Genomic DNA, 461,373 nt, shown 5'->3' with positions numbered 1-461,373 from the left:
CCGACCGCTGTCCGCCAGGCGGGGTACCGCGCGCGGCCGACCGCTATCCGCCCAGGCGGGTCGCCATCTGCGCCGCCTTGTCCGCGTCCAGCGGATAGGGAGACCCGTACAGCATCTCGCCGGTGACCACGGCGGGCCCGGTGACCGGAGGTGAACCGTGCTCGGCCGCGAGGCTGCTCGCCGCGGCGTTGGGCGCACCCGGGTGGGGCCGGCCGGGCGCGATCTCGGAGTGCCAGAGGGTCAGTTCGTCACTGATCCTGGTCGACCGTATGTGCTCGGATCCCAGGAGGCGGCTGACCTCCTGCACGAGCTCCATCCCGAACAGGGAGGTCGGCACGTTCTTCACGTGCCCGTCTTTCATCAGCAGCAGTCGGTGTGTTCCGTTGCTGCTTTCCTTGCGGCGGCTGAAGAGTCCCATCCGGCGACCCTAGCGCCATGAGCGTGCCACACAAGGGGAGTTGAGCCGGTCGTCGCGCACGTGCATGCGCACAGGGTGATCCGTTCCGTGACCGAATCGGTCATCATTCGTGCTGCCCGCCACCGGCGCACCCGTACAGGGTGGGGCAAGGGGTTCTTCATGCGCAGACTGTTCGGTCTTCTGCTTCTCCTTCCGTTGCTCGCCGGCTGCTTCGCGCCCGGTCCGTCGGACGTCGAGTGGTACGAGGAAGTCGAGGACGCCTTTCGTGTGCCGTTGCCCGTGCCGACGGATGGATCGGGCGGCTGGGCGCTGGTGAACCGGCGCCTGGGGGTCATCGGGCAGGGCAGAGTGGTGGCGAGGGTCGACCCGAGCGGGGAGGTCCTCTGGCGTACGAGGCTGCCGGCCCGGTTCGCCCTCACCGGACGGCCGGGGCAGGTGCACGCCGTCGTCAGCCCGTCGGAGATGCCGTTGACGCTCATCGGCGCGCCCGTGCCCGGCCGATTGCCGTTCGTCGCGACGCTCGATCCCCTGACCGGTCGCTTCACGGAACTCGCCTACCCTCCGGCCCGTACCCCTGGGGAACTGCGTTATGTCACTGTTGCGTTGGCATCGCAAACGCAAACGCGTACGGCGGTGGCGGCCACGTGCCTGCCCGAATCCTCCTGCACACTGACAGCCTGGGACGCGGCCACCGGCCAGATCCGGTGGAAGCGCCGAACCCGCGGCCCGGCCGTCTTCGCCGGCCCATGTGACCAGGGCGGGATGCAGGGGGGAAGGCCGGACCACCTCTGGCGGAGATGTGATCCGCTGGTATCCGTCGCCGACGGCCGTCTCGTGACCCTCCTGAACGGTGAGGACCGGCTCCGGTCAAGTCCCCTCGACCTTCCCGGAGGTGACATCGCACAGGTGCTGCCCACCCGCTACCGCATCGTCGTGGTGACAGCCCCGCACGGACCCGGCTGCCGCGCGCAGGCGGCGGCGTACGGCTTCGAGGCCGATACGGGTGCCCCGGCCTGGCAACGCGCCTTCACCTGGGACCAGCCCCGGGCGGCCGTCCGCGAAGGGTGCCGCAGGGATCCGTCGATCCCGCTTCTCACCGACTCCTGCCTGATCCTGCCGGACGCGGCGGGCGCCCTGGTCGGGGACGATTACCACGGAACGTTCTTCCTGCGACTGAAGCCCGGTGAGTACCCCGTCATCGACGGTTCCGAGGTGCTCGCCTACCGCGTGGACGGCAGTCACCGCGACCCGCTGCGCACCGCCTCCACTCTCCCCCGAAGCCGTCCCGTGGAACTAGGGCCCACCGCAGAGGCTTTGGGGCAGAACCTCTGGTACGTCCCGGAGAAGGGCCGAAGGGGTGAGGTCATCGCGGCCGACGTCGACGGGAAGATCACTTGGCGTCGCACCACCGGCGGCTTCCCGTTCTTCCTCGGCAACCGCCTTGTGTACGCGCTCGGTTCCGAGCTGGTCGCGCTCCGCACAGCCGACTGAGCCGCCCGCCCGGGTCGACGCCGTGCGCGACTGCCTACGGGAGCACGACGCGGTAGTGGGTCGTCAGCCGCCGTTCCTCGTCGAGGACGTGGAACGCGAGACCGGGCGGCTGGTCCCGGTCCGCGGCCTGGTCGCCCTCCCAGGGCATGCGCAGGGTCCAGGTGACGGCCGGTCCGACGATCAGGGGGCGTCCGGCGAAGGTCGAGGCGGCCGCGGTGTGGGCGTGGCCCGTGAGGACGGCGGCCACCTGCGGATGGGCATCCAGCAGAGCCGCCAGCCTTGCGGGCTCCTGGAGCATGTAGGCGTCGGGCAGGGGGTGATGGAGCGCGACCGGCGGCTGGTGGAAGGCGATCAGGGCCGGGGTGTCCTGCGGCAGTGCGGTGAGGGTGGTGTCGATCCAGGTGACCGTATCGGTGTCGAGGAGCCCGTCGTCCTCCCCCGGGATGGTGGAGTCGCACATCAGGACCGCGGTGCCGGTGACGTGGTGGAGCCGGTTGACGGGGCCGTCCCCGGGCGCCTCACCGAGCAGGGCCTTCCGGTACGCCGGCCGGGCGTCGTGGTTCCCGGGGCAGGTGAGCACGGGGAAGGGGGCGGCCAGGATCCGGGCGGCTTCCTCGTACTCGGCCTCCTCGCCGTGATCGGCGATGTCCCCGGTGACCAGGAGCGCGTCGACCGGGCGGGGCAGGGCTCGCAGGTAGTCCATGACGCGGACGGCGCGTTCGGTCGCCCTCTCGCTGCCGTCCAGGTGCAGGTCGCTGATCTGTGCAAGCAGCGTCATTCCGCAGTCTCCTTCAATGACGGTTCAACCGACGGTCCGTACAGGGGCAGGCACCTTCACCCACCCCGCACTAACGGAAATTCTCGTCTTTTCCGTTAGAGACCCTAGAGTGTGCGCAGGGACGTGATCAAGTGGTCGACTCCCGGAACCGAGAAGGAAGGGGAATGTCCCGTGGAGCGCTGGCTGCCCCTGGAACTGGCGAGCACGGTTCGCCACGACGGCGACGGCGGCGTCGCCGATGACCTCGCCACGGTCCGGGGAGCGACGCACTGGATCCAGGCGCAGGCGGATCTGCTGGCCGCCCACGTCCCGGCCGCCGATCTCGTGGCGGACGAGGACCTCAGGCTCCGCGTCATCGAGCTCCGTCAGGCGGTCCGGGCCCTGTTCGCCCAGGCGGTCAGCCCCGCCCCGCCCAGCCCGGCGGACGCCCATCGACTGATGCCCGCCGACCGGGCCATGACCCACCTCAACACGGTCGCCGCGCGCGAACCGGTGGCGCCTCAACTGGACTGGCCGGCCGGTGGAGTTCCCGGTACCCGACTGCTGTCCGCGGAGACAGACCCGTACGTACGGCTCCTCGCGACCCTGGCCCGATCGGCCATCGACTTCCTCAGCGGCCCGCAGCGCGAGCAGCTGCGCTCCTGCACCGCGCCCCGCTGCGTGCGCTACTTCGTGAAGAGCCACGGACGCCAGGAGTGGTGCAAGCCGTCCTGCGGCAACCGCGCCCGGGCGGCTCGCCACTACAGGCGCCGGAGCGCGACGGCCGGGGGTGGCTGAGAGGCGCCCGTCCCGGGCGGTCCGCAGGTCAGGCCCGCGGGTCAGGTCATGACCGTGGGAGCTTCCACAGGTAGACGGCACCGTCGGAGCTCGCCGACGCGACGAGCGTGCCGTCAGGGCTGAACGCCAAGTGCTGCACGTTCCAGTTGTTGCCGGTCAACTCGTACCTCAGCTTGTTCTCCGCCATGTCCCAGACCTTGACGACATCGCCGTTGAACACGGCGAGGACGGAGCCGCGAGGGCCGTACTGCACGCTCTGGACCGGCACCACTATCGTCTCGTTGACGGTGTCCGCGAGGCTGCCGTCGGAGGCGTTCCGCACCTCGACCGACCGGTTCTTCGCGGCGACGGCGATGGCTTCGCCGTCGGCGCTGTAGGAGACGCCGTAGACCTCCTCGGCGCTGCCGAGCTCCTTGCGCACCTTGTGTCGGGCCGTGTCCCAGAGCTGCACGACTCCCTCGGAGCCGGGGCTCCGGTCGCCGTCCCAGCCCACCGTGGCCAGCGTCTTCCCGTCGCGGCTGAACGCCACCTGCATCGCCTGCATGTCGTCGTCGAGAACGGCGACCCGCTTGCCCAGATCCCGGCCGGACTGCGCGTTCCAGAGGTGCGCGCCGCCCTCGCTCGCCGTGGCCAGGAGCCGGCCATCGGGACTGAACGCCACGCTGTCCAGGATGTCCGAATCGTCGTCGGTCGTCGTGATGGAGGCGACCTGCCGCCGCTGGGCCACGTCCCACAGCGCCACGACGCTGCTGCCCGTCCCGGCGGCGAGCAGACGCCCGTCGGGGCTGAAGGCGACCGCGGTCACCGACACCGTGGTGCTGCCCGGCGCCGGGCGCAGGGCCAGGGTCGCCCGGACCTTGCGGCGGGCCACGTCCCACAGCCGCACCGTGCCGTCCGCGCTGCCCGTCGCGAGGGTCTTGCCGTCGGGGCTGAACGCCAGACCTTCCGGCCCTTTGCCGTGGAGGTAGCCGCCGAGCGTGGCCGTCGGTGCCATCGCGGTGGGCTTGTCGTCGTGGGACGAACTGTCCGGCAGCAGTACGGCAATCAGGACGCCGACCACAGCCAGCACCCCGACTCCGCCCACCAGCGCGGGCACGGACATCGGCGGCGCGGCCGTGAGGGGATCGGGCTGCGCGGGCTCGGGTACGGTCACCGCGCCCGGCGCCGGTTCCTGCCCCCGCGGCGCCGCCGGTGCGGTGGCGGCGCCGTGGAAGGCGGCCGCGGGGTCGAGGACGGTGCGCGGCGACGGCACGGCAGGAGCCGGGGGTCCGGCCTCGGCCGTACGGCACAGCTGGATGACCTCGGTCAGACCGGGTCGGTTCCGCGGGTCCTTCTCCAGACAGCGGGCGGCTACGGTCCGCACCGGTTCGGGGCAGCCGTCGAGGTCCGGGGCCTGTTCGAGGATGCGGTACAGCACGCTGTGCCCCGCGCCGCCGAACGCCGGCCGCGCCGTGGCGGCGAACGCGGCGATGGCGCCGAGGGCGAAGACGTCGACGGCCTCGGTGAGGCTCTCGGCCCTGATGTACTCGGGCGCCATGTAACCGGGCGTTCCGGCCAGCATGCCCGTACTCGTCACCGACGTGACGTCAGTGGCCCGGGCGATGCCGAAGTCGATGACCTTGGGGCCGTCGGCGCTGAGGAGGATGTTGGAGGGCTTCAGATCGCGGTGGATCACCCCGGCCGCGTGGATGGACTGCAACGCCTCGGCGACCTGCGCCGTCAGCGCGAGCACCGCCGCGACCGCCAGCGGCCCCCGCTCGGCCACCGCGTCGTGCAGCGCCGGCCCCGGGACGTACGCCGTGGCCAGCCACGGTTCGTCGGCGCCCAGATCCGCGTCGACGACCGGCACGGTGTACAGGCCCTGCACCCGCCGGGCCGCGGACACCTCCTGCTCGAACCGCTTGCGGAACGACGCGTCGGCCGCGTACTCGCGGTGCACGACCTTGACCGCCACCGCGCTGCCGGCCGGGGTGCGTGCCAGGTAGACCCGGCCCATGCCGCCCGCACCGAGCAGGCCCTCCAGCCGGTACGGGCCGGCGGTGACCGGATCGCCGGATCCCAGCGGACGGACCGGCGGCGGATCGGCGGGCCACCCCGGGGCGCCTGCCGGGTGCGGAACAGCGCGCGGACCATGGTCCGGATGGGACATGCTGACGGTCACCCCTTGGGTCTCTCGTGCGAGGCCACGGCCCAACGCGCCCTCGCCGTACGGAACGCGGCGCCCCGCGCAGGCCGTGGGCCGCGCCGGTTCGAGCGTCAGGGTAATGGAGCCCCGGCCGAGGCGTCTGTCCCGTTCCCGTCACAAGCAGGGGTCCACCGACGCCCGCGGTCCGGCCACCCTTCCCCCGTACCCCCGTGCGCTCCGCTACGTGCGGCCGACCGCCCGACGGCTGTCGACGGCCGACCCGGAAGCGGCGTGGCCCCGTGTGATCAGGCGCTTCAGCCGGCAGCGCCGAGCCGCTCCCGCTCGGAGTGGTAGAGCCGCCTGTGCGTGTCCTCCGGGGCGGGATCGGCGGACAGTTCGGCGAGGCCCGCACGGGAACCGGCGGAAACAGGGACGTGCAGCTCGGCGAGGGCCGCGGCCACCTCCGCGAACAGCGCGTCATCGTCGAACGCGATGTCGTACAAGCAGGCTTCGGCGAAGGTGCGCCCGCCCAGTTCCCAGTAGGTCAGCTCCGAGTCGACCTTGACGACCGGAGGCGGCTGCCGGTCCACCCGCTGTTCCGGGTGCAGCCAGTACCCGTAGAAGCCGCTGTCCTCGTCCTGGGCCACGGCCATCAGATACGTGGCCATCTGCGTGGAGGCCGCACAGTTGGCCATGATGTCCGGATCGGCACGCTCCTCCGCGCTGAGATAGCTGAAGTCGGTCAGCGGGTGCGGGGCGCCGGGCTCCAGGATCGTGATGCCGAACTGCTCGAAGGGGTGCCCGCGTCCTTCCCACTGCGCTGTCGCCAGGAGCCGTACGTCCTCCGGCACGGGACGGCCGTCCAGCCGCAGCCGGGAGAACTCCTTCAACCGCTCTTCACACACAGATGAATCCTCTCGCCGCCCTGGATGGCGCCTCGGAGGGTACAGGTGGGGAGATGCGCGGGCGCACCGGCGTGGAGGCGGAGCTGTACGCAGAGGTCACCAGGAGCACATCCGGGCGACGGGCAACGACACCCCCGTCCCACCCCCACCCCCCGCTTCACGCTCCTGGGGAAGGGCCGGGCATACCCGGAGTGGGGAGTGATGTGGGTGCGGTCAGTGCAGTGGGACCAGCCCCCGAGCACCCACGTCACTCCCCACACGACGTCGCGGGCGGGAGTCGGGGGCGGCCCCTGTTGCTGACGGGCAGCCCATGCGAGAAGCCCCGTCCCTGCCGTGGCAGGAACGGGGCCTCGAGTGGAGCGCTGGGCAGGCCTTGCACCTGCATTTCCCCGCGGGAAGCGGGGCGTCTTTCCTTGGACCACCAACGCACGGGCAACAGCACCGCCGAAGCGGCCCGCGCCTTCAAGATCAACTATATCCCACGCTCCCGGTCGGGGGCAGGGGCCCCGGCCAGGAGGAGCCGGACGCACGACCGGCCGACCGGCAGGCAGCGGAGGCAATCCGCGGTAGGCCCGGCCAGTCCCGCTGTGTACTGACTGAGCGGGCGCTGCTGGACGGACGGAGGAGGCCGCCAACTGGCCCTCGTGCGAGGCGATATGGGCATGGGCGGCCCGGGTGCGAGCTGCGGTCGGCCGGAGCCCGGTGCGGGCCGGCCGGTCCCAGGAGCCCGGCCGTGAGCTCCATGTGAAGCCGACGGCCGGCTTCGTGGATGCGCGATCAACGGGCGGCCGGGTTCCCGACGACGGCCGTACTCGGGGCCGGCTCCGCTCACCGCACGGGCGCTCCTGCGACCGCTGTGGCCGCTGAACCGCCGCTGCTACGGTGTGGGCCGAATATTCCGACACGGGGCGGCGTGTGACTGCCGCGCAGGGGCGGGGAGTGACGATGAGCAGTCGCTACAGGATCGAGCAGGTCGCCGATCTGCCGCCCGCCGCGGCGGCGGCCTTGGCGATGGTCGTCTTCGCCCTGATCATCGGTGTGGCATGGGCGCTGCTGCGCCTGCCCGACTCGTCCAGACTGCGCAGCCCCGCCGCCCGCGAACGCGCCCAGCGCCGCAAGGAGAGCCAACGGCGGCAGAACAAGCTGCGCGCCCGGCGCGAGGCGCTCCAGCGGAAGTCCGCCCGGCGCTGACGCGACGGCGGCGCGTGTCGATGCCCGTGGGCCGACGGTGCCGCCGGATTGTGCGCCGGGCGGGGGTCGGATTCCCTTCGCTCAGCCGTGGTACGTGATGTAGCCGTTGCCGTCCCGGTCGTTGGACTTCTTGGTGTAGGAGTGGACGTCGGCGCGGGAACCGGTGGGCTTGTACAGGTAGATGGTGTCCTTGTCGTTGTTCCAGATGAAGTTGCAGTTCTGGCGGTAGACGACGTTCTTGGCGTCGGAGTCGGTGCCGCGTGCACCGCGCAGGCTGACGTAGTCGCCGGGCTGCAGGTAGTGGCTCGCCTTGAAGGTGAACCTGTTGCCGGTGGCGTCCCTGACGACGTAGCCCTTCAGGTTGACCGTCGAGGTGCGCGAGTAGTTCTTGATCGTCAGGTACTCGTTCTTGGTGTTGCCACCCGAGCACTTGTTGGAGTCCTTGCCCGGGGCGTCGTACTGCACGCCCTTGATCTTCAGAGCCGACGAATACTCGGCAGCCTGTGCAGGAGCCGCGGCTGTGAGGCCGAGCGCGATGACCGAAGCGGCAGCCGCGGCCGTGGCTATGGCGTGACGGGCGTTCATGAGGATTCCCCCCTCATTGGTGCGGATAGAGCGTGCTGGAGCATATCGAAACTTGTGACCATCACGTGAAGGGAATCTGTAGGAAATGTGTCCAGCGTGCTGGGCGTGCTGACGGACCCCGTGCTCGGTAGCCGTGCCAACAGCACCTCCGTCCCCACCGGCCCGCTGGTGGGGAACCCGGGGCAGTTCTCGAAGTGAGTTCGGATCACGGATCAGGTACGTCATCCGGGTCGTCGTACAAGCTCGCGCCGTACCGCTTCAGTGCCGCGCGGAGCCGCAAAGGGCTCACGTCGGCTCGCCGCCTCTCTCAACGACCCGAAGTGCGTTTGACGGCGTAGGCGCACAGGCGGGTGCCGTAGAGGTCCAGGGCGTCGTCGGGGTCCGTCGTGTAGTGGTCGGCGACCTCCGCCCATTGGTCCCAGCCATGGAGGCGGGCGTGGCGGCGGTCGTCGTCGGTGCGCTGGGGTTCGCGGAGCTCCGTGGCGGTGGCGCGTTGTCGGAGCCATGCCTGCCATGCGGGGTTTCCGGTGGGCTGGGCGGTGTGCGGGTGGGGCTCGGCCGGCAGCTTTTCGTGCGCAGCGACAGTGGTCCGGTCGCGGAGTTGCGCGGTGATGTACGCGGCGGGCTGCGCGGGGCGCCAGGTGATCCACCAGGAGGTCAGCTCGGCGGCGATGTCGGGGGCGTCGAGCCCCTGGTCGATCAACGGACGGAGCCCGTAAGCGAGTCGGCGTAGCCCTTCGCCCTGTGTCCAGGGGATATGCGGCCGGACCTGGGCGGCGATCCTGATGTCGGCCGCGACCTGCAGGGGGCTTCGCAGCGTTGACTTTCCGGGGCGGGAGGCGGCTTGTGGCCTCGCGCGCCTGCGCGGGGTGTCTTTGAACGTCTCGTCTGCTTCAGCTATGGGTTTGCGGGGGCGGGCGGTGAGAGATTGGGGCTCACGTTTCGCCACTGACGTGTGCCCGGGCGGCCCCGGCACCCCGACCACCCGGGCCTCGAACCCGTGACCCTGGATGCGGTTGCCGCGGGCCCGGTCGTAGGCGGACGAGATGGTGGCCGCGTAGATCGTCGCCGTACCCGCGTACGGGCGCCCGGGAAGCCGCAGATTGCGTCGCGACCCGTGCCGCACCCAGGCCAACGCCCCCAACTCCCGCAGATATCCGACGTGACGCTTGACCGTCGCCCTCGACAGAGCGCAACGGGCGGCCGTTCCATCGAGGTCGTACAGGACGGTCCCCGCGATGTAGCCCATCCGCCCGGCCAGGTCCCGCGCGATACGTAACGTCGCCTCGCCCGCCTTCGGATGGAGCCCGGCCTCCTCGACGAGCCACACCACCGCACGTAGCCATGCCCGGGGCTGCGCGTGCCGGGCGGCGGTCGTGGACACCTCCTGGAACGGCCCGGGGACGGGCTGCCAATCAGGATCCGGGCATGGCGGGGAGACGCGGCGCGGGGCCGCGCCGAGAACACGGCGCATCACTGTCCAGGGAATGGAGGGAGGGGCGGGGCAGGCCGGGGCGCCGGCCTGTGCCCGCGCCGTACCGGGCGCACGGGTGAGACTGGGCGCTACTCCTTGGTTGGTCCCGGGGGGCTTTCCCAGTGCTGCGGAAGCACGGGCGGGGCGCAGGCCTGCGGCGAGGGCCGGACGACCTGGCCGCCTTCCGTCTGTACGACGGTGTTGGCGCGTCCATGCTGCAGCGCCGCGACGACCGCTTCGACGGCTCCTGCGTGCAGGATGCCGAGGTAGACGTACGGTCTGCCGGTGGAGGTCATCGCAGGTCGGATGCTGCGGTAGCTCCGTTCCGGAATACCCAGCTCTGCGAGAGCTGTCCTCAACCCCTCGCTTGCGGTGAGGGCTGTTTCATAGCCTTCCCGCCACCGCGGAAGACCGATGCCGGTCACTGGATGACTCGGGCTGCGTGAGGGTGCCGTCGGATCTCAACGGAGGCGTCGGTGGCGCGCGAGTAGTCGCCCGCGGCCCTGGCTGCCCGCCGCAGCTCGGCCAGTTTGGAGCAGACGACACAGTCGGCGTTCGGTTCCGGTGGTGCAGGCGGGACGGGAGGCGTGAAGGGATGGGCGGTTGGTGGCTCCGAGCTCTTCATGGCGGCCAGGATGGTCGCCCCTATAGGACGTATCTCTGCGAAGTGCACGGACAGTTGGACACGCTGGCGCTACGGTCCAAGAAGGCCCAAACGTCGCAGGGGGAAGTCTTGAATGCCGCACTACGATCAGCTATGTCGGATGCCCAGTTGTCGCCTCGCAGGCTTGCCGCTCGCATTGGGGTGGCGCCGAAGACTGTAGAGCGATGGCTGGCCGACGCCGAGTTAGTACCCCACGCAAGGAACCGTACTGACGCCTGTCAGGCGCTGAAGGTGGATGAACAGATGATCTGGCCGAGGGTTGTGCAGGACCGGGTGAAGACGGGCCACGACCGGGAGGTCGTCCAGGCCTATCCCTACCGGTCTGCGTGCCCGTCGACCGTGTGGGGCGGGCTGGTCGATGAAGCGACGGAGCAGATCTACCTGGCCGGTTACACGAACTACTTCCTCTGGCTGGAACAGCCGGCCTTCGTCGAGACGCTTCGCAGGAAGGTTGAGGCGGGTTGCCGTGTCCGGTTCCTGCTGGGGGACCCGGATGGTGAAGTGACTCGCCAGCGCGAGACGGTCGAGGATGTCGCCCTGAGCGTCTCCACACGCGTCCGGATCACCCTCGAACACCTGGCACGCCTGAGCGCTTCAAGCTCCGTGGAGGCTCGCTTCAGCAGCCACGAGGACGCCGTCAACCACGTGTCTTTGTCCGTGTTCCGATTCGATCAGCAGGCGCTGGTCACTCCGCACCTTGCGCGGCTTGTCGGACACGATTCGCCGTTGCTCCATCTTCGACGGCAGGGGGACGGCGGGATGTTCGACCGGTTCGCCGAACATGCCGAGGAGCTGTGGAGCCGGGGCACACCGGTATCCGTCTGAGGCGGACCGGCGTTCGATCTACCTCATCTCGTGGTTCCCAGCCGTGGCCGATGCGATGGTGATCCTTACGTTTGCCTCGGTGCTGCAGACGAGAGGCTGAGGAACTCAGGAGATACACATGCCTGTCACGATTCGCCCTGCCGGCCAGGGGGACATCCTTGCTGTGGCCGATCTGATTGAGGAGATCGAGCGGTTCTACGGCTCCGTCGAGATTCAGCCGATGGACGAGCGCCGCACCCAGATTGAACAAGCGCTCTTCGGCTCACCACCGCTGGCCGCCGCCCTCCTGGTGGTGGAGGCGAACGGCGACATCGCCGGTATGGCCGCCTACTCGTTTCTCTGGCCGGCGAGAGGCACCACGCATTCACTGTTCCTCAAGGAGCTCTACGTTCGGGAGACGCTGCGACAGCAGGGCGTCGGAGCACAGCTGATGGCGGAGCTCCGCAAGGTTGCTGCTGCTCGTCCTGGGTGTAGCCGAGTTGAGTGGATGACCGATCGCAGCAACCCGGCTGCTCGGAACTTCTACAGGTCGCTGGGGTTCGCAGAATTCGAAGGGAAGATCATCTATCGGATCGATGCCTCGAAGGCCTGAATGAGACCTGCTGTCCAGCGTCAGCGGTACTCCGGCGTGACCGGGCACGCTCCGTACGCACTTGACCACTGCCCAACAGTACTGCTGGTCTGTGGCAGTTGAGACGCCAACCCTGGGGGTCCGTATGTCCCGATCCGATCTGCGAGCGTTGTTCAGGTCAAACGACCGCGAGTTGAAGGCCGTCGACTTCTTTGCGGACCGTCGAGACGAGTGGGCCACGGTGGCGGCCGCGATTGCCGGCCATACACGGCGGGTGCGACAGCCCGGGTTCGATGTGGAGGACCTGGAGGCGCCCCGACGCAACGCTCTCGTCTTCTACGGCGTCGGCGGCATCGGCAAGTCCACGCTCTCGCGCGGTCTTGCCGAGCACTTGGCGGACCCGGCGGCGCGTGCGGGCGACTGGCCTCCCCTGAACCCGATGGTCTGCCCGGTGTTACCTGTGCGGGTTGACCTGTCCAACGAATCCGGCGCCGACTTCGAGTCGCTGATTCTGGCCATGAGGCTGGCGGTCTCGGAGCTGGGGCAGCCGATGCCCGCATTTGACCTGGCCTTCCAGCGGTACTGGGAACGCAACCATCCGGGTGAGCCGGTCGACGAATACCTGAGGCGTCGCACATGGTTCAGCCGGTTTCCCGGAGTGGGGTCGCTGCCGGAGCAGATGCAGTCGGCGCTCGCCGACGTCGCACAAGTGGTGGCCATGCCGGGCACAGCAGGCTCCGTCGTAGGGCAAAGCGTCGGAGCACTCGTCCGAGCGCTGCGGGAGCACCGGCAGAACGTGCGCGCCCTCGCGGAGTGCCGTCGCCTGGCTGACCTCCTCGAAGCAGAGCCGGACCTTGACGCACTGAGCTACTACGCTCACCTACTCGCCTGGGACCTCAGCCGCCTGCCGGAGAAGAAGCGCGCCACGCTCGTTGTGCTGCTGGACACGTTCGAAGACGTTGGTGACCGTGTGCACCGCGACCTCGAGCGGCTGATCCAACGTGTGGTGTGGCTCATGCCGAACGCGTTGTTCATCATCACCGGGCGTAACCGAATCCAGTGGGACGACCCCAAACTCGAAGGTCAACTGGACTGGGTCGGCCAGGACTGCTGGCCCTCGCTGGTGGGCGGCGCAACGGACGAACCACGCCAGCACACGGTCGGATACCTCTCCGCAGCGGACTGCGAAACCTACTTGTGCCAGCGGCTGACGATCGCCGGGCGGCCGCTGATGGATGACCGCACCCGGCACTTGATCACGGCCAACTCCCACGGTCTGCCTCTCTACCTGGACCTTGCCGTCATGCGTTTCCTCGACCTCTACCGTCGTAACGACCGCGCCCCAGCCCCCGGAGAGTTCAACCTCGACTTTCCCGCTCTGGTCGCACGCACGTTCCGCGATCTCAACCCGGATGTGCGCCGAGTACTGCGTGCCGTGAGCCTGCTCGACTCCTTCTCCACCGAGCTGGCCACCGCAGCAGCGGGCCTTGACCACGACGCTCCCGCACTGGACCTGGTCGAGCGCCCCTTCATTGACGTCGACCCCGGCGCGCCATGGCGCTACCAGTTGCACGGGCTCATCAGGGATGCCGTACGGGAGGCGGACGACACGAGCGAGGACCGGTGGAGCGAAGCGGACTGGAAGCGTGCTGCCGGACGCGCTTTTCTCGCACTAGGACGTGAGACGGACGGCGCCGACCGCGTGAGACTCGTCGCGGCACTGCGGCAGGGCCTGCGCCTGGCCCGTGACTACGAGCTGGACCTGGGCTGGCTGGCCGATGCCGCGTTCAGTTACGTGGACGACTTCGTCTGGGAGCCCATCGAGCTTCCCGCAGGGGAAGTGAGCGGCACGGCTGAAGGCTCACCGGCCGAAGCCCTGGCCGTGACGCTATCGACGATCGCCCAACGTCAACGCGAGCACCGTAGTCACACTGCGAGCCGGTTGCGCCTCGTTCTTGAAGGGGGTCAGCTCCCCGACCACCTTCTGGAACTTCCTCGCTATTTCCTTGCCGAGTGTGATCGTGACCTGGGGAACTTCGACGCCTCTTTGGACGGCATGCGGCAGGTGGCTGACTCAGGTGGGCGCCTGGCACCGACGGCAGCCCGGGGACTCGTCCACCTGGCTCGCCGTGTCGGCCGTTTCGAACGGGTGCGGACGGCCGTCGAGAGTCTCGGTCCTGAGGGCCGGGCCGACCGGGCCCGCGGCGATCTCTGGTGGACGCAGGGGAACATCGGGCCTGCCTGCTCGGCTTACGCCGCAGGCCGGGACGAAGCACTGGACCTCGATCAGCCGGGTGAGGCCGCACTGTCCCAGGCCTGCCTGGCCTTCGCCGCTGCCTTCCAGGACCGTCCCCGCGCGGCCGAACAGATCGCCCGGGCCGAGCAGATGCTCGGGGGAGTCGCGATTCGCTGGGCGGACCTCCAGACGTCCATCGCTTCCCTCGTACGAGATGCCGGAGTCGCTGCGGACCTGCCGCAGCGGGCCGAGGACGCCGTAGTCCGAGCTTGTGAGGCGGGTCTTACCTCGTCGCTCGCCTATATCCGCCTTGCGGTCTGCCTCCACTTCCTCGTCCTTGGGGAGCCGGTCGCGCTGGCCGGGGCAAGGACCCGGTTGCGAGAATGCGTGCACGGTGAAGAGTTTGCCTACCTGGCAGAGCTCTCGTACCTGATGGCAGGCGAGGAGCCGCCTGCCGACCTTCCCCGCGCTCAGTGGCTGGACGGGCAGGCAGCCGTCCAGGCACGCTGGGTGGCTATCGTCGAGGACCGGCGCCGGGAGGCTGCCGCGATCAGAGGAGAATGAGCAGGTGGCGAAGTACACCACGCTGGACCAGATCGACCTGCCGGTTGTGGCGGAGCGCTACGGGCTGAAGGAACCCCGGCTTGCTCCGCTTGCCGGGGGAGCGGCGAACTCCAGCTTCCGCATCACCAGCGCCGCCGACGAGTTCGTCCTCACCATTCTCGACAATCACGACACGGCCAGCGCTGAGCGCCTCGCTTCTCATACGCAGGCACTGTTCCACCTGGGCGTACCGACCGTCGCGGTCGTGCCGGCCACTGACGGATCGACCATCACCCACTTCGGCGATCGTCCGGTGATCTTGAAGGCGTGGGCCGACGGCACGGTGGAACAGCCACTGCCCGTGGCGCTGCTTCCCGAAGCCGGCCGGATCCTCGCCGCACTTCACGCACTTCCGCCTCAGTCAGCCGGCCTGGCCGACATCCCTGTCGGTACCCGGCGCCTCTCGGCCGACCACGAGGCCCTGATCCCGAGTTTTGCGGACCGGCGCTTCGCCGACTGGCTCGTTGATCAGCTCTCCCGCGTCCACCAGGTCGAAGCGGCGAGCCACCGGCCACGGACGATCACGCACGGAGACCTTTTCGACGACAACGTCATCGTGGGGGCCGATGGAAGCCTCACGGTTCTCGACTGGGAGACGGTGTCGCTGGATGACCCGCTGCTGGACCTCGGGATGGCAGCAGTGGGCCTTGCGCAGGAGGACGGTGTACTCGCGGCGCCACGCTTGAAGGCTCTGGTCGAGGGCTACGAGCAGGCTTGCCCTCTTGCCGAGGAAGACAGACGTGCCCTTCCTGCTGAGATCATTCACGCGGCGCTGATCATCGCGTTCCACCGCTACTACCGTCACAACGTTCGCTTCCCTGACGCGGCTAAGAGCGACTACCACTTGGAGATGATCAGCTTCGTGGAGTCTGTGGCGGGAGCGGTTGAAGTGCTCGGTTGACGGGCAACCAAGCCGGCGCAACGGCTCAGTTTGCCTTCGCGTACTGATCCGACAAAGTCGCTCCATGCAGCCTTGAAGTCGAGCCTGCAAGACGGGCCGGGAGCCGGTGTGGTGTCACGACGCATCTGCTTCACCGCCTCGCCCCACCTCCTGCAGCGCGTTTGACCGCGTAGCCGCACAGGCGGGTGCCGTAGAGGTCCAGGGCGTCGTCGGGGTCCGTGGCGTAGTGGTCGGCGATCTCCGCCCATCGGTCCCAGCCGTACAGGCGGGCGTGGCGGCGATCGTCGTCGGTACGTTGCGGCTCGTGGAACTCCGTTGCCGTGGCGCGTTGCCGTAGCCATGCCTGCCATGCGGGGTTTCCGGTGGGCTCGGCGGTGTGCGGGTGGGCAGCTTCGGCGGACTCGTCTTCGGGCGGCTCGACAGCCGTCCGGTCGCGGAGTTGCGCGGCGATGTACGCGGCAGGCCGCGCGGGACGCCAGCTGATCCACCAGGAGGTCAGTTCGGCGGTGATGTCGTGGGCGTCGAGGCCCTGGTCGATCAACGGCCGTAGTGCGTAGGCGAGTCGACGCAATCCCTCGCTTTGGGTCCAAGGGACGTGCGGCCGGACCTGAGCGGCGACCCGCATGTCGGCGGCGACCCGTAGCGGGCTCCTCGGTGTCGATTCCCCGGGGCGGGAGGTGGGCCGCGGCCTCGCGCGCCTGCGCGGGGTGTCTTTGAACCTCTCGTCTGCCTCAGCTACGGGTTTGCGGGGGCGGGCGGCGAGAGATTGGGGCTCACCCACCTGACCGCCGGGACCGTCTGCCGCTGGGGTGCGCATGGGCGGCACCGGCACCGCGACCACCCGGGCCCCGAACCCCTGACCCTCGACCCGGTTACCGTGCGCCCGGTCGTAGGCGTACGGGATGGTGGCCGCGTAGATCGTTGCCGTACCCGCGTACGGACGCCCGGGAAGCCGCAGATTGCGTCGCGACCCGTGCCGTACCCAGACCAGAGCCCCCAACTCCCGCAGATATCCGACGTGACGCTTGACCGTCGCCCGGGACAGACGGCATCGGGTGGCTGTTCCGTCGAGGTCGTACAGCACGGTTCCCGCGGTGTAGTCCATCCGGCCGGCCAGGTCCCGGGCGATACGTAGCGTCGCCTCGCCCGTCCTCGGATGAAGCCCGGCCTCCTCGACCAGCCACACCACAGCACGCAACCACGCCCGTGGCTGTGCATGCCGGGCGGCGGTCGCGGACAGCTCCTGGAGCGGGCCGGGGACGGGTTGCCGATCGGGGTCCGGGCATGGCTGAGGGACGCGGCACGGGGCCGCGCCGGAGACACGACGCATCACTGTCCAGGGAGGGGAGGGAGGGCGGGGCGCGGCGGAAGTTCCGGGCGCCCGAGGGGCGTACGGCAGAAGACCGGTGTGTGGGCGGCTCGTCGTCGACCCCGGGCGGGGACGTGTCACGCGAGGCTTGCGGCGCCCCGCAGCGAACTATGGCTCGACCGGTCCCGGGCGTGCCTCCTCATGCGCGCGTCCGTGCTCCGAAGTGGAGAGCGGGAAGGCGGCGTTGGGGCGCTGCTCGGATCGCCGAGGCGGCCGGGCCGTTGGAGCGGCACCGTGCTCTGCCGAGAGGCTCGGGCTACCGAGTTCTCGCAGCAACGCCGCAGTGATTGCCTCGACGGCTTCTGCGTTCAAGATTCCGAGGTAGACGTACGGTCTGCCGGTGGAGGTGATCGCTGGGCGGATGCGGCGGTAGCTGCGCTCCGGGAGGCCCAGCTTCGCGAGGGCTGCCCGCAATCCTTCACTTGCCGCCAGGGCGGCCGCGCGGCTCTCGCGCCACTGGGGGAGGCCGATGTCGGTCACTGGGCTCCCTCAACTACGTGAGGGTGCCTGCGGATCTCTACCGAGGCATCGGTAGCGCGCGAGTAGTCTCCCGCGCTTCTGGCTGTCTGCCGCTGTTCGGCCAAGTCCGCGGCACACCCTGCAGTTGTCGGGCGGTTCTGGTGGAGCCGGCGGGATGGGAAGGTCGATGGGTCGGGCGGTTCCGGGCTTCGGGTTCTTCATGGTCGCGAGGATGGCCACCCCTTTGGGACGTATCTCCGCGAACTCCACCGACAGTTGGACGCTCTGTCGCTATGTTCCAAGAACGCCCAAACGTCGCAGGGGGAAGTCTTGAACGTCGCTCTACGATCGGCTATGTCGGATGCCCAGTTGTCACCTCGCAGGCTCGCGTCTCGCATTGGGGTCGCGCCGAAGACGGTGGAGCGATGGCTGGCTGACGCCGAGCTGGTACCGCATGCAAGAAACCGTATTGACGCCTGTCAGGCACTGAAGGTGGATGAACACATGATCTGGCCGAAGGCTGTACAGGAACGAGTGAAGTCGGGACATGACCGAGAGCTCGTTCAGGCCTACCCCTACCGGTCCGCATGTCCGTCGACCGTTTGGGGCGACCTGATCGAGGGGGCTGACGAGCAGATCTACCTGGCCGGATACACGAACTACTTTCTCTGGCTTGAGCAGCCCGCCTTCGTCGAGACCCTTCGCAAGAAGGTCGATGCGGGTTGCCGAGTCCGCTTCCTGCTGGGGGATCCGGACGGCGAGGTGACCCGGCAGCGGGAGACGGTCGAGGATGTCGCACTGAGCGTTTCCACGCGCGTCCGGATCACCCTTGAGCACTTGGGGCGCCTCGGTGTAGCCAGTCGCGTGGAGTCTCGTTTCAGCAGCCACGAGGACGCTGTCAACCACGTGTCTCTGTCCGTGTTCCGATTCGACCAGGAAGCGTTGGTCACCCCGCACCTTGCACGGCTCGTCGGCCACGACTCGCCGTTGCTTCACCTTCGACGGCATGGTGACGGCGGCATGTTCGACCGGTTCGCCGAACATGCCGAGGAGCTGTGGAGCCGGGGTGTGCCGGTGTCGCTGTAATGCCGGCTGGTGCGCTGCAGTCCGCAGACCGGGCTCAGTAGCGTGATCGACGCGGTCAGCGCGCGGACCGCGTGCGCTGCCGGATGCCGTGTCGGATTGGTGGGGCGTCATCCTCGGAGCCGATTCGAAGCTGGGCCGGTGCGACCTCGCCATTCGCTCGTCACACCGGGTGGACATGTCGACGGCGCGCGGATCGTCAAGCGTGAGGCTTGCCTTACGCTCCACGCCGGAACAGGGGCTGAGCCTGCGGTGGCCGTGCCGAAGGAGGTCGGCGATCCATTTGATCACCGACCTCCTCCACTGGCTGCGCGTCCATGGCCGCGATGTGGACGAGGCACTGGACCTAGCCCAGATGCACTTCGAGAGAGCAGTCGGGGAAGTCCGATGACCGCAAGGTCACCTCAGGGCTGTGGCCGCTGGTTGTCGGCGCTCATCGGCTTGCCGGTCAGTCGTCTTCGGTCTCGTACGACCGGGATGACCAGTCGCAGCGGACATCGTCGATCTCGACGCTGCCAACCGTGCCGTCGGGTGCATGGTTCACGCGGATAGACGCACTGCGGTCGGCGGGCACGGAGATGCTGTACTCGATCATCTTCTTCGCGGTCACGCGTGAGAATCCCTTCTGTAGCCCTCGATATGAACTATAAGGAATGCCGCATAAGTAACTGTCTGAAATAGCCGAAAGCGTTACTTGATGCCCAAATGGGGTGTTACCTGACAATCCGTCATTGATTGTCGGCTTGAGCCCCGCTTCCCCCTGAGCCTTGTCATCCACGGCCGCCCGGCCTTGACGATTGGGCCCGCAGGATGGCTCTCGCGGTGCCGCATGGCCCAGGATCGTACACGTGTTCAGCGGCGGGGGTTGCGATCTCGACAGGCCGCACGCTGAATCTGGTTGTTCGAAAGTTTGGTTTGTGGCTAAATATCCTTTTTGCCGTATGCTTGATGCAAGAACTCTTCATTTCGTGTCGCCGATAAACTTTTACCCTGTAGCATCTGCGGAACGGCGGGTGAGAGGGGTGCGGTGTGACGCTGGAATTCGACGCATGGCTGGTGGGGCTTCTGCGGCAAAGAGGCATGTCGCAGAAGGAGTTGGCCGAGCTGGTGAAGGTGACGCCGGCAGCGGTGAACGCGTGGGCGAACGGCCGGTCCGTGCCGCGGTACGAGAAGATCGCCGCTGTCGCCGCCGCTCTGGAGGTCGGGGTGGACGACGCGGTGAACCGCAGAACGCCGAGATCGACGCCGTCGGACCTGGAGTGGGTCTTTCAGCGGGCGCCTGAGGACGGTAGTCGGATCGGGGGCAACGCCGCCGCGTATGCCTTCGCTGCGAACCTGGAAGTTCTTGCGCGTGAGGCGACCCAGAACAGCCTCGACGAGCGATTTGATCAGAGTCTGCCCGTCACCTCACGGTTCGTCCTTCACGAAGTGACGGGTCGTCACCTGCGGGACTTTCTTTCGGCATTGCGTTGGGACTCGATCGAGGGACACCTGCGTGAGGCCGCGGATCGGCGGCAGAAGGCAGGCCGAGTTCTGATTGACGGGCTCAACGAGTTGGAGCGGACCGAGCGCCTTGTCCTGCTTCGCATCGACGATTACAACGCCGCAGGACTAACCGGTCCCGAGTACAGGGACGGGCGCTTCGCGCGCGTGGTGCGGCGAACGCTCGACAGTGGCAAGGCAGGGGCGCAGGGAGGGTCGTACGGGCTAGGTAAGGCGGCACTGTGGGCGGCGAGCAGGTTCGGGCTGGTCCTCGTCAACAGCACCTTGTCGGAGAAGCAGGACGGCCGGGACGAGCGACGCATGGCCGGACGGCTCGAACTCCCCTGGCATGCCCTGAACGGTGAGGAATTTGCGGGGCCGGCCTGGTTCGGCGCAAAGGACAAGGATCGGCTGAACTCTGCGCGGTCGTGGTGGGCCGACAGCGCCACCGCGGAAAGCCTCTACCTGGAGCGGGCCGACGATTCGCCCGGGACATCGTTCCTTGTAGTGGGCGCTTACGACGGTTCGGGTGACACTGAGGACTTGGAGGAGATGTACGAGCAGCTCACAGCCGGGGTCGCGCATAACTTCTGGGCGTCCATGGTCGCAGGCGGGCAGAGCGGCCCGCTGTTGCGTGCCTCCGTCGCGGCGTGGCGCGACGGTCAAGTAGTTCGGCATGAGCGCAACATCGACCCTCATGTCCATGAACCGGCCAAGTCGCGGGCCGTGAAGGCATTCCTTGACGGTCGGACGACGTCTGAGCTGACATCTCGCGAAGACGTTCTGCAGGCCCCGGTGTCACTCAGGTTGCCTGCGCCGAAGGAGCCTCGAGAGGGGGGAGAGCATTCGGGTAGCCACGAAGCCGTTCTGTTGGTGACGCCAACGTTGGAGGACGACCCGAAGCCTGACCGCGTTTCCTTCATGAGAGCCAGCCGCATGGTGGTCAAGGAAAAGAAGGTCACCGACCTTCCCCTGGGGCATCGTCGCTTCCAAGCGATTCTGCTCGCAGGTGTGGCCACGGGGAATGCCTCTCCTGAGGCAGAAGCCGCGGAGCGGTTCCTGCGCACTGCGGAGCCTCCCGATCACAATGACTGGACCAGCACCGAGGACCTCACTGCCACGTACGTCCGCGGTGCCCGGCAGGCAATTATCGACTTCAAGAAGGCGGCAGATCAGGCGGTCAGAGATCTGCTGAAGGGCCAGGAAGAGGAGAGTGACGTCGATGACGGACCGCAGATCCTGAGAGATTTGTTGACCCTCGATGCGCCGAAGAAATCACGTGCGCAGGGATTTCCGACAGTGCACAGTGTCGAGGGATCCGTCTCGGCCAGCGGATCGTGGCACGTCAAAGTAACGGTCAAGCTTCCGGATCGGGGCGATCCGTGGGTACTCGCGCCCATCGCTCGCTTTGTGGTCCAGTCCGGCGGAAACATCCCTGTCGAATGGGCTGGAACGCTGATCCCTGAAAGGAATTGCGAGTTGACCAGAAATGGGAATCTGCGCTTTCGGGGCGGCGTGACAAGAGGTGTGTTCAGAGGTGTCACCGACGTGTCCAGCCATCCCGTGGCTGCCCATATGTCATGTATTGAAGTAGAAGTTCCCAGGGCCAAGGAGGTATCAGAGTGAGGACGGCATTTCCGTATCCGATCCTGGGCGGAGACGTGGCGCTGATGGTCAACGAGGTCTGGGTGGACAACATCAAGCTCAACCTCAAACTGGTATCCGACACCGAACGCACCGTCGCACTTCACTCGATCAAGCGGGAGTGGGATGAAATCAAGGTCAAGGTGTCCGTTACCGCCGATGCTGATGAGTTGGCATCGGATATCTGGGAGTCTCCGACCTGCATAGCCATGGTTCGAAATCGACGAACCAATGTCCGTCTTTCCTTTCCCCTTGCTCGCGAAGGGGAGGGGCGTTGGGGCGGTGAAGTGGAGTTGCGCCGGGGGGAGCATATCGACCGGTGTGAAATCGATGCGCTGATTGTCGCCCGAGTCGAGGGTGTGGAGGGACGTCTGATCGGCCGGGCCGAGAGTCGATGGAGCGCAGACTTTCAGGCGAAGCAACCGGTCCGGCAGCGAAGCATAAAGATGGTTTGGAAAGATTTCCCTGACCACCCTGCCCTGAGGGAATTCCGTGACGATCCTTGGATTCTTGATGCAGAGCAAAATGAGCCCATCCTCTACCTCAACTCCTCCGTCGAAGGGTTTCGGGCAGTACTGGAAAATGCGTCGAGCGCCGAGCGGAAACTCGTTCGTGAGGTGATGGCCACGCAAATTGCTGCTGAGGCGTGGACGGCAATGTTCAACGCTGCGTTGTATGCCAGTGCAGTGAACGACGGTGAGCCGGAGTGGCCGGGCGGATGGCATGAAGAAATTCTGCGGCGCATGCTTCCCGACTTTTTTCCGGATATTTCACCGGATGAGGCACTGGTAGAATTGGTTGGGCGTCGGGCCAGCGGCGAAAGCGCGTCGGACCTGCACGCTCGGTTGATGCACTCGGCGACGCTTCACTCCAGGAAGCAGAAGACCGTGGCGAGTGCTGCACGGACCCTGGCGCGCATGGCGGATGCACAGGGCGATTCATGAGCACGCGAATTGAGAGGGATGCGCCGGAGAGGATCGGTCGACTCTCGGACGCCGTATCGGCACGAGCGATCACCCCGCGCGTCCTTCAGGGGTACGAGCCCCTTTCGTTCTCCTTGCTGAAGGAACAGGTCGAGGACCCCGTCGATTCCGGTGCGCGCTGGGAGGCCGGCCCCGTGCGAGAGCTGCTGACCGAGGCCATGCGCAGGTTCTCGGGGGAGGCGCCCACGCGCAGCGATGCCTGGTTGGCCCCACGGCTCCACTACACGCTTCGTCTCACGAGGGCAGAGGCGTCCGAAACGAGTCTCTGGAACTTCCTCGGGCTGTGCCTGGCGCCGGACTTTGTCCAATGGCGATGGGGCACTGGGGGTGAACGACGGCAGGTGAGGCAGGCCGCTCGGTTCTCCGGGCGGTGGGATGTGCAGTGCTTCTCCCGCTTGTGGTGGGCAGCGGAGCTGTTCCGAGACGGCAGGAACTATGGTCCTGCTGAGGTCGCCTGCGGGAATCAGGACGTCCTGAATACCGTGCTCCGACAGGAAATGATCAAGCATCGACCCGCGGCTCAGGCGCTTCTGAGACTTCTGATCCGCGAGGTCGTTCGTACCGGCAGGGACATCAACGCTGCCGCCTCGGTTGCAAATGCGGCAGGAGCCACCCTTGTGTACGAGGCACTGGCGCCGGACGAGTTGCAGGACGCCGATGCTCTGCACGAGTGGGTGCAGGCGGCTGGGAACGGTCCGACGGTTCGGTACGACAGATTGCCCCAGGGGCCGAATGACGGCAGCGTCCCGCAGGGATCGTCAGAGATTCTGATGGCACGGTTCGAGAGTCTCTTCGAGGATGCTCCGGTCAGGGGCAGGGCCCGACCGGCCGCCGAGGATGGTGGCACTGACAGCAGGCGTCGCTCAGACGCCTAAGACTCGTCCCGCAAATGATGGTCGAGGCCGGTAGGGCAAGGTGCAGTGGCAAGATGACGGCTTCGACGCTCCTGAGAGGCCATCCTCGTGCCCACGCCCGCCGACTACCTCGCACTGGCGCATGCCGAGAGAGACATCGTTGTGCTGCAGCGTCTCGCGCAATGTCCGTACCCCTTCGTCTGGCAGGCCCTGGCCGCCAATCCCCACACCCCGCCCGTAGCCCTGCAGGAGCTGAGCACGGCCCGAGACAGTGTCTGGAACGACAACAGACTCCTTCGCCTGCTTGCTGAACATCCAGGCGCGAACCCCCTCGTTCTTCGAGCTGTCCTCGATGCCGTTGCCGCGAAGCTCGAAGAGGGCGAACGGCCCTACGCCGCTGTGCTTGCTCTCGCAGGCCGGCTGGAGCTTCAGGCGGACGAGGTCAGGAAGCTCGGCAACCTCCGTGGCGCCTCTGCCCGTCTGCGTCACCTGCTTGGCAGGCGGTTGAGCATTCGCATCTGAGCTATCTCTCTGGTCACGGGTGAGATGATCTTGTTGTGGCTGGTGTGATCACGGCGTCGGAGCCGTCTTGGATAGCCCCGTTCACAGGGCTGAGCCCACAGCAGTTCGGGAAGCTCGTGACGGTTCTGCGGCGTCAGGGCGCGGATGCGGTCCGCAGGGGCCGGCCGTGGAGTCTGCCGCTGCAGGACCGGGCTCTGCTGGTCGCGGCTTACTGGCGGACGAACCTGACGATGCGGCAGCTCGCTCCGCTGTTCGGGGTGTCGAAGTCGGCGGCGGACCGAATCATCGATGACCTCGGGCCGATGCTCGCGCTCCAGCCCCGCAGGCGGTTCGCGAAGGACACGGTGCTGATCGTGGACGGCACCCTGGTGCCCACCCGCGACCACACCGTGGCCGAGCAGTCGAAGAACTACCGCTACTCCACCAACCATCAGGTCGTCATCGACGCTGACACCCGCCTCGTCGTGGTCGTCGGCAAACCCTTGCCCGGCAACCGCAACGACTGCAAGGCATGGGAGGAGTCCGGCGCGAAGGCCGCCGTCGGCAAGACGATGACCATCGCCGACGGCGGCTATCCGGGCACCGGACTCGTGATGCCCCACCGCCGCCGCAAAGGCGAGGAACTGCCCGGCTGGAAGCAGACCCACAACAAGTCCCACAAACAGGTCCGCGCCCGCGTCGAGCACGTCTTCGCCCGCATGAAGACCTGGAAGATCCTCCGCGACTGCCGCCTCAAAGGCGACGGCGTCCACCACGCCATGCTCGGAATTGCGCGGATGCACAACCTCGCCCTCGCCGGATAGACCACCCGCCGCACAGCATCCCACCCTGCCCGAAGCCACTCAGAGATCAATTACGGGACAACCCTTAGCCGTTGGTGGATGGCCTGGGCCAGTGCACGGCCCAGGCCGACCGGTACGGCGTTGCCGATCTGCCGAGCGATCTGAACCTTGCTGCCGAACCATTTGAAGTCGTCTGGAAAACCCTGGATCAATGCGGCTTCGTAATGCGTGATCGGCCGATCTTCGACGGGGTGAAGGTAACGGCCCTTCTCCGGCTTGTAGAACTCAGTGCGAATCGTGACTGATGGGCGGTCCTGGTGCATGCGCCCCATGACATCGCCGGAACCACTGTTGTGCTTGTCCCAGCTCGGTGTGGAGAGATACTCCTTCTCACCGAGCACTGTGGCCCATTTGCCACGGAGGTCGTGCCGATTCCCGCCGGCGCCAATCGCGCGGTACCGCGCAAGGGAAAGTGCGGTCGGGGTCCGGCCGATGTGAAGTTCATTCGTGCGATACGGGCCCGGGAGCACAACGCCCAGCGGCTTGGCGGTGCGCTCGGGCAGGTTCACATTGGGTGCGGAGGCCGGAGTGAGATCGAAGACCGAGCTGCCCACCGGGATCCAGGGAGCACGTTGGTTCAACGACCCCGAGTCTCCGTCGAGGGTGGGCTGCGAGGAAGCGGCCTTGCGCGTGTGGGTGGCTTCCGGGTGCTCCAGCGGATCACCGAGGTCCTTGCGGGTCGCGATGACAATGGCTCGCCGCCTGGCTTGAGGAACACCGTAGTCCGCCGCGTTGAGCACCTTGTGACGCAAGGTGTATTGCGACAGGGGCCCGCCGTGCTCGGTGGCCTGGCTGAGGGCGGCGAATTCCGGAGAGGAGAGAAAGCGGTCGACGTTCTCAAGCACGAAGATCTTTGGCTTGATGGTGGTGACCACTCGCATGTACTGCATCCACAGCAGGTTGCGTGGATCGTCGGCCTTGGGCTTTTCGGGATTGTTTCGATGCAGTCCGGAGAACCCCTGGCACGGCGGGCCGCCCATCACTACGTCGACCTGACCCTCGTAGGGTCGGGCGTCCCAATCTGTGATGTCGATATTGGCAACGTGAGCCGACCCGAAATTGGCTGCGTATGTCGCGGCCGCGGCCTCGTCGAACTCGACGGCCGCCACCGACACGAAGGGCGAAGAGCCGGGGCCGGCCGGTTCGTACGCGCGGAAGCCCGCTGAGAACCCACCGGCGCCCGAGAACAGGTCGACCACTTTGATCGCGGACCCGATCGCGGACGAGCCCGTGGAAGTATCAGTCGAGGTGGTGGCCATGTTGTGTGAGTCTACTGGGCTCGCCGCCCTGGTATGAGCGCACTCCTTCGAGGAAGATGGCTGATCCGACACTTCAGGAACGGCGGGAAGAGCCCCGGAGCGCTGTCATGATTTGTCGGCCCAGAGCGGTGGCCAGCGGCGGGGGGATGGTCTGGCTGATCTGTCGGTAGCGGGAGGTCTTCAGGCCCTCGATCTCCCAGTCGGGGGTGAACCCCTGGAGGAGTGCCACTTGGTCAACGGTGAGCCTTACCAGCCCGTGGCGGGGTTCGGTGTCGAAGTTCAGACGGAAGTCGGGTCCGGGCACCGCGTTGCCGATGCTGCCTCCGAAAACTCCCCAGCGGGCCCATACGGCCTTGGTTCGTCCGGCACCGAGGTCCGCTCCTCCTCGTCCGGTTGCCCCACCCATGATGAGTGGTGCCGGCTCAGTTGCTCGGGCCGCCCAGTCGGAGGCCTCGGGCCAGCCTCCGGCGGCCATCGTCTCCAGAAGTGTCTGCCCGAGGCTCGGACAAGGAAGCGGACTCGGTGCCGGCCATTCGAAGCGCGCGAGGTCGTCGGAACACATGGCGATCATGAAACCGTGGGATCGCCGCTGTGGTACGCCGAAGTCTGTCGCGGTGAGCACCGCGGTCGCCAGTTCGTAGCCGAGATCCTGTACGGCTTCGTGCACGGTTTGACGTTCGGCTTCGAATTTGGGGGCATGGAGGAACGTGGGGATGTTCTCCAGGAGCAAGACGCGGGGTCGGACATAGGAAGCCATGTCAAGAGTGGCCCGGAGGGTGTCGCGTGCGTCCTCCGTGGCGCGTTGTTTCCCCGCGATGGTGTACGGAGACCGGGGAAGACCGCAGCTCAGGACATCGGCGTGATCCATGGCGGCATGTTCCACCGGCTCGATCTGATTGAGATCGCCATGGACCGTGTACCACCCCGGACGGTTTCGGGAAAGGGTTGCGCAGCTGTCCTTGTCGATGTCCACGGCCGCGACGATGTCGAACCCGGCTCGCTCGAGTCCGAGGGCTTGCCCTCCTACTCCTGCGCACAGCTCGATCGCGGTGTAGCTCGGATCCGGCATCTGGCCCCTCTTCCCCCGCCGATTGGTACGCCCCCATCGTAGGAGAGAGGTCGTTGACGTTGTCACCGTCGAGTCGTGCGCGTGTTTCTGCGAGCCGCGCACGGCTCACGTCGTCAGACGCTCACAATTCCACGTCTGAGGAATTGATCGTTGTGAATCGTACGATCCTGCCGTCGCTGCCCAGAGCCGAGGCCGGGGCCACGAAGGTGAAGGCCATCACGATCTTCGCTGGGTCGATTTGCCCCGAGGCCTCGACGCTCGGACGTTGGTCCGGTTCCACCACGGGATACAGGGCGATCACGCCTCGCCGCGCGGCGACGTGCTGTTCGGTCGTGGCGTTTCCGCCCTGCGGGAGTGCGCCCGCGACACGCAGGGCGGCGGCGCGATGCTTCGGCTCGCTGATAGCACCGAAGACGAACTCACGGCGTCGTTTCCGGCTGAACCACGAGAGGGATCGATCCGAGGCGCCGATGGTGAGCCGTTTGTTTCCCGAGGAGTGCTGGGGGGCCAGCACGAGCCAGTCATCCACCTTGGCCGGAGTGGATCGGGTGATCTCCTCCAGGTATGTGAGGTGGGGGGCGAAGCGGGCAGGTGTGTCCCACCTGAGGGCCTGCAAGAGCTGCAGGAGATCATCGGGTGAAATGGAGCTGGTGAGAGCGTCGAAGGAGTGATGCGTGCCGGCGCCGTCGAAGCTGTAGGAGAATCTGCGCGGCTCGTCGGCCAGAGACTCGAGAACCGGTGTCCAGAGTTCGGTATTGCGCCGAAGGGCCGGACCTTCGGTGGGATAGGCGGTCGGCTCTTCCCATTTCCCTGCCGAACGGATCTCCACAACACGGGTGTTGTACATTTTGTTCGGGCTTGTCGGCTTCAACCAAGGGAGATGCTGGGAAACGAGTGGTGGCACCTCTTCGGGTGTGACTTGAGGTTTTCCGTTGACCGGTTCGGCATAGCGTTCCAACTCGCGTCGGAATGTCTCTTCGTCGCGACAGATCGCCTCGAAAGCTTCGTAGAGATCGATTACGTTGCTCTTGCTCGTGGTCTCTTCGCGTCCCAGATAGAGTCTCACCAGGTCCTGGTACCCCTTGCGGAACCCGAACCATCGTCCCATCTGCATCAGTGTTGAGGCATTGTTCGTGCGGCGCCGGTAGTAGGTTACTGTCAAGCCCTCGACGGTGAATCCACGGGCAAGTTTCTGACCGCCGATCAGGATCTTCCAGATTGGGCGTTTGTCGAAGTCCGCATCGCCCCCCGCCGTGAGGTCGCTGTCTCCGTTGACAACGATGATGGGCTGGTCGTCACCTCCGATGCGGATGGCGGCGGCGCCGACGTAGGGGGAGAGGTCCTCGTACGTGGGTGGGACGGCGAAGCCTTCGGAACGGACGAGGGAGACGGGGGCCAGGTCGTCGTCGAACAGCGCGCGCAGCCGCTTGTGCCCTTCGGGGCCTGTGTAGCCGGAATTCCACCACAACTTGCTGATTCGCCCGTGAAGTTCACGGTGATCCGCAGTGCGGACGGATTCATGCACAAGCATGGTGTGATGCTGAAAGAACCGGTCGCCCAGACCGTTCCTCTCACGATAGAGCTTGGTCGCCGCAGTCAGTACGAACATGTCGAGAGCCTTCTGGAGGGCCGACTCGTCGTCGTTCGAGGTGAGACGGATGTTGCGGACGTGCGCCTTCTCGTTGGAGTTGGCGATGGTTCGGTCAGCAGGGGATACAGGGGATTCCAGGTCATGGAAGTCCTGTACTCCCATGTACCCGGCCGGGCGCGGCAGCGAAACGATGAAATCCTTCGGGAAGATGTCCTCGCTGTCGCTGGGATCGATGAAGACATTCGCGAATGGTGTCGCTGTGTAGCCGACGTACTGGGCGCGAGGCAGCAACTGAAGAAGTTCCGAGATCTTGTCGTTGATCGCAGTGCGCTCAGCGTCCGGCTTGTTCTGGTTGGCCGTGTTTACGGACGCTTCGTCGGACTCGTCGTCGATGATCAGAACGGGAATCTCGCCGAGCGGGGTCTTGATCTTGTTTAGATCCTTAACCAGCTTGGCCAGTACGGACTTGTTCTTCTTCACGACCATCAAACGGGCCGACGAGCGATGCAGGTTGCGGGGATTGTGGAGAGGCAGCGAGGGTTCCTGCTTCTCGAATTCGAGTGCGACGATTCCCTGGAGCAGGCTCTTGTAGTCGTTGTTCCTCGTCGTCATGCGGACGATGTCGAAACCGCCCAGTGCGGACGGCATACCTTCATGCGAAAGGAACTTGCCCTGGATCCAGGCTGGATCGTCCGAGTAGTCAGACTCGTACTCGGCAGCTCCTCTGAGGATGTTCTCGCGGCCGACGAGCTCCATGTCGAGGCGGCGCTGTGTCTGTGCGCGCAGTAGATTCAGGGTGCCGCCCAGGACGATCACCAGACGATAGCCGGAGTCCACCGCCTTGGCGATGACACCGGTGAAGTTGGCCGTTTTCCCCGACTGCACATGACCCACAACCAGACCCTTGGACTGGTAGGTCGTCTCGGACGTCGGATCGGCGAGACGCTCGACAACACGGTCGGAGGCCTCGTCGAGGCCGGCGATTGCCGTCTCGGGCCAACCCTTCTCCGCGAGCAGGCGGCGATACGCCGGCCAATACCAACTACGACCCTGCTGGGACTGGGGGGTGTACCACGGAGTGAACACCTCACTGATCACGACGGCGCCTGATTCCTTGGGTACGGGAATCAATGAGTTGAGAACTCTCTGCGTCTCCTCCGACAACTGCAGCAGCGAAAGTACCTCGCTCCGTCGGTCGTCGGTGCGTCGGTCGGTCGAGGACCAAGGTGGGGTGTCGGCGTAGTCCCACTTGGTGAGCTGTTTGCGCCACAGCTCCACCAACTGGTCGCTGGAGTGCGCGGCGTTGAGGGTGGACTGGAAGTCCTGCTCAGTGGCAAGGGAGGCGGCTTCCGGTCCTTCGTCCTCGGCTTGGTAGGCCAGGGCACGAAGGACATCTTTCGGGCGTCTGTCCATTCCTGCCAGAGCTGAGCCGTGCAGTGTGAGCCGGAGGGCTTCGTTGGAGTTCATCGATGGTTCCTCGAGCTTACGAGAGCCGAAAATCTGTCAGTTCGGACGGGGGTTCGGGGGTGGCCGCAAGACCGGTCACGTCGAGGTTGTAGGTGATATCTCGAAGATGGTGACGAAATTCGGCACGCACAGAATCGGTGTCCAAGCGTGGCAGTTCACTGTCCACGACCAGAACGAGTGGTGACTGACGCCACCGCCAACGTTCGTCGTCCGGTTCGTCCGGCCTCCAACCGGAATCGCGGAGCTTCCGGTCGAGGAGGTCCACGGACGCCGGCGCATGCTCGATGACTTGGTCACGTATTGCACGTACACAGTGTGTGAGGGTGTGCCCCCCGGCGCCGGCCCTTGTGATCTGCAATGACACCAGCCAGAGAGGCCTGTCCCCGGTGGGGGTCAACTGACCGAGGCCGTGAATCGTGTGCTGACGTTGCTCGGAAGCTGTCGTCTTCACCTCGAAGTCGAAATCGGGCAGGCCGAAGTCGTGCTCCTCGCCGTCCGGCCCCTTCCATGATGCCAGCGCTGTTGACCAGTCGTGCGCGCGAGCGACGGCAGACAGCGCGGACAATTCACCAAGCAGGCCGATACGTTTCTCCACCCTCGACTTCCGAGGCTGATCCAGCAGCGCGCTCCACGCGCGTACGGTTTCGCCGAACGCCTGGTCCAGGGTGCGACCGTGTGTGACGACTCGGTCCGCCACGGCATTGAGGAGATCGTGGAAGTCGCGGACGAGGGCGGCCTGGGTGGTTCGGATTCTCGCCATCCGCATGCCCCGCTCCGCGATCTGGTCGATGAGAATCATCGGCAGTGGGGACTTCGGCGGTCTGTGTCGGCTCTTCAGTTCCACGTGCAAGGCGATCTCGTGGCCGTCGCCGACCACGTAGGAAACCTCAGGGTGGGCGGTCGGGGCGGACAACCGGTACGTCGTCGCCTGGTTTGCGCCCAGGAAGTGTTCGACAGAGGTCCAGGGAACAAACGGCCCGTCAGTCATCGTCGACCATCCTGTCCAGTTCGGCCCTGGCGGCTGAGACCAGGACCGACTGCCACAGCTGCAGATTGTCCTTCTCCCGACTACCGCTGTACTCCTTCTCGAAGGCCTGGTGCAGAAGTATGTACATGAGCGACTTGAGTACCGGTGCGTCATTGAGGCCGCCACGACGACCCCCGAGAATGGCCGCACGGTAGTGCTGGTTGAGGACCATGCTGCGGTCCTTCCTGTCGAGCTCGAAGAAGACTTCGTTGTCGAGCTTCTGCCAACGTACCGAGATCGGATCCTCGAGTGGGATCGCGGGCAGCTCTTCCTCGATGGTCTCGCGCACGGCCGGATGGAAGCCCTTGCCCGGTGGGATCGCCGGCCTGCGGCTTGTGCCGGAGCGTTTGCGGGCCTCGCGATAGACCGTGTCGGCGTCGTTCAGGTAGTCGAGAAAGGTGTGTCCGGTCGGATCGACTGCCGATTCCACGGCGGAGGTGAACTCGGGCGAGGCGTCGACTCCGGCCTTCTTCACAGTGAGGCGGAAGACGTCGCCGAGGTGGTCCGGGAGGTCCACGGCCACCCGGGCCAACGAAAGATGCTGCTCGGGCTGACGAAGGTTGTTCCAGCCGCCGGCCTGGACGAGGCGGTTGTGGCGGTAGAAGTAGAAGCCTTGCCGATCCATCACCGATCCCACGGCCTTGTACTCGTCCACGTTGGACTTGGGAGGCCAGACGTGCGCCTCGAGCGTGACGTCGGCGTCGGAGGGCAGCGATGCCGTGAAGCGGCGCGGGTAGGCCGGGCTGCCGGAAACCGGGTAGCCGAACGGGTCGAGGGGTTCGACGCCGAAGTTCATGTAGACGGTGCCCGTCCGCACGTCCTCGACGGCGATGGTGATGTTGAAGTCATCACGTTTCAGGAAGCGATGAAGGTGGAGGCCCAGGTGGAGCCCCAGCTTGTTGATCGTGCGGTGGAGATACCGGTCCGTCTGCCCGGCGCCGCCGTGTTTGGGGAAGTCCTTGACCCCGTCCCACCGCACGATCGTGCCTTCCCAAAGAATCGGGCGTCCGTTGTCGTAGCGATCAATCAGCGTCTGCGCGTAGTTCGGATCGACGATGTCGCACTCGAAGCCCGAGACAGCGCGTTCCATCACCCACCGTCGCCCTGCCGTACGGGTGCGCTTCGTCGTGCTGACGACGGTGACAGCGGAGGCATGGCTCAACGATGCGGACTTGAGACCGGTGCCGAACATGCCCAGTGCGTTCGGGGCGTAGTCGCGTCGCCCTCCGACGGTCATCGCGATGTCCAATTGCTCCTCGCCCATGCCCCTGCCGTCGTCGACGACGAGGAGGCTGACAAGTTGATCACCATCTCGGAGGAAGTGAATGACGACGTCCTTGGCGCCGGCATCGATCGAGTTGTCGACCAGATCCGCGACGGCCACCTCGAAGGCGTAGCCCTGACTGCTCAGTGCCTCCATGTACCGCGCGTCTGGAGGAAGATGTTTGCTCCCGGCGGTGGGGACATCGAACTGCCAGTCGTGGATCATTTCCTCGCCTTGTGGTGACAGATGTTAATGGGATCAATGCTGACCGTAATGCAGGGGTCAGACATTGAGGCTTCAACGACCGGTGTTGTGACGATTCGGGTTCCCCGGGTCCACCCGCGAGTGCTTCTCGTCTCCGGTGGTCGAGACCGCTCTGCGCGCCTTCGCTACCTGTCGTGCTACGTCCTCCGGGTGCTCGTGTTCCCAGAATCGAAGGACGGTCCAGCCTGCTGACTCCAATAGTTCGGTTGTCTCGTGGTCGCGCGCCATGTTCTTCGCGAGCTTCGTTCGCCACCATTCGGCGTTGGCACGAGGCTGCGTGGCGTGTGTGGGGCAGCCGTGCCAGAAGCAGCCATCCATGAAGACGGCGATCTTGGCACGGCTGAAGGCGATGTCGATGGTGCGTCGAGGTATGTGAGGGACGGGGTAGTTCACGCGATACCTCAGTCCCTCGGCGTGGAGCAGCCTCCGCACTGTGACCTCCGGTTTCGTGTCACGCGACTTCTGGAGCCGCATACGAGCGGAGACAGCTGGGGAGGAGGGCGAGACATTGGGCACTCGTGCATTGTGCCGGCGACAGAGTTCCGGAGTGTCGTCTCCGAAGTGCTGTCCGTGGCACCGGTGGCGCCAGGCGGTGCGTGGGCTTCCGACGTCAGTGACGGATGCGGCCGGATCAGGTCGCGCCCCTACGTCCCGAACCAAGCCCGGCACTCCGGCTGATTCGGCCGGACGATGAGCAGGATCGCCAGGGCGAGCCAGATCAGGACCAGGATCAGGACGGTCATGAAGGCCCACAGGAAGACCGTGAAGGCCAGGGTCATCCAGCCGTAGGCGATGGCCGAATTGCGCACGTTGGGGTGGCGGGTCGGGAACTTGAGCGCGGTCAGGATGCCCCAGGCGGCGACCGCCAGGATGAGGATTCCCACGAAGACGACCATGCCGGCGTGGTCCTCGCCCGTGGCTCGGCGCGCGTACGTCGAGGCGTCGTCCTCGCCCCAGAGAGATGTGGCGATGGAGACGCTGTTGGTCACCAGGGCCAGCCCGAGGATTGCCTGGAGGCCGCCGATGACCGTCATGAGGACGCGCAGGCTGCTGACCGGGGCGGGCATCCGGCCTCCGGCAGGAGGCGGGCCGCCGCCGAAGCCGCCGGTGCCGGGTGGGTGCGGCGGGCGCGGCGGGCCGTTGGGGGCCGGGTTGCTGCGGGCCCAGGGTCGTTTCGGCTGAGGGTTGTCGTCGGGTGTGCCCGGGTCATCCGTGCTCATGTGTGGCCTTCCCCCGATGCGGGCCGTGCTTCAGGAGGCCATGGTGGGTGGGCGGTGGGCGTGTGGCCAGATGCATGTCGGTCATGTATGCGGCCCGGGATGTGCGGGGGGTCGGGCCCCGGTGACCGGTGGGTGGGACCGGTCCGGTCGCGGTGTGCCGCGCGCACGCTACACAAGGGCTGAGGAACGGCGGGTGGGCGTCGCCCGCCGAGTCGGCCGAAGGGAGTGGGCCCCATGAGCGGCCTCGAAGATCGACTCGCCCTGCTGGAGCGCAGGCTGCGACAGCTGGAGGACGGGGGGACTGCAGCCGCCGAGGGCGCGGCGGGGGATCGCGTGGCCGTGGTCGAACGGCTGCACCGGTTGCAGGCCGCCATCGACGCCCGCGACTGGGACACCGTCCGGGCCACCTTCACTGCCGACGGGACGGGCTATCGCCGGACGGGGATCGACGAGATCGTGGCCGTGATGCGGGGGCATCTCGGCGGCTGCGGCGCGACCCAGCACCTGCTCGGCAACACGCGAGTGACCATCGACGGGGACCGCGCACGGAGCCTCAGCTACGCCCGGGTTCATCACATGGGGGCAGGCGACATGCGGGGCAAGTTCTTCGAGTGCATGGGTGAGTACGACGACAGGTGGGTGCGCACCGGGGCCGGCTGGCGGCTGAGCCACCGGGAGTTCGACATGAGGATCCAGCTGGGTGACTTCCGTGTGCTCCGGCCCGCCGCTGATCCCGGTCACTGAAGGGCGACCGGGTGCGGCCCAGCCGCCAAGTCCCGTACGTACCCCAGCCCCCGCTCCCCGCTCAACACCAACTCCTCTCCCGTCGGGACGAACCCCGTCCGCGTCAGGACCGACCGTGACGCGGTGTTCGTGAGGGTGGCTCCTGCGCGCAGCTTCGTCAGGGCGTACGTCGTCGTGCAGAGCGTGAAGAGGCGGCGGACCGCCGTCGTCGCCAGGCCGCGGCCCGTGGCCTTCTCGGCCAGGCGGAAGCCCAGTTCGGCCTCGCCCTCCGCCACGTCCACCAGGTTGAAGCGGCCCAGCACCTCACCGTCCCGCGTCACGAGGACGTGGAAGTGGCAAGCGCCCGTGGCCTGTTCGGCGAGGCGTTCCGCGAGGTGGGCGGCGAAGTGCGTGAAGTAGTCGTCGCCGCGGTCCGGCACCGAGGCCGCGAAGAAGGCGCGGTTCTCCCGCTCGAACGCGAGCAGGGCCGGGGCGTGGTCGGGGCGCAGGCGTTGGAGTTCGGGCATGGCGGCAGGGTATGCGGGCGGATGCGTCGAGGGCGCTCGGATCAGTGGGGTGGTGGCGGCTGTTCGGATGCCCGGTCCCGGCCGTCCGCCCATGGGTTCTCGGCATGGTCGGCCCGGGTGTCGTTCGGGTGGTGTGCCTCGGGCGGGGGCGATGGCGGGTCGCCCGCTACGATCACCGCTCGCGACCGGATGGGGAGGGCCATGACCGACGTGCGAAGTGCGGCGGAGAGCAGCTTCGTTGAGTTGAGCTACGAGTTGGGGCGGCCGGACTGGTCCGACGCGTTCCGTGCACGAGGGAAGACGCGGGGGATCAGGGGGCGGCTGCGAGGGTTGCTGGTGCCGGTGCTCTTCGCTGCTTCGGTCTGGCTGATCTCGCACAGCGCCTCGGCGGCGGCATGCGCCTTCGTCGGCTGCCTGCTCGGGCTCGTCGCCAGGACGCGCGTCCTGGTCGCGAAGCACGCCAAGGTGGCCGCCACGACGGGCCCCTGGACCGTGACCGTGAGCGACTCCGACGAGGCCGTGTGGTTCACGGGCGCGCACATGGAGACCCGCCGGGGCTGGCAGAGCCTCGGCGGGTACGTGGAGACCGCCGCCGGATTCGTCCTGCTGTCGCCCGCGCCCCACCTGCTCGTGGTCCACTATCTGCCGAAGCGCTCCCTGGGCAGGGACGACACCGACCGGCTGCGCGGCATCCTCGACCGCCGCCTGCCCCGGCGCGCCGCCCGCCCTCCTCAGCACTAGGCACGGTTTCCTGGCCGGCCTGGATTCAGGGGCGTGGAATCGGACATCGCCGTGCTCTTCCACGGGAGGTACGGGTACGCGGCCCCGGTAACCCGTGTAATCCGTAGCCCGTACCCGTCCACTCGGCGCCGGTAGGCGCCCTACGTGCCCCCGTGGCAGTCCCGGTAAGACCGCCCCGACCCGCACCAGCACGCCGCGCTCCTCGCCGGCGGCCACGGGACCGCGCGGCCGCGGGCCGCCAGGGTCGTCGCGTACTGGGGGAGCAGGTCCGGGTCGGACGGGGAGGCGGCCTCGGAGGCGGCGAACGCCTCGTACGACGGGACCGTGCCCGTCACGATGCCGAGGTTCGGGGTCCCCGCCGCATGGAGGTCGCGCAGGGCCGCCTCCAGGACGGCCAGGTGGTCGGGGTGCGAGGCGTACTCGCTGCCGAGGCCGGGGTACGCGGTGAGGAGTTCGCGCAGTTCGGGCTCCGGCCAGTGGAGCACCGCCACCGGGAACGGGCGGGACAGGGCCGTGCGGTAGGTGCCCAGTTCGGCGCGGAGGCGGGTGATCTCGGCCCGGAGCTCGCCCGGGTCCGAGGAGCCCAGCGCCCACAGCCGCTTCGGGTCGTGGAGCTCGTCCAGCGGGACGGCCGCCGTGTGGAGGGCGTCGGCCAGCTCGTCCCAGGCGTCGTGCGTGACGCCCATCAGGCGGCGTACCCGGTGGCGGCCGGTCAGCAGCGACTGGGTGGCGTACGGGACCTCCTCGCCCGGGGCGATGAGCAGGGCGAGGGCCGTGGAGAAATAGTCGTGGGCCGCTTCGAGCTCGTCGTGGGCCTCCAGGGTCTCGGCCGCGATCTCCCAGGGTGCCGCCTCCTGCGGGGCGGCCGCGCGGATTCCGTCGATGATCGCGCGGGCCTCGGCCTCGTGGCCGTACTCCCACAGGTTGGCGGCGTTGAGCGCCTTCACCAGGTGGGGGTGTTCGGTGTCGGGGTCGCTGAGCAGGGAGTCGTAGAGCGTGGTGGCACGGGCGCGGTCGCCGGCGAGTTCCAGATGGGCCGCTGCCTGGAGGAGCAGCGGTTCGTGGTCCTCCGGGTACTGCGCCGCGGTGCGCAGCAGGCGCTCGGCTTCGGTGGTGTGTTCGGCAGGCGTGTCGGGGCGCATGGACCACACGGTACTGCCGTACGGGCGTGGCACGGAGGGATGTTCCCGGTCGGGAGAGCGGCGTCGGTGGGTGAGCCTTGTTACGGCTCTGGAGAGTTGCGGGCCTTGGGCCTATCGTGCGGGCCGTGCGGCAGCGGACAGGTGAGCGGATACCGGTGGTGGTGCAGCGCGATGCGCGCGGGAGGCGGCTGGCCGCGCGCGGGCTGTGGACGGGCGCGGAGCTGGTGGTGACGCTCGGCGTCGTCCTGCTGCTGCTCGTCGCCCATCAGCTGTGGTGGACCAACCGGCAGGCCCGCGCCGAGGCCGCCGACACCGTGCATGCCCTTCAGCGGGACTGGGGGGAGCCGGAGGAGCCGGAGGAGACGGTGGAGCCGCCGGTGGAGGAGGGGCAGGAGGCGGCGGCCGACGACAGTCCTGCGGTGGCGGAGAGCGGTGAGGACGCCCGGCGCGCCCCGTCCGCGCCCCGGCGGTCCCAGGCGTACGCCGTCCTCCGCATCCCGCGCATCGGGCTGACCGCGCCCGTCGCCCAGGGCATCAGCAAGCAGGGTGTCCTGGACAAGGGGTACGCCGGTCACTACCCGCGCACCGCGCAGCCCGGCGGCCGGGGGAACTTCGCGCTCGCCGGGCACCGCAACACGCACGGCGAGCCCTTCCGCCACATCAACCGGCTGCGGTCCGGCGACCGGATCACCGTCGAGACCCGGGACGCCGTGTACACGTACACCGTCGACAAGACCCTCGCCCGGACCCAGCCGGGCGACAGCGGGGTCATCGCCGCCGTGCCGCGCAGCAACATGAAGCCGTACGTGGGCTACCGGAGCGCCGGGTCCTATCTGACGCTGACGACGTGCACGCCCGAATTCACCTCCCGGTACCGGCTGGTGGTGTGGGGGAAGCTGACCGGCGTGCGGGAGCGCTGACCACCGCCGGTGAGGTCGTAAGGTTCTCTGACGTGCTCAGACGACGTCCGCAGTTGTTGTGGTTGCTGGTCCCCTACGTGCTCTACCTGGGGGCGCTGCCGTTCGTGAACCGGGTCGATCCCGTCGTTCTCGGGCTGCCGTTCCTCTTCTTCTGGCTGCTCGGGGCGACCCTGCTCACCCCCGTCGCCGTATGGCTGGCCCGGCGGGGTGACCGCCGGTGAACGCCGCCGTCGCGACCTCCGTCTTCGGGGTCTTCATGGTCGCCACCGTCGCCCTCGGACTGTTCGCCGTGCGCGGCAGACGCGGGCCGGAGGGCGGCGGGCTCGCCGAGTGGTCGGTGGGCGGGCGCAGCCTCGGGACCGTCTTCATCTGGGTGCTCATGGCGGGTGAGGGCTACACCAGCTTCAGCTACCTCGGTGCCGCCGGCTGGGGCTACAACTACGGGGCGCCCGTCCTGTACGTGGTCGCGTACATGTCCTGCGGTTACGCCGTCGGCTACGTCGTCGGGCCGCTGCTCTGGGCGTACGCGCGCAAGCACGGGCTCGTCGGGATCACCGACATGGTGGCGCACCGCTTCGGCCGGCCGTGGCTCGGGGCGCTCGTCGCCGTACTCGCCACCGTCTTCCTGCTCCCGTACATCCAGCTCCAGATCACCGGCATGGGCGTCGTCGTCTCGACGATCTCCTACGGCGCCATCAGCCTGAACTGGGCCTACTTCATCGCCTTCGCCGTCACCACCGGCTTCGTCGTGGTGAGCGGGCTGCGCGGCAGCGCGTGGGTGTCCGTGCTGAAGGACGTGCTGGTCATCGTCACGCTCGGCTTCCTCGCGGTGTACGTGCCCCTGCACTACTTCGACGGCTACGGGCCCTTCCTGGACCGGCTCGTCACCGAGAAGAGCGAGTGGCTGACCTTCCCCGGGCACGGGGACAGCGGCCTCGGACAGGCCTGGTTCATCACCACCTCCTTCCTCAACTCCCTCACCGTCGTGATCTTCCCGACGACCGTCGCCGGCTACCTCGGTGCCAAGAACGCTGACGTGCTCCGGCGCAACGCGATGTGGCTGCCCGCCTACAACGTGCTGTTGTTCGTGCCCATGCTGCTCGGCATGGCAGCCCTCTTCGTCGTGCCGGGGCTCGTCGGCGCCGAGTCGAACCTGGCGCTCTTCAAACTGGTCGTGGACTCGCTGCCCGCCTGGTCGGTCGGGATCATCGGCGTTGCCGCCGCCCTCTCCTCGATCGTGCCCATGGCCGTCTTCATGCTGGTCATCGGCACGATGTGGGGGCGCAGCGTGCTCTCGCTCGTACCGCGCTGGGAACGGCGGCAGAAGGGCGCGGCCCAGGTGGTCGTCGTGGTCGCGGGGGGCCTGGCGCTGCTCCTGACGTACACCGCGCCGAACACCCTCGTACGGCTGTCGCTGATCTCGTACGAGGGCATGGCGCAGCTGCTCCCCATGGTGCTGCTGGGACTGTTGTGGCGGCGGCTGACGCTGCTCGGGGCGATGAGCGGGCTGGTCGTCGGGGTGGGTGTGGTCTGCGGGTTCGTGTTCACGGAGAATGACCCGGTGTGGGGGGTGAACGCCGGCATCATCGCGCTCGGCGCCAACCTGGCCGTCGCGCTCGCGGTGACGTACGCCGGTCCGCGCGAGCACGACGAACGGCCGGACGACGAGGTGCTCGCGCGGGACGAGATCGAGGTCGAGGAGGAGCGGATGGTCGCGGCGCCTTGAGAGCGCCCGGGTACGGACGTCAGCGGCGCTCCCGCAGCAGCAGCACGCTGACCGTCGCCACCAGGGCCAGCCCCACCGACAGCAGCATCGCGCCGTCCGCGCCCGAGCCCGTCGTCGCGACGGCGATCGTCACGGAGACGCCCGCCGACGAGCCGATGTAGCGGGCGGTGTTGTTCGCGCCCGAGCCCATCGCCGCCCGCTCCTGCGGGACCGATTCGATGGCCAGCCGGGGCAGCGCCGCGTTCAGCAGCCCGCTGCCCGCACCGGACACGATCAGGGCCGGGAACAGCCGGAGCCACACCGTCGTGTCCGGATGTCCTCCCGCGTCCAGCGCGCCCAGCAGGGAGAGCACGCCCACCGCGTGCAGGACGAAGCCCGCGGCCATCTGGTGGCGGGCCGCCACCCGGCCCGTCAGCCGGCGCGACTGCAGGGCCACGACGAACGCCGTGCCCGACCAGAGCAGGAACAGCCACGCCGCGTCGATCGTCGACAGCCCGAGCGCCCGCTGGAGCAGCGTCGGCAGGAAGCTGAACAGGCCGATCACCGCGAGGCCGGTGAACAGCCCGCCGGCCGACGAGGCCAGGAACGTGCGGCTGCGCAGCAGTGCCGGGTCGATCAGCGGGGCCGCCGCCCGGCGCTCCACCGCGAGGAAGGCCAGGGCCAGCGCGAGGGAGGCGAGCAGCAGCAGCCCGACGGGGGCGCGCAGCCAGCCGTCCCGGCCGAGGGTCAGCGCGGTCAGCAGCGCCGTCATCGCCGCCCCCAGCACCACCGCGCCCGCCAGGTCCGGGCGTCCGCCGCGCGGGGCCCGGGACTCGTCGAGCGCGCGGAGGGCGAAGGCCGCCGTGAGGAGGGCGGCGAGGCCCAGTACGACGTACGTCAGCCGCCAGTCGATCGAACCGAGCGATCCCGCCAGCAGCGGGCCGAGCGCGATTCCCACGCTCACGAACGCGCCCCAGACCCCCGTCGCCCTGATCCTGGCGGCACCGGCCGGGAACGCCCCGACGAGCAGTCCCAGACTCGTGGCCAGGATCGCGGCGCTCGCCGCCCCCTGGGCGACCCGGGCCAGCGTGAACGTCAGCGTGCTCGTCGCCAGGGCGCCGAGTCCGGTGGTGAGGCCGAGCGCGAGCGTGCCGATCAGGAACAGCCTGCGCCGACCGTAGTCGTCGGCGAGGCTGCCCGCGACCAGCAGGACGACGGCGAGACCGAGCGGGGTGCCGTTGAGCAGCCAGGCCTGGCCGGAGGGCGGGGTGGCCAGGGCAGCCGAGATGCCGGGGAGGGTCGTCATCGGCGCGGTGTAGTTCATCAGCGCCACGGCGGTGGCGAGGGAGGTGATCGCGAGGGTCGGGCCGGGTCGCGGACGAGCGGCAGGCGGTGGGGTGGTCGCCGGTGGTGCGGGGCGGGGGCGTACGGGCTGGGCCATGGCATCGCTCCGGGGTTCGCCGGGGTTCGCACGGGCGTCGCGCGACCGGGCCGCGGGGGACCGCGGCACTCTGTGGGTTCGGTGAATGAACTCACTGGGAGAACGCTGACGCTAGCACGGTAGGTTCGTTCACCGAACCTGGAAGGAGTAAAGTGAACGCATGGCACTCGGCAAGGACTACGCGAACCAGCAGTGCTCCATGGCCCGCGCCCTCGAAGTGGTCGGCGAGCGCTGGACGCTCCTGGTGGTGCGCGACGCCTTCTACGGCGTACGCCGGTACAACGACTTCCTCGTCCACCTCGGCATCCCGCGTGCCGTCCTCGCCACCCGGCTCCAGTCCCTCATCGATGCCGGGGTCATGGAGAAGCACCGCTACCAGGAGTCGCCGCCGCGCGAGGAGTACGTCCTGACCGACAGCGGCAAGGCGCTCTGGCCCGTTCTCGCCACCCTCGGCATATGGGCGCGCGAGCACCTCCCCGGCACACTCCCGATGCGTGTCTTCGTTCACGCCGACTGCGGTACGGAACTGAGCGTGTACGGCGCATGCCCGGTCTGCTCCGTACCCGTACCGCCCGAGGACATCGAGATGAGGCCCGGCGACGGGCTCGACACGGACACCGGCAATCCGGTCAGCCGCGCACTGCTCACGCCCCGTCGGCTTCTGATGCCCCTGGAAGTCGATCGTGTATAACGGTTAAAGCCTGAAGTGCCGTGCGGACCCGCACCGCAGGGGAGCGAGAAGGGGGCGGGAACATGGAGAGTCCACGCCCCGTGAACCGCATGGGCGGCGCCCTCGCCCGGGTCCTGCGGCCCGCCGGAATCCTGCTTTTCCTGCTCACCGAGGTCCTGCTCGCCGAGGGCGGCAGCCTCTCCGCCGCCGTGGCGCTCGCCGCCACCGCGGCCGCCGGCACCGCACTCGTCGCCTGCTCGGTCATCAGCGCACGCTGCGCCGCCCCGGTGCCCCGCACCCGGGTCCGCACCGCCATGCGCGACCGGGAGAAACGCACCGCGTTCCTCCCGCAACGGGACCCCGACGCCAAGGGGCGCCGCCGCCCCCGAGCCCCCGGCCACGTCCTCCTGACGGCCGCGTAGGGTTCTCGCTCCTCCTTCTTTTCCGCCCCCAGGTACGTACGCGCCCCGTGCGTGCACGTACGGGGCGCCCCGCGCGGTTCGTCATGCCGAAGCCGATCCCTTCCCGATCCACTTCCCGGCACGACGAGACCCCCGGAGGGCTCATCCATGTCCGCCTTCATGTCCGCATTCGCCAGCCTGGTCGGCGCCCTCGCCGACGCGCTCCACCCGCTCTTCCAGAACGCGTCCACCGCCGCCGCGATCGTCCTGTTCACCGCACTCGTACGACTCGCCGTGCACCCCCTCTCCCGGGCCGCGGCGCGTGGGCAGAAGGCGCAGCGGCGGCTCCAGCCGCAGATCGCCGAGCTGCGCAAGAAGCACAAGAAGAACCCCGAGCGGATGCAGAAGGCGCTCATGGAGCTGCACAAGGAGGAGAAGGTCTCGCCGCTCTCCGGCTGCCTGCCGAGCCTCCTGCAGATGCCGGCCTTCTTCCTGCTCTACCACCTCTTCTCCAGTACGAAGATCGGCGACGAGGCCAACGAACTCCTCGGCCACCAGCTCTTCGGCGCCCCGCTCGGCGAGCGCTGGCACGACGCGCTCGCGGACGGCGGGATGTTCGGGGCGCAGGGCCTCGTGTACATGGGGCTGTTCGTGATCGTCGCCGCCGTCGCCACGTTCAACTACGGGCGGACCAAGCGCCAGATGGCCGCCAACCCCGTCGCCCCGGCCACGGGCCCCGACGGGCAGCCGGTCCCGGGCATGGGCGCGATGACGAAGGTGATGCCGCTGATGTCCTTCTTCACGCTCTTCACCGTGGCCTTCGTGCCGCTGGCCGCCGCGCTGTACGTGGTCACCAGCACCACCTGGACCGCGATCGAGCGGGCCTGTCTGTACCGCGACATGCCGGCCGCCGGTGCCGCCATGGCCACTGCGGCGTAATCGAGGACGCGAGTGCGCCGGTCCAGTGTGTGAACAGGGTCTTGCGGAGTGATCGGATGTCTTGGAGGATCGGACAAGCCTGCGATGGCCGCAACCCATCCGACGGGCCCGATCTCGACCGAGGGAGACAGACCGTTGAAGTTGCTTCGTGTGGGTACGGCGGGTGCGGAACGTCCGGCGCTGCTGGATGAGGACGGCACCCTGCGTGACCTGTCGGGGATCGTCACCGACATCGACGACGCGCTGCTCGCGGACGAGGACGCGCTCGCCCGGGTACGGGCCGCCGCGGCCTCGCCCGGGGAACTGCCCGCGCTCGACGCCGAGGGGCTGCGGGTGGGGCCGCCGCTCGGGCGCATCGGCAAGATCGTGTGCATCGGGCTGAACTACCACGACCACGCCACGGAGACCGGCGCCCAGATACCGGGCGAGCCGATCCTCTTCTTCAAGGCGCCGGACACGGTCGTCGGGCCCGAGGACACCGTGCTCGTGCCGCGCGGCAGCGAGAAGACCGACTGGGAGGTCGAGCTCGCCGTCGTCATCGGGCGCACCGCCCGGTACCTGGACTCCGCGGAGGAGGGGCTCGCGCACGTCGCCGGATACGCGGTGGCGCACGACGTCTCCGAGCGCGCGTTCCAGATCGAGCGCGGCGGCACGTGGGACAAGGGCAAGAACTGCGAGACGTTCAACCCGCTGGGCCCCTGGCTGGTGACGGCGGACGAGGTGGCCGACCCGCAGGCGCTGCCGCTGAAGCTCTGGGTCAACGGTGAGCTGAAGCAGGACGGCACGACGGCCGACCAGATCTTCCCGGTCGGCGAGGTCGTGCGCTACCTCAGCCACTTCATGACGCTCTACCCGGGCGACGTGATCAACACCGGCACGCCGGCGGGCGTCGCGATGGGGCAGCCCGATCCGAAGCCGTATCTCCGGGCGGGGGATGTCGTGGAGCTCGAGATCGCGGGGCTGGGGCGGCAGCGGCAGGTGTTCAAGGGGGCGTAGGGGGCCCTGGCCTCTACGGGGCGGGTTGCGTCCGGGGGGTCGCTCTTGTCCTCAAGCGCCGGACGGGCTGAATTGATGTCCTCAAGCGCCGGACGGGCTGAAATCGTGTCCTCAAGCGCCGGACGGGCTTGATTGTGCCGGGCTCGGCTTCATGCGCGGGCTCAGCTTGATGGGTGCGTAAAGATCGGAGGGGTGGGGCTGCCCGGTGGCAGCCCCACCCCTCCGGGCGTTCCGGGACCGGTCAGTCGCTGATCTTCGTCGCGAACTGCTCCAGTGCCTCGACCACCAGCGCGTGGTCCTCCGCCTGGGGCAGGCCCGACACCGTGACCGAGCCGATGACGCCCGCGCCCTCGACCGCGATCGGGAACGAGCCGCCGTGTGCGGCGTACGTGTCCGGGTCCAGGCGCGAGGCCTCGTCGAAGGTCGTCCCCTTGGCCCGGAACCGTGTCCCGACCAGGTACGAGCTCTCGCCGTACCGTTCGACGACCTTGCGCTTGCGGTCGATCCACGCGTCGTTGTCCGCGCTCGAACCGGGCAGCGCGGCATGGAACAGCTGCTGGGCCCCGCGCCGGATGTCGATCGCGACCGGGGCGTGCCGTTCCCGGGCCAGGGCGACGAGCAGACCGCCCAGCGCGTACGCGTCGTCGTAGCCGAAATGCGGCAGCGTCAGCCGGCGCTCCTGGGCGATCAGCTCGGAGATGGTCGGAGCGGTGGGGTTCATGCGGACTGCTCCTCGGTGGCGTGAGCGGTGGCGGACACGGAGGCGGAGGCCGGGGGCAGGGCGACCGTGACCCCGTCGCGGGCCGAGCGGCGGGCGGCCTCCAGGACATCCAGCGCGGCGGCGGCCTGGAGGGCGGTCACCGGATTCTCGCCCTTGCCGCGCAGCGCGTCGGCGACCGCCGCGTAGTACGCGGGGTAGTCGCCCGGCAGCGTACGCACCGGGGTGCCGCCGCCCGTGAGCGGGGACTCGCCCGAACCGAGCCGTCCCCACAGCGCCTCGTCCTCCACACCCCACGGCACCTGGGCCGACGGACGCGTGCCCTCGCGCAGGGCCGCCTCCTGGGGGTCGAGGCCGTACTTGACGTACCCGGCGGTCGACCCGAGCACCCGGAAACGCGGGCCGAGCTGGGCCGTCGTCGCGCTGACGTACAGGTGCGAGCGGACCCCGCTGGTGTGGGTGATCGCCAGGAACGTGTCGTCGTCGGCGGCCGCTCCCGGGCGGCGCACGTCCGACTCCGCGTACACCTGGGCCGCCGGGCCGAACAGGACCAGCGCCTGGTCGACGACATGGCTGCCCAGGTCGTACAGCAGCCCGCCGATCTCCTGCGGATCGCCCGACTCGCGCCAGCCGCCCTTCGGCTGCGGGCGCCATCGCTCGAAGCGCGACTCGAAGCGCTGCACCTCGCCCAGCTCACCGTTCGTGACGAGCGAGCGCAGGGTGAGGAAGTCGTTGTCCCAGCGGCGGTTCTGGAAGACCGACAGCAGCAGACCGCGCTCCTCGGCCAGGGCCGCCAGCTCCCGGGCCTCGGCGGCCGTACCGGCGACCGGCTTGTCCACGACCACCGGCAGACCGGCCTTCAGCGCGGCCGTCGCGAGCGGGACGTGGGTCTTGTTCGGCGACGCGATCACGATCAGGTCGAGCTCGTCCGCCCGCGCCCACAGCTCGTCCGGCGAGGCGGCGAACCGCACCTCGGGGAACTCGGCGCGGGCCTGCTTCCGGCGCTCCTCGTTCGACGTGACGACCGTGTCCAGGACGAGGCCCTCGGTGGCGGCGATCAGCGGGGCGTGGAAGACGGAACCCGCCAGGCCGTAGCCGACGAGTCCGACGCGCAGGGGGGTCCCGGACGATCCGGAGGTCTCGTGAGTCACGTGGGCAGTCATGCCTTCCACTTTGGCAACGCTGTTGCCAAAGTGCAAGCGCGGGAGACAATGGGTCCGTGAACAGGAGTAACAGCGGCGCGAACCTGCCGACACTGCGCAGCCACAACGCGGCGCTCGTGCTCGACCTGCTGCGGGCGGCGGGCGAGCGCGGCATCAGCCGGCTCGAACTCGCCGGGCGGACCGGGCTCACCCCGCAGGCCGTCAGCAAGATCACCGCCCGGCTGCGCGCCGAGGACCTGGCCGTCGAGGCCGGGCACCGCGCCTCGACGGGCGGCAAGCCGCGCACGGTGCTGCGGCTCGTCCCGGACGCCGCCCATGCGGTGGGGCTGCACCTGGACCGCGACGAGCTGACCGTGGTGCTCGTGGACCTCGCGGGCACGGTGACCGCGAGCCGTACGGCCCCGCTGGACCTCGGCGCCCCGGCGGACGAGGTGCTCGGGGCGGCGGCCGGGGCGGTCGCCGCCGTGCGGGGCGACGGGACGCAGGCGGTGCTCGGGGTGGGCGTCGCCGTGCCGGGGCCGCTCGACCACCGGGGCGGGGTCCTGCACCGCGTCACCGGGTTCCCGCAATGGGACGGCTACCCGCTCCGGGACGAGCTCGCCGCGCGGACCGGGCTGCCCGTCGTCATCGACAAGGACACCAACGCCGCCGCCCTCGGGCTCGCCCTCCAGACGCCGGACCCCGCCGACTTCGCCTACCTCCACCTGGGCACCGGCCTCGGCTCCGGACTGGTGCTCGGCGGGGCGCTGCACCGCGGGGCCCGTACCGGAGCGGGGGAGTTCGGCCACCAGACCGTCCAGCTGGACGGCGCCCCGTGCAGCTGCGGCGGGCGCGGCTGCATCGAGGCGCTCTGCCTGGCCGCCGTCGGCCGGGGTGACGTCGCCGAGGCCGCTCGGGTGCTCGGGACCGGCGCCGCCAACCTGGTCGGGCTGCTCGACATCGACCGGGTGGTGCTGGGCGGACGCCTCGTCGCGGCCGACCCCGACGCGTACGTACGAGGGGTACGCGCGGTGCTCGACGAGCGGGCCCGGCAGGGCGGGGCCGACGGGGCGCCCGTACCGGTCGTCGCCGCGGGCGGCGGGGAGCGGCCCGTCGCGGAAGGGGCGGCCCAGCTGATCCTCGCCCCGCTGTTCGGGCGGGTCGGCGGTGCGGACGGGGACCCGGGCGGAGTCGCGGGAGCCGGCCGGCCGACGGATCCCGCCGCGCCCTCCGGCGGGCGTGGCTGACGGTGGTGGGCGGGGCGCGGCGTCGGGTTGACGCGCGCCGAACGGCCCCGCGCGCTGCGGAGCGGTACCCGGACCGGCCTGACGTGCGATGACGCGGTAACCGGCGCGGGCCCGCGCGCTCCGACACGTCACCCGCAGGGGCCAGTGCGCTCCGATATGGCACCCTCGGCGGGCCCTTGCGCGCCGACTCGGCAACAGCGGCTCCGGCGCACGGGAAATCGCTGCCAGGAAATGCAAGAGGACCGGGTGCCTGTACGTGACTCGGGCGCCGTCCACCACCCCCGCCGTATCCGTTTGGTACTGCCCTGCCGAGCGCACATTGAAGGAAGAGGACCTTCCTCTTCCGGCCGGAGCCTCTCTTCGGATCAGGCCGGATCAGAGAGCGGGGCCCGGTGCGGCGGCTGCGATTCCATGCGCCGGCACGCCCGGTGGACGCGGTATCCCGGACGACGAGCAGGACGGCGTCGTCACGGACCGACCGTCGCCCCGCGGCACCACCCGCACCCTCACCCACCCGCACACACCCGGCCCCGGGGCGACCCCTGGGCCGGCACCCGCCACACCCCTGTCCCGGCAGCGATTCCGGGGCCCACAGGAAAGAGGAAAGCCCGTGCCCGTCGACACCTCGTACGCCATCACGATCACCATGAGTGACGACACCACCAACCGGCTGGTCGATGAGGGGTTCTACCTCTACGGCTTCAAGGCCGTCAACTCCTCCACCGGCGGCGGCAAGCCGCTGGTCTGGTTCGTCACCAACGATTACGCCACGACGACGGACATCACCTGGCACGAGGAGTACCAGGCCTACACGTCACGCAGAGAGATCGTCCCCCAGGGAGCGATCACCGGCATCAACAGCTACGACATCGCCCTCGGGCAGACCCTGACCGTCGACAACGTGTCCGGCACCGGCTCGGTGGGAGGCAGTCCCGACTCCTCGCGCTACATCACGGTCGACAACGACACCGTCCGGCCCTTCACCTCCGGCCTCGCGCAGCTGAACCACGTGGCCGCGGGACAGGCGGCGAAGGCCACACCGCTGGCCGCGTTCCCGCTGCACGGCAGGAACCTGGACTTCTTCACCCCGGTGGAGAAGGTCCTCCTGATGTTCGCCACGGCCGTCATCGAGACATCGACCGTCGTCGAGCAGGCCTTCGGACCCGGCCTCCTGATCGACCTGACGGGAGCGGCCCAGCGGGAGGTCACCTACGACGTCGACCACGGCTGGGGCCCGAGCAAGCCCAACTGGACGACGCCCGTCGATTCCCTGAGCCTGCTCACGCCCCTGCTGATCCAGCAGGACAGGTCGCTGCCCACCCCCGCGTGATCCGGTACGTCACCAGCGGTGCCCCGGGCCGCACTCCTCTCCATGGGGGGCGCGGTCCGGCGGCGGCGCGGGCAGCGGTCCACCCGCGACAGCGGGGAGGCCGCCGTCAGTCCGTGTCGAACGATCGAAAAGGAACGTCCCATGCCGATGATCATTCTCAGGGCGAACGGCGCCGGCCAGACGGGGCCCATGACCCAGGCCACGACGCAGACCTACCTGACCAACGTGCTCACCCGGGTCGGAATGCTCAACAGGCTCCCGAACATGACGCAGGCCCTCAACCAGGCGTTCAACGGTGGCGGATTGCCGACCGGTGCCTACGTCTTCAACGGATTCCCCGTCCTGCACGCCAGCGCCGGAAACTTCCAGACGAGCGTCACCCTCTTCTACTACGTGAACAACAACGTCCTGATGCTGTTCGCCATGGGCGAGCACGCCAACCACGCGGGGAACTACCGGATCAGCATCTACGGGCAGGCGGGAACGCCCTTCGCCCTGAACGCGGTCGTCTGATCGCCCGGTCGTGGTGCGACACATCGCCGGTGGTCCCTTGCTTCCGGGCTGCGGTACCGGGCGGCCTCCCGTGATCCGTACGGTGCCGGAGGCAGCACCGGATGCCCGCGCAAGGAGCTGGGCTGGGCCGATCGAGCGTTCCGGGCGGCCCTGCGGCATGTCCGCGGCGGCCGGGCCGGGCGGGCCTGGCAGGGTCGCGGCCGAGACCGGTGAACTCCGGGCCCGGGGTGAGCCGGCCGTGTTCCGCGACGAGTGAAGGCTGCCCCTCATGCCCCCCACACCGCCCCCTTCCGATCCTTCCCCCGAACCCTCCCTCCCGGCACGCCCGCCGTCCCCGCCCCCCGGGGGCAGCCGGCCCCGGCACGGTCTCGTGCTCGGGCTGGCCGCCGCGAGCGTCATGCCCGCCGTCGTGCTCGGCGGCCCCGCGTCCGCGTCCGCCACCCTTCAACGCAACACGGCCACCACCCCGACCTCCGGCCTCGCCCCCGCCTCCGTACCGGGCGCCACCTCCGCCGACCAGCAGCCGGCCTGCGGTGGCCCGAAGGCCGCCGACTTCCCGATCGACACCCGGATCCACGGCGGCCCGGACACCTACGCCTCCGGCGGCGGCTACGGCACCTGGTTCCTGGACCTGACCAACACCACCGCGGAGTCCTGTCGCGCGATCCACCCGGTCCTGGTCCTCACGGACGAGGACCGCGCCCTGACCTCGGACCAGATCCAGCTGGAGTTCTCCGAGCGCGCCCACCCCGGCGTCGAACACCGCGTCAGCTGGGAGACGACCGACCGCGACGAGCACATCGGCGTCTTCGGCGGCGGGGGCGACGACTCCTTCCCCGGCTTCACCGTGCCGGCCGGCCGGACCGTCACCGTCCAGGTCAGGCTGGCGTTCACCTCCGACACCAGCCCCGGCCGGATCACCGCGAACGCCGCGATCGTCCAGCGACAGCGCACCGACAGCGGTTCCACGGGAGAGGCCCTCGACGGGGAGTGGGTCGGCGAGTCCGAGGACTACCCGTTCACCGTGGTCGAGGACGACGGCAGCGGGGACCTGACGGACGACGGCACGACCGACGTACCCGGCGAGGCGGAGGAGGACGACGGCCTCACCGGGCGGCCCGACACCAGCCCCGTCCCGCGCCCCGTCGCTCCCGGCCGCGATCCGGCCGGGGTGCCGGAACTCGCCAGGACCGGGATCCAGGTCCCGATTCCCTTGCCGGGCCTGACCGTCGCGGGTTTCCTGATCGGCGGCGGCGCCGTGGTGCTGGGCGCCCGCCGGATGCGCCGCACCTCCCGCTGACCTTCGCCGTCTCGCTGGTGCCCGCCGCCCCCGGAGGCCTGCGGTGGCATCCGGCCGCGTCCCGGCACCGTGACCACCGGTGTTCATGTCCGTCCGCCACGACGGGACCGGTGGGCTTCCCGTACGACCGGGCACCGGCGCATCGACCCGCTCCGGCATCCCGGAGCACGGCCGCATCGCCCCCGATCCGTCCGCGGCGGCAACGTTCCCGCCCTCACCATGATCAGGCTGTATCTCCGGTCGAACGAACCGCCTAAAATCGGAGCCGTCGGCGCTGCACAACGCGGTGCCGCCGGCGTCCCCGCACCTGGCGTACGGCAACTGGAGTCCCACATGGCAGAGCGCAAGCCGATCTCGTCCTGGCTCACCGACATGGACGGAGTCCTCATCCACGAGGGGACTCCGATCCCCGGCGCGGATGCCTTCATCAAGCGGCTGCGGGACTCGGGGCTGCCCTTCCTGGTCCTCACCAACAACTCCATCTACACCGCCCGGGACCTGCACGCCCGGCTCAGCCGCATGGGCCTCGACGTCCCCGTCGAGAACATCTGGACCTCCGCACTCGCCACCGCCCAGTTCCTGGACGACCAGCGGCCCGGCGGCACGGCCTACGTCATCGGCGAGGCCGGGCTCACGACCGCGCTGCACGACATCGGCTACGTCCTCACCGACCACGAGCCCGACTACGTGGTCCTCGGCGAGACGCGTACGTACTCCTTCGAGGCGCTCACGAAGGCGATCCGGCTGATCAACAACGGGGCGCGCTTCATCTGCACCAACCCGGACGAGACCGGCCCGTCCGCCGAGGGCCCGCTGCCCGCCACGGGCTCCGTCGCCGCACTCATCACCAAGGCGACCGGCAAGGCCCCCTACTTCGCGGGCAAGCCCAACCCGCTGATGATGCGCACCGGGCTCAACGCGATCGGCGCCCACTCCGAGTCCAGCGCCATGATCGGCGACCGGATGGACACCGATGTGCTCGCCGGTCTGGAGGCGGGCATGCAGACCTTCCTGGTGCTGACCGGACTCACTACGGTGGCGGACATCGACAAGTACCCGTTCCGGCCGTCCACGGTCGTCGACTCCATCGCCGATCTGGTCGGCCTGATCGACGCCGGCTGACCCGGCGGGGTGCGGGGGAGCGGGCCGGTGGGCCCGCCGCCCCGCACTCCACCGGCCCAGCCGTCCGGCCCTGCGGATGCGGAAAGCTCCGGCACGCGTGAACCTTCCATCAGGAGGTTCACGATGCGTTCCATACCGCTCACGTTCTGTGCCGCCGCGGTGGCCGCGGCGACCCTGATGCCCGCGTCCGTCGCACTGGCCAATTCCGACTCGGACCACGAGGACTCGCGGTCCCGGGCCACCCTCACGCTCTCCCCTTCCTCCGTCTCCCCGGGCGGCGAGGTCGACCTGGAGGTCGACGGCTGCAAGGGCAAGGAGGCCAAGGGCAGCTCCGACGCCTTCGTCTCCGAGGCGCGCTTCTCGCCCGGCGGCGACCGGACGCTGTTCGCCGAGGCCCGGGTCCGCTCGGACGCCGAGCCCGGCGACTACGACGTCCAGGTCGTCTGCAAGGGCGACAAGCACCTCAAGGCGTCCGCCGTGCTGACCGTCGTCCACCGCAACCGGCCCATGCCCGTCGCCCCCGTCCGTGCGGGCGGCGGAGGCACCGCCGTGCTCGCCGCCGACCAGGCCGCCGCCCAGCAGGACGGACCCGGCACCGTGCACGCCGTGGTCGGCCTCGCCCTGGCCGCCGTCGCCGCCGTCGCCGTGGCCTTCCGCAGCGTGCGCCGCCGCCGCCCGGCCACCGACTGACGTGTCCGCCTCGGACCACTCGGCGGGACACGGCAGGCTGCTCACCGGAGTGGCCTGGGCCGTGCTCCTGCTGGGTCTGTGGCTCTGGGGCCGCGGCATCACCGGCGGCTCCGGCGCCAGCTCCGCACCGACCACCGGCGACGTCGCCGCGGTCGGGCGCCCCCTCGGTGTACCGCTGCCCCCGGCCCACGACCCGATCGAGGGCGTCGCGCCGAAGAGCGTCGAGATCCCGTCGCTCGGGATCCGGGCCCCCGTCGTCTCCCGGGGCCTGGACGAGGACGGGGCGATCGAACCGCCGTCCTTCGAAACGCCCCGGACGGTCGGCTGGTACGGGGCCGGCACCGAGCCCGGCGCCAAGGGACCGGCCCTCTTCGTCGGCCATGTCGACACCGCGACCAAGCCGGCCGTCTTCTACGGGCTCAGCGCGGCCCGCCCCGGCGCCGAGGTCGAGGTGACCCGGGCCGACGGCAGCGTCGCCGAGTTCACCATCGACGACGTCCAGGTCTTCACCCGGGAACGCTTCAACGCGCAGAAGGCCTACGGTCCCCGCGAGGACGGCCGGGCCGAGCTCCGGCTGATCACCTGCGGCGGCACGTACGACCGTGCGTCGGAGTCGTACACGGCGAACGTCGTCGTCTCGGCCTACCTCACGGGCGAGAAATCCCGGGAGAAGGTGCGGGCCGAGGCGGAGAAGGAGGCCGTCGGCAAGGCGGGCGCGCCGGCCGGCGGCTGACCGGCCGGTATCCGGCCCGGCCGGCTGCCCGGTTCTCCGGGCGCCGGCCGGGCCGGTCCTCGACCGCGGGGCGCGGGCCGCGGGAGTGGCCCGGCGCGGACACGGGAGGTCGGTGGCGTCCGGTCCGCCGCACGCCCCACTGTAGGGGCACGAACTCCCCGAACCCAGCCGCTTTCTGACGTTACGTCGATAACCGGTCACCCTCCGCACGCGGGCAGTCGGGGCAGAGCGTGGTGAACCCGCCGTAACGGCCTGGTGCACGATAGCGAGCGGGCTCCCGACGCCCTGCGACTCCGCCTCCGGCGTTGTCGTCAGTCAACGACGCTCCGCGTCGCTTCCCTCCTCCGCCTTGGATTCGAAGCCGCATGACGCCGCTCGCTGATCCGCTCTCTGTCGTGCACCAGGCCGTAACAGCTCTTCGACGAAGTCGTGAGGGCCCGGGCCGGTCCCGGGCGCTGTGCCAGGATGGACGGCGATGCGACAGCACCGCCGTCGCACCTGAGGGGGAGTGGATGTACGGCAGTCACAACGGCCGGTTCGGCATGCGAGGGGTGGGCGTGGCCGCGGCAGGCGCCGTGCTGCTGCTCGCGGGATGCGGTTCTTCCGGTGACGGCGGCCGTGAGGACGGATCCGGGGGCAGGGAGCCGGCGGCCATCGGTCAGCAGCCCAAGGACGCCGACCCGTACTGGGTCAACCCCGACGGGAACGCCGCCCGGCAGGTCGCCCGCTACACCGAGGACGGCAAGGAGAAGGACGCCGCCCTGATCCGCCGGATCGCGCGGCAGCCGGTCGGAGAGTGGATCGGCACGGACGATCCGGAGGCCGAGGCGAAGGGCTTCACGGAGGCGGCCGAGAAGGCCGACCGGGAGGCGCTGCTGGTCCTCTACAACATCCCGCACCGCGACTGCGGCCAGTTCTCCAAGGGCGGCGCCGCCGACGGAGACGCGTACCGCGCCTGGCTGGACAGTGTGGCCCGGGGCATCGGCGACCGGGGCGCGACCGTGATCCTGGAGCCGGACGCGGTGCTGCACCTGGTCGACGGGTGCACCCCGCAGGAGTTCCACGAGGAGCGCTACGACCTCCTCAAGGGTGCGGTGGAGCGGCTCAAGCAGCTGCCGGGCACCAAGGTCTACCTGGATGCGGGCAACGCCGGCTGGCACACCCCGGACGCGCTGTTCCAGCCGCTCCAGCAGGCGGGTCTGGGCGCGGCCGACGGCTTCGCGGTCAACGTCTCCAACTTCCAGACCACCGCGGTCAGCAAGGACTTCGGCAAGCGGCTGTCGGCGAAGGTCGGCAACAAGCCGTTCGTGATCGACACCAGCCGCAACGGCAACGGCCCGTACACCGGCGGCGCCCCCGAGGAGAACTGGTGCAACCCGCCGGGCCGGGCCCTCGGTGAGACGCCGACGACGTCCACGGGCGACGAGCTGGTCGACGCGTACCTCTGGATCAAGCGGCCGGGCGAGTCCGACGGCGACTGCCGGGGCGGCCCGAAGGCGGGCGCGTGGTGGCCCGAGTACGCGCTGGGGCTGGCCCGCGGCACCGACTAGGAGGGTCCGGTCCGGTGCCGCGGGAGACGACGCCTACGGCACCTCCACCCACGTCCCCTCGGACGGCGTGCCCTTGTCGTCGGTGACGAACAGCATGTACCAGCCCGACGGCACCAGCGCCCGGTTCCCCGGCACCGTCACCGAGATCTCGCCGTCCTTCCGCTTCAGGTCCAGAGCCACCGAGCGCTGGTCGGTGTCGGTGACGTGGGTGACCGCGCTCGGCCGCATCAGCTTCGCCGACCTGATGGACGAGGCCTGGTTGGTGGTGAACACCGCCGTCTTCCCGCGCTCGATCTTCTTCGGTCCGGCGGTCAGCTCGGGCCGAGAGTCGCGGTACAGGTAGGGCGGGGTGTAGATCTCGATGCGCTGCTCGAAGACGCCGGGCCGGGTGTTGGCCTTGTCGGAGTAGAGCGAGTCGGACCCGAAGATCATGACCCGGCCGTCGGGCAGCAGCACGGACCCCGAGTGGTAGTTGCGGCCGACCGCCGGGTCGGCGACCCGCTGGTACGTGTCCGACTTCGCGTCGTACAGCCGCGCCTGCAGCACGTCGGAACCGCCGCGCCCGCGGTAGTCGTTGGAGCCGCCGGTGACCAGCAGGGAGTCGTCGGGCAGCAGGGACGCGCTCGGGTAGCGCGTGCCCTCGTCCAGCGAGGCGCCGTCCTTGAACCTCGGATCTGCGTCCTTGAGGTCGACCAGCCGGGACTTCTCGCTGGACTTGTCGGACTCGCCGACGCCGCCCCCGCCGATCACCATGAACTTCTCGTCCTGGGCCGGAGGCAGCCGTACGGTCGCCGAGGTCTCCATCTTGTCCGGGTCGCTCAGGCCGGGGATCTTGGTGAACCTGTTCGTCGCCAGGTCCCAGACGCCGGGGTCGCGGCCGACGGTGGCCGGCCCGTACCCCGCGTTCGAGCCGGAGTAGAAGAGCTTGCCGTTGTTCATCAGGAAGATCGCCGGATAGGTGGGGAACTTCCGGACGATGCCGGTGTACTCCCACTCCTTGGTCTCGGGATCGTAGATCTCGTCCTTGCCGGGGACGATCTGCCCGATCTCGTCCAGGCCGGACAGGGCGAGGACCTTGCCGTCCTCCAGCGTGGTGAGCGTCGGGTACCAGCGGGCCTCGTTCATCGGGTCGACGGTGATGTACTTCTCCGCCACCGGGTCGAACTCGAAGGCCTCCCGGATGCCCTGGAAGTCCTTCTTGTCCATGGCGAGCTTCTGGGCGATCCCGTAGACGTTGCGGGTGTCGGAGCCGGACAGACCCGCTATTCGGTAGTTGTCCTCGGTGCCCGTCTCGTACTTCGTACCGGACTTCTGCGCCTCGACGTAGATCCGGCCGAGGCCGGGGTCGTTGCGCAGGAAGGCGCCGGTGTTCTTGTCGAAGACCTTGGTCGCCTTCTCCACCAGCACGGGGTCCTTCGTGACGAAGGTCTTGCCGTTCTCCTTGCCGGTGAACCGGGTGCCCGCGGGCAGCGTGATCGGCTTGTCCGGGTCCTCGTTGTGGACGATCATCAGGCCGCCGGCCTTGGTGACGTCACCCTTGAGCTTCTCGTACTGCTTGGTGCCGCCGGCTATGAGCAGCTTGCCGTCGGGCAGTTGGGTGTGACCGGCGCAGAACATGTCCTTGGGCGTGGGGATGTTCTTGAAGGCGTTGGTCTCCGGGTCCCACAGCACCGACCGGAAGCTCTTCGCGTCGAAGTTCTTCTGGTTGTTGCCCGAGCCCGCGACGAGCAGCACCTTGCCGGTGTGCAGCAGCGCCGCGTGGATCGTGTTGATCCGGAACTCGGAGGGGATGTCCAGGAAGTCCCAGTGGCCGTTGGCCGCCTTGTAGCTCGCCTGGTTGATCTTGTAATCGTGGTAGCGCTCGGTGCTGACGCGGTACAGCCACGGCCCGTTCGCTCCCGCGAGCGCGAGAACCACCGCCGTAGTGATCGCCATGCGGCGGGTACGGCGGCTCGGACGGTACTTCATTGTTTACGTCCCCCAAGGGCGATCTGCATGGTCTGTTCGTCGCCGGCCCAGTGAGGCTTCTCCTGCCGGCCGTGGGCGGGTGGTCCGCTCGGCGGCGGCGGCCCCGCGCGGCGCTTCTTCTTCTCGGCCCGCATCGTGTACCGCCAGCCGAAGATCGGCGCCGCGGTGATCAGCAGCGCCAGCGCGGCCCAGGTGAGCATCGCCGGGTGGCTGTGGCCGAGGGCGAAGGAGGCCACGATGGAGCCGGCGAAGACCAGGATGAAGAAGAGGTGGATGCGGAAGGTCCCGAAGAGGGTGTCCGGACTCGACGAGTCGCCCTTGGGCGTCACGACGAAGGAGCTCTTGCGGCGCAGCACGGCGTCCATCAGGGACCGTGCGTAGATCGGCGCGGAGAGCGCGGACATCATCATGCCGGCGAGACCGCCGGAACCCTCGGGCTCGTGCGGTGAGACGTTGTGCCGGCGGTTCCAGATGTACAGGCCGATCTGGAGGGCCGATGCGTTGCCGTACAGCATCATCCAGACGGTCGGGTCGATCTGCACACCGGAGGCGCCCATGCCCAGGAACAGCGCGCAACTGAGGGCCGCGAGGATCCAGTTCATCGCGGACATCGGGTAGAAGATGATCATCATCGTGTAGTTGAAGAGCTTGCCCGCGGGCAGCGAGAAGAAGCCCTTCCAGTACTGCTTGAGGATCGTCTCGTACGTGCCCCGCGACCAGCGCAGCTGCTGGGTGAAGAAGTCCGTCCACGCGGTCGGTCCCTCGCCCACGGCCAGCACGTCCGGGGTGTACACCGAGCGCCACTTGCGGCCGGTGTGCGGGTTGCGGGCGCGGTGCATCTCGAAGCCGGTCGCCATGTCCTCGGTGATCGAGTCGTACAGACCGCCGATCTGCTTGAGGGCACTGATGCGCACCGCGTTGCTGGTGCCGACGAACATCGGGGCGCCGTAGCGGTTGCCGGCGCGCTGGATCAGCGCGTGGAAGAGAAACTGCTGCGACTCGGCGGCCTTGGTGACGAAGCTGTCGTAGTTGCCGTAGACCTGCGGGCCGATGACGAAGCCGACGTCCGGGTCGCGGAAGTAGCCGAGCATCCGCTCCAGATAGTTCGGCATCGGGACATGGTCGGTGTCGACCGATGCGAAGAAGTCGTACGCGTCACCGTGGGCGTCGAGCCAGGCGTTGTAGTTGCCGTGCTTGGTCTTCGCCCGGTGCGGGCCCTTGGCCTGGTTCCAGTGCGCCACGCCCTTGCGGGAGAAGTGGTGCACGCCGAGCCGCAGGCAGACCTCCTTCACCGCGGGGTCGTCGCCCTCGTCGAGGAGCCAGACGTGCATCAGCCCGCGGTGGCGGATGCGGACGGCGGCCTCCAGGGTCTTCGTCACCATCTCCAGGGGCTCCTTGCCCGGGACGAAGGAGGTGAGGAAGGCGACCCGGGTGCCGGTCTCCGGCACGACCGGGACCGGATCGCGCGCCACCAGCGTGGCGTGCGCGTTGGAGAGGACGTTCAGGGTGCGGAAGAGCTCGATCAGGCCGATCGAGACCAGCATCACGATGTCGAGGATCAGCAGCGTGTCGTTCTTGAGGTTCGGATCGCGCTGTGTCCAGTGCTCGGGCTGTATCAGCCAGGCGAAGAGGCCGAGCGAGACGAGCGGGGCGGCCCCCAGCAGGAGGGCCGCACGTATCCGGTGGGGCTCCTGGGAGAGGAGCGAGCGGTATTTCACGGTGTACGGCCGCGTGGGGTCGGGCTGGGTCAGAGGCCCGGCGAGCCGGCTGTAGTGCTCGTAGTCGTACCGTGGCAGCGCTTTCTTCTGTCGCCGCCGCTGGCCCCCGGTCCGTAGCTGCGGGGGTATCCGAAGCTGTGTCGTCCGGGACGGGTCGTGGTCCTGCCGGGCGCCTGGCGGCGTCGACGTCATGGGTCATCCCCCTGCACGCAGGCGGGGCTGCGTGGTCGCTCGGTCGTTTCGTCTCGTCCTCCGCGTGTCCCCCTGGAACGCGGCCGACGGCTCAGTGGCGGGTCACCGTTCGTGAGACAAGGAACGGCATCCTTCCGGTTGCATGATGCCTCTTCGGCGTTTGCTTGTGCACGATGCCTCCCCCTTGCATCGAACACAACCGGAATCCTGCTCTCCGATTCCCCCAACTATGCGTCTCATCGGCGCGGTTGGCACCGACGACTCCCAGACAGACTGGCCGACCCCAGCCGTGACCGCAAGGGCGAAAGGGGTTATTACCCGCTCATACGCGCGATTTGTGGGGCTCTTGTGAAGAGGTGGTGTGAGGGCGTATGGGGGTGTGAGCGAGAGGCCCTCGCGCCGTCGGGGTGCCGGGTGATGGCCGTCTGTCGGGCATGCGTGAGCTGTGCGTGAGCAAAGTGTGCGACGAGTGGCGCGTGCGCGGAGGGTGGCGAGGAGGCGCTCGCGCGAGGGGTGGTGGGGGGCGCGGGAACGAACAAGGCCCCCTCACGCGTGGTGAGGGGGCCTTGACTCTGCGTGCGCCGCCAGGGACTCGAACCCCGGACCCGCTGATTAAGAGTCAGCTGCTCTAACCAACTGAGCTAGCGGCGCCTGCTGACCTGGAGAACTCTACCCGATCTCCGGCCGTGCTCCTGACCATTTCCCCTCCGTCACGGCCTGTCGGATGGTCGTTTTTTCTCTTCTATCCGTCAAAATGCGATATGTCAGGAGAGTTGAGACACTGACGCCCGTACAGATGCGCCCAAAGATCTTGACGAGTGCGGAGGGAATCGCATGACTGTGCCGGCCTTCGAGGAGTACGTACCCGCTATCGACTGCACCTGTGCGGGATGCGCCGTCCAGCGGCGCACCGCTGCCGCCGGACTGCCGACGCGGTACGGAGGGCACCCGGCCGCGCACGGCGCGCGGCGCGCGATGGTGCTGGTCACCGCCGCCGGTGTGGTGCTGGGCTCCGGTCTCGCGGAAGCCGCCGGCGCGGCGGCCGACCCGGCCCCGGTGACGGACCCGGGCCCGGCGGCCGACGCGGCCGACGGACCCGCCGAGCCGGGACCGGACAGCCCACAGGGCGGACCGGGACCGCTGCAGGGCGCGGGGGCCTCCGGACCACCGGCGTCCCAGGCCTCGACGTCCACGCTGCGCGCGACCACCCGGGCCGACATCATCAACCGCGCGAAGAAGTGGGTCACCGCGCAGGTTCCGTACAGCATGACGAAGTACTGGTCGGACGGGTACCGCCAGGACTGCTCCGGCTATGTGTCGATGGCCTGGAACCTGCCCGGCAACGAATGGACCGGCAGCCTCGCCACGTACGGGACGCGCATCGCCCGGGAGGAACTGCAGCCCGGCGACATCCTGCTCTTCCACAACCCGGCCGACCCCGGGAAGGGCTCGCACGTCACGATCTTCGGCGGCTGGACCGACTACACGCACACCCACTACACGGCGTACGAGCAGACCAAACCGCACACCCGCAAGCAGACGACGCCCATGGCGTACTGGACCAACTCGGGCAGCTACGTCGCCTACCGCTACAAGGGGCTGACGAGCGGGAGCGGTGGCAGCGGCTCGTCGAAGACACAGTTCCCGGGTGCCTCGAAGTTCGGCGCCGGCGCGAAGAACGACTACGTCACCCGGCTCGGCAAGATGCTCGTCGACCGGGGCGGCAAGCGCTTCTACAAGGTCGGCCCCGGTCCTGCCTGGGGCAGCGCCGACCGGCTGGCCACCCAGGCGTTCCAGAAGGCCCAGGGCTGGAAGGGCAAGGAGGCCGACGGCATCCCCGGCCCCCACACCTGGCGCCTGCTGGTGAACGGAATCGGCCATGACATCCCCGCCGCGGGCGGCTCGGCCGGGCCCGGCGGCTCCACCGCGGTCCCGGCCTTCCCGGGACGGGGCTATTTCCGGCCGGGTCAGTCCAACAGCCATGTCGACAAGCTCGGCAAACAGTTGGTGAAGAAGGGATACGGCAAGTACTACCTGTCGGGCCCCGGCTCTCGGTGGACCGAGGCGGACCGACGCAATGTCGAGGCCTTCCAGAAGGCCCAGGGCTGGCGGGGCACGGAGGCCGACGGCTATCCGGGTCCGGAGACCTGGCGGCGACTCTTCGCGTGACACGACGCACATGACGGAGGCGGGAATGCGATCCACGGTGTCGGACAGCTCCGGGAACCCGGAGAACCGGGAGGACCCGGAGTACGGGGAGGAGAGGTACGGGGCGGTCCCGGTACGGGAGTGGGTGGGCCCGGAAGGGGCGGGCCGGGTCACGGACGCCTGGGCGGCGGCGGGGGAGCGCGCCGGGTCGGGCGGCTGGGCGGTGGAGGACGAGCCGCCGCGGGCCGGCGGTTCGGACGCGGGGCGGCCGGGCGTGCCGGATACGTCGGAGACGCGGCCTGGCGGGCTGGATGTGTCGGGAACGTGGCCGGGCGTGCCGGATACGTCGGAGACGCGGCCTGGCGGGCTGGATGTGTCGGGAACGTGGCCGGGCGTGCCGGATACGTCGGAGACGCGGCCTGGCGGGCCGGATGTGTCGGGAGCGGGGCCCGGCGTGCTGGATGCGGGGCCGGGCGTGCCCGTGCCCGGTGTGCCTGTGCCCGGTTCGGCCGAGGTGTCCGGGGGGCCGTTGCCGGCGTCCGGGCCGGACTCCGTCGTCGACCTCGTGCTCGACCTGGTGCCGGGCGAGGGCGATCGTGTACCCGGGGGCACCGGATTCGGGGCGACCTCGGCGTCCGTATCGGTGCCGGCGTCGAAGGGGGCGCCGATGGCGGGTCCGGTCACGGAGGCGACGGGGAGCGCTCCGGAGCCGGAGGCCGCGCACGCCGGCCCGGTGTTCCGGAAGGCCGCCGAAGCCGCTGCCGCCGGGCCGCCGCTGCTGCGCGATGCCGGGGCGCATGTCTCGGAACTGCTGCCCGCGCCCGCACCGGAGGGCCGCGAGGTGATGGAGGGCCGCGAGGTTCCGGCGGCTCATCAGGTTCATGAGGTCCATGAGGTCCACGAGGGTGCGGAGGTCCCCGAGCCCGCCGCGGCCGACGAGCCCTGCGCACTCCCCGAGCCCGCCGCGGCCCTCGTCGAGGTCTCCGCAGCCCCCGAGGCCTCCGCAGCGCCCGAGGCCCCGGCGTCCGTGCCGGCTTCGGGTTCGGCTTCGGGTTCGGGTTCGGGAGCGAGGCCGGGCCCCGCCCCCGCCTCGCTCTCCCTCATGTTCACCGGCGAGGACACCGGCGAGTTCCGTGCCGATGCCCGGGTGGACACCGGCCGGCACCAGGCGGTCATCGCCAACGAGCGCACCGCCTCCATCCCCGTGCACCTGCTCTTCCGTGAGGAGCGCGAAGCCGGGGCGGACGCCGCCGCGCTGCCGGCCACCGTCGTGGGCAGGGCCCCCGAAGGGGAGCAGCCGGCCGGCGTCCGGCGGGCGCCGGTGCCGAGGGCCTCGCAGGTGCGGCCCTCGACCCGGCCCGCGCCGGACGCCGACCCCCGGCTCCATGAACGGCCGGGGCCTTCGCTGCCCGGCTGGGTCGCGGTGCTGACCGGATTCGGCGGGATCGCCGTGACCGGCGGAGTCCTGTGGTGGACCGGCGCGCTGCCGGCCCGGGTGCTGTCGCGGGTCGGGGTCGACCCGCGTCCGTACGACGGACTCGGTATCGGTACGTGGGCGGGGCTCGCGCTGCTGGTGACCGTGGTGCTCTTCGCGTTCGGCGGTCTGAGCCGGGGGCGGGTCGGATACGCGTGGGTGCTCACGCTCTTCGGCCGGTACCGGGGCAGCGTGCGGCGGACCGGGCTGATGTGGGTCAGTCCGCTGCTGTTGCGCCGCCGGGTCGACGTGCGGCTGCGGCACTGGCGCAGCGAGCCGCTGCCGGCGATGGACGCCAACGGCACCGCGTTGCGGGTCGTCGTTCTCGTCGTGTGGCGGGTCAAGGACACCGTGCGGGCGACACTGGGGATCGAGGGCTACGAGGAGTACCTGCGCGAGCAGGTCGAGGCGGCTATGGCGCGGGTCCTGTCCCAGCTGCCCGCCGACGCCTTCCACGAGGACGCGCACACCCTGCGCAACGCCGAGGCGGTCGGCGACGCGCTGACCCGGATGCTGAAGGCGGACTGCGAACCGGTCGGCGTCGAGGTGTACTCCGCGCAGCCGACCGGGATCGAGTACGCCCCCGAGGTGGCGGCGGCCATGCAGCGGCGACGGATCGCGGCCATCGACGCCAAGCACCGTGACAGCGTGCTGACTTCGGTGGTGGACGCCGTGGACGACACCGTCAACCGGCTGACCGCCCGGGGCCTCGTGGAGCTCGACGACTACGAACGCAAGTCCCTGGTCAAGGACTTGACGGTGGCCTTCTACACCGGCCGCAGTGGTGGGGACAGCGCCTGAACCCTTCTGCCCGGCGCCTCGGAGGCAACCGGAATCCAGCTCTCATTGGTCTGGACATGTTCATGCTGCGTCAATAATCTAGGCCTTGGTCTAGACCGCACAACACGCGCGTAGCAGTGCTCATGGAACCTCCCCCACGTCTCCGAGGAGCGGCAGCAATGCGTAAGAAGACAGGTGCGGCCCTGGTCGGCCTTGCGGTAGCGGGCGTCTCGATGTTCGCGACCAGCAGTGCCAACAGCCACGGCTACACGGACAATCCCATCAGCCGTCAGAAGCTGTGTGCCAACGGCACGGTGACGGGCTGCGGCAACATCCAGTGGGAGCCGCAGAGCGTCGAGGGCCCCAAGGGCTTCCCGGCGGCCGGCCCCGCCGACGGCAAGATCTGCTCCGGCGGCAACGGCCAGTTCGCCCAGCTCGACGACCCGCGCGGCGGCAACTGGCCCGCCACCAAGGTCACCGCGGGCCAGGGCTTCAGCTTCCGCTGGCAGTTCACCGCCCGGCACGCCACATCGGACTTCCGCTACTACATCACCAAGAACGGCTGGGACCCCACCAAGCCGCTCACCAGGGCGGCCCTGGAGTCGCAGCCCTTCATGACGGTGCCGTACGGCAACCAGCAGCCGCCGTCGACGCTCACCCATCAGGGCACCATCCCCACCCAGAAGACCGGGAAGCACATCATCCTCAGCGTGTGGAACGTCGCCGACACGACGAACGCCTTCTACGCGTGCTCGGATGTTCAGTTCTGACGCCTGGTCGGTTACCGTGCGGCGCCATGGGGAGCGCAGGCACCGTCGCGGAGCTCGTTCAGCGCCAATGGGGCGACCACCGGCCCGGGTTGAGACATGAGGGCACCGTCCTCACTCATCATCAGGTCGCCTCGGGTGCTGCCGCACGGGCCGCGCTCCTGGCGGAACTGCTGCCGGCGGGCGGCGAACCGCACCTCGGGGTGCTGCTCGACAACACCCCCGAATTCCCCCTGTGGTTGAGTGCGGCGGCCCTGGCCGGGGCCGCCGTCGCGGGCATCAACCCCACCCGCCGCGGCGCCGAACTGGCCCGCGACATCCTGCACACCGAATGCCGGGTGCTGATCACCGAGCGCGCGCATCTGCCGCTGCTCGACGGCCTCGCGCTGCCGGGTGTACGCGTCCTGGTCACCGACACCGACGCGTACACCGCGCTCCTCACCCCCTACGCCGGGGCGCAGCCGGGCGACACCGTCCTGAAGCGGCCGGCCCCCGCGACCCGGATGCTCCTGTACTTCACCTCGGGGTCCACCGGTGCGCCCAAGGCCGCGATCTGCACCCAGGGACGGCTGGCGGCGGCCGGCCGGTCGCTCGTCGACCACTTCGGGATCCGGGGCGAGGACGTCCACTACATCTGCATGCCGATGTTCCACGGCAACGCGGTGATCGCCGACTGGGCCCCCGCCCTGTCCGCCGGAGCCGGTGTCGCCCTGCGCCGCCGCTTCTCCGCGTCCGGCTTCCTCGACGACGTACGCGCGCACGGCGCCACGTACTTCACGTATGTCGGCCGTGCTGTGCAGTACCTGCTGGCCACCCCCGAGCGCCCCGACGACCGCGAGCATCCGCTGAGGCTCGGCTTCGGCACCGAGGCGGGCGCCGTGGACGCGGCCCGTTTCCGGGAGAGGTTCGGGGTGCGGCTGGTGGAGGGGTACGGATCCTCGGAGGGCGGGGCGGCGATCCAGCGGACGCCGGACACCCCGCCGGGTGCGATCGGCCGGGCGTCGGACCGCGACGATCTCGCGGTCGTCGACCCCGAGACCGGCCGGGAGCGGGTCGCCGCCGTCTTCGGCCCCGGCGGCACGCTGACCAACGGGGCCGCAGCGATAGGGGAGTTGGTCAACCGGGGTCGGACCCCCTTCGAGGGGTACTGGCGCAACGAGGCGGCGGACGCCGCCCGGGTGCGCGACGGCTGGTACTGGACCGGAGACCTCTTCTTCCGCGATGCCGACGGCTTCCTGTACTTCGCGGGCCGCACGGAGGACCGGCTGCGGGTCGACAGCGAGAACCTGGCCGCCGCGATGATCGAGAACATCCTGGCCCGCTGGACCGACGCGGCGGCCGTCGCGGTCTACGCGGTGCCCGACCCGGTCGCGGGGGACCAGGTCATGGCGGCGCTGGCGCTGCGTGACGGGGCACGGTTCGATCCGGAGGCGTTCGCGGCCTTCCTCCGGGACCAGCCCGACCTGGGGACGAAGATGGCCCCCCGGTTCGTGCGCGTGGTCGGGGCGATGCCGGTGACCGCGACGAACAAGGTGCACCGGGTCGGGCTGCGCCGGGAGGGATTCTGGTCCGGGGGACCGCTGTGGTGGAACGGGGGCGGTGGTGCGTACGAACCGTTCGGAGCGGAACAACTCGGCCCGCTGATACGGGAGTACGAGGAACACGGGCGCCATGAACTGCTGTCCTCACACGGTGGAGGGTTCTGAGGCGGAGGGGTCCGAGACGCCGGGCTGCGAGGCCGGCTGTCGCAGGTGCGTCACCGCCAGCACCGCCCCGGCCAGCAGGAGCAGTCCGCCGGCCACCGAGGCGTACTGCATGCTGTGGACGAAGGCGTCCCGCCCGACCGCGATCAGTGAGCCGTCGCCGGTGGACAGGGCCCCCGGCAGGGTCTTGCGGGCCACTTCCGGGGCGGAGTCCGGCATGTCCGCGGTGTAGACCGCGGTCGCCACCGCACCCAGCAGTGCCATGCCCATCGCGCCGCCGAACTCCTGCCCCGTCTCCAGCAGCGAAGCCGCCGAGCCCGCCTTCTCCGGCGGGCTGGTGGACAGGGCCAGGTCCGAGACGAGCGCCATCACGGTGACGATCCCGCAGCTCATCACGGCCGAGCCGATGAGCAGGATCGCCAGGGAGTCCGTACCCGACAGGGCGAGGACACCGAATCCGGCGGCGGCGATGACGAAGCCGGCGCAGATCACCCGGGCACGCTCGGTCCGCTGGGCGATCGCGGTGGCTGCCGGCGCCGCCGCGCCGACCGCCAGGGACGGGGCCAGGCTCCACAACGCGGCTTCCATCGTGCTCATCCCGAGCACCGACTGCAGGTACTGCGTGGTGAAGAACGACGAGCCCATCATGGCGAACGCGGCCAGCGCGTTCAGCCCGATCCCGGCGGCGAAGTTCCGGTCACGGAACAGCTCCCGGCTGATCAGGGCGTCGGCGCGGGTGCGCTGACGCCGGACGAAGAACCGGCCGACGACGAGCCCGGCGGCGATGACCAGACCGTTGCGCAGGTCCATGCCCTCGGCGGCGGTCTCCTTGACCCCGTACACGACCGGCAGCACGGAGCCCATGGACAGCGGCACGCTCAGGAAGTCGAAGCGCCCGGGGTTCGGGTCCTTGAACTCCGGCACCAGGACCGGCACCAGGACCAGCAGCAGCACCATCGCGGGCACGTTGACGAGGAAGACCGAGCCCCACCAGAAGTGCTCCAGCATGACGCCGCTGAGCACCGAACCCAGCGCGATGCCGCCCGCCATGGCACCGGACCAGATGCCGATGGCCCGGCCGCGCTGTTTGTCGTTGCGGAACATGTTCCGTACCAGGCCCATGGTCGACGGCATCAGGGTGGCCCCGCCGATCCCGAGCAGCGCGCGGGCCGCGATGAGCATCTCCGGGCTGGTGGCGTAGGCGGCACCGACCGATGCGGTGCTGAAGGCGACCGCGCCGAACAGCAGGAGCTTGCGCCGGCCGATCCGGTCACCGAGCGAGCCCATCGTGATGAGGAGACCGGCGAGCGCGAAGGCGTACACGTCGAAGATCCAGAGCTGCTGAGTGGCGCTGGGTGCGAGGTCCCGGTCGATGGAGGGGATCGCGAAGAAGAGGACGGACACGTCCATCGCGACGAGGAGGAGAGGGAGGAGCAGGACCACGAAGGCGGTCCACTCCCGACGGCCGGCGAGATCGCCGGGACGGGCTTCGGTGTTCGTAGCGTTCGTCATGCCAGGGAATATACGAGCGTTTAAAACAAGTGTCTAGTACGTGTGTGTAAAACGTTTGTACATGGCTGCGGGCAGCACAAAACACACGAGGCGGTCTCCGTTGAACGGAGACCGCCTCGTGTGCTGTCTGTGCGCCGCCAGGGACTCGAACCCCGGACCCGCTGATTAAGAGTCAGCTGCTCTAACCAACTGAGCTAGCGGCGCTTGCTGACTCAAAAATAATACCTGGTCTTCAGGGGTGCTGACGACACGCATGGGTATCCCTGGTGACCTGCGCGTTTGTGATCCCGGTCGCATGGCGACGCCAGCGCGGACGTCATGAGGTGCCACATGAGCCTCGCGATGGTGCCATTTGTGTGCCATCATGGCACCACTGCGAATGAGCCTCGGTCTGCGGAGCGAAGGGCTCTCGCTCCAGGTTCGGTGGGCCATCAAGGGGGGACACGTCATGCAGGCGACGCGGCAGCAGTCGGCCGCACCTGGCGCCCTCACCGCCTTCGCCCGTTTCGTGGTCTGCGGTGGCGGAGTGGGGATCGCTGCCGGCTTCGGCGTAGCGGCCCTGGCCTCTTGGATGCCATGGGCTCTGGCCAACGCCCTGGTCACCGTAGTGTCCACGCTCCTGGCCACCGAGCTGCACGCCCGTTTCACCTTCGGTGCGGGTGGCCGTGCGACCTGGCGTCAGCACGGGCAGTCGGCCGGGTCGGCCGCGGCGGCGTACGGAGTGACCTGTGTGGCGATGTTCGTGCTCCAGCGGTTGGTGGAGGCGCCGGGGGCCGTGCTGGAGCAAGCCGTCTACCTGTCCGCCTCCGCGCTCGCCGGTGTCGCACGGTTCGCGGTGCTGCGCCTCGTCGTCTTCGCGCGGAACCGTGCGGAGGCTGCGACCACCGGACGTCCCGTGCACGCGGCAGAGGGCCGCGCCCTGACCCCGGCCGGCGCCCCGGCGTTCTGCCGGGCCGCTTGACGCCGCGCGAGGCCCGGCCCGTCCGGCGATTGAAAAGGGAGACAGTGCCCAGGAGGGGCCGAGCCATCTGAGGCCCGTCCGGGGTGTGAGGACGCGGTGCTGAGGAGGGGCCGGGTCGGCTGAGGTCCGTCCGGGGTGTGAGGACGACGCAGGACGAGTGGGCCCTACAGCGCCAGCGACAGCAGCACCGGCGCCGCCCGCCGGTTCAGCGCGTCCGCCGCCGCGCGCAAGCGGTGCGCGTCCTCGACCGGCAGGGACAGGGCCAGGCACCCCGCCGACGCTCCGGCCGTCAGCGGCACCGCGGCGCACACCGTGCCGACCGCGTACTCCTGGAGGTCGAGCACGGGAACCGTCGCCGGCTGGCTGTCCAGCTTGGAGAAGAGGACCCGCTCGCTCGTGATCGTCCGCGAGGTCAGCCGGGCGATCTTGTGCCGCGAGAGGTGGTCGCGCCGCCCGTTCTGGTCGAGCTGGGTCAGCAGGCACTTGCCGATCGCCGAGGCGTGGGCCGCCGAGCGGAAGTCCACCCACTCGTTGACCGCGGGCGTCCGCGAGCCGTCGGCGTACTGGGTGACCCGGATCTCGCCGTCCACGTACCGGCTGATGTAGACCGCCGCGCCCACCGAGTCCCGCAGCTGGACCAGCGTCTGCTGGAGCTTGGCCTCCAGGGCCTGCCGACGGGCCGCGCCCGAGCCGAGGAGCAGCAGCGAGGAGCCGGTCACGTACGCACCGTCGGTGATCTGCTCGACGTACCCCTCGCGGCGCAGCGTCAGCAGCAGGGAGGCGAGATGCCCGACGGGCAGTCCCGTCTCCCGGGCGATCTGGGTGTCCGTCACACCGTTGCCGTGCTTGGAGACCGTTTCGAGAACACGCAGGGCGTACTGCACCGAATGGAACGGTGCGGTCGGTTCGGGCTTCAACGCCACGGTTTCCCCCTACCAGGTTGTGACCGCAAGCTCTGCCACCACGATAGCCGCCAAGAGGCCGGAAATGGGGGGCTGTTGACTACTGGCTGGTGCGCCCCGCCTCTGTCAGCTGGGGCGCACCCGTCTGGCATATGCCAGAGTCAAAGACGATCGACGGATGCCGAGGTCACAGCACCGCGTTGAGGAATTCGCGAGTACGTTCGTGTTCGGGATCGGAGAAGATTTTTTCCGGCGAACCCGACTCCACGACCCGTCCCGCGTCGAACATCAGTACCTTCTCCGACACGTCGCGGGCGAAATTCATCTCGTGGGTCACACACAGCATGGTGATGTCGGTGTTCCTGGCGATGTCGCCCAGCAGTTCCAGCACCCCCGCCACCAACTCCGGGTCCAGCGCCGACGTCACCTCGTCCAGGAGCAGGATCTCCGGCTCCATCGCCAGCGCCCGGGCGATCGCGACCCGCTGCTGCTGCCCACCGGAGAGCTGCGACGGATGCGCGTCGACCTTCGCGGACAGCCCGACGAGGTCGAGCAGCTCCCGGGCCCGGGTCTCCGCCTTGTTGCGGTCCATACCGAGGACGTTGACCGGAGCCTCGGTGATGTTCTGCAGCACCTTCATGTTCGGGAAGAGGTTGAACTGCTGGAAGACCATCCCGATCTTCTTCCGCGCCTCGCGCAGATGCTTCTCGGAGGCGGGCTTCAGCGAGCCGTCGGCCGCCTGCATGTGGGTCAGCGGATCGCCGTTGATCCGGATCACGCCGTCGCTGACCTTCTCCAGCGTCATCAGCAGCCGCAGGATCGTGGTCTTGCCCGAGCCGCTGGGCCCGATCAGGGTGACGTGCTCGCCGCGCTCGACCGTGAAGTCCAGTTGGTCGAGGACGACATGGTCGCCGTACCGCTTGACGACCTTGTCGAAGCGGACCAGCGGATGCCCGGAGTCCCGGGGGGCGGGAACCGCGACGACGTCCTCGGGGGCCGCGGCCGAGGTCTTCTGCAGGGGGAGGGGTTCAGTGGCCAAGGCGCTTCTCCAGCTTCCTCATCAGGAGTGACGTGGGGTAGCTCGCGACCAGGAACACCAGTCCGGCAAGTGTGAACACCTCGGTGTAGGCGAAGTGGTCACCCCCGTACTTGCGGGCTTCGAAGACCATCTCCTGCACCGTGATCACGGCGAGGAACGGGGTCTCCTTGAACATCGAGATCGCGTAGTTCCCGAGTGCGGGCAGTACGTTGCGCACCGCCTGCGGCAGGATCACGGCCTGCCAGGTCCGCCGGGGCGTCATCGACAGGGCCCGGCAGGCCTCCCACTGGCCCTTCGGTACACCGTCGATCCCGGCGCGGTAGACCTCCGAGGTGTACGTGGCGTAGTGGATGCCCAGCACCACGATGCCGATGGTCAGCGGCTCCACCGAAGTGAACAGCGCGGCCGCGCCGACCAGCTGGACCAGCAGCGGGGTGGAGCGGATGAACTCCATCACCACCTTCACCGGCACGGTCACGAACCGGCTCGGGGCCCGTCCGGCCACCGCGATCGCCAGCCCGAGCACCGCGGCGACGAGCGTTCCCAGCACCGTGGCCAGCAGGGTGACCTTGAACCCCTGAAGAATCAGCGGCAGCGCGTCGCCGGCCGCGTTCCAGTCGAATCCCTCGTTCACCGGGCACCTCCCGCGGCCGGGGCCGTCACCGCGCTGCGGGACTTCAGCAGGCTGCCCCCGCCGGTCGCCAGCCCGAGCCGCCGCTTGGCGGAGCGCTCCAGCAGGTTCATCAGCAGGGTCAGCGCGTAGGCCAGCACGAAGTAGCAGGCCAGCAGGGTCAGATACGCGGTGAGGGTCTCACCCGTGCGGGTGCGCAGCTTCTCGATCACGGTCATGAGGTCGGCCGCCGAGATCAGCCACAACAGCGGTGTGCACTTCAGCAACTGGATGAAGAGATTGGTGAAGGACGGGATCATCTGCACCCACGCCTGCGGCAGGATCACCTTGCGCATCCGGTGCAGCGGCGTCATGTTCAGCGCGACCGCCGCCTCGTACTGGGCCCGCGGTACGGAGTTGATGGCGCCGCGCACCACCTCGGCGCCATAGGCACCGTAGTTGAGGCCGAAGGCGACGACGCCGCAGAGCAGCGGCGTCAGCTCGTACCCCGTCAGCGGCGGCATCGCGTAGTAGAGCCAGAACAGCTGGACGTACAGCGAGGTGCCGCGGAAGAACTCCACGATCACGCGCGAGACGCCCCGCGCCACCAGTTGCCGGCTGATGGACATCAGGCCGAGGACGAACGACAGGAACAGCGCCAGCAGGGCGCCCAGGACGGTGGCCTCCAGGGTCACCCACAGGCCCGAGCGCAGCTGCGGAAGGTCATCGGCGAAGGCCGAGAAGAAATCACTCATGCGGTGGGTTCCGTCCCTGTCAGCCCTTGCACAGATCGGCCGTCTTCAACGTGGCCGGCGGGAGTTCGGTGGCCCCGAAGCCGTAGTCGCGCAGCAGCTCCACATAGCGCGACTTGTCCGAGACGATCTTCTTCAGCTCGCGGTTGAACGCGTCCCGCAGCTCCTCGTTGCCCTTGCGGAAGACGGCGCCGCCCGGGCTGTACTGCTTCACCCCGTCGAGCTCCGGCAGGAAGGCCTCGGTGACCTCGGTCTCCGGGTTGGTCTTCGCCAGCCAGCGCAGCGAGATGCCGGTCAGCAGGAAGGCGTCGACCCGGCCGCCCTTGACGGCGTCCGCGCCGTCCTGCGGTTTCTGCAGCGACTTGATCTTGTCCTTGGCTATCCCGGCACCCTCGGCGTACGAGCCCTCGACGGCGCCCGCCATCACTCCGACGGTGATCCCGGCGGCCTTCGCCGAGGCGAGGTCGGTGACCTTCTTCGGGTTGCCCTTCTTCACCATCAGCGCGGTCGGCGAGATGAACTCCGGCTCCGAGAAAAGGGCGTTGGCGCAGCGTTCGGGCGTGATCGCCATACCGGCGCTGACCACGTCGTACTTGCCGGCCTGGAGGCCCGGGATCAGCCCGTCCCACTCGGAGAGCGTGGGGCGCAGCTCGTCCACACCCAGCGCCTTGAAGATCTCCCGGTGCAGTGCGGGCGCCTCGCCCTTCAGCGCCTTGCCCTCCATGTAGCCGTACGGGGCCTCGTCCGCGTACGCGACCCGGACGAATCCCTGCTTGCGGAGCTTGTCGAGCGCCCCTTCGCCGTCGGCCGAGTCGGCGCCGGTCTTGCTGCACGCGGTGAGCAGGCCGGGGACGACGAGCAGACCGCCCACGGCTGCCGATCGGTTGAGAAAGCCCCGGCGGGACAGGTTCGGGAAGTCAGCCATGGTTCGCAATCTCCTGGAGGGGTCGAACAGTCCGGACAGGGTTGGCGCCTGCCCGATCCCGTACGTCTATGCAGGAAGAGGCCGCATGTAACCGAACGGTGGCCGGAGGGTGACCTTCCCGTGTCCGAACAAGGGCGGAGTGCGACGGATCGTGCGCGGGGTGTATTTCGTTGCGCGGTCCGGTGGATGACGGGGTGTTATCCGTAGATGTCCGGTATGGGTGGCGAAGTGGGGTGTGGACGGCCCGGGTTGGGATCAGCCTTCCGTGTCCGGGCTCGGGATGTGGCCGAGCCGTTTGTCCACCACGTTCGGCAACGGCTCCCCGGCCTCCCAGCGTTCGTACATCGCGACGAACTGCTCGCCCAGCCGGTCCCGCCACCCCGCCACGTCACCGCTCATGTGCGGCGACACGATCAGGCCGGGCACGTCCCACAACGGGCTGTCCGGGCCGAGCGGCTCCCGCTCGAACACGTCGAGCGCCGCCCCCGCGATCCACCGCCTGCGCAGCGCGCCGACGAGGTCCTCCTCGACCACCATCGGGCCGCGCCCCACGTTGATGAACCGGGCCGAGGGCTGCATCAGCCCGAAGAACCTGCTGTCGAACATCCCGTACGTCTGCGGGGTCAGCGGTGCCGCGCAGATCACCCAGTCCGCCCGGGCGGTCAGCCGGTCCAGATCCTCGGCGCCATGGATCGTGCGCCGGGCCGTGCGTCCCACCAGGGCCACTTCGACGCCGAGCGCCATCAGCAGCCGGGTGATCTCCCGCCCGACCGGGCCGGCGCCGACGACCACCGCACGCGAGCCCGCGACCCGGGCCGACTCGCGGTGGCGCCACCGGCGGCGCCGCTGGAGGTCCAGGGTGCCGGGGAGGTCCTTGGCGAACGCCAGCACGAGGCCCGCGACGTACTCGGACATCGGCTGCTCGAAGACGCCCCGCGCGTTGGTCACCACCGTGTCGCTCGCCGCCAGCTCCGGGCAGAGCAGCCGGTCCACTCCCGCGCTCGCGGTGTGCACCCAGGCCGGGCGCGGCCCGCCGCCCGGCCAGGCGGCGCGGACGGCGTCCGAGGTGAAGTCCCAGACCAGCAGGACGTCGGCGTGGGGGAGCGCCCCGGCCAGGCCCGCGGCGTCCGTGTACCGGACCTGCACCCGCCCGGTCAGCGCGCCGAGACGCGGCGACGGGTCGGCGTCCAGGACGAGCAGGACGGGGTCCGGCATGGGGGCGGTTCCTCCGCGTCGGCTGGGGCTGCGGACGCACCACGCTCGCAGTCGCACCTCACCCCGTCAACAGGTCGGAGCGGTGACCGGGGCGGATGGGGGAATACTGGTAGAGGAGCCGTGAAACAGGCGGTGCAGGCAGTAGGCGCAGTACACGCGGTATCAGGAAGGGTGGACATGACGACCGTCGGATTCCTCTACCCGGGCCACTTCGCGGAGGACGACTACCCGCGCATGGAGATCCTGCTCGACAGCACCATCAGACTCGTCGTCCGCCACACCGAGAGCCCCGACGACGCCTATCGCGAGGACGCGCTGCGCGAGCTCGGCACCCCCGGCCGGCTCGCCGCCGGGGTCGAGGAGCTCCAGCGCTCCGGGGTCCAGGCCGTCGTCTGGGCGTGCGACGGCGGCAGCTTCCTGTACGGGCCGCAGGGCGCCCACGACCAGGTCATGGCCGTGGCACGGGCGGCGGGCGTGCCGGCCTCCAGCACGTCCATCGGCTTCGTCCACGCCGTACGGAAACTGGGCGCCAACCGGGTCGCGGTCGCCGCGACCTATCCCGAGGCCGTCGCCGCGCAGTTCACCGCCTTCCTCCGGTCCACGGGCATGGAGGTGGTCGCCACCCATGCGGCGGGCGTGACCGGCGCCGCCGAGGCCGCGGGCTGGGGGCTCGACCGGCTGAAGGAGCTGGCCGCCGCGGCCGACCGCCCCGAGGCCGACGCCGTCCTGCTGCCGGACACGGCCCTCCACACGGTCAGCCACCTCCCCGCCCTGGAGGAGTTCCTCGGCAAGCCCGTCCTCACCGCGAACCAGGTGGCAGCCCGCGAGGCCCTGCGACTGGCCGACCGCCCTGCCTGGTCGCCCCGGCTCGGCACCCTCTTCGAAGCCCGCGAATCGCCGCCCGCCCCGGTGGAATGGGGGAGCGGTAGGTCCTACGCCCACGGCAAGCGGCCCTGAACCGGGCTTCCCGGGCGGTGAGCGGAACGAGCGGCCGGGAATAAGCGGAGCCAACCTCCTGTTGCACAGCTCCGGACCAGACGCACCACCGGAGAGGCCAGGACGTGGACGAGATTCGAGGCGACGAGATCCGTGGCAAGGCGGAGGGGACGGCACCCGTGCCCCTCTCGGTGCTTGACCTCGTCACCGTGGGCCAGGGCCGCACCGCGACCCAGGCCCTGCGCACCGGTGTCGAGATCGCCCAGCTCGCCGAACGCCGCGGCTTCCACCGCTACTGGGTCGCCGAGCACCACTCCATGCCCGGCGTCGCCTCGTCCTCGCCGGCCGTGATCCTGGCCCACACGGCCGCCCACACCGAACGCATCCGGCTCGGCTCCGGCGGCGTCATGCTGCCCAACCACGCCCCGCTCGTCATCGCCGAGCAGTTCGGCACCCTGGAGGCCATGGCCCCCGGCCGCGTCGACCTCGGTCTCGGCCGCGCACCCGGCACCGACGGCGCCACCGCTGCCGCCCTGCGCCGCACCGAGCGGCTCAACGAGGGCGCGGACGACTTCCCGCAGCAGCTCATGGAGCTCACGCGGTTCCTGGACGACGACTTCCCCGACGGCCACCCCTACGCCCGCATCCACGCGGTCCCCGGCCCCGTCCAGGCCACCTCCGAGGGCGGCGTCCAGTCCCCGGGCCGCCCGCCGCTGTGGCTGCTCGGCTCCTCCGGATTCAGCGCCCGGCTGGCCGGCATGCTCGGCCTGCCCTTCGCCTTCGCCCACCACTTCTCGGCCCAGAACACCATCCCGGCCCTGGAGCTGTACCGCGAGTCCTTCAAGCCGTCCGCCGTGCTGGACGCCCCGTACGCCCTGATCGGTGTGGCCGCCCTGGCCGCCGACGACGAGCGGGAGGCCCGCCGCCAGGTGCTGACGGGCGCGCTGTCGATGCTCCGCCTGCGTTCCGGCCGCCCCGGCCTGGTGCCGACGCCCGAGGAGGCGGAGGCGTACGCCTTCACCCCGATGGAGCGGGAGTTCGTCGACAGCTGGCTCGTCAACATCGTCCACGGCACCGCGGACGAGGTCCGCACCGGCCTCGACGACCTGGCCAAGCGCACCGGCGCCGACGAACTGATGATCACCGCCAACGCCCACGGCGGCGAGGCCCGGCTGCGCAGCTACGGCCTCATCGCGGACGCGTACGGCCTGCCGACGCTCTGAGGGACTCCGGGCCCGCTCAGGTCTTCAGGGCCCGGGCCCCGAGCAGTTCCGCGATGCGTTCCGGGGCTACCGCGCGGGAGTAGAGCCAGCCCTGCCCGGTGTCGCAGCCGATCCGGCGCAGCCGCTCCGCCTGGCCGGCCGTCTCCACGCACTCCGCGGTGACGGTCAGGCCCAGGCGGTGGGCCAGCTGGACCATGGCCTCGACGATCGTCTCGTCGGCGGGACTGGGATGCGTGCCGTCCTCGTACCGGAAACCGCGCACGAAGGCGCCGTCCAGCTTCAGGACGGAGACCGGCAGGCGGCTCAGATAGGCGAGGTTGGAGTAGCCGGTCCCGAAGTCGTCGATGGCGATCCGGACGCCCATGTCGCTGAGCGCCTGGAGGGCCTGGAGCGGGCGGCCCGCCGACCCCATCACCGCGGACTCGGTCAGCTCAAGTTGCAGCAGCGCCGGGTCCAGGCCGGTCTCCGCGAGGATCTCCGCGACATCGGTGACCAGGTCGGAGTCCCAGACCTGGCGTACGGCCACGTTGACGCTGATGAACAGCGGCGGCTCGTCCGGGTGGTCCAGCTGCCACCGTCTGGCCTGCCGGCACGCCGCCCGCAGCACCCAGCGGCCGAGCTGCACGATCGAGCCGTCCTCCTCGGCGATCGCGACGAACCGATTCGGCGAGAGCATGCCGAACTGCGGGTGGTTCCAGCGCACCAGCGCCTCCACCCCCCGTACGACGCCGTCTGCCATGCAGACCAACGGCTGGTACTCGATGGTGAACTCGCCGCGCTCGACCGCCGGGCGGAGGTTGGACGACAGGGCCTGCCGGGTCATCCGGTGCGCGTTGCGTTCGGGGTCGAAGAGGGTCCAGCGGGCCTTGCCGTCCGCCTTCGCCCAGTACAGCGTCGTGTCCGCCGCCTGCATCAGACCCGTGGCCGAGGTGCCCGCGACGGGCCGCTCCACCACGCCGATCGACGCCGACACCGAGAGCCGCTGACCGGCCAGGTCGAAGGGCTGCTGCAGCGCGGCGAGCACCGTGCGGGCGAGATCGGTCAGCTGCTGCGTACCGGTGGACTCCTCGACCAGGATCGCGAACTCGTCCCCGCCCAGGCGCGCCACCAGATGAGCGCCCGTGGGATGCGGGCCCTCCTGCTCGGCGCAGTCCGTGAGCCGGGCGGCGACGGCGGCCAGCAGCCGGTCGCCGACCCGGTGGCCCAGGGTGTCGTTGACGGCCTTGAAGCCGTCCAGATCGAGGTAGACGAGTCCGATCCGGCCCCGTCCGGGCATGCTGTCGTCCTGGTACGGAGCCGTCTCCAGGACCGCCGAGAGCCGCTCGAAGAACAGCGTCCGGTTGGGCAGCCGGGTCACCGGGTCGTGCATCTGGAGATGGCGCAGCCGCTTCTGGAGCTCGCGCCGGTCGCTGACGTCGGCGACGGAGAGCAGCATCTGGCGGGGCGCGGCTCCGGCGTCCCGCTCGGGAGCCGCGGGCATCGGCACGACGGTGATCTCGGCCCACAGCGAGCGCCCGTCGGGGTGCTTGAGCCTGCGGGTGCAGCGGAAGCGGGAGCGCCGGCCGTGCAGCACCTCGCGGTACGCGTGCCAGGTGCGGCCGTCCGCGGCGAGATCGACCAGGTCGGATGCGGACTGGGCGGTCAGCGCCGCCGCGCCGACACCGGTCAGCGCCGCCAGGGCCTCGTTGGCGGTGACGATCAGGCCCTCGTGGTCGACGACGGCCATCGGAAGGGTGGCGGCCCTGAACGCGGCCCGGTAGTCGTGCAGATCGGACGGCGATCCGGCGGACGGCCACATGTCGTCACGTTCCGTGAGGGCCTGCGGTGGGGAAGGGGCTGCTGTGCCTGCCGCGGGCCTGGGCCCTTCGGAGGTTCCGCTCACCGTTCGCTCCCGCCGTGCAGTTCTGTCCCGGACGCCTCTGGTCGCACTGGCCCGCCGCGTGGAGCGCCGTCGTCAGGGGCGGGAACCGCGCAGGATAACGAGGTGAAGCATAGAGGCTGGCGCCTCGGCCGTTCCAGCGCCCCGACGGACAACGACCTCGCGTCCGCCGTGCTTGAGCCATTCGCGGGGTGACCCGGTTTGCCCTCGACTGATCTTTTGTGCGCGGTTCTGGTCTGTCCCGATGCTTCGGTGATCGATTGTGACTGTCCGTGAAACCAGTGCCGCGGTCCGGTCGCTGACCCGAGTGGTGCAGCCCAACAGGACGTACCTCACGAAACGCCACAAGGTGGTCAGGAGGGTCCTGGAGCCCGCACCCCGCACCGGAGGTAGATGTGCCGCGTCAGCAAGGGCCCGGAGGGGTGGAGAGACCCAGCCCCCGCGCGGTGGCCGCCGGACTGATCTCCCTCCTCGCACTCGCCGCCACCTCTCTGGTCGCGGGCCCCGCCGTGGCCGCCTCCGGAGAGGCGGCCCCCTGCGCGCTGCCCCGGACCGACGTCCACCACTCGCTCGGCGTGGACAGCTGGAACGGTGCCTATCCGCGCCCCGACCACACCCTCGACGCGGTCATGGTCTTCCTCTCCTTCCCCGACGCCCGGCCCGTCACCACTCCCGCCGAACTCGCCGCCGACCACTTCCCCGCCACCACCCGGTTCTTCCAGCGCGCCTCGTACGGAAAGTTCACCCTGCGCCCGCACCCCCAGCGCCAGTGGATCCGGATGCCCGAGCCATCGGTCTGGTACGGGATACAGCGCGACTGGGACAACGACCGGCGCAGTGCCTATCTGCGCGACGCGATCGACGCGGCCGACCCCACCGTCGACTTCTCGAAGTACGACATCGTCTACCTGGTCGCCGACCCCGACGCCCCGGGTGTCGACTCCGACGCCACCAAGGTCGTCAACTTCGACCGCCCGCTGCACGCCGACGGCAAGGACATCAGGCGCGTCGTCACCGTCTTCGAACAGCACCCGCCCGACCACAACGTCCTCGCCCACGAGACCGGACACGTCTTCGACCTGGCCGACCTCTACCACCGGCCCTCGGACGGCAAGGGTGACTGGGACACGTACGTCGGCGACTGGGACGTCATGGGCAGCCAGTTCGGTCTCGCGCCGGACCTCTTCGGCTGGCACAAGTGGAAGCTGGGGTGGCTCGACGACCGGCAGGTGACCTGCATCCAGAGCGACCGGGTCGTCACCCTGGAGCCGATGGCCGCCGTACCCGTGCCCGGCGCGTCCATCGGGACCCGGCTGGCCGTGATCAGGACCGGCGAGGGCAGTGCCGTGGCCATCGAGGCCCGCAGTGCCACCGGCAACGACAGCGCCACCTGCACCGAGGGCGTCCTGCTCTACCGGATCCGCAACGGGACGGCCTCGGGCGGCGGCCCGGTCGATGTCCTCGACACCCACCCCGACACCGACGCCTGCTGGGACCGCTCCGTCTACCCGCCGCTCGCGGACGCCCCGCTGAGGGTCGGCGAGACCTACTCCGTGCCCGGCGGGCACACCACGGTCGAGGTCGCCGACCGGACGCCTTCGGGCGCGTGGACGGTCCGGATCACCACGGGGACGTGAGCGCGGTGGGTGACAACGAAGAAGCCCCCTCGCTCTCGCGAGGGGGCTTCTTCCGTCTGTGCGCCGCCAGGGACTCGAACCCCGGACCCGCTGATTAAGAGTCAGCTGCTCTAACCAACTGAGCTAGCGGCGCCTGCTGACGTCGTAGACCTTAGCACCCTGATCCGTGGGAGGAAAAATCGAAATCCGAGGCGCCGGAGACGGCACCGACCGGGCCACCCGGACACAGGCCCAGAGCAGGACGTCCGGCCCCGGGAGCCACGGGTTGCGGGTGTCGGGGGCGACCACCCAACGGGGCCCGGAAGCGGACGGGCCGCAGGTCAGCGGCGGGACCGTCACCGCGTCGCCGGCGCCGTGGCAGAGCAGCGGGGGCACTCTCGGGCCGCCGTCCTGAGGCTCCGGCGGGTCCTCGACCGACCGCGTTCCCGGACCGGATCCCCACTCCTCCCAGTCCAGCAGCGAGGGCAGGCGCTGGGCGGTGCCGGGGGAGGCGAACAGCAGCATCCGGCCGCGGTGCGTGGCGACCGGGCCGGAGCCCGGGCCGTCGGCCCACAGGTGCTCCAGCATGCGCCGCCCGAACAGCGTGGGCACGTTCACCACGTCGAAGGCGGAACCGCACGGCAGGACGCCGGGCGCGGAGGGGTGCGACTCCCACTGGGCCAGGGTGCTGCGCGGATACGCCGCCGCCCCGGCCAGCCAGGCGGCGCCGGCCGCGGTCACCTGGGCCGCCTGGTTCCCGGCCTGCTCGCGCAGGACAGCGAAGATGTCGGCGCCCTCACTGGTGTGGTGGTGGGGGCCGTTGCCGTGATGCAGGGTCGTTTCGTCTGGCAGCCATGCGGTCATGTGCACAGGTCTACCCGGAGTGATCACCCGGATTCCGAGAGTTGTCGGAAATCGGGACAGGTCGGGGTGGTGAGGAGTATCTTGCGCACCTGGCATATGCCAACGGTTGTACCCGGAGTGATCGAGGGGCCCGCCGGGCGGACCGCGACGCGGCGTCAGGGCCGGGCCGGTCCGGGCGGCGGGGCCGCATCGTCCGTGGGTCGGGACCCGGCCTGTCCTGGGGGTCGGGGCCCGGCCCCGTCCGGGCGTCAGGGCCTCGGCTCGTTCAGCAGGCTGCGGCCGAACTCGACCATCTTCACCGCGTAGTCCTCGGTCCACTCCGCCCGCTGCGCGATGTCCGCGGTCGTCAGCCGGTCGAACCGCCGGGGATCCGCCAGCTGCGCCGCCGCGATCGCCTGGAACTCGACCGCCCGGTCCGTCGCGGCGCGGAAGGCCAGTGTCAGCTCGGTGGCGCGGCTCAGCAGTTCCTTCGGATCCTCCAACGACTCCAGGTCGAAGAAGTGCTCAGGATCGGCGACCGCCGCCGACGGCTCGAAGAGCAGGGGTGCGGGGCGCAGCCGCTGCTGCTCGTTCGGCTCGGGTTGTGCCATGTGGTTCCTCCTCGGTGGGCCCGGCGGCCACCCTCCATTGTCCAGCCCGCCGCAAGGGCGCTTTCAGGGGTGCGCGCGGGTCCGGCCGCGATCCGTCGTGCCCCCCGCACGCCCCCGCCGTCAACGTCCCCAGCGCACCCGGTGTTCCGCGAGGTGGGCCAGCACGGCGTGGTTGGCCTCCCAGCCGTCCGGAAACTTCACGGTCACGCCCAGCTGGACCGGCTCCGTCGACGGGTGCTCGTCCAGCAGGTCCGAGACGCCCTCACGGCACACCACGATGCAGGCGTGGCGGTGGCGCGAGGCCAGCACGCACAACCGGCCCGTCTCCAGATGGAACGCGGTGGCGTCCGGGCGGCCCGACAGCGGGTGCAGCACCACCGTGACGTCGAACTCCCGGCCCTGGAGCCGGTTCGCCGTGTCCACCGCCACCCCGGTCACCCCCAGCTCGGCGAGCGCCGCCCGCACCGCTGCCGCCTGGTCGCGATGGGCCGTGCCGACCGCGACCCGGTCCGCCGTCACCGGGGCCGGGTCCGGGGAGCGCTCGCTGGTCGCCGCGCCGCCCCGGTCCAGCAGCCGGCGCACCACCAGCGCCACCGCCCGTACCGCCTCCGGGTCGGTGCGCGGGGTGTGGCGGGCCGGGAGCTCCAGCAGACCCCAGCCCGACTCCGCCGCCTCGTCCAGCACCCGGTCCGCCGCCGATCCGTCGGACGCGACGCCGAACGACAGCAGCCGGTCGCCGTGGTCCGTACCGCTGCGGAACGGTGTGTACGGGTAGAACGCGTCCGACACCAGCGGCGCCGCCGAGGCCGGCAGCCGCCAGGAGACCGGCAGCCGGTGCTGCGGCAGCTCCGGGTTGTGTGCGAGCAGCGTGGTGACCGCGCTGGCCGACGGGTCGTAACTCAGTCCGGCCCACTGGTCCGCGCCGACGATCGAGAACGGGTCCAGCTGGCCCGGATCACCGACGAAGAGCGCCCGCTCGAAGAGCCCGGCCACGGCCAGCAGCGCGTCCGAGCGCATCTGGTACGCCTCGTCGACGATCGCGTGGCCCCACGGCTCGACGTTCTTCACATGGGCCCACTTCGCCGCCGTCGAGATGACGACGTCGAGGCCGGCCAGATCCCCCGCCTTCGCCGACTTCCGCACGTTCTCCAGGCCGTCCAGCACCTTGTCGTACGGATCGGAGTCGTTGCTGTGCAGCCGGCCGACCGGCAGACCGGGGTCCTTCTCGGCGAGCCGCACCACCAGGTCGTCGACCTGGGCGTTCGTCTGCGCGACCACCATCAGCGGGCGCCCGGCCGCGGCGAGCTCCAGCGCGGCACGCACCACCAGGGTCGACTTCCCCGCACCCGGCGGGGAGTCCACCACGATGCCGCGGGCCGAGCCGTTCAGCGTGTCGTCCAGGATCCGGGCGGTGGCCAGGCCCGCCGCCGCGCCCGGGTCGAATACGGCCGTCACAACAGGTCCTCCGTGGTCACAGGATCGGGGCGCTCGGCAGCCGCCACGCCGCCCGGCGGACCGCCGTGGGTCCACGGGGTCTCCTCCGCGTCCGGCAACTGCGGGCCGCCGCGCTGGTCGTGCTCGAAGAGCGTCCAGGCGATGACGTCACCGGGCTCCGGCACCGAACCCGGGGCGGGCTCCTTGCCGCGGCCCATCCGGTCGGTGATCCGCAGCACCAGCGCGGGAAATGGGCCGTCCTCCGTCGGTCCGTAGCCCGCGAACTCGGCCGTCTGCGGCTTGCCGTCCAGCGAGCGGTAGACCTTCACGCGCTCGCCCAGATGCGGCTGTTCGGCCGTGCGGACCGTGACCAGCGGGCGCGGGGAGGGGCGCTTGGACTCGCTGTACGCCATCTCCACCGCGGTCACCTCACCGAGGAACGCCTCGCCCGCCAGCCGCCGCCCGGCCAGCACCAGCGGATCGTCCAGCGCCTCCTGGGCCTCCAGCTGCGCCTGCGCCGTCTCCCGCGCCGCCAGCTTGCGGGCCGCCGTCACCGCGTCGTCCCGGCGCGGCTGCGGCGGCTCACCGGCCCGCACCCGGTCGCGGTGACCGGTGAACGACCAGCGGTCGCGGGTCCAGCGGTCCTCCACCCTCGATCCCTCGGGCAGCTCCCGCAGCAGGTCCAGGCCCTGCCACACCGCGTCCCAGGTCGGCCGCAGCACACCGGCCAGCAGTCTGCGGATCTCCCGCTCGGCCGCGGTCAGTTCGGCGAGCCGGGCATCGGCCGCCAGACCGTCCTCGGCGGCGGCCAGCGAGGTGCGGGCCCGGTCGTACTTCTCGATCGCGGGGGCCAGCAGCCGGTTGTCGAAGTCCGGGTCGGTGGCCGGCCCGGCCGGCGGGCACAGCAGCTGGCCCCCGGCGTCCCTGGCCAGTTCGGCGCGGAGCGCGGCCTCGGCACCGGACTCACCCGCCGGCGGGTCGATCCAGGAGAGCAGGGCGCCGAGGTGCTGGTCCTCCAGGGAGGACTGGCCGGTCGCCCAGTGCCGGTTGAGGAGATCGGTGCCCGCCAGCAGCAGCGACGAGCCCGGCACACGGGCCCGCTCGCCGTAGTGCGTCAGCCAGCGGCCCAGCAGCGGGACCCGGGCCGGCGCCGGATACGGGGTGTCCGGGTCGTCCTCGGCGGTGCGCCGGAACCGCATCGAGCGGCCCAGCAGCCGGATGAACTCGATACCGGCCCGGCTCGGCACGATCAGCTGCGCCGCGTCCGTGCACAGCTCCGTCTCGACTTTGACCCTCTTGCCCGTGCCGGGGTCGGTCTCGCTGCGCTCGGCGGGCTCGATCACGTCGGCGTACGACTCGATGTACGGCAGGACCGTCTCGGCCAGCTCGGCGAGGAACGCGAACCGCAGGTCCCGGTCGCGCGGCTGGGCCACGGCCAGCAGCCGGGGCGCGTCCCGGTCCGTGCCGACGAGCGCGCCGAGCGGGGCGCCGGCCTCGCCCGCGGTGGTCAGCGGTACGAGCACGAGCGGCCGGTCGCCGAGACGGCGGTGGCGGACGGTGGCCATCGGCTGGGCGCGGCCGCTCTCCACGGCCTCCAGGCGGGCCAGGGTGCCGATCAGCGACATGCGGTGCTGCCCTCCAGAGCCTCGGCGCGCAGCGCGGCCGCGCGGAGCAGCGCGGCGACCGTCGGGTCCGCCGGATCGCCCTCCTTGCCCGCGGCCGCGGCGAGCACCCCGGCGACCGTGGTCAGTCCGCCGAGCTCACCCCGCACACTCCGCCCGAGCGCCTCGACCGCGCCGGCGGCGCGGGCCTTGGCCCGGCAGTGGAAGGCCAGCTCACAGGCGGCCAGGCACTCCGGTGCGTACGCCGCCGTGACGGACTCGACCGCGGTGTCCAGCTCCTCGGGGGAGCGCTCCGGATCGAAGGTGGTGCCCTCGGGCAGGGCCGCGGCGATGTCCTCGATGCGGGTGAGCCGGGTCAGCTGCCTGCGCGTGACCGCGCGCTGCTTGCGTACGTCGACGACGGACGCGGTCGGCAGGTTGGAGAAGTCCTTGGGGCAGACCAGCAGCACCCGGTGGCCGACCTCCGCGCCCTCGGTCGCCGCGGCGACCCGCTCCAGCGCCAGTACGTACACGGCGGACTGACGGGCGGCCGCGCCCACCTTCGCCGCGTCGGCGGAGCCGTCGATCATGGGGAAGGACTTGATCTCGACGACCGTCCAGGTGCCGTCGGGGTGGACCACCACCGCGTCCGGCTCCAGGTAGGCGGGCGAACCCGCCACTTCCAGGGCCAGCATCGGATGGTCGAGCAGGGCCCAGCCGCCCGAACCGGTCGCCTCGCGCAGCGCGAGCGCGGTGCGGGCGGCACGTCCCTCGGGACCGGCGGCCGAAAGATCGGGTACGGAGACGTCCCCGGGCGGTTCGCCGGGCTCGCCGAACCCCTGGTGCAGCAGGCGCATCAGCTCCGTGCCCCCGTCGGCCTTGACCCGGGCCTCGAAGGCGTTGCCCCGCATGAAGGCGAACTGGGACTGGCCGAAGGCGGCCGGTGAACCGAGCGCGGTGGCGAGCGCGCCCTTGTCGACCCCTGCCCCGTCGAGCAGGGCGCGCCGCTTGCAGCCGGGGTTGGCGGCCAGGGCGGCCAGCGCGCGGGCGTCCAGCGGCCGGGGCGCGACGGCCGGGCCCCTCAGCTCAGCGAGCCGCCTTCGCAGCGTCACCGCCTGCGGCTGTTCCCGCGGAGGCGGGGACGTCGGCCGGGGCAGGTGGGCCGGCCGGTGCTGCTGCATCGGTGGGATCTGCGGAGGAGGTCCGCTGGCCGGGGATTCGCTCACCCGCGGAAGTCTTGCATCCGGCACTGACATCCGGGGACTTCATGGCCGGGGACACCGGTGCGAAACGGGCCTGGACCGCGTCCTTGACCCGGTCGGCGAGGCGCAGCACGGGCCTGGCCAGCAGCGCTCCGACACCCATCACGGCGGCTCCCGCGACAGCGTCCAGGAAGTAGTGGTTGGCGGTGCCCATCACCACGATGACGGTGATCAGCGGGTAGGCGATACCGGCGGCCCGCAGGAGCGGGTGCCTGCCGTGGCGCCACAGGAGGATGCCGCACCAGAGCGCCCAGCCGACATGCAGGCTCGGCATCGCCGCGTACTGGTTGGTCATGCCGCCCATGCCCCGCGGCGCGCTCGCCTCGGTGCCCCACCAGCCGTACGAGCTGTACTGGGCCATCGTGTCGACGAAACCGTGCCCGGCGGCCAGCAGCCGCGGCGGGCAGGTCGGCATCAGCGTGAAGCCGATGAGGCCGAGCATCGTGGAGGTCATCAGCCAGGTCCTGGCCCGGCGGTAGGCGGCCGAGTGGCGGCGGAACATCCAGATCAGGACGGCCGGGGTCACCAGGTAGTGCAGGGAGGCGTAGGCGAAGTCCGCGGGTATGCCTATCGAGGGGTGCGCGGTGAACAGCCGGTTGAGCGGGTGCTCGGCGTTCAGGAAGAGCGCCTTCTCCAGATTCAGGATGCTCAGCCCGTGGTCGACGGCGGTGGACACATCGCCCCGGACCAGGAGTCGGCCGCCCGAGTACGCCCCGTACACCAGGGCCAGCAGCGGGAGCTCGGTCCACCAGCGGGGCCGGTGGCGCGGCACGGGCGCGGTGGTGGCATGCGGCATCCGGAATTTCTCCATCACGTGTTCATGCGGCCGACGGCGGGCGTTCAACCGTACGGTGCGAGGCGGCCGCGGTTCGCCCGGGGTGCCCTTTCGGCGCCCCTCAGCTGCTCGGATTCATCTGTGGTCTGTGGGACGCCTGTGCGGCCCCCCAGGTTGCCTCACGCGAAGGTACGCGATGATGGAAATCCGGACGATCCGTTTCCCCGCTCCGCCCGTCGCACCCGCCCCATCCGTTCCCACTCGGACGGATTCGTCCCCGTCGATGTCCAAGATCTCAGATCCCGCATCTCGGATCTCAGTTTTTCAGGGAGAGCCGCACATGGCACCGCGCATCCTGCTGGCCCGGCACGGCCGGACGGAATGGTCCGTCAAGGGCAATCACACCGGCAGGACGGACATTCCGCTGCTCGACTCCGGGCGCGAGGGGGCCAAGCTGCTCGGCGAGCGGCTGCACCGCGGGCCGTGGGCGGACCTGCCCGGCCTGGAGGTCCGCACCAGCCCGCTCGTGCGGGCGTCCGAGACGTGCGCGATCGCCGGGTTCGGTGAGCGGGCGGAGCCGTGGGACGCGCTGATGGAGTGGGACTACGGGGCGTACGAGGGGATGACGCCGGCCGAGATCAAGGCGATCCGCCCGGACTGGTTCATCTGGCGCGACGGGGTGCCGGAGGGCGAGACCCTGGCCCAGGTGTCGGCCCGGGCCGACGAGGTCGTCGAGTGGGCACGGTCGGCCGACCGCGACGTCCTGGTCTTCGGCCACGGCCACATCCTGCGGGTGCTGGGGTCGCGATGGCTGGGCGAGGACGCGTCGTTCGCGGCGCGCATCCGGCTGGACCCGACGTCGCTGTCGGTCCTGGGCTGGGCGTACGGGGCGCCGGCGCTGGAGCGGTGGAACGACACGGGGCACCTGGAGCGGTAGCGCGCGGGGCGCGCTTGGGGTCGTGTGGTTCGGAGCCGGCACCCACGTGGGCCGGCACCCCAGCCGTCCGGCGTTCGAGGACGGAACCCTGTGCCCGGTCCCGGGTCTGTGCCCTCAAACGCCGGGCAGGCTGGATTCGCGCCCCGGTCCCGGGCTGACGGTTCCGTCCTCAATCGCCGGACGGGCTTGAAGGGGCGGGCTGATCTGAAGGTTTCCGGCCTCCGGGGCGCGGGGTTCCGTCCTCAAACGCCGGACGGGCTTGAAGGGGCGCCAGGCCGTCCGTGAACGTCGGACGGGCTCGAAGGGGCGACAGGCCGTCCTCGAACGCCGGACGGGCTTGAAGGGGCGACAGGCCGTCCGCGAACGCCGGACGGGCTTCAGTGGCCCGTCGGGCCCGTCCGCCTACGCACCCGTCGCGGACATCGCATGGCGGTCCAGGAAGTCCTTGACGTCCACCGAGCCACGGCCCCGGGGGCGCAGGACCGTCACCGCGTCCGCCAGCATCGACCGGATCCGGGAGGACTGGACCTGATCGAGCAGGTCCAGCACCCGGTGCCCCGTCGCCGCCGCCTCCTCCATGAGGCCCGCCCGCGCCAGGTCCGTGGTCAGCTCGGCGCGGTACAGCGCCAGGTTCCGGGTGAAGTGCGGGTCCTGCAGCCGCGTCGCCCGCCGTGCGTGGCGTGCGGCCCTCGACCAGTCGCCCAGCGCCGACCAGCACTGCGCCTCCAGCATCTCCAGCTCCGCCTCCCGGAAGAAGGTCATCCACTCGGGGTCCGCCGCGGACGGCCCCTTCCCGAACGCGGTGTGCGCCCGGCCCAGCGCCCGTTCGCAGCCGGTACGGTCCCCGAGCCCGGCCCGGCCCCCCGCCTCCCGCAGCGCGAGCAGCGCCAGCAGTCGCGGCGAGCCGAGCGGCTGCGCGGCGCGGTGCCCCGCCTCCGCCGCGCGTACGGACTCGCGCGGCCGGCCCGTGTCGCGGGCCAGGAACGACGCGTTGCAGAACGCGTGCGCCTCCAGCGCCGGATCCCCGGCCAGCCGCGCGGTGGCCAGCGCCTCCGCGTAGTGCGAGCGGGCGTCGTCGAACCGGCCCGAGTCATGGGCCAGCCAGCCCACCGAGATGGCCAGCTCACCGGCGCCCGCGTGCAGCCGGTCGGAGGTGGAGCGGCGGGTCGCGGCGCCGGAGTCGAGCAGTGCGTACGCCGCCCGCAGGGGCTGCGAGGCCCGCCGGTAGAGGCCGTCACCACCGTGCCGGTCGTCGAGCAGGCGGATCTGCCGCACCGCCTTCTCGACGGCACCCACCTCCGCTTCGCCGACCCGGCGCTGCACGGGCACGGCGGCGGCCACGCCGCCGAGACCCAGGCCCAGGGAGGCGGCCGCCACCGCGGTGGTGCCGCTCGTCATGAATGCGCGACGCAGCACGTCGCTCTCCTCATCGGTGTCGCTGCCGAACACGAGCAGCGGGGAAGTCGGGGGGCGCGGGGTGTCCGAGGCGGACCGGGCCCCCCGGCCGCGTACCGATTCGCGCGGTGAGAAGCCCAGGTCCGCCAGGTTCGCCCCGGGGAACATGTGCAGGAAGACCCGCTCGTACGCGTAGTTGGGACAGCGGATCTCGCCGGACTCCACGCGTCCGATGTACCGGGCGTCGCACGCGACCTGCTCACCGATCTCGCGAGCGGACCTGCGTACCGCGGCAGCGAACTCCCCGGCGGAGCGCTGTCCGCGCAGCCGCCGGAAGGCGATGTTGGGAACTGCCCGTGTCGACACCATGGCGGGGCCCTCTCTGGTGCAAGCCGGGCGCCTGTCTCCGGTGTCCCGGCGGAGCAAGAACGTACCTGCTGTGACGGGACGCACACGCTGCGTTTCCCAGCAAACCGGACATCTCGCCCGCGATCCGCCATGAACTGCCACCCTTTGGCGCGGTGCTGCACCGTAGCCCTTGACGCGGTCGGCGCGTTGGTCCGTGAGGAGACGGAGTCCGGCTCCGCCCGGCGATGAGAGGAGAGGTCCCTTGTTGCACCTCGGTACGGCGACCGGCTCGCGAGCGACCGCGACGAACGCGACGACGGTGGCCACCACGGCGACGACCGGCACCACGGCACCTGCCGAGGAGCCCGGCGTCCCCGGCAACCCCCCGGCCCCCGAACCCTGCGACCTCGTGACGGTCCCCGCCCGCCAGGGCCTGGAGGCCGTCGACATCCTGCGGCGCGGCGCCGACCAGGAGGCCGTCGGGCCGGTGCTCCACGACGGGGCGTGCGCCACACTCGGCTTCCTGGTGCCCCCCGGCACCGCGCAGGCCTGGGACGTACCGGGCAGCGCCTGTACGCAGACCGACGGCCGCGGGCTGCGCATCCCCGCCGAGCCGCCGTCCCCCGGCAGCGGCTGGCTGCTGCCGCCCGCCGACGACACCCCGGTCACCGACCCGGCCGTGCTGCGGGCCGCGCTCGACCAGGCCGCCCGGCTGATCGAAGCGGCCGACAACTGCCGCTGAGCTCATAATGGCCGGACGGCGGGTGCCTTGAGCAGCCGTCACGGCCGGTCCCCGACCGGCCCCGGACATGATGAGCAGGGACGAGGGGCAGTGGCACGTCGAGGAGCGGCCGGCGGCGCGGGCGACCGCAAGCAGCGCGCGGACCGCAGGACCGACCGCAAGGCGGCGCGCGGCTCCGAGCGCCCCGAGGGCAACGTCACCGAACCCGTGGACGGCGGCCTCGCCGAGCTCGTCCCCGACCGGGAACGCCGGCGTGCCTGGACCCTGACGATCGACGGCGCCCCGCAGTCCCATGTGGACCTGGACGACCCGACGTACCTCTCCTTCGAGTACCAGCGCCGCATCGGCCACATCATCGACCTGGCCGCCCCGCCCGGGCAGCCGCTGCACGTCGTGCACCTCGGCGGCGGGGCCTTCACCCTCGCCCGCTACGTCGCCGCGACCCGCCCCCGCTCCACCCAGCAGATCGTCGAGGTGGACGCCGCCCTCGTCCAGCTGGTGCGCCGGGAGCTGCCGCTGGACCCGCAGGCCAGGATCCGGGTCCGCGCCACCGACGCCCGCGCCGGGCTCGGGAAGATCCAGGACGGCTGGGCCGACCTCGTCATCGCCGACGTCTTCAGCGGAGCCCGTACGCCCGCCCACCTCACGAGCACCGAGTTCCTCGCCGAGGTGCGCCGCGTCCTGAAGCCCGGCGGGACGTATGCGGCCAACCTCGCCGACGGGCCTCCGCTGGCCCATCTCCGCGGCCAGATCGCCACCGCCGCGACCGTCTTCCCCGAGCTGGCGCTCGCCGCCGACCCGACCGTCTTCCGCGGCCGGCGCTTCGGCAACGCGGTGCTGCTCGCCTCGGACGTGGCGCCGAAGGCCGCGGAGCTGACCCGCAGGGTGGCGACCGACCCGCATCCGGGCCGGGTCGAACACGGGCGGGCGCTCGCCGACTTCACCGGCGGCGCGGCCGCCGTGCACGACGCGGACGCCCGGCCCTCGCCCGCGCCGCCGCCGTCCGCCTTCGACTGAACCGGAGCGCGGGGCCTCACGGCGGAGCCCCCGCGCCCTCGCGGTGTCACGAGGGGAGCGTCACGACTTCACGATCTCGACCTGCGGCGGATGGTCGTTCCAGGTACAGAAGACCGACACCGTCGTGTTGTCGTCCCGGGTGAAGTTCACCCGGATCCAGGTCGTGTTCGTCCACACCTGCACCGACCAGCCCTGCTCCGGAGTCGCCGACACCAGTTTCGCCGAGTCCGTACCGAGCTCGAAGACGATCCGTCCGCCGTCCGTCCGGTAACTCTTCGCGGTGCCCGACGCCGTGGCCGTCTGCCGCGGCGTGCCGGCGGGGGTGCGTGACGGCGTCCGGGATGTCGTCACGGACGGCTTCGGCGTGGCCGTGGCCCGGCGGGTGGCGGACGGGCTCTTCGACGGGGACGGCGCCGGGCGGTGCGTGGAGGACGACAGGTTCTCGGTGCTGTCCCGGTCGCCCCGGGCACCCGCCTCGATCGGCACCGCGCGCGGCGGGTCGTACGCCGTGCCCGCCATCACGGTGTGCACACCCCACCACGACAGCGTGACCGCGGCGCCGGTGGCGAGCGACCACGCGAGCGCGTGTACGAGACCTCGTTGCATCCGGCACATCCTGCACCACGGGCCCGGCCCTGTCCCCACTACCGTCACCGAGCGGACCGCACCGGGCCCGATGGCGTACGGTGCCGCCCATGCCAAGTGTGCTCGTGGTCGAGGACGACCAGTTCGTACGTTCCGCCCTCATCCGGCACCTGACCGAGGCCTCCCACACGGTACGGAGCGTCGGTACGGCGCTGGAAGCGCTGCGCGAGGTCGCCCACTTCCGGTTCGACGTGGTCATCCTCGATCTCGGACTGCCCGATCTCGACGGCGCCGAGGCGCTGAAGATGCTGCGCGGCATCACCGACGTGCCGGTCATCATCGCGACCGCGCGCGACGACGAGAGCGAGATCGTCCGGCTGCTCAACGACGGTGCCGACGACTACCTGACCAAGCCGTTCTCCGTGGAGCACCTCTCGGCCCGGATGGCCGCCGTGCTGCGCCGCTCACGGGCGGCGGGCGGCGAGGCCCCGCCGCCGCGCGTCATCCAGGTCGGCGGACTCTCCATCGACCCGCTGCGACGCCAGGCCCAGCTCGACGGCACGGAACTCGACCTCACCCGGCGCGAGTTCGACCTGCTGACCTTCCTGGCCGGCCGGCCGGGCGTCGTCGTCCCGCGCAAGGAACTCCTCGCGGAGGTCTGGCAGCAGTCCTACGGGGACGACCAGACCATCGACGTCCACCTGTCCTGGCTGCGCCGGAAACTGGGCGAGACCGCCGCCCGGCCCCGCTATCTGCACACCCTGCGCGGCGTCGGCGTGAAGCTCCAGCCGCCCGCCGCACCCCCGGAGCAGCCCGCATGAGATGGGCCCTGGTCAAGGTCTGCCTGGCCGTCACCGCGATGGTCGTGGTCGCGTTCGCCGTACCGCTCGGCCTCGTCGTCAAGGAGATGGCGCGCGACCGCGCGTTCACCGACGCCGAACGGCAGGCCGCGACGATCGGACCCTCCCTCTCCATCACCACCGACCGCGCCCAGCTCCAGAGGGCCGTGCTCACCACCGAACCCGGGGCCGCGGGCAGGATGGCCGTCCACATCCCGGCGTCCGACGAGACCGGCGGCGTGGCGGTGGAGATCGGCAGCCGGCGCGCGACCCGCAAGGACCTGGAGACGGTACGGGAGTCGGGGCGCGCCTCCATCACCGAGGTGAGGGGCGGCTCCGCGCTGCTCCAGCCGACCGCGCTCGGCTCCGGAGGCATCGCCGTCGTCGAGGTGTTCGTACCCGAGGACGAGGTCTCCAACGGGGTCGCCACCGCCTGGCTGATGCTGGCCGGCGTCGGCATCGCGCTCATCGTCGGCTCGGTCGCGGTGGCCGACCGGCTGGGCGTGCGCATGGTGGAACCTGCCCGCCGCCTGGCGGGCGCCGCCCAGGACCTGGGGGAGGGGCGGCTCGGCACCCGGGTGCCGGAGGAGGGGCCGACCGAACTGCGGTCCGCCGCAGCCGCGTTCAACTCCATGGCCGACCAGGTCGTCCAGCTCCTGGCCAACGAGCGCGAACTGGCCGCCGACCTCTCGCACCGGCTGCGCACCCCGCTCACCGTGCTCCGGCTCAACGCCGCCTCGCTCGGCGAGGGCCCGGCGGCCGAGCAGACCAGGGCGGCCGTCCAGCAGCTGGAGCGCGAGGTCGACACGATCATCAGGACCGCCCGGGAACAGCGCCCCCAGACCCAGGGGCAGAACGGCGGGCCCGGGGCCGGCTGCGACGCCTCCGAGGTGATCCGTGAACGGATGGACTTCTGGTCCGCGCTCGCGGAGGACGAGGGCCGCGAGGTGCGCCTCGCGGGAGTCGACCGTACGGTACGCATCCCGGTCGCCAGGCCCGAACTGGCCGCCGCGCTCGACGCGTTGCTCGGCAACGTCTTCCGGCACACCGCGGAGGGCACCGCCTTCGCCGTCGACGTCCACCACAGCGGCGACGCGGTGATCGTGCTCGTCTCGGACGCCGGCGGAGGCATAGCCGACCCGAAGGCCGCACTGGCACGCGGCGGCAGCGGCCGCGGCGGGGCACGGGGGGCGGTGGGCTCGACCGGACTGGGCCTTGACATCGTCCGCCGGGTCGCCGAGTCCACCGGCGGCGACGTGCGGATCGGGCGCTCGGTGCTCGGCGGCACGGAGGTGCGCATCTGGATCGGGCTCGACGGGCAGCGGCCGCAGCGGCGCGGGCGCGGCCACCGGGTGGGACGGCCGCGACGAGGTGTGACCGGACGCACCGGAAGGCCCCGGTTCCGCTCCGGCGCGGGCCCGAACCTTTAGTGCGGCCGATGCGCTCCTTAAGCCAACCCTAAGAACATCAACTCCAGTCCGGTTCATGCCCTTTGTCGGATTCGGTGCGGCTAGCGTGCTCCCGCATCCCCACATCCGTACGACGAGGCAGGAACGCGATGGGCACCAGCACGCACCGGCGCAAGGCGAGCACCAGGACCAAGGCGATCGGCGCGGTCGTCGCCGCGGCCGTGATCGGCGGCACGGTCTTCGCCCTCACCGGCACGGCCCAGGCGGCGGCGGTCGGCGCCGCGTACACGAGGACCAGTGGCTGGACCGGTGGATACACCGGGCAGTACGTCGTCACCAACGACACCGGCACCGCCAAGTCCGGCTGGACGCTCGAATTCGACCTGCCGGCGGGCACGAGGATCAGCTCCCTGTGGAACGGCGAGCACACGGTCAGCGGCAGCCACGTCACCGTGAAACCGGCGAGCTGGAACAAGGAGCTCGCGCCCGGCGCTTCCGTCACCGTCGGCTTCGTCACCAGCTCCGACGGCACGGCCGCCGACCCCACCGGCTGCCTCATCGACGACACCGCGTGCTCCGTCGACACCGGCGCGACACCGGAACCGAGCGGCCGCCCCACCGAGACGGCGACCCCCACCCCGACCGCCACCCCCACACAGCAGCCCAGCGAGACCGCCACGCCGACCCCCACGCCGAAGCCCACCGAGACCGACAGCGGCGGCGGCACGGCGAACGGTGCGGGCTTCGCGCCGTACGTCGACACCTCGCTCTACCCGGCGTTCGACCTGGTCGACACCGCCACCAGGACCGGCGTGAAGCAGTTCACCCTCGCCTTCATCACCTCCGGCGGCAGCTGCGCCCCGCTCTGGGGCGGGGTCACCGGACTCGGTGACGACCACGTCGCCTCCCAGATCGGCGCCCTGCGCTCGGCGGGCGGGGACGTCCGGGTCTCCTTCGGCGGCGCCTCCGGATCCGAGCTGGCACTGAACTGCGCCTCGGCCACCGACCTGGCGGCGGCGTACGGCAAGGTCGTCGACACCTACAAGCTGACCAAGGTCGACTTCGACATCGAGGGCGGGGCGCTGCCCGACACGGCGGCCAACTCCCGCCGCTCCCAGGCCATCGCCCTGCTCCAGAAGTCCCATCCCGGCCTGGACGTCTCCTTCACCCTGCCGGTGATGCCCGAGGGCCTGACCCAGCCCGGCGTGGACCTGATCGCCGACGCGAAGAAGAACGGCGTGGACGTCGGGGCGGTCAACGTCATGGCGATGGACTACGGCGCCTCGTACAGCGGCGACATGGGCGCGTACGCCATCCAGGCGGCGACGGCCACCCAGGCCCAGATCAAGGGGGTGCTGGGGCTCTCCGACGCGGACGCGTGGAAGACCGTGGCCGTCACGCCGATGATCGGCGTGAACGACGTGGCCACGGAGATCTTCAAGGTGGAGGACGCCACCCAGCTGGTGACCTTCGCCAAGGAGAAGGGCCTCGCCTGGCTGGCCATGTGGTCGGGAACCCGGGACAAGGCGTGCGCGGGCGGACCGAAGCCGTCCGCGGACGCCTCGTGCAGTTCCATCGCGCAGGAGCCGCTCGCCTTCACGAAGGCGTTCGGCGCGTACAAGTAGTAACCCAGCAGCCGATTTCCCCCGCCCGTGCATCCCGGCCGGCCCCCACACTCCCCCCACCCGGCCGGGGTGCGCGCCCCTTTGTCCGCAGGGGCGGTCCGGCGTTACGCCCGGGCCCGGTTCACCGCCGACAGCACCGCCGCCACCGACGCGGCCACGCCCGACGCGTCCTGGCCCGCGCCCCAGCGGACCTGCTCGCCGACCCGGCATTCCGCGTACGCCGTGACCGGCCCTCCGGCGGCCCCGTGCTCCGCGAAGTCGAGGACCGCGACCTTCACCCCGGCACCCTCCAGCGCGTCCGTGAACGCGGACACCGCACCGCTGCCCCTGCCCTCGTAATCGCCCTCGCGCCCGTCCACCCGCAGTGTGCAGACGAAGCGGTACTCACCGGCCGGGCCGTCGTCCGTCGACCAGGAGGCCAGGGCGGCCGAACCGTCCCTGCCGGGGGCCAGATACGTCGCGTCGAACAGGTCCCACAGGTCCTTCGGCGTGGCCTCCAGACCGCTGTCGTCCGTCGCGTCCTGCACCGTGCGGGAGAAGTCCGCCCGCATCCGGGCCGGCAGGTCCACCTCGTGGTTGCTCCGCAGCAGGTGGGCGATGCCGCCCTTGCCGGACTGGCTGTTGACCCGGATGACCGCCTCGTACGTACGCCCCACGTCCGCCGGGTCGATCGGCAGGTAGGGCACCGACCACAGCTCCGAACCGCCGGCGGCGTGATGCGCGAACCCCTTGCTGATCGCGTCCTGGTGGGTGCCCGAGAACGCGGTGTACACCAGGTCGCCGCCGTACGGATGGCGTGGCGGCACCGGCAGCCGGTTGCAGTGCTCGACCGTGCGGCGGATCTCGTCGATGTCCGAGAAGTCGATCATCGGGTCGACACCCTGGGCGTGCAGGTTGAGCGCCAGGTTGACCAGGTCGACGTTGCCGGTGCGCTCCCCGTTGCCGAACAGGCAGCCCTCCACCCGCTGCGCCCCCGCCAGCACGGCGAGCTCCGCGCAGGCCACGCCCGTACCGCGGTCGTTGTGCGGGTGGACGGAGAGGATGACGGAGTCGCGCCGGTCCAGATGGCGGTGCATGTACTCGATCTGGTCCGCGTACACGTTCGGCGTCGCGATCTCCACCGTGGCCGGCAGGTTGTGGATGACCGGCCGGTCAGGAGAGGCGTCCCAGAGCCCGGTGAGGCTGTTGCAGATCTCCAGCACGTAGTCGGGCTCGGTCAGGATGAAGACCTCGGGCGAGAACTCGAACCGGATGTCCGTCCCGGGCCTGGCCCGCGCCAGCCGGTCCATCTGCCGCGCGGCGTCCAGCACCACGCCGTGCACCTCGGCCCGGCTGCGGCCGAGGACGACGTCGCGCCAGACCGGCGCCGTCGGGATGTAGAGGTGGACGACCACCCGGTCCATCCCCGCGACGGACTCGAAGGTCCGCTCGATCAGCTCGGCCTTGGCCGGGGTGAAGACGACCACGGTCACGTCGTCGGGCACGGCCCCGCTCTCCGCCAGATGCCGCACGAAGCCGAAGTCGGTGCGGCTGGCGGAGGGGTAGCCGATCTCGATCTCCTTGTAGCCCATCGAGACGAGCAGATCGAACATCCGGCGCTTGCGCGGGGTGTCCATCGGTTCGGCCAGGGCCTGGTTCCCGTCGCGCAGGTCGACGGGGACCCAGAGGGGCGCGCGGTCGATACGGGCCTGCGGCCAGCTCCGGCCGGTCAGCGGAATGTCGACGCGGTCGAACGCCGGCCGGTAGCGGTGCGAGGGCATCGAGCTGGAGCGTTGCGGGTTCCAGCGGGGCGAGGCCTCGGGTACGGGCCCGCGGGGCGTGCAGATCGTGGGGAAGCCGTGCATCGGTGACATGACGTCGGACGGGGACTCGGACGTGAGCTCGGACATGAACGCGGTCTCGTTTCGCATCGCCGGATGCGACCGGCACAGCACGGCACCCCGCGGCGGGGTGCCGATCGCTTCAGGCCCCGCCGCGGCAGCCGAGAAGGAGGAGACCGCCGTACGTCATGATCAGTACACTAGCCACAAAACAAGTCCTCAGACAACCTGACAGGTGAATCCCGTGTCCTCGCTCGGCCCGCTCCACCCCAGCCCCCTGGTCGAACAGGCCACACGTCATCTGCGCGCGCAGATCACCGAGGGGCACTGGCCGGTCGGCACGAAGATCCCCGGCGAGACCACACTCGCCAAGACGCTGGGCGTGGGCCGCTCCACCGTGCGCGAGGCGGTGCGCACGCTCGCCACGCTCGGGCTGCTCCGGTCCCGCCAGGGCGCCGGCGTCTTCGTCATCGCCGACCACGAGGCGGAGGAGTGGCCGGTCAGGCTCCGGCGGGCCGCGGTCACCGACGTCTACGAGGTCCGCATGCTCATCGAGGTCCAGGCCGCCCGCCTCGCCGCCCGGCGCCGCACCGACGAGGACCTGATCGCCCTGGACGCGGCGCTCGCGGCCAGGCGGGAGGCGGGCGCAGGGCCGGACGACGCCGCGTTCGTGGACGCGGACATCGCCCTGCACCGGACGGTCGTGGCGGCCGCCCACAACCCCGTACTCACCGATCTCTTCGCCGAGTTCGCCCCCGTACTGCGGCAGGCCCTGATCGACCTCGTGGACCTGCTCGGGCTGCGCCGCGGCGACCCGCACCACGGTGACGCGCAGCACCGGGCGCTCGTCACCGCCGTGGTGGCCGGTGACGCGGAGTCCGCGGGCCGGGCCGCCCAGGCGGAGCTCCAGCACACCCTGGACCGCCTGCGCGCCGCCTGACCGGCCCGGCCTCCGGACGAGGGGTCCTACGCGGCCCCGGGCCCCGAGGCCCGCCACTCCTGCGCGTACTCGTCGAAGATCGCCCGCAGCTGGTGGCCGATCTTCAGGTAGTCGAGGTCGTCCAGATTGGCCAGGGAGACGCGGACCAACCACTCCGGTCCGTCGAAACCGCCGCCGTTCAGCAGCACCACGGACGTCTGCTCGGCCAGCCGGAACAACGGGTCGACCGGCTCGTAGTTCTGCTCCAGGTAGTCGGCGAACTCCTTGCCCAGGGTGCGTTCCGCCTCGGCCAGCAGGTCCAGCTCGCGATCTTCGCGACGAGCTTGTTGAGGCCCGCGCGGGCACCCACCAGGGTCAGCACGTCGCCGCGCTCCACCTGTGTCTCGGCCGAGGCGGGCAGGTGCTGGTCGTTGCGCAGCACATCCGTGATGTACACGCCGTCCCGGCGGAACTCGTGGTGGTCCCGCTCCAGCTCGGCGATGGTCGACCCGGCGGTGGCCTTCTCGGTGACCGCGACCTGGCGGGTGGCCAGCGGGGTGTCGAGACCGGGCACGGCCGGGGTCTCCGGGCCGATCACCCGGCCGGCCGCGATGAATCCCGCGCCGCCGGCCCACCAGTTGGACCAGGTCGCTCAGGGTCAGCTCCAGATCGGGGGAGGGGTCCAGCAGCACACTGCCGCGCTTGACGCCCTCCACCGTGACGACGCCCCCCCCAGGGAGGCCTCCAGCTCGCCCACGCTGCGGCCGTCCGCCGTGGTCACCAGGAAGGTGCGGCCGACCGTCCTGGGCAGCGCCTCGCGCTCGTCGGACTCCAGGCCGTGGACGCCGCCGCGCATCTTCTCCCAGAGTTCGCGCGAGGCGTCCGCCAGGTTGATGCGCAGCAGCATCGGCATGATCTGGCTGGTGTAGAGCACGATGGTGACCAGGCCGAAGAGGTAGCAGACGGTGTACGCGGTGGCGACGTGCCCCTGGTACTGGGTGATCTGGGCGGCGGTCAGGTCATCGAGCCTGCCGATGGCCTCGGTGGCCGTACCGACCACGGCGGACTCGGTCGCCGCGCCCGCCAGGATGCCCGAGGCGGTGCCCACATCGAGGTCGAACGCCTTGGCCAGGCCGAAGGCGATGCCGAGCACACAGACCAGTTCGATCAGGCACAGGGCGAAGAAGCGAAGGCTCTTGCGGTTGAGGTTGGCGAAGAACTGAGGCCCGGCCAGATAGCCGAGCGAGAAGATGAACAGCGCGAAGAAGACCGTCTTGACGTCGTCGTTCACGCTCACGTGCCGGGTGCCGATCAGCAGCGAGACGATCAGGGTGCCGCAGATCCCGCCGAGCGTGATCGGGCCGACGCGGATCTTGCCCACGAGATAGCCGAGGGACAGACAGAGGAAGAGAGCAAGTTCGGGATGGTCGCGGACTACTCCCATCCGGCGTCACCCGCCTTGGGCGACAGAAGTGATCATTAGGCGCATAAGGGTGAAATTAACAGAGTGCGCGAGGGTCGGCATGTCAGGTTCGCCGGTGCCGTATGGGGGTGCAACGGCCCCTCGGGGGGCGTTGTTCGGTCATCGGCCGGGCCGCTTTCCCGGCCACCGTCCGGCGCTCGGCTTCGGGGAAAGAACGCGGGGGTGGGTCTGGGTGGCCCCTGGGTGCGACATCCCGTTCACCTTCCGGCGGGCGCCGTCGCGAGAATCGGGGGTGGCGGGGGGTGTTTCCGGGGTGTGCCGGAAAACCGGCGCAATCGGCCCCGCCTGCCGGCGCAGGCTTCAAGATCGACTGCCAACAGGGCTGTCACCTGCGGGAATTCGGGAATCGCTTCGTCCGCTTCCCTTGGTTGCGTGCTTTGGCAAGCCTTCGGCCGGACACGGTCTCGTGACTTGCAGGACACGCTCGCGCAACGGAAGCGCCTTCAACTCTTGACACCCACCCCTCCCAGGCAGCAACCTTCCGACATCGACGCATGGGAGCGCTCCCACATCGCAAGAGGTTTTTTCGCGCGAACGGCACTGCCCGTGTCCTCCCCCCTGAACCATCTGGCACCCGCACTCACCAGCGCGTATGCCAAGCAGTGAGCCAGTCCCACCCTGGAACAAGGAGTAGTGGAATGCGTATCACCCGCACCGCCGCCGGTCGGAGCCGCAGAGTCGCGGTTCTGGCCACCACGGGCCTGACAGCCACGGCGCTGTTGCTGACCGGCTGCAGCAGCGACTCCGACTCGTCGGACGACACGTCCTCCGACGCGAACGGGAAGATCACGCTGACCGTCGCGGACTTCGGGCAGTTCGGCTACAAGGAAGCCGGTCTCTTCGAGAAGTACCACGAGCTGCACCCGAACATCACGGTGAAGGAAGAGACCACCGCCAAGGAGGAGGACTACTACCCCAAGCTGCTCCAGCAGCTGAACTCGGGCAGTGGTCTGGCCGACGTCCACGGCCTCGAGGTCGGACGCATCAAGGAGCTCGTCGACACGCAGGCGGACAAGTTCGCCGACCTGAGCAAGGTCATCGACGTCAACGAGTGGGTGTCCTGGAAGGAGAAGCAGGCCACCTCCAAGGACGGCAAGGTGATCGGCGCGGGTACCGACATCGGCCCGATGTCGCTCTGCTACAACACCGAGCTCTTCAAGAAGGCCGGCCTGCCGACCGACCGCAAGGAAGTCGCCGCGAAGATCGCCGGGGGCTGGGAGGACTACCTCAAGCTGGGTGAGGAGTTCAAGAAGAAGGCGCCCAAGGACACCTACTTCATGGACTCCGCCAGCGCGATGTACAACGCTGTCGTCAGCTCGAACCCGGAGCAGTACTACGACGCGAGCGGCAAGGCGATCTACAAGGAGAGCGCCAGCGTCAAGCAGGGGTGGAACCTGTCGGCCGAGGCCGCGGACAAGGGGCTGACCCAGGGCCTCGCACAGTTCAGTGACCCGTGGAAGGCCGCTCTGCGCAAGAGCACGATGGCCACCGTCGTCTGCCCGGCCTGGATGGCCGCCCAGATCTCGGTGAACGCCGGTGACGCCAACAAGGGCAAGTGGGACATCACCACCGCCCCGGGTTCGTCTGCCGCCAACTGGGGCGGATCGTTCCTCGGTGTGCCCACGTCGGGCAAGAACGTCGAGGAGGCCGGCAAGCTCGTGAAGTGGCTGACCGCCCCCGAGCAGCAGGCCGCCGTCTTCAAGGCCGTCGGCCTCTTCCCGTCCAACAAGGGCGCGTACGAGCTGGCCGACGTGAAGACCGGCAAGCTCCCGTACTTCAGCGACGCGCCGATCGGCGAGATCTACGCCGATGAGGCCAAGTCCATCCCCGAGGCCGTCATCGGCCCGAAGGACGCGGACATCAAGCAGGCCATCTCCACCCAGATCAACAACATGGAGCAGCGCGGAACCGACCCCGACAAGGCGTGGGACGCGGCAACGGAGCAGATCGACAAGGTGATCGGCTGACGTTCGCAGCGGCGGGCGGCCCCCGGGCCGCCCGCACCTGCGTGTCCCCACCCCAGGGGCCCGGGGCCGAGGAACGGCAAGCCTGACGGAGGGCTTGCACGGGGCGACCGGGACTTCCCGGCCGCCCCGTGGAAGCCCACCGCACGCGCCTGTCGCCGGCGGCCCCGGCCCGTCCCGCCCGGCCCCGTACCCGGGTAACCAAGCAATCCAGGGAAGGACTCCCGCCCGTGGCCACCTCGACTCCCACCCGGGACGCATACGCCCCGCCACCCCCGAAGAAGGCGGTGAGCGACCGTCGGCAGACGTGGCGCAGCCGCCTCTGGCGGTTCGACGACAAGGCGTCGCCGTACGCCTACATAGCCCCGTTCTTCCTCGTCTTCGGCGCCTTCGGGCTCTATCCGCTGATCTACACCGGCTGGATCGCCCTGCACCGGGTCGAGATGACCGGCCTGGACCAGATGGAATGGGTCGGCTGGGACAACTTCGACAAGATCCTGAACGACTCGGAGTTCTGGACGGCCGTCACCAACACCTTCCTGATCGGTGTCATGTCGACGGTCCCGCAGCTGCTCGTGGCCCTGGGCCTGGCGCACCTGCTGAACTACAAGCTCCGGGCCAGCACCTTCTGGCGCACGGTGATCCTCACCCCGTACGCCACCTCGGTGGCCTCCGCGGCGCTCGTCTTCGCCCTGGTCTTCCGGGCCGACGGCGGTCTGCTGAACTGGGCGCTGGAGTTCGTCGGCTTCGGTGACACCAACTGGGCCAACGGCCACTGGACGTCCAAGATCGCCATCTCCATCATCGTGATCTGGCGCTGGACCGGCTACAACACCCTGATCTACCTCGCCGCGATGCAGGCCGTGCCGAGCGATCTCTACGAGGCCGCCTCGCTCGACGGCGCCTCGCGCTGGCAGCAGTTCCTCAAGGTGACCATCCCCTCGCTGCGGCCCACGATCCTGTTCACGATCGTCATCTCGACCATCGGTTCGATGCAGCTGTTCGGCGAGCCGCTGCTGCTGGAGGGCGGCGCCCTCGGCGCGACCGGCGGCAGCGAGAACCAGTACGAGACCCTCAGCATCTACCTCTTCAACTACGGCTGGAAACTGGGGCATCTCGGCCCGGCCGCCGCAGTGGCCTGGGCGATGCTCGCCCTCCTGCTGCTCATCGCCGCGGTCAACTGGCTCATCGGCCGCTTCGTACGCAAATCCGCGGTCTGACCGGGAGCGATATCCATGACCATCACCAGCCCCACCAAAGTTTCGGGGTCCGTCCGCCCGGTGCGCACCGCGCACCGCGCGCAGAAGCGCCCCAGCCGCTTCAAGCCCGGTGCCGGACAGCAGTTGAAGGGCGGTCCCTTCGCCTACATCGCGCTGACCGTCGTCGGCATCGGCTCGCTGCTGCCGCTGTACTGGACCCTCGTGGCCGCGTCCCACACACAGGACGAAGTTCTGGCCACCACCCCGCCCTTCCTGCCCGGCGGACGGCTGTTCCACAACCTCGAAGCCGCCTGGGACCAGGCCCACCTGGGCAAGGCGATCGTCAACAGCTTCATCGTCTCCGGCTGCATCACGCTGGCGACGCTCTTCTTCTGCACCCTGGCCGGCTACGCCTTCGCCAAGATGCGCTTCCGCGGCCGCGGGGCGCTGATGACCGCGGTCATCGCGACCCTGACGATCCCGCCGCAGCTCAGCGTCGTCCCGCTGTTCATGATGATGGCCGACCTCGGCTGGAGCGGAAGCCTGGAGTCGGTGATCTTCCCGACCCTGGTCAGCGCGTTCGGTGTGTTCTTCATGCGGCAGTACCTGATCGAGGCGCTGCCGTACGAGCTGATCGAGGCAGCCAAGATCGACGGTGCGAGCAACTTCCGTATCGTGCGGAGCGTCGTGCTGCCGGTGGCCCGCCCCGCGATGATGGTGCTGGGCATGCTCACCTTCGTCCAGGCGTGGAACGACTTCTTCTGGCCCTACCTCGCGCTGACCCAGCAGAACCCCACGCTTCAGGTGGCCCTCGGCTCACTGAAGGCCTCCTACACCCCCGACGAGAGCATCGTGATGGCCGGCGCGCTGATCAGCACGCTGCCGCTGCTCGTGGTGTTCGTGATCTTCGGCAAGCAGATCGTCGGCGGGATCATGTCCGGCGCCGTCAAGGGCTGACGTTCCCGCGGTCACTTCGTCTTCCCGGAACTCCCGTACGGCCCGTGCCTGACCGCGGGCTGTACGGGCTCCGGAGTTCCACCCCTGTTTCCCGCCCCTGTCCGTCCACACTTGGGAGCGCTCCCGCATGACTGCCGTACGACCCGACATCGCCCCGAAGCAGGCGCCCGAGGCAACGCGATTCCCCACGGGCTTCGTCTGGGGAGCGGCCACCGCCGCCTACCAGGTCGAGGGCGCCGCAGCCGAGGACGGCCGCACCCCTTCCATCTGGGACACCTTCAGCCACACCCCCGGCAAGGTCCACAACGGTGACACCGGTGACATCGCGGCCGATCACTACCACCGCTTCCGCGACGACGTGGCGCTGATGAAGCAGCTGGGTCTGAAGGCGTACCGCTTCTCCATCTCCTGGTCCCGGGTGCAGCCCACCGGCCGCGGCCCCGCCGTCGAGCGCGGTCTGGACTTCTACCGCAAGCTCGTCGACGAGCTGCTCGAAGCGGGCATCGCCCCCGTCGCGACCCTCTACCACTGGGACCTGCCCCAGGAGCTGGAGGACGCCGGCGGCTGGCCCCAGCGGGTCACCACCGACCGGTTCGCCGACTACACCGCCATCATGGCGGGCGCGCTCGGTGACCGCGTCACGACCTGGACCACCTTCAACGAGCCGTGGTGCTCGGCCTTCCTCGGATACGGCTCCGGTGTGCACGCTCCCGGCCGCACCGAGCCCGCCTCCGCCCTGAGGGCGGCCCACCACCTCAACCTCGCCCATGGCCGGGCGATCGAGGTTCTGCGCGATCAACTCCCCGCTGGCGCGCAGACCTCGGTCACCCTCAACCTCCACCAGGTCCGCCCGCTGACCGCGAGCGCGGCCGACGCGGACGCCGCCCGCCGGATCGACGCGGTCGGCAACCGGATCTTCACCGGTCCGATGCTGCGCGGCGAGTACCCCGAGGACCTGCTCGCCGACACCGCGCACCTGGTGGACTGGTCGAAGCTGGTCCAGGACGGTGACCTGGCCGCCATCTCCCGTCCGGTCGACGTCCTGGGTATCAACTACTACACGCCGACGCTGGTCTCCACGCCGGAGAAGGGCGAAAGCGGCAGTGGCAACGATGTCCACGGCGCCAGCGAGTTCTCCCCGTGGCCCGGCTCCGAGCACGTCGCCTTCCACCTCCCCGAGGGCAAGGCGCGCACCGCGATGAACTGGTCGATCGACCCCAACGGGCTCTACAACCTGCTCATGGACGTCAGCCGTGACCACCCCGGACTGCCGCTGATGGTCACGGAGAACGGCGCCGCCTTCGACGACTACGTCTCGCCCGAGGGCCGGGTGGAGGACCCCGAGCGGATCGCCTACCTGCACGGTCACCTCGACGCCGTGCAGCGTGCGGTGGCCGACGGCGCGGACGTCCGCGGCTACTTCCTGTGGTCGCTGATGGACAACTTCGAGTGGGCGTACGGCTATTCGAAGCGCTTCGGCACCGTGTACGTCGACTACGCCTCCCAGCGCCGCATCCCCAAGGCGAGTGCCCACTGGTACTCCGATGTGATCCGGCGTCACGCCCTGCCGGAGGCGGGCCTTTCCTGATCCTTTCCTGATCCTCGCGCCACCTCTGGGACCCGGCTCCATGCCGGGTCCCAGTCGTGTGCGCGGCCGTTTTCTCCGTCGGCCCCCGGGACCTGCGCGGCCCCGTTGACCACGCGCGTAGAGTGGGAGCGCTCCCACGATCTTGTCCGTGGAACGGCGGGCCGGTCCCGTTGAGTGTCAAGGGAGCCAACACCAGGACTTGGTTTGGTTATCCGACTGTGAGAAATTGACCGCGAACGGGAGGCAGCCATGACGGCAGCGCGAGTACGGAGCGGGGGCCGGCCCACGCTCGAAGAGGTCGCGGCACGGGCGGGGGTGGGGCGCGGCACCGCCTCGCGGGTCATCAACGGTTCACCCCGGGTCAGCGCGCACACGCGCGAGGCGGTGGAGGCGGCCGTCGCCGAGCTCGGGTACGTACCCAACCGGGCGGCCCGCGCCCTGGCCGGAAACCGGACGGACGCCATCGCGCTCGTCGTTCCCGAGTCGGAGAGCCGCTTCTTCGGGGAGCCCTACTTCTCCGACATCGTCCGCGGCGTGGGCGCGGCCCTCGCCGACACCGAGATGCAGCTGCTGCTCACCCTCGTCGGCAGCGACCGGGAACGCCGAAGACTCGCCCAGTACCTCACCGCGCACCGGGTGGACGGCGTCCTGCTGGTCTCCGTGCACGCCGACGACCCGCTGCCCGATCTGCTGGAACAACTCGGCATGCCCGCGGTCATGAACGGCCGCAGGTCCGCCACGGAGCCGCTGCCCTCGGTCGACTCGGACAACTTCGAGGGCGCCCGCGGTGCCGTCGAGCACCTCGTCTCCCGGGGCCGCCGCTCCATCGCGACCATCACCGGCCGCCTGGACGTCTACGCCTCCCAGCGGCGCCTCGACGGCTACCGCAAGGCCCTCGCCGACGCGGGCCACGAACCCGACGAACGGCTGATCGCCCCGGCCGACTTCTCCGAGGAGGGTGGTGTCCGGGCCATGCGCGAACTGCTCGAACGCCGCCCGGACGTGGACGCGGTCTTCGCCGCGTCCGACCTGATGGCCGCGGGCGCCCGCCAGGTGCTGCGCGAGGCAGGCCGGCGCATCCCGGACGACGTGGCCCTCATCGGCTTCGACGACTCGGCCGTGGCCCGTCACATGGACCCGGCGCTGACGAGCGTGCGCCAGCCGATCGAGGAGATGGGCCGGGCGATGACCCGGGTGCTGCTGGAGCAGATCGCGGGCGAGAACACCGAGCGTCCGCAGATCGTGCTGCCGACCGAACTGGTGGTCCGGGACTCGTCGTGAGGACGCCATGGGTACGCTGCCCAGCCTCCGCCTGCCGGCCTGCCGCGGCTGCGCGGCGTGGTCGATGAGCTTCGCGAGGCGCGCCACGGCCGGGTAGTCGGCGTCCGATGCCCGCCGCCGCGCCGGCGGAGCGAGGAAGGGCCGGGAGCGGGCCGTTCCGGCTCCCCTCGCCCGTTCCGGGTTACGCCGCGCTGCCCGGCGACAGCCGCTGTGTGACCAGGTCGAACAGGTCCGTCAGCGGCTCGCCGACGTCCCGGCCGAACTCGGTCAGCCCGTAGGTGACCTGGGGCGGCGTCGTCGGCTCGACCTCTCTCCAGACCAGGCCGTCCTCGACCAGTGCCCGCAGCGTCTGGGCGAGCATCTTCTCGCTGATGCCCTGGATGCTCCGGCGCAGCTCGTAGAACCGAAGGCTGTTGCCGCGCAAGGAGATCAGCACCCAGACGCCCCACCTGCTGGTCACGTGGTCGATCACGTTCCGCGCGGGGCAGTCGGTGTGAAACACGTCATACGGCGTCCCCGCCTCGGCCTGCCTGTCCTGCACGCTTCCCGTCATGGCATGAGCTTACCCAAAGGTATGTCCTTACCAAAAGTTAGTCCGTGCTCCTAGCGTGCAGGCAACAAAGGGCAACCGACGAAGGAGCAGACCATGATCGTGGTGACCGGGGCTACGGGAAACATCGGCCGGCCGTTGACGCAGGCGCTGGCCGGGGCGGGCCGAGAGGTGACGGCCGTGTCACGGCACACGGCGGCGGTGCCGGACGGCGTCCGTCACGTGGTGGCCGACCTGGCCGAGCCGGCCGGCCTCAAGCCCGCGCTGGACGGGGCGGAGGCGTTGTTCCTGTTGCTCTCCGGCGACCTGCACGCCGCTGGAGCCAGTCCCGCCGACATCATCGGCGAAGCAGCGGCCGCCGGAGTCCGGCGGGTCGTCCTGCTCTCCACGCTCGGCGTGGTGACCAGGCCCTTCGGCTCCACGCGGATCGCAATGCGCGAACTGGAGGACACCCTGCGGGAGTCCGGCCTGGAGTGGTCCATCCTGCGGCCGGGCGGCTTCGCCTCCAACGCCCTGTGGTGGGCCGAGTCCGTCCGCACGCACCAGGTGGTCGCCGCCCCCTTCGGCGACATCGGGGTGCCGGTCATCGACCCGGTGGACATCGCCGAGGTCGCGGCGGCCTGCCTGCTGGACGACCGGCACATCGGCGGCGCCTACGAGCTGACCGGCCCGGAGGTGATCACCCCGCGTCAGCAGACGGCGGACATCGCCGCCGCGCTGGGCTCGCCGGTGGCGTTCCACGAGCTCACCCGTGCCGAGGCCAAGGCCGCCATGTCCCTGAGCATGCCGGGGGAGCTCGCCGACGACACCCTGGACATCATCGGCTCCCCGAGCCCGGCCGAGCTGCGCATCAGCCCGGACGTCGAGCAGATCCTCGGTCGCCGCGCGCACACCTTCGCCGACTGGGCGGCCCGCAACGTGGCGGCGTTCCGCTGAGACCGGCCGGCGCCGCAGGAACCGACGCTGCGGCTCGGCCGGTGTGCGGCGGCGGTTCCCGACCGGGGCGCAGGGACCGTGGCAGCCGACAACCTCGGCCGGGCCCACGGCCCGTCCGGGTGGGAGGGGTCGTGGGCCGGGGACGGACGCTCCGCACCCCGGCATCCGGCCCCTCCCGCGCCGGCCCCTCCCGCGCCGGCCCCTCCCGCGCCGGCCCCTCCCGGGGCGTCGTCAGCCCGAGTCGGTGACCGTCCGCCCGTCCCGCAGGCCGATCACCCGGTCGCAGGTCTCGGCCACCTGTTCCTCGTGCGTGGCGATCAGGACCGTGGTCCCGTGCTCGCGCCCGAGCCGCACGATCAGGTCCATGACCGCGGCTCCGGTGGCCGAGTCCAGGGCTCCGGTGGGCTCGTCGGCGAGCAGGAGCCGGGGCGTGGCGATCAGGGCACGGGCCAGCGCGACGCGCTGCTGCTGACCGCCGGAGAGCTGCGCGGGGTGGGCCTTCTCGCGGTCGGCCAGCCCCACGGCCTCCAGCAGCTCACGGGCGCGCGCGGGGGCGTCGAAGCCGGCCCGGCGGGGCAGCACGGGCGCCAGGACGTTGTCGATGACGGTCAGGGCGGGCAGCAGGTGGAAGCGCTGGAAGACGAAGCCGACCGTACGGCGGTAGGCGGCGAGCCCGCGGGGGCGCAGGGCCGTCACCTCGGTCTCCCCGACCCGTACCGAGCCCGAGTCGGCGCGTTCGATCGCACCCAGCAGATGCAGCAGGGTCGACTTGCCGGACCCCGAACGGCCGGTGAGGGCGACGATCTGCCCCGCGGGGACCGTCAGGTCGATCGCGGCGGCCGCGGTGATCGCCGCCGCGCCCTTGCCGAAGACCTTGCTGAGCCCGACGACCTCGACGGCCGCGCCGGCGGTCACCGCTCGTCCGGTCAGCCGCTCTGTTCCCGTGTCCGACATGGCTTCCTATTCCTCCTGGAGGAGCACGCTGGTGGGGCTCCGGGTGAGCATCACCGCGGGGACGAGCGAGGCCGCGGCGGCGAGGGCGACCCCGGCCGCGGCGGCGAGCAGCGCGGTGGTGACGAGGGCCGCGGTGACGGTGCCGGTGAGCCAGGCGATGAGGCCGGTCCCGGTGGCGGCCCCGGCGGTGGCGCCGAGGGCCCCGAGAACGGCGCCCTCGGTCAGGACGAGCCGGGTGAGTTCGCCGTCCGACCAGCCGGTGGCCTGCAGTACGGCGAACTCGGCGGCCCGTTCGCGGACGCCGAGGTAGATGACGTCGGCGGCGGCGAACGCGCCGAGCAGGGCGGTACCGGCGGCGGCGGCGATGTCGACGCCGCGGGCCTCGAGCGCGATGGCGTCGCCCATCACCGTGCCGACGACATCGTCCTCGAACGACCAGAGGATGGCGGCGACCGCGGTGACCGCCGCGACCCCGACGGCGAGAGCCGCCGCGCCCAGCAGCGTCCGGCCCGGCACCCGGGCCAGGTTGGCGCGGGCCAGACCGGCGACGGTGCGGTGCCGGCGCGGACGCCGGGCCGCGCGGACCGCCGGGCGCAGGCTCGTGGCCGGGTGCCCCGCCGAAGCGCGCAGCGCGGGCACGGCCGCGGCGAGGACGGACAGGACGAGCGCGATGGGCACGGCCGCGGCAGCCCGCAGGGGCGAGACGCCGAGGCCGGCCGGCCCGGCGAGCAGCAGGGACAGGAGCGCGCCGAGGACCCCCGCGACGGTACCGAGCAGAGCGGTCTCACCGATGACGAGCGAGGTGACCCGGGAGCGGGACCAGCCCAGGCAGGCCAGCACCGCGAGTTCGCGCCGGCGGTCACGGACGGCGGCGGACGCGGAGTTGACGAGGAAGAGGGCGCAGACCCCGAGGACGAGCCCGAACAGCAGCAGGCTCTTGCGGTCGGACGCCTCGACGATGCGCGCGGCGACGCCCTTGCGCGACCAGCCCTCGGACAGGGCCAGTGCCGGGCGCCCGTAGTCGCCCGCCGGCAGGTGGACGGTACGGGGAGCGGGGGAGGATCCCATGGTGAGGTCGACACCGAGCCCGGTCTCCTTGCCGATCCGCTCGGCGACGAGACGTACGCGCTCGCGGGACTGCGCGTCGGTCCCGGTGACGCCGTCGACGCGGACCCGGATCGCGGAGATGGGCGCCGCGGCCTGTTCCGAGGCGGGATCCAGGACGCGGGGGAGTGCGGCGAGCGTGGTGAGGAGCTGGGGCGGGGTGGCGAGGTAGCCGCCGGGGTTGGAGTTCGGCATCAGCGCCCGGCCGCCCAGCAGCGTGCGCGCGGTGGCGTCGGCCCCGGTCGCCTCGACCGGCTGGTACGTCTCCATCGGGACCTCGGACAGGGCCGAGAACTCGGTCAGCCGCTTCGGGTCGTACGTCCCCACAGCCAGCCCGTCCCCCATCCAGGCGCCGGACCGGAAGTCGGGCGCCTGGTACTCGGGTACGCGGGTGAGCGGCCGCTGTTTGCTGTCCCGCGCCAGCCACGGGGTGGGCCACCCGGTGTGGTTGCTGTTGGCCCACAGCTCGTCGAGGTCGGCCGGGACCGTCCGCGGAGTCAGGCTGCCGTCCGCGGCGGCCCGGTAGGAGGGCGCTCCGGACTGGATGATCCGGTACAGGTCGGCGCCCCTGCGGTCCGTCCCGTAGACCTTGTCGACGGAGTAGGAGCGGTCGGCGACGCGGGCTCCGCGCTGCTCTTCGATCGCCGTGTCGAGGGCCCGGCGGGCCAGGCCGGCGAGAGGGACCGGCCCGTCGGGCGAGCGGGAGACGGCGACCGAGAGCTGCTCGTCGACCTGCGGCTCGGTGGACATCAGCAGGGGTACCGACCGGCTCCGCCCGGAGTCCGCGGCCCGGTCGGCCACGGTCTCCGTCTGCCGCAGGTAGCGGCCGGACACGAGCGCCTTGTCCAGCCCGACCAGCTTCGCCTCCTGCCCCGGGTCGATCGCCGCGAGCAGCATGGAGACCGGCCAGGAGATGTCCACGGTCAGCCGGGGCGACGTCTCCCACTCCGTCCGGAAGGACCCGTCGCCGGCCAGGTGGACGGCCTCCAGGTGGCCGCGGCTGCTCGCGGACTGCGACAGGGAGACATCAGTGGCGCAGACCGGCACGGAACGGCCGTCCGGCATCACCTCCAGGGGCGGCAGGGACTGTCCCGGGTTGTCGCAGACGGCCAGCGCCTTCCTGGTGTCGAACCCGTTGGGGTAGGAGGGGGGCGGGGAATGCCAGGAGGGGTCCGACCGCTCCCTCGCCAGGTCGATGTGGGATTCGGGCCACACGACCTTGTTCCTCGTCACGTAGACGTAGTTGGGCAGGTCGTCGTCGAGCGTGCTGAGTCCGCGGTCGGTGTGCCAGGTCGGCTTCACGGTGATCAGCTGCTGGGTACGGGCGCGGTCCACCTGCTCCGTGACGTCGACGGCGGCCCTGCTGTTGGCGAGGACGTACCCGACCATGGCGACCGGCGCGGCGACCTCCACACCCGTCATCCGCGCGATCCGGTCCTGCTGGCCCCGGGTGATCCCGCCGAACTGCCCGGACAGGAAGTTGGGCCGCACCAGCCCCTGACCGCTCTCCTGCTCGCTGTGCGATCCCGCGGGCCGGACCAGGATGTCGTAGGCGCCGCGGAAGTTGTCGTTCACGGTTCCGGTGGTGCGCAGCTGCGAGGTCTCGGCGGTGGACGTCAGAAGCGTGAAGCCGGTCGTCGCGGCCAGCACTCCTGCGACGAGCGCCAGACTCCGCCCGGCTCTGTGCCGGACATGACTGAAGGCGGTGCCCAGCACCTGGTCCCCCTCGCGGAATGCCGGTGTGCGGACACGGGCGTCCGTGTCCGCACACCGGCGGCTCGATCGTTGATCAGTTGCAGGCTTCGCCGGTGTACTCCCAGCCGTTGCAGAACGAGCTGTCCCAGCACTGGTTGCGCTGGATCCTGCCGTTGTAGCAGCGGTACTTGTACCACCACACGGCCTCGCCCGTGACCTCGGGCGCCACCCGGTCCGCCAGCTTGTCGGCCATCTTCCGGAATGTGCGCATCGCGCTCTCCCTCTCCCGCCGACCGCTCGCTGCGATCGGATGGTGCGGCACGCTAACTCCCCTGCGTACACCGGACATCCAGGCCCGTCGGTATGTCGTGTGTATGCCCGCCTCCTAGTCTGCGCACCCCGTCCGAAACCGCCGGACGGGCGATGCGGCCGCCTCTCGGACAGGGCGGCAAGGGGGAGTCGTGCCGTACGTCGTCGTCGCCTGCCAGGTGCTGACCGCCCTCACCTTTCTGGCGGCGGCAGTCGGCAAGCTCCGCTCCCGCGCCGCTTACGCCGGCTTCGTCGCGGAGCTCGACGCCTGGCCCCTGGTGCCCGCCGGACTGCGGCCCGCCGCCGCGCGGGCGGTCTGCGTCGCCGAGGCGTCCGCGCCGGTCCTGCTGGCCGTGCCGGTCACCCGTACCGCCGGGGCCGGGCTCTCGGCGCTTCTGCTCGCCGCGTTCCTGACCGCCATGATCCTGCTGCGGATACGGGGCACTGCCGCACGGTGCACCTGCTTCGGGCGGACACCCGCGACGCTCGGCGCCCGCCATCTCGTACGCACGACGCTCCTGCTCGGCGGGGCCTCGGCCGCATGGCTCGGGCAGGGCGTCGACGAGCCGGCCACCGTGGGCGGAGTGCTGATCGCTGCCGGGTTCGGGGCGCTCGGAGCCCTGGTCGCCGTGACCCTCGACGACATCGCCGACACGGTCCGGCAGGTTCCGGCCCACGGCGTCACACACACCTCAAGGAGCTGACGTGTCCCTCATGGGCGCGGCGATCGCCCTCGTCGGAGCGATCGCCCTGTTGAACCTGACCCTGACCTACGGCCTGATCCGCAGACTCCGTACGGGTGCCGGGCCCGGCACGGCGGGCGGCCCGGGCCCGGATCACGACGCCGGAGTCGCCCCTGCCGTCCGTGACTTCGAGGCCGTTACCTCACAGGGCCGGACGATCCGCCCCGGCGATCTGCCGGACGGCGCACTCGTCGCCTTCTTCAGTACGGGCTGCCCACCGTGCGCCGCGCTGCTGCCCCGGTTCGTCGCCGCGGTGCCCGGGCTCGGGCTGCCGGTCTCCGCCGTACTGGCGGTCGTCGCACCGGGGCCGGAGGAGCAGGACTACGTGGACGCCCTGGCGGAGGTGGCCACGGTGGTGTCAGGGGAGCACGCGGCCACGGTGGCCGAGGCGTTCGGAGTGGTCGGCTATCCCGTGGTGTGCAGGCTCGCCGCCGACGGAGCGGTGACGCCGGTCGCACACGAGCGGCTGGGATCCTTCGCGCCGGTGACCCCGTGAGGCAGCCCGCACGCCCCTTCGGCACGGTGCTCAGCCTGGCGCTTCGCTTCGCCTGGCCCCAGCTGGCCGGAGTCGTGCTCATCAGTCTGACGCTCGCGCAACTCCCCGTACTCGTAGCCTGGTTGATGAGCTCGCTCATCGACATGATCGCCCAGGAGGGCGGTACGCCCGCACAGGTCACCGGCCCGGCCCTCGCGATGGCCGTCGCCGGCCTGGCGCTCGCGGTACTCCCGCACGTCGAGACGCTGCTGCGCGGAGAACTGTCCCGCCGGGTCGCGCTGGCCGCGCAGGACCGGCTCTACGCGGCGGTCAACGGATGGAGCGGGCTGGGCCGCTTCGAGGACCCGGCCATGCTGGACCGGCTGCGGCTGGCACAGCAGTGCGGGCAGCAGGCACCCCCACAGGTGGTCATGGGCGTCATGGGACTGCTGCAGGCGGTGGTGACCGTACTCGGCTTCCTCGGCTCGCTCGCCCTGGTCAGCTGGTGGCTGGTGGCGGCCGTGTCGCTCGCGGCCGGGCCCGCGCTGGTCGTCGAGTTGCGGATGGCACGTATCTGGGCGGACACCGAGCTCCGGGTGACTCCGCTGGAGCGCCGCGAGTGGTTCTACTCGAACCTGCTGGGCAGTGTGCAGGCGGCCAAGGAGATCAGGCTGTTCGGCACCGGTGACCATCTGCGGGCGCGGATGCGGCGCGATCGCCGGGCCATCAACAGGGCGCACCGGACCACCGAGATGCGCAACGCCCTGCTCCAGGGGCTCCCGGCCGCACTCTCCGGTGCCATCGCCGCCCTGGGCCTGCTGTGGGCGGTACGCGAGGCGGCACGCGGGGCGATGTCGGTGGGGGAGGTTTCGCTGACCGTCGCCGCGATGGCGTCCGTACAGGGAAGCTTCGGCACCGGTGCCGCCCAACTGGCGGTGGTCCGGCGGAGTCTGCTGCTGTTCGCGCACTTCACGGCGGTCGTCCAGGCCCCGCCGGACCTGCCCGTGCTCCGCCCGGCTGCCGCTGCCATGCCCGCCCGGCTGGGCGTGGGAATCGAGCTGCGGGACGTGTGGTTCCGGTACTCGGACCAGCACGACTGGGCCCTGCGGGGCGTCAGCCTCACCGTCCCCGCCGGTTCGACGCTCGCCCTGGTCGGCGACAACGGCGCCGGAAAGTCGACCCTGGTCAAACTGCTCTGCCGGTTCTACGACCCCACCCGCGGCACGGTGCTGTGGGACGGCCAGGACATCCGTACGTTCCCTCCGGCCGAACTCCGTCGCAGAATGAGCGCGGTCTTCCAGGACTTCATGCGCTACGACGTGTCGGCGGCCGAGAACATCGGGCTCGGCGACGGCGACGACGCCTCACGCCACCCCGACCGCATCCGGGCGGCGGCACGCAGGGCCGGCGTCGACCGACTCCTGGAAGGACTGCCGCGCGGCTACGGCACCCTGCTCAGCCGCGCGTTCACGGAACCGTCCACCGACGAGGGCGGGGACGGCGAGGCCGACGACGGGGTGGAGCTGTCCGGAGGCCAGTGGCAACGGGTGGCGCTCGCCCGCTCCCTGCTGCGCGAGGACCCCGATGTGCTGATCCTCGACGAACCGGCCTCCGGTCTGGACCCCCAGGCCGAGGACGAGGTACGGCAGGCCCTGCGGTGCCACCGCCGGGGCCGGACGAGCATCCTGGTGTCGCACCGCCTGGGCACCGCCCGGGAAGCCGACAGGATCGTGGTGCTGAGGGACGGCTGTGTCGTCGAGCAGGGCAGCCACGAAGAACTGATGGCGAGGACGGGCCGCTACGCCGATCTGTTCGGGCGCCAGGCCGCGGGCTACCGGGAGAGCGAGCGGCCCCCGGCTCCTCCCGCACAGGAGACGGAGCGCGTATGACGCCCTGGGCCCTCGTGGCGACGGCACTCACGGTGACGGCGGCGGTCGCGGTGACCGGGTTCGCGGCCGTATGCGTCCAGGTCCGCCGCAGCCGGCTGCGGGTCACGGTCGCCGGCGAGAGCATGGCGCCCACGCTGATGCCCGGACAGGTGGTGATCGCCCACCGGGTGAAGGGCCCCGGAGGACTGAGCACCGGCGATGTGGTCGTCCTGGTCAAGCCCGAGCGCCCCGGCAACTGGCGGTGGCCGGAGGCGGGGGAGGGGGCCCGGCTGCTCAAGAGGCTGGCGGCACTCCCGGGAGACCCGGTGCCCGGGCCGGTGGCCTCCGTCCTCGGCGTGAGCGGTGCCGTACCGGAGGGCTTCGCCGTGGTCCTCGGCGACAACACGGCGGCGAGCGTCGACTCCCGCGACTTCGGCTACGTCCCGCTCGACCGGGTGATCGCCCGGGTACCGGAGAGCCACCCGGGGCGGCAGCAGTGAGTTGAGAGCGAAGCGGACGCGAAGGGGGCGTACCAGGGGTCGTATACGCGTCCACATCGCTTTCAACTGAGGGTTGCGCGGAGAGGAGCGGAGGGTCAGAAGGCCTTGAGGGTGTGGTGGAGGCGGTCCAGCTCGGCACCCGGCCTGGCGCCGAGCCGGTCCTGGAACGCCCGGACGGCGGCCCGGTAACTGTCGCTGACCCCGCCGGGCTCACCCAGGCTGTGGTGGGCCCGCATCCGCAGCGCCCAGCCCCTGTCACGCAGGGGGTCGGCGGCCAGCAGGGCGTGCAGCTCGCGCAGGGCGGAGCGGGGCTCGCCCGCCTCTACGCAGGACTCGGCGAGGTCTTCGACCACGCGCCTGCGCTCCTCGTCCAGATGGTCCAGCGGCCCGGCCTGCCAGCCGTTGCGCGGCACCCCGTCGGCGGCGACGTCCGTGGTCCACAACGCCAGCGCCTGCCCCAGCAGAGGGGCCGCGCGCTCCGGGTCACCGCCCTGCAGGGCGGACCGGCCCTCCGAAGCCAGCCGCGTGAACCGGTGATGGTCGCAGTCGTCCTCGGGCATGACGAGCTCGTATCCGCCGGGCCGGGACACGAGCGTGCCCGCGTCTGCCATGTGCCTCCGCAGAGCGCTGATGTGCGTACGGATGTTGGCGACGGCCGAACGCGGCGGCTCGCCGTCCCACAGGGCGTCGACGATCCGGTCCAGCGAAACGGTCCGGTTGGCTTCGAGCAGCAGGGCGACCAGCAGGGCGCGCGGCTTGGTTCCGAGGATCTCCTGACCTTCGATCCTTACCTTGCCGAGGACCCGGAACGGGCTCGGCCGGCTCTCGCGTACGTACACACCCACCCCCAGCGCGACGCCACCCGTCCCCGGTGGCGCGACCTCCACAGCATCCCCCGGGGCAGAGGTTGTTTCAATAAGTTTCATGCAATTGCAGAAAACTCTTGCTGCCTTCGGTTTCGCACGGCTCAAGGCCGCGCCGGAGGGCAGCGCTCGGCTGGTCGACTTCGCCCGGGCGAACACGGTGGTCCACGCGTGCCCGGCCGGCTCCGACTGACGGCCCGGGGAATGGGCCAGCCCCGGCCGGCGCGGCGGAGCAGATACTTCGCGAGGCCGGTGTGACGGGGCTCCGCGGTCCCGGCGGGGTCGGGCCGGGACCAGCCGGGTGAGCGCGCACGGCCGAAGGCCGTCCCCGGGATCTTGCTCCTGACGCCATTGCCGGCCGAACGGCCTGACCCCGCGGCGGGGGACAAACGTGATCAGCCCCCGACCTGTTTCCAGATCGGGGGCTGATCATTCAGGGTGAGTAACGGGACTCGAACCCGCGACATCCTGGACCACAACCAGGTGCTCTACCATCTGAGCTATACCCACCATGTCCGGGCGTTTCCGACCGGCCGAGAAAAAGTGTACAGGGTCCGAGAGGGTGCTCGCGCCCCCGTTTCCCCGCCGCCGGTCCCGGCCCCCGAAAGGGCCGGGACCAGCGACTTTCGGAAGGACCTAGGCCGAGGGCTGCGACAGGCGCGCGGCGATCGACTTCGCGCGCTCCGAGTCGGGGCCCGGCTGCGGGACGAAGACCGCCTCGCGGTAGTACCGCATCTCCGTGATCGAGTCGCGGATGTCGGCGAGCGCCCGATGGTTGCCGTTCTTGGGCGGACTGTTGAAGTACGCCCTCGGGTACCAGCGGCGGGCCAGCTCCTTGACCGAGGAGACATCGACGATCCGGTAGTGGAGGTAGCCCTCCAGCGACGGCATGTCCCGCGACAGGAAGCCGCGGTCCGTACCGACCGTGTTTCCGCAGAGCGGGGCCTTTCCGGGCTCCTTCACGTGCTCCCGGATGTAGGCCAGGACCCGTTCCTCGGCGTCGGCCAGGGTGGTGCCCGCGGCCAGCTCGTCGAGGAGGCCCGAGGCGGTGTGCATCTGCCGCACCACCTCGGGCATCGTCTCCAGCGCCGCGTCCGGCGGGCGGATCACGATGTCCACCCCTTCGCCGAGCACGTTCAACTCCGAGTCGGTGACCAGTGCGGCCACCTCGATGAGTGCGTCTTCCGTCAACGAGAGCCCGGTCATCTCGCAGTCGATCCACACCATGCGGTCGTTCATGTGCCCCACCCTACGGGGCGCTCCGCTGTCCCGGCAGGGCCGGGCGGCCCGCAGCGTACGCCTCGGAGCCCGGTTTCCCGTGCTCCCCGCGGCCCGCTTCCGTAACGGCCGCCGACGGGCCAGACGGGGACGGACCCACCTGGGCCGGCAGCGGGGCGCGACGGCTCACGGGGCTGCCCTGGGAGGGCACCACCGGTTCGGCCGCCGTGACGACCTGCTCCGGACCGCCGCCCTGCGGACGACGGGCCCGGTATGCGGCCCGGTACGCGGCCGGGGAGGACCCCAGCTGGCGCCGGAAGTGTCCGCGCAGCGCGACCGGCGAGCGGAAGCCGCAACGGCCCGCGACCTCGTCGACCGAGTAGTCGGACGTCTCCAGCAGCCGCTGCGCCTGCAGCACCCGCTGGGTGATCAGCCACTGGAGCGGTGCGCTGCCCGTGAGCGAGCGGAACCTCCGGTCGAAGGTCCGTCTGCTCATATAGGCGCGCGCGGCCAGCGTCTCCACGTCGAACTGCTCGTGCAGATGCTCCAGCGCCCAGGCCACGACCTCCGCGAGCGGGTCGGAGCCGATTTCCTCAGGTAAAGACCTGTCGAGGTAGCGCTCCTGACCGCCACTGCGCCGCGGCGGCACGACGAGCCGGCGGGCCAATGCCCCGGCGGCCTCCGTGCCGTGGTCCGAGCGGACTATGTGGAGACAGAGGTCGATCCCCGCCGCGGTCCCGGCGGACGTGAGTACGTCGCCGTCGTCGACGAAGAGCTCGCGCGGATCGACGTGCACCGACGGATAGCGCTTGGCCAGCGTCGGCGCGTACATCCAGTGCGTGGTGGCCGGGCGGCCGTCCAGCAGCCCGGCGGCGGCGAGCACGAAGGCGCCCGTGCACAGCCCCACGATGCGTGCGCCCTCTTCGTGGGCGCGGCGCAGTGCGTCGAGCGCCTCCACGGGCGGCGGTGAGGTGATCGAGCGCCAGGCGGGCACCACGACGGTGCCTGCCCTGCTGATCGCCTCCAGCCCGTAGGGCGCGGTCAGTTCGAGTCCCCCCGTGGTGCGCAGCGGTCCCTCTTCGCCGCTGCACACGAGCAACCGATAACGCGGAACTCCCGCGTCCTGGCGGTCGATCCCGAACACCGAGAGCGGAATGGAGCTCTCGAAGATGGGGCCACCGCTGAACAGCAGCACGGCGACGACCTCACGGCGTCGACGCCCGCTCAGCTTCCGTACAGCCTCCGTTGCGGTGGCGGAGTCCTGGCTCATGACGCTAAGCCCCCCTCGGTGTTCGCGTCTTCCTGGTCCTTACGGGCCTGTCGCACCTGCACATGTCCCCTCGGTCGTGCACGAGTCCCCAGCCTTCGACACCCAAGATCGAATCTACTGCGTCCCGTGGTGCCGTCGTGACAAGTTCACCAACCGGCTTTATGTCGACAAGGCAACCTGGCGGGAAGCATTCGATCACGAAGCGTTTCACTCGTGAGTCGTGCAGGGAAGTGCGCCTGGCGTTCATGGCCCGTCCCCATGGGGTGGAAGCGTACCGCTTGGTCTCTTCCTGCCTGCTGGCAAGGGGGTTGATCGGCCATTTCGACAAGGATTCGACTGAGTCCTGAAGTTGGCTGAAAATATACGGTCGCGTGTGCGGAAATCAGTCGTTCTACCGGCGCACGACCCGCGGAGTGCGGTCACTCCTGTGCGCCCCCTCGGTCGGACGGAGGGCCGGAGCGGAGCCCTCGCGCGCGGCCGTCCGGGCGGACCGGCGGAGCAGGACCCGGCAGGCCACGGTGATCGCGGCGAGGCCGAGTGCGACGGCCGCGGCGCCGCCGGCGGAGTCACCGAGGGCCAGGAGGACGGCGGGTACCAGCAGGCAGCCGAACACCGCCCAGCGGACGACATCGGTCGCCGACTGCGCGGCGGGTTCCGGATGCGTGGGCGGGACGGGTGCGGGCACGTGATGCTCCCCGGGGGTTCGGTCGGCGTTCCGGTCGGTACGGAACGGCCGGCGGACCCCCGGGGCAGGCCCGCGGGGGCATGGACACGTGGCTAACGGGCCCCGCCCCGCGCGGTCACCGACCCGTCACCGATTGCGGCCGTCCGGGGGCCCGCGACGTCGGTGTACCGCGCAACCGGCATTGCCATACCGGGCAGGTCTCGGGCATGCTCCGGGGAACGTCGCACGCGCTTTGCGCGGGTCTGGGCAGTGGAGGAGTGGCGCCGTACCCTTGGGGGTAAGGGGTTGGGAAGATGATTCCCGGACACCGCAACACCGCCCGCTGACGCAGCTTCTCCACGTCGCTCTCCTCACGAGGACTCTCTTCGCCGAGACACCGATGGCCGGTCACGAAATCCCCGAACCCGCGGACCGCAAGCAGGTAGCCGACCCACGGTCGGACCAGCAGGCGGCCGAAGACGCACGCCACTCCTGCGATCCCGCCTTCCGGCACGGTGTCGTCGTCGGTTTCGACGGCTCGACCTCCAGTGAGCGGGCCCTCGCCTATGCCATCGGTATGGCCCGGAGAACGGGCTCCGGCCTGATCATCGTGCATGTCGCCAACCGGCTGCCGACCACGGTCTGGGCGGGCTGCGAGCCGCCCGTCTTCGTGGACGTCCCCGATCACCGCACCGAGGTCCTCGGCCTGGAGCTCGCCTGCGCGGACTACCTCTCCGAGGTGCCGTGGGTGCTCGTCGAGCGCGGCGGGGACATCTGCCACGAGCTGGAGGAGGTCGGCCGGGAGTACTCGGCCGACGCGATCGTCGTCGGTTCCACCCACGGGATCGTCGGCCGGATCTTCGGCTCGGTGGCGGGCCGGCTGGCGCGCCGCGCGCAGCGCCCGGTCGTCGTCATCCCGTAAGGCCGTTCCGTGAGGCCGTCCACGAGGTCCGTGGCCGTAAGGCCCGTCGACGAGGCTGTCCCGTGAGGCCGTCCATGAGGTCCGTAAGGCCGTAAGGCCCGTCCACGAGGCTGTCCCGTGAGGCCGTCCCGACAGGCCCCGGGACCGGTTCTCGCTGCCTCTTGTCGTCCTGCCTTCCGCTCCTGTTCCGCGTTTCCGTCCGCTCCCGCGTCGGCCGGGAGCGGACGGTCTGTTTTGGGACCGCTTTCCGTCCGTCGTGATCCGACCTCGGTCAACGGCCGGTCTCTTTCCGTCCGGAGATGGCCGACGTGGCGTCAACTCGACTACGGAAACAGCGGAAAAAACGAAGCTACCGGTCCGTACATGCGGATTGCGTGTGTGTGAAGGGTGGATAAGCGTCACGGGAAACAGCACGATCGCATGCATGTGGGGTCAGTGGCGACCCTCTGCCCCGCTCGGATCCGGAGAGGGTCCGCCGTGGCCCGCGGGGTCGCTTCGGCAAACACCGGCGCCTGTTGCCCCGGCCGTCTCGCGCCGGAGTTCCCACTGTTGGCATTCGGGATCGCCCGCCCGCACGCGAGAGCGGCCCGGCACCCACAGGGCGTGGGTGCCGGGCCGCTCTCGGCGCGTATGCGGGGCGTGACCACGCCACCGTGACTACTCCACGGTGACGGACTTCGCCAGGTTGCGCGGCTTGTCGATGTCCCGGCCCATGGCCAGCGCCGTGTGGTAGGCCAGGAGTTGCAGCGGGATGCCCATCAGGATCGGGTCCAGCTCGTTCTCGTTCTTCGGGACGATGATCGTGTGGTCGGCCTTCTCCTGCTCACGGTGGGCCACGGCGAGGATGCGGCCGCTGCGGGCCTTGATCTCCTCCAGGGCCGCACGGTTCTTCTCCAGCAGGTCGTCGTCCGGGACGATCGCGACCGTGGGGAGCGCCGGCTCGATGAGCGCGAGCGGGCCGTGCTTCAGCTCCGAGGCCGGGTAGGCCTCGGCGTGGATGTACGAGATCTCCTTGAGCTTCAGGGAGGCCTCCAGCGCGACGGGGTAGCCCCGGACGCGGCCGATGAACATCATCGACTGCGCGCCCGCGTACTCCTCGGCCAGCTTCTTGATCTCGTCCTCCGACTCGAGGATCTGACCGATCTGCTCGGGCAGCTTCCGCAGCCCCTCGATGATCCGCTTCCCGTCGGCGACCGACAGGTCGCGGATGCGGCCCAGGTGCAGGGCGAGCAGCGCGAAGGCGACCACGGTGTTGGTGAAGCACTTGGTGGAGACGACACAGACCTCGGGGCCCGCGTGGACGTACATGCCGCCGTCGGCCTCGCGGGCGATCGCCGAGCCGACGACGTTCACGACGCCGAGGACCCGGGCGCCCTTGCGCTTGAGCTCCTGGACCGCGGCCAGCACGTCGTACGTCTCACCGGACTGGGAGACCGCGACGTACAGGGTGTCGGGGTCCACGACCGGGTTGCGATAGCGGAACTCGGACGCGGGCTCGGCGTCCGCGGGGATCCGGGCCAGCTCCTCGATGAGGCCGGCGCCGATCATGCCCGCGTGGTACGAGGTGCCGCAGCCCAGGATCTTGATCCGGCGGACCCCGCGGGCCTCGCGGGCGTCCAGGTTCAGGCCGCCCAGGTGCACGGTGGAGAAGCGGTCGTCGATGCGGCCGCGCAGCACGCGGTCCACGGCGTCGGCCTGCTCGGAGATCTCCTTGTGCATGTACGTGTCGTGGCCGCCCATGTCGTACGACTCGGCCTCCCACTCCACCGTGGTGGGCGTGGCCGTCGTGGTCGAGCCCTCGGTCGTGTACGTACGGAAGTCGTCTGCCTTGAGGGTGGCCATCTCGCCGTCGTCCAGGGTGACGATCTGGCGGGTGTGCGCGACCAGGGCCGCGACGTCGGAGGCGACGAACATCTCCTTCTCGCCGATGCCGAGCACGACCGGGGAGCCGTTGCGGGCGACGACGATGCGGTCGTTGAAGTCGGCGTGCATGACGGCGATGCCGTACGTGCCCTCGACGGACTTCAGCGCCTCGCGGACCTTCTCCTCCAGGGTGACGGCCTGCGAGCGGGCGATCAGGTGGACCAGCACCTCGGTGTCGGTCTCGGAGAGGAAGACGGTGCCGTCGGCGACGAGCTTGGCGCGGAGCTCGGAGGCGTTGTCGATGATGCCGTTGTGGACGACGGCGACCTTGTTGTCGGCGTCCATGTGGGGGTGGGCGTTCTCGTCGCTCGGGGCGCCGTGCGTGGCCCAGCGGGTGTGGGCGATGCCGGTGGTGCCGGTGAAGCGCTTGGGCACCCGCGACTCCAGCTCGCGGACCCGGCCCTTGGCCTTGACCATCTTCAGCGCGGCGGGCTTGCCGGCCGCGGGCTTCCCGGTGATGACGATGCCCGCGGAGTCGTAACCCCGGTACTCCAGACGCTGCAGGCCCTCCAGCAACAGCGGGGCCACATCACGCTTTCCGATATAACCGACGATTCCGCACATAGAGCCTCTGCCCTCCATCGACGTACAGGTACAAGCAAGTAAGTGGGTGCCCGGCCGCGGGGCGGTCCGGCCCGGTCGGGCCAGGCCCGGTCCGCCGGTCTCAGCCGTAGACGATGCGGCGCAGCTGGCGGAGCGAGAGCTCCGGCGGCGCCACCGCCCGGTGCGGCAGCTCGGCCGAGATCCGTTCGAAGATCTCCGTGTTGACCAGGCCGCCGGCCTGCAGCTCACGGTGGCGGCGGCGGACGAAGACGTCGGTCGTCTCGTCGAAGTAGGCCAGTACGTCGAGGATCACCCGGGCTGCCTCACCGCGTGGGAGCGCGGTGCTGCGTACCAGGTGGTCAATGAGGTCGTCATGCGACGAGCGGCGTTCGAGCACCCGTCGATATTGCTTCCGAAGGGGCTCCAGCGCAACAATCCTGCCCGATACCGGGCAGGTATGCGGTCGAGTGGCGCTCGTTTTTCCGTTCTGGGCGATTCCGGAGCGCCCGAGGGTGAGGTGTGCGCCCCGGAATCGGCCGTACGCGGAGTGGCTGTGGGGGCCGACGGGATGAATTCGGCCACGCGCCCCGGACGGTCGGCCACGTTCATGTGCGGGCGACAAGGGGGAGTGGTCTACACCTTGACCATCCGTGAGGCAAGCGGTACGCATGGTGACGGTGCGAATGGTCAGGAGATCCAGGTGTGATCCAGCAGAAAGGGACCCGGCTGTGAGACTGCACACGACGCAGCGCAGTGCTCTTCCCCGTGCTCTACCCCGTCTTCTCGGCTCGCTGCTTCTCATCACGGCGGCCGGAATCTCCACCGCCTGCGCGACTCCCACAGCATCCGCGGCGGGCGGCGGTTCCGCCGCATCGGCGCCCCGTCCGCTGGGCCAGGTCGTGCCCGCCCCCGCCGTGGTGCGGCCGGGCGGATCCCCGTACGCGATCACTCCCGCCACGAGGATCCGCGTCGACGGCTCGTCCGGCGAGGCCCGCAAGATCGGCGAGTACCTGGCGGGCGTGCTGCGTCCCTCCACCGGGTACGCCCTGCCGGTCACCGAACGGGCGGGCTCCGACGGCATCCGGCTCCGGCTCGGCTCCCGCGACAGCGAACTGGGCGCGGAGGGCTACACCCTGACGGCGGGGCACGGCTCCGTCACCATCACCGCCAGGAAGCCCGCAGGGCTCTTCCACGGCGTCCAGACGCTGCGTCAGCTCCTGCCGGCCCAGGTCGAGAGAGACAGCCGCCAGAAGGGGCCGTGGAAGGTCGCGGGCGGCAGCATCACCGACACGCCCCGCTACGCCTACCGGGGGGCGATGCTCGACGTCTCGCGGCACTTCTTCTCCGTCGACGAGGTCAAGCGCTACATCGACCAGATCGCGCTGTACAAGATGAACACCTTCCACCTGCACCTCTCCGACGACCAGGGCTGGCGCATCGCCATCGACTCCTGGCCGAACCTGGCCACGTACGGCGGCTCCACGGAGGTCGGCGGCGGGCCCGGCGGCTACTACACCAAGAGCCAGTACAAGGAGATCGTGCGGTACGCGGCCTCCCGCTACCTGGAGGTGGTGCCGGAGATCGACATGCCCGGCCACACCAACGCCGCTCTCGCCTCGTACGCGGAGCTGAACTGCGACGGCATCGCGCCGCCGCTGTACACCGGGATCAAGGTCGGGTTCAGCTCGCTGTGCGCGGCCAAGGACGTCACGTACCGGTTCATCGACGACGTCATCGGCGAAGTGGCCGCGCTGACCCCCGGCAGGTACATCCACATCGGCGGTGACGAGGCGCACTCCACCAGCCACGAGGACTACGCCAAGATCATGGAGCGGGCGCAGGCGGCCGTCGGCAAGCACGGCAAGACCGTGATGGGCTGGCACCAGCTCACCGGGGCCACGCCGGTGAAGGGCGCGGTCGCCCAGTACTGGGGCTACGACAAAACGAGCGCCGCGGACCGGCAGCAGGTGGCGGACGCGGCGAAGAACGGCACCAGGCTGGTGCTGTCGCCCGCGGACCGGGTGTACCTCGACATGAAGTACAACGAGCAGACCGAACTGGGCCTGAAGTGGGCCGGTCTGGTCGAGGTGCAGCGCAGTTACGACTGGGACCCGGCGACCTACCTCGCCGACACCCCGGCGGACGCGGTGCTCGGGGTCGAGGCGCCGATCTGGGCCGAGACGCTGACCGACAGCGACGACATCGACGTGATGGCGTTCCCGCGGCTGCCCGGGGCGGCGGAGCTGGGCTGGTCACCGGCCGAGACGCACGACTGGGACACGTACAAGGAGCGCCTCGCGGCGCTCGGGCCGCGGTTCACCGCGCTGGGGATCGACTACTACCGGTCGCCCCAGGTGCCGTGGCCGGCGGAGCCGGCTGCGGCTGGGTGAGTCCTGCCGTCCCGCGTCGTGCTCAAGCGCCGGACGGGCTCAGTCGCTCGAAGCGGACGCTTCCGCCGCCTCGCGCAGCTGCTCCTCGCTCAGGCCGCGGCGCCAGTAGCCGACGAACGTCACCCGCTTGCGGTCGATGCCGCGCTCGCGCACCAGGTGGCGTCGCAGTGTCCGTACCGAGGACGCCTCGCCCGCGATCCAGACGTACGGGTTCCCCTCGGGCAGTTCGGCCGCGCGCACGGCCTCCACGGCGTCCGGCGCGTCCTCGTCCCGCACCAGCCAGCTGATCCGGGCGTCGGCCGCGGTGTCGATCGTCCGGCGGTCGTCGGTGTGCGTGACTTCCAGCCAGACCCGCGCCCGCAGATGGGCCGGCAGCCACTCCAGGGCGGCCGTCGCGGCGGGCAGTGCCGTCTCGTCGGCCCAGATCAGCACCCAGTCGGTGTCCTCGGGCGGACGGAAACGGACGGCCGTGTTGTCCTCGACGGCCGGTCCGAGCGCCTTCAGTACGTCACCGGGGGAGGCCGCGGCGGCCCAGCGGCAGGCCGGACCGCCGTCCTCGTGGAGCGCGAAATCGATGTCGATCTCGGTGGCCGGACCGCCGTCGGCACGGCGCTGCGCGCGGACGGTGTACGAGCGCAGCACCGCCCGCTCCTCGGCCGGAAGTGCCCGCCAGGGGCCGAACCAGTTGCCCTCGTTATCGACCGGAACGACTGGTTCCGGCTGTCCGGGGTGCGGCAGGAACAGCGACAGGCTCTGATCGCGGCCCCCGGAGGCGAAACCGTCGAGCCCGGGCCCGCCGAACGTGACCCGGAGCATGGACGGGCTGAGCCGCTCCGTGTGCAGGACGGTCAGACCGAAGAGCCGGAAGGGATCGACGGGCGGCGGGGCGGGCGCGGCGGCGGTCGTCATGGTCAGGCGGTCTTCTTTGCGCCCTCGATGGCCTTCGCGAGGTCCTCGAGGATCGGCGCGCACTTGTCGTAGCTGTAGATCGGCTCGGTGGTGCGCGGGATGACCTGGCCGGCCTTGACCGCGGGCAGCTGCGCCCAGGTCGGCTTGGAGGTGAGGGCGTCGGGCTGCAGGGCCGAGGACCGGTTGTCCATCATGATGATGTCGGCCCCGTACTTGTCGACGTTCTCCCAGCTCAGGCTCTCGAAGAAGCCCGCCGCGTCCACCTTCGGCTCGACGAACCTCACACCCAGCTCCTGGAAGTACAGGGTGTCGGCGGACATCTTGGCGAGCGAGACGTAGAAGAGGTCCTGGCTGGCCGAGCCGATCATGACCTTGAGGTTCGGCTTGGACTTCGCGGCGGCGCGCAGCCGGGCCGCGGCCTTCTCGAAGCGGGCCTTGGCGTCGGTGACCGCCTTGGCCTTGACGTCGGCGCCGAGCGAGGCGGCGAGGTCCTCGTGGCGCTGGATCGCCTTGGGGATCGTGGTCTGGGCGGCCCACAGGGCGACGCTGGGGGCGAGCTTGAGGATCTTGTCCTTGGACGCGTCCGGCACGTACCAGAGGGCGTCCTTCTCCCACATCGCGGTGACCAGCAGGTCCGGGCCGAGCGCGGCGTACTTCTCGACGTTGAACTCGCCCCAGACGTTGCCGAGGATCTCGACCTTGCTGATGTCCAGGTCGCCGGCCTGTACGTCGGCCTTGCCGTTCGCGGCCTTCGTCGGGCCGAAGACGGCCTTGACCTCGACGCCGTAGTCGTGGAGCGCGGCGGCGACACCGGTGAAGGCGACGATGTTCTTCGGGACGGACTTGGCCTCAGCGGTCTGCCCGCGGTCGTCCTTGAAGCTCCACGGCCCGGCGTCGGCGCTCTTGGAGCCGGTGGAACCGGAGTCCTTGGAGTCGCTGTCACCACAGGCCGCCAGCACGGCGCCCAGGCCAACGGCGCCGCCCATGGCCAGCAGGCCGCGGCGGGTGGGACGGGACACTCGGGCAGTGCGCATGACGGAGTCCGCTTTCGTACGAGCCGGAGACCGGCCGGTGACAAGTTCGAACGAAGGTTAGCCTAACCTCACGAACTGTCGAGCCTCAGGATGCCCCCGGGCCCGCACACCCGGGCTCACCGGACGATGACGCCGCTCTTCCAGGAACCGCTGGGCGATCGTCTCCGGGCATGCGTGCCCGCCTGCGGCCACCGGCTCGGCGGCCATCATGATGCCGGGCCCGGCGCCGTGGCGCCGGGCCCAACCAGCAGGCGGAGGTCAGGCGTTGTCGCCGTTGAGCATGGCGGCGGTCAGGACGCTGCCGGCGACGCCCCAGCCGCCGTCGGGGACCTCGTCGACCAGTACGACGGTGGTGGGGCGGGCCCGCTCACCGTAGATCTCGGCGTACAGGTCGGTCGTGCGCTCGACGATCTTCTTCTTGTCCTCGGCGGTGAGGGTGCCCGCGGGGACCTTGAAATGGGCGAAGGGCATGGGTGTCTTGTCTCCTTGAGTGGGTTTCTCCGCGACGCGGAGGCAGAGGTCCGTGGAGGTGTGGCCCACGGGGGCCGATTCCCGGCTGAGGCCGGCGTGGTCAGAGGCCGGGCGGCGGCGTCAGAGGGTGGTTGGTGCGGGCACGGCGGAGGAACGCCGCGTGGAACCACCGGATGCGCCGGTGAGCAGCATGGCCTTCGGCCGCGTCCTCACACCATGCCCCCGTTGGCCCGCAGGATCTGGCCGTTCACCCAGTGCCCTGCCGGGCTGGTGAGGAAGGCGACCACCCCGGCGATGTCCTCCGGGGTGCCCAGACGCTCCAGGGGCGGGCTCTTGGCGAGCCGGTCGATCTGCTCGGGCGTCTTGCCCTCCAGGAACAGGTCCGTCGCCGTGGGGCCGGGGGCGACGGTGTTCACCGTGATGTCCCGCCCGCGCAGCTCGCGGGCGAGGATCAGCGTGATCGACTCGACAGCCGCCTTGCTCGCCGCGTACGCACCGTAGGCAGGGAACTGCGTACCGACCACGGAGGTCGAGAACGCCACGAACGAGCCGCCCGCGCGCAGCCGCCGGGCGGCCTGCTGGGCGACGACGAAGGTGCCGCGGATGTTGGTGCGGTGCACCGCGTCGAGCACCGCGAGGTCGAGGTCGGCAATGGGCGACAGCGCGAGCCGGCCGGCGCAGTTCACGACGACGTCCACGCCGCCGAACTCCTGCTCCGCCCGGTCGAACAGGGCGGCGACCGCGTGCTCGTCCGCCACGTCCGCCCGCGCGGTGACCGCCCGCCCGCCGGCGGCGGTGATCGCCGACACCGCCTCCTCGGCAGCGACGGTGTCGCGGGCGTAGTTCACCACGACGGCGGCGCCGTCCCGGGCGAGTTGAAGGGAGACCGCCCGGCCGATGCCGCGTGATCCGCCGGTCACGACGGCGGTCCGCAGGGCCGCCGGAGGGGGAGTGGTCGGGGGTTGGTTCGTCGTCATGCCCTCCACGATGCGCGGCGCCGGCCGGCGGAACCAGGGGATGTCATCCCCTGTGTCCGCCATCCCGGCCGGACGCACAATGGCAGGTATGGGTTCTGTGAAATACGCCGAGCTGGGAGCGTTCCTGCGTTCGCGGCGTGCACGCATCCGCCCGGCCGACGTGGGACTTCCCCACGGGCCGCGCCGCCGGGTGCCCGGGCTGCGCCGCGACGAGGTCGCCCAGCTCGCCGGCGCGTCGGTGGACTACTACAACGAACTCGAGCGCGGCGCCGGATCACAGCCGTCCGAACAGATGATCGCCGCGCTGGCGAGAGCCCTGCGCCTGACCGCCGACGAGCGCGACTACCTCTACCACCTGGCCGACCGCCCGGTGCCCGCGCACGGCGGCCCGGCCTCGCACGTCCACCCCGGCATGCTCGACCTGCTCACCCGTCTGACGTCCACACCCGCACAGGTCATCACCGACCTGCATGTCACCCTCGTACAGAACCCCCTGGCGGTGGCCCTGCTCGGGGACCAGTCCGGCTTCCGGGGCGCCCGGGCCAGCTTCGTCCACCGGTGGTTCACCGAATCCGACGCCCGGCAGCTGTATCCCGAAGCCGACCATGCGCACCAGTCCCGGGCCTTCGTCGCCGACCTGCGGGCGGCCGCCGCCGGACGCGAGGGCAAGGACACCGAAGCCGCCTCGATGATCAGCTCGCTGCTCGGCACCTCCGCGGAGTTCGCCGCCCTGTGGGCCGACCACGACGTGGCGTTCCGGCGCAACGACCGCAAACGCCTCAACCACCCCGCGCTCGGCCTGATCGAGGTCAACTGCCTCAACCTGTTCAGCGAGGACGGCCGGCAGCGGCTGCTCTGGTTCACCCCCGCAGTCGGCACGGACAGCGCCGAGCTCCTGGACCTGCTCGCCGTCCTCGGTACCCAGGAAGTCGCCGGACCGGCACGCTGACAGCCGCTCCGCCGCGCAGCGGTTCGACGTACCCGCCGCGCACGGGCTGCGAGCCTTACGGCTTGGTCCGGCTGCTCTCCGACCCGGCGGGCGTGTGCCCGTGGTCGGGATCGTCCAGGAAGTGGTCCTGGCCGCTCCGGCCCCGTACGTAGGGATGCACCGGGAGGGTCATGCGCCGAACATCTCCCGGCAGCTGTCGAGCCCCTCGACCGTGATCCCGCTCGTGCGGTGCTTCTCCCACCGGTCCCGCTCCAGACGCAGCCGCTGGAGCGTGACCCGTTCGCCCCGCAGTGCGGCGACCGTCAGTCCGTCCGGGAGGTAGCCGAGCCGCCGCGAGACGCCCAGTGAGCGTGGGTTGTCCGTCATCGCCGACGAGACGGCCGCACCGGCGCCGAGCCCGGCGAAGGCGAGTTGCAGGGCGGCGGCCCGCATCTCGGTGCCGATGCCCCGGCCCTGGTGGGCGAGCCCCAGCCAGGAGCCGGTGCTGACCTCCCCGGTCACCGCGAAGTTCCTCGCCATCAGGTCCTGCCGGCCGGTCACCCGGCCCTCGTGCAGGACGGCGAGGCTCAACGACCAGTCCGTCGCCTGCCAGTGGGCGACCGTGCCCAGCACATGCTGGAACACCGCCCGGCCGCGTTCGGCGGGCGGGCCGTCGGTCCAGGGAACGGTGAAGGGCATGGCGTCCGGCGCGTGCACCCCGTCTGCGGCCACCGAGGCCAGCTCGTCGAGCAACTCCAGGTCCGGAACACGCAGTTCCAGGCGTGGGGTGCGGATGCGGAGCCCGTACAGGGGCCAGTGGCGCGTTGGCTTCATGGCAGGACTCTGGTGGGAGCCGGTGGCCACTGTCGAACGAATTGCGGGGCGACGCGAGCGACGGTGCGCCGCCCTGCTCCAGCTCCACCTGGAGCAGGAGGCACGCGGCGTGAATGCGAGCCGGCCGGCCTTCGGCCTCGCGCCTCCCGGGCCGGCGGCCTTCGGCCTCGCGCCTCCCGGGGCGGGCGGCGCGCGGACGGGGCGGGCCCGGCGCCCGGACCCACCCCGCCCCGCCCCGCTGTAGACCGTCCCCGGTGTCGGGCCGGGTCAGGCCGACATGCCCAGCTCCCGCGCGATCAGCATCCGCTGCACCTCGCTCGTGCCCTCGCCGATCTCCAGGATCTTGGAGTCGCGCCACATCCGGGCCACCGGGTACTCGTTCATGAAGCCGTAGCCGCCGTGGATCTGGGTCGCCTCGCGGGCGTTGTCCACCGCCACCGTCGAGGAGTACAGCTTCGCGATCGCCGCCTCCTTCTTGAACGGCTCGCCCGCCAGCAGACGCGACGCCGCGTCCCGCCAGCCGATCCGGGCCATGTGGGCCCGCATCTCCATGTCCGCGATCTTGAACTGGATCGCCTGGTTGGCGCCGATCGGCTTGCCGAACGCGTGCCGCTCGGCGGCGTACTTCACGGACTCGTCCACACAGCCCTGTGCCAGGCCCGTGGACAGCGCGGAGATGGCGATCCGGCCCTCGTCCAGGATCCGCAGGAACTGCGCGTAGCCGCGGCCCTCCTCGCCCAGCAGGTTCTCCAGCGGGACGCGGACGTCCGAGAAGGAGAGCTCGCGGGTGTCCGAGGCGTTCCAGCCGACCTTGGAGTAGGGGGCGGCGACCGTGAAGCCGGGGGTGCCGGACGGGACGATGATCGACGAGATGAGCGGGGCGCCGTTCTCCTTGCGGCCGGTCACCGCCGTGACCGTGACCAGCTCGGTGATGTCCGTGCCCGAGTTGGTGATGAAGCACTTGGAGCCGTTGATCACCCACTCGCCCGTCGCCTCGTCGCGCACCGCCGTCGTCCGGGTGCCGCCCGCGTCCGAACCGCCGTCCGGCTCCGTCAGGCCGAACGCCCCGAGCGCCTCGCCCGCGCAGAGCTTCGGCAGCCAGCGCTGCTTCTGCTCCTCGGTGCCGAAGCGGAACACCGGCATCGCACCCAGCGAGACCCCGGCCTCCAGGGTGATCGCCACCGAGGAGTCGACCCGGGCCAGCTCCTCCAGGGCGATACCGAGGGCGAGGTAGTCGCCGCCCATCCCGCCGTACTCCTCCGGGAACGGCAGCCCGAACAGGCCCATCCGTCCCATCTCGCGCACGATCTCGTACGGGAACTCATGGCGCTCGTAGAAGTCGCCGATCTTCGGCGCGACCACGTCGTGGGCGAACGCCTCGACGGTGCGCCGCAGTTCCTCGTGCTCGGCGGTCAGCCGGTGGTCCAGAGTCATGGGGACGTTCACTCCTTGTGGGAACTGGGTCACTGCGCCGCGAGTGCGCGGACGGTACGGGACGGGCTGGGCCGGCCCAACTGTTCGGCGAGCCACACGCTCGTGGCGGTGAGCTCGTCGAGGTCGACCCCGGTTTCGATACCGAGGCCGTCGAGCATCCAGACCAGGTCCTCCGTGGCGAGGTTTCCGGTCGCGCTCTTCGCGTACGGGCAGCCGCCGAGGCCGCCCGCGGAGGCGTCCACGGTGGACACGCCGTGCTGGAGCGCGGCGAGGGTGTTGGAGAGGGCCTGTCCGTACGTGTCGTGGAAGTGCACCCCGATCGTGTCGGTGTGCACCCCCGATTCGTTCAGCGACGACAGCAGGGCCTGTACGTGGCCGGGCGTCGCGACCCCGATCGTGTCGCCGAGCGACAGCTCGTCGCAGCCGAGGTCCATCAGTGCCCTGGCGACCCGGACGACCTGGTGGACGGGGACGGGCCCCTCCCACGGGTCGCCGAAGCACATCGACAGGTAGCCGCGCACATGCGCCTTGTCCGCCTTGGCGCGGGCCACGACGGGCTCGAACATGGCGAGCGACTCGTCGATCGTGCGGTTGAGGTTGCGGGCCGCGAAGGTCTCCGTCGCGGAGCCGAAGACGGCGATCCGGCGGGCGCCGAGCGCCAGGGCCCGGTCCAGTCCCCGCTCGTTCGGCACGAGGACCGGCAGCGCCACGTCGCCCACGTCCCCTATGTCGCCGAGCATCGGGAACAGCTGCTCCGCGTCGGCGAGTTGGGGTACCCACTTGGGGTGGACGAAGCTCGTCGCCTCGATCGTGCCGAGGCCGGCGACCGCGAGCCGGCGGATGAACTCCGCCTTCACCTCGGTCGGCACGACCGCCTTCTCGTTCTGCAGCCCGTCACGGGCGCCGACTTCGTGGATGCGGACCCGGGCGGGCAGGTCCGGTGCGGCCACGGTCATCGGCAGGGTGCGGCCGGTGTTCGTCATGCTTCCTCCCCGGCGGCGGCCACGGGGACCACGACCGCCAGTACCTGGTCCATGGCCACCGTGGTCCCGGCGGTCACGTCGAGTTCGGTCACGGTGCCGGCGTGCGGGGCGGAGATGACGTGCTCCATCTTCATCGCCTCCACGACCAGGAGGCTCTGCCCGGCGGCGACCTCGTCCCCGACGGCCACCTTCACCACGGTGACCGTCCCGGGCATGGGCGCGGCGAGCGTGTCCGCACCGGAGCGGGCGGCGCCGGACAGCGACGCCTCCACCGGGTCGTGGTCCCGGACGTGCCAGGTGTCGCCGTCCCGGCCGAGCCAGTGGCCCTCCGGGGAGACGGCGTACGCGAACGAGTGGGTGCCGCCCGCGAGTTCGAGCGTGATCCGGCCCCCGTCGACGGACAGGGTCCTGGCCGTCTCGGCGCTGCCGGGCAGCGGACCCAGGGGGCCGCAGGTGCCGGAGGCGGGGAGCGGTGGCCGGGCGCCCTCGCCGACGTGGCCGAAGGACAGCTCCGCGCCCGTGCCGCACGGCCGCAGGCCCACCTGGACCGGGTCGTGGCCGGGGATCCGGAAATGCCGCACCGTGCGCGCCGGGGTACCGCCGAGGCGCCAGCCGTCACCGGCCGAGAACGGGTCGGCCCAGACGTCCGTGCGGGCCGGTCCGGGGGAGTGCTGCCGCAGCAGCGCCGCGGCCGCGTACACCTCCTCGGGCACCCCGTCCGGGACCAGCGCGTCCACCTCGCGCTCCACCAGCCCGGTGTCCAGCTCGCCCGCCACCACGGCCGGGTGGCCGAGCAGCCGGCGCAGGAAGCCCGCGTTGGTCGGGACGCCGAGGACCACCGTGTCCGCGAGCGCCGCCCGCAGCCGGCGCAGCGCGGTCGCCCGGTCGGGGCCGTACGCGATCACCTTCGACAGCATCGGGTCGTACAGACTGCCGACCTCGCCGCCCTCGGCGAGCCCCGAGTCCGTCCGCACCCCGCCGCCCTGCGGCTCGTGCAGCGCCAGCACGGTGCCGCCCGAGGGCAGGAAGCCGCGGGCCGGGTCCTCGGCGCAGATCCGGGCCTCGACCGCATGCCCGGTCAGGGTGATATCAGCCTGTCCGTAAGGGAGTTGCTCACCCGCCGCGACCCGCAGCTGCCACTCGACCAGGTCGAGGCCGGTGATCAGCTCCGTCACCGGGTGCTCGACCTGGAGCCGGGTGTTCATCTCCATGAAGTAGTACGAGGCCGGGTCGTTGCCCGGGACGATGAACTCCACCGTGCCCGCGCCGACATAGCCGCAGGAGCGGGCTGCCTGGACGGCCGCCTCGCCCATGGCCGCGCGCGTCTTCTCGTCGAGCAGGACCGAGGGCGCCTCCTCGATGATCTTCTGGTGGCGGCGCTGGAGCGAGCACTCGCGCTCGCCGAGGTGCACCACGTTGCCGTGGCCGTCCGCCAGCACCTGGATCTCGATGTGGCGCGGCCGGTCGATCCACCGCTCCACGAGAAGGGTGTCGTCGCCGAAGGAGGCGCGCGCCTCGCGCCGGGCGGCGGCGATCTCGTCCGCGAGGAGCGTCGCGTCGCGTACCAGCCGCATGCCCTTGCCGCCGCCGCCCGCAGACGGCTTGAGCAGGACCGGCATGCCGATCTCGTGCGCCGCCTCGGCCAGTTGACCATCGGTCAGCTCGCTGCCCGAGGAGCCCGGCACCACCGGGACACCGGCCGCGGCGACCGTCTCCTTGGCCCGGATCTTGTCGCCCATCAGAGCGATGGCGGCGGCGGGCGGTCCGATGAAGACCAGCCCCGCGTCCGCGCACGCCCGCGCGAAGCCCGCGTTCTCGGCGAGGAACCCGTAGCCGGGGTGGACGGCCTGCGCGCCCGTGCGGCGGGCGGCCTCCAGGAGCCGGTCCACGCTCAGATAGCTCTCGGCCGCCGGGGCGGGCCCGATCCGTACCGCCGTATCGGCCTCCCGTACGTGCCGGGCGTCCGCGTCCGCGTCGCTGAAGACGGCGACCGAGCGCACGCCCAGCTCCCGCAGGGTCCGGATGACCCGGACCGCGATCTCGCCGCGGTTGGCGACGAGCACCGTGTCGAACATGGTCATCTGTTCCTCACATCCGGAAGACGCCGAAGCCGGCGTCGCCCAACGGGGCGTTGGCGCACGCGGTCAGGGCGAGCCCCAGCACCTGCCGGGTCTCCATCGGGTCGATCACGCCGTCGTCCCAGAGCCGGGCGGTGGCGTAGTAGGCGTTGCCCTGGGTCTCGTACTGCTCGCGGATCGGGGCCTTGAAGGACTCCTCGTCCTCGGTGCTCCAGTCGTCGCCCAGCTGGTCGCGCTTGACCGTGGCGAGGACGGACGCGGCCTGCTCGCCGCCCATCACGGAGATCTTCGCGTTGGGCCACATCCACAGGAAACGGGGGGAGTAGGCCCGGCCGCACATGGAGTAGTTGCCCGCGCCGTAGGACCCGCCGACCACCACGGTCAGCTTCGGTACCCGCGTGCAGGCGACGGCGGTGACCATCTTGGCGCCGTGCTTGGCGATGCCGCCCGCCTCGTAGTCGCGGCCGACCATGAAGCCCGAGATGTTCTGCAGGAAGACCAGCGGGATGCCGCGCTGGTCGCACAGCTCGATGAAGTGCGCGCCCTTCTGGGCGGACTCGGAGAACAGGATGCCGTTGTTCGCGACGATGCCGACGGGGTGGCCGTGGATGTGCGCGAACCCGGTGATCAGCGTCGTGCCGTACTCCGCCTTGAACTCGGCGAACCGCGAGCCGTCGACGACCCGGGCGATCACCTCGCGCACGTCGTAGGGCGTGCGCGAGTCGACCGGGACCGCCCCGTACAGACCGGCGGGGTCCACCTTCGGCTCGTCGGCCGGCTGGACGGACCACGGCAGCGCGCCCCGGTCCGGCAGCGTGGCCACGATGTTCCGCACGATGCGCAGCGCGTGCGCGTCGTCCTCCGCGAGATGGTCGGTGACCCCCGACGTACGGGAGTGGACCTCGCCGCCGCCCAGCTCCTCGGCGGTCACGACCTCGCCGGTCGCGGCCTTCACCAGCGGCGGCCCGCCGAGGAAGATCGTCCCCTGGTTGCGGACGATCACGGCCTCGTCGCTCATCGCCGGGACGTACGCCCCACCGGCTGTGCAGGACCCCAGCACCGCCGCGATCTGCGGGATGCCGGCGCCGGACATCCGGGCCTGGTTGTAGAAGATCCGCCCGAAGTGCTCCCGGTCCGGGAACACCTCGTCCTGCATCGGCAGGAAGGCGCCGCCCGAGTCCACCAGGTACAGGCAGGGGAGCCGGTTCTCCAGCGCCACCTCCTGGGCCCGCAGGTGCTTCTTCACGGTCATCGGGTAGTACGTGCCGCCCTTGACGGTCGCGTCATTGGCGACGATCACGCACTCCCGGCCGCTGACCCGGCCGATCCCGGCGATCACCCCGGCGGCCGGCGCCGCGCCCCCGTACAGCCCCTCGGCCGCCAGTGGCGCCAGCTCCAGGAAGGGCGACCCCGCGTCGAGCAGGGTGTCCACCCGTTCCCGGGGCAGCAGCTTGCCGCGCGCCACATGCCGGGCGCGGGCCTTCTCACCCCCGCCGAGCCTGGCCGTGGCGAGCCGCTTGCGCAGCTCGTCGGTGAGCGCGTGATGCGCCGCCTCGTTGGCCTGCCAGGCCTCCGAAGCGGGATCGGCCGCGCTCGCCAGCACCGGTGCCTGCTGCATCCTGTCGAGCCCCCTTGCCCGTACCGCAGTGTGACGACCTCGGTCCCGTCCGTAGCGGGAGAGGTTGTTAGTGAGCGTTAACGTATCCCATAGGTTAACGACCGCTAACGAACCTGTCTAGAATGACTGTTCATGAGCACCCATGCCGCCGCCCGCGTCGCGGCTCCCACCCGCCGTGAGCAGATCCTCAAGGAGGCCGCCCGCCTCTTTGCCGAGCGCGGCTTCCACGGGGTCGGCGTGGACGAGATAGGCGCCGCCGTCGGCATCAGCGGCCCCGGCCTCTACCGGCACTTCCCGGGCAAGGACGCGATGCTCGCCGAACTGCTCGTGGGCATCAGCGAGCGGCTGCTGGCCGGCGGGCAGCTGAGGGTCTCCGAGGACGCCTCCGGTGACCGGTCCCCCGAGGCGCTCCTGGACGCGCTCATCGAGGGCCACATCGACTTCGCCCTCGACGACCGCCCACTGATCACCCTGCACGACCGCGAGCTGGACCGCCTGCGGGACACCGACCGCAAGCGGGTGCGCCGGCTCCAGCGCGAGTACGTCGAGGTCTGGGTCGCCGTCGTCCGCGATCTCTACCCCGCACTCCCCGAGCACGAGGCCCGCGCCACCGTCCACGCCGTGTTCGGGCTGCTCAACTCCACCCCGCACCTCGGCCGGCCCGGTGCGCTGCCCGGCCGCACGGACACGGCGGCGCTGCTGCACCGGCTGGCGCGGGGGGCCTTCGCGGCGGCGGCGGGGGAGCGGGAAGCGGCCTGAGCGCGCGCCGAGGGCCACGGGGTCCGCGACGAGGGCGTGACCGGGCTCGACGACGGCGAGGAGGTGCGGAGCGCCGATCGCGACCGGGCCGGGGGCAGGTCCGCCCGTTCGGCTCCGGCATAGGATCGGATACCGATATCGGATGCGTCACTGCCGGAGGTGGGCCAGGGTGCGGGAGTTCCAGCGCGGTGCGGTGCGGTTGCACATCCTGCACCACGCGGCCGAGGAGGAGATCCACGGCGCGTGGATGGCCGAGGAACTGGCTTCCCACGGTTACCGGATCAGTCCCGGCACGCTGTACCCGACGCTGCACCGGCTGGAGGCCGACGGGCTGGTGGCCTCGGAGCAGCGCGTGGTTGACGGGCGAACCCGGCGCGTCTACCGGGCGACGGAGGCCGGGAGGAAGGCCCTGGCCGAGGACCGGCAGGCGCTGAGACAACTGGCCCGTGAGGTCCTGGGCGACGAGGAGCTGTAGCGCCCGGCCGGCCGGGCGCGCGGGGTCAGTGGTCGCGCGGTGTCACCAGGCCGGATTCGTAGGCAAGGACCACGAGCTGGGCGCGGTCGCGGGCGTGGAGCTTGGCCATGGCCCGGTTGATGTGGGTCTTGGCGGTCAACGGGGCGATGACCATGTGCTCGCCGATCTCGCTGTTGGACAGTCCCTGTGCGGCGAGGGCGACCGCCTCGCGTTCGCGGCCGGTGAGTTCCTCCAGCCCGCTGTCGGCGCGGGTGGAGGGGCGCTGGGTGACGTAGCGGTCGATGAGCTTGCGTGTGATCGCGGGCGCGAGCAGGGCGTCACCGCGGGCGGCGACGCGTACGGCGTGCAGGAAGTCCTCCGGAAGGATGTCCTTGACGAGGAAGCCCGCGGCGCCGGCGCGCAGCGCGTCGAGAACGTACTCGTCCATGCCGTAGTTGGTCAGCATGACGACGTGCACACCGGCCAGGGCCGGGTCCGCGGCGATGCGGCGGGTCGCTTCGATGCCGTCCATGACAGGCATCTGGATGTCGATGAGCGCGACATCGGGCAGATGCTCCTCGACGAGCGCCAGGCACTCCTCGCCGTCGGCGGCCTCGGCCACCACCTCGATGTCGTCTTCGAGGTCGAGCAGCGCGCGGAAGCCGCTGCGCAGGAGCGGCTGGTCGTCGACCAGCAGGACACGGATCACGACACTCCGTCGGTGGGGAGTTCGGCCCGGACGGTGAAGCCGCCTGTGGCGCGCGATCCGGTGTGCAGGCGTCCGCCCAGGGCGGTGACGCGTTCGTGCATGCCGAGCAGACCGAGGCCAGGCATCTGCGCGGCGTCCTGCGTGGTCTTCCCGTTGTCGTCGACGCGGATGGCCAGGGCGTTCGGCCGGTAGCCGATCAGTACCGAGACGGTGGTGGCGGAGGCGTGCCGGCAGACGTTGGTGAGCGACTCCTGAACGATCCGGTAGGCGGTACGGGCCACCGCGGTCGGCACGGCATGCGGATGTCCTTCGATCGACAGCGTCGTCTTCAGGCCGGTCGTCCGGAACCGATTCACCAGGTCGGGAATGTGTCCGAGTCCGTGCGGCGGCGTGGTGTCGTCGTCGCGCAGCGCCTCCAAGGTCGCGCGCAGTTCCCTGCTTGCCTCCCGGCCGGCCTCCTGGATCGCGAGCAGGGCCTCCGGCACCTGTTCGCCCCGCCGCCGGGCCACATGTACGGCGACCTCGGACTGCACCTTGATGACGGAGATCTGGTGGGTGAGCGAGTCGTGCAGCTCCCGGGCGATGCGCAGCCGCTCCTCGTCGGCCCGTCTTCGCGCGGTCTCCTCGCGGGTGCGCTCGGCTTCGTCCGCCCGCTGCTCCGCCTGCCGTACCGCCTCCCCCGCAGCGAAGGCCGCGATCAGCCAGGCGAGCTCCAGGGTGCTTCTGGCCTGTGCCACGGCCTCGCGTGCGGGCCCGTCATGGAGGACCAGGGCGGTGAGGTGGAGCACGGCCACCAGGCCCAGGGACGCGGCCAGTGCGATGGCGCGGTGCCCGGCGCGTACGGCGCTGTAGACGGCGACCAGGTAGGCGACGGCGAGCACGTCGAACCCGGCCGCCTGGTAGCCCACCGCGGACAGCCCGGCGACGGTCAGGACCACGCGTGGTGCCCGGCGGCGCACGGTCAGGGCCAGCCCGCCGGCCGCCAGCAGCACGGTGCCGAGCAGCGCGCGGTCCCCGGCCGGGTGCGGTCCGGACAGCCCGGTGCCCAGCAGCAGCGCCACCACGGCCACGGCGATCGACCAGTCGGTGACTCCGGCCGGGACAGCGAACCGCTTTTCGCCCATGGGGGCACCGTAGCCGGACGCGGTGGCGGGCGAGTCCGTCTCGTGGACGAGGGGCCGGCTACCGCGTGTGCGGTACCCGCGCGCCGTCTGCCGCGTCCGCGCTATCCGGATGCCGCAGTGGCGGCAGGGGAAAGTGTCCGCACCTGCTGGACGACCGGCCGAGGTGCCCGGGCGCAGGATCGAGGCGTATCGGAGAGCTCAATCAGCGACGGCGTAGGAGGAGGAGAGCGGTATGAGTGCTTCAGCAGCGCTGATGACGGCCGCCGAGGGCGGCATCATCGGCGACGGACGCACCGGGGCCAACCTGGCCCTCGGGGTAGGACTGATCGGCCTGGTCATCGGCTGGCTGGCCCTGGCCCGCGCCCGCGGCCGGATCGGCACCGGCAACGCCCGCACCGGCGGGATGTCGGCCATCGCGGTGGGGATGGCCGGCACGGCCCTCGCGGTACTGCACCTGGCCACCTCCAGTGGCGGTCCCGGTACCGGCAACGGGCTCGTCGGCGCCGTCGTGGCCGTCCCGCTGGGATTGGGTGGTGTGTTCCTGGGGCGCCGGGCGCTGACCCGCTCCCGCCGCTCCGGCCTGCCGCCGGACCGGGCGACCGCCTGACCGCCGCGCCGGGCTACGGCGTGCGTGCGGCGACCGCGCGGCGCACCCCGTATGCAGCCGCGCCCACGGCCAGCACCGAGGCCCCGGCTACCACCGAGGACAGCGGCAGGGCGAAAGCCAGGAACAGGCAGCCGGCGAACCCGGTGACGGGGATGATCCGCGCGGGACGGCCCTCGTTCGGCCGCAGGGTCCAGGCGGCGGCGTTGGCGATGGCGTAGTACGCGAGGACGCCGAAGGAGGAGAACCCGATCGCCCCGCGCACGTCCACCGTCGCCGCGACCACCGCCACCGCCGCGCCCACCACGACCTCGGCCCGGTGCGGCACCTTGGACCTCGGATGCACCGCCGCCAGGCCGTGGGGCAGATGCCGGTCGCGGGCCATGGCCAGCGTGGTGCGGGAGACACCGAGGATCAGCGCGAGCAGCGAGCCGAGAGCGGCCACGGCGGCGCCGGCGCGCACGACCGGCGCCAGCCAGTCGGCGCCCGCCGCCCGGGCCGCGTCCGACAGGGGCGCGGCGGCCTCCGCCAGCCCCCTGGGGCCCAGCACGCTCAGCACGGAGACGGCGACGGCGGCGTAGACGACCAGGGTGATGCCGAGTGCGATCGGGATGCCCCGGGGGATGGTGCGCTGCGGGTCGCGGACCTCCTCGCCGAGGGTGGCGATGCGTGCGTAGCCGGCGAAGGCGAAGAACAGCAGGCCCGCGGCCTGGAACACCCCGGCGGACGTGGCGTCGTCCCCGACGTCGAGCCGGGCCACGCTCGACGCGGAGGAGGTGAGGGAGGCGACCACCACCGCGGCGAGGACCGCCAGGACCACGGCCACGATCACCCGGGTCAGCACCGCGGACTTCTGCACTCCGGCGTAGTTCACCGTGGTCAGCGCCATCACTGCCGCGACCGCGACGACATGGGCCTGGCCGGGCCACACGTATGAGCCCACCGTGAGGGCCATGGCCGCGCAGGAAGCGGTCTTGCCGACCACGAACCCCCACCCGGCGAGGTAGCCCCAGAAGTCGCCGAGCCTTTCGCGCCCGTAGACGTAGGTGCCGCCGGAGGCGGGGTAGCGGGCCGCGAGCCGCGCGGAGGAGGTCGCGTTGCAGTACGCGACCAACGCGGCGAGGGCCAGGCTGATCAGCAGTCCGGAACCGGCCGCGTGCGCGGCCGGGGCGAGCGCCGCGAAGATGCCCGCACCGATCATCGCCCCCAGTCCGATGACCACGGCATCGGACACCCCCAGCCGCCGCCGCAGCTCATCCGGGACACCGTCCGGCGACGGCTTGCTCATGGACCACTCCTCGGCAGCAGCTCCGCACCTCTTACGAGATCCGATATCGGCTGACGATATATGAGCCTGGAGCCCGGCCCCTGCCCAGGCGCCGGGTTCTCCGGCCCACGACCGTGACCGAGCACGTGGCGCCCGCGACCGTACGACGGGACCCGTGCCGCAATACCACCGGCACGCTGCGCACACTCCACGGCACAATGGGTTTCATGCCGATACCCAGCCGCGCCGCCCTCGTCGACCACCTCGTCCGTACGCGCATAGCGGGAGACGTCGCGACCCCGCGCGACAACAACCTCTCCCACTACCGCAAGCTCGCCAACGGCGACCGCCACTTCTGGCTGGGACTCGAACTCGGCGACCGGTGGCGCGACGAGCAGGACGTCCTGGCGGTCATGGCCGAGAGATGCGGCGTCAGCGACGATCCGGAGCACCGGTTCGGCCAGGACACCATCGACCCCGAGCTGACCGTCGCCGCCCTGGACCGGGCCGCGGCCCGGCTGCGGAAGGCGGCCGACGGGACGGAGCGGGTGCTCTTCGCCACCGGGCACCCCGGCGGGCTCCTGGACGTCCACCGGCAGACCGCCGCCGCGCTGCGGGCGGCCGGCTGCGAGATCATGGTCATCCCGTCCGGGCTCACGGCCGACGAGGGCATGGTCTTCCAGTTCGCGGACGTCGCCGTGCAGGAGCGCGGCGCGACCCTCTGGCACACCCACTCCCCGGCCCCGATGGCCGCGATCCTGGACGCCCTGGAACGGGAGGGGCGCCCCATGCCCGACCTGGTCGTCGCCGACCACGGCTGGGCCGGGTGCGCCGCCCAGCGAGGACTGGACGCCATCGGCTACGCGGACTGCAACGACCCGGCCCTGTTCCTCGGGGAGGCCGAAGGCACCCTCCAGGTGGCCGTCCCGCTGGACGACCACGTGCTGGACCCGCGGTTCTACGACCCGCTGACCGAGTACCTGCTGGACGCGGCGGGGCTGCTCTGAGCCGGCGGCACCGGCTCAGGACCCGGCCACCGGGCCGTCCCCCGCGGCCCGGGCCCGGCGCCGCTGCGCCAGGCCAGGCGTCGGATCCAGATACACCCGGCGGATCGACGGATACCGCTCCCGCAGCTGCTGCTCAGCCTCCTCGCAGGCCCACTCGACCTGCTCGGCACTGGCCACGTCCCGGAAGTCGACCTTCGCGGCGATCAGGATCTCGGCCGGCCCCTGGATGAGCGTGGTCAGTTCCAGTACGTCGATGATGTGCGGCACAGAGAGCAGCTCCTCGCGCACCCCCGCCCGCATCGACGGCGGAATCGGCCGCCCGATCAGCAGCTGGGCGTTGGACCGGCCGAGCACCCAGGCCACGTACACGAGCAGCGCACCGATCAGGATCGACGCGACCCCGTCCCAGACCCCGGAGCCCGACAGCTGGCCGCCCAGCAGTCCGCCCGCCGCCAGCAGCAGACCCACCAGCGCGGCCGAGTCCTCCATCACGACGGCCTTGACCGCGGTGTCCGGGGTGAGCCGGAAGTAGCGCGTGGCGGGCGTGCCCAGCCGGTCGGCCTCGCCGCGCACCTGCCGGAGCCCGGTGCGCAGCGAGTAGCCCTCCAGCAGGAAGGCGACGGCGAGCACGATGTACGAGATGAGCGGGTCGCCGAGCTCCTCGCCCGCGACCAGGGTGTGGATGCCGTCGTAGATCGAGAAGACCGCGCCGCCGACGAACGTGGCGACGGAGGCGAGCATCGCCCAGATGTACCGCTCGGGGCCGTAGCCCAGCGGATGTTCCTCGTCGGCGGGCTTCTCGCTGCGCTTGAGCGCGGTGAGCAGCAGCACCTCGGTGACCGTGTCGGCGACGGAGTGGGCCGCCTCGGAGAGCATCGCGCTCGATCCGCTGATCAGCCCGGCGACGGCCTTCGCCACGGCGATGCCGAGGTTGGCGACCGCCGCGACGATGACGGTGAAGGTGGACTCGCCGCCGCCCGCCGCCCCGGACTCCCCACCATCGGTCGTATCGGCTTTCGCGTCACTCATGGTGGGGAGTATGTCGGAATCAGCGGGGTACGGCCCGTTCAGTTCCCGCGCGGGACCCGAACGACGCCCTCCTGGATGACGGTGATCGCCAGCCGGCCGTCCTGGGTGTAGATACGGGCCTGGCCGAGCCCGCGTCCGCCGGACGCGGACGGTGACTCCTGGTCGTACAGCAGCCATTCGTCGGCCCGGAACGGGCGGTGGAACCACATCGCGTGGTCGAGGCTGGCGCCGACCACGTCGCCGACCGCCCAGCCGCCGCGCCCGTGGGCGAGGAGCACCGAGTCGAGCAGCGTCATGTCGGAGACGTACGTGGCCATGCAGACGTGCAGCAGCGGGTCGTCCGCGAGCTTGCCGTTGGTACGGAACCACACCTGCGAGCGGGGCTCGCGCGGCTCGCCGACGGTACCGAACGGCGGGGCGTCCACGTACCGGAGGTCGACCGCGGCCCGTGCCTCGATCAGCCGGTCCACGACGCTCGGGTCGCTGAACCGGTCGGCGTACCGCGGCAGCATCTCGGCGGCCGTGGGCAGTGTCTCGGGGTCGGGCGCGTCCGGCATGTCCGCCTGGTGCTCCAGCCCTTCCTCGTCCGTCTGGAAGGACGCGGAGAGGTGGAAGATCGGCTGCCCGTGCTGGACGGCGACGACCCGCCGCGTGGTGAAGGAGCGGCCGTCCCGGATGCGGTCGACGCTGTAGACGATCGGCGCGCCCGGGTCCCCCGCCCGCAGGAAGTACGAGTGGAGGGAGTGGGCGGGCCGGTCGGCGGGGACGGTGCGGCCCGCGGCGACGAGCGCCTGGGCCGCGACCTGTCCGCCGAAGACGCGGGGCACGATCGCCGAACGGCTGGTGCCCCGGAAGATGTCCTGCTCGATCTGCTCCAGGTCGAGGAGATCGAGCAGATCGAGCAGGGCGGCGTCTGGTGCTGAGCTCATGGAGAGAACGTAGTCGCTCTACAGGCCCATGGACTTGGCGATGATCGACTTCATGACCTCGCTGGTGCCGCCGTAGATGCGGTTGACCCGGTTGTCCGCGTACAGGCGGGCGATCGGGTACTCGTTCATGAAGCCGTAGCCGCCGTGCAGCTGGAGGCAGCGGTCGATCACGCGGTGCGCGACCTCGGTGCAGAACAGCTTCGCGGAGGCGGCCTCGGCGGCGGTCAGCTCACCGGCGTCCAGCGCCTCCAGCGCGCGGTCGGCGACGGCCTGGGCCGCGTCGACCTCGGCCTGGCAGGCGGCCAGCTCGAACTTGGTGTTCTGGAACGAGGCGACGGTCTTGCCGAAGACCGTGCGGTCCTGGACGTACTCCTTGGCGAACCGGACGGCGGCGGCGGCCTGGGCGTACGCACCGAAGGCGATGCCCCAGCGCTCGGAGGCCAGGTTGGTGCCGAGGTAGCCGAAGCCCTTGTTCTCCTCGCCGAGCAGGTCCTCGACCGGGACCTTCACGTCGACGAACGCCAGCTCGGCGGTGTCGGAGACGCGCAGGCCCAGCTTGTCGAGCTTGCGGCCGATCGAGTAGCCCGCGGACTTGGTGTCGACGGCGAACAGGGAGATGCCGAAGCGGCGGTCGTCCTCGCGCGGGGCGGAGGTGCGGGCGCAGACGATCACACGGTCGGCGTGCACGCCGCCGGTGATGAAGGTCTTGGAGCCGTTGAGGACGTAGTGCGTGCCGTCCTCGGAGAGCTTGGCGGTGGTCTTCATGCCCGCGACGTCGGAACCGGTGCCCGGCTCGGTCATCGCGAGGGCCCACATCTCCTCGCCGGTGACGAACTTCGGCAGCCAGCGCTTCTTCTGCTCGTCGGTGGCGAGCATCTTCACGTAGGGCAGGCCGAGCAGCGTGTGCACGCCGGAGCCGCCGAAGGAGACGCCCGCGCGAGCGGTCTCCTCGTAGATGAGGGCCTCGTACTTGTGCGATTCGATGCCCGCGCCGTCGTACTCCTCGTCCACCGTGATGCCGAAGACACCCAGCTCGCCGAGCTTCAGGTAGAAGTCGCGCGGCGCCTGGCCGGCCGCGAACCACTCGTCGTACACGGGCACGACCTCGGCCGCGATGAAGGCGCGGATGGTCTCCCGGAACGCCTCGTGGTCCTCGTTGAATACCGTACGGCGCACGGGGTGCCTCCCTGGTCGGCTTCGCTCGGCTTGGCTAAGCGCTTGCTCAGCCTTGGTTAAAAGTTACCCGGCGGTCACCGGAGCTGTCCAGGGTGATGCTGAGCACGCCGACGGGGAGGCCGGTGATCGCTGTTCCCGGGGGCCGCCCTCAGATGCCGAACCGGGCGGCGATCCCGTCCAGTACGCAGTCCAGACCCGTCTCGAACGCCCAGGTCGCGTCGTCCTTGCGGGTCGCGCGCCGTCCGTAGCGCTGGTACGTGGGATAGCGGCCGGTCTCCATCAGGTACATCATCTGCGGGGCCAGGCCCAGCCGGGTCTCGTCGCCGGACGACCAGCCCGCGGACTCCGTCCACTCCTTCAGGGCCACTTCCGACTGCGTCGAGCCGTGGGCGAACGCGCTGACGGTACGGAACGCGACCATCATCGCGTCCTCGTCGAGGCCGAGTCCGTCGAGCGCCGCCAGCTGCCGTTCGGCGATGGCCAGCCGGCCGGGTGTGAGCACGAAGAGATGGGTGGGCAGCTGCCCCACCCAGGGGTGCCGCAGCATCATGTCCCGGGTCAGCAGGCCGAAGGCGCGCAGCACCTCGCGCCATCCGGTCACCTCGTCGGGGATCCGCATCTCCGTGGTCACGCGCTCGGCCATCAGCGCCCACAGATCGTCCTTGCCGGAGACGTGGCGGTAGGCGGCCATGGGGGCGACCCCCAGTTCCGTGGCGAGCCTGCGCATCGTGACCGCGGCGAACCCCTCCGCGTCGGCGATCTCCACGGCGACGGTCCCGATCCGCTCCAGGGTCAGCGAGGCGCGGGGCGCGGTCGCCGGCTGTTGGAGGCGCTGCCAGAGGGACAGGTCGGGCCCCTTGCTGTCGCTCCTGCCGCTGTCCTTCTTCTGGCCGGCCACGGGCGGGCTCCTCTCGGTCAGCGGTCAGCGTACAACGTATCCGGCAGTGGACAACGTACACATCGATGGATACGTTGTACGCACAGAAATACGCTGTACACATCCACCGCTTCCAGGTTCCAGGGGGGACCCATGCCCAGCACCCGTCCGCAGCTCCGCGTCGCCGTCGTCGTCGGCAGCACCCGCGAGGGCCGGTTCGCACCCGTCGTCACCCAGTGGCTGAAGGGGCACCTCGCCCAGCGCGACGACATGACCGTGGACGTCGTCGACCTCGCCGAGACCCCGCTGCCCACCGTCTTCCCCGCGTTCGGGCAGCCGCCCGCACCGGGCACCGAGAAGGCCCTCGCCCTGGTGTCACCGCGCCTCGCGGCGGCCGATGCCTTCGTCTTCGTCACGCCGGAGTACAACCACAGCTTTCCCGCGTCCCTGAAGAACGCCATCGACTGGCACAACGAGCAGTGGCACGCCAAGCCGGTCGCCTTCGTGTCCTACGGCGGTCTCTCCGGCGGTCTGCGCGCCGTGGAGCAGCTCCGGGTCGTGATGGCCGAGCTGAACGCCACGACCATCCGCAACACGGTCAGCTTCCACAACGCCTACGGACAGTTCGGCGAGGACGGCGCCGTGGACGACCCCCAGGTGGACACGGCCGCCAAGGCGCTGCTGGACCAGCTCGCCTGGTGGGGGCACGCACTGCGGGACGCCCGGGCCACCCACCCGTACGCCGCCTGAGGGGCGAGGGCAGCCATGAGCCAGTACACGAAGGACACCCCCGGCCGGCCACCGCCCGACGCCGCCCGACCACCCGCGGAGGAAAGCCGTGGCCCGTCGAAGCTCGTCCTGTTCGGCCTCCTGCTGGGCCTGATGCTCGGCCTTCTCGACGGCACGATCGTCGGCACGGCCCTGCCCACGATCGTCGGCGACCTGGGCGGCCTCGACCACCTGTCCTGGGTGGTGACCGCCTATCTGCTCACCGCCTCCCTCTCCACACCCCTCTGGGGCAAGCTCGGCGACCTCTACGGGCGCAAAGGCAGCTTCATCTGGTCGGTCACGGTGTTCCTCGCCGGATCCGTACTCTCCGGAATCGCCCAGGACATGGGGCAGCTCATCGCCTTCCGCGCCGTCCAGGGACTCGGCGCGGGCGGCCTCATGGTCGGCGCCATCTCCATCATCGGCGTCATGCTGCCGCCCTCCCAGGCGGGCCGCTCGCAGGCGATGATCGGGGCGATGATGCCGGTCGCCCTGGTCGGCGGGCCGCTGCTCGGCGGCTTCCTCACCGACCAGCTGAACTGGCGCTGGGTCTTCTACGTCAACATCCCGATCGGCGTCCTCGCGCTCCTCGTGGTCGGGCTGCGCCTGCACCTGCACACCGAAAGGATCAAGGCGCGGATCGACTGCGCGGGGGTCGGCCTGCTCTGCACCGCGATCCTGGCCCTGACCCTGGTGGGCAGCTGGGGCGGTACGCGGTACGCCTGGTCGTCGCCGCAGATCATCGGCCTCGGGGTGACGGGCGCCCTCGCCCTGGCCTGGTTCGCCCGGGTCGAGCGACGGGCCGCCGAACCGATCATCCCGCCCCGCCTTTTCGCCGACCGCAACTTCACGCTCGCCCAGGTCCTCACGTTCCTGGTGGGCGCGGCAATGCTCGGGGCGTCCGCCTACCTGCCGCTGTACATGCAGTTCGTACGCGGCGCCTCCTCGACGGTCAGCGGCATGCTGCTGCTCCCGCTGATGGCGGGGATGTTCGGCGCACAGCTCCTGGTCGGCAAACTCCTCGCGGGCGGCGGCCGCCTGCGCCCCTACCCCATCATCGGCGGGGCGCTGACGGCCGCGGGCGCACTCGTCCTGCTGATGACGGTGGACACCGGCACCCCCACGGCGGTGACCTCCGCCCTGACCCTCGTACTGGGCGTGGGCATGGGCCTGTTGATGCAGAGCACGCTGCTCGTCACGATCAACAGCGCGACACCCCGCGACATGGGCGCCGCCACCGGAACCACCACCCTCGTCCGTACGATCGGCAGCTCCCTGGGCATCGCGGTGCTCGGCGCCGTCTACACGAGCCGCCTCCACGCGTCCGGTATGCCGGAGGGCGGCACGGCCTGGACGCCGGAGGCGGTACGCGGGATGCCGGAGGGCGTCCGGGACGCGGTGGGGACAGCGGTCACCGAGGGCCTGCACGGGGTGCTGATCGGCGCCGCGGTGCTGGGGGTGGTGATCTTCCTGGCGGCGTGGTTGATGCGGGAGGTGCCGTTGCGGGAGGAGTGAGGGGCCGCCCGGTCGGCGTTCCCGGGCCGGTCGACGGCCCTCAGCGGGCCGCCGCGAAGGCGTCGACGCCCGTGAGGTCGGCCGACAGCGCCCACAGGCGGGCAGCCTGCTCCGCGTCGGTCGCGTGTGCGTGCACACCGCCTTCCGCGCCGTCGGCGGCCGGCTCGGCGATGTCGCAGTCCTCGCAGTACACCCCGCCCATGCCCGCCAGTTGGGGGGAGACCGCCGCCCAGATCTCCGTCGCCGCGCCCTGCCCGGGCGTCTTGAAGGTGGGGTCGGTCGGGGTGCCGTTCTCGTCGATCCAGCCGGCGTCCACCATGTCCGCCTTCGCGAGGTGGCGCTGGAGCGGAGTGAGGATGCTGCCCGGGTGCACGGCGAAGGCCCTGACTCCGGCGTCACGGCCGAGTGCGTCGAGGTGCACGGCGAACAGCACGTTCGCCGCCTTGGCCTGCCCGTACGCCGCCCACCGGTCGTAGCCGCGCTCGAAGTGCACGTCGTCCCAGCGCATACCCATGCCGTGCGCGCCGGAGGACACGGCGACCACACGGGCGCCACCGCGGGCGATGGCCGGCCAGAGATGGTTGACGAGGGCGAAGTGGCCGAGGTGATTGGTGGCGAACTGCGCCTCCCACCCCGGTCCGACCCGTGTCTCGGGACAGGCCATGATCCCGGCGTTGTTGATCACGATGTCGACGTCGCGCCCCGAGGCCAGGAACCGCTCGGCGAACCCGCGCACGCTGTCGAGGTCGGCCAGGTCGAGGTCGTCGGTCTCGACGCCGTCGATGCCCGCGAGGGCCTCCCGGGCGGCCGCCGGCCGCCGGGCCGGAACGATGACCCGTGCCCCGGCGGCCGCCAGGGCACGGGTCGCCTCCAGGCCGAGCCCCGAGTAGCCGCCGGTGACGATCGCGGTGCTGCCGGACAGGTCGATCCCGCTGAGGACGTCGTCCGCGGTGCTGCGGGCACCGAAGCCCGAGCCGATCTTGTGCTGAGGTGTCGTCATGAGGGGCACGGTAGGTGTTGAACCGCGCTCTAACGCAAGGGCAGTTGGTGGCCTGTGCCGGGGCTGCCCGCCGCATCTGTGCTGCTCGTAGAGCCACACAAGATCGGGATAGTGCTCCGCGCAAGGAAGGCCGGGCTGTCGTAGTGGCGGCCCAGGACGGCGTGCCTCGACGTGCCGCAACGCGGCGACACGATCGCGCTCCACGCGCTGCGCGCCTTGACCTCTGGGGGCCGGGAGGGCTTCGGGGCGGCGCTGACGAACCTGCTGCTGCAGCGCAAGGAGCTCGCCGCCATCGGCCCCGCGCTTGGGCGCGCATCGATCGACGGGGAGTTGAGAGCGAAGTGGGTGCGGCGGGGGCTGCTGGAGCGGCGTCGGGCGCGTGGGCGAGCACCCACATCACTCTCGACTCCGGGTCGCAGGCGTTGGGGGCCGGCGGCTCGGCGGAGAGGACAGGCACCCCCGTCCGCCGTTGCCTCGGCATCAGGAGCAGAAGCCGATAACGCCGTAGCCCGGTCGTGCTTGCGCGCGCCGCATCCAGGTGAGGCATTGCATGACAGCCTCCAGGACTTCGGGCTCCATCGGCGGGGCTTGGCCCGACTCGTCGACCGCGCGTTTGGCGGCCTCGAACTGCTGGAGCGCCTTGGCGATGTGTTCGGGAGCCCACTCGCCGCAGCCCGGTGTGCAGGTGCAGGGCAATGTTCAAAGCTGATGTTCGTGCCCATGCGGTGCGCAAGCAATTGCTCGAACGCACCCACCTGCCCGAAGAGTTCTTCGCCCCGTAGATGGCCGCAGCCGTCTACGACCCGGACCCCAACTTCTTGCTCTGGTTCGTTGGACCCGCGGTCTACGCCTTCGGACGCCGCCGAGTCATGACCACCCTGCTCAACTACCTACGGACAGGCGCGGACGCGGAACAAGGCGCCGAACGGGCCTGGTACTGCGCGTCTCGAAAACCCCTGATGGTGCTCAGGTGTCGATCTCGCCGGACCAGCCGAACTGCAGTAGTTCCTTTGGCAGATACTCGGATTCGATCTCGATTGCGAAGTCGTTGTCGAAGGCCATGCACGCGATGGCGAGCGGGGCGAGAGCAACCAGGCCGTCACTGCTCAAGGATCGCGCCTCGTCCGCGGTCCAATACTGCCTGTGCCAGTGGAGGAACTCGTTCAGTGATGAGTTGAACTTGTCAGCCTCCCCGCGGTTATAGAGCTGAAATAGTTCAAGCGGTGGGTAAAGGATCTTCAGCAGCGTGTCCTTGTCGGCGATCCGGGCAGCCTCGGGGGTGGCAAGACTGATCGCGGTGACCAGGTTGCTCCACATGTCGCTGGAGCGGCGGGCCCAGTAGCTCTGTAGAGCTTCGACCCATTCATAGACGTACTCGTCGAACACCGCTCCGGATTCGCGGAGGAACGACACTGGCACCTGCATGAGACGGTCGAGGCGCTCCTCCTCGCGGCAGATCGTGGCAAGGTAGACCGAAGTGAGCCACGATCCGGCGTGCGTGTAGGAGGTCGGTCCGGTTGCGGGGAGCTGCCTCATCTCACCGGTGATCCCGATGCGACAGGGCAGCACCCGTTCTGTCGCAGTGGCCGAGTCGAACAGTGCGGAGCCGACCTGCATGGCAGTGACCCACGCCTCCCAGGTCTCGATCTTCTCGGCCCGGGGATCGCCGGCACAGCGCGACATGGCCACGGTCAAGCAGCAGTCAAGGGCTCGGGAGCGGGACATCTCCGACACTTCAAGTCGATCGAGGACCCGATCGGTGCTCTCGGTGAGCGAAGCCATGTCGTCCTGGGTCACCCCTACTGGGAAGTCGTGGCGGGGAACGCGCGTGACCACTGGTTTCTCTCCTCTAGTAGATCTTGAAGTACTCAAGCACGGATCCGTCGTAGGAGCCCGCGCTCTCTTGGCCCTTTACCAGAACATACTGCAGTTTCTTGTTCTCGAGGGCGTCGAATAGCTTCTCCGCGAGCTGCCTGTCCTTGCCGCCTCGCTTCCACATCTCATGGAAAATTGTTTCCAGGTATGGTCTCGTCCCTTGCTTGACCATCATGTTTGCGGCTGGACCGGCGCCGAGGCGAGGAGGGTTCAGATTCGCCTTCGGCCCCTTTTGCTCAACAACGAGATAGCTGCCGTCATCGCCGATCTCGTATAGGTCGTCAAGCATGTTGGCGCCGTTTGGTGTCCTGGGGAGATCAACGTATTTGGCTGTCGGGAAGATCTTGGGGATGGTGTGGAGCCTGGATGCCTTCTCGCCGAGCCTCTCCGAGTGCTTGCTGTTGTTGGGAATATCGGCCAATTGATCGCGGTAGGCAGTGGTCGCCGTGTCAAGATCGGAGTGGTTCTGGGGCGATGGGTCGTCTTTGAATGCTCTTTCAGCGTTGGAGAGATCCACGCTCACCCTGCTGTTCTTTGCTGCCTCGTCAAGCTGTGGGAGGTGCCTGGGGTCGGCGGAGTCCGGCTTGAGCGGTGTTCGGCCGTGCTTGATCTCCGAAGGGCCGTGCGGCAGGTCGTACTTGGCTACCCATGTGCCGTTGGCGTCCTTCTTGAGGATGGGCAGTTCAACGCCGTCGACCTTGACGTTCTTGTCCCAGCGATGGCCGTCGCCTCGGTAGTGAGCGTCGCGCCACACGTCGTTGTTGTTGGCCAGCCACACATGCTTGTCTTGCAGCTTCTTCCGCTCGGCGGCAGTCAGTTCTCGCTCGGCGGAACTCCCACCGCTACTTGCGGCGGCGCCCTCGTCTGCCCGATGCGCCGGCGAAGCCGTAGCACCGTCGGCCGTAGCGGCGCCTGCGTTATCGGGCACGTCGTGGCCGCCGGTGGCCCCGAGGTCGGCATGGCCCCCGCCGGGTCCTCCACCATCGAGGTGGTTCGTTGGGCGGCCGCCGCCCGGCCCGCCGCCGTCCAGGCTGTTGCTGGGCATGTGGTGGCCGGCTGATCCGCCCGGCAGGTTGTTTGTCGCTCCGCCTGGCGTCCTGCCGAGATCGGTGGCGCCGTTGCCGCCCCGCCCCACGTCCCCCAGGTCGTCGCCCATCCGGAGCGTCCCGTCCGTGCTTCCGCCCACCGTGTGCGCGCCGACCAGTACCGGCTGCTGGGCCGGGGGCAGGGTGGCCGGGGTATCCGCACCGGTGTCCAGGCCTTCCCGCTTCGCGGCGCTGTGGTGTTGTGCGAGGGTGCCGTCCTCCTTGAGGACGTTGCCCGGGCGGTCCAGGTAGACGGTGTTGCCGTGCTCGTCCGTGCCCTTGAGTACGTTCTCGGGCAGGGCTGTTGTGCCTTCGGGGAGTTTGAGGGCGCCTTCCGGGATGCGGAGGGAGCCGGTCGGGGGTGCCATGCCCTCGGGGAGGCGGACCACGCCGTCGCCCAGGTCGATCGCGTCGGCCGGGATCTCCGCGCCGTCCGGGAGCTTGAAGGAGTTGCTGGGGACCTCGAACGCGGCCTCCGGGATCGCTGAGCCCTCCGGGAGGTGCAGGGTTCCGTCGGCGAGTTTGAAGCCGCCGTCCGGGAGGGTGATGGCGCCTTCCGGGAGGGCGGGGACCTCGAAGGTGCCGAGCCCCTTGAAGCCGGCCATCACGTCGCCGATCTTCGTCAGGCCCATGCCCGCGCCCTTGAAGACGTACGTCATCGGGTCGACGAACCGGCCCACCTTGCCCGCGGTGGACAGCGCCTTCGCCGCCAGGGCCGCCTTTCCGGCGCCGGAGGCCGCGCCGCCCGCGCCACCGGTGAAGACCGTCGTGATGACGTTGAACGTCACCGCCCCGGCGGCGCGGGACGGGTTCTCGCCCCACTGGTCCCAGGCCAGCAGGGCCTTCCCGGTCTCCTTCACCGCGTTGCGGGAATCACGCAGGTAGGAGGGGAGTTGGTCCTCGGGGGTCATCCAGTACGCCACGCCCAGCGGAGTGGCCGTGATCGCCAGGCCCGTCGCGAGCTTGCCCAGGCCCGACCAGGCCTGCTTGGCCGAGTCCCAGCCATCCGTGCCGACCAGCGTGCCCAGGCCCTTGATCGTGCCCCAGACACCGTCGACGGCGAAGCCCTTGATGAAGTCCCAGGCGTGCTCGTGAAGTTGGTACCAGGGCTTGGACTCCTCGACCGGGTCGCCCCAGGGCAGGCCCTCGGCGTGCTTGAGGGTCTCGGCGTCGTAGCCGTACGTCCCCTTCTTGCCGGAGCCGTCATCGATCTTCAGCGCAGGGCCGCCGACCAGAGCGGCGATCTTGTCGTGGCAGGCCCGCTCCACTGCCTGGAACGCCGTCCACGTCTCGATGACCTCGTCGTGGCGGTGGTTGTTCTCATCGACCAGGTCGCCGTCCTCACGCCACTTGTCGTCGTCCCTGATCTGAACGACGAAGGCGTCGGCCTCGCGCTTGAGCTGCTTGAGTTTCTCGACGAGCGGGTGGGCGTCGTCCGAGTACGTGCTCAGCGCGGCCGTGATCGTGGCCAGGTCCGACTTCAGGGACGTCCCGCGGTCCGCGACCGGCTTCGTCGTCGTGAACAACTGGTCGGCCTCGGGCGCCTTGTAGAACGCCTGGAGACCGCCGAAGCTGCCGTGTACGTCACCGGCGGACGTGGCGATCGACCCTCCGGCCTTCGTCAGTGCGCTCACACTGCGGTCCAGCAGGGCCAGGTTGCCGGTGAAGACCGGGATACCCGACGGTGAGACCGCCTCGTTCTTGCTCACTTGCCCGCCCCCATGTCCTTCAACAGGTCCAGACGCACGGACTTGGCAGCGTCCTGGGCCTGCTTCGCCGCTTCCAGGTCGCCCTCCACGTACTCGTTCGTCGCCGTCGCGGCACCCAGCACAGCGGCCTGGATGCGCTCCGCCATCGACTTCAGCTGCGGCTTCCGCTCCGTCACGTACGTGCCCAGCGCCGCCGCCACCGGGCCCAGCGTCGGATGCGACAACGGCTCCGCTCCCACGGCCACCGGCCCGGCCACCGGCAGCGACGCCGCCGTGCCCGGTACCGCCGTACCCGCATGGGTCGCCGCCTCCGATATCGCGGTGACCATCGCGTTCAGCGCCTTCTCCAGGTCACCCGCGTGCGTACCGACCCGCTTCAGCTGCCCCTGCACACCCTGCGGCTTGATGTCCCACGCCGTCACTGAAACCCGCCCCCGTAGCCGTACCGATCTCCGGACCTCCACCGCCCGGCAGAAGGAACGATTCTTCCGGTGGGCGGAGTAACACCCCTCAGCCGATGTTGTCGACCGCGGCCTTGGCGCGCGCCAGCGTCTGCTGCGCGGTGCCGTCGTTCTTCTCCAGCGTCGAACGCAGCAGCTGGATGATGTTCCTGACCTCCTGCGAGGTCGTGTTCCAGCGGAGTTCCTTGCCGTGGTACTCGTCCGCCACGCCGTCGGCCGCGAAGTCGCTCATCGCGGCCTTCACCTGCGTGTCTCGGGCCGTGATCACCAGTTCCAACTGGGCGATCACCCCCTGGATGTTGCCCTGGACCTCGGTGGAAGCGCCCGTGTCGTACGCACGCCGGTCGGTGTCGCCCGCGTTTCCTGCCATCACCCATCACTCCCCGTCAGAAAAACGATTCCCCGCCGCCCGCTCGCCGGGCCGGCCGGTGTCAGCGGCCCGAGAAACGCGCCGCGTCGAAGTTGGCCGACGCCATCTGCGTCCTCGCGTTCTCGCCCTGCTCCTGGTCACCAGAGCCGAAAGCAGCGTCCATACCGGACTGGCCGCCCAGGATTCCGGAGAGCGAGGCGTTCAGCGCCGCGGTGATCTCGTCGGAGCGGTTCTTGAAGTCGTCGAAGGCGACCTTGCCCGCCCCGTGGAACTTGCCCTCCAGCGGCTCAGCCGCCGCGAGCAACTGCCGGATCAGCGTGCCCAGATCCGTACTGGAGCCCTGCGACTTCGACATCAGCGTTGAAAGGACCGAGGCCCCCATGTCGAACTTCATCAGCTTCCCCCACCCGCTCGAACGAATGCCTTCTTGATCGAAAACATGTCTATCAACTTGCGCGTCGCTATTGCAATCTGCAATCGGACAGATCGCCGTTGTTGCCAATCCATGACATCGGGCGCGGTCATGGCGCGCCCTTGAGATGGCTCATCAGCCGCTCGAAGTCCTGCCACCCCGACAGGTCCGACGGGTCGCCCGGCAGGGGGTAGTACAGCGCGGGGCGCGTTCTCGGGCCGAGCGGGAGGGGCGCCTCCGGCAGCGGTGTGCGGCGGGCGCGGTCGCCCGGCAGGGTGCGGACCTCCTCCGTGCCGAGCACGAAGGCCAGCGGCACGCCCGGCCCCTCGAAGCGCGCCGGTACCGCCATGTCGCGTCGCGCTTTGCGAAGTTGTACGAGCATCGACTGGAGGCGGTGCCGGGTCGCGAGGGTCTCGGCAAGGGCGGGCAGGGCGTCCACCGGACACGACTCGTCGCTTCCGTAGCCGAGCGCCATCGTGACGTGCTCCTCGACGCCGGCCTCCGTGCGCGTGATGCGCACGGTGGCGAGGGCCGGGCGGTCCGGGCCGCCGACCACGACGAGCCACGTCGGATCCGGCGCCCTGCGATGGGCCAGGTCGGTCAACCGGCGCAGTGACCACGGAAGGTTGGCCGGCTCCGACGTGCCCCACCCGGCCGGAGGATTCCCCGTCAGCTCCCGCCACACCGTCTCCAGGCCGCCGCCCAGCACCAGCCGGTCGTCCGCCGGGTGGACCATGCGGAAGGTCAGGCCCAGCTGGCGCTCACCCGTGTCCGAGACCTCCTGGTAGGTGGCCGCCACCTGGGTGTGCGGGTCGTCCTCCGAAGCGTCCGGTGAGAGCGGAGGACCGAACGCACCGTCCTGCCAGCGCAGTACGGCGCCCGTCAGGCCGTCGTAGTACCCGTCCCGCTCGTCCTGGACGATCCAGCGCGACGGCCATCCGCCCAGGCTGTCGCGTACGGCGGGGGAGAGCGTGGCGCCCGCCGGGCTGACGATCTGGAGGCCGAGCCCCGCCTCGGCGGCCGCCCGGAAGGCGTCGGAGAGCCAGGCCGTCATCGCGACGACCGGGCGGTCCTGGATGACCACGGCGACCTTTTCGGTGAGCACGTCGACGGCGGGCTGCGCGGCGGCCGGTGCCGGGGCGACGCTCACCCCGTCCGTCGGCACCACCGTGAGCGAGCCGACGGCGTCCGGCGGCCAGGCCGAGCCGCCCACCAGCGCGGTGAGCCGGGTCGCGAACGTGCCCGCGAGCTGCTCCGCCTCCGCGACCCCCGTGGTGGCGCGGGCCTCCGTCCACCAGTACGGGACCGGCGGCGGCGTCGCACCCAGGAGCCGTTCCGCCTCGCCCTCCACGGCGATCAGCAGCGGTGCCTCGACCGAGACGAGCGGGCGGCCCTGCGTGTCGCAGAGCTGCACCACGGCGCCCTCGCCCCGGGCGCCCACCAGCTTGTCCGGGCCGCCGGAGAGCAGGCCGGCGAGCACGGTCAACGGGTCGGGCATGCGGGCGGTGAGCGCGATGACGTCCTTCGTCATGGAGTCGTCCGGTCCTTCGTCGTTCGGCAGCGGTCATTGCGGAGGTTCACCGGTTCGCTCACGGCGCGTACACCGTCTGGACCAGCCGGTTCGGGCGGCCGCGCTGGATGAACGTGCCCCGGCCCGGAGCCTGTTGGGACGCGTACACCCCGGGCAGGAGCTGGCCCTCGCTCCGGTCGCCGGACATCACCAGCGCCGACGCGCCCGACTCCCGCAGGCCCTGCACCAGCGGTTCGTACATGCCGCGCGAGGCGCCGGCCACGCGGCGCGTCAGCACGAAGTGGAGGCCGATGTCGACCGCCGACGGGATGTACGGGAGGAACGCGGCCAGCGGCGACTGGCCGGCGGTCGTCAGTACGTCGTAGTCGTCGACCAGGACCACGATGCGCGGGCCGTTGCCCCAGCTGCCCGGCTCCAGGTCCTCCAGGCGTGCGTCCTCGTCGGGCAGCCGCTTCTCCAGTTCGGTGGCGATCCCGGCCGAAAGTCCGGCGCAGAGCTTGGAGTTGTACGCGTAGCCGCCGTTGAACTCCTCCGGGACCACCCCGCGCAGCGAGCGCCTCGGGTCCATCACGGCGAACACCAGGTCGTCCTCGCCGTAACGGTCGACCAGGCCGTGCGCGACCGTCCGCAGCAGGTTCGTCTTGCCGCACTCGCTGTCCCCCAGCACGAGCAGGTGCTGGTCGTGGGCGAACAGGTCGAGCAGGACGGGTGCCAGCGCCGACTGGTCGAGGCCGAGCGGGACCTGCCGCGGCTCGGCGACCGGACCCGGCAGCAGGTGTGGCTCCAGGATGTGCGGCAGGACCCGTACGGGCTGGGCGACCTCGCCGTGCCAGGTGGCGCGGACCGTCCGGGCGGTGCGCTCCAGCACCACGCCCAGGTCCGCCGTGTCGGCGGCCCCGTCCGTGCGGGGGAGCGCGACCTGGGCGAAGAGCTTTCCGTCGGTGAGGATCCGGCCGGGCTCGTCGGGCGACAGGGTCGCGGCGAGCTTGCGGTCGATGCTCGACTCGCCCGGGTCGTTCAGCCGCAGCTCGACGCGGGTGCCGAAGTTGGACTGGATGGCGATGCGTACGTCGTTCCAGCGCAGCATGCCCGCGACGACGTGGATCCCGTACCCGCCGCCGCGCTTGAGGATGTCCGCGACCGCGTCGTCGAGATCGTCGAAGTCGTCGCGCAGCGCACCGAATCCGTCGATCACGAGCACGATCTCGGCGGACGCCAGCCGCGGCAGCCGACCCGCCGCGTGCAGGGTGCGCAGCTGCTCGACGGAGTCGATGCCGTGCTCGCGGAAGAGGTCCTCGCGCACGGCGAGCATGGCGCGGACCTCCTCGACCGTGCGGGCCGCACGCTCCCGGTCGGCGCGGCCCGCGATGCCGCCCACGTGCGGCAGCTCCGCCAGCGCCTGGAGGCCGCCGCCGACCAGGTCGAGTCCGTAGATGCCGACCTCCTGCGGGGTGTGGGTCAGCGCGAGGGAGAGGACGAGCGTGCGCAGGAGCGTCGTTTTGCCGGACTGCGGGCCGCCGATCAAGGCGGCGTGGCCGCCGGCCACCGTCAGGTCCAGGAACCACTGCCCCTGCCACTGCTTGGCCGGGTCGTCCAGCAGGCCGAGCGGCACCCGCAGCGGACCCTGCTGCCGCGTGCCGGCCCGGCCGTTGCCGGTGCCGCTGCCGCCGCCCGTGCCGGCCCCGGTCAGGCGCATGCCGCGCGGGCCGACGTCCAGCGGACCGGCGACCGTGTCCAGGGCGATCGCGGCGGGCAGCGGAGGCAGCCAGATGCTGCGTACGCCCGGGGCGGCTCCGGTCAACTGGTCGACCATGATGCCGAGTTCGGTCGGGCCGGTCTCGCGGCGGCGGGATGCCGGTTCCTGTTCCTGCTGGGTGCTGCTCGCCCCGGCCAGGGTGTTGAACGCCTCGTACTCCAGGGCGAGGGGGCCGGTCTCCTCATCCTCGACGCGCCGGGCCGGACCGCGGTATCCGCCCGAGACGTAGCCCGCCTTGAACCGGGCGTAGTGGCTGGTGTCGACCTTGAGGTAGCCGAAGCCGGGCAGCGGCGGCAGGTGGAAGGCGTCCGTGGTGTCCAGGACCGTGCGCGACTCGTCGGCGGAGAAGGTCCGCAGGCCGAGGCGGTAGGAGAGGTAGGTCTCCAGGCCCTTGAGCTTGCCGCCCTCGATGCGCTGGCTGGAGAGCAGCAGATGGACGCCGATGGAGCGCCCGATCCGGCCGATGGAGAGGAACAGGTCGATGAAGTCCGGCTTGGCCGTGAGCAGTTCGCCGAACTCGTCGATCACGACGAACAGGTGCGGCAGCGGGTCGAGGTCCGGCCGCCTCGAAGCGCGCAGGGCCGCGTAGTCCCCGATGTCGGCGACGTTGCCCGCGTCCCTCAGGGCCTGCTGGCGGCGCTTGACCTCACCGGCGAGCGAGGAGTGGACCCGCTCGACGAGGCCGGCCTGGTTCTCCAGGTTGGTGATGACGCCCGCGACATGGGGCAGGTCCGCGAACGGTGCGAAGGTGGCGCCGCCCTTGTAGTCGACCAGGACGAGCGCGAGGTCCTCGGGCGGATGGGTGGCCACCAGGCCGAGGACCAGGGTCCGCAGCAGCTCCGACTTGCCGGATCCGGTGGCGCCCACGCACAGCCCGTGCGGTCCCATGCCGAGCTCGGAGGACTCCTTGAGGTCCAGGAGCACCGGCTCGTGGGAGTCGCTGATGCCGATGGGGACACGAAGGAAGGCGCGTTCCCCGCGCGGCGCCCACAGCCGGTCCAGGTCGAGCCGGGCCACGTCGTCGATGCCGAGCATCGCGGCGAACTCGACCGGACCGGACAGTGGGGCGTCCACCAGGGACTCGGCGGAGAGCCGCAGCGGGGCGAGCATCCGGGCCAGGCCCTCGGCGAACGGCACACCGACCTCGTCCACCGTGCCGTGGGCCTGGACCGGTTCCGCCTGGCGCAGGTCCTCGATGGTCACGTCGGTGCCCTCGACGGTGATGCGTACGTTGACGTGACCCGGTTCCTGCACACGCTGTTCGAGCAGGTGCACCACGGTGACGCCCATCTCGCGCAGTCCGACCGCGTCGTCGGGACGCGGCAGGTCGACGGCGTCCTCGCCGTGCCCGTCGGTGACCACGAGCAGCCGGGAGTTCATGGACAGCGCGTCCCGTCCGGCCAGTCCGCGGCGGACCTCGGCGGCGTACGAGGCCCGGCGGCGCAGCTCCGCGTCGAGCCGGCGGGCCAGCTGGGGAGCGGACGGTGCGATGCGGCGAGCTGCGACCGGGCCGTCGAACTGCTCGGGGTCGAGCACGTGCGGCAGCCACTTGGCCCACTCCCAGTCCGCTGTCCGGTCGCCCGGTGCGGCGACGGCGATGGCCACGTCGTCGGGCGCGTGCAGGGCCGCCGCCTGCACGAGCAGGGCGCGGGCGATGCGCAGGCAGTCCTCGCGGGGACCGATGACGCTGACGTTGCCGACGCGGTCGAGGGGGACGGTCAGCGGGAGCTCGGTCCCGTTGCGGAACCGGGTCACCACGGCCGAGGCCTCGTTGAGCATGAAGAGGTCCGGCGGCGTGAGGACGGACGAGCCCTGCTCGGCGATCTGGAGGTCCCGCACCGGCATCTCGCCGGTGCCGACCCGCACCCGCAGGAAGTCGTCGTCGACCCGTCGCCGCTCCCAGAGCCGGGCCGGGTCGCGCACGATGTCGTACAGGGAGTACGGAGACGGGTTCAGCACATCCGCCCGCCCCCGCCGCTCGCGCTCCTCGGCCGACAACTCCTCGCGCAGGTCCTCCACATAGGCGAGGTAGGCCTCGCGCTGCGTACGGCGTGTGCGCTGGGCCTTGCCGCGCTGCGAGAGGAGCAGGGCCGCGGAGCCGATGACCGTGACCACGAGGATGATCGCGCCGAGCCCGGCGAACTGGCTGTTGCGGACGACCGTCATCATCACGACGGACGACATGACCCCGGCGACCGGCAGCAGCGACATCGCGATGTTGCCCGCCTTGCCCTCGGGCAGGTTGGGCGGCGCCTCGATGGTGCGGGGCGCGGGCACGGCCGGCGGGCGGGTGGTCCGGGCGGGGCGGTGGATCAGGCGGGTACTCATCGGCTCCGTCCGGGGTTCACGGCCGGTTCGTGGCGCGTGCGGGGGGCCCGCACCGGTATCGGTGCCGGTGTTTCCAGGGGACTCGGGATCGGCTTCATGGGCCTCGGGATCAGGCGCATCGCGGTCACCGGCGCTTCTGGGAGAGCTCGAACACCTCGGCCGCCAGCCGGGTGGCGGCCAGCCGTGTCGGCCGGGCGAGCAGTTCGGTGCGCAGGGCGCCGCCCGCCGCCAGATGCCGGTCGTAGGGCAGGACGTGGACGCTCGCACCCGTGGACCGGAGCCGTTCGGCGGCCGCCTCCACGTCGATGCCGGGCCGCGCCACGGTGCTGGACAGCACGACCACGGTCCCGGCGATCACATGACGGGGCAGCCCTTGCAGCCACTGCAGCACCGCGTACGTGCTCGTGACGCCGTCCAGCGTGGCGGGGGCGGTCAGGACACGGGCCTGGGAGGCCGAGAGGGCGACCCGGGCGACCTCTGCGGGAAGCGTCTCGCAGTCGACCACGGTCACGCTGAAGTAGCGGCGCAGCGCCACCATGACCCGTTCGTACGTCGCGGTGTCGAGCATCGCCCCGATCCGGCCCTGGCTGCCCGGCAGCAGCCAGGCGTTGTCGGGGAGCTGGACCAGGTAGCCGGTGACGTCGAGCAGCGACATCTGCGGCTCCACGATGTCCGCGAGATCGGCCGTGGTCCACCGCAGCGTCTCTACGCCGAGCCGCAGCGGCAGCGAGCCGAGGGCCGGATCGGCCTCGACGAGGAGGACCGGGTCCTGGCGGTAGTGCGCGTACGCCGTGCCGAGCAGCGCGGCGACCGTCGTCTTGCCCGCACCGCCCCGGATGGACGTGACGGCGATCTGGCGCCCGGTCGTCACCGGCCGCTGGAGCACCTCGGCGGTACGGGTGATCTCGGCGGCCTCGCGCGCCGCAGAGGAGGAAACGATTCGGCGCAGTGCGCGCGAGGCTCGTACGGCGAGCGACTCGCCCCGCTGCGGGCGCCGCGCCGCGCCTGCCAGCTCCCGCTCCACCACCGCCCGCGAGTCCGGAGCGCCGAAGGGCCGGGCGCCCTGCGCCGCGTGGGGGGTGTTCTCCGTGTAGGCGGGGGTGCGCGGTATCTGGGGCGGGGCCTGGACTTGGGCTGCGGCCTGGGCCTGGGCCACCGTCGTCGTCGGGGCCGTCCGTTCGCCGGTGTCCGTCGTGCCGGGCCTGCCCGTCGTGCCTGTCGTGCCCGTTGTACCCGTCGTGCCCTGCGGGGCGGCGGTGCCGCTCAGATCGCGCAGCACATCGCTCTGCCAGTTGTCCGCGTTCGGCATGTCTGTCCTTCATCTCCGCTTCGATGCCCCGCCCGGAGCGCCCGCGCATGTGCTGTCAGTCGTCAGAACTTGTTGAGCAGCTGCCCGTACATGCCGAACACGCCGACGGTGAGCGGGAAGAGCCCCACCACGCCGATGGACTCGACGAGGTCGGCCGTACGCCGCAGCCGGACCCGTACGTGTTCCGGCGGCTCCACCGCCAGCGCGAGCAGGGGCAGCAGCGCCGCCGCGCACAGCACGGCGATGGGCCCGGCGCCCCCGGCGTGATCCGTCCAGAGCATCACCAGACGGACGACGAGGACCGCGGCGGCCGCGAAGAGCGCCACCACCTCGGCCACCAGCGGGAACGCCCGGGCCCGGGACAGGAGCACCACCGCCACCAGCGAGGGCAGCAGCACGGTCCACACGGTCGGCCGGTCGGCCAGGGTGAGGAGCCAGCCGGCGGCGGCCGCCGAGACCGAGGTCGCGAGGGTCGCGAGGGCGAGCCCGCGATGCGTGGCGGCCAGCGCGTTGCCCACATCGTGACGGCTGACGGACACCCCGCCCGAGCGCCGGTCGTCGAGCGCGGTGAGCCCCGAAGCCATCAGGGCGATCCGGGGCAGCAGGCCGAGCAGGACCACGGAGACCACGGCCATCACGGCACCGAGCCGGGCGAGGTCCGACGTGCCGGCGGCGACGCCCTCCCAGACCACGGTCAGGGCGGCGGTGGCCATGGCGCCGATGAGGCCGCCCCGGCCCAGCGGTGAGAAGAGGCCGAGCAGCGCCAGCGACAGGGTGACCGCGCCCGCCACGGCGGCCAGCCGGAGCGCCCCGGACCAGTCGTACGCGTCGGCGGCCGTCCAGGCCGTGAGGATCCCGAGCCCGCTGGAGGCGAGCAGCAGCGCGGTCGCCAGACCGCGCTTGCCCCGTCCGAGCCGGGCGACGAGGGCACCGGCCACCAGGAGGACGACGGTGACGGCCGCCAGGGCGCCCGCCAGCGCGGTGAGCGGGAACTCGCTGCGCGCGAGCAGTGCGGCGATCACCGCGAAGGCCACGGTCGTCGCCCCCGCAGCGGCCCGCCGTGCGGCCGGACGCCAGCGCCAGGCCCGCATGTCGAGGTCGTCCGCCACCTGGTCCGTGACGTCGTGGACCACCGGCGCGGGCGGCGCGGCGTGGGTCCGCACGAGCCGCAGCACGGCGCCGTCACCGATCCCGGCCGACGCCAGGGTGCTGTCGTGCGGCAGCGCCGAGCCGTCGGCGGTGAGCAACTGCCGGGTCAACGGCCGCGCCGCTGCCCGGTCGTCCAGCAACTGCAGGATGTCCGGAAGGAGTTGACCGACAGGGGTGTCGGAGGGCAGCACGATGTCGGCCCGACGCCGCTCACCGACCAGGGTCACCCGGCTCATTTCCGCCCGGGAAGTCATTGCTGTACTCACCACTTACGAAAACCTATCATCGCGATTTCCTGGAATTTCGGGCCAATTGGGCAAAGCGAACCAAGCGAAAAAAGCGGGCCCGTGAAATCCTGTGCCGGTGAATGCCGGCGCACGCACAAGCACTGCCTACGGCTGCGCCGGCTTCGTCGAACCGGCCGGGGCCGGGGCCGAGGGCGTCGGCGAGGACTGCCCGTACTGCTGCGCCTGCCGCTGCTGTTTCTCCTGCTCGGCCTTCTGCTTGTCCAGGGTGTGCTGGAGGAACGACCACCCCACGCACCCCGCGCACAGCACCGCCGTGATCGCGATCCCCGCGAACACCTTCCCGAGGCGTTCGTCCGCCGTCCGCCGCGCGCGCTGGGCGCCGAACAGGAGCGCGTCCCGCATCCGGCGTCGGCGTACCCCCACCGATTCCAGCAGTTGACTGTCGTAATCCCGTGCCATTCGGCCCCCCTTTGCCACTGCAACATATGTCATGTGCCGACGGGCGGGACACATCAGGGTGGCCCGAACGGGACCTCCGTACGCCGGGTGCGTGCGGGATCACTCCTGCCGCAGGGCGAGCCACAACTCCGTACGTACGTCCATGTCGTCCAGGTCCGTCCCCAGCAACGCCCCGCACCGCGCGATGCGTTGGCGGACGGTGTTGCGGTGGACGGACAGGGCCACCGCCGTCCGGTCCCAGCTGCCGTGCAGGGAGAGCCAGCAGCGCAGGGTCTCGGCGAGCGGCTCGGTGAGCGGGGCGAGGAGTTCGCGGGCGCGGTCGGCCGCGGGGCCGGGCGGGAGCAGCGCGGCGAGGCCGGACACCGGAGCGTCCGCCACCAGCGGGGCGCGGGTCGCCTCCGCCCGGCCGAGGGCGCGCGCGGCCCGGATGCCGGCGGCCTCCAGCGCGTCGGCCGGAACGGGGGCCGAGGCGCCGAGCGTCCAGCCCGGCTGCGGGGTGACCCGGTCGGCGCCGGGGACCAGGACCCGTACCGCCTCGTCGCCCCGTTCCGCGTCCACGAGCGCCGAGCCCAGGGCCGCACCGAGCGCGCCCGCGGTGAGCGGGTCCGCCGCCGCGCCGTCGGTGCGGCGCGCGTGCACCACCGTCCAGCGCCCGTCACCGTCCAGCAGTGGCGCCACGTCCGCCGGGTCCGTGCCGAGCAGCAGCCGGACGAGCGCCGCCGAGCGTGCCGCCGCACCGGCGCCCTGGTGCGGAGCGGCCAGCAGGGAGAGCAGGACGACCGCGATCCCGGCGACGGTGCGGTCGCCCGCCTCGCGGTGGTCCGTGGCCAGGGTCAGGGCCAGCCCCTGCCCGCCGCCCAGCGCGTACGCCGACAGATGGGACCCGCCCACGGTGTCGGTGGCCGAGGCGGGGGCGGGGCGGGCTCCCGGGGCGACCACCCGGGCGAGCCGGGCCAGGGCCGCCCGCACCTCCGGGGCCGGTGGCGGTCCCGCCGCGTGCAGTTCCTCGCCGCCGGCCGCCAGCAGGGCCGCCCGCCCCGGCAGCCGGACCGCCAGCTGGTGCAGCACCGCGGGGATCGGGTCCGGCCGCGCCGCCGCCGTGGCCAGGGCCTGCTGGGCCCGCGTCACCCGGCGCAGCTCACGGTGGCGCGCCGCGGCCATCAGCCCCCACACCGCCCGCGCGATCGCGGTGAACGGCGTCCCCGGCGGCACCTCTACCAGCGGCAGCCCGTGCCGGTCACAGGCGGCGACCAGGGCCGGCGGCACCGCCTCGTGCACCGGCCGCACCCCGAAACCGAGTGCCGCCGCCCCCGCCTCCACCAGCCGGGCCACATACGTGTCCGGGTCCGCGAGCAGCACCCCGGCGCTCAGCAGCAGCTCGCCGCCGAGCAGATACGGGTACGGGTCCGCCATCTCCGAGGTGTGCACCCACAGCAGCTCGGCGTCGGCCGGCCCCGCGATCAGGCGGAGCCCGAGCTCCTCCAGGGCCAGCAGCCCGGCCAGCGGAACGGGTGGGGTGGGCGGTCCCACGGGGGAGTCGGGCATGGATGATTCATCCGTTCAGTGAGGCATAGGTGGAGGAAACATACACTTCAGGGTCGCCGCACCGCCGCCTAGCGTCGTCGGTGGACCCGTACGCGTGATTCCGTCCCGTTCCGGGGGATCCGGCACACTCGAAGCAGCGCGTCAGCGAGGGAACCAGAAGAACCCGAACGAACCGAAGGAAAGGCTCTCCACCCCATGAGCAGCAACGAAGCGCCGCGCGGCCCCGTCGACTCGTCCCGCGTCCCGCGGTACGCCGGACCCGCGACGTTCGCGCGGCTGCCCCGCCTCGACGAGGTCGGCACCACGGAGGTCGCCGTCGTCGGGGTGCCCTTCGACTCGGGCGTCTCCTACCGGCCCGGCGCCCGCTTCGGCGGCAACGCGATCCGGGAGGCCTCCCGGCTCCTGCGCCCGTACAACCCGGCGCAGGACGCCTCACCGTTCGCCCTCGCGCAGGTCGCCGACGCCGGGGACATCGCCGCCAACCCCTTCAACATCAACGAGGCCGTCGAGACGATCGAGGCCGCCGCCGACGACCTCCTCTCCACCGGCGCCCGGCTGATGACGCTCGGCGGCGACCACACCATCGCGCTGCCGCTGCTGCGCTCCGTCGCCAAGAAGCACGGCCCCGTCGCGCTGCTCCACTTCGACGCGCACCTCGACACCTGGGACACCTACTTCGGCGCCGCGTACACCCACGGCACCCCGTTCCGCCGGGCCGTCGAGGAAGGCATCCTCGACACGTCCGCGCTCTCCCACGTCGGCACCCGCGGCCCGCTGTACGGCAAGCAGGACTTGACCGACGACGCCAAGATGGGCTTCGGCATCGTCACCTCCGCCGACGTCATGCGGCGCGGCGTCGACGAGATCGCGGACCAGCTGCGTCAGCGCATCGGCGACCGGCCGCTCTACATCTCCATCGACATCGACGTGCTGGACCCTGCGCACGCCCCCGGCACCGGCACCCCCGAGGCCGGCGGCCTCACCTCCCGCGAGCTGCTGGAGATCGTGCGCGGGCTGTCCTCCTGCAACCTGGTCTCCGCCGACCTGGTCGAGGTCGCCCCCGCGTACGATCACGCCGAGATCACCTCTGTCGCGGCCTCGCACGCCGCGTACGAGCTGACGACGATCATGACCCGGCAGATCGCGGAGGCCCGGAAGCCGGTCGAGGGGGCACGGGACCAGTGAGCCACGACCACCACGACGAGCGGCCCGAGCTCACCCCCGCCCAGATCGCCGCCGCGCTGAACCCTCCGCCCGGACGCAACGGCGGCGACCTCGTCGTCGAGACCCTCCAGGGCCTCGGTGCGACCACCGTCTTCGGTCTGCCCGGCCAGCACGCGCTGGGTATCTTCGACGCGCTGCGCCGCTCGTCCCTCGGCTACGTCGGCCTGCGCGTCGAGAACAACGCGGGCTTCGCCGCCGACGCGTACGGGCGCATCACCGGCGAGGTCGCCCCGCTCCTCCTGTCCACCGGACCCGGTGCGCTCACCTCGCTCGCCGCGCTCCAGGAGGCGGCCTCGGCGTCGGCCCCCGTACTGGCGATCTCCAGCCAGATCCCGACCGCGGGTCTGGGCGGCGGCCGGCACGGCTATCTGCACGAGCTCCGCGACCAGAAGGCCTCGTTCCGCGACGTCGTGAAGTCGGTCCACACCGTCCGTACCGCCTCGCAGATCCCGTCCGCGATCGCCGCCGCCTGGGAGTCCGCGCTGACCGCCCCGCACGGTCCGGTCTGGATCGAGATCCCGCAGGACGTGCTCATTGCCGAGACGACCCTGCCCGTCGTCACGGCGATGGACGCCACCCCGCGCGAGGTGCACGCCCGCCCCGAACTCATCGCGGTGGCAGCGCACCTGCTGTCGAACGCGGAGCGACCGGCGATCATCGCGGGCGGCGGGGTCGTACGCTCCGACGCCTCCGGCAAGCTGCGGGCCCTCGCGGAGAAGGTCGGCGCCCCGGTCGTCACCACGTACGGCGGCAAGGGCGCCTTCCCGTGGGAGCACCCCCTCTCCCTCCAGTCCTGGATCGAGGACCGGCACACGACGGACTTCCTGGAGGACGCCGACGTCCTGCTCGTCGTAGGCTCCGGACTCGGTGAACTCTCCTCGAACTACTACACGTTCGCGCCCCGCGGCCGTGTCGTGCAGATCGAGGCCGACGCCGGGAAACTGGAGTCCAACCACCCGGCCCTCGGCATCCACGCCGACGCCCGCGACGCGCTGGCCGACCTCCTCGACGCGGTCACCCCGCGCCGGGACCCGGCCGCCGCCGAGCGGGTCGCGGCGGTGCTCGGCCGGGTCCGGGACCGGATCGCCGGCCAGGAACTCACCCTGGAACAGCGCCTCGTCGCCGGGATCAGGACCGCCCTGCCCGACGCGTCACCCAGCTTCTGGGACATGACGATCCTCGGCTACTGGGCCTGGGCCGCCTTCGACGCCCGTCACCCCAACACCATGCACTCCGCCCAGGGCTCCGGCGGCCTCGGCTACGCCTTCCCGGCGGCCATCGGCGCGGCCGCCGCCGACCGGACGAAGCCCGTCCTCGCGGTGTCCGGAGACGGCGGCGCGATGTACTCCATCGCGGAGCTCGCCACCGCCCGCCAGTACGACCTGCCCGTCACCTGGCTGATCGTCGACGACGGTGGCTACGGCATCCTGCGCGAGTACATGACCGACGCCTTCGGCGAGACCAGCGCGACGGAACTGTCCCGCCCGGACTTCGTGGCCCTCGCCGAGTCCTTCGGCGTCCCCGCCGTCCGTACGAACCCGGAGGCGCTCAGCGACGACCTGGCCAAGGCGCTCGCACAGCCCGGCCCCTCGGTCGTCGTCCTCCCTGCTCTGCTGCGGATGTTCGCGCCGACGCACCTCTGACGCCCTCGTGCCAGGGCCCGGGACCGCAGTCGTCCCGGGCCCGGGTACGTCACCTCAGAGCACGGCGGTCTCCTTGGCGATGACCTCCAGCTGATCCTGCCGGCCCCGGGCGAACTCCGCGCGCTGACCAGTGTCCTGACTGCCCGGCAGGTCCCGGGCCGCCGGCAGCAGGTCCGGGATCATCCGGAACACCGCACCGGCCGCGGCCGCCCGGCCACGCAGCCGAGCGGAATGCAGGGACCGGCCCACCATGATCAGCGGCTCGGTCATATGGGTGCGGGGTCTCTTCGCGGCGTTCTCCCGCATGTCCGCGCGGCCCAGCGCGCGGGAACCGATGTCGGCGAGCGACTCCAAGGTCTCCAGAGCCGCGTACAACTGACCGCAACGGTAGGCATCCGTGGGCGGGCCCTCCGACATGACCTCTCCTCCGTTCCACCGGCAGAGGGCATCACTACCCGTCCGGGCCCGCGACGGAACGCCGCGACGAGACGTGCACGGGATCCGGCACGGCATCGCTCACGAATTCGGGCACGAACCACCTTCGCCGTACAACTTTCCGCCCGTCCGCGAGTCAACCCAGTGGGCACGCCGGGGGGCGTGCCCACGAACCTCAGGGGACGGGAAGCCACACACATGACGACACCCCGCATATCCCGACGTGCCCGTGGCGCACTCTGCGCCGCGCTCGCCGTCGGAGTGCTCGCACCCGTGGCGGTCACCGCGGCACCCGCCGCGGCCGCCACACCGACGGCGAGCTGCACCTCGGCGAGGGCCGGGCTCGCCGCCAAGCTGTCGAAGGACATCACCGCCGCGCTCAAGGGGCGCAAGTCGACCACCGCGGTGTCCCTCTACGACCGGACCACGAAGACCACGTGCACGCTCCGGGCCACGTCGAAGTACGACTCCGCCAGCGTCGTGAAGGCGACCGTGCTGGCCACACTGCTCTGGGACAACGCCAAGCACGGCCGCCACCTCACGCAGCGCGAGGCCGACCTCAGCACCGCGATGATCACCAAGTCCGACAACAACGCGACCACCGCCCTGTGGAAGCAGCTCGGTGTCACCAAGGTCAACGCGTTCCTCAAGGCGGCCGGGATGACACACACCGTGCCCGGCTCCGGCGGCTACTGGGGGCTGACCCAGATCACCGCCCAGGACGAGCAACGGCTGCTGCTCCTCCTCACCGCGAAGAACTCCGTGCTCACCGACAGCGCCCGCTCCTACGAGCTCGGCCTGATGCGCAAGGTCGTCTCCGGCCAGCGCTGGGGCACCCCCGCCGGGGCCCCGGCGGGAGTCACCGTCCACGTCAAGAACGGCTGGCTGCAGCGCGCCACCCATGGCTGGCGGGTCCACAGCATCGGCGCCTTCACGGGCAAGGGCCACGACTACGTGCTCACGGTGCTGACCCAGGACAACAAGACGATGACGGACGGCGTCAACACCATCCAGGCCGTCGCCAAGGTCGTGCACCACGACCTGAACCTGCCGCCCGCGAAACCGCGCATCATGCGCGACCTGTCCGCCCGCACCCTGCACCGTGCGGACGTCTCCACCGTGACACCCTTCCTCCAGGAGGCGATCCCGCCGGTGCCCGAGGCGCCGGCCGGCCGGATGCTCACCGTGTCCCCGCAGTAGTCCGTCCGAGGACCCAGGTCGTGTCCGCGAGGTCCCGTCGGGCCCGCGGGGCGGACGCCGACGCTGTGCGGACGCGACCTGGAGCCCGTCTCCTCGACTTCACGGCCTGCGACGTCACGTCGAGGCCCTGGGCCCACAACTCCCCGGAGGAGACACGTACCGGCCTCGGGGGAAGCCGCTTTAACGTAGGGGACACCTTCCGTAGCTCTCCCGTAACACCTGGGCGCAAGACTCTCGGCATCGCGCAGCTCCCGGGGCGACGGGCTCATCCGCCCGCAGGCCCGGGGCTGCAAGCTCACGACGCGTCCGGCAGCAAGGCCGGTGCGTGCGTGCCCGGTCCGCCCTGCGCGGGTCGGTGGAAGCGCCGGGGGCGGTGACCGCGCTTCGTTCCCCCGCGTACCGGCTCGACGGCCGCGTACGCCGCGAAGAGGGAGAACCACGTTGACCACAGAGCCGTACCGCATGCCCGCCGAGCGGGAGACCGGGGCCGAGCAGGAGCTCGACCGGGAGCGGCGGATGGGCGCCGCTACCGGGACCGCGACCGTGGCCCGGGACATCCGGGTCGTCGATCTGACCGACTTCGAAGCCCGCCGCGCCGACATCACCGCGGAGTTGTGGCAGGCCCGGTTCGCCAGGGGATTCCTCGCCTCCGTCGCCGTGCTCGTGGGCCTCGCCGCCGGAACGGCACTGGCCGCGACCGTGGGGCGTACGGACTTCTCCGGCATAGGCAAGGCCGACTGGGTCGGCATGCAGGCCCCCCTGCACTACGGCGCACCGCGCTTCGACGTCATGGCTGTCCTCGCGATCGTGCTCGTCCTCGTGATCATCGCGGTGGAGTCCATCGGTCAGTTCTTCGCTGTCGGAGAGATAGCCGGACGGGAGGTCGACGAACGGGACATCACCCGCGCCCTGCGCGCCGACGGACTGGCGACCGTCCTGGCCGGGCTGATCAATTCCTTCCCGACCACGGTCTACTCGCAGAATGTCGGACTGCTGCGGCTGACCCGTGTCACCTCCCGCTGGATCGTCGCGGCGGCCGGCGTGCTCATGCTGATCCTCGGCCTGATGCCCAAGGTGGGTGCGGTGGTCGCCGCCATGCCGGCCGCCGTGCTGGGCGGCGCGACCATCGTCCTGTTCTCCACGATCGCCGTGGTCGGCGTGCAGATCCTCGTCAAGGCCGACCTCTCCGATGCCCGGAACACCGTGCTGGTCGCGGCGAGCCTCGGCATCGGGTTCCTGCCGACCGCCTGTCCCCAGTTCGCGGAGCACATGCCCACGCGGCAGCTCCAGGTGCTCTTCGAGAGCGGCATCATGCTCGGCACGCTGTCGGCCGTCCTGCTCAATCTGTTCTTCCACCATCTGGGGCGACTCACGGCCCGCCCTGCGCAGACCGCCACCGAACCGGCCTAGAACCCTTCGTCCCGCCCGCCGGATCCGAACGAAAGGACCTACGCCGAAGGTCCCGTATTTGTTGCAGCGGGATGAAATCCGCAGCACACCGCGTTGGTGCCTTCCGGTACAGCAGGTCGATCGGGAGGCACCGCGTGTCGGACGCAGGCGAGCAAGGAAGCGGCGGACAGCCGCGCGGCTGGGCGCGGAGGCTGAGCGGTTACGCCTGGCGCTACCGGCGCAACGTGCTGCTGGCGCTCGGCTCGTCGCTCGCCGGCATGGCGGTGATGGCCCTCGTCCCCCTCGTCACCAAGGTGATCATCGACGACGTGGTCGTCGGCCACACCCGGTCCCTGGCCGTCTGGACCGGACTGCTGATCGTCGCGGCCGTGCTCGTGTACGTCTCCACGTACATCCGCCGCTACTACGGGGGCCGGCTCGCCCTCGACGTGCAGCACGACCTGCGGACCGAGATCTACGGGACGATCACCCGCCTCGACGGCAGACGCCAGGACGAGCTCTCCACCGGACAGGTCGTCGGCCGCGCCACCAGCGACCTCCAGCTGATCCAGAGCCTGCTCTTCATGCTCCCGATGACCATCGGGAACGTCCTGCTCTTCCTCATCTCCCTGGTCATCATGGCGTGGCTCTCGCCGCTGCTGACCCTCATCGCCGTCGCCGTCGCCCCCGCCCTCTGGTTCATCGCGCGCCGCTCCCGTACCCGCCTCTTCCCCGCCACCTGGTACGCCCAGTCGCAGGCTGCCGCCGTCGCCGGAGTCGTCGACGGGGCCGTCTCCGGCGTCCGCGTCGTCAAGGGCTTCGGGCAGGAGGACCAGGAGACCGGCAAGCTGCGCGAGGTCGGGCGCAGGCTCTTCGCCGGCCGGCTGCGCACCATCCGGCTGAACTCCCGCTACACCCCCGCGCTCCAGGCCGTCCCCGCGCTCGGCCAGGTCGCGATGCTCGCCCTCGGCGGCTGGCTCGCCACCCGCGGCGAGATCACCCTCGGCACGTTCGTCGCCTTCTCCACCTACCTGGCCCAGCTCGTCGGCCCGGTCCGGATGCTCGCCATGGTCCTCACCGTCGGCCAGCAGGCCCGCGCCGGTGTGGAGCGCGTACTGGAACTGATCGACACCGAACCGTCCCTCCAGGACGGCACCAAGGAACTGCCGGCCGGCATCCCCGCCGGCGTCGAGTTCGACGACGTCCGCTTCGGCTACACCGAGGACCGCCCCGTACTCGACGGCTTCTCGCTGACCATCGAACCGGGCGAGACCGTCGCCGTCGTCGGCGCGTCCGGCAGCGGCAAGTCCACCGTCTCGCTCCTGCTGCCGCGCTTCTACGACGTCACGCACGGCGCCGTCCTCGTCGGCGGACACGACGTCCGCGAACTGACCCTCGACTCGCTGCGGGCCGCCATCGGCCTCGTGCCGGAGGACAGCTTCCTGTTCTCCGACACCATCCGCGCCAACATCGCCTACGGCCTCCCGGACGCCACCGACGAACAGATCGAGCAGGCCGCCCGTTCCGCCCGCGCCGACCGGTTCATCGCCGAGCTGCCCGACGGCTACGACACCAAGGTCGGCGAGCACGGACTCACCCTCTCCGGCGGCCAGCGCCAGCGCGTCGCGCTCGCCCGCGCCATCCTCACCGACCCCCGGCTGCTCCTCCTCGACGACGCCACCTCCGCCGTCGACGCCCGCGTCGAGCACGAGATCCACGACGCGCTGCGCCAGGTCATGGCCGGCCGCACCACCCTGCTGATCGCCCACCGCCGCTCCACCCTGGGCCTCGCCGACCGGATCGCCGTCCTGGAGAACGGCCGGCTCGCCGACATCGGCACCCACGAGGAGCTGGAGCGCCGTTCCGCGCTCTACCGCCGCCTGCTCACCGACCCGGACGAGCTGGGCGGCACCTCGCCCGGCCACCTCTCCAGGGCAGCCGCCACCGACCCCGCCGACGACCGCGCGCTCCAGGAGGAGATCGACGCCGAGTTCGACGCCGAACGGGGCATCACGCCGGAGCTGTGGGTCCGCAAGGAGGAGGAGCGCGAGACCGACGCGGCCGGCACCCCCGCCACCCCCGAGCTCCTCGCCCAGGTCGAGGCCCTGCCCCCGGCGACCGACACCCCGGACATCGACGAGGCCCGCGCCGTGCACGCCGAGGAGTCCTACGGGCTCCGCCGGCTGCTGCGCGGCTTCGGGCTGCCGCTGCTGGTCAGCCTGGGGCTGGTGGCCGTGGACGCCGGGGCGGGCCTGCTGCTTCCCGTACTGATCAGGAACGGCATCGACGACGGAGTCACCCAGCTGGCACTCGGCGCGGTCTGGACGGCCTCCGCCTTCGGCCTCCTCGTCGTCCTGGTGCAGTGGGCGGCCCAGACCGGCGAGACCCGGATGACCGGCCGCACCGGCGAGCGCGTGCTCTACTCGCTGCGGCTGAAGATCTTCGCGCAGCTCCAGCGCCTCGGCCTGGACTACTACGAGCGTGAGCTCACCGGCCGGATCATGACCCGGATGACGACGGACGTGGACGCCCTGTCCACGTTCCTCCAGACCGGTCTCGTCACGGCCTTCGTCTCCGTCGTCACGTTCTTCGGCATCATGGTCGCGCTGCTGGTCCTGGACGTGGAACTCGCCCTGGTCGTCTTCGCGACACTGCCGTTGCTGGTCATCGGCACGTTCTTCTTCCGCCGCAAGAGCGTCAAGGCGTACGAGCTGGCCCGTGAGCGGATCAGCGTCGTCAACGCCGACCTCCAGGAGTCCGTCTCCGGCCTCCGGATCGTCCAGGCCTTCCGCCGCGAGCGGGACGGCGCCGACCGGTTCGCCGCCCGCAGCGACCACTACCGCGAGGCCCGCGTCCGGGGCCAGTGGCTGATCTCGGTGTACTTCCCGTTCGTCCAGCTGCTGTCGTCGGTGGCCGCCGCCGCCGTGCTGATCGTCGGCGCGGGCCGGGTCGACAACGGCACGCTCACCACGGGTGCGCTGGTCGCCTACCTGCTCTACATCGACCTGTTCTTCGCCCCCGTTCAGCAGCTCTCGCAGGTCTTCGACGGCTACCAGCAGGCCACCGTCTCCCTCGGCCGCATCCAGGAGCTCCTCCAGGAGCCGACGTCCACCGCCGACCGGGACGAACCGCAGGACGTGAAGTCGCTGCGCGGCGACATCGCCTTCGAGGACGTGTCCTTCGCGTACGGCGGCGAGGAGACCGCCCTCACCGGAATCGACCTGCGCATCCCGGCCGGCCAGACGGTCGCGTTCGTCGGCGAGACCGGCGCCGGCAAGTCCACCCTGGTCAAGCTCGTCGCCCGCTTCTACGACCCGACGGGTGGCCGGGTCACGGCGGACGGCACCGATCTGCGCGCGCTGGACATGACGGCGTACCGGCACCGGCTCGGGGTCGTACCCCAGGAGGCGTACCTCTTCGCCGGCACGGTGCGTGACGCCATCGCGTACGGGCGGCCGGAGGCCACCGACGCCGAGGTGGAGGCGGCGGCCAGGGCGGTCGGCGCGCACGACATGATCGCCACCCTGGAGGACGGCTACCTCCACGAGGTCGCCGAACGGGGCCGCAACCTCTCGGCCGGCCAGCGTCAGCTGATCGCGCTCGCCCGCGCCGAACTCGTCGACCCGGACATCCTGCTGCTCGACGAGGCCACCGCGTCCCTGGACCTCGCCAGCGAGGCCCTCGTCAACCAGGCGACCGAGCGCCTCGCGGGCCGGCGCACCACCCTCGTCGTCGCCCACCGCCTCACCACCGCCGCCCGCGCCGACCGGGTCGTGGTGATGGACCACGGCCGCGTCGTCGAGGACGGCACCCACGACGAACTCCTCGCCCGGAACGGGCACTACGCCGTGCTGTGGCGCACCTTCATAGGAGAGGACGAGCCGGCGGGGGTGTGACGGGTTACCGCGCGGTGCGGGGCCCTCGGCCGGGCGGGCGCGGGGCCCTCGGCCGGGCGGGCGCGCGTGGTTCCTGGGCGCGGGGCCCGTCGGCCTTGCCCCGCGTCCGGGGCTCGGGGTTCCGTCCTCAATCGCCGGACGGGCTTGAGTTGTGCGGCTTGCCCCGCGGGGGTGCGCCGCTGCCCGGCGGGTGGGGGTCCGGTGCCCCTCCGGGGCGTCTCCTCAAACGACGAACGTTTCCAGTCCCACGCAGCGGACCCCGGTATCCGTTCGTCGTCCTGCGGGGACTCCCCTGCACGGCCCCGGACCGGCCGTCCTGCGTCTGCGGCAGCAGTCCCACCGGTGTGCAGACGCAGGCGATGCCGGGTGGGGGCGTGCAGGGGAGTCCCCGCAGAAAATGGCGTACGACCCGGGTACTTGTTCGTCGTCGGGTGCACACGCCATTTTTGAGGAGTCTCCCCGGAGGGACCCCACCCCCACCCACCGCACAGAGGCGCACCCCGCGGCGGGGCCGCACACAAGCCTGTCCGGCGATTGAGGACGGAACCCCCCGCCCCGGGCGACCGCAACCGCAACCGCAACCGCCAAAGGGCGCCCCGCGTCGTACGGAGATACACGTGTGTGCGCTCATGTGTCGGGTAGAGGCATGAGCGTTCGATGAGGTGATGGGGCTGCTGGTGACCAGAGGGACCGAAAGACACGGCGGGCGCATACGGCGCGGGGTCCCGTGCCGCCTGCTCGCCCTCGCCCTGACAACCGCTCTCGGGCTCGTCGTCGGCGGCGTGGAGGCGAGCAGCGCCGATGCCGCCTCGGTGTGTGCCGGACGGCCGGGGAAGACGGTGAAGTTCTCGACGGGAGAGCTGCGCGTCTACCGCACCCGCTCCTACGCCTGCGCCGTCGCCGTGGCGGCCAAGCCCGGCAAGCGGCGCGCGATGTCCGTACAGATCCAGCCCCGCGGCGGCCGGCCCGTGATCGACAGTGGTTCCTTCACCCAGCGGGCCGGACCGGTGACCGTTCACGCCCTGAACCGCTGTGTCCGGGCCTCGGGCACGATCGCCGGAAAGACCGGAACCACGGGCTGGATCCTGTGCTGACCGGGTGACGCGCGCGCATGCCCCGGCAACAGGGGGTGGTGGTACGGGTTTTGCCCCGCTAGGTTCACGACGTCTGTTGTGAATCTTGGGGAGGGTGTATGCGCAAGGCGCTCAGAGGGTTCCTGTCGCTGGCGGTGCTCATCGGCACAGTGAGTGCGACGGGTGCTTCGGCCGGGGCGGCCACCGCCGCAGAACCGGCCGCGCTCCGTTCCGCCGTCAGTGACAGCGGTACGAGCACGGACATCAAGGACCGCATCCTGGCCATCCCAGGCATGAGTCTCATCGAGGAGAAGCCCTACGCCGGATACCGCTACTTCGTCCTCAACTACACCCAGCCGGTAGACCACCGGCACCCGTCCAAGGGCACGTTCCAGCAGCGCATCACCCTGCTGCACAAGGACACGTCCCGCCCGACGGTCTTCTACACCAGCGGCTACAACGTCTCCACCAACCCCAGCCGCTCGGAGCCGACCCGGATCATCGACGGCAACCAGGTCTCGCTGGAGTACCGGTTCTTCACCCCGTCGCGTCCGTCGCCCGCCGACTGGTCGAAGCTCGACATCTGGCAGGCCGCCAGTGACCAGCACCGGGTCTTCACCGCGCTGAAGCAGATCTACTCCAAGAACTGGCTGACCACCGGCGGTTCCAAGGGCGGCATGACCGCCACGTACTTCGAGCGTTTCTACCCGAAGGACATGGACGGCGTCGTCGCCTACGTCGCACCCAACGACGTGGTCAACAAGGAGGATTCGGCGTACGACCGGTTCTTCGCCAACGTCGGCACCAAGGAGTGCCGCGACCGGCTGGAGGGCGTGCAGCGCGAGGCGCTGGTCCGCCGGGAGCCGCTGGAGAAGAAGTACGCGCAGTACGCCGCCGACAACGGCTACACCTTCACCACCGTCGGCAACCTGGACAAGGCCTACGAGGCCGTCGTCATGGACTACGTCTGGGCGTACTGGCAGTACAGCCTGCTCGCCGACTGCGACACCATCCCGGCAGACGCCGAGAGCGCCACCGACCAGGCGATCTGGGACTCGATCGACTCGATCTCCGGCTTCTCCGCCTACGCGGACCAGGGCCTGGCGAATTACACGCCGTACTACTACCAGGCCGGTACGCAGCTCGGCTCGCCCGACATCAAGCAGCCCTGGCTCGGCACGTTGAGCCGCTACGGCTACCAGCCGCCGCGCAACTTCGTACCGAGTTCCATCCCGATGAAGTTCCAGCCCTCGGTGATGCGCGACGTCGACACCTGGGTGAAGAACCACGCCAGCCACATGCTGTACGTGTACGGGGAGAACGACCCGTGGGGCGCCGAGCGCTTCCGGCTCGGCAAGGGCGCCCGTGACAGCTACGTCTTCACGGTGGCCGGCGGCAACCACGGCTCGAACGTCGCCGGTCTGGCTGCGGAGGAGAAGGCCAAGGCCACCGCGGCCATCCTGCGCTGGGCGGGCGTCGCCCCGGCCGCCGTCCAGGCGGACCCGGCGAAGGCGAAGCCGCTCGCGAAGTTCGACGCGCGGCTCGACAAGAAGGACCTGACGACCGAGCACCGGCTCGGCACCAGGCGCCCGTAGCGGCACTCCGCGCCGGCGGCCGCCCCTGTGGGCCGGCCGCCGGCGCGGAACCGTTAGTACGTCAGCCCGTAACCCACCGGGTACAGCACCTGCGCGGGATCGTCCGCGCGCTGCACCGGCACCGGGAGCCTGCCCTCCGGCTCGGCCCGGCCCGCGATCACCCGGACGGCTGCCCGCAGTTCGACATCGGTCCACGAGTACGAGGCCAGACTCGCCGCGTAGCCGGTCCCGGCCAGCTGGGCGATGTCGTACGGATTGCGGATCGCGACCGTGATCACCGGGACACCGGTCGCGGCCAGCTCGCGCACCAGGGTCCGCTGCGCACTCGTCGCCGAGACGTTGTACGTCCCCACGACCACCGCGTCCTTGCCCTGCGCGGCCGCCACCGCCGCGTCGATGGCCGCCCTGGTCGGGGCCGTACCGGTGGGCAGGGCCGTGGCCGTGTACCCCAGTTCGTTGAACGCCCCCGCCAGGGTGGTGGTCGGCGGCCCCGTCGTACCGGACGGGGAGGCCGGGTCGGCCCCCACCACCAGCAGGTTCCGGTGCGAGCGACGCGACAGCGGCAGCAGTGCTCCGTCGTTGGCCAGCAGCGTGGTGGTGTGCTCCGCGATCCGGTCGGCGGCGGCGAGGTGCGACCGGGTGCCGACGGTACGGTCCACACCCCGCCGGCTGACGAACGGGTCGTCGAACAGCCCCAGCTTCGTCTTCAGCCGCAGGATGCGCAGGATCGATTCGTCGAGCCGGTCCTCGCTGACCTCACCGTTCTTGACGGCCGCCAGGAGGGCGTTCCACGACACCTCCAGGCTCGGCGGGTTGAGCAGCTGGTCGACGCCCGCCTGCAGCGCCAGCACCGGTACCCGCTCGTCGCCGTACTTCGTCCGCACGCCCTCCATGCCGAGCGAGTCCGTGACCACGACGCCGTCGTAGCCGAGCTCCTCGCGCAGGATCCCGGTGAGGATCGGCCTGGACAGTGTCGCCGGGTCCTCGGCCGGGTCGAGCGCGGGCACCACGATGTGCGCCGTCATGATCGAGTCGATGCCCGCGGCGATCGCCGCCCGGAACGGCGGCTCGTCCAGCTCGGCCCACTGCTCGCGGGTGTGGCTGATGACCGGAAGCCCGGTGTGGCTGTCGGTGCTGGTGTCGCCGTGGCCGGGGAAGTGCTTGGCCGTGGAGGCGATCCCGGCGCTCTGGTACCCCTTCACCTGGGCCGCGACCATGCCCGCCACGGACTGCGGGTCGGAGCCGAACGACCGTACGCCGATCACCGGGTTGGCCGGGTTGACGTTGACGTCCGCGTCCGGGGCGTAGTTCTGCCGGATGCCGATCGCGGCCAGTTCGGCGCCGGCGATCTGCCCGGCCCGGCGGGCGTCGGACCGCGAACCGCCCGCACCCAGCGCCATCGCGCCCGGCATCAGGGTGGCCGGCTCGCCGACCCGGCAGACGATGCCGTGTTCCTGGTCGGTGGAGATGAGGAGCGGGACGGAGTTGGGCCCGGCCTGCGCGGCCCGCTGGATGCCGTTGGAGAGCTCGGCGATCTGGTGCGGGTCACGGGTGTTGTGCGCCCACGCGAAGTAGATGATGCCGCCCACGTGGTACTTGGCGATCATCTCGGCGGCGGTACGCACCCCGATCTCGGCGAGGTTGGCGTCGATGTCCGCCTGGTCGGGCTCGGTCGCGGAGTGCCCGTAGACCCGCATGACGAAGAGCTGGCCGACCTTCTCCTCCAGGCTCATCCGGGAGATGAGCCGCTTCAGCCGACGGGTGGTGGCGGCGGAGGTGTGACTGCTGCTTGCGGACTTCTGGGCGGCGACGGCGCCGGGGGCGACTGCCATGCCCGCTGCCGCCGCGACGGCGGTCGCCGCGGTGGCGGTGAGGAGGGTGCGTCTGGAGGTGCGGTCGTGCACGTGAGCTCCTTCGGCCGTACTCGATGACGAGGGGGTGGTGAAAGAAACTTCCAAGGATCACGGATATCCAGAAAATAACTTCCGGTCAAGGGTCCGGACCGTTTTGAGCGCGCCCCCGGACCCGAAACCGGTCCGGGATTGAGGGGGTGGCCGGGGCCCACTTGCGGCGAGCGGGACGGCCGCGCACGTGAACTGGGGCACATCTGCTGGCCGTTGGGCCCAGGGGGCCATGCGGGACTCACGATATTCGCATTAGTGTACGAGTATGAATGGTGCGGGTGGGGGTTGGGCGGAGTCCGTCGAACGCGCGGCGAACGCGGGGGTGAGATCTGTTGCCGCAGGTGGGGCAGATCGCGGGACGGGGGCGGGGGCTGACGGCCCGTCGGGTGCGGGGTATGTCCCGTTGCCGAGGTCTTTGCTGTGGGTTCAGGGGCTGCAATGGGTCCAGGCCGGGCTGACCCTGCTCTACGTGATGACCGTGCTGTCGATGGTGTCGTACGTCAACGGCGAGCTCCTCGGCGTGCTGGTGTACGACTCGCTGCCGAGCGTGGTCGGCGTGGTGCTGGCCCGGCGCGCGGTGCGGGGCGGCGTGTGGGTGGCGCGCGGCCTGGTGGCTGTGCAGTGCTGGTTGCTGTGGCTGTCTTTCGTGTCGCTGCTGCACATGGACTACCGCGGGTTCACGCAGACGGCCATTCCGGTCGCGGTGCTGGTGTTGCTGCGCAAGCCGGAGCTGCGCGACTGGTTGGCGTTGCCGGTCGGGCAGCGCGAGATGCCGAGGGCCTTCCGTGTCGAGCGGATGATTCTGTGGCGGCGTGATCTGGGTCAGACGGCCATGGAGTACCTGGGCCTCGTCCTGGTGGTCGTGGCGGTCGTCGGGGGGCTGGTGGCGACGGGGATCGGCCAGGAGCTGACGGGGAAGATCGGCGCCCAGGTGTGCCGGATCGGCGGGGGCGGCGACTGCGGGGGTGGCGGTGGCGCGGATGTGGAGGCGGGGGATCCGGCGGAGACCGGTGACGCGGGCGGCGGGACCGGCTCCGGTGGCGGTTCGGGCGACACAGACGCTTCGGGCGGCACCGATGGTTCGGGTGATGCGGGCGATGTAGTCGTGGTGAGCGGTGACGGTGGCACCCGCCCGGTCGCGCCCGGCCCGCTGGAGCGCGAGGTCGACAACGACGACTTCAAGGACGACCCCGATGAGCCGTTGATCCCCGACGAGCGGCATGACCGCAGTTGGTGGGATCACACCCGGGGTTTCTTCGTCGCTCCGTTCACCGGGCTCGTCAATGACACGTTCGCGCTGGTCACCAATCCCAAGAAGGTGGTCACGGACAGCTGGAACGGCCTGACGGGCTACACCAAGGACTGGTGGAAGAAGAAGGGCGGCGGCGTCTCCGAGAAGTGGAAGAAGGGGGACAAGCTCGGTGCCGCCTGGGAGGGCACGAAGAAGGGGCTCGGCTTCGCCAAGGACCTGGGTATCGACATGTTCGTCGACAAGGAGAACTGGAAGAAGGGCAACTACGGGGCGGCCGGCGGGAACACGATCCTCGGGGTCGTGGGCATTCTCTCCCCCAAGACCTTCAAGAAGTTCACCAAGCTCGGCAAGATCAAGAAGCCGAAGTTCCCGGACACGCCGGTGGGACGGGCAGCCGAAGCGGCCGGCAAGGCCGACGAGGCGGCGAGGCGCGGGGACCTGAGCGAGGCCCAGAAGTTCGCCGACGAGGCGCAGAAGCACGCGGACGACGCGGCCGAGAAGGCGCGTGAGAGCCAGAAGAAGGCCTGCAAGAACATCGCGATGGCCCCGGGGCACGTAGTTGTCACCCGGACCGCCGGCGGAGGCGTTCGCTCGGGTGGCCAGGGGCTGCATGCCACACCAGCGGTGTTCCGTGGTGGCGGGACCGGAGCCGTCGTCCGTACGAATGCCGCGGAGTGCGGCCCGGACGACGAGGCCGTCAAGTCCGCCCGGGAGGCCCAGCAGGAGGCCCTCGACGCGCAGGAGGCAGTGCTGCGCGAGGCGATGAAGCAGGCGAAGGGGGAGGGCGTCCGCCTCCAGGACGATGAGCTGAAGCGGCTCCTCGACCGGGCCAAGGACGATCCCGATCCGGCACGTAAGGAAATAGGCAAGAAGGAAGCGGCGGACGCGCTCAAGGACGTGACGGAGCTGCTGAGGCAGAAGAACGTCGACGGAATGAGCCGCCAGAAGCTCGGCGCCAAGGTGCTGAACTCCAAGAGCAGCGATGAACTTGCCGAGAACCTGGCCGAGGCCAACACCGTCGGCCGGGTCGCTCGGCACGAGGCAGCCGAAGGGTCCGTTGTCTACTCGGCTGTCGGGGACAAGTTCAAGCAGACGAAGCTCGACGACGGAAACGGTGGAGAGTTCGACATCGAGGGCATCGATGACGCTGACGTCGTGTACCGGGGGAAGGACGGCACGGTGAACATCGTGGAAGTGAAGAATCGCGGCACGGCGACGACGTCCCCCTCCCTCCCGGGCCAGGTGCAGAGGCTCGGCGACTGGCAGAAGGCGAAGCCCGGCAGGAAGGCCCGCTACGAGATCGAGAGCCGCGACGGCTGGTACAAGATCTTCGACAGGTTCAACAAGCCGTCCAACAAGAACAAGTCGCGGCCCGAGGGCACCCCTGCCACCGAGATGGCCAAGAACGACGTCGGTGCGCGTATCGCAGGCCAGGACCTCTCCCCGGATCAGCTCAGGCGAATGGACGAGGCCTGGAACGCCAAGAGCGACAGCGAGAAGTACGAGGCACGCATGACCGGCAAGTTGAAGGATCCCAAGACGGCGATGGAATACTTGGGAGTTTCGTGAGGCAAGGCGGCGGAGTCATGAGTGAGCGGTCGGATCTGGAGGCCTTGGCGGCAGCGCTCGACGCGTACGAGCCGCCGTCGGCCGAGTGGACGGACGAACTGTGGGACCTGTACGAGCGCACAGAGGCCGAAGAGCATGTGCTGCGCGCCAAACCGGACGACTGGACGGACGAGCTGTGGGAGCAGTACCGGAGCACGGAGGTTCCTGAACCGCATGCGCCGCTGACCCAGGAGCAGGAGGAGCTCTTCACTCAGGAGCGTGACCGGGAACGCCGGGCTTCTGCACTGCAGCATCTGCTGGAAACCCTGAGGGAGCGGCTGGAAAGCACCGGGCTGCGGGAACCCGCGCGCGCGGCCGACCTGGCTGAACGCTGGGTGAGGACGAACTTGCCGGCCCATCCCGCGGTGCGCTTGTTGTCCGAACTCGGCGCGCCGCACGGCGAGGCGGCGCTGCTTCGTCTCGTGGTCGACGACACGCTGGACCGTGAAGACCGGCAGGTCGTCCGCGAACCGCTCATGATGCTGCGCAAGCCGCGCAATCGCGCGCTGGGCCAACAGCCCCAGGAGGACGAGGCCCCCCTGCTGCCACCGGCGGTGCGCGGCCTGGCCGATGCCTGGGGAATGGACGGCCGATGGGTTCAGGCCGCGATCAACCGGGAGAACGTCGCCGCTGTCCGCGCCGCGCTGGAGGCGCTTCTGCCGGCCCGGCGGACGGCCGTCCCCGAGCCCCCGCCCGAGATGGTGACCAGGGGGGATGAGGAACCGGAGGTTCCGCCCGACTGGGTCCGCGTGAGGATGCTGTTGCGGGCACTCACGCCGCACCCGCGGACCGTCACCCGGGAGCGCCTGGCCGAAGTGCGCCGTGAGGCCGAACGCATGGGCCTGGAGACCTGCGTCGACTTCGCCGAGCGGTGGACGACGCGCCTCGGCGCATGGCTCGCCGGTCAGATGTTCTCCTGGCTCTGCGCAGCGAGCCGGGAGCCGGTCGACCTCGCCCCCTGGGCCGTGGACCTCGCGGAGCAGTACGTGCTCCGCGGATTCGCCGCCGAGGACGCCGAGCGCTTCCTGGACCTCTCCACGGACATCGACCCGCGCAGCGTGGCCGCGCTGGGCCGCCTCAGGGAGTCGGGAGCGATCTGAGCGGACGTCACCGCAGCCCCACGCCCGCCCCATGCGCCTGAAGCGCCGAGACGGCCGCCGTGATCGCCGGGCGGCGGGCCGCCTCCGTGCGCCACAGCGCGTACAGCCGCCGCACCGGTACGGGATCGATCCGCACCGCCACCACCCCGTCCGGCAGCGGCCCGCGCCCCAGCCGGGGGATCATCGCCACCCCGAGTCCGGCGGCGAGCAGGGCGAGCTGGGTGTGGTTCTCCTCGGCCTGGTGGCGGATGTCGGGTTCGTAGCCCGCCGAGCGCAGCGTCCGTACGAGCCAGTCGTGGCAGACCGTCCCCGGCGGCTGGCAGATCCACCGCTCCTTCGCCAGTTCCTCGCGCCGCACGCCGTCCCGCCCCGCCAGCCGGTGGCCCGCGGGCACCAGCAGATCGCACCGGTCGTCCCCGATATCCGCCTGCGCCACGCCCTCCGGGGCGGGCAGCGGGGCGATGTCCCAGTCGTGCGCGACGGCCAGGTCGATCACGCCCTTGGCCACCAGGTCCACCGAGAGGTGCGGGTCGACCTCCGTCAGCCGCACGTCGAGCTCGGGGTGCTCGCGGTCCAGCTCCGCCAGTACGCCGGGCAGCAGCCCGCGTGCCGCCGAGGCGAACGCGCCGATCGACAGCCGTCCCGTCGGCAGCCCCCGGCGCTCCTCCAGCGAGGTCTCGGCGCGCTCCACGATCGCCAGCAACTCCTGGGCGGTCGCGGCCAGATGGACGGCCTCCTCGGTCAGTGCGACCCCGCGGCCGCGCCGCTCCAGCAACGTCGTACGGGTTTCCCGCTCCAGCTTGGTGATCTGCTGCGAGACCGCCGACGGGGTGTAGCCGAGCGCGGCCGCCGCACGCGCGACGGAGCCGTGGACGGAGATGGCGTGCAGGGCGCGCAGCCGGGCGAGATCGAGCACCGTGGCCTCCGAGGTCCCAGGGGGTCCCATCGATTCATTAGCAACGCTCAATTTCACCATGAAGGAATCCGTGCTGGTGCTACATGGTCCGCGCACGCGATCCTCGGTGCATGCGTCCCCTCCACATCGCCCTGGCCGTCCTGGTGGCCGCCCTCTGGGGCGTCAACTTCGTCGTCATCGAGGTCGGCCTCGACCACTTCCCGCCGCTGCTGTTCTCCGCCCTGCGTTTCCTCGTCGCGGCCCTGCCCGCCGTGTTCTTCGTCGGCAGGCCGAAGGTCGCGTGGAAGTGGATCGTGGGCGTGGGGCTGGCCCTGGGCGTGGCCAAGTTCGGCCTGCTCTTCATCGGGATGGACCGGGGGATGGGCGCCGGGCTCTCCTCCCTGGTCCTCCAGGTCCAGGCGGTCTTCACGGCCCTCTTCGCGGCACTCGTGCTGGGTGAACGGCCGGGCAAGGTGAAGTTGTCGGGGATGGCGATCGCGCTCTCGGGCATCGGGGTGGCCGCCGTCGACGAGGGGGCGAGCGGGCCTGTGCTCGCCTTCGTCCTGGTGATCGCCGCGGCGGCCTGCTGGGGCGTGTCGAACGTCCTGACCCGCAGGGCCGCCCCGCCCGACTCCCTCAACTTCATGGTGTGGGTCTCGACCGTGCCCGTCCTGCCGCTGCTCGGCCTGTCCCTGCTCTTCGAGGGCTGGGACCGCGACCGGGACGCGCTCGCCGCGCTGGACTGGAGCGGCGCCGGGATCATCGTCTACGTCGCCTGGGTCGTCACGATCTTCGGCTTCGGGGCCTGGGGCTTCCTGCTCAGCCGCTACCAGGCCTCGTCCGTGGCCCCGTTCACCCTGCTCGTGCCGGTGTTCGGGATCTCGTCGGCCGCGCTGCTGCTCGGCGAAGCGGTGAGCCCGCTGCGGTGGTGCGCGGCGGCGCTGCTGGTCGGCGGAGTGGCGCTGACCTCGCTCGCGGGGGTGCGGCGGGCCCGGGCCGCCGCGCCGGAGACGCCTGAGCCGGCCCCCATGGCCGGGCAGCCGGACTACGTCGGAAACGTGCCGTAGGCCGTCGGCACCGGCGGTCCGAGGCACTGGGGCACCGCGACCGGCCCCCGTTCCCCGCAGCCTCGACGGCACCGAACAGCCCACGTCTCCGGAGGACTCGGGGCTGACCGGCACGGGGGCTCAGCGATCCGTCATCCGCGAGGTGGGCTTCGCCGGGCAGACCGGGTGAGCCGTTCGGCGAGAGCCTCGACGAGGCCCCGGAGCTCATCCGGACGTTCGATGACGAAGGGCCGGTCCAGCGAGGCGAGTACGGCAGGCAGCCAGTCGAGCCGGTCCACACGCATCTCCACACGTGACCAGCGCTCGGTCCCCGGATCTGCGCTGCTCGGGGACGGCAGTTCCTCCACGATCGCGACACCGGCGGGAAGCCGGGTGTGGATCTGCTCGGCCGTCCCCTGCACCCGCAGGGTCACCTCATGCCGGTACGGAGCCGTCGCGAGCCCTGTCAGAACGCGCTCGGCCGGGTCGATCCCGGCAGGCGGTTCGAACGAGCCGGGCAGGGTCCTCACCGCGGTGATGCGATCCAGCCGGAACGTACGGTCCTCGCCCGACGTGAGATCCGCAGCCGTCACGTACCACCTGCCCGAGTGGGCGACGACCCCGTGCGGGTGCAGGGTGCGTTCGCTGCGCCGGCCGTCGGAGGCGGTGTACCCGATCGAGATCGGCCGGTGATGGTTCACCGCGTCGGCGATCGAGAGCAGGACCGTGGAATCCGGGGCGACCGCCTCGCCGGGCGGAGCCGTGAAGGCAAGGGACCCGAGCACGGCGTCGAGTCTGAGGACCAGCCGCGCGGGCAGCACTCGCCGGATCTTGGCCGCCGCCGTCTCGCCCGCCGTGCCCGTGGCCGTGGTCAAGCCGGCTCGCCGACCCGCGACCAGACCGAGCAGCACGGCGAGCGCCTCGTCGTCGCTCAGCATGAGCGGGGGCATGCGGTAACCGGGGGCGAGCCGGTAGCCGCCGTAGCGGCCGCGTACCGACTCGACGGGCACGTCGAGGTCGACGAGGTGGGCGGCATAGCGCCGTACGGTGCGTTCGTCGACGTCGAGCCGTTCGGCGAGTTCGGTCACGGTCCGGATGCCGCCCGACTGCAGGAGTTCCAGCAGGGCGAGCACGCGGGCAATGGGTCGGGGCATGCCCGGAAGTCTCCCGCACATACCGGGCGGATTCCGCCCGGTATTAGACGTAGCGTGCTGCCGGAAACACCGACCGACCGACCAGGGAGAAACCCATGGACTTCGTCTCTGTCCGCATCATCACCGGCGACGTCGCCCGCCTCGTCGACTTCTACGAGCGCGCCACCGGAGTTGCCGCCGACTGGTCCAACGAGGACTTCGCCGAGCTCAGGACCGCCTCCGGCACCCTCGCGATCGGCAGCACCCGCACCGTCCCTCTGTTCGCGCCCGGCTCCGCCCGCCCGGCCGACAACCACAGCGTCATCCTCGAATTCCTCGTCGACGACGTGGACGGGGTGCACAAGAACCTGACCGGCTTCGTGAAGGACTTCGTCAACGAGCCCACCACCATGCCCTGGGGCAACCGCGCGCTCTTGTTCCGCGACCCGGACGGCACCCTCGTCAACTTCTTCACCCCCGTCACCCCGTCCGCCATCGAAAAGTTCGCCCGCTGAGTCGCTGAGTCGCTGAGTCGCTGAGTCGCTGACCCGCTGAGTCGCGGAGGTCGCGGAGGTCGCGGAGGTTGCGGAGGTTGCGGAGGTCGCGGAGGTCGCTCTGGGGGCCTGCGGGCCGGGGCCGACCTGCTGCCCGTGGACGGGAACTCGCCCCGCCCCCGCACCCACCCCGCTTCAGTCCTTCGGTGCCCCCAGCCGAAGCAGGTGCTCGCGCCCCGCGGCGAGCATCCCCGGCAGCTCCGCCGCCCCCGGGTACCAGCGCTTCTCGTACTCCCAGCAGACCCAGCTGTCCGCGTCGAGCGTGTCCAGGCACGCCCGCAGCGGCAGCACCCCCGCACCCAGGGCCACCGGCGTGGTGTCCTCGGTCGAGGCGATGTCCTTCACCTGTACGTATCCCAGGTGCGGGGCCAGCACCGCATGGCTCGCCGCCGGCTCCTCACCCGCCAGCCAGGTGTGCATGACGTCCCACAGCGCGCCGATGCTCCCGTGCCCCACCGCGCCGACCACCCGGGCCACGTCGAGCCCCGCGCGGTGCGAGTCGTGGGTCTCCAGCAGGACGCGCACGCCCAGATCCGCGGCGTACGGCGCGGCGGCGGCCAGCCGGCGGGCGGCGGCCCCGTCGGCGGCGCCGGGGTCCTGGCCGCCGCCGCCCGGGAAGACCCGGACGTGTGGTGCGCCCAGGTCGTGGGCCAGCTCGATCAGCCCGGCGAGCTCGTCCAGCACCGGCTGGTCGTCGCCCTCGGCGGCCACCCGTACGTATCCGGCCACGGTCAGGATCTCGACCCCGCCCCGCTTGAACTCATCGGCCACAGCCGCCCGTTCGGCCTTCGGGAGCCCGGGGTGCACCGGCTCCTCGGGGTGGGCGCGCAGTTCCACGCCCTGGTAGCCGTGCCCGGCGGCCAGCCGGACGACCTCGGCCATCGGCAGTCCCGGAACCCCGAGGGTGGAGAAGGCGAGCTTCACGTGTGTGTTCCTTCCGTCGGTCTGTGCCCCTGCACCGTACGGACCGGGGCGCGTCCGGCGCGTACCCCGCTCCCCGCCGCCCGACTCATCCCCGCGGCGCGGCCGTCGACCCGCGCACCATCAGCTCCGCGGCGATCGTCGCGATGCCGCCCGGCGGCGGGGCCTCCTTGCCTGTCGCCAGCCGGCCCGCCCGGGCCCCCGCCTCGAACAGCGGCAGCCTTACGGTCGTCAGGGCCGGGACCACGTCCACCGAGAACGGCAGGTCGTCGAAGCCCGCCACCGAGATGTCCTCGGGGATGCGCAGACCGCGGTCGCGGATCGCCGCGGCGGCGCCCAGGGCGACCGTGTCGTTCGCCGCGACCACGGCGGTGATCTCCGGTTCGCGGCGCAGGAGTTCGACCGTGGCGTCGTAGCCGGAGCGCCGGTCGTAGGAGCCGTGCACGGTGAGCCGCTCCTCGTCGCCCACGACCCCCACGGCCTTCATCGCGTCGCGGTGGCCCTCCAGCCGGTGGCGGGTCGTGGTCCGCTCCACCGGGCCCGCGACATAGCCGATGTCGCGGTGGCCCAGCGAGAGCAGGTGCTCGGTGAGGCGCCGGCCGCCACCGCGGTTGTCGAAGGCCAGCGCGGCCACCACTGAGGTGTTGTCGGCCAGCGGCGGGCGCCCGCACAGCACCACCCGCGTCCCCGCATCCGCGAGTTTCGCCAGTTTCGCGGAGACCGCGGCCTGGTGGGCCGGGTCCTCGACCGCACCACCGGTGAGGACGACCGCGGCGGCGCGCTGGCGCTGGAGCAGGGTCAGGTAGGTGAGTTCGCGCTCCGGGGTGCCACCGGTGTTGCAGACGATCGCGAGCTTCTCGCCGCCCGCCCGGCCCGAACCGTCGCCCGGACCGCCGATCTCCGTCTGCGCCGCGCCCGCCATGATCCCGAAGAACGGGTCGGCGATGTCGTTGACGAGGATCCCGATCAGGTCGGACGTGGCCGCGGCGAGTGAACTCGCGGGCCCGTTCAGCACGTAGTCCAGGTCGTCCACCGCACGCAGGACCCGCTCCCGGGTGGACGCCGCCACCGGGTAATTGCCGTTCAGTACGCGGGAGACGGTGGCCGGGGACACCCGGGCGCGAGCCGCCACGTCCGCCAGGGTGACTGTCATCGCATTCCTCCGAGGAGTGATGAGGGGGATGGGACCAAAGCAGGAGTGGACCAAACCAATCAGCGCGCCCCCTCTTGTCCAGGCCGCTGTCGGCAGGCTAGCGTCATACCGCATAGAAAGCGCTTGCTACGGCTGTATGGAGGAACTTTCGTGACACGCAGGACAGTGCGCATCGCCATGAACGGCGTCACGGGTCGCATGGGATACCGGCAGCACCTGGTGCGCTCGGTCCTCGCGATCCGCGAGCAGGGCGGCCTCGATCTCGGCAACGGCGACGTGCTGTGGCCCGAGCCGGTCCTCGTCGGCCGCCGCGCCCACGCGCTGGAGGCGCTCGCCGAGCAGCACGGCCTGACCGAGTGGTCGACCGACCTCGACGCGGTCCTCGCCGACGACACCATCGACATCTACTTCGACGCCCAGGTCACCTCGGCGCGCGTCGAGGCGATCAAGAAGGCCATCGCGGCGGGCAAGCACATCTACACGGAGAAGCCCACCGCCACCGACGTCGAGGGCGCCTTGGACCTCGCCCGCCTCGCCCGGGACGCCGGCATCAAGCACGGCGTCGTCCAGGACAAGATCTTCCTGCCGGGCCTGCTGAAGCTGAAGCGCCTCATCGACGGCGGCTTCTTCGGCGAGATCCTCTCCGTGCGCGGCGAGTTCGGCTACTGGGTCTTCGAGGGCGACTGGCAGGAGGCCCAGCGTCCCTCCTGGAACTACCGCGCGGAGGACGGCGGCGGCATCGTCGTCGACATGTTCCCGCACTGGGAGTACGTGCTCCACGAGCTGTTCGGCCGGGTCACCACCGTCCAGGCGCACGTCCAGACGCACGTTCCCGAGCGCTGGGACGAGCACGGCAAGCCCTACGCCGCGACCGCGGACGACGCCGCGTACGGCATCTTCCAGCTGGAGGGCGGCGCCGTCGCCCAGATCAACTCCTCCTGGACGGTCCGCGTCAACCGCGACGAGCTCGTGGAGTTCCAGGTCGACGGCACCCACGGCTCCGCCGTCGCGGGCCTGCGCAACTGCCGCGTCCAGCACCGCTCGGCGACCCCCAAGCCGGTCTGGAACCCGGACCTCCCGGTCACCGAGTCCTTCCGCGACCAGTGGCAGGAAGTCCCCGACAACGCGGTCTTCGACAACGGCTTCAAGGCCCAGTGGGAGCTGTTCCTCCGCCACATCGTGCTCGACGAGCCGTACGCCTGGGACCTGATGGCCGGCGCCCGCGGTGTCCAGCTCGCCGAGCTCGGCCTCAAGTCCTCCGCCGAGGGCCGCCGCTTCGACGTTCCGGAGCTGACCCTGTGACCTGCCACCTTCTGTCAGGGGGCCTCGGAGATCACCTCGCGAGCTGCCACCTCCCGCAGGAATCACCGGAGTTGACCTCGTGACCATCCACCTTCCGCAGGGCCGGTACGAGCCCCGCACCACCCCGTTCGACCTCGCCCCCGGCGGAGCGCCGCTCGCCTCCCGTACGGTCTTCTCCGCCGCGCACGTCGTCGCCGACCCGTACGCCGACATCAGCCCCGACTCCCCGGCCGCCGTCGACTGGGACGCCACCCTCGCCTTCCGCCGCCACCTCTGGTCGCACGGCCTGGGCGTCGCCGAGGCGATGGACACCGCCCAGCGCGGCATGGGCCTGGACTGGGCGGGCGCCGCCGAGCTGATCCGCCGCTCGGCCGCCGAGGCCAGGTCCGTCGGCGGGGCCATCGCCTGCGGCGTCGGCACCGACCAGCTCCCCGCCGGCCCGGCCACGCTCGCCGAGGTGCGTTCCGCGTACGAGGAGCAGCTCGCCCTCGTCGAGGAGAGCGGCGCCCAGGCCATCCTGATGGCGTCCCGCGCACTCGCCGCCGCGGCGAAGAGCCCGCAGGACTACCTGGACACGTACGCGCACCTCCTGCGCCAGGCCACCGAACCGGTCATCCTGCACTGGCTGGGCCCGATGTTCGACCCCGCGCTGGACGGCTACTGGGGCTCCACCGACCTGGACGCGGCGACCGACACCTTCCTCCAGGTCATCGCCGAACACCCCGACAAGGTCGACGGCATCAAGATCTCACTCCTCGACGCGGAGCGCGAGATCGACGTCCGCCGCCGACTGCCGGGCGGAGTGCGCTGCTACACCGGGGACGACTTCAACTACCCCGAGCTGATCGCCGGCGACGACCGGGGGTTCAGCCACGCACTGCTCGGCATCTTCGACCCGCTCGGCCCGCTGGCCGCGCACGCGGTACGGGTCCTGGACACCGGAGACACCAAGGGCTTCCGTGAACTCCTCGACCCGACGGTCGAGTTGTCCCGCCACCTCTTCCAGGCACCCACCCGCTACTACAAGACGGGCGTGGTGTTCCTCGCCTGGCTGGCCGGCCACCAGGACCACTTCACGATGGTGGGCGGCCTGCAGTCGGCCCGCTCACTGCCGCACCTGGCGAAGGCCTACGAACTGGCCGACACCCTGGGCCTGTTCCCCGACCCGGAACGGGCCGAGTCCCGCATGCGCGCGTTCCTCACGGTCAACGGAGGCACCCGATGAGCGACGGCCGTCTCTCCATCAACCAGGAGACCATCAAGCAGTGGTCGCTGCCCGAGCTGGCCGAGGGCTGCGCGAAGGCGGGCGTCGACAAGGTCGGCCTGTGGCGGGCCCCCGTCCAGGAGTACGGCGTGGAGGCGACCGCCCGTCTCCTCGCCGACTCCGGCCTGTCCGTCACCAGCCTCTGCCGGGGCGGCTTCTTCACCGCCCTCGACCCGGCCGAGCGGGCCCGCGCCCTGGACGACAACCGTGCGGCGCTCGACGAGGCGGCGGGTCTGTCCACGGACACCCTGGTCCTGGTCTCGGGCGGCCTCCCGGAGGGCAGCAAGGACCTGTACGGCGCCCGCGAACGCATCGCGGACGCCCTGGCCGAACTGGCTCCCTACGCGGCCGAACGAGGCGTACGCCTGGCCATCGAGCCGCTGCACCCGATGTTCGCCTCGGACCGCTGCGTGGTCTCCACCCTGTCGCAGGCCCTGGACATCGCGGAACGCTTCCCGGCCGACCAGGTCGGCGTGGTCGTCGACACGTACCACCTCTGGTGGGACGACCAGGCTCCCGCCCAGATCGCCCGGGCGGGCGCGGCGGGCCGGATCCACTCCTTCCAGCTCGCCGACTGGATCACCCCGCTCCCGGCGGGCGTCCTGCTGGGCCGTGGCCAACTCGGCGACGGCAGTGTGGACTTCCGTGGCTTCCGCACGGCGGTGGAGGCCACCGGCTTCGACGGCCCGATCGAGGTGGAGATCTTCAACGAGGACCTGTGGGCACGCGACGGCGCGGAGGTCCTGGCCGAGGTCGCCGCCCGTTACGCGGAGCACGCCTGCTGAACCCGTACGCCGGGCCGACCCGGCCGCCGGGGCAAAAAGATTGCCCCGGCGTGCAACCCTTCCGTGCCCTGCCGTGTCGTATGTGTAGTCAGGAGCTTCCGGGGAGGGGTCCGGGGGGATCGGGAGGCGCCTGACAGGGGGAGAGCGAGAGGGGCTCGGTCCGAGGACCGGGCCCCGTTTCGCTGTAGTCGGTCGAGCTCGGCTGACCGACCGGGCGCCGGATGACCTGCGCGGGGGTGCGGCGGCGACCGGGATCAAGGTCAGGATGCCGCTGGGCGAGCGCGAGCCGAAGATGCGGCCGGCCTTGCCCAGGCGTCTCCTCCGTCGGCTGTCGCCCCATATGTCGCGCGGCGGAACCATCGGGCCCAGGCTTGAAGGGAACGAGTCCGCAGGTCCCGAAGGGGCCGGAAACGGAGGAGTGATGCCGACGACGACACGGAACGACGCTCCCGTCGCGATCGAGGACGGCGGCGTGGAGTTGCGCTTGCAGGACATCGGGGGAGACATGGCCGTCGCGTTCGCGAAGTTCCCCAAGGGCACGGACATGGCGCCCGCCCTCAAGGGGCTGCCCGACGACCTGTGCCCGTGCCCCCACTGGGGATACCTGTTCAAGGGCCGCCTGAAGATGCGGACGCAGCACGGGGACGAGATCTACGAGGCGGGGCAGGCGTTCTACTGGGCCCCTGGGCATGCCCCGGAAGCGCTTGAGGACTGTGAGTACATGGACTTCTCCCCCACGAAGGATTTCAACGAGGTCATCGACCACATCAAGGGCGCCCGTCAGTAGGTGTGATGCCGGGCGGGGGCCGTGGTGCCATGACTGGCCAGCGGTTCGACGTGTGGACGACCGGGGCCGCCTACGAGCGGTACATGGGCCGGTGGAGTCGGCTTGTCGCGGAGGAGTTCACGGCGTGGCTCGACTGTCCGGACGGGCTGCGGTGGGTGGACGTGGGATGCGGTACCGGTGTGCTGTCGGCGGTGGTGACGGCCCGGTGCGCGCCTCGGTCGGTGGTGGGGGTCGACCGGTCGGAGGGGTTCGTGGCCTCGGCCCGAGCCACGGCGCCGGTTTCCACGTACTTCACCGTGGCGGACGCGATGTCGCTCCCGGTGCGCGACGAAGCGTGCGACGTGGCTGTCAGTGGCCTGGCCCTGAACTTCCTTCCCGCACCCGGTGCGGCGGTGGCGGAGATGGCCCGGGTGGTCGGGCCGGGCGGCCTGATCGCGGCGTACGTGTGGGACTACGCCGACGGCATGGAGCTCATCCGCCGCTTCTGGGACGCCGCCATCACGGTGGATGCGGCCGCTTCCGCACGGGACGAGGCGCGCCGGTTCCCCGTGTGCCGTCCGGAGCGGCTGCGCGCGGTATGGGCCGAGGCCGGGCTCGTCGATGTGTCGGCCACCTCGGTCGAAGTGGCCACCGTCTTCACCGACTTCGCCGATCTGTGGGACCCGTTCCTGGCAGGGCAGGGCCCTGCACCGACCTATGTGTCCGCCCTCCCGCCCGCCCACCGGGACCGGGTACGTGACGCACTCGGCGCGGCTGTCCCCGGAGGGCCGGACGGATCCATCGCGCTCACGGCCCGGGCCTGGGCGGTGAGCGGCCGGACGGCTGGAAGCGGCGGCTGACCGTGGACGGCGCTGAACGCTGTTCGTTCACGGACCTGCCTCATCCGGCAGGGCAGTTGGGGCTTCCGGACCCGCCGTCCGCTGTCCGGGAAAGCAGTCCGGGAACGCGGGTCGAAGTCCGTGCTGGGACAGGGCCCCGGCAGCAGGGCGGACCGGTCACCGCCCGGTGGCCGCCTCGGGCAGGGGCGCGGGGGCAAGGTTGCCCTCGTACGCCTCCCGCGCGTCCTCCAGTTCCGGCAGATGCGCCGCCGCCCACGCGCAGCAGGCGGCCATCGGGGTGAGCAGCGACCGGCCGAGAGCGCTCAGTTCGTAGTCCACCCGGGGCGGGATCCCGCCACCGACGGTACGGGTGACCAGGCCGTCCCGTTCCATCGACCGCAGCGTCTCGGTCAGCACCTTGGGCGTGATGCCGCGCAGCGGGACCTCCAGTTCGGAGAAGCGCCGGGGGCCGGCCTCCAGGCACCTGATGATCCGGGCGGTCCATTTGCCGCCGATGCGCAACGGCGAGGTGTGGTGGGAGCAGCCCGTGAACATTTCGGGATCAAGTGGTTGGCTCACGCCGACGAGCGTACGTAACTATCGTTGCGGAAACCATGGGGTGCGGGGCTAGCGTCCGCTGCATCGGCCTGCGGTCCGCGGGCCTTGGTGAGGGGAACCCCATGGGCAGCAGAATCGTCGTTTTCGGAGCGGGCGGACGTGCGGGCCGGAGGGCGGTCGCGGAGGCCGTCGCGCGCGGGCATCAGGTCACGGCGGTCGTGCGGGACGTGGCCGCGTACAAGGGGCCGACCGCTGACGGTGTCAGCGTCGTCGTCGGTGATGTCACCCAGGCGGACAGCGTCGCCGGGACCGCAGCCGGACACGACGCCGCGATCAACGCGGCCGGCCGGATGGACGTGCCGTCGCGGGACTTCTATGTGAGCGCGACCCACGCCCTGCTCGACGGGCTGGCCCGGGCGGGCGTCGGGCGACTGGTGCTCATCGGCATCGGGTCCGTACTGGAGACCGCGCCCGGCGTGGCCGTCCACGACGCCCCCGGCTTCCCCGAGGAGGCGCGGGCCTTCTCGCTCGGGCACTCCGCCGAACTCGACGTGCTCCGCGCCGCCGAGACGGACATCGACTGGCTCGTCATCGCCCCGCCGCCCGTGATGCTGGACGACGCGGCGCCGAGGACCGGCCGGTACCGGACGGGCGGCGAGCAGGTGATCGCCGACGGCGCCCCGTCCTTCTCCTACGCCGACCTGGCGGTCGCGCTGATCGACGAGATCGAGACCCCGAAGCACCGGCGCTCGCTCACGGCGGTGGCCGGCTGACCTCGCCCGGCTGACCTGCCCGGCCGGGGTCAGACGGCCACGGCCGACACGTCGGCCCCCGGCAACGTGGCGGCGTACGCCTCGATGTCATGGGTGTCCGAGGTCAGCACGGTGCCTCCGCCGTGGGCGGCTGCGACGAACACGGCCAGGGCGTCCACCGGGTCGGGGCGCTCCTTCGGGGGCAGCACGGCCGCACCGATCATGTCGCCAATGGTTTTCCAGTCCTCGATGGTCATTCCCCCCGCTATGTCAGCCCCGCCCGGTACCGTCACGACCATGTCCACCAGGTCCTCCACGACGTCCTCCACGACATCGCCCGCACCGAACATGGCCGTCCTCGAAGGCGTACTCGAGCGCATCACGTACGCGAACGAGGAGAACGGCTACACGGTCGCGCGCGTCGACACCGGGCGTGGTGCCAACGACCTGCTCACCGTCGTCGGGTCGCTGCTCGGGGCGCAGCCCGGTGAGTCGCTGCGGATGGAGGGGCGGTGGAGCTCGCACTCGCAGTACGGCAAGCAGTTCACCGTCGAGAACTACACGACGATCCTCCCTGCCACGATCCAGGGCATCCGCCGCTACCTCGGTTCCGGGCTGATCAAGGGCATCGGGCCGGTGATGGCCGACCGGATCACCACCCACTTCGGCGTGGACACCCTCGACATCATCGAGCAGCAGCCGAAGCGTCTGGTCGAGGTCCCCGGGCTCGGGCCGAAGCGGACGAAGATGATCGCCGCCGCGTGGGAGGAGCAGAAGGCGATCAAGGAGGTCATGGTCTTCCTCCAGAGCGTCGGCGTCTCGACCTCCATCGCCGTCCGTATCTACAAGAAGTACGAGGACGCCTCGATCTCCGTCGTGAAGAACCAGCCCTACCGGCTGGCCGCCGACGTCTGGGGCATCGGCTTCCTGACCGCGGACCGGATCGCCCAGGCCGTCGGCATTCCGCACGACAGCCCGGAGCGAGTCAAGGCCGGGCTGCAGTACGCGCTGTCGCAGTCCAGCGATCAGGGGCACTGCTTCCTGCCCGAGGAACGGCTCATCGCGGACGCGGTCAAGCTCCTCCAGGTCGACACCGGGCTCGTCATCGAGTGCCTGGCCGAGCTCGCCGCGGAGCCGGAGGGTGTCGTACGGGAGAAGGTGCCGTCGCCCGAAGGCGGTGAGCCGATCACGGCCGTCTATCTGGTGCCGTTCCACCGGGCCGAGATCGCCCTGGCCGCCCAGGTGCGGCGGCTGCTGCGGACGCCGGAGGAGCGGATGCCGGCCTTCGGGGACGTGGACTGGGACGTGGCGTTGAAGTGGCTCGCCGGGCGTACGGGGGCGACCCTGGCGCCCGAGCAGGAGGCCGCCGTACGGCTCGCGCTCAGCCGGAAGGTGGCCGTGCTGACCGGCGGGCCGGGCTGCGGGAAGTCGTTCACCGTCCGGTCGATCGTGGAGCTGGCCCGCGCGAAGAAGGCGAAGGTGGTGCTGGCGGCGCCCACGGGGCGGGCGGCGAAGCGGCTCTCCGAGCTGACCGGGGCCGAGGCCTCCACCGTGCACCGGCTGCTGGAGCTCAAGCCGGGCGGGGACGCGGCGTACGACCGGGACCGGCCGCTCGACGCCGATCTCGTCGTCGTCGACGAGGCGTCGATGCTCGACCTGCTGCTCGCCAACAAGCTGGTCAAGGCCGTGGCGCCCGGGGCCCATCTGCTGCTGGTCGGCGATGTGGACCAGCTGCCCTCGGTCGGCGCGGGGGAGGTGCTGCGGGATCTGCTCGCCGACGGCAGCCCCGTCCCGGCGGTCCGGCTGACCACCATCTTCCGCCAGGCCCAGCAGTCCGGCGTCGTCACCAACGCCCACCGCATCAACTCGGGCGTACCGCCCCTCACCCAGGGGCTCAGCGACTTCTTCCTCTTCGTGGAGGACGAGACGGAGGACGCCGGGGTGCTGGCCGTGGATGTCGCGGCCCGTCGTATCCCGGCCAAGTTCGGGCTCGACCCGCGCCGGGACGTACAGGTGCTCGCGCCGATGCACCGCGGCCCGGTCGGGGCCGGTCATCTCAACGGGCTGCTCCAGCAGGCCATCACCCCGGGCCGCCCCGACCTGCCCGAGAAGCGGTTCGGCGGCCGGGTGTTCCGCGTCGGCGACAAGGTCACCCAGATCCGCAACAACTACGACAAGGGGGAGAACGGTGTCTTCAACGGCACCGTCGGCGTCGTCACCGCCCTCGACCTGGACGAACAGAAGCTGAGCGTGCTCACCGACGAGGACGAGGAGATCAGCTACGACTTCGACGAGCTCGACGAGCTGTCCCACGCGTACGCCATGACGATCCATCGCTCCCAGGGCAGCGAGTACCCGGCCGTCGTCATCCCCGTCACGAAGAGCGCCTGGATGATGCTCCAGCGGAACCTGCTGTACACCGCCGTGACGAGGGCGAAGAAGCTCGTGGTGCTGGTCGGCTCCCGGCAGGCGATCGGCCAGGCGGTCCGCACGGTTTCCGCAGGCAGACGTTGTACGGCGCTGGATTACCGGCTGCGCGGAGGCACGGAAGGAGGATCCACGGAGGTTCCTCGGAAAAAATGATCGATCAAATCGGTGGGAAACATCACGGAGGTCTTCCGCAACCGCAGTCAAGGGGGCAGGATGAATAAGTTCGCGGCACTCAGTGCCGCGAGTAGGTCCAATGGACGACCCCGAGTGCACTCTCCTGAGCCAAATGGGGGAGGGTGGAGACAGTCAGGGAACCTCGAAGAAGAGGCACTACGTCGGTGAGGGATGACGTGAGCGAGCACACCAGCAACGCTGTAGTACTGCGGTACGGCGATGACGAGTACACCTACCCGGTGATCGACAGCACCGTCGGCGACAAGGGCTTCGACATCGGGAAGCTCCGGGCGAACACCGGTCTGGTGACGCTGGACAGCGGATACGGCAACACCGCTGCCTATAAATCGGCCATCACCTACCTCGACGGCGAGCAGGGCATCCTGCGGTACCGCGGCTACCCCATCGAGCAGCTCGCCGAGCAGTCGACGTTCCTTGAGGTCGCGTACACGCTCATCAACGGTGAGCTTCCGAAGGTCGACGAGCTGTCGGCCTTCAAGAACGAGATCACCCAGCACACGCTGCTGCACGAGGACGTCAAGCGGTTCTTCGACGGCTTCCCGCGCGACGCCCACCCGATGGCCATGCTGTCCTCGGTCGTCAGCGCGCTGTCCACGTTCTACCAGGACAGCCACAACCCGTTCGACGAGGAGCAGCGCCACCTCTCGACGATCCGGCTGCTGGCCAAGCTGCCGACCATCGCGGCGTACGCGTACAAGAAGTCGATCGGTCACCCGTTCGTCTACCCGCGCAACGACCTCGGCTACGTCGAGAACTTCCTGCGCATGACCTTCTCGGTCCCCGCCCAGGAGTACGTGCCGGACCCGGTCGTCGTCTCGGCGCTCGAGAAGCTGCTCATCCTGCACGCGGACCACGAGCAGAACTGTTCGACCTCCACCGTGCGTCTGGTCGGCTCCTCGCAGGCGAACATGTTCGCCTCGATCTCCGCCGGCATCTCGGCGCTGTGGGGCCCCCTGCACGGTGGCGCCAACCAGTCGGTGCTGGAGATGCTCGAGGGCATCCAGGCCAACGGTGGCGATGTCGACAGCTTCATCCAGAAGGTGAAGAACAAGGAGGACGGCGTCCGCCTGATGGGCTTCGGCCACCGGGTGTACAAGTCCTTCGACCCGCGCGCCAAGATCATCAAGGCCGCGGCCCACGATGTGCTGTCCTCGCTCGGCAAGTCCGACGAGCTGCTCGACATCGCGCTCAAGCTGGAGGAGCACGCGCTCTCCGACGAGTACTTCGTCTCGCGCAACCTCTACCCCAACGTGGACTTCTACACCGGTCTGATCTACCGGGCCATGGGCTTCCCGAGCGAGATGTTCACCGTGCTCTTCGCGATCGGCCGCCTTCCGGGCTGGATCGCCCAGTGGCACGAGATGATCAAGGAGCCGGGTTCCCGCATCGGCCGCCCGCGCCAGATCTACACCGGCGAGGTCCTGCGCGACTTCGTCCCGGTCGAGGGTCGCTGACCTCCGGACCACCCCCGCACCACCCCGGCCCCGTGGGCCGGTTGCCTTCGCCCCGACTGCCGCGCTTTCGCACAGAGCGCGGTGTCCGGGGCGATTTGCTTGCCCGGGTGCCGGCAGCGGCATCGCGGGCGGACCGGCGGGAGCGCTCCCGCCGGAAAGCGAGAAGCGCCCCGCCGTCGATCCCCCCACGGGCCGACAACGAGGCGCTTCCCATATCCCGGAGCGGATTCCCCCCACGGGATCCGGCCGGGCGTTCAGTGGGAGCCGAAGCTCCTGGGTTCCTCGGTACTGCTGGGTCGTTCTGGTCCTGCGCTGTTCCTCGTACCGCCTGCGCGTGCCGCCTGCGGTCTGCCGGGGTACGTACCGACGGGAGGGCCGCTCAAAGCTCCCCGGTGCACGTGCCCCGGCCAACGCTTGCCCGGAGCGTCCCCCAAGACCCTCCGTCGGACGTCCCCCAAGACATCCTTTGGCATCGCACTCTTAGACTCGCGAACCCACCGAATGGTTACCCCTGAATCGGTGTGATCTAGGTCTCTTTGTGGAAATTACGTGAAGGACCGCAGGCGCAGGCTGTTCGTCACGACGAAGACCGAGGAGAAGGCCATCGCCGCTCCCGCAATCATAGGGTTGAGCAGGCCAAATGCCGCAAGGGGTAGGGCGGCAACGTTGTAGCCGAATGCCCAGAAAAGGTTGCCCCTGATGGTGGCCAGGGTGCGCCGGGAGAGCCGGATGGCATCGGCTGCCACCTTGAGATCTCCACGAACGAGCGTCAGATCGCTCGCCTCGATCGCGGCGTCCGTGCCCGTGCCCATCGCCAGACCGAGGTCCGCGGTGGCCAGTGCCGCCGCGTCGTTGACCCCGTCACCGACCATGGCGACCGAACGCCCCTCGGCCTGGAGGCGCTCGATGACGTGCGCTTTCTCCTCGGGGAGCACCTCGGCGCGGACCTCGTCGATTCCGACGGCGCGGGCCACGGATTCCGCGACCGCCCGGTTGTCGCCGGTCAGCAGGATCGGTGTCAGGCCGAGCGCGCGGAGGTCGGCGACCGCGGCCGCGCTGGTCTCCTTGACCGCGTCGGCGACTTCGAGGGCACCGCGTGCCTCGCCGTCCCAGGCGACCGCGATCGCGGTACGGCCCTGGGCGGCCGCCTCCGTCACCGCGGCGGCCAGCGCGTCGGGCAGGCCGATTCCGGCGTCGGCGAGCAGCCGGGGACGGCCGACGAGCACGGTGTGGCCCTCGACGATGCCCTGGACGCCGAGTCCGGGCACGTTGGCGAAGTCCTCAGGGGTGGGGAGCGCGGTGCCCGTGCGGTCGGTGGCTCCGGTGGCGACGGCCTGGGCGATGGGGTGTTCGGAGGCGTGTTCCAGGGCTCCGGCGAGGCGCAGGACGTCGGTCTCGGTGGTGCCGGGTGCGGTGTGGACGGTCTGGAGGGTCATCTTTCCGGTGGTGACGGTGCCGGTCTTGTCGAGGACGATGGTGTCGACGCGGCGGGTGGTCTCCAGGACTTCGGGGCCCTTGATCAGGATGCCGAGCTGGGCGCCGCGTCCGGTGCCGACCATGAGGGCGGTCGGGGTGGCGAGGCCCAGGGCGCACGGGCAGGCGATGATCAGTACGGCGACGGCGGCCGTGAACGAGGCCGTCACGTCGTCCGTCACCAGCAGCCAGGCGACCAGGGTGACCAGGGCGATCACCAGGACCACGGGGACGAACACCGCCGAGATCCGGTCGGCCAGCCGCTGCACCTCGGCCTTGCCGTTCTGCGCGTCCTCGACGAGCCGGGCCATCCGGGCCAGCTGGGTGTCGGCGCCGACCCGGGTGGCCTCGACGACGAGCCGGCCGGAGGCGTTCACGGTGGCGCCGGTGACGGCGTCACCGGGGCGCACGTCGACGGGCACGGACTCGCCGGTGAGCATCGACGCGTCCACCGCCGAGGTGCCCTCGACGACGGTGCCGTCGGTGGCGACCTTCTCGCCGGGGCGGACGACGAAGCGATCGCCGACGGCGAGCCGGCCCACCGGGACGCGTACCTCCGCGCCGTCCCGCAGGACCGCGACGTCCTTGGCGCCCAGGTGCATCAGCGCGCGGAGAGCGGAACCGGCCTTCCGCTTGGACTTCGCCTCCAGGTAGCGGCCCAGCAGGATGAAGGTGACGACCCCGGCCGCGACCTCCAGATAGATGGTGGAGGCCCCGTCGGCGCGGGACACGGTGAAGTCGAAGCCGTGCCTCATGCCGGGCATTCCGGCGTCGCCGAGGAACAGGGCCCAGAGCGACCAGCCGAAGGCGGCGAGGGTCCCGACCGAGACCAGGGTGTCCATGGTGGCCGCGCCGTGCCGGAGGTTGGTCCAGGTGGCGCGGTGGAAGGGCAGCCCGCCCCAGATGACGACGGGGGCGGCGAGGGTCAGGGAGAGCCACTGCCAGTTGTCGAACTGGAGGGCCGGGGCCATCGCGAGCAGCACGACGGGGGCGGCGAGGAGGGCCGAGACGATGAGCCGTTGCCGCAGTGCGGCGAGAGCGGGGGCGGGGCCGTCATCGGTGCCGGTGCGGGTCTCGGCGCCGTCGTCCGCAGCCGGGGCCGGGGCCGGGGCTGGGGCCTGGGCCTGGGTCGGCGGGACGTCGGTGGCGGCGGGGCCCGGCGGCTCGGCCGATGCCGATGCCGATGCCGATGCCGGGGCCGCGGTCGCCGGGGCGGAGGGGGCCGGGGCAGGGGGCGCCGGTGCCGGGCGGGGTACGGGTTTCGCTGTGTAGCCGGTCTTCTCGACCGTGGCGATCAGGTCCGCGAGGCCGGTTCCGGGGCCGTACGAGACCCGGGCCTTCTCCGTCGCGTAATTGACGGTGGCGCTGACGCCGTCCATCCGGTTCAGCTTCTTCTCGACGCGTGCCGCGCAGGACGCGCAGGTCATCCCGCCGATCGTGAGCTCGGCCTGCGAGCTCTCCGCCGTCGCGGCCTCGACCTCTGTTGCGCTGTGCATGTCCGAACTCCTGAAACGCCGACCGGGCCGTGCCCCACCAGTATCTGCTGGTCGGCCCGGCCCGGCGGCGAAGGGGTGATGCGGGTGCCGTGGATCCCGATGCGGTCAGGCCCGGCCGGCGAGCTCGTAACCCGCCTCGTCGACCGCGGCGCGCACGGCTTCGTCGTCCAGCGGGGACCGGGAGACCACCGTCACCTGCCCGGTGGACGCCACGGCCTTCACCGAGGTGACACCCTCGATGGCGGAGATCTCCTCGGAGACCGCGCCCTCGCAGTGCCCGCAGGTCATGCCGGTCACCTGGTAGACGGTGGTCACGCCGCCCTGCTCGGCGCCCGTGTCCGCGCTGTCGTGGCAGGAGCCGCTGGGCGAGCAGCAGGAGCCGGTCGCCTGGGGGAGCTGGGTCTCGGCGGTCATCGTGTTCTCCTCTTCGACGAGCACAAATGGATGTGGCGGCAGGGGCCCAGGGGGACTCCGGGAAGGCCGGTGCGCTTCCACACTCACGACTATATACCCCTAGGGGGTATGAATGCGAGTGGCCCCCGGGGCCCTGGGCCAACCGAGTGAGCCGGTGGTCACTCCCGTCGGCCCCGGTTGCCCGGGCGGGCGGCGACCCAGGCGCGGACGGTGTCCGCGTACCAGTAGGGCTTTCCGCCCTCCACGTGGTCCGGAGCGGGCAGGAGACCGTGCTTGCGGTAGGAGCGGACCGTGTCCGGCTGCACCCGGATGTGTGCGGCGATGTCCTTGTAGGACCAGAGCCTTCTGTCCGTCATGCGTGCCACCTCTCTGCGCTGCGCCGCAGCGGTGGCCTGGGGGCCGTCGGGGGAGCTGCGGCGCGGACGCTGTCGATCACTCAGCCTCTGGCCGGTGAACGAGGGCGACGGGAGGTGGGGTGGGCCTGTCGATCGCCTGTGACGGAAAACCCGCGTAACGGAGACATGCGTGACGAGTAGGTCACCGCTGTGACAGAAGGAACGCATGGGTGCAAGGGGCCGGTTGTATCCGGCGGGTGCGCCCGGGATGCCCGAGGGCCCGGGTGCGTACCCCGGCCCCCGGGCGCACCCCGGCCGTCAGGCGTGCCAGAGCGCCGACCAGGTGCGCGGGCCGACGAGGCCGTCCGGGACGAGCGGCGGGTGGTCGGCCTGGAAACGCAGGACGGCGGCGAGGGTCCGGGCTCCGAACACGCCGTCGACCGCCTCCCACGGCAGGTAGCGCCGGTTGGCGAGCATGCACTGCACCTGGGAGACGCGCTCGCCCTCTTCTCCGAAGGCGGTCAGCCCGTCCCCGTCGTAGAAGGCGCAGACGGGGCTGGAGCCGGGCGGGGTCGCGTTGCTCTCGTCGGCTGCGGCGCCGGGCGCCACGGCGAGAGCGGCGGCCAGGACGAGCGCGGCCAGGGCCGAACCCTGGGCCGGGCGGCGGAACGGCGGAGTCGTACGGATCACGGTGGGGTACTCCTCGAACGATGCGGTGACGGCGGCCGGGTGCCTGGGACGGCGGGCCCCGCCCTCTCTTCGGGGACAACACCGCGTACTGCCGTGACGTCACTCCCGGGGCGGCGGCCGGGACCCGGGGACGGGAGGAGTTCACACACTTGTCACCGAGGAGAGCGAGTGGACCGTACTGCCGTTGACCGGTGGCTGTACGGTGCACATCTCAGATGAGATCTTTGAACTGCTGGGCCGGAAGAGCGTGTTCAGCGGGGGGCCCGCCTTCGCGTACGTACCGCGTGACGCCCATGCACAGATCGCCTCCGGCGCAGGCGGCCGCTTCGCCCTGGCAGGAGCGAAGTGCGAGCGAAGCTCCCCGCTCGCTACGGCCCCGCGCCGGAGGTATCCCGTCGCCCCCCGCGGGCCGGGCCGGTCGCGGCGTCCCGGGCCGCCCTCCTTGTGTCTACACGCGTACCGAAACGGCAGACACAGTGTCGGGCCCCCCTCCGGCGCGGGCGTGGTGGGATGTCGGCATGGCCGCAAAGGCCGCTTTGCCCGTCGTCGGTCCCCGCACGGGAAGAGTACGAACGACGCCTCACCGGCCGACGCCGCCCACCCCCTCTCTGAAGGAGACACAGCATGAAGACCGTCAACCACTGGATCGGTGGCAAGACCGTCGAGGGCGCGTCGGGCAACTACGGCCCGGTCACCGACCCGGCCACCGGAGCCGTCACCACCCAGGTCGCGCTCGCCTCCCCGGACGAGGTGGACGCCGCGGTGGCGTCCGCGAAGGCGGCGTACGCGACATGGGGCACCTCATCGCTCTCCGCCCGCACGGCGATCCTGTTCCGCTACCGCGCGCTGCTGGACGCCCACCGCGACGAGATCGCCGCGCTGATCACCGCCGAGCACGGCAAGGTGCACTCGGACGCGCTGGGCGAGGTCGCCCGCGGTCTGGAGATCGTCGAGCTGGCGTGCGGGATCACCACGCAGCTCAAGGGCGAACTGTCCACACAGGTCTCCACCCGGGTCGACGTCTCCTCGATCCGCCAGTCGATCGGTGTCGTCGCCGGCATCACGCCGTTCAACTTCCCGGCCATGGTCCCGATGTGGATGTTCCCGCTGGCCATCGCCTGCGGCAACACCTTCGTCCTCAAGCCGAGCGAGAAGGACCCGTCGGCCGCCAACCTCCTTGCCGAGCTGGCCGCCGAGGCCGGTCTGCCGGACGGTGTCCTGAACGTCCTGCACGGTGACAAGGTCGCCGTCGACGGTCTGCTGAACCACCCGGACGTCTCCGTCGTCTCCTTCGTAGGCTCGACCCCGATCGCCCGCTACATCCACGCCACCGCGTCCGCCAACGGCAAGCGCGTCCAGGCGCTCGGCGGTGCGAAGAACCACATGCTGGTCCTGCCGGACGCGGACCTCGACGCCGCCGCCGACGCCGCCGTCTCCGCCGCGTACGGCTCCGCCGGTGAGCGCTGCATGGCGATCTCCGCGGTCGTCGCGGTCGGTTCCGTCGCCGACGACCTCGTCGCCCGGATCAAGGACCGCGCCGAGAAGATCAAGATCGGTCCCGGCACCGACCCCACGTCCGAGATGGGCCCGCTGATCACCGCCGCCCACCGCGACAAGGTCGCCTCCTACGTCACCGGCGCGGCCGCCCAGGGCGCCGACGTCGTCCTCGACGGCACCGGCCACACGGTCGAGGGCTTCGAGGACGGCCACTGGATCGGTCTCTCGCTCCTCGACAACGTCTCCACCGACTCGGACGCGTACAAGGACGAGATCTTCGGCCCGGTCCTGTGCGTGCTGCGCGTCGACACGTACGAGGAGGGCGTGGCGCTGATGAACGCCTCGCCGTACGGCAACGGCACCGCGATCTTCACCCGCGACGGCGGCGCCGCCCGCCGCTTCCAGCTGGAGATCGAGGCCGGCATGGTCGGCATCAACGTCCCGATCCCGGTGCCGGTGGGCTACCACTCCTTCGGCGGCTGGAAGGACTCGCTCTTCGGCGACCACCACATCTACGGCAACGACGGCGTGCACTTCTACACCCGCGGCAAGGTCACCACCACCCGCTGGCCCGACCCGGCCGACGCCCCCGCCGGCGTCGACCTGGGCTTCCCCAGCAACCACTGACGCCGCACCGCACAGCACTGCAGGGCCGCTCCCCCGGGGCGGCCCTGCAGTGGTTCGTGGGAGGTCAGCGGCCGGTCCCGGCCGCCTCCTCGATCATCCGCTCCATCGGTACGACAGCGACCCGCCCCGAGACGACGAACGCCAGCACCATCGCGGCCACCATGACCACGGTCCCGGCCCACACCATCGTCCCGACCGGCACGGTGTACGCACCCACGCCCCGCACCACGCACTCGGCGAGCAGCGCAACACCCCACACCGCCGAGAACCGCGTCTCCGCCCGCCGGAACGCGTCCGACCCCGTCGAAAGTCGCTGGTACGCAGCGGACTTGGCCGCCTCGCCCCGCGTCAGCCACGGCCGCAGTCCCGCCGAGAGCATCGGTCGCCCGCGCAGTGCGGACACCAGGAACACCAGGCCGATGGTGCTGCTGACGCCGCTGTCCTTCAGCAGCATCAGCCGCGGGTCACCGGCCACCAGACTCAGCGCCAGGCTCACCACGTTGACCGTCAGCATCAGCGCCGCGAGCCCGTTGAGCCGCCGGTCGCGCACCACACCCCACACGGTCCGCGCCCCCGGCACCACACTGCTCCAGGCCAGCGCGCCGAACGTGCCCATCCCCGCGGCCTTCAGCACGTAGTACGAGGCGAGCGGCACCGCCACATCCACGAGCAACGGCATCAGGCTGTCCAGCAGGGCCTTGCGCGGCGAGAACGGAACGGCACCGGCCGGAGCGTCGGCAACAGGTGCGGTGACGGTGGCGACCGGGCTGCTCATGACGGGTTCCTCCCGTATCGGCGAGGCCCTCGCGGCTCCCGCTCTCGATACGTAAAGACTGGCCGCCGGACCCCGGTCACCGGCAGAGCCGGGTGTACCGACCTCCGTATGACGAATGTCAGCGTCGATGGATGACCCAAGCGCCACGGAATCACCGTGCAGCGGCGGCGTCGCGCCCAACTCCTTTTCTTGCGCGCTGTATTGACCTCCAGTCAGAGCGGCCCTACATTCGCATCGCCTTGCTGAAACTTTCAGCAAGATTATTCAGGAGGTGATGTCCGGGCGACCCGGAACGGGAGCTCCATCCCGCAGGCGCCGAACTGGCGCCTGCTCAGCCGGCTACCGCGGTCAGGGCCGCGGCACCCCCCAGGAGGATCCTCGTGACACCCCCCTCACACCGGCGCATGAGACGACCCCTCGCCGCGGCAGCGGCGACAGCGGTGATGGCGCTCCTTGCCGCGGCATCCGCCGCCTACACCGCGTCCGCCGCTGCCGGGAACTCCGCGACGGTGTACTACTCCACCAAGAACCGCAGCTGGACGACGTACGACCTGCACTACCAGCCCTACGGTGGCGCCTGGACCGCTCTGCCCGGTGTGACGATGGAGCCGGCCTGCACGGACTGGGTGAAGGCCACCGTCGACCTGGGTAGCGCCGCCGGCCTGCAGGCGACGTTCAACAACGGCTCGGGTACCTGGGACAACAACGGCGGCCGCAACTACGCCCTGGGTACCGGCACGGTCACGGTCAAGGACGGCGTGGTGGGGACCAGCGACCCCTGCACCACCGACCCCCTCGCGACGGCCACGGTCTACTACGCAGCGGATGCGGGCTGGCCGACGGTGAACCTGCACTACGCCCCGACAGGCGGGGCCTGGACGACCGCACCCGGTGTCGGCATGGCGGAGGCGTGCAAGGGCTGGTACAAGAAGACCGTCGAGCTGGGCGGCGCCACCGGTCTTCAGGCGACGTTCAACAACGGCTCGGGCACCTGGGACAACAACAGCGGCCGCAACTACGCCCTGGGTACCGGCACCGTGACGGTCAAGAACGGGCAGATCGGCACCACCGACCCTTGCGCCACCACCCCCACCCCGGACCCGACGACCACCCCTGATCCGACCACACCTCCGGACCCGGGCCCCGACCCCGGGGGACCGAACTACGCGACCAATCCCGGTGGGCACGTCGGACAGACGGCGGCCGTGACGGTAGACGGCAAGGCCACCGAGTGGACCAAGGACATGATCGTCGCCCAGGGTGTCGCCAACGACGACCCGCGTATCTTCCGCGGCAGTCACGAGGGGCCGGTCTACGACCTGTACTCCCTCTCCGCGGCCTGGGACGACGCCAACCTGTACCTCATGTGGCAGTTCACCAACGTCACGGACGTCACCGACCCCGCGCAGGGCTACCCCACCAGTGACAACGGCAAGCCGTACCAGGGCGACATCCCCCAGTCCATCGCGCTGGACGTGGACCCCGGCCGGGGCGGCGAAGGTCTGCTCGGGGCAGGCCCGGCAGGCCCCTGGAATCTGCGCACCTCGTTCGCCCGCGGGGAGGTCGACCACATCGCCAACTTCTCCAGCAAGCCCGGAGTGGGCCAGCCCGCCCTCTTCAGCCTGAACGAGGCCGGCACCTTCGACTACGAACCGGCCAACGTCCAGAAGTTCGGACCCGCAGGCATCACGTACAAGTACGCCGACGGCCTGACCTCCGGCGTGGTCACCGGAATCAAGGCCACCGGCAACGCCGGATACGTGCCCGCCGACCTGGCCGACGCGGAACGGTACGAGGACCTGCTCGCCGCCGGGCACAGCCAGGCCCAGGACACCACCTACGAGATGAACATCCCGCTCACGACGCTGGGCATCGACCGTTCCACCCTGGAGAGCAGGGGCCTCGGCCTCATGCTCGTCTCCACCTTCGGCCAGTCGGCCATCGGTTCCCTGCCCCAGGACCCGACCGTGCTGGACACGGCGACGGAGCCGTACGGCCCGGACAGCTCCACCTCCCACGAGAAGGACGACTGGGACGTCTTCCGGGTGCCCTTCGCCCGCGTAGGACACTAGGGTCCTTGCCGCCCCTGGCCCTTGAAGGGGCGCGCGCGTGCCTCCTGACCAGGAACGGCAGAGCTCGAACACGCTCTGCCGTTCCGGCGGGGAGGCGCTCTCCGCAACCCGGCTCAGCAGTTCCCTGACGCATCGCCACAGGCGCGCCGGCGCGAAACTCGCTCGCCGACCGGGAAGTCGCAGTGCTGGGATGACGTCATGACCGCACCACAGCCACCGCAGCACGGAATCCGAGCGCTCCACACCGACACGACCATCACCGTCTACCAGGCGTACGCCCCGGCCCTCGGCCTCCCCGCCGCCCGCGACGGACGCTTCCCGCCCGCCTGGAAGCGGGACCGCATGACATGGATCAAGCCGAGCTTCCTGTGGATGATGTACCGCTGCGGCTGGGCGGCCAAGGAGGGCCAGGAGACGGTCCTGGCCGTCGAGATCACCCGTGAGGGCTTCGACTGGGCGCTGGCCAACGCCGAACTCTCGCACTACGAACGGGGCGTGCACCCGGACCTCGCCACGTGGAAGCGCGACCTCCGCCAGGCCCCGGCCCGCGTCCAGTGGGACCCCGAGCGCGACCTGCACCTGAACCGGCTCCCGTACCGCTCCCTTCAACTGGGCCTCGCGGGGGAGGCGTCGCGGCGGTACGCGGACGAGTGGACGGTGGCGATCCGTGACGTCACCGCGCTCGCCCGGGAGGTCCATGGGCTGGTGCGGGCGGGCCGGGACGACGAGGCGGGCCGGCTGCTGCCGGAGGAGACGCCGTACCCGGCCCCCGGGTACGTGCCGGGCTGCTGAGGCAGGAGAGCGGCGTGCCGCTTTGGGTGCACGGTGGGCTCACACCCCTGGATGCCGGTCTGAGCCACCACGAACTGCCGTCGTGGGTGGCAGGACGGTACCCGTCGGCCAAGCAGGCAGCACACAGGCACCGGGGGAACAGGCCAGCGCCCAAAGAATTGTTGAGAGCTACCCGTCTCCGAGAGACGCTCTCCATCCGCCACGGGAGAAGTGGCACACGCCATCCGGCCCGATGCGAACCCGCGCGCCGAGCAGGGGCAGCGATCCCTCAGTGTTGAGGCGGTTGCGGACGCGTTCCACAGTGGTCCACAGCTTTCGCGGCCCGCTCTGGTGCACTTCTGGCGGGTCGGTCCACACAGCGGATGCGCGGGCCCACGACCCGTCGGGATGGACGAGGCAGGCCGTCCGCGTCCCGTCGTTGAGTTCTTCGTAGGCAAATTCCATGCCGGGCACGGTGAGTTCCAGCATGGACCGCAGTTCCCAGGAGTTCGCTACGTCCACCACGGGATAGCGCCCCGTGCTGACGTCTTCCCCATCCGTGGTCCGCGCGGTGGTGAAGAGTTCGGTGAGTTCGGGCGGGTAGTCGTCCCCCGAGCGCGTGGCCATGAATCCGGCCATGTCGTGTTCCACTCGTCCGACGACATCGCCGTTGGCGTGCTTCCAGCCGGTGACGATCAGGCAGGTTCGCCCGAGGGTCGTGGCAATGCGTCCTCCAGGTGCCAGCGCTCCGAGCAGCGGCCTCAGCCCCGTACCGGCGGGCAGGCCGACCGTGGACACGATCCGGTCGTACGTACCCGGCACGCGCTCCGTAGCGTCGGCGGTGACGAAGTGGGGGTGGATGCCGAGTTGGGCCAGGCGTTTACCGGCCGCACGGGTCAGGTGCGAGTCCACATCCAGGCTGGTCACGTGCTGGTCCCCGATGCGGCGGGCCGCGTAGGCGGTGAGTCCGCCGCTCCCGGTGCCCAGGTCGAGGACCGACAGCCCTTCTCCTAGGCGTCCATGCCGGAGCATGCGCACCACGAGGCTTGGCATCGTTGCCGATGACGTGGGCCGACCGTGCGCCCGATCCCCGATGCGGGCATGGTCGGCGTGCAGGGCGCCAACCCTCGTGATCAGCGACCGGTCCGAGTACGCCGCTTGCATCCATCTCCCCGGATCACTGGAACCGTCGCGCAGCACCCACCCCGAGCCGTCGGCGTCCCTCTCCCACCATCGAGGGACCAGTTGATGACGGGGCACGCTCGCCACCATCGACAGCCACCGGGAATCGGGGTCCGTCACCTGGTCCGCGAGCCTTGCCGCAGGTCCGTGCCAATCCATGATGCCCAGCCTCTCAGTACTTGGGCCCACAGGCGGTAGTGCTCGCAGGGTCGCAATCGCCGCTGTCGTCCGGTGAGCAGGCGTTCCGGGCGGGCAGCGGAATCCGTGCCGCGAGGTCAGCCCAAGCCTCTCCACCGAGCAGTTCCGCCAACCGGTTCTCCCGCACATTCCCGGCAGGGAAGTCCCGTGCCAGCACGCACCCGGCAAGGTCCCCGTTCGGAAGGACGGCGGCACGCCCGCGTGTGCACCTCCCGCACATCTCATCCAGCGTCGGCGACTGCCCCGGCAACAGCGCCCGGCCGACTGCCCGCGCCCTGTCCACGTTGATCCGGGTCACGCCCATGGATCGCAGCTCGGCACGAGCTTCGGCGACACGTTGCCCCGGAAGGACTTCCACGATCCCAGCCCGGACCGTGGCGCCCCGCTCCACCGCCTCACGGATGTTGCGTCGCGTTCGGACGTAACTCCCGTTCCGCCCAGTGATCTTGTCGTGCTCGGCTGCTTCGTCGCTGTAGTAGCTGGTCCCCAGCGTCACCGCCGGATGCGTGAACAGCTCCCACCACTGCTCGTGGACCGCGTACAGGTTGCTGTACACCTCCACATGCCGCCCGAGGGACAGCGCGTATTCGGTGAGAGCCCGCCAGTGCGGGTGAACCGTCGGCTCGCCGCCGATGAGCTGAATCGTGTGGATACCCAACGCGGCGGCATCGAAGATGACCGTGCGCCAGTCGTCAAGGGACATGACCCCGTGGCCTGCCTGTGGACTGGACTCCGACAGGCAGTGGGTGCAGGTCAGTTGGCACTTCCCTGTGATCTCCAGTTCAAGTGACTGGAGGTCGCCAGCCACCTCGCGGGTGGGTCGTTCGACGAATGTGGTCATGCTGCATTCCTCTCTCTGGTGAGTGGTGCACTGCATTCACCGACCTGCGTGGCGAAGCCAAGCGGGAAGTTCTTGGTGGTGGCCCTGCCCGCCGTAGCGTCTACGGGGGCGGGCAGGGTCACGGGTTGAACTTGGCGGCCGGGCGCCTGATTCAGTGCGGGCGCTTCTCGCCGCGCCGCTGGTAGGCGCCATGCCGGGCCAGGGCATCGAGCTGTCGGCAGTGGTACTCGGTGCCCGGTGAGAGCCGCCGCAGTTGCGCTTCCCAGGGCTGGCCGCCCGGCCTCACGACGATGGCGTGGGCGCCGAGGGCCCGGATCACCATGCAAGGCAGTTCCTTGATCCGGTCGAAGACAACCTGCCCAGCCTTCAACTGCCGCCAACAGGTGAAGATTTGGGAGGGGCGTGCCACTTCAGACGCGTGGTTGCGATCCGGCTGCGCAGTCAGCACGGCGGTCGCGTCGGTTTCTCGGCCGTTCACCCCGACCTCCCGAAGCGCCGCCGGTCGTTCTCGTCGCGGACGCGGACGCGGGCCCGAAGGTCCTGAAGCACCGGACTGTCAGCCCCTGCACGAGGGTGTTCCTCGTGTGTCCCTTCCGGGCCAGGAGGGTTGGGCTGATCAGGGCACCCGTTCGCGCCACACTCGCAAGCCGGGTAGGTGAGCGGCGATCGGTGCACCGGAAGATCCGGCCCTTCCCACTCCTCAGGGTTCATCACCGCACCATCACCCCGTGGATGACGCGAGGGCCCACGTCGATGCCGCAGGTAGCCAGCCACAGGGCCCGTCGCCGTTCTCGCCGCATCCTGTTCTCTGCACGCTCCCAGCGGTTGTAGGCAGCTTGGGAGTAGGGCCCATTGGGCGGTCGGGGAGTCATGCCGACCGGCATAGCGGCTCGGCACAGCAAGAGGCGCCGGGGGGCGGCCATGGCGGGCGGGAATGCCGGCAGGGGCGGCGTCTGTGATGCCGACCGATCCCGTCGGCGTAATCCCAGGAGCAGGAAGACCGGTTCGAATAACCGGGCGATAAGGTTGTGCATGTCGACGCTCCTTCAAAGCGTTGGCCATGCCCCCGGACCGTTTCAGCGGTCGCGGGGGTTTCTTCACATCGCGAGTAGTTACTCAGCGCCGCATCTCGGGACGCTCAGTAACTCTGGGACTAGAGTGCTCTGCGCTCGCGCATTGCGCAAGTGACTCTTTGGAACTTGTTCCATGATCTTTTACTCTCGCTACAATCGCCGATGTAGACCCAACTGAGGGGTAGTCATGGCCGCATCACGTCCGACAGTCCGTCGTCGCCGCCTTGCTGCACTGCTGGTTGACCTTCGAGAGCGAGCGGGCAAGACCCCGGAGATGGCAGCCGAACGCATCGGTTGCCACCGAACGAAGATCAATCGCATCGAGAACGCACGTCTCGGCGTCTCTCTGGGAGAGCTACGGGACTTGCTGACGTTCTACGGAGTGGAAGACGCGACGCAGGTCGAGGAAGCCGTTGCCCTCGCTCAACGAAGCCGTGAACCGGGTTGGGTGCAGCGCGCAGGACTGGCACGACCCTCGTACGCAGACTTCATCGACTATGAGCGAACGGCTGACTACATCCGCTCTTTCCAGAACAGCTTGATCGCGGGTCTGTTGCAGACACCCGACTACGCCAAAGCTGTTCTCTCCACGTCCCCCTCCACGCTTGAGCAAGACGAGGTTGAAGCGCTCGTAACGGCCCGGATCAAGCGTCAAGAGGTACTGCAACGCCCCGAGCCGCCCCGGATGTGCGTCATCGAGGGAGAGTCTGCGCTCCGGCTTCAGGTGGGGGGAGCTCAGGTGATGCGGAAGCAGCTTGAGCACCTGTTGACGGTGGCGGAACGCCCGAGCGTTGAAGTCCAGGTCATCCCCGACAGCGCGGGCGCCCATGCTGGACTGGCCGGATCGTTCGTCCTCTTCGGCTTCCCCAACCCGTCCTTCTCTGAGGTTGTCTGCGTCGAGCACCGGACCGGGACGCTCTACATGGAGACGCCGGAGGAGACGGGCGAATATACGCTCATCTTCGACTCGTTGCGCTCCATCGCATTGAGCCCCAGAGACAGCCTCGACTTGATCGCCAAAGTGCGACAGGAGCTGTAGCAGCATGGAACCAGGAAAGGTAGTGAGGGATGAGCACCCCCAAGCTTGAAGCCACCACGTGGCGCAAGAGCAGTTACAGCGGCCAGGGCGGCGACTGCGTCGAGGTGGCGGACGGGGTTTCCGGCATCGTGCCAGTGAGGGACAGCAAGGACGCCACCGGACCCGTGGTCTCCTTCAGCGGTCACAGCTGGTCAGCATTCATCGCTGACGTGAAGGCGGCTCGTGGCAGCCGCTGACCATCGCCCCGGCGGCTGTATCGGCAGGCGAGGCGGGGTGCGTCGTACGGCGACCGTGTAGACGTGCCCGCCGGCCAAAAGCAGGCAGGCGGGCACTCGCCGGGCGTCTCTCGTGAGGCCAGGCGTCCGGACTCGGTGGATAGGGCTCCCGGCCCGGAGTAGCGGTGGTCTTACCCGGAGCGATGCCCCGGCAGGTGCCCGTGATCTCTCCGGTGTTGAAGAACAGGGCCCAGCAGCCTCAACGCCCGCGATGCGTATCGCCCGCTCGCGCTTCTCGGCCTTGTGTGTTCGCAGTCGGGCACCGAGCGACCCTGCCGGGGGGCGCCCTCCATTCTGCGCATTCACCGAACTCGCGAGATTCTCTCCGGCATTCAGGGCCACCGCGGCTGCTCCGTAGAGCCGTGCGAGCACTCCGGAGCCGTCCGGGGCCGGGTGGCGGCCGCTGACGCGGAGCTGAGGATGAGGAAGCTGGCGAACGCATGGAGCAGAGCCGGGACGGCGCAGAAGACCCGGAGTTGGCTCCTCAGGGCCTCGTAGTACTCGGGCTTGGTGAGCTCCACCCTGGCACTGTGCTGAGGGTCCGAAGTTTTGTCCCAGTAGGTGTAGAAATAGCCTGACGCGTCCGCTTGTGCGTCCTCGGCCGTTCCGGCGCCGGTTGCGATGCCAAGCGCGGCCAGGCAGATGATGAGCGCGTAGGTGAGCTTGAGGGCTGGTGGCAGCAGAAGGGCATATCTGATCAAGCGGTCGGTATTGCCCCGGCCCAGGAGCTGGGTCGCGGCGCCGCTGGTGAAGGCACAGATGAACGCAACGGCGAAGACCGGGAAAAATGAGACGAACAAGCCCGTTTCGAGCCACTTTGGCACGGTGTACTCACCGGGCAGCCAGGTCGAGGCCATACACAACAGAGCGGCCCCGCAGAGCGTCAACGCCAGCCCGAAATACACCCTGTAGCTGCCTCGCAGCTCCCTCATGCTTGATTCCCCCTGAAAGCCCCTGGACGGTGCACCATAGCCTGGAGCGCATCCGCAGTCAGGAAGTGCCCTGATTGGGCGGCTTGAGGGCTATGAACACGGCTTGACATGGATCAAGCCGAGCTTCCTGTGGATGATGTATCGCTGTGGCTGGGCGGCCAAGGAGGGCCAGGAGACGGTCCTGGCCGTCGAGATCACCCGCGAGGGCTTCGACTGGGCGCTGGCGAACGCCGAACTCTCGCACTACGAACGGGGCGTGCACCCGGACCTCGCCACGTGGAAGCGCGACCTCCGCCACGCCCCGGCCCGTGTCCAGTGGGACCCCGAGCGCGACCTGCACCTGAACCGGCTCCCGTACCGCTCCCTCCAACTGGGCCTCGCGGGGGAGGCGTCGCGGCGGTACGCGGACGAGTGGACGGTGGCGATCCGCGACGTCACCGCGCTCGCGCGGGAGATCCACGAACTGGTGCGGGCGGGCCGGGACGACGAGGCGGGCCGGCTGCTGCCGGAGGAGACGCCGTATCCGGCTCCCGGGTGAGTGGCTCGGACGTCCGTGCCCGGCGCTGTCGGTGGGGGAGCGCTGTTGTCAGGCGAGGGCGGTGGTGAGCAGGGCCAGGCCGCCCGCGCAGGACACGGTGAGGACGCCGGCGCGGGCGGCTGCCGGGCGCAGGCGGGGGGCGAGGGCCATGCCGGCTGCCGCGCCGGCGGTGAGTGCGGCCACGGCGGGCCAGGTGGGGAGCGCGATGCCCAGGACGGCGGCGGTGGCCACGTTCTGCACCAGGAAGAAGGCGTGCAGCGTCGCGCGGGTCTCGCGCGCGCTCCAGTCGGTGTTGGCGGCGTACAGCCCGATGGGTGGTCCACCGACGCCGCCGATGACGTTGAGCGCGGCGCTGGCGATACCGGCGGCCCACGCGCCCTGTGGCCGGCGGAGGAACGACGAACGCACCCCCGACGCCAGCAGTCCGACCCCGGCGAGGACCCCGCACCCGGCCACGACGGCCAGCCATCGGGTGTCCAGTGTGTGCAGCAGCCAGGCCGCCACCGGCGTGCTCAGCAAGGTGGGCACCAGCAGGCGTCCGGCGTCGCGGGGCCGGGTGTGCCGCCGGTCGCGGGACAACGGCAGCAGCGAGGCGAGCACCGCGAGTACCAGCACGGTCGAGACGCCGCGCTGCTGCCCGAGCGCGGCGATCAGCGCCGGCGCGGCCACCAGGGAGAAGCCCATTCCGGTGGCGGCCTGGGCCAGGGCCCCCAGGGCGACGGCCGCCACGGCGACCTGATCCAGCGTGGTCATGAGACGCCGTCCAGGGTGTAGCGCCGCTGGAACCACAGGGCGGTGGCCATCAGCGCGGCCGGTACGACGGTGAAGCCGACCAGCAGCGCGGTCATCGCGGAGCCGGGCTGGGTGACGTGCTCGTCGGAGGTGCTGGAGACGAATCCGCCCAGCGCCAGGGCCGCCGAGTACAGGTACGGGCCGACGGCGGTGCCGGTTGCCTCCGTCGCGGTCCACACCCCTGTGTACGCGCCCGCCTTCGACGACCCCGCCGCCTCGGCCGCCGCGACGACGTCGGGCACCATCGAGAACGCGAACAACTGCAGCCCGGCGAACGCGATGCCCATGGCCATGACGACGACGGCGGTCACGGCGACGCCGGGCGCACCGTCGAGCACGGCACCGAGCAGCAGCGCCAGCGAGCCCGTCGCGAAGACGGCTTGGGACAGCAGCAGCCCGCGCTGTTTCCCGAACCGCCGCGACCAGGCCGTCCACAGCGGGCCGGCGAAGATCGCCGGCGCCAGGAACAGGCCCATGAGGATCGAGGTGAGCCCGGTGCTCTCGAAGACGTACTCGGTGAAGTAGGGCAGCGCGGCGAGGAAGAGGTGGGTGGTCGTGCCGGTGAACAGGTACGACAGCACCAGCGCGCGGTAGTTGCGGTCCTGCCAGGCCAGCCGCAGGTCGGACAGGGTGGAGTGGCCGGCCGCCTCGTCGGGGACGCGGACGCCGCATTCGTCGGTGAGCCTGCGCACGCCGACCAGCGCGACCAGCGACGTGACGACCATGACCGTCGCGAGCAGGAGCGCCATGCGGGTGTAGTCGCCCCGGCCCCCGGCCGAGGTGAGGGCCGGCGCCGCGACGCCGGCGCCCAGCAGTCCCACGGTCAGGCAGAGCACGCGGAACATGAAGACCCGCGTGCGCTCGTGGTAGTCGACGAGCAGGTCGGAGGCCGTGGTGAGGTACGGCACCTGGAAGCCGGCGAAGAGCAGGTTGCCCACCACGAACCAGCAGCCCACCCAGATCGCCGCGGGCCCGCCGGTGAGCGCCGGCGGAACGCAGAACATCGCGACCATGGCGCCACCGAGCAGCACACCGGTGCGCATCATCCGGCGGCGGTGGCCGAACCTGCGGGCCTCCCGGTCCGAGCGCGAGCCGAGGAGCGGATGGACGACGATGTCGACGACCTTGGGCAGCAGCAGGGTCAGGCCTGCGAGGAAGGCGGGGACACCCAGGACGTCGGTGAGGAAGTAGAGCAGCAGCAGCCCGGGCACGGTGACCCAGATGCCCATGCCCACGGAGCCGGCGGCGTAGGCCGAGAGGGCTCCGCGGCCCGCCCGCGCCCGCGCGGTCGCGGTCGTCCGGGGGGTCACGGACGGGTCCGGTTCCGCTCGACCACTCCGGCGGCGAGCGCGGCACCGTCGAAGGCACCGGCACTGACCCGGGCGGCGAGGGTGCGCGCCACGACCCGGTCGGTGAGCGCGGGCAGATGACGTGCCAGGAAGAACTCCACCGCACCCTTGCGGGTGGTGGGCACGTCCCGTCGCGGCCGCCTGGCCAGCGCCGCCAGCGCGATCGCGTCGACCACGCCTTCGAGCGGCTCGTACACGCTCATGCCCTCCAGCGACAGCCCGGCCGCCTTCGTCGAGTCGTGGATGGGGCTGCGCACCGCGGACGGATACACGCAGCTGACCGTGACGTGGGTGCCGAGTTCCAGGCGCAGCGCGTCGGCGTACGCGACCATGGCCCGCTTGGACGCTCCGTACGCCGCGGCGAGCGGGAGCTGCATGACCGACATCCGGGAGGTCACCATCACCACCCGCCCGCGCGTGGCGACCAGGGCGTCGACGCAGGCGGCCGTCACCCGCCAGGTGCCGAGCAGGTTGATCTCCAGCTGGCGGCGCACCTCGGCTCCGGGAGCGAACTCCGCGGGCGCGGGGCCACCGACACCGGCGTTGTTCACCAGGACGTCGAGGCCGCCCAGGGCCGCGAGGGCGTCCGCGACGGCGGAACGCACGCTGTCGTCGTCGGTGACGTCGCAGCCGATCACGTCGAACGGTTCGTCGCCCGAGGGCCGCACGTCGAGGCCGACAACATGGGCACCGGCCCGGGTCAGCCGGTCGCCGAGAGCGCGCCCGATCGTGCCGGAGGCGCCGGTGATGAGGAAGCGCTTCCCGCGAGGATCGTGACGCCGGTCGAGGAAGGGGAGGCTCATGCGTGTGCCTTTGCAGCAGGGGTGTGGACGGTGGCGCCGCGCCCCGCCCGGCGGACACCTGCCTGGATCTCCCGGGGCAGGGCGGCGACGTACTGGTCGAAGTCGATGCGCATCATCGGCCGTTTCTGTCCCCACCGTTCGACCGCCGCGGCGTGGGCGCGGCGGACCGCCTCGCGCTGCTCGGCCGGTGACGGCAGGGCGTAACGGCCGCCGAGGTGGGCGGCGAGGAGTCTGGCCTGCGCCTCCACGACCGGCAGGGCGGCACCCGTGGACTGCATGAGACCGACGAATGCCAGCGTCGGATCCCCGAGGTGGAAGACGCGCTGGTACAGCGGCATCGCCTCGGGGTCGTCGCCGAGCCAGGTGCGGTCCAGGAACGGGATGCTGACCCGGTAACCGGTCGCCCACACGATCACGTCGACGTCCTCGGCGCTGCCGTCGGTGAACACCACCCGGCCGCCGTCGAGCCGCTCGACCCCGGGGCGGGCGACGACCTCCCCATGGGTGAGGCGGTGCAGGATCGTGTCGCTGATGGTCGGGTGGTTCTGGAAGAGTCCGCCGGCCGGCTTCGGCAGCCCGTACCGCTCGGGCCCGCCGACGGCCAGCCGCAGCGCGGACTGCGCGATCCGCTGACGGACGCGCCAGGGCAGCACCGCGAGTGCCTTGCCGGTCAGGTCCGAGGGGCGGCCGAAGAGGTACTTGGGAACGATGTGTGTGCCGTGACGGGACGAGAGCAGCACCGGCCCGGCACTGACGTACGACGCGTCGACGGCGATGTCCATGGCGGAGTTGCCCATGCCCACGACGAGCACGCGCTTGCCGGCGAACACGTCGGGGCTGCGGTAGTCGTGGGCATGCATCTGCAGGCCGCCGAAGTTCCCCGGGTAGGCCGGGGACGGCCACTTCGGATCCCAGTTGTGGCCGTTGGCGACCACCACCGCGTCGTACTCCTCCGTCACCGCTCCGCCCGCGGCCCGCGACTCGACCTCCCAGGCCGGGCCCGGGCGGCGTACGGCGGTGACGGTGGTGCCGAACCGGATGTGCCCGGTGACCCCGAAGGTGGCGGCGTACCGGGCGAGGTAGCCGGCGATCAGGTCGGCCGACGGGTAGTCCGGCCACGCCGCGGGCATGGGGAAGTCGGCGAACTCGGTACGGCCCTTGCTGGTGTTGAGATGCAGACTGTCGTAGGCCGGTGACAGCCCGCTGGCGTTGTCCTTGGCCCACAGACCGCCGGGACGGTCGCCCTTCTCCAGGACGGTGACGTCCACGCCGTCGTCGAGCAGCGCCTTGGCCGCGGCCAGTCCCGCCGCCCCAGCGCCGACCACTGCCACTCCCATTGAGCCCATGACCGGTCCTCCTTCCTCGCAGGAGCCGTCATTCAATCGAATGATGGAGAGATGTACAACCCTCATTGAGCTGGGGATATCGCCTCCAGCGATTGATTGGTTCCGGTAGGCGGCCTCGGGTAGGCTCAGGCGTATGAGCGCCCGGTCAGACGACGGTCCCAGTCGTGAACGCATCCTGGAAGCGGCTACCCGGCTGTTCGCCGAGCGCGGCTACGACGCCACGAGCACCCGCGCCATCGCGGAGGCCGTAGGGCTCAACATCGCGACGGTCGCCTATCACGTCGGCGGGAAGGCGGAGCTCTACCGGGCAGTGATGCGCCGGGCCCACCTGGCCCAGCGCGAGGTGGTCACCGCCGCCCTGAAGCAACTGCACGCGTGCGGCCCCTCGGAGGCGGAGACCCGGGCCGCGCTGCTCGGCTTCGTCGACGCCTATCTGAACCTCTGCCTGAACCATCCCGAGGTCCCGGCGCTGTGGATGCGCCGGTGGCTGTCGGAGGGAGGTGACCTGGCCGAGATCGAGGCGGAGTTCGCGGGGCCACTCATCACCGAAGTCGCCACCTCGGTACGGGAGGTGCTCGACCGCGTCGGCCTCGGAGCCGGCATCGACATCGAGATGCTGGTGTTCACGATCGTGTGGAGCGCGCACTCGTTCACCCAGGCCGGGGTCATCGAGCCGACGGGGCGCCGGCTGGGCCCCCGCGACCTGGTCGTGTTCGACCGGTTCCGCAGGCACCTGCACGACATCGTGACCAGCGTGTTGGACCGTGGAGTCACGGACGCAAGGGCTGCGGATCACGACGGCCCGGGCTGGGCCTCCTCGCCGTCGTAGGCGGCCAGTGCGGCCTGGCGGAGTTCCAGCAGGTCGCCGAGGTCCTCGTTGGACACGTGCTCCCGGGCAAGTGCCACCATGGCCCTGGCCTCGACCGAGGCCCATGCGTGCCGGGCCCGTTTGTTGGCGCGGCGCCTGGTGTCGCTGCGCAGGAAGCCCGCTCCCGCCGTGAACCCGGCAGCGGCCAGAGCGGCCAGGGCGGCGGGAACGCGCACGTCCGCCGAAGCCAGTCCCGCCGCACCTGCCGTGCCCGCGAGCAGGGCTGCGGGGAAGCCGAGGACGATGTCCACCCTGGTCCAGAACTCGGCCCGGCGGTGGGCGAGTTCCCTCTGTCGCGTCGCCTCGTCTCTCATCCGCTCGATCTCGGAACGGAGACGTTGCGCGATCTCGTGCGGACCCGGGCGCGTGGTTACATCAGCGGAAGCGGCCATGATGGCATTCCAACACGCCTACCACAGAAGGTACTTGGGGAGCCCGAACAGCCTTTGGGTGTGGTGGACGTGAGCTTCCCACAAGGGTGTGCCGCCATGTCGTGACGAACGGCCCCGCATCGGCACGCCGAACCGGCCGGTGACCCCCGGCAGAGGATGAGTCGGCTCCCGCCCCCTCAGTGAGCGATGCCGTCGATCAGTTCGCGCGCACCCTGACGCAGGAGGGCCACGGCCACGGAGGTGCCGAGGGTGGCGGGGTCGAGACGGCCGGCCCACTCGTGGGCGTTCAGGACCGTCTTGCCGTCGGGAGTGAAGACCTTGGCCCGGAGCGAGAGTTCGCCGTTGCCCTCCACCTGTGCGTAACCGGCGATCGGCGAGTTGCAGTGACCCTGAAGAACGTGGAGGAACATCCGCTCGGCGGTGGTCTCGCGGTGGGTGGCGGGGTCGCCGAGTGCGCTCACCAGGTCGATGAGTTCGGCGTCGCCCTCGCGGCACTGAAGGGCCAGTACTCCGGCCCCGATCGGTGGACACATCACCTCCGGCGACAGAACCTCGGTGATCACGTCGGTACGGGCGATGCGCTCCAGGCCGGAGACCGCCAGGAGCAGCGCGTCGGCCTCACCGGCGGCGAGCTTCTCCATGCGACGGTTCGCGTTGCCGCGCATCGGAACGCAGTCCAGGTGCGGGTGCGACGCGGCCAGTTGGGCGGACCGCCGCACGGAGGAGGTGCCGATCCGGGTGCCGGGCGGGAGCTGGTCCAGGCGGACTCCGGCCGGGTGGACCAGGGCGTCCCGGATGTCGTCGCGCTTGAGGAACGCCGCGAAGGTGGTTCCGGCGGGCAGGGGCCGGTCGGCGGGGATGTCCTTGACGCAGTGCACCGCGAGGTCGGCGTCACCGGCGAGCAGCGCCTGGTCGACCTCCTTGGTGAAAGCGCCCTTGCCTTCGACCGCGCTCAGGTCGCCCATCCACTTGTCGCCCGTCGTCTTGACCGGGACGACCTCGGTGCGGGTACCGGGGTGGAGCGCGGCCAGCTCGGCGCGCACCCGCTCCACCTGAGCGAGGGCCATGGGTGAGTCGCGGGACACGATGCGGATCAGGTCTGGGGCCGACATGGCGCCCATGATAGGCCGTCAGGTCCGTCGTTTCGGCCCGGAACCGTCGGGTGGCCGGGAACGGACCCCGACTGGACGGGCGGTAGTGAATCATGGTGCTGACGTAGCGGGTGTGACGGGCGGCCGAGGGAGCGGGATGATTTCCGAGCCGGAGATGGCGGGGGAGTTCGAGGCGTCCGCCGCACGCGAAGTGCTGGTTCAGTCCGGCCCGCGGCCCGCGGGAGACCGCCCGCCCCGAGCTCCCGGTCCGCCGGCCCGGTGGTGGTGGGCGCTCGGCGGGGCCGTGGTGGCGTCGGCCGTGTGGGGGGCGGTGCTGTACACGGACGGATCGCGTGACGCGGCGCCCGACCTGCACGGGTACCGGTTGGGCCAGGATCCCTGTGCGGCCGTGGGGCTGAAGTCGCTCGGGGCGGCGATCGCGCCGAGAGAGCCCGAGAATCAGTTCGAGGCGGGGGCGCTTAGGCATGAGGCCCTCGACCAGGCCCAGTGCTACATCCCCCTGCGTACCGGGAGCGAACAGCAACGGGCGGAGAAAGGGTGGTCCGCCGAATACACCATCACGGTCAAGATCGCCCTGCACAAGAAGACCGATCCGCGCGTCGAATTCGAGGCCGGGCGGACCGCGACCGAGCTCGGGGTGGATCCGGAGATGGATATCGAGGCCGTGCCGGGCCTCGGCGACAAGGCATACCTGCTCTCCTTGGACGAGGGGGACCAGGAGCTGCGGGTGCTGCACGGCGGGGCCGTGCTCTCGCTCGCCCTCTCGTCCTCCTTGAACTGGGAGGACAACGGGAAGGCACCCGATGACGCGGTGAAGCTGCCGGATCTGGGCGTCCACAAGGCCGCCATGATCAGCGACATGCGCGACCTCATGTCCACCCTCCAGAGCTGAGCCGGCGCGCCGGCCGCCTCCGTGACGGGAGGGGGGCGGGCGGAGCGGTTGTCAGCGGCTACGGGCGCCCGATGCGCAGGGTCCACCGGTCCAGCCGTGCTCTGTCCCCGCTCAGCGTGCGCTCGCCGGGGGTGAACCCTGCTCGTCGCGCGACCGCGGCAGACGCGGAGTTGCCCGGCTCCACCTGGATCACCGCCTCCTGGCCGCCCTCGCTCGCGGCGTACCGGGACGCCAGGACGACCGCCCGCGTCGCCAGACCGCGCCCCCTCCAGGGCGGGTAGAGGCCGTACGCCACATTCACCTGGCCGGGGCTCAGGCCCTCTCCTTCGAACCGCAGGTCGATCGTCCCCGCGAGAGACCCGTCGGCTGCCCCGTCGACCGGCCCGTCGGCGTCCGTCCGGATGCCGAACGCCCGGAGCGGCCCGGCCGTGGCCCACTGTTCCCGGCAGTGCCGGAAGTACGTTTCTACGTTCTCCCGCGTGCCGGGACCGCCGTTGAGGTAGCGAGCGAGCAGTTCGTCCTCTCCCGCGAGGTGTGCCTCCACATCGTCCGGGTGGAGCGGGGACAGGGTGATGATCCCGTCGGACAGCCTCACTTCACGCATCCGGCGATTCTCGACGCCACAGCCGACCCGCGCCATCGGATTCCGTCGTACGGGGCACGGAGCCGCCCGCCGCCCCCGGTGAGCCGGCCACCGGGCCGCGCGGCGGGCATACCGCGGGGGGAGTACGCCGGGGGAGCGCCGTACGCCTTGAGGAGGCCGGGCACTTCCGCCTGACGGCAGCGTAGGCGGGGCGGCGGTCCGCTTAGGCTCGACATCATGGAGACCCCTATTGCGCGTACGTCCAGGTGGCGGCGGATGCTGCCCCGCTCCCGAGGCCGGTGGGCCGCGGGTATCGCCGCGCTCGTGGTGCTGGCCGGGGCGGGCACCTGGACCGCCGTGGCCGACGACAGCGGGCCGGACGTGCACCGGCAGGACCGGATGATGCGCGTCGACGGGGTGTCCGTCGACACCTCGTACTTCACCACCGGCGGCACCGAGCGCCGGCCCGCGGTGCTCATCGGCCACGGATTCGGCGGCAGCAAGGCCGATACGCGGGCGCAGGCCGAAGAGCTGGCCGCCGACGGGTACGCCGTCATGACGTGGTCCGCGCGCGGCTTCGGGAAGTCCGGCGGCACGATCTCGCTCAACGCACCCGACCGCGAGGTCAAGGACGTCTCCCGGCTGATCGACTGGCTCGCCGCCCGCCCCGAGGTACGGCTCGACGCCAAGGGTGACCCCCGCGTCGGCATCACCGGCGCCTCCTACGGCGGGGCCGTCTCGCTCCTCGCCGCCGGGTACGACCGGCGCGTCGACGCCATCGCCCCGGAGATCACGTACTGGAACCTCGCCGACGCGCTCTTCCCCGACGGGGTGTTCAAGAAGCTCTGGGCCGGCATCTTCGTCACCACCGGCGGCGGCTGCGGCAACTTCGAGAAGCAGCTCTGCGACATGTACGAGCGGGTCGCCGTCAGCGGCAAGCCGGACGCCGCCGCGCGCGCCCTGCTCACCGCACGGTCCCCGAGCGCCGTCGCCGACCGCATCAAGGTGCCCGCGCTCATCGTGCAGGGGCAGACCGACTCCCTCTTCCCGCTCGGCCAGGCCGACGCCATGGCCAAGGCCATCAAGGGCAACGGCGCACCCGTCTCCGTCGACTGGATCGCCGGCGGGCACGACGGCGGCGACATGGAGACCGGCCGGGTGCACGAGCGCGTCGGGGACTGGTTCGACCGCTACCTGAAGGAGGACGAGGGCGCCGCCACCGGCCCCGCCTTCCGCGTCACCCGTACCGGCGGCATCGACTCCACCGACGGGGCCGCCCTCACCCGCGGCGCGAGCGGCGACACCTACCCCGGGCTGCGCAGCGGCCCGGAGAGCGTCGAGCTGCGCGGTGGCACGCAGAAGTTCAGCAATCCCGCCGGAGCCAGTCCGCCCGCGATCTCCGCCGTCCCGGGCGTCGGCGGCGGCCTCGCCCAGCTGTCCACGTTCGGCGTCGGGCTCTCCATCGACTTCCCCGGGCAGTACGCCCGCTTCGACTCCGCCCCCCTCACGACCTCGCGGCGCATCACCGGCTCACCGACCGTCCGCGTGAACGTGAAGGCGGGACAGGGCGACGCGGTGCTGTTCGGCAAGGTGTACGACGTCTCGCCGGACGGGAAGCAGCAGGTGCTGCCCTCCCAGCTCGTCGCCCCCTACCGGATCACCCCCGCGCAGCAGGGCAAGCCGATCGAGCTGACGCTGCCCGCCGTCGACCACGAACTCGACTCCGGGCACCGGCTCCGCCTCGTGCTCGCCGCCACCGACCTCGGCTACGCGTCCCCGGCCGCGCCGACCACGTACACCGTCTCCCTCGACGGCCCGCTCACCCTCCCCACCGCGCCCGGTCTGAAGACGGCGGCGGCCACGCTGCCCTGGTGGACCTGGGGCCTCCCGGCCGCCGCCGTCGTGATCGCGGCGGTCCTGCTGCTCGGCTCCCGCCGCCGTACCGCCACCCCCGCCCCGGACCCCGCACTCACCGACGTACCGCTGCAGATCACCGGCCTGTCGAAGAAGTACGCCAAGTCCGCCGACCGGTACGCGGTCAGGGAGCTGTCGTTCCGCGTCGAGAAGGGGCAGGTGCTCGGGCTCCTCGGGCCGAACGGCGCGGGCAAGACCACCACGCTGCGCATGCTCATGGGGCTCATCACGCCCGACGACGGCGAGATCCGCGTCTTCGGACGGGCCATCCGGCCCGGTGCGCCCGTGCTGTCCCGCGTCGGGTCCTTCGTCGAGGGGGCCGGCTTCCTGCCGCACCTGTCCGGCCGTGCCAACCTGGAGCTGTACTGGCAGGCCACCGGCCGCCCCGCCGAGGACTCGCACATGGAGGAGGCCCTGGAGATCGCCGGGCTCGGCGACGCACTGGCCAGGGCCGTCCGTACGTACTCGCAGGGCATGCGGCAACGCCTCGCCATCGCCCAGGCCATGCTCGGGATGCCGGACCTCCTCATCCTGGACGAGCCGACCAACGGGCTCGACCCGCCCCAGATCCGCGAGATGCGGGACGTGATGATCCGGTACGCGGCCGGCGGCCGGACCGTCATCGTCTCCAGCCACCTCCTGTCCGAGGTCGAGCAGTCCTGCACCCATCTGGTGGTCATGGACCGCGGCCGGCTCGTCCAGGCCGGACCCGTCGCCGAGATCACCGGCTCCGGCGACATGGTCCTGGTCACCTCCGCCGACGAGATCACCGAACCGCTCGTCGAGAAGATCGCCGCACTCGCGGGCATCGGTTCCGCCGTCCGTACCGACGACGCGCACGGACTGCTCGTCCGGCTCGACGGCGCGACCTCGCCACAGCTCGTCACCGAACTGGTGCGTCTGGACGTGCCGTTGACCGGCGTCGGGCCGCACCGCCGCCTGGAGGACGCGTTCCTCACCCTGATCTCCGGAGGCTCCGCATGAGTACCGCAGCCGAAGTCGCCGAGGCCCCCGAGGCGCCCGGATACCGCGCCCGGCGCACCCTCCCGCTGCGCGTGGAGGCCGTACGCCAGCTGCGCAGGCGGCGCACCCTGCTGATGGGCGGGGTGCTGGGCGCGCTGCCGTTCATCCTGATCATCGCGTTCGCGATCGGCGGCACCCCGGACGGCGGCCCCGGGGGCGGTGAGCGGGTCACCCTGATGGACACCGCGACCGCTTCCGCGGCGAACTTCGCGGCGACGTGTCTGTTCGTCTCGGCCGGCTTCCTGCTCGTGGTCCCGGTTGCGCTGTTCTGCGGCGACACCGTGGCCTCCGAGGCGAGTTGGTCCTCGCTGCGCTATCTGCTGGCGGCGCCCGTGCCCCGGGCCAGGCTGCTGTGGAGCAAGCTCGTCGTGGCGCTCGGCTTCAGCCTCGCCGCGATGGTGCTGCTGCCGCTCGTCGCACTGGCCGCCGGGGCCGCCGCGTACGGCTGGGGGCCGCTCGAACTGCCCACCGGCGGCGCGCTGGCGACCGGGGACACCGTGCCCAGGATCGCCCTCGTCGTCGCCTTCATCTTCGTCTCCCAACTCGTCACCGCGGGGCTGGCGTTCTGGCTGTCGACCAAGACGGACGCCCCGCTCGGCGCGGTCGGCGGCGCGGTCGGACTGACCATCGTCGGCAATGTGCTGGACGCGGTCACCGCGCTCGGATCCTGGCGCGACTTCCTGCCCGCCCACTGGCAGTTCGCGTGGGCCGACGCGCTCCAGCCCGATCTGGAGTGGGCCGGCATGGCGAAGGGCGCGGCCATCTCGGTGACGTATGCCCTGATCCTGTTCGCCTTCGCCTTCCGTGGGTTCAGTCGTAAGGACATCGTGTCCTGACCTTGACATTCCGCCGGGTCACCGTCCGTCGTTGCCGCATCGAGATCGTTCCGCAACGTCTTCGACGGCTCCGGCGGCCCCGCTCGCACGTCACATTCCCAAGTGGTGACACGACGACACAGGGGGCCGACGGATGGGACGCAGGACAAAGACGTACCGGGGAGCGGTGGGGTTGTTCCTCGCGGGGGGCGTACTGCTCACGGGATGCTCGGGCGGCGGGACGAACGACACGAGCTCCGCCGAGAGGGGTCTACGGGCGGCCGGTCCCGCACCGGCCGCCCCCGGTGGCGGGGCCGCCGCGGACGTGCGGAGGCCGACGGAGGGCGCGGAGAGGACGGACGGGCTGAAGGAACCCGCCGCACCCGACTACCTGTCCACCTTCGCGCTGGACGTGGACACCGCCTCGTACGGCTACGCGCGCCGCACCCTCGCCGACGGCAGGCTGCCGGGCCCGGAGACCGTACGGCCGGAGGAGTTCGTCAACAGCTTCCGCCAGGGCTACCACCGCCCGGACGGCAACGGATTCACCGTCTCCGTCGACGGCGCACGGGCGGGCGCCGAGGACGGCGACTGGTCGCTGGTACGGGTCGGCCTCGCCACCAAGGCCGCGCCCAGCAGCGCCGAACGGCCGCCCGCCGCGCTCACGTTCGTCGTCGACATCTCCGGCTCGATGGCCTCGTCCGACCGGCTCGGTCTGGTGAAGACCTCGCTCGGCATCCTCACCGACGAGCTGCGCGACGACGACTCGGTCTCCCTGGTCACCTTCAGCGGCGAGGCGAAGACCGTCCTGCCGATGACCCGGCTGAAGGACCACCGCGGGAAGATCCACGACGCCGTCGACTCCATGGAGCCCGCCGACTCCACCAATGTGGGGGCAGGCGTCCGGCGCGGTTACGAGGAAGCCGTCGACGGCCACCGCAAGGGCGCCAACAACCGCGTCGTCCTGCTCTCCGACGCGCTCGCCAACACCGGTGACACCGACGCCGACGCGATCCTCGAACGGATCGACTCCGCCCGCCGCGACTACGGCATCACCCTGTTCGGCGTCGGCGTCGGAAGCGACTACGGCGACGCCCTGATGGAACGCCTCACCAACAAGGGCGACGGCCACACCACGTACATCGCCGACGAGGAACAGGCCCGCAAGGTCTTCGTCGACCAGCTGCCCGCCCACATCGAACTGACCGCGCGCGACGCCAAGGCGCAGGTCGCGTTCGACCCGAAGACCGTGGAGAAGTTCAAGCTGATCGGCTACGAGGACCGCAAGGTCGCCGACGACGACTTCCGCGACGACAGCGTGGACGGTGGCGAGATCGGCCCCGGCCACACGGTGACGGCGCTCTACGCCGTACGCCTGCGGGACGGAGCCTCCGGCCATGTCGCCACCGCGACCGTGCGCTGGCTGGACCCCAAGTCCCGGGCGGCGCACGAGGAGACGGGCTCGGTCGAAACCGGCGCGATCGACGGCGAACTGTGGGGCGGAGGCAACCCCCGCCTCCAAGTGACGGCGACTGCCGCCTACTTCGCCGACAACCTGCGGGGCGGCGCGCTCCCGGGTGCGCCCGGCCTGGGTGAACTCGCCACCAGCGCAGAGGAACTGGCGCGGACGACCGAGGACGCCTCGGTGGCGAAGCTGGCCACCGCCATCGCCGACGCGGACCGCCTCAAGGGCGGCCGTAGCGACACCGGAACGGGTGCGGGCGAGGGCGAGATGGACTGACCGGCGCGTCAATCCGCGGCGGGTTGGCCGTACAGCCTTGCGAATTCAGGCTGTACGGCCGGTCCTGTCACGCCATGATGAGCCCATGGCCTCCCTGTTCCTGAATCTCGCCGTGGCCGCTACCGGCCTCTACGCCGGCTTCATGCTGACGTTCCTCGTCGCGATCATGCCCGGGCTCGGCGCACTGTCCGACGAAGGCTTCACCTCGGCGATGCGCCGCTTCAACGAGAAGGTCCCCGGGCCCGTCTTCCTCGTCCTCTTCCTCGGCGTGATCGCTCTCCCGGCGGTCGCGGCCTTCACCGAGTACGGCGAGGACGGGTGGCCGCTGGTCGTCGCGGCGCTGGTGTGCGCCGTCGGCTCCCACCTGGTGACGATCGCGGGCAACATCCCGTTGAACCAGGCGCTGGCCGACTCCGAGGGCGGCGACGACAGCGCGGCCCGTACCGCGTTCGAAGCCCGCTGGAACGCCCTCCACCGCGTCCGTACCGTGCTCTCGCTGGCCGCGTTCGTCCTGCTGGCGGCCGTGGACGTCTGACGGGGCACGGCCGCCGCCTCAGGCCAGGTGGAAGACCTCGGTGAGCGGCACCATCGCCTCGTCCGCCGCCTCCGACTGTTCGAAGAAGCCCGCCATGTCACGCTGCCACCGCTCGTTCACCTCGGTCGCGGCCATCGCCTCACGGGCCGCGTCGAAGTCCTCCGTCTCCAGATAACCGACGAGCAGCCCGTCCTCGCGGAGGAAGAGCGAGTAGTTGTGCCAGCCCGCCTCGGAGAGCGCCGCGAGCATGTCGGGCCAGACGGCGGCGTGACGCTCGCGGTAGGTGTCGATGCGGTCCTTGCGTACGTTCAGCAGAAAGCAGACGCGCTGCATGATCGGGACTCCCGGGCGAGGGGCGCGCCGCCGCGGGGCCGCAGGGCGCACGGACTGAAAGGTTTCAATCAAGCTCGTCGAAAGTTAGACGGGCGACGGGCGCGCGGTCAACGGCACAGCGGTCCCGCCGCCCAGCGGGGGCGCGCCGGTCATGGGGTGTCGGGTCCCGCTCCCCAGGCCTTACGCGTTCGCTACAGCACCCTCGCTACCGTGCTGTGACCTGCTGAAAAGGCCCTCCCGAGGGAGGGCCTGACATGGGCTGGGCTGATGCGCCCCCGGCAGGACTCGAACCTGCGGCCAAGCGCTTAGAAGAGAGTGCTTCTCTCTGCCAACTACGGGGCCCTGACCAGCGGAGCAATGGTGGACTTAGGTCGCCAACCTACCTCGTCCCCGCGCATTCACCGGAAGACCTCATTCCGCCCCTGCCGTCACCGGTCTGGTTTGCCGCTGCGATCGTGGCCTCGACTCGGGTGTCGCAGACGAGAGGGCGTGATCTGGGTAGCGTCCGGGACGCATGTCACTGGCGGCTGCCCGTTGGTCACTGCGGAGCAGCCTTGGGTGGCCCCTCAAACGTTCGGAATTCGCGGCCAGTCTATGGTCTGGCCAGCTAGCATCTAATCTCACTCCAGAGGTGGGGCTCTCACTGTGGCTCTTGGGCGGGGAGGGCGCTGGTGGCGCAGAAAGGGGGTGCGGCGAGTGGCTGGGAACGTAATTCGCAGTGTTGGTATGTAGCGCTGAGATGAAGTGGCTTCCGCGATCTTGGAGACTCTATGGCACGCCTGATTAGCGCTAACATGTCCACGACGGACACCACGCTGCTGGTGACCTTCTCCGTCGACACCGAAGAGAGTACGTCCGCCCCGACTCAGGTAATCCTTGTTGAGCATGACGATGTTGCCATAAATTTCTTCGCTAATGGTCCATGCTTCAAGGTCGGATCGAGTTGGGAGTTCAGACTTCCTCTCGAAGATGCCGACCGGCGCAGGATTGTTCAACTCCTGAAGGTCTTGGACGGCTCAGGGCGAGAAATTGAGATTAGTGAGCCGCTGATCTTCATTGAGTCCGAGGCGGGTAAAGAATGGCGCTCCGGAGACTTCGCGAAGACTGAACTCGCCAAGACGGAAGCGGCAAGGCAGGGGCGCTATTCGCTCACTCTGCAAGTGGACGGCGCCCAGGAATCCGATCAGATCTTCTCTTGCGTCGTGCTTGTTGACGGCCTTTTGGTTACGTCGCAACTAAGAGTTCCTGGGATTTCAGTTCTAAAATTGACGGATTCCACGTTGGGTTCTGATGCAGTTGACGTACTGAATTCCGTCTTGGGTCAACTCGGGTTTAATTCGTTCGTGTCCCCTGATGCGTGGCTAACCGAAATGCGTAGCAGGCGCCCTGCGGTCGTGATCCATGTGGCGTCCATTCAGGCCCCAGATGCATCCGCTGCTGCTACCGCGAGCCGCAAGCTGGCGCACCAGCTCCTGGACCTGCTAGCGCTGAACAGGGGCAGTCGAGGACGCATTATTGGCGGGGTGATTGGAACCCCTGTTACTGCGTCGGCCGGAAGCGTTCAATTTTCTGGGTCGTGGATTGAAGGTGCTGGATACCAAGGAAACCTAATTGGTGGTTTCATCTCTGGCGAAGATCCGCACGCACTTCTCGGCCAGTGGAGCACTGTAAGTCAGGATCCTCGCCTGCGTCTCTGGCTGTCGCTCTATTCGGACGCCCTTAGGGATGAGCGGTGGGATTACCAACTATTTCGCTGCTTTAACCTCTTGGAAGGGATCGGCAAAGAGAAGCTGTCCGCGAATGCGGCCATCATCGGTTCTGATGGAAATCCGAAGCTCCAGGAAAATGGTCAGCGATACACTACGAAGCATGCCCAAGGTGCAGTCTTCGAGCTCCTCAGGTTGGTCGCTTCGATGACTAATCAGGCCGAGTCCAACTTTGCTCAGCGCGGAGTTGGTCCGAGCGGTGATTTGTGGGATGAGGTCGGCGTCTGGACCGTGGTGCGTAATTCTGTCGCCCACCGTGGTGGCTGGTCTCTGCCGGAGGGGGAAACCCCTGACGCCAAGCATGCCAAGATTGAGGGGGAAATTAAGGCGCGAGGGCACGATCAAACGATGGGGGCGGGGGTAGTGGTGCTCGTTCGATCTATCAGAAGTGCCGCTGAGGCTACTATTCGGGCGGGCCTACGACAGATTATTTGAGACCAGCTACGCGTCTTTTCGGAATTCAGGTGACGGCCCGTTCCTGTCGGATATATCGGCAAGGGACGTCCATGCCCACGTAGCTTCAGAACGGCCCACCACTACATACACATAGCCTGGTCGGGTTTCCGCCTAGCACTTCGTCTCGCGCAGTCACGTGCGACCCTGGCAGCAACCGAAAGCTCGTGGAAGGAGGTGCCGTGCCGGAGGTCAGTCCGCGCGGAACCTATCTGCTCATCGCTGATGCGCTGCGGAGGGAGATCGAGCAGGGACAGCTAAAGGGTGGTGCCTTGCCGTCAGAGGCCGCCCTGATGAAGGCCCACGATGTCTCCCGCAACACCGTCCGTCGCGCGCTCAAGGCGCTGGAGTCCGAGAAGCTGATCACGTCCGTGCCGGGGGCCGGCTGGCGCGTGTCCCGGGCTCCCATTCCGCCGCTTGTCGAGCGCTTGATCGCCGTCATCACCGAAGACTCGCTCGGTGTTGGCGATCGGTACCCGTCAGAGGCGATCCTCTGCGAGCGCTTCGGAGTGTCCCGGACAGCCGTACGTCACGCTCTTGCACTGATGGGCGGCACCGGGCTGCTCGCCACTGTGCACGGCAAGGGGCGGACCGTGCGCACCCTTCCAGAGACCCGAGAGGAGCCATAGCCTTGCCCTCCATGGGGCTTACTGAGTGGGCATACTCGCTCTCCGAATCAATGCTGGCCGAACCGCTGCCGCGTCGCTGGGTGCACTCCCTCGGTGTCGCCAAGCGGGCACGTTCCTTCAGCCCGATCCTGGGTCGCGACGCCGAGTTGCTGGAAGCTGCCGCCGTTCTGCACGACGTCGGATACTCCCCATCCATCGCCACCACCGGCTTCCACCCGCTCGACGGGGCCCGGTTCCTCCGAGACCAGGAGGGCGCCGACGAGCGGGTTGTCCGGCTCGTCGCGCATCACTCCTGTGCGCTCCTGGAGGCTGAGGAGCGGGGACTGCGGCAGGAGCTGGAGACCGAGTTCGAGCTGGAGCGGCCCGAGCTGGTTGACGCCCTCATCGTGTCGGACATGACCACCACCCCGGACGGCGGGCACACGACGCCGGCGGCCCGGCTGGAAGAGATCGTGCAGCGGTACGGGCCGGACACGATCGTTGGTCGCTTCATCCAGCGAGCGGCGCCGGAGATCTACGCCGCCACCGAGCGGGTGGAGGGCCGGATGGCCCTTGCCTCGCCCAATAGTCAGCCGATGTAGGGCTCCTTGCGCGACTCGTCCAGGGCGTGGTGGATCCGCAGACGCATGGATGGGTGGATGTTGAGTTCAGCGAGGTCCGCCGGGTTCACCCAGCGGACCTCTTTGGACTCACTGCTCGTACGGAGGGCTCCGCCCACCGGGTGGGCTCGGAAGCAGATAGAGAATTGCTGCCGCACCTCGCCATCCGTATATGCGAGCACGTGTTCCGGGTCGGTGTAGAGCCCGACAATGCCGTCCACCTCGACCTTGATGCCGGTCTCCTCGTCGACCTCGCGCACAGCCGTGTCAGCGATGCGCTCGCCGATGTCGTGACCACCTCCGGGCAATGCCCACAGGTTGTTGTCGGTCTTGTGAATGACCAGGAGCCTGCCCGCGTCATCGAGCACGGCGGCCGTGACTGAGGGCACCACCGAGTTGGCCGCGGGGGCGTTGGGGTCACGGAAGTAGTCGACTCGGCTCATGCGTCTGGAGCTCCTAGGTCAGTGGGCGAGGAGATGGGCCGCGCGGTTTCCCAGACTCGTTCAACACTCTCTGCGTAGGCGTCGAACAGCTCACCTCCGGGGACACGTTGGATGTGCAGCACCGGTGCCATGTACGCGCCCACCCCGTACAGGTGGCCGTTTGCGAGCATCTCGTCATCGGCTCGGTAGATCGAGTTGTAGAGCGTGGTGGAGTGGAGCCGAAACTCCACCCCGGGGAGCTGGAACAGCGAGGCATAGTTGACCAGCGCGTTGCGAATCTTGCTGCTCATCGCGCCCCCGATTCCCTCGTCCTTTCCGCGCACGGCGACGGCTGCAGACTCGGGATCCCCGAGCATGAACCGGATGCGGGCGCCGGCAGCCGACTTCTCCTTGACGATGTGGTGGAATGCCGCGTCCTCGGTGAGCCAGAAGCCCGAGTAGACGAGTACGTCAAAGTGTCGCGAGGCACGGGCGTAGAGCTGTGGCCAGAGGCGGTTCGGAACCACGGAGCGATGGGGGTAGAGCTTGATCAGCTCAGCATTCCCAGCTTCCGTGACCTGCGCCGACGTCCGCTCGTCTGGCCACAGGTAGGACATCTCGCACCGCAGCAGCGAGGCTGCCGCGTACTTGAAGCGGTGGTACGGCTGCCGCTTCGGCTCGTTGACCCAGCGTTCGACCGTCTTGGCCGACACGCCTAGTTGTTCCGCGACTTGATCGAGCGATAAGCCGCTCTTGGTGATCGCGCCGCGCAGCCGCTCATTCGCCATCTCGCGCTCTCCCCGCAGTGGGACGACTAGGGACGACTTCACCGTAGCCAAGTCGTGCACGAGCCGTACAGGTACGGAGTCCAACGTCTGGGCTTCGGCGACCAAGCTGAAGGCACATCAACGGAGTGGCGCGGTAGCCCCGAAGAGTGAACGGGCTTGACGCCGCGGATTCTTCTCCCCATGATGAGGAACAGGTACTACATGTACCTCTCCGGATTTCGGTCTGGCGAGAGGTGCTGCATGCGCAGAGGGCGGGGACGCTGCAATCCCGCTAAAGGCCAGGTAGGACGCAATGGGCTTCGGCCCGACTGGCGAGGTGGCCCGGCGACCGCGAGCAACGGCCGGCGAGTGGGGACGTGGTCCCCCTTGCAGTGATTGCCCTGATCCGAACACCAGAGAGGAACCCCATGAGTCAGCGAAGTACGTGGGCGCCGCCCGTGCTGGACCGGCCGGAGTGGTGAGCCCCTCGCGTCAACGCATCACCTGATCTGCCGCTCGCGCGGCCGGTTGCCTCCCCCGCCCGTCCAGACCGCCTAGCGCGGCGCTGTACGGGCGGGGCCGAGGGGAGCCGGACTGTCCGGACCATGACCAGTGGGAGAGCTTCATGCCGATGTACAGCTTCACCGCCGATGTCGCCGACACCCTGTCCCCTGGGGGGACCACCAACGCTCGCGGCACCCTGAGCGCGCCCTCGCCGGAAGCGGCCAGGAAGACGGTCATGACCAGCTTGCGGTCCAGGGGCTACGAGCCGACCGGAGATGTCACGGTCACGCCGAAGTAGCCACATGCACCACCCACAGCCTCGGCATACACGCCGTGAGGGCGCCGGATCAGATCCGGCCCGGGGCACTGGCCGCCAGTTTCGGCGGCCGGGCTCACCACCGCGTGGTGAGCCCATCCCCTGAACGGCGCGCGGCCCCGGTGGTGAGACACCGGGGCCGCTGTTTCGGGCCGTTCCACCTACCAGGGAGAAAACGACCCATGAAGACCATCGCTGCACTTCAGAACCTTGTTACGGCCGCTTCGCTCGACTTCGAGCCGTCGGCTGCCGAGCTGGACGCGATCGAGCTGGAGATGCCGCTCATCCGGGCGGAGGTCGAGTTGCTGGACGCGCAGATCATGACGATCGACCGGCCGGCGAACGAGCTGGACGTACGGCGCGTTCGCCGGGCCCGTAACCGGGTCATGGCGGCGCGGCGGGACCTGACCAACCGCGCCACGTCGACCCTGACGGGCGGTGCGGCATGAGCGCCAACATCACCCCCGAGCGGGGCGCTCTGGTCGTCGTGTTCGTCGGTATCGCGCTGGCTCTGACCGGGGCGGGGTTGGCGTCCCTGCTGGGTGAGCCGTCGTGGCGGTGGCTGGCCACGGGCGGCGTTCTCGTCCAGGTCGCCGGTTGGGTGCGCTACAGCCGCGCCCGGCGGGGCGGTGAGCGGTCATGATGGCGCTTCCCGCGCAGATGTCGAACAGCGGCGGCAGGTGGAGCCTGTACGTCCCGTTGATGAACACCACCGCGACCGCGTGGCCCGGGCACGTCTGGAACCGCACGGCCGCGGTCCCGACCGTCTTGGAGCGCGAGCGCGTGCTGAACGGTCTCGGCTACGAGAGCGTGCCGGGTGATGAGTGGTCCTGGATCGAGGACAGCGACATCCCCGGCGACCCCGCGTCGCCGGTCCGGTTGATCGCCGCTGTGCGGGTCCGCCCCTTGCTGTGGGGCGGTGTGGCATGAAGGCCAAGACCGTTCTGCCGGCCGTCGCGATGACGGCGGTGTCCATGGTCCTCACGCTGGCCGTGGTGATGATGTGGCTCGGCACGGCGATGCCGTGGCCCGTCGCTCTGGTCGTCGGTCTCGGGATCGACGGCGGGTGGCTGGCCACCCTCGCCTACGAACGCCGCCTCGCCGCGCAGGGCGACCACAGCCGCGTCGTCACCGGGGTCGGCTGGGCATTCGGTCTGATCGCGACCGGCGTTCTCGTCGCCCACGCACTGCTGGCCGAGGAGTCCGCCGGCGCGTGGCTGGCCGTCGCCTGGCTGCCCGTCGCAGCCAAAGCCTTGTGGCTGGTGCACGGGCTGTGGGAACAGACCGCGCTCACCCCAACCGCGCTCGGCTCGATCCGCGGTATCCAGCAGGAGGCCCGCGACGAAGCGGCCGTGGCCCGCGCCCGCCTTCGGGCCGAGGCCGCGACCGAGGAGACCCGGCTGACGGCCGTGACGGAAGCCGGGTCACGCGTCGCACGCGTCCAGGCCAAGACCGCCCAGACCCTCTCCCAGGCATGGTCGACGCTGGAGACGGCGCGGAACGGCGAGGACACCAGCAGGGCGCTGACCAGTGTGACGACCCCCGTCACACCCGGCGTCACACCCCGATGGGAGCTCCCCGTCTGGGGGCCCACCGATCCCGTCCCAGCGCTCGCGCTGGAAGCGGCGCCCGCCCTCACCGATGACGCGCTGGACGCCCTCGTTGACGAGATCCGGCACAGCGAAACCCCGGCCCTGTCCTACCGCGAGATGGCCACCCGGTTCCGAGCGGCCGGCCACTCCGCATCCGAAGTCCGGCTGCGGGGCGCATGGAAACGCATGGTCGCCTGATGGCCGCCCTGCCTGAGTACCGGTGGCGGCTGGCCCCGGACGGATACGCGACCCGCCGCCAGTTGCGGGCGTTGGGGCTGCGGCCCGGCGGACAGGACGTCGCCGCCGTGCTCCACCGCCCGCGCCGCCGCCGCGCTCCGCTGGTCGCCTACCTCTACCGCATCGACCACGCCAAGCCCGTACGCCCCATGACCCCGGGCCGCGCCGCCGCGCTGGCCAAGGCCATGCGAGCTCGCCGCACCTGCCCGAACTGCCGCCGGGATGCCGGGTACTGCATCCCGCGCTCACTCGGCATGTGCGTGCCCTGCGCCGACTCCCACACCACCTGACCAGGAAGGGGCCGTCATGGCTGCCGAGGAGATCCAGCAGGACGTCGTCCGGGCCGCTGCACAGGCCGTCGTCATCGAAGAGGTCCGCGCCTACGTCGAGCAGATCCACTCCCGTGGTCGCGTCGACTTCACCGACACCGGGCGGATGGTCGGCCACCTCATGTCCGCCGAAGTGCTCCTGATGAACGTCGCCGAAGCGTTCACCCCCGCCAACTGACCACCGCAGCCGCGGCGTCCATGCCGTGAGGGCGCCGGATCGAATCCGGCCCGGGGCACGTCCCGCACCAGCACCGTTCTGCCCATCGATTCCGCCGCCTGAGCTGCGGCGATGAACGGAGACGAGACGTAGTGAAGCTGACCGTCACCACCCACAAGCTCCCCGGCTACCGCTCCACCCTGAAGACCGCCCAGCGCCTGGCCGAAGAGGCCGTCCGCGTCGTGGACCGGGCGGTGCCCGGCCGGATGCCCGACGTGCAGGTCGTCCTCACCGCCGAACGCCATCTGGCCGACGTGACCACCGCAGCCGAGTTCGCCACCGCCGAATGCACCGACAAGCGGGTGCAGTCCCGTGCCCTGCGGTTCGAGAAGCGCAAGGCACGCGACACGGCCGGCCGCGCGATCCCGCTCGCCGACGGCGGGGTCCTCATCGTCATCAACGTCGACCAGCACCCCAACGAGGCGACGTTCGCCATCACGCTCGTGCACGAGCTGGTCCACGCCATGCAGACCAGCCGCAAGGACGTCCGCGAACGCCTCATCGCCGGTATCCGCAACAACCTCGGCATCGAGCGCCTGTCCCGCCGCCAGTGCCGCGAGTACGACCGCTGCATTGAGCAGGAAGAGCGCGAGGCGTACGGGTGCGAGTACCTCGCCAAGCGCGTCGTCCCCTCCGCCGCCGCAGCCTGAACCACCCCACACCCTTCACCCCTACCGCCCCCATTCCAGGGGGAGTTGACGGGAGACACCGGCATGTCCGAGAACGTCATCAACCTCTTCAAAAACCCCACCAACGCCCCCCAGGCGCCCTCACCGGCCCCGGCGGCTGCTGTAGCAGCACCGGGCATTGAGCGGCCGTCTGTGCCGCTGTGGGTGCGCTCCGCGCGGGGTATCCGCACGGTGGCCACCCACGACCACACCAAGACCGCCTGCCGCGCCGCCGCCCGCCACGGCCTGTACGTGGTGGGCGGGACTCGGATCGTTGCCCGTCGCACGTGGGAGGGCCGTACCGCCTCCCGCTATGAGCGGCTGCTGCGTGCGGCGGAAGCCGCGGGGAACATGGACGCTGCTGCCGAGTGGGAGGAGCGCGGGCAGCGCTTCCGCCAGGAGCGCCACCGCCGCCGCATGGACCTGCTCACCGCCCCCATGGACGCAGCGAAGGGCATCGCGGCCGGCGCCGCCATCGGGGGCGGCGGGCTGCTGCTGCTGGGCATCATGCTGGCCGTCGCGAACAAGGACTGGACCGACATCGCCGCGCCGACGATGGCTCTGGTCGAGTTGGTCCGCTGGGTCATCTTCATTATCACCGTGACCTGGGGACCTTTGATGACCCTGGGCCCGTGGGCGGTGCTGTTCGGTCTGTGGGCGGTGGGCAAGAACCAGCAGGCCGCACCCCAGTGGGCCCTGCCCGCCCACGTGCGTTCCAGCGAGGGTGAGCCGGTCACTCCGTCCGTCGTCGTACTGGCCCTGCGCAACCTGGGTATCGCCCCGCTGCGCAACGCCATCAAGGACATGGGCGACGCCGGCGCCTCCATGCTGGGCCCGATCCGGATCGCCGGATGCGGCGTCGAAGTCGATGTCACCCTGCCCTCCGGTGTCTCCACCAACGAGGTGCAGAACCGGCGGCGCAAGCTCGCCGAGAACCTGTCCCGGCACGAGCACGAAGTGTTCATCACCATCCCCCAGGCGGCCCGCACGGTCCGGCTGTGGGTCGCCGATTCCGGCGCCCTGGATGAGCCGATCGGCCCGTCCCCGCTGACCACGGACGACACCCTGACCGCCGACTACGCCAAGGGCCGCGCCCCGTGGGGTCAGGACCTGCGCGGCGACGCGGCAGCGATCAGCCTCTACCAGCGCCACCTGCTCATCACGGGACTGTCGAACCAGGGGAAGACCGCAGCACTCCGCGCGCTCGCGCTGTGGCTGGCCCTGGACCGCACGGTGGAGTTCCGGATCGCGGACCTGAAGGGTGCCGGGGACTGGGCGATGTTCGACGGCCTGGCCACGGTGCTGATCCAGGGGCCGACCGACGACCACGTCGTCGACACGACCGAGATGCTCGAAGACGGCGTTGCCGAGATGGAGCGGCGCCTCCAGGCCCCGCCCGGGACCGTGTTCCCGCCGCTGGTGCTGCTGGTCGATGAGGCGCAGGTGGCGTTCATGTGCCCGGAGGTGGATGAGAAGAAGCGCCCCTACGGCGGGTCCAAGGCCACCTCCCGGTACTTCATGGCCGCGCGGAAGATTCACAACCAGGGTCGGGCGGTCAACGTGACGCTGTGGCAGGGGACGCAGGACCCGACGGACCAGAACCTGCCCAAGCTGGTTCGCGAGGGCGCCCACACCCGTGCTTCCCTCGCCCTGGGCACCGAGTCCCAGGCCCGCATGGCGTTGGGGGACAAGGCCGTTGACGGCGGTGCCGCCCCGAACCTGCTCCGTCCCGGGCTGGACAAGGGCACGTTGGTCGTCGCGTCGGACGGGATCGCAATCCCTGCCGGCCAGGCATCCATCACGGTGCGCACGCACTACATCGACAACGAGACGGCCGCGCAGATCACCGCCCGCGCCCGGGCCCTGCGCGACGGCGTCACCACCCTCCACGTCATCGACCGCAACGAGACGCGGGACCCGCTCGCGGACATCGCCACGGTCATCGGAGACACGAACCGGGTCCTGACCCAGGACGTGTTGCAGCGCCTCTCGACGCTGTCCGCCGACAGCTACGGGAGCTGGACGCACGCCGATCTCAAGCGCGTGTTGGACGGCACGGCGGCCGAGCCCTACAAGTCGGACGGGCGCATGGTCGTCGGCCGCGAGCGCATCGCCCGCGCCCTGACCAACCGCGACAGTGACGGTTCCGCTTCCGCCTCCTGAACACAGGGAGCGCGACCGGGGCGGGTCAGGGAGGCAGGGAGAACTCCCTGACCGCCTCCCTGACCCGCCTCCCTGTACCTGACCTGCGCAAATGATGTTCAGGGAGGCAGGGAGTCACCGCAGCTCAGCACCCCTGAACCCCCTCCACGCGCCTCCCACAGGGGGTGCTTCCGCCTCCCTGGCCCAGCAGAGGACGGGATTCCGCATGCCCACCGCAACCACCACCCACCGCCCCACCGAGCACGCCGCGGCCGCCCCGCAGGCCATTCCGCTCCCGGCGCCGCTGGCCGACGTTGACGCCGCTCGGCTCGTGCGGGACATCGAGCAGTACCTCGCCGCCCGCACCCCCACGACCGCACACCCACTCGTCACCAAGACGACCCAGGAACTGGTCGCCGAAGCCCTCGGCACCGCGGCGCCGGCCACCGCCCCCGCGCTGGAGCTGCCCGGCCGGGTGCTGCGGGTCCTGCCGGACTGGGTGCTGCGCTTCCCGCCTGTACGCCGCCGCCACACCGCCGCCCGGGCGGTGACCGTCGCGGAGCACCTGGAGCTCACCGCTCTGGTGATCGAGCGGTACGGCTGGGCCCAGAGCACGCACCGCACCCGCTCCGGGCGCCGCTGCATCCTCGGCGCGCAGGCCGTGCTCTACCGCCTCGGCATCGGCGACGAAACCACCGTCGCCCGTGCCGGACAGCGCATGCAGGCCGTCCTGCGCGCTCGCGGCTGCACCCTGCCCTACCACCGCTGGAACGACATGCCCGACCGCACCGAGGCCGACGTCCTAGCCCTCATCCGAACGGCCGCCCGCACCGTCTGATCGAACGCTTCACGTGACTCACGAGGAGAACCTCATGGCTGTAACCCTGGCAATGTGCTGGATCGCCGTTTGCGACGTCTGCGGCGGCAGCGCCGCCGAGGAAGGGGGCGTCCCGCACCTCGACAGCCCGATTGAGGCCATCGGATACGTCACCGCGTGGGGCGACGACACCGTCGGCTGGACGCTCACCCCGGACGGGCGTCTCGTCTGCGACGCCGTTTTCGACCGGGAGCACGAGGCCGTCCACGAGGCCGCCGGCAAGCGCATCCCCGAGCCCGGCCGTGACGCCATGTGCGCCACCTTCACCCCCGCCTAGACACGGCTAGGGCGGCCCCCGTCTCGCCAAAGTCCGGGGCCGCCCTGGTCTCCCGCTCAACTCACGAGAACTGGAGACACCCAGCATGACCCAACACGCCCCGATCCGGCGAGCAGCCGACCACCGGCCCGCCTTACTGGATCTCTTCTCCTGCGCCGGCGGCGCGGCCATGGGCTACCACCGGGCAGGGTTCAAGGTGACCGGCATCGACATCGCCGACCGCCCGAACTACCCCTTCACCTTCCACCGCGCCGACGCCCTCGAATACCTCACCGCACTCATCGCGTCCGGGGAGATCCGCCGGTACGCGGGAGTGCACGCCTCCCCGCCGTGCCAGGCCGGATGCGCCCTCACCGTCGGCACCAACGCCGCACGCGGCTGGGGGCGCACCCACGTCCAGCTCATCCCCGAACTCCGAACCCTGCTCGACACCACCGGCCTGCCCTACGTGATCGAGCAGCCCAACGGAAAGGCCCCCGTGCGGGCCGACGTGCGGCTGTGCGGGGAGATGTTCGGTCTCGGGGTACTGCGCCACCGCGTCTTCGAACTCGGGCGCTGGACCGTCCCTCAGCCCGCACACCCGCGCCACCGGGGGTACGTACGCGGCTACCGCCACGGCGTCTACCGCGACGGCCCCTACGTCGCCGCGTACGGGGCCGGTGGCGGCAAGGCCACCATCCCCGAGATGCAGACTGCGATGGGCATCACCTGGACCGAGGTCCGCGAGGAACTGACCGAGGCCATTCCCCCGGCTTACACCCAGTGGCTCGGCACCCACGCCCGCCACCGCCTCCGCGCCACGGCGGTGGCCGCATGAACACCCACCTGACCACTGCCCTGGACCTCGCCAGGCGGGGTGTGCCGGTGCTTCCGCTGCGTGCGGGCAAGGTGCCGTTCGGGAACTGCCGCTCCTGCCGGGGCAACGCGTGCGGAGGCCGGCCGAACATGAAGACCCCCGGCATCTGCGACTGCCCGCGTGTCTGCCACGCCTGGGCCGCCGCGACCACCGACCCCGCCGTCCTCACCGGACGCCCGTGGGCACCCGTGTGGGAGCAGACGCAAGCCGTCGCCTACCACCCTGGCGGGGCTGGTCTGACCGTGGTCGACCTCGACAACAATCAGGCCGTGGAATGGGCCCGCCAGACGCTCCCTACCACGCGGACCGTGCCCACAACGCGGGGCGAGCACTGGATCTACCGGGGCACCATCCGGTCCGTGAACGCGGTCCGGCCCGACGTCGACATCAAGTCGACCATGTCCTACGCCCGGTGGCTCGGACCCGGCACCGGCACCATGGCCGAGCTCCCGGACGCCGTGCGCGCCCTGGCCGTCAAGGAACCCACCACCGCCCGGCCAACACCGCACACCATCACCGTGCCCGCACGGGCCGGTGGGGGGAACTGCCCCCACCGCATGCCCGCTTATCTGGACCGTGGCATCGCCATGGCAGAGCAGCGCATCACCGAGGCCCGCAGCGCCGTGCACGCAACCGTCTACCGCACGTTCCTCGCGGTGCTGTCGACACACGGCCGGTGCGGCTGCCTCACGGACAACCACATCACGCGGCTGTTCACCGCTGCCCATGCCAAGGGCGAATCGGCCCGGCACTGCACCGACGCGTGGACCAACGCCCAGACCCGGTTGGGACTGTGACCATGGCTGACGACGAGAAGAACCCCGCCCGCGAGATCATCACCGACTACGCGCAAGAGCACTTCCGGTACTTCCGCACCGCCGACGGCACCGTCTACGCGCAGAAGAACAGGCACCCCGTCGCCCGCCCGATCCGCTCCCAGGGCACCACCGGCAGCCACCGGCAGGAACTCATGGTCGGCCTGTTCAAGGACGGGCGCGGCGTGTTCAACGGGACCGCGCTCAAAGAGGCACTGGACCTGATTGAGGCTCTGGCGCTGACCGAGGCCACCCAGGCCGTTCAGATCCGCGTCGCCCCCGGATTCGACGGAGCGACATGGCTGGACCTGGGCCGCAGCGACGGGCAGTCCGTCCGCATCCACCCCACCGGCTGGGACATCACCGTGCCCGACCCACGGGAGGTGTGCTGGCGGCGCACCCAGCTCACCGGGGAACTCCCGCTGCCGGCCAAGGACACCGACGGCAAGGGCATCGACCTGCTGTTCAGGCTCACGAACTTCACCAACGCCGAAACCGAGTGCCTGGCCATGGCATGGCTGATCGGCTGCCTCGGGCCGTCCGTACCGGTCCCCGCGCCGTTCCTCACCGGGCCGCAGGGCGCGGGGAAGTCCACGGCCGGCCGGATGCTCGTGCGGATCATCGAGGGCATGAGCGGCGACCTGCGCCGGGCACCCAAGGACGAGGAGAACCTGATCGCTGCCGTGGCCGCGGGGTGGGTCACTGCACTGGACAACCTCTCCCACATGACGCCGGACCTGTCCGACGCCATGTGCTGCATCGTCACCGGGGCCGAGAGCGTCAAGCGCGCCCTGTTCACCGACGGGGACGTCCACCGGGCCCGCTACCGACGCCCCTTGCTGCTGACCGGCATTGACGTGGGAGTCATCCGGCCCGACCTCGCGGAACGGCTCCTGCCCCTGCGGCTGGAACGGCCCACCGTCCGCCGCACCGAGGCTGAACTGTGGGCAGAGTTCGAGGACGCCTTGCCCGTCATCCTCGGCTCCCTCCTGGACCTTGCGGTCAGGGTTCGCGCGGCCGAGGCGGAGACGCCCACCGACCTGCGGATGGCCGACTTCGCGCACCTGTGCGCGCAGTTCGACGCGGCGTCCAGCCTCGGAGCGCTGAACGCTTACCGGGCCAGCCTGGATGACCTGAACGACGATGTGATCGAGGGTGACCTGCTCGCGCAGACCGTCCTCGCGCACGCCGACAGCATCGACCCGGGCGGCGAGCAGCGGATGACGTCCACCCAGTGGCTGCACTGCCTCAGCGGCGTCTACAGCGGCGACGATCTGCGGCCCCTGCCCAAAGGGTGGCCGACCACCGGCAAAGTCCTCTCCGACCGGCTCAAGCGCCTCCAACCGACGCTGGCCGCCCGTGGGGTCATCATCGACTCCGGCCGCACCCGCGAGGGCCGCTACCTCGAAATGACCCGCCGGGACGCCATCCCGACCCCCGCCGAACAGACCGAAGCGTTCTGACCTGCGACCCCGTTCGCCCGGACAGCAAGAGGAGCACCAGCCCCCGGAGGCGCGTGCTCTTCTTGCTGTTCGGCGGAACGCCGCCCAAAGGTCGCGCCGCGCAGCGGCCCCTCATTCACGCTCTGACGGGCCACCGGTACTACTACAGACACCCCTTCTTTTTTCCTAAGTAGGGAAGCTCTGCGTCACAGCGTCACGCGGACGGCAAACACAGCCCCTGGCCTGCGGATACAGGCGTGACGCAGACGGAAATCTCTGCGTCATCCTGCGTCACCTGCGTCACGCCGTGACGCAGCCCGTGACGCACCGATGACGCAGCCCCACACCCCCGCGTCACGCAAAACCCCAGGTCACAAGCCCGCGTGACGCTCGTGACGCTGTGACGCAGAAATCCGCACCTAGGACACACGCGGACCGTGCAATGTCGCTCCAACCCACTCACAGCCCGACCGCCTCGCAGAGGAGTCACGCCGTGGCACGCCCCAGAATGCTCACCCTTCCCGAAGTCTGCGAAGAGCTGCACGTCTCCCGATCCACCTTCTACGACTGGCGCCAGAAGGGCCGCGCCCCCCGCTGCATCAAGCTCCCGAACGGCGATCTGCGCGTACGGCGGGGCGACTTGGACAACTGGCTCGACGACCATGAGGACGCCGCTTGATGGAAACGACGTACAACGTCAAGGTCTGGAAGATCGCGACGTACAAGGGAGCGCGAGGCACCACGTACACCGTGCGGTGGACCTTGGACGGCAACGAGCAGCGGGCCCCGTTCGCGACACGAGCACTCGCGGACGCTTTCCGCTCCGAGCTGGTCAGCGCGACCAGGCGCGGTGAGGCATTCAGCTTCAGCACGGGTCGGCCCGTCTCTCATCAGACGGGTGCTACTGCCGTGAACTGGTACGACTTCGCTGTCCAGTTCGCCGACCTCCAATGGGATCGGACAGCCGGCAACAGCCGGAAGAACACATCCAAGGCGCTCACGGCCACCACGGTTGCTCTGCTGCGGACGCCGCCGACAGGCTTCCGGCCAGTCGACGTGCGCACAGCGCTCCGTGAGTTCGCCTTCAACACCAAGCGGCGCCAGGAGGCACCGCCGGAGGTGTTGACCATCCTCAGGTGGGTGGAACGGAACACGCTGTCCATGGCGGCCTGGGAGGACCCAGCGAAGGTGGACGGAGTTCTGCGGGCGTTCGATGTTCGGCTTGACGGCACGCGAGCCGCTGCGAGCTCCGTAAAGCGCAATCGGCGCGTTCTCAACGTCGCCATGGAGCACGCCGTGAAGCGCAAGGTCCTGCGGACGAACCCTCTGCCAAAGGGCAGGGGGACCGCGCCGAAAACGTCGTCGGCGGTGGACAAGCGGGCAATCTTGAACACGGGCCAAGCGGCCCGGCTGCTGGGCTGGGTGCGCGGCCGTACTCGCGGCGGCCCCCGCCTGCACGCATTCTTCGCGCTGCTCTACTACACCGGCCCACGCCCCGAGGAAGCGGTGGCGATGCGGGTGCGGGACATTCGGCTGCCCGCCCCGGACGTCGCAGACCAGTGGTGCGAGCTGTTGTTCCACACGGCTCAGCCGGAGGTAGGCAAGAACTGGACCGACAACGGGGCCATCCACGAGGAGCGCGGATTGAAGGGGCGAGCCGCGGACGACACCCGCGTCGTCCCGGGGCACCCCTCCCTCACGAGGATCCTGCGCGAGCACATCAAGGACGAGAAACTGAAGCCGAGCGATCTGCTGTTCCAGGGGGAGAAGGGCGAGCTGCTCGCAGGCTCCGTCATTCGCCGCGCCTGGCGATCCGCTCGCGTGACGGTCCTCACCCCTGATGAGTTCGCCTCACCCTTGGGCAAGCGGGTGTACGACCTGCGGCACACGCGGCTGACCAAGTGGCTCAACGACGGTATTCCGCCGGCGCAGGTCGCGGAGTGGGCGGGGAACAGCGTGCCGATCCTGCTGGCCATCTACGCCCGCTGTGTGTCCGGTCAGCTCTCCGAGCTCAAGAAGCGGATGGAAGCGGGGGAGGACCTCCCGGAGCTCCCTGACGTGGGCTGACGGGGGCGCGGAGAACTTCTCCGTGCATTCTCCGTGGCCACCCGTAGAAACCCGGTGACAGCCGGACAGCGCCGGACCGCCCTCACAGCCTCCCGAGGCCGGTCCGGCGCTTACGCGCCCTCTACGGGCCACTGTCTAGTGTGCGTCTGACCAGCGAAAAGGCCCTCCGGGGTGGAGGGCCTCAAAGTGGTGTGCGCTGTGCGCCCCCGGCAGGACTCGAACCTGCGGCCAAGCGCTTAGAAGGCGCCTGCTCTATCCACTGAGCTACGGGGGCCGGGTGGTGACCTCGGTGGCCTGATGCCCTGGACCCGGGCGGTCCGTGACCTTGCCGGGACAAGGATAGGGCTCCGATTGACTCGGCCCGGTTGCTTCACCTGCGTGGCACGATGTGGAGGTTCGGTGAAGCGAGACGATAATCGCAGGTGGGTGCGATTCATGCATCGCTTTTGACGCCTGACGCCCCGGGTGTTGTGCACTCGTTATGCCTGCGCCCCACTCGTCCCGTCTGTCCGGACGGAGGAACCGGCGCGCAGAGGTGTCTATACGCTTCAAAAAGGCGCCAAAATTGGGCATTCTTCGCATGTGGTGACCTTGGACGTACGGCCTCAGCTCATCGACGCACTTTCCGCCCTGCGCGACCGTGTCGCTGCCGTGCGTCTTCCACTCCCGCTCCCAGGAGCTCCACGCGCCCGGCAGACCAGGATCGAACTGCTCGCCCAGCTCGACGACTACCTGCTGCCCAGGCTCAAGGACCCCGAGGCTCCCCTCCTCGCGGTCATCGGCGGATCCACCGGCGCGGGCAAGTCGACGCTCGTCAACTCACTCGTCGGACGCCGCGTCAGCGAAGCCGGGGTACTGCGTCCGACCACGCGCACGCCGGTGCTCGTCTGCCATCCGGATGATCATCACTGGTTCGCCGACATCCGGGTGCTGCCCCAGCTCACCCGCGTCTGGCTGCCGCCCGAGGAGTCGGCCGACCCCGGCCAGTGCGACGACCTCGACGGACTCGACGGGAGCGCGGCCGAGGAAGGCACCGCGCTGCGCGTCGAGACCGCCGCCGGGCTGCCGCGCGGCCTCGCCCTGCTGGACGCCCCCGACATCGACTCGCTCGTCGTGCGCAACCGTGTCCTGGCCGCCGAACTCATCTGCGCGGCGGACGTCTGGGTCATGGTGACCACCGCCTCCCGCTACGCCGACGCCGTGCCGTGGCATCTGCTGCGTACGGCCAAGGAGTACGACGCCTCCCTCGTCACCGTCCTCGACCGGGTCCCGCACCAGGTCATCGCCGAGGTCTCACGGCAGTACGGCGCGCTGCTCACCAAGGCCGGACTCGGCGAGGTGCCGCGCTTCACCATTCCCGAACTGCCCGAGTCCGCCGGCGGCGGCAGCGGACTGCTCCCCACCACCGCCGTCGCCCCGCTGCGCGCCTGGCTCACCCACCGCGCGCAGGACCCGGCGGCCCGTCAGCAGGCGGTCGGGCGGACGGCGGCCGGGGTCATCGACTCCCTCGACGTCCGGATGCCGGCCCTGGCGGGAGCCGTCGCGGCGCAGTACGCCGCCGCCGTACGGCTGACCGGGGTGGTGGAGGAGGCGTACCGCAAGGAGGGCGCACGCGTACGGAAACGGCTCCAGAGCGGCGGGGCACTCGCCGGGGACGCGCGGACCCGGTGGCGCGGCTACCCGCTCTACAGCACCTCGGAGGAAGTGCTCGACGCACTCGTGGAGTCCCTCGCCGCGCTCCTGGAATGCGCGGTGGCCGCCGCCGACGAGACGATCCGCACGACCTGGCGGCGGGAACCCGCGGCCGCCGTCCTCGGCTTCGAGACCACGGGCCGGGAAGCGGGCGGCTGGGGGCCGCCCGAGGACATCCGCGGCCGGATCGCCATGACCGTACGGAGGTGGCGCCGGGTCCTGGAGGAACTGGCCGAGGAAGAGGTGCGGCTCATGGAACGCAACACCGCACCCGACGCGGAGACCGTCGCCGCCCTCCTCGCCGCCGCCCTCCTCGGCGGACGCCGGGCCCGTACCGCCGGAGAGCAACTGGCCGAACGCATCGGCGTCCAGGGCGCCCTGCGCCTGCGCGACAAGGGCGGCGCGCTGCTCACCACCTATCTCGACCAGGTGCTCGGCGGCGAACGCGACCGCCGGCTCGCCCCGCTGGACGCACTCGACGTGGCCCCCGAGCCGCAGGCCGAACTGATTGCCGCGCTGTCCGTACTGCAGAAGGAGAGGTGGCAGCGATGACTGCCGTCACTGACGAGGGTCCGGGACAGAGCCGGGGACCGGTACCCGGGCGTGGCTCCGACCTGAACGGTTCCGGTTCGGATGGTTCCGGCACGGACCGCTCCGGCCCGGACGGTTCCGGCCCCGGCGAGCATCCCGGACACCACGACGGCAGGCCGCCCGGAGGCTGGGACGACGGCCTCATCGCCCGCCGGGCCGCGGCCGCCACCGAGGAGGCCGCGCCCGACGAAGCCCCCGCAGCCGTCCCCGAGGACGAGGTACGGCCGCAGGTCGAGGCGTACGTGCCCTCCGACAGTCCGCTCAGCTCACGCCTGGACGCGCTGCGCGAACTCGTCGGCCTGTCCAGGGCCCGGCTGGAGAGGGCCGACCTCGCGGAGGCGGGGCGGGTGCTCGACGAGGCCGCAGCCCGCAGGCGGCTCTCCTCCCGCCACACCGTCGTCGCCATCGCCGGAGCGAGCGGCAGCGGCAAGTCGACCCTCTTCAACTCCCTCGCGGGCGCCCAGATCTCCGAGACCGGACTCCGCAGGCCCACCACCGCCTCACCCCTCGCCTGCTCCTGGACGGACGGCGCCGCGGGCCTGCTGGACCGGCTCGCGATCCCCGGGCGGCTCAGGCGCAGGCCGCAGCCCGGCAGCACGGCGGCCGACGAGGCGCTCCAGGGCCTCGTCCTGGTCGACCTGCCCGACCACGACTCGGCGGCGCGCGGGCACCGCGACCAGGTGGACCGGGTGCTGGCGCTCGTCGACGCGGTGATCTGGGTGGTGGACCCGGAGAAGTACGCGGACGCAGCCCTCCACGAGCGTTACCTGCGGCCCCTCGCCGGACACGCGGAGGTCACCTTCGTCGTCCTCAACCAGATCGACCGGCTGCCCGGCGAGGCGGCCGACCAGGTCCTGGACGACCTGCGCCGGCTCCTCGACGAGGACGGCATGGCGCTGGGCGAACACGGCGAACCCGGTGCCACCGTCCTGTCCCTGTCCGCGCTCACCGGCGACGGGGTGGGGGAACTGCGCGAACTGCTGGGCCGGTTCGTCCAGGACCGTACGGCGGCCACGCGCCGGCTCTCCGCGGACGTGGACGCCGCCGCGGACCGACTCCGTCCGGTGTACGTCGCCGAGGGGCGGCCGGGACTGGGGGAGCGGGCCCGGGAGGAGTTCGCCGACCGCCTCGCGGAGGCCGTCGGCGCCGCCGCCGCCGGACAGGCCGCCGAACGCGAATGGCGCCGCAACGCCGGACGGGCGTGCGGGACGCCGTGGCTGCGGCTGTGGCGCTGGTACGAGTCGACCCGGCAGCCCGGCGGCCCGGACCGCGGCGCCCTCGGCGCCCCGCCCGAGGAGCGGCTCACCGCGCGCCAACGCGTCGAACAGGCCGTGCGCACCGTGGCCGAGGACGCGGCCGACGGACTGCCCGGGCCATGGGCGCAGGCGGTGCGCGAAGCCGCCGTGCACGGGGCGCAGGGGCTGCCGGAGGCACTCGACGAACTGGCAGCGCGGGCAGCGGGGACGGAGGGCCGGGGCGCGGACGACGGCGCTACGGCCGGTGCGGCGGCCGGTGACCGAGGAGATGCGGCTCAGGCTCACCCGGGGCGTGGCACGAAGCCCCCGCGGCCTGCCTGGTGGCCCGCGGCCGTACTGGCCCAGGTGGTGATGACGCTGCTGCAGGTCTTCGGCGGTCTGTGGCTGGCCGGCCAGATCATCGGCGTCCTGCAGCCGGGGCTGCTGACGCCCGCTCTGGTGATGCTGGCGGGCATCATCGGCGGCCCGTTGGTGGAGTGGTCGTGCGCGGCGGCTGCCCGGGGGCCCGCGCGCCGGTACGGCCAGGAGGCCGAACGAAGGCTGCGCGAGGCAGCGGCGGCCTGCGGGCGGGCGCGGGTGCTCGACCCCGTTTCGGCGGAACTGGTGCGCTACCGGGAGGTGCGCGAGCGCTTCGTGGCGGTGACGGAGTTTTCCACAACGGTCCGTTAGTCCACAGGCTTCAGCGGGAATTCCGCCTCCCCTTCACCATGGGATCAGTGACCGGACGCAGGAGCGCGGTCACCGATATCCGGACCGAAGGGGAGGCGGAGTCATGAACGAGACCTTGGTGACGCTGGTGGGGAACGCGGCGACCGGTGTGGAGTTCCGGGAAACGGCGAGTGGAGGAATGGCGCGATTCCGGTTCGCGGTGACGCCGCGGCGGTGGGACAGGGAGAAGGCGCTCTGGACGGACGGGCACACCAGCTTCTACACGGTGTGGGCCTGGCGCACCCTGGCAGCGAATCTGACGGGTTCCGTGGCCGTGGGGGAACCCTTGGTGGTGCACGGCAGGCTGAAGGTGCGCGAGGAGGAACGGGAGGGGCAGCGCCGGACCTTCGTGGACATCGAGGCGGTGGCGGTGGGACACGATCTGACCCGGGGGACGTCGGCCTTCCGGCGTGTGGTCAGGGGCGAGCCGGGGCTGACGGCGCGGAACGGGGCGCGGCGGGCCGACGAGCCGGACGAGTGGGCGGTGCGGGACTGTCCGGCGGAGAGCGAACAGCCTGCGGACCGGGCGGAGTCAAGGAATGCGGAGCGTGAGCCGACGGCGTCCGTCCCGGCGGAACGCCCTGTCACCAGGCGCCGGACGGTACGTCAGAAAGCCGAACCGGAACTGGTGTCGGTGCCCTGACACGCCACGGGGCAGAGGCGGCGAGGGCCGCATTCCGGCCCGAGCTCTCTGTCCGGCCTTCGCCCCGTTGCCCTCCCGGGCAGGACGTTACCCGGCATAACGATTCCGATTCGGAATGGTTGTCGGACGGTATGACGGGGGACTGTGCTTCGCGCGGTCTTTAGGATTCCTCAGTACTCACAGGGCACTTGAGTCGGCTGGCGGGACATTCCCCACACGCGTAACGGACGCGAGGGTCTCGCCCGGAGGGGAATTCTGTGTTTTCTGCTTCTTCAGCGACCGCCTCGTCATCCACGACGACGGCCGAACCCCGACGGACCCGGGGCATAGCCCGGCTGGCCGCCTCGGTAGTGGCAAGCGGCCTGGTCGTGGCCGGCGCCCTCACCGGAGCGGGCGGCGCGGTCGCCGACGAGGCACCCCCGCACCAGGGCGGCGCGACCGCGACCCTGGACGGGCTGAAGACGTTCGACAGCGCGGTCCTCCACGCCCCCGACGGCAAGAACCAGAAGCTGCCCGCAGGGCTCTTCGAGATGACGGTCGACGGCGGCGGCAAGTTCAAGACGTACTGCATCGACATCCACAACCCCACCCAGGACCAGGCGAAGTACCTGGAGACCCCCTGGAACCAGACCTCGCTCGGCACGAACAAGAACGCCGGCAAGATCCGCTGGATCCTGGAGCACTCCTACCCGAAGATCGACGACCTCCAGGCACTCGCCGAGGAGGCGGGCACGGGCCCGCTCACCGAGCGGACCGCGGCGGCCGGCACCCAGGTCGCCATCTGGCGCTACTCGGACAACGCCGACGTGACCGCGTCCGACGGCCAGGCGGAGAAGCTCGCCGACTGGCTGCAGAAGTCCGCCACCGACACCGCCGAGCCCAGGGCGTCCCTCGCCCTGGACCCGGTCGCGGTGTCCGGCAACTCCGGCAAGCGCCTCGGCCCGGTCACCGTCCGCACCAATGCCGGGCAGGTCTCGGTGAACCCGCCCGCGGACTCCGCCAGCGGCATCCGCATCACCGACAAGAAGGGCAAGGCCGTCACCACGGCCACCAACGGCTCCCAGCTCTACTTCGACATCCCGGCAGGCGCCGCCGACGGCTCCGCCTCCCTGACGGTCCAGGCCACCACCTCGGTCCCCGTCGGCCGGGCCTTCGCCGGTGCCACCAAGAGCCAGACCCAGATCCTGGCCGGCTCCAGCGAGTCCACGGTCTCCGCGAGCGCCACCGCGACCTGGGCCGGCAAGGGCGCGATCCCCGCGGTCACCGCGAAGAAGAACTGCGCCAAGGGCGGCGTGGACGTCACCACGAGCAACACGGGCGACGAGGCCTTCACGTACGAACTGGCCGGGGCGCAGCACACCGTCGCGCCCGGCAAGTCCGAGACGGTGACCGTGCCGGTCGCCGAGGACCAGGCGTATGACGTCACGGTCACCGGACCGGGCGGGTTCAGCCGCACGTTCAAGGGCGTCCTGGACTGCAAGACCACCGGCAGCGGCACCGACGGCCTCACCACCCAGACCGCCGAACAGCCCACCACGACCACCGCCACGGCCGGCGGCAATACGGCGGGTGCGGGCGCCGAAGGCAACCTGGCCGAGACCGGCAGCTCCAACGCCACCCCGATGATCGCGGGCATCGCCATCGCCCTGGTCGTCATCGGCGGCGGCTCGGTCTTCCTCCTCCGCCGCCGCAAGGACCAGTCCTCGGGCGAGTAACGAGCACAGACGACGGCGCACGGTTGCGAAGCGCTGACAGCGGCCCCGGTACGGCTTCGGCGTACCGGGGCCCTCGCGTCCCCGACCGGGCTGCCCGATACCGCGCACCGGAGGGTTGGGCCCGGTGCGCCGTGTCCGGTGTTCCCTGTCCGGTGTGTTCGGGCCAGGGTCAGGAGGGCTTCTCCAGTTCTGCGTCACCGGTGTGTTCGGGCCAGGGTGAGGAAGAGCTTCTCCAGTTCTGCGTCACCGGTGTGCTCAGGCCAGGGTGAGGAAGAGCTTCTCCAGTTCCGCCTCGTTCATGACGGGGGTGCCGCCCTCCTCGGGGGCGGTCAGGCACTCACGCATGCGCCCCGCGATGATTTTGAAACCGGCACGGTCCAGCGCCCGGCTGACGGCGGCGAGCTGGGTCACCACATCCCGGCAGTCGCGGCCTTCCTCGACCATGGTGATGACTCCCGCCAACTGCCCCTGGGCGCGGCGCAGACGGTTGAGTACGGCACGGGCTGACGCCTCGTCCGCCGCGGTCGCGGCTCCGGTGCTCTCCGGGGCGGGGCTCATCCGTTGAGCTCCTCGGCGAGCCGGGCGAGCGCGTCGTCCAGTCTGCGGGTGGCCTCGTCCGCGACCGGTGCGAGGGCGTCGAGACCGGTCATCGTGACCATGGTGGCGGGGTCCAGCGCCTGCACCACCGTCTGTGCCCCCTCGGTGCGCACCACCACGTTGCAGGGCAGCAGGAGCCCGATGCTCCGGTCGGTGTCGAGGGCCCGCTCCGCCAACTGCGGGTTGCAGGCGCCCAGGATCAGGTAGTTCTCCATGTCCCGGCCGAGCTTGTCCTTGAGGGTCGCGGCCACGTCGATCTCGGTGAGCACGCCGAAGCCCTGCTCGGCAAGGGCCTGGCGAGCGGCGGTCACGGTGCGGGCGAAGCCGGCGCCGACGCGCACGGTCCTGTCGTATCCCATGATCTTCCTTCCTGAGAGCGGATAAAAGGGGCGATACCTCTCCGACTATACCCCCGGGGGTAATCTGTTACGGTGGATTTAATACCCAGGGGGGTATCCATGGATGGAGTGAGCACAGCATGTTCTTCGTCGACACCATCGAGATCGAAGGGCTGGGCAACCGGCACTACCTCGCCGGTGGCTCCCGAACCGCGGTGGCGGTCGATCCGCCGCGCGACATCGACCGGGTGATCGAAGCGGCCGCGCGGCGCGGGGTGCGCATCACGCACGTCGTGGAGACCCACATCCACAACGACTACGTGACCGGTGGACTGGAGCTGGCCCGGCTGACCGGCGCCGCCTACCTGGTGCCGGCCGCGGCCCAGGTCTCCTTCGCCCGCGTGCCGGTCAGCGACGGCGACGTGATCGAGGTCGACCAGGAGCTGTCCGTGAGGGCGCTGGCCACCCCCGGCCACACCCCGCACCACACGGCGTACGTGCTGGAGGACGGCGGTGCGCCGGTCGCCGCGTTCACCGGCGGTTCCCTGCTCATCGGTACCGTGGGCCGCCCCGACCTGGTCGAGCCCCGCCTCACCGAACAGCTCGCCCGCGCCCAGCACGCCTCCGCGCACCGACTGGCCGCGGAGCTGCCCGACGACACCTCGGTTCTGCCCACCCACGGTTTCGGCAGCTTCTGCTCCTCCGGGCAGGCCGAGGGCGACGCGAGCACCATCGGCCGGGAGAAGACCCTGAACTCAGCCCTGGCGCAGGACGTCGACTCCTTCGTCGCCGGTCTGCTGGCGGGCCTGGAGGACGTCCCCGCCTACTACGTACACATGGGACCGGCCAACTCTGCGGGGCCCGACCCCGTCGATCTGACCTCCCCCCGGCGCGCGGACGCCGAGGAGATCGCCGCGCGGCTCGCAGCCGGTGAGTGGGTCGTGGATGTGCGCAACCGTGTCGCGTTCGCCCAGGGGCACGTCGCCGGTTCGTTCAACTTCGAGGCCGACGGCAAGATCGCCACCTACCTGGCGTGGATGATCCCCTGGGGCAAGCCCGTCACCCTGCTCGCGGAGACACCCCAGCAACTGGCCGACGCCCAGCGCGAACTGGTCCGGGTCGGGATCGACCGCCCCGCCGCCGCCGCGACCGGCTCCCCGTCCGACTGGCTGCGCCCGGGTGACGCTGCGGCCTCGTTCCGCCGCGCGGCCTTCGCCGACCTGGCCGCCGCGCTCTCCCGGGCGGAGCACGCTCCCGTGGTCCTGGACGTCCGCCGCGATTCCGAGCGGGCCGGCGGGTACATCGAGGGATCGGTCCACATTCCCGTACACACGCTGCACCAGCGGATCGACGAGGTGCCCGCCGGGGACGTGTGGGTGCACTGCGCCGGCGGGATGCGGGCCGGGATCGCGGCCTCGTTGCTGGACGCGGCCGGGCGCGACGTGATCGCCGTCGATGACGGCTTCGACCGGGCCGCAGAAGCCGGCCTGACCGTCCGCACCGCCGCCTGAACCCTGTGAACGCTTCGAACCCTGACGACCTCCCCCACGAGAGGGGCAGTGGCGTCGCGGCGGTCGCCATCGACACCGAGAGGACTCCCACCATGCCCGTCTTCCCCACCGCTCCCGGACGGCTCGACGTCGTGGAGGCCCACCACCTGTTCCGGGAAGCCACTGCCGTCCTGCTGGACGTGCGCGAGAGCGAGGAGTGGCAGGCCGGACACATCCCCGGAGCACGGCACCTGCCGCTGTCCCGGCTGGCGGCCGGAGCGAAGGCGCCCGGCGCACCGGCCGGCTCGCGACTCGTGCTGATCTGCCGCTCCGGAAAGCGTTCGCAGGAGGCCGTCCGCCTGCTCCGTGAACGGGGTACGTACGCCGTGGACGTCACCGGCGGCGTGAAGGAATGGGTCAGCCGGGGACTTCCGGTCCAGGATGCCGCCGGGGCCGCGGGGACCGTCATATGAGCGTCCTCATCCTCGCCCTGGTGGCGGGAGCGCTGGTCGGCCTGGCCCTGGGCGGACTCGGCGGGGGCGGCAGCGTCCTGGCCGTGCCCGCGCTGATCTACCTGCTCGGCTTCAGTCCCGTCGCCGCCACCACCGCCAGCCTGATCATCGTCGCCGCGACCTCCATCAGTTCCCTGGTCGCCCACGCCCGGGACGGCAACGTCCGCTGGCGGGCCGGTCTGCTGTTCGCCGCCGCGGGTATCGGCCCTGCCATGCTCGGCGGCATCGCCGCCGGTCACGTGCCCGCACCCGTACTGACCGTCGCATTCTCGGTGGTCGCCGCACTCGCGGCCTGGCGCATGCTCCGCCCCAGCCGTCCCGCACCGGACCAGCCCCCGCGGCCGGCCAGGGCCGCGGGAGCCGGAGCCGGCCTCGGCGCCGTCACCGGCGTGCTCGGCGTCGGCGGCGGCTTCCTCGCCGTACCGGCCCTCGTCGGAGTCCTCGGCATGCGCATGAAGGCAGCCGTCGGCACCAGCCTCCTGGTGATCATCATCAACTCGCTCGCCGCGCTCGTCACCCGCACCGGCACCGCCGACGGCCTCGACTGGGCCGTCATCGCACCCTTCACGGGAGCCGCGATCCTCGGCGCCTGGGACGGCAAACGCCTCGCCGCGAAGATCTCCGGCAACCGCCTTCAGCACGTCTTCGCCTACGTCCTGCTCGCAGTGGCCGCCCTCATGCTCCTCGACGCCCTCATCTGACCCCGCCCCACCCGAACCGAAAGGCAGAACTAGCCCATGACCCCGACCCTCACCACCTCCGCCGTCCGCGAGCGCCTGCACACCCTCGTCGTCATCGACGTCCGCACCCCCGGCGAATACGCCGGCGGACACCTGCCCGGCGCCCACAACATCCCCCTCGACGACCTCGAGTACGCGCTGCCCGTCGTTCGCGAGGTGTCCGGCCGCGGAGACCTCCTCGTGGTCTGCGCCTCCGGTACCCGCTCCGAGAGCGCCGGCGCGACGCTGGCCCGCCACGGCATACGCGCCGCGAGCCTCGAAGGCGGAACCGCCGCCTGGGCCTCGGCAGGAGGAGACCTGCACCGCCCGGCCACGACCGCAACGCCCAAATGGGCCATGGACCGCCAGGTCCGCCTCACCGCGGGCTCCCTCGTCCTGGGCGGGCTGCTCCTCGGCCAGGTGGTTCATCCCGCCTTCCAGCTGCTCTCCGCCGGAGTCGCCGGAGGCCTCGTCTACTCCGCCCTCTCCAACAGCTGCGCCATGGCCACCCTGCTAGTGAAGCTCCCCTACAACCGCACCCGTCGCACCGACCTCGACGACACCCTGGCCGCCATGCGGAGCCACTGACCGCGACACGGCGGCACGCCGGTCCGTGCGGGGGGACCGGAGTGACGGGTGGCGACTGTCCGTGCGGTGCCGGCTACCGGGCCTGGCCGGAAGCCCCAGGTCAGGCCCACCCACCGATACGGGTTTCCGTCAAGAGGTAGCAGTCAGGCAAGATGGGGTGTTTCTTTCCGGGGGAGGGCACAAAACAGCCCCTCACCAGCAGTTTTCCTGCCAATGAGGGGCCGTGTCAGGCGGCTTGGGCCGTCTGTGGGCCGCCAGCCGGGAGAGGGGGGAGCGGTCGGGGGTCGATCACCGACTGGTGGTCCGTGACGGCCCCGGCGCCGATATCGGTGCGCATCACGCCACGCATCCTTTCCCATTGCCCCCAAAGACGGGTGAAGTCTGCTCGTATGCCATCGAAGGACCCATCCGGGTCGGGGTTCCCTTCCTCCAAGCACATGGTGCGCCGATAGACCTCAGACAACGCCGCAGACATTTCATCCAGCTCGGCAAGAACCGCTGCGGACGCGATCAGCTGAGCCTCAGCGAAGACTGAGTGATGATCGCGTCGGGCCTCCTCGACCAGCTCCCGCGCATCTGGCGTGACGGTTTCTTTGTGCACGATCCAGAGGAAGTTCATGAGATGCGTTCGGTAGCGCCGGAAGGACGCGTTGACCTGCATGTAGCTGTCGCGGCGACGGCTCAGCTCAACCACCTCTTGTTCGCGTCGCCACTGCGCTTCGGCCAACAGTTGCTGACGATCGAACTGTTCAGACTGAACGCGACCTAGCAGTCGTTGCGACAGGACAGAGGCAACTAGCGTGCCTGTGACACCAACCACCGCAGCAGCTAACCCTATGAAAGCGCTTCCCATTTGACCCCCGACTGAGTGAGAGAACCCTGTCGTTGGCATTCTGCCCGCGACGGGGTGGCGGCGGATGTTTTCTCGGGCCTTGGGGCGGATTGCCCTGTGAAGGAGCCCCTCACCGACAGATTTCCTGTCGACGAGGGGCTGTCTCAGGCAGCGTCGGCTGACTTTGGGCCGTCGTGGGCGTGACCGGCGGCCCGGTACATCTCGCTGATGGCTTTTCGGGTGCGGGTTTCGCTGCTCGGCATCAGGTGCGTGTACACGCGGAGGGTGAACCCCGGGTCGCTGTGGCCGAGCTAGAGGCTCAGCGCCTTGACGTTCTTGCCGGCGTTCAGAAGGACCGAGGCGTAGAAGTGCCGCAGGGTGTGCATGCCGTGTTCACGAGCTGCCGCGTATCGCTGCCCCTTCTCCGGCACCGGGATGATGCCCGCAAAGGCAAGCGTGGGCTTCCACCGCTCGTCGTCGAAGCCGTTGCTCCATAGAGCCGTGCCGACGCTGCCGGTGAAGGCGAGCCGATGGGTGACCTTGGGGCCGGTGGGCGTCACCCAGGGCAAGGTCACGTCGACCGGCGGGAAGCGCTTCAGATGCTCTGTCAGGGCCACGGACACCTTCGGGTCGAGCGGAACATCCCGGAGCTTGCCTCGCTTCGGTGGTGCGAAGACGAGAGAGCCGCGGACCTTCTTCACTTGCTGCCGGACGTAGAGCCAGCCGAGGTCCCCGATGTTGTCGACCGCGAGACCGAAGATCTCCTCCTGACGAAGGCCACAACCGCCCCCGACGTCGGCCATCGCCTGGTATCGCTCAGGGAGACCGGCCCGCACGGCGAAGACTTGTGAGGCTGTCCACCGATGGACGCGAGAGGGGCAGGGCGGGGCGCCTTGACCGAACGGGCTCGGCAGGGATTCGAGGCCAGCAGACGGTCGTCCACGGCCGCGGTGAGCACGGAGGAGACCGCATCGAAGATCAGGCGCCGGTAGGAGGCTGAGGCCACGGCACTTTCGAGCTGACGATTCCAGTCACGGATGTGCTCCGGTTGGAACGAGCCGATCGGACGCGTTCTGAGGTAGGGAAGGGCATGGAGGCGTAGCCGCCCCTTCACCGCGGCCCGGCTCGCCAGGTCGGTGGTCAGTGCCGCGATCCATCGCTTGGTGTACTCACGGAAAGTGGTCCGTGCCGCTCGCGGGTCGATGTACTGGCCGCGTGCCATGTCGGCTTCGATGTTGGTCAGCCACACGTCGGCCAGCGCTTCTGCTTGTCCGGGAAGCTCTTGGCCTTCTCGGTGCCGTCCGGGCCGATGTACCGGGCGCGGTAGCGCAGCCCGATTCGAACACCTAAGGGCTGTCCCGTTAATAGATCTCAGGGCTCGGGAGGTCTGTCGCTCACGCATGGGATGTGCTGTGCACGGGGGAGTTGGGCCCTCTGCTCTTGTCGCAGGCGGCGGCAGTGCCGGATGTGCCGTTGTGCAGAATCGGGTAGGCCGCCTACCGTTCGGCTGTGAGCAGCTCTTTTCAGACGATCGTTGACCTGGAGGCGACCGCCGAGGACGCCGTCGCGCACGGGGAGCGGGTGGCGGCGTGGCTGGTCGGCGAGGGAATCGTGCGGCTGCCGGATCACGGCCCCGGGCCGCGGTGGGAGCGGGCGACGGGGTTCCGGGAAGCGAGCGGGAGCAACGGGCTGACGGTTGTCACGGGGCGGACGGTGTTCTTCTCGCCGCAGCAGAGCGGACCGCCGGTCTGTCCGTACTGCGGGGCGGCGTTCGGGGATGGACACCGCGAGACGTTCTCGCCGGTGATGGACGCATGGTGGAACACCGGCAGGGGCGAAGTGCCGTGTCCGGCGTGCGGAAGGGTGGTGTCGCTGGCTGTGTGGGAGTGGGCGGGGGACGGGCTTGCCTTCGCGTACCTGGGGCTCGAGTTCTGGAACGGGTCCGCGTTGCTGCCGGAGTTCGTTACGGAGCTGGGTCAGGTACTCGGGCACCGGACCCGGTTCGTGCGAGGAAGAATCTAAGGGTTGCCCCGTAACTGCTGGTCACGGGTGAGATGATCTTGATGTGGCTGGTGTGATCACGGCGTCGGAGTCGTTCTGGATAGCCCCGTCGCCGGGCTGAGCCCTCGCCTGTTCGGCAAGCTGGTGACCGTACTGCGGCGCGAGGGTGCGGATGCGGTCCGCAAGGGCCGGCCGTGGAGCCTCCCGCTGGAGGACCGGGTCCTGCTGGTCGCGGCGTACTGGCGCACGAACTTGACGATGCGCCAGCTCGCCCCGCTCTTCGGGGTGTCCAAGTCGGCGGCGGACCGCATCATCGACCACCTCGGGCCGATGCTCGCGCTCCAGCCCCGGAGGCGGTTCGCCAAGGGCACCGTGCTCATCGTGGACGGCACCTTGGTCCCGACCCGGGACCACGCGGTGGCGGAGCAGTCCAAGAACTACCGGTACTCGACCAACCACCAGGTCGTGATCGACGCCGACACCCGCCTGGTCGTCGTGGTCGGCAAGCCCCTGCCCGGCAACCGCAACGACTGCAAGGCGTGGGAGGAATCCGGCGCCAAGGCCGCCGTCGGCCGGACCATGACGATCGCGGACGGCGGCTATCCCGGCACCGGACTCGTCATACCCCACCACCGCCGCAAAGGCGAAGACCTGTCCGAGTGGAAGCAGGCGCACAACAAGTCCCATAAGCAGGTCCGCGCCCGCGTCGAGCACGTCTTCGCGCGCATGAAGACCTGGAAGATCCTCCGCGACTGCCGTCTCAAGGGCGACGGAGTCCACCACGCCATGCTCGGCATCGCCCGGATGCACAACCTCGCCCTCGCCGGATAAGCGAGCGGCCCGCACAACGGCCAAGGACTCCCGAAGCAGCTCGGAGATCATTTACGGGACAGCCCTTAGACGAAGCGTGCCCCAGGCTTCTCATGAAGACGCGGTCATGGGCCTCGTGGTCGCCTCACGTCCCCTTCCGGGAACGATAGCCCGGAGCAGGAAGAGGCGGGCGGCGCGGCGCAGCAGACGTTCGAGGTCGCCGACCAGAGCGCTTAGGTCGTGGGTTGTGGAGCCGTCGAGGAGACAAAGGAGTTCGGTTTCCGCGACATCTCCGTGCATCTCGGTGTTACGCCGACGGTAGGCGCCCCGGATCAGTTGCTCGATGTGCCGATCCTCGGTGTCCAGTTCCGGGTCGCTAGTCAGAAGTGCCTTCGCGCCGGCGACGAGGTGTTCGCGCTTGTTCTGTGTCCGGGGGAGCCCGGAGTGGTGTACGAACAGGGACTCTGCGGTGATGCACAGGTCGATTAGGCGCTCCTCGGGCAGGACGCGGCTGCCAGCCATGACTGAGCCTTTTCCAACCTCACGCTGATGCGTGGTGAAGGACGAGGACAGCCTTCACCACGTCGGTGATTCGGTTGGTGCTGCAGCGGAGCTTCCGCAGGAGGCGCCAGCCCTTGAGGGTGGCCATGGCCCGCTCGCCGAGGCAGCGGATCTTGGCGTGGGTGGTGTTGTGGCGACGCTTCCATCGCTTGAGGTGGCGGCCCCGAAACGGTACGCGGACGGGTCCGCCGGCGCCTTGATATGCCTTGTCCGCCCAGCATTTGAGTCCCGCATCGGCGAGGGCTTCGATGATGCCGTGCTGCCGCGCGGCGGTCAGGTCGTGAGTCGAGCCGGGCAGAGCCGGCGAGGCCCAGAGCAGCCGTCCGAACGGATCGGTGAGGACCTGGACATTCATGCCGTGGCGTTTGTGTTTCCCGGAGTAGTACGGGGTGTCGACGGCGATGCGGTCGATCTGCAGCAGGGTGCCGTCGAGGATCACGAACGCCTTCGTCCGGATCGTCTTCATCGCCTCGGCCAGGGAGGGGGCAAGGGCGGCCAGGGCCTCGACGGCTTCACATATGTAGCGGTAGACGGTCGCGATCCCGATGTCGAACCCGGCAGCGAGCTGGGCGTAGGTGTCACCGCACCGTAGATGGGCCAGGGCGAGCAGTGCCTGACGTGCGGCGGGAAGGCGCCGCCACCGCGTTCCGATCTCCTGCCGCCGGGCTGTCAGTTGTCCGGTCAAGAACCGCAGGGTGCGGCTGGACAGATCAATCGAGGACGGGTAGAGAAGCACGCGAAGCTCCTGGCGGATAAAGGTGATCTTGGTCGAGAACCCGTCTACCAGGAGCTTCGTCGTTGCGCAGGACAGTCCAACTCGCGGTCAGGCACCGCAGCTCGAGAAGGGTTCGTTGTCCCATCGTGGCCGATGGGGAGCTGGTGGAGTGGGGACTGCGTCGGTACGGCGTGCTGCGGTTTCCCATGAAATCCGGTGGAGTCACAGCGGCCCGAGGTGGTTGGGTCCTGCTCAATGCTTCGCTGACACGGCCCGGCACAGTGCGAGGCGCAAGATCCGAGTCGCAGCGCGGTCTCGCCCGCGTGTCGTCGAGTGATGGAGGTTTCGCGGTGGCTGGTTATGGGGCGCTTTCCGACGTATACGAGTGGCTGATCGGGGACGACAGGTTGACCCCCGCCAAGGCAGCCGCGGTTTACTGCAGCGATGTCGTGGGCTCTGCGCCGCCCAACGCGCGTGTCCTCGACTGCGCATGTGGAACTGGCCAGCTCGCCGTCGGCCTGGCGAGTCTTGGCCTGGACGTGGTCGCCGCAGATGCCAGCACTGGGATGGTTCGCCGGACCGAGAAGGCCGCCGACGAGCAGGGTGTCTCGCTTCGAACCCTCCGCGCGAGCTGGGACGAGCTGCCCGAACACCTGGAGGACTCCACGTTCGATCTGGTGTTCTGCGTCGGCAACTCGCTCGGGCACGCCGAGGGCGCAGCCGGGCGCCTGACCGCACTGGAAGCGATGTCGCGACTGCTGAATCCGGGCGGACGCCTTGTGCTCCACTCACGCAACTGGGAGCTCGTGCGCGCCGCCGGCTCACGGGTAGACGTCCGTGATCGACTCATCCGCCGCAACGACCGCGATGCGGTCGTCAGCTACTACTGGCAGATCGAGCAGCGCTGGGAGCAGGAACACTTCCTCGAGATCGTAATCGCCCAGATCGAGCCGGATGGGGCAGTGCGAGCCTGCTCGGAGCGGTTGTCCATCTGGCCCTACCGGTACGAGGACCTCGTGGCGCAGTTGCGGAGTGTCGGGCTCACGGTGCAGTCCACCACCTTCGACCCCGAGAGCGACGGATACCTGGTGGTCGCCGGCCGCGACCAGGCGCGAGGCACGTCCGAGCTGGCGCGCTGATCCGCCTTTCGTCGTTGTCGGTGCCGACCTGCCGGCTCGCGACCGCCTGCGGCACTTCGCGAAGTGTTCAGCGCTCGAAGCGGCTGCTGCGGGTGCGGTCCTCACCCTGTATCTGACCTGCTCAAGCTGAGGTTGGAAACAGCTCACTAGGCGGCGCAGGGCGTTTTGCAGGAAACGCATGCCCAGAATGCGGGGGTCGTTCAGGAGCGCGTATACCTCGTGCAGATCCTCCACCTTGGCCCGGTCAACTAGGAGTGTGGGACGGTCCTCCACAGGATGATGGACCTCGGTGAGAATGGCGGAGGCGTAGCGGTGGGCGTCGAAGTCCTCCTGATTCTGCAGGCGCATTGGCCGGCCATATGTGACCGAGCCGCCGCAAACGACGCGCAGGGCGGTGATCATGTGGCGGGCGGCATCGTCGAAAGGTGAGGGTGTTGCGGCGTCTGGGTGCTGGTCGCTCCCTGTATGCACGGGAAATCCGCGTTCTAGGACTAGGGCGTTTTGATGGAACCGCGAGAGGATGAAGGAATTTGTACTGGTGAACTGGCCGATGGGGATGCCCATCACTCGCACGGCCTCGGAAAGCTCCACATCGCTCATCGGTCGTACGGTCAGCCCGCCCGGAAGAGAGGTACCCGCCAGAGACGGAGACATGTCGAACCCGAGGAGAGGTACGTACTCGACCAGGCGCACGGTCCTGACAAGGAGCCCGGTCTCAAAAGCGGCGTAAGCGGCTTCGAAGGGGGCGCGATCGAAGCGGTAGGTGCGGGTCGCCTCCACCACGGGAGTCAGCAGGTACTGAACCACGACAGTGTCGAGTTGGCGGCGGACGAGGCTGGAAGGGAACCCGACCAAGGTATCCAGCCGGGTGCGGACCACTTCATGGTCCGAAACGACCGCACGCAGGGCCTGGTACTCAGGGATGCTGCACCACCAGTCTCTGGACGAGAACTCGACGGGATGCTGCCACAGTTCGTGCTCGTGGCCCAGAAAGACCTCCTGTTGGGAGCGCTTCCAGGAGCGGTAGTCCCGCCGAAGGACGAAGCGCGGACCGGCTCCCTTCTCGGCCAGCGCGGCAAGTACCGCGGTGACGAGGTTGGCGGCGGCACAGCGCAGGGGCTCGTGAGCAGCGGGCATCGGAGACCTCCCAGGACAGGAACATGTTGGGGACAAGGCCCGCCGTGCGGCGAACAGGCAAGCATGCCAGAGCCAGTCGGCACCGCGTGGGTCATTTCTGCTGAGAGGGAGCAACGGGCTTCTCCTGAGGCACTCCTGGGAGTTCCAGATGGTTATGCCCAGCACGGAAGTGCAGCAGCCGGGGCCACCGTCCTGTGTCGACGGCATAGCTGACGGCAACGAGCGCGGACGACGACAGCCGGCAGTTCGTCGTGGAAGCGCAACGAACACGCTGAGCCAGGTCGCCGGGGCGCGCCCTCATTTTTTAAGCGCCTGGCCGCGACGCTGAACGTGGACGGGCTCAGGGTCTAACGGCGTGACAACGCCGACGCACAAAGGCCATCGGAGCTGTCCCCCGCCCGTGCCCACCATGGTCGCGCCCGGCACTCGCCTACACCGCACTTGCTCCCACCCTTAGAACTCGTAACACGATCATGCGGATCAATCCCAGTAGTCGTGTCGTGGTGGAGCGTGGCCCCGGATCCTGGGTGAGGACCTGTGTGAGGAAGAGCGACTGGATGAGCGTGGTGTGGGCGACGACTTCGCCGGAGTCGGGACTGTTCCATCCGGTTGAAAGACGTTCAGAGGTGAAGGACCTGTCAGACCGCTTCAACGACCTGCGTTCTCGTGGTGAGGGGTACCTCGAGGTTCGGTCGCCGAACACGGTGTTCCCGGTGCTGACCCTGGCTTTTCGGGGTGATCACGCTGTCGTCCATCTGATGAGTGACACCGAGCGGATGTCTCTGCTCGTAGGAGACGGCACCGTGCCCTCGGGTGCCGAGGTTGAAGTCCCGATCATGGACGGCCTCGCCGCGTTCACGGGCGACTTTGTCCTGGATGTTGATCGGGCGTGGGACCTGGTGCACGACTTCGCCCAGACACGGGCGGCTGGCCATCTGGGTGAGTGGTGGGAGCTATAACCAAAAGACGAAGGCGTCGTGGAGTTCGGTGCGGCGTTCCCAGCGGACGGCGAGTCGTTTGAAGTGATGGAGAAGGGCGAAGGTCTGCTCGACGACGTATCGGAGCTCGCCCAGGCCCTTGATGTTCGGTGATCCCTTGCGGGAGATGACGGGCAGGATCCGGCGGTGACGCAGCTCGCCACGGTTGGGGTTCGAGTCGTAGCCCTTATCGCCGAGGAGGGCTTCTGGTCGTCGGCCGGGGCGGCCCGCGACAGGTGGGATGCCGTCGACCAGGGCGAGGGTCTGGGTGACGTCGTTGACGTTCGCCGCGGTGGTAATGACCTTGAGTGGGGTGCGGCGTCCGTCGCAGATCAAGTGGTGCTTGCTGCCCGTCTTCCGCCGGTCGACCGGCGACGGACCGGTGTCGGGCCCCCCTTTTTCGCGCGAATGTGGGAGCCATCCACGCACGCGCGCGACCAGTCGAGTTCGCCACGCTCGTCGTCCTTCCCGAGGGAGGGCCGCACGCCGGGACTGGGGTCGTGAACCGCATGGCTGCGATCGGCGTCACGGTGAGCTATGCCGTCGAGCAGCCGGAGCCTCGGCAGGCGACTGCGGAGGAGGCGTCTCTCCTCGGCATCCAGAAGGCCGCTCTCGTGACCCACATCAGGCGGACGTACTACAGCGACCAGGGGCGGCCGGTAGAGACGGCTGACATCGTCGTGCCTGCCGCCCTGTGCGAGATCGTTTACGAAATCCCGGTCAATCGTCACTAGGAAGCGGGCTTCATGGTCCGAGCGAGCCGGGGGGTTGCTGTGAGTTGTCCGAAGGAGAGCGGGAATCATGACGGCACACAGTGAGCGGGAGCGCTGGGAGTGGATGTCCGCGGCCGGTGTGGGGCCCTTGCGGTTCGGGATGAGTCCGGCCGACGTCGCCGTCGCGCTCCAGGCCCTCGCCTCGCAGGAGCAGGTTGGCGGACCGTACTCACAGGAGAACTTCGCCGACGGGGTGAAGGTCTTTTACGACGACGAGGGCGGGCTCGCGTGCGTGTCATTGGACGCGGTCGTAGGCCCTCAAGCCTTCCTCGCAGGTTGGGCGTTGGCCGGCCGTGATCCCGGGCAGGCGCACCAATTCCTCCTGGACCACGCCTCAGAGCATGGAAACTGCTTGCTCTACACGCCCGATGACTCCCTTGCCTTGGCTGATCTCGGGTTGCTTCTGCGGGCTCAGCGGGTCGGCGACGTGCTCTTGTCGCGGCCGCTCTTCGTGATCGAGGAGTGGCTCGAATCGGAGTACTACCGCGACCGTCTCCCGCTGGAAGGCGTCGCGGTCGTGCACGTATGGAACGAGCCCTCGTAAGGCGACTCGCGCGTGATTCCGCTGCGACGTCTCCGGCAGCCCTGGGCCGTCTGTGGGCCGTGCGACGCCGCCCAAGGCCGACAATCAGCGACCGACAGTGACAGTCCAGCTACCGGGGCTCGGCCGGAAGCCCCAGGTCAGGCCCACCCACCGATACGGGTTTCCGTCAAGAGGTAGCCGTCAGGCAAGATGGGGTGTATCTGCCCACTCATCGATTGCCGGACGGTTTCTCTTGGCTGAGTACATCTACACGATGCGCAAGACACGCAAGGCGCACGGCGACAAGGTCATCCTTGACGACGTGACGCTGAGCTTCCTGCCCGGCGCGAAGATCGGTGTGGTGGGTCCCAACGGTGCCGGTAAGTCCACGGTGCTGAAGATCATGGCGGGCCTGGAGCAGCCGTCCAACGGTGATGCCTTCCTGTCGCCCGGGTTCAGCGTGGGCATCCTCATGCAGGAGCCCCACCTCGACGAGTCGAAGACCGTGCTGGAGAACGTCCAGGACGGCGCCGCCGAGATCATGGGCAAGCTCAAGCGCTTCAACGAGGTCGCCGAGCTCATGGCGACCGACTACTCCGACGCGCTCATGGACGAGATGGGCAAGCTCCAGGAGGACCTGGACCACGCCAACGCGTGGGACCTGGACGCTCAGCTGGAGCAGGCCATGGACGCGCTGGGCTGCCCGCCCGGTGACTGGCCCGTCACGAACCTCTCCGGTGGTGAGAAGCGCCGCGTCGCGCTCTGCAAGCTCCTCATCGAGGCGCCCGACCTGCTGCTGCTCGACGAGCCCACCAACCACCTCGACGCCGAGTCGGTGAACTGGCTGGAGCAGCACCTCTCGAAGTACGCGGGCGCCGTGGTCGCCGTCACCCACGACCGGTACTTCCTGAACAACGTCGCCGAGTGGATCCTCGAGCTCGACCGCGGCCGCGCCATCCCGTACGAGGGCAACTACTCCACGTACCTGGAGAAGAAGGCCACCCGCCTCAAGGTCGAGGGCCGCAAGGACGAGAAGCGGCAGAAGCGGCTGAAGGAAGAGCTGGAGTGGGTGCGGTCGAACGCCAAGGGGCGCCAGACCAAGTCCAAGGCCCGTCTCGCCCGGTACGAGGAGATGGCGGCCGAGGCGGACAAGATGCGGAAGCTGGACTTCGAGGAGATCCAGATTCCGCCGGGCCCGCGGCTCGGTTCCATCGTCGTCGAGGTCGAGAACCTCTCGAAGGCCTTCGGCGACAAGGTCCTCATCGACGACCTGTCGTTCACGCTGCCGCGCAACGGCATCGTCGGCATCATCGGTCCGAACGGTGCGGGCAAGACCACGCTGTTCAAGATGATCCAGGGCCTGGAGGCGCCGGACACCGGTTCCATCAAGGTCGGCGACACGGTCAAGATCAGTTACGTCGACCAGAGCCGCGCCAACATCGACCCGAAGAAGACGCTGTGGGCGGTCGTCTCGGACGAGCTGGACTACATCAATGTCGGCCAGGTCGAGATGCCCTCGCGCGCGTACGTCAGCGCCTTCGGCTTCAAGGGTCCGGACCAGCAGAAGCCGGCCGGTGTGCTCTCCGGTGGTGAGCGCAACCGCCTCAACCTGGCGCTGACGCTCAAGGAGGGCGGCAACCTGCTGCTCCTCGACGAGCCCACCAACGACCTCGACGTCGAGACCCTGTCCTCGCTCGAGAACGCGCTGCTGGAGTTCCCCGGTGCGGCCGTGGTCATCTCCCACGACCGCTGGTTCCTGGACCGCGTCGCCACGCACATCCTGGCGTACGAGGGCGAGTCCAAGTGGTACTGGTTCGAGGGCAACTTCGAGTCGTACGAGAAGAACAAGGTCGAGCGTCTGGGTGCCGACGCGGCCCGCCCGCACCGTGCCACGTACAAGAAGCTCACGCGAGGCTGATCGTCTTGGCTCGTCACATCTACAGCTGCCCGCTGCGCTGGTCGGACATGGATGCCTTCGGGCACGTCAACAACGTGGTCTTCCTCCGCTACCTGGAGGAGGCGCGCATCGACTTCATGTTCCGGCTGGCGCCGGGGGACGGCTCGCCGTCCTTCGCCGGCGGCTCCGTCGTGGCCCGGCACGAGATCGACTACGTGCGCCCGCTGGTCCACCGGCACGCGCCGGTGACCGTCGAGTCGTGGGTCACGAAGATAGGCGCCGCCTCGCTCACGATCGCGTACGAGATCAAGGACCCGGAGCAGGTGTACGTACGGGCGTCGACCATCGTCGTCCCGTACAACCTGGCCGAGGAGCGGCCCCGGCGGATCTCCGCGGAGGAGAAGCTCTTCCTCCAGGAGTACCTGGCCGAGGAGCCCGCGGCGGCATGACGGTGTCCGCGCAGTCGTTGCAGTTCGCCGATACGAGGGAGGCCGCGGATCTCGCGGCCTTCCTCGGCCGGCTGCTCCACTACGACCGTGCCGCGGCCGTACGGCTGCAGGCGGGCGGCGGCGCGCTGGCCGTGTTCGGCCGGCCGCCGTCGTTCGAGGTCCTGGCGATCCGGGCGGTGCGGCTGGCGGACACCCACCGGTTCGACGTGACCGTGTCCGCCGGAGAACTCCTCGAATCGCTGGAGGAGTCGAGCCGCTCCGGAGCCCTGCCGTCACCGGTGACGGGGCCGCCCTGGACCGGTGTGCTGCCTCCGCGAGGCGGCTGGCAGGAGCGGCCGGGGCTGCCCGGTCCCGTAGCTCTCGGGGCGGCGGTGAGCGAGGCGGTCGCCGAGTTCCGTACGCGGGACGGGGCACTGCCCGAGGAACGGCGCACACGGGCGGAGCGGGACCTGATCGGGCGGGACATCTGGTCGCGGACCGTCGGCGGTACGGAGCTTCCGCTGCGCGCCGTGCACGCGGCACAGTCACTCGGCTTCCTGCGTACGGCCCCGGACTTTCCGGTGGCCCTGCTGGCGACGGGCGCCTGGCTGCGGCTGCGTACCCCTTACGGGTCCATCGCCCTGCGGCGGGCGGGCGCGGCGGGGGGCCTGGGGACGCTCGCCGTCTCCGTGGGCGGGTAGGACCCGCAACAAGGCGCGTCACCAGCGCATGTGGACGTCCTCGGCCCAGCCCAGCAGGCGTTCCACCGTGATCTCGGCGCCGTCGTCGGTGCGGACGCGACCGTCGTAGTAGCCGAAGCACTGGTCGGTGCGGTTGTCGATCAGGCCGGTCTCCGTGCGCGTCGACCGGTTGTGGAACGGGGTGAAGGTCAGGTCCACCTGGCCGGACGACGGCGTACGGATGGTCCAGGGGGCGAGGTGGTCCGCCGGTGACCACTGCCAGTCCAGCTCCTCACCGATCTTGGTGAGCCGGCCGTCCACGCAGAGCCCGTTCTCGGTGGAGCCCGTGCCCGCCGTCCAGCGTCCGCCGAACTGCAGGCCCACCGTGTGGCCGCCGGTGCGTCCGGACGCGGCTCCCCAGTTCCAGTCGACCGTGCGCGGCCAGCGGCCGCGGCCGTGGTCCAGGACGGCCCAGGTGTCGTCCCCGTCGAACTCCAGGTACTCGGTGCCGATCCGGACCCGGCCCGACGCGGGGAGGGCGGTGTGCTTGGAGGTGTACTGGAAGCGGCGTTCGCTCCACGGCACGACGACGGAGAGCGACTCGTGCTCCGGAGGCCGGGCGACCAGGAGGTCGACCTCCAGCGGAAGCCGGTCCGGGGTCAGGCAGCGGGCCCTCAGCCGGGTGCCGGCGTTCTCGTCGCGGATCTCGACCCGCACCTTGCCGCTGGACGGCCGCTCGGGTCCCACCACCACGTCCCGGGATCCCGGGGCGCCCGCGACGGTGTCGGGGAGCTCGACACCGAAGCCGCCGGGGATGATCGCCGTACGCTCCAGCTCCAGCCCGCCCGGTGCGTATTCGAGCAGGTAGACGGTGTTCAGGGCGAGGAAGTCGAGGTCGCTGACGGTCAGCGCCACCAGGTGGGTGGGCGTCGTCACGCACCAGTACTCCCACCGCTTCGTACGGCCCCAGCCGCGCAGGTTGGCGCGATGAAGAGGCGTCCGGGACCAGCCGACGGCAGCCGGGTTCAGGCTGCCGTCGGGCAGGCAGAGGTCGACCGGCTCGGTGATCTCGCGTTCGGACGTCGTCATGCGCGGATCCTAGTAGGGGGTCCGGCAGGCCGGACCGGCGAGGTGGAGCAGCGATTTCCGGTCGCCCTCGACCGCGGGTCAGCCCTCGGTGTTCACCATCGAGGCGGCCGCGTACGTGAGGTAGTCCCACAGTTGGCGCTCGTGCTCCGGGGCCAGCCCGAGCTCGTCCAGCGCCACCCGCATATGGCTCAGCCAGGCGTCGTGCGCGGCGCGGTCCACCCGGAACGGCGCGTGCCGCATCCGCAGCCGGGGGTGCCCGCGCTCCTCGCTGTAGGTGCGGGGACCGCCCCAGTACTGCATCAGGAAGAGCGTGAACCGCTCCTCGGCCGGACCCAGGTCCTCCTCCGGGTACATCGGCCGCAGCAGCGGGTCCTCGGCCACGCCCTGGTAGAAGCGGTGGACCAGGCGCCGGAAGGTGTCCTCGCCGCCGACCGCCTCGTAGAAGGTCAGCTCCTGCAGCGTGTCGCGCGGATTCTCAGTCACCCGTCCATGGTCGCAGACGCGTCGGCGGGGGCGGGGGTCCCGGGGCATCGATCACGCCAATCGCCCCCAAGGGCTGTCCCGGTGGCCGATTTTCGTCGAATCCACTCGTCGAAGTTCGTTACGCGAACTACTATGGTTCGTGTTACGAACGACAAATGCCGTCATCGGGAGTGGGGAAAATGGCGAACGAAAGCGTGCAGGGCGAGAACGTAAATCGTACGGTGGTGGTCATCGGCGGGGGATACGGCGGGGCGGCGGTCGCGAAGGCGCTGGACGAGGAGGCCGACGTCGTCCTCATCGATCCCAAGGACGCGTTCGTGCATGCGGCGGGGTCGCTCCGCGCGCTCGTCCGGCCCGACTGGGCGGGCAACATCTTCTTCCCCTACGACACCCTGCTGCGGCGCGGCACCGTCCGCCGCGAGCATGCCGCCGCGGTGGATCCGGGCGGGGTCACTCTGGCCTCCGGGGAGCGCATAGAGGCCGCCTACCTGGTTCTCGCCACCGGCTCGGACTACCCGTTCCCGGCCAAGATGGACACCGATGTCTCCGGCGAGGCGCTGGAGCGCATCCGCGAGGCGCACGCCGAACTCGCGGCTGCCGAGCGGGTCCTGATCGCGGGGGCCGGTCCGGTCGGGCTGGAGCTGTCCGGTGAGATCAAGGCGGTCTGGCCGGACAAGCACGTCACCGTCACCGACCCCGCCGGTCAACTGGTGCCGGGCTTCCTGCCGGAGTTCCGCCAGGAGTTGCACCGCCAGCTGGACGCGCTCGGTGTGGAGCTGCGGCTGGACACCGCCCTGGCGGAGCAGCCGCCGGTCGAACCGGGCCGGGGCAAGTCCTTCACCGTGGCCACGGCCGACGGCGGCGAGATCTCCGCCGACATCTGGTTCCGCTGCTACGGCGGGCGCACCAACGGTGACTACCTCGCCGACGGCCGGGTCGCCGTCCGCACCCCGCAGGGCCGGGTCCGGGTCACCGAGGCGCTCAACGTCGAGGGCCACGACCACATCTACGCACTCGGGGACATCACGGACGTGGCCGAGGCCAAGATGGCCGGCCATGCGATGAAGCATGCCGAGGTGGTCGCGGAGAACGTCCTCGCCCAGGTGCGCGGCAAGCGGCCCACGGCCACCTACCGGCCGACCCCCGTGCCTTCGGCCCTGCTTCCGCTCGGCCCCAACGGCGGGGTGGGCCAGGTGCCGTCACCCGACGGGCCGGTCATTCTGCCGGCGGCGGCGGTCAGCGAGTACAAGGGTGCGGACCTGTTCACCGGCCGGTTCGCCGAACTGTTCGGGGTGACGCGCGGATAGGGCGGCCGTGCGCTCAGGGCGCGGGCGGGGTGCTCTCGTCCGACTCCATGAAGACCACCGGCACCTTGTTGCTCAGCACCAGCCGGCCGAGCAGCGTCGCGAGTTGCTCGCGGTCCGCCTCGTCGAGGCCTGCCGACAGGGTGTCCACCCGTCGGCAGGTCTCGTCGTAGAACGCGTCGGCCAGTGCCTCGCCCGCCGGGGTCAGGGCGACCCGGACCGCGCGGCCGTCCTCGGGATCGGGTTCGCGGCGCACCAGGCCGCGCTGGACGCTGCGGTCCACCAGGCCGGTGAGGCTGGACTTCGCCAGCCCCAGCATCGCGCCGAGCTCGCTCATCCCGTACGGCTGCACCATCAGGACGCACAGCAGCTGGCCCTGCTGTGCGGTGATTCCGTGTTGGCGGCCGGAATCGGCGTACACGGCATTCACCAGGAACGAGGAGCGCACCAATGCGGTGACGATTCCCATCTGTCCGTGCTCGGCCTTTCGCATTCCCCCAGAATACGGCAGACAGCGCGGGTGGGACCTCGTCGGGATGCCTGACATTCGTGGTGCGAATTATGTGCGCCCCCGAGAGCGACGGCCGGAGCGGACAGCACAGCGGCCGGCGACGGGGCGGTCACCCCTTCGCCGGCCGCGTGCGCGTCCGAGCGGTCAGTCCCGGCGGATCGTGATCGTCGTCCACGCCCCGACGTGCACCTGGTCGCCGTCCTGGAGCGGTACGGGGACGTAGGGCTGGATCGGGTCCTCGGCGCCGTTCAGCGTCGTGCCGTTCGTCGAGTTCTGGTCGACGACGGCCCAGCTGCTGTCGGGCTGCTGCACCAGCACCGCGTGCTGGTGCGAGACGCCCGGGTCCTCCGGGGGCACGGACAGGTCGATGTCCGGGGACTCGCCCGTGCTGTGCCGGCGGCGGCCGATGGTGATCTGGTTGCCGGTGAGCGGCAGCTGCTGCTCCGGGGAGTACGCCGGGAGGTTGAGCCCGGTGGCCTCGGGGCCGCTGCGCTGCATCATCGCCAGGAAGTACTCACGGTCGGGCGCGATGACCGCGGTCCAGTTCATGGACAGCGGGGCCTGACCCTGATCCTGGCCCGGTCCGTGGCCGGGGTTCTGGCCCTGGCCCGGTCCCTGGTTCTGCCCCGGGTACGGCGGCTGCTGCATCGGCGACTGCGGGCCCTGGGCCTGCGAGGGCGGGGACAGCAGCCAGTCGTCACCGCCGGTCTGCGGTGCCTGCGGCTGCGGCGGGGCCGGCGGTCCGGGCTGCTCGAAGACCGGGGGAGCCGTCTGCTGGAAGGCCGGCGGCGCGCTCTGCTGCTGCTGGAACGGCGGCGGGGGCGAACCCTGCGGAGAGTTCTGCTGCTGGGCGTGCTGCTGGCCCTGGGGGAACCCCTGCGGGCCGCCCTGCTGTCCCTGCTGCTGGAACGGCGGCGGAGGCGGCGGACCGCCCTGCTGCTGCCCCTGCGGCTGTCCCTGCTGCTGGAACGGGTGAGGGGGCTGCTGACCCGGTCCCGGAGGGCCGGGCCGGCCCGGACCCGAGGAGAGCGGCTCGGCCGACCGGTTCATCTGCGAGGGGCGCGAGCTCTGGTACTCGAACGGATCGCGGGGCTCACGCGGCTGCGGAGGGCCGGGCGGCTGCTGGGCCTGGAAGCCGGGCGGCAGGTTGAGCCCGGGGACCGGGCCGGCCGGAGCGCCGTGCTGCGGAGCCAGCGGCGTGTACGACGTGGCGGTGTTCGTGAGGAAGTTCCAGCGGCACTCCTCGCAGAACGGGGCCATGGCCTCGCGCGGGGTGCGGCACTGGGGGCAGAGCTCGGCATGCTGGGTCGCATCGGGGCCGGGACCCTGCGGATATCCGTAGCCGGGCGCGGGTGGCGGGGGAGGCGGCGGGGGAACGGCGCCCGCAGGCGCGCCCGCCCCGGCCATGCGGTGGCCGCAGACCTCGCACCAGTCCTCGGAACCCGACTGGTGTCCGTTCGGGCAGGTCGGCATGTCGGCGCTTCCCCCTCTCCTCGTCCGGCCCGTGGGCCGTCATTCTTCTTGCGTCGCCGCCCGGCGGACCTGACCGGTCGGGCGGCTCATCAGTGCGGATATATGACTATTTCTTGACGCGAACTGTCTTCGTGGAGCGCGTTTCGAGTGTCATCTCGTCCGCTTCCGCGACCTTCGCCTTCAGTCGCACAGTACCGGTCGCCGCGTCGACGACGTCTACCACCTTCGAAAGCAGTTTCGCAGTGTCCTCGTTCCCGGACGCCGATGCCAACTGCACCGCACGGCCCAGTTTGGCCGTCGCGCCGTCGAAGTCTCCCGACTTGCGCGCATCGAGACCCTGCTGGATGACTTGTGCCAGTTCCGCCTGACCCGTGTAGTGCGCGACCTGCGGATTGATCGAGGTCGACGCCACCATGTCGTCCGTCCACACCGCCCGTACCAGCCCCTGCGAGAGCGTCCGGGGCGCCCCGCCGGCCGGGTCGGGAAGGATCAGCGAGACGCGTGCCGCCAGCATCTCCTGCCCGATGCCGGCCTCCGGAACCTGCACGCACACGTGGTAGTCGCGGGACTCGTCGCCCCAGGAACCGGTGGGGTAGTCGCCCGCGCGCGGACCGGCCTCGGTCCTGCGGTCGGTCAGCTCGGCCACCGTCGGCGCGACCTGCTTCACGAACTTGATCTGCACACCGACCGGGGTCCAGAGCCGCAGCGCCACGTCCGCGACCTCCTTGCCCATCGCGTTCTCCATCATCTGCGTGAAGTCCGCGGCCAGCCCGGCCGGGTCGGCGACGATGTCGGCCGTGCCGAGCAGCGCCGAGGCGATCGCTGTGACCTCTTTCACTTCCCAGTCGGTCCCGACACCGCGGGCGTCGCACGTGAACCGGCCGGCGCACGCGTCGAGCGCGGCCCGCAGGTCCTCCGGCGCCTCGTGCTCGTTGCGCCCGTCCGTCAGCAGGATCCCGTGCCGGATCTCCACATCGGCGGCGCCGAGCAGCCGGTCCGCCAGCCGCAGCCAGGTCCCGATCGCCGTACCGCCGCCCGCGCTGAGCCGGCGCAGGGCCTCCTTCGCCTGGGCCTTCGTCTGTGCGTCCGCGACCGCGAGCCGCCCGTTGCCCGGGTACACGTCCTTGGCGACGTGGGTCCCGGCCACCACGGCGAAGGACGTGCCGTCGCGCAGCGTGTCGACGGCCGCCGCCGTCGCGTCGCGGGCGTTGCGCATCTTCGTCGGCGGGTAGTCCATCGAACCCGAGCAGTCCACCATGATCACCACCGCCGCGTCGGTGGCCCCGCCGGGCAGGCGCGGGCTCGTCGAACCCGTCAGCGGAACGCCACCGGTGGTGCCGCCCCCGGTCGAGGTGACCGTGATGATGCCGTTGACCTCACGGCCGCCCTCGGGCAGATATTCGTTCTGATACACCTCGACGGAGAACTGCGGCACGTTCGACTTGGAGAAGTTGGCCATCTGATCGGCTCCTTGAGGCTCCACATGTCAGATGAAGACAGATGTGCGGACAACGGCATCGGAGGTGCAGGGGCGGACGGAGCGGGACTCACCCGCTGCTTCAGGCGGATCCTGCCCCTTGCGGTGGTACGGCGAACGGCAGCAGGGCCACTGTTACGTTGTCGTGGCCCCCGCCGTCGAGGGCGTGGCCCACCAGCACCTGGGCCCCGTGCAGCGGCCGTTCGTACGCGTCCTCGGGCACGGCGGCGGCCATTTGGGCCGCGGACTCCGCGTAGTTCCACAAGCCGTCCGTGCAGACCACCACGAGTCCCGGCCGGTCCGGTTTGAACGACGCGGTGTGCGGCTCCAGTTCGTAGGCGTCAGCGCCGAGCCAGCCCGTGATGGCGTGGGCGCGCTCGTCGGCGTACGCCTCCGCCTCGTTCATCAGGCCGGCCGCGACCATCTGCGAGGCCCAGGAGTCGTCCTCGGTGAGCCGGGCAGGTGCGGTGGAGCGGTCCTCGGGCACCCAGTACACGCGGCTGTCGCCGACCCAGCCGATGACCAGCAGCCCGCTCGCCATGATCGCGCCGACGAGGGTGCAGGCCGGGGCGTTCTGATGGCGGTGCGGATCGTGCTCCTGCGCCTGACCGGGGTCCTGCGCCAGCCGGTTGACCGACTCGGCGGCGGCGACGATCGCCTCGTGCATCGCCTGCTGCGGATGCGTGCCGCGCGGCAGCGACTCCAGCAGCGCCTCGTTGGCGGCGTGCGCGGCGGCGGCCGAGGCCTCGTCGGGCCGGCTGGCCGACGACACCCCGTCGCACACGATCGCGACGACGGCCGGCGAGCCGTCCGGCAACGCGGTGGTCGACACGGCGAACGCGTCCTCGTTGCGGTGATGACGCAGCCCGCGGTCGCTGACCGCGGCGACCGATTCGAGCTCCTGCTCCATGTGGTCGCGCTCGCGCGGCTGGGCGTGGCCGCAGTTCTCGCAGTAGCCGTCGTTGTCCACCCGGCCCGCCCGGCAGGCCACACACACCTTGGTGCCGGCCGACGGGGTCAGAGCCGGGTCGGGGGAGGTACGGGGATCCGGCGCCGCCCCCGCGGGCGCGGGCGCGGCCAGCTCGAAGTCGCCCGACGCGCCGGGCCCGTCGACACGGGTCCCCGGTGGCACCGAACGCTCCGCAGCCGGCGCGGAACCGGGCGCCTGCCACGGGGCGGGCTCCACCGCCTCCGGGGCCGGTCCGGAGCCGACGTCCGGCGAGGGCTCCCCGGCAGGGGTGGCGATGGCGATCGTCGGGCGGTCCTGCGGCGGCTCGGGCACGGCCGACAGGTCGTACCCGCACGCACCGCAGAACAGGTCCCCCGGCTCCAGCGGCTCCTCGCAGCCCGGACACCTCGACAAGGCAGTCTCCTGTGGCTTCTGCGACATGTTCACACCCACGTTCGGGGGCGGAAACGGTTGGCCCGCTCCACCAGTTCGATCCTCTCGTCACCGGGCTCCGCCAGCCGGGCGAGCATCCGGTACGACCGCTCAAGCCCGAAACGCAGGCCGCGCTCGTCCAACTCACTGCCGAGCAGCGTCCTCGGCCCCTGTGCCCCGGCGTGCGGGGCCGACTGCGGGTCCGAGGACCGAGCCGTGGGACTACCGGAGAGTACCCAGTCGAGCGCCGTCCCCAGCACCTCGGTCGACAACTGCTCGCGGCGCACCGCGTCCAGACCGAGCCCGGCCAGCCCCGAGACCTGCGCCGACGCGGCCATCAGATCGTTGATCAGCGGGTCGTCCGGGGCCCGTTCGCGCAGCCGGGCCCGTACCGCGGCGACCCGGGCCGCCGTGAAGTGGATCGACGCCTCCGGCACCGACTCCAGGGTCCGGACGGCCCCGCCCCGGTCCCCGGCCGCGATCTGCACCCGGGCCAGGCCGAACGCCGCGCTCACGAAGCTCGGGTCGGTCATCCACACCAGCCGGTAGTACTCGGCGGCGTTGTCCAACTGGCCCAGGACCTCCGCGCAGATGCCGAGGGCCAGCTTCGGAGCCGGCTCGCCGGGGAACGCGTCGTAGACCGCGTCGAAGGACAGGGCCGCGTTCTCCTTGTCGCCGGACACCAGGGAGGTGAGCCCGCGGTACCAGACCACCCGCCAGTCGTCCGGGTGCTTCGCCTCCAGCGCGTTCAGGGTCTCCGTCGCACCGGCGAGGTCGTTCATCTCCAGGGCGGCCCGCAGCTCACGCAGCCGGGTCTCCAGCGAGGCGGCCGGTACGGCCTGGAGTGCGGCGATCAGTTCGGCGGGTGCCGAGGCCATCACCCCGGCGAGGAAACCCGCGTTGGGGTCGCTCGCGTCGACCCTGGGCACCGGCAGGGCGAGCGAGGTCGCGCGCACGTCGAGCCCGGCCAGCCGGGGGCCGTTCGTGCTGTAGGGACCCGGAACGGCCGCCGGATCCGCGAGCGGTACCCGGGGAGCCGGAATGACCGCCTGGTTCTGCGCGTACGGGAGCGGGGCGCCGCCTCCCTGGCCGCCCGGAGCTCCGCCGCGGACATGCGTGGTGGTGGACGGCAGCGGTCCGGCTCCCGCGGCGAACCCGGCAGGCGGGCCGGCGGGCAGGGCGCCCGGCACACCGCCGGGCGGCGCCACCGCGGCCGGCGGGGCCACGGGCGGCGCCAGCGGCGCCCGGCCGGCCTTCCGCCGTCCGAAGAGCCCGGCCCGGCCGGGCTCCGGCGCCCTGGCCCCCAGCCGCGAGACATCACCGGTGCGGATCGTGAAGAGCTCCGTGTCGGTGACCCGCAGCTCCGCACCGAACAGCGTGGACAGCGCCGGACGCGGCCGCCCCGTCTGCAGCGACACCACCTCGCGCAGCACACCCGTCAGCTGCTCCGCCATCTCCGCTGCGGAGGCGAACCGCCGCGCCGGATCGGGGTCGGTGGCCCGCACCAGCAACCGGTAGAACGACTCGTAGGTGCGGAACACCTCGATGTTGTCCGGGTCCGGCAGCGAGTCCACGAAGACGTTCGTGTACCCCTGGAAGTCGAAGGTGAGCACCGCGAGCGTCCGCGCGACCGTGTACAGGTCGGAGGCCACCGAAGGGCCCGCCTCCGCGACCTCCGGCGCCTGGTACCCCACCGTGCCGTAGATGGCCGACTCCTCGTCGTCCATCCTGCGCACCGCGCCCATGTCGATCAGCTTCAGCTGGTCCTCGGTCTGGATCGCGTTGTCGACCTTGAAGTCGCAGTAGAGCAGGTTGCGGCTGTGCAGGTGGCCCAGCGCCTCCAGGGCCTCGATGCCGAACGCGCACGCCTGCTCGACCGGCAGCGGATCCCGCTTCCCGGCCGGGGTGCGGCGCTCGTTGGCGATCTCCTTGAGCGCCTTGCCGCCGACGTACTCCATGACGATGTAGCCGTCGAGCGAACCGGTCCGCTGGTCGAGGTGCTCGACGAAGTTGTAGATCCGGACGATGTTGGAGTGCTCGATCTCGGCGAGGAACCGGCGCTCCGAGATGGCCGCCGCCATGGCGTCCTGGTCACCGGTGTCGAGCAGGCCCTTGAGCACCACCCAGCGGTCCGAGACCGCGCGGTCCACGGCGAGGTAGACCCAGCCGAGCCCGCCGTGCGCCAGACAGCCCGCGACCTCGTACTGGCCGTGGACGATGTCGCCGCCCTGGAGCTTGGGCACGAAGGAGTACGGGTGGCCGCACTTGGTGCAGAACCCCTCCGTACGCCCCGGCCGTTCGCCCCTGGCCCGCCCCACCGGCGCCCCGCAGTCCGAACGCGAGCAGAACCGCTTGCGCTCCGGCACCTCGGGGTTCTCCATCACCGCGGTGCGCGGATCGGGACGCGGCACATCCGGTACGAGCACCAGCCCGGCCCCCAGCCGGTTGCGGCCCGAGGAACCGGTCGACCTGGCCGAGGAACGCACCGAGACCGAACGCGAGGTGGCGCTCCCGGACAGCGCGCGCGAGAGCCGCCCCGAAACCGAACGGCGCGAGGTCGACGAGCGCGAGGAGGACCGCGAGGAAGCCCTCGACGAGGCCTGCGAACTGCTGCGGGCCGAAGAGCTGTTGCTGCCCCGGCTGCCCCGTCCGCCGGCCGCGATCCCGGTGGGCGGCGAGCTCACCATCCCGTTCGGCGACACGACCGGCGCCAGACCGCAGGTGTCGCAGTACAGCTCACCGCCGCCCATGTCCTCGTAACTGCCCTCGCACGCGGGGCGCTGGCACTGCGTACTCATGGTCATTCCCCCTGTCCGCCCCGCCGCCGCGGCGGCCACGACGCTCCGTCACTACCCGTCCCGCACACCCTGTGCCCCGAAGTCCCCGCGCCTGTCATGGGTGCCCCCGCCGGTCCTCGGGGCCGGACGGCCCGCGCCCGGCCAGCATGTCCAGCGCCGCGTCCTGATAGCGCTGCACCGTCAGCGCGGCGACCCTTAGATCGCACGGAGCGCTCCACAGCATCCGCCGCGCCGCGTCGTACCGCTCGATGAGGACCGGATCCTCCGCCAGCCCGTGCCGGGCCACCTTCGCCTTGTACGCGTCGAGCCGCCCACGCAGCTCCGCTCGCACGGCCAGCGGTGCCGTGACCGCCGTCAGCTGCTCCCGGGCCCGCAGCAACTCCTCCTCGGCCTGCTGCTCCAGGGACTCCAGCAGCGGTGAGAGCCGGTGCCACTGGGCGTGTCTGCGGTACTCCGACGCGGCGGCCAGCCGCTCCTGGAGCGCCGTCGGCGGGCCGTTGACCGCGGGCACCTCGGAGGCGGCGATCTTCGCCAGGACCTCACCGCGCGCCGCCCGGGCCTCGGCCAGGGTGCGGTCGGCGCGGGACAGGACGTCGCGCAGCTGGACGAGGCGCTGCTCGGCGTCCTGCCGGACCGCGAGCACCGCCTCGACCTCCCGGCGCACCTCGTCCAGCGCCCGGGCCGCCCGGTCGTAGCGCGTCGTGTCCGGGCGTCCGCCGCCCGGCGCCGAACTGCCGGGCCCCGGCAGCCAGAACGCCAGCGGGTCCGAGATCACCTGCGCCCGCAGCGTGGCCAACTCCTGGACGATCGACTCCAGGTCGTCGCCCGCCGGGTGCTCCCCGGGCCGGACGCCGACCGAGTGCGCCAGCGAGTGGGTGCGGCGCAGCTCGGCGGCGAGCAGATCTATCCGGGCGGGCATCGCCGACCAGACGGAGTCGGAGGCGACGACCATGTCGAGCGAGCGCGCGTACAGCCCGTTCATCCGGTGGACCAGGTCCTCCAGCGTGAAGCGCTCCGAGAGCCGGGCCGGGCCGGTGATCGAGGGATCGTGGCCGGCGGCGGCGTGCGCCACCGTGACCCCCTGGCCGCGCAGCAGCTCGGTGAGCGCCACCAGGTCCTCGCGGTTGGGCTGACGGCGCCGGGCCCGCACCTCGCGCGCCCTGTTCAGGGCGCCCGCATAGGCGTCGAAGTAGCTCCACAGCAGCGTGATCGACTGTTCGGTGGCGCTCCAGCGCTCCTTGGTGACACCGGTGAGGTCGGCGCCTTCCAGCAGCCGGCGCCCGGCGTGGTCCTGAAGGGCGAGGAGCGAGGTCTCGATCGCCTCGTGCTCCGCACCGAGCCGGGCCAGCGCTCGGTCGGCCTCGTCCCGGTCCATGACCGGGCCGGGAGGCCGGGCCGCGTAGCTGGGGAAGGGGCCCGCGACGCCCATCGATCACCTCTCCGCTCTTCCTGCCGGGCGGAGGCCCGGCAGGATCAGTGCTGTCGACCGCCGGCCGGTCGTCAGTTGCTCGTCGGCCGGGAACCGGATCCAGGTCGTGTCCGTGAAGTCTCGTCCCGCCGCGGCCACTGCCTAGTTCCGGTACTTGGGCGCCGGCGGCGCCGTTATCCCGGGCAGACCGTTCCTCAGCCAGTTCCGGTACGACTGCATCCACAGGCTTTCCGTACCACCGGCGCGGTAGTCGACCAGCACCTTGTTGACCCGGGACACCAGGTCGTCGGCGCCCTTCTTCGTGGCCACGCCGTAGTACTCGGTGGTGAAGGGGGCGCCCTTGAGCTCCACGGCGGGGTCCTGGGCGGCCTGGCCGGCCGCGAGGGCGTTGTCCGTGACGATCGCGTCGACCTCGCCCATCTGGAGCCGCACCAGGCAGTCCAGCTGGTTGGGGACCGTGAGCTTGTCCTCGTCGGCCGCGCTGCCGTCGTGCTCGTCCTTGAACACGGAGCCGAACGACTCCTTCTCCAGCGCCTCGTACGCGGTGGAGCCCTCGGCGGTGCAGACCCGCTTTCCGGCCAGCGAGGAGTTGAAGCCGGTGATCGGCTTGCCCTTCTCCGGATCCCCCTTCGGGTCCTCCTTCGGCGCGAGGACCTGCTGACCGGCCTGGAAGTAGGCCGTGGAGAACGACACCTGGTCCAGCCGGGCACAGTTGATCGTCATCGTCCGGACGACGACGTCGACCTTGTCGTTCTGCAGGGCGGCGATCCGCTGGTTGGTGGGGATCGCCCGGAAGATCACCTTGTCCGGGCTGCCGAGGATGTCCTTGGCGATGGCCCGCACCAGATCGATGTCGAAGCCTTCGAGATTCCCGGACTCCGGGTTGCGGAAGCCCCACTGGAAGCTGTTCTGGTCGACGCCGGCGATCAGCTTGCCGCGGTCCTTGATCCGCTTGATCGCGTCGCCCTCCGCCCGGCCGGGCAGCAGGCTGGCCTCCGGGTCCGTGCAGTCGTCGGCCCGGGCCTGGACGGCGTGGGCCGTCCCCGATCCTCTGCCCGGCTCGTCGAAGGCGTCCTTGCCGCTGTGGGAGAGCGGCAGCAGGGTCAGCGATGCCGTCACCGCGCAGGCCGCTGCCATGGCGGTCACCCCGCCCCAGCCGCGCAGCCGGTGCGGACGGCCCCCGCGGGCCGTCCCCGGGCCCGTCCTCGGGTCCTTCGCTGTCATCGCTCCCCCTGTCACCGGAACTCCGAGAGCCTGCGGTTGACGCCGACGATCGCCGCCACCGCGCCCAGCACGGCCAGGGCCGCTGCGCCGATCGGCAGCCCGCCCAGGGCCCCGCGCCCGTCCTCGGCGGCCCGGGTGAAGTCGCTCTGCTCGTGCGCGAGCGCCTTCCGCAGCGCTTCGTCCACCCGGCTGAAGGACTCACCCGTCGAGTTCTCGGCCCCGATGATCTGCTCCAGCGCGGTGTCGTAGTCGCCGCTGTCATCGGTCTTGCGGGCGGTCCGGTGGCGGCTCTGCCACTCGGTGACCGCCGCCATGGCGTCGGCCACGGGCTTGCCGCCCTCGGTGTCGTCCGTGTCCTCGGCGAACTTCGCGGCCTTGCTCAGCTCTTGTCCGAGTGCCTTCATGCCCGTGCCGTAGTCCGTCTCGTACTTGTCCTTCTTGCCGTCCGCGGTGAGCACCGCACCACGGGCGACCACCGTGAGGTTCTCACTGGAGCGCGCCTTCAGCGAGTCGATGCGCGCCCGGTTGAGCACGTCCAGGGACTGCTGGCCATGCGTGTTGGCCTCGGCCAGATCGGAACGGGCCACCGAGTGCCCCACCGCCAGCCACAGCAGGACCACGGTCGCCGCCGCGGTCGCCGCGAGCAGGCCGTGGTTGAACACCCGGTTCGTCCTGCGGTAGTTGCGCCGCTGGGCCCAGAACAGCACGGCCAGCGCGATGACGCCGATGCCCAGGGAGAAGAACGGCCACGTCCGTGCGGAGTGGTAGTCCTGGTCGAGCCGGTCCGTCTCCGCGGTGTACAGCCGCTCGGCGGCCGGCAGCAGCTCGTTCGCCATCTTCTGGTTGGCGTAGCGGAGATAGGCGCCGCCCAGCGGCAGGCCCTGCCGGTTGTTGGCACGGGCGCGCTCGATCAGCCCGGTGTAGCGCGGCAGCTCCTTGTTGAGCGTGGTGATCTCGTGGCCGGACTTCGTCGACGCGTCCGTGTTGGCCGCGGCCTTCACCAGCAGCCGGGAGGCGTCGTCGATGTCCTTCACGTACTGGTCGTGCACCGCGCGCGGCTCCTGCGGTCCGGCCAGGAAGCCGCTCGCGGCCGCCGCGTCCGCATCGGCCAGCGAACGGTAGATGCCCGCCGCGTCCGCGCTGAGCGGCTGACTGCGTTCCACCACGTCGTTCGCCGCAGCCGCGCGGTCGCTGATCTCGAACGCCGTCACCGCCCCGAACGCCACGACGAGCAGCGCCAGCACGGCCCCGATGATCTGGAGCCGGCCCGGCTCGGTGGTCGCCGCGGCACGCAGCCGCTCCGTCACGACCGCCCGGACACTGTGCGGCGGCGGCGCGGGCACGGCCGCCGGCGCAGGCTGCTGCTCCGGCGCGTGGTGCGGCGCCGGGCGTACATTCGGCGGGTATGTCACTTGACCTCCCCCTCGGTCACTGACGGTGGCCCGCCCCCCGGCCGATCGGGGGACTGGTACCCGGCCAGAAGTATGGCCGCAGGGACCGGCGTCCACAGGCGAACGCACGGATCCTGCACCGGTCCACGAAGCAGCCGACTGTGATCAGCCGCGGTCACACAGCATTCGATCAAGGTCGACGCCGCCGATCAAGACGATCGACGGAGCAATCCCCGAAGCACTCCCGAAGCGATCCCCTGAGCAGTCCCCGAAGCAGTCCCCGAAGCAATCCCCTGTGCGGATCGATCTCCCCACTCATGAACACGTCCGGGGCAACTGATCGGTTCCCATGCGAAGAAGACGCCCCGTAACCCGAAGGCTACGGGACGCCTCCGACACCCGGCGCGTCCGTCCCGTCAGACGTACTGCCTCCGGAGCCTGGCGTGCACCTCCGGCGCCGCGCCCGTGTGGTCCAGGCCGAGCAGCCCGGCACCCAGCACGGGGGACTCCTGCACCACCCGCACCACCGCCTTGGGGGCGCGCAGGGCCAGGAGTTCACCGATCCGGGCATCCAACTGCGGGTGCCGGGCGGCCAGCACGCTGCCGCCCAGGACGACCGGCACCGCCTCGTCGAGCAGGCCGAGCCGGGACAGCGCGACCGAGGACAGCGCCACGACCTCCTCGGCCAGCCGGTCCACCAGCCCGCGCGCCACCGCGTCGCCGGCCGCCGCGGTCGTGAACAGCACCGGCGACAGCTCATGCCGCCGCTCCGCCGCGATCCGGCCCAGATGCAGCGCCTCGATCAGCGCGTACATCGAGCCGAGCCCGAAGTGTGCGGGAAGCGTACGGGCCAGCTCGGTCGGATCGCCGCGGCCGTCCTCGGCACGCGAGGCGAACCACATCGCCTCCTCGGAGAGCCCCGAACCGCCGCCCCAGTCACCGGATATCCGGCCGATCGCGGGGAAGCGCGCGGTCCGCCCGTCCGGCACCATGCCGACACAGTTGATCCCCGCACCGCAGACGACGGCCACCCCGCGCGGCTCGTCGGCCCCGGCCCGCAGGATCGCGAAGGTGTCGTTGCGCACCTCCACCGTGCGACCCCAGCCACGGGCGCGCAGGGCCTCGGCCAACTGCGCTTCCTCGACCGGCAGATCGGCGTTGGCGAGACAGGCGGACACATGGGCGACGGACCCGGCGTCCGCACCGGCGGAGTCCAGCACCCGCTCCACCGCCGAGCCGAGCACGTCCACGGCCGTGCCGATACCGACCACCGGCGGCTGGAAGCCGCCGCCGCGGGCCGTGGACAGCACGGTGCCGTCCTCACCGATGAGTGCCACATCGGTCTTGCTGTTCCCCGCGTCGATGGCGAGGACCGAACCGTTCACGCCCACGCCAGGTGCTCCCGGTTGTGCGCGATCAGCTTGTCGGTGAGCGCCTCGGCGTACTCGAACTGGCCGATCAGCGGGTGCGCGAGCAACGCCTTGAACACCCGGTCGCGGCCACCGCGCAGAGCGGCCTCCAGTGCCAGGTCCTCGTACGCCGTCACGTTGGCGATCAGGCCGGCGTACAGCGGGTCCAGCTCCGGCACGGCGAGCGGCGTCGCGCCGGTCCCGTCGACCCTCGCCTGCACCTCGATCACCGCGTCGTCCGGCAGGAACGGCAGCGTCCCCTTGTTGTACGTGTTGACCACCTGCACAGCGGAGCCGCCGCCGCCGAGCAGCGAGGCCGCCAGGTCCACGGCCGCCTCGGAGTAGAAGGCGCCGCCGCGCTTGGCGAGCAGCGCGGGCTTCTCGTCCAGCGCCGGGTCGCCGTACATGGCGAGGAGTTCCTTCTCCATCGCGGCGACCTCGGCCGCCCGCGAGGGCTTGGTGCCGAGCTCCCGCACGACCTCGTCGTGCGCGTAGAAGTAGCGCAGGTAGTACGAGGGGACCACGCCGAGCCGGTCCACGATCGCGCGCGGCATGTGCAGGTCGTCCGCGATCGCGTCGCCGTGCTCGGCGATCAGCCGCGGCAGCACGTTCTCGCCCCCGGGGCCGCCGAGGCGCACCCCGAGCTCCCAGCTCAGGTGGTTCAGCCCGACGTGGTCGAGGTGCACCTCACCGGGGGTCACGTCGAGCAGCGCGGCGAACTTGCGCTGGAAGCCGATCGCCACGTTGCACAGGCCGACGGCCTTGTGACCGGCCTGGAGCAGCGCCCGGGTGACGATGCCGACCGGGTTGGTGAAGTCGATGATCCAGGCGTCCGGGTTGGTGCGCCGGACGCGTTCGGCGATGTCCAGGACGACGGGGACGGTGCGCAGGGCCTTGGCGAGGCCGCCGGCCCCGGTGGTCTCCTGGCCGACGCAGCCGCACTCCAGCGGCCACGTCTCGTCCTGGTTGCGGGCGGCCTGGCCGCCCACGCGCAGCTGGAGCAGGACCGCGTCGGCGTCGGCGACGCCCGCGTCGACGTCCGAGGTGGTGACGATCCGCCCCGGGTGGCCCTGCTTGGCGAAGATCCGCCGGGCGAGGCCGCCGACGAGTTCGAGCCGGTGGGCGTCCGGGTCGACGAGCACGAGCTCCTCGACCGGCAGGGTGTCCCGCAGCCGTGCGAAGCCGTCGATCAGTTCAGGTGTGTAGGTGGACCCGCCACCCACTACTGCGAGCTTCATGAATCAGCCCTTTACTCCGGTCAGTGTGACGCCCTCGACAAATGCCTTCTGTGCGAAGAAGAAGACGACGATCACAGGGGCCATGACCAGAACGGTCGCGGCCATGGTCAGGTTCCAGTCGGTGTGGTGTGCGCCCTTGAAGGACTCCAGTCCGTAACTCAGCGTCCAGGCCGCCGGGTTCTCGGAGGCGTAGATCTGGGGGCCGAAGTAGTCGTTCCAGGCGTAGAAGAACTGGAAGAGGGCGACGGCGGCGATGCCCGGCTTGGCCATCGGGATCACGACGCGCAGCAGGGTGCGGAACTCGCCGCAGCCGTCGACCTTCGCCGCGTCCAGGTACTCGTTCGGGATGGTCAGCAGGAACTGCCGCAGCAGGAAGATGGAGAACGCGTCGCCGAACGCCATCGGGATGATCAGCGGCCAGAGCGTGCCGGACATGTCCAGCTGCTTGGCCCAGAACAGGTACATCGGAATGACGACGACCTGTGGCGGCAGCATCATCATCGAGATGACGAGCATCAGCGACAGGTGCCGGCCGCGGAAGCGGAACTTGGCGAGCGCGTACGCCACGGGCAGCGAGGACACGACCGTGAGGACGGTGCCCAGACCCGCGTACAGCAGGGTGTTCTTCCACCAGGTCAGAAAGCCCGGAGTGTCGAACACCTCCTTGTAGTTGCCCCCCTCGAAGGGGTGCGGCCACAGGTCGCGGGTCAGCGCCTGCTGGTCGCTCATCAGCGAGGTGAGGAGGAGGAAGACGAACGGCAGCACGAAGAAGAGTGCGGCCGCGACGCCGAGCGAGTGCACGGCGATCCAGTGCAGCAGCGCCTTGCGGCGTGCGACCCGCGCGGCCGGGGTGACGGGGTCGTTCGCCGGGCCGGCGGCCTTCGGGGTGTCGAGTACCTGCGCCACGTCACTCACCTGCCTGGATCAGTCCGCTGCGGCGCCGCATCAGCAGTGCGGTGAACGCCATGGCGAGGACGAAGAGAACGAGCGCGACCACACAGGCGGAGCCGTAGTCGAAGCGCTGGAAACCGAGGTTGTAGACCAGCTGCGGAAGCGTCAGTGTCGACTTGTCGGGATAGCCGGGCTCGAACTGCTGCCCCGAGCCGCCCATGACACCGGACGCGACCTTCCCGGCCACGAGCGGCTGGGTGTAGTACTGCATCGTCTGGATGACGCCGGTGACCACGGCGAACATGATGATCGGCGAGATGTTCGGCAGCGTCACGAAGCGGAACCGCTGGTAAGGGTTCGCCCCGTCCAGTTCCGCCGCCTCGTACTGCTCCTTCGGTACGTCGAGGAGCGCGGCCATGAAGATCACCATCAGGTCGCCCACCCCCCACACCGCGAGGGCGGTCAGCGCCGGCTTGGACCAGGTGGCGTCGGTGAACCAGCCCGGGGTCCCCATCCCGAGATCGCCCAGGATCGAGTTCACCGGCCCCGTCCCCGGGTTGAGCAGGAAGACGAAGCCCAGGGTCGCGGCGACCGGCGGGGCCAGGTACGGCAGGTAGAAGAGCGTCCGGAAGACCCCGGTGCCCGTCTTGATCTTGGTGATCAGCAGGCCGACGCCGAGTCCGAAGACCACCCGGCAGGTCACCATGACCACGACCAGCCAGAGCGTGTTGCGCAGGGCGGGCCAGAACAACGGGTAGTCGTTGAAGACGAAGGACCAGTTCTTCAGCCCGCTGAACTCGGGGGCCGAGAAACCGTCGTAGCTGGTGAAGGAGAAGTAGAGCGTGGAGATCAGCGGGTAGGCGAAGAAGACGCAGAACCCGATCAGCCACGGCGACATGAAGGCCGCCGTCCGGAGCGCCGAGCGACGGCGCTTCGAACGGAGTGTGTACGTGGTCATCGCGGCGGCTCTACTTCGCCTGGTCGATCGCCGCGTCGATCTCCTTCGCGGTCTTCTCCAGGCCCGCCTTGATGTCCTTCTGGGTGCCCTTCTCGACCTCGAAGCCGAGGTTCTGCAGGGACGTCAGGTACGCGCCGCCGTTCACCGAGGGCGGGGTGGTGGTCGACTGCGGGTTGGCCGCGATGTCCAGGAAGGTCTTGAAGCGCGGGTCGTACTTCAGCTTCGGCGACTTCAGCGCCGCCAGCGTCGAGGGCACGTTGTGGATGGCGTTGGCGAAGTTCACCACCGCGTCGGTGTCGGTCGTCATGAACTTCACCAGCTCCCAGGCGGCGTTCTGCTTGCCGGAGGTGGCGGCGATCCCGGCGATGGTGCCGGTCAGATAGCCCTTGCCGTACGTGTCGGCCTCGTTGTCGGCGACGGGCATCGGGGCCACGCCGATCTCGAACTTCGGCTTGGTCTCCTCGGCCATGCCGAGCCGCCACTCGCCGTCCAGCTGCATGGCCACCTGCCCGGTGTGGAACGGGTGCTTCGCGCCCCACTCGTCACCGAAGCCGGTCCGGAACTTCTCCAGCTTCTGGTAGCCGCCGAGGGAATCCACCAGCTTCTTCTGGTTGGTGAGCATCGACGTGAACGCCGGGTCCTCGGCGATGTTCGACTTGCCGTCCGCGTCGAAGTACGTCGGGTTCCAGCTGCCGAGGTAGTGCTCGGTCGTCGACTCGTAGCCGTGGTAGTTCGGCATGAAGCCGAGCTGCTCGTACGAGTCGCCCTTGGTCTTCGTCAACTTCTTGGCGTCGGCGGCGAACTCGGACCAGGTCTTCGGCGGGCTGGTGATCCCGGCGGCCTCGAACGCGTCCTTGTTGTAGTACAGCCCGTACGCGTCGCCCAGCAGCGGCACCGTGCAGCGCACGCCGTCGAACTGCGTGTACTCGTTCATCGCCTTCGGGAAGGTCGCGTCCGCGTCGATCCCGTCCTTCTTCAGGAACGGGTTGAGATCGACGAACGCCTTCGACTTGCAGAACTTGCCCACGTTGTTCGTGGTGAACGACGAGACGACGTCCGGCGCCTTGGAACCGCCCGCGCGCAGCGCCTGGTTGATCTTGTCGTCGGTCATGTTGCCGACGATCTTCACGTGGATGTTCGGATGCGCCTTCTCGAAGGCGTCGACCGTGTCCTGAATGCCCTTGACCTCGCCCGGAGCACTCCAGCCGTGCCAGAAGGTGATGGTCGTCTCCTTGGACGCGTCATCACTGGCACCGGAGCCGCTCTGACCGGTACAGGCGGAGGCGAACAGGGCTATCGCGGCGGTCGCGGCGAGCGCGACGGCCGGCTTCCGGCGGTTTCCGGACATGGTGGTGTCTCCCGATGAAGGGTTGGGGCGGGGGAAGGAAGGTGTACGTGGAGGTGCGGGGTCAGCGCGAGGTGTCGAACACTTCGTCGCGGGTGGTGGCGAGCGCGCTCTCCAGCGCGCCGCGCAGGACGGGGCGGTGGGTCACCTCGCCGGTGATCAGCCTGGGGCGGGACGCCGCCAGCTCGGTGAGTTCGGCGGCCACCCGGGTGCGCAGCGGTTCGCCGCCGCGCGCGATCAGCTCGCCGGACAGCACGACGACCTCGGGGTCCAGGACGGCGACCATGGAGGCGAGACCGGTGGCCAGACCGGTGGCGAACCGGTCGAGGAGCCGGCCGTACGGGCCGCCCTCGCCCTGCTCCACGGCCTCGGCCGCCCGGCCCACCAGGCGGGCCGCGATCTCGTGATGGGTGCCCGGACCGCGTACCGCCTCGTCGTCGATGCCGAGCTCACGGGCCAGCCGGGCGAGCACCTGGGCGCCCGCCAGTTCCTGGAAGCCGCCCGCGTTCGCCTTGGTGACCTGGCGGACCAGCGGCGCGCCCGGTACCGGCAGGAAGCCGACCTCGCCGGCGCCGCCGGTGAAGCCGCGGTGCAGCCGGCCGTTGATGACGAGGGCGGCGCCCAGGCCCTCCTCGTTCCACAGCAGCACGAAGTCCTCGTGTCCCCGCGCCGCGCCCAGCCGCTGTTCGGCCACCGCGACGAGGTTCACGTCGTTCTCGTACTCCACCGGCATGGGCAGGAACGCCGCCAGCTCGTCCAGGAGGGTGGGGGAGTGCCAGCCGGGCAGGTGCGAGGCGTACCGCAGCCGGCCCGTGCCCGGGTCGAACGCGCCGGGCGTGCCGATGACGACCCGGTGCACATCGGACCGGGTCAGCCCGGCCTCCTTGACGGCCCCGTCCAGTGCGTCCGCGACCTGCCGGACCACGCTGTCGGCCCGCCGCCCGGGGGTCCGCAGTTCGAACTCCCCGACCGTCTCGCCCGTCACATCGGCGACGGCGGCGACGATCCGCTGGGCGTTCACATCGAGGCCGGCGACATGCGCGGCCGAAGCGTTGACGGCGTACAGCTGCGCGTTGGGCCCGGGCCGCCCGGCCGCGGTCCCGGTCGCGACGACCAGTCCGGCCGCCTCCAGCCGGGCCAGCAGCTGGGAGGCGGTGGGCTTGGAGAGCCCGGTCAGCTTCCCGATCCGGGTCCGGGACAGGGGCCCGTGCTCCAGGAGCAGATCGAGGGCGGCGCGGTCGTTCATGGCGCGCAGAACGCGGGGGGTACCCGGCGTGGTTCCGGCCATGGTCACTGCACCTGCCCTCTGTTAGGAAAGTTTCCTATTCGGTGAGAGGACCGTAGGGCGCGCCTCACCGGGGCGTCAATGGTCTGCACCGCGGTGGCAACCAAAGCGTTACCTGCACGGGGCCGGTGCGGCCCGGGGCGGCGCGGCGTCACGGAGGCGTGGATACCCAACGCCGTCCATGACGAACCGAGTTGGCCCGGAAACATGGATGAGGGGCACCCCGCGGACTTTGCGGGGTGCCCCTCGGCCGTGCGGCGTACGGCCGCGCGCTACTTCGTGATGTTCGGCGTCGCCGGAGGTATCGGGGTCGCCGCAAGGGACTGCGGAGAGGTGGCCGAGGCGTACGCCGAGGGGGCCGCCATCGCGGCGGTGGGGTCGGCGGCCGAGGGCTCGTCCGGCTGGGCCGGGATGCCGCCGACCATGCGGATGCCCGCCTCGTCGAAGGCGCGCTTGATGCGCCAGCGCAGCTCGCGCTCCACGCCCAGCGCCTTGCCCGGCATCGTCTTCGCGGTGACCCGGACCGTCATCGAGTCCAGCAGCACGCTGTCCAGGCCCAGGATCTCCACCGGACCCCACAGGCGCTCGGTCCACGGGTCGTCCTTGGTCATCAGCTGGGCCGCCTCGGTGATCACCGTACGGATCCGGTCCAGATCCTCCGTGGGGCGCACCTGTACGTCGACCCCGGCGGTGGACCAGCCCTGGCTGAGGTTGCCGATCCGCTTCACCTCGCCGTTGCGGACGTACCAGATCTCGCCGTTGTCACCGCGGAGCTTGGTGACCCGCAGGCCGACCTCGATGACCTCGCCGGAGGCCACGCCCGCGTCGATGGTGTCGCCGACGCCGTACTGGTCCTCAAGGATCATGAAGACACCGGACAGGAAGTCGGTGACCAGGTTGCGCGCACCGAAGCCGAGCGCCACACCGGCGACGCCCGCGGAGGCCAGCAGCGGGGCCAGATTGATCTCGAACGCGCCCAGGATCATCAGGGCGGCCGTGCCGAGGATCAGGAACGAGGCCACCGAACGGAGTACGGAACCGATCGCCTCCGAGCGCTGCCGGCGCCGCTCGGCGTTGACCAGCAGGCCGCCGAGCGCGGTGCCCTCCACTGCCTGGGCGCTGCGGTTCATGCGCTCGATGAGCTTGGTCAGCGTGCGGCGGACGGCGATGCGCAACGCGATCGCGATCGCGGCGATGAGCACGATCCGCAGACCGGTGTTCAGCCAGGTGGACCAGTTCTCCTCCACCCAGCTCGCGGCGTTGCCGGCCTGCTTCGCGGCTTCGTCCAGCGAGCCACCGGGCTCGGGTGACGGGGCTGCGGCCAACAGGGCGGACAGGGACACGGCGAAACCTCCAGTTGGGCGAGCGCTGAACAACCACACTAACGGGGCATCCGGAATGCTCCGTTGCCGTGATGGAGGGGAGAGACACGTCTCACCCGGGGATATGGAAGAGGTAAGGGACGTGTCCCGCGAGGCGGTGTGTGCGAGCGGCCTGTGGCCGATCGCACACCTGGCGCGCTCGCGGCGGGCAGGCCCCCGAAGCGCCTGTTCCGGCGCGTCCCGTCGTACGGGCGGCAGGGTCCGGGAAGAAAATCCTTCCGGCCCGTTACCCGCACGTGGTGGCGCTTCGACCAGGCAGGAGGGGAGACTGAGACCGGATCGTCCCGGCGCGAGCCACGCGCCGCCGGCGTACAAGGAGGCGTCCACGTGCCGCATGTCCTGGTTCTCAACGCGTCGTACGAGCCGCTCGGCGTCGTACCGCTCCGCCGCGCTCTCGTCCTCGTCCTCGAGAACAAGGCCATTTGTCTTGAGGAGTCCGGCGCCTTCATGCACAGCGCCACCCGTGCCGTTCCGGCCCCGAGCGTCGTCCGGCTGAAGCGGTTCGTACGCGTCCCCTACCGCGGGCCCGTCCCGCTGACCCGCCGGGCGCTCTTCGCCAGGGACGGCGGGCGCTGCATGTACTGCGGCGCCGCCGCGACCAGCGTCGACCACGTCATTCCGCGCAGCCGCGGCGGGCAGCACGCCTGGGACAACGTGGTGGCCGCCTGCCGCCGCTGCAACCACGTCAAGGCCGACCGCCATCTGCCCGAGCTCGGCTGGCGGCTGCACCAGCAACCCGCGCCGCCGACCGGACTGGCCTGGCGGATCATCGGCACGGGGCACCGCGACCCGCGCTGGCTGCCCTACTTGCAACCGTTCGGCGCGGACGACGCGATGGCCCGGATCGACGGCATCTCAGCCTGACGATCCGGGCTTCCGTGTCTGCGGGCTCCTGTGTGCCGTGCCTGCCGTGCGTGTCGTGCGTCAGGCGAACCGCAGCTCCGACGGGTGAGCCATGCGGCGCAGCAGCGGCAGCGAGGTCGCGGCGGCCAGCAGGCACGCGCCGTACACCGCCACGGGGACGAGCAGCGGCAGCACGGACGGCACCGTGCCGGGCGCGGCCACGGCGGTGTACGCGAGGTGGACCGCCATGCCGCCGATGGTCGCGAGCAGGACCGCGGGGGCCAGCGGGAGCGCGGTCTCCAGGAGCGTGGCCCGGGCCAGCACCGTGTGCGGTACCCCGGCCGCGGTCTGGGCGGCGAGGCCCCTGCGCCGGGTGGCGAGGGACTCCGCCGTGCCCACGGCGAGGCCGAAGAGGCTGATGGCGAGGGCCACCAGGATCGCGGCCCCGGCGAGGTCGATGCCGTTGGTGTAGAAAGCGAGGTCCGCCGCCCTGTGGACGCCCTTCCCGTGCAGGTCGGCGAGCACCACCTCTCGCACCCCCACGAAGCCGATCCCGACGACGGTCACCAGAAGCAGCGCGGCATGGGTGCGCGCGGCGGCCCACGGGTCGTCCCTGAGCCGGCCCGCGGCGATCATGGCCGCCGGGCTCTTCGCGCTCACGGCCAGCCGGCGGCCGATGTGGGCGGCCGACGCACCGGCCGCCCAGACCGCACCCCCGCCGGTGAGGAACACCAGGCCGAACACCAGCATCGGGAAGGACGCAGCGGCCGGACTGCTGCCCCGCACCACGAGGGCGTACGCCCCGACGGCGATCGGCAGCGCCGCGACGAAAAGGACCAGCAGCGTGCGGGACCCGCGCTCCGGCCGCACCCGGCGCACCTCGCCGAGCGGCGACGCGACCACCCGGCGCAGGGCCAGCACACTCACCAGCGCACCGGCCACCGGCACGCCGAGGACGACCACCACGAAGGCCACCCAGGCCGTTGCGGGCGGCGTATGGCCCTGCACGGCGAGAGTCACCGCGAGGACGCCGAGCCCGCCTGCCGACCCCGCCAGGCAGACCGGCGCGGACTCCAGCGCGCTGATGCGGCGCACCTGCGCGGGTGACGCCCCGGCGAGCCGCAGCCCGGCCATCCGCCGGTCGCGGTGCACGGCACCGATCCGGGCGCACTGGCCGAGGAGGCCGAGCACGGGGACGAGCAGGAGCAGCAGGGCGACCACCACGCCGGCCCGCTCGCCCGGCTGGTTCAGCAGGCCGTGCGCGAACGGGATGGACACCTGTCCCCGGACGGCGGCGACCGTGATCGCGGCGAGCGCGAACACCGTGGCCAGCAGGGCGCCCACCGCGGTGAGCGCGATCCGCCACCACTCACGGCGGTCCGATCCGCGGGCCAGGTTCCAGGCGATGCGCGCGTCAGCCCTCATGGTGGGCGGCCTCCTGGGCGAGGGCCTCGTGCGCGGCCTCCTGGACGACGAAGGGCGTGGCGCCCGAGTGGACGGCCCCGTCCCGCAGCCACACCTCCCGGTCCGCGTATGCCGCGATCTGGGCGTCGTGCGTGATGAGCAGCACCGCGGCGCCGGACTCGCGGGCGGCGTGCACCAGCGCGGTCATCACCTGCTCCCCGGCGAGCGAGTCCAGGGCCCCGGTCGGCTCGTCCGCGAAGACGGCCTTCGGACCCGTCACCCACGCCCGTGCCAGCGCCACCCGCTGACCCTGGCCGCCACTCAGCTCCCCGGGCCGCAGCGCGGCCTGTCCGCGCACACCGAAGCGCTCCAGCCACTCGTCCGCCCGGACCTGCGCCGCGGCGCGGGCGGTCCCCGCGAGGAGCAGCGGCAGCATCACGTTGTCGTGCACGGTGAGTTCGGGGATCAGCTGCCCGAACTGGAAGACCACCCCGAAATCGGTGCGCCGCAGCTCGCTGAGCCGGTTCTCCGACGCCCGGTCCAGCCGCTCCCTGCCGTACGACACCTCGCCCCCGTCGGGGCGGACGATGCCCGACAGGCAGTGCAGCAACGTCGACTTCCCGCTGCCGCTGGCCCCGGTGACGGCGAGAATCTCGCCCGCGCGGAGGGTGACCGAGGCACCGCGCAGGGCCTGCGACCTTCCGTACTGTTTCGTCAGACCGGTGGCTCTGATCATCGGTTCCGCTGCCCCGGAGGGCTTCACGGCCTGTGTGCTCATACTGCGTCGACCTCCGTGGTCAGGGTGGTGAGACGGGTGGCCGTCGTGGCCATCCACCGCACGTCGGCGTCCAGATGGGCCAAGGCGTAGTCGGCCGAGAGGACGGTGCTCAGGTCGGCGCCCGGTGTGGTCTTGAGGCCGGTCAGTTCGTGCATGCGCACCATGTGGGCGGCACGCTGGGCCTGGAGGTACGTGGCCGCCTCCGCCGTCCGGTCGCCGCCGTCGGCCCCCGCTACCAGGAGCGAGATGACGACCTTGGCGAAGATCTCGTTCGTGACGAAGGGAGCGGGCGGGGTGACTCCTTGGGTCCACGTGGCGAGTTCGTCCGCTCCCTGGTCCGTGGAGCGGTACAGGGTGCGCTCGGGACCGCCGTCGGAGTCGGTGCCTTCCACGGCGGCCAGATCGTCCCGCACCAGGCGTTGCAGGGTCGTGTAGACCTGCCCGTAAGCCAGCGGGCGGGCCTGGGGGAAGAGTTCGTCGTACCGCCGTTTGAGGTCGTAGCCATGGCTGGGACTTCCGGCAAGCAGGCCCAGAAGAATGTGACGGGTGCTCATGAGGCGTGACTATATACTCGGTATATGTACTGAGTGAATACTTCGGCGTACGTGAGGTCGGGAGGCAGTAGTGGGTGGTGGGCCCGGGCTTCCGGCTACTCCGCGACGGCGTACGCCTGGACCGACCAGAGCGAGTAGCCGTACTCGGTCGCCCGTCCGTCGCCCTGGACCCTGATGAAACGGGTGTCCTTCGCGTCCATCCGGACGGACTCGTGCCCGCCCCCGCCGTTGCGGACGGTGGCCGCCGTGCGCCAGGTGCGCCCGTCGGCGGAGACCTGTACGCGGTAGCGGGACGCGTACGCGTCCTGCCAGTCCAGCACCACCTGGCCGACCCGGGCCGGGGCCGGCAGTTCGGCCTGCCACCAGGCGCCGTCCTCGGGGGGCGAGGACCAGCGGGTCTTCAGGTCACCGTCCGAGGCGGCGGCCGCCGGGAAGTCCGGGGTCTCGTCCCCGGACGAGGAGGCGGTGGCCGTGCGCAGCAGATCGGGGCCCGCCGTGCGGGGGAAGGCCCGGACGGTCAGGGTGGTCTCCTCGGTGCCGAAGGAGAACGGCACCGCGTACTCACCCGCGGGCGTGTCCGCGGGGACGGTGATCTCCACGGGCACCTCGGTACGGGAGCCGCGCGGGACGGTCGTCTGCTTCGGCACCCGCACCTTGATGCCCTTGGGCGCCTTCGCGGTGAGCGCGCCGCGCACCTCGGCCGGGCGGCGCGCGGAGAGCCGGGCCTCGACCCGCAGCGGCTTGCCGCCGATCTCGGCGTCCGTCTCCCCGCGTGCGAGATCGAGCCGGGCGGCGGGCTCGTCGCCGAACCACGGCACCAGGGAGCGCACCCGGGGGGCCGTTCCGGCGGACGGGGCCGCGCCCGCGAGCGGTGGGATGATCAGGGGCGGTGCGCCGGTGAGTGCCGGGGTGGCGGTCGGCCAGCTGATCCGGACCGCGTCCGCCCGCACGCCCTGGCCCGGCGACTGGGTCCAGCCCCGCGCGGACAGGCCGCCCAGGCTCCGCCAGCCCTCGCCCGGCACATGGGCCTGGACCGTCGCGCCCGACACCGTCGATTCGTCGCCTGGCACCGTCATCGCCGTGACCGCCTCCAGCGGGCGCGCCCGGTCGAAGCTCAGGGTGTAGCTGCCCGGAACCTCGGTCACCGTGCCGTTGTCACGGTCCGAACCCGTCCAGGCGGCGGACTCCTTGCGTACCCGGTCGAGGAACGGACCGAGCACCCCCTTGCCGACCGTCGCGCCGCCCGTCTTCACGGCCTTGAGCGCCGGCTCCAGGGCCAGCGAGGCCTCCCAGGCGGCCGCCCCGTCGTCGCGCGCCTGCGCCCGGAGCAGATCGACGGCCAGTTCGCCCGCCCGGCCGTAGCGGGACAACTGCTCGCTCCACGGACGTACTTCGTCGTCGAGGCGCCCGTCGGCCAGCCCGGAAAGCCGCTGTGGAGTCTCGCGCATCACCGTGAACGCGGCCCGCAGCCGGCGCGCCGCCTCGTCGCGGGCCGAAGCGCCGTCCGCCGTGAGGGACTTCCAGAACGCGGCGAGCAGCGGCTGCAGATACGCCGATTCGTCACCGCCCAGCACGGACCCCGCGCTGTTGCCCGCCAGGGCGCGCAGCGCGTCCCGGCTGCGGGTGTCGCCGCCCGCGAGATCGTCCAGGGCCGCCTGCCAGGACTCCTGCGGCTGGTACCCCTTGGGGTTCCAGGCGAAGTCGGCGGCGGTGAACAGCGGGATCCGGGACGCGGACGGCTGCTCCATGGCGTTGGCCAGCAGCGCCGCCGAACCGATGGCGACCGCCGGGTCCCGGCCGGTGTACGGGCCCAGGAAGATCCGGTCCTGGGCGTAGTCGTTGACCGGGTAGTTGTCCATCGTGACCAGCGGGTGGCGGAACGTGGTGCGGGCACCGGCCAGTTCGCCGCCGGTGATGGTCCTCGGCACGACCCCGACGCCGGTCCAGGCGACCTGGACCCGCTCGTCGAGCTCCTTGGCCAGCGCGGTCCGGTAGTCCGTCGCCCCGTCCTGGTAGAACTCCGTCGGCATCATGGACAGCGGCTCCGAACCCGGGTGCCGCTCCGCGAGGTGCCGCGCCACCGCGCTCACAACCCGGGCCTGCGCCCTGGCCGCCGCCTCCGGGCCGCTGCCGAAGGTGTCGGAGTCGGCGGAGCAGTGCCACTCGCTGTAGCTGACGTCCTGGAACTGCACCTGGAAGACCCGCACGCCCAGGGCCCACATCGCGTCGATCTTCTTCGTCAGCGCCTTCACGTCGCGGTCCGACGACAGACACATGGACTGCCCCGGAGCCACGGCCCAGCCGAGCGTCACATGCTCGGCTGCGGCCCGTTCGGCCAGCTCGCGGAACTCGGCGCGCCGCTCGGCGGGGTACGGATCGCGCCAGCGGGCCTGCCGGTACGGGTCGTCGCCGGCCGCGTAGAGGTAGCGGTTCTGTTTGGTGCGCCCCATGAAGCCGAGCTGGGCGAGCCGTTCCTCCTGCGACCACGGCTGACCGTAGAAGCCCTCGGTCATCCCGCGCACGGCACCGGCCGGCCAGTCCCGGACGGTGACACCGGCGATCCGGCCGTCCGTGGCGAGCTGACGCAGCGTCTGCACCGCGTGGAACAGGCCGTCGTCGCCGACGCCGTCCACGGCGACGGTGTCCCGGCCCGCGACCCGGCCGACCGCGATCCGGTAGCCCCCGGACGGCAGATCGGCACGGTCGGGCGCGCGCAGCGTACGCAGCGCGTCCACGGCGCCGTCCCCGCCGAACCGGATGACGGGCCCGCCGCCGGGCAGCGCCTCGTGGACGGACCGCACGCCCGCGTCGCGCAGCGCCTGGCGGAGCGCCTCGACCGCGTACGGGTCGGCCCCGTCTCCGGCGACGAGCGTCACCTCGCCGGAGAGCGGCACCGAGGACCCGGACACCTTGATGCTCTGCGGCCGCGGCCACACGGCGGGCGGCGCGACGTAGTCGGTGCGGTCCGGCGTGGTGACGGGGTGGGTGCCGGGCGGGGAGGGGGCGGCGACGGCGGCCGGGGCCCCCGCGGAGAGCAGCCCGCCGAGCACGGCCACGGCGACGGCCGTCGCGTGCTTCCTGCGCCTGAGCTGCATGCCTGTCTCCCTACGCGCCCACCGGTGGGCTCCGAGCCCACCACCCGCGCGCGAGAGTGTCAATGCGCATGGTCGCCGTGGGGTAAATGCCCGATATGGTGGTCGCGGCGAAGGGTTCTCGACGCTCGGCGGCACACGCGAAGGACCACGCCGAATGGCCGAAACAAGCGGACGTTTTACGGAGAACCGGCCCCAGGGGAACGGAATGTGACCCGGAGCACGTTGAACTCGTTGTCATAACGCCTACGTCTGCGGCCGCGTCCGCTGGGTAGGCCTGCTGTGTCCTGTTCTCCACGGCCAGGAGGCCACCATGCCCGCCGCCGCGCAGCTTCTGCTCTCCGCCCTGTCCAAACAGGTACCGGGTCCCGCCCCGTACATCAGCGCGTCCCCGGCCACGCCCGGCCCGCTCACGAGCGAGGCGCCGCTGGCCGACGCCATACCCCTGACCAGCGAGCCTCCGCTCGCCGATGCCACACCTCTGACCAGCGAACCCCCGCTCGCCGTCCTCGCCCCGCTGACCAGCGAGCCGGCTTCTTCCGGCAGCGCTCGGGGCATGGAGTCCCCAGGAGTCTGAATGGGCTTGTCCCGGCTCGCCGCACTGCACGGCGTCGCCACCTCCTTCTCCCCGTCCGCCGATGTCACGGTGCCCGTCCCCGAGGGCACGATCGTCGCCGTGCTCGCCGCGCTCGGCGTCGACGCCGCCACGCCGGAAGCGGTACGGGAGGCGCTCGCCGCCGCCGAGTCCGCGGCCGGCTCCCGGCTGCTCCCGGCCACGGTGGTGGTCTGGTCCGGAGAGCCGCTGCCCCCGGCCCTGACCGCGCTGCCGCCCGGCACGGAGCTCACGGTCCGTCCGGAGGAGCCCGCCGAGGCACCGCCGGCCCCGATGCGCGTCCCCGCCCGGGGTGCGGTTCCGGCCGAATCCCGCCCGGCTGGCGCCGCGGTGGACCCCGCGGCGCCCGCCACGCATGAGGCCCCGCCCGGCTGGTGGTCCGAACCCCCGCCGGGGGTGCACCGGCTGGCCGTCCGGGTGCCGGGTGCGCCGGACCGGGCGAGCGGATCCGGCGGGCCGGTGACGGAGACCTGCACGCTCGTGGTCGCCCCGGCCGGCGTGCCTCAGCCGCCCGGGCGCAGCCACGGCTTCCTCGTCCAGCTCTACTCCCTGCTCTCCGCCCGCTCCTGGGGCATGGGCGACCTCGGTGACCTCGCCGATCTCGCCTCCTGGTCCGGGCGCTGCCTCGGAGCCGGCTTCGTCCAGGTCAACCCGCTGCACGCCGCGGTCCTCGGCAACCCCACCGACCCCTCGCCCTACCGCCCGTCCTCGCGGCGGTTCCCCGACCCCGTGCACCTGCACATCGAATCCGTCCCGGAGTACGGGCACGCGCCCGACCCCGCCGCCCTCGGCGACCTGCGCCGCCGGGCCGACGAACTCAGCGAGGCCGTGCTGAGCAAGGGCGCCCTGATCGACCGGGACGCCGTCTGGGAGCTCAAACGGCAGGCCCTCGACATCCTGGTCGCCGTTCCGCTCACGCCCGGCCGCCGCGCCGCCTACTGCGACTTCCTCGCCGAGCAGGGGCAGGCCCTGGAGGACCACGCCCTGTGGTGCGCCCTCGCCGAGGTGCACGGCTCCGACTGGCACACCTGGCCGGCCGGGCTGCGCGACCCCCGTTCCCGGGAGACCGCCCGCGCCCGCGCCGAACTGCTGGACCGGGTCGACTTCCACTGCCGGCTCGCCTGGCTGACCGACGCTCAGTTGGCCGCCGCCCAGTGCGTCGCGAAGGACGCGGGGATGGCCGTCGGGATCGTCCACGACCTCGCCGTGGGCGTGCACCCCGGTGGCGCCGACACCTGGGCCCAGCAGGACGCCTTCGCCCGCGGCATGTCCGTCGGCGCGCCCCCGGACGCCTTCAACGCCCGTGGCCAGGACTGGGGACTGCCGCCCTGGAGACCCGACGCCCTCGCCGCGTCCGGCTACGCCCCGTACAGGGGACTCCTGCGCGGCCTCCTCGCGCACGCCGGGGCCCTGCGCATCGACCACGTCATGGGTCTGTTCCGGCTCTGGTGGGTGCCCGAGGGGCGTCCGCCCACCGAGGGCACCTATGTCAGCCACGACGCGGAGGCGATGCTCGCCGTCCTCGTCCTGGAGGCCCACCGCGCCGGCACCGTCGTCATAGGGGAGGACCTCGGCACCGTGGAACCGGGCGTCCGCGAGGCGCTCGCCCGCCGCGGCGTCCTCGGCACCTCCGTGCTCTGGTTCGAGCGCGACTGGTCGGGCACCGGCCGCCCGCTCGCCCCGGAGGAATGGCGCGAGGACTGCCTGGCCACCGCCACCACCCACGACCTGCCGTCCACCGCCGCCCGGCTGACCGGCGACCATGTGACGCTGCGCCACCGCCTCGGCCTGCTCACCCGCCCGCTGGACGAGGAGCGCACCGAGGACGGCACCGACACCGCGGAGTGGCTCGGCCTCCTCTCCCGCCTCGGCCTGCTCCCCGAGGGCGGCGACGACGAGGAGGCCGCCGTCCGCGCCGTCCACCGCTTCCTGCTGCGCACCCCCGCCCGCATGGCCGGCGTCTGGCTCCCCGACACCATCGGTGACCGCCGCCCGCAGAACCTGCCGGGCACCTGGGACCAGTACCCCAACTGGCGGCTGCCCATCGCCGACGCCGAGGGCCGCCCGGTCACCCTGGAGGAACTCGCCGCCTCACCCCGGCTGCACCGGCTGATGGAAGTCCTCCGGCCCCGGCAGGAGCCTCCGAGGACCCGTACGGCACCCCCGGGCGCGCGGCCCTCGTAGGCGTTCGCTACGTTTGCACCGTGGACAAGAAGAACGCTATGCGCGCCGGCGCCGTCGCTGCCGGAACGACGCTGATGATGCTGCTGATGTCGTCCCCCGCGCTCGCGCTCACCCGCGACGACGGCGACGACCCGGGTCCGGGCCTGAGCGTGATCGACACGATCGGTCTGTTCGTCGTGGCGCCCATCGTCCTGTTCGCGGTCATCGCGGGCCTGGTCATGGTCCTCGACAAGTCCAAGAAGCAGGCCTAGGGCCTCTCGTCCGGATCATGCTGGGCTCGCGGGGTCTGCCTGATCCGAACGAAAGATCCCCGCACCTTTCGGCTGCGCCGCCGGTACGAGGTACCGGCGGCGCATTCGCATGTCAGGACCCGGACGCGGACCCGGCAGCGCCTCGCGCGCCCCGGTAGGTTGCGGCCATGATCGAGTGGGACGTCAAGAAGCTCCGGATCCTGCGCACCCTGCGCGACCGTGGCACCGTCACCGCGGCCGCCGATGCGCTGCTGATGACCCCGTCGGCCGTCTCCCAGCAGCTCTCCAACCTCTCCAGGCAGCTCGGCGTACCCCTGCTGGAGGCGCAGGGCCGGCGCGTGCGCCTGACCGACGCCGCCCACCTCGTACTCCGCCACGCCGAGGCGGTCTTCGCCCAACTGGAGCGCGCCGACGCCGAACTGACCGGGTATCTGCACGGCGAGGCGGGCGAGGTGCGGATCGCCGCCTTCGCCACCGCCGTCCCCGCCCTCGTCGTGCCGGCCGTGCAGGCGCTGCGTGACGAGGACCGGCCGGGGCCGGACGTAAGGGTCCGGGAGGCCGAGGCGGCGCAGGCCTACGAACTCCTCGTCGCGGGCGAGGCGGACCTGGCGCTCTCCCTGGCCGCCCACGCCCCGACCGCGCGCGACCCCCGCTTCGCCGTGCTGCCGCTGCTCGCGGACCCGCTGGACGTGGCGCTGCCGGCCGGCCACCGGCTCGCGGACGCACCCGGGCTGCGGCTGGCGGACCTGTCCGCCGAGCCGTGGATCTTCGGCGGCTCGGGCCCCTGGTCCGAGATCACCACGGCGGCGTGCGAGGCCGCGGGCTTCGTCCCGGAGCAGGCGCACAGCGCCTCCGGCTGGACCTCGATCCTCGCCATGGTCGAGGCGGGCATGGGCATCGCGCTGATCCCCCGCATGGCGTCGGCGGAGCGGCAGAGCCGGGACGGTGTGGTGATGCGGGTCCTCGAAGCGGACCGGCCCCGGCGCCATGTGGTGGCCGCGGTCCGGCAGGGGGCCGAGCAGGGCCCGGCGGTGGCGCGGGTGCTCGCGGCGCTGCGTGCGGCGGCGCAATCATTCAGTCACCCTTAACGATTCATGCGAAAACTTTCGATGGACCTAATGGCTTGGGTCGTACGACAGTGAACGCATGACCTTCGAACAGAATGAGAACCACCACGACGACCCCCACGCCAACGACGCGGCCCCGTACGGCGGTGGTGACCCGTACGCCGACTACCGCACCAACGACCTCCCCTTCACCGAGCTCGTCGACCTGGCCGACCGCCGTCTCGGCGCGGGCGTGATCGCCGCCAACGACGAGTTCTTCGCCCAGCGCGAGAACCTCCTGGTCCGCGAGCGCGCCGTCTTCGACCCCGAGCACTTCGGCCACAAGGGCAAGATCATGGACGGCTGGGAGACCCGCCGCCGACGCGGCGCGGACGCCGCCCACCCGTTCCCCGCCCCGGACGAGCACGACTGGGCCCTCATCCGGCTCGGCGCCCCCGGCATCATCCGCGGCATCGTCGTCGACACCGCCCACTTCCGCGGCAACTACCCGCAGCGCGTCTCGGTCCAGGCGACCTCCGTCGCCGGCTCGCCCGGCCCCGCCGAACTCCTCGCCGACGACGTGAAGTGGGAGGAGATCGTCCCGCCGACCCCCGTACGCGGCCACGCCGCCAACGGCTTCGAGATCACCGGTGGCCGCCGCTACACGCACCTGCGCCTGTGCCAGCACCCCGACGGCGGCATCGCCCGCCTCCGGGTGCACGGCGACGTGCTCCCCGACCCGTCCTGGCTCGCGACGCTCGGCACGTTCGACCTGATCTCGGTGGTGAACGGCGGCAGTTACGAGGACGCCTCGGACCGCTTCTACTCCTCGCCGACCCAGATCATCCTGCCCGGCACGTCGCGCAAGATGGACGACGGCTGGGAGAACCGCCGCCGCCGCGTCCGCGACACCAACGACTGGGTACGCTTCCGGCTGCCCGCCCAGGGCGCCGTCCGCGCGGTCGAGATCGACACGGCCTACCTCAAGGGCAACGCGGCCGGCTGGATCGCCCTTCAGGGCCGTAACGGCGAGACGGGCGAGTGGTTCGAGATCATCCCGCGCACCAGGCTCCAGCCCGACACCCTGCACCGCTTCCCGCTCCGCGCCCAGGCCGTCGTCACCCATGTACGCCTCGACGCCTTCCCCGACGGCGGAGTGGCCAGGATGCGCCTGCACGGCTCGCTGACGGAGTCCGGCGCGGCGGAACTGGCGCGCCGCTACGAGGAGTCGGGCGCGTAACAGGCGGGCCCTTCCGACTCCCGCCCGGTGGACGGCTGCGCTCCTCGCGCCTGCCCGCCGGGCGGGCTTCCACGCCCCGGGCGGCCGAGGGGGTGCCCGGGGAAGCGGGCCCCGGGGAACCGGCTACTGTGCCCACGGCCGGTTCCGCGACTTCGCGCCCATGGAGATGGCAGATGGCAGAGGCCGTGCTGTGCACCGGACTGGACCCGGACGATCCGGACTGCGTGACGCTCGTCGTGATCGTCGCCGAGGGAGGGGCCGTGGACGAGGACGCGGTCGCGAGGCTCGGACTGTACGGATACGAAGGCGACGGCTGCCTCTGCCTCGTGCAGACGGACGGCTGGGCCGAGCGGCGGCTGGACGGCGAACTGCTGACCGTGGACATCGTCGCTCACCCCACCGTGCTGAAGGGCCTCGAGGTTGCCGCGGACCGGTTCCCCGAACGGTCGGCGGCCGATCCGGAGGCGGTGCGGCTGCTGCGGGTGAGCGCACGGGTCGACCCCGGTACGTACGCTCGCGCAACGGACATCACCGCCGTGCTGACAGCGCCCGCAGGGACGCCGGCCGGACAGCTCGTGGCACAGGCCAGGTCGGGCGAGCACCAGCCGCTCGTCCTGGCGCCGCAGCCGGAGTGATCCGGTGACGGCCCGCACGCGAAGGGGCGCCCCCCGAAGGAGGCGCCCCTCATGTGTGCGGTGGTGCGGCGCCTACGCGGTGGCCGCCGCGGCGTCCGCGGCCCGGGCCTTCAGCGCCCGCTCCACACCCGACCGCGACTCCGACATCAGCCGGCGCAGCGCGGCACCCGGCTCAGCCGAGGCCAGCCAGGCGTCCGTGGCGTCCAGGGTCTCCTGCGAGACGTGGAGCGCCGGGTAGAGGCCGATGGCGACCTGCTGCGCCATCTCGTGGCTCCGCGAGTCCCAGACGTCCTTCACCGCGGCGAAGAACTTCTCGGTGTACGGGGCCAGCAGTTCGCGCTGGTCGGTCTGGACGAACCCGCCGATGACCGCCTCCTGGAGGGAGTTCGGCAGCTTGTCGGACTCGACGACCGAGGCCCACGCCTCCGCCTTCGCCTCCTGGGAGGGCCGCGCCGCACGGGCGGCCGCAGCGTGGCGTTCGCCCGCCGCGGTCCGGTCACGCGCGTACTCGGCGTCGATCTCCTCGTCGTCGAGCAGCCCGGTGGCGGCCAGCCGCTCCACGAAGGCCCAGCGCAGCTCGGTGTCGACGGCCAGGCCCTCGATCGCCTCGGTCCCGTCGAGCAGCGCCTGCAGCAGATCGAGCTGCTGCGGGTTGCGGGCCGTGGCGGCGAACGCGCGGGCCCACGCCAGCTGGTGGTCGCTGCCCGGCTCCGCCGCGCGCAGGTGCGCGAGCGTCGCCTCGGTCCACTGGGTCAGACCGGCCTCGCGCCACTCCGGCGCCGCGTACATGTCCAGCGCCATCTTCACCTGACGGTGCAGCGACTGGACGACGCCGATGTCCGACTCCTTGCCCACCCCGGACAGGACGAGCGAGAGGTAGTCGCGCGTCGCCAGCTCGCCGTCGCGCGTCATGTCCCACGCCGACGCCCAGCACAGGGCGCGCGGCAGCGACTCGGTGAAGTCGCCCAGGTGCTCGGTGACGACCCGCAGCGACTCCTCGTCGAGGCGGACCTTCGCGTACGAGAGGTCGTCGTCGTTGAGGAGGATGACGGCCGGGCGCGCCGTGCCGGCCGGGAACGGCACGGTGGTGCGCTCGCCGTCGACGTCCAGCTCGATCCGGTCCGTCCGGACCAGCTTGCCGGACGCGGCGTCGACGTCGTAGCAGCCGATCGCGATCCGGTGCGGCCGCAGCGTCGGCTCGCCCTTCGCGCCGGCGGGCAGCGCGGGTGCCTCCTGGAGGACGGTGAACGAGGCGACGTGACCGTCCGCGTCCGTCTCGATCTCCGGGCGCAGGATGTTGATCCCGGCCGTCTCCAGCCACGCCTTCGACCAGGTCTTCAGGTCGCGCCCGGAGGTCTCCTCCAGCGCGCCCAGCAGGTCGGACAGGCGCGTGTTGCCGAACGCGTGCGCCTTGAAGTACGCCTGGACGCCCTTGAAGAACGCGTCCATGCCGACGTACGCCACCAGCTGCTTGAGGACCGAGGCGCCCTTGGCGTACGTGATGCCGTCGAAGTTGACCAGGACGTCGTCCAGGTCACGGATGTCCGCCATGATCGGGTGCGTCGAGGGCAGCTGGTCCTGGCGGTACGCCCACGTCTTCATGGAGTTGGCGAACGTGGTCCAGGAGTGCGGCCACTGCGAACCGTCGGCGTACGCCAGGCAGGCGATCGACGTGTACGTGGCGAACGACTCGTTCAGCCACAGGTCGTTCCACCACTCCATGGTCACGAGGTCGCCGAACCACATGTGGGCCAGCTCGTGCAGGATCGTCTCGGCCCGCGTCTCGTACGCCGCGTCCGTCACCTTGGAACGGAAGACGTACTGGTCGCGGATGGTGACCGCGCCCGCGTTCTCCATCGCGCCCGCGTTGAACTCCGGGACGAAGAGCTGGTCGTACTTGGCGAAGGGGTACGCGTAGTCGAACTTCTCCTGGAACCAGTCGAAGCCCAGCCGCGTCACGTCGAAGATCGCGTCCGCGTCGAGGTACTCGGCGAGCGAGGGCCGGCAGTAGATGCCGAGCGGGACGGTCTGGCCGTCCTTCTCGTAACTGCTGTGCACCGAGTGGTACGGACCCACGATCAGGGCGGTGATGTACGTGGAGATGCGCGGCGTCGGCTCGAACGACCAGACGTCGTCCTTGGGCTCCGGCGTCGGCGAGTTGGAGATCACGGTCCAGCCGGAAGGGGCCTTCACGGTGAACCGGAAGGTCGCCTTCAGATCCGGCTGCTCGAAGCTCGCGAAGACGCGGCGCGCGTCCGGGACCTCGAACTGGGTGTACAGGTAGGCCTGCTCGTCGACCGGGTCGACGAAGCGGTGCAGGCCCTCGCCCGTGTTGGTGTACGAGCAGTCGGCGACGACCTTCAGCTCGTTGGAACCCGCCACCAGGTGCGGCAGCGTGATGCGTGAATCGCGGAACACGGCCGCGACGTCCAGCGCCTTGCCGTTCAGCTCGACCTCGTGGACCGCCGGGGCGACCAGGTCGATGAAGGTCTCCGCACCGGCTTCGGCGGAGTCGAAGCGCACGGTGGTGACGGACCGGTAGGTGCCACCCTCCTGCGCTCCGGAGAGGTCGAGATCGATCTCGTACGCGTCCACGGTCAGCAGGCGCGCCCGCTCCTGTGCCTCTTCGCGGGTCAGATTCGTGCCAGGCACGCGGTCATCTCCTTGATATGTGATGTTTCCGGTCATCCTTCCACGTGACCCGTACCCAGGGCGATGTCCATTTTCCGCCGGACCGCGCCGGTGGGGCGGGCCACTCTCGTCATATGACCAGTTACGAGGCACGCGCGATCGATCCGGCCGCGCTGAAGGAACTCCGGGACACCGACGACGCGGGACGCCCCTGCGTCCCGTACACCGCCACGGACGCGGGCGACCCGCTGCGCTGCTGTCTGCGGGGCAACGAGGCGGGGGAGAGGATCGCCCTCGTGTCGTACGCGCCGCTGCGGCGCTGGGCGGCGGCCACCTGGGCCCGCCCCGGGGCGTACGACGAGCAGGGCCCGGTCTTCATCCACGCCGAGGAGTGCGAGGGGCCGGCGGCGGACCGGCCCGGCTATCCGTTCTCCCGGGCGGGCGCGCTGCGCACGGTCCGGCGCTACAACGCGGACGGCGAGATCGTGGGCGGCCGGCTGATGGAGATCCCGGCGGACGAGGCGCGGGGGTACGACGAGGCCATCGCGGAGGCCTTCGCCGATCCGGAGGTGGCGCTGGTGCACGTCAGGGCGGTCGAGTACGGCTGCTGGCACTTCGAGGTGCGGCGGCCGGTCTCAAGCCCCTCCGGTGCCTTCAGCCCCTCCGGCGATTGAGGAGCGGGGGTCCGGGGGCGGAGCCCCCGGACCGCCCCGGCGTCAGCCGGCGAGCTCCGCCGCCACCAGCTCCGCGATCTGCACCGCGTTCAGCGCGGCGCCCTTGCGCAGGTTGTCGTTGGAGACGAACAGCGCGAGACCGTGCTCCACGGTCTCGTCGACCCGGATACGCCCCACGAAGGACGCGTCCTGCCCGGCCGCCTGGAGCGGGGTGGGGATCTCCGAGAGCTCGACGCCGGGCGCGTCCTTCAGCAGCTCGTACGCGCGCTCCACGCTGATCGGACGCGCGAAACGGGCGTTGACCTGGAGCGAGTGGCCGGAGAAGACCGGGACGCGGACGCAGGTGCCGGACACCTTCAGCTCCGGGATCTCCAGGATCTTGCGGGACTCGTTGCGGAGCTTCTGCTCCTCGTCCGTCTCGAAGGACCCGTCGTCGACGATGGAGCCGGCCAGCGGCAGCACGTTGAAGGCGATGGGGCGCTTGTAGACGCCCGGCTCGGGGAAGTCGACGGCGCCGCCGTCGTGGGTCAGCTTGTCGGCGTCGGCGACGACCTTGGACGCCTGGCCGTGCAGCTCGGCGACGCCGGCCACTCCGGAGCCGGAGACCGCCTGGTACGTGGCGACGGTCAGCGTCTGAAGACCGGCCTCGTCGTGCAGCGGGCGCAGTACGGGCATGGCGGCCATCGTGGTGCAGTTCGGGTTGGCGATGATGCCCTTGGGGCGGTTCGCGATCGCGTGCGCGTTCACCTCGGAGACGACCAGCGGAACCTCGGGGTCCTTGCGCCAGGCGGAGGAGTTGTCGATCACGACGGCGCCCTGCGAGGCCACCTTCTCGGCGAGCGCCTTCGACGTCGCGCCACCGGCCGAGAACAGCACGATGTCGAGGCCCGTGTAGTCGGCCGTGGAGGCGTCCTCGACGGTGATGTCGGTGCCCTCGTAGGCGATCGTGGAACCCGCGGAGCGGGCGGAGGCGAAGAGGCGCAGTTCGGCGACGGGGAACTTCCGCTCGGCCAGGATGCTGCGCATGACTGTGCCGACCTGACCGGTGGCGCCGACGATTCCGACCTTCACAGGGACTCCTTCAAACGTACGAACGGGCACGGTTGCCGCTTCATGATGCGTCTGTCCACGGCTTCCTTGTCCAATCCATTGTCCGACCTGCGGACAGGTGGCGCGCAGCACAGTGGGGCGGGCGCCCGTTGAGCGCCCGCCCCACTGTCGTACGGATCACATGGTCACCGCGATGCGGTTACGGCGTGACCTTCTCGATCACGACGCTGCCGGTGCCCGCGGCGGTGCCGCGGGAGTTCACCAGCTGGACCTCGCCGAAGAACTGCCGGCCCTCGGGGGCCGCCCCGGCGACCGCGACCTCGGCCCCGACCTGGGCGGACGCGCCGGAGGCCAGGTCGACGGCCTTCGACTCGTCGACGTTGATCGTGCCGAGCGACGGCGAGTAGTACACGTCGCGGTAGTCGTACTCGGTCGTGCCGGCCGGGACGTCGTAGCCCTGGATGACGACCGTGTACGTGCCCGCGGCGGGCTTCACCAGACTGACGGACTCCTCGGAACCGGCCGTGGTGGAGGCACCCATCTCGGTCGCGCCCTTGTAGACGTACAGGTCAAGGTCGGCGTTGGCGTCCGAGGTACCGCCGATGGCGACGTCCAGCTTCTCGACGCCCGCACCGATGGTCACCTCCTTGACGTACTCGTCACCCGTGGACATCGAGGGACGCTCGACGTCGGCCGAGCCCAGCGAGCCGCCCTTGAGCTTGCCCGCGAGGTCACCGGCGTTGTTGGTGACCGTCCAGTCCACCGAGGCCGGGGTGCCGATCTTCGCCTCGGCGATGGTCTGCACCGCCGGGTCGAAGGTCGCGCCGAGCAGCGAGACATCCAGCTTGTACGGGTTGTCCAGCAGCGGCGACGTACGCCGGGCCTCGACCTCGATCTCCCAGACACCGGCCTGCGGGTCGGCGTACGAGCGCACGTCGGGGCGGCAGGTGTTGGCCGGGTTCTCGTAGTTCGGGTAGCAGAACGGCGTTCCGCTGTCCTCCACCGCGACCCCGTACGGGTGGATGGAGATGAAGCGGGTCTGGCTGCCCGAGCGCAGGGCGCTCATGGCGACCTCAAGGGTCTTGGAGCCCTCCGGCACGGTCACGAAGTACGACGTGGTGCCGTTGCGCTGCACCGAGCCGGACGCCGTGAACGCGTAACCCGGCTTCACGAGCTCCTTGGAGACGACGACCGTGGCGAGGATCTGCTGGTCCACGCCCGAGGTCTTCGCGTCGTCGACCTGCAGGATCGCGCTGTGCACGCCCGCGCTGCCCGGCTTCGCCTGGACCTTGACCGTCACCGGCTTGCCGAGCGGCAGCGAGACGGTGCTCGGGCCGGTCAGCTTGAAGGTGCCGTCGTTGTACTTCCAGGACAGCTTGTGCCTGACGTCCTTGTCCGGGCCCGTGGTGCGGGTGACCGTGACGTCGTAGGACTTCTTCTGGCCGGTCTGCAGCCCGCCCTCGCGGTCGTACAGGCCGGTGCCGAAGCCCGGGGTCTTCAGCGCGAAGTCGATCGCGGTGTCGACCGGTGCCTTGACCGTGTACTCGTGCGCCGGGGCGCCCTGCTTCTGGATCTGCTTCCAGGCACCGATGATGTTGATCAGACCGGCACCCTGGGCGTGCGCGGGCACTCCCTTGATCTGGGTGGCGGTGCTGGTCAGCGCGGTGCGCAGATCGGCCGGGGGCAGCTCGATGTGCTTCTGCTTCGCGGCGGACAGCAGCAGCGCGGTCGCGCCGGCGGCCTGCGGGGAGGCCATCGACGTGCCCTGGAGCATGGAGTAGCCGGCCGGGAGGGAGTAGCCCGCCTCCTTGACCGGTCCGCCGGGCAGCCAGGTCTGCGTCGAGTTGATCGCCGCGCCGGGAGCCGTCAGGGTCGGCGTGAAGCCGCCGTCCTCACGCGGGCCGCGCGAGGAGAACGGCATCATGTCGTACTTCTTGGTGACGCCGGAGCCGTAGTTCGCGGCCCAGGTCTCCTTGGAGATGGACGCGCCGACCGAGATCACGTGGTCGGCGAGACCGGGGTCACCGATGGTGTTGACGCCGGGGCCGTCGTTGCCGGCCGAGATGACCAGCTGGACGCCGTAGATGTCGATGAGGCGCTTGTACAGCTCCGAGCGGGCGTTGTTGCCGTCGTTGAGCGGCGGCAGTCCGCCGATCGACATGTTGACGACGTCCACGCCGCGGTTCACGACGAGGTCGATCATGCCCTCGGTGAGCGCGATGTTGGTGCAGCCGCCGTCCCAGGTGCAGGCGCGCGAGGAGACGATCTTCGCGCCGGGCGCGGCACCGTTCATCTTGCCGCCGAACAGGCCGTTCGCCGCGGTGATGCCCGCGACGTGCGTGCCGTGCTCGGACTCGATGACACCGATGTTGACGAAGTCGGAGGTGTCGCCCGCCGCGTTGTACACGACGTCGCTGCGGGTCTCGACGACGAACGGGACGCGCTCGACGACATCGGTCCGCGGGTCGTCCGTACCGAAGTAGGAGACCTGGTGCTTCTCCTTGTACGGCTTCAGGACGGCGTCGTCGGAGAAGTCCGCGTTGCCGTTCAGGTCCACTCGGGTGGTGCCGGTGACCGGGTCGTACAGGACGCCCCACGTGTCGGTGGTGTCACCGTCGCGGTTGAGGTCGCCCGCCATGTCGCCACCCCTGGTGGCGGCCTCCTTGAACACCTTGATCCGGTACGAACCCGCCGGTGCCGAGTACGTACGGCCCCCGTAGGTGAACGTCGGGCCGGACACGGCGTCCGTCATCTGCAGCCAGGTGCCGTCGTCGTCACTGACCGGGTCGGTGGCCGTCACCCAGTCGGTGATCTTGCGCTCACCGGTGGTGGTCTTCTGCAGCGCGGGGTGGCCGAGGTCGACACCCGAGTCGAGGATGCCGATGGTCACGCCGCGGCCGTCGGCCTTCGGGTGCTGCTTGACGAAGTCGACCGCACCCGTCTCGAAGGACGGGTTGTACGGGTTCTTCGCCGGCGTCGTCTTCCCGGGCGCCGGGTAGGTGCCCGTCGACTTCACCGAGGCCCGGCTGCCGGTCGCCCGGTCGGCCGACGGCGTCGGGTCGTCCAGCACGATCTCCTGCTTGAGATCGATGCCGTGGACGGAGGACAGCTTCGAGGCCGCCTTGATGGTGGCCTCGGCGGCCGCGGTGGGCACGGTGGCCCGCACGTAGCCGAGCTTGTCGTAGGCCTGCCCGAGCACGGAGCCCTTGACGGCGTCCAGTTGCTCGGTGACCTGCTCGGTCGCACCGGGAGCGGTGGCGACCATCATCGTGATGTTCTTCTCGCCCTTGGCCTTCGCCTTGGTGAGAACGTCGGCGTCGGCCGTGCCGAGCTTGTCCGCCGAGCTGCCGCCGGCGGCGGTCTTGACGGGGGCGGGGGCCGGGTCGTCGGCCGCGAAGACGGGGGCGGCGCCGGTGGCGGCCAGAGCGGCCACCAGTCCGGCGGCGGCCGCGACGCGGGCCACGCGTCTCGCCCCGGGTATGGAGCTGGGGGATTCGGAGGTCATCAGCATCCCTGTATGTGAAAGAGAGAGTCCGGAAATCGGTACCGGATGACCGCTCACCCTTTCGTAAATGACAGGGGTTTGTGGAGAGTTGTGGGGGGCGAGTTGTGGACATGGCGCACTTCCGCCAGTGGGGCCGAAGCGTCACACGGGACGAAACAGTGCATACGCATCGAACGGAGCGGTCTCACCGGGGCAGCATCATCACGTACGCGGCCGGCTCACGGTCGGACGCCGCCATCAACGCCGTCCGCACCACGGTCGCCTGCTGCTCCCGTGCGTCCCGCAGCTTTCTCGGGCTGAGGTGGACGACGGTGACGCCCAGCCGCTCCAGGTGCTCGCGCCGCGCGGCGTACGCGGACCACTCGGCCTCGTGCTCCTGCCGGCGCTGGCCGTCGTCGAGCCGGCTGTGGCGCGGGGCCCTGGTGTCCAGCTCCACGGCGACCGCCTCCTCGGGCCAGTAGGCGTCGACGGCGCCCAGGTGCGGGCCGCCCGGCAGTCGCAGGTCGACGTTCCACAGGGGCTCCGGGAGACCGTGGGTCCGCACCATGTCGTACAGCCGCTCCTCGGCCAGCGCCCGGCCCTCTGCGAGCAGCGAGTCCACGGCGTTCACCACCTGGGGGCGGTCGAGTACCTTGGCGCGGTTCAACTCGCCGACCACGACGGCGGGTTCGCAGTGGCCGCCGCGGACCGCCTCGGTGAGCAGCCGGCGTACGGCGTAGGCGTCGCCGAGCCCGGCGACGGCGTCCGCGAGGGCGCGGGCCACCGGTGCCACCGGCAGGCCGTCCAGCTGCTCCGGCCGCGGCAGATCGGAACTGCGCACCAGGCGGACGTACCGGGCCGAGCGCAGCCGCCGGATTCGGGGCACCAGCACGTCGATGCGACTGCGGTCCACGGAGAGGGCGGGCGGCGCGGCGGCGAAGCCGTACAGCGAGAGCGCGGCCAGGCCGGTGATCATCGCCTCGCCGTAGCCGGGATCCGCGCCCGTGGTCCGCGCCGGGACGGTCCGCCGCCCGGAGGCCGGGGGCCGTCCCGCGTACAGCAGGGCCGACCGCAGCCGCTCATGGCCGCTCAGCGGCCCGGGGTGCAGGACGAAGACGCCGGGCAGCGGCTGCTGCCACGGCCCGCCGGCCCCGCAGTACTCTGCGGCCTGTGCGGGGGAGACCCCGTGAGCCTTCAACTGGGCTGCGGACAGCACCCGTTGGCGGGCGACGGAGGTGACGCGGTGGTGGCTGGGCGAGAGCGGAGCGTTCGAGTTCATGCTCCGGTGTATCCCGCTCGGGGCCGGGACCTTAACCCCTGTTACAGGCCCGTCGACATTCCAGGACAACGCCGTCCTAAAGTACGGACGTTCGACAGCCGAAAAGGGCGGACCCGCCGGGGATTATGAGCCGGTCACCGGGGGCGCACCCCGACAACCGGGCGCCGCACGCGCACGCCCCGCGAACCCGGCCGATCCGTCCCGCACCGCGACACTCAGCCCGTCCGGCGTTTGAGGACGGAGTCCTGGCTGAGGTGACCGGCACGTTGACGGGGGCGTCCCGTGGGGCGGCCCGAACCGCTGTCAGACGGGTCAGCCGTGACCCCGGAGCGTTGCCCGCGCACGCCCTCAGGGGCTCCGGTGGCCCCGGCGAACCCAGCCCGTCCGGCGTTTGAGGACGGAGCCCTCGCCGAGGTGACCTGCACCCCGACGAGGACGTCACACAGGACGGCCCGAACCGGCCTCAGACGGCTCCGCCGTCAGACGCTCCGCCGTCACACGCCTGGGCCCGCAGACCCCGCGCCAGGTCGTCCCGGGCCTCCAGCACCAGCCGCCGCAGCGCCGGCGCCGCATCCGCGTGCTCCGCCAGCCACGCGTCCGTCGCCGCCAGGGTGTCGGGGTCGTCCTGAAGGTCCGGGAACAGGCCCTTGACCACGGCCATCCCGATCTGGATGGACCGCTCGGCCCACACCCGCTCGATCACCTCGAAGTACCGGGCCGCGTACGGCGCCAGCAACTCCCGCTGCGAGGACTGCGAGAAGCCCAGGATCGTGGCCTCGACCAGCGCGTTGGACAGTGCGTCCGACTCCACGACGCCCGCCCACGCCTGGGCCTTCACCGCGGCCGACGGCCGCGAGGCCAGGCAGCGCACGTGGTGCCGTTTGCCGGACGCCGTGTCGTCGCGGGCCAGTTCGGCGTCGACGGCCGTCTCGTCGGCGACGCCGTGCGAGACCAGGGGGGACAGGAACGCCCACCGGAGCTCCTGGTCGACGTCGAGCCCGTCGATCCGGGCCGTGCCGTCGAGCAGCCCGGACAGCAGCTGGAAGTCCGTGTCCGATGAGGCGACCGCGGCGAAGAAGCGGGCCCAGGCCAGCTGGGGCTCACTGCCCGGCGCCGCGCGGCGCAGCTCACGCAGCGCGCCTTCGGCCAGCGCCCGGCCGCCCTCCTCGCGCCACGACGGGGCGGCGTAGTGCGTCAGCGCCGTCCGGGTCCAGGTGTGCAGCATCTGGAGGACGCCGATGTCGGTCTCCCGGCCGGAGAAGGCCAGGAACAGCGAGACGAAGTCGCGGGCCGGCATCAGCCCGTCCCGGGTGAGGCTCCACAGCGCGGACCAGCACAGGGCGCGCGCGAGCGGGTCCGTGATGTCGCCCAGGTGTTCCCGGAGCGTGGCCAGCGACACCTCGTCGAAGCGGACCTTGCAGTACGTCAGGTCGTCGTCGTTGACGAGGATCAGCTCGGGCCGCTCGGCCCCGGCCAGCTCCGTGATCACGGTGCGCGGACCCGCCACATCCGCCTCGGCCCGGGCGTAGCGCACCAGTTCACCCTCGGGCGTGCGCCGGTACAGCCCGACCGCGACCCGGTGCGGGCGCAGTTCGGGGTGCGACTCGGCCGCCTCCTGGAGGACGGCCAGCTCGGTGATCCGGCCCGCGGCGTCGTAGGTGGCCACCGGGGTCAGCGAGTTGACGCCCGCGGTCTGCAGCCAGGAGCGCGACCACGAGGTCATGTCGCGGCCGGACGTCTCGGCCAGCACCGACAGCAGGTCGCCCAGCTGCGTGTTGCCGTACGCGTGTTTCTTGAAGTAGCGGCGTGCGCCCTCCAGGAAGGCGTCCCGCCCCACGTACGCCACCAGCTGCTTGAGCACCGAGGCGCCCTTGGCGTACGTGATGCCGTCGAAGTTCAGCTTGGCGTCCTCCAGGTCACGGATGTCGGCCGTGATCGGGTGGGTGGACGGCAGCTGGTCGGCGCGGTAGGCCCAGGACTTGCGGTTGTTGGCGAAGGTGATCCAGCCGTCCTCGAACCGGGTGGACTCCACCATCGCGAAGACGCCCATGAAGTCGGCGAACGACTCCTTCAGCCACAGGTCGTCCCACCACTGCATGGTGACGAGGTCGCCGAACCACATGTGCGCCATCTCGTGCAGGATGACGTTGGCCCGGCTCTCGTACGCCGCCCGCGTCACCTTCCCGCGGAAGATGTACTCCTCGCGGAACGTGACACAGCCCGGGTTCTCCATCGCGCCGAGGTTGTACTCGGGCACGAAGGCCTGGTCGTACTTGCCGAACGGGTACGGGTAGTCGAAGTTGTCGTGGAAGAAGTCCAGGCCCTGCTTGGTGATCAGGAAGACGTCGTCCGCGTCGAAGTGCCGGGCGAGTCCCTTGCGGCACATCGCGCCGAGCGGGATGTCCAGCGTCGTGCCGTCATCGAACGTACGGCTGTAGGAGTCGGTCACGTAGTGGTACGGACCGGCGACGACAGCCGTGATGTACGTCGAGATCGGCTTCGTCTCGGCGAACCGCCACACCCCGCCGTCGCGGGACTCCTCGGCCCCGTTGCTCCAGACCGTCCACTCCTCGGGGGCCGTCACCCGGAAGCGGAAGGGGGCCTTGAGGTCGGGCTGCTCGAAGTTGGCGAAGACGCGCCGCGCGTCCGCCGGCTCGTACTGCGTATAGAGGTAGACCTCGCCGTCCTCCGGGTCGACGAAGCGGTGCATGCCCTCGCCGGTCCTGCTGTACGCGCACTGCGCGTCGACCACCAGGACGTGTTCGCCCTCCGACAGGTCCGCCAGGGCCACGCGGACCCCGTCGAAGACGGTGGCAGGGTCGAGCGCCGTGCCGTCCAGGGTCACCGCGTTCACGGACGGGGCGATCAGATCGGCGAACGTCGTCGCACCGGCACGTGCCGAGCGGAACCGGATCGTCGTCACCGAACGGAAGGTCCGCGGACCGGAGGTCTGCTCGCTCTCCCCGTCGGGCCCACCGACCGCGGAACGGACGTCGAGCACGACGTCGTAACCGTCGACGGTCAGCAGCTCGGCCCGCTCACGGGCCTCGTCGCGGGACAGGTTCTCACCGGGCACGAGCACTCCTTTGTGTCACGTTCGAATACTTTGATCCTCCCATGCCCCCTTCCGGCCCGGCATTCGGGAATGGCGGAAGCCTCCGGCGGTGTTCTCGGCCACAGGATGCGATCGGTCCTCATGAGGAGAGAGATGTCTGACAACAGCACGGTGACCGGCAAGACCCCCGCCGATTTCTGGTTCGACCCGCTCTGCCCCTGGGCCTGGATGACCTCCCGCTGGATGCTGGAGGTGGAGAAGGTCCGCGACGTCGAGGTCCGCTGGCACGTGATGAGCCTGGCGGTGCTCAACGAGAACCGGCTGGACGAGCTGCCCGACGAGTACCGCGACATGCTGGAGAACAAGGCCTGGGGCCCGGTCCGCGTGGTGATCGCCGCCCAGCAGAAGCACGGCGACGACATCGTCGGCCCGCTGTACACCGCGCTCGGCACGCGCTTCCACAACCAGGGCGAGGGCCCCACGCGTGAGGCGATCGAGGGTGCGCTGAAGGACGTCGGCCTGCCGGCCGAGCTCGCGGAGTACGCCGACTCCGACGCGTACGACACCGAGCTCCGCGCCTCCCACCAGGAGGGCATCGACAAGGTCGGCCAGGACGTCGGCACCCCGGTCATCGCGGTGCCCGGCGCGGACGGCGAGCAGATCGCCTTCTTCGGCCCCGTCGTCACCCCCGCCCCGAAGGGCGAGGACGCGGCGAAGCTCTGGGACGGCACGCTGCTGGTCGCCTCGATCCCCGGCTTCTACGAGATCAAGCGGACCCGCACGCAGGGCCCGGTCTTCGACTGACCGTGTGCGCTGCGGGGCCGGCCCCTCACCGGCCGGCCCCGCGGCCCGCGCCCCTCACCCGTACAGCGCGTCCAGCTCCGGAAGCCGCAGCGCCACCCGCTCCGCGTCGTCGAAGTCGAAGTCCCACTCCGGGTCCAGGTCGGGGTAGTCGATGGTGAACGCGTCCTGGGGCAGCTCCTCGCCCGTCGCCTCCCGGTACGCGTCCCACGCCACCCCGAGCACCGCCTCGCACTCCAGATCCACGCCCTCGGCCGCCGCCGCCCTGACCACCGGCAGTCCGGCCAGCGTGTCCGGCTCGGCCACCACCCGCTCGAACACCAGCCGGCCCTGGGCTATCAGCCAGCCCCGGAAGTAGTCGAAACCGTCGTCCGAACAGCCGCCGTTGATCGTGTACGCGGCGGCCCAGAGCGGGGCCCGGTAGGAAGCCGCCATCAGGTCCCACAGCAGCTGCTGCGCGACGATGATGTCGTCGGCCGGCCGCTCGGCGAGCAGCGCCGCCACCCGCTCGGCGACGGCCTCGGCGTCGGCCGGGTCGACGACCAGGGTGCGCGCGTCATCGATCAGCTTCCAGAAGTCCTTGGTGTCCATGGGACGAAGCATGCGGCAGAGGTCTGACATCGACCCGAGGGCGTAGGCGCGTTGTTATGATCACCCGCCTGGTGTCGGTGACCTGCCGGTGCAGCGGCCACCACCCTCCGGAGAGATCATGCGACGCCCCCTCATCCCTGTTGTGTTCGTCGCGGCACTCCTGTGCGGAGGATGTTCCGGCGGATCCGGTACGGCCGAGTCCAAGGCCACGGTCAAGCCTGCGGCAGCCGCCTCCCCGAAGGTCGTCGACCACGCGGCGGCGATACGCGCCGCGGTGGCGGCGGCGCAGAAGAGCAGCGCCCGGATCGACGAGGAGATCATGATGGGGGACGGCACCGACACCTTCGTCGTCTCCGTCAAGGGTGACTTCGACTGGGCGGGAAACCGCGGTCGTCTCGCTGTCGATCTCAGCAGTCCGGAGGACCCCGGCAAGAAGTCGCCCCGCTTGGACGAGATCTTCCACGGTGGCACGGTCTACATGGGCGGATTTCCCGAGTTGAAGGGTTCCTGGATGTCGGTCCGGCAGGACCGGGCCGAGGCCCACTACCTGCTGCGCGCCCCGGCCAACGACCCCCGGCACGTCCTGGAGCAGGTGGCGCAGATACGCGGGGTCTCGGATCGCGCCCATGTTCTGCTGAACGGTATCTATGCCTACCACTACCAGGGCACGCTCAGCTGGGAGACCCTCAAGCTGCGGATGACGAAGGACATGCGGGCCAAGATCGACAGCATGCCGGAGGAGATCGCACACATTCCCGTCCGTGCGCACGTCTGGGTCGCCGAGAGCGGCCGGCTTCTGCGTACCCAGCTCGACTGGCGTACGGGGGCCCCAGGGGCTGCCATGGCGACCATGACCCTGACGGACCACGGGAAGGCGGTCCGGGTGTCCGCGCCACCTGCGGAGGACGTCGTTCCCATGCCGTCCGTCGGCGGCCCGCTGACCGGCTGACCCGTACCGCTGCCCGCACGCAGAAGGCCCCCGCGAGTCACGTCCTCGCGGGGGCCTTCTTTTGTCCGCCTGCCCGGTGAAGGTTGAGAAGACGATCACGAGGCAGGACGTTCTCGGTGCGGGTTCAGGGCGCGAGCAGCAGGACGTCCGCGCGCTCCTTGGCGGCGGCGTAGCGCTTGGCGACGTCCTGCCAGTTGACGACGCGCCACATCGCCTCGATGAAGTCGACCTTCTGGTTCTTGTACTGGAGGTAGAAGGCGTGTTCCCAGGCGTCGAAGACCAGGACAGGGACCGAGCCCTGGCCCACGTTGCCCTGGTGGTCGTAGACCTGCTCGACGATCAGCCTGCCGCTGACGGGCTCGTACGCGAGGACGCCCCAGCCGGAGCCCTGCGTGGTGGCCGCGGCCTTCGTCAGCTGGGACCTGAAGCCCGCGAAGGAGCCGAACGAGTCGGTGATCGCGTCCGCGAGGTCGCCGACCCCGTCCGCGGCCAGGGGCTCGCCGCCGCCGTCGCCGGTCATGTTGTGCCAGTAGATCGAGTGGAGGATGTGGCCGGAGAGGTGGAACGCGAGGTTCTTCTGGAGCCCGTTGACCGCGCCCCACGCCTCCTTGTCCCGTGCCTCCGCCAGCTGCTCCAGGGTGTCGTTGGCGCCCTTGACGTACGCGGCGTGGTGCTTGTCGTGATGGAGCTCGATGATCTGCGGATTGATGACCGGTTCGAGCGCCGCGTAGTCGTACGGGAGTTCCGGGAGCGTGTACGTGGCCATGATCGAACCCTCCAGCTGCTGAACAGTTGTTATTGCAACCTATGTGCAAGAGCAGGCTAACAGCAGGAGTGGCTGAGGGCGCATCAGCCCTTCGGCGTAGGACCGCATGTCCGTGGGCGCACGAAAACGCCGGGCGGGCCCGAGTGATCGGGCCCGCCCGGCGTTCTTCGCGTACCGGGGCTACTGGTCCGCGGTGGTCGCGGCGCGGCGCTGCCGTACGACCCCGATCACGATCAGCACCGCCGTCAGCGCACCCGTCGCCAGCAGCTGGTCGCGGGTGTCGGGCTGGCGGAGCATCAGGAGGAAGATGCCGGCCATGGCGAGGAGCGCCACCACCGTCAGGCCCGGGAAGAGCCACATCCTCACCACCAGCTTCTCGGGCGCCTCGCGCTCCAGCCGGGCGCGCAGGATCAGCTGGGAGACCGCGATGAAGATCCAGACGACCAGGATCACCGCGCCGATCATGTTGAGCAGCCAGGGGAACACGTCGTCCGGGCGCCAGTAGCTCAGTAGCACGCACAGGAAGCCGAACACGGACGAGACCAGGACCGCCGTGCGCGGGACGCCGGAGGTGACCCGGCCGAGCCGCTTCGGGCCCTGGCCGCGGGCGACCAGCGAGCAGGCCATGCGGGAGGCGCCGTAGATGTTCGCGTTCATCGCCGAGAGCAGCGCCACCAGGATGACCACGTTCATGATCTCCGCCGCGCCGCCGATGCCGAGGTGGTCCAGGGCCGCGTAGAACGGGCCCACCTCCACGACCTTCGCGTCGTCCCACGGGACCAGCGTGACGATGACCGCCATCGAGCCGACGTAGAACAGCGCGATCCGCCACATCGCCGTCCGGACGGCCTTCGCGACACCCTGCACCGGGTTCTCGGACTCCGCCGCCGCGATGGTGACGGTCTCCAGTCCGCCGTACGCGAAGACGGAGGCCAGCAGCCCGATGACCAGGCCCTCGGAACCGTTCGGCATGAAGCCGCCCGCACCGCTGAGGTTGGCCGTGCCCGGGGCGTCCGTGCCCGGGAGCACGCCGAGGATCGCCAGTACGCCCAGCACCAGGAACAGCGTGATGGCGGCGACCTTGAGCGCCGCGAACCAGAACTCGAACTCGCCGAACTTCGTCACCGAGGCCAGGTTCGTCCCCAGGAACACCACCATGAACAGCGCCACCCAGGCCCACTCCGGGGTCCCGGGCAGCCAGCCGCCGATGATCTGCGCGGCGCCGATGCCCTCCAGGCCGACGGCGACACAGAGCAGCACCCAGAACGCCCAGCCGGCCGTGAACCCCGCCCACGGCCCGATCGCCCGCTCGGCGTGGACGGAGAACGAGCCGGAGGCCGGGTTGGCCGCCGACATCTCGCCGAGCATGCGCATCACGAGCATGACCAGCAGCCCGGAGACCGCGTAGGCGATGACGATCGAGGGCCCGGCGGCGGCGATGCCCGCGCCGGAGCCGACGAACAGTCCGGCACCGATGACACCGCCGAGGGCGATCATCGACAGATGACGCTGCTTGAGTCCGTGGGTGAGGGCCGAGTCGCTTCCGGTGCCGGAGGCGACGGCCGGGGAGCCTGTGGGGGGAGGCGCGGAGGTCCGAGGCATGGACGAGCTCTGTTCGGTCGGCGAATGGGGGGCGTGTACGACGTGTACACAGTCTGAACACGCGCCCCGGTCACGAGGAACAGCTGTCCGCTATACGGTCACCAGGCTCACACGCCGCGCACACCCGGCCGCGTGCAGCCTTGCTCGGCCATGAACCGTCGTTTTAGAGGGAATTCACAGTCCGCACGGAGAAAGCCTTCCCGGCGGGCCCTGGCCGCATCCGTTCCCACCTCCGTGACGAGCATCACGCCCCGACGTGATTGCATGCCGACCTTTGTGCGAACCCCACCAATCCCTCAACCATGCCTTTGTGGGCCGCTGATGGTGATCCAGCCATGCTCCGTCGGCTAACGTCAGCCCCAGTCTGTCCCCACCTGCCCTCACCCCGCGGAGTCCCGATGAGCACTGCTGCCGCCGCCCCCGTCCGTACCGGAGCGGTCCTCGCCGATCTGCTGCCCGCCGCCCGGCACCGCTACGCCGTGGACACCGCCCTGGTGCTCGGCGGCGCCGCGCTGACCGGCATAGCGGCCCAGATCGCCGTCCCGGTTCCGGGCTCCCCGGTCCCGGTCACCGGCCAGACCTTCGCCGCGCTCCTGGTCGGCACCGCGCTCGGCGCCCGCCGCGGCTTCCTCGCGCTCGCCGTGTACGCGCTCGTCGGCATGGCCGGCATGCCGTGGTTCTCCGCCGGCAGCTCCGGCGCGGGCGGTGCCTCCTTCGGCTACGTGCTCGGCATGCTGCTCGCCGCCACCGTGGTCGGCGGCCTGGCCCGCCGCGGCGGCGACCGGTCCGTGCTGCGCACCGCGGGCACGATGGTGCTCGGCTCGGCGATCATCTACGCGGTCGGCGTGCCCTACCTGGCGCTGTCGACCGGCATGTCGGCGAGCGCCGCGATCGCGGCCGGTCTGACGCCGTTCCTGCTCGGCGACGCGCTGAAGGCCGCGCTCGCGATGGGCGCGTTGCCGGCGTCCTGGAAGCTCATCGGCCGTCGCGGCTGATTGCGGCACTTCCTCCGAAGAGGCTCGCCGGGTCGTGACGCGACACCAGACCGGCGAGCCTCTCGCGTGTCCGGAGGTCGTGGAACCCCTCCGTACGGTCCCCGCCGCCGAAGGAGAAGTTCAGCGAACGGCCGACGACCAGCGGTCCCAGGACCGCGGCCACCTCCTCGTACAGGGCCCGGACCGACGCCACGTCCGTACCGTCGAGCGGTGACAGCAGCCGCAGGAGGTAGCCGGCGTCCCGGTACGGGACCGCGTTGCCGGGATCCGGGGCGGCGGCGAGGGCGCCGCCCAGATGGTTGAGCTGCACCACGGTCATCATCGGCGCCTTCCGCCCGGTCAGCTCCAGCACCCGCGCCGCGCGTTCGGGATCGATGCCGCTCAGCATCAGCCCGTCCCCGTAGTAGGCGTGCGGGAACGGTGGATCGTTGTGGATGGTGTGGCTGTCGGTGTACGGCATCTCCCGCAGCGAGTCCGCCAGTGCGGGGCCGATGCCCCGCAGCGGCGCGACGAGGCGTTCGCCCTCGGCCGCGGAGCCGGTGTACGCCACCCGCACCGAGATCGCGTACCGGCCGCGCAGCTCCCGCGGCACCTGCGGGAGGTCCGGGTACACGAGCGCGCCGGCCGAGGAGGTCAGCTGGACGGGAACGGTCCGGGTCCACTCCAGGTAGCGCCGGAGCACTCCCGCACCGGCCTCCCCGTCGCCGTCGAAGACGAGCGAGCCGCCGTACAGCCGGGCCACCGGGACCAGAGCGGTCTCCATCCCGGTCACCACGCCCAGCCGGTGCCCGCCGCCGCGCAGCCCCCAGAACAGTCCGGGCTCGTCCTCGGCGGTGACATGACGCAGCACCCCGTCCCCCGTCACCACGTCGAACGAGCGGACCAGGTCGGCGGCGTAGCCGAACTCCCGGGCCAGCACGCCCAGCCCGCCGCCGAGCGTGTACGAGACGGCGCCGACCCCGGGGGAGGAGCCGTTCAGCGGGGCGAGCCCGTGCGGGGCCGCGGCCTCGATCACCTGGCCCCAGGTGACACCCGCGCCGATGCGGGCGGTGCGGCGCACCGGGTCGACCAGGACCGAGTCCATGGCGCGGGTGACGATCAGGACGCCGCCCTCGACGGGTCCGGCCAGCCCGTGGCCGGTGGCGTGGACGCCCACCCGGAGCCCGTCCCGGGCGGCCCGGGTCACGGCGGTGCGTACGTCCTCGGCGCCGGCGGCCTCGACGACGAGGTCCGGACGGATCGCGAAACCGGTCTGGTATCCGGTGGGGACGGCAGTCATGGCGGAGGCTCTCCAGTCGCTCGCTCGATGCGCTACGACGGAGAGCCTCCCCGCGATACCTGACAACGTCCGTCAGGTATGAATGATCACTTCTCCGCGGTCACGGCCGGCTCGCCGCTCCGGCGCCTGCGCGCCTCACGGACCAGGGACACGGCCACCACCAGGACCGCGACCAGCAGCGACAGCAGCACCTGCTCGCGTCCCGCGTCGTCGGTCAGCATGTAGACCAGCACGAACGAGATCATCGCGATGGTCGCCCAGGTCAGGTACGGGAAGAGCCACATCCGTACGACCAGCTTCTCGGGCGACTCGCGCAGGATGATGCCCCGCATCCGCAGCTGGGTGAAGCAGATGACCAGCCAGACGAACAGTGCGACCGCGCCGGACGAGTTCAGCAGGAACGCGAAGACGGTGTCGGGCCACTGGTAGTTGAAGAAGACGGCCACGAACCCGAAGACGACGGAGGAGAGGATCGCCGCCTGCGGCACGCCCCGCTTGTTCGTCCGGGCGAACGCCTTGGGGGCGTCACCGCGGCCGCCGAGCGAGAAGGCCATCCGGGAGGCCGTGTAGAGGCCGGAGTTCAGACAGGACAGCACGGCCGTCAGCACGATGACGTCCATCACCTGGCCGGCGTGCGGGATGCCGATGACGTCGAGTGCGGCGACGTAGCTGCCCTTGTCGAGGATCGACGGGTCGTTCCACGGCAGCAGGGTCAGCACGACGAAGATCGAGCCGAGGTAGAAGACGGCGATCCGCCAGATGACGCTGTTGGTGGCCTTCTGGACGGCGCGCTGCGGGTTCTCCGACTCACCGGCCGCCAGGGTCACGATCTCGCTTCCCATGAAGGAGAAGACGACCATCAGCACTCCGGTGAGGATCGCGCCCGGGCCCTCGGGGAAGAAGCCGCCGGTGTCGGTGAGATGGGCCAGTCCGGATCCGGCGTGGTCCGTTCCGGGCAGCACCCCGAAGACGGCGAGCAGGCCGACGATCACGAACGCGCCGATCGCCACCACCTTGATCCCGGCGAACCAGAACTCGAACTCGCCGTACGAACCGACCGAGACCAGGTTCGTCGCCGTCAGCACCAGCATCACGATCAGGGCCCAGCCCCACTGCGGCACGCCCGGTACCCAGTTCTCCAGGATCTTGGCACCCGCCGTGGCCTCGACGGCGAGCACCACGACCCAGAAGAACCAGTACAGCCAGCCGATCGAGAACCCGGCCCAGCGGCCCAGCGCCTGGTCGGCGTAGGTGGAGAAGGAGCCCGAGGCGGGGCGGGCGGCCGCCATCTCGCCGAGCATCCGCATCACGAAGACGACCATCAGGCCGACCAGTGCGTACGACAGCAGGATCGCCGGTCCGGCGGCGGCGATGCCGGCCCCGGAGCCCACGAACAGGCCCGCGCCGATCACACCGCCGATCGCGATCATCGAGAGGTGACGGTTCTTGAGACCGGCCTGGAGCCCGTTCCCGGGCTCCGTCCGGTCGGAACGGTCCGGCCCGTCGGGCTGGTGGCCCGGCCCTGCCAGAGTCGTCTGCGACGTCATGGATCGAATCCTTACGTTTTCGGATCACTCGGTTGCGTGACTGGCCGTACCACGGTGGTGGAGCGGCAAGCGATGCATTGAAGCCCGGTGAACCCCGAAAGCGGAACCCCTCACTCCGATTCGTTGACCGGATCGTTGCCTCTGTGGCATCCCGCACACAGGGCCCGCACATCGGGGCCACACCGCACCCCGTCGTCGGTTACCCGGCGTCGCTCGTGCCACACTCCTCCCATGCGCGTGTACCTCGGATCCGACCATGCCGGTTACGAACTCAAGAACCACCTCGTCGAGTGGCTCAATACACAGGGCCACGAAGTCGTCGACTGCGGTCCTCACATCTATGACGCCCAGGACGACTACCCGCCGTTCTGCCTGCGCGCCGCCGAGAAGACGGCCGCGGACCCGGACAGCCTCGGCATCGTGATCGGTGGCTCCGGCAACGGCGAGCAGATGGCCGCGAACAAGGTCAAGGGCGTCCGCGCCGCACTCGCCTGGAGCGAGCAGACCGCCGCGCTGGGCCGCGAGCACAACAACGCCAACGTGATCTCCATCGGCGGCCGGATGCACACGGCCGAGGAGTCCACGAAGTTCGTCGAGATCTTCCTCTCCACCCCGTACTCGGGCGAGGAGCGGCACACCCGCCGCATCGAGATGCTCACTGCGTACGAGAACACCGGCGAGCTCCCCCCGATCCCGGCCCACCACCCGCAGCAGGGCTGACCACCCCATATCCTGAACCGTGCCGCCGGTACCCCCGGCGGCACAGCCATGTCCGCCCGCGCCTCAACGAGGAGAACCGCAGCCGTGCCCGAGGGACACACGATCCACCGCCTCGCGGCCGATCACCGGGACAGGTTCGCCGGACGGCCCGCGCGGGTGAGCAGCCCGCAGGGAAGGTTCTCCGCCGGCGCCGCCCTTCTCGACGGCCGGGTCCTGGAAGGCGCGGAAGCCCACGGCAAGCACCTCTTCCTCGGCTTCGAGGACTCCGGCTGGGTGCACATCCACCTCGGCCTGTTCGGCAAGCTCGGATTCGGTACGGTCCCGGCCCCGCCGCCCACCGACACGGTCCGGCTCCGCCTCCTGAACGACGCGCACCACGCGGACCTGCGCGGCCCCACCACCTGCGCCCTGATCACCGACGCCGAGAAGCGCGCGATACACGACCGGCTGGGCCCCGACCCGCTGCGCCCCGGCGATGACGGCGAGCGCGCCTGGCAGCGGATCTCCCGCAGCCGGATCACCGTCGCCGCCCTGCTGATGGACCAGAAGGTCGTCGCGGGCGTGGGCAACGTCTACCGCGCCGAGGTGCTGTTCCGGCACGGCATCGACCCGTACCGGGCCGGCAAGGACCTCACCCGTCGCGAGTGGGACGCGATCTGGGCGGACCTGGGCGCGCTGATGCGCGAGGGCGTACGGAACAACCGCATTGACACCGTGCGCCCCGAGCACCTGCCCGAGGCGATGGGCCGCCCGCCGCGCGTGGACGACCACGGCGGTGAGGTGTACGTCTACCGGCGCGCCCGGCAGGCCTGCCACATCTGCGGCACGGAGATCCGCACGGCGGACCTGGCGGCCCGGAACCTGTTCTGGTGCCCGGACTGCCAGAGGATCAGCCCGTCCGGCGATTGAGGACGAAGCCCGTCACCGGACGGACCCGCACCCCCCGGGCCCCGCGGCAGCCACCGGCCCCGTCTAGAACCCCCGCGGCAGCCACCGGCCCCGTCTAGAACCCCCGCGGCAGCCACGGCGCCACGTCGGACAGGAACGCCGACGACGCCTCCGCCACCGCCCCGGCCCGCAGCTCCCGGACCCGCCCGGCCAGGGCCAGTGAGCCCAGTGACTCGCCGCCCAGGTAGGCGGTGCCCAACTCCCGTACGGACAGGGCCAGATCGGCCGCGTCCTCGGTGCGCTTGCACGACGCGCCGCCCTTCGCGTCGGCGGTCAGCCGCCAACGTCCGGCGTTCCAGGGGCAGAACGCGTCCTCGACCTCGAACACGACGTCCAGCGGCCCCCGGTAGGTCCGCGCCTCCAGCGCGGCGCCCACGTCCACCAGTCGCAGATGGAGCGAGTCCCGCTGGCGGATGTCGCACCGCCGTACGTCCGACACCAGATGCAGCACCGCGTCGTCCGTCGGCCGGTTCCGCGCCTCGACCGTCGACGTCAGGTCGATCGCGAACAGGAACCGCCACAGCGCCGCGTAGGCCGCCGGGTCGAGCGCCGCCAGATCGCTCACCACGATGCGCCCCTTGGGGCCCGCATCGTTCCAGTCCGGCTTGATGTGGTAGTTCGTGTAGCCGACGAGTTCGCCGTCACGTTCCGCCAGCAGACACTGCAGCGCCGAGCCGCCCGCGCGGGAACTCTCCGGATCGATCAGCGACTTGCGCTCCCAGCCGGGGCCGTGGGCCGGGGTGCCCGGCCGGCCCGGGACGAGCCGCGCGTACACGCTCTCGCACGCCTCGACCGCCTCGTCCTCGCGCGCGTACCGCAACCGGACCTCGTCCGTGCCCTCGGGCACGCTCAGCCGCACCCGGTCCGTGTCGATCGCCAGGGACATCTGGCGGGTCGCCGCCCCGTACCCGAAGCGGCCGTAGATCTCCGGCTCCGACGCCGTCAGCACCGCGATCGGCTCACCCAGGGCCCGTACGTCGTCGAGCTGGCGGCGCATCATCGAGGTCAGCAGACCGCGCCTGCGGTGCGTGGAGGAGACGCTCACCATCGTGACTCCGGCCGCAGGAACCAGTGCTCCACCGGGCACGGCCAACCGGAACGTGAACGCACCCGCCGTCGCGACCACGTCGTCGCCGTCCCAGATCCCGAGGGACCGTTCGTACTCGGTCACGGACCGGTACTGCTCGCGCTGCTCGGCGGGCTCCTCGGACCCTCCGAACGCGAGCTCCAGGGACGAGAACCACTTGTTCCATTCGGAAGGCTGCAAAACACGGAGCTCAGTTGTCATATGCCATCCCTACCAGGGCTTTCACAGCGGGGCGAGTCGTTTTCGAACACATTGTCACAGGGGTCCCCCTGCACCGGAGCCCGTCGGGTGGATAAGGTCCCCGCAATGGCCCGACGCGCAGGAGCAGAGACATATCCGGCCCGATTGAGGAAATCGGCGCACCGGGTACGCACCACGCTGCGCCGCTCCGGGGTCGACTACTTCCGCGGGGACGGCTCGGACTGGATCGCTCTGGCCGCGCTGCTGCTGACCATTCCGGCGATCACCTGCGCGACCCTGCTGAACCCGGTGTGGTGCTCGCCGACCGTGCTCGTCCTGCCGATCGTCGCGGGCGGCCTGCTGCTGCGGCCCGCCAGCCTGCTCGGCCTGTACGCGACCGCCGCCGCGGCCCTGATCGTGGAATCCCTCTGGCTCGGCCCGTACGAGGACGGCCCGGCCCGGGTCACCCCCGGCACCGTGCTGACGGTCGCCGCCTGCGGGTTCCTGGGCCTGATCCTCGCCCAGTTCCGCGCCAGGGTCGGCGTGCCGTGGCGACGCGGTGGCACCATGCTCTTCGACCTGCGCGAACGCATCCGGATCCAGAGCGCCCTGCCCCGCCTCCCGCAGGGCTGGCACCGCGAGATGTCGCTGCGCCCGGCCGGCGGCCAGTCCTTCTCCGGGGACTTCGTCGTGGCGGCCCGCACCAACGGCGGCCGCACCCTGGAGGCCGTGCTCACCGACGTCTCCGGCAAGGGCATGGACGCCGGCTCCAGGGCGCTGCTGCTCTCCGGCGCCTTCGGCGGACTGCTCGGATCGCTGCCGCCGCACGGCTTCCTGCCCGCGGCCAACGGCTATCTGCTGCGCCAGGACTGGGACGAGGGCTTCGCCACCTCCATCCATCTGGTGCTGGACCTGGAGTCGGGCGACTACGAACTCCTCTCGGCGGGCCACCCGCCGGCCCTCCAGCTCCACGCCGGCAGCGGCCAGTGGGAGGAGATGGCGGCGGAGGGCCCGCTGCTCGGGGTGTACGACGGGGCGGAGTTCGACGCCGTGAAGGGCCATCTCGCGCCCGGCGACGTCCTGATGCTGTTCACCGACGGTCTGGTGGAGGCATCCGACCGGGACATCGCGGAAGGCATCGACCGGCTGACGGGCGAGGCCGACCGCTATGTCACCACGGGCTTCGAGGGTGCGGCCTGGCATCTCATCGAGGCCTGCGCCAAGGACGTCAACGACGACCGGGCGCTGCTGCTGCTGTCGCGCCGGTCCTGAATCCGGAACCGTACGGAACCGGCCCGAACCGGATGCACGTCAACACGGACAGGTCCATCACCGGATCGGGAGCGGAACCGCCTCGCGCCCGCCGGGCAGCAACCGGGCCAGCCAGTGCGAGCGCCCGGCGGCCAGGGGAGCCAGGACCGCGAGGACCAGCACATAGCCCGCGATGAACGGGGAGAGCCGTTCGTCCAGCCCCGCGCCCGCCGCCATCGTGGCGAGGATCAGCGCGAACTCGCCGCGCGCCACCAGGGTCGTGGAGATGTTCGCCGTGGCCTGCGCGCCGAACGCGTACACCTTGGCGGCGGCGAGTCCCGCGACGACGTTCATGGCGAGGGTCACCGCCACGGCGGCGAGCACCGGCCACAGCACGGTCGGCAGGTCGCCGGGGTTGATGGAGAGGCCGAACGCGAAGAAGAAGATCGCTCCGAAGGCGTCCCGCAGCGGATGCACCAGCTTGAGGATGCGTTCCCCCGAGGTGGTGCTGCCGAGCATCAGGCCCACCATGAAGGCGCCGATGGCGTCCGCGACCCCGAACCACTCGGAGATCCCGGCCACGAGGACGGCGGCGCCGAGGAAGGAGATGACGAGGAGTTCGTCGTCCCGGGTGTTGATGAGCTTGCCGATGACCTTGGTGCCGAACCGGGCGGCCAGCGCGAGGAGCAGCAGGAAGCCGAAGGCCTTGCCGCCGTCGACCGCGGCCGACGCGAGGCTGTCGGCGCCCGAGAGGATGGGCTGGAGGGCCGCCAGGTACAGGGCGAGGAACACGTCCTCGACGACGATGATGCCGAGGATCGGCTTGGTCTCCGGGTTGCCGATGCGGCCGAGGTCCACCAGGACCTTGGTGACGATGGCCGACGAGGAGATGCCGAGCACCCCGGCGAGGACCAGTGCCTCCGATGTGCCCCAGCCGAGCGCGAAGCCGAAGCCGAGTCCGGCACCGACGTTCAGGGCGAGATAGGCGCCGCCCGCGACCGCCATCTTGCGGCCGCCCGCTTTGAGGTCGTCGAGGTGGAACTCCAGGCCGAGGTAGAAGAGCAGCAGCACCAGGCCGAGTGCGGAGAGCATCTCCAGGTCGTGCGGGTCGGCGACGAGCACGATGCCGGGGGTGTGCGGGCCGAGGAGGATCCCGGCCAGGATGAACAGGGGGATGGTCGGCAGTCCGATGCGGCTGCCGACGCGGGCGAGCACTGCGGCGGCGAGGAAGGCGCCGCCCATGGCGATGAGCGTGTCTGCGTGTCCGATGAGCTTGATCCTTCGTCGGGTCGTCGGGTCGTCGGGTCAAGAGAGCGTCAAGAAATCGTCAGTAATTAGTTTACCGAACGATTGACGCTGCAACTATGACGGCCCCGACGGCCCCGACGGCCTCGACGGCCCCGACGGCCTCGACGGCCCCGACGGCCCCGACGACCCCGACGGCCTCGCGACGAAGGGCGGGCATCGGCGGTGCGACCCCTCCTAGGCTCGGGCCATGACCGCATCACGAGCACAGTTGACCCTGACCGAAGTCGAGGCGATCGCCCGCGAGGCCCATGCCGAACAGCGGGACAAGGCGGGCAGGCCGTACAGCGAGCACCTCGCGGCCGTTGCCGAGGGGGTACGGGCCCGGGGTGGCAGCGACGACCAGATTGCCGCGGCCTGGCTGCACGACGCCGTCGAGGACGACGCCCTGACGGAGCGGTGGCTGGCCGATGCCGCACTTCCGCCGCAGGTCAAGGACATGGTGCTGGCCGTCACCAAGCGGGACGGCGAGGATCTGACGGCGTACACCCGACGCATCCTGGCCACGCCCGGCGCCCTGCTGATCAAGGAGGCCGACCTCGCGCACAACGCCGACCCGGCCCGCCTCGCGGTGCTGGAACCGGCGACCCGTACCCGGCTGAGCGAGAAGTATGCGCTGGTACGGGGGCTGCTCGGGCTCACCGCACCGCAACCGCCCGCCGAGCAGCAGGATTGAGCCAACACGTCGGAGCCCGGCCCATGAGCGGGCCGGGCTCCGGTGTACGCGGATGTCCGCGGGTGCGATGTCCCGGTCTCAGAGCTTCGCCGACTCCCGCCGGAACGCCCAGTTCATGTCCGGCTCGGTCACACAGCGCAGGACGCGCCGCACCGGCGGAGTGCACAGCAGCGTCACCCCGGCCGCGGCGACGACGCTGACCAGTACCAGTCCGGTCGGGGAGATCAGCCACTCGTTCCGGTCGAAGACACCCGTATACGTGGCGCCCTTCACCATGAACCCGTGCAGCAGATAGCCGCAGATCGTGCCGGCCCCGAGCACGGTGAACCACATGTGGCGCCGGGGGACCAGGGACAGGAAGGCGGCGGTGAGCAGCGTCGCGCAGCCGAACAGCGCGAACGTCATCACCACGCCGGTCCACCACGGATTGCCCATGTCCTGGGCGGCCGAGTTGTGCAGGAACCAGCCCAGCTCCATCCGGGGCGCCGCCCAGTACGCGAAGACCAGCGCGACCGCGAACAGCGGCACGGCGATCATCCGCACCTCGCGGCGGCGGACCAACTGGAAATGCTCGGGCTTGAGTTGGAGCCCGAGCACGAAGTACGGCAGGAACTGCAGGACGCGCGGCAGGTCGAGATCGTTTCCGATGCTGGGGGCGAGCGAGGCAAGGGACGCGATGACGAGCGAGACCGCCATCGGGTGACGCAGGCTGCGCCACAGAGGTGTGGTGAGCCGCCAGATGAACAGGGCGGCCAGGAACCAGGTCAGGTACCAGGGCTCGGTCAGGGTGATCGGGGCGCCGGGGTCGTCCGCGTACCGCCGGAACAGCGAGTACGCCGTCTCGAACACCACGTACGGCACGGCGACTCCGGTGACCAGACGTTTCACCTTGGCCGGACTCATGTCGAACGAGCGTGAGAAATAACCGGAGATGATGATGAAGGCCGGCATGTGGAACGTGTACGTCACCATGTACAGCGCACGCGCGGCCCTGCTCCCGTCCATGACCGGCACCCACGAGTGGGCCACCGCGACCAGCACGATGGCCAGGTACTTGGCATTGTCGAAGTAGGCGTCACGCCTCTTCGCGCCGGCCGTCCGCTCGGCACCGGCCGGCTGCGCAGGCCGGGCGGGGGCCTGTGCGGGCCCGTTGTCCGTCGCCGTCGGTGCTTGGCGTCTGGGCTCCGACTCCCGGGTCGCCGGTGGGAGCGTGGCCCTCTGAAATACGTTCGGAGCTTGGAACATCTCAGGCACCCTAGACGTCTCGATTGCAATTCGTAAAACCGCCGTCGAATATCGCGCGTTCCCGTCTGATCAAATGCCAAACCATCGAAATCTGTCCGATATGGACGTGTTAATCCCGCTTAAATCGTGCATATCGGCAGGTAGTTGGGGTGGGTGAATTACGTCTCGCCTGGGTGCGGGTAATGCCTGTGAATAAACTGTGTGGGTACGGAAACGACCGCCGTTGCAATTGCTGCGCCGTCCGGGATTTTCCCTGCTGAGCGCTCCGGTGCCCTCCGCGCGGCTGCCCGGCCGCGGCTGCGCCCGGACCCGTCAAGCGACCGGCGCGCAGGGCGCACAGGGGGCGCAGGGGGCGCAAGTTGGCGCGATATCGCCAGGTCGATTCGTCACCTGGCAGCGACCACAGGGGAGTTGGTGGCACCATGGACGGCAACGGAGGAGTGCGTGGCCGTACACCTCCGGGCCGGCAAGGCGGACCGACCGAGGGTGTGAGCAGTCGTGGCCATTTCGCTGTCTGTGGTGCTTCTTTTCGCGATCATCCTGGTGGTCATGATCCGAGGCGGTTCCATCAAGGCCGGACCCGCGGTCGTCGCGGCGCTCTTCGGCTTCTTCCTGGCATCGACCGGCATGGCGCCGTCGATCCAGAGGTTCATGGAATCGATAGCGCAGAGCATCAACCAGATCAGCTTCTGAGGCCTCCGGCCCCGGGGCGGTGCGACCGCCCCGGGGCCGGGCCCCCGGGACATGCGAAGGGCCCGGTCCGGCGGACATCCCCGAGGGGATCCGCCGGGCCGGGCCCGAAGCATGGAGCGGGCGACGGGAATCGAACCCGCGTAGCTAGTTTGGAAGACTAGGGCTCTACCATTGAGCTACGCCCGCATGCAGCGCACCGCAGGTCACCGGGACCGCGGCACGAGAAGCATCGTAGCGGGTCGCAGGCGCTGCCCGCACACCCGATGGCGACGCGCGGCGCCGAGTCCGGCGAAGCCCGCGTAAAGCGTCCGATGCACCGCCTGTCTGCATGTACCCTACGTGTCGCACCGACGGGGTGTGGCGCAGCTTGGTAGCGCGTCCGCTTTGGGAGCGGAAGGTCGTCGGTTCGAATCCGGCCACCCCGACCACCGGCAAGATCGCATTGTGGGAGTTCTCCCCCTTGCCGTTACTATGCAAAATGCGTGCCCGTGTGTCTGATGTACCGGGCTCGGTCCGCGAAGCCGCCTCCTGTGCGGTGGAGCAGAACCCCAAGAAGTCAGCCACCAAGGAGACCGAACCGTGAAGAGCGCCGTGGAGACCCTGAACCCGACCCGGGTTCGGCTCAGCATTGAGGTGCCCTTCGAGGAGCTCAAGGACAGCCTCGACGCGGCGTACAAGAAGATCAACCAGCAGGTCACGGTGAAGGGGTTCCGCAAGGGCAAGATCCCCAACCGGGTCATCGACCAGCGGTTCGGCCGTGGCGCAGTGCTGGAGGAGGCCGTCAACGACGCGCTCCCGAAGTTCTACACCGAGGCCGTCAACGAGGGCGAGCTCAACGTCCTCGGCCAGCCGGAGGTCGACATCACGGAGCTGAAGGACGGCGAACTGCTGTCCTTCACCGCCGAGGTTGACGTACGCCCCGAGATCGAGATCCCGGACTACTCCGGCATCGAGGTCACCGTCGACGCCCTTGAGGTCAGCGACGAGGACGTCGAGAAGGCCGTGGAGCAGCTCCGTGAGCGCTTCGCCTCGACCAACCCGGTCGAGCGCGCCGCCGCCGAGGGTGACGTCGTCACGATCGACCTGCAGGCCAAGGTCGAGGGCGAGGTCCTCGAGGACGGCGTGGCCGAGGGTGTCTCGTACACCATCGGTTCCGGCGAGCTCCTCGAAGGCATCGACGACGCCGTCACCGGCCTGGAGGCGGGTGGCGAGGCCACCTTCACCTCCCAGCTGAAGGGCGGCTCCGCCGAGGGCAAGGACGCGGAGGTCACCGTCACGGTCACCGCCGTCGCCGCCCGTGAGCTCCCCGAGCTGGACGACGAGTTCGCCCAGATGGCCAGCGAGTTCGACACGCTGGAGGAGCTGAAGGCGGACAGCCGCAAGCGCCTGGAGGAGACCAAGCAGTACGAGCAGGCCACCCAGGCCCAGGAGCGCGTCCTCGAGGAGTTGCTGAAGCTCGCCGAGGTCCCGATCCCGGAGAAGCTGCTCGCGGACGAGGTCCAGACCCGCAAGCACAACCTGGAGCACCACCAGCTCGGCCAGATGGGTCTCGACCTCGAGAAGTACCTGGAGATCCAGGGCAAGACCCTCGAGGAGTTCGAGGCCGAGACGTCCGAGCAGGCCGTCAAGGGCATCAAGACCCAGTTCATCCTGGACGAGCTCGTCAACAAGGAGAAGCTGAACGTCAACCAGGAGGAGCTCACCGAGCACCTCCTGCGGCGCGCGCAGTCCTCCGGCATGAGCCCCGACCAGTTCGCCCAGGCCGTCGTCGAAGGCGGCCAGGTGCCGATGCTCGTCGGCGAGGTCGCCCGCGGCAAGGCGCTGGCCGTGGTCGTCGAGGCCGCCAAGGTCATCGACACCAACGGTGAGGTCGTCGAGCTGGAGGACGACGAGGAGACGACGGAGGAGGCAACCGAGGTGGTCGAGGCCGCCGAGGGCACCGCCGACGTCGCCGAGGAGAAGACCGAGGCCTGAGCCTCGCGCTGAACCCGCACGACGGGCTCCGGACGCCACCGCGTCCGGAGCCCGTCGTCGTATCGGCGGACGCCCCCCACAACCCTTGTGCGGACTGCGGAGCTTGCGCTCCCAGCGAACAGTTGCGGAAGCGGGATGGCGTTGTCCCACCTGCGCGTTAGGGTCCATGAAGAGGAAGGGTCGGGGAGTCCCGGCCCACCCGGTACGAAGACGCTGAGACGGCCGGAGCCGTCAGAGACGAGCAGGTGGATACGTGACGAATCTGATGCCCTACGCCGCCGGAGAGCCGTCCCTCGGTGGAGGCCTCGGTGACCAGGTCTACAGCCGACTGCTCGGCGAACGCATCATCTTCCTCGGTCAGCAGGTCGACGATGACATCGCCAACAAGATCACCGCGCAGCTCCTCCTCCTTGCCGCCGAGCCGGACAAGGACATCTACCTCTACATCAACAGCCCCGGTGGTTCGGTGACGGCCGGCATGGCGGTCTACGACACCATGCAGTACATCCCGAACGACGTCGTCACCATCGGTATGGGCATGGCGGCCTCCATGGGCCAGTTCCTGCTCACCGGCGGCGCCGCCGGCAAGCGCTTCGCGCTCCCGAACACCGACATCCTCATGCACCAGGGTTCGGCCGGTATCGGCGGTACCGCCTCGGACATCAAGATCCAGGCCCAGTACCTGCTGCGCACCAAGCAGCGGATGGCGGAGATCACCGCCCGCCACTCCGGCCAGACCGTGGAGACGATCATCCGCGACGGCGACCGTGACCGCTGGTACACCGCGGAGGAGGCCAAGGAGTACGGCCTCATCGACGAGATCATCACGGTCGCATCGGGCGTTCCGGGCGGCGGCGGCACCGGCGCCTGACCCGGTCAGTACCGGATCGCGTCGCACCGCACCGCTTTTCTCTCGTACGCCGAGACATCCAGCCACAGAACGCCACCAGGATGGTGAACACCCACATGAACAACTTCCCCGGCGCGTCCGCTAACGGCCTCTACACCGGCCCGCAGGTGGACAACCGCTACATCGTCCCGCGCTTCGTGGAGCGCACCTCGCAGGGCGTGCGCGAGTACGACCCGTACGCGAAGCTCTTCGAGGAGCGCGTGATCTTCCTCGGCGTGCAGATCGACGACGCGTCCGCCAACGACGTCATGGCGCAGCTGCTGTGCCTGGAGTCGATGGACCCGGACCGGGACATCTCGATCTACATCAACAGCCCCGGCGGCTCGTTCACCGCGCTCACCGCGATCTACGACACGATGCAGTTCGTGAAGCCGGACATCCAGACGGTCTGCATGGGCCAGGCGGCCTCCGCCGCCGCCGTGCTGCTCGCCGCGGGCACGCCGGGCAAGCGCCTGGCGCTGCCGAACGCGCGGGTCCTGATCCACCAGCCGTCCTCGCAGACCGGCCGTGAGCAGCTCTCCGACCTGGAGATCGCGGCCAACGAGATCCTGCGCATGCGGGCCCAGCTGGAGGAGCTGCTGGCCAAGCACTCCACCACGCCGATCGAGAAGATCCGTGACGACATCGAGCGCGACAAGATCCTGACCGCCGATGACGCCCTCGCCTACGGCCTGGTCGACCAGATCGTCGCGACCCGTAAGAGCGCGGCCGGAGCGGCCGCCTGACGTCGGCCTTTACCCCTTGGTACGGCAGGGTCACCCGGCCCCGGCCGTGTGAACCGTGCCAAGGGGGGCCCGAACGGGGGCCCAGGCAAGGTACCGTCGGATAGAGGCACCAGGAGCCGCTGAACCAGGCGTCTCCCAGGCGAAGGGGAAGCACCTCGTGGCACGCATCGGTGATGGCGGCGACCTGCTCAAGTGCTCGTTCTGCGGAAAGAGCCAGAAGCAGGTGAAGAAGCTCATCGCGGGACCCGGTGTGTACATCTGCGACGAGTGCATCGATCTCTGCAACGAGATCATCGAGGAGGAGCTCGCGGAGACGAGCGAGGTCCGCTGGGAGGAACTTCCCAAGCCCCGCGAGATCTACGAGTTCCTCGAGGGATACGTCGTCGGGCAGGAGCCCGCGAAGAAGGCCCTCTCGGTCGCTGTGTACAACCACTACAAGCGGGTCCAGGCCGGGGAGAACGGCGGCGGTGCGAACCGTGACGACGCGATCGAACTCGCCAAGTCCAACATCCTGCTGCTCGGCCCCACGGGCTCGGGCAAGACCCTCCTCGCGCAGACACTGGCCCGCATGCTCAACGTCCCGTTCGCCATCGCCGACGCGACGGCGCTGACGGAGGCCGGCTACGTCGGTGAGGACGTCGAGAACATCCTGCTGAAGCTGATTCAGGCCGCGGACTACGACGTCAAGAAGGCCGAGACCGGGATCATCTACATCGACGAGATCGACAAGGTCGCCCGTAAGAGCGAGAACCCGTCGATCACCCGCGATGTCTCCGGCGAGGGCGTTCAGCAGGCCCTGCTGAAGATCCTTGAGGGGACCACCGCCTCCGTACCGCCGCAGGGCGGCCGGAAGCACCCGCACCAGGAGTTCATCCAGATCGACACGACGAACGTGCTGTTCATCGTGGGCGGTGCCTTCTCCGGCCTGGAGAAGATCATCGAGTCCCGGGCCGGCGCCAAGGGCATCGGCTTCGGCGCCACGATCCGCTCCAAGCGGGAGATCCAGGCGAGCGACCAGTTCCAGGAGGTCATGCCGGAGGACCTGGTGAAGTTCGGGATGATCCCCGAGTTCATCGGCCGCCTCCCGGTCCTGACCTCGGTCCACAACCTGGACCGCGAGGCACTGCTCCAGATCCTCATCGAGCCGCGCAACGCCCTGGTGAAGCAGTACCAGCGGCTCTTCGAACTCGACGGTGTGGAGCTGGAGTTCGAGCGCGAGGCGCTGGAAGCCATCGCGGATCAGGCGATCCTGCGCCAGACCGGCGCGCGCGGCCTGCGCGCGATCATGGAGGAAGTCCTCCAGTCGGTGATGTACGAGGTGCCGTCCCGCAAGGACGTCGCCCGGGTCGTCATCACCGCGGACGTGGTCCGCAACAACGTCAACCCGACGCTGGTCCCGCGCGAGCCGCGGACGATCGGCAAGGGCGACGAGGGGCGGCACGAGAAGTCCGCGTAGCGGTGTCGTAGAGACCAACGCGAAGGGGCGCCCCGCCGGTTCGGCCGGCGGGGCGCCCCTTCGCGTTGCGTGGGTCAGATCTTGGTGCGGGAGGTGTTGTAGAGCTTGGCGGTCACGTCCGCCACCTCGTCCTGAGCCATTCCCTTGCCTGTCATGGAGAGGGCCACGTCGACCCCGATCACCGTGCCCACCGTGCTGTAGTCGGCCCAGACGCAGATCGGGATGGTGAATTCCTTCGGCCCCTTGGCGGCAGTGCCGTCGCCGTCCTTGTTCAGCACCTTCATGTCCTGGCACTTCATGAGGGCGCCCTTGAAGCCTGCCGGCGTCATGGCCTTGGGGCTGCCGACGCGCTCGAGCTCCATTCCTTCGGAGCCCTCCTTGAAGTCCGCCTCCGCGTTGTTGAAGGCGTTGTCGATGACCTTCGCAGGGTCGGTGACGTCGCCCCAGTACCCCGAGAGCGTGACCGTCTTGACCGCGAGCGGGTTGTCCTCGGTGCCCGTCTGATAATTGGCGCCCGCCTTCTGCGGGCTCTTGATGCCAAGATTTTCGAGCCTGGACTTCTCTTCACCGGTCGGCGCTCCCGACTCCCCGGAGCCGGCCTGCTTCTTGTACCCGTCCAGCGTCGCCGCCGGCGTCAGCTTGTACCCCTTGGTGGAGTCCGCGACGTCGCTGTTGCTGGCGCCGCCCGACGTCAGCATGTACACCCCGCCGCCGATGACCGCCAGCGCCACGATCACGCCGCCCACGATCAGGCCCGTCTTCTTCTTCGGCGGGGCGGCCGGCGGGAAGCCCGGCTGCTGGCCGTAGACCGGCTGGCCGCCGTACGGGGGAGTGGGGGGCTGCTGGCCGTACGGGCCGGGCTGCTGGGCCTGCGGGTACCCGTAGCCCGGCTGCGGGGGCTGCTGCTGGGGCGGGACGCCCTGGGGGGCCTGCTGCGGGTAGCCGTAGCCGGGCTGCCCCTGCGGCGGGCCCTGCGGCGGCTGACCGCCGTAGGGGCCCGGCTGCTGGCCGTACGGTCCGGGCTGGCCCTGCGGCGGCTGGCCACCGTACGGGCCCGGCTGGTTGTAGCTCATCTGCGGTGTCCCCTGTTCGTGATGCTTATGCGTTCCGAACATCCTGACGGACGGCCCGCGGGGATGGGGCACCGGGAGGCACACCGTTACTGAACAAACCGGTTTCAGTGCATGACTGTGACGGCCCTAAACTGTGGGGCGTGACCGAGAACGCAGCGCAGCAGCCAGCCAGCATCCCCGAACTGCCGACCCAGTACACGCCGGCCGAGGTAGAGGGGAAGCTGTACGAGCGCTGGGTAGAACGCGGTTACTTCGAGGCGGACGAGAACAGCGACAAGCCGCCGTACTCCATCGTCATCCCGCCCCCGAACGTCACCGGATCCCTGCACCTGGGACACGCCTTCGAGCACACGCTGATCGACGCCCTCGTCCGCCGCAAGCGGATGCAGGGATTCGAGGCGCTCTACCAGCCGGGCATGGACCACGCCGGCATCGCCACCCAGAACGTCGTCGAGCGCGAGCTCGGCAAGGAGGGCAAGTCCCGCCACGACCTGGGCCGCGAGGCCTTCGTCGAGCGCGTCTGGCAGTGGAAGAACGAGTCCGGCGGCCAGATCTCCGGCCAGATGCGCCGCCTGGGCGAGGGCGTCGCCTGGTCCCGTGAGCGCTTCACCATGGACGAGGGCCTGTCCAAGGCCGTCCAGACCGTCTTCAAGCAGATGTACGACGACGAGCTGATCTACCGCGCCGAGCGGATCATCAACTGGTGCCCGCGCTGCCTCACCGCGATCTCGGACATCGAGGTCGAGTACCAGGAGGACGACGGCGAGCTCGTCTCCATGCAGTACGGGGAGGGCGCCGAGACCATCGTCGTCGCCACCACCCGCGCCGAGACGATGCTCGGTGACACCGCCGTCGCCGTCCACCCCGACGACGAGCGCTACAAGCACCTGGTCGGCAAGCAGATCAAGCTGCCGCTGACCGACCGCACGATCCCGGTCGTCGCCGACCACCACGTCGACCCCGAGTTCGGCACCGGCGCCGTCAAGGTGACCCCCGCGCACGACCCGAACGACTTCGAGATCGGCAAGCGCCACGACCTGCCGTTCCTCACGGTCCTCGACGAGCGCGCCGTCATCACGGCCCCCGGCCCCTTCCAGGGCCTGGACCGCCTGGAGGCCCGTTCCGCCATCGTCGCCGCCCTGCGCGCCGAGGGCCGGATCGTCGCCGAGAAGCGGCCGTACGTCCACTCCGTCGGTCACTGCTCCCGCTGCAAGACCACCATCGAGCCGCGGCTCTCCCTCCAGTGGTGGGTCAAGGTCGCCCCGCTCGCCAAGGCCGCCGGTGACGCCGTCCGTGACGGCAAGGTCAAGATCCACCCGCAGGAGATGGAGAAGCGGTACTTCGACTGGGTCGACAACCTCCACGACTGGTGCATCTCGCGCCAGCTCTGGTGGGGCCACCGCATCCCCGTCTGGTACGGCCCGAACGGCGAGGTCGTCTGCGTCGGACCGGACGACGAGGCGCCCACCGGTGACGGCTGGACCCAGGACAGCGATGTCCTGGACACGTGGTTCTCGTCCGGCCTGTGGCCGTTCTCCACGCTCGGCTGGCCCGAACAGACCGACAGCCTCGCGAAGTTCTACCCGAACTCCATCCTGGTCACCGGCTACGACATCCTCTTCTTCTGGGTCGCCCGGATGATGATGTTCGGCCTGTACGTCAACGACGGCGTCCCGCCGTTCGGGACGATCGTCCTGCACGGCATGGTCCGCGACGAGCACGGCAAGAAGATGTCGAAGTCCTTCGGCAACGTGGTCAACCCGCTGGACTGGATGGACAAGTACGGCTCCGACGCGCTCCGCTTCACCCTCGCGCGCGGGGCCAACCCCGGCACCGACGTCCCGATCGGCGAGGAGTGGGTCCAGGGCTCCGCCAAGTTCTCCAACAAGATCTGGAACGCCACCCGCTTCGCCCTGATGAACGGCGCGACGATCGAGGGCGAACTGCCGTCCGCCGACGAGATGTCGGTGACCGACCGCTGGATCCTGTCCCGCCTCAACAAGACGGTCGCCGAAGTCGACGCGTACTACGACGACTACCAGTTCTCCAAGCTCAGCGAGGCGCTGCGGCACTTCGCCTGGGACGAGGTCTTCGACTGGTACGTCGAGCTGTCCAAGACCACGTTCTTCGGCGGCGGCCGCCCGGCCGAGGTCTCGGGCCGCGTCCTGGGCGAGGTCCTCGACGTGATGCTGCGCCTGCTGCACCCCGTCGTCCCGTTCGTCACGGAGACCCTCTGGACCGCGCTCACCGGCCGCGAGTCCGTCGTCATCGCCGAGTGGCCGGGGGACAGCGGCTTCCGTGACGACGCGGCCGAGAAGGAGATCGAGCTCGTCCAGCAGGTCGTCACCGAGGTCCGCCGCTTCCGCTCCGACCAGGGCCTGCAGCCCGGCCAGAAGGTTCCGGCCGAGCTCACCCTGACCGGGACCGCGCTCGCCGCGCACGAGGCGGCCATCCGCCAGCTGCTGCGTCTGCAGCCGGCCGGCGACGGCTTCCACGCCACCGCGTCGCTGCCGGTCGCCGGAGCCACCGTCGCCCTCGACCTGTCCGGCACGATCGACATCGGTGCCGAGCGCAAGCGCCTCACGAAGGACCTGGAGGCCGCGCAGAAGGAGAAGGCGCAGGCCACCGGAAAGCTCGGCAACGAGGCGTTCCTGGCCAAGGCCCCGGACAACGTGGTCGACAAGATCCGTGGCCGGCTCTCCAAGGCCGAGGCCGACATCGAGCGGATCACCGGCCAGCTGGCGGCCCTGCCGCAGGGCTGAGACCGTCACGAAGCCCCCGTACCCCTCCTGCGAGGGGTACGGGGGCTTCGCCGTACCCCGGCCGCCCGGGCGCTGCGCGCGATGTCCGTGCCGGTCCGTAGACTGGCCCCGTGAGTGAGCCCCGCCCTTCCGACCGGCACGACGCGTCCGACTCCGACGAGACCTTCGCGGAGATCGTCGACGAAGCGACCCAGCGCGACCCCGACCTGGCGGTGATCGAGGCCGGGAGCCGCACGCTGCGCGCGGCCTCCGGACCGCCCCAGGGCGACGAGGTCCCCGCCCGCCCCGCCGATCCGGAGGTGGACAAGGCGCTGCGCGCGGTGGAGCAGGAGCTCGCCGGGCGCTGGGGCGAGACCAAGCTGGAGCCGTCCGTGGCGCGCATCGCCGCGCTGATGGACGTGCTCGGCGACCCGCAGCGCGCCTACCCCTCCATCCACATCACGGGGACCAACGGCAAGACGAGCACCGCGCGCATGATCGAGGCCCTGCTCGGCGCCTTCGACCTGCGCACCGGCCGCTACACGTCGCCGCACGTCCAGTCGATCACCGAGCGGATCAGCCTGGACGGCTCCCCGATGGACCCCGAACGGTTCATCTCCACCTACGAGGACATCAAGCCGTACGTCGAGATGGTCGACGCACAGCAGCCCTACCGGCTCTCCTTCTTCGAGGTCCTCACCGGCATGGCGTACGCGGCCTTCGCCGACGCGCCGGTCGACGTCGCCGTCGTCGAGGTCGGCATGGGAGGCAGCTGGGACGCGACGAACGTGATCGACTCCACGGTCGCCGTCGTCACCCCCATCTCCCTGGACCACACCGACCGCCTGGGCTCCACACCGGGCGAGATCGCGGTGGAGAAGTCCGGGATCATCAAGCAGGGCGCGACGGTCATCCTCGCCCAGCAGCCCGTCGACGCCGCCCAGGTGATGCTGAAGAAGGCCGTCGAGGTCGACGCCACCGTGGCCCGCGAAGGCATGGAGTTCGGTGTCGTCTCCCGGGAGATCGCGGTCGGCGGCCAGCTCCTGACGCTGCGCGGTCTCGGCGGCGAGTACGAGAACATCTTCCTTCCGCTGTACGGCGCCCACCAGGCGCGCAACGCGGTGGTGGCGCTCTGCGCGGTCGAGGCGTTCTTCGGCATCGGTGCCGAGCAGACCGGATCGCTCGACGCCGACATCATCCGCAGGGCCTTCGCCTCGGTGATCTCCCCGGGCCGCCTCGAAGTGGTCCGCTCCAGCCCGACCGTCGTCCTGGACGCCGCGCACAACCCGGCAGGCGCCCTGGCCACCGCCGAGGGGCTCTCCGAGGCGTTCGGCTTCTCCCGGCTGATCGGTGTGGTCGGAGCCAGCGGCGACAAGGACGTGCGAGGGCTCCTGGAAGCCTTCGAGCCGATCTTCGCCGAGGTCGTCGTCACCCAGAACTCCAGCGCACGCGCGATGGACGCGGACGAGCTCGCGGCGGTCGCCGTCGAGGTCTTCGGCAACGACCGCGTCCAGGTCGAGCCCCGGCTGGACGACGCGCTGGAGGCGGCGATCACCCTCGCCGAGGAAGAGGACGAGTACGCGGGCGCCGGGGTACTGGTGACCGGATCCGTGATCACGGTCGGCGAGGCCCGGCTGCTTCTGGGAAGGCGCTGACCGACGTGCGTACGCTCTGTGCATCGACGCTGATCGGCGAGTTCTTCGTGATCGGGTTCGCCGGACTCGTCGCGATGAAGTCCGACGACCTGACGTCCGCCACGGTCTGGACGGTCTGCGGCATCGGCATGCTGCTCTCCGTGCTGCTCTGCGGGATGATCACCCGACCCGGCGGCATACAGCTCGGCTGGGCGCTCCAGATCGCGCTGGTCGCCAGTGGTTTCGTCGTCCCGATGATGTTCATCCTCGGCCTGGTCTTCGGCGGCCTGTGGTGGGCCTCCGTGCACTACGGCCGAAAGATCGACGAGGCGAAGGCCCGATGGGCCGCGCAGGAGGCCGCACAGGCGCCTGCCGGCACCTGAGGGAAGCGGCCGGGCGGGTCTGTGACCGGGCGGCCAAACCCGGCGGCCGGCCCGTCACCGTACCCCTGTAACCTCGCCTCACCGCACCCATATGCCTGCAAGGAGCCGCACATGACCCAGCGCACCCTCGTTCTTCTCAAGCCCGACGCCGTCCGTCGCGGTCTGGTCGGCGAAATCGTCGGCCGCATCGAGCGCAAGGCCGGCTGGAAGATCACGGCGCTGGAGCTCCGCACCCTCGACCGCGCCACGCTGGAACAGCACTACGCCGAGCACGTCGGCCGCCCGTTCTACGAGCCGCTCGTCGAGTTCATGCAGTCCGGCCCGATCGTCGCCCTGGTGGCCGAGGGCGAGCGGGTCATCGAGGGCGTCCGTGCCCTGGCCGGCCCCACCGACCCGATCGCCGCCGCGCCCGGATCGATCCGTGGTGACTTCGGCACCATCACCCGGGAGAACCTCATCCACGCCTCGGACTCCGAGGAGTCCGCAGAGCGAGAAATGAAGCTGTTCTTTCCGGGACTTTCCTGACTTCGGATCAGCCGAACAGCGCTGATGACCTGGGGCGACCGAAGTAATTCGGTCGCCCTTCGGCATAGGGTTCCGGATCGCGGGAACGCATCACTCCGACGTAACGTCACCATGAGTGGAACGGCCACCCGTTCTGCTCAGCATGGCGAAGGACCCTCGCGCTGTGTCGGCGTGTCCGGCACTACGATGGAAGCTTCCACGCCCGCAGCGCTCATCTCGCCTACCAAAACAAGCCATCACCGCTTTCGCTTGGGAAGGCCCGACGCATCCTCATGGGGAACAAGGGGAACTCAATGTCGTTCATCGGCCGTGACATGGCTATCGACCTCGGGACTGCCAACACGCTGGTGTACGTCAGGGGGCGCGGCATCGTTCTGAACGAGCCGTCCGTCGTGGCCATCAACACCAACACCGGCGGCATTCTCGCGGTCGGGTCCGAGGCCAAGAAGATGATCGGCCGTACGCCGGGCAACATCGTTGCCGTACGGCCCCTGAAGGACGGCGTGATCGCCGACTTCGAGATCACGGAGCGGATGCTCCGCTACTTCATCCTGAAGATCCACAAGCGCCGCTACCTGGCCCGCCCGCGGGTCGTCGTCTGCGTGCCCTCCGGTATCACCGGGGTCGAGCGACGCGCCGTGATCGAGGCGTCGACGCAGGCCGGCGCGCGCCAGGTGCACATCATCGAGGAGCCCATGGCGGCGGCCATCGGCTCCGGTCTGCCGGTCCACGAGGCCACCGGCAACATGGTCGTCGACATCGGTGGCGGCACCACCGAGGTCGCGGTCATCTCGCTCGGCGGAATCGTCACTGCCCAGTCGATCCGGGTCGCCGGTGACGAACTGGACAACGCGATCATCCAGCACATCAAGAAGGAGTACTCGCTCCTGCTCGGTGAGCGCACCGCCGAACAGATCAAGATCACCATCGGTTCGGCGTTCGACCTGGAGAAGGACGAGCACACCGAGATCCGGGGCCGCGACCTCGTCTCGGGTCTGCCCAAGACCGTGGTCATCTCCGCCGCCGAGGTCCGCAAGGCGATCGAGGAGCCGGTCAACGCGATCGTCGACGCGGTCAAGACGACGCTGGACAAGTGCCCGCCGGAGCTCTCCGGCGACGTCATGGACCGCGGCATCGTCCTCACCGGCGGCGGCGCGCTGCTGCGCGGCCTCGACGAGCGGCTGCGCCACGAGACGGGCATGCCGATCCACATCGCCGAGGACCCGCTGGACTCCGTGGCGCTCGGCTCCGGCAAGTGCGTCGAGGAGTTCGAGGCGCTCCAGCAGGTGCTGGACGCCCAGCCCCGACGGTAGAAACTCAACTGGCCCTCCGCGCGGACGCTGCCGCTCCGCGCGGAGGATCGTTGATATACAGGCACGAACATTCCTACGAGGAAGGCACGGCCGCCGCACGTGAGGGACACACGAGAGAGCCGGCTGCTCCTGGTGCTGCTGATCGCCATCGCATTCGCACTGATCACGGTGGACATCCGCGGCGGCGAGGAGTCACCGGTGGACGGCGCCCGGCAGGCCGCCGCCACCGTCTTCGGACCGGTGGAGAACGGCGTGGCGGCAGCGGTCGATCCGGTGGGCAACGCCATAGGGGCCGTACGCGCCTCCGGCACCCGCCACGACAAGATCACCGCGCTGGAGCAGGAGAACGCCGCGCTCAAGGTGAGGCTGGGCAGCGACGACCGCAACCGCAGCCGGGTCCGCGAGCTCGACAAGATGCTCAAGAAGTCGGACGCCGGCCAGTACGGCATCAAGGCCGCCGAGGTCATCGCCATAGGAGCGGCCCAGGGCTTCTCCTGGACGGTCACCATCGACGCCGGATCCAAGGACGGCCTCAAGCGCGACATGACCGTCCTCAACGGCGACGGACTCGTCGGCCGCGTCACCACCGTCGGTCCGGACACCGCCACGGTTCTCCTGGCCAACGACCCCGACTTCACCGTCGGCACCCGGATGGAGTCCACCGACGAACTCGGTTTCGCCACCGGCCAGGGCTCGCGCCCGCTGTCCGTCCAGTTCCTGAACGGCAAGGCCAAGGTCAAGAAGGGCGACCGCCTTGTCACGTTCGGCTCCAGCAAGGACAAGCCGTTCGTGCCCGGCGTCCCGGTCGGTGAGGTCGTCCGCGTCGACCCGTCCGGTGGCGATCTGACCCGTACCGTCTACGTCCGCCCGTTCGTCGGCTTCACCAAGCTCGACATCGTCGGCATCGTCGTCCAGGCACCGCGCGAGGACCCGCGCGACGCGGTCCTGCCGAAGAAGCCCGTCAAACCGGCCAAGCCGAAGCCCACCCCGACCGTCACCGTCACCATCTCGCCCAACGGCGACATCGTCGACACCAGCGGCAACGTGGTCGGGAACATCCACCAGAGCGCGAGTCCCAGCGGCAGCCCGGACCCGAACCCCAGCGGGAACGCCACACCGAACGCCGACAACGCGGTAAACGAACAGAGGTAGAGCTGATCCCCATGCGTGTCAACCGGACTCTGCTCTCCATCGTTCTGGTCGTGATCGCCCTCGTCGTCCAGGTATCCGTACTCGCCCGGCTCCAGCTTCCCGGAGCCGTACCCGATCTGCTGCTCATGGTCGTCCTCGGACTGGCCTTCGTGTACGGGCACGTCAGCGGGGCCCTCATCGGCTTCGGCGCGGGTCTCCTCGCCGACCTGGCACCCCCCGCCGACCACGCCGCCGGACGCTACGCCCTGGTCCTCTGCGTCATCGGCTACCTCGCCGGACTGGCCAGGCCCGAGAACGGCCAGCTCAAGTCTGCCTTCCTCCCGATGGCCGTGGTCGTCGCGGCGGCGATCGGATCGACGCTGCTCTACGCGGGCGTCGGCGCCCTCGTCGGCGACACGGCGGCCCGCCATGTGGGCCTGGGCAGCCTGCTGTTCACCGCGGCCGTCTACGACCTGCTCCTCGCGCCGTTCACCGTCCCACTGATCATGGCCATCGCCAGACGCACCGTGAACGACCCGCTGACCGAGTCCTCCTCCGGCCGCGGCGACGTCGCCGCCGGCTGGCTCGCCGCGGGCACCGGGCTGCGCATCGGCAGCCAGCGCGGCGGACTGCGCGTCAAGGCCGCCCGCAACCGCGCCGCACGCGCCGGACGGATCAAGGGAGTCAAGCGACTGTGAGGCCGCAATCCTCCGGGGGCAGCCCCCGTACCACCGGCCCGACCACCACCGGGGGCGCCCCGTGACCAACATCCCCGAGACGGGACGGACCCAGCGGGTCCAGATCCGCCTCATCGTCATCCAGGTCCTCGTCTTCTCCCTGCTGCTCACCCTCGGCGGCCGCCTCTGGTACCTCCAGATCCGCAACGGCCAGGAGTACTCCGACGAGGCGAAGAACAACCACGTCCAGCAGGTCGTCCAGCCCGCCGCCCGCGGCTCCATCCTCGACGCCCGCGGCGTGCCCCTCGCCGACAACGAGACCCGCCTCGTCGTCTCCGCCAGCCGCACCGAGCTGCTGAAGATGGACGACGACGGCGAAGGCGTCCTGACCCGGCTCGCCGGCGTCCTCGACATGAAGCCCAAGGACGTCATCGACAAGGTCCGGCTCTGCGACGCGAAGACCCCCCAGCCCTGCTGGAACGGCTCGCCCTACCAGCCGATCCCGGTCACCGACGAGGCCACCACCCAGCAGGCCCTCCAGATCCGTGAACGCGCGGAGGACTTCCCCGGCATCACCGCCGAGCCCACCGCCGTCCGCCGCTACGCCGCACCCGGCAAGGCCAACACCGCCCAGGTCCTCGGCTACCTCTCACCCGTCACCGACGAGGAGATCACCAAGGCCCAGGACAGCGACTCGCCCTACCTCCGCTCCGACCAGGTCGGCCGCTCCGGCCTGGAGCGCACGTACGACAAGGAACTGCGCGGCAAGGCGGGCGTCACCCGCTACGAGGTCGACAACCTCGGCCGGGTCATCGGCCAGGCCAAGAACGACGAGGCGGAGCCCGGCGCCAGCGTCGTCACCTCCATCGACGCCCGCGTCCAGGCCGTCGCCGAGTACGAGCTCAACCAGGCCATGAAGGTGGCCCGTACCGAGTTCGACACCAACACCGGCGAGAACTACAAGGCCGACTCCGGCGCCGTCGTCGTCATGGAGGCCAAGACCGGCCGCGTCGTCTCCATGGCCTCCCTGCCCAACTACGACCCCAACGCCTGGGTCGGCGGCATCTCCGCCAAGGACTACGCCAAGCTCACCGGCAAGAACTCCAACTTCCCGCTGCTGAACCGGGCCATCCAGGGCCAGGCCGCCCCCGGCTCCATCTTCAAGGTCATCTCCTCCACCGCCGCGGTCAACGCCGGTTACCCCTTCGACGGCAACTACCCCTGCCCCAGCTCGTACTCCATCGGCGGCCAGACCTTCAAGAACTTCGAGTCCCAGGGCTACGGCAGCATCACCATCGGCCGCGCCCTCGAAGTCTCCTGCGACACCGTGTACTACGGCCTCGCGCACAAGGAGTGGCAGAAGGACGGCGGGAACAACCCCAAGAAGAACGCCAACGACTGGTTCTACAAGACCGCCCATCAGTTCGGCCTCGGCAAGGAGACCGGCATCGACCTCCCCAACGAGGTCAGCGGCCGCGTCCCGGACCGCCAGTGGAAGAAGAACTTCGCCAAGGCCAACCACGACGCCTGGTGCAAGCAGGGCAAGAAGGGCGGCACGTACGTCGAGCAGATCGCGTACGAGAACTGCCTCGAAGGCGACAAGATGCGCGCCGGTGACTCCGTCAACTACTCGATCGGCCAGGGCGACACCCTCGTCACCCCGATCCAGATGGCCACCATCTACGCGGCCATCTCCAACGGCGGCACCCTCTACGACCCCACCGTCGGCAAGGCGATCGTCAGCGGCGACGGACAGACCGTCCAGGAGATCGAGCCGAAGTCGCACGGCAAGCTCCCCTTCACCAAGAAGACGCGCAACGAAATAGACGAAGCCCTCGCGGGTGTCGCGACCCGCGGCTCCGCCGCCTGGCGATTCGGCGGCTGGCCGCAGGACAAGATCCCGATGCACGCCAAGACGGGCACGGCCGAGGTCTACGGCAAGCAGACGACCTCCTGGTTCGCCACGTACACCAAGGACTACTCGATCGTCATGACGATCTCCCAGGGCGGTACGGGGTCCGGAGCATCCGGGCCCGCCGTCCGCAACATCTACAACGCCCTCTACGGCCTCGACGCCGCGGGCAAGCAGGACCTCAAGAAGGCCCTGCTGCCGACCCCGCAGAAGTCCCTGCCGAAGATCCAGACGGACGGCACCATCGACGCCCCCAGGATCAAGCCCTACGACCCCGCGTCGCAGAAGCCGGCCACCGAGCAGACGCTCGCCGCAGTGCTGGGGAGGCGTGACTGATGGCAGGCTTCTCCGTCCCGCGCTACGGCCCCGACCGGGGCGCCTGGGGCAGGCTCACCGCTCGTGACTCCGTCGTGCGCCGCCTCGACTGGCCGCTGCTCGGCTCGGCGATCGCACTCTCCTTCATCGGCTCGCTGCTCGTCTGGTCGGCGACCAGGGGACGTGACTCGCTCACCCACGGCGACCCGTACTACTTCCTCTTCCGCCACGCCCTCAACACCGGCATCGGCTTCGCCCTGATGATCGGCACGATCTGGCTCGGCCACCGCACCCTGCGCGGTGCGGTGCCGATCCTGTACGGGCTGTCCGTGATCCTCGTGATGGCGGTCCTCACCCCGCTCGGCGCCACCGTCAACGGCGCCCACGCCTGGATCCTGCTGCCCGGCGGCTTCTCCCTCCAGCCCTCCGAGTTCACCAAGATCACCATCATTCTCGGCATGGCGATGCTGCTCGCCGCCCGCGTCGACGCGGGCGACCAGCTGCACCCCGACCACCGGACCGTCGCCAAGGCCCTCGGCCTGGCCGCGCTCCCGATGGCCGTCGTCATGGGAATGCCGGACCTCGGCTCCGTGATGGTCATGGTCGTCATCGTGCTCGGCGTCCTCCTGGCCTCCGGGGCGTCGAACCGCTGGATCTTCGGCATCCTCGGCGCGGGCGCCGCCGGAGCCGTGGCCATCTGGCAGCTCGGGCTCCTCGACGACTACCAGATCGCCCGGTTCGCCGCCTTCGCCAACCCGGCCCTCGACCCGGCCGGCGTCGGCTACAACACCAACCAGGCCCGGATCGCGATCGGCTCCGGCGGCCTCTCCGGCACCGGCCTCTTCCAGGGCACCCAGACCACCGGCCAGTTCGTCCCCGAGCAGCAGACCGACTTCGTCTTCACCGTCGCCGGTGAGGAACTCGGCTTCCTCGGCGCCGGACTGATCCTGGTCCTGCTCGGCATCGTCCTGTGGCGCGCCTGCCGCATCGCCCGCGAGACCACCGAGCTCTACGGCACGATCGTCGCCGCGGGCATCATCGCCTGGTTCGCCTTCCAGGCCTTCGAGAACATCGGCATGACGCTCGGCATCATGCCGGTCGCCGGACTGCCCCTGCCGTTCGTCTCCTACGGAGGCTCCTCGATGTTCGCCGTCTGGGTGGCCATCGGGCTGCTCCAGTCGATCAGGGTCCAACGGCCGATAGCGGCCTGAGCCGTTGCGGGCCCACTGCCCATCCACGTACATCACGTCTAGATTCGATGCATGGCGGACTCGAAGCGCGAGATCGAGCGGAAGTACGAAGCCACTGGTGACGCCCGGCTGCCCGACCTGAGACGGGTGGCCGGAGTCGCCGCCGTGGACCACCGGGGCGTCATCGAACTCGACGCCGTCTACTACGACACCGAGGACCTCCGGCTCGCCGCCGACGGCATCACCCTGCGCCGCCGCACCGGCGGCGCCGACGCCGGCTGGCACCTCAAGTTCCCGGTCGCCTCCGGCATCCGCGACGAGATCGGGGCCCCGCTCTCCGACACCCTGCCCGCGGACCTGGCCGGTCTCGTCCGCTCCCGGGTCCGCGACACCGCCCTCGTCCCGGTGGCCCGGCTCCGGTCCGCCCGCGACGTGCACGTGCTGAACGGCCCGGACGGTGAACCGCTCGCCGAAATCGGCGTCGACGCGGTCCGGGCCCAGCGGCTGCACGGCGGCAACCGCGCCACCGCCTGGACCGAGATCGAGGTCGAACTCGCCGACGAGGGCGACCCCGCGTTCCTCGACGCCGTCGAGAAGCGATTGCGGAAGGCCGGCATCGCCCCCTCCGAGTCCTCCTCCAAACTGTCCCGCGCCCTGGCCGAGACCGCCCCGAAGAAGAAGCCGTCCCCGAAGAAGCGCCCACCGGAACCCGCCACGCCCCCGCGCACCGCGGGCGACCACGTCCTTGCCTACGTACGCGAACAGGTCACCGACATCGTCGCCCTCGACCCGGCCGTGCGCCGGGGCCTGCCCGACTCCGTGCACCGGATGCGGGTCGCCACCCGCAGGCTCCGCAGCACCTTCCGCACGTACCGCAAGGTCCTCGACCGCACGGTCACCGACCCCGTCGCCGCCGAGCTGAAGTGGCTCGCGGCGGAACTCGGCGTCGACCGCGACCAGGAGGTCCTCGACGCCCGGCTGCGCACCCGGCTCGACGCACTGCCCCGCACCCTGGTCCTCGGCCCGGTCCGCGCCCGGCTGAGGATCTGGTCCACGGCCCGCCGCAGCGGCTCCCGCCGCCGTACCGTCGCGGTGCTGGACGGCGCCCGCTACCTCGCGCTGCTGGAGACCCTGCACGCGCTCCTCGCCGGCCCGCCCCTGCTGCCCGCGGCCGCCGGCCCGCCCGGCAAGGCGCTCACCCGCGCCGCGCACAGGAACCACGAACGCCTTGCCACCCGCATCGCACACGCCCTGGAACACCCGCCGGGCCCGGACCGCGACCTCGCCCTGCACGACGCCCGCAAAGCGGCGAAGCGCGCACGGTACGCGGCCGAAGCGGCCCGCCCCGCGCTCGGGAAGCCGGCCCGGAAGTCCGCCAAGCGGCTGAAGGCCGTCCAGAGCGTCCTCGGCGACCACCAGGACAGCGTCGTCGCCCGCGACGCCCTGCGCACCCTCGCCGTCCAGGCCCATGCGGCGGGGGAGCCCTCGTTCACCTGGGGCCTGCTGTACGGACAGGAGGAGGCGACGGCCGCGGCACGCGAGCGGGAACTGCCCGGGGTGTGGGCCCGGGCCTCCCGGGCGGAAATCCGGACGGCGTCCGGAGGCTGAGCAGCGCGGTACGCTGGATGGTCACCCCTGCCAGCTCTCGAAAGTTCGCGATGTCTGTCGATTCGGTCTTCCCACAGCTCGAAGCTCTGCTCCCGCATGTGCAGAAGCCCATCCAGTACGTCGGCGGTGAGCTGAACTCCACCGTCAAACCGTGGGACGAATGCGACGTCCGCTGGGCCCTCATGTATCCGGACGCCTACGAGGTCGGGCTTCCCAACCAGGGCGTCATGATCCTGTACGAGGTACTCAACGAGCGCCAGGGCGTCCTCGCCGAGCGCACCTACAGCGTCTGGCCCGACCTCGAAGCGCTGATGCGCGAGCACAAGGTGCCGCAGTTCACCGTGGACGGCCACCGCCCGGTCAAGGCGTTCGACGTCTTCGGGCTGAGCTTCTCCACCGAGCTCGGCTACACCAACATGCTCACCGCCCTGGACCTGGCCGGCATCCCCCTGTCCGCCAAGGACCGCGGCCTCGACGACCCGATCGTGCTCGCGGGCGGCCACGCCGCCTTCAACCCCGAGCCGATCGCGGAGTTCATCGACTGCGCGGTCATCGGCGACGGCGAGCAGGCGGTCCTGGAGATCACCGAGATCATCCGCGCCTGGAAGGCCGAGGGCCGCCCCGGCGGCCGTGAGGAGGTGCTGTTCCGCCTCGCCAGGACCGGTGGCGTCTACGTCCCCGGCTTCTACGACGTCGAGTACCTCCCGGACGGCCGCATCGGCCGCGTCGTCCCGAACAAGTCGGGCGTGCCGTGGCGGGTGTCCAAGCACACCGTCATGGACCTCGACGAGTGGCCCTACCCCAAGCAGCCCCTCGTCCCGCTCGCCGAGACCGTCCACGAGCGGATGTCCGTGGAGATCTTCCGCGGCTGCACCCGCGGCTGCCGTTTCTGCCAGGCCGGCATGATCACGCGCCCCGTGCGGGAGCGAAGCATCACCGGCATCGGCGAGATGGTGGAGAAGGGCCTCAAGGCGACGGGCTTCGAGGAAGTGGGCCTGCTCTCGCTCTCCTCCGCGGACCACACCGAGATCGGCGAGATCGCCAAGGGCCTCGCGGACCGCTACACCGAGGACAAGATCGGCCTCTCGCTGCCCTCCACCCGCGTCGACGCGTTCAACGTGGACCTGGCCAACGAGCTGACCCGCAACGGCCGCCGTTCCGGTCTCACCTTCGCCCCCGAGGGCGGCTCCGAGCGCATGCGCAAGGTCATCAACAAGATGGTCTCGGAGGAGGACCTGATCCGTACGGTCTCCACCGCGTACGGCAACGGCTGGCGGCAGGTGAAGCTGTACTTCATGTGCGGCCTGCCCACCGAGACCGACGAGGACGTCCTCCAGATCGGCGACATGGCGGTCAAGGTGATCGCCAAGGGCCGTGAGGTGTCCGGGCAGAACGACATCCGCTGCACCGTCTCCATCGGCGGCTTCGTCCCCAAGCCGCACACCCCGTTCCAGTGGGCGCCGCAGCTCAGCGCCGAGGAGACCGACGCCCGGCTGACGAAGCTCCGCGACAAGATCCGCGGCGACAAGAAGTACGGCCGCTCGATCGGCTTCCGCTACCACGACGGCAAGCCCGGCATCGTCGAGGGCCTGCTCTCCCGCGGCGACCGCCGCGTCGGCTCCGTCATCCGCGCCGTCTACGAGGCCGGCGGCCGCTTCGACGGCTGGCGCGAGTACTTCAGCTACGACCTGTGGATGAAGAGCGCCGAGAAGGCCCTGCCCGACTTCGGTGTGGACGTCGACTGGTACACCACCCGCGAGCGGACGTACGAGGAGGTCCTGCCCTGGGACCACCTGGACTCCGGTCTCGACAAGGACTGGCTCTGGGAGGACTGGCAGGACTCGCTCGACGAGACCGAGGTCGAGGACTGCCGCTGGACGCCGTGCTTCGACTGCGGGGTCTGTCCTCAGATGGACACGAGCATCCAGATCGGTCCGACGGGCAAGAAGCTCCTGCCGCTGACGGTCGTGAAGTGAGCAGCCGTCAGTGAGGTGACACCGCCCGGCTTCTGACGGGTGACAGCTCGGTGACGAAGGCCCGGTCGGGGAAACCCCCGACCGGGCCTTCGCGTCATCAGGTGCATGGAATACGGAAAGCACCAGGCACCCGCGCGGTACGAGAGCGGTGACGGCTGCCTCACCACGCTCGTCAGGATTCCGGTGCGGATCGTCGTCCTCGTCCTCGTCCTGCCGGTGCGGATGGTCTGGGACGCCCTCGTCGCGGGCGCCCGTGCCTCGGACCGGATTCTGCTGCGCCCGCTGGGGCGCGCGCTGGCGTGGCTCTTCGAGGTGCTGGCCGTGATTCCGGCCCGCTGGCTGTACGCCCAGGTGCTGACCCCGGTCGGGCACGGGCTGCGGTGGCTGGCCATGGCGGTGTTCGTGTGGCCGTGGGTCGCGCTGTGGCGGTACGTGGTGGTGCCCGGGGTGCGGTACGGGTTCGTGGTGCCGGTCACCTGGCTGTACGCGCATGTGCTCACCCCGATCGGGCACGGGCTGCGATGGGTCCGGCGGACGCTGCTGAACCCGGCCGGACGGGGGGTCGCCACCGCGGTGAAGTGGCTGCTCACCGCCTTGCTCGTCATTCCGGTGGTCCTGCTGTGGCGCTACGTGATCAAGCCGCTGGGGCTGGCCGCCGCCTGGCTCGTGGAGCATCTGATCGTGCTGCCGCTGGCGTGGACGTACCGGGAACTGCTCACCCCGCTGGGCCACGGCATCGCATGGCTCCTCGATCAGCTGGTCCGCGGCATCGAGGCCGGCTGCAGAGGGCTGTGGGCGGGCGTCCGATGGCTGGTGACGGTGCTCCTCGTCACGCCGGTGGTCTGGGTGTACCGGCGGATCCTGACCCCGGTCGGCCGGGAGATCGCTGCGGCGTTCGGTGTCGCCTGGCGGGTCGCCGGGTTCGTCTCGCGGGCCTTCGGGCGGGCGCTCGCATGGCTGGCGTGGCACCTGGTCGGGGCGCCGGTGGCCTGGGCCTACCGCTCGGTGTGCACCCCGGTCGGGCACTTCCTGCGCGACGCCGTGTTCGTACCGGCCGGGCGGGCCGCCCGCGCGGTGGGCCGGACGGCCCGGCAGACGCTCCGCACGGCGCGCGAGACCGTCCGGCAGGCCAGGCGCGACGCATGGCGGGCGCTGGTCGGCGGGGCGCGCGAACCCGAGCCCCGGGAACCGGAAGGCCTGTCTGCGCGTACTCTGGGTAGTACAACGACTGTGCCCAGCGCGGCGCCCGAACCAGAGATCTCCCTGCGGAAAGAGAAATCCGTCCCGCAGGGGTGAGCCGGACCGGACGCCCCCGGGCCACCCGTATTTCGAGGGCGGCGTGCCACCGCGTCCGCTCCGCACCGAGGAGAAGAACCACTGGGCAAGCGACAGCCCGAAGGCCCGCCGCCCGCACCGGCAGTGCAGCGCATCCGACTGCGCTACACCAAGCGCGGCCGCCTCCGGTTCACCAGTCATCGAGACTTCCAGCGTGCCTTCGAGCGGGCGCTGCGCCGCTCCGAGGTGCCCATGGCCTACTCGGCGGGCTTCACCCCGCACCCCAAGGTGTCGTATGCCAACGCCGCACCCACCGGCACGGGCAGCGAGGCCGAGTTCCTGGAGATCGCCCTCACCGAGGCCCGTGATCCGGGCACGCTGCGCGAACTCCTCAACGACTCGCTGCCGGACGGACTCGACATCACCGATGCCGTGGAGGCCCGCACCTCGGGTCTCGCCGACCGGCTCACCGCCTCCGTCTGGGAGATGCGGCTGAACGGGGTCGCCGTGGAGGACGCCGAGAAGGCCGTCGCCGCGTTCAACGCGGCCGAGACCGTAGAGGTCGAGCGCCGCACGAAGAACGGCATCCGGAGCTTCGACGCCCGGTCCGCCGTCGTCGACCTGCAGGCCCTTGATCATCAGCCTGATAGGCCCGGGGACAAGGCCTGTGCGATACTGCGGCTGGTTGTTCGGCACGTGACACCTGCCGTTCGGCCTGACGACGTCCTGTCCGGTCTCCGCGTTGTGGCCGACCTGGCGCCGCCGGTCCCCGCAGCGGTGACCAGGCTGGCGCAGGGGCTCTTCGACGAGGAGTCCGGCACGGTGACCGACCCGCTCGCGCCCGACCGCGAGGCAGCCCCGGCCGTTCTACCCACGGCCACCGGGACCGCCGTCGCGACGGCGCCTGAAGGTGCAGGTTCCGCGTAAGGCGGTCGTTGTAGCGCAGCCCTCGGACTCGGGAGCCACCTGGGCCGGGCCGCGCGCTGACCCATAAGACTTTCGCCAGGCCGTGCGCACACCGCGTAGGGAACCGGCGAGCCAGACATTCAGCCCCCGTGCGGCGACCGCGCCCCGGACGGCGGTACCGCGTACCTCATGCGGACCGTGCCGGACCGGAATCAGACGCGGCGCCCGGGAGCCCGACGGGAGAACCGCCCGCATGCCTCAGCCCACCGAACCCGGCACGGCCGGGAACGCAGAAGACAGCAACACCCCCGGGGACAAGCTGCCGCCGCGCCGCAGGCGCCGCGCGGCATCCCGCCCGGCGGGCCCGCCGACCGCGGGCGCGCAGGCCGCAGCCGAGGCTTCGGCCATACCGGCCGTTGACGCCGGAGTGTCGGAGAACAGCACCGAGAGCGCCGCCGAGGCCGCGCCGCCCGTCCGTGCGCGCCGCCGCGCCGTCCGCAAGGCGACGGCCCCTGCCGGTGCGCCGCAGGCCGCCGAGACCGTGGAGGTCGTGGAGCCGGTTGTCGCGGCTGCCGAGCCGGTCGAGGAAGAGGTCGTGGAGCCGGTTGAGGCGCCGCGTGCGCGTCGTCGTGCGTCCCGCAAGGCGACGGCCCCTGCCGGTGCGCCGCAGGCCGCCGAGACCGTGGAGGTCGTGGAGCCGGTTGTCGCGGCTGCCGAGCCGGTCGAGGAAGAGGTCGTGGAGCCCGTTGAGGCGCCGCGTGCGCGTCGTCGTGCGTCCCGCAAGGCGACCGCCCCCGCCGGTGCGCCGCAGGCCGCCGAGGTGGCCGAGATCGTCGAGGAGGCCGTCGCGGCCGAGGCCGTCGAGCCCGCCGCGACCGAGCCCGCCGTGACCGAGGCGCCGCGTGGCCGTACCCGGCGCAGGGCCTCCGCCCCCGCCGGTGCGCCGCAGGCCGCCCGGACCGAAGCGGTCGTGGAGCCGGTCGTCGCGGCTGCCGAGCCGGTCGAGCCGGCCGAGGAGGAGCCCGCGGAGCCGGTCGAGGCCCCGCGTGGCCGCCGCCGTGCCTCCCGCAAGGCGACCTCTCCCGCGGGTGCCCCGCAGGTGACGGAAGCCGTCGAGGAGCGCGACGGGAACCAGACGGGCGAGAGCCTGCCCGAGGCAGCCGTTGAGGAGCTGGCCGCCGAGACCGCCGAGGTCGAGGAGGCCGCCCCGCGCGGCCGTCAGCGTCGCCGCGCCACCGCCGCCGCGGGCCGGCCCGAGTTCACCGGCAAGGTCGAGGAGCCCGCGCGCAGGAGCCGCCGGGCCGAGCGCCCCGCCGTCGCCGTGTTCCAGGCGCCGGTCTTCGCCGAGCCGATGTTCCAGACCCCGGAGACCGCTGCCGCCGCAGCCGCCGCCCAGCCCCCCGTCGCGCATGACGAGGAGTTCGAGGACGAGACCGTGACGGTGGAGGAGCAGGCCATCGCCCCCGCCGAGCCGGCCGCTCCCGCCGAGGCCGCGCCGCAGGGCGGTTCGCGTCGCCGTCGTCGTCGCCGCGGTGAGGCCGCCGAGGCCGAGCCCGTCGCCGCGCCCGCCCCGGCCGCTCCGGTCCAGGAGCAGGCCGAGGACGAGCAGGAGCCTTCGAACGAGAGCGACGCCGAGCAGGACGGGGAGGAGACCGACGAGTACGGCGACCGTCCGTCGCGCCGCCGTCGTCGCGGTGGCCGTCGCCGCCGCCGTGGCGAGTCCGCAGAGGACGACGCCGCCGAGCAGCACGCCGACGACTCCGCCGACCACTCCGAGGACGAGCACGAGCGTGCTCAGGAGTCCGAGGACGAGGGCGACGACGAGCAGGACGACAACGACTCCGGTGCCTCCGGATCGAGCAGCAGCCGCCGGCGCCGTCGCCGGCGCCGCCGCAGCGGTGACTCCGCGTCCGACGCCGAGAACGGCACGGACGACCCGGAGCGCACGGTCGTCAAGGTCCGTGAGCCCCGCAAGAAGGAGGCCGAGCGCGAGCCCGGCACCGGCTTCGACGAGGTCCAGTCCATCAAGGGCTCGACCCGCATGGAGGCGAAGAAGCAGCGCCGCCGTGAGGGACGCGAGCAGGGCCGCCGCCGGGTGCCGATCATCACCGAGGCGGAGTTCCTCGCCCGCCGCGAGGCCGTCGAGCGCGTCATGGTCGTCCGCCAGAACGGTGAGCGCACCCAGATCGGCGTCCTCGAGGACAATGTGCTCGTCGAGCACTACGTCAACAAGGAGCAGGCCACCAGCTACGTCGGCAACGTCTACCTGGGCAAGGTCCAGAACGTCCTGCCGTCGATGGAGGCCGCCTTCGTCGACATCGGCAAGGGCCGCAACGCCGTCCTGTACGCCGGTGAGGTCAACTTCGAGGCGCTCGGCATGGCCCACGGGCCGCGCCGTATCGAGACCGCGCTCAAGTCCGGCCAGTCAGTCCTCGTCCAGGTGACGAAGGACCCGATCGGCCACAAGGGCGCCCGCCTGACCAGCCAGGTCTCGCTGCCCGGCCGCTACCTGGTCTACGTGCCCGAGGGCTCGATGACGGGGATCAGCCGCAAGCTGCCCGACACCGAGCGCGCCCGGCTCAAGACCATCCTCAAGAAGATCGTTCCCGAGGACGCGGGCGTCATCGTCCGCACCGCCGCGGAGGGCGCGAGCGAGGACGAGCTGCGCCGTGACGTGGAGCGGCTGCAGCAGCAGTGGGAGGAGATCCAGAAGAAGTCGAAGAGCAGCGGCAGCTCCAACGCGCCGACGCTTCTCTACGGCGAGCCGGACATGACCGTCCGGGTCGTCCGCGACATCTTCAACGAGGACTTCTCCAAGGTCATCGTCAGCGGTGACGACGCGTGGGAGACCATCTACGGCTACGTCTCGCACGTGGCGCCCGACCTGACGGACCGGCTGTCGCGGTGGACCTCCGAGGTCGACATCTTCGCGACGTACCGGATCGACGAGCAGCTCATGAAGGCGCTGGATCGCAAGGTCTACCTGCCGAGTGGCGGCTCGCTGGTGATCGACAAGACCGAGGCGATGGTCGTCGTCGACGTCAACACCGGCAAGTTCACCGGTCAGGGCGGCAACCTCGAGGAGACCGTCACCAAGAACAACCTGGAGGCGGCCGAGGAGATCGTGCGCCAGCTGCGGCTGCGCGACCTCGGTGGCATCGTCGTCGTCGACTTCATCGACATGGTGCTGGAGTCCAACCGGGACCTGGTGCTGCGGCGTCTGCTGGAGTGCCTGGGACGCGACCGTACGAAGCACCAGGTCGCCGAGGTCACCTCGCTGGGCCTGGTCCAGATGACCCGTAAGCGGGTCGGCCAGGGTCTGCTGGAGTCCTTCTCCGAGACCTGTGTCCACTGCAACGGGCGCGGCGTGATCGTGCACATGGAGCAGCCCACCTCGATCGGTGGCGGCGGCAGCGGCAAGCGTTCCAAGAAGCGCCGCGGCGGCTCGGGCCAGGACCACGAGCACGACCACGAGCACGTCTCCGAGACGGACACCGACGTCGAGACCGAGGCGGAGGTGGCCGCGGAGATCGCCGCTCCGCTGGCGCTTCCCGAGCCGGAGTTCGTCCCGGACGAGGAGCTGTACAGCAGCCCGGCCGAGGCCGAGGCGGCAGCCGGGCGCGGCCGTGGCCGTCGCCGGGCCACGCGTAAGGCGACGGCCCCGGCCGGTGCCCCGAGGTCCGCGTCCGCCCCGGCCCCGGTGGCCGAGCCGGTCGTGGCGCCGGAGCCCGTCGTGGAGCCGGAGCCGGTCGTCGCACCGGAGCCGGTTGCCGAGGCCCCGGCCGAGGCGCCGCAGGGCCGTACGCGCCGTCGGGCGACCCGCAAGGCGACCGCCCCGGCGGGTTCGCCGGCCCCGGCGGCCGAGCCCGCCCCGGTCGTCGAGCCGGCCCCGGCGGCCGAGCCCGTCGCCGAGGAGCCGGTGTCCGACGCCGACCCGGTTGCCGCGGAGGACCCGGTCGTCGAGGCACCGCACGTCGAGGCCTCTGCCGAGGAGCCGGCGGCACCGCCGCGTGCCCGGCGCCGGGTGACCCGTAAGGTCACCGCACCCGCGGGTTCCCCCGCAGGTGCCGAGGAGGCCGCTGTCGTCGTGGTGACGGGCGCCGAGCCGGAGTCCGCCCCCGAGGCCGACGCCGAACCGGCACCGGCCAAGAAGGCGGCCCGCAAGACCGCGAAGAAGGCCACGGCCAAGAAGGCGGCCGTCAAGAAGACGGCGGCCAAGAAGACCGTCGCGAAGAAGACGACGGCCAAGAAGGCGGCGAAGAAGACGGTGGCGGCCGAGCAGTCGTCGTCCGCCGTCACCGCTTCGGCCGACGAGGCCTGACCCACCTGGGGCCTGTGCCTGACCGGCACGGGCCCCGGCACCGCGCGCGACGCAGTCGGGCCGGTCCCTCCACGGGGCCGGCCGGCTGCGTTCCGGCGCCCGGCCGGTCCCCGTAACCCCACACGGAAGCTCTTCCCACATGCGCAAGATCCAGAAGGCCGTCATACCTGCCGCCGGGCTCGGTACCCGGTTCCTGCCGGCGACGAAAGCCACTCCCAAGGAGATGCTTCCGGTCGTCGACAAGCCGGCGATCCAGTACGTCGTGGAGGAGGCCGCCGCCGCGGGGCTGAACGACGTGCTGATGATCACCGGGCGCAACAAGCGGGCCCTGGAGGACCACTTCGACCGGAACTACGAGCTGGAGTCGGCGCTGACCCGCAAGGGCGACGACGAACGGCTGGTCCGGGTCCAGGAGTCCAGTGAACTGGCGACCATGCACTACGTCCGGCAGGGCGACCCGAAGGGCCTCGGCCACGCCGTTCTGTGCGCGGAGCCGCACGTCGGTTCCGAGCCCTTCGCCGTCCTGCTCGGCGACGACCTGATCGACCCGCGCGATCCGCTGCTGGCCCGCATGACCGAGATCCAGGAGCGTGAGGGCGGCAGCGTCGTCGCGCTGATGGAGGTCGCTCCCGAACAGATCCATCTGTACGGATGCGCCGCCGTGGAGGCCACGCCCGAGGGCGACGTCGTCCGGGTCACCGGACTGGTCGAGAAGCCGGAAGCGGGCGACGCCCCCAGCAATCTCGCCGTCATCGGACGCTATGTCCTGGACCCGGCCGTCTTCGGCGTGCTGCGGGACACGGAGCCGGGCCGGGGCGGCGAGATCCAGCTGACCGACGCACTGCAGCAGCTGGCCGCCGACGAGAAGCTCGGCGGTCCGGTGCACGGTGTCGTCTTCCGGGGCCGCCGGTACGACACCGGTGACCGGGGCGACTACCTGCGGGCCATCGTCAGACTGGCCTGCGAGCGCGAGGACCTGGGGCCGGACTTCCGGACCTGGCTGCGCGACTTCGTGGCCACCGAGCTCTGAGCCGCGGCTGCCCCTCACACACTCCACCCGAGACACCCGCACCGCATCAAGGACCAAGGAGAACCCTCATGATCGGCATGATTCTGGCGGCCGGCGCAGGCCGTCGTCTGCGCCCCTACACCGACACGCTTCCCAAGGCCCTGGTGCCGGTCGGTCCCGAGGGGGACGAGGAGAGCCTGACCGTCGTCGACCTGACGCTCGGCAACTTCGCCGAGGTCGGCCTGACCGACGTCGCCATCATCGTGGGCTACCGCAAGGAGGCCCTGTACGAGCGCAAGGCCGCCCTTGAGGCGAAGTACGGCGTGACCCTCACGCTGATCGACAACGACAAGGCCGAGGAGTGGAACAACGCCTACTCCCTCTGGTGCGGCCGTGACGCCCTCAAGGACGGCGTGATCCTCGCCAACGGCGACACCGTGCACCCCGTCTCCGTCGAGAAGACGCTGCTCGCCGCCCGCGGCGAGGGCAAGAAGATCATCCTCGCCCTCGACACGGTGAAGCAGCTGGCGGACGAGGAGATGAAGGTCGTCGTCGACCCCGACAAGGGTGTGCAGCGGATCACGAAGCTGATGGACCCCGCCGAGGCCACCGGTGAGTACATCGGTGTCACCCTCATCGAGGGCGACGCGGCCGAGGAGCTGGCCGACGCGCTGAAGACCACGTTCGAGCGCGACCCGGACCTCTACTACGAGGACGGCTACCAGGAGCTCGTCAACCGCGGCTTCAAGGTCGACGTGGAGCCGATCGGCGACGTCAAGTGGGTCGAGATCGACAACCACGAGGACCTGGCCAAGGGCAGGACCATCGCGTGCCAGTACTGACCCGGCTGATCCCCGCACCGGTCGTCGTCGACATCCGGGCCGGTGCTCTGTCCGATCTGGCGGGTGTCCTCGCCGATCAGCGGATCTCCGGCTCGGGCAAACTGGCGATCGCGATCAGCGGGGGTTCCGGACGGGCGCTGCGGGAGCGGCTCTCGGACAGCCTGCCGGGTGCTTCCTGGTTCGAGGTGGGCGGCGGCACGCTGGATGACGCCGTCAAGCTCGCCGAGGCCATGAAGTCCGGCCGGTACGACGCCGTCGTCGGGCTCGGCGGCGGCAAGATCATCGACTGTGCGAAGTTCGCCGCGGCGCGCGTCGGGCTGCCGCTGGTCGCCGTGGCGACGAACCTGTCCCACGACGGTCTGTGCTCACCGGTGGCCACGCTGGACAACGACGCGGGCCGCGGCTCGTACGGTGTCCCGAACCCGATCGCCGTCGTCATCGACCTCGACATCATCCGTGAGGCACCGGTCCGTTTCGTGCGGTCCGGGATCGGTGACGCGCTCTCGAACATCTCCGCCGTCGCGGACTGGGAGCTCGCCCACCGGGTCAACGGCGAGGACATCGACGGACTGGCCGCCGCGATGGCCCGGCAGGCCGGCGAGGCCGTGCTGCGCCATCCCGGGGCCCTGGGTGACGACGCCTTCCTCCAGGTGCTGGCCGAGGGGCTGGTGCTGACCGGCATCTCGATGTCGGTGGCGGGGGACAGCCGTCCCGCGTCGGGCGCCTGCCACGAGATCAACCACGCCTTCGACCTGCTCTTCCCCAAGCGCGCCGCGAGCCACGGTGAGCAGTGCGGTCTGGGCGCGGCGTTCGCGATGCACCTGCGGGGCGCGTGCCAGGAGTCCGTACGGATGGCCGAGGCGCTGCGGCGTCACGGCCTGCCGGTCACGGCGGAGGAGATGGGGTTCAGCGCGGAGGAGTTCGTCCAGGTGGTCGGCTTCGCCCCCCGGACCAGGCCGGGCCGCTACACGATCCTGGAGCATCTGGACCTGTCCCCGGACGGGATCCGGGACGCCTACGCGGAGTACACCGGGGCCGTCGAAGCCTGAGGCCGGGCCCCGGAAAGGGGCCCGGTTTGACCGGGCTGTACAGGTCCCCGTAATCTTGACCGTCGGCGTTTGTTTCGCCACACCTCTGAGCACTGACCTCCCGCTCGTTCGGGAGAGGCCGCTCGTCCAATCCGGATCATCACGGGTCCCCGGACCCGTGTGGGCGGCTGGCTTCAGGGGTTTCGTCTTCGAGTGAGAGTGAGATCCGCGTGTACGCCATCGTGCGCAGCGGTGGTCGCCAGCACAAGGTTGCTGTCGGCGACATCGTTGAGGTTGACAAGATTCCCACCGCCAAGGTTGGCGACACGGTAGAGCTCTCTACCCTGCTCGTTGTCGACGGCGACGCCGTGACCAGCGACCCGTGGGTGCTTGACGGCATCAAGGTCCAGGCCGAGATTGTGGACCACCACAAGGGCGCGAAGATCGACATCCTTCGCTACAAGAACAAGACCGGCTACCGCCGTCGCCAGGGTCACCGCCAGCAGTACACGGCGATCAAGGTCACCGGTATCCCCGCGGCTGCGAAGTAAGGGACTGAGGAGACATGGCACACAAGAAGGGCGCATCGTCCACCCGGAACGGGCGCGATTCCAATGCTCAGCGGCTCGGCGTGAAGCGCTTCGGCGGTCAGGCCGTCAACGCCGGTGAGATCCTGGTCCGCCAGCGCGGCACCCACTTCCACCCGGGCACGGGCGTCGGCCGTGGCGGCGACGACACGCTGTTCGCCCTCGCCGCCGGTGCGGTCGAGTTCGGCACGCACCGTGGCCGCAAGGTCGTGAACATCGTTCCGATCGCCGGCTGATTTTCGGCGCTCGTCGAGCGGTATGACGTGGAGGCGGACCTCACTTCCTGATACGGGAAGTGGGTCCGCCTTTCGCGTGTTGCTCCTACAGGGGCGCACGAGCGAGACATTTCTGCATGTATGTAACTGGAGGTTCCACCCATGACCACCTTCGTGGACCGCGTCGAACTGCATGTCGCCGCGGGTAACGGAGGCCACGGCTGTGCCTCCGTTCACCGTGAGAAGTTCAAGCCGCTCGGCGGCCCGGACGGCGGCAACGGCGGCCGTGGCGGCGACGTGACCCTGATCGTCGATCAGGCGGTCACCACGCTCCTCGACTACCACCACCACCCCCACCGCAAGGCCACCAACGGCCAGCCCGGCGCCGGCGACAACCGCACCGGCAAGGAGGGCCAGGACCTGGTCCTGCCCGTGCCGGACGGCACCGTCGTCCTCGACAGCGCGGGCAACGTGCTGGCCGACCTCGTCGGCCAGGGCACGATGTTCATCGCCGGCCAGGGCGGCCGCGGCGGCCTCGGCAACGGCGCACTGGCCTCCGCCCGCCGCAAGGCCCCCGGCTTCGCGCTGCTCGGCGAGCCCGGTGAGGCCCGGGACGTCGTCCTGGAGCTGAAGACCGTCGCCGACGTGGCGCTCGTCGGCTACCCGAGCGCGGGCAAGTCCTCGCTGATCTCGGTCCTGTCGGCCGCCAAGCCGAAGATCGCCGACTATCCCTTCACGACCCTCGTCCCGAACCTGGGCGTGGTCACCGCGGGCAGCACCGTCTACACCATCGCCGACGTACCGGGCCTGATCCCGGGCGCCAGCCAGGGCAAGGGCCTCGGCCTGGAGTTCCTGCGGCACGTCGAGCGCTGCTCGGTACTCGTCCACGTACTGGACACGGCGACGCTGGAGTCCGACCGTGACCCGGTCTCCGACCTCGACATGATCGAGGAGGAGCTGAAGCTGTACGGGGGTCTGGAGGACCGGCCCCGTATCGTCGTGCTCAACAAGATCGACATCCCGGACGGCCAGGACCTCGCGGACATGATCCGTCCCGAGCTGGAAGCGCGCGGCTACCGCGTCTTCGAGGCGTCGGCGGTCGCCCGTACCGGCCTCAAGGAGCTCTCCTTCGCGCTGGCCAAGGTCATCGCCGAGGCGCGTGCCGCCAAGCCCGTGGAGGAGGCCACCCGCATCGTCATCCGGCCCAAGGCCGTGGACGACGCCGGGTTCACCGTGGTCCTGGAGGACGACGGCATCTACCGGGTGCGCGGCGAGAAGCCGGAGCGCTGGGTGCGCCAGACCGACTTCAACAACGACGAGGCCGTCGGCTACCTCGCGGACCGGCTGAACCGGCTGGGCGTCGAGGACGAGCTGCGCAAGGCCGGTGCCAGGGCCGGCGACGGTGTGGCCATCGGTGCCGAGGACAACGCCGTGGTCTTCGACTGGGAGCCGACGGTGACGGCCGGTGCGGAGATGCTCGGCCGCCGCGGTGAGGACCACCGACTGGAGGAGCCGCGTCCGGCAGCGCAGCGCCGTCGTGACCGCGAGGAAGAGCGCGACGACGTCAGCAAGGAGTACCAGGAGTTCGATCCGTTCGCGTAGGACGGATGTGTGAGGGGCGTGTCCCCGTGCCGGGAAGCCGGTACGGGGACACGCCCCTTTCGCTGGGCCGGGCGATTGGGCGGGTGAAAATAGACGGAGCGGGTGAAAAAGTGGATTCGGTACGGCATCGTCGTGTCCGTCCGCTCTGTTCAAGGCTCGATAAACTCTTACTCCGAACACAACCCTGTGCCCTTCCTGTCCGTCTTCCTTGTGCGAGGACAGGGCCTGCCCTCGCACATCCGAGGGGGTAGGGGAAACGTGAAGACGTTCGTCACGCGAGGCCGCCCGGGGTTTGCCGCGAGCCGCGGCCCAGCCGAAAGACGCAAGTGAAGATTTCATTTCTGGTGCGCGACCTCTGCCACATGGGCGGAGTGGTCAGTGCCACGCAGAACCTGGCGGGCGCGCTTGCGGCCCGGCACGAGGTGGAGATCATCGCCCTCCGCAAGGTGCGGGACGAGTCCTACTTCCCGCTCGACCCGCGGGTTTCCGTGCGCGCGCTGACCGATCTGCGCAAGCACTCGCCGACATCGGACCTGGACGACCCACTGACCGAGGTCTTCCCCAAGGTCTACCCCTGCGACCCGGCGGAGAAGAAGCCGGTGGTCAGCCGTCTGGCCGAGCTGCGGCTGCTCGAATTCCTCGCGACCACGGACGCCGACGTCGTGGTGAGCTCGAGTCCGCGGCTCACGATCATGCTCTCGTACGCCGAGGGTGACTACCTGCGGGTCACGCAGGAGCACTCGATGCCCTCGATCTACGCGAAGTACTACCAGGGCCGGCTGTTCAAGGCGTACCACTCGCTGGACGCGCTCACCGCGCTGACGCCCGAAGAGGTCGAGAGCATCGGCAAGTTGGTGCCGGGCGTACGCAACCGGCTGGCCGTCATGCCGAACTGCGTGCCCGCCGCCCCCGTGCAGTCCAAGAGCACCAACAAGGTCGTCATCGCGGCCGGTCTCCTCAAGGAGAACAAGAACTTCGCGGCGGTCATCGAGGCCTTCGCCACCGTCGTGGCCAAGCGCCCCGACTGGCGGCTGCGGATCTACGGCGGCGGCACCGAGAAGGCGAATCTGCGCAAGCAGATCGAGAGCCTCGGCCTGCACAACGCCGTGACGCTGATGGGCCCGGCCGCCCCGGTCGCACCGGAGTTCAGCAAGGGCTCGATCTTCGTACTCCCCTCCAAGCGGGAGGCGTTCGGCAATGTGATCGTCGAGGCGATGGCGGCCGGTCTGCCCGTCGTCAGCACCGACGCCCACCACGGCCCGCGCAACATCATCACCCACGGCGAGGACGGGCTCATCGTCCCGCGCGGCGACACCCCCGCCATGGCCGACGCCGTCCTCGAACTGGTCGAGGACGACGAGCGCCGCAGGCGCATGGGCGAGGCGGCGGTGCGCAACGCGGTGCGCTTCCACGAGCCGGCCAGCTGTGCGCGCTTCGAGGCGATCCTGCACGACGCGTTCGTCCGCCGGGCGCTGCCCACGACCGCCACCGCGCAGGTGGACGCGGTGGGCTCGGTCCACATCGACGTCGGCACGCTGCCGGCGGAGGCCCACGGTGCCGAGATCGCCTGCCGCCGGATCGGGCGGGAACCGGCCGAGGAACGCTTCGCGATCGAGCCCGATGGCAGCGCGGTGGTGCCCTGGCGCGGCGGACTGCCGGAAGGAATCTGGGAGTTGTCCGTCCGTACGGCCGCAGGACACGAGGTGCCGCTGACGGTGGACGGCTACGGGTGCGACGTACGTGAGCTGCTGAACGTGCCGCTGCCCCGCGGGAACGGGGGGCCCGCCATGGAGCTCCTGCTGCCGCACCGGGGGGAGGACGGCCGCCTCCGGATCCGGAGCGTGGTGCGCGACGCGCATGTGGAGGTGGACGCGCTGACCGTCGGTGGCGACGTCTTCGAGCTGCAGGCGGACTGCTGGGGTGCCGACCTCGGTCCGGGCGCTGTCCTGGAGGTCGTGAACCGCAGGGCGAAGGAGCGGGTGCTGACCGTCCCCGCGTCGGCCACGGAAGGCAACCGGTTCGTGTCCCGCGTCGACTTCGGCCTGTTGGTCGGGGAGCACACGGGGCCCGAACAGATCTGGGACGTGTGGCTGCGGCCCGGCGGAGACGTCGAGCGGATCGCCGTGGGCAAGCTGGCCACGGACGTGCTGGCGCCGATCGGTGTGTTCACCTACCCCCGTCCGGTGGTCACCGTCTCGACGCCGCCCAGGCCGAGCCTGCTGTCCAAGGTCAACCGCCGCGTGGCCAGGAAGCTGGGAATCGGACGCCCCACGCCGGCGCCTGCGCCGGTGAAGGTGGAGATCCGCCCCTACTTCACTGCCTTCTCGCAGTTCGCCTTCAAAACGGTCGACCTGTAGGACGGCCGCCTGACCGGCGGCGCGAACGAAGGACGAAACGGGGCTGCCCCGGCCGTAAGGCCGGGGCAGCCCCGTTTCGTCCTGTCATACCGGGCTTCAGTGCCCTTCGGCCGCCTGCTCCAGCATGCGGTCGATGACGCGCTGCGAGGCGTTGCCGTCGTCGAGGTCGCAGAACAGCTCGTGGAAGCGGTCGAACCGGTCCTTGTACTCCGCCGACAGCACGTCGATGTCACGGATGGAGCTGATCAGCTCCTCGGACGTGCGGACCAGCGGCCCGGGGGAGTCCTTCTCGAAGTCGAAGTAGAACCCGCGCAGGGTGTCGCGGTAGTGCTCCAGGTCGTACGTGAAGAAGAGCATCGGCCGCTTGAGGTGGGCGTAGTCGAACATCACCGACGAGTAGTCGGTGATCATGATGTCCGAGGCCAGGTAGAGATCCGCGATGTCCGGGTACTCGGAGACGTCCCACACGAATCCGTTGCCCGCGCCCGGTACCGCGTCCACCACGTTGGAATGGCGGCGGATCAGGAGGACGTGGTCGTCGCCGAGGCGCCGACGGGCGTCCTCCAGGTCGATCTGCAGGTCGAACTTGTACTGCCCCGCGCTGTGCGACTGGTCGTCGCGCCAGGTCGGCGCGTACAGCACGACCTTCTTGTCGGCCGGCAGCCCGATCCGCTCCTTGACCTCGGCGGCCCGCTGTTCCCGGTCGGGGGAGTAGAGGTAGTCGTTCCGCGGGTAGCCCGCTTCCAGGATCTCCCCGTCGTACGAGAACGCGCGCTTGAGGATCGGCGTGCTGAAGCGGTTCGAGGAGACGATCATGCTCCAGTTCTTCGCCTCCAGCGCCAGCCGGTTCTGGTACTCCTTGTCGAAGTGCAGCGTGTCGATGTCATGCCCGATCTTCTTGAGCATGGTGCCGTGCCAGGTCTGCACGATGACCTGACCGGGGCGCCGCTCGACCCACTCCGGGAGGTGTCCGTTGGTCACGATGTAGCGGGACGTGGCCAGGGCCTCGAACCACTCGCGGCCCCACATCCGGACGACGTCCGTGGTCTCCGGGACGATGACCTGGCCGTCCCGTACGGCCCACAGGTGCTTGAGGTCGCTCCCGCGGCGGACCAGTTCCTCGTGCATGGCGCGGGGGCTGTCCGAGTACTGCTTGCCGTTGTAGCTGAGGTAGAAGACCTGGTCGCGCAGCGGCTCGTTGCGCAGGGGCTCGTAGACCTCGCGGCGCTGCTGGAGCAGACGGTACGGGCCCCGCTCCAGGTCGCTCAGTTCGCTGCGGCAGTTGAGCTGGGGGAAGTCGATCCAGCGCGCCTCCAGCCAGTAACGCCGTCCGTTCAGCACGGTGTGCAGCGGGAAGTCGGGGGCGACGAGCCGGTCGATGCAGAACGGGACGTCGGGGCCCTCCTGGCCGGGACGGCGCAGGAAGAAGTTCCAACGCCCGGCCTTCAGCGGGACATTGCCCGTGCCGCCCATGGTGGAGGGGTCGAACTCGGCCTCGAAGGAGCCGTCGGACAGCCACCGGGCGGAGACGATCCGCTCGTCGAAGCGGTTCGCCGACTTCACCAGGAAGTCGGAGCCGGTCAGCTTCGCATGGCTGCGTCCGGAGATGACGAGGTGACCGTCCCGGAGGGCGATCTTCTCGATCACCGCGCGGCGGGCGCGGCCGGAGATCTTCAGGTAGCCGTTGTTCCCGCCCACCAGCGCGACCTCGTTGCGTGCCGCCTGGGCACCGAGTGACTCGGGAAGCTCGAACTCGATGTCGGGCAGGCCCTCCTCGAGGACCGTGCTGAAACGGCGCTCCTTCTCGGCGGCGTCGGTGGCGACGAGAACGGTGCTCCAGCTGCGCTTGCGGGGCTGGGCGTGCTCGTCGACCGTCTCCCGGGTGACCAGGGCCACGTCGGTGACCGGGACCCGCACGGTGAACGGTGTCAGTTCGCCGGAGCGGGGCTCCAGGGCGACCGGGTAGTGGTTGACCTCCCCGCCCCTGTCGTTGCTGATCCGCAGCTTGACCGTCTCGTCACTGCCCAGCGGGACGCGGATCACACCGGTGATCTCCAGGTGGTCGCCGTCCAGGCGGCGGCCGGTGATCAGGGCCCGGACCTTCTCGATGCGCAGCTTGAAGGCGCTGCGCTCGATGACCGGGACCATCCGGAAGTCCTTGTCGAGCCACTGGTACGGCGGGTAGTCGGCGGCCGAACCGCTGATGGTCTCCACGCCTGCCTTGCGGACGAGGCCCGAGGTGAAGATCCCGACGCCGATGTGCCAGGTGCCCTCCTCCCACTCGTTGTTCTTGCGGAGCTTCGAGGGGTCGAGAGTGAACTCCCAGCCGGACCAGTCGTAGTTGTAGCGCTTCTGCCCGGAGTCGGTGGTGCGCTCCGGACGGTAGGCGTTCTTGGCCGACATGATCAGACGGCGGCGCGAACCGCCCTTGCGCAGCTGGATCACCTTCTTGGAGCTGCGCCGGGTCGGCAGGCCGATCTTGTCTATCCAGGCGTCACCGGCGAGCACGAGCTTGCCCCCCACCCACTGGGCGGAGCGCAGCGAGGTCCGCAGCGTCAGGTCCTGGTCGATGCGCAGGGCCGACTTCGGCAGGTTGATGCCGCTCTTCTCCAACGCGCCGAAGGTGGCGTACTTGCGCAGGCCGCCGGAGACCTCGATGGGCTCCTTGCGGCGCTGGTCCGCGAGCAGGGCTATGAGTTCCGGAATGGCGTGCTTGCGTACCAGCAGCCACTGCACCCGGAGCGGGGCCGGCAGGTCCATCACGATCTGGGGATCGACCTGCGACAGGAAGCGGTTGGTCGCTTCCAGGAACGCCTCGTGGAACTCGGCGTCCGTGTCGGGCAGCACGTTCAGGAAGAGCCGCAGATCGTCCTGGAGCACCCGGGCGTCGTATTCGCGCTTGTACCGGGCGAACTCGGGGCCCGGCCGGCCGGCGAGGAACGTGCTGACCGACGAGACGGCGGTGACGCGGTCCCGGATCGCCTGCGGCTCCTTGCGGCGCTGGGTGATCGAGGGCGCGGCCTCGCCCTCGCGCAGCCGCCAGTAGTAGACGGGCTCACCGATGATGTCGATGGCTTCGGCGAGGTAGTGCGCGGGCAGCACGACGGGAATGTCCTCGTGGAGGATTCCCTCGGGGAACGTGAAGGCGTGCTTCTCCCAGAACGTGCGCCGGAACACCTTGTTGCAGGCGATGCGGTCGGCGACCAGCTTCGGCACCTTCGAGATGTGGGTGCGCTTGCGGGCCTCACCGGCGAGCATCTTCAACAGCGGCACCTGCCAGGACCGCCGGCCCTTGAGGTGGAAGACGTTGCCGGTGGCGAAGTCGGAGCCCGTCTCGTCGAGGCTCTTCAGCATCAGCCGGTAGGCATCCGGAGGAATGACGTCGTCGCTGTCGACGAACGTCAGGTACTCGGAATCCGGCGAGATGTTCTCTATGCCGGTGTTGCGGGCTGCGCCGAGACCGGCGTTCTCCTTGCGTACCAGGGTGAAGCGCGGGTCACGAGCGGCGTACGAGGCCGCGATGGCGGCCGAGTCGTCGGGGGAACCGTCGTCGACCATGATGACTTCGAGGTCCTGGAAGGTCTGTGCCTCCAGGGAGTCGAGACATGCGGCCAGGTAGTGCTCGACGTTGTAGATCGGGACGATGACGCTGAGCCGAGAGGCCATGGCGTTCCGGATTCCTTTCGGTTCAGACCCGCTCGACACGTGCGAGCGCCTGGGTAGGGGAAGGTGCCGGCGTTCGCTCGGCAAGCGGTGTGACGGGGAGTGGTTCCTCTTCGCGGAGGAACACGGTGCGCACGACGCGTTCGGCCGCACGGCCGTCGTCGAAGTCGCAGAAGCGCTTACGGAACGCGGCCCGGAAGGCCGCGGACCGCTCGCTCCGCCATTCGTCGGAGCGGAGGATATCGGTGAGCTGCTCCTGGCTGGTGGCCACGGCCCCGGGAGGCTCGGCCATCAGGTCGAAGTAGCTGCCCCGGACGACCTTGTACGTGTCCCAGTCGTCGGCGAAGATCACGATCGGCCGGTCGAGGTTGGCGTAGTCGAACATGGCCGACGAGTAGTCGGTGATCATGGCGTCGGCCGCGAGGTAGAGCTCCTCCACGCACGGGTGTGCGGAGACGTCGATCACCCGGCCGCTGGCCTGGAGCTCGGCGAGCTTGCCGGTGGGCTTGTAGAAGTAGTGGCCGCGCACCAGCAGGGTGACGTCCGGGCCCAGCTCCTCGGCCAGCTTCGCGAGGTCGATCCGCGGGGAGAACTCCTTCTGGTACTCGCGGTGGGTCGGCGTGTACAGGAAGACCTTGGAGCCGTCCGCCGCACCGAGCTCGCGGCGGGCCCGCGCGACCTCCTCGGCCCCGGCGTTGATCAGGACGTCGTTGCGCGGGTAGCCGGTCTCCAGCGAGGTGTAGGAGCACGGGTAGACCCGCTCCCACACGGTGGTGGAGTGGCGGTTGGACGTGAGGCTGTAGTCCCAGCGGTCGCAGCGCCGGAGCAGATCCGCCATGTCCATGTTCGTGGAGGCCGGGTAGTCGGCCTGGTCGAGGCCCATCGTCTTCAGCGGGGTGCCGTGATGGGTCTGCAGGTGGATCTGGCCCTCGCGCTTGACCAGCGAGTCCGGGAAGTTCACGTTGTTGATGAAGTACGTGCCGCGGGCCAGTGCCGTCCAGTACTCGCGGGAGCCGACCACGGCCACCTCGACGCCCTTGGGCACCCGGCTCACATGCTCGGCGCGCACGGTCCAGACCCGGCGGATGTGCGGAGCCAGCCGGGCCAGTTCGGCGTCGATGGCCGCGGGGTTGCACGCGTAGCCTCGGCCCCAGTAGGCGGAGAAGACCGCGAGGTTCTCGTCCAGCGGCAGCCGCAGCTGGGACTGGTAGAGCATCCGCATCGCGGCCCGTTTGGCCCGGCCGATGCGCTTGGTGTTGCGCGCCCGGGCCCGGGTGCGCACCTGGTTCGCCCGGGTGACGCCGGTCAGTGCCGGATAGGAGTCCCTGCCGAGCATCGCGTACTTGTAACCGCGGGCACCGCCCGGGCGTTCGAATCCCTCGGGCAGGCGGCGGTTGTAGTCGGCTGCCGCGCGGTGGAAGAATTCGGCCCGTGCATTCTTGGGGAGGCGGCCCGGCTTCTCCAGCACCGTGAGGTAATGGTCGACCATTTTACGGAAAAGGGCAGGGCGCCAGGAATCGAATTCCGGATGCTCGTCCAGATAGGTGAATACGCGGTCGTACTGGTCGAATACATCGAAATGGTTGCGGCTGACGGTACCGAGGATGTTTCCGCCCTCGCGCCGCTGCCGGTAGAGCACGCAGACGCGGTCGAGCAGCGCGATGCTTTCCGCCGTGACCAGGGTCGTGTACGTCCAGGGAGCGTCCTCGTAGTACCCGGACGGGAAGCGGAACCCGTGCGCCTCGACGAAATCGCGACGGTAGGCCTTGTTCCACACGATCTGCAGCAGATCGAGCAGCCCGGGCCGCTCCGACAGGGGGAACACCGCGGGCCCGTCGCCGCCGAGGAGATCCGCCCGCTGGTTGGGCAGCAGCCGGCCGTCCCAGAAGCTGCGCGCGTAGTCGTAGACCAGGATGTCGGGGTCGTCGGTCGCGTCGAGGCGTCCGGCGATGCCGCTCAGCGAGCCGGGCGCCAGGGTGTCGTCACTGTCGAGGAAGAGCAGATAGTCGCCGGTCGCCCGTTCCATCCCGGCGTTACGGGCGCGGCCCAGCCCCACGTTCTCGGCCAGGTGGAGCACACGCACCCGGGGGTCGCGCTCCGCGTACTCGTCGAGGATGGCGCCGGAGCTGTCCGGCGAGCAGTCGTCCACGGCGACGACCTCGAAGTCGGTGAAGTCCTGCTGCAGCACGGAGTCGAGGCACTCCCGAACATACCCCTGCACGTTGTACGCAGGCACGATGAGTGTCAGTCGAGGCATCCTTCACCAGTCCAGAGAGCTGTCTGCAGGGTCTGTGCGCAGGCACCGATTCGCACCGCGGAATCGTGGGGGAGGGCCTGAGCACCTGAACAGCGTAATTGATCGACATCCACCCGCCGTGGCCTTGTGTTTGCCCCGGCTTCATCCATGACTGCCCGGCTTCACCCGCGGTGTTCCCCGGGCGTCACCCCATGCACGGCTTCATGTCGCACGATAATACGGTTGAGGGTTATTTGTCTGATTCGATTTCGCGTGCACGTAAGGTGAACCTGTCGGTGGAGCGCGCACAGCAGCGGCACCACGTACAGAGGGAGAGACGCACAGAATGACCTGGATGGTTACGGGCGGGGCCGGATACATAGGTGCGCACGTCGTGCGGGCGATGCTCGCCGGCGGTCTGCGGGTGGTCGTGTACGACGACCTCTCCACGGGGAACGCCGCGAGCGTGCCCGACGGTGTCCCGCTGGTCACCGGCAGCGTGCTGGACCGGCAGGCCCTGGACGCCGCGATCCGTGACCACACCGTGACGGGTGTGGTGCATGTCGCAGGCAAGAAGCAGGTCGGCGAGTCCGTCGAGCGCCCCCTCTATTACTACCGGGAGAACGTGACCGGTCTGGAGGTGCTGCTGGAGAGCATGGTCGCGGCTGGAGTCGACCAGCTGGTGTTCTCCTCGTCGGCCGCCGTCTACGGCATGCCCGACGTGGACCTCGTCACGGAGGACACCCCCTGTGCGCCGATGAGCCCGTACGGCGAGACCAAGCTCGTCGGCGAATGGCTGATCCACGCCGCCGCCCGGGCCCACGGACTGCGCTGCGCGTCCCTGCGCTACTTCAACGTCGCCGGCGCGGCCTCGCCCGAGCTCGCCGACGCCGGGGTGTTCAACCTCATCCCGATGGTCTTCGAGCGCCTGGAGGCCGGCGAGGGCCCGCGGATCTTCGGCGACGACTACGCGACGCCCGACGGCACCTGCGTCCGCGACTACATCCATGTGGAGGACATCGCCTCCGCCCACCTCGCCGCCGCACGCCGGCTGGAGGGGGCCGAGCCCGGCACGGACCTCACGCTGAACATCGGCCGCGGCGAGGGCAGCTCGGTGCGCGAGATGGTCGATCGCATCCTCAAGGCGACGGACCACGGGGAGATCGCCCCCGAGGTGGCCCCCCGCCGCGCCGGTGACCCCGCTCGCGTGGTCGCGGGCGCGGACCGGATCCGTGCGGAGCTGGGCTGGTCGGCCCGGTACGGCGTCGACGAGATGATCGAGTCCGCCTGGCAGGGATGGCGCCTGCGCCACCCGTAGGGCCTTTGACCGACGGACAAGCGAAATACGGAGAATTCGATATCGAGTTCGACGTCACGTGCCGGTGCGACGCATTTCGTGATCCGGCGGGAGCGAAACGAAGCGGAATGGTTACGGGGGGCCGCCGCTTTTCCTCCGGACGAGTCGGTAAGCGGGTCGGCGGAGCTGTTTCGCCGCGGATGAGCGGGCGGACCTGACTAAGGTCACCCGGTAGGTCGCAGCTGCGACAGGACCGCCGACTCATCGTGGGGCAGATCAGTGAAGGCTCTCGTACTTTCCGGTGGGGCAGGCACCCGGCTTCGTCCCATCACTCATACCTCGGCCAAACAACTGGTCCCGGTGGCGAACAAACCGGTGCTGTTCTACGGGCTCGAAGCCATCGCGGAAGCGGGCATCACCGAAGTCGGCATCATCGTGGGCGACACCGAGGAGGAGATCCGCGCGGCGGTCGGCGACGGATCCCGGTTCGGCATCGACGTCACCTACATCCCGCAGTCCGAACCCCTCGGCCTCGCCCACGCGGTCCTGATCGCCCAGCGCTTCCTCGGCGACGACGACTTCGTCATGTACCTCGGCGACAACTTCATCGTCGGCGGGATCGCCGGACTGGTCGAGGGGTTCTGCGCGGACCGGCCCGACGCCCAGATCCTGCTGACCCGGGTGCCCGACCCGACCGCCTTCGGCGTCGCCGAGCTCGACGGGGACGGCAGGGTCGTGGCCCTTGAGGAGAAGCCCAAGGAGCCCAAGAGCGACATGGCGCTCGTCGGCGTCTACCTCTTCACCAAGGTCATCCACGAGGCCGTCCGCTCCATCCGCCCGTCCTGGCGCGGCGAGCTGGAGATCACCCACGCCATCCAGTGGCTGATCGACCAGGAACGCGACGTCCGCTCCACCACGATCCGCGGATACTGGAAGGACACCGGCAACGTCACCGACATGCTGGAGGTCAACCGCACCGTGCTGGAGACCGTCGAGCCCTGCACCCGTGGCGCCCACGTCGACGACGAGAGCGAGATCATCGGCCGGGTCCGGATCGAGCCGGGCGCCCGGGTCACCCGCAGCCGGATCGTCGGCCCCGCCATCATCGGCGCCCGCTCGGTGATCAGCGACGCCTACGTCGGACCGTTCACCTCGGTCGCCCACGACTGCCGGATCGAGGACAGCGAGATCGAGTACTCCATCGTCCTGCGGGGCGCCTCGATCGACGGTGTCCGCCGCGTCGAGGCCTCCCTCATCGGCCACGAGGTCGAGGTGACCCCCGCACCCCGGAGCCCCTCCGCCCACCGACTCGTCCTCGGCGACCACAGCAAGGTGCAGATCTCCTCATGACGACCCACCTCCTGGTGACCGGCGGCGCCGGCTTCATCGGCTCCCACTACGTCCGTACGCTGCTGGGCCCGGACGGCCCCGGCGACATCACCGTGACCGTGCTCGACAAGCTCACCTACGCGGGGAATCCCGCCAACCTCGACGCCGTGCGCGACCACCCCGGATTCTCGTTCGTCCAGGGCGACATCTGCGACGCCGAGCTGGTAGGCGGCCTCATGGCCGGGCACGACCAGGTGGTGCACTTCGCCGCCGAATCGCATGTGGACCGCTCCATCGACGGCGGCGCCGAGTTCGTGCGTACGAACGTCCTGGGCACCCACACCCTCGTCCACGCCGCGCATCTGGCGGGCGTCCGGACCTTCGTGCACATCTCCACCGACGAGGTCTACGGATCGATCGACGAGGGTTCCTGGACCGAGAGCGAGCCGCTCGCGCCCAACTCCCCGTACTCCGCCTCCAAGGCGTCGAGCGACCTGATCGCGCTGTCCTACCACCGCACCCACGGACTGGACGTGCGGGTGACCCGCTGCTCCAACAACTACGGGCACCACCACTTCCCCGAGAAGGTCATCCCGCTCTTCGTCACCAACCTCCTCGACGGCCGGCCGGTCCCGCTGTACGGCGACGGCGCCCACGTCCGCGACTGGCTGCACATCGACGACCACGTCCAGGGCATCGAACTCGTCCGCACCAAGGGCCGCGCGGGCGAGGTCTACAACATCGGCGGCGGCACAGAGCTCTCCAACAAGGAGCTCACCGGACTGCTCCTGGAGGCGTGCGACGCCGCATGGGACACCGCCGTCGTCCACGTCGAGGACCGCAAGGGCCACGACCGGCGCTACTCCGTCGACTGCACCAGAATCCGCGAGGAGCTCGGCTACGAGCCCCGCAAGGACTTCCGTACCGGGCTCGCCGAGACCGTGCGGTGGTACCGCGAGAACCGCTCCTGGTGGGAGCCGCTCAAGGAGAGGGCCGCGCTGTGAGCGCGGTCTGGCTGGTCACCGGGGCCGCCGGAATGCTCGGGCAGGACCTCATGGCCGCGCTCGCCCACGAGGACGTCACCGCCGTCGCCGCGGACCGCGCGGCCCTGGACATCGCCGACCCCGCCGGTGTCCGTGAGGCGTTCGCCGCCCACCGTCCCGCCGTCGTGGTCAACTGCGCGGCCTGGACCGCCGTCGACGACGCAGAAGCCCGGGAGGACGCCGCCCTGCGGATCAACGGCACCGGCCCCGCCGTCCTGGCGGCCGCCTGCCGCGAGCACGGCGCCGTCCTGCTCCACGTCTCCACCGACTACGTCTTCGCCGGGGATGCCGTCCTCCCGTACCCCGAGGACGCCCCCACCGCCCCGCGCAGCGCCTACGGCCGCACCAAACTCGCCGGCGAACGCGCCGTGCTGGAGACCCTCCCCGACACCGGCTACGTCGTGCGCACCGCCTGGCTCTACGGTGCGGGCGGCGCCAACTTCGTCCGCACGATGATCCGGCTGGAGGGCGTCAAGGACACCCTCGACGTGGTGGACGACCAGCGCGGACAGCCCACCTGGACCGTCGACCTGGCCGCGCGGCTGGTCCGGCTCGGACAGGCCGCGCTCGACTCCACCGCCCCGGCGGGCGTCTACCACGGCACCAGCGCCGGCGAGACGACCTGGTGCGGCTTCACCCGGGAGATCTTCCGGCTGCTCGGCGCGGACCCGGCCCGGGTCCGGCCCACCACCAGCGGCGCATACCCCCGCCCGGCCCCCCGGCCCGCGTACAGCGTGCTCGCTCACCACCGGTTCGCCGCCGCCGGTATCGAGCCCATCCGGGACTGGCGCGCCGCCCTGGACGAGGCGTTCCCGGCCCTGCTCGCCGCGGAACGCCCCCTGGTCAGCGGCCGGCCGGGCTGAGCGCGGGTTCCCCCGCCCGGAGCCGCGCGTAGTACGCCTCGCACTCCGCGTACGACGGAAGCAGCCCCAGCTGCCCCGCCTCAGCGAGCGACGGTGCCGCGGCGTCCTTTCCGGACAGCAGCGGCACGATGTCCGCGGGCCACTCGATGCCCAGCTCCGGATCGAGCGGATCGATGCCGCGCTCGCGCCCGGGCGCATAGCCCTCGGAACAGAGATAGAGGACGCCCGCGTCGTCCGTCAGCGCCATGAAGGCGTGACCGAGCCCCTCGGCGATGTAGACCGCCCGGTGATCGGTGTCGTCCAGACGGACCGCCTCCCACCGCCCGTACGTGCGCGAGCCGGCCCGGACGTCCACGATCACGTCGAGCACCGCGCCCCGTACGCACTTCACGTACTTCGCCTGACCCGGCGGCACATCGGCGAAGTGGATCCCCCGCAGCGTACCCCGGCGGGACGTGGAGAAGTTGGCCTGCGCGAGCCCCAGCCGATGGCCCGCGGCCTCCCCGAGATCCGAGGCCCTGAACCACTCGTGGAAGCTCCCGCGGGAGTCGGGGATGACCTCGGGCTCGTGCACCCAGGCCCCGGGGATGGAGAGCTGGCGCATGCGATCACGTCCTGTTCCTGGAATTCGCCGGGTCTTCGGCGGTGGAGCCGCCACCCCCTGCAACGAGTCGCGGTGCGGAACGGATACGGAACGGTACGGATGCGGACGAAACGGGGTCCACGGTGCGGAACGCGAAGGCGCCGCTTCCCGTGCTCGCGTAGATTGCGGGGTCCAGCGAGGCGAACCATGGGGGATGCACGTGTCAGGGGCCAGGCAGGGCGTCACGGAGGCCCGGAGGATCGTCGTCAAGGTCGGTTCCTCCTCCCTCACCACCGCCGCGGGAGGCCTCGACGCCGACCGGGTCGACGCACTCGTCGACGTCCTCGCCAAGGTGCGCAGCGGCGGCGAGCGCGAGGTCGTCCTCGTCTCCAGCGGCGCCATCGCGGCCGGACTCGCCCCCCTCGGACTGCACCGCAGGCCCAAGGACCTGGCCAGGCAGCAGGCCGCGGCCAGCGTCGGCCAGGGACTGCTCGTCGCCCGCTACACCGCCTCCTTCGCCCGCTACGGCGTCCGTGTCGGCCAGGTCCTTCTCACCAGCAACGACACCAGCCGCCGCGCCCACTACCGCAACGCCTACCGCACCCTGGACCAGCTCCTGGACATGGGCGCGCTGCCGATCGTCAACGAGAACGACACCGTCGCCACCGACGAGATCCGCTTCGGCGACAACGACCGGCTCGCCGCGCTCGTCGCGCACCTGGTCCGGGCCGACCTGCTGATCCTGCTCTCCGACGTGGACGGCCTCTACGACGGCGACCCGAGCATCCCCGGCACCACCCGCATCGCCGAGGTCACCGGCCCCGCCGATCTGGCCGGGGTCAGCATCGGGAGCGCAGGCAAGGCGGGCGTCGGGACCGGCGGCATGGTCACCAAGGTCGAGGCCGCCCGGATCGCCACCGCGGCCGGCGTCCCGGTCGTCCTGACCTCGGCGAGCCACGCGGCCGACGCCCTGGCCGGCCGCGACACGGGCACTTACTTCCACCGCACCGGACGCCGCTCGGCGGACCGGCTGCTGTGGCTCGCCCACGCCTCCACCCCGCAGGGTTCGCTGACCCTGGACGACGGGGCCGTGCAGGCGGTCGTGGAGCGCCACAGCTCGCTGCTGCCGGCCGGGATCGCCGCGGTCGAGGGCGAGTTCACCGCGGGGGACCCGGTGGAACTGCGCGATCTGCGGGGCCGGCCGGTCGCCCGCGGCCTCGTCAACTTCGACGCCAAGGAGATCCCGCAGCTCCTCGGACGCTCCACCCGTGATCTGGCCCGCGAACTCGGTCCCGCCTACGAACGCGAGGTCGTACACAGGGACGATCTTGTCGTTCTCGACGCCTGACGACCCCCTGAAACGGCTGAAAGTCCAGCCTTCGGGCAGAGACCTTCACGAAAACCGCCCCAAGCCGGGCCGCGGACTGGTCCACTTTGTAGCAGGGACACTGCGGGGTTCAGCACAGCAACACATTCACAGGAGGCCGCCGGTGAGACGAGCGCGCCCGGGGGCGCCGCCCCGAGGAACGGGTGGCCGCGCCCTGACCAGCGTCGGAGCAGGGGTCGGCTTCGACGGAAGCAGGTCCGCGGACCGGAGAGACGAACGGACCGGGCCGGAACCGGCGCCGGCCGGCCAGGAACGCCATGCCTCGAAGCTGTGGCACATCACGCTCTGCGTCTCCGGCACCGAGATTCCGCTGAAGGAGGTCAGACGCGGCCTCGAACAGCTCGCGCACGACCACCCCTTCCTGCTGACCAGCCGCTATGCCAACGACCACGCGGAAGTCCGCTACTGGGAAGAGGCCCGCGACCTGCACGACGCGGCGGCGGTGGCCCTGCGGCTGTGGGGTGAGCACCGCTCCAGCGCGGGACTGCCGCCCTGGGAGATCGTCGGTCTGGAGGTCATCGACCGCGAGACGTACCACCAGCGCGTCGCCGAGGGGTACGGGCCGCCCCCGGCCGCCCCGGTCGGCGTGCACCCGTACTGAACCGGCCGTCCCCCGGACGGCCGTCTCGCATCACGGGATACGTGACGGATGCCCGCAGCGTGCGCATTACCCTGCGGGCATGACCACGCTTTCGCCGTACGACAACATGTCCCCGGTCGCCCAGGCCGCCTACCGGGCCCGCTCCGCCGCCGCCGACATCGCGCCACTTCCGCGCGCGGCGAAGGACGACGCGCTGCTGGCGATCGCGGACGCGCTCGAAGTGCGGACCAGCGACATCCTCGCGGCCAACGCCGAGGACGTGGCGCGCGCCCGCGAGGCCGGGACCAGCGAGTCGGTCGTCGACCGGCTCACCCTCACCCCCGAGCGGATCCGCGCCATCGCGGCCGACGTGCGGGACGTGGCGGCGCTGCCCGACCCGGTCGGCGAGGTGGTGCGCGGTTCGACCCTGCCCAACGGCATCGATCTGCGCCAGGTCCGGGTGCCGCTCGGCGTCGTCGGGATCATCTACGAGGCGCGGCCCAACGTGACGGTGGACGCCGCGGCCCTCTGCCTGAAGTCGGGCAACGCCGTGCTGCTGCGCGGTTCGTCATCCGCCTACGCCTCCAACAGCGCACTCGTACGGGTGCTGCGTGACGCGGTCGGCGGCTCCGGTCTGCCGGCCGACGCGGTCCAGCTGGTGCCGGGCGAGAACCGTGATTCCGTCACCGAGCTCATGCGGGCCCGAGGCCTGGTCGACGTGCTCATCCCGCGCGGCGGCGCCTCGTTGATCCGCACCGTCGTCGAGGAGTCCACCGTCCCGGTGATCGAGACCGGAACCGGCAACTGCCATGTGTACGTGGACGCGCAGACCGACCTCGACATGGCCGTCGCCATCCTGGTCAACTCCAAGGCGCAGCGCCCGAGCGTCTGCAACGCCGCGGAGACGCTCCTGGTCCACAAGGACGTCGCCGACGCGTTCCTGCCGCGGGCCCTGGACGCTCTCGCCGAGGCCGGGGTGACCGTGCACGGCGACGAGCGGGTCCTGGAGTACGCCGGGGGAACCAAGGCCACCGTGGTGGCGGCGACGGCGGAGGACTGGGAGACCGAGTACCTCTCGTACGACATCGCGGCGGCCGTCGTGGAGTCGCTGGACGCGGCCGTGGCGCACATCCGGCTCTGGTCCTCCGGCCACACCGAGGCGATCGTGACGACCTCGCAGGCCGCGGCACGCCGTTTCACCCAGTTGGTGGATTCGACGACGGTGGCCGTGAACGCGTCGACGCGGTTCACGGACGGCGGCCAGTTCGGCTTCGGCGCGGAGATCGGAATCTCCACCCAGAAGCTGCACGCCAGGGGCCCGATGGGGCTTCCGGAGCTGACGTCCACGAAGTACATCGTGACCGGCGACGGCCATGTGAGGTGACCGGAGTGATGCGTCGAATGTGCCGTCTCCCTGCCCAAAACCACCCAGCGGGTCTAGGCTGAAGCTGTGCCGGACGACGTGGGGGGCAGGCCGCTCCCGAACGGCTGGGAGCCCGACGACGACCGCGGGGGCGCGGACGAGGACTTCGCCTCCGTGGTGTTCGACGAGGACTTCGTCCAGGCAGCCGAGTTCCACGAACCGACCGCGGTCGAGCGGCTGTTGGCCGCCGCCGAGGCACGCGCCGAGGCCGACGCGTTCCGGGCCCGGGCCGGCGGTGGCCCGCTGGAGGACGACCTCTACGACGACGGCTACGGGCCGGGCGGCACGTACGGGCCCGGCTACGACCCGCTCGACGAGGACGACGACTACGTCAGCGGCCCCTACGGACGTCACGGCGGCGCCCTGCGTCCCTACCGGGGAGCCGCCCGCTGGCACCGGCCGGTGGCCTGGCTGCTCGCGCTGCTGATGGGCGTCGGCATGATCGCCCTGGCCTTCAGCGCCGTCTTCCGCAACACCTCGGGCGACCGCCAGGACCAGGTCCCGCCACCGTCGAGGAGCGGCGTGGACAGCGCGCCCGGGCCCACATCGGCCCCGTCCGCCGCGGACGGCTACTCCCGCCCGATGGTCTCCGCCGTCCCGCGCACGCCCTGAGTCCGCCGAGCGTCCGCCGCACGCCCGGAGTCCGCCGAAGCGCCCCGGACGCCCTGAGCCCCCTGACGCCGCCGAAGCGTCCCCCGGGCCCGGCCTCCGCCACGCCCGCTCCCGCCGCTTCCAGGGCGGCTGACGCTTCCCGGGCCGCTGACGCTTCCCCCGCCCGGATCCGCCCGACCGGGGGAACCCCGCGGCAGTTCCCGCCCGTCACCGCGTTTACCTCCGCCGTAATCGACCTACCCTGAAGATATGACCCCTCACCCGTTCGAAGAGGGGGCTTCTCACTTGTCCGTGCATGCCCACGCATGACGGGCAGACCCCGTCCGGAGCCTTTCGGCTGGAAGGGGCGCACCGTTTCGGCCCCGGTCGGTGGCGTGGAGTCGGGAGAAGTCATGGCAGACCGCGGAGATCCACCCGAAGGCCCGTCGGAGAACGGTGCGAGCGGCAGCGAGGACGAGTACCGCTCACTCGTCTTCGACGAGTCGTTCGTCCGCGCTGCCCGGCTGCAGGAGTTCTCCGCCCAGGAGCGGATGGGGGAGCACGCCCGTGCCGTCCGGAGCCGGCCGGGCCGGTCCGTCCGCAACGGCTCACGGGCCGCGCTCGCCCTCGTCGTCCTGATCGCCCTGGCCTTCGGCGCCGCCGTCTTCATGGGCTTCCGCCACCCCTACCAGAACCCCGTCACCAGCCGGGCCGAGCCGATGCGGATGACCGTCGTCCCGCTGGCCCCGCGCGGTGCCGTGCCCGCCGGCACCCCGGCCGGCCTCTTCGCGAGCAGCCCCGCCGCCTCGTTCCCGAAGGGGGACGCGGGCATCAGCCTTCCGGTGACCCGGCGGACGGACAACTTCTCCGACAGCCAGGTGTACACCGCCCTGGCCACGGCCAAGGACTATCTGACGGCCTCCTCGCTCGACCTCGACGTCCTCGGCGGGAACGCGGTACGGCCCGTGGAGTCACTCCTCGATCCGGACCAGATGCAGCAGTTCGAACGGAGCATGGACACCCCGCAGGACGACGGTCAGCACGCGGCGACCGGCTGGCTGGTGCGGTTCGACCCGGCCGAGGTCACCCCCGATCCGGAGATCCGGGTCCGGGGCACCCTGCGGTACGCCGAGACGGGCGCCGACGCCCTGGAGGTGGTGTCGGACCACACCTTCGCCTATGTGCTCCACCCGGCCGTCTCCGGCCCCCGACGGGCGGGCGGCGCCTCGCTGTTCACCGTACGGCGGGAGATGCGCTTCCGGTTCGACCGGGACGATCTGCGGCTGCACCGGCTGGAGGTGCGGACCAGCTACGTCCAGGCCGGCCCGCAGTCCTGCCCGGACGACACCACCGGCGCCCTGCGACCGCTGCTCGCGGGCGAGCGGGCGGTGGCCCGCGGCCCGGCGGGCACCGACCCGTACGCGACGGGCCGGCCCACCGGGGCGCTGTGCGGGACCCTGGAGATCAGCTCCCGGCCGTCCCGGGACCGGACGGATCTTCAGGGTCCTCGGGCCTCCGGGACTCCTGCGAGCCGTCCGTAGCGCTGTCCCCGGCCGCCCCGGCACCCTTGCCGCCGCCGCCCGCGCCGGTGAACTTGTCACGGAGCTTGCCGCCCAGGTCACCGGCGCCGCCCGCTATGTCACCGACCAGCTTCATCAGCGGGTCCTTGCTGCTGCGCACCGAATCGGCGTAGTGCGAGGCGGACTCCTTGAACGCGTCCGTCACCGAGGTGTCCTTGTCCTCGTCGCGCCGCGGGTAGTGGCCGTCCATGATCCGCTGGTAGTCGCGGGTCTCGGACCACTTCTTCAGCTCGGCCGCGCGCACCGTCGTGAACGGGTGCGAACGGGGGAGCACGTTCAGGATCTTGAGGACGGAATCGCGCAGATCGCCTGCCTTCTCGTACTCGTCGGCCTGGGCGAGGAACGCGTCCACGTTCATCTCGTGGAGGTGGTTGCCGCCGGCGATCTTCATCAGCCCGCGCATCGAGGCCCGGAGGTCCTGGCCGACCAGCAGCCCGGCCCGGTCGGCGGACAGTTCGGACTTGCGGAACCACTCGCGCAGCGCAGTGACGATCGCCATGATCGCGACGTTGCCGAGGGGGATCCACGCCACCTTGAGGGCGAGGTTGGTGAGGAAGAGCAGGATCGTGCGGTACACGGCGTGACCGGACAGGGCGTGCCCCACCTCGTGGCCGACGACCGCCCGCATCTCCTCCTCGTCGAGCAGCTCGACCAGGCCCGTCGTCACCACGATGATCGGCTCGTCCAGACCGATGCACATGGCGTTCGGCTGCGGGTTCTGGCTGACGTACATCGGCGGGACCTTCTCCAGGTCCAGGATGTAACAGGCGTCCCGCAGCATGTCGTTGAGATGGCTGAACTGCGCGTCGCTCACCCGGACGGAGTCCGACAGGAAGAGCAGTCGCAGACTGCGCTCCGGCAGCAGCCCGCTCAGCGCCTTGAAGACGGTGTCGAAACCGCTCAGCTTGCGCAGCGCCACCAGGGCCGAGCGGTCCGCCGGGTGTTCGTACGCCCGGGAGGAGATCCCGGGGAATCGCCTGCGCTGCCTGCTCGGCACCTGGCCTTGGCTCTCGTGGCTGCCGTCGGTCATGAATGGGCCCCCTGTTCGTACGAGACGCTGCTCGCCCCCTGACAAATCCCAGCGTAGGTGCTGGGGCTACGGTGTGCGGGGGGCTGTGGACAACTGAGGAGACGCCCGACATGCCGCACACCGTTGCTCTGCTCGCTGCCGCAGCCGAGGACCAGGGGCCGGGCAACACGATCCGCATCGTGCTGATCGCCTCGCTCGTCGGAGCGGCCCTGCTCGCCTGGTTCCTGCTGCGCGGATACCGCAACGACGACAACAACGACTGAGTCGGCGTGAGCGTGCCCGGGGCACCCGCATACGATGTCCGCGACGTCTTCCCTCCGACTCCCGATCGATAGGTCCTGCCGAAGATGAGCCTCACGAGCACCGCACACCAGCTGGTCACCGTCGCCGCCGAGGGCGAGCACGGTGGCAACCACGAAAGTCTCAGCCCGCTCCTCACCGGTGGCGGTGCGTTTGTCGCGCTTCTCCTCCTTCTGTGGATCACCACGCGCTTCAACCGCGACCGCTGAGGCCGAGGCGTACAGCTGTGCCAGTAGGCTCTGCACGCATGGGAGAGCAGGAAGTGCCTACCGGCCGCGGAAAGCGCCGACTCGGCGTGATGGGCGGGACGTTTGACCCGATCCATCATGGACACCTGGTGGCGGCCAGTGAAGTGGCCGCCCAGTTCCACCTCGACGAGGTGATCTTCGTTCCGACCGGGCAGCCGTGGCAGAAGAGCCACAAGGAGGTCTCCCCGGCCGAGGACCGCTATCTGATGACCGTCATCGCGACGGCGTCCAACCCGCAGTTCTCGGTCAGCCGGAGCGACGTCGACCGCAAGGGCCCGACGTACACGATCGACACCCTGCGGGACCTGCGCGAGGTCCACGGCGACGCGGACCTCTTCTTCATCACGGGCGCCGACGCCCTCTCCCAGATCCTCACCTGGCGGGATGCCGACGAGCTCTTCTCGTTGTCCCACTTCATCGGTGTGACGCGGCCGGGGCACGTGCTCACGGACGACGGGCTGCCTGAGGGGGGCGTCTCCCTCGTGGAGGTTCCCGCACTGGCCATCTCCTCGACGGACTGCCGTGCGAGGGTCGCCCAGGGGGAGCCGGTCTGGTACCTGGTGCCGGACGGCGTGGTCCGCTACATCGACAAGCGCCAGCTGTACCGCGGCGAATGAGCCACGGAGAGGGGCACCGGTGAACGACCGACAGAATCCGTACGACCCGTACTACCAGCAGCCGCAGATCGTCGGCTACGACGAGTACGGGCAGCCGGTGTACCAGCAGCCCGGACAGCAGCCGTACGACCCGTACGCCCAGCAGCAGCCCCAGGCGCCGCACCAGGCACAGCAGCCCCAGCAGCAGGCGCCGCAGGCCGGTCAGGGGTACGGCTACGACCCGTACGCCCAGCAACAGCAGCCGGCCGCGCCCCCGCAGCAGTACGACCCGTACGGCACCCAGCACCACCCGCAGCCGCAGCAGCCTCCGCAGCAGGGTTACGGCTACGACGGTGGCTACGGTTACGACACGGGCCAGCAGCCCGCCGCGGTCGACACCACCCAGCAGTGGAGCATCCCGCAGCAGGCCCCGGCACCCGAAGCCGCGCCGGCCCCGCCGCAGCGGGGCCCGGAACCGGAGCAGGCCGCGCAGCCCGAGACGGGCGTCCCGGGGCCGCGCAGGGGAGACCGCGACTACCGCACGGAGCAGTTCTCCTTCATCGAGGAGCCCGACGAGGACTCCGAAGACGTCATCGACTGGCTGAAGTTCACCGAGAGCCGCAGCGAACGCCGCGAGGAAGCACGCCGTCGCGGTCACAACCGGATGGTCGCGCTGATCGTCGTCGCCGCCCTCGTCGTGGTCGGCGGCGTCGGCTACCTGTGGTCGGCGGACAAGCTTCCCGGAGTCTCCGCGTCGGACGAGAAGAGCACCACGGCGACCGGCCCGCAGCGGCGGGACGTCATCGTGGTCCACCTCCACAACACCAAGGCCGGCGGCACGTCCACGGCCCTGCTCGTCGACAACGTCACCACCAAGCAGGGCACCACCGTCCTGCTGCCCAACTCGCTGGCCGTCTCCGACGAGGACGGTGCCACCACCACGCTCGGCAAGTCGGTCGACGACGACGGGACGTCCGGAACACGTGAGTCCATCGACTCCCTGCTCGGCACCGAGATCAGCGGCACCTGGCGGCTCGACACCCCGTACCTGGAGAACCTCGTCGACCTGGTCGGCAACATCGAGGTCGACACGGACACGGCTGTTCCCGACGCCAAGAAGGGCGCCGCGCCGCTGGTGAAGAAGGGTGAGGCGCAGACCCTCAGCGGCCCGATGGCCGTCGCGTACGCCACGTACCGCGGTCCCGGCGAGGCCGAGGCCAAGCAGCTGATGCGGTTCGGGCAGGTCATGCGTGGCGTGCTGCGGAAGATCTCCGACGATCCGAAGGCCGCCACGGTCACCGTCCAGACGCTGGCCCAGATCCTCGACCCGTCCCTGCCCGAGCAGGACCTGGGCGCCTCGCTGGCCAAGCTCGCCGAGCACGCCAAGATCGGCGACTACAAGACCGCGCTGCTGCCCGTCCAGGACGACGGCACCCTCACCGAGGCCGCTACGGAGAGTGTGGTCAAGGACATCCTGGGCGGCTCGTTCAAGGCCCCGGCCGCGGACGCGGCGGTGCGGGTCGGCATCAAGAACGCCACGGGCAGCGACCGCGGTACGGAGTCCGCCCGGATCGAGCTGGTCAACGGCGGCTACACCTTCGTCAACAGCGGGAAGTCCGACGCCGTGACCTCCTCCGAGGTCGTCTACAAGGACGCGGCGGACAAGAAGAAGGCGGCCGAGGTCGCCGCGACCCTCGGACTGCCGGCGAGCGCGGTGAAGCAGGGCAAGGCGGCCGGCAACGCCGACGTGTCCGTCGTCATCGGCAAGGACTACAAGATCAAGTAGGCCGGCGGTACGGCCTGACCGGTGCACCGGTCAGGTTCGGGGCGGCTCCGGAATCCTTTCCGGGGCCGCCCCGAAGCCGTTCCCGGACCTGCTCCGGGGCGCCGCCCGACGGCTTCTGAACGGCTTCGAAAGATGACTGCGTGGGCTGTCGGCGGTCCGTGAGACCCTAGAGGTTGATCTGACCGCCGACGAAAGCCTGCATGTGACCGCCACGGACCGCTCCATCGAGCTCATCAACGCCGCCGCTCAGGCGGCCGCCGACCGGCTCGCGCACGACATCATTGCGTACGACGTCAGCGACGTGCTGTCGATCACGGACGCCTTCCTGCTGGCTTCGGCCCCCAACGACCGCCAGGTCAAGTCGATCGTCGACGAGATCGAGGAGCAGCTTCAGAAGAAGCTCGGCGCCAAGCCGGTCCGCCGTGAGGGCGACCGCGACGCCCGCTGGATCCTCCTCGACTACGTCGACATCGTCATCCACGTCCAGCACAGCGAGGAGCGCGTCTTCTACGCGCTGGAGCGCCTGTGGAAGGACTGCCCCGAGATCCCTCTTCCCGAGGACGCCGTGAAGACCCGCGGCAAGGCCGAGGAGCACGCACAGCTCACCGGCGGCACGGAAGGTGAACTGAGCTGACCGGCAGCGGAAGCGGCAGGGGCCGCAGGATCGTCCTCTGGCGACACGGCCAGACGGCGTGGAACCTGGAGCGCCGGTTCCAGGGCTCCACGGACATCGAGCTCACCGACGAGGGCGTCGAGCAGGCCCGGCGGGCCGCCCGGCTGCTCGCCGGGCTGAAGCCGGACGCGATCGTCGCATCCGATCTGCGGCGGGCCGCGGCCACGGCGGCCGAGCTCGCCGCGATCACCGGGCACGCCATCGCGCACGATCCGGGGCTGCGTGAGACCTATGCGGGCGCCTGGCAGGGCCTCACCCACGAGGAGATCGTGGGGCTGTACGGCGAGCAGTACGCCGCGTGGAAGCGCGGCGAGCCCGTACGGCGCGGCGGCGGTGAGCTGGAGACCGAGGTCGCCGACAGGGCTGCCCCCGTCGTGCTCGCGCATGCCGACAAGCTGCCCGACGACGGCACGCTCGTCGTCGTCAGCCACGGTGGCACCATCCGGACCACCATCGGCCGGCTGCTGGGTCTGGAAGCGCACCACTGGGAAGGGCTCGGCGGGCTCTCCAACTGCTGCTGGTCGGTGCTGGGCGAGGGTGCCCGCGGCTGGCGTCTGCTGGAGCACAACGCCGGCACGCTGCCCGAACCGGTGCTCGGCGACGACGCCTGACCGGGTGCCCGGGCGGCGTCCGCAGGGCGTCTTCGGGCAGCACCGGCCGGATTTCACTTTCTGGCTGGTCACAGGCTAAAGTTCTTCTTGTTCGCAGCGCGGAAACGCAGGGAAACACAGCGGACAGCGGGGCTATAGCTCAGTTGGTAGAGCGCCTGCATGGCATGCAGGAGGTCAGGAGTTCAATTCTCCTTAGCTCCACAATCAGGATCCCGTCCCCGTCAGGGGGCGGGATCCTTGCTTGTTCCGGGGTGTGGTCTCCGAGGATCTCCGGCGGGCTGCCCCTCTTGCGGGCTCATGGCAGAATCGGACCGCCGGAGGGGGAGACGGACCGAACGGGGAGGAGCGTGCGATGCCTGCGAGCCGCCACGATCTCCTGGACCTGCCCCCGGAGCCCGTCCGGATGCGTCCCCCGGTGATCCGAACGCCCGGTGGTCACACCGGAATCCTTCCCCTGTGCACGGCCCGCGGCCGCACCCGGAGCTGATCCATGGGTGCACACAGGAGGAAATGCGACTGGTGCGGCAGCGGTACGCCCATCGTCAGGGACATGGACCCGGTCAACGTGGACTACCAGTACTGGTGCGAGGAATGCGCGCGGGCGCTGGTCATAAAGGGCGACCCCATCGAGACCTACCGGGAGCTCGAGGGGGAGCCGATCTACGGACGGCTGCTGGAGGAGCACTGCACGCTGAAGCGGTTCTACTCCTTCGCCACCGCCTGAACCGCCCTCGGTGAACGGCTGGAGAGGGGCCGATCGGAAACGATTTGGTGGACGGCCGGGGTGACCGGTAATGTTCTCGATGTCGCCACGGGAGACCGGGCAGCACAGCACGGGGCTATAGCTCAGTTGGTAGAGCGCCTGCATGGCATGCAGGAGGTCAGGAGTTCAATTCTCCTTAGCTCCACAGTGAAGAACGACTGGCGGGCCATCCGATTCGGATGGCCCGCCAGTCGTTTGTGCCGGGTCAACTCCGGCCGCTGCCGAGGGCCTTACGGCCGGTGCCCGGAGGCAGGGCAGGCCGCTCGGGAGCCGGTTGCTCGATCCGGAGCGCCAGGGCGGGGCAGCGGCGTACGGCACGCTGTGCGCGTCCCCGCAGATGCATCGGTACCGCGGCGTCCGCGAGGGCCGGATAGCCGTCGGGGCCCAGCCTGATCAACTCCGGGACGATGTCGGCGCACAGGCCGTGGCCCCGGCAGAGCGTCCAGTCCACGGCCAGCTTCTCGCCGCTGGGAATGGACTCCTCCACATCCTGGTAACCGGGTGCGGGAAGCGGGAGGACGCCGAGCGTCTCGCGGCCGCAGCCGCCGTCCAGCACATGGGCGGCCAGATCGTCGGTGAAAGCGGAGAGCGTGGAGGACAGGAAGCGCGCCGAACCGTCCGGGTGCTTGCAGGCGCCCCGCCCCTTCACCGCCAGGGTCACCTCACGCAGTGCCTCCAGTGCGGCAGGGCCGCCCCCGTTCAGCACGTCGGAGAGCCCGCCCGCGGCGGCCGGCAGGCCGAGCCTGCACGGGCCGCACTGGCCCGCGGTCTCGGCGGCCAGCCAGTTCGCCACGCGCAGGGACTCGCCGAGTGGACAGGTCTCCGGCCCGATCGGCAGGATCGCGCCCGCTCCCAGCGCTCCGCCCACCGCGGCCAGCGACTGACGGGAGACGACGGCATCGTGCAGGGCGTTCGTACTGATCCAGCTGCCGTGATAGCCGCCCGTCAGCACGCCCTGCGGCAGTGGGGGCGCACCGGCCAGCTGGAGCACGTACCGCAGCGGCACCCCCGTGGGCACCTCGACGACCATCGGACGCGCGACCGCGCCGGAGAGCGTGAGGAGCACCGTTCCCGGCTCGTCGGGGAGCCCGGTGTTCCCGTAGCGACGGGCGCCCATGCGGGCGGCGACGGCGAGTTGCGCGTACGTCTCCGCGTTCGACAGCAGGGTCGGGGCGCCCCCGACCCCCGACTCGGCGGCCCGTTCGCGGCGCCCGGGCGGCAGGGCGGGGCCACCGGACGCGGCCCGGATGACGGCCGAGGCCTCCCCGGAGACCATGCGTTCCGGCGTACGCACCACCCGGGCCCGCAAGGGCTGCCCACGCCGGTCGGACAGACCCCGTTCGGCGAGGGCGGAGCGCACCGAGATCTCCGTGGAGTTACGGGTGACGGCGACGATCAGGGTGCGGGCGCCGAGCGCCTCCGCGGCCAGCAGGGCGCCGTCCAGGATGAGGTGCGGAGCGCGGTTGAGGAGCACCGTGTCCTTGCGGCAGGCGGGCTCGCCCTCGCTGCCGTTGATCACGACGACCGGCCGCACCCCTCGCCGGATCGACGCCTTGGCGACGGCCCGCAGCTTTCTGCCGAAGGGGAATCCGGCGCCGCCGCGGCCGTTCAGCGAGATGGCCTCGGCGAGCTCCGCCAGACGTTCGCCGGTCATCGGCTCCAGCGGTCCGTGCACCTTCAGGTGCATACCGAGGTCGAGCCGCTCCACCAGGTCGAAGCCGCTGGTCAGTTGGGGGAGGCCGACGACGCGCACTTCCGGTACGTCGGGGAGGGGGATGTTCACGGTCGGTCTCCTGCGGGTGCGGTCCAGGGCTCTCCGGCCGGGGGCGGGTAGAACGGCCCCGGAAGCGGTGCGGTGTCGCCGACGGCGGGCAGCGGGGCGGTCGCGGCTCCGGAGACGCGCGGAGGCTCCTGGGCGGGGGCGTAGGGCGTGGGCGGCTCGTACGCGGTGTACGGAGGGTCCGCCGCCGCGGCGGGCGCGGGCGGCGGCCGCAGCGCCTGGGCCGGCGGAGCGGGCGACGGCGCCGGCCAGCGGCCGGACGGTTCTCGTCGTGTGGCCGTTCCGGCGGTCGGTGAGACCGCGCGGTACCCGGCGGCGATCCCCGGCCCGGGCCCCGTGAGGCCGCCGGGCCGGCCCGGGGGCGGGCCGCCCAGGCGGTCGGAGCTGCGGGGCGGGGCCTCGTACAGCGGCGGGGCGGGTGCCCGGAGTGTGGTCCGGGGGTGCTCGAAGGACGAGGGCAGCGGGGTGCCGCGCGGCTGACTGCCGACGCCGCTCCGACCGGTGCCGGTGCTGACCGCGTCCGGCCCGTACGTCCCCGGCAGGGTCGTGGTGTCCGCACCGGGCAGCGGCGCCTCGCGGGCCACCGGGTCCGGATCGGCGGGCAGGGCGTCCGGCTTGACCAGAGCGGTGATCAGTCCGGCGATCCGACGCTTCACCGGCGGTGGCAGCACGCGCAGGCACAGCACGGCCGCCACCGCGACGAGACACAGGCTGTACATCACGACGACCCAGACGGCGGGCGGCCGGCCCGCGTACAGACCGTGCACCAGCGCGGCGCACCAGGCCGGGTAGGACAGCGCGTGCAGCGCACGCCAGCGCCCGGCGACCTTGCTGGGGCTGGCGAAGGCGCTGCGCAGCGCGCCCGTGGCGGCGGCCACCACCATCAGCAGTCCGGCCAGCGCGCCGAAACCGATGAGCCCCGCCGTACCCCCGACACCGAGACCGAAGGGGATGACGGCGCCGAGCAGCGCCACGTGCCCCAGCGAGACCTTCACCGTGACATGGAGCAGCAGGAAGCCCAGCGAGGCGGCAGCGGCGGTGCGGTGGACGGCCTGGCCGATCAGCCGCTGACGCGAGGAGAGGAACAGCCGGTCGGTCGCGAGGAGGCCCCAGCCCACCGCGGCGGTGAGCGAGACCAGCGAGAGGACACCGGTCGTGAAGTCGAGCGTGGCGCGCACACCGTCACTGCCCGCCACGGCGAGCAGCGGCAGGAGAACCAGCACAGCGACGGTCAGCCCGCCCTGTACCTGACGGCTCGGCCCCTGGAGAGGGGCGGCCGATGAGCGGATCTTGCGATGAGGGTTCATGGGGGGCGACTCCGAATGGCTCGGCAAAGCGGTCCCGTTGCCGCATGCTAAGTCGCTCCATACCGGCCGGTACGAGGTTTGGATGGTTGCCCCGATAGAGGGCATTACGCGGAGTAACCCCCGCTTCCCGGACGTTCTGACGCGTGGCCCACCGCCCCCCGTGTCCACGGATCGGCGGTGCCCGGAAGAGAGCCGGGCCTGTGCGGTACCCTGACGCCATGCGTGCCGTACGCCTTCTGCTTAGCGAGCCGCGCTGATCAGTCCCGACCGGTGAGAATGCCTGGTCGGCATCAGCGCGGCGTCCCCTCCTGTGCGAGGGGCTTTTTCGTTTCCGTAGACGCGTGTCCGTAGACGTGGGCGCCGGCAGATGACGATCGATGGAGCTTTGAGGATCATGAGCGAGACGAATTCCGCAGCCGACGTTGCTGCGCCGCACCGCTATACGGCAGCGATGGCCGCCGACATCGAGGCACGCTGGCAGGACTTCTGGGACGCCGAGGGCACCTACGAGGCGCCGAACCCGACCGGTGACCTGGCGGGCGACCCGGAGCTGGCCGCCAAGCCGAAGAAGTTCATCATGGACATGTTCCCGTACCCCTCGGGTGCGGGGCTGCACGTGGGCCACCCGCTGGGCTACATCGCCACCGACGTCTTCGCCCGTCACCAGCGGATGACCGGCCACAACGTCCTGCACACCCTGGGCTTCGACGCCTTCGGCCTGCCCGCGGAGCAGTACGCCGTACAGACCGGCACGCACCCGCGGATCTCGACCGAGGCCAACATCGAGAACATGACGGCGCAGCTGCGCCGGCTGGGCCTGGGCCACGACAAGCGCCGCTCGTTCGCCACGATCGAGTCCGAGTACTACAAGTGGACCCAGTGGATCTTCCTGCAGATCTTCAACTCCTGGTACGACACCGACGCGGACCGCGCCCGGCCCATCGCCGAACTGGTCGCCCAGTTCGAGAGCGGCGAGCGCCCGACCCCGGACGGCCGTGACTGGAGCGCGCTGAGCGCCGCCGAGCGCGCCGACGTCCTGAGCGACCACCGGCTGGCCTACGCCTCCGACGCACCCGTCAACTGGTCGCCCGGCCTGGGCACCGTCCTGGCCAACGAGGAGGTCACCGCCGACGGCCGCTCCGAGCGCGGCAACTTCCCCGTCTTCAAGGCCAAGCTGCGTCAGTGGAACATGCGCATCACGGCCTACGCCGACCGCCTGCTGAACGACCTGGACGGGCTGGACTGGCCCGAGGCCATCAAGCTGCAGCAGCGCAACTGGATCGGCCGCTCCGAGGGCGCGCGCGTCGACTTCCCCGTCGACGGGGCCGGCAGCATCACCGTCTTCACCACCCGCCAGGACACCCTGTTCGGCGCCACCTACATGGTGCTGGCGCCGGAGCACGAGCTGGTCGAGCGGATCACTCCCGCCGCCTGGCCCGACGGCACCCACGCCGTCTGGACCGGCGGCCACGCCACCCCGGCCGAGGCCGTCACCGCGTACCGCAAGCAGGCCGCCGCCAAGTCCGACGTGGAGCGGCAGGCCGAGGCCAAGGACAAGACGGGCGTCTTCACCGGTGCGTACGCGACCAACCCGGTCAGCGGCGAGCAGGTACCCGTCTTCATCGCCGACTACGTCCTGATGGGCTACGGCACCGGCGCGATCATGGCCGTACCGGCGCACGACGCGCGCGACTTCGCCTTCGCGCGCGCCTTCGAGCTGCCGATGCGCTGTGTCGTCGAGCCGTCGGACGACCGCGGCACGGACGCCTCCACGTGGGAGGACGCCTTCGGCTCGTACGACGCCAAGCTGGTCAACTCCGCGAACGACGAGATCTCGCTGGACGGCCTGGGCGTCGTGGACGCCAAGATCCGGATCACCGAGTGGCTGAAGGAGCACGGGGTCGGCGAGGGCACCGTCAACTTCCGGCTGCGCGACTGGCTGTTCAGCCGCCAGCGCTACTGGGGCGAGCCCTTCCCGATCGTGTACGACGAGGAGGGCATCGCCCACCCGCTGCCCGAGTCGATGCTGCCGCTGGAACTGCCGGAGGTCGACGACTACTCGCCGCGCACCTTCGACCCGGACGACGCCGACACCCAGCCCGAGACCCCGCTGTCGCGCAACGCCGACTGGGTCAACGTCACGCTGGACCTGGGCGACGGCAACGGCCCCAGGAAGTACCGCCGCGAGACCAACACCATGCCCAACTGGGCCGGTTCCTGCTGGTACGAGCTGCGCTACCTGGACCCGAACAACAGCGAGAAGCTGGTCGACCCGGCGATCGAGCAGTACTGGATGGGCCCGCGCGAGGGGCAGCCGACCGGCGGCGTCGACCTGTACGTGGGCGGTGCCGAGCACGCGGTGCTGCACCTGCTGTACGCCCGCTTCTGGTCCAAGGTGCTGCACGACCTGGGCCACGTCTCCTCCGCCGAGCCGTTCCACAAGCTGTACAACCAGGGCATGATCCAGGCCTTCGTCTACCGGGACAGCCGCGGCATCGCGGTCCCGGCGGCCGAGGTCGAGGAGCGCGACGGGGCGTACTACTACGAGGGAGAGAAGGTCTCCCGCGTCCTGGGCAAGATGGGCAAGTCCCTGAAGAACGCCGTGACGCCCGACGAGATCTGCGGCGAGTACGGCGCCGACACGCTGCGCCTGTACGAGATGGCCATGGGTCCCCTGGACGTGTCGCGCCCCTGGGACACGCGCGCGGTCGTCGGCCAGTACCGCCTGCTGCAGCGCCTGTGGCGCAACATCGTCGACGAGGAGAGCGGCGAGGTCACCGTCGTCGACACCGAGCCCGGCGAGGACACGCTGCGCGCGCTGCACAAGGCGATCGACGGCGTCGGCGGCGACATGGCCGGGATGCGCTTCAACACGGCCATCGCCAAGGTCACAGAGCTGAACAACCACCTGACCAAGGCCGGTGGCCCGCTGCCGCGTCCCGTCGCCGAGGCACTGGTGCTGCTGGTGGCGCCGCTGGCGCCGCACATCGCCGAGGAGCTGTGGCGCCGACTGGGCCACACCGAGTCGGTCGTGCACCAGGACTTCCCGGTCGCCGACCCGGCGTACGTCGTGGACGAGACCGTGACCTGCGTCGTCCAGATCAAGGGCAAGGTCAAGGCGCGCCTGGAGATCTCCCCGTCGATCACGGACGCCGAGCTGGAGGCCCTGGCCCTGGCCGACCCGGCCGTCGTCGCGGCACTGGACGGGGCGGGCATCCGCAAGGTGATCGTCCGGGCACCGAAGCTGGTGAACATCGTTCCGGCCTAGCCGACGGTCGTGGCGCCCGTCCTCATGACGGTGTGAGGGCTTTCCCCTACGGGCAGGTTGGGGGTTCCGATGGAACCCTCCGCCTGCCCGTTCCGTTTACGGTGGAGGGGCGGGTGAAACCGTGCCGCAAGCCGTCACACCATCCGAGGGGCGCTCATGGAAGCCGTCATCCTGATTCTGGGGCTGCTCGTCGTCGCCTTCATGGCCCTGGGCGTCTACGCGACCGTCAAGGTCGTCGGGGCGGCCAAGCGCGGCGTGGACCGCACCATCACGCAGGCCCGCCGCACGGTGGAGGACACCACGCTGCGGGCCAAGAGCTACGGACAACTGGGCGTCGGCGGCGAGCTGGCACAGCTCCGCCTCTCGCTGCGCACCTCGATGCGGGCCACTCAGGAGGCGCTGCAGTCGGGCGCGGTCGAGGACGCCTCGCTCTCGGAGTCGCTGGGCCTGTTCCAGCGTCTCGGGGTGCACGGCCGCGAGCTGGACGAGGACCTGAAGCGGCTGGAACGCGAGCCCGACAAGGCGACGGTCGCCTCGCTGCTGCCGGACCTGAAGAAGCGCACCGAGCGGATCACGCGCGCCGCGGAGTCCCTGCGTTGGGCCGCCAGGGACCGGGCCCGGCAGTTCGCCGACGACGATCTGGAGGCGCTGAACGTGCAGATCGACGTGGAGGCCGGAGCGCTGCGGCACTGGACGACGGAGGAGCCGGCTGCGGAGGCCCGGACGGCGGCGTCTCCGGAGGCTCCGGCGGCCCGCGGCCAGGAGCAGTCCGGGACGGGCCCGGCAGGCGCTGAAGGGGCCCCGCAGGCCATCACGGCCCCGGACCCCCGGCTGCGGACGGAATATCCGTGGCAGAAGGCGGCACGGCCGGAGACCACGAACTGACGGCGTTCGCGGAAGCGGATCCTTTCGGCGCGGATGCGGGCGAGGCGCGGGCACGGCGCGGGCGAGGCGCGGCCGAGGGCGCGACGCGGGCGCGGATGCGAGCGAGGGCAGGGCGGTGGTTGTGGCCAGGACCGGCCGTTATGATCGTGTGGCCGGCGTCGGCGTCGGCGGTCGTGGCCGGGGGCGGCGGTTGCGGTCAAGCGCCTGTCGTCGTGGCCAGGGGCGGCGGTTGCGGTCAAGCGCCTGCCGCCGTGGGTCGTGGCCACGGTTGGCAGGAGGGCTGTGGCGGCCGGGCAGCAGGTGAACGGGGATGGCGGGATGCGGCCCGAAGCGACCGGAACTGATCATTCGGTCGGGGTCGGACTGCCGAGCCCCCTCCCCGGCAGGTAACCTCCCGCTCATGTCCCGCCATGTCGCGATCGTCACCGATTCCACGGCCTACCTGCCGCCCCAGGCGATGGAACGGCATGGCATCACCGCAGTGCCGCTGACCGTCGTTCTCGGCGACCAGGCGCTGGAGGAGGGTACCGAGATCTCGGCCCGCTCCCTCGCCCTGGCCCTGCAGAAGCGCCGTTCCGTGACGACGTCACGGCCCAGCCCCGAGGTCTTCGCCGCCGCCTACCGCGCGGCTGCCGACGCGGGGGCGAGCGCCATCGTCTCGCTGCACCTGTCGGCGGAGTTCTCCGGCACGTACGACGCCGCCCTGCTCGCGGCGAAGGACGCCCCGGTGCCGGTGCGCGTGGTGGACACCGGCATGGTCGCCATGGCCCTCGGATTCTGCGCCCTGGCCGCGGCGGAGACGGCCGAGGCCGGCGGCAGCCAGGACGATGCGGTGGCCGCCGCCGAGAAGAGGGCGGCGGGCACGTCGGCCTACTTCTACGTCGACACCCTGGACTATCTGCGCCGCGGCGGCCGGATCGGCGCCGCGCAGGCCCTGTTCGGTTCGGCCCTTGCCGTGAAGCCGCTCCTTCAGCTGGACGGCGGCCGGATCGAACTGCTGGAGAAGGTACGGACAGCCTCGAAGGCCATCGCCCGGCTGGAGGAGATCGTCGCGGAGCGGGCGGGAAGCGGACCGGTGGACATCGCGGTGCACCACCTCGCGGCCCCGGAGCGGGCTGAGCGCCTGGCCGAGCGGCTGCGTGAGCGGATTCCCGGCCTGGCCGATCTGCATGTCAGTGAGGTGGGTGCGGTGATCGGCGCACACACCGGTCCGGGGCTGCTGGGAGCAGTGATTTCGCCTCGCTGACGTCACTTTCCGGGGTGGCGCGGTTATCCACAAAGGGCCGGTTTTCCACCGGAATTGGGTGTGCTCAGCGAGATCCTGCGGATGTGCCTAGCGTCTGCGGCATGGCTTCCCGATCACACAGTGCAACCAGTCGTGCAACCAGTTCTGCAAGCAGTCGTGCCAGTAGCCGTGCGAGCAGGCGTGCAACCAGTCGAGCAAGCAATCGTGCTGACCGTGGTGTAGGTGTAGCCGTCGGCGTTGGACGCGTGGGACGTGTCGGGCGGGTCAGCGTCCTCAGTCGATTCGCCGGGTCGGGGTCCGGGTCCGGGCCCGGAGTCTCCGGGGCGGGCAGCGGGCCGGGCCGTGTCCGGGGAGGGGCGGGGACCGGGCCGGGCCGGATGCGGGTGCCGGGGCGGGTGCGGGGGCGTACCGCCGCGGCTGCCGCCTCGCGCAGCCGTGCGGACGCGCTGATGGCGGGCGGTTACGGGGGGCGGGTCGCGCGGCCGGTGGTGGGGGTGGGTACGGATGCCGCGTCGGCTGGGCGTACGTCGTTGTCTGCGTGTCCGTCCCCGGACCTGCCTACCGCTGTGACAGCTCCTCGTCCGCCGGCGTCGAACGGTCGTGCGGGGATGGCCTCCTTCTCTGAAGTGGCGACCGTCTCCCGCCCTGTGACGACTGCTCCGCCCCCGTCCGGGGCGTCCCCGCAAGGGACTTCACCCCCAGGCCCTTCCCCAGGCCCGTCCCCAGGCCCTTCGGCAGGCACTTTGCCGGGCCCTTTGCCGGGTCCGCCGGTGCGGTCTTCGCCGGGTCGGGTATCTGCGGACGGCCGGGGGCGGGCTGTTCCCGCATTGCGGGAGCGGATTCCGGTGTGGCTCCAGCTCAGGTGCGGACTGGAACCGAGGACCCTGGCCGCGCTCAGTGTCGTTCTGGTCGCGGCAGCCGTGTTCGCCGCGACGCACTTCTGGTCCGCGCGTCCCGGTTCCGTACCCGCTCCGGAGCGGGTCGGCGAGGCCGTGCACATGCCCGTGGCGGAGACGGACGCGAACGGTGACGCGCAGGCGGCCACGGGCGGCGGGGCCGGGACGCCTGAGCCCTCGCCCGGCACGCCACCCGCCGCCGGGCCGGGCGGGCAGGTCGTGGTGGACGTGAGCGGGAAGGTGAGGCGGCCCGGGATCCATCGACTGCCGTACGGAGCCAGGGTCGCCGACGCGCTGCGCGTGGCGGGAGGGGCAAGGCCGGGCGTGAGCCTCGACAGCCTCAACCGGGCCCGCGTCCTCATCGACGGAGAGCAGATCATCGTGGGCGCCCCACCGGGCCCGACTGCCGCAGGTGGTGCGGGAGGAGCCGTCGGCGGCCCCACGGCGGCGGCCGGGCAGGGCGGTGCGGCCGGCCCGGTGGGCCTCAACACCGCGACGGTGGAACAGCTCGACACCCTGCCCGGCGTCGGCCCCGTCCTCGCCCAGCACATCGTCGACTACCGCACGCGGCACGGCGGATTCCGGTCCGTCAACGAGCTCCGCGAGGTCAACGGAATCGGTGACCGCCGGTTCGCCGAACTCCGCCCACTGGTACGTCCATGAACGTCCAGGACGTCCACACGGCATCGGGCAGGCGACTGGGGGCCTCCGACCCCCGGCAGGAGGGCCCCGTCGATCTGCGGCTGGTTCCGCCGGCCCTGGCGGCCTGGGCCGGTGCCGCGGCAGCCCTGGACGTTCCCGGCCACTGGGCGACCGCAGGGGTGGGGCTCTGCCTCGGCGCAGCCATGCTCCTCCTCGCCCTGCCCGGCTCACGGCCCTTCCGCACGGCACACCCGTCAGGAACGGGTCGTGAGGGGAGCGGCGCGGGGAGGCGAGGCCGGTCGCCCTCCAGGCTGCACACCACGGCTGCCGCGGCGGCGCTGCTGTGCGCGGCGGCCGGGGCGGCCTCAGCAGGGCTGCACAGGGCCGATGCGCGGCAGGGTCCCGTGCCCGGGCTGGCCGTGCAGTTCGCCGGCATCGACGCGGAGATCATCCTGACCTCCGACGCCCGCCGCACGGCTCCCCGGGTGCGTGGCGACCACAGCACCCCCGCTTCCCTGCTCCTGGACGCCGAGATCGTCCGGCTGGCGAGGCCCGGCGGAGCGGCCGTCGGACTGCGCACGCCTGTCCTGGTCATCGTCACACCCGGGACCGCGGCGGCGCAGTGGCAGCGACTGCTTCCGTCCACCCGGCTGCGCGTCAGCGGCAGGCTGGCACCGCCGCTGCACGGCGGGGAGCGCGCCACCGCCGTGCTGCGCGCCGAGGGAAAGGGCCTGCCCCGCGTCATCGGCCGGCCCACCCGGCTCCAGCGCACCGCGGGCGGGCTGCGCGCAGGCCTGCGCACGGCGACGGACGGCCTCGGCCCCGATGCGCGGGCGCTTCTGCCCGGACTGGTGGTCGGCGACACCACGCGGGTCACGCCGGAACTGCACGAGGCCTTCCGGGCGACCGACCTCACTCACCTCATGGCGGTGTCGGGTGCCAATCTGGCGATCCTGCTCGTGCTGCTCATCGGGCCGCCCGGACGTGCCCTGCGTGTCGAGCGCCGCGGTCTGGCACCCGTGTTGGGGATCTCGCTGCGCGGCACCGCTCTGCTCGGCGGCGGGCTCACCCTCGCCTTCGTGCTCGTCTGCCGGCCGGAACCGAGCGTGCTGCGGGCCGCGGCCTGCGGTCTGATCACGCTGCTGGCCATCGGCACCGGGCGGCGCAGAACACTGATCCCGGCGCTGGCCGCCGCCGTTCTGCTGCTGGTGCTCTACGACCCGTGGCTGGCACGCAGTTACGGCTTCGTCCTGTCGGTGCTGGCCACCGGAGCCCTCCTCACTCTGGCCCCTCGGTGGAGCGAAGCGCTGCAACGGCGGCGCGTACCACCGCGGTTGGCGGAGGCGCTGGCTGCCGCCGCAGCGGCGCAAGCGGTGTGCTCGCCCGTCGTGGTGCTGCTCGCCTCGCGCGTGAGTCTGGTGGGCATCCCGTGCAATCTGCTGGCCGAGTTCGCGGTGGCGCCCGCCACGGTGCTGGGATTCGCCGTGCTGGCCATGGCCCCGGTGACCATGCCGGTGGCCGAGCTGCTCGCCCGGGTGGCGGGTTGGCCGGCGGGGTGGATCGCGGCCGTGGCCCGAACCGGGGCAGCGCTCCCCGGGGCGGAGATCGACTGGCCCGACGGCCGCCCGGGGGCGCTGCTGCTGGCCGCGCTGACGGTGCTGCTGGTGCTGTTCGCCCGGCGCGTCGGACCCCGCCCGTGGATCTGTTCGGCCGCCGCGCTCCTGCTGGTGCTCGCGGTGCTCCGGCCGGTGCCGCTGACCCGGGTGCTGACGGGATGGCCGCCGCCGGGCTGGGCGTTCGCGATGTGCGATGTCGGTCAGGGGGACGCCCTGGTGCTCGCGGCCGGACCCGGGACAGGTGTGGTCGTCGATGCCGGACCCGATCCCCGGCTGGTCGACCGGTGCCTGCGCGACCTGGCCGTCACCCGCGTCCCGCTGCTCCTGCTCACCCACTTCCACGCGGACCACGTGCGTGGCCTGACCGGGGTGCTGCGGGGCAGAGCGGTGGGAGCGATTCAGACGACGAGCCTGGACGAGCCCCCGGAACAGGCCGCGTTCGTCAGGAGAACCGCCGCCGCGGCCGGCATCCCCCTGGTGCGCACCGCCCCCGGGGAGCGGCGCAGGACCGGCGCGCTCGCATGGCAGGTCCTGTGGCCGCCCGACGGCGCGACGGCGGCGGCGGGTTCGGCCGCCGGTCCCGTGCCCCAGGAGCCGAACGACGCGAGCGTCACCCTGCTCGTACGGACCGGCGGGCTCACGCTGCTGCTCCTCGGCGACCTCGAACCCCCGGCTCAGCAGGGTCTGTTGCGCAGCCACCCGACGCTGCCGCGGGTGGATGTCCTCAAGGTCGCCCACCACGGTTCCGCGCATCAGGACGCTGCTCTGGTGCGCAGCACGCGTCCGAGGTTCGCGCTGGTGAGCGTGGGGCGGGACAACCCGTACGGGCACCCTGCCGCGCGGACGGTCGAGGCGCTCAGGTCCGGGGGAGCGGTGGTGCTCAGAACGGACCGGGACGGCGCGATCGCGGTGACGGGCGCCGGGGCGGGACTGCGGGCGGTGGGCCGGTCATGAACCCACCCCTCCGCCCTCGGCCCCGGTGTCCGCAGGGCCGGGGCGTGTTCGCGAAGTCTCGTCCGGACCACGACCCCGGTGTATTGATCACGGGTGCGCGACGTGGTGCCGTCCGTCGGGACAGACTGCCCTCATGGACCCACGACTGCCGCAGACCACCGACGCCTACCTGGAGCGCATCGGCGCCGACCGGCCCGCCCGGCCCGACGCGGCGGCGCTGCGCGAGTTGCAAGGGCGCCACCTCACCACCGTGCCCTTCGAGAACCTGTCGATCCACCTCGGCGAGGACATCGTGCTGGAGGAGGAGTTGCTCCTCGACAAGATCGTGGCGGACCGCCGCGGCGGCTTCTGCTACGAACTCAACGGCGCCTTCGCGGTGTTGCTGCGGGCCCTCGGCTTCCGCGTCACGCTGCTCCAGGCACGGGTCTACGGTGAGGCGGGGCGGCTCGGTATCCCGTACGACCACATGGCGCTGCGGGTGGAGACGGACGACGGCACGGGGCCGTGGCTCGCCGATGTCGGTTTCGGTGACCATGCCGAGGGTCCGCTCGCGCTCGGTGACCGCGCGGACCAGCGGGACCCGCGCGGCACCTTCCGGATCGCGCAGGCCTCCGCCGAGGGCATCGACGGGGCTTCCCCTGGCGCCGGGGTTCCCTGCGGCTACGGGGACCTCGATCTGCTGCGGGACGGCGCGCCCGAGTTCCGTCTGGACCTGCGGCCCCGGGAGCTTGACGACTTCAGGGGCGGATCCTGGTACCACCGGACCTCGCCCGAATCCGGCTTCACCCGGTCACCGGTCTGCTCGCGCTTCACCGCCACCGGGCGGATCACGCTCAAGGGCCACAAGCTCCTCACGACGGTGGGGACGGAGCGCCACGAGACGGAACTGGGGAGCGACGAGGAAGTTCTCGCCGCCTACCGCGAACACTTCGGAGTGCGCCTCGACCGGCTTCCTCCCGAGGGAGGGGTGGGCGTTTCTGCGTCGAATGGGTGACACACACAACCGGAACGATCAATTCGGACCTTCGGTAACACCTCCCCCCAAGCCCTCGCGAGCGCCTCTGTTTGCCTCGAACGCCGCATTGGTGATCGAATGCATGCTCGTCGGCGGGCCGCTGTTCCGACAATGACGTCCAGTCCTTCGGCCCGAGGTGAAACCGCCCCCGGGAGTGCGCGAAAGATGTTCGGCCGTTGGCTCGGAAACAAAGGAGCGACGGGTGCCGTACGCGGTAACGCCCTCGCCGGACTCGCCATACCGGACTCCGCGGGTGTCCTCAGCTGCCGGGTGCTCGACCCGGTCAACGAGGTGGTGCGGCAGGCCGCGTTCGTCGTCACGGACGCCGCGGGACGCAAGGTCGTCAGCGGGGAGACGGACCCGTTCGGCAGTGTGCTCGCCACGGTGCCGGCGGGGGAGTACCGACTCGCTCTCACGGCGGAGGGGTTCACCCCGTTCCACGGCGCGGCCGTGGTCACCGAGGGTGCTCACACGGGCCTGGGCGATGTCACCCTGCAGGTTTCCGTGCCTCCGCAGCTTCCCGAGCCGGGCGAGTGGGAGATCGAGCCGATGCACTCCCAGATCGGATTCACGGCCCGGCACATCGGGATGGCTCGTATCCGCGGCCGGTTCAACACCTTCGCCGGTGCGGTCCGGATCGCCGACCGCATGGAGGACTCGGCCATGCACGTGATCATCGATGCCGCGTCGATCGACACGAACGTCCAGATGCGCGACGACCACCTGCGCTCGGGCGACTTCCTCGACGTCGGCCGCTTTCCGACGCTGGAGTTCTACAGCGAGCGCTTCGTCCACCGGGGCGGCAGCCGCTGGGGTGTGAGCGGCGCGCTCACCCTGCACGGGGTGAGCCGTACGGTGACGCTGGACACCCAGTACCTCGGCCTCGGCAACGGGCTGGAGGGCGAGACGCGCGCCGCCTGCCGCGCCACCACCGAACTGCACCGTGAGGACTTCACCCTCACCTGGCAGACGATGCTGGCCCGTGGCATTGCCGTGGTCGGCCCCAGCATCGAGATCGACATGGACATCCAGATCGTCCCGAAGGGCTGACGGGCCCGCGCAGGGCGGCCGCTACGGCGCCTCCAGCCAGCCGTCGTACTCCGCGGCGAAGGCGTCGAGCGCCTCGGAGTCCAGGCGCCGGTCGGGGTCCTCGACGACCAGGAGCCACTGGGCGTCCTCGGCGTCGTCCTCGCCGGCCAGCGCGTCGCGTACGAGCTGCGGCTCCTCCGCGACCCCGAACCGGTCGGCCAGCTCTCCTGCCGCCTCCTCCGCGGCATCGCGGTCGGGCAGCACCAGTACATGTCTCACATCGCTCACCCGCCCATTCTCGGGTACGTGCCGAAGTGCCCCGGTCGCAGCCGGGCTGTCAGTGGCCCGTGGGATGCTGGACGGCGATGGCCACCAGAAGGAATTCCACCGACGACCCGCTCGCCCCCCTCACGCTCGCCGTGGGGCAGGAGGACCTGCTCCTTGACCGTGCCGTGCAGCAGGTGGTGGCGGCGGCCCGCGCCTCCGACGCCGACACGGACGTCCGGGACCTCGCCTCCGACCAGCTCCAGCCGGGCACACTCGCCGAGCTGACGAGCCCCTCGCTCTTCGCCGAGCGCAAGGTGGTGATCGTGCGCAACGCGCAGGATCTCTCCGCCGACACGATCAAGGACGTCAAGAAGTATCTGGACGATCCGGTCGAGGAGATCACCCTCATGCTGCTCCACGCGGGCGGCGCCAAGGGCAAGGGGCTGCTCGACGCGGCGCGCAAGGCCGGGGCGCGGGAGGTCGCGTGTCCGAAGACCACCAAGCCCGCCGAGCGCCTCTCCTTCGTACGGGGCGAGTTCCGGACGCTGGGCCGCTCGGCCACCCCCGAGGCGTGCCAGGCGCTGGTCGACTCCATCGGCAGCGATCTGCGTGAGCTGGCCAGCGCGGTCTCGCAGCTCGTCGCGGACGTCGAGGGCACGATCGACGAGTCCGTCGTCGGGCGCTATTACACGGGCCGTGCGGAGGCGTCGAGCTTCACCGTCGCCGACCGGGCGGTCGAGGGACGGGCTGCGGAGGCCCTGGAGGCGCTGCGCTGGTCCCTGTCGACGGGGGTCGCCCCCGTCCTGATCACCAGCGCGCTCGCGCAGGGCGTACGGGCGATCGGCAAGCTCTCGTCGGCGCGGGGCGGCCGGCCGGCCGATCTCGCCCGGGAACTGGGCATGCCGCCCTGGAAGATCGACCGGGTGCGTCAGCAGATGCGGGGCTGGACGCCGGACGGGGTGGCGGTGGCGCTCCGGGCGGTCGCGGACGCGGACGCGGGGGTCAAGGGCGGCGGGGACGACCCGGAGTACGCGCTGGAGAAGGCCGTGGTCGCGGTGGCGCGGGCGGCGCGGACGGGGCGGTAGCGGGGCCCGTGCGGGGCGGTGGCCTCGGGTTCCGGTCCGTCCGCCTGACCGCCCTGCCTCATCGTTGGACAGGCTTGCACTGACTGCCCTGTCCTCGATCGCCGGACGGGCTCGGGCATGACGAAGGCCCCCGCTGCTTCCCTGGGGAGGGGAGCAGCGGGGGCCTTCGACATGCGCTTGGTGCGCCGCACCCGCGTGGCGAACGCAGGTTCGGTGTGCGGCGCGGGGTGCCGGTCAGGAGCGGGAGAGAGGGCCCGCTGGATCCGTACCGGCGATCACATCAGAATGCTCAGCCCTGGAGGGTGGCAACCTTGGTGGCCAGCGCCGACTTCTTGTTGGCGGCGGCGTTCTTGTGGATGACACCCTTCGAGACAGCCTTGTCGAGGGCACGCGAAGCGTCGCGAACGGCCACGGTGGCCTTCTCGACGTCGCCCGCCACGACGGCCTCGCGGGCCTTGCGGATCGAGGTCTTGAGCGACGACTTGACGGCCTTGTTGCGCAGGCGCGCCTTCTCGTTCGTCTTGTTCCGCTTGATCTGGGACTTGATGTTCGCCACGAAAGAGCCTTTTCAGGTTCGTTGGATCTTCGATGTGTGTCCTTGCGGCCCGAGAGCCACGAGGCACAGCTGTCCACGGTACCAGTCGCACTCCGACCGGCCCAAACCGGTCTTCGCCCCGCAGGCGTGGGACGATGGAGGCTACGTACAGATCCGACCGACCCGACATCGACCCGAGACACGGCGTTCGGCGTCTCAAGAATCAGGACCCTGCGTGCCCGCGACTCCTCTCCACGTGCCCGAGCCGAGCCGTACCGACCCGGCGCTGATCCGCAACTTCTGCATCATCGCGCACATCGACCACGGCAAGTCGACCCTTGCCGACCGGATGCTCCAGCTGACCGGTGTGGTCGATGTGCGGCAGATGCGCGCTCAGTACCTCGACCGGATGGACATCGAGCGCGAGCGTGGCATCACCATCAAGTCCCAGGCGGTGCGACTGCCCTGGGCGCCCACGACCGGTGAGGGCCAGGGCAGCACCCACGTCCTCAACATGATCGACACCCCGGGACACGTCGACTTCACCTACGAGGTCTCCCGGTCGCTGGCCGCCTGTGAGGGGACGGTCCTGCTGGTCGACGCCGCGCAGGGCATCGAGGCCCAGACGCTGGCCAACCTCTATCTGGCGATGGAGAACGACCTCACCATCGTCCCGGTGCTCAACAAGATCGACCTGCCGGCCGCCCAGCCCGAGAAGTTCTCCGAGGAGCTGGCCAACCTCATCGGCTGCCAGCCCGAGGACGTCCTCAAGGTCTCCGCGAAGACCGGTGTGGGCGTGGACGCGCTGCTCGACCGGGTGGTCCGGGACGTCCCGGCGCCCGTCGGCAAGGCGGACGCACCCGCCCGCGCGATGATCTTCGACTCGGTCTACGACGCGTACCGCGGTGTCGTCACGTACGTCCGAGTCGTCGACGGCCAGCTGAACAAGCGCGAGCGCATCCGGATGATGTCGACCGGAGCCACCCACGAGCTCCTGGAGATCGGTGTCTCCTCCCCGGAGATGACCCCGTCCGACGGCATCGGCGTCGGTGAGGTCGGCTACATCATCACCGGCGTGAAGGACGTCCGGCAGTCCAAGGTCGGTGACACGATCACCTCCCTGAGCAACGGGGCGACCGAGGCGCTGGGCGGCTACAAGGACCCCAAGCCGATGGTCTTCTCGGGTCTGTACCCGCTGGACGGGTCGGACTACCCGGACCTGCGCGAGGCCCTGGACAAGCTCCAGCTCAACGATGCCGCCCTGGTGTACGAGCCGGAGACGTCCGCCGCGCTCGGCTTCGGCTTCCGCGTCGGCTTCCTCGGTCTGCTCCACCTCGACGTGGTCCGCGAGCGGCTGGAGCGCGAGTTCGGTCTCGACCTCATCGCCACCGCCCCCAACGTGGTCTACCGCGTCGAGATGGAGGACGGCAGCGAGCACGTCGTCACCAACCCGAGTGAATTCCCCGAGGGCAAGATCGACAAGGTGCACGAGCCGGTCGTCCGGGCCACGGTCCTGGCGCCCAGTGAGTTCATCGGCGCGATCATGGAGCTCTGCCAGCAGCGCCGCGGCACGCTCCTCGGCATGGACTACCTCTCCGAGGACCGGGTCGAGATCCGCTACACCCTGCCGCTCGCCGAGATCGTCTTCGACTTCTTCGACCAGCTGAAGTCCAAGACGCGGGGCTACGCCTCCCTCGACTACGAGCCCACCGGCGAGCAGTCCGCCCAGCTCGTCAAGGTCGACATCCTGCTGCACGGCGACAAGGTCGACGCGTTCTCCGCGGTCACGCACAAGGACAAGGCCTACGCGTACGGCGTACGGCTCGTCGCCAAGCTGCAGAAGCTCATCCCGCGGCAGAACTTCGAGGTGCCGATCCAGGCGGCCATCGGCTCCCGGGTCATCGCCCGTGAGACCGTCCGCGCCATCCGCAAGGACGTCCTCGCCAAGTGCTACGGCGGTGACATCTCCCGTAAGCGGAAGCTGCTGGAGAAGCAGAAGGAAGGCAAGAAGCGGATGAAGATGGTCGGCAACGTGGAGGTGCCGCAGGACGCGTTCATCTCCGTGCTGTCGACCGACGAGTCCGCCGGGGAGACCAAGGCCAAGAAGTAGCACGCAGATGTGGAGCGAGCAGCGGCGGCACGCAGCCCCGCCCCTCGCTTCTACTGGCCGGTAGACGAACGGGTCCCCGCATCGCAGAACGCTGCGCCGCGGGGGCCCGTTCGTTATGAAGCGGGGTCCCGTTGCCTCTTACGCGGGGCGCGCGGGCGCTTTACTCTGATCACGGCTTCGTAGTTACTCGCCAGTTAAACAAGCATCATCAAGCACGTAGAAGCAAGCGGAGAGCACACCCCAACCAGCAGCCCGTCGTGAAGCACTGCCGCAGGCCCGGAGGATGTCGTGAGCGACACACAGACCATGATCGAGAACCGTCCGCCCTCCGTGGCGACCCTCTTCATCGACAGGGTGGCGGCCACCCCGGACGGGGAGGCCTACCGCTACCCCGTCCCCGCGGCCACCGGCCAGGGTCCCGATGAGTGGAAGTCCCTCAGCTGGGCGCAGGCAGCCGAGCGGGTCTACGCCATGGCGGCCGGGCTGATCGCCCTGGGCGTGCAGCCGGAGGAGCGCGTCGCGCTCGCCGCGAGCACCCGGGTCGAATGGATCCTGGCCGACCTCGGGGTGATGTGCGCGGGCGCCGCGACCACCACGATCTACCCCTCCACGAACACCGAGGAGTCGGCGTTCATCCTCTCCGACTCCGACAGCCGGGTCCTGATCGCCGAGGACGCCGCGCAGCTGGCCAAGGCCCGTGAGTCCCGGGCCGACCTGCCGCACCTCGCGCACGTCGTCGTCATCGACGCCGAGGGCCTCGTACCGGACGAGGGCGACCCCGAGGGCTGGGTGCTCTCGCTGGCCGACCTGGAGGCCCTGGGCGCCGAGCACCTGGCCAAGAACCCGGCCGCGATCACCGAGCGGGTCGACGCGATCACCCCCGGGCAGCTCGCGACCCTCATCTACACCTCGGGCACCACCGGCCGCCCCAAGGGCGTGAGGCTGCCGCACGACAACTGGTCGTACATGGCCAAGGCCACCGTCTCCACCGGCCTGATCACCAAGGACGACGTCCAGTACCTGTGGCTGCCGCTCGCTCACGTCTTCGGCAAGGTGCTCACGTCCGGACAGATCGAGGTCGGGCACGTCACCGCGGTCGACGGCCGGGTCGACAAGATCATCGAGAACCTGCCGATCGTCCAGCCGACGTACATGGCCGCCGTCCCCCGGATCTTCGAGAAGGTCTACAACGGCGTCGCGGCCAAGGCCCGCGCCGGTGGCGGGGCCAAGTACAAGATCTTCCTCTGGGCGGCCGGGGTCGCCCGCGAGTACGCGAAGGTCTCCCAGGACAACTTCCGGCGCACCGGCACCGCCTCCGTGCCCTTCGCGCTCGGCGCCAAGCACAAGGTCGCCGACACCCTCGTCTTCGCCAAGATCCGTGAGGCGTTCGGCGGCCGGCTCCGCGCCTGCGTCTCCGGCTCCGCCGCGCTCGCCCCCGAGATCGGCTTCTTCTTCGCCGGCGCCGGCATCCACATCCTGGAGGGCTACGGCCTCACCGAGTCGAGCGCCGCCTCGTTCGTCAACCCGGGCGAGGCCTACCGCACCGGCACCGTCGGCAAGCCGCTCCCCGGCACCGAGGTCCGCATCGCCGACGACGGCGAGATCCTCCTGCGCGGCCCCGGCCTGATGGAGGGCTACCAGGGACTCCCGGACAAGACGGCCGAGGTGCTGGAGGCCGACGGCTGGTTCCACACCGGCGACATCGGTGAACTGTCCGTGGACGGCTATCTGCGGATCACCGACCGCAAGAAGGACCTGATCAAGACGTCCGGCGGCAAGTACATCGCACCGGCCGAGGTCGAGGGCCAGTTCAAGGCGGTCTGCCCGTTCGTCTCCAACATCCTGGTGCACGGCGCGGACCGTAACTTCTGCACCGCGCTCATCGCCCTCGACGAGCCGACCATCCTCGGCTGGGCCGCCGACAACGGCATGGCGGGCAAGTCCTACGCGGACGTCGTGGCGTCGCCGCAGACCGTCGAGCTCATCGACGGCTACGTCAAGCGCCTCAACGAGGGACTTCAGCGCTGGCAGACCATCAAGAAGTTCCGGCTGCTCCCGCGTGACCTCGACATCGAGCACGGCGAGGTCACGCCCAGCCTCAAACTGAAGCGGCCGGTCGTCGAGCGCACCTACAAGGACCTGATCGACGACATGTACGCGGGCTCCCGCGAGGCGTGACAGCCGCCTGAGGCCCCGGCCCCCCGCGCACCGCGCAGGGGGCCGGGGCTCTGTTTCTCCAGGCACTTCGGTAACTCGACGCGTATGCGGGGGGCCGATCTGTCACTCTGTCCGTGTCGTCAGCGGCGCTGGGCCGGTCGGTCCAAGAGGGTTCGTCCCAACGGAGAACAGGCAGAGCGAGAACAGGTCAGGAGCCGCCCTGTGGGGTCCATTCCCTTGCAGCGGGACATCGTGCAACGTCCCGGAACCAATGGCGCGTCCACGGGCGCACAGCCCGTCGCCCGGACGAGCCTGCCCGGCAACCTGCTGGCGCCCGCCGCGGGCCGGCGGTTCGTCGCGGCGGCGCTCGCCGAGTGGAGCGGGCTCGGGCTTCCCGCGGCAGTCGGCTTCAGCGAGCGGCTGGCCGACGACGCGGCGGTCGTCGTCAGCGAACTCGTCACCAACGCCGTCGTGCACGCCGGGACCAACGTCGAACTTCTCTTCCGGCTGGAGGAGGCCACCGAGGACGAGGCCGCCGCGCTCGTCCTGGAGATCTCCGACCACCACCCGGCCCGTGCCGTACGCAGCGACGGCTCCGAGGGCGGCTTCGCGGGCGCGGCCGGCCCCGGGGAGCCCGCCGAGTACGGGCGCGGCCTGGAACTCGTCGCCACCCTCTCCGAACGCTGGGGCATCACCTACCGCACCGGCCTCAAGACCGTCTGGGCCCGGCTCCCCGTCGATGACTGGAACCCCTTCCCCGACGCCCGCCCCGAGCCCGGATTCCAGCAGGGGCTGCGCGCCGCCGAACTGCTCGCCCCCACCGCACGCCGCGCCCTGCGCGACGACGCCGACTGGGCGGGCCGCGGCGCACTGTCGTTCCTCGCCGAGGCCTCGGACCTGCTGGCCGGTCAGCTCGACGAGGACATCGTGGCCGCGCTCGCCGGACAGTTACTCGTGCCCCGGCTCGCCGACTGGTGCGCGATCTGGCTGGAGCCCGAAACCCCGGGCCGCGCGGCCGTCCCCCGCCTCGCCAAGGTCTGGCACGTCGACGAGACCCGCATCCAGCCGCTGCGCACCCTGCTGGAGGGCGACCCGCTCCGCCTCCCCGAACGGGTCGGCACCGGACCCGTGTCGATGCCGTGGCCCGGCAACGCGGAGGACGGCGGGCAGCCGGACGGGCTCGAAGGCGTCGTGCTCGCCTACCGGATCACCTCGGGCGGCCGCACCCTCGGAGCCGTACTCCTGGGCCGCGAAGGCATCGCCCGCGTCCCCGACGAGGTCACCGCGCTCATCGAGGACTTCGTACGCAGGGTCGGCCTCGCCGTCGGCGCGGCCCGCGCCTACACCCGGCAGGCCACCATCAGCCGCATCCTGCAGCGCGGACTGCTGCCCAGCAAGGTCGCCGACATACCGGGCGTCGCCAGCTCCCTCGTCTACGAGCCCAGCGACGACGGGGTGGTCGGAGGTGACTTCTACGACATCTTCCCGTGCCCCGGCGACCGCTGGTGCTTCGTCCTCGGCGACGTCCAGGGCAGCGGCCCCGAGGCCGCCGTCGTCACCGGGCTCGCCCGCCCCTGGCTGCGGCTGCTGGCCCGCGAGGGCTTCCAGGCGGACGAGGTCCTGGTCCGCCTCAACCGGCTGCTCCTCGACGACGCGATGGAGGCCGCCGAGGCGGCCGCGCTCATGGTCGCCGCCGCCGGCGGCCAGCACTCGGCGGACAGCGGACAGTCCCGGTTCCTCTCCCTGCTGTACGGGGAGCTCGTACCGCTGCCCGGCGGCGGAGCCCGTTGCACCCTGGTCAGCGCCGGACACCCGCTGCCGCTGCTGCTGCGCCCCGACGGAACCGTGCGGCCCGCCGCCGAACCGCAGCTGCTCCTCGGGGTCATGGACGACGCCGTCTACGAGACCCAGAGCTTCGACCTGGCCCCCGGCGACAGCCTGCTCTGCGTCACCGACGGGGTGACGGAGCGGCGTTCCGGGCCGCTGATGTTCGACGACGAGGACGGGCTGGCACAGGCGCTCTCCGGGTGCGCCGGGCTGAGCGCGGAAGGGATCGCGGACCGCATCAAGCACGCCGTGCACGCCTTCGCGGAGCGCCCGCCGGACGACGACCTGGCGCTGCTGGTCCTCCAGGCCGAGTAACGACCTGGTGCACGATAGCGAGCGGGCTCCCGACGCGCACCAGGTCGTAAGCACGCACGGGTGTGGCGTCCGGCTGCCGGGCGGCGCGCGACAATGGACGGTATGCCTTCCGTACTGCCCGATGGTGAGCCCGTGCCCGACGACGGGGCGCTGCCCCGCCATGCCCTGGAAGGCGCCGCAGAACGCCCGCTCGGCTTCTACCTCCACGTGCCGTACTGCGCGACGCGCTGCGGCTACTGCGACTTCAACACCTACACCGCGACCGAGCTGCGCGGCTCCGGCGGTGCGCTGGCCTCCCGCGACAACTACGCCTCGCACCTCATCGGCGAGGTCCGCCAGGCCCGCAAGGTCCTCGGCGACGACCCCCGCCAGGTCCGTACGGTCTTCGTCGGAGGCGGCACGCCGACGCTGCTGGCCGCCGCCGACCTCGTCCGGATGCTGGGCGCGATCCGGGAGGAGTTCGGCCTCGCGGACGACGCCGAGATCACCACCGAGGCCAACCCCGAGTCGGTCGGCCCGGAGTACCTGGCCGAGCTGCGCGAGGGCGGCTTCAACCGGATCTCCTTCGGGATGCAGAGCGCCCGGCAACACGTCCTGAAGATCCTCGACCGCACCCACACCCCCGGCCGGCCCGAGGCCTGTGTCGCCGAGGCGAGGGCGGCCGGCTTCGACCACGTCAACCTCGACCTGATCTACGGCACGCCCGGCGAGTCCGACGACGACTGGCGCGCCTCCCTCGACGCGGCGATCGGCGCCGGGCCCGACCATGTGTCTGCGTACGCCCTGATCGTCGAGGAGGGTACCCAGCTGGCCCGCCGGATCAAGCGCGGCGAGATCCCGATGACGGACGACGACGCACACGCCGACCGGTATCTCATCGCGGACGAGGCGATGGCCGCGGCCGGCTTCTCCTGGTACGAGGTGTCGAACTGGGCCCGGACACCGGAGGGCCGCTGCCTGCACAACGAGCTGTACTGGCGCGGGGCCGACTGGTGGGGCGCCGGACCCGGCGCGCACAGCCACGTCGGCGGCGTGCGCTGGTGGAACGTGAAGCACCCGGGGGCGTACGCGCAGGCGCTGGCCGAGGGGCGCTCGCCCGGGGCGGGCCGCGAGATCCTCTCCGCGGAGGACCGGCGCGTCGAGCGGATCCTGCTGGAGCTGCGGCTGGTCGACGGCTGCCCGCTGTCGCTGCTCGCCCCGGCGGGGCTTGCGGCGGCGGGGCGAGCGGTGGACGACGGACTGCTGGAGCCGGGCCCCTACGGGGAGGGCCGGGCGGTGCTGACCCTGCGGGGGCGGTTGCTGGCGGATGCGGTGGTGCGGGACCTGGTGGACTGAGGGGGTGCGGGGCGCGAGGCGCGGGGCGCGGGCTGCGGGGTGTGGGGTGTGGGCCGCGTGGAGGGCGTCGGGGCGCCTGCGGCGGGCTGTTCCCCTCCCCGCCCCTTCCCTGAACCGGGGCTCTGCCCCGGACCCCGCTCCTCAATCGCCGGAGGGGCTGGGAGTGGGGGGCTCTGCCCCGGGCCCCGCTCCCCTCAATCGCGGGGAGGGGCTGGAGGTCGCCGGGAAGGGCTGGGAGTTGGGGCTCCGGCCCGGGGCCCGTTGCTCAGGGTGCGGGGGGTGCCGTCACGAAGTCGATCAGTTCCTCCACCCGGCCCAGCAGCTCCGGCTCCAGGTCCCGGTAGGAGCGGACCGTGGACAGGATCCGCTGCCACGCCGCACCCGTGTTCTCCGGCCATCCCAGCGACCGGCACACACCCGTCTTCCAGTCCTGGCCGCGCGGCACCACCGGCCAGCCGGGGATCCCGACGGACGACGGTTTCACGGCCTCCCACACGTCGATGTACGGGTGGCCGACCACCAGGACGTTCCCGTCCGAGATCTGTGCCGCGATCCGGGACTCCTTGGAACCCGGTACGAGATGGTCGACCAGCACCCCGAGCCGTGCGTCCGGACCCGGTGAGAACTCGCGCACGATCGCGGGCAGGTCGTCGATGCCCTCCAGGTACTCCACGACCACGCCCTCGATGCGCAGGTCGTCGCCCCAGACCCGCTCCACCAGTTCGGCGTCGTGGCGGCCCTCCACGTAGATGCGTCCGGCCCGCGCCACCCTGGCCCGCGCGCCGGGGACGGCCACCGAGCCGGAGGCCGTCCGTGCGGGCCGGGCCGGGCCGCCCGCCGAAGGGCGCACCAGCGTGACGACCCGGCCCTCCAGCAGGAAGCCGCGCGGCGTCATCGGGAACACCCGGTGCTTGCCGAAGCGGTCCTCCAGCGTCACCGTCGGGCCCTCGGCCGTCTTCTCGCACCGGATCACCGCACCGCAGAAGCCCGTGACGGCCTCCTCGACGACCAGATCGGGATCGGCGGGCACCTCGGGAGCGGGGGCGGACTTCTTCCACGGCGGGGTCAGGTCCGGCTGGTAGCTGCGCATCGGATGACGATAAGGCGGGAGCGGCTCACGACACGCCGAACCGGGCAGCCAGCTGATCGCGCTGGGCCCGTACGAACGCGGCGTCCACCACGGCCCCGTGCCCCGGCACGTACAGCGCGTCCTCACCGCCCAGCTCCAGCAGCCGGTCCAGCGCCGCCGGCCAGCGTGCCGGGAACGCGTCCGGGCCCGCCTGCGGTTCACCGGACTCCTCGACCAGGTCGCCGCAGAGCACGACCGCGGGCGAGCCGGAGAGGCCGGGTACCAGCACCGCGAGATCGTGGCCGCTGTGCCCCGGACCCGCGTTCACGAGCAGCACCTCACGCCCGCCGCCCAGGTCGAGCGTCCATTCGGCGCGCACCTCGTGGTGCGGCGCCACCAGCACGTCGGCGGACTCGGCCGCGTCGTGCTCGGGCAGACCGTGCCGCACCGCGTCGGCGTGCAGTTCGTCCGCCCCGTGGCGCAGCAGTTCCGTCATTCCCCCCGCGCCGAAGACCTGCGTCCCGGCGAAGGCCGCCGTGCCCAGCACATGATCGAAATGGGGGTGGCTGAGTGCGATATGCGTCACCCTCCGGCCCAGCAGGGCCTGCGCCTGACCACGCAGTTCGGCGGCTTCGCGGAGTGACGGCCCGGTGTCGCAGAGCAGCACGCCGTCGGTCCCCGCCACCAGGGCGACCGTTGCATCCCACACCGGAAGGCGTCGCCGGCCCACTCCGTGTCCGAGTCGCTCCCAGCCGAACTCTTCCCAAGAGGCGTCCATGCAGCGACGCTATCGGCAACGACCTGCGCAGTCTCGCGGTAGCGTGGCCGGTCGCCCTTGCTAGGGGGCTACCCCGGCGCCGTACACTGGCCGGGGGATTGCTGGCACTCGTACGCCCAGAGTGCCAGGGACAGACCCGGGAACGGCCCGAGAACCACCGAGGTACACAGCTGGAGGTGTGCGCGATGCTCAGCGAACGCAGACTCGAAGTGCTGCGCGCCATCGTCCAGGACTATGTCGGCACCGAGGAGCCCGTCGGCTCCAAGGCGCTCACGGAGCGGCACAAGCTGGGGGTCTCCCCGGCCACCGTCCGCAACGACATGGCGGTGCTGGAGGACGAGGGCTTCATCGCCCAGCCGCACACCAGCGCGGGACGTATCCCGACGGACAAGGGGTACCGGCTCTTCGTCGACAAGCTCGCGGGCGTCAAGCCCCTGTCGTCGCCGGAGCGCCGTGCCATTCAGAATTTCCTCGACGGCGCGGTCGACCTCGACGATGTCGTGGGACGTACCGTACGGCTGCTCGCGCAGCTGACCCGGCAGGTCGCCGTCGTGCAGTACCCCTCGCTGACCCGCTCGACGGTGCGGCACGTGGAACTGCTGTCCCTGGCCCCCGCCCGGCTGATGCTCGTGCTGATCACGGACACCGGCCGGGTCGAACAGCGGCTGGTCGACTGCCCCGCGCCGTTCGGTGAGACCTCTCTCGCCGATCTGCGGGCGCGGCTCAACAGCCGGGTCGTGGGACGCCGTTTCGCGGACGTTCCGCAGCTGGTGCAGGACCTGCCGGAATCCTTCGAGAGCGAGGACCGGGGAACCGTGTCCACCGTGCTCTCGATCCTCCTCGAATGCCTCGTCGAGGAGACGGAGGAGCGGCTGATGATCGGCGGCACCTCCAACCTCACCCGTTTCGGGCACGACTTCCCTGTGATGATCCGGCCGGTGCTGGAGGCATTGGAGGAGCAGGTCGTGCTGCTGAAGCTGCTCGGTGAGGCCAAGGACTCGGGCATGACCGTACGTATCGGGCACGAGAACGCCCACGAGGGGCTCAACTCCACGTCCGTCGTCGCGGTCGGCTACGGTTCGGGCGACGAGGCAGTCGCCAAACTCGGCGTGGTCGGACCGACCCGCATGGACTACCCCGGAACGATGGGAGCGGTACGCGCAGTGGCACGTTACGTCGGACAGATCCTGGCGGAGTCGTAAGTGGCCACGGACTACTACGCCGTACTCGGCGTGCGCCGCGACGCTTCGCAGGACGAGATCAAGAAGGCCTTCCGGAGGCTCGCCCGCGAGCTGCACCCGGACGTGAACCCCGATCCGAAGACCCAGGAGCGGTTCAAGGAGATCAACGCCGCGTACGAGGTGTTGTCGGACGCTCAGAAGAAGCAGGTCTACGACCTCGGCGGCGACCCGCTGTCCGCCTCCGGAGGCGGTGGCGCGGGCGGATTCGGACAGGGCGGCTTCGGCAACTTCTCCGACATCATGGACGCGTTCTTCGGCACGCAGTCGCAGCGCGGACCCCGTTCGCGCACCCGTCGCGGCCAGGACGCCATGATCCGGCTGGAGATCGACCTCTCCGAGTCGGCCTTCGGCACGACCAAGGACATCCAGGTCGACACGGCCGTCGTCTGTACGACCTGTAGTGGCGAGGGTGCCGCGCCCGGCACCTCCGCCCAGACCTGTGACATGTGCCGTGGCCGTGGCGAGGTCTCCCAGGTCACCCGGTCGTTCCTCGGCCAGGTCATGACCTCGCGGCCCTGCCCCCAGTGCCAGGGCTTCGGTACGGTCGTGCCGACGCCGTGCCCGGAGTGCGCCGGTGACGGCCGCATCCGCTCACGGCGCACGCTCACCGTGAAGATCCCCGCCGGTGTCGACAACGGCACCCGCATCCAGCTCGCGGGCGAGGGAGAGGTCGGCCCCGGCGGCGGCCCGGCCGGCGATCTCTACGTCGAGATCCACGAGCTGCCGCACGCCGTGTTCCAGCGGCGCGGCGACGATCTGCACTGCACGGTCACCATCCCCATGACGGCGGCGGCCCTCGGCACCAAGGTGCCGCTGGAGACGCTCGACGGCCTGGAGGAGGTCGACATCCGGCCGGGCACCCAGTCCGGCCAGTCCGTCCCGCTGCACGGGCGCGGCATCACGCACCTGCGCGGCGGCGGTCGCGGCGACCTCATCGTGCACGTCGAGGTGATGACGCCGACCAAGATGGACCCGGAGCAGGAGCGCCTGCTGCGCGAACTGTCGAAGCTGCGCGGCGAGGAGCGGCCCACCGGGCAGTTCCAGCCCGGACAGCAGGGCCTGTTCTCCCGGCTGAAGGACGCGTTCAACGGCCGCTAGATCCACGCAACGATGTCGTACGGGCCCGGTTTCCGGGCCCGTACCGCATTGCGGACAAAACGTTGCAGCGGGGTGCGCATCGCGGGGCAGGGGCGACATGACACGATGCGGTCATGTCATCCGCGTTGACCGATCTCTGCCGGTTTCCGATCGTGCAGGCCCCGATGGCGGGCGGAGCCTCCTGTCCGCAGCTCGTCGCGGCCGTCGCCGAGGCCGGCGGGCTCGGCTTCCTGGCCGCCGGGTACAAGACCGCGGACGGCATGTACAACGAGATCAAGCAGGTGCGCGGGCTCACCGGCCAGCCGTTCGGCGTCAACCTCTTCATGCCGCAGCCGAACCTCGCCGACCCGGCGGCCGTCGAGGTGTACCGGCACCAGCTCGCGGGCGAGACCTCCTGGTACGAGACCCCGCTCGGTGACACGGACGCCTGCGGCGACGACGGCTACGAGGCCAAGCTCGCCATCCTGCTGGAGGACCCGGTCCCGGTCGTCTCCTTCACCTTCGGCTGCCCCTCCCGCGACACCCTCGACGCGTTCGCCGCGGCGGGTACGTACACCGTCGTCACGGTCACCTCGCCCGAGGAGGCCCAGGCCGCCCAGTGGGCGGGCGCCGACGCCGTCTGCGCCCAGGGCGTCGAGGCGGGCGGCCACCAGTCCACGTTCCGCGACGACCCGCAGGCCGACGGCACCGGCACCGGGCTGCTCTGCCTGGTGGCCCAGGTCCGCGAGACCGTGCAGATACCGGTCATCGCCGCGGGCGGCCTGATGCGCGGCTCCCAGATCGCCGCGGTGCTGGCGGCGGGCGCCGATGCCGCGCAGCTCGGCACCGCCTTCCTGGTCTCCCCCGAATCGGGCGCCCATCTGCTGCACAAGCAGGCCCTGACCAACCCGCTGTTCGTCCGCACCACCCTGACCCGGGCCTTCTCGGGCCGCCCGGCCCGCGGCCTGGTCAACCGCTTCGTGCGCGAGCACGGACCGTACGCCCCCGCCGCCTATCCGCAGGTGCACCATCTGACGTCCGCGCTGCGCAAGGCGGCGGCCAAGGCCGGGGACGCGCAGGGCATGGCACTGTGGGCGGGGCAGGGGCACCGGATGGCACGCGAACTGCCCGCGGGCCGGCTGGTCAGGCTGCTCGCCGAGGAACTGGACGCCGCACGGACGGCACTGAGCACGAGGAGTACACAGTGACGGCACCCGTCTTCGTCGTCGACCGGATGCCACAGGGGCCCGGGTTCGTCCTGGAGGGCCCCGAGGGCCGGCACGCCGTCTCGGTGAAACGCCTGCGCGCCGGTGAGGACGTCGTCCTGACGGACGGTCAGGGGTACTGGGCGGAGGGCGTCGTGATGGCCGCCGAGGGCAAGGACCGGTTGGTGATCACCGATCTGGAGTCCGTCCACGAGGAGCCCCGCCCGGACGTCCGCATCACCGTCGTGCAGGCGCTGCCCAAGGGAGACCGTGGCGAGCTCGCCGTCGAGACGATGACGGAGACGGGCGTCGACGCGATCGTGCCGTGGCAGGCCGCGCGCTGCATCACGCAGTGGAAGGGCGACCGCGGCCTCAAGTCCCTGGCGAAGTGGCGCAGTACGGTCCGCGAGGCCGGCAAGCAGTCGCGCCGGGTCCGCTTCCCGGACGTGGCGGGTGCGATGACGACCAAACAGGTTTCCGCACTTCTGGCCACCGCCGACTTCGCGGCCGTGCTGCACGAGGACCAGGACTACGACAGCGAGCCGCTGGCCACCGTCGAACTGCCCGAGGAGGGCGAGATCGTGCTGGTCGTGGGCCCCGAAGGGGGCGTGTCGCCCGACGAGTTGGCCGTCTTCGCCGCCGCCGGTGCCCGCACCTGCCGGCTCGGTCCGACCGTACTGCGCACCTCGACGGCCGGCACCGCTGCGACAGCGCTGCTGCTGGGGCGCACGGGCCGCTGGTCGTAGGGCCGTCACTCCGGGGCAGTTGTGGCCACAAGCGGTCTACCGCTGCGAGAGCAGCGGTGGGAAGCTGCCCTTATGGGGACATCAAGGGCATGGGGTCGCCGGGCGACCCGTCGCTTTCCGGCCGCGGTCTGCCTCGCGGTGACCGCCGTCGCGGGCCTGACCGCCTGCGAACCCGCGGACGGGCTGAACACCGCGTCCATCGCCGTGACCACGGACCTCACCGCCACCCGTGCCCTGGAACACGAAGGCGTCCACGTGCAGTGGCTGACCTGCACGGCGAACGTCGGCGGAGACGGCGCGAAGTCGTCGTCCGCACGGGCCGGTTCGGCCACCGCCTCCACGCGCCGTGTCGCCGACGTCGACTGCAGCGGCCGGACGAAGGACGGCCGGGACATCACGGTCGCCGGCGAGGTCCGGCAGGCGGTCGACGGCCGGTGCGTGCGGGGCGACCTGACCGCGAAGGCCGACGGCCGCACGGTCTTCCGGGCCAGCCTGCTCGGCAACTGCGACGCGCCGCCCTCCACGCCCGCCCCGGACAGCGGCAAGAACGGGGGAGGGGTCCGGCCGACGGTCACGGTGACCGTCACCGTCACCGAACAGCCCCGCGGCAAGTGAGCGAACGGCCCGGCGATCCGGCGGACCCGTCACGCACTTGACGGACCCTTTGCATGTGCCGGTCACGTACCGTACGGCGGACTCCGGCCAACTTCGTTCCGCAGGCCACAGCCGCGGCCTAGGCTGATCGATGTGACACAGCCTTCCTACCTCCGGTACCCCCATGTCCAGGGCGACTCGATCGCCTTCACCGCCGAGGACGACGTCTGGCTCGCGCCGCTCGACGGCGGTCGAGCCTGGCGTGTCAGCGCCGACAACCGTCCCGTCACCCAGCCCCGGATATCTCCCGACGGCACCCTCGTCGCCTGGACGTCCACCCGGGACGGGGCACCCGAGGTGCATCTCGCCCCCGCCGACGGAGGCCCCTCCCGGCGGCTGACCCACTGGGGCGACGCGCGGACCGCCGTACGGGGCTGGACTCCCGACGGCGAGGTGCTGGTCACCAGCACCCAGGGCCAGGTCTCGCTCCGGCGCTCATGGGCCCGTGCCGTCCCGGTCGACGGCGGTCCCGCACGGACCCTGCCGTACGGACCGGTCGGCTCCCTCGCGTACGGTCCCGGCGGCCGGGTCCTGCTGCTCTCGGCCACCATGGGGCGCGAGGCCGCCACCTGGAAGCGCTACCGGGGCGGCACGGCCGGCAAGCTCTGGATCGCGGCCGAGGGCGACCCGGCGGAGTTCGTACGCGTCCACGAGGAGCTCGACGGGAACATCGAGTGCCCGATGTGGGTCGGTGACCGCATCGCCTTCCTCTCCGACCACGAAGGCGTCGGCGCGCTGTACTCCTCGCTCCCCGACGGCACCGAGCTGCGCCGGCACACCGGCGTCGAAGGCTTCTACGCCCGGCACGCCAGCACCGACGGCACCCGCGTCGCCTACGCGTCCGCCGGTGAACTGTTGCTCCTGGACAGCCTGGAGAGCGACGCACCCCGCCGCCTCGACATCCGGCTCGGCGGCCAGCGCGCCGACCTCCAGCCGCACCCCGTGCACGCCGGCAGCCACCTGCACACCGCGTCGCCCGACCGCACCGGCCGCGGCAGCGCCGTCGGGTCCCGGGGCGCCGTCCACTGGGTTACCCACCGCGAGGGCCCCGCCCGCGCGCTGGCCGTCGAACCCGGCGTACGGGCCAGGCTGCCGCACACCTTCCAGGCCGACGGCGAGCAGCACGTCGTCTGGGTCACCGACGCCGAGGGCGAGGACGCACTGGAGTGCGCACCCGCCACCGGGACCAGCCCCGGCGCCGTACCGCGCCGCCTCGCCGTGGGCCGCCTCGGCCGGGTCCTCGACCTGGTCCCCGCGCCCGACGGCAGCCGGTTCGCCGTCGCCGCGCACGACGGGCGCGTCCTGATCGTCGAGCGGGAGAGCGGCGAGATCCACGAGGTCGACCGCAGCGAGCACGGCGACGCCTCCGGCCTCGTCTTCTCGCCCGACTCCGCCTGGCTCGCCTGGTCGCACCCCGGCCCCGAACCGCTCAGCCAGCTCAAGCTCGCACACCTCGCCGACCTTTCGGTGTCCGAGGCCACCCCGCTGCGCTTCCGGGACTTCGCACCCGCCTTCACCACCGACGGAAAGCACCTGGCCTTCCTCTCCGAGCGGGCCTTCGACCCGATCTACGACACCCACGTCTTCGACATGGCGTTCATCGGCGCCTGCCGGCCGCACCTGCTGACGCTCGCCGCGACCACCCCCTCCCCGTTCGGACCGCAGCTCCACGGCCGCCCGACCGAGAAGGAGAAGGGCGGCGACGGCGAGGACAACCCCACGGCGCTCCCCGTCACCCGCATCGACCTGGACGGCCTCGCCGACCGGATCGTGCCGCTGCCCGTCGAGGCCGCCAGCTACTCCTCGCTGCGGGCCGCGAAGGACGGGCTGCTGTGGCTGCGCCACCCGGTGACCGGAGTGCTCGGCACGAGCGCCGCCACCCCCGACGCCCACGGCCCCGAGACCGCCCTGGAGCGGTACGACCTGGAAAAACTCCGCTGCGAGGAACTCGCCTCCGACGTCAGCCGGTTCGCGGTCAGCGGCGACGGCAAGCGCCTGGTCCTGCACAGCCACGGCAAACTGCGCGTCGTCCCGTCCGACAGCCGCGTGTCCGGCGGCGACGACGACAGCGACGACGGCAACGTCACCGTCGACCTCTCCCGCGTCCGCCGTACCCTCGACCCGGCCGCCGAATGGCGCCAGATGTACGACGAGGCCGGCCGCATCATGCGGGACAACTTCTGGCGGCCCGACATGGCCGGCATCGACTGGGACGGCGTCCTGGACCGCTACCGGCCCGTCCTGGAGCGCGTCGCCACCCACGACGACCTCATCGACCTCCTGTGGGAGGTCCAGGGCGAACTGGGCACCTCGCACGCCTACGTGACCCCCGCCGGCGGCTGGCGCGACGACTCCGCCCGGCAGGGCCTGCTCGGCGCCGACCTCTCCCGCGCGGACGACGGGAGGTGGCGCATCGACCGCATCCTGCCGTCCGAGACCTCCGACCCCGCCGCCCGGGCGCCGCTCGCCGCGCCCGGTGTCGCCGTCCGGCCGGGTGACGCGATCGTGGCCGTCGACGGACACCCCGTCGACCCGCTCACCGGCCCCGCGCCGCTGCTCACCGGCTCGGCCGGCAAACCCGTCGAGCTGACCGTCTCGCCGGTCGACGGCGGTGACCCGCGCCACGTCGTCGTCGTGCCGATCGCCGACGAGGAGGCGCTGCGCTACCACGCGTGGGTCGCCGGCCGGCGCGCCCATGTGCACGAGCAGTCCGGCGGCCGCCTCGGCTATCTCCATGTGCCCGACATGGTCGGCTCCGGCTGGGCGCAGATCCACCGCGACCTGCGTACCGAGGTCGCCCGCGAGGGCCTGGTCGTGGACGTACGGGAGAACCGCGGCGGCCACACCTCGCAGCTGGTGGTGGAGAAACTGGCCCGCCGCATCGTCGGCTGGGACCAGCCCCGCGGCATGCGGCCCTCCAGCTACCCGGGCGACGCCCCGCGCGGCCCGGTCGTGGCCGTCGCGAACGAGTTCTCCGGCTCGGACGGCGACATCGTGAGCGCGGCGATCAAGGCGCTGAACATCGGCCCCGTGGTCGGCGTACGCACCTGGGGCGGCGTGGTGGGCATCGACAGCCGGTACCGGCTCGTCGACGGCACGCTGGTCACCCAGCCCAAGTACGCCTTCTGGCTGGAGGGGTACGGGTGGGGCGTCGAGAACCACGGCGTCGACCCCGACGTCGAGGTCGTCATGGCGCCGCAGGATCATGCGGCGGGCCGGGACCCGCAGTTGGACGAGGCGATCCGGATCGCGCTGGAGTCGCTGACGCGGACACCGGCGAAGACGGCGCCGGAGCTGCCCGGGACGGAGTGAGGCCGGGGGGTGGGGTCGGTGCGGGTGCGGGTGCCGGTGCCGGTGCGGGTGCTGCGGTGGCGCCTGCGGCGGGCCTGTTCCCCTACCCGCCCCTTCCCGCAACCGGGGCTCCGCCCCGGGCCCTGCGCCTCAAGCGCCGGCGGGGCTGGGAGTGGGGCTCCGCCCCGGACCCCGCGCCTCAAGCGCCGGCGGGGCTGGAAGTGGGGCTCCGCCCCGGGCCCTGCGCTTCAAGCGTCGGCGGGGCTGGGGTGGGGCTCCGCCCCGGACCCCGCGCCTCAAGCGTCGCGGGGCTGGGAGTGGGGCTCCGCCCCGGGCCCTGCGCCTCAAGCGCCGGCGGGGCTGGGAGTGGGGTTCCGTTCCGGACCCCGCGCCTCAAGCGTCGGCGGGGCTGGAAGTGGGGCTCCGCCCCCGAATGCGCCCCGCACCGGCGGCCCGGCCCGCCCGCTAGGCTGCCCCGTAACGGATCACCGAGACAGAGGAGCGCACCCCATGGCAGGAGAACCGCAGCCCGACTGCCTGTTCTGCAAGATCGTCTCGGGTGAGATCCCGGCCACCATCGTCCGGGAGACCGACACCACCGTCGCCTTCCGCGACATCAACCCCCAGGCCCCCACCCACGTCCTGGTCATCCCCCGCGTCCACCACCCCGACGCCGCGTCCCTCGCCACCGCCGAGCCGCAGATCCTCGCCGACGTGCTGCGGGAGGCCGGACAGGTCGCCGCCGACGAGAAGGTGGACGGGACCGGGTACCGGGTCGTGTTCAACACCGGCGCCGGAGCCGGGCAGACGGTCTTCCACGCCCACGCCCACGTCCTGGCCGGCCGCGGCCTCCAGTGGCCCCCCGGCTAGGGGCCCGGTCGTGTCCGTACGCGAACTCGTCGTCCTCGGAACCGCCAGCCAGGTCCCGACCCGGCACCGCAACCACAACGGCTACCTGCTTCGCTGGGACGGCGAGGGCATCCTCTTCGACCCCGGTGAGGGCACCCAGCGCCAGATGTTGCGGGCCGGCGTGGCCGCGCACGACATCGACCGGATCTGCGTCACGCACTTCCACGGCGACCACTCGCTCGGCCTGGCCGGGGTGATCCAGCGGATCAACCTCGACCAGGTCCCGCACCCCGTCACCGCCCACTACCCGGCGAGCGGACAGCACTTCTTCGAACGGCTCCGGTACGCCACCGCCTACCGCGAGTCCGTCGAGCTGACCGAGGCCCCGGTCGCCGCCGACGGGCCGCTGGCCACCACGGACACGTACACCCTCAGCAGCCACAAGCTCTCGCACCCCGTCGAGTCGTACGGCTACCGGCTGGTCGAGCCCGACGGGCGGCGCATGCTGCCCGCGAGGCTCGCCGAGCACGGCATCGCCGGACCGGACGTCGGCCGGCTCCAGCGCGAGGGCACCCTCGGCGGCGTCACCCTCGACGACGTCTCCGAGCGCAGGCGCGGACAGCGGTTCGCGTTCATCATGGACACCAGGCTGTGCGACGGCGTGTACGCACTCGCCGAGGGGTGCGACATGCTGGTCATCGAGTCGACCTTCCTCGACGAGGACGAGAAACTGGCCACCGACCACGGCCACCTGACCGCCGGCCAGGCGGCCCGGGCCGCGCGGGAGGCAGGCGTACGGCACCTCGTGCTCACGCACTTCTCCCAGCGCTACCCGGACCCGGAGGCCTTCGGGGCCCAGGCCCGGGCGGCCGGATTCGACGGCGAACTGACCGTCGCCCAGGACCTGATGAGGGTCCCGGTACCGAGCCGTCACCCGTAACACCCGACAACAGCACCACCTGCGTAAGTGAGAAACCCGTGCACCTCCCCAAGGCCGAACTCCACCTCCACATCGAAGGAACCCTCGAACCCGAGCTGGCCTTCGCACTCGCCGCGCGCAACGGCGTGCGACTGCCCTACGCGGACACCGAGGAACTGCGCACCGCCTACCTCTTCGACGATCTGCAGAGCTTCCTGAACCTGTACTACGCGCTGATGGCGGTGCTGCGGACCGAGGACGACTTCACCGACCTCGCCGACGCCTACCTCGCGCGCGCCGCCGCCCAGGGCGTGCGCCACGCGGAGATCTTCTTCGACCCGCAGGCGCACACGGCCCGGGGCGTTGCCATCGGCACCGTCGTCGAGGGACTCGGCCGGGCGCTGGAACGCAGCGAGGAGAAGCACGGCATCTCCACCCAGCTGATCATGTGCTTCCTGCGCGACCAGTCCGCCGAATCGGCGCTGGAGACCCTGGAGGCAGCCAAGCCGCACCTGCACCGGATCAGCGCCGTCGGCCTGGACTCCGCCGAGGTCGGCCACCCGCCCGCCAAGTTCCGCGAGGTGTACGCGGCCGCAGAGGCGCTCGGACTGCGCAAGGTCGCCCACGCCGGCGAGGAGGGCCCGCCCGCGTACATCACCGAGGCGCTCGACGTGCTCGGCGTGGAGCGCATCGACCACGGGCTGCGCTGCATGGAGGACCCGGAGCTGGTGAAGCGGCTGGTCGCCGACCGGGTGCCGCTCACCCTCTGCCCGCTGTCCAACGTACGGCTGCGCGCCATCGACACCCTGGAGGAGCACCCGCTGCGGGCCATGATGGACGCCGGGCTGCTCTGCACGGTGAACTCCGACGACCCCGCCTACTTCGGCGGGTACGTCGGGGACACCTTCCACGCCGTCCACGAGGCGCTCGGCCTGGAGCGCGAGCAGCTGCGCACCCTGGCGCGCAACTCCTTCGAGGCGGCCTTCCTCGACCACGACGAGGAGCGCAGGGCGCGCTACCTGTCGGAGGTCGAGGCGTACGCGTTCGACTGACCGCCGCCCGACGGGCCGGCCGTCCGGAAGGCGCTCCTGACCAGGCGCCTGCGGCGCAGCGCGGGCAGGCTGATCTCCGTGACGGCCTGCTCGGGCGCGCCCAGCTTCGGCACCGCCCCGGGCACCGCACCGGTGGTGACCGCGAGCAGGGCCGCCGGAGCGCCGCCCCTGCGGCGCACCGAGCCCGGCACCAGCGGACGGCCACCGGTGTGTAGGGCCACCGCCGTCACCGGAACCGCGACGAGCAGGGTCACGGCGCCCAGGATCATCCCCATGACCGGGAAGCCGGCCCCCTCGGACAGCACACTGCCGAGCACCGGACCGCAGGCCACGCCGACCGACGAGGCCGAGCCCGCCAGGACCGCCCAGCGGCCGCGCACGTCCAGGGACGCGGCCAGGCCGATCAGATACGACAGGACCACCGGATACACGGTGTTCCACAGGATCTCGCCGGTCGCGAACGAACCGAGGTCCCCGGCCGACGAACTGAGCACGATGCTCGCCGCGATGATCACGGTGCCCAGGCCGATCGGCACCGCCCGCCCGAGCCGGGCCCCCAGCACCCCGGCGCCCATGACGCCGAGCAGCCCGGCGCCCAGCGCGGCGGCGAACACCGCCCCGATGGTGACCTCGGAGAGGCCGACCTGGTCCACGCCGATGCGGCTGCTGACGCCCCACAGCGCGTTCTGCGCCATCGACCAGACGAGCATGCCGCCCGCCAGCACCAGGCCCGAACGGCGGTGCGGCAGCCGCCCCGACGCGGGGACGGCCGGACCGGCCGGGACGGGGTTGCCGAGCCGGGAGGTGGCCGGCCAGACGAGCAGCGCGACCAGGGCGATCGACGCGAACGGCAGCCGGTGGCCGCCGCCCAGGTGCGGGATCGTCAGATACAGGGCGCCCGCGGTCGCCGAGACGCTCAGCAGCCCCAGGGACGACGTCCGGTGCGGATCGCGCTGGGCGGCGATGCCCGCCGCGGCCACCGCGGTCGCCGTACCGGAACCGAAGCCGCCGACCACGGCACCCAGGACCACCAGCGGCACGGAACCCGCCAGCGCGGCGCAGCCGTACCCCAGCACGGCCAGCACCAGCCCGATCCGTGCCGGTCTGCGCGGCCCGTACGTCTCCACGCGGCCCGCCAGGCAGAAGCCGGCCGAGGCCGAACTCAGCAGCAGGGCGCTGCCGACCAGACCGGCCTCGGCCGTGCTGAGACCCAGATAGACGGAGAGCCGTCCCACGATGGTGGGGAGCAGATAGGCGGCGAGGTAACCGGCGGTGAACACGGCAACCAGAGGCCACGCGGCGCGAGGGCGCGAGGACATGGGCGTTCCTGAAGACATGCCAGAGGAGGCGGAGAGAAAGGCAGAGGGGGCAATGCGGGAATGCGAGAAATGCGGGGAATCGGCACACTCGTCGGTCATGTCGCCAACGGTGGTCGCGGGCCAATTTGTATCAAGTGCTCCGGGCCGACGGAAAGTCGCCCCGCTGTGATCTGAGTCACTTATGCGTTTGCCGTGTTTCTATGCGGGTAACAGCGCATGTTTATGCAGGTCAGCGTCCGTCTACGCAGGCTTCGGCGCGGGCCCCGCACCCACGGGCGGGAATCGGGCACACTGGCCGCAACCGCCACGACCGGGGAGTGCAAGGTGAGCGCTGACATGCCGGACATCGACCCGCTGGACGGGCTGCGCGCCCCGCAGGACCCCGACTGCGACGTCTTCCTCACCGGCACGGTCTTCCTCGACATCATCTTCACCGGCCTGGACAGCGCCCCGGTGCGCGGCACCGAGTCCTGGGCCCGCGGCATGGGATCCAGCCCCGGCGGGGTCGCCAACATGGCCACCGCGCTCGCCCGCCTCGGCCTCCACACCTCACTCGCCGCGGCGTTCGGCGACGACCACTACGGCGAGTACTGCTGGGACGCCCTCGAACAGGGCGAGGGCATCGACCTGTCCCTCTCGCACACCGTGCGCGGCTGGCACTCCCCGGTGACCGTCTCGATGGCGTACGAAGGCGAGCGGACGATGGTCTCGCACGGCCACGAGGCCCCGCCCCCGCCCGCGTTCGCACCCCCCGGGGCCCCCGCCGCCTCACCCAGGTGCCCGCCCCGGTCCCGCGCCGCCATCGCCTCGCTCGCGCCCGGCCGCAGCGAACCCTGGGTCGCCACGGCGGCCCACCGGGGCGCCCTGGTCTTCGCCGATGTCGGCTGGGACGAGACCGGCCGCTGGGACCTCGACGGCCTGACCGACCTGGAGCACTGCCAGGCCTTCCTCCCCAACGCCGAGGAGGCCATGCGCTACACCCGCACGGACTGCCCCCGCGCCGCCGCACACGCGCTCGCCGAACGGGTCCCGCTCGCCGTCGTCACCCTCGGCGCCGAGGGTGCGTACGCGGTCGACGCGGCCACCGGGACCACCGCCGAGGTCCCCGCGATCGCCGTCGAGGCGCTGGACCCGACCGGTGCGGGCGACGTCTTCGTCGCCGGCTTCGTCACCGGAACCCTCGCCAACTGGCCCCTCGCCGACCGCCTCGCCTTCGCCGGCCTCACCGCCGCCCTCTCCGTCCAGGAGTTCGGCGGCTCGCTCTCGGCCCCCGGCTGGGCGGAGATCGCCGCCTGGTGGCAGCGGATCCGCACCCTCAGCGGTCAGGACCCGGCCGCACTCCAGCGGTACGCCTTCCTCCAGGACCTGCTCCCCGCCTCCGCCCGCCCCTGGCCGCTGCGCCGGGCCGTCCCGACGATCGGTTTCCGTCCGTAGCCGGGCGGCTGCTCCCGGCAGGTAAAACCCCTGGTGTTGTCAGTACGGAGTCGTAGGCTGGGTACACCTGAGGTTTTCGAGCAGCGAGAACCCTGCAACGGGAGGTATGTGCAGGCCCGAGGGCCGGCCCATGACTCAGACACCCACACAGCCGCAGGCGCGAGCCCACATCAGCATTCCGGCCGCTCACCCGATGGTGATGCTGCTGGGAGCGGGCGACTCGCTGCTGCGCGTGATCGAAGCGGCGTTCCCGGCGGCCGATATCCACGTCCGGGGCAATGACATAAACGCGACGGGCGACACGGCGGACATCGCCCTGATCCAGCGCCTGTTCGACGAGATGGTGCTGGTGCTCCGCACCGGTCAGCCGATGACGGAGGACGCCGTGGAACGGTCGATCGCGATGCTCAAGGCCACCGAGAACGGCAAGGCGGACGGCACCGAGACGCCGGCCGAGGTGCTCACGCAGAACATCCTCTCCAGCCGCGGCCGCACGATCCGCCCCAAGACGCTCAACCAGAAGCGGTACGTCGACGCGATCGACAAGCACACGATCGTCTTCGGCATCGGCCCCGCCGGTACCGGCAAGACGTACCTCGCCATGGCCAAGGCGGTCCAGGCCCTGCAGTCCAAGCAGGTCAGCCGGATCATCCTGACCCGCCCCGCGGTCGAGGCCGGTGAGCGGCTCGGCTTCCTGCCCGGCACGCTCTTCGACAAGATCGACCCGTATCTGCGCCCGCTCTACGACGCCCTGCACGACATGCTCGACCCGGACTCGATCCCGCGGCTGATGGCGGCGGGCACGATCGAGGTGGCGCCGCTGGCGTACATGCGTGGACGGACGCTGAACGACGCGTTCATCATCCTGGACGAGGCGCAGAACACCAGCGCCGAGCAGATGAAGATGTTCCTGACCCGGCTCGGCTTCGACTCGAAGATCGTCGTGACCGGTGACGTCACCCAGGTCGACCTCCCGAACGGCACCAAGAGCGGTCTGCGTCAGGTGCAGGACATCCTCGACGGCATCGACGACGTGCACTTCTCCCGGCTCACGTCCCAGGATGTCGTCCGGCACAAGCTGGTCGGCCGTATCGTCGACGCGTACGAGAAGTACGACAGCCAGGGCGACCAGGACGGCCAGGCCGGCAAGGGTCATGGCCGACGCAACGGGAAGCAGTAGCAGCGCACCATGTCGATCGACGTCAACAACGAGTCCGGAACCGAGGTCGACGAGCAGGCGATCCTCGATATCGCCCGCTACGCACTCGCGCGGATGAGGATCCACCCGCTCTCCGAACTCTCGGTGATCGTGGTGGACACCGCCGCCATGGAACAGCTCCACATCCAGTGGATGGACCTGCCGGGCCCGACGGACGTCATGTCCTTCCCGATGGACGAACTGCGTCCGCCGGCCAAGGACGACGAGGAGCCCCCGCAGGGGCTCCTCGGTGACATCGTGCTCTGCCCCGAGGTCGCCAAGAAGCAGGGCGAGGACGCCGAGACGCAGCACTCCATGGACGAGGAGCTCCAGCTCCTCACCGTCCACGGGGTGCTGCACCTGCTCGGTTACGACCACGAGGAGCCCGACGAGAAGGCCGAGATGTTCGGTCTCCAGGCGGCGATCGTGGACGGCTGGCGCGGCGAGCACGGGCTCACCGGTCCGTCCCCCGCACCCACCGTCTCGTGAGCCTGCCTCTCGTCTTCGGGGTCGTCCTGCTGGTCGTCGTCGGCTGGCTGGCGGCCTGCGCCGAGGCCGGGATCGCGCGTACGTCGAGCTTCCGGGCGGCCGAGGCGGTCCGCTCGGGGCGGCGCGGCAGCGACAAGCTGGAACAGGTCGCGGCCGATCCGACGCGCTATCTCAACGTCGCCCTGCTGGTGCGGGTCGCCTGCGAGATGGCGGCCGGGGTGCTCGTCACGTACGCCTGCCTCAAGGAGTTCCCCGAGACCTGGGAGGCACTGGCCGTCGCCATGGGTGTGATGGTCCTCGTCTCCTACGTCGCCATCGGTGTCTCGCCCCGCACCATCGGCCGCCAGCACCCGCTGAACACGGCCACGGCGGCGGCGTACGTGCTGCTGCCGCTGGCCAGGATCATGGGGCCGATCCCGCAGCTGCTGATCCTCATCGGCAACGCGCTGACACCCGGCAAGGGGTTCCGCAAGGGACCGTTCGCCAGCGAGGCCGAACTGCGGGCGATGGTCGACCTCGCCGAACAGGAGTCGTTGATCGAGGACGAGGAGCGCCGCATGGTGCACTCCGTCTTCGAGCTCGGCGACACGCTCGTGCGCGAGGTGATGGTGCCGCGGACCGACCTGGTCTGCATCGAGCGCTACAAGACGATCCGGCAGGCGCTGACCCTGGCGCTGCGTTCCGGTTTCTCGCGGATCCCCGTCACCGGGGAGAACGAGGACGACATCGTCGGGATCGTCTACCTCAAGGACCTGGTCCGCAAGACGCACATCAACCGGGACTCGGAGGCCGATCTGGTCTCCACGGCGATGCGCCCGGCGGCGTTCGTGCCCGACACGAAGAACGCCGGTGACCTGCTGAGGGAGATGCAGCAGGACCGCAGCCACGTCGCCGTCGTCATCGACGAGTACGGCGGCACGGCGGGCATCGTCACCATCGAGGACATCCTGGAGGAGATCGTCGGCGAGATCACCGACGAGTACGACCGGGAGCTCCCGCCGGTCGAGCCACTGGTCGACGGCTGCTTCCGGGTGACCGCCCGGCTGGACATCGGCGACCTCGGCGAGCTGTTCGGCCTCGACGAGTTCGACGACGAGGACGTGGAGACCGTCGGCGGGCTGCTCGCGAAGGCCCTGGGGCGGGTACCGATCGCGGGCGCCTCGTCCGAGGTCGAGCTCCCGGACGGGCGCCGGCTGCGGCTGACCGCGGAGTCCCCCGCGGGCCGGCGGAACAAGATCGTCACGGTGCTGGTGGAGCCGGTGGCTCCCGAGGAGGAGGCGACGGTATGACACCGGAGCGGCTCAGGGCGTTCTGTCTGGGGTTCAACGCGAGCGTGGAGGAGTTCCCGTTCGGGCCGGAGACGTCCGTCTTCAAGGTGCTCGGCAAGATGTTCGCGCTGACCGCGCTGGACGGGCAGCCGCTGACGGTGAACCTCAAGTGCGACCCCGACGACGCGGTGCGGCTCCGGGAGGAGTACGAGGCCGTGGCGCCGGGGTGGCACATGAACAAGCGGCACTGGAACACCGTGACGGTCGCCGGTCTGCCGGACGCGAAGCTGCGTGAGCTGATCGAGGACAGCTACGACCTCGTGGTGGCGAAGCTGCCGCGGGCGGAGCGGCTGCGGCTCGACCGGGCGTAGGTCACTTCCGCCAGAACAGGTGGTGCACCACGTCGCTGCTCGGGCTCGGGACCTTCTCCAGGTGGAAGCGGTCGGTCAGCTCCTCGGGGCTCTCCCACAGCCGTTCGCCGGCGCCGATGTCGAGCGGTGCGACGGCGACGTGCAGCGAGTCGATGAGGTCGGCGGCGAGGAACTCCCGGACCGTGGCGACACCGCCGCCGATGCGTACGTCCTTGCCCTCGGCGGCCTCGAAGGCGCGGTCGAGTGCCTCCTTCGGGGAGGCGTCGAGGAAGTGGAACGTGGTCTCGCCCTTGGTGAGCGAGGGCCGTTCGTGGTGGGTGAGGACGAACACCGGGGTGTGGAAGGGGGGCTCCTCGCCCCACCAGCCCTCCCAGTCGAGGTTCTCCCACGGGCCGCGCTGCGGGCCGAACTTGTTGCGGCCCATGATCTCGGCGCCGATGTTGTTGGAGAAGTCGCGGGTGAAGTAGTCGTCCAGGCCGAGGCTGCCCCCGGGGTCGGTCCGGTTGGGCCAGTGGGCGGTGGCGCCGGCCCAGGAGATGAGCGCGCCGGGATCGGCGCTGCCGAACGGGCGGTCGAGGGTCTGGCCCTCCCCGGCGCCGTAGCCGTCGCGGGAGACACAGAAGTTCTGGACGCGGACCAGCTGTTTCATCGGAGCCCCTTCCGGTTGCGATCTGCAACCGGTCGTCAAGCTATCTAGACTGCTCCCATGTTGCAACCAGTTCCCGTCGAGAAGCTGCCCGTGTCGCGGGGCCGGTCCGGCTGCCCGATCAACATGACGGTCGAGCTCCTCGGGGACCGCTGGAGCCTCATCGTGCTCCGCGACATCATGTTCGGCGGCCTCACCCACTTCCGGGAGCTGCTCAACGCCTCCATGGAAGGCATCGCGTCGAACATCCTGGCCAACCGGCTGGCGAAACTCGTCGAGGCGGGGCTGCTCACCCGTGACGACGACCCGAGCCACCGCCAGAAGGTCGCGTACCACCTCACCGAGGCGGCCGTGCAGCTCGTCCCGGTGATGGCCCAGCTCGGCGCCTGGGGTGCCCGCTGGCTGGACACGGCGCCGGAGCTCACGGTGCGGGCCGAACTGCTGGCCGCCGGAGGCCCTCCGATGTGGGAGCGGTTCATGGCCGAGCTCCGGGCGACCCACCTGACCGGGGCGCCTGCCCGCACGGACGGCGTACTGGCGGAACTGACGGCCGCCTACGAGGCAGCGGCCGCCCGGGAGACCCGTACCCCGTAGGCCCGCGGCGGCCCCGTACCTCGTAGGCCCGCGGCGGCCCCGCGTGTCCTTCAGGCCCGCCGCAGCCCCGCGCCCACCATGCCGGCGGCGACGACCAGCAGCCCCGCGGCCACCGCGACCACGGTCCGCACGCCGTCGAACAGGGAGTCCTGGGTCGTCGCCAGCACGCCCAGCAGCGGGATCCCGATCGTGAGCCCGACCTGCTGGGTCGTGGTGACCAGACCCGTCGCCAGCCCCTGCTCCGCGTTCGGCACCCCCGACGTGACGGTCAGGCCGTACGCGATGATCGCGCCGAGGTGGCACATGCTGGCGAGCGAGACCGCGACCGTGGCCAACCAGACGCCCGAACCCGTACCGAGTCCCAGCAGGGCCGCGATGAACAGCCCCTGGCCCAGCAGGGAGACGGCCAGGGTGCGCCGGGCACCGAACCGGCCGATGACCTTCGGCGCGTACACACCCGCCACCACCGAGGCGACACCCTGTACGCCGAAGACCAGCCCGGTCCCGAAGGCCGACAGGTCCAGGACTTCCTGCAGGTACAGGGTCAGGACGAAGACGATGGTGCTCATCATCGAGAAGGTGAGCAGGCCGCCCAGATTGCCGAAGGCGACCGTGCGCCGGCGGAGCATCGGCAGCGAGACCAGCGGGGCGGACGCACGCGACTCGACGACCACGAAGGCGGCGAGCAGGACGGCCCCGGTGGCCAGCGAGGCCTGTACGTCCACCCGGCGGAAGCCGTGTTCGGCGGCGGTGGACAGGGCGTAGATCAGAGCCAGCAGCCCACCGGTGACGGTCACGGCGCCGGGCACGTCCAGTCGTGGCCGGTCGGGCGTACGGGACTCGGTGAGCAGCGCGGGCGCCGCCGCGAGGACGGCCACCGCGGCCAGGGTCAGCAGCCCCATCGTGGAGCGCCAGCCGAGGGTGTCGGTAAGGGTGCCGCCGGCCACCATGCCGACGGTGAAGCCGAGGGAGAGCAGGGTGCCGCTGATGCCCAGTGCCCGGTCCCGAAGCGGCCCTTCCGGGAACGTGGTGGTGAGCAGGGACATCCCGGTCGGCACGATGGCCGCGGCGCCGAGCCCCTGGAGCGCCCGCCCGGTGAGGAAGACGGCGGGGTTCCAGGCGAGCGTGGCGAGCAGCGAGGCCGCGCCGAAGACCACGAGTCCGGTGAGGAACAGCCGGCGGCGGCCGTAGAGGTCCGCGATCCGGCCGAAGAGCAGCAGGAAGCCGCCGGACGGCAGGGCGAACGCGGTGATCGCCCACTGGAGGCCTGACCGGCTCAGGCCGAGGTCGTCGCCGAGGACGGGCAGCGCCACGTTCAGTACGGAGAAGTCGAGCGACACCATGAACTGCGCGGCGCACAGGACGAGGAGCACCAGCCGGGCCCGGCCGGAGAGCCGGTCCGGGGCGGGAGGTGCGGGGACGGGAGCGGTGACAGCCGCGGGGGAGGGGGATTCGATCGCCATGGGCCCGAGCCTGCGGCCGCCGGAATATCCGTGGGGAGACGGAACTTATCCTGTTGGCCGCACCACCAGGCAGGCGCGGGCCCGGACACCAGGGGGAGTTACGTGGGCACACCGGCCCGGACCGCGGCGGACGCCGGCAAGACGCACCGCCTCGGCGAGCTGCGGGAGTTCCTGATGAGCAGGCGGGCGAGGGTCAGCCCGGCCGAGGCGGGGCTCCCGGACGGCGGGGCCCGGCGGCGCACCCCGGGGCTGCGGCGCGAGGAGGTCGCCGTCCTCGCGGGAGTGGGCGTCTCCTGGTACCAGTGGCTGGAGCAGGGCCGCGACATCACCGTGTCGCCCCAGGTGCTGGACTCCGTGGCCCGGGTCCTGCGGCTCAGCAGCGCCGAACGCCGGCACCTCTACGTACTGGCGGGGCTCAACCCGCCCGCACCCGAGGTCGATCCGGCCCATACGGACATGTGCGCGGGGCTGCAGCGGCTGCTCGACGGCTGGATGCCGTTCCCGGCGTACATCATGGACGCGTACTGGAACGTCATCGTCTACAACGACGCGGCCTCGATGGTGATGGGGCTGCGGCCGGGCCGGCCGCAGAACTGTGTGATCGCCTTCTTCACCGACCCCGTCCACCGGGGCGGGGACAAGGAGTGGTGGGAGACCGCCGCCCGGGTCGTCGCCCAGTTCCGGGCCGCGTGCGCCGAGTGCCCCGACGACGAGGGCTTCCGGGCGATTGTGGCCGAAGCGGCCGAGCGCAGCCCCGAGTTCGCCGAGCTGTGGGCGCGGCGGGACGTCGCGCCGGGCGGGCAGATGCGCAAGGAGCTGTCGCACCCCGCGGTGGGCACGCTGGTCATGGAGGCGACCCAGTTGCGCATTCCGGCCCGCCCGGATCTGGTGGTCGTGATGCACAACCCGTGGCCGGACACCGGCACGGAGGAGAAGCTGCGGTGGCTGGCCTCGCCGGAGGGCCGGCGTGGCTCGATGCACCAGGTACGGGCGTGAGCGGTCCGGGCGCCCGCGTGCCGCTCCCGTCGCCGCACTTCGTATGCTCGGCACATGACCGATAGCACCGACCTCGGCGCCGAGGACCGCAAGATCGTCACGCTGGCGCGCAGCGCCCGCGCCCGCAACGGTGTGCCGGAGGGCGCGGCCGTGCGGGACGAGACCGGACGTACGTATGTGGCGGGCACGGTGGAGCTGGAGTCGCTGCGCCTCAGCGCGCTCCGGACGGCCGTCGCGATGGCCGTGGCCAGCGGGGCCACGTCCCTGGAGGCGGCCGCGGTCGTCTCCGAGTCGCAGACCCCGTCCGACGAGGACCGGGCCGCGGTACGGGACCTGGGCGGGGCCGACACGCCCGTGCTGCTCGCCGGGCCCGACGGGGTGCTGCGGCTCACCGTGACGGCGGGCTGAACCTCCGCCGGACCACCCTCGTGTGTACGAACGCCCCGCGCCCACCGGCGCGGGGCGTTCGTACAGGATGTGCGGGAACCATGGATCTTGACACCATCTGATGGCCCATCAGTCAGCGCGTTTCGATCCCATTGACTTCTTCTCGACCGACGTCATCAATGGCTCCCTGCCGACGCGGAAGAGCCGCCGCGCCGGATCCCGCAGGAGGGGGCTCCATGCGCCAAGCCATTCGAAGATCCGACAGCCGAAGATCCCGCCGCCCGGGCCGACCGGACCGCGGCCGCCGCTGGGCCGCCGCGCTCGGTGTCGGCGCGCTCGTCGTCACCGGGGGAGGGCTGCTCGCCGGACCCGCACAGGCCAGTGCGACGGCATCGGTCGCGGTGGACTTCCCGACCCACTGCATCCCGCCCGCCATCGCCGGCATCCCGCCGATCGACGGAACGACGTCGGCCGAGATCACCGTCGACAACGCCGCGCCGAAGGTCGGCGACACGGTCACGGTGACCTACACCGTCATCAAACCGGCCGCGAGCAACCCGGTCGACCTGGCGCTGCCCGCCGACATCATGACGCCGACCGGCAAGGTCACCGTCGGCGGAGCGCAGTCCGCCGACGTCACGGTGGCGGGCCCGAAGAAGAACGAACCGGTGCCCGGCAAGGGCGACTTCCCGTCGTTCTCCATGACCGGCACCTTCACCGTCACCGCGCCCGGTGAGATCACCCTCTCGCCCGGCGACTACAACATCCACACCAGCTACATCATGGAGCTGGACACGCCCTGCACGGTCACCGATCCGCCCGCCCCCGTCTCCCAGACGATCATCGCCACGGACGGCGGCGGCCAGGTCAACGAACGGGCCATCCAGCTCGGAACGGCCTCCGGCGCGGCGGGCGACCAGGTCACCGTGACCGGGTCGAAGTTCACCGCGGGCGCGTCCGTCACGCTCGCCGGCCGGGCCGGGGACGCCCAGACCGGTGACACCGCGACGGCCACGGCGGACGGCTCGGGCGGCTTCACCGGGCAGCTCACCGTCACGGATCCGGCCACCACCGGCATCGTCGCGTTCGAAGGAGCGAGCTGGGATCCGGCCAAGGGTGCGGGCCCCCAGGCCTACACCGTCACCACAGGCGGCGGCGAGATCCCGGACGGCAGCCAGAAGCTGACGTCCACCGTCAAGCCGGGAACGCTCACCATGACCCAGGCCGGGGACTCCGTCGCCCTGTCGGCGGTCGAGTTCGGGCAGGGCGGCGCCTCCACCGGCGCCCTGCAGACCGTGACGGTCCAGGACTTCCGCGGCGGACCCGCGGGCTGGTCCCTGACCGGCAAGGTCACCGACTTCACGGGTCCGGGAGGGGCGACGATCGGCGCCTCCGCGCTCGGCTGGAGCCCGGCCTGTGCGACGAAGTCCGGCAGCCCGAGCACCTGCGCGGCCGGGTCCGAGGGAACCGTCGGCAGCGCGGGGGCCACCCTGGCGTCCACGCCGGACGGCGCGTTCACCGGAGGCGAGTTCACCGTCGACGCCCAGCTGTCGCTGGACGTACCGGCGTTCACCGCCGCCGGCGCGTACACCGGGGTCCTCACGCTCACCCTCACGTGAGCGGCAGTAACTGATCAACCGTTGGACCGGGCGCGCACCCGCCCGGCCCACCCCGCCCGAGCGTGCACCTGGGAGCCCGCACCGTGCGCAAACTCTCCGTACTCCTGTCGACCCTGCTGGCCGGAGTCCTCCTCCCGCTCGGCGCGCCCACGGCCGGCGCCGCCGACAACGGCAGCTGGTCGGTCTTCCCCGCCACCGCCGACGCGGGCACGCGGCCGTACTTCTACCTCTCCGCCGACCCCGGCGCCACCCTGAAGGACAGGGTCACCGTCACCAACAAGACCGGTGAACCGCTGACCTTCCGGCTGTACGCCGCCGACGCGTACAACACCGCACGCGACGGCGGATTCGCTGTCCGGGCACAGAACGAGAAGCAGCGCTCCGTCGGGGCCTGGGCGAAGGCCGACCGCGACCGGGTCACCGTGAAACCGCACGGTTCGGTCACCGTGCCCGTCACCATCAAGGTGCCCGAGGGCGCCGAACCGGGCGACCACCCCGGCGCGCTCGTCGCCCTCGACGAGCGCATCGACCCCGCCGACGAGGGCGCCGTCGCCGTAGGCATCCAGAAGGCCGTCGGCGCCCGGATCTACCTCCGGGTCAACGGCCCGACGATGCCCGCGCTCTCCGTCGAGGACGTCGAGGTCGAGCACACGGCGCCTCTGGTCCCGGGCACGGGCAAGTCCCGGGCCGTCATCTCGTACACGCTCCACAACCGGGGCAACGTCACCCTCAGCCCCAAGGTCGCCCTCAAGGCCGAGGGTCTCTTCGGCCGCACCCTGCTGGCCCGCGACCTCAAGCGCATCCCCTCCGAGCTGCTGCCCCGCCAGGAGGTCCGGCTCACCGAGGAATGGGCGGGCGCGCCGCAGGTGGAGTGGGGCGAGATCAAGCTGACGGCGAGCGCCCGCGACACGCGTGAGTCCGCGTCCGTGTCGTACTTCGCCCTGCCCTGGCTGGTCGCCGGAGTGCTGCTGACGGCGCTCGCCGGGGGTGCGGCGCTGTGGATCCGGTCACGCCGGAACCGCCGCCGCCCGGCCTGAGAAGCGGGTCCGGCGGCCGCGGCGGGCGACTTGGTGCCCCGCGGCCGCCGGGATCGGGGACAATGGGCGCCATGAGCGCTCGACCTAACCCAGAAGCTGCTGCGCAGCAGGCTGAGAACACCGCCCCCCACCGGGCCGGTTTCGCCTGCTTCGTGGGCCGTCCCAACGCGGGCAAGTCCACCCTTACGAACGCTCTGGTCGGCCAGAAGGTGGCGATCACGTCCAACCGGCCCCAGACGACCCGGCACACCGTGCGCGGCATCGTGCACCGGCCGGACGCACAGCTGATCCTGGTCGACACCCCCGGCCTCCACAAGCCGCGCACCCTGCTGGGCGAGCGTCTCAACGACGTCGTACGCACCACCTGGGCCGAGGTCGACGTCATCGGCTTCTGCCTGCCCGCCGACCAGAAGCTCGGCCCCGGCGACAAGTACATCGTCAAGGAACTCGCGGGCATCAAGAAGACGCCCAAGATCGCGATCATCACCAAGTCCGACCTGGTCGAGTCCAAGCAGCTCGCCGAACAGCTGCTGGCCGTCTCCCGCCTCGGCGAGGAGCTCGGTTTCGAGTGGGCGGAGATCATCCCGGTCTCGGCGGTCAAGGACGACCAGGTCGGCCTGCTGGCCGACCTGATCGCCCCGCTGCTCCCGGAGAGCCCGCCGCTCTACCCGGAGGGCGACCTCACCGACGAGCCCGAGATGGTCATGGTCGCGGAGCTGATCCGGGAGGCCGCGCTCGAAGGCGTACGGGACGAGCTGCCGCACTCCATCGCGGTCGTCGTCGAGGAGATGCTGCCGCGCGAGGACCGTCCGGCGGACAAGCCGCTGCTCGACATCCACGCCAACGTCTACATCGAACGGCCCAGCCAGAAGGGCATCATCATCGGCCCGAAGGGCAAGCGGCTGAAGGAAGTCGGCACGAAATCGCGCAAGCACATCGAGGCCCTGCTGGGCACCCCGGTCTTCCTCGACCTGCATGTGAAGGTTGCCAAGGACTGGCAGCGCGACCCGAAGCAGCTGCGCAAGCTGGGGTTCTGAGCGGGACCGTGTCCCGGCGGCCGGAGGCCGGCGCAGCCGTGCGAAGCCGCTGAGGCCCCCTGGGGCCGAGGGGTGTGAGTGGGGCGTGGGGGTGGTGCCCGAAGCAGCTGCGCAAGCTGGGGTTCTGAGCGGGACCGCGTCCCGGCGGCCGGAGGCCGGCGCAGCTGTGCGAAGCCGCTGAGGCCCGTTCTGGCCGGGCCACGTCCCGGGGCCCGGTCCGAGGACCGGGGTCACCCTCCGGGCCCGTCAGACGTACGCCACCGGCCTCACGCGCCCTCCTTCAGGACGCGTGAGACCAGGGCGCGCTGGGCGTCGGTCAGCCGCGGGTCCGCGCAGTGCACCGTGTGGCCGTCGACCGTGATCCGGTAGCTGAAGCCGTCCGGGACGCCCGTCGCAGGGTCCTCCCGGCCGCCGGTGAGCGCCGATGCGGCCAGGGCCTCCCACTCGTGGGCGTCGGCCCGTCCCGAGGTGTCGATCTCGCGACGGCGCGCGATCCCGGCGAAGCCGCCGGTCCTGCTCACCTGGATCCGCATGCGGTGTCCCCTCCTCGACGGGCCCGGTCGGCTACGCGGTCGGCACACCCACTTCCGACCAGGCCTTGAGGACCGCCTCGACCTCGTCGCCCTCGCCGAAGCGGCTGCGGGCCGCTGCCACGGTGAGCCGGGCGAAGGACGCGAAGTCCGCGTCCACCGCCAGTTCACCACCGGTGAGCACATCGAACCAGAGCTGGCCCGCCCGCTCCCAGGAACTGCCGCCGAGCGCGGTGGCCAGCAGGTAGAACGCGCGGTTCGGGATGCCGGAGTTGAGGTGCACCCCGCCGTTGTCCTCGCCCGTGTGGATGTAGTCGTCCATCGAGGCGGGCTGCGGGTCCTTGCCGAGCACGTCGTCGTCGTACGCCGTACCGGGCGCCTTCATCGAGCGCAGCGCCACGCCCTGGACGCGGGGTGCCAGCAGCCCCGCGCCGATCAGCCAGTCGGCCTGCCCGGCGGTCTGGCCGAGCGAGTACTGCTTGACCAGGGAGCCGAACACGTCGGACACGGACTCGTTGAGCGCGCCGGACTGGCCGTAGTAGTTCAGGTTGGCCGTGTACTGGGTCAGCCCGTGCGCCAGCTCGTGCGCGATGACGTCGATGGCGACGGTGAAGTCGAGGAAGATCTCGCCGTCCCCGTCGCCGAAGACCATCTGCTCGCCGTCGAAGAAGGCGTTGTTGTACTTCTCGTCGTAGTGCACGGAGCCGATGAGCGGCAGCCCGTTGCCGTCGATCGAACGGCGTCCGTAGGCGCTGAGCAGCAGTTCGAAGGTGGCGCCGAGGCCCGCGTAGGCGCGGTTGACGCTGGCGTCGGACGTGGGGTCCTCGCCCTCGGCGCGGACCTTCGTACCGGGCAGATCCGTGCCGTGACGGCAGTCGTAGAGCGTGCGGTCGGGTTTGCCGGAGCGGTCGTCATCCGGCGCCGGATCGATGGTGGGCCGGACGACGGTGGTGACCTGGCGCCGGGTGCGCCGGGCGGCGTCGGCCTCCAGGGTGCGGCGGGCGGGACCCGCGAGGACGGGGTCGTCGGACTGCGACAGCTTGTCGAGGACGTGGGGCGGCACGATGGTGCAGAAGACAGGACGGAGTTCGTGCTGAGATCGAGGCTGCATACACACGACTGTGGCAGCGCGTGATCGTCATGTCACTGGTTGCCACCAGGATTGACGAAATAGAGTGATCCCTCACTGTTCACCCGTTACCGGTGCCCGGTCCCGCATACTGATACGGCACGGACGTCTCGGGCGCCCCTCGGTTAGTCTCTCCGCATCATGCGTTTCGGGCTGCTTCTTCTTAGCTGCCGCGGCGAGGGCCTGTAGTCGTAGGCCGACCCCCTCCCCGCGGAGTCTGGTGTTGCAGCAGCACAGTCGGCCGTCCCCTTGCAGGACACCCGAGGAGCCCTACGCCATGACCGCAGTGAACCCCGCGCAGACCCCCGCCGAGAACGCCGTGGGCCGCCCCACGCCGATCACCAACGCCACGGGCCTGCAGAAGCCGTCCGGGATGCCGGTCCACAAGTACGGCCGGTACGAGGCCGTCGAGATCCCCGACCGCACCTGGCCCGAGAAGCGGGTCACCAAGGCGCCCCGCTGGCTCTCCACCGACCTGCGTGACGGCAACCAGGCCCTGATCGACCCGATGTCGCCGGCCCGCAAGCGCGAGATGTTCGACCTGCTGGTGCGCATGGGTTACAAGGAGATCGAGGTCGGCTTCCCGTCCTCCGGCGAGACCGACTTCGCCTTCGTCCGCTCCATCATCGAAGAGGGTGCGATCCCCGAGGACGTGACGATCTCCGTCCTGACCCAGGCCCGCGAGGAACTGATCGAGCGGACCGTCGAATCCCTGCGCGGCGCCCACCGCGCCACCGTGCACCTGTACAACGCGACCGCCCCCACCTTCCGCCGCGTGGTCTTCCGCGGCTCCAGGGAGCAGGTCAAGCAGATCGCCGTGGACGGCACCCGGCTGGTCATGGAGTACGCCGAGAAGATCCTGGGCGACGAGACGATCTTCGGCTACCAGTACAGCCCCGAGATCTTCACCGACACCGAGCTGGACTTCGCCCTGGAGGTCTGCGAGGCGGTCTGTGACGTGTGGCAGCCCGAGGAGGGCCGCGAGATCATCCTCAACCTGCCCGCCACCGTGGAGCGTTCGACGCCGTCCACGCACGCGGACCGGTTCGAGTGGATGTCGCGCAACCTGTCGCGCCGTGAGTTCGTCTGCCTGTCCGTCCACCCGCACAACGACCGCGGCACCGCCGTCGCCGCCGCCGAACTGGCCCTGATGGCCGGTGCGGACCGGATCGAGGGCTGCCTGTTCGGTCAGGGCGAGCGCACCGGCAACGTCGACCTGGTGACGCTGGGCATGAACCTGTTCTCGCAGGGCGTGGACCCGCAGATCGACTTCTCGCAGATCGACGAGATCCGCCGCACCAGCGAGTACTGCAACCAGATGGAGGTCCACCCGCGCCACCCCTACGCGGGCGACCTGGTCTACACCGCCTTCTCCGGCTCCCACCAGGACGCCATCAAGAAGGGCTTCGACGCCATGGAGGCCGACGCGGCCGCCCAGGGCAAGACCGTCGACGACATCGAGTGGGCGGTCCCGTACCTGCCGATCGACCCGAAGGACGTCGGCCGTTCCTACGAGGCCGTCATCCGCGTCAACTCGCAGTCCGGCAAGGGCGGAATCGCCTACGTCCTGAAGAACGACCACAAGCTGGACCTGCCGCGCCGGATGCAGATCGAGTTCTCCCGGATCATTCAGGCCAAGACCGACGCCGAGGGCGGCGAGGTCACGCCGACGCAGATCTGGACCACGTTCCAGGACGAGTACCTGCCCAACCCCGAGAACGCGTGGGGGCGCGTGCAGATCCGCTCCGGCCAGACCACGACCGGCTCGGACGGCCAGGACACGATCACCGTCGAGGCGAACGTGGACGGCACGGACACCGTGCTCACCGGCACCGGCAACGGCCCGATCTCCGCGTTCTTCGAAGCGCTGCAGGCCATCGGTATCGACGCGCGGCTGCTGGACTACACCGAGCACACGATGAGCGAGGGCGCGAGCGCGCAGGCCGCCTCGTACATCGAGTGCGCCATCGACGGAAAGGTCCTGTGGGGCATCGGCATCGACGCCAACACCACGCGGGCCTCCCTGAAGGCGGTCGTCTCCGCGGTCAACCGCGCCACCCGCTGACCCCGCGCCCGAAAGGGCACGAAGTCGCACGGTCCGTGAACCCCGCCCACCCGCACCCGGGGGGCGGGGTTGTGCACTACTGGCACAAGCCGCTGACCACCCCGCACCGGAAGATGTCCCGTCACGATGCCGCTGGAATCGCGATCGGGCGACGCGCCCTCGGACACCCGATCCGGCGTCGGACGGCACCGTCCCCACACGACCGGAGCGATCGTGTAGGGCATCGGACCGTCCAGGCCGCACCAGGTGCACGAGAGCGTGAGGGAACCCGCCCCCGCATTCCCGGACCACGGACACGATCCGAGCCACCGGACGCGGCGAGAACGCGGGCGACCAGGACACCCAAAACCGTTCGGGATGTCCGCAGCGACCAGGCATGGGTCCAAGACTCACTCCTGCTCACTGAATAGGAACGGTTCGGCCATCTCCGGACGGTTGTGACGAGCAAGATGCTGACGCCGCTTCACGGATGTGGTTAACATCACGTCCAACACGGCAATGTTGCCGGAGCGTTACGGAGGTGTTCGACGTGCGGTCAGCCCTGGGACAACGCGCCACAAAGCTGCGCATCTGCGGCACCCGCACCCTGTGGGACACCGTCGGTGACGGCGAGTTCTTCTGCCCCGGCTGCGGCGGCGACCGCAACTACCGCCGCCTCACGGGGCGTCGCCGGTTCGCCGTCCTCGGCGTACCGCTGCTGCGACGCGGCATCGTGGGACCGGTCGTCGAATGCGCCGCCTGCCACGCCCACTTCGACCCCGAGGCGCTCGACCACCCCACCACCACACGGTTCTCCGCGATGCTCAGGGACGCCGTCCACACCGTGACCCTCGGGGTCCTCGCGGCCGGCGGCAGTACCTCCCGTACGGTCCTGGAGACGGCCGTCGAGACCGTGCGCGGCGCCGGCTTCGACGACTGCACCCAGGAACAGCTGGCCACCGTCGTCGAGATCCTCGCCGCCGACATCGGCCACGGCTCCGCGTTCGACCCCGCGGCCGAGGCCTGCGGCGCGGCGCTCGCCATCGAGCTCCACGAGGCGCTGGAACCCCTCGCCCCGCATCTCGCCCCCGCAGGACGCGAATCGATTCTGCTCCAGGGCGCCCGGATCGCCCTCGCCGACGGCCCGTACAGCCCCGCCGAGCGCGAGGTGCTGGCCACGGTCGGCGGCGCGCTGCGGCTGCGCGACGAGGACACCGCACGCCTTCTCGCGGCGGCGGCCCGTACGCCTTCCTGAGCCCCGCTCTCCACCGGCCGGGTACTCCCGCGGGAGTACCCGGGCCGCCGCACCCTCCCCGGCAGTAGCCGGGAAGTCGGCCCCCGGTGCGACGTATCGCCCCCCGCCCGACGGGAGTCTGGACTTGACCGGACACCCGTACGGAAGGGGGGCCTCCCATGAGGGCCGCAGCACAGGACGAGGACGAGCGGACACGGCCACGCAGCAGGTGGCGGATGCTGCCCTGGGCGATCGTCGCGCTCTGGGTCGCCGTGATCGCGATCGCCGGACCGCTGGCCGGCAAGCTCGGGGACGTACAGGTCAACCGCGCCGTCGACTATCTTCCGGCGAGTGCCGACTCCACCCAGGTGGCGGAGATCCAGGACACGCTGCCCGGCGGCGAGTCGACCGACCTCGTTCTCGTCTACCACCGCGACGGCGGACTGACCGCCGCCGACCGGGCCACGGCCGCCCGGCAGACCGCCGGGGTCGCGGGCGCCCACACCCTCACCGCACCGCCGCGAGCCGTGCCCTCCGAGGACGGCACGACCCTGATGTACCCGGTCTCGACGACCGAGCCCGGCCAGGACGACGAGGCACGGACCGCGTTCGTCGACGACGTGCGCGAGAGAGTGAAGGGCGACGGCGGACTGGACGTCGAGGTCGGCGGGCCCGGAGCGCTGAACGTCGACGCACAGAAGGTGTACGGCTCGCTCGGCGGACCGCTGCTCTACACGACCGTCGCCGTCGTCGCGATCCTGCTGATCCTCATCTACCGCAGCCCGCTGCTGTGGCTGGTGCCGCTCGTCGTCGCGGGCGTCGCCGACGCCCTGTCGATGGCGGTCGTCTACGGCCTCAACCGGGGCTTCGACGTCACCGTCACCGGCCAGAGCTCCGCGGTGATGACCATCCTCGTCTTCGGCGCGGGCACCGACTACGCCTTGCTGCTGGTCTCCCGCTACCGCGAGGAACTCACCCGCGTCGCCCGGCCGCACGAGGCCATGGCGGCGGCGCTGCGCGGCTGCGGACCCGCCGTCGTCGCCTCCTCCGCCACCGTCGCGGCGGGCCTCCTGTGCCTCCTGGCGGCCGATCTCACCAGCAGCCGCGGTATGGGCCCCATCGCCGCCGTCGGGGTGCTGTGCGCGCTCCTGGCGATGCTGACGCTGCTTCCCGCCGTCCTCGTGCTCCTGGGCCGACGGGTGTTCTGGCCGCTCGTTCCCGTGTACGGCTCCGAGCCGAAGAAGCGCCGCTCCCTCTTCGCCGCCATGGGCGGCTCCGCCGGGCGCCGGCCCGTCGCGGTCCTCGTGACCGGAGGGGTACTGCTCGGCGCCCTGTCGCTCGGTGCGTTCAACCTGCCCGGCGACCTCAAGCAGGAGGACTCCTTCACCAGCAAGCCGGATTCCGTCACCGCCATGGCGACCCTCGCAGACGCCTACCCCGGCCGCTCCAGCCAGCCGATCACCGTGCTCGCCCCCACCGACCGGGCCGGCGCCGCGCTGGCGAAGGCTCGTACGACCGACGGCGTCGCCTCCGCCGAACGCGGCCGCAGTGGCGGCGGCTGGACCGAGCTGTCCGTCGTCGCCGAGGCCCGGCCCGAGTCCGCGGGGGAGCGGGACACCATCCGTGCCCTGCGCGACGGCCTGGACGGCAGCCATGTCGGCGGGCCCGGCGCCCAGCAGATGGACCTGGAGACGGCCAGCTCCCGGGACCTGGGGATCGTCGTCCCGCTCGTCCTGCTCTCCGTCCTGCTGATCCTGATCGTCCTGCTCCGCAGCCTCGTCGCCCCGCTGCTGCTCGTCGCCGCCGTCGTCGCGGTCTGGGGCGCCGCGCTCGGCATCGGCGGACTGCTCTTCGAACCGGTCCTCGGGCTCAAGGGCACCGACCCCGGGCTGCCCCTGCTCACCTTCGTCTTCCTGGTGGCCCTCGGCGTCGACTACGGCATCTTCCTGATGCACCGGGTCCGCGAGGAGGCCCGGCGCGGCGCCGAACCCACCGAGGCCGCGCTCACCGCCCTGCGCACCACCGGCGGCGTGATCGCCTCGGCGGGACTGGTCCTCGCCGCCACCTTCGCGGTCCTGACGAACATGCCGCTGACCTCCCTGGTCGAGATGGGCTTCGTCATCGCCGTGGGCGTCCTGCTCGACACCTTCCTCGTCCGCACCTACCTGGTGACCTCGGCGAGCGTGGCCCTGCAACGGAAGATGTGGTGGCCCGGCGCGCTCGGCCGGACCCCCGCCGCACCGGCCATGCGCGAACCGGAACTCGTCGGGACGCCCTGACAGTGCCCCGCCCCGTACCGGAGGATGGCGGCGTGTCCACCACCGCACGCCGCCGCGACCGCATCCTGGCCGTCGTCAACCGCGACCCGATGCACGCACCGCACAAGACGCGCACCGACGCCCTCGTAGCCGTGGGCGCCGGTGCGCTCTCCGCCGCTCTCGCCCTGTTCGCCGACGACGCCGTCGCGCCCGACGCACTCGGCTGGCTCCTGCTGATGGGCAGCGCCGCACCACTCGTGTGGCGGCGGCGGAACCCCGTCCTGGTCCTGCTCGCCATGGTCCCGCTGCTGATGCTCTACCACGGCCTCGACAACGCCCATACGGCTCCGATGCCGCAGACCTGGATCGCGCTCTACACGGTGGCCGTGACCGGCCGCCCGCTGCGCACCCTGCTCACCGGCATCGGCGTCACGTCCGTGATGGTGACGGTGGTGCTGAGCATCGACGCCCATCAGGGGCTCGAACTGCTGCGCATCTCCGGGTGGGTCATCGCCATCCTGTTCTGCGGGGTCGACGTACGCATCTACCGCCAGTACGTCGCCTCGATGCTGGAGCGCGCCGAACGTGCCGAACGGACCCGCGAGGAGGAGGCCCGGCGCCGGGTCGCCGAGGAACGGCTGCGGATCGCCCGCGACCTGCACGACCTGCTGGCCCACAGCATCACCCTCATCGGTGTGCAGACCTCGGTCGCCTCGCACATCCTGACCGTCGACCCGGACCGGCTGGACCGCCAGGCGATCGCCGCCTCGCTGGACGACATCGCGGACACCTGCCGCGAAGCCAGGGCGGAACTCCGCACCACCCTCCAGGTGCTCCGCGACAACGGCCAGGGCGACGGGCAGGGCGACCGGCACGACGCAGACGGCCCGCTGCCCGATCTGGCCGCCCTGCCCGGCCTCGTACGGGCCGCCGAGGCGGCCGGGGCCCGGGTCGACCTCCGGGTGCGGGTACCCGACGGCCGCCTCGCCCCGGCGACCGGAGCGGCCGCGTACCGCATCGTGCAGGAGTCCCTGACGAACGCGGTACGGCACGCGGGCCCCGGCGTCCGCATCGTCGTCGGCGTCGCGCCCGCCGGCACGGGCGCCCTGCGGGTCACGGTCACCGACGACGGCACCGGCCCCGTGGACGACGGCTCCGCGCCCGGCTTCGGCATCCTGGGGATGCGGGAGAGGGCCCGCAGCACGGGCGGCACGCTGGACGCCGGACCCCGCCCCGGCGGCGGCTTCGAGGTCTCCGCGCTGCTGCCGTTCCAGGCACCGGCACAGGTTCCGGGGCGAGCGGATGGCCAGGAACAGGCACAGGTTCAAGCACCGGCACAGGTTCCGGGGCCAGCGCACAGCCCGGAACAGGCACAGACATCGGAGACCGCGTCATGATCCGCGTACTGCTCGCCGACGACCAGACCCTCGTCAGGGCGGCGTTCGCGATGCTCGTCGGCTCCGACCCGGACATGGAGGTCGTCGGAGAGGCCGCCACCGGCCTCGAAGCCGTCGCGCTCGCCCGCTCCGCCCGTGCCGACCTCGTCGTGATGGACATCCGGATGCCCGAACTCGACGGCATCGAGGCCACCCGCCGCATCGCCGCCGACGAGGACCTGGCCGGAGTGAAGGTCCTGGTCCTGACCACGTACGACACCGACGACCACATCGTCGACGCGTTGCGCGCCGGCGCCTCCGGCTTCCTGGTCAAGGACACCCGGCCCGCCGATCTGCTCGCCGCGATCAGGACGGTGGCCGCGGGCGAGGCCCTGCTCTCGCCCGGCCCGACCGCCCGGCTGATCGCCCGGGTCCTCAGCGCCCCGCAGCCCCCGGCGGCCACCGGGACCGGACCCGCGATGCTCTCCGACCGGGAACGCCAGGTCCTCGCCCTCGTCGCACGTGGCCTCAACAACACCGAGATCGCCGAGGCCCTCGGCCTCAGCCCGCTCACCGCCAAGACCCACGTCAGCCGGATCATGGGCAAACTGGCCGCCCGTGACCGCGCCCAGCTGGTGATCGTCGCCTACGAATCCGGGCTCGTCGTGCCCGCGGGCGGCGGCGCGGAGGTGAACTGACCGGACCGGGTCGCGGGGCCGGGCCCGCCGGGCCGCCCGCGTACCGGACAATGGAGCCATGAGCTTGTTCCGGGACGACGGCGTGGTGCTCCGCACGCAGAAGCTGGGCGAGGCCGACCGGATCATCACGATCCTGACCCGCGGCCACGGCCGGGTCCGGGCCGTCGCGCGCGGCGTCCGGCGCACGAAGTCGAAGTTCGGGGCCCGGCTGGAGCCGTTCTCCCACGTGGACGTGCAGTTCTTCGCCCGCGGCAGCGAACTGGTCGGGCGCGGACTGCCGCTCTGCACCCAGAGCGAGACCATCGCCCCGTACGGCGGCGGCATCGTCACCGACTACGGGCGCTACACCGCCGGCACCGCGATGCTGGAGACCGCCGAACGCTTCACGGACCACGAGGGCGAGCCCGCGGTCCAGCAGTACCTGCTGCTGGTGGGCGGCCTGCGCACCCTGTCCCGCGGGGAGCACGAGCCGAACCTCATCCTCGACGCCTTCCTGCTGCGCTCCCTCGCGGTCAACGGCTACGCCCCCAGCTTCGTCGACTGCGCCCGGTGCGGAATGCCCGGTCCGAACCGGTTCTTCTCCGTCGCGGCGGGCGGTGTCATCTGCGGCGACTGCCGGGTACCCGGCAGCGTCGTACCCTCGGCGGAGGCCGTCACCCTGCTGAGCGCACTGCTCTCCGGCGACTGGGAGACGGCGGACGCGTGCGAGGCGCGTCATGTCAGGGAGGGGAGCGGGCTGGTGTCCGCCTATCTGCACTGGCATCTGGAGCGCGGTCTGCGTTCGCTGCGGTACGTGGAAAAGTAGACACAGGGAGACGGAAAAGCTCATGGCAGTACGCGGAATCCTCGGCGGCCGAAACCGGCGGGACTACAAGACCCCGGAGCCGCACCCGTCCGGTGCCGTGCCCCCGAGGATCCCCGGCGAGCTGGTGCCCAAGCACGTCGCCGTCGTGATGGACGGCAACGGCCGCTGGGCCAAGGAGCGGGGCCTGCCGCGCACCGAGGGCCACAAGGTCGGCGAGGGCGTCGTCATGGACGTACTCAAGGGCTGCATCGAGATGGGCGTCAAGAACCTCTCGCTGTACGCCTTCTCCACCGAGAACTGGAAGCGGTCTCCGGAGGAGGTGAAGTTCCTCATGAACTTCAACCGGGACGTCATCCGCCGCCGCCGTGACGAGATGGACGAGCTCGGCATCCGGATCCGCTGGGTCGGCCGCATGCCGAAGCTGTGGAAGTCCGTCGTCCAGGAGCTCCAGGTCGCCCAGGAGCAGACCAAGGACAACGACAAAATGACGCTGTACTTCTGCGTCAACTACGGCGGCCGGGCCGAGATCGCGGACGCCGCGCAGCGGATCGCCCAGGACGTGGCGGCCGGGAAGCTCGACCCGTCGAAGGTCAACGAGAAGACGTTCGCGAAGTACATCTACTACCCGGACATGCCGGACGTCGACCTCTTCGTCCGCCCCAGCGGCGAACAGCGCACGTCCAACTACCTGATCTGGCAGAGCGCGTACGCCGAGATGGTCTTCCAGGACGTGCTGTGGCCGGACTTCGACCGCCGCGACCTGTGGCGCGCCTGTCTGGAATTCGCCCAGCGGGACCGGCGCTTCGGTGGTGCGGTGGAGGCGGCGCAGAAGGCGGAACCCACGGCCTGAGCCGTTGTCGGTACCATCACGGCTCTTCACACTTCAGGGGGGGCCATGAGTGAGCAGCAGGAGGCCGCGCACGGTGCGGTCGAGCTGAGCTACGACCCGGAGCTGCGGGACTACACGACGGCGCTCCGCGTGCGCAACCGGGTCGGCGTGGCGGGCCGACGGCAGCGGAATCTGGTGGTGGCCGCGACGGGGTGTCTCGTCGTGGCCACCTTGCTGTCCCTGGCGAGAGGCGCCGACGTGCCGGCACCGCTGCCGGTGGCGTTGCTGCTCTGCGGTTCGGTGCTGTTCCTGAGCCCTTGGCTGGCGGCGCGCCAGTTGTTCCGGTTCGTGCGGCGGCAGGGCGAGTTCCGGGTGCGGGTCGACGAGTCCGGCGTCGGCGTCGACACACGCAACTCCAGCACGGTCATCCGGTGGCAGGCACAGCCGCGGTACGTGGAGACGGCGGATCTCTTCGTGATGCTCAGCGACGACAAGAACGCCACTGCGCTGACCGTGATAGCCAAGCGTGGCGCCCGGGCCGGGTCCGACGTGGACCGCCTGCGCGAGATCTTCGACCGGCACCTGACAAAGCTCTGACGGCCCGGAGACCGTCACGTTCCGGCCGCTCCGGCGAGGGGCGGAGTCGGGGCGTCACCCCTCGGCGTTCGCGCACTCCGCGCACGTACCGAAGACCTCGACCGTGTGTGCCACGTTCACGAAGCCGTGCTGCGCCGCGATGGTCTCGGCCCATGTCTCCACTGCCGGGCCCTCGACCTCGACGGCCTTGCCGCACATCCGGCACACCAGATGGTGGTGGTGGTCGCCGGTCGAGCAGCGGCGGTAGACGGACTCGCCCTCGGTGGTGCGCAGCACGTCGACCTCGCCCGCGTCCGCGAGGGACTGCAGGGTGCGGTAGACCGTGGTCAGCCCGACCGAGTCACCGCGGTGCTTGAGCACGTCGTGCAGGTCCTGGGCGCTGCGGAACTCGTCCACCTCGTCGAGCGCGGCGGCCACCGCCGCCCGCTGCCGGGTCGACCGGCCGCGTACCGGTGCAGCGTTCGTTCCACTGATCGGCGCCGTCGCCACAGGAGCCTCCTCGTGTCGCCCGTACGTGTGTCGGGCCATTGTGCCAGTCCGCACCGGCGGCGGGGTCAGGCCGACCGCACAGGTGCGTCGTCCGCGGCCGGACGGGTGGCCGGTACTTCCAGGGTGCACCGCTCGTCCGCCGTTTCGCGCCGTCGGGCACGGATCCGGGCCAGCGGCGCGGCGAGCAGGGTCAGGGCGATGAACACCCCGATGGCCAGCAGCACGATCGTCGCGCCGGGCGGGACGTCCTGGTAGTACGACGTGATGGTGCCGGCCAGCGTCACCGCGACCCCGGTGACGACGGCGAGCACGAACGTCACCTTGAACGAGCGGGTGATCTGCTGCGCGGCGGCGACCGGGACCACCATCAGGGCGCTGACCAGCAGCAGCCCGACGACCCGCATCGCGACGGTGACGGTGACGGCGGCGGTGACCGCGATCAGCAGGTTCAGCACGCGCACCGGGAGGCCGGTGACCCGGGCGAACTCCTCGTCCTGGCTGACGGCGAACAGCTGCCGCCGCAGCCCCACCGTCACCAGCAGTACGAACGCCGCCAGCACGGCGATCGCGGTGATGTCCTCGGAGGAGACCGTGGACAGCGAGCCGAAGAGGTACGAGGTGAGGTTGGCGTTGGAGCCGGTGTCGGAGAGGTTGATCAGCAGGACACCGCCCGCCATGCCGCCGTAGAAGAGCATCGCCAGGGCGATGTCGCCGCGGGTGCGTCCGTACCAGCGGATGAGTTCCATCGTGACCGCGCCCACGACGGCGACGGCCGTGGCCATCCAGACGGGGCTGGTGGAGAGCAGGAAGCCGAGGCCGACGCCGGTCATCGCGATGTGGCCGATGCCGTCGCCCATCAGGGCCTGCCGGCGCTGCACCAGGTAGATGCCGACGGCGGGGGCGATGACGCCGACCAGTACGGCGGCGATCAGGGCCCGCTGCATGAAGGGAGGGGTGAGGAATTCCATGATCAGCTCAGCAGTCCCGTCCGGACGGGCTCGGAGGCCGCGTGGGGGTGTACGTGGTCGTGGCCGGGCAGGGCGTGCTGCCCGAGGGCCTTCGGGGGCGGGCCGTCGTGCATCACGCAGCCGTCGCGCAGGACGACCGCCCGGTCGATCAGGGGCTCCAGCGGGCCGAGCTCGTGCAGGACGAGCAGCACGGTGGTGCCGACCGCGACCTGCTCGCGCAGGGTCTCGGCGAGGATCTCCTGGCTGGCCAGGTCGACGCCGGCCATCGGCTCGTCCATGATCAGCAGTTCGGGTTCGGAGGCGAGCGCGCGGGCGATCAGGACGCGCTGGTGCTGACCGCCGGAGAGGGCGTCCACCGAGTCCTTGGCGCGGTCGGCCAGGCCGACGAGCTCGATGGCGCGGTCGACGGCCGCCCGGTCGGCCTTGCGCGGCAGCCCCAGCCGGGTGCGCGACAGCCGCCCGGAGGAGACGACCTCGCGGATCGTGGCGGGCACCCCGCCGGCCGCCGTGGTGCGCTGCGGTACGTAACCGACCCGGGCCCAGTCGCGGAAACGGCGCAGCGGGGTGCCGAAGAGCTCGACGGTGCCGCCGGTGAGCGGGACCTGGCCGATGACGGAGCGTACGGCGGTCGACTTGCCGGAACCGTTGGCACCGAGCAGGGCGACGACCTCGCCGCGGCGCACCGTCAGGTCGACGCCGCGCAGGACCGGGCGTGCGCCGAGGGTCGCCGTGGCGTCGCGCACGACGATCACGGGGGCGGGCGTGGTGCTCGCTGTGGTGCTCTGGAGCTCGGGCATGAGCGCCTCCGGTGCTGCTGTGCGGTTCGGGCCGGCCGGGCCGGGTGTGTCTGCGGGGCCGGTGGGGTCGCTCACTTCGCGCCGAGTGCCTTCTGCAGGGCGGCGAGGTTGGACTCCATGACCTTGATGTAGTCATCGCCCTTGGACTTGCCGGTAATTCCCTCCAGCGGGTCCAGGACGTCCGTCTTCAGGCCGGTGTCCCGGGCTACGGTCTTCGCCGTCTTGTCACTGGCGAGCGTTTCGAAGAAGACGGTGGTGACCTTCTTCTCCTGGGCGATCGCGTGCAGGGCGCTGATCCGGGCGGGGCTGGGCTCGGCCTCGGGGTCGATGCCGGCGATGCCCTCCTGGGTGAGGCCGTAGCGCTCGGCCAGGTAACCGAAGGCGGAGTGGGTGGTGATGAACGTCTTGGTGGTGGTGTTCCTCAGCCCGTTCTCGTACGCGGTGTCGAGTGCGTCGAGCTTGGTGACCAGGGCGTCGGTGTTCTTGCGGTAGTCCGCGGCGTGGTCGGGGTCGGTCTTCTCCAGGGACGCGCCCACTCCCTTGGCGACCTGGGCGTACTTCACCGGGTCCAGCCAGATGTGCGGGTCGGCGCCGGCCTCCTCGCCCTCGTGCTCGTGGGCGTGCTCCTCGCCGCCGACCTCGGCGCCGTGGTCCTCCAGCGTGGTGAGTTCCGCCGCGTCCACGCTGTTTTTGGCCCCGGACTGCTTGATCGCCTCGTCGACGGCGGGCTGGAGGCCCTTGAGGTAGAGGATGTAGTCCGCGTCGCTGAGGCCGCCGACCTCGCGCGGGCTGAGCTCCAGGTCGTGCGGCTCCACGCCCGGCTTGGTCAGGGTGGAGACGGAGACGTGGTCACCGCCGATCTGCTCGGCCAGGAACTGCATGGGGTAGAAGGACGCCACCACGTTCAGTTTGTCACCGCTCCCGCGGTCGGCGGCGTCGGAGGACGAGCAGGCGGAGAGGGCGGTGAGGCCGAGCGCGACTGCTCCGGCGACGACGGTCGTGGGTATGAGGCGGCGTACGTTCATGACAGTCATTTTCAACAAAAGTGGAAACGATTGTCAACAAGGCTGATGAGATGCCCCCGCGACGGGCCGCTGGGCGGACCGGTCCGATACCGATTTGATCGAAGGGGCGTGCCCGCCGGTAATCTGAGGCATCCGCGCACCCGTCTCCCGACCCACCCCCACCGAGGCGCTTCGCGTCAGCCCTGTCCAGTTCCGTCGTCGTAATGAAGAGAGCACCGTGGCCGCCGACAAGATCGACTCCATCGTCAGCCTGAGCAAGCGCCGTGGCTTCGTCTACCCCTGCAGTGAGATCTACGGCGGTCAGCGTGCCGCCTGGGACTACGGGCCGCTGGGCGTCGAGCTCAAGGAGAACCTGAAGCGTCAGTGGTGGCGCTACATGGTCACCTCGCGCGAGGACGTGGTCGGTCTCGACTCGTCGGTCATCCTGGCCCCCGAGGTATGGGTGGCCTCCGGTCACGTCGCCACGTTCTCCGACCCGCTGACCGAGTGCACCTCCTGCCACAAGCGCTACCGCGCGGACCACCTGGAGGAGGCGTACGAGGAGAAGCACGGCAAGCCGCCGGTCAACGGCCTCGCCGACCTCAACTGCCCCAACTGCGGCAACAAGGGCACCTTCACCGAGCCCAAGGCGTTCTCCGGCCTGCTCTCCACGCACCTCGGCCCGACCCAGGACTCCGGCTCGGTCGCCTATCTGCGCCCCGAGACCGCCCAGGGCATCTTCACCAACTTCGGCCAGGTGCTGCAGACTTCCCGCAAGAAGCCGCCGTTCGGCATCGCGCAGATGGGCAAGTCCTTCCGGAACGAGATCACTCCGGGCAACTTCATCTTCCGTACGCGCGAGTTCGAGCAGATGGAGATGGAGTTCTTCGTCAAGCCGGGCGAGGACGAGCAGTGGCAGGAGTACTGGATGGAGCAGCGCTGGAACTGGTACACCGGCCTCGGCATGCGCGAGGAGAACATGCGGTGGTTCGAGCACCCGGCGGAGAAGCTCTCGCACTACTCCAAGCGCACCGCTGACATCGAGTACCGCTTCCGCTTCGGCGGCAGCGAGTGGGGCGAGCTGGAGGGTGTCGCCAACCGCACGGACTACGACCTCAAGGCGCACTCCAAGGCGTCCGGCACCGACCTCCAGTTCTTCGACCAGGAGGCCGGCGAGCGCTGGACCCCCTACGTCATCGAGCCCGCAGCCGGTGTCGGCCGTTCGATGCTGGCGTTCCTGCTGGATGCCTACATCGAGGACGAGGCGCCCAACGCCAAGGGCGTCATGGAGAAGCGCACCGTGATGCGCCTCGACCCGCGCCTGGCGCCGGTCAAGGTCGCGGTCCTGCCGCTGTCCCGCAACCCGCAGCTCTCGCCGAAGGCCAAGGGCCTCGCGGCCGACCTGCGGCAGAACTGGAACATCGAGTTCGACGACGCGGGCGCCATCGGCCGCCGCTACCGTCGCCAGGACGAGATCGGCACGCCGTTCTGCGTCACCGTCGACTTCGACACCCTCGACGACAACGCGGTGACTGTGCGCGAGCGCGACACCATGAAGCAGGAGCGCGTCTCGCTGGACCAGATCCAGGCGTACCTCGGCGCCCGTCTGCTCGGCTGCTGACACCTCGCACCTGTCTGTACCCGCTGCACCCGTTGTACGAAGCCCCCGGTTCCGCGTACGGAACCGGGGGCTTCGTGCACACTGGGCACACTCGCCCTCAGGAGGCTCGGATGCCGTCCATGACCACGAGCAAGGTCAGCAGATGGGACCAGCACGGCCGTGAACACGTCGTTCACGTGCGGAAGTCGGGGGTTCAGCGGCAGCTGAGCTGCGACACCTGCGACTGGCGCAGAACGGTGCAGTTCCTGCCCTGGCTCAAGGCCGAGGAACACCTCGCCGAGGCCCACCAGGCGACGGTCGACCCGACGGCGACGTAGCGGACCGCACCCGGCGGGAAGAAAAGGCGGTGCCGCGGCCGATGGGGCCGGGGTACCTTTGCCGCATGTCTTCGTTCTTCCAGATCTACGAGTGAGAGTGCGGCGGGTCCGACCACCCGCCGCCCACCGGACCGATCCAGGGTCTTCTCAGACCTCACTTTCACCACGAATGGGAGAACCCCGTGGCCAAGAGCCGTAACAACCTTCTCGGCGTCGGCGGACAGCGCAAGAAGGTGTCCCGCGCCGAGCAGCAGGGCGCAGGCCCCCAGCGCAACGCCGACCGGAAGTCGGCGGCCGAGCAGAAGGCGGAGCTGCTGCGCAAGATGCGTGAGCGTGCCGCAGGCACCGAGGCCGAGCCGTCGGACGCCGCCGTCCCCGCCGGGCAGGACGCCCCGGAGCAGG

General features: G+C 70.6%; 396 protein-coding genes, 9 tRNA genes and 8 pseudogenes (1 of these 413 running past the window's edge). 238 read left to right on the top strand and 175 right to left on the bottom strand.

Annotated elements, in window-relative coordinates; all coding sequences use genetic code 11:
• Positions 1–43: 43 nt before the first annotated feature.
• Positions 44–418 (bottom strand): hypothetical protein, encoded by a 375-nt coding sequence (locus OG446_RS13035; RefSeq protein WP_328894194.1) that lies wholly within the window; start codon positions 416–418, stop codon positions 44–46.
• 159 nt (positions 419–577) lie between these two features.
• Between OG446_RS13035 and OG446_RS13030 the strand changes: the two genes are divergently transcribed.
• A complete protein-coding gene (locus OG446_RS13030) occupies positions 578–1,909 on the top strand; it encodes a PQQ-binding-like beta-propeller repeat protein (RefSeq protein WP_328894193.1) in 1,332 nt (443 codons plus the stop codon).
• 34 nt (positions 1,910–1,943) lie between these two features.
• Here OG446_RS13030 and OG446_RS13025 read toward each other — a convergent pair whose 3' ends face one another.
• Positions 1,944–2,687 (bottom strand): metallophosphoesterase, encoded by a 744-nt coding sequence (locus OG446_RS13025; protein WP_328894192.1) that lies wholly within the window; start codon positions 2,685–2,687, stop codon positions 1,944–1,946.
• Between the two features lie 171 nt (positions 2,688–2,858).
• Here OG446_RS13025 and OG446_RS13020 point away from each other — a divergent pair, with 171 nt between their 5' ends.
• Complete coding sequence (locus OG446_RS13020) at positions 2,859–3,464, top strand: CGNR zinc finger domain-containing protein (RefSeq protein ID WP_328894191.1); 606 nt, start codon at positions 2,859–2,861, stop codon at positions 3,462–3,464.
• A gap of 46 nt (positions 3,465–3,510) precedes the next feature.
• Here OG446_RS13020 and OG446_RS13015 read toward each other — a convergent pair whose 3' ends face one another.
• Together OG446_RS13015 and OG446_RS13010 are read right to left on the bottom strand one after the other, a co-directional pair.
• Complete coding sequence (locus OG446_RS13015; protein WP_328894190.1) at positions 3,511–5,613, bottom strand: WD40 repeat domain-containing serine/threonine protein kinase; 2,103 nt, start codon at positions 5,611–5,613, stop codon at positions 3,511–3,513.
• Between the two features lie 290 nt (positions 5,614–5,903).
• A complete protein-coding gene (locus OG446_RS13010) occupies positions 5,904–6,494 on the bottom strand; it encodes a hypothetical protein (protein ID WP_328894189.1) in 591 nt (196 codons plus the stop codon).
• 945 nt (positions 6,495–7,439) lie between these two features.
• Between OG446_RS13010 and OG446_RS13005 the strand changes: the two genes are divergently transcribed.
• Complete coding sequence (locus OG446_RS13005; protein ID WP_328894188.1) at positions 7,440–7,685, top strand: hypothetical protein; 246 nt, start codon at positions 7,440–7,442, stop codon at positions 7,683–7,685.
• 81 nt (positions 7,686–7,766) lie between these two features.
• On the opposite strand, the gene OG446_RS13000 is transcribed toward OG446_RS13005, so the two are convergent.
• From OG446_RS13000 to OG446_RS12990, 3 genes are all read right to left on the bottom strand, one after another.
• Positions 7,767–8,270, bottom strand: a complete 504-nt coding sequence (locus OG446_RS13000; RefSeq protein ID WP_328894187.1) for a lamin tail domain-containing protein — start codon at positions 8,268–8,270, stop codon at positions 7,767–7,769.
• A gap of 307 nt (positions 8,271–8,577) precedes the next feature.
• Positions 8,578–9,654, bottom strand: coding sequence for a hypothetical protein (locus OG446_RS12995; protein WP_328894186.1), 1,077 nt, complete (start codon positions 9,652–9,654; stop codon positions 8,578–8,580).
• A 179-nt stretch (positions 9,655–9,833) separates the two neighbouring features.
• Positions 9,834–10,040 carry a hypothetical protein gene (locus OG446_RS12990; RefSeq protein WP_328894185.1) on the bottom strand — a complete coding sequence of 69 codons (207 nt, stop codon included), beginning with the start codon at positions 10,038–10,040 and terminating at the stop codon, positions 9,834–9,836.
• 461 nt (positions 10,041–10,501) lie between these two features.
• Here OG446_RS12990 and OG446_RS12985 point away from each other — a divergent pair, with 461 nt between their 5' ends.
• The 4 genes from OG446_RS12985 to OG446_RS12970 all read left to right on the top strand — a co-directional run bounded on the left by OG446_RS12985 (position 10,502) and on the right by OG446_RS12970 (position 15,544).
• Positions 10,502–11,233, top strand: a complete 732-nt coding sequence (locus tag OG446_RS12985) for a DUF5919 domain-containing protein (protein ID WP_328894184.1) — start codon at positions 10,502–10,504, stop codon at positions 11,231–11,233.
• A gap of 118 nt (positions 11,234–11,351) precedes the next feature.
• Positions 11,352–11,825 (top strand): cyclophane-containing RiPP N-acetyltransferase HaaN, encoded by a 474-nt coding sequence (gene haaN, locus OG446_RS12980; protein ID WP_328894183.1) that lies wholly within the window; start codon positions 11,352–11,354, stop codon positions 11,823–11,825.
• 124 nt (positions 11,826–11,949) lie between these two features.
• Positions 11,950–14,604 carry an ATP/GTP-binding protein gene (locus tag OG446_RS12975; RefSeq protein ID WP_328894182.1) on the top strand — a complete coding sequence of 885 codons (2,655 nt, stop codon included), beginning with the start codon at positions 11,950–11,952 and terminating at the stop codon, positions 14,602–14,604.
• A gap of 4 nt (positions 14,605–14,608) precedes the next feature.
• Positions 14,609–15,544: a phosphotransferase gene (locus tag OG446_RS12970; protein ID WP_328894181.1), complete on the top strand. Its 936-nt coding sequence runs from the start codon at positions 14,609–14,611 to the stop codon at positions 15,542–15,544.
• Between the two features lie 130 nt (positions 15,545–15,674).
• Here the strand turns inward: OG446_RS12970 and OG446_RS12965 are convergent, their stop codons facing one another.
• On the bottom strand, positions 15,675–16,733 hold the full coding sequence (locus OG446_RS12965; RefSeq protein WP_328894180.1) for a hypothetical protein: 1,059 nt from the start codon (positions 16,731–16,733) through the stop codon (positions 15,675–15,677).
• A 993-nt stretch (positions 16,734–17,726) separates the two neighbouring features.
• On the opposite strand from OG446_RS12965, the gene OG446_RS12960 reads away from it, so the two are divergent.
• The gene (locus tag OG446_RS12960; RefSeq protein ID WP_328894179.1) at positions 17,727–18,458 is read left to right on the top strand and encodes an XRE family transcriptional regulator; all 732 of its coding nucleotides are present in this window, start codon (positions 17,727–17,729) and stop codon (positions 18,456–18,458) included.
• 445 nt (positions 18,459–18,903) lie between these two features.
• Here OG446_RS12960 and OG446_RS12955 read toward each other — a convergent pair whose 3' ends face one another.
• Positions 18,904–19,065 carry a hypothetical protein gene (locus OG446_RS12955; RefSeq protein ID WP_328894178.1) on the bottom strand — a complete coding sequence of 54 codons (162 nt, stop codon included), beginning with the start codon at positions 19,063–19,065 and terminating at the stop codon, positions 18,904–18,906.
• Between the two features lie 419 nt (positions 19,066–19,484).
• On the opposite strand from OG446_RS12955, the gene OG446_RS12950 reads away from it, so the two are divergent.
• From OG446_RS12950 to OG446_RS12930, 5 genes are all read left to right on the top strand, one after another.
• Entirely contained in the window at positions 19,485–21,563 is a 2,079-nt protein-coding gene (locus tag OG446_RS12950; RefSeq protein WP_328894177.1) for a helix-turn-helix transcriptional regulator, read from the top strand.
• A complete protein-coding gene (locus tag OG446_RS12945; RefSeq protein WP_328894176.1) occupies positions 21,560–22,525 on the top strand; it encodes a hypothetical protein in 966 nt (321 codons plus the stop codon). The genes OG446_RS12950 and OG446_RS12945 overlap by 4 nt, the downstream gene beginning before the upstream one ends.
• A complete protein-coding gene (locus OG446_RS12940) occupies positions 22,522–23,439 on the top strand; it encodes a DUF6339 family protein (RefSeq protein WP_328894175.1) in 918 nt (305 codons plus the stop codon). The genes OG446_RS12945 and OG446_RS12940 overlap by 4 nt, the downstream gene beginning before the upstream one ends.
• A gap of 87 nt (positions 23,440–23,526) precedes the next feature.
• Positions 23,527–23,940, top strand: a complete 414-nt coding sequence (locus tag OG446_RS12935) for a hypothetical protein (protein ID WP_328894174.1) — start codon at positions 23,527–23,529, stop codon at positions 23,938–23,940.
• A 35-nt stretch (positions 23,941–23,975) separates the two neighbouring features.
• Positions 23,976–24,743 carry a transposase gene (locus OG446_RS12930; protein WP_328894173.1) on the top strand — a complete coding sequence of 256 codons (768 nt, stop codon included), beginning with the start codon at positions 23,976–23,978 and terminating at the stop codon, positions 24,741–24,743.
• Between the two features lie 50 nt (positions 24,744–24,793).
• Here OG446_RS12930 and OG446_RS12925 read toward each other — a convergent pair whose 3' ends face one another.
• The 7 genes from OG446_RS12925 to OG446_RS12895 all read right to left on the bottom strand — a co-directional run bounded on the left by OG446_RS12925 (position 24,794) and on the right by OG446_RS12895 (position 33,943).
• Positions 24,794–26,041 carry a DNA cytosine methyltransferase gene (locus OG446_RS12925; protein ID WP_328894172.1) on the bottom strand — a complete coding sequence of 416 codons (1,248 nt, stop codon included), beginning with the start codon at positions 26,039–26,041 and terminating at the stop codon, positions 24,794–24,796.
• 73 nt (positions 26,042–26,114) lie between these two features.
• Complete coding sequence (locus OG446_RS12920) at positions 26,115–27,110, bottom strand: DNA cytosine methyltransferase (RefSeq protein ID WP_328894171.1); 996 nt, start codon at positions 27,108–27,110, stop codon at positions 26,115–26,117.
• 121 nt (positions 27,111–27,231) lie between these two features.
• Positions 27,232–30,168: a Z1 domain-containing protein gene (locus OG446_RS12915; protein ID WP_328894170.1), complete on the bottom strand. Its 2,937-nt coding sequence runs from the start codon at positions 30,166–30,168 to the stop codon at positions 27,232–27,234.
• Positions 30,169–30,184: 16 nt separating this feature from the next.
• The gene (locus OG446_RS12910) at positions 30,185–31,156 is read right to left on the bottom strand and encodes a PD-(D/E)XK motif protein (RefSeq protein WP_328894169.1); all 972 of its coding nucleotides are present in this window, start codon (positions 31,154–31,156) and stop codon (positions 30,185–30,187) included.
• On the bottom strand, positions 31,149–32,684 hold the full coding sequence (locus OG446_RS12905; protein ID WP_328894168.1) for an ATP-binding protein: 1,536 nt from the start codon (positions 32,682–32,684) through the stop codon (positions 31,149–31,151). Before OG446_RS12905 ends, OG446_RS12910 begins: the two co-directional genes overlap by 8 nt.
• Positions 32,685–32,756: 72 nt before the next feature.
• Entirely contained in the window at positions 32,757–33,197 is a 441-nt protein-coding gene (locus OG446_RS12900; RefSeq protein WP_328898287.1) for a very short patch repair endonuclease, read from the bottom strand.
• Between the two features lie 170 nt (positions 33,198–33,367).
• A complete protein-coding gene (locus OG446_RS12895; RefSeq protein ID WP_328894167.1) occupies positions 33,368–33,943 on the bottom strand; it encodes a hypothetical protein in 576 nt (191 codons plus the stop codon).
• 234 nt (positions 33,944–34,177) lie between these two features.
• Here OG446_RS12895 and OG446_RS12890 point away from each other — a divergent pair, with 234 nt between their 5' ends.
• Positions 34,178–34,687: a nuclear transport factor 2 family protein gene (locus OG446_RS12890; RefSeq protein WP_328894166.1), complete on the top strand. Its 510-nt coding sequence runs from the start codon at positions 34,178–34,180 to the stop codon at positions 34,685–34,687.
• Here the strand turns inward: OG446_RS12890 and OG446_RS12885 are convergent.
• Positions 34,681–35,193, bottom strand: coding sequence for a GNAT family N-acetyltransferase (locus OG446_RS12885; protein ID WP_328894165.1), 513 nt, complete (start codon positions 35,191–35,193; stop codon positions 34,681–34,683). The two genes, OG446_RS12890 and OG446_RS12885, sit on opposite strands and share 7 nt — an antisense overlap.
• Before the next feature lie 201 nt (positions 35,194–35,394).
• Here OG446_RS12885 and OG446_RS12880 point away from each other — a divergent pair, with 201 nt between their 5' ends.
• Entirely contained in the window at positions 35,395–35,934 is a 540-nt protein-coding gene (locus OG446_RS12880) for a hypothetical protein (RefSeq protein WP_328894164.1), read from the top strand.
• A gap of 140 nt (positions 35,935–36,074) precedes the next feature.
• Here the strand turns inward: OG446_RS12880 and OG446_RS12875 are convergent, their stop codons facing one another.
• On the bottom strand, positions 36,075–37,076 hold the full coding sequence (locus tag OG446_RS12875; protein ID WP_328894163.1) for an SEC-C domain-containing protein: 1,002 nt from the start codon (positions 37,074–37,076) through the stop codon (positions 36,075–36,077).
• A 125-nt stretch (positions 37,077–37,201) separates the two neighbouring features.
• On the opposite strand from OG446_RS12875, the gene OG446_RS12870 reads away from it, so the two are divergent.
• The 3 genes from OG446_RS12870 (at position 37,202) to OG446_RS12860 (ending at position 39,722) form a co-directional block, all read left to right on the top strand.
• On the top strand, positions 37,202–37,996 hold the full coding sequence (locus tag OG446_RS12870) for a class E sortase (RefSeq protein ID WP_389262602.1): 795 nt from the start codon (positions 37,202–37,204) through the stop codon (positions 37,994–37,996).
• Positions 37,997–38,058: 62 nt separating this feature from the next.
• Positions 38,059–38,217 (top strand): DUF3311 domain-containing protein, encoded by a 159-nt coding sequence (locus OG446_RS12865; RefSeq protein ID WP_326666588.1) that lies wholly within the window; start codon positions 38,059–38,061, stop codon positions 38,215–38,217.
• The gene (locus tag OG446_RS12860) at positions 38,214–39,722 is read left to right on the top strand and encodes a sodium:solute symporter family protein (RefSeq protein WP_328894162.1); all 1,509 of its coding nucleotides are present in this window, start codon (positions 38,214–38,216) and stop codon (positions 39,720–39,722) included. The genes OG446_RS12865 and OG446_RS12860 overlap by 4 nt, the downstream gene beginning before the upstream one ends.
• Before the next feature lie 19 nt (positions 39,723–39,741).
• Here OG446_RS12860 and OG446_RS12855 read toward each other — a convergent pair whose 3' ends face one another.
• Positions 39,742–41,142 carry an MFS transporter gene (locus OG446_RS12855; protein WP_328894161.1) on the bottom strand — a complete coding sequence of 467 codons (1,401 nt, stop codon included), beginning with the start codon at positions 41,140–41,142 and terminating at the stop codon, positions 39,742–39,744.
• 160 nt (positions 41,143–41,302) lie between these two features.
• On the opposite strand from OG446_RS12855, the gene OG446_RS12850 reads away from it, so the two are divergent.
• The 4 genes from OG446_RS12850 to OG446_RS12835 all read left to right on the top strand — a co-directional run bounded on the left by OG446_RS12850 (position 41,303) and on the right by OG446_RS12835 (position 44,148).
• On the top strand, positions 41,303–41,833 hold the full coding sequence (locus tag OG446_RS12850; protein ID WP_328894160.1) for a winged helix-turn-helix transcriptional regulator: 531 nt from the start codon (positions 41,303–41,305) through the stop codon (positions 41,831–41,833).
• A gap of 62 nt (positions 41,834–41,895) precedes the next feature.
• A complete protein-coding gene (locus tag OG446_RS12845) occupies positions 41,896–42,234 on the top strand; it encodes a DUF6412 domain-containing protein (protein WP_328894159.1) in 339 nt (112 codons plus the stop codon).
• A 147-nt stretch (positions 42,235–42,381) separates the two neighbouring features.
• A complete protein-coding gene (locus OG446_RS12840; protein WP_328894158.1) occupies positions 42,382–43,152 on the top strand; it encodes a YidC/Oxa1 family membrane protein insertase in 771 nt (256 codons plus the stop codon).
• Positions 43,153–43,287: 135 nt separating this feature from the next.
• Positions 43,288–44,148, top strand: coding sequence for a fumarylacetoacetate hydrolase family protein (locus OG446_RS12835; RefSeq protein ID WP_328894157.1), 861 nt, complete (start codon positions 43,288–43,290; stop codon positions 44,146–44,148).
• A gap of 241 nt (positions 44,149–44,389) precedes the next feature.
• Here the strand turns inward: OG446_RS12835 and OG446_RS12830 are convergent, their stop codons facing one another.
• Positions 44,390–44,869 (bottom strand): heme-degrading domain-containing protein, encoded by a 480-nt coding sequence (locus OG446_RS12830; RefSeq protein WP_148018858.1) that lies wholly within the window; start codon positions 44,867–44,869, stop codon positions 44,390–44,392.
• Positions 44,866–46,029 carry a Gfo/Idh/MocA family oxidoreductase gene (locus OG446_RS12825; protein WP_328894156.1) on the bottom strand — a complete coding sequence of 388 codons (1,164 nt, stop codon included), beginning with the start codon at positions 46,027–46,029 and terminating at the stop codon, positions 44,866–44,868. Before OG446_RS12825 ends, OG446_RS12830 begins: the two co-directional genes overlap by 4 nt.
• A 56-nt stretch (positions 46,030–46,085) precedes the next feature.
• Between OG446_RS12825 and OG446_RS12820 the strand changes: the two genes are divergently transcribed.
• The 8 genes from OG446_RS12820 to OG446_RS12785 all read left to right on the top strand — a co-directional run bounded on the left by OG446_RS12820 (position 46,086) and on the right by OG446_RS12785 (position 54,493).
• Positions 46,086–47,255: an ROK family transcriptional regulator gene (locus OG446_RS12820; RefSeq protein WP_328894155.1), complete on the top strand. Its 1,170-nt coding sequence runs from the start codon at positions 46,086–46,088 to the stop codon at positions 47,253–47,255.
• A 610-nt stretch (positions 47,256–47,865) separates the two neighbouring features.
• Positions 47,866–48,585, top strand: coding sequence for a hypothetical protein (locus OG446_RS12815; protein ID WP_328894154.1), 720 nt, complete (start codon positions 47,866–47,868; stop codon positions 48,583–48,585).
• 141 nt (positions 48,586–48,726) lie between these two features.
• Entirely contained in the window at positions 48,727–49,098 is a 372-nt protein-coding gene (locus tag OG446_RS12810) for a hypothetical protein (RefSeq protein WP_328894153.1), read from the top strand.
• 268 nt (positions 49,099–49,366) lie between these two features.
• On the top strand, positions 49,367–50,398 hold the full coding sequence (locus OG446_RS12805) for a hypothetical protein (protein ID WP_328894152.1): 1,032 nt from the start codon (positions 49,367–49,369) through the stop codon (positions 50,396–50,398).
• Between the two features lie 333 nt (positions 50,399–50,731).
• A complete protein-coding gene (locus OG446_RS12800; RefSeq protein ID WP_328894151.1) occupies positions 50,732–51,520 on the top strand; it encodes an HAD-IIA family hydrolase in 789 nt (262 codons plus the stop codon).
• A 123-nt stretch (positions 51,521–51,643) separates the two neighbouring features.
• Entirely contained in the window at positions 51,644–52,210 is a 567-nt protein-coding gene (locus OG446_RS12795; protein WP_328894150.1) for a hypothetical protein, read from the top strand.
• Position 52,211: 1 nt separating this feature from the next.
• Positions 52,212–52,943: a class F sortase gene (locus OG446_RS12790; RefSeq protein ID WP_328894149.1), complete on the top strand. Its 732-nt coding sequence runs from the start codon at positions 52,212–52,214 to the stop codon at positions 52,941–52,943.
• A gap of 512 nt (positions 52,944–53,455) precedes the next feature.
• The gene (locus tag OG446_RS12785) at positions 53,456–54,493 is read left to right on the top strand and encodes a glycoside hydrolase family 6 protein (RefSeq protein WP_328894148.1); all 1,038 of its coding nucleotides are present in this window, start codon (positions 53,456–53,458) and stop codon (positions 54,491–54,493) included.
• Between the two features lie 33 nt (positions 54,494–54,526).
• Here the strand turns inward: OG446_RS12785 and OG446_RS12780 are convergent, their stop codons facing one another.
• From OG446_RS12780 to OG446_RS12770, 3 genes are all read right to left on the bottom strand, one after another.
• Positions 54,527–56,461: a galactose oxidase-like domain-containing protein gene (locus OG446_RS12780; protein WP_328894147.1), complete on the bottom strand. Its 1,935-nt coding sequence runs from the start codon at positions 56,459–56,461 to the stop codon at positions 54,527–54,529.
• Complete coding sequence (locus OG446_RS12775; protein WP_328894146.1) at positions 56,458–58,371, bottom strand: glycosyltransferase family 2 protein; 1,914 nt, start codon at positions 58,369–58,371, stop codon at positions 56,458–56,460. Before OG446_RS12775 ends, OG446_RS12780 begins: the two co-directional genes overlap by 4 nt.
• Positions 58,372–58,948: 577 nt before the next feature.
• Positions 58,949–59,022: transfer RNA gene (locus OG446_RS12770), tRNA-Lys, on the bottom strand.
• A 183-nt stretch (positions 59,023–59,205) separates the two neighbouring features.
• Between OG446_RS12770 and OG446_RS12765 the strand changes: the two genes are divergently transcribed.
• From OG446_RS12765 to OG446_RS12750, 4 genes are all read left to right on the top strand, one after another.
• On the top strand, positions 59,206–60,540 hold the full coding sequence (locus tag OG446_RS12765) for a peptidoglycan-binding protein (protein ID WP_328894145.1): 1,335 nt from the start codon (positions 59,206–59,208) through the stop codon (positions 60,538–60,540).
• Between the two features lie 25 nt (positions 60,541–60,565).
• Positions 60,566–62,794 (top strand): SPFH domain-containing protein, encoded by a 2,229-nt coding sequence (locus tag OG446_RS12760; RefSeq protein ID WP_443050097.1) that lies wholly within the window; start codon positions 60,566–60,568, stop codon positions 62,792–62,794.
• Positions 62,795–62,952: 158 nt separating this feature from the next.
• Positions 62,953–63,543: a lytic polysaccharide monooxygenase auxiliary activity family 9 protein gene (locus tag OG446_RS12755; RefSeq protein WP_328894144.1), complete on the top strand. Its 591-nt coding sequence runs from the start codon at positions 62,953–62,955 to the stop codon at positions 63,541–63,543.
• A 26-nt stretch (positions 63,544–63,569) separates the two neighbouring features.
• Positions 63,570–65,246 carry an AMP-binding protein gene (locus OG446_RS12750; protein ID WP_328894143.1) on the top strand — a complete coding sequence of 559 codons (1,677 nt, stop codon included), beginning with the start codon at positions 63,570–63,572 and terminating at the stop codon, positions 65,244–65,246.
• On the opposite strand, the gene OG446_RS12745 is transcribed toward OG446_RS12750, so the two are convergent.
• Positions 65,226–66,755 (bottom strand): MFS transporter, encoded by a 1,530-nt coding sequence (locus tag OG446_RS12745; protein WP_328894142.1) that lies wholly within the window; start codon positions 66,753–66,755, stop codon positions 65,226–65,228. The genes OG446_RS12750 and OG446_RS12745 overlap by 21 nt on opposite strands.
• Before the next feature lie 130 nt (positions 66,756–66,885).
• A tRNA-Lys gene (locus OG446_RS12740) sits at positions 66,886–66,959 on the bottom strand.
• A 244-nt stretch (positions 66,960–67,203) separates the two neighbouring features.
• Here OG446_RS12740 and OG446_RS12735 point away from each other — a divergent pair.
• Positions 67,204–67,716 (top strand): GtrA family protein, encoded by a 513-nt coding sequence (locus OG446_RS12735; protein ID WP_328898284.1) that lies wholly within the window; start codon positions 67,204–67,206, stop codon positions 67,714–67,716.
• A gap of 164 nt (positions 67,717–67,880) precedes the next feature.
• Here OG446_RS12735 and OG446_RS12730 read toward each other — a convergent pair whose 3' ends face one another.
• The 6 genes from OG446_RS12730 to OG446_RS12705 form a co-directional block, all read right to left on the bottom strand.
• Entirely contained in the window at positions 67,881–68,639 is a 759-nt protein-coding gene (locus OG446_RS12730; RefSeq protein ID WP_328894141.1) for an IclR family transcriptional regulator, read from the bottom strand.
• A 166-nt stretch (positions 68,640–68,805) separates the two neighbouring features.
• A complete protein-coding gene (gene ehuA / locus OG446_RS12725) occupies positions 68,806–69,657 on the bottom strand; it encodes an ectoine/hydroxyectoine ABC transporter ATP-binding protein EhuA (RefSeq protein WP_328894140.1) in 852 nt (283 codons plus the stop codon).
• The gene (gene ehuD / locus OG446_RS12720; RefSeq protein WP_148018841.1) at positions 69,647–70,291 is read right to left on the bottom strand and encodes an ectoine/hydroxyectoine ABC transporter permease subunit EhuD; all 645 of its coding nucleotides are present in this window, start codon (positions 70,289–70,291) and stop codon (positions 69,647–69,649) included. Before ehuD ends, ehuA begins: the two co-directional genes overlap by 11 nt.
• Positions 70,288–71,022, bottom strand: coding sequence for an ectoine/hydroxyectoine ABC transporter permease subunit EhuC (ehuC, locus tag OG446_RS12715; protein ID WP_328894139.1), 735 nt, complete (start codon positions 71,020–71,022; stop codon positions 70,288–70,290). The genes ehuD and ehuC overlap by 4 nt, the downstream gene beginning before the upstream one ends.
• 19 nt (positions 71,023–71,041) lie before the next feature.
• Positions 71,042–71,944 (bottom strand): ectoine/hydroxyectoine ABC transporter substrate-binding protein EhuB, encoded by a 903-nt coding sequence (gene ehuB, locus OG446_RS12710; RefSeq protein ID WP_328894138.1) that lies wholly within the window; start codon positions 71,942–71,944, stop codon positions 71,042–71,044.
• A 255-nt stretch (positions 71,945–72,199) separates the two neighbouring features.
• On the bottom strand, positions 72,200–73,159 hold the full coding sequence (locus OG446_RS12705; RefSeq protein ID WP_328894137.1) for a D-2-hydroxyacid dehydrogenase: 960 nt from the start codon (positions 73,157–73,159) through the stop codon (positions 72,200–72,202).
• A gap of 177 nt (positions 73,160–73,336) precedes the next feature.
• On the opposite strand from OG446_RS12705, the gene OG446_RS12700 reads away from it, so the two are divergent.
• Together OG446_RS12700 and OG446_RS12695 are read left to right on the top strand one after the other, a co-directional pair.
• Positions 73,337–74,116: a maleate cis-trans isomerase family protein gene (locus tag OG446_RS12700; protein ID WP_328894136.1), complete on the top strand. Its 780-nt coding sequence runs from the start codon at positions 73,337–73,339 to the stop codon at positions 74,114–74,116.
• A gap of 104 nt (positions 74,117–74,220) precedes the next feature.
• On the top strand, positions 74,221–75,318 hold the full coding sequence (locus tag OG446_RS12695; protein ID WP_328894135.1) for an LLM class flavin-dependent oxidoreductase: 1,098 nt from the start codon (positions 74,221–74,223) through the stop codon (positions 75,316–75,318).
• Positions 75,319–75,334: 16 nt separating this feature from the next.
• On the opposite strand, the gene OG446_RS12690 is transcribed toward OG446_RS12695, so the two are convergent.
• The gene (locus tag OG446_RS12690; protein ID WP_443050095.1) at positions 75,335–77,116 is read right to left on the bottom strand and encodes a putative bifunctional diguanylate cyclase/phosphodiesterase; all 1,782 of its coding nucleotides are present in this window, start codon (positions 77,114–77,116) and stop codon (positions 75,335–75,337) included.
• Positions 77,117–77,619: 503 nt separating this feature from the next.
• Between OG446_RS12690 and OG446_RS12685 the strand changes: the two genes are divergently transcribed.
• Positions 77,620–78,834, top strand: coding sequence for a M6 family metalloprotease domain-containing protein (locus tag OG446_RS12685; RefSeq protein ID WP_328894133.1), 1,215 nt, complete (start codon positions 77,620–77,622; stop codon positions 78,832–78,834).
• 59 nt (positions 78,835–78,893) lie between these two features.
• On the opposite strand, the gene OG446_RS12680 is transcribed toward OG446_RS12685, so the two are convergent.
• The 7 genes from OG446_RS12680 to OG446_RS12650 form a co-directional block, all read right to left on the bottom strand.
• Positions 78,894–78,967 (bottom strand) — tRNA-Lys (locus OG446_RS12680).
• Positions 78,958–79,677, bottom strand: a complete 720-nt coding sequence (locus tag OG446_RS12675) for a bifunctional DNA primase/polymerase (RefSeq protein ID WP_328894132.1) — start codon at positions 79,675–79,677, stop codon at positions 78,958–78,960. The genes OG446_RS12680 and OG446_RS12675 overlap by 10 nt, the downstream gene beginning before the upstream one ends.
• 248 nt (positions 79,678–79,925) lie before the next feature.
• Complete coding sequence (locus tag OG446_RS12670) at positions 79,926–80,267, bottom strand: hypothetical protein (RefSeq protein ID WP_328894131.1); 342 nt, start codon at positions 80,265–80,267, stop codon at positions 79,926–79,928.
• A gap of 120 nt (positions 80,268–80,387) precedes the next feature.
• Complete coding sequence (locus tag OG446_RS12665; protein WP_328894130.1) at positions 80,388–81,722, bottom strand: AAA domain-containing protein; 1,335 nt, start codon at positions 81,720–81,722, stop codon at positions 80,388–80,390.
• Entirely contained in the window at positions 81,719–83,326 is a 1,608-nt protein-coding gene (locus tag OG446_RS12660) for a hypothetical protein (protein ID WP_328894129.1), read from the bottom strand. Before OG446_RS12660 ends, OG446_RS12665 begins: the two co-directional genes overlap by 4 nt.
• A complete protein-coding gene (locus tag OG446_RS12655; RefSeq protein WP_328894128.1) occupies positions 83,317–84,483 on the bottom strand; it encodes a hypothetical protein in 1,167 nt (388 codons plus the stop codon). The genes OG446_RS12660 and OG446_RS12655 overlap by 10 nt, the downstream gene beginning before the upstream one ends.
• Positions 84,389–85,360: a phosphatase PAP2 family protein gene (locus tag OG446_RS12650; RefSeq protein WP_328894127.1), complete on the bottom strand. Its 972-nt coding sequence runs from the start codon at positions 85,358–85,360 to the stop codon at positions 84,389–84,391. Before OG446_RS12650 ends, OG446_RS12655 begins: the two co-directional genes overlap by 95 nt.
• A gap of 319 nt (positions 85,361–85,679) precedes the next feature.
• On the opposite strand from OG446_RS12650, the gene OG446_RS12645 reads away from it, so the two are divergent.
• Positions 85,680–86,276 (top strand): histidine phosphatase family protein, encoded by a 597-nt coding sequence (locus OG446_RS12645; RefSeq protein WP_326661947.1) that lies wholly within the window; start codon positions 85,680–85,682, stop codon positions 86,274–86,276.
• A gap of 402 nt (positions 86,277–86,678) precedes the next feature.
• Here OG446_RS12645 and OG446_RS12640 read toward each other — a convergent pair whose 3' ends face one another.
• Entirely contained in the window at positions 86,679–88,040 is a 1,362-nt protein-coding gene (locus tag OG446_RS12640; RefSeq protein ID WP_328894126.1) for a tetratricopeptide repeat protein, read from the bottom strand.
• A gap of 241 nt (positions 88,041–88,281) precedes the next feature.
• Between OG446_RS12640 and OG446_RS12635 the strand changes: the two genes are divergently transcribed.
• Together OG446_RS12635 and OG446_RS12630 are read left to right on the top strand one after the other, a co-directional pair.
• Positions 88,282–88,761 (top strand): hypothetical protein, encoded by a 480-nt coding sequence (locus tag OG446_RS12635; protein WP_328894125.1) that lies wholly within the window; start codon positions 88,282–88,284, stop codon positions 88,759–88,761.
• Between the two features lie 90 nt (positions 88,762–88,851).
• Positions 88,852–89,778, top strand: coding sequence for a spermidine synthase (locus OG446_RS12630; RefSeq protein ID WP_389262300.1), 927 nt, complete (start codon positions 88,852–88,854; stop codon positions 89,776–89,778).
• A 60-nt stretch (positions 89,779–89,838) separates the two neighbouring features.
• On the opposite strand, the gene OG446_RS12625 is transcribed toward OG446_RS12630, so the two are convergent.
• Positions 89,839–90,384: a hypothetical protein gene (locus OG446_RS12625; protein ID WP_328894124.1), complete on the bottom strand. Its 546-nt coding sequence runs from the start codon at positions 90,382–90,384 to the stop codon at positions 89,839–89,841.
• A gap of 89 nt (positions 90,385–90,473) precedes the next feature.
• On the opposite strand from OG446_RS12625, the gene OG446_RS12620 reads away from it, so the two are divergent.
• The 3 genes from OG446_RS12620 to OG446_RS12610 all read left to right on the top strand — a co-directional run bounded on the left by OG446_RS12620 (position 90,474) and on the right by OG446_RS12610 (position 94,236).
• Positions 90,474–91,184 carry a response regulator transcription factor gene (locus tag OG446_RS12620; protein ID WP_328894123.1) on the top strand — a complete coding sequence of 237 codons (711 nt, stop codon included), beginning with the start codon at positions 90,474–90,476 and terminating at the stop codon, positions 91,182–91,184.
• On the top strand, positions 91,181–92,632 hold the full coding sequence (locus OG446_RS12615) for a sensor histidine kinase (protein ID WP_328894122.1): 1,452 nt from the start codon (positions 91,181–91,183) through the stop codon (positions 92,630–92,632). Before OG446_RS12620 ends, OG446_RS12615 begins: the two co-directional genes overlap by 4 nt.
• 128 nt (positions 92,633–92,760) lie before the next feature.
• Positions 92,761–94,236, top strand: a complete 1,476-nt coding sequence (locus tag OG446_RS12610) for a glycoside hydrolase family 18 protein (RefSeq protein WP_328894121.1) — start codon at positions 92,761–92,763, stop codon at positions 94,234–94,236.
• Positions 94,237–94,340: 104 nt separating this feature from the next.
• Here the strand turns inward: OG446_RS12610 and OG446_RS12605 are convergent, their stop codons facing one another.
• Complete coding sequence (locus OG446_RS12605; protein ID WP_328898282.1) at positions 94,341–96,080, bottom strand: 2-isopropylmalate synthase; 1,740 nt, start codon at positions 96,078–96,080, stop codon at positions 94,341–94,343.
• A 211-nt stretch (positions 96,081–96,291) separates the two neighbouring features.
• Here OG446_RS12605 and OG446_RS12600 point away from each other — a divergent pair, with 211 nt between their 5' ends.
• On the top strand, positions 96,292–96,996 hold the full coding sequence (locus tag OG446_RS12600) for a FadR/GntR family transcriptional regulator (protein WP_443050094.1): 705 nt from the start codon (positions 96,292–96,294) through the stop codon (positions 96,994–96,996).
• Positions 96,997–97,022: 26 nt separating this feature from the next.
• Here the strand turns inward: OG446_RS12600 and OG446_RS12595 are convergent.
• Both OG446_RS12595 and OG446_RS12590 read right to left on the bottom strand, forming a co-directional pair.
• Positions 97,023–97,301: pseudogene (locus tag OG446_RS12595) on the bottom strand (aspartate 4-decarboxylase); the annotation flags it as partial.
• A pseudogene (locus OG446_RS12590) lies at positions 97,298–98,419 on the bottom strand (TrkA C-terminal domain-containing protein); the annotation flags it as partial. The pseudogenes OG446_RS12590 and OG446_RS12595, both read right to left, overlap by 4 nt.
• A 677-nt stretch (positions 98,420–99,096) precedes the next feature.
• On the opposite strand from OG446_RS12590, the gene OG446_RS12585 reads away from it, so the two are divergent.
• The 5 genes from OG446_RS12585 to OG446_RS12565 all read left to right on the top strand — a co-directional run bounded on the left by OG446_RS12585 (position 99,097) and on the right by OG446_RS12565 (position 105,447).
• Positions 99,097–100,425, top strand: a complete 1,329-nt coding sequence (locus tag OG446_RS12585) for an ABC transporter substrate-binding protein (RefSeq protein WP_328894119.1) — start codon at positions 99,097–99,099, stop codon at positions 100,423–100,425.
• Between the two features lie 227 nt (positions 100,426–100,652).
• A complete protein-coding gene (locus OG446_RS12580) occupies positions 100,653–101,642 on the top strand; it encodes a carbohydrate ABC transporter permease (protein WP_328894118.1) in 990 nt (329 codons plus the stop codon).
• Positions 101,643–101,657: 15 nt separating this feature from the next.
• Positions 101,658–102,578 (top strand): carbohydrate ABC transporter permease, encoded by a 921-nt coding sequence (locus OG446_RS12575; RefSeq protein WP_328894117.1) that lies wholly within the window; start codon positions 101,658–101,660, stop codon positions 102,576–102,578.
• 127 nt (positions 102,579–102,705) lie between these two features.
• Positions 102,706–104,166, top strand: coding sequence for a GH1 family beta-glucosidase (locus OG446_RS12570; RefSeq protein ID WP_328894116.1), 1,461 nt, complete (start codon positions 102,706–102,708; stop codon positions 104,164–104,166).
• Positions 104,167–104,415: 249 nt separating this feature from the next.
• Positions 104,416–105,447, top strand: coding sequence for a LacI family DNA-binding transcriptional regulator (locus OG446_RS12565; RefSeq protein WP_328894115.1), 1,032 nt, complete (start codon positions 104,416–104,418; stop codon positions 105,445–105,447).
• A 181-nt stretch (positions 105,448–105,628) separates the two neighbouring features.
• On the opposite strand, the gene OG446_RS12560 is transcribed toward OG446_RS12565, so the two are convergent.
• Entirely contained in the window at positions 105,629–106,000 is a 372-nt protein-coding gene (locus OG446_RS12560; protein ID WP_328894114.1) for a winged helix-turn-helix transcriptional regulator, read from the bottom strand.
• Positions 106,001–106,093: 93 nt separating this feature from the next.
• On the opposite strand from OG446_RS12560, the gene OG446_RS12555 reads away from it, so the two are divergent.
• Positions 106,094–106,933: an SDR family oxidoreductase gene (locus OG446_RS12555; RefSeq protein WP_328894113.1), complete on the top strand. Its 840-nt coding sequence runs from the start codon at positions 106,094–106,096 to the stop codon at positions 106,931–106,933.
• Positions 106,934–107,164: 231 nt separating this feature from the next.
• Here OG446_RS12555 and OG446_RS12550 read toward each other — a convergent pair whose 3' ends face one another.
• The 3 genes from OG446_RS12550 to OG446_RS12540 form a co-directional block, all read right to left on the bottom strand.
• Positions 107,165–107,887 (bottom strand): ABC transporter ATP-binding protein, encoded by a 723-nt coding sequence (locus tag OG446_RS12550; RefSeq protein WP_328894112.1) that lies wholly within the window; start codon positions 107,885–107,887, stop codon positions 107,165–107,167.
• Between the two features lie 6 nt (positions 107,888–107,893).
• Positions 107,894–110,707 carry an ABC transporter permease gene (locus tag OG446_RS12545; protein WP_328894111.1) on the bottom strand — a complete coding sequence of 938 codons (2,814 nt, stop codon included), beginning with the start codon at positions 110,705–110,707 and terminating at the stop codon, positions 107,894–107,896.
• Positions 110,708–110,780: 73 nt separating this feature from the next.
• Complete coding sequence (locus OG446_RS12540) at positions 110,781–110,957, bottom strand: hypothetical protein (RefSeq protein ID WP_328894110.1); 177 nt, start codon at positions 110,955–110,957, stop codon at positions 110,781–110,783.
• A 190-nt stretch (positions 110,958–111,147) separates the two neighbouring features.
• Between OG446_RS12540 and OG446_RS12535 the strand changes: the two genes are divergently transcribed.
• From OG446_RS12535 to OG446_RS12520, 4 genes are read left to right on the top strand one after another with little or no spacing between them, the layout of a single operon-like run.
• Positions 111,148–111,699, top strand: coding sequence for a MauE/DoxX family redox-associated membrane protein (locus tag OG446_RS12535; protein ID WP_328894109.1), 552 nt, complete (start codon positions 111,148–111,150; stop codon positions 111,697–111,699).
• A gap of 1 nt (position 111,700) precedes the next feature.
• The gene (locus OG446_RS12530; RefSeq protein ID WP_328894108.1) at positions 111,701–112,234 is read left to right on the top strand and encodes a peroxiredoxin family protein; all 534 of its coding nucleotides are present in this window, start codon (positions 111,701–111,703) and stop codon (positions 112,232–112,234) included.
• Complete coding sequence (locus OG446_RS12525) at positions 112,231–114,102, top strand: ABC transporter ATP-binding protein (protein WP_328894107.1); 1,872 nt, start codon at positions 112,231–112,233, stop codon at positions 114,100–114,102. The genes OG446_RS12530 and OG446_RS12525 overlap by 4 nt, the downstream gene beginning before the upstream one ends.
• A complete protein-coding gene (locus OG446_RS12520; RefSeq protein WP_328894106.1) occupies positions 114,099–114,581 on the top strand; it encodes a S26 family signal peptidase in 483 nt (160 codons plus the stop codon). The genes OG446_RS12525 and OG446_RS12520 overlap by 4 nt, the downstream gene beginning before the upstream one ends.
• A gap of 95 nt (positions 114,582–114,676) precedes the next feature.
• On the opposite strand, the gene OG446_RS12515 is transcribed toward OG446_RS12520, so the two are convergent.
• Positions 114,677–115,468, bottom strand: coding sequence for an AfsR/SARP family transcriptional regulator (locus OG446_RS12515; protein ID WP_328894105.1), 792 nt, complete (start codon positions 115,466–115,468; stop codon positions 114,677–114,679).
• Positions 115,469–115,505: 37 nt separating this feature from the next.
• Between OG446_RS12515 and OG446_RS12510 the strand changes: the two genes are divergently transcribed.
• Positions 115,506–115,637, top strand: coding sequence for a hypothetical protein (locus OG446_RS12510; RefSeq protein ID WP_328894104.1), 132 nt, complete (start codon positions 115,506–115,508; stop codon positions 115,635–115,637).
• A 244-nt stretch (positions 115,638–115,881) separates the two neighbouring features.
• On the opposite strand, the gene OG446_RS12505 is transcribed toward OG446_RS12510, so the two are convergent.
• The 4 genes from OG446_RS12505 to OG446_RS12490 form a co-directional block, all read right to left on the bottom strand.
• Positions 115,882–115,954 (bottom strand) — tRNA-His (locus OG446_RS12505).
• 126 nt (positions 115,955–116,080) lie between these two features.
• On the bottom strand, positions 116,081–116,683 hold the full coding sequence (gene orn, locus OG446_RS12500; RefSeq protein WP_148018804.1) for an oligoribonuclease: 603 nt from the start codon (positions 116,681–116,683) through the stop codon (positions 116,081–116,083).
• Between the two features lie 10 nt (positions 116,684–116,693).
• On the bottom strand, positions 116,694–117,932 hold the full coding sequence (locus OG446_RS12495) for a GlxA family transcriptional regulator (protein WP_328894103.1): 1,239 nt from the start codon (positions 117,930–117,932) through the stop codon (positions 116,694–116,696).
• A 391-nt stretch (positions 117,933–118,323) separates the two neighbouring features.
• Positions 118,324–118,617: a hypothetical protein gene (locus tag OG446_RS12490; RefSeq protein ID WP_328894102.1), complete on the bottom strand. Its 294-nt coding sequence runs from the start codon at positions 118,615–118,617 to the stop codon at positions 118,324–118,326.
• Between the two features lie 379 nt (positions 118,618–118,996).
• On the opposite strand from OG446_RS12490, the gene OG446_RS12485 reads away from it, so the two are divergent.
• The gene (locus OG446_RS12485) at positions 118,997–119,518 is read left to right on the top strand and encodes a universal stress protein (protein WP_326662001.1); all 522 of its coding nucleotides are present in this window, start codon (positions 118,997–118,999) and stop codon (positions 119,516–119,518) included.
• A gap of 657 nt (positions 119,519–120,175) precedes the next feature.
• Here the strand turns inward: OG446_RS12485 and glmS are convergent.
• Both glmS and OG446_RS12475 read right to left on the bottom strand, forming a co-directional pair.
• Positions 120,176–122,005 (bottom strand): glutamine--fructose-6-phosphate transaminase (isomerizing), encoded by a 1,830-nt coding sequence (gene glmS / locus OG446_RS12480; protein ID WP_328894101.1) that lies wholly within the window; start codon positions 122,003–122,005, stop codon positions 120,176–120,178.
• Positions 122,006–122,105: 100 nt separating this feature from the next.
• A complete protein-coding gene (locus OG446_RS12475) occupies positions 122,106–122,381 on the bottom strand; it encodes a hypothetical protein (protein WP_328894100.1) in 276 nt (91 codons plus the stop codon).
• A 331-nt stretch (positions 122,382–122,712) separates the two neighbouring features.
• Here OG446_RS12475 and OG446_RS12470 point away from each other — a divergent pair, with 331 nt between their 5' ends.
• On the top strand, positions 122,713–124,374 hold the full coding sequence (locus tag OG446_RS12470; RefSeq protein WP_328894099.1) for a beta-N-acetylhexosaminidase: 1,662 nt from the start codon (positions 122,713–122,715) through the stop codon (positions 124,372–124,374).
• 39 nt (positions 124,375–124,413) lie between these two features.
• On the opposite strand, the gene OG446_RS12465 is transcribed toward OG446_RS12470, so the two are convergent.
• The 4 genes from OG446_RS12465 to OG446_RS12450 form a co-directional block, all read right to left on the bottom strand.
• On the bottom strand, positions 124,414–125,283 hold the full coding sequence (locus OG446_RS12465; protein WP_328894098.1) for a siderophore-interacting protein: 870 nt from the start codon (positions 125,281–125,283) through the stop codon (positions 124,414–124,416).
• Positions 125,284–125,285: 2 nt separating this feature from the next.
• Positions 125,286–126,317, bottom strand: a complete 1,032-nt coding sequence (locus OG446_RS12460) for an ABC transporter substrate-binding protein (protein WP_389262572.1) — start codon at positions 126,315–126,317, stop codon at positions 125,286–125,288.
• Between the two features lie 258 nt (positions 126,318–126,575).
• On the bottom strand, positions 126,576–126,788 hold the full coding sequence (locus tag OG446_RS12455; protein WP_328894097.1) for a 4-oxalocrotonate tautomerase family protein: 213 nt from the start codon (positions 126,786–126,788) through the stop codon (positions 126,576–126,578).
• 209 nt (positions 126,789–126,997) lie between these two features.
• Positions 126,998–127,765 carry an SDR family oxidoreductase gene (locus tag OG446_RS12450; protein WP_328894096.1) on the bottom strand — a complete coding sequence of 256 codons (768 nt, stop codon included), beginning with the start codon at positions 127,763–127,765 and terminating at the stop codon, positions 126,998–127,000.
• A 79-nt stretch (positions 127,766–127,844) separates the two neighbouring features.
• Here OG446_RS12450 and OG446_RS12445 point away from each other — a divergent pair, with 79 nt between their 5' ends.
• On the top strand, positions 127,845–128,714 hold the full coding sequence (locus OG446_RS12445; RefSeq protein WP_443050092.1) for a helix-turn-helix transcriptional regulator: 870 nt from the start codon (positions 127,845–127,847) through the stop codon (positions 128,712–128,714).
• Between the two features lie 168 nt (positions 128,715–128,882).
• Here the strand turns inward: OG446_RS12445 and OG446_RS12440 are convergent, their stop codons facing one another.
• The 5 genes from OG446_RS12440 to OG446_RS12420 form a co-directional block, all read right to left on the bottom strand.
• The gene (locus OG446_RS12440; protein WP_328894094.1) at positions 128,883–129,527 is read right to left on the bottom strand and encodes a GNAT family N-acetyltransferase; all 645 of its coding nucleotides are present in this window, start codon (positions 129,525–129,527) and stop codon (positions 128,883–128,885) included.
• A 267-nt stretch (positions 129,528–129,794) separates the two neighbouring features.
• Positions 129,795–130,961 carry an acyl-CoA dehydrogenase family protein gene (locus OG446_RS12435; RefSeq protein ID WP_328894093.1) on the bottom strand — a complete coding sequence of 389 codons (1,167 nt, stop codon included), beginning with the start codon at positions 130,959–130,961 and terminating at the stop codon, positions 129,795–129,797.
• A gap of 29 nt (positions 130,962–130,990) precedes the next feature.
• Positions 130,991–131,944: a hydroxymethylglutaryl-CoA lyase gene (locus OG446_RS12430; protein WP_328894092.1), complete on the bottom strand. Its 954-nt coding sequence runs from the start codon at positions 131,942–131,944 to the stop codon at positions 130,991–130,993.
• A complete protein-coding gene (locus OG446_RS12425) occupies positions 131,941–134,025 on the bottom strand; it encodes an acetyl-CoA carboxylase biotin carboxylase subunit (RefSeq protein ID WP_328894091.1) in 2,085 nt (694 codons plus the stop codon). The genes OG446_RS12430 and OG446_RS12425 overlap by 4 nt, the downstream gene beginning before the upstream one ends.
• Before the next feature lie 7 nt (positions 134,026–134,032).
• A complete protein-coding gene (locus OG446_RS12420) occupies positions 134,033–135,640 on the bottom strand; it encodes a carboxyl transferase domain-containing protein (RefSeq protein ID WP_328894090.1) in 1,608 nt (535 codons plus the stop codon).
• Positions 135,641–135,772: 132 nt separating this feature from the next.
• Here OG446_RS12420 and OG446_RS12415 point away from each other — a divergent pair, with 132 nt between their 5' ends.
• On the top strand, positions 135,773–136,399 hold the full coding sequence (locus OG446_RS12415; protein ID WP_328894089.1) for an SACE_7040 family transcriptional regulator: 627 nt from the start codon (positions 135,773–135,775) through the stop codon (positions 136,397–136,399).
• A gap of 169 nt (positions 136,400–136,568) precedes the next feature.
• Positions 136,569–136,874, top strand: coding sequence for a PadR family transcriptional regulator (locus OG446_RS12410; protein WP_328894088.1), 306 nt, complete (start codon positions 136,569–136,571; stop codon positions 136,872–136,874).
• Between the two features lie 25 nt (positions 136,875–136,899).
• Here the strand turns inward: OG446_RS12410 and OG446_RS12405 are convergent, their stop codons facing one another.
• Positions 136,900–137,562: a response regulator transcription factor gene (locus OG446_RS12405; protein WP_328894087.1), complete on the bottom strand. Its 663-nt coding sequence runs from the start codon at positions 137,560–137,562 to the stop codon at positions 136,900–136,902.
• Positions 137,559–138,686 (bottom strand): sensor histidine kinase, encoded by a 1,128-nt coding sequence (locus OG446_RS12400; RefSeq protein ID WP_328894086.1) that lies wholly within the window; start codon positions 138,684–138,686, stop codon positions 137,559–137,561. The genes OG446_RS12405 and OG446_RS12400 overlap by 4 nt, the downstream gene beginning before the upstream one ends.
• 232 nt (positions 138,687–138,918) lie before the next feature.
• On the opposite strand from OG446_RS12400, the gene OG446_RS12395 reads away from it, so the two are divergent.
• Positions 138,919–139,293, top strand: a complete 375-nt coding sequence (locus tag OG446_RS12395) for a DUF6223 family protein (protein WP_328894085.1) — start codon at positions 138,919–138,921, stop codon at positions 139,291–139,293.
• A gap of 13 nt (positions 139,294–139,306) precedes the next feature.
• Here the strand turns inward: OG446_RS12395 and OG446_RS12390 are convergent, their stop codons facing one another.
• A complete protein-coding gene (locus tag OG446_RS12390) occupies positions 139,307–140,578 on the bottom strand; it encodes an APC family permease (protein WP_328894084.1) in 1,272 nt (423 codons plus the stop codon).
• A 206-nt stretch (positions 140,579–140,784) separates the two neighbouring features.
• Between OG446_RS12390 and OG446_RS12385 the strand changes: the two genes are divergently transcribed.
• Entirely contained in the window at positions 140,785–141,564 is a 780-nt protein-coding gene (locus OG446_RS12385) for a phosphatase (RefSeq protein WP_328894083.1), read from the top strand.
• Positions 141,565–141,579: 15 nt separating this feature from the next.
• Here OG446_RS12385 and OG446_RS12380 read toward each other — a convergent pair whose 3' ends face one another.
• From OG446_RS12380 to OG446_RS12365, 4 genes are all read right to left on the bottom strand, one after another.
• Positions 141,580–142,593, bottom strand: a complete 1,014-nt coding sequence (locus OG446_RS12380; RefSeq protein WP_328894082.1) for a cation diffusion facilitator family transporter — start codon at positions 142,591–142,593, stop codon at positions 141,580–141,582.
• 38 nt (positions 142,594–142,631) lie between these two features.
• Positions 142,632–143,522 carry an acyl-CoA thioesterase II gene (gene tesB, locus OG446_RS12375; protein ID WP_328894081.1) on the bottom strand — a complete coding sequence of 297 codons (891 nt, stop codon included), beginning with the start codon at positions 143,520–143,522 and terminating at the stop codon, positions 142,632–142,634.
• An 18-nt stretch (positions 143,523–143,540) separates the two neighbouring features.
• Positions 143,541–144,698 (bottom strand): acyl-CoA dehydrogenase family protein, encoded by a 1,158-nt coding sequence (locus OG446_RS12370; RefSeq protein WP_328894080.1) that lies wholly within the window; start codon positions 144,696–144,698, stop codon positions 143,541–143,543.
• Positions 144,699–144,846: 148 nt separating this feature from the next.
• Positions 144,847–145,596: a TetR/AcrR family transcriptional regulator gene (locus OG446_RS12365; RefSeq protein WP_328894079.1), complete on the bottom strand. Its 750-nt coding sequence runs from the start codon at positions 145,594–145,596 to the stop codon at positions 144,847–144,849.
• 132 nt (positions 145,597–145,728) lie between these two features.
• Here OG446_RS12365 and OG446_RS12360 point away from each other — a divergent pair, with 132 nt between their 5' ends.
• Together OG446_RS12360 and OG446_RS12355 are read left to right on the top strand one after the other, a co-directional pair.
• Positions 145,729–146,325 carry an NADPH-dependent FMN reductase gene (locus OG446_RS12360; RefSeq protein WP_328894078.1) on the top strand — a complete coding sequence of 199 codons (597 nt, stop codon included), beginning with the start codon at positions 145,729–145,731 and terminating at the stop codon, positions 146,323–146,325.
• A 15-nt stretch (positions 146,326–146,340) separates the two neighbouring features.
• Complete coding sequence (locus tag OG446_RS12355) at positions 146,341–147,858, top strand: MDR family MFS transporter (protein WP_328894077.1); 1,518 nt, start codon at positions 146,341–146,343, stop codon at positions 147,856–147,858.
• 40 nt (positions 147,859–147,898) lie between these two features.
• Here the strand turns inward: OG446_RS12355 and OG446_RS12350 are convergent, their stop codons facing one another.
• The 13 genes from OG446_RS12350 to OG446_RS12295 form a co-directional block, all read right to left on the bottom strand.
• Positions 147,899–148,858 carry an SDR family NAD(P)-dependent oxidoreductase gene (locus OG446_RS12350; RefSeq protein ID WP_328894076.1) on the bottom strand — a complete coding sequence of 320 codons (960 nt, stop codon included), beginning with the start codon at positions 148,856–148,858 and terminating at the stop codon, positions 147,899–147,901.
• Between the two features lie 480 nt (positions 148,859–149,338).
• Positions 149,339–149,554: a DUF7691 family protein gene (locus tag OG446_RS37170; RefSeq protein ID WP_443050090.1), complete on the bottom strand. Its 216-nt coding sequence runs from the start codon at positions 149,552–149,554 to the stop codon at positions 149,339–149,341.
• Between the two features lie 270 nt (positions 149,555–149,824).
• The gene (locus tag OG446_RS12345) at positions 149,825–150,694 is read right to left on the bottom strand and encodes an immunity 49 family protein (RefSeq protein ID WP_328894075.1); all 870 of its coding nucleotides are present in this window, start codon (positions 150,692–150,694) and stop codon (positions 149,825–149,827) included.
• A gap of 13 nt (positions 150,695–150,707) precedes the next feature.
• Positions 150,708–153,527 carry a hypothetical protein gene (locus OG446_RS12340; RefSeq protein WP_328894074.1) on the bottom strand — a complete coding sequence of 940 codons (2,820 nt, stop codon included), beginning with the start codon at positions 153,525–153,527 and terminating at the stop codon, positions 150,708–150,710.
• Positions 153,524–153,949, bottom strand: a complete 426-nt coding sequence (locus tag OG446_RS12335) for a DUF6507 family protein (RefSeq protein WP_328894073.1) — start codon at positions 153,947–153,949, stop codon at positions 153,524–153,526. Before OG446_RS12335 ends, OG446_RS12340 begins: the two co-directional genes overlap by 4 nt.
• A gap of 88 nt (positions 153,950–154,037) precedes the next feature.
• Positions 154,038–154,358: a pore-forming ESAT-6 family protein gene (locus tag OG446_RS12330; RefSeq protein WP_328894072.1), complete on the bottom strand. Its 321-nt coding sequence runs from the start codon at positions 154,356–154,358 to the stop codon at positions 154,038–154,040.
• Between the two features lie 61 nt (positions 154,359–154,419).
• The gene (locus OG446_RS12325; protein ID WP_328894071.1) at positions 154,420–154,752 is read right to left on the bottom strand and encodes a hypothetical protein; all 333 of its coding nucleotides are present in this window, start codon (positions 154,750–154,752) and stop codon (positions 154,420–154,422) included.
• A 127-nt stretch (positions 154,753–154,879) separates the two neighbouring features.
• A complete protein-coding gene (locus tag OG446_RS12320) occupies positions 154,880–156,301 on the bottom strand; it encodes a DUF6177 family protein (RefSeq protein ID WP_328894070.1) in 1,422 nt (473 codons plus the stop codon).
• Positions 156,302–156,359: 58 nt separating this feature from the next.
• Positions 156,360–160,385: a type VII secretion protein EccCa gene (gene eccCa / locus OG446_RS12315; RefSeq protein WP_328894069.1), complete on the bottom strand. Its 4,026-nt coding sequence runs from the start codon at positions 160,383–160,385 to the stop codon at positions 156,360–156,362.
• A 124-nt stretch (positions 160,386–160,509) separates the two neighbouring features.
• Positions 160,510–161,694, bottom strand: coding sequence for a MinD/ParA family ATP-binding protein (locus tag OG446_RS12310; protein ID WP_328894068.1), 1,185 nt, complete (start codon positions 161,692–161,694; stop codon positions 160,510–160,512).
• A 62-nt stretch (positions 161,695–161,756) separates the two neighbouring features.
• A complete protein-coding gene (eccD, locus tag OG446_RS12305) occupies positions 161,757–163,097 on the bottom strand; it encodes a type VII secretion integral membrane protein EccD (protein WP_328898280.1) in 1,341 nt (446 codons plus the stop codon).
• Between the two features lie 138 nt (positions 163,098–163,235).
• Positions 163,236–163,550 carry a hypothetical protein gene (locus OG446_RS12300; protein ID WP_328894067.1) on the bottom strand — a complete coding sequence of 105 codons (315 nt, stop codon included), beginning with the start codon at positions 163,548–163,550 and terminating at the stop codon, positions 163,236–163,238.
• Positions 163,551–163,649: 99 nt separating this feature from the next.
• Positions 163,650–165,095, bottom strand: a complete 1,446-nt coding sequence (locus tag OG446_RS12295; protein WP_328894066.1) for a PucR family transcriptional regulator — start codon at positions 165,093–165,095, stop codon at positions 163,650–163,652.
• A 195-nt stretch (positions 165,096–165,290) separates the two neighbouring features.
• On the opposite strand from OG446_RS12295, the gene speB reads away from it, so the two are divergent.
• Both speB and OG446_RS12285 read left to right on the top strand, forming a co-directional pair.
• Complete coding sequence (gene speB, locus OG446_RS12290; protein ID WP_328894065.1) at positions 165,291–166,280, top strand: agmatinase; 990 nt, start codon at positions 165,291–165,293, stop codon at positions 166,278–166,280.
• On the top strand, positions 166,277–167,962 hold the full coding sequence (locus OG446_RS12285) for a thiamine pyrophosphate-binding protein (RefSeq protein WP_328894064.1): 1,686 nt from the start codon (positions 166,277–166,279) through the stop codon (positions 167,960–167,962). Before speB ends, OG446_RS12285 begins: the two co-directional genes overlap by 4 nt.
• Positions 167,963–168,016: 54 nt before the next feature.
• On the opposite strand, the gene OG446_RS12280 is transcribed toward OG446_RS12285, so the two are convergent.
• Positions 168,017–168,379, bottom strand: coding sequence for a hypothetical protein (locus OG446_RS12280; RefSeq protein WP_328894063.1), 363 nt, complete (start codon positions 168,377–168,379; stop codon positions 168,017–168,019).
• A 216-nt stretch (positions 168,380–168,595) separates the two neighbouring features.
• On the opposite strand from OG446_RS12280, the gene OG446_RS12275 reads away from it, so the two are divergent.
• The 5 genes from OG446_RS12275 to OG446_RS12255 all read left to right on the top strand — a co-directional run bounded on the left by OG446_RS12275 (position 168,596) and on the right by OG446_RS12255 (position 177,550).
• Complete coding sequence (locus OG446_RS12275; protein ID WP_328894062.1) at positions 168,596–169,597, top strand: serine hydrolase; 1,002 nt, start codon at positions 168,596–168,598, stop codon at positions 169,595–169,597.
• Between the two features lie 441 nt (positions 169,598–170,038).
• Positions 170,039–171,007 carry a solute carrier family 23 protein gene (locus OG446_RS12270; RefSeq protein WP_328894061.1) on the top strand — a complete coding sequence of 323 codons (969 nt, stop codon included), beginning with the start codon at positions 170,039–170,041 and terminating at the stop codon, positions 171,005–171,007.
• A gap of 134 nt (positions 171,008–171,141) precedes the next feature.
• Complete coding sequence (locus OG446_RS12265; protein ID WP_328894060.1) at positions 171,142–174,882, top strand: ABC transporter ATP-binding protein; 3,741 nt, start codon at positions 171,142–171,144, stop codon at positions 174,880–174,882.
• 677 nt (positions 174,883–175,559) lie between these two features.
• Positions 175,560–175,976 (top strand): hypothetical protein, encoded by a 417-nt coding sequence (locus OG446_RS12260; protein ID WP_328894059.1) that lies wholly within the window; start codon positions 175,560–175,562, stop codon positions 175,974–175,976.
• A 98-nt stretch (positions 175,977–176,074) separates the two neighbouring features.
• Complete coding sequence (locus OG446_RS12255) at positions 176,075–177,550, top strand: S28 family serine protease (protein ID WP_328894058.1); 1,476 nt, start codon at positions 176,075–176,077, stop codon at positions 177,548–177,550.
• A gap of 53 nt (positions 177,551–177,603) precedes the next feature.
• Here the strand turns inward: OG446_RS12255 and OG446_RS12250 are convergent, their stop codons facing one another.
• Positions 177,604–179,454, bottom strand: a complete 1,851-nt coding sequence (locus OG446_RS12250; protein ID WP_328894057.1) for a glycoside hydrolase family 3 protein — start codon at positions 179,452–179,454, stop codon at positions 177,604–177,606.
• A 403-nt stretch (positions 179,455–179,857) separates the two neighbouring features.
• On the opposite strand from OG446_RS12250, the gene OG446_RS12245 reads away from it, so the two are divergent.
• Both OG446_RS12245 and OG446_RS12240 read left to right on the top strand, forming a co-directional pair.
• A complete protein-coding gene (locus tag OG446_RS12245; RefSeq protein ID WP_328894056.1) occupies positions 179,858–182,275 on the top strand; it encodes a hypothetical protein in 2,418 nt (805 codons plus the stop codon).
• A gap of 17 nt (positions 182,276–182,292) precedes the next feature.
• A complete protein-coding gene (locus OG446_RS12240) occupies positions 182,293–183,414 on the top strand; it encodes a hypothetical protein (RefSeq protein ID WP_328894055.1) in 1,122 nt (373 codons plus the stop codon).
• Positions 183,415–183,421: 7 nt separating this feature from the next.
• Here OG446_RS12240 and OG446_RS12235 read toward each other — a convergent pair whose 3' ends face one another.
• Complete coding sequence (locus tag OG446_RS12235) at positions 183,422–184,330, bottom strand: LysR family transcriptional regulator (RefSeq protein WP_328898279.1); 909 nt, start codon at positions 184,328–184,330, stop codon at positions 183,422–183,424.
• A gap of 110 nt (positions 184,331–184,440) precedes the next feature.
• On the opposite strand from OG446_RS12235, the gene OG446_RS12230 reads away from it, so the two are divergent.
• A complete protein-coding gene (locus OG446_RS12230) occupies positions 184,441–185,376 on the top strand; it encodes an EamA family transporter (RefSeq protein ID WP_328894054.1) in 936 nt (311 codons plus the stop codon).
• A 131-nt stretch (positions 185,377–185,507) separates the two neighbouring features.
• Here the strand turns inward: OG446_RS12230 and OG446_RS12225 are convergent, their stop codons facing one another.
• On the bottom strand, positions 185,508–186,509 hold the full coding sequence (locus OG446_RS12225) for a helix-turn-helix transcriptional regulator (RefSeq protein WP_328894053.1): 1,002 nt from the start codon (positions 186,507–186,509) through the stop codon (positions 185,508–185,510).
• Between the two features lie 95 nt (positions 186,510–186,604).
• Between OG446_RS12225 and OG446_RS12220 the strand changes: the two genes are divergently transcribed.
• A complete protein-coding gene (locus OG446_RS12220; protein WP_328894052.1) occupies positions 186,605–187,003 on the top strand; it encodes a VOC family protein in 399 nt (132 codons plus the stop codon).
• Between the two features lie 174 nt (positions 187,004–187,177).
• Here OG446_RS12220 and OG446_RS12215 read toward each other — a convergent pair whose 3' ends face one another.
• On the bottom strand, positions 187,178–187,966 hold the full coding sequence (locus OG446_RS12215; RefSeq protein WP_328894051.1) for a sugar phosphate isomerase/epimerase family protein: 789 nt from the start codon (positions 187,964–187,966) through the stop codon (positions 187,178–187,180).
• An 85-nt stretch (positions 187,967–188,051) separates the two neighbouring features.
• Complete coding sequence (locus OG446_RS12210) at positions 188,052–189,116, bottom strand: LacI family DNA-binding transcriptional regulator (RefSeq protein WP_328894050.1); 1,065 nt, start codon at positions 189,114–189,116, stop codon at positions 188,052–188,054.
• Positions 189,117–189,266: 150 nt separating this feature from the next.
• Here OG446_RS12210 and OG446_RS12205 point away from each other — a divergent pair, with 150 nt between their 5' ends.
• The 5 genes from OG446_RS12205 (at position 189,267) to OG446_RS12185 (ending at position 194,093) form a co-directional block, all read left to right on the top strand.
• On the top strand, positions 189,267–190,418 hold the full coding sequence (locus OG446_RS12205) for a Gfo/Idh/MocA family protein (RefSeq protein WP_326662089.1): 1,152 nt from the start codon (positions 189,267–189,269) through the stop codon (positions 190,416–190,418).
• A 79-nt stretch (positions 190,419–190,497) separates the two neighbouring features.
• Entirely contained in the window at positions 190,498–191,643 is a 1,146-nt protein-coding gene (locus OG446_RS12200; RefSeq protein WP_328894049.1) for a dihydrodipicolinate synthase family protein, read from the top strand.
• Positions 191,640–192,467 carry a sugar phosphate isomerase/epimerase family protein gene (locus tag OG446_RS12195; RefSeq protein WP_328894048.1) on the top strand — a complete coding sequence of 276 codons (828 nt, stop codon included), beginning with the start codon at positions 191,640–191,642 and terminating at the stop codon, positions 192,465–192,467. Before OG446_RS12200 ends, OG446_RS12195 begins: the two co-directional genes overlap by 4 nt.
• Positions 192,468–192,888: 421 nt before the next feature.
• Entirely contained in the window at positions 192,889–193,254 is a 366-nt protein-coding gene (locus tag OG446_RS12190; protein WP_328894047.1) for a hypothetical protein, read from the top strand.
• A 29-nt stretch (positions 193,255–193,283) separates the two neighbouring features.
• A complete protein-coding gene (locus OG446_RS12185) occupies positions 193,284–194,093 on the top strand; it encodes a class I SAM-dependent methyltransferase (RefSeq protein WP_328894046.1) in 810 nt (269 codons plus the stop codon).
• Positions 194,094–194,249: 156 nt separating this feature from the next.
• Here OG446_RS12185 and OG446_RS12180 read toward each other — a convergent pair whose 3' ends face one another.
• Positions 194,250–194,627: a winged helix-turn-helix transcriptional regulator gene (locus OG446_RS12180; RefSeq protein WP_328898278.1), complete on the bottom strand. Its 378-nt coding sequence runs from the start codon at positions 194,625–194,627 to the stop codon at positions 194,250–194,252.
• A gap of 125 nt (positions 194,628–194,752) precedes the next feature.
• Between OG446_RS12180 and OG446_RS12175 the strand changes: the two genes are divergently transcribed.
• Positions 194,753–195,403, top strand: a complete 651-nt coding sequence (locus OG446_RS12175; RefSeq protein WP_328894045.1) for an NAD(P)-dependent oxidoreductase — start codon at positions 194,753–194,755, stop codon at positions 195,401–195,403.
• A gap of 29 nt (positions 195,404–195,432) precedes the next feature.
• On the opposite strand, the gene OG446_RS12170 is transcribed toward OG446_RS12175, so the two are convergent.
• A complete protein-coding gene (locus OG446_RS12170; RefSeq protein ID WP_328894044.1) occupies positions 195,433–195,639 on the bottom strand; it encodes a hypothetical protein in 207 nt (68 codons plus the stop codon).
• Positions 195,640–195,679: 40 nt separating this feature from the next.
• On the opposite strand from OG446_RS12170, the gene recD2 reads away from it, so the two are divergent.
• Positions 195,680–197,965, top strand: a complete 2,286-nt coding sequence (gene recD2 / locus OG446_RS12165; protein ID WP_328894043.1) for an SF1B family DNA helicase RecD2 — start codon at positions 195,680–195,682, stop codon at positions 197,963–197,965.
• A gap of 197 nt (positions 197,966–198,162) precedes the next feature.
• A complete protein-coding gene (locus OG446_RS12160) occupies positions 198,163–199,461 on the top strand; it encodes a citrate synthase (RefSeq protein WP_148018755.1) in 1,299 nt (432 codons plus the stop codon).
• A gap of 545 nt (positions 199,462–200,006) precedes the next feature.
• Here the strand turns inward: OG446_RS12160 and OG446_RS12155 are convergent.
• The 4 genes from OG446_RS12155 to OG446_RS12140 all read right to left on the bottom strand — a co-directional run bounded on the left by OG446_RS12155 (position 200,007) and on the right by OG446_RS12140 (position 203,869).
• Positions 200,007–202,430 carry a heavy metal translocating P-type ATPase gene (locus tag OG446_RS12155; protein WP_328894042.1) on the bottom strand — a complete coding sequence of 808 codons (2,424 nt, stop codon included), beginning with the start codon at positions 202,428–202,430 and terminating at the stop codon, positions 200,007–200,009.
• A gap of 105 nt (positions 202,431–202,535) precedes the next feature.
• Positions 202,536–202,844, bottom strand: coding sequence for a heavy-metal-associated domain-containing protein (locus tag OG446_RS12150; protein WP_328894041.1), 309 nt, complete (start codon positions 202,842–202,844; stop codon positions 202,536–202,538).
• A 158-nt stretch (positions 202,845–203,002) separates the two neighbouring features.
• Positions 203,003–203,200: a helix-turn-helix transcriptional regulator gene (locus OG446_RS12145; protein ID WP_148018752.1), complete on the bottom strand. Its 198-nt coding sequence runs from the start codon at positions 203,198–203,200 to the stop codon at positions 203,003–203,005.
• Between the two features lie 297 nt (positions 203,201–203,497).
• Positions 203,498–203,869 (bottom strand): peptidoglycan-binding domain-containing protein, encoded by a 372-nt coding sequence (locus OG446_RS12140; protein ID WP_328894040.1) that lies wholly within the window; start codon positions 203,867–203,869, stop codon positions 203,498–203,500.
• A 184-nt stretch (positions 203,870–204,053) separates the two neighbouring features.
• On the opposite strand from OG446_RS12140, the gene OG446_RS37165 reads away from it, so the two are divergent.
• Positions 204,054–204,497: a 5-deoxy-glucuronate isomerase gene (locus tag OG446_RS37165; RefSeq protein ID WP_389258965.1), complete on the top strand. Its 444-nt coding sequence runs from the start codon at positions 204,054–204,056 to the stop codon at positions 204,495–204,497.
• Complete coding sequence (gene mmsA, locus OG446_RS12130) at positions 204,494–205,993, top strand: CoA-acylating methylmalonate-semialdehyde dehydrogenase (protein WP_328894039.1); 1,500 nt, start codon at positions 204,494–204,496, stop codon at positions 205,991–205,993. Before OG446_RS37165 ends, mmsA begins: the two co-directional genes overlap by 4 nt.
• Before the next feature lie 64 nt (positions 205,994–206,057).
• On the opposite strand, the gene OG446_RS12125 is transcribed toward mmsA, so the two are convergent.
• A complete protein-coding gene (locus OG446_RS12125) occupies positions 206,058–206,768 on the bottom strand; it encodes a VC0807 family protein (RefSeq protein ID WP_328894038.1) in 711 nt (236 codons plus the stop codon).
• 404 nt (positions 206,769–207,172) lie between these two features.
• Between OG446_RS12125 and OG446_RS12120 the strand changes: the two are divergent.
• Both OG446_RS12120 and OG446_RS12115 read left to right on the top strand, forming a co-directional pair.
• Positions 207,173–207,892: pseudogene (locus OG446_RS12120) on the top strand (carbohydrate binding domain-containing protein); the annotation flags it as partial.
• Positions 207,893–209,038: 1,146 nt separating this feature from the next.
• On the top strand, positions 209,039–209,632 hold the full coding sequence (locus tag OG446_RS12115) for a DUF4291 domain-containing protein (protein WP_328894037.1): 594 nt from the start codon (positions 209,039–209,041) through the stop codon (positions 209,630–209,632).
• Positions 209,633–209,800: 168 nt separating this feature from the next.
• Here OG446_RS12115 and OG446_RS12110 read toward each other — a convergent pair whose 3' ends face one another.
• The 3 genes from OG446_RS12110 to OG446_RS12100 form a co-directional block, all read right to left on the bottom strand.
• Positions 209,801–210,664: a protein-L-isoaspartate O-methyltransferase family protein gene (locus tag OG446_RS12110; RefSeq protein ID WP_328894036.1), complete on the bottom strand. Its 864-nt coding sequence runs from the start codon at positions 210,662–210,664 to the stop codon at positions 209,801–209,803.
• 301 nt (positions 210,665–210,965) lie between these two features.
• Positions 210,966–211,832: a radical SAM protein gene (locus OG446_RS12105; protein WP_328894035.1), complete on the bottom strand. Its 867-nt coding sequence runs from the start codon at positions 211,830–211,832 to the stop codon at positions 210,966–210,968.
• A gap of 151 nt (positions 211,833–211,983) precedes the next feature.
• A complete protein-coding gene (locus OG446_RS12100) occupies positions 211,984–212,310 on the bottom strand; it encodes a hypothetical protein (protein WP_328894034.1) in 327 nt (108 codons plus the stop codon).
• Between the two features lie 782 nt (positions 212,311–213,092).
• Here OG446_RS12100 and OG446_RS12095 point away from each other — a divergent pair.
• Positions 213,093–213,944 (top strand): helix-turn-helix domain-containing protein, encoded by an 852-nt coding sequence (locus tag OG446_RS12095; RefSeq protein ID WP_328894033.1) that lies wholly within the window; start codon positions 213,093–213,095, stop codon positions 213,942–213,944.
• A gap of 29 nt (positions 213,945–213,973) precedes the next feature.
• Positions 213,974–214,180, top strand: coding sequence for a DUF397 domain-containing protein (locus OG446_RS12090; protein WP_219568808.1), 207 nt, complete (start codon positions 213,974–213,976; stop codon positions 214,178–214,180).
• 371 nt (positions 214,181–214,551) lie between these two features.
• Here OG446_RS12090 and OG446_RS12085 read toward each other — a convergent pair whose 3' ends face one another.
• Positions 214,552–215,151 carry a hypothetical protein gene (locus OG446_RS12085; protein WP_328894032.1) on the bottom strand — a complete coding sequence of 200 codons (600 nt, stop codon included), beginning with the start codon at positions 215,149–215,151 and terminating at the stop codon, positions 214,552–214,554.
• Between the two features lie 103 nt (positions 215,152–215,254).
• On the opposite strand from OG446_RS12085, the pseudogene OG446_RS12080 reads away from it, so the two are divergent.
• Positions 215,255–215,689: pseudogene (locus tag OG446_RS12080) on the top strand (DUF4291 domain-containing protein); the annotation flags it as partial.
• A gap of 48 nt (positions 215,690–215,737) precedes the next feature.
• On the opposite strand, the gene OG446_RS12075 reads toward OG446_RS12080, so the two are convergent.
• The 4 genes from OG446_RS12075 to OG446_RS12060 are packed head-to-tail and all read right to left on the bottom strand — an operon-like array spanning position 215,738 to position 219,979.
• Positions 215,738–216,442: a TSUP family transporter gene (locus tag OG446_RS12075; RefSeq protein ID WP_328894031.1), complete on the bottom strand. Its 705-nt coding sequence runs from the start codon at positions 216,440–216,442 to the stop codon at positions 215,738–215,740.
• On the bottom strand, positions 216,439–217,791 hold the full coding sequence (locus OG446_RS12070) for an MFS transporter (protein ID WP_328894030.1): 1,353 nt from the start codon (positions 217,789–217,791) through the stop codon (positions 216,439–216,441). The genes OG446_RS12075 and OG446_RS12070 overlap by 4 nt, the downstream gene beginning before the upstream one ends.
• A complete protein-coding gene (locus tag OG446_RS12065; RefSeq protein WP_328894029.1) occupies positions 217,788–218,633 on the bottom strand; it encodes an SDR family NAD(P)-dependent oxidoreductase in 846 nt (281 codons plus the stop codon). Before OG446_RS12065 ends, OG446_RS12070 begins: the two co-directional genes overlap by 4 nt.
• Positions 218,630–219,979 (bottom strand): flavin-containing monooxygenase, encoded by a 1,350-nt coding sequence (locus OG446_RS12060; RefSeq protein ID WP_328894028.1) that lies wholly within the window; start codon positions 219,977–219,979, stop codon positions 218,630–218,632. Before OG446_RS12060 ends, OG446_RS12065 begins: the two co-directional genes overlap by 4 nt.
• Positions 219,980–220,112: 133 nt before the next feature.
• Between OG446_RS12060 and OG446_RS12055 the strand changes: the two genes are divergently transcribed.
• A complete protein-coding gene (locus tag OG446_RS12055; protein ID WP_328894027.1) occupies positions 220,113–220,808 on the top strand; it encodes a TetR/AcrR family transcriptional regulator in 696 nt (231 codons plus the stop codon).
• Here OG446_RS12055 and OG446_RS12050 read toward each other — a convergent pair.
• A complete protein-coding gene (locus OG446_RS12050; RefSeq protein WP_328894026.1) occupies positions 220,772–221,239 on the bottom strand; it encodes a hypothetical protein in 468 nt (155 codons plus the stop codon). The two genes, OG446_RS12055 and OG446_RS12050, sit on opposite strands and share 37 nt — an antisense overlap.
• Before the next feature lie 176 nt (positions 221,240–221,415).
• On the bottom strand, positions 221,416–222,351 hold the full coding sequence (gene hemC, locus OG446_RS12045; RefSeq protein ID WP_326662130.1) for a hydroxymethylbilane synthase: 936 nt from the start codon (positions 222,349–222,351) through the stop codon (positions 221,416–221,418).
• Between the two features lie 136 nt (positions 222,352–222,487).
• Between hemC and OG446_RS12040 the strand changes: the two genes are divergently transcribed.
• Positions 222,488–223,243 carry a hypothetical protein gene (locus OG446_RS12040; RefSeq protein ID WP_328894025.1) on the top strand — a complete coding sequence of 252 codons (756 nt, stop codon included), beginning with the start codon at positions 222,488–222,490 and terminating at the stop codon, positions 223,241–223,243.
• A 58-nt stretch (positions 223,244–223,301) separates the two neighbouring features.
• Here the strand turns inward: OG446_RS12040 and OG446_RS12035 are convergent, their stop codons facing one another.
• Positions 223,302–223,847, bottom strand: coding sequence for a GNAT family N-acetyltransferase (locus OG446_RS12035; RefSeq protein WP_328894024.1), 546 nt, complete (start codon positions 223,845–223,847; stop codon positions 223,302–223,304).
• 216 nt (positions 223,848–224,063) lie between these two features.
• On the opposite strand from OG446_RS12035, the gene OG446_RS12030 reads away from it, so the two are divergent.
• The 4 genes from OG446_RS12030 (at position 224,064) to OG446_RS12015 (ending at position 229,854) form a co-directional block, all read left to right on the top strand.
• Positions 224,064–226,724 carry an alpha/beta fold hydrolase gene (locus OG446_RS12030; protein ID WP_328894023.1) on the top strand — a complete coding sequence of 887 codons (2,661 nt, stop codon included), beginning with the start codon at positions 224,064–224,066 and terminating at the stop codon, positions 226,722–226,724.
• On the top strand, positions 226,721–227,599 hold the full coding sequence (locus OG446_RS12025) for an ABC transporter permease (RefSeq protein ID WP_328894022.1): 879 nt from the start codon (positions 226,721–226,723) through the stop codon (positions 227,597–227,599). Before OG446_RS12030 ends, OG446_RS12025 begins: the two co-directional genes overlap by 4 nt.
• Positions 227,600–227,732: 133 nt before the next feature.
• Positions 227,733–229,319, top strand: a complete 1,587-nt coding sequence (locus OG446_RS12020) for a vWA domain-containing protein (protein ID WP_328894021.1) — start codon at positions 227,733–227,735, stop codon at positions 229,317–229,319.
• An 85-nt stretch (positions 229,320–229,404) separates the two neighbouring features.
• Positions 229,405–229,854: an anthrone oxygenase family protein gene (locus OG446_RS12015; protein ID WP_328894020.1), complete on the top strand. Its 450-nt coding sequence runs from the start codon at positions 229,405–229,407 to the stop codon at positions 229,852–229,854.
• Between the two features lie 18 nt (positions 229,855–229,872).
• On the opposite strand, the gene OG446_RS12010 is transcribed toward OG446_RS12015, so the two are convergent.
• Entirely contained in the window at positions 229,873–230,187 is a 315-nt protein-coding gene (locus OG446_RS12010) for an L-rhamnose mutarotase (RefSeq protein WP_328894019.1), read from the bottom strand.
• 770 nt (positions 230,188–230,957) lie between these two features.
• Here OG446_RS12010 and OG446_RS12005 point away from each other — a divergent pair.
• The 3 genes from OG446_RS12005 (at position 230,958) to OG446_RS11995 (ending at position 233,616) form a co-directional block, all read left to right on the top strand.
• A complete protein-coding gene (locus OG446_RS12005; RefSeq protein WP_328894018.1) occupies positions 230,958–232,388 on the top strand; it encodes a hypothetical protein in 1,431 nt (476 codons plus the stop codon).
• A 200-nt stretch (positions 232,389–232,588) separates the two neighbouring features.
• Positions 232,589–233,035 (top strand): GntR family transcriptional regulator, encoded by a 447-nt coding sequence (locus tag OG446_RS12000; RefSeq protein WP_328894017.1) that lies wholly within the window; start codon positions 232,589–232,591, stop codon positions 233,033–233,035.
• 11 nt (positions 233,036–233,046) lie between these two features.
• Positions 233,047–233,616, top strand: a complete 570-nt coding sequence (locus tag OG446_RS11995) for an HD domain-containing protein (protein WP_328894016.1) — start codon at positions 233,047–233,049, stop codon at positions 233,614–233,616.
• Here the strand turns inward: OG446_RS11995 and OG446_RS11990 are convergent.
• Positions 233,604–234,077: an NUDIX domain-containing protein gene (locus OG446_RS11990; RefSeq protein ID WP_328894015.1), complete on the bottom strand. Its 474-nt coding sequence runs from the start codon at positions 234,075–234,077 to the stop codon at positions 233,604–233,606. The two genes, OG446_RS11995 and OG446_RS11990, sit on opposite strands and share 13 nt — an antisense overlap.
• Positions 234,074–234,844: a helix-turn-helix domain-containing protein gene (locus OG446_RS11985; RefSeq protein WP_328894014.1), complete on the bottom strand. Its 771-nt coding sequence runs from the start codon at positions 234,842–234,844 to the stop codon at positions 234,074–234,076. The genes OG446_RS11990 and OG446_RS11985 overlap by 4 nt, the downstream gene beginning before the upstream one ends.
• 604 nt (positions 234,845–235,448) lie before the next feature.
• Here OG446_RS11985 and OG446_RS11980 point away from each other — a divergent pair.
• From OG446_RS11980 to OG446_RS11905, 16 genes are all read left to right on the top strand, one after another.
• Positions 235,449–235,625 (top strand): hypothetical protein, encoded by a 177-nt coding sequence (locus OG446_RS11980; RefSeq protein ID WP_328894013.1) that lies wholly within the window; start codon positions 235,449–235,451, stop codon positions 235,623–235,625.
• Positions 235,626–235,825: 200 nt separating this feature from the next.
• The gene (locus tag OG446_RS11975; RefSeq protein WP_328894012.1) at positions 235,826–236,092 is read left to right on the top strand and encodes a DUF6284 family protein; all 267 of its coding nucleotides are present in this window, start codon (positions 235,826–235,828) and stop codon (positions 236,090–236,092) included.
• Positions 236,089–236,286 (top strand): hypothetical protein, encoded by a 198-nt coding sequence (locus OG446_RS11970; RefSeq protein ID WP_328894011.1) that lies wholly within the window; start codon positions 236,089–236,091, stop codon positions 236,284–236,286. Before OG446_RS11975 ends, OG446_RS11970 begins: the two co-directional genes overlap by 4 nt.
• Positions 236,283–236,573 (top strand): DUF6303 family protein, encoded by a 291-nt coding sequence (locus OG446_RS11965; protein ID WP_328894010.1) that lies wholly within the window; start codon positions 236,283–236,285, stop codon positions 236,571–236,573. The genes OG446_RS11970 and OG446_RS11965 overlap by 4 nt, the downstream gene beginning before the upstream one ends.
• The gene (locus OG446_RS11960; RefSeq protein WP_328894009.1) at positions 236,570–237,433 is read left to right on the top strand and encodes a protein spdB; all 864 of its coding nucleotides are present in this window, start codon (positions 236,570–236,572) and stop codon (positions 237,431–237,433) included. Before OG446_RS11965 ends, OG446_RS11960 begins: the two co-directional genes overlap by 4 nt.
• Positions 237,433–237,762 carry an RRQRL motif-containing zinc-binding protein gene (locus OG446_RS11955; protein ID WP_328894008.1) on the top strand — a complete coding sequence of 110 codons (330 nt, stop codon included), beginning with the start codon at positions 237,433–237,435 and terminating at the stop codon, positions 237,760–237,762. Before OG446_RS11960 ends, OG446_RS11955 begins: the two co-directional genes overlap by 1 nt.
• Positions 237,763–237,778: 16 nt before the next feature.
• Positions 237,779–237,979, top strand: coding sequence for a hypothetical protein (locus OG446_RS11950; protein ID WP_328894007.1), 201 nt, complete (start codon positions 237,779–237,781; stop codon positions 237,977–237,979).
• Between the two features lie 131 nt (positions 237,980–238,110).
• A complete protein-coding gene (locus OG446_RS11945) occupies positions 238,111–238,668 on the top strand; it encodes a hypothetical protein (protein ID WP_328894006.1) in 558 nt (185 codons plus the stop codon).
• 63 nt (positions 238,669–238,731) lie between these two features.
• On the top strand, positions 238,732–240,849 hold the full coding sequence (locus OG446_RS11940; protein WP_328894005.1) for an ATP-binding protein: 2,118 nt from the start codon (positions 238,732–238,734) through the stop codon (positions 240,847–240,849).
• A 205-nt stretch (positions 240,850–241,054) separates the two neighbouring features.
• On the top strand, positions 241,055–241,666 hold the full coding sequence (locus OG446_RS11935) for a DUF6197 family protein (protein WP_328894004.1): 612 nt from the start codon (positions 241,055–241,057) through the stop codon (positions 241,664–241,666).
• A 34-nt stretch (positions 241,667–241,700) separates the two neighbouring features.
• Positions 241,701–241,982, top strand: a complete 282-nt coding sequence (locus tag OG446_RS11930) for a hypothetical protein (RefSeq protein ID WP_328894003.1) — start codon at positions 241,701–241,703, stop codon at positions 241,980–241,982.
• An 85-nt stretch (positions 241,983–242,067) separates the two neighbouring features.
• Entirely contained in the window at positions 242,068–242,799 is a 732-nt protein-coding gene (locus tag OG446_RS11925; RefSeq protein ID WP_328894002.1) for a DNA methylase, read from the top strand.
• Positions 242,796–243,635, top strand: coding sequence for a bifunctional DNA primase/polymerase (locus OG446_RS11920; RefSeq protein WP_328894001.1), 840 nt, complete (start codon positions 242,796–242,798; stop codon positions 243,633–243,635). Before OG446_RS11925 ends, OG446_RS11920 begins: the two co-directional genes overlap by 4 nt.
• A gap of 2 nt (positions 243,636–243,637) precedes the next feature.
• Positions 243,638–245,116 (top strand): ATP-binding protein, encoded by a 1,479-nt coding sequence (locus tag OG446_RS11915; RefSeq protein ID WP_328894000.1) that lies wholly within the window; start codon positions 243,638–243,640, stop codon positions 245,114–245,116.
• 421 nt (positions 245,117–245,537) lie between these two features.
• Positions 245,538–245,774 carry a helix-turn-helix transcriptional regulator gene (locus OG446_RS11910; protein ID WP_328893999.1) on the top strand — a complete coding sequence of 79 codons (237 nt, stop codon included), beginning with the start codon at positions 245,538–245,540 and terminating at the stop codon, positions 245,772–245,774.
• A 230-nt stretch (positions 245,775–246,004) separates the two neighbouring features.
• The gene (locus tag OG446_RS11905) at positions 246,005–247,162 is read left to right on the top strand and encodes a tyrosine-type recombinase/integrase (protein ID WP_328893998.1); all 1,158 of its coding nucleotides are present in this window, start codon (positions 246,005–246,007) and stop codon (positions 247,160–247,162) included.
• A 201-nt stretch (positions 247,163–247,363) separates the two neighbouring features.
• Here the strand turns inward: OG446_RS11905 and OG446_RS11900 are convergent.
• A tRNA-Arg gene (locus OG446_RS11900) sits at positions 247,364–247,436 on the bottom strand.
• Positions 247,437–247,753: 317 nt separating this feature from the next.
• Here OG446_RS11900 and OG446_RS11895 point away from each other — a divergent pair.
• From OG446_RS11895 to OG446_RS11880, 4 genes are all read left to right on the top strand, one after another.
• Positions 247,754–249,406, top strand: coding sequence for a dynamin family protein (locus OG446_RS11895; RefSeq protein ID WP_328898277.1), 1,653 nt, complete (start codon positions 247,754–247,756; stop codon positions 249,404–249,406).
• On the top strand, positions 249,403–251,370 hold the full coding sequence (locus tag OG446_RS11890) for a YfjP family GTPase (protein ID WP_328893997.1): 1,968 nt from the start codon (positions 249,403–249,405) through the stop codon (positions 251,368–251,370). The genes OG446_RS11895 and OG446_RS11890 overlap by 4 nt, the downstream gene beginning before the upstream one ends.
• 103 nt (positions 251,371–251,473) lie before the next feature.
• The gene (locus tag OG446_RS11885) at positions 251,474–252,052 is read left to right on the top strand and encodes a single-stranded DNA-binding protein (protein ID WP_328893996.1); all 579 of its coding nucleotides are present in this window, start codon (positions 251,474–251,476) and stop codon (positions 252,050–252,052) included.
• A 257-nt stretch (positions 252,053–252,309) separates the two neighbouring features.
• The gene (locus OG446_RS11880) at positions 252,310–253,767 is read left to right on the top strand and encodes an LAETG motif-containing sortase-dependent surface protein (protein ID WP_328893995.1); all 1,458 of its coding nucleotides are present in this window, start codon (positions 252,310–252,312) and stop codon (positions 253,765–253,767) included.
• Positions 253,768–254,022: 255 nt separating this feature from the next.
• Here OG446_RS11880 and OG446_RS11875 read toward each other — a convergent pair whose 3' ends face one another.
• Entirely contained in the window at positions 254,023–254,325 is a 303-nt protein-coding gene (locus OG446_RS11875) for a metal-sensitive transcriptional regulator (RefSeq protein ID WP_328893994.1), read from the bottom strand.
• The gene (locus OG446_RS11870; protein WP_328893993.1) at positions 254,322–254,723 is read right to left on the bottom strand and encodes a DUF302 domain-containing protein; all 402 of its coding nucleotides are present in this window, start codon (positions 254,721–254,723) and stop codon (positions 254,322–254,324) included. The genes OG446_RS11875 and OG446_RS11870 overlap by 4 nt, the downstream gene beginning before the upstream one ends.
• Before the next feature lie 119 nt (positions 254,724–254,842).
• Here OG446_RS11870 and OG446_RS11865 point away from each other — a divergent pair, with 119 nt between their 5' ends.
• The 4 genes from OG446_RS11865 (at position 254,843) to OG446_RS11850 (ending at position 258,011) form a co-directional block, all read left to right on the top strand.
• Positions 254,843–256,213: an MBL fold metallo-hydrolase gene (locus OG446_RS11865; RefSeq protein WP_328893992.1), complete on the top strand. Its 1,371-nt coding sequence runs from the start codon at positions 254,843–254,845 to the stop codon at positions 256,211–256,213.
• 92 nt (positions 256,214–256,305) lie between these two features.
• Positions 256,306–256,665, top strand: a complete 360-nt coding sequence (locus tag OG446_RS11860) for a rhodanese-like domain-containing protein (protein WP_328893991.1) — start codon at positions 256,306–256,308, stop codon at positions 256,663–256,665.
• Positions 256,662–257,405, top strand: a complete 744-nt coding sequence (locus tag OG446_RS11855; RefSeq protein WP_328893990.1) for a sulfite exporter TauE/SafE family protein — start codon at positions 256,662–256,664, stop codon at positions 257,403–257,405. The genes OG446_RS11860 and OG446_RS11855 overlap by 4 nt, the downstream gene beginning before the upstream one ends.
• A gap of 36 nt (positions 257,406–257,441) precedes the next feature.
• Positions 257,442–258,011 carry a rhodanese-like domain-containing protein gene (locus tag OG446_RS11850; protein WP_328893989.1) on the top strand — a complete coding sequence of 190 codons (570 nt, stop codon included), beginning with the start codon at positions 257,442–257,444 and terminating at the stop codon, positions 258,009–258,011.
• 226 nt (positions 258,012–258,237) lie between these two features.
• Here the strand turns inward: OG446_RS11850 and OG446_RS11845 are convergent, their stop codons facing one another.
• Together OG446_RS11845 and OG446_RS11840 are read right to left on the bottom strand one after the other, a co-directional pair.
• Positions 258,238–258,864 carry a hypothetical protein gene (locus tag OG446_RS11845; RefSeq protein ID WP_328893988.1) on the bottom strand — a complete coding sequence of 209 codons (627 nt, stop codon included), beginning with the start codon at positions 258,862–258,864 and terminating at the stop codon, positions 258,238–258,240.
• A gap of 143 nt (positions 258,865–259,007) precedes the next feature.
• Positions 259,008–260,181, bottom strand: a pseudogene (locus tag OG446_RS11840) (tyrosine-type recombinase/integrase).
• A gap of 171 nt (positions 260,182–260,352) precedes the next feature.
• Here OG446_RS11840 and OG446_RS11835 point away from each other — a divergent pair.
• Positions 260,353–260,865, top strand: coding sequence for a hypothetical protein (locus OG446_RS11835; protein WP_328893987.1), 513 nt, complete (start codon positions 260,353–260,355; stop codon positions 260,863–260,865).
• 43 nt (positions 260,866–260,908) lie between these two features.
• Positions 260,909–261,675 (top strand): annotated as a pseudogene (locus OG446_RS11830) (transposase).
• A 90-nt stretch (positions 261,676–261,765) separates the two neighbouring features.
• Here the strand turns inward: OG446_RS11830 and OG446_RS11825 are convergent.
• On the bottom strand, positions 261,766–262,176 hold the full coding sequence (locus tag OG446_RS11825) for a hypothetical protein (protein ID WP_328893986.1): 411 nt from the start codon (positions 262,174–262,176) through the stop codon (positions 261,766–261,768).
• 19 nt (positions 262,177–262,195) lie between these two features.
• Positions 262,196–262,951, bottom strand: coding sequence for a transposase family protein (locus tag OG446_RS11820; RefSeq protein ID WP_328893985.1), 756 nt, complete (start codon positions 262,949–262,951; stop codon positions 262,196–262,198).
• 329 nt (positions 262,952–263,280) lie between these two features.
• Between OG446_RS11820 and OG446_RS11815 the strand changes: the two genes are divergently transcribed.
• Positions 263,281–264,069, top strand: a complete 789-nt coding sequence (locus OG446_RS11815; RefSeq protein ID WP_328893984.1) for a class I SAM-dependent methyltransferase — start codon at positions 263,281–263,283, stop codon at positions 264,067–264,069.
• Positions 264,070–265,745: 1,676 nt separating this feature from the next.
• Positions 265,746–266,165, top strand: coding sequence for a hypothetical protein (locus OG446_RS11810; RefSeq protein WP_443050087.1), 420 nt, complete (start codon positions 265,746–265,748; stop codon positions 266,163–266,165).
• On the opposite strand, the gene OG446_RS11805 is transcribed toward OG446_RS11810, so the two are convergent.
• Complete coding sequence (locus tag OG446_RS11805) at positions 266,160–266,612, bottom strand: transposase (RefSeq protein WP_328893983.1); 453 nt, start codon at positions 266,610–266,612, stop codon at positions 266,160–266,162. The two genes, OG446_RS11810 and OG446_RS11805, sit on opposite strands and share 6 nt — an antisense overlap.
• Positions 266,613–266,635: 23 nt before the next feature.
• On the opposite strand from OG446_RS11805, the pseudogene OG446_RS11800 reads away from it, so the two are divergent.
• The 5 genes and pseudogenes from OG446_RS11800 to OG446_RS11780 all read left to right on the top strand — a co-directional run.
• A pseudogene (locus OG446_RS11800) lies at positions 266,636–266,917 on the top strand (UTRA domain-containing protein); the annotation flags it as partial.
• A gap of 67 nt (positions 266,918–266,984) precedes the next feature.
• Entirely contained in the window at positions 266,985–267,500 is a 516-nt protein-coding gene (locus OG446_RS11795; RefSeq protein ID WP_328893982.1) for a hypothetical protein, read from the top strand.
• A gap of 232 nt (positions 267,501–267,732) precedes the next feature.
• Positions 267,733–269,397, top strand: a complete 1,665-nt coding sequence (ettA, locus tag OG446_RS11790; protein ID WP_326662158.1) for an energy-dependent translational throttle protein EttA — start codon at positions 267,733–267,735, stop codon at positions 269,395–269,397.
• 5 nt (positions 269,398–269,402) lie between these two features.
• Positions 269,403–269,825, top strand: coding sequence for an acyl-CoA thioesterase (locus OG446_RS11785; protein ID WP_326662159.1), 423 nt, complete (start codon positions 269,403–269,405; stop codon positions 269,823–269,825).
• Complete coding sequence (locus OG446_RS11780; protein WP_328893981.1) at positions 269,822–270,505, top strand: hypothetical protein; 684 nt, start codon at positions 269,822–269,824, stop codon at positions 270,503–270,505. Before OG446_RS11785 ends, OG446_RS11780 begins: the two co-directional genes overlap by 4 nt.
• Before the next feature lie 18 nt (positions 270,506–270,523).
• On the opposite strand, the gene OG446_RS11775 is transcribed toward OG446_RS11780, so the two are convergent.
• Complete coding sequence (locus OG446_RS11775; protein WP_328893980.1) at positions 270,524–271,573, bottom strand: DUF2804 domain-containing protein; 1,050 nt, start codon at positions 271,571–271,573, stop codon at positions 270,524–270,526.
• Between the two features lie 78 nt (positions 271,574–271,651).
• Complete coding sequence (locus OG446_RS11770; RefSeq protein ID WP_328893979.1) at positions 271,652–272,056, bottom strand: globin; 405 nt, start codon at positions 272,054–272,056, stop codon at positions 271,652–271,654.
• 179 nt (positions 272,057–272,235) lie between these two features.
• Here OG446_RS11770 and OG446_RS11765 point away from each other — a divergent pair, with 179 nt between their 5' ends.
• A complete protein-coding gene (locus OG446_RS11765) occupies positions 272,236–273,363 on the top strand; it encodes an NAD(P)/FAD-dependent oxidoreductase (protein WP_328893978.1) in 1,128 nt (375 codons plus the stop codon).
• Positions 273,364–273,376: 13 nt separating this feature from the next.
• Here the strand turns inward: OG446_RS11765 and OG446_RS11760 are convergent, their stop codons facing one another.
• The 15 genes from OG446_RS11760 to OG446_RS11690 all read right to left on the bottom strand — a co-directional run bounded on the left by OG446_RS11760 (position 273,377) and on the right by OG446_RS11690 (position 293,513).
• Entirely contained in the window at positions 273,377–273,829 is a 453-nt protein-coding gene (locus OG446_RS11760; protein ID WP_328898275.1) for a MarR family winged helix-turn-helix transcriptional regulator, read from the bottom strand.
• 186 nt (positions 273,830–274,015) lie between these two features.
• Positions 274,016–275,344, bottom strand: coding sequence for an FHA domain-containing protein (locus OG446_RS11755; protein WP_328893977.1), 1,329 nt, complete (start codon positions 275,342–275,344; stop codon positions 274,016–274,018).
• Positions 275,345–275,450: 106 nt separating this feature from the next.
• The gene (locus tag OG446_RS11750) at positions 275,451–276,803 is read right to left on the bottom strand and encodes a vWA domain-containing protein (protein ID WP_328893976.1); all 1,353 of its coding nucleotides are present in this window, start codon (positions 276,801–276,803) and stop codon (positions 275,451–275,453) included.
• 100 nt (positions 276,804–276,903) lie between these two features.
• Entirely contained in the window at positions 276,904–278,217 is a 1,314-nt protein-coding gene (locus OG446_RS11745) for a PP2C family serine/threonine-protein phosphatase (protein ID WP_328893975.1), read from the bottom strand.
• The gene (locus OG446_RS11740) at positions 278,214–281,000 is read right to left on the bottom strand and encodes a serine/threonine-protein kinase (protein WP_328893974.1); all 2,787 of its coding nucleotides are present in this window, start codon (positions 280,998–281,000) and stop codon (positions 278,214–278,216) included. Before OG446_RS11740 ends, OG446_RS11745 begins: the two co-directional genes overlap by 4 nt.
• 94 nt (positions 281,001–281,094) lie before the next feature.
• Positions 281,095–282,429 (bottom strand): hypothetical protein, encoded by a 1,335-nt coding sequence (locus OG446_RS11735; protein WP_328893973.1) that lies wholly within the window; start codon positions 282,427–282,429, stop codon positions 281,095–281,097.
• Positions 282,430–282,570: 141 nt separating this feature from the next.
• Positions 282,571–283,653, bottom strand: a complete 1,083-nt coding sequence (locus tag OG446_RS11730; RefSeq protein ID WP_389259019.1) for a glutamate ABC transporter substrate-binding protein — start codon at positions 283,651–283,653, stop codon at positions 282,571–282,573.
• An 11-nt stretch (positions 283,654–283,664) separates the two neighbouring features.
• Positions 283,665–285,065: a hypothetical protein gene (locus OG446_RS11725; RefSeq protein WP_389259021.1), complete on the bottom strand. Its 1,401-nt coding sequence runs from the start codon at positions 285,063–285,065 to the stop codon at positions 283,665–283,667.
• A gap of 395 nt (positions 285,066–285,460) precedes the next feature.
• Positions 285,461–286,435 (bottom strand): N-acetylglucosamine kinase, encoded by a 975-nt coding sequence (locus OG446_RS11720; protein ID WP_328893972.1) that lies wholly within the window; start codon positions 286,433–286,435, stop codon positions 285,461–285,463.
• Positions 286,426–287,691: a 6-phospho-beta-glucosidase gene (locus tag OG446_RS11715; RefSeq protein WP_328893971.1), complete on the bottom strand. Its 1,266-nt coding sequence runs from the start codon at positions 287,689–287,691 to the stop codon at positions 286,426–286,428. Before OG446_RS11715 ends, OG446_RS11720 begins: the two co-directional genes overlap by 10 nt.
• 3 nt (positions 287,692–287,694) lie before the next feature.
• Complete coding sequence (locus OG446_RS11710) at positions 287,695–288,597, bottom strand: carbohydrate ABC transporter permease (protein ID WP_328893970.1); 903 nt, start codon at positions 288,595–288,597, stop codon at positions 287,695–287,697.
• A gap of 1 nt (position 288,598) precedes the next feature.
• Positions 288,599–289,540: a carbohydrate ABC transporter permease gene (locus tag OG446_RS11705; protein WP_328893969.1), complete on the bottom strand. Its 942-nt coding sequence runs from the start codon at positions 289,538–289,540 to the stop codon at positions 288,599–288,601.
• A 10-nt stretch (positions 289,541–289,550) separates the two neighbouring features.
• Entirely contained in the window at positions 289,551–290,888 is a 1,338-nt protein-coding gene (locus OG446_RS11700; RefSeq protein WP_328893968.1) for an ABC transporter substrate-binding protein, read from the bottom strand.
• Between the two features lie 61 nt (positions 290,889–290,949).
• A complete protein-coding gene (locus OG446_RS11695) occupies positions 290,950–292,173 on the bottom strand; it encodes an ROK family transcriptional regulator (RefSeq protein WP_328893967.1) in 1,224 nt (407 codons plus the stop codon).
• Positions 292,174–292,442: 269 nt separating this feature from the next.
• Positions 292,443–293,513 (bottom strand): mechanosensitive ion channel family protein, encoded by a 1,071-nt coding sequence (locus OG446_RS11690; protein WP_328893966.1) that lies wholly within the window; start codon positions 293,511–293,513, stop codon positions 292,443–292,445.
• A gap of 366 nt (positions 293,514–293,879) precedes the next feature.
• On the opposite strand from OG446_RS11690, the gene OG446_RS11685 reads away from it, so the two are divergent.
• Positions 293,880–294,416: an HNH endonuclease gene (locus OG446_RS11685; RefSeq protein WP_018552807.1), complete on the top strand. Its 537-nt coding sequence runs from the start codon at positions 293,880–293,882 to the stop codon at positions 294,414–294,416.
• 60 nt (positions 294,417–294,476) lie between these two features.
• Here the strand turns inward: OG446_RS11685 and OG446_RS11680 are convergent, their stop codons facing one another.
• The 4 genes from OG446_RS11680 to OG446_RS11665 form a co-directional block, all read right to left on the bottom strand.
• A complete protein-coding gene (locus OG446_RS11680) occupies positions 294,477–295,820 on the bottom strand; it encodes an FtsX-like permease family protein (protein ID WP_328893965.1) in 1,344 nt (447 codons plus the stop codon).
• Positions 295,810–296,577 carry an ABC transporter ATP-binding protein gene (locus OG446_RS11675; RefSeq protein WP_328893964.1) on the bottom strand — a complete coding sequence of 256 codons (768 nt, stop codon included), beginning with the start codon at positions 296,575–296,577 and terminating at the stop codon, positions 295,810–295,812. Before OG446_RS11675 ends, OG446_RS11680 begins: the two co-directional genes overlap by 11 nt.
• The gene (locus OG446_RS11670; RefSeq protein ID WP_328893963.1) at positions 296,574–297,131 is read right to left on the bottom strand and encodes a PadR family transcriptional regulator; all 558 of its coding nucleotides are present in this window, start codon (positions 297,129–297,131) and stop codon (positions 296,574–296,576) included. The genes OG446_RS11675 and OG446_RS11670 overlap by 4 nt, the downstream gene beginning before the upstream one ends.
• A 95-nt stretch (positions 297,132–297,226) precedes the next feature.
• The gene (locus OG446_RS11665; RefSeq protein ID WP_328893962.1) at positions 297,227–300,226 is read right to left on the bottom strand and encodes a beta-N-acetylglucosaminidase domain-containing protein; all 3,000 of its coding nucleotides are present in this window, start codon (positions 300,224–300,226) and stop codon (positions 297,227–297,229) included.
• A gap of 310 nt (positions 300,227–300,536) precedes the next feature.
• Here OG446_RS11665 and OG446_RS11660 point away from each other — a divergent pair, with 310 nt between their 5' ends.
• The 6 genes from OG446_RS11660 (at position 300,537) to OG446_RS11635 (ending at position 306,192) form a co-directional block, all read left to right on the top strand.
• Positions 300,537–300,800 (top strand): hypothetical protein, encoded by a 264-nt coding sequence (locus OG446_RS11660; RefSeq protein ID WP_328893961.1) that lies wholly within the window; start codon positions 300,537–300,539, stop codon positions 300,798–300,800.
• Positions 300,801–303,020 (top strand): 4-alpha-glucanotransferase, encoded by a 2,220-nt coding sequence (gene malQ, locus OG446_RS11655; protein WP_328893960.1) that lies wholly within the window; start codon positions 300,801–300,803, stop codon positions 303,018–303,020.
• A gap of 20 nt (positions 303,021–303,040) precedes the next feature.
• Positions 303,041–303,271, top strand: a complete 231-nt coding sequence (locus tag OG446_RS11650) for a hypothetical protein (protein WP_443050085.1) — start codon at positions 303,041–303,043, stop codon at positions 303,269–303,271.
• A gap of 167 nt (positions 303,272–303,438) precedes the next feature.
• Positions 303,439–304,359, top strand: coding sequence for a LysR family transcriptional regulator (locus OG446_RS11645; protein ID WP_328893959.1), 921 nt, complete (start codon positions 303,439–303,441; stop codon positions 304,357–304,359).
• Between the two features lie 58 nt (positions 304,360–304,417).
• The gene (gene alc / locus OG446_RS11640) at positions 304,418–305,557 is read left to right on the top strand and encodes an allantoicase (protein WP_328893958.1); all 1,140 of its coding nucleotides are present in this window, start codon (positions 304,418–304,420) and stop codon (positions 305,555–305,557) included.
• A 173-nt stretch (positions 305,558–305,730) separates the two neighbouring features.
• The gene (locus OG446_RS11635) at positions 305,731–306,192 is read left to right on the top strand and encodes a hypothetical protein (protein ID WP_328893957.1); all 462 of its coding nucleotides are present in this window, start codon (positions 305,731–305,733) and stop codon (positions 306,190–306,192) included.
• Positions 306,193–306,264: 72 nt separating this feature from the next.
• On the opposite strand, the gene pepN (OG446_RS11630) is transcribed toward OG446_RS11635, so the two are convergent.
• Positions 306,265–308,844 (bottom strand): aminopeptidase N, encoded by a 2,580-nt coding sequence (pepN, locus tag OG446_RS11630; protein ID WP_328893956.1) that lies wholly within the window; start codon positions 308,842–308,844, stop codon positions 306,265–306,267.
• 113 nt (positions 308,845–308,957) lie between these two features.
• Here pepN (OG446_RS11630) and OG446_RS11625 point away from each other — a divergent pair, with 113 nt between their 5' ends.
• A complete protein-coding gene (locus tag OG446_RS11625) occupies positions 308,958–309,497 on the top strand; it encodes a DUF1203 domain-containing protein (protein WP_328893955.1) in 540 nt (179 codons plus the stop codon).
• 42 nt (positions 309,498–309,539) lie between these two features.
• Here OG446_RS11625 and OG446_RS11620 read toward each other — a convergent pair whose 3' ends face one another.
• From OG446_RS11620 to pepN (OG446_RS11605), 4 genes are all read right to left on the bottom strand, one after another.
• Positions 309,540–310,568, bottom strand: a complete 1,029-nt coding sequence (locus OG446_RS11620; RefSeq protein WP_328893954.1) for an aspartate-semialdehyde dehydrogenase — start codon at positions 310,566–310,568, stop codon at positions 309,540–309,542.
• A gap of 178 nt (positions 310,569–310,746) precedes the next feature.
• Positions 310,747–314,058 carry a S8 family serine peptidase gene (locus tag OG446_RS11615; RefSeq protein WP_328893953.1) on the bottom strand — a complete coding sequence of 1,104 codons (3,312 nt, stop codon included), beginning with the start codon at positions 314,056–314,058 and terminating at the stop codon, positions 310,747–310,749.
• Positions 314,059–314,236: 178 nt separating this feature from the next.
• Positions 314,237–315,310 carry a hypothetical protein gene (locus tag OG446_RS11610; protein WP_328893952.1) on the bottom strand — a complete coding sequence of 358 codons (1,074 nt, stop codon included), beginning with the start codon at positions 315,308–315,310 and terminating at the stop codon, positions 314,237–314,239.
• A 463-nt stretch (positions 315,311–315,773) separates the two neighbouring features.
• Complete coding sequence (gene pepN / locus OG446_RS11605) at positions 315,774–318,386, bottom strand: aminopeptidase N (protein WP_328893951.1); 2,613 nt, start codon at positions 318,384–318,386, stop codon at positions 315,774–315,776.
• Between the two features lie 132 nt (positions 318,387–318,518).
• Between pepN (OG446_RS11605) and OG446_RS11600 the strand changes: the two genes are divergently transcribed.
• Positions 318,519–319,169, top strand: coding sequence for a mycothiol-dependent nitroreductase Rv2466c family protein (locus OG446_RS11600; protein WP_136325252.1), 651 nt, complete (start codon positions 318,519–318,521; stop codon positions 319,167–319,169).
• Between the two features lie 54 nt (positions 319,170–319,223).
• Here OG446_RS11600 and OG446_RS11595 read toward each other — a convergent pair whose 3' ends face one another.
• On the bottom strand, positions 319,224–319,757 hold the full coding sequence (locus OG446_RS11595; protein ID WP_328893950.1) for a DUF4240 domain-containing protein: 534 nt from the start codon (positions 319,755–319,757) through the stop codon (positions 319,224–319,226).
• Between the two features lie 118 nt (positions 319,758–319,875).
• Between OG446_RS11595 and OG446_RS11590 the strand changes: the two genes are divergently transcribed.
• On the top strand, positions 319,876–320,706 hold the full coding sequence (locus tag OG446_RS11590) for a hypothetical protein (protein WP_328893949.1): 831 nt from the start codon (positions 319,876–319,878) through the stop codon (positions 320,704–320,706).
• A 124-nt stretch (positions 320,707–320,830) separates the two neighbouring features.
• On the opposite strand, the gene OG446_RS11585 is transcribed toward OG446_RS11590, so the two are convergent.
• Positions 320,831–321,472, bottom strand: coding sequence for a superoxide dismutase (locus tag OG446_RS11585; protein WP_328893948.1), 642 nt, complete (start codon positions 321,470–321,472; stop codon positions 320,831–320,833).
• A 180-nt stretch (positions 321,473–321,652) separates the two neighbouring features.
• On the bottom strand, positions 321,653–323,074 hold the full coding sequence (locus tag OG446_RS11580; RefSeq protein WP_328893947.1) for an amino acid permease: 1,422 nt from the start codon (positions 323,072–323,074) through the stop codon (positions 321,653–321,655).
• Between the two features lie 398 nt (positions 323,075–323,472).
• Between OG446_RS11580 and OG446_RS11575 the strand changes: the two genes are divergently transcribed.
• A complete protein-coding gene (locus OG446_RS11575) occupies positions 323,473–324,069 on the top strand; it encodes a biotin transporter BioY (RefSeq protein WP_148018696.1) in 597 nt (198 codons plus the stop codon).
• Here the strand turns inward: OG446_RS11575 and OG446_RS11570 are convergent.
• Together OG446_RS11570 and OG446_RS11565 are read right to left on the bottom strand one after the other, a co-directional pair.
• Positions 324,050–325,348: an FAD-binding oxidoreductase gene (locus tag OG446_RS11570; RefSeq protein WP_328893946.1), complete on the bottom strand. Its 1,299-nt coding sequence runs from the start codon at positions 325,346–325,348 to the stop codon at positions 324,050–324,052. The two genes, OG446_RS11575 and OG446_RS11570, sit on opposite strands and share 20 nt — an antisense overlap.
• Positions 325,349–325,434: 86 nt before the next feature.
• Entirely contained in the window at positions 325,435–326,895 is a 1,461-nt protein-coding gene (locus OG446_RS11565; protein WP_328893945.1) for an amino acid permease, read from the bottom strand.
• A 231-nt stretch (positions 326,896–327,126) separates the two neighbouring features.
• Here OG446_RS11565 and OG446_RS11560 point away from each other — a divergent pair, with 231 nt between their 5' ends.
• Together OG446_RS11560 and OG446_RS11555 are read left to right on the top strand one after the other, a co-directional pair.
• Positions 327,127–327,615 (top strand): ribose-5-phosphate isomerase, encoded by a 489-nt coding sequence (locus OG446_RS11560; RefSeq protein ID WP_328893944.1) that lies wholly within the window; start codon positions 327,127–327,129, stop codon positions 327,613–327,615.
• Positions 327,616–327,699: 84 nt separating this feature from the next.
• Positions 327,700–328,524: an Fpg/Nei family DNA glycosylase gene (locus tag OG446_RS11555; protein ID WP_328893943.1), complete on the top strand. Its 825-nt coding sequence runs from the start codon at positions 327,700–327,702 to the stop codon at positions 328,522–328,524.
• 94 nt (positions 328,525–328,618) lie between these two features.
• Here OG446_RS11555 and OG446_RS11550 read toward each other — a convergent pair whose 3' ends face one another.
• Positions 328,619–329,851 (bottom strand): GNAT family N-acetyltransferase, encoded by a 1,233-nt coding sequence (locus OG446_RS11550; protein ID WP_328893942.1) that lies wholly within the window; start codon positions 329,849–329,851, stop codon positions 328,619–328,621.
• Positions 329,852–329,956: 105 nt separating this feature from the next.
• Here OG446_RS11550 and OG446_RS11545 point away from each other — a divergent pair, with 105 nt between their 5' ends.
• Positions 329,957–331,102 carry a PP2C family protein-serine/threonine phosphatase gene (locus OG446_RS11545; protein ID WP_328893941.1) on the top strand — a complete coding sequence of 382 codons (1,146 nt, stop codon included), beginning with the start codon at positions 329,957–329,959 and terminating at the stop codon, positions 331,100–331,102.
• A 57-nt stretch (positions 331,103–331,159) separates the two neighbouring features.
• Here OG446_RS11545 and OG446_RS11540 read toward each other — a convergent pair whose 3' ends face one another.
• The gene (locus tag OG446_RS11540) at positions 331,160–332,323 is read right to left on the bottom strand and encodes a cation:proton antiporter (RefSeq protein WP_328893940.1); all 1,164 of its coding nucleotides are present in this window, start codon (positions 332,321–332,323) and stop codon (positions 331,160–331,162) included.
• Between the two features lie 253 nt (positions 332,324–332,576).
• Here OG446_RS11540 and OG446_RS11535 point away from each other — a divergent pair, with 253 nt between their 5' ends.
• Positions 332,577–333,062 (top strand): HD domain-containing protein, encoded by a 486-nt coding sequence (locus OG446_RS11535; RefSeq protein WP_328893939.1) that lies wholly within the window; start codon positions 332,577–332,579, stop codon positions 333,060–333,062.
• Positions 333,063–333,140: 78 nt separating this feature from the next.
• Here the strand turns inward: OG446_RS11535 and OG446_RS11530 are convergent, their stop codons facing one another.
• Positions 333,141–334,307, bottom strand: coding sequence for an acyltransferase family protein (locus tag OG446_RS11530; protein ID WP_328893938.1), 1,167 nt, complete (start codon positions 334,305–334,307; stop codon positions 333,141–333,143).
• Positions 334,308–334,805: 498 nt separating this feature from the next.
• Here OG446_RS11530 and OG446_RS11525 point away from each other — a divergent pair, with 498 nt between their 5' ends.
• The gene (locus OG446_RS11525; protein WP_328893937.1) at positions 334,806–335,000 is read left to right on the top strand and encodes a hypothetical protein; all 195 of its coding nucleotides are present in this window, start codon (positions 334,806–334,808) and stop codon (positions 334,998–335,000) included.
• Positions 335,001–335,112: 112 nt separating this feature from the next.
• On the opposite strand, the gene OG446_RS11520 is transcribed toward OG446_RS11525, so the two are convergent.
• Positions 335,113–335,186, bottom strand: a tRNA-Gly gene (locus tag OG446_RS11520).
• A 165-nt stretch (positions 335,187–335,351) separates the two neighbouring features.
• Here OG446_RS11520 and OG446_RS11515 point away from each other — a divergent pair.
• From OG446_RS11515 to clpX, 5 genes are all read left to right on the top strand, one after another.
• Positions 335,352–335,428: transfer RNA gene (locus OG446_RS11515), tRNA-Pro, on the top strand.
• A gap of 151 nt (positions 335,429–335,579) precedes the next feature.
• Positions 335,580–336,974 carry a trigger factor gene (tig, locus tag OG446_RS11510; protein WP_328893936.1) on the top strand — a complete coding sequence of 465 codons (1,395 nt, stop codon included), beginning with the start codon at positions 335,580–335,582 and terminating at the stop codon, positions 336,972–336,974.
• Between the two features lie 265 nt (positions 336,975–337,239).
• Positions 337,240–337,845, top strand: coding sequence for an ATP-dependent Clp protease proteolytic subunit (locus tag OG446_RS11505; protein WP_168713553.1), 606 nt, complete (start codon positions 337,240–337,242; stop codon positions 337,843–337,845).
• A gap of 80 nt (positions 337,846–337,925) precedes the next feature.
• Entirely contained in the window at positions 337,926–338,609 is a 684-nt protein-coding gene (locus OG446_RS11500; protein ID WP_306070064.1) for an ATP-dependent Clp protease proteolytic subunit, read from the top strand.
• A 157-nt stretch (positions 338,610–338,766) separates the two neighbouring features.
• Complete coding sequence (clpX, locus tag OG446_RS11495) at positions 338,767–340,065, top strand: ATP-dependent Clp protease ATP-binding subunit ClpX (protein ID WP_148018684.1); 1,299 nt, start codon at positions 338,767–338,769, stop codon at positions 340,063–340,065.
• A 74-nt stretch (positions 340,066–340,139) separates the two neighbouring features.
• Here the strand turns inward: clpX and OG446_RS11490 are convergent, their stop codons facing one another.
• Complete coding sequence (locus OG446_RS11490) at positions 340,140–341,138, bottom strand: hypothetical protein (RefSeq protein WP_328893935.1); 999 nt, start codon at positions 341,136–341,138, stop codon at positions 340,140–340,142.
• A 140-nt stretch (positions 341,139–341,278) separates the two neighbouring features.
• Between OG446_RS11490 and OG446_RS11485 the strand changes: the two genes are divergently transcribed.
• The 21 genes from OG446_RS11485 (at position 341,279) to OG446_RS11385 (ending at position 370,685) form a co-directional block, all read left to right on the top strand.
• On the top strand, positions 341,279–343,900 hold the full coding sequence (locus OG446_RS11485; protein WP_328893934.1) for a valine--tRNA ligase: 2,622 nt from the start codon (positions 341,279–341,281) through the stop codon (positions 343,898–343,900).
• Between the two features lie 110 nt (positions 343,901–344,010).
• Positions 344,011–345,534, top strand: a complete 1,524-nt coding sequence (gene folC, locus OG446_RS11480; RefSeq protein ID WP_328893933.1) for a bifunctional tetrahydrofolate synthase/dihydrofolate synthase — start codon at positions 344,011–344,013, stop codon at positions 345,532–345,534.
• A gap of 5 nt (positions 345,535–345,539) precedes the next feature.
• Positions 345,540–345,896, top strand: coding sequence for a DUF4233 domain-containing protein (locus OG446_RS11475; RefSeq protein ID WP_328893932.1), 357 nt, complete (start codon positions 345,540–345,542; stop codon positions 345,894–345,896).
• A gap of 111 nt (positions 345,897–346,007) precedes the next feature.
• Positions 346,008–346,421: a nucleoside-diphosphate kinase gene (gene ndk, locus OG446_RS11470; RefSeq protein ID WP_018103190.1), complete on the top strand. Its 414-nt coding sequence runs from the start codon at positions 346,008–346,010 to the stop codon at positions 346,419–346,421.
• Between the two features lie 293 nt (positions 346,422–346,714).
• Positions 346,715–347,734: a rod shape-determining protein gene (locus tag OG446_RS11465; protein WP_148018678.1), complete on the top strand. Its 1,020-nt coding sequence runs from the start codon at positions 346,715–346,717 to the stop codon at positions 347,732–347,734.
• A gap of 99 nt (positions 347,735–347,833) precedes the next feature.
• On the top strand, positions 347,834–348,886 hold the full coding sequence (gene mreC, locus OG446_RS11460; protein WP_328893931.1) for a rod shape-determining protein MreC: 1,053 nt from the start codon (positions 347,834–347,836) through the stop codon (positions 348,884–348,886).
• A gap of 11 nt (positions 348,887–348,897) precedes the next feature.
• The gene (gene mreD / locus OG446_RS11455) at positions 348,898–349,563 is read left to right on the top strand and encodes a rod shape-determining protein MreD (RefSeq protein WP_148018676.1); all 666 of its coding nucleotides are present in this window, start codon (positions 348,898–348,900) and stop codon (positions 349,561–349,563) included.
• 61 nt (positions 349,564–349,624) lie between these two features.
• Positions 349,625–351,790, top strand: a complete 2,166-nt coding sequence (gene mrdA / locus OG446_RS11450) for a penicillin-binding protein 2 (RefSeq protein ID WP_328893930.1) — start codon at positions 349,625–349,627, stop codon at positions 351,788–351,790.
• Positions 351,790–352,980: a rod shape-determining protein RodA gene (gene rodA, locus OG446_RS11445; protein ID WP_328893929.1), complete on the top strand. Its 1,191-nt coding sequence runs from the start codon at positions 351,790–351,792 to the stop codon at positions 352,978–352,980. The genes mrdA and rodA overlap by 1 nt, the downstream gene beginning before the upstream one ends.
• Positions 352,981–353,031: 51 nt before the next feature.
• Positions 353,032–354,567, top strand: a complete 1,536-nt coding sequence (locus OG446_RS11440) for a CYTH and CHAD domain-containing protein (RefSeq protein ID WP_328893928.1) — start codon at positions 353,032–353,034, stop codon at positions 354,565–354,567.
• Between the two features lie 50 nt (positions 354,568–354,617).
• Positions 354,618–356,543, top strand: coding sequence for a TIGR03960 family B12-binding radical SAM protein (locus OG446_RS11435; RefSeq protein ID WP_328893927.1), 1,926 nt, complete (start codon positions 354,618–354,620; stop codon positions 356,541–356,543).
• Between the two features lie 105 nt (positions 356,544–356,648).
• Positions 356,649–357,839, top strand: coding sequence for a hypothetical protein (locus tag OG446_RS11430; protein ID WP_328893926.1), 1,191 nt, complete (start codon positions 356,649–356,651; stop codon positions 357,837–357,839).
• Positions 357,840–357,962: 123 nt separating this feature from the next.
• The gene (locus tag OG446_RS11425; protein ID WP_148018670.1) at positions 357,963–358,745 is read left to right on the top strand and encodes a TIGR03936 family radical SAM-associated protein; all 783 of its coding nucleotides are present in this window, start codon (positions 357,963–357,965) and stop codon (positions 358,743–358,745) included.
• Positions 358,746–358,977: 232 nt separating this feature from the next.
• Positions 358,978–363,045 (top strand): Rne/Rng family ribonuclease, encoded by a 4,068-nt coding sequence (locus OG446_RS11420; RefSeq protein WP_328893925.1) that lies wholly within the window; start codon positions 358,978–358,980, stop codon positions 363,043–363,045.
• A 139-nt stretch (positions 363,046–363,184) separates the two neighbouring features.
• The gene (galU, locus tag OG446_RS11415) at positions 363,185–364,075 is read left to right on the top strand and encodes a UTP--glucose-1-phosphate uridylyltransferase GalU (protein ID WP_328893924.1); all 891 of its coding nucleotides are present in this window, start codon (positions 363,185–363,187) and stop codon (positions 364,073–364,075) included.
• Positions 364,076–364,143: 68 nt separating this feature from the next.
• Positions 364,144–364,896 carry a phosphocholine cytidylyltransferase family protein gene (locus OG446_RS11410; RefSeq protein WP_328893923.1) on the top strand — a complete coding sequence of 251 codons (753 nt, stop codon included), beginning with the start codon at positions 364,144–364,146 and terminating at the stop codon, positions 364,894–364,896.
• Complete coding sequence (locus OG446_RS11405) at positions 364,884–365,945, top strand: iron-containing alcohol dehydrogenase family protein (protein ID WP_328893922.1); 1,062 nt, start codon at positions 364,884–364,886, stop codon at positions 365,943–365,945. The genes OG446_RS11410 and OG446_RS11405 overlap by 13 nt, the downstream gene beginning before the upstream one ends.
• Before the next feature lie 209 nt (positions 365,946–366,154).
• Complete coding sequence (gene rplU / locus OG446_RS11400; RefSeq protein ID WP_018551604.1) at positions 366,155–366,475, top strand: 50S ribosomal protein L21; 321 nt, start codon at positions 366,155–366,157, stop codon at positions 366,473–366,475.
• Between the two features lie 14 nt (positions 366,476–366,489).
• A complete protein-coding gene (rpmA, locus tag OG446_RS11395; RefSeq protein ID WP_018103204.1) occupies positions 366,490–366,747 on the top strand; it encodes a 50S ribosomal protein L27 in 258 nt (85 codons plus the stop codon).
• 141 nt (positions 366,748–366,888) lie between these two features.
• Positions 366,889–368,328: a GTPase ObgE gene (gene obgE, locus OG446_RS11390; RefSeq protein ID WP_328893921.1), complete on the top strand. Its 1,440-nt coding sequence runs from the start codon at positions 366,889–366,891 to the stop codon at positions 368,326–368,328.
• Positions 368,329–368,654: 326 nt separating this feature from the next.
• Complete coding sequence (locus OG446_RS11385) at positions 368,655–370,685, top strand: glycosyltransferase (RefSeq protein WP_328893920.1); 2,031 nt, start codon at positions 368,655–368,657, stop codon at positions 370,683–370,685.
• A 96-nt stretch (positions 370,686–370,781) separates the two neighbouring features.
• Here the strand turns inward: OG446_RS11385 and OG446_RS11380 are convergent, their stop codons facing one another.
• Both OG446_RS11380 and OG446_RS11375 read right to left on the bottom strand, forming a co-directional pair.
• On the bottom strand, positions 370,782–374,351 hold the full coding sequence (locus OG446_RS11380) for a CDP-glycerol glycerophosphotransferase family protein (RefSeq protein WP_328893919.1): 3,570 nt from the start codon (positions 374,349–374,351) through the stop codon (positions 370,782–370,784).
• Between the two features lie 22 nt (positions 374,352–374,373).
• Complete coding sequence (locus tag OG446_RS11375; RefSeq protein ID WP_328893918.1) at positions 374,374–376,605, bottom strand: bifunctional glycosyltransferase/CDP-glycerol:glycerophosphate glycerophosphotransferase; 2,232 nt, start codon at positions 376,603–376,605, stop codon at positions 374,374–374,376.
• A 325-nt stretch (positions 376,606–376,930) separates the two neighbouring features.
• Here OG446_RS11375 and galE point away from each other — a divergent pair, with 325 nt between their 5' ends.
• The 4 genes from galE (at position 376,931) to rfbD (ending at position 381,116) form a co-directional block, all read left to right on the top strand.
• On the top strand, positions 376,931–377,902 hold the full coding sequence (gene galE / locus OG446_RS11370; RefSeq protein ID WP_328893917.1) for a UDP-glucose 4-epimerase GalE: 972 nt from the start codon (positions 376,931–376,933) through the stop codon (positions 377,900–377,902).
• Between the two features lie 258 nt (positions 377,903–378,160).
• A complete protein-coding gene (locus OG446_RS11365) occupies positions 378,161–379,231 on the top strand; it encodes a glucose-1-phosphate thymidylyltransferase (protein ID WP_328893916.1) in 1,071 nt (356 codons plus the stop codon).
• Positions 379,228–380,214 carry a dTDP-glucose 4,6-dehydratase gene (gene rfbB, locus OG446_RS11360; protein ID WP_328893915.1) on the top strand — a complete coding sequence of 329 codons (987 nt, stop codon included), beginning with the start codon at positions 379,228–379,230 and terminating at the stop codon, positions 380,212–380,214. The genes OG446_RS11365 and rfbB overlap by 4 nt, the downstream gene beginning before the upstream one ends.
• 32 nt (positions 380,215–380,246) lie before the next feature.
• On the top strand, positions 380,247–381,116 hold the full coding sequence (gene rfbD / locus OG446_RS11355; protein ID WP_328898271.1) for a dTDP-4-dehydrorhamnose reductase: 870 nt from the start codon (positions 380,247–380,249) through the stop codon (positions 381,114–381,116).
• On the opposite strand, the gene rfbC is transcribed toward rfbD, so the two are convergent.
• Positions 381,097–381,720: a dTDP-4-dehydrorhamnose 3,5-epimerase gene (gene rfbC / locus OG446_RS11350; RefSeq protein ID WP_328893914.1), complete on the bottom strand. Its 624-nt coding sequence runs from the start codon at positions 381,718–381,720 to the stop codon at positions 381,097–381,099. The two genes, rfbD and rfbC, sit on opposite strands and share 20 nt — an antisense overlap.
• A 199-nt stretch (positions 381,721–381,919) precedes the next feature.
• Between rfbC and proB the strand changes: the two genes are divergently transcribed.
• The 5 genes from proB (at position 381,920) to OG446_RS11325 (ending at position 387,221) form a co-directional block, all read left to right on the top strand.
• Positions 381,920–383,047 (top strand): glutamate 5-kinase, encoded by a 1,128-nt coding sequence (gene proB / locus OG446_RS11345; RefSeq protein ID WP_328893913.1) that lies wholly within the window; start codon positions 381,920–381,922, stop codon positions 383,045–383,047.
• Positions 383,048–383,189: 142 nt separating this feature from the next.
• A complete protein-coding gene (locus OG446_RS11340; protein ID WP_328893912.1) occupies positions 383,190–383,687 on the top strand; it encodes a hypothetical protein in 498 nt (165 codons plus the stop codon).
• A gap of 79 nt (positions 383,688–383,766) precedes the next feature.
• Entirely contained in the window at positions 383,767–385,050 is a 1,284-nt protein-coding gene (locus OG446_RS11335; RefSeq protein WP_328893911.1) for a glutamate-5-semialdehyde dehydrogenase, read from the top strand.
• A gap of 66 nt (positions 385,051–385,116) precedes the next feature.
• A complete protein-coding gene (locus tag OG446_RS11330; RefSeq protein ID WP_328893910.1) occupies positions 385,117–385,701 on the top strand; it encodes an SCO2584 family spore wall biosynthesis protein in 585 nt (194 codons plus the stop codon).
• A gap of 392 nt (positions 385,702–386,093) precedes the next feature.
• Positions 386,094–387,221, top strand: a complete 1,128-nt coding sequence (locus tag OG446_RS11325) for an SCO2583 family membrane protein (RefSeq protein ID WP_328893909.1) — start codon at positions 386,094–386,096, stop codon at positions 387,219–387,221.
• Here the strand turns inward: OG446_RS11325 and OG446_RS11320 are convergent.
• A complete protein-coding gene (locus OG446_RS11320; protein ID WP_328893908.1) occupies positions 387,145–388,290 on the bottom strand; it encodes a M48 family metallopeptidase in 1,146 nt (381 codons plus the stop codon). The genes OG446_RS11325 and OG446_RS11320 overlap by 77 nt on opposite strands.
• Before the next feature lie 110 nt (positions 388,291–388,400).
• Here OG446_RS11320 and OG446_RS11315 point away from each other — a divergent pair, with 110 nt between their 5' ends.
• The 9 genes from OG446_RS11315 to OG446_RS11275 all read left to right on the top strand — a co-directional run bounded on the left by OG446_RS11315 (position 388,401) and on the right by OG446_RS11275 (position 393,412).
• Positions 388,401–388,553 (top strand): hypothetical protein, encoded by a 153-nt coding sequence (locus OG446_RS11315; protein WP_328893907.1) that lies wholly within the window; start codon positions 388,401–388,403, stop codon positions 388,551–388,553.
• Between the two features lie 84 nt (positions 388,554–388,637).
• A complete protein-coding gene (locus OG446_RS11310; RefSeq protein ID WP_187285139.1) occupies positions 388,638–388,799 on the top strand; it encodes a hypothetical protein in 162 nt (53 codons plus the stop codon).
• Positions 388,800–388,837: 38 nt separating this feature from the next.
• Complete coding sequence (nadD, locus tag OG446_RS11305) at positions 388,838–389,455, top strand: nicotinate-nucleotide adenylyltransferase (protein WP_328893906.1); 618 nt, start codon at positions 388,838–388,840, stop codon at positions 389,453–389,455.
• 19 nt (positions 389,456–389,474) lie between these two features.
• Complete coding sequence (locus OG446_RS11300; protein ID WP_328893905.1) at positions 389,475–391,220, top strand: LCP family protein; 1,746 nt, start codon at positions 389,475–389,477, stop codon at positions 391,218–391,220.
• Positions 391,221–391,422: 202 nt separating this feature from the next.
• Positions 391,423–391,854, top strand: coding sequence for a ribosome silencing factor (rsfS, locus tag OG446_RS11295; RefSeq protein WP_328893904.1), 432 nt, complete (start codon positions 391,423–391,425; stop codon positions 391,852–391,854).
• Positions 391,851–392,504, top strand: a complete 654-nt coding sequence (locus tag OG446_RS11290; RefSeq protein WP_328898270.1) for a histidine phosphatase family protein — start codon at positions 391,851–391,853, stop codon at positions 392,502–392,504. Before rsfS ends, OG446_RS11290 begins: the two co-directional genes overlap by 4 nt.
• 128 nt (positions 392,505–392,632) lie before the next feature.
• Positions 392,633–392,705, top strand: a tRNA-Ala gene (locus OG446_RS11285).
• A gap of 289 nt (positions 392,706–392,994) precedes the next feature.
• Positions 392,995–393,228 carry a hypothetical protein gene (locus OG446_RS11280; RefSeq protein ID WP_148018647.1) on the top strand — a complete coding sequence of 78 codons (234 nt, stop codon included), beginning with the start codon at positions 392,995–392,997 and terminating at the stop codon, positions 393,226–393,228.
• Positions 393,229–393,339: 111 nt separating this feature from the next.
• Positions 393,340–393,412: transfer RNA gene (locus OG446_RS11275), tRNA-Ala, on the top strand.
• 60 nt (positions 393,413–393,472) lie between these two features.
• Here OG446_RS11275 and OG446_RS11270 read toward each other — a convergent pair.
• Both OG446_RS11270 and OG446_RS11265 read right to left on the bottom strand, forming a co-directional pair.
• Positions 393,473–395,050: an NADH-ubiquinone oxidoreductase-F iron-sulfur binding region domain-containing protein gene (locus OG446_RS11270; RefSeq protein WP_328893903.1), complete on the bottom strand. Its 1,578-nt coding sequence runs from the start codon at positions 395,048–395,050 to the stop codon at positions 393,473–393,475.
• Entirely contained in the window at positions 395,047–396,354 is a 1,308-nt protein-coding gene (locus tag OG446_RS11265) for a hypothetical protein (protein ID WP_328893902.1), read from the bottom strand. The genes OG446_RS11270 and OG446_RS11265 overlap by 4 nt, the downstream gene beginning before the upstream one ends.
• A 394-nt stretch (positions 396,355–396,748) precedes the next feature.
• Between OG446_RS11265 and leuS the strand changes: the two genes are divergently transcribed.
• From leuS to OG446_RS11230, 7 genes are all read left to right on the top strand, one after another.
• A complete protein-coding gene (gene leuS / locus OG446_RS11260) occupies positions 396,749–399,622 on the top strand; it encodes a leucine--tRNA ligase (protein ID WP_328893901.1) in 2,874 nt (957 codons plus the stop codon).
• Positions 399,623–399,778: 156 nt separating this feature from the next.
• Positions 399,779–400,507: a hypothetical protein gene (locus OG446_RS11255; protein WP_328893900.1), complete on the top strand. Its 729-nt coding sequence runs from the start codon at positions 399,779–399,781 to the stop codon at positions 400,505–400,507.
• Positions 400,508–400,907: 400 nt separating this feature from the next.
• Positions 400,908–401,753: a DegV family protein gene (locus OG446_RS11250; protein WP_328893899.1), complete on the top strand. Its 846-nt coding sequence runs from the start codon at positions 400,908–400,910 to the stop codon at positions 401,751–401,753.
• Positions 401,754–402,238: 485 nt separating this feature from the next.
• The gene (locus tag OG446_RS11245) at positions 402,239–403,312 is read left to right on the top strand and encodes a helix-hairpin-helix domain-containing protein (protein WP_443050268.1); all 1,074 of its coding nucleotides are present in this window, start codon (positions 402,239–402,241) and stop codon (positions 403,310–403,312) included.
• On the top strand, positions 403,309–405,861 hold the full coding sequence (locus OG446_RS11240) for a ComEC/Rec2 family competence protein (protein WP_328893897.1): 2,553 nt from the start codon (positions 403,309–403,311) through the stop codon (positions 405,859–405,861). The genes OG446_RS11245 and OG446_RS11240 overlap by 4 nt, the downstream gene beginning before the upstream one ends.
• 133 nt (positions 405,862–405,994) lie before the next feature.
• Complete coding sequence (locus OG446_RS11235) at positions 405,995–406,855, top strand: arylamine N-acetyltransferase family protein (protein ID WP_328893896.1); 861 nt, start codon at positions 405,995–405,997, stop codon at positions 406,853–406,855.
• A 186-nt stretch (positions 406,856–407,041) separates the two neighbouring features.
• On the top strand, positions 407,042–407,926 hold the full coding sequence (locus OG446_RS11230; protein ID WP_328893895.1) for a YceI family protein: 885 nt from the start codon (positions 407,042–407,044) through the stop codon (positions 407,924–407,926).
• Positions 407,927–407,947: 21 nt separating this feature from the next.
• Here the strand turns inward: OG446_RS11230 and OG446_RS11225 are convergent, their stop codons facing one another.
• Positions 407,948–408,193 carry a hypothetical protein gene (locus tag OG446_RS11225; protein WP_328893894.1) on the bottom strand — a complete coding sequence of 82 codons (246 nt, stop codon included), beginning with the start codon at positions 408,191–408,193 and terminating at the stop codon, positions 407,948–407,950.
• Positions 408,194–408,270: 77 nt separating this feature from the next.
• Here OG446_RS11225 and holA point away from each other — a divergent pair, with 77 nt between their 5' ends.
• On the top strand, positions 408,271–409,257 hold the full coding sequence (gene holA, locus OG446_RS11220) for a DNA polymerase III subunit delta (RefSeq protein ID WP_328893893.1): 987 nt from the start codon (positions 408,271–408,273) through the stop codon (positions 409,255–409,257).
• Positions 409,258–409,546: 289 nt separating this feature from the next.
• On the opposite strand, the gene rpsT is transcribed toward holA, so the two are convergent.
• The gene (gene rpsT / locus OG446_RS11215) at positions 409,547–409,813 is read right to left on the bottom strand and encodes a 30S ribosomal protein S20 (RefSeq protein ID WP_136325190.1); all 267 of its coding nucleotides are present in this window, start codon (positions 409,811–409,813) and stop codon (positions 409,547–409,549) included.
• 214 nt (positions 409,814–410,027) lie between these two features.
• Between rpsT and lepA the strand changes: the two genes are divergently transcribed.
• The 4 genes from lepA (at position 410,028) to hemW (ending at position 417,536) form a co-directional block, all read left to right on the top strand.
• A complete protein-coding gene (gene lepA, locus OG446_RS11210; protein ID WP_328893892.1) occupies positions 410,028–411,902 on the top strand; it encodes a translation elongation factor 4 in 1,875 nt (624 codons plus the stop codon).
• 288 nt (positions 411,903–412,190) lie between these two features.
• Positions 412,191–414,080: an AMP-dependent synthetase/ligase gene (locus tag OG446_RS11205; protein WP_328893891.1), complete on the top strand. Its 1,890-nt coding sequence runs from the start codon at positions 412,191–412,193 to the stop codon at positions 414,078–414,080.
• A gap of 216 nt (positions 414,081–414,296) precedes the next feature.
• Entirely contained in the window at positions 414,297–416,201 is a 1,905-nt protein-coding gene (locus OG446_RS11200) for an ATP-binding SpoIIE family protein phosphatase (RefSeq protein WP_328898269.1), read from the top strand.
• A 93-nt stretch (positions 416,202–416,294) separates the two neighbouring features.
• A complete protein-coding gene (gene hemW, locus OG446_RS11195) occupies positions 416,295–417,536 on the top strand; it encodes a radical SAM family heme chaperone HemW (RefSeq protein ID WP_328893890.1) in 1,242 nt (413 codons plus the stop codon).
• A gap of 265 nt (positions 417,537–417,801) precedes the next feature.
• Here the strand turns inward: hemW and OG446_RS11190 are convergent, their stop codons facing one another.
• Together OG446_RS11190 and OG446_RS11185 are read right to left on the bottom strand one after the other, a co-directional pair.
• Positions 417,802–418,626, bottom strand: coding sequence for a DUF3097 domain-containing protein (locus tag OG446_RS11190; RefSeq protein WP_328893889.1), 825 nt, complete (start codon positions 418,624–418,626; stop codon positions 417,802–417,804).
• A 25-nt stretch (positions 418,627–418,651) separates the two neighbouring features.
• Positions 418,652–419,383 carry an MBL fold metallo-hydrolase gene (locus OG446_RS11185; RefSeq protein ID WP_328893888.1) on the bottom strand — a complete coding sequence of 244 codons (732 nt, stop codon included), beginning with the start codon at positions 419,381–419,383 and terminating at the stop codon, positions 418,652–418,654.
• A gap of 185 nt (positions 419,384–419,568) precedes the next feature.
• On the opposite strand from OG446_RS11185, the gene hrcA reads away from it, so the two are divergent.
• From hrcA to OG446_RS11140, 9 genes are all read left to right on the top strand, one after another.
• Entirely contained in the window at positions 419,569–420,585 is a 1,017-nt protein-coding gene (gene hrcA, locus OG446_RS11180) for a heat-inducible transcriptional repressor HrcA (protein WP_219573125.1), read from the top strand.
• Positions 420,586–421,722, top strand: coding sequence for a molecular chaperone DnaJ (gene dnaJ, locus OG446_RS11175; RefSeq protein WP_328893887.1), 1,137 nt, complete (start codon positions 420,586–420,588; stop codon positions 421,720–421,722).
• A gap of 113 nt (positions 421,723–421,835) precedes the next feature.
• A complete protein-coding gene (locus OG446_RS11170) occupies positions 421,836–422,909 on the top strand; it encodes a nitronate monooxygenase (RefSeq protein ID WP_328893886.1) in 1,074 nt (357 codons plus the stop codon).
• Positions 422,906–423,652, top strand: a complete 747-nt coding sequence (locus OG446_RS11165) for a 16S rRNA (uracil(1498)-N(3))-methyltransferase (RefSeq protein ID WP_328893885.1) — start codon at positions 422,906–422,908, stop codon at positions 423,650–423,652. The genes OG446_RS11170 and OG446_RS11165 overlap by 4 nt, the downstream gene beginning before the upstream one ends.
• Positions 423,653–423,724: 72 nt before the next feature.
• Entirely contained in the window at positions 423,725–424,267 is a 543-nt protein-coding gene (locus OG446_RS11160) for a hypothetical protein (RefSeq protein ID WP_328893884.1), read from the top strand.
• A 132-nt stretch (positions 424,268–424,399) separates the two neighbouring features.
• A complete protein-coding gene (locus tag OG446_RS11155) occupies positions 424,400–427,618 on the top strand; it encodes a S41 family peptidase (protein WP_328893883.1) in 3,219 nt (1,072 codons plus the stop codon).
• A 489-nt stretch (positions 427,619–428,107) separates the two neighbouring features.
• Positions 428,108–428,467 (top strand): histidine triad nucleotide-binding protein, encoded by a 360-nt coding sequence (locus OG446_RS11150; protein WP_328893882.1) that lies wholly within the window; start codon positions 428,108–428,110, stop codon positions 428,465–428,467.
• A 10-nt stretch (positions 428,468–428,477) separates the two neighbouring features.
• Complete coding sequence (locus OG446_RS11145) at positions 428,478–429,386, top strand: ribonuclease Z (RefSeq protein WP_328893881.1); 909 nt, start codon at positions 428,478–428,480, stop codon at positions 429,384–429,386.
• A 38-nt stretch (positions 429,387–429,424) separates the two neighbouring features.
• Positions 429,425–430,417, top strand: a complete 993-nt coding sequence (locus OG446_RS11140) for an adenosine deaminase (RefSeq protein WP_328893880.1) — start codon at positions 429,425–429,427, stop codon at positions 430,415–430,417.
• Here OG446_RS11140 and OG446_RS11135 read toward each other — a convergent pair.
• Positions 430,381–431,736 (bottom strand): MFS transporter, encoded by a 1,356-nt coding sequence (locus OG446_RS11135; RefSeq protein ID WP_328893879.1) that lies wholly within the window; start codon positions 431,734–431,736, stop codon positions 430,381–430,383. The two genes, OG446_RS11140 and OG446_RS11135, sit on opposite strands and share 37 nt — an antisense overlap.
• Positions 431,737–432,060: 324 nt before the next feature.
• Here OG446_RS11135 and OG446_RS11130 point away from each other — a divergent pair, with 324 nt between their 5' ends.
• The 5 genes from OG446_RS11130 to OG446_RS11110 all read left to right on the top strand — a co-directional run bounded on the left by OG446_RS11130 (position 432,061) and on the right by OG446_RS11110 (position 436,496).
• Positions 432,061–433,170 carry a carbohydrate kinase family protein gene (locus OG446_RS11130; RefSeq protein WP_328893878.1) on the top strand — a complete coding sequence of 370 codons (1,110 nt, stop codon included), beginning with the start codon at positions 432,061–432,063 and terminating at the stop codon, positions 433,168–433,170.
• Between the two features lie 130 nt (positions 433,171–433,300).
• On the top strand, positions 433,301–434,350 hold the full coding sequence (locus OG446_RS11125) for a PhoH family protein (protein WP_328893877.1): 1,050 nt from the start codon (positions 433,301–433,303) through the stop codon (positions 434,348–434,350).
• Between the two features lie 9 nt (positions 434,351–434,359).
• A complete protein-coding gene (ybeY, locus tag OG446_RS11120; RefSeq protein ID WP_148018624.1) occupies positions 434,360–434,857 on the top strand; it encodes an rRNA maturation RNase YbeY in 498 nt (165 codons plus the stop codon).
• Positions 434,854–436,146 carry a hemolysin family protein gene (locus tag OG446_RS11115; protein WP_328893876.1) on the top strand — a complete coding sequence of 431 codons (1,293 nt, stop codon included), beginning with the start codon at positions 434,854–434,856 and terminating at the stop codon, positions 436,144–436,146. Before ybeY ends, OG446_RS11115 begins: the two co-directional genes overlap by 4 nt.
• A complete protein-coding gene (locus OG446_RS11110; protein ID WP_328893875.1) occupies positions 436,143–436,496 on the top strand; it encodes an MmcQ/YjbR family DNA-binding protein in 354 nt (117 codons plus the stop codon). The genes OG446_RS11115 and OG446_RS11110 overlap by 4 nt, the downstream gene beginning before the upstream one ends.
• 1 nt (position 436,497) lies before the next feature.
• On the opposite strand, the gene OG446_RS11105 is transcribed toward OG446_RS11110, so the two are convergent.
• Positions 436,498–437,145 carry a dihydrofolate reductase family protein gene (locus OG446_RS11105; RefSeq protein ID WP_328893874.1) on the bottom strand — a complete coding sequence of 216 codons (648 nt, stop codon included), beginning with the start codon at positions 437,143–437,145 and terminating at the stop codon, positions 436,498–436,500.
• Positions 437,146–437,202: 57 nt separating this feature from the next.
• Here OG446_RS11105 and OG446_RS11100 point away from each other — a divergent pair, with 57 nt between their 5' ends.
• The gene (locus OG446_RS11100) at positions 437,203–437,736 is read left to right on the top strand and encodes a winged helix-turn-helix transcriptional regulator (protein ID WP_328893873.1); all 534 of its coding nucleotides are present in this window, start codon (positions 437,203–437,205) and stop codon (positions 437,734–437,736) included.
• A gap of 50 nt (positions 437,737–437,786) precedes the next feature.
• On the opposite strand, the gene OG446_RS11095 is transcribed toward OG446_RS11100, so the two are convergent.
• A complete protein-coding gene (locus OG446_RS11095) occupies positions 437,787–439,199 on the bottom strand; it encodes an MFS transporter (protein WP_328893872.1) in 1,413 nt (470 codons plus the stop codon).
• A gap of 102 nt (positions 439,200–439,301) precedes the next feature.
• Between OG446_RS11095 and OG446_RS11090 the strand changes: the two genes are divergently transcribed.
• The 5 genes from OG446_RS11090 to era all read left to right on the top strand — a co-directional run bounded on the left by OG446_RS11090 (position 439,302) and on the right by era (position 444,275).
• Positions 439,302–440,195: a helix-turn-helix transcriptional regulator gene (locus OG446_RS11090; protein ID WP_328893871.1), complete on the top strand. Its 894-nt coding sequence runs from the start codon at positions 439,302–439,304 to the stop codon at positions 440,193–440,195.
• Positions 440,196–440,249: 54 nt separating this feature from the next.
• Positions 440,250–440,603, top strand: coding sequence for a cytidine deaminase (locus OG446_RS11085; protein ID WP_326662374.1), 354 nt, complete (start codon positions 440,250–440,252; stop codon positions 440,601–440,603).
• 215 nt (positions 440,604–440,818) lie between these two features.
• Positions 440,819–442,201 carry a beta-xylosidase gene (locus tag OG446_RS11080; protein WP_328893870.1) on the top strand — a complete coding sequence of 461 codons (1,383 nt, stop codon included), beginning with the start codon at positions 440,819–440,821 and terminating at the stop codon, positions 442,199–442,201.
• 83 nt (positions 442,202–442,284) lie between these two features.
• Positions 442,285–443,238 (top strand): WxL protein peptidoglycan domain-containing protein, encoded by a 954-nt coding sequence (locus OG446_RS11075; RefSeq protein WP_328893869.1) that lies wholly within the window; start codon positions 442,285–442,287, stop codon positions 443,236–443,238.
• A gap of 62 nt (positions 443,239–443,300) precedes the next feature.
• A complete protein-coding gene (gene era, locus OG446_RS11070) occupies positions 443,301–444,275 on the top strand; it encodes a GTPase Era (protein WP_187285138.1) in 975 nt (324 codons plus the stop codon).
• Positions 444,276–444,541: 266 nt separating this feature from the next.
• Here era and OG446_RS11065 read toward each other — a convergent pair whose 3' ends face one another.
• Positions 444,542–444,808 (bottom strand): protealysin inhibitor emfourin, encoded by a 267-nt coding sequence (locus OG446_RS11065; protein WP_328893868.1) that lies wholly within the window; start codon positions 444,806–444,808, stop codon positions 444,542–444,544.
• A gap of 31 nt (positions 444,809–444,839) precedes the next feature.
• The gene (locus tag OG446_RS11060) at positions 444,840–445,916 is read right to left on the bottom strand and encodes a M4 family metallopeptidase (RefSeq protein WP_328893867.1); all 1,077 of its coding nucleotides are present in this window, start codon (positions 445,914–445,916) and stop codon (positions 444,840–444,842) included.
• 295 nt (positions 445,917–446,211) lie between these two features.
• Between OG446_RS11060 and leuA the strand changes: the two genes are divergently transcribed.
• The 9 genes and pseudogenes from leuA (at position 446,212) to OG446_RS11015 (ending at position 455,775) form a co-directional block, all read left to right on the top strand.
• The gene (gene leuA / locus OG446_RS11055) at positions 446,212–447,999 is read left to right on the top strand and encodes a 2-isopropylmalate synthase (RefSeq protein ID WP_328893866.1); all 1,788 of its coding nucleotides are present in this window, start codon (positions 446,212–446,214) and stop codon (positions 447,997–447,999) included.
• Between the two features lie 80 nt (positions 448,000–448,079).
• Positions 448,080–448,409 (top strand): annotated as a pseudogene (locus OG446_RS11050) (IS200/IS605 family accessory protein TnpB-related protein); the annotation flags it as partial.
• Between the two features lie 119 nt (positions 448,410–448,528).
• Complete coding sequence (locus OG446_RS11045; protein WP_328893865.1) at positions 448,529–449,233, top strand: TerB family tellurite resistance protein; 705 nt, start codon at positions 448,529–448,531, stop codon at positions 449,231–449,233.
• A 158-nt stretch (positions 449,234–449,391) separates the two neighbouring features.
• Positions 449,392–451,491, top strand: a complete 2,100-nt coding sequence (locus OG446_RS11040; RefSeq protein ID WP_328893864.1) for an MMPL family transporter — start codon at positions 449,392–449,394, stop codon at positions 451,489–451,491.
• A gap of 89 nt (positions 451,492–451,580) precedes the next feature.
• Positions 451,581–452,867: a sensor histidine kinase gene (locus OG446_RS11035; RefSeq protein ID WP_328898268.1), complete on the top strand. Its 1,287-nt coding sequence runs from the start codon at positions 451,581–451,583 to the stop codon at positions 452,865–452,867.
• A complete protein-coding gene (locus OG446_RS11030; protein WP_328893863.1) occupies positions 452,864–453,544 on the top strand; it encodes a response regulator transcription factor in 681 nt (226 codons plus the stop codon). Before OG446_RS11035 ends, OG446_RS11030 begins: the two co-directional genes overlap by 4 nt.
• Positions 453,545–453,602: 58 nt before the next feature.
• Positions 453,603–454,349, top strand: coding sequence for a DNA repair protein RecO (gene recO, locus OG446_RS11025; RefSeq protein WP_148018609.1), 747 nt, complete (start codon positions 453,603–453,605; stop codon positions 454,347–454,349).
• A 22-nt stretch (positions 454,350–454,371) separates the two neighbouring features.
• Positions 454,372–455,199: an isoprenyl transferase gene (locus tag OG446_RS11020; protein ID WP_328893862.1), complete on the top strand. Its 828-nt coding sequence runs from the start codon at positions 454,372–454,374 to the stop codon at positions 455,197–455,199.
• A gap of 45 nt (positions 455,200–455,244) precedes the next feature.
• Positions 455,245–455,775 carry a hypothetical protein gene (locus OG446_RS11015; protein ID WP_328893861.1) on the top strand — a complete coding sequence of 177 codons (531 nt, stop codon included), beginning with the start codon at positions 455,245–455,247 and terminating at the stop codon, positions 455,773–455,775.
• Positions 455,776–455,829: 54 nt separating this feature from the next.
• Here the strand turns inward: OG446_RS11015 and OG446_RS11010 are convergent, their stop codons facing one another.
• The 4 genes from OG446_RS11010 to OG446_RS10995 all read right to left on the bottom strand — a co-directional run bounded on the left by OG446_RS11010 (position 455,830) and on the right by OG446_RS10995 (position 459,054).
• Positions 455,830–456,264 (bottom strand): Fur family transcriptional regulator, encoded by a 435-nt coding sequence (locus tag OG446_RS11010; protein ID WP_328893860.1) that lies wholly within the window; start codon positions 456,262–456,264, stop codon positions 455,830–455,832.
• A gap of 65 nt (positions 456,265–456,329) precedes the next feature.
• Complete coding sequence (locus OG446_RS11005; protein ID WP_328893859.1) at positions 456,330–457,232, bottom strand: metal ABC transporter permease; 903 nt, start codon at positions 457,230–457,232, stop codon at positions 456,330–456,332.
• Positions 457,233–457,234: 2 nt separating this feature from the next.
• On the bottom strand, positions 457,235–458,029 hold the full coding sequence (locus OG446_RS11000) for a metal ABC transporter ATP-binding protein (RefSeq protein WP_328893858.1): 795 nt from the start codon (positions 458,027–458,029) through the stop codon (positions 457,235–457,237).
• 71 nt (positions 458,030–458,100) lie between these two features.
• Complete coding sequence (locus OG446_RS10995) at positions 458,101–459,054, bottom strand: metal ABC transporter substrate-binding protein (RefSeq protein ID WP_328893857.1); 954 nt, start codon at positions 459,052–459,054, stop codon at positions 458,101–458,103.
• A 217-nt stretch (positions 459,055–459,271) separates the two neighbouring features.
• On the opposite strand from OG446_RS10995, the gene OG446_RS10990 reads away from it, so the two are divergent.
• The 3 genes from OG446_RS10990 to OG446_RS10980 all read left to right on the top strand — a co-directional run.
• Entirely contained in the window at positions 459,272–460,654 is a 1,383-nt protein-coding gene (locus OG446_RS10990) for a glycine--tRNA ligase (protein ID WP_328893856.1), read from the top strand.
• A gap of 110 nt (positions 460,655–460,764) precedes the next feature.
• Positions 460,765–460,971 (top strand): hypothetical protein, encoded by a 207-nt coding sequence (locus OG446_RS10985; protein ID WP_328893855.1) that lies wholly within the window; start codon positions 460,765–460,767, stop codon positions 460,969–460,971.
• Between the two features lie 182 nt (positions 460,972–461,153).
• On the top strand, positions 461,154–461,373 hold the 5' portion of the coding sequence (locus OG446_RS10980; protein WP_328893854.1) for a DUF6243 family protein. Its footprint extends 20 nt past the window's final position; 220 of the gene's 240 nt are visible here — the first part of the coding sequence; it begins with the start codon at positions 461,154–461,156; its stop codon lies beyond the right edge, outside the window.

Source organism: Streptomyces sp. NBC_00236 (assembly GCF_036195045.1).
GTDB lineage: Bacteria > Actinomycetota > Actinomycetes > Streptomycetales > Streptomycetaceae > Streptomyces.
The sequence above is the reverse complement of the archived record's forward strand: the minus strand, read 5'-3'. Positions and strand labels throughout refer to the sequence as shown.

Coding starts and splice junctions, on each gene's coding strand:
- OG446_RS13035 (WP_328894194.1), bottom strand. CDS start 418: ATGGGACTCTTCAGCCGCCGCAAGGAAAGCAGCAACGGAACACACCGA.
- OG446_RS13030 (WP_328894193.1), top strand. CDS start 578: ATGCGCAGACTGTTCGGTCTTCTGCTTCTCCTTCCGTTGCTCGCCGGC.
- OG446_RS13025 (WP_328894192.1), bottom strand. CDS start 2,687: ATGACGCTGCTTGCACAGATCAGCGACCTGCACCTGGACGGCAGCGAG.
- OG446_RS13015 (WP_328894190.1), bottom strand. CDS start 5,613: ATGTCCCATCCGGACCATGGTCCGCGCGCTGTTCCGCACCCGGCAGGC.
- OG446_RS13005 (WP_328894188.1), top strand. CDS start 7,440: ATGAGCAGTCGCTACAGGATCGAGCAGGTCGCCGATCTGCCGCCCGCC.
- OG446_RS13000 (WP_328894187.1), bottom strand. CDS start 8,270: ATGAACGCCCGTCACGCCATAGCCACGGCCGCGGCTGCCGCTTCGGTC.
- OG446_RS12990 (WP_328894185.1), bottom strand. CDS start 10,040: ATGACCTCCACCGGCAGACCGTACGTCTACCTCGGCATCCTGCACGCA.
- OG446_RS12985 (WP_328894184.1), top strand. CDS start 10,502: ATGTCGGATGCCCAGTTGTCGCCTCGCAGGCTTGCCGCTCGCATTGGG.
- haaN (WP_328894183.1), top strand. CDS start 11,352: ATGCCTGTCACGATTCGCCCTGCCGGCCAGGGGGACATCCTTGCTGTG.
- OG446_RS12975 (WP_328894182.1), top strand. CDS start 11,950: ATGTCCCGATCCGATCTGCGAGCGTTGTTCAGGTCAAACGACCGCGAG.
- OG446_RS12960 (WP_328894179.1), top strand. CDS start 17,727: ATGTCGGATGCCCAGTTGTCACCTCGCAGGCTCGCGTCTCGCATTGGG.
- OG446_RS12940 (WP_328894175.1), top strand. CDS start 22,522: ATGAGCACGCGAATTGAGAGGGATGCGCCGGAGAGGATCGGTCGACTC.
- OG446_RS12925 (WP_328894172.1), bottom strand. CDS start 26,041: ATGGCCACCACCTCGACTGATACTTCCACGGGCTCGTCCGCGATCGGG.
- OG446_RS12920 (WP_328894171.1), bottom strand. CDS start 27,110: ATGCCGGATCCGAGCTACACCGCGATCGAGCTGTGCGCAGGAGTAGGA.
- OG446_RS12915 (WP_328894170.1), bottom strand. CDS start 30,168: ATGAACTCCAACGAAGCCCTCCGGCTCACACTGCACGGCTCAGCTCTG.
- OG446_RS12910 (WP_328894169.1), bottom strand. CDS start 31,156: ATGACTGACGGGCCGTTTGTTCCCTGGACCTCTGTCGAACACTTCCTG.
- OG446_RS12905 (WP_328894168.1), bottom strand. CDS start 32,684: ATGATCCACGACTGGCAGTTCGATGTCCCCACCGCCGGGAGCAAACAT.
- OG446_RS12900 (WP_328898287.1), bottom strand. CDS start 33,197: ATGCGGCTCCAGAAGTCGCGTGACACGAAACCGGAGGTCACAGTGCGG.
- OG446_RS12895 (WP_328894167.1), bottom strand. CDS start 33,943: ATGAGCACGGATGACCCGGGCACACCCGACGACAACCCTCAGCCGAAA.
- OG446_RS12890 (WP_328894166.1), top strand. CDS start 34,178: ATGAGCGGCCTCGAAGATCGACTCGCCCTGCTGGAGCGCAGGCTGCGA.
- OG446_RS12885 (WP_328894165.1), bottom strand. CDS start 35,193: ATGCCCGAACTCCAACGCCTGCGCCCCGACCACGCCCCGGCCCTGCTC.
- OG446_RS12880 (WP_328894164.1), top strand. CDS start 35,395: ATGACCGACGTGCGAAGTGCGGCGGAGAGCAGCTTCGTTGAGTTGAGC.
- OG446_RS12875 (WP_328894163.1), bottom strand. CDS start 37,076: ATGCGCCCCGACACGCCTGCCGAACACACCACCGAAGCCGAGCGCCTG.
- OG446_RS12855 (WP_328894161.1), bottom strand. CDS start 41,142: ATGGCCCAGCCCGTACGCCCCCGCCCCGCACCACCGGCGACCACCCCA.
- OG446_RS12850 (WP_328894160.1), top strand. CDS start 41,303: ATGGCACTCGGCAAGGACTACGCGAACCAGCAGTGCTCCATGGCCCGC.
- OG446_RS12845 (WP_328894159.1), top strand. CDS start 41,896: ATGGAGAGTCCACGCCCCGTGAACCGCATGGGCGGCGCCCTCGCCCGG.
- OG446_RS12840 (WP_328894158.1), top strand. CDS start 42,382: ATGTCCGCCTTCATGTCCGCATTCGCCAGCCTGGTCGGCGCCCTCGCC.
- OG446_RS12830 (WP_148018858.1), bottom strand. CDS start 44,869: ATGAACCCCACCGCTCCGACCATCTCCGAGCTGATCGCCCAGGAGCGC.
- OG446_RS12825 (WP_328894156.1), bottom strand. CDS start 46,029: ATGACTGCCCACGTGACTCACGAGACCTCCGGATCGTCCGGGACCCCC.
- OG446_RS12810 (WP_328894153.1), top strand. CDS start 48,727: ATGCCGATGATCATTCTCAGGGCGAACGGCGCCGGCCAGACGGGGCCC.
- OG446_RS12805 (WP_328894152.1), top strand. CDS start 49,367: ATGCCCCCCACACCGCCCCCTTCCGATCCTTCCCCCGAACCCTCCCTC.
- OG446_RS12800 (WP_328894151.1), top strand. CDS start 50,732: ATGGCAGAGCGCAAGCCGATCTCGTCCTGGCTCACCGACATGGACGGA.
- OG446_RS12795 (WP_328894150.1), top strand. CDS start 51,644: ATGCGTTCCATACCGCTCACGTTCTGTGCCGCCGCGGTGGCCGCGGCG.
- OG446_RS12785 (WP_328894148.1), top strand. CDS start 53,456: ATGTACGGCAGTCACAACGGCCGGTTCGGCATGCGAGGGGTGGGCGTG.
- OG446_RS12780 (WP_328894147.1), bottom strand. CDS start 56,461: ATGAAGTACCGTCCGAGCCGCCGTACCCGCCGCATGGCGATCACTACG.
- OG446_RS12775 (WP_328894146.1), bottom strand. CDS start 58,371: ATGACGTCGACGCCGCCAGGCGCCCGGCAGGACCACGACCCGTCCCGG.
- OG446_RS12765 (WP_328894145.1), top strand. CDS start 59,206: ATGACTGTGCCGGCCTTCGAGGAGTACGTACCCGCTATCGACTGCACC.
- OG446_RS12760 (WP_443050097.1), top strand. CDS start 60,566: ATGCGATCCACGGTGTCGGACAGCTCCGGGAACCCGGAGAACCGGGAG.
- OG446_RS12755 (WP_328894144.1), top strand. CDS start 62,953: ATGCGTAAGAAGACAGGTGCGGCCCTGGTCGGCCTTGCGGTAGCGGGC.
- OG446_RS12750 (WP_328894143.1), top strand. CDS start 63,570: ATGGGGAGCGCAGGCACCGTCGCGGAGCTCGTTCAGCGCCAATGGGGC.
- OG446_RS12745 (WP_328894142.1), bottom strand. CDS start 66,755: ATGACGAACGCTACGAACACCGAAGCCCGTCCCGGCGATCTCGCCGGC.
- OG446_RS12735 (WP_328898284.1), top strand. CDS start 67,204: ATGCAGGCGACGCGGCAGCAGTCGGCCGCACCTGGCGCCCTCACCGCC.
- ehuC (WP_328894139.1), bottom strand. CDS start 71,022: ATGAGTGATTTCTTCTCGGCCTTCGCCGATGACCTTCCGCAGCTGCGC.
- ehuB (WP_328894138.1), bottom strand. CDS start 71,944: ATGGCTGACTTCCCGAACCTGTCCCGCCGGGGCTTTCTCAACCGATCG.
- OG446_RS12705 (WP_328894137.1), bottom strand. CDS start 73,159: ATGCCGGACCCCGTCCTGCTCGTCCTGGACGCCGACCCGTCGCCGCGT.
- OG446_RS12700 (WP_328894136.1), top strand. CDS start 73,337: ATGACGACCGTCGGATTCCTCTACCCGGGCCACTTCGCGGAGGACGAC.
- OG446_RS12690 (WP_443050095.1), bottom strand. CDS start 77,116: ATGTGGCCGTCCGCCGGATCGCCGTCCGATCTGCACGACTACCGGGCC.
- OG446_RS12675 (WP_328894132.1), bottom strand. CDS start 79,677: ATGACCGCATGGCTGCCAGACGAAACGACCCTGCATCACGGCAACGGC.
- OG446_RS12670 (WP_328894131.1), bottom strand. CDS start 80,267: ATGGCACAACCCGAGCCGAACGAGCAGCAGCGGCTGCGCCCCGCACCC.
- OG446_RS12660 (WP_328894129.1), bottom strand. CDS start 83,326: ATGTCGCTGATCGGCACCCTGGCCCGCCTGGAGGCCGTGGAGAGCGGC.
- OG446_RS12655 (WP_328894128.1), bottom strand. CDS start 84,483: ATGCAGCAGCACCGGCCGGCCCACCTGCCCCGGCCGACGTCCCCGCCT.
- OG446_RS12650 (WP_328894127.1), bottom strand. CDS start 85,360: ATGCCGCATGCCACCACCGCGCCCGTGCCGCGCCACCGGCCCCGCTGG.
- OG446_RS12645 (WP_326661947.1), top strand. CDS start 85,680: ATGGCACCGCGCATCCTGCTGGCCCGGCACGGCCGGACGGAATGGTCC.
- OG446_RS12640 (WP_328894126.1), bottom strand. CDS start 88,040: ATGGTGTCGACACGGGCAGTTCCCAACATCGCCTTCCGGCGGCTGCGC.
- OG446_RS12625 (WP_328894124.1), bottom strand. CDS start 90,384: ATGCAACGAGGTCTCGTACACGCGCTCGCGTGGTCGCTCGCCACCGGC.
- OG446_RS12620 (WP_328894123.1), top strand. CDS start 90,474: ATGCCAAGTGTGCTCGTGGTCGAGGACGACCAGTTCGTACGTTCCGCC.
- OG446_RS12615 (WP_328894122.1), top strand. CDS start 91,181: ATGAGATGGGCCCTGGTCAAGGTCTGCCTGGCCGTCACCGCGATGGTC.
- OG446_RS12610 (WP_328894121.1), top strand. CDS start 92,761: ATGGGCACCAGCACGCACCGGCGCAAGGCGAGCACCAGGACCAAGGCG.
- OG446_RS12605 (WP_328898282.1), bottom strand. CDS start 96,080: ATGCACGGCTTCCCCACGATCTGCACGCCCCGCGGGCCCGTACCCGAG.
- OG446_RS12585 (WP_328894119.1), top strand. CDS start 99,097: ATGCGTATCACCCGCACCGCCGCCGGTCGGAGCCGCAGAGTCGCGGTT.
- OG446_RS12575 (WP_328894117.1), top strand. CDS start 101,658: ATGACCATCACCAGCCCCACCAAAGTTTCGGGGTCCGTCCGCCCGGTG.
- OG446_RS12570 (WP_328894116.1), top strand. CDS start 102,706: ATGACTGCCGTACGACCCGACATCGCCCCGAAGCAGGCGCCCGAGGCA.
- OG446_RS12565 (WP_328894115.1), top strand. CDS start 104,416: ATGACGGCAGCGCGAGTACGGAGCGGGGGCCGGCCCACGCTCGAAGAG.
- OG446_RS12560 (WP_328894114.1), bottom strand. CDS start 106,000: ATGACGGGAAGCGTGCAGGACAGGCAGGCCGAGGCGGGGACGCCGTAT.
- OG446_RS12555 (WP_328894113.1), top strand. CDS start 106,094: ATGATCGTGGTGACCGGGGCTACGGGAAACATCGGCCGGCCGTTGACG.
- OG446_RS12550 (WP_328894112.1), bottom strand. CDS start 107,887: ATGTCGGACACGGGAACAGAGCGGCTGACCGGACGAGCGGTGACCGCC.
- OG446_RS12540 (WP_328894110.1), bottom strand. CDS start 110,957: ATGCGCACATTCCGGAAGATGGCCGACAAGCTGGCGGACCGGGTGGCG.
- OG446_RS12520 (WP_328894106.1), top strand. CDS start 114,099: ATGACGCCCTGGGCCCTCGTGGCGACGGCACTCACGGTGACGGCGGCG.
- OG446_RS12510 (WP_328894104.1), top strand. CDS start 115,506: ATGCAATTGCAGAAAACTCTTGCTGCCTTCGGTTTCGCACGGCTCAAG.
- orn (WP_148018804.1), bottom strand. CDS start 116,683: ATGAACGACCGCATGGTGTGGATCGACTGCGAGATGACCGGGCTCTCG.
- OG446_RS12495 (WP_328894103.1), bottom strand. CDS start 117,932: ATGAGCCAGGACTCCGCCACCGCAACGGAGGCTGTACGGAAGCTGAGC.
- OG446_RS12485 (WP_326662001.1), top strand. CDS start 118,997: ATGGCCGGTCACGAAATCCCCGAACCCGCGGACCGCAAGCAGGTAGCC.
- glmS (WP_328894101.1), bottom strand. CDS start 122,005: ATGTGCGGAATCGTCGGTTATATCGGAAAGCGTGATGTGGCCCCGCTG.
- OG446_RS12465 (WP_328894098.1), bottom strand. CDS start 125,283: ATGACGACCGCCGCCGCGCCCGCCCCGCCGCCCGTCGATCCCTTCCGG.
- OG446_RS12460 (WP_389262572.1), bottom strand. CDS start 126,317: ATGCGCACTGCCCGAGTGTCCCGTCCCACCCGCCGCGGCCTGCTGGCC.
- OG446_RS12455 (WP_328894097.1), bottom strand. CDS start 126,788: ATGCCCTTCGCCCATTTCAAGGTCCCCGCGGGCACCCTCACCGCCGAG.
- OG446_RS12450 (WP_328894096.1), bottom strand. CDS start 127,765: ATGACGACGAACCAACCCCCGACCACTCCCCCTCCGGCGGCCCTGCGG.
- OG446_RS12445 (WP_443050092.1), top strand. CDS start 127,845: ATGGCAGGTATGGGTTCTGTGAAATACGCCGAGCTGGGAGCGTTCCTG.
- OG446_RS12440 (WP_328894094.1), bottom strand. CDS start 129,527: ATGAAGCCAACGCGCCACTGGCCCCTGTACGGGCTCCGCATCCGCACC.
- OG446_RS12435 (WP_328894093.1), bottom strand. CDS start 130,961: ATGACTCTGGACCACCGGCTGACCGCCGAGCACGAGGAACTGCGGCGC.
- OG446_RS12430 (WP_328894092.1), bottom strand. CDS start 131,944: ATGACGAACACCGGCCGCACCCTGCCGATGACCGTGGCCGCACCGGAC.
- OG446_RS12425 (WP_328894091.1), bottom strand. CDS start 134,025: ATGACCATGTTCGACACGGTGCTCGTCGCCAACCGCGGCGAGATCGCG.
- OG446_RS12420 (WP_328894090.1), bottom strand. CDS start 135,640: ATGCAGCAGGCACCGGTGCTGGCGAGCGCGGCCGATCCCGCTTCGGAG.
- OG446_RS12415 (WP_328894089.1), top strand. CDS start 135,773: ATGAGCACCCATGCCGCCGCCCGCGTCGCGGCTCCCACCCGCCGTGAG.
- OG446_RS12400 (WP_328894086.1), bottom strand. CDS start 138,686: ATGGGCGAAAAGCGGTTCGCTGTCCCGGCCGGAGTCACCGACTGGTCG.
- OG446_RS12395 (WP_328894085.1), top strand. CDS start 138,919: ATGAGTGCTTCAGCAGCGCTGATGACGGCCGCCGAGGGCGGCATCATC.
- OG446_RS12390 (WP_328894084.1), bottom strand. CDS start 140,578: ATGAGCAAGCCGTCGCCGGACGGTGTCCCGGATGAGCTGCGGCGGCGG.
- OG446_RS12385 (WP_328894083.1), top strand. CDS start 140,785: ATGCCGATACCCAGCCGCGCCGCCCTCGTCGACCACCTCGTCCGTACG.
- OG446_RS12380 (WP_328894082.1), bottom strand. CDS start 142,593: ATGAGTGACGCGAAAGCCGATACGACCGATGGTGGGGAGTCCGGGGCG.
- tesB (WP_328894081.1), bottom strand. CDS start 143,522: ATGAGCTCAGCACCAGACGCCGCCCTGCTCGATCTGCTCGATCTCCTC.
- OG446_RS12360 (WP_328894078.1), top strand. CDS start 145,729: ATGCCCAGCACCCGTCCGCAGCTCCGCGTCGCCGTCGTCGTCGGCAGC.
- OG446_RS12355 (WP_328894077.1), top strand. CDS start 146,341: ATGAGCCAGTACACGAAGGACACCCCCGGCCGGCCACCGCCCGACGCC.
- OG446_RS12350 (WP_328894076.1), bottom strand. CDS start 148,858: ATGACGACACCTCAGCACAAGATCGGCTCGGGCTTCGGTGCCCGCAGC.
- OG446_RS12330 (WP_328894072.1), bottom strand. CDS start 154,358: ATGGCAGGAAACGCGGGCGACACCGACCGGCGTGCGTACGACACGGGC.
- OG446_RS12325 (WP_328894071.1), bottom strand. CDS start 154,752: ATGAAGTTCGACATGGGGGCCTCGGTCCTTTCAACGCTGATGTCGAAG.
- OG446_RS12320 (WP_328894070.1), bottom strand. CDS start 156,301: ATGACGAAGGACGTCATCGCGCTCACCGCCCGCATGCCCGACCCGTTG.
- eccCa (WP_328894069.1), bottom strand. CDS start 160,385: ATGAGTACCCGCCTGATCCACCGCCCCGCCCGGACCACCCGCCCGCCG.
- OG446_RS12310 (WP_328894068.1), bottom strand. CDS start 161,694: ATGCCGAACGCGGACAACTGGCAGAGCGATGTGCTGCGCGATCTGAGC.
- eccD (WP_328898280.1), bottom strand. CDS start 163,097: ATGACTTCCCGGGCGGAAATGAGCCGGGTGACCCTGGTCGGTGAGCGG.
- OG446_RS12300 (WP_328894067.1), bottom strand. CDS start 163,550: ATGGCACGGGATTACGACAGTCAACTGCTGGAATCGGTGGGGGTACGC.
- OG446_RS12295 (WP_328894066.1), bottom strand. CDS start 165,095: ATGCCCGACTCCCCCGTGGGACCGCCCACCCCACCCGTTCCGCTGGCC.
- speB (WP_328894065.1), top strand. CDS start 165,291: ATGAGCAGCAACGAAGCGCCGCGCGGCCCCGTCGACTCGTCCCGCGTC.
- OG446_RS12280 (WP_328894063.1), bottom strand. CDS start 168,379: ATGTCGGAGGGCCCGCCCACGGATGCCTACCGTTGCGGTCAGTTGTAC.
- OG446_RS12275 (WP_328894062.1), top strand. CDS start 168,596: ATGACGACACCCCGCATATCCCGACGTGCCCGTGGCGCACTCTGCGCC.
- OG446_RS12255 (WP_328894058.1), top strand. CDS start 176,075: ATGCGCAAGGCGCTCAGAGGGTTCCTGTCGCTGGCGGTGCTCATCGGC.
- OG446_RS12240 (WP_328894055.1), top strand. CDS start 182,293: ATGAGTGAGCGGTCGGATCTGGAGGCCTTGGCGGCAGCGCTCGACGCG.
- OG446_RS12230 (WP_328894054.1), top strand. CDS start 184,441: ATGCGTCCCCTCCACATCGCCCTGGCCGTCCTGGTGGCCGCCCTCTGG.
- OG446_RS12225 (WP_328894053.1), bottom strand. CDS start 186,509: ATGCCCCGACCCATTGCCCGCGTGCTCGCCCTGCTGGAACTCCTGCAG.
- OG446_RS12220 (WP_328894052.1), top strand. CDS start 186,605: ATGGACTTCGTCTCTGTCCGCATCATCACCGGCGACGTCGCCCGCCTC.
- OG446_RS12210 (WP_328894050.1), bottom strand. CDS start 189,116: ATGACAGTCACCCTGGCGGACGTGGCGGCTCGCGCCCGGGTGTCCCCG.
- OG446_RS12195 (WP_328894048.1), top strand. CDS start 191,640: ATGAGCGACGGCCGTCTCTCCATCAACCAGGAGACCATCAAGCAGTGG.
- OG446_RS12190 (WP_328894047.1), top strand. CDS start 192,889: ATGCCGACGACGACACGGAACGACGCTCCCGTCGCGATCGAGGACGGC.
- OG446_RS12185 (WP_328894046.1), top strand. CDS start 193,284: ATGACTGGCCAGCGGTTCGACGTGTGGACGACCGGGGCCGCCTACGAG.
- OG446_RS12180 (WP_328898278.1), bottom strand. CDS start 194,627: ATGTTCACGGGCTGCTCCCACCACACCTCGCCGTTGCGCATCGGCGGC.
- OG446_RS12175 (WP_328894045.1), top strand. CDS start 194,753: ATGGGCAGCAGAATCGTCGTTTTCGGAGCGGGCGGACGTGCGGGCCGG.
- OG446_RS12170 (WP_328894044.1), bottom strand. CDS start 195,639: ATGACCATCGAGGACTGGAAAACCATTGGCGACATGATCGGTGCGGCC.
- recD2 (WP_328894043.1), top strand. CDS start 195,680: ATGTCCACCAGGTCCTCCACGACGTCCTCCACGACATCGCCCGCACCG.
- OG446_RS12155 (WP_328894042.1), bottom strand. CDS start 202,430: ATGCACAGCGCAACAGAGGTCGAGGCCGCGACGGCGGAGAGCTCGCAG.
- OG446_RS12150 (WP_328894041.1), bottom strand. CDS start 202,844: ATGACCGCCGAGACCCAGCTCCCCCAGGCGACCGGCTCCTGCTGCTCG.
- OG446_RS12145 (WP_148018752.1), bottom strand. CDS start 203,200: ATGACGGACAGAAGGCTCTGGTCCTACAAGGACATCGCCGCACACATC.
- mmsA (WP_328894039.1), top strand. CDS start 204,494: ATGAAGACCGTCAACCACTGGATCGGTGGCAAGACCGTCGAGGGCGCG.
- OG446_RS12125 (WP_328894038.1), bottom strand. CDS start 206,768: ATGAGCAGCCCGGTCGCCACCGTCACCGCACCTGTTGCCGACGCTCCG.
- OG446_RS12115 (WP_328894037.1), top strand. CDS start 209,039: ATGACCGCACCACAGCCACCGCAGCACGGAATCCGAGCGCTCCACACC.
- OG446_RS12110 (WP_328894036.1), bottom strand. CDS start 210,664: ATGCCAAGCCTCGTGGTGCGCATGCTCCGGCATGGACGCCTAGGAGAA.
- OG446_RS12105 (WP_328894035.1), bottom strand. CDS start 211,832: ATGACCACATTCGTCGAACGACCCACCCGCGAGGTGGCTGGCGACCTC.
- OG446_RS12095 (WP_328894033.1), top strand. CDS start 213,093: ATGGCCGCATCACGTCCGACAGTCCGTCGTCGCCGCCTTGCTGCACTG.
- OG446_RS12090 (WP_219568808.1), top strand. CDS start 213,974: ATGAGCACCCCCAAGCTTGAAGCCACCACGTGGCGCAAGAGCAGTTAC.
- OG446_RS12085 (WP_328894032.1), bottom strand. CDS start 215,151: ATGAGGGAGCTGCGAGGCAGCTACAGGGTGTATTTCGGGCTGGCGTTG.
- OG446_RS12075 (WP_328894031.1), bottom strand. CDS start 216,442: ATGACCACGCTGGATCAGGTCGCCGTGGCGGCCGTCGCCCTGGGGGCC.
- OG446_RS12065 (WP_328894029.1), bottom strand. CDS start 218,633: ATGAGCCTCCCCTTCCTCGACCGGCGTCACGATCCTCGCGGGAAGCGC.
- OG446_RS12060 (WP_328894028.1), bottom strand. CDS start 219,979: ATGGGCTCAATGGGAGTGGCAGTGGTCGGCGCTGGGGCGGCGGGACTG.
- OG446_RS12055 (WP_328894027.1), top strand. CDS start 220,113: ATGAGCGCCCGGTCAGACGACGGTCCCAGTCGTGAACGCATCCTGGAA.
- OG446_RS12050 (WP_328894026.1), bottom strand. CDS start 221,239: ATGGCCGCTTCCGCTGATGTAACCACGCGCCCGGGTCCGCACGAGATC.
- hemC (WP_326662130.1), bottom strand. CDS start 222,351: ATGTCGGCCCCAGACCTGATCCGCATCGTGTCCCGCGACTCACCCATG.
- OG446_RS12040 (WP_328894025.1), top strand. CDS start 222,488: ATGATTTCCGAGCCGGAGATGGCGGGGGAGTTCGAGGCGTCCGCCGCA.
- OG446_RS12035 (WP_328894024.1), bottom strand. CDS start 223,847: ATGCGTGAAGTGAGGCTGTCCGACGGGATCATCACCCTGTCCCCGCTC.
- OG446_RS12030 (WP_328894023.1), top strand. CDS start 224,064: ATGGAGACCCCTATTGCGCGTACGTCCAGGTGGCGGCGGATGCTGCCC.
- OG446_RS12025 (WP_328894022.1), top strand. CDS start 226,721: ATGAGTACCGCAGCCGAAGTCGCCGAGGCCCCCGAGGCGCCCGGATAC.
- OG446_RS12020 (WP_328894021.1), top strand. CDS start 227,733: ATGGGACGCAGGACAAAGACGTACCGGGGAGCGGTGGGGTTGTTCCTC.
- OG446_RS12015 (WP_328894020.1), top strand. CDS start 229,405: ATGGCCTCCCTGTTCCTGAATCTCGCCGTGGCCGCTACCGGCCTCTAC.
- OG446_RS12010 (WP_328894019.1), bottom strand. CDS start 230,187: ATGCAGCGCGTCTGCTTTCTGCTGAACGTACGCAAGGACCGCATCGAC.
- OG446_RS12005 (WP_328894018.1), top strand. CDS start 230,958: ATGGCACGCCTGATTAGCGCTAACATGTCCACGACGGACACCACGCTG.
- OG446_RS11995 (WP_328894016.1), top strand. CDS start 233,047: ATGGGGCTTACTGAGTGGGCATACTCGCTCTCCGAATCAATGCTGGCC.
- OG446_RS11990 (WP_328894015.1), bottom strand. CDS start 234,077: ATGAGCCGAGTCGACTACTTCCGTGACCCCAACGCCCCCGCGGCCAAC.
- OG446_RS11985 (WP_328894014.1), bottom strand. CDS start 234,844: ATGGCGAATGAGCGGCTGCGCGGCGCGATCACCAAGAGCGGCTTATCG.
- OG446_RS11980 (WP_328894013.1), top strand. CDS start 235,449: ATGCCGATGTACAGCTTCACCGCCGATGTCGCCGACACCCTGTCCCCT.
- OG446_RS11975 (WP_328894012.1), top strand. CDS start 235,826: ATGAAGACCATCGCTGCACTTCAGAACCTTGTTACGGCCGCTTCGCTC.
- OG446_RS11970 (WP_328894011.1), top strand. CDS start 236,089: ATGAGCGCCAACATCACCCCCGAGCGGGGCGCTCTGGTCGTCGTGTTC.
- OG446_RS11965 (WP_328894010.1), top strand. CDS start 236,283: ATGATGGCGCTTCCCGCGCAGATGTCGAACAGCGGCGGCAGGTGGAGC.
- OG446_RS11960 (WP_328894009.1), top strand. CDS start 236,570: ATGAAGGCCAAGACCGTTCTGCCGGCCGTCGCGATGACGGCGGTGTCC.
- OG446_RS11955 (WP_328894008.1), top strand. CDS start 237,433: ATGGCCGCCCTGCCTGAGTACCGGTGGCGGCTGGCCCCGGACGGATAC.
- OG446_RS11950 (WP_328894007.1), top strand. CDS start 237,779: ATGGCTGCCGAGGAGATCCAGCAGGACGTCGTCCGGGCCGCTGCACAG.
- OG446_RS11940 (WP_328894005.1), top strand. CDS start 238,732: ATGTCCGAGAACGTCATCAACCTCTTCAAAAACCCCACCAACGCCCCC.
- OG446_RS11935 (WP_328894004.1), top strand. CDS start 241,055: ATGCCCACCGCAACCACCACCCACCGCCCCACCGAGCACGCCGCGGCC.
- OG446_RS11930 (WP_328894003.1), top strand. CDS start 241,701: ATGGCTGTAACCCTGGCAATGTGCTGGATCGCCGTTTGCGACGTCTGC.
- OG446_RS11925 (WP_328894002.1), top strand. CDS start 242,068: ATGACCCAACACGCCCCGATCCGGCGAGCAGCCGACCACCGGCCCGCC.
- OG446_RS11920 (WP_328894001.1), top strand. CDS start 242,796: ATGAACACCCACCTGACCACTGCCCTGGACCTCGCCAGGCGGGGTGTG.
- OG446_RS11915 (WP_328894000.1), top strand. CDS start 243,638: ATGGCTGACGACGAGAAGAACCCCGCCCGCGAGATCATCACCGACTAC.
- OG446_RS11910 (WP_328893999.1), top strand. CDS start 245,538: ATGTCGCTCCAACCCACTCACAGCCCGACCGCCTCGCAGAGGAGTCAC.
- OG446_RS11890 (WP_328893997.1), top strand. CDS start 249,403: ATGACTGCCGTCACTGACGAGGGTCCGGGACAGAGCCGGGGACCGGTA.
- OG446_RS11885 (WP_328893996.1), top strand. CDS start 251,474: ATGAACGAGACCTTGGTGACGCTGGTGGGGAACGCGGCGACCGGTGTG.
- OG446_RS11875 (WP_328893994.1), bottom strand. CDS start 254,325: ATGAGCCCCGCCCCGGAGAGCACCGGAGCCGCGACCGCGGCGGACGAG.
- OG446_RS11870 (WP_328893993.1), bottom strand. CDS start 254,723: ATGGGATACGACAGGACCGTGCGCGTCGGCGCCGGCTTCGCCCGCACC.
- OG446_RS11865 (WP_328893992.1), top strand. CDS start 254,843: ATGTTCTTCGTCGACACCATCGAGATCGAAGGGCTGGGCAACCGGCAC.
- OG446_RS11860 (WP_328893991.1), top strand. CDS start 256,306: ATGCCCGTCTTCCCCACCGCTCCCGGACGGCTCGACGTCGTGGAGGCC.
- OG446_RS11855 (WP_328893990.1), top strand. CDS start 256,662: ATGAGCGTCCTCATCCTCGCCCTGGTGGCGGGAGCGCTGGTCGGCCTG.
- OG446_RS11850 (WP_328893989.1), top strand. CDS start 257,442: ATGACCCCGACCCTCACCACCTCCGCCGTCCGCGAGCGCCTGCACACC.
- OG446_RS11845 (WP_328893988.1), bottom strand. CDS start 258,864: ATGGGAAGCGCTTTCATAGGGTTAGCTGCTGCGGTGGTTGGTGTCACA.
- OG446_RS11825 (WP_328893986.1), bottom strand. CDS start 262,176: ATGGCTGGCAGCCGCGTCCTGCCCGAGGAGCGCCTAATCGACCTGTGC.
- OG446_RS11795 (WP_328893982.1), top strand. CDS start 266,985: ATGACGGCACACAGTGAGCGGGAGCGCTGGGAGTGGATGTCCGCGGCC.
- OG446_RS11780 (WP_328893981.1), top strand. CDS start 269,822: ATGACGGTGTCCGCGCAGTCGTTGCAGTTCGCCGATACGAGGGAGGCC.
- OG446_RS11775 (WP_328893980.1), bottom strand. CDS start 271,573: ATGACGACGTCCGAACGCGAGATCACCGAGCCGGTCGACCTCTGCCTG.
- OG446_RS11765 (WP_328893978.1), top strand. CDS start 272,236: ATGGCGAACGAAAGCGTGCAGGGCGAGAACGTAAATCGTACGGTGGTG.
- OG446_RS11760 (WP_328898275.1), bottom strand. CDS start 273,829: ATGGGAATCGTCACCGCATTGGTGCGCTCCTCGTTCCTGGTGAATGCC.
- OG446_RS11755 (WP_328893977.1), bottom strand. CDS start 275,344: ATGCCGACCTGCCCGAACGGACACCAGTCGGGTTCCGAGGACTGGTGC.
- OG446_RS11750 (WP_328893976.1), bottom strand. CDS start 276,803: ATGGCCAACTTCTCCAAGTCGAACGTGCCGCAGTTCTCCGTCGAGGTG.
- OG446_RS11740 (WP_328893974.1), bottom strand. CDS start 281,000: ATGAGTACGCAGTGCCAGCGCCCCGCGTGCGAGGGCAGTTACGAGGAC.
- OG446_RS11735 (WP_328893973.1), bottom strand. CDS start 282,429: ATGGGCGTCGCGGGCCCCTTCCCCAGCTACGCGGCCCGGCCTCCCGGC.
- OG446_RS11730 (WP_389259019.1), bottom strand. CDS start 283,653: ATGACAGCGAAGGACCCGAGGACGGGCCCGGGGACGGCCCGCGGGGGC.
- OG446_RS11715 (WP_328893971.1), bottom strand. CDS start 287,691: ATGAAGCTCGCAGTAGTGGGTGGCGGGTCCACCTACACACCTGAACTG.
- OG446_RS11705 (WP_328893969.1), bottom strand. CDS start 289,540: ATGACCACGTACACACTCCGTTCGAAGCGCCGTCGCTCGGCGCTCCGG.
- OG446_RS11700 (WP_328893968.1), bottom strand. CDS start 290,888: ATGTCCGGAAACCGCCGGAAGCCGGCCGTCGCGCTCGCCGCGACCGCC.
- OG446_RS11695 (WP_328893967.1), bottom strand. CDS start 292,173: ATGGCCGGAACCACGCCGGGTACCCCCCGCGTTCTGCGCGCCATGAAC.
- OG446_RS11680 (WP_328893965.1), bottom strand. CDS start 295,820: ATGAGGGCTGACGCGCGCATCGCCTGGAACCTGGCCCGCGGATCGGAC.
- OG446_RS11675 (WP_328893964.1), bottom strand. CDS start 296,577: ATGAGCACACAGGCCGTGAAGCCCTCCGGGGCAGCGGAACCGATGATC.
- OG446_RS11670 (WP_328893963.1), bottom strand. CDS start 297,131: ATGAGCACCCGTCACATTCTTCTGGGCCTGCTTGCCGGAAGTCCCAGC.
- OG446_RS11665 (WP_328893962.1), bottom strand. CDS start 300,226: ATGCAGCTCAGGCGCAGGAAGCACGCGACGGCCGTCGCCGTGGCCGTG.
- OG446_RS11660 (WP_328893961.1), top strand. CDS start 300,537: ATGCCCGCCGCCGCGCAGCTTCTGCTCTCCGCCCTGTCCAAACAGGTA.
- malQ (WP_328893960.1), top strand. CDS start 300,801: ATGGGCTTGTCCCGGCTCGCCGCACTGCACGGCGTCGCCACCTCCTTC.
- OG446_RS11645 (WP_328893959.1), top strand. CDS start 303,439: ATGATCGAGTGGGACGTCAAGAAGCTCCGGATCCTGCGCACCCTGCGC.
- alc (WP_328893958.1), top strand. CDS start 304,418: ATGACCTTCGAACAGAATGAGAACCACCACGACGACCCCCACGCCAAC.
- OG446_RS11635 (WP_328893957.1), top strand. CDS start 305,731: ATGGCAGAGGCCGTGCTGTGCACCGGACTGGACCCGGACGATCCGGAC.
- OG446_RS11625 (WP_328893955.1), top strand. CDS start 308,958: ATGACCAGTTACGAGGCACGCGCGATCGATCCGGCCGCGCTGAAGGAA.
- OG446_RS11615 (WP_328893953.1), bottom strand. CDS start 314,058: ATGCTGATGACCTCCGAATCCCCCAGCTCCATACCCGGGGCGAGACGC.
- OG446_RS11610 (WP_328893952.1), bottom strand. CDS start 315,310: ATGAACTCGAACGCTCCGCTCTCGCCCAGCCACCACCGCGTCACCTCC.
- OG446_RS11600 (WP_136325252.1), top strand. CDS start 318,519: ATGTCTGACAACAGCACGGTGACCGGCAAGACCCCCGCCGATTTCTGG.
- OG446_RS11595 (WP_328893950.1), bottom strand. CDS start 319,757: ATGGACACCAAGGACTTCTGGAAGCTGATCGATGACGCGCGCACCCTG.
- OG446_RS11590 (WP_328893949.1), top strand. CDS start 319,876: ATGCGACGCCCCCTCATCCCTGTTGTGTTCGTCGCGGCACTCCTGTGC.
- OG446_RS11585 (WP_328893948.1), bottom strand. CDS start 321,472: ATGGCCACGTACACGCTCCCGGAACTCCCGTACGACTACGCGGCGCTC.
- OG446_RS11580 (WP_328893947.1), bottom strand. CDS start 323,074: ATGCCTCGGACCTCCGCGCCTCCCCCCACAGGCTCCCCGGCCGTCGCC.
- OG446_RS11575 (WP_148018696.1), top strand. CDS start 323,473: ATGAGCACTGCTGCCGCCGCCCCCGTCCGTACCGGAGCGGTCCTCGCC.
- OG446_RS11570 (WP_328893946.1), bottom strand. CDS start 325,348: ATGACTGCCGTCCCCACCGGATACCAGACCGGTTTCGCGATCCGTCCG.
- OG446_RS11565 (WP_328893945.1), bottom strand. CDS start 326,895: ATGACGTCGCAGACGACTCTGGCAGGGCCGGGCCACCAGCCCGACGGG.
- OG446_RS11560 (WP_328893944.1), top strand. CDS start 327,127: ATGCGCGTGTACCTCGGATCCGACCATGCCGGTTACGAACTCAAGAAC.
- OG446_RS11550 (WP_328893942.1), bottom strand. CDS start 329,851: ATGACAACTGAGCTCCGTGTTTTGCAGCCTTCCGAATGGAACAAGTGG.
- OG446_RS11545 (WP_328893941.1), top strand. CDS start 329,957: ATGGCCCGACGCGCAGGAGCAGAGACATATCCGGCCCGATTGAGGAAA.
- OG446_RS11540 (WP_328893940.1), bottom strand. CDS start 332,323: ATGGGCGGCGCCTTCCTCGCCGCCGCAGTGCTCGCCCGCGTCGGCAGC.
- OG446_RS11535 (WP_328893939.1), top strand. CDS start 332,577: ATGACCGCATCACGAGCACAGTTGACCCTGACCGAAGTCGAGGCGATC.
- OG446_RS11530 (WP_328893938.1), bottom strand. CDS start 334,307: ATGTTCCAAGCTCCGAACGTATTTCAGAGGGCCACGCTCCCACCGGCG.
- OG446_RS11505 (WP_168713553.1), top strand. CDS start 337,240: ATGCCCTACGCCGCCGGAGAGCCGTCCCTCGGTGGAGGCCTCGGTGAC.
- OG446_RS11500 (WP_306070064.1), top strand. CDS start 337,926: ATGGTGAACACCCACATGAACAACTTCCCCGGCGCGTCCGCTAACGGC.
- OG446_RS11490 (WP_328893935.1), bottom strand. CDS start 341,138: ATGAGCTACAACCAGCCGGGCCCGTACGGTGGCCAGCCGCCGCAGGGC.
- ndk (WP_018103190.1), top strand. CDS start 346,008: ATGACCCAGCGCACCCTCGTTCTTCTCAAGCCCGACGCCGTCCGTCGC.
- OG446_RS11465 (WP_148018678.1), top strand. CDS start 346,715: ATGTCGTTCATCGGCCGTGACATGGCTATCGACCTCGGGACTGCCAAC.
- mreD (WP_148018676.1), top strand. CDS start 348,898: ATGCGTGTCAACCGGACTCTGCTCTCCATCGTTCTGGTCGTGATCGCC.
- rodA (WP_328893929.1), top strand. CDS start 351,790: ATGGCAGGCTTCTCCGTCCCGCGCTACGGCCCCGACCGGGGCGCCTGG.
- OG446_RS11440 (WP_328893928.1), top strand. CDS start 353,032: ATGGCGGACTCGAAGCGCGAGATCGAGCGGAAGTACGAAGCCACTGGT.
- OG446_RS11435 (WP_328893927.1), top strand. CDS start 354,618: ATGTCTGTCGATTCGGTCTTCCCACAGCTCGAAGCTCTGCTCCCGCAT.
- OG446_RS11430 (WP_328893926.1), top strand. CDS start 356,649: ATGGAATACGGAAAGCACCAGGCACCCGCGCGGTACGAGAGCGGTGAC.
- OG446_RS11420 (WP_328893925.1), top strand. CDS start 358,978: ATGCCTCAGCCCACCGAACCCGGCACGGCCGGGAACGCAGAAGACAGC.
- galU (WP_328893924.1), top strand. CDS start 363,185: ATGCGCAAGATCCAGAAGGCCGTCATACCTGCCGCCGGGCTCGGTACC.
- OG446_RS11410 (WP_328893923.1), top strand. CDS start 364,144: ATGATCGGCATGATTCTGGCGGCCGGCGCAGGCCGTCGTCTGCGCCCC.
- rpmA (WP_018103204.1), top strand. CDS start 366,490: ATGGCACACAAGAAGGGCGCATCGTCCACCCGGAACGGGCGCGATTCC.
- obgE (WP_328893921.1), top strand. CDS start 366,889: ATGACCACCTTCGTGGACCGCGTCGAACTGCATGTCGCCGCGGGTAAC.
- OG446_RS11380 (WP_328893919.1), bottom strand. CDS start 374,351: ATGGCCTCTCGGCTCAGCGTCATCGTCCCGATCTACAACGTCGAGCAC.
- OG446_RS11375 (WP_328893918.1), bottom strand. CDS start 376,605: ATGCCTCGACTGACACTCATCGTGCCTGCGTACAACGTGCAGGGGTAT.
- galE (WP_328893917.1), top strand. CDS start 376,931: ATGACCTGGATGGTTACGGGCGGGGCCGGATACATAGGTGCGCACGTC.
- rfbB (WP_328893915.1), top strand. CDS start 379,228: ATGACGACCCACCTCCTGGTGACCGGCGGCGCCGGCTTCATCGGCTCC.
- rfbD (WP_328898271.1), top strand. CDS start 380,247: ATGCTCGGGCAGGACCTCATGGCCGCGCTCGCCCACGAGGACGTCACC.
- rfbC (WP_328893914.1), bottom strand. CDS start 381,720: ATGCGCCAGCTCTCCATCCCCGGGGCCTGGGTGCACGAGCCCGAGGTC.
- OG446_RS11335 (WP_328893911.1), top strand. CDS start 383,767: ATGACCACGCTTTCGCCGTACGACAACATGTCCCCGGTCGCCCAGGCC.
- OG446_RS11325 (WP_328893909.1), top strand. CDS start 386,094: ATGGCAGACCGCGGAGATCCACCCGAAGGCCCGTCGGAGAACGGTGCG.
- OG446_RS11320 (WP_328893908.1), bottom strand. CDS start 388,290: ATGACCGACGGCAGCCACGAGAGCCAAGGCCAGGTGCCGAGCAGGCAG.
- OG446_RS11315 (WP_328893907.1), top strand. CDS start 388,401: ATGCCGCACACCGTTGCTCTGCTCGCTGCCGCAGCCGAGGACCAGGGG.
- OG446_RS11310 (WP_187285139.1), top strand. CDS start 388,638: ATGAGCCTCACGAGCACCGCACACCAGCTGGTCACCGTCGCCGCCGAG.
- nadD (WP_328893906.1), top strand. CDS start 388,838: ATGGGAGAGCAGGAAGTGCCTACCGGCCGCGGAAAGCGCCGACTCGGC.
- OG446_RS11280 (WP_148018647.1), top strand. CDS start 392,995: ATGGGTGCACACAGGAGGAAATGCGACTGGTGCGGCAGCGGTACGCCC.
- OG446_RS11265 (WP_328893902.1), bottom strand. CDS start 396,354: ATGAACCCTCATCGCAAGATCCGCTCATCGGCCGCCCCTCTCCAGGGG.
- leuS (WP_328893901.1), top strand. CDS start 396,749: ATGAGCGAGACGAATTCCGCAGCCGACGTTGCTGCGCCGCACCGCTAT.
- OG446_RS11255 (WP_328893900.1), top strand. CDS start 399,779: ATGGAAGCCGTCATCCTGATTCTGGGGCTGCTCGTCGTCGCCTTCATG.
- OG446_RS11250 (WP_328893899.1), top strand. CDS start 400,908: ATGTCCCGCCATGTCGCGATCGTCACCGATTCCACGGCCTACCTGCCG.
- OG446_RS11240 (WP_328893897.1), top strand. CDS start 403,309: ATGAACGTCCAGGACGTCCACACGGCATCGGGCAGGCGACTGGGGGCC.
- OG446_RS11235 (WP_328893896.1), top strand. CDS start 405,995: ATGGACCCACGACTGCCGCAGACCACCGACGCCTACCTGGAGCGCATC.
- OG446_RS11230 (WP_328893895.1), top strand. CDS start 407,042: ATGTTCGGCCGTTGGCTCGGAAACAAAGGAGCGACGGGTGCCGTACGC.
- holA (WP_328893893.1), top strand. CDS start 408,271: ATGGCCACCAGAAGGAATTCCACCGACGACCCGCTCGCCCCCCTCACG.
- hemW (WP_328893890.1), top strand. CDS start 416,295: ATGGACGGTATGCCTTCCGTACTGCCCGATGGTGAGCCCGTGCCCGAC.
- OG446_RS11190 (WP_328893889.1), bottom strand. CDS start 418,626: ATGCGCAGCTACCAGCCGGACCTGACCCCGCCGTGGAAGAAGTCCGCC.
- OG446_RS11185 (WP_328893888.1), bottom strand. CDS start 419,383: ATGGACGCCTCTTGGGAAGAGTTCGGCTGGGAGCGACTCGGACACGGA.
- hrcA (WP_219573125.1), top strand. CDS start 419,569: ATGCTCAGCGAACGCAGACTCGAAGTGCTGCGCGCCATCGTCCAGGAC.
- OG446_RS11170 (WP_328893886.1), top strand. CDS start 421,836: ATGTCATCCGCGTTGACCGATCTCTGCCGGTTTCCGATCGTGCAGGCC.
- OG446_RS11160 (WP_328893884.1), top strand. CDS start 423,725: ATGGGGACATCAAGGGCATGGGGTCGCCGGGCGACCCGTCGCTTTCCG.
- OG446_RS11150 (WP_328893882.1), top strand. CDS start 428,108: ATGGCAGGAGAACCGCAGCCCGACTGCCTGTTCTGCAAGATCGTCTCG.
- OG446_RS11135 (WP_328893879.1), bottom strand. CDS start 431,736: ATGTCCTCGCGCCCTCGCGCCGCGTGGCCTCTGGTTGCCGTGTTCACC.
- OG446_RS11125 (WP_328893877.1), top strand. CDS start 433,301: ATGACTCAGACACCCACACAGCCGCAGGCGCGAGCCCACATCAGCATT.
- ybeY (WP_148018624.1), top strand. CDS start 434,360: ATGTCGATCGACGTCAACAACGAGTCCGGAACCGAGGTCGACGAGCAG.
- OG446_RS11110 (WP_328893875.1), top strand. CDS start 436,143: ATGACACCGGAGCGGCTCAGGGCGTTCTGTCTGGGGTTCAACGCGAGC.
- OG446_RS11105 (WP_328893874.1), bottom strand. CDS start 437,145: ATGAAACAGCTGGTCCGCGTCCAGAACTTCTGTGTCTCCCGCGACGGC.
- OG446_RS11100 (WP_328893873.1), top strand. CDS start 437,203: ATGTTGCAACCAGTTCCCGTCGAGAAGCTGCCCGTGTCGCGGGGCCGG.
- OG446_RS11095 (WP_328893872.1), bottom strand. CDS start 439,199: ATGGCGATCGAATCCCCCTCCCCCGCGGCTGTCACCGCTCCCGTCCCC.
- OG446_RS11085 (WP_326662374.1), top strand. CDS start 440,250: ATGACCGATAGCACCGACCTCGGCGCCGAGGACCGCAAGATCGTCACG.
- OG446_RS11080 (WP_328893870.1), top strand. CDS start 440,819: ATGCGCCAAGCCATTCGAAGATCCGACAGCCGAAGATCCCGCCGCCCG.
- era (WP_187285138.1), top strand. CDS start 443,301: ATGGGCGCCATGAGCGCTCGACCTAACCCAGAAGCTGCTGCGCAGCAG.
- OG446_RS11065 (WP_328893868.1), bottom strand. CDS start 444,808: ATGCGGATCCAGGTGAGCAGGACCGGCGGCTTCGCCGGGATCGCGCGC.
- OG446_RS11060 (WP_328893867.1), bottom strand. CDS start 445,916: ATGCAGCCTCGATCTCAGCACGAACTCCGTCCTGTCTTCTGCACCATC.
- leuA (WP_328893866.1), top strand. CDS start 446,212: ATGACCGCAGTGAACCCCGCGCAGACCCCCGCCGAGAACGCCGTGGGC.
- OG446_RS11040 (WP_328893864.1), top strand. CDS start 449,392: ATGAGGGCCGCAGCACAGGACGAGGACGAGCGGACACGGCCACGCAGC.
- OG446_RS11035 (WP_328898268.1), top strand. CDS start 451,581: ATGCACGCACCGCACAAGACGCGCACCGACGCCCTCGTAGCCGTGGGC.
- OG446_RS11030 (WP_328893863.1), top strand. CDS start 452,864: ATGATCCGCGTACTGCTCGCCGACGACCAGACCCTCGTCAGGGCGGCG.
- recO (WP_148018609.1), top strand. CDS start 453,603: ATGAGCTTGTTCCGGGACGACGGCGTGGTGCTCCGCACGCAGAAGCTG.
- OG446_RS11020 (WP_328893862.1), top strand. CDS start 454,372: ATGGCAGTACGCGGAATCCTCGGCGGCCGAAACCGGCGGGACTACAAG.
- OG446_RS11015 (WP_328893861.1), top strand. CDS start 455,245: ATGAGTGAGCAGCAGGAGGCCGCGCACGGTGCGGTCGAGCTGAGCTAC.
- OG446_RS11005 (WP_328893859.1), bottom strand. CDS start 457,232: ATGGAATTCCTCACCCCTCCCTTCATGCAGCGGGCCCTGATCGCCGCC.
- OG446_RS11000 (WP_328893858.1), bottom strand. CDS start 458,029: ATGCCCGAGCTCCAGAGCACCACAGCGAGCACCACGCCCGCCCCCGTG.
- OG446_RS10995 (WP_328893857.1), bottom strand. CDS start 459,054: ATGAACGTACGCCGCCTCATACCCACGACCGTCGTCGCCGGAGCAGTC.
- OG446_RS10985 (WP_328893855.1), top strand. CDS start 460,765: ATGCCGTCCATGACCACGAGCAAGGTCAGCAGATGGGACCAGCACGGC.